At 68.2% G+C, this 454643-nt stretch carries 416 protein-coding genes, 5 tRNA genes, 1 other RNA gene and 14 pseudogenes (2 of these 436 only partly in view); 188 read left to right on the forward strand and 248 right to left on the reverse strand.

Annotated elements, in window-relative coordinates:
- From KY500_RS08690 to rpsP, 9 genes are all read right to left on the reverse strand, one after another.
- Positions 1-356, reverse strand: partial view of a ribonuclease HII gene (locus KY500_RS08690; protein ID WP_219903366.1) — the 5' portion only. It extends 289 nt beyond the left edge of the window; only the first 356 of its 645 coding nucleotides appear in the window; its start codon is at positions 354-356; the stop codon falls past the left edge of the window.
- Positions 357-372: 16 nt separating this feature from the next.
- Positions 373-1119, reverse strand: a complete 747-nt coding sequence (gene lepB, locus KY500_RS08695) for a signal peptidase I (protein WP_219903110.1) — start codon at positions 1117-1119, stop codon at positions 373-375.
- Between the two features lie 118 nt (positions 1120-1237).
- On the reverse strand, positions 1238-1582 hold the full coding sequence (gene rplS, locus KY500_RS08700; protein WP_066596200.1) for a 50S ribosomal protein L19: 345 nt from the start codon (positions 1580-1582) through the stop codon (positions 1238-1240).
- A gap of 214 nt (positions 1583-1796) precedes the next feature.
- Positions 1797-2330 (reverse strand): hypothetical protein, encoded by a 534-nt coding sequence (locus KY500_RS08705; protein WP_219903111.1) that lies wholly within the window; start codon positions 2328-2330, stop codon positions 1797-1799.
- A gap of 10 nt (positions 2331-2340) precedes the next feature.
- Positions 2341-3150: a tRNA (guanosine(37)-N1)-methyltransferase TrmD gene (trmD, locus tag KY500_RS08710; RefSeq protein ID WP_219903112.1), complete on the reverse strand. Its 810-nt coding sequence runs from the start codon at positions 3148-3150 to the stop codon at positions 2341-2343.
- Positions 3151-3160: 10 nt separating this feature from the next.
- Positions 3161-4015, reverse strand: coding sequence for a formate/nitrite transporter family protein (locus KY500_RS08715; protein ID WP_219903113.1), 855 nt, complete (start codon positions 4013-4015; stop codon positions 3161-3163).
- Positions 4016-4108: 93 nt separating this feature from the next.
- Positions 4109-4717 (reverse strand): ribosome maturation factor RimM, encoded by a 609-nt coding sequence (gene rimM, locus KY500_RS08720; RefSeq protein WP_219903114.1) that lies wholly within the window; start codon positions 4715-4717, stop codon positions 4109-4111.
- A gap of 22 nt (positions 4718-4739) precedes the next feature.
- Positions 4740-4976 (reverse strand): RNA-binding protein, encoded by a 237-nt coding sequence (locus KY500_RS08725; RefSeq protein WP_066596208.1) that lies wholly within the window; start codon positions 4974-4976, stop codon positions 4740-4742.
- 2 nt (positions 4977-4978) lie between these two features.
- The gene (gene rpsP, locus KY500_RS08730) at positions 4979-5395 is read right to left on the reverse strand and encodes a 30S ribosomal protein S16 (RefSeq protein WP_066596210.1); all 417 of its coding nucleotides are present in this window, start codon (positions 5393-5395) and stop codon (positions 4979-4981) included.
- A 331-nt stretch (positions 5396-5726) separates the two neighbouring features.
- Between rpsP and KY500_RS08735 the strand changes: the two genes are divergently transcribed.
- On the forward strand, positions 5727-6863 hold the full coding sequence (locus KY500_RS08735; protein ID WP_219903367.1) for a glutamate--cysteine ligase: 1137 nt from the start codon (positions 5727-5729) through the stop codon (positions 6861-6863).
- 72 nt (positions 6864-6935) lie between these two features.
- On the opposite strand, the gene KY500_RS08740 is transcribed toward KY500_RS08735, so the two are convergent.
- The gene (locus KY500_RS08740) at positions 6936-7724 is read right to left on the reverse strand and encodes an LLM class F420-dependent oxidoreductase (protein ID WP_219903115.1); all 789 of its coding nucleotides are present in this window, start codon (positions 7722-7724) and stop codon (positions 6936-6938) included.
- A 60-nt stretch (positions 7725-7784) separates the two neighbouring features.
- A pseudogene (gene ffh / locus KY500_RS08745) lies at positions 7785-9354 on the reverse strand (signal recognition particle protein).
- Positions 9355-9454: 100 nt separating this feature from the next.
- Here ffh and KY500_RS08750 point away from each other — a divergent pair.
- Positions 9455-9766, forward strand: a complete 312-nt coding sequence (locus tag KY500_RS08750; RefSeq protein WP_219903116.1) for a putative quinol monooxygenase — start codon at positions 9455-9457, stop codon at positions 9764-9766.
- Here KY500_RS08750 and KY500_RS08755 read toward each other — a convergent pair.
- Positions 9760-10377 carry a TetR/AcrR family transcriptional regulator gene (locus KY500_RS08755; protein ID WP_219903117.1) on the reverse strand — a complete coding sequence of 206 codons (618 nt, stop codon included), beginning with the start codon at positions 10375-10377 and terminating at the stop codon, positions 9760-9762. The genes KY500_RS08750 and KY500_RS08755 overlap by 7 nt on opposite strands.
- 48 nt (positions 10378-10425) lie before the next feature.
- On the opposite strand from KY500_RS08755, the gene KY500_RS19240 reads away from it, so the two are divergent.
- Both KY500_RS19240 and KY500_RS19245 read left to right on the forward strand, forming a co-directional pair.
- A complete protein-coding gene (locus tag KY500_RS19240) occupies positions 10426-11316 on the forward strand; it encodes an MFS transporter (protein WP_255579886.1) in 891 nt (296 codons plus the stop codon).
- On the forward strand, positions 11253-11939 hold the full coding sequence (locus KY500_RS19245; RefSeq protein WP_255579928.1) for an MFS transporter: 687 nt from the start codon (positions 11253-11255) through the stop codon (positions 11937-11939). Before KY500_RS19240 ends, KY500_RS19245 begins: the two co-directional genes overlap by 64 nt.
- Before the next feature lie 77 nt (positions 11940-12016).
- Here the strand turns inward: KY500_RS19245 and KY500_RS08765 are convergent, their stop codons facing one another.
- A complete protein-coding gene (locus KY500_RS08765) occupies positions 12017-12523 on the reverse strand; it encodes a DUF2004 domain-containing protein (protein ID WP_219903118.1) in 507 nt (168 codons plus the stop codon).
- 9 nt (positions 12524-12532) lie between these two features.
- Positions 12533-13407: pseudogene (ftsY, locus tag KY500_RS08770) on the reverse strand (signal recognition particle-docking protein FtsY).
- Positions 13408-13579: 172 nt separating this feature from the next.
- Here ftsY and KY500_RS08775 point away from each other — a divergent pair.
- Positions 13580-15037 carry an FAD-binding oxidoreductase gene (locus KY500_RS08775; RefSeq protein WP_219903119.1) on the forward strand — a complete coding sequence of 486 codons (1458 nt, stop codon included), beginning with the start codon at positions 13580-13582 and terminating at the stop codon, positions 15035-15037.
- A gap of 31 nt (positions 15038-15068) precedes the next feature.
- Here KY500_RS08775 and smc read toward each other — a convergent pair whose 3' ends face one another.
- Both smc and KY500_RS08785 read right to left on the reverse strand, forming a co-directional pair.
- Complete coding sequence (gene smc, locus KY500_RS08780) at positions 15069-18650, reverse strand: chromosome segregation protein SMC (protein WP_219903120.1); 3582 nt, start codon at positions 18648-18650, stop codon at positions 15069-15071.
- A gap of 119 nt (positions 18651-18769) precedes the next feature.
- Positions 18770-19255, reverse strand: coding sequence for an HTH domain-containing protein (locus KY500_RS08785; protein ID WP_219903121.1), 486 nt, complete (start codon positions 19253-19255; stop codon positions 18770-18772).
- 154 nt (positions 19256-19409) lie between these two features.
- Here KY500_RS08785 and KY500_RS08790 point away from each other — a divergent pair, with 154 nt between their 5' ends.
- Positions 19410-20495 (forward strand): GNAT family N-acetyltransferase, encoded by a 1086-nt coding sequence (locus KY500_RS08790; protein ID WP_219903122.1) that lies wholly within the window; start codon positions 19410-19412, stop codon positions 20493-20495.
- Between the two features lies 1 nt (position 20496).
- On the opposite strand, the gene mutM is transcribed toward KY500_RS08790, so the two are convergent.
- The 9 genes from mutM to KY500_RS08835 all read right to left on the reverse strand — a co-directional run bounded on the left by mutM (position 20497) and on the right by KY500_RS08835 (position 30888).
- Positions 20497-21453: a bifunctional DNA-formamidopyrimidine glycosylase/DNA-(apurinic or apyrimidinic site) lyase gene (gene mutM / locus KY500_RS08795; protein WP_219903123.1), complete on the reverse strand. Its 957-nt coding sequence runs from the start codon at positions 21451-21453 to the stop codon at positions 20497-20499.
- Between the two features lie 46 nt (positions 21454-21499).
- The gene (rnc, locus tag KY500_RS08800) at positions 21500-22174 is read right to left on the reverse strand and encodes a ribonuclease III (RefSeq protein WP_219903368.1); all 675 of its coding nucleotides are present in this window, start codon (positions 22172-22174) and stop codon (positions 21500-21502) included.
- Between the two features lie 143 nt (positions 22175-22317).
- Positions 22318-22521 carry a 50S ribosomal protein L32 gene (gene rpmF, locus KY500_RS08805; protein ID WP_066596228.1) on the reverse strand — a complete coding sequence of 68 codons (204 nt, stop codon included), beginning with the start codon at positions 22519-22521 and terminating at the stop codon, positions 22318-22320.
- A 2-nt stretch (positions 22522-22523) separates the two neighbouring features.
- Positions 22524-23096: a DUF177 domain-containing protein gene (locus tag KY500_RS08810; protein WP_066596230.1), complete on the reverse strand. Its 573-nt coding sequence runs from the start codon at positions 23094-23096 to the stop codon at positions 22524-22526.
- Positions 23097-23107: 11 nt separating this feature from the next.
- Positions 23108-25423 carry a DUF3488 and transglutaminase-like domain-containing protein gene (locus KY500_RS08815; RefSeq protein ID WP_219903124.1) on the reverse strand — a complete coding sequence of 772 codons (2316 nt, stop codon included), beginning with the start codon at positions 25421-25423 and terminating at the stop codon, positions 23108-23110.
- A 107-nt stretch (positions 25424-25530) separates the two neighbouring features.
- The gene (locus tag KY500_RS08820) at positions 25531-26910 is read right to left on the reverse strand and encodes a DUF58 domain-containing protein (RefSeq protein ID WP_219903125.1); all 1380 of its coding nucleotides are present in this window, start codon (positions 26908-26910) and stop codon (positions 25531-25533) included.
- Positions 26911-26962: 52 nt separating this feature from the next.
- Positions 26963-28057, reverse strand: coding sequence for a MoxR family ATPase (locus KY500_RS08825; protein ID WP_219903126.1), 1095 nt, complete (start codon positions 28055-28057; stop codon positions 26963-26965).
- Entirely contained in the window at positions 28054-28542 is a 489-nt protein-coding gene (coaD, locus tag KY500_RS08830; protein WP_066596241.1) for a pantetheine-phosphate adenylyltransferase, read from the reverse strand. Before coaD ends, KY500_RS08825 begins: the two co-directional genes overlap by 4 nt.
- 102 nt (positions 28543-28644) lie before the next feature.
- Positions 28645-30888 (reverse strand): ATP-dependent DNA helicase RecG, encoded by a 2244-nt coding sequence (locus KY500_RS08835; protein WP_219903127.1) that lies wholly within the window; start codon positions 30886-30888, stop codon positions 28645-28647.
- An 84-nt stretch (positions 30889-30972) separates the two neighbouring features.
- Here KY500_RS08835 and rsmD point away from each other — a divergent pair.
- Both rsmD and KY500_RS08845 read left to right on the forward strand, forming a co-directional pair.
- Positions 30973-31547 (forward strand): annotated as a pseudogene (rsmD, locus tag KY500_RS08840) (16S rRNA (guanine(966)-N(2))-methyltransferase RsmD).
- A 118-nt stretch (positions 31548-31665) separates the two neighbouring features.
- Positions 31666-32184 (forward strand): annotated as a pseudogene (locus KY500_RS08845) (flavodoxin domain-containing protein); the annotation flags it as partial.
- 20 nt (positions 32185-32204) lie between these two features.
- Here the strand turns inward: KY500_RS08845 and thiL are convergent.
- A pseudogene (gene thiL, locus KY500_RS08850) lies at positions 32205-33214 on the reverse strand (thiamine-phosphate kinase).
- A gap of 24 nt (positions 33215-33238) precedes the next feature.
- Between thiL and KY500_RS08855 the strand changes: the two are divergent.
- The 3 genes from KY500_RS08855 to KY500_RS08865 are packed head-to-tail and all read left to right on the forward strand — an operon-like array spanning position 33239 to position 34532.
- Complete coding sequence (locus KY500_RS08855; protein WP_219903129.1) at positions 33239-33820, forward strand: DUF3515 family protein; 582 nt, start codon at positions 33239-33241, stop codon at positions 33818-33820.
- A gap of 2 nt (positions 33821-33822) precedes the next feature.
- Positions 33823-34212: a multidrug efflux SMR transporter gene (locus tag KY500_RS08860; RefSeq protein WP_219903130.1), complete on the forward strand. Its 390-nt coding sequence runs from the start codon at positions 33823-33825 to the stop codon at positions 34210-34212.
- Complete coding sequence (locus KY500_RS08865) at positions 34212-34532, forward strand: multidrug efflux SMR transporter (RefSeq protein WP_120339995.1); 321 nt, start codon at positions 34212-34214, stop codon at positions 34530-34532. The genes KY500_RS08860 and KY500_RS08865 overlap by 1 nt, the downstream gene beginning before the upstream one ends.
- 48 nt (positions 34533-34580) lie before the next feature.
- Here KY500_RS08865 and KY500_RS08870 read toward each other — a convergent pair whose 3' ends face one another.
- The 6 genes and pseudogenes from KY500_RS08870 to leuC form a co-directional block, all read right to left on the reverse strand.
- A complete protein-coding gene (locus tag KY500_RS08870; protein ID WP_219903131.1) occupies positions 34581-35711 on the reverse strand; it encodes a D-alanine--D-alanine ligase family protein in 1131 nt (376 codons plus the stop codon).
- Positions 35614-36741 carry an NAD(P)H-dependent glycerol-3-phosphate dehydrogenase gene (locus KY500_RS08875; protein ID WP_245977036.1) on the reverse strand — a complete coding sequence of 376 codons (1128 nt, stop codon included), beginning with the start codon at positions 36739-36741 and terminating at the stop codon, positions 35614-35616. Before KY500_RS08875 ends, KY500_RS08870 begins: the two co-directional genes overlap by 98 nt.
- Positions 36731-37543 (reverse strand): lysophospholipid acyltransferase family protein, encoded by an 813-nt coding sequence (locus KY500_RS08880; protein ID WP_370626914.1) that lies wholly within the window; start codon positions 37541-37543, stop codon positions 36731-36733. Before KY500_RS08880 ends, KY500_RS08875 begins: the two co-directional genes overlap by 11 nt.
- A 7-nt stretch (positions 37544-37550) precedes the next feature.
- Positions 37551-38878: pseudogene (murA, locus tag KY500_RS08885) on the reverse strand (UDP-N-acetylglucosamine 1-carboxyvinyltransferase).
- 83 nt (positions 38879-38961) lie between these two features.
- The gene (leuD, locus tag KY500_RS08890; RefSeq protein WP_219903133.1) at positions 38962-39570 is read right to left on the reverse strand and encodes a 3-isopropylmalate dehydratase small subunit; all 609 of its coding nucleotides are present in this window, start codon (positions 39568-39570) and stop codon (positions 38962-38964) included.
- Positions 39571-39580: 10 nt separating this feature from the next.
- On the reverse strand, positions 39581-41068 hold the full coding sequence (leuC, locus tag KY500_RS08895; protein WP_219903134.1) for a 3-isopropylmalate dehydratase large subunit: 1488 nt from the start codon (positions 41066-41068) through the stop codon (positions 39581-39583).
- Positions 41069-41298: 230 nt separating this feature from the next.
- On the opposite strand from leuC, the gene KY500_RS08900 reads away from it, so the two are divergent.
- Complete coding sequence (locus KY500_RS08900; protein WP_219903135.1) at positions 41299-42981, forward strand: MFS transporter; 1683 nt, start codon at positions 41299-41301, stop codon at positions 42979-42981.
- 68 nt (positions 42982-43049) lie between these two features.
- On the opposite strand, the gene KY500_RS08905 is transcribed toward KY500_RS08900, so the two are convergent.
- The 12 genes from KY500_RS08905 to KY500_RS08960 form a co-directional block, all read right to left on the reverse strand.
- A complete protein-coding gene (locus tag KY500_RS08905) occupies positions 43050-43337 on the reverse strand; it encodes an FHA domain-containing protein (RefSeq protein WP_219903136.1) in 288 nt (95 codons plus the stop codon).
- Positions 43338-43462: 125 nt separating this feature from the next.
- Positions 43463-43810: a hypothetical protein gene (locus tag KY500_RS08910; RefSeq protein ID WP_219903137.1), complete on the reverse strand. Its 348-nt coding sequence runs from the start codon at positions 43808-43810 to the stop codon at positions 43463-43465.
- Between the two features lie 149 nt (positions 43811-43959).
- On the reverse strand, positions 43960-46686 hold the full coding sequence (locus KY500_RS08915; RefSeq protein WP_219903138.1) for a transglutaminase domain-containing protein: 2727 nt from the start codon (positions 46684-46686) through the stop codon (positions 43960-43962).
- Positions 46683-47984, reverse strand: coding sequence for a DUF58 domain-containing protein (locus tag KY500_RS08920; RefSeq protein WP_219903139.1), 1302 nt, complete (start codon positions 47982-47984; stop codon positions 46683-46685). The genes KY500_RS08915 and KY500_RS08920 overlap by 4 nt, the downstream gene beginning before the upstream one ends.
- Positions 47981-48949: a MoxR family ATPase gene (locus KY500_RS08925; RefSeq protein ID WP_066596260.1), complete on the reverse strand. Its 969-nt coding sequence runs from the start codon at positions 48947-48949 to the stop codon at positions 47981-47983. The genes KY500_RS08920 and KY500_RS08925 overlap by 4 nt, the downstream gene beginning before the upstream one ends.
- A 52-nt stretch (positions 48950-49001) precedes the next feature.
- Positions 49002-54323, reverse strand: coding sequence for an Ig-like domain-containing protein (locus KY500_RS08930; RefSeq protein WP_219903140.1), 5322 nt, complete (start codon positions 54321-54323; stop codon positions 49002-49004).
- Positions 54324-54555: 232 nt separating this feature from the next.
- Complete coding sequence (locus KY500_RS08935; RefSeq protein ID WP_219903141.1) at positions 54556-59844, reverse strand: Ig-like domain-containing protein; 5289 nt, start codon at positions 59842-59844, stop codon at positions 54556-54558.
- A 173-nt stretch (positions 59845-60017) separates the two neighbouring features.
- Complete coding sequence (locus KY500_RS08940) at positions 60018-60812, reverse strand: hypothetical protein (protein ID WP_370626915.1); 795 nt, start codon at positions 60810-60812, stop codon at positions 60018-60020.
- Positions 60796-62466, reverse strand: a complete 1671-nt coding sequence (locus KY500_RS08945) for a serine/threonine-protein kinase (protein WP_219903142.1) — start codon at positions 62464-62466, stop codon at positions 60796-60798. The genes KY500_RS08940 and KY500_RS08945 overlap by 17 nt, the downstream gene beginning before the upstream one ends.
- A complete protein-coding gene (locus tag KY500_RS08950) occupies positions 62466-63857 on the reverse strand; it encodes an FHA domain-containing protein (protein ID WP_219903143.1) in 1392 nt (463 codons plus the stop codon). The genes KY500_RS08945 and KY500_RS08950 overlap by 1 nt, the downstream gene beginning before the upstream one ends.
- A 30-nt stretch (positions 63858-63887) precedes the next feature.
- Positions 63888-64769: a PP2C family serine/threonine-protein phosphatase gene (locus tag KY500_RS08955; protein ID WP_219903144.1), complete on the reverse strand. Its 882-nt coding sequence runs from the start codon at positions 64767-64769 to the stop codon at positions 63888-63890.
- Between the two features lie 145 nt (positions 64770-64914).
- Positions 64915-65940 carry a TerC family protein gene (locus tag KY500_RS08960; RefSeq protein WP_219903145.1) on the reverse strand — a complete coding sequence of 342 codons (1026 nt, stop codon included), beginning with the start codon at positions 65938-65940 and terminating at the stop codon, positions 64915-64917.
- Between the two features lie 270 nt (positions 65941-66210).
- On the opposite strand from KY500_RS08960, the gene KY500_RS08965 reads away from it, so the two are divergent.
- Positions 66211-66504, forward strand: a complete 294-nt coding sequence (locus KY500_RS08965; protein WP_219903146.1) for a 2TM domain-containing protein — start codon at positions 66211-66213, stop codon at positions 66502-66504.
- A gap of 85 nt (positions 66505-66589) precedes the next feature.
- Here the strand turns inward: KY500_RS08965 and KY500_RS08970 are convergent, their stop codons facing one another.
- Positions 66590-67150 carry a DoxX family protein gene (locus tag KY500_RS08970; protein ID WP_219903147.1) on the reverse strand — a complete coding sequence of 187 codons (561 nt, stop codon included), beginning with the start codon at positions 67148-67150 and terminating at the stop codon, positions 66590-66592.
- A gap of 157 nt (positions 67151-67307) precedes the next feature.
- Positions 67308-67380 (reverse strand) — tRNA-Glu (locus KY500_RS08975).
- Positions 67381-67570: 190 nt separating this feature from the next.
- Here KY500_RS08975 and KY500_RS08980 point away from each other — a divergent pair.
- On the forward strand, positions 67571-68209 hold the full coding sequence (locus KY500_RS08980) for an MBL fold metallo-hydrolase (protein ID WP_219903148.1): 639 nt from the start codon (positions 67571-67573) through the stop codon (positions 68207-68209).
- Between the two features lie 55 nt (positions 68210-68264).
- Entirely contained in the window at positions 68265-68639 is a 375-nt protein-coding gene (locus KY500_RS08985) for a YciI family protein (RefSeq protein WP_219903149.1), read from the forward strand.
- Positions 68640-68782: 143 nt separating this feature from the next.
- Here the strand turns inward: KY500_RS08985 and KY500_RS08990 are convergent, their stop codons facing one another.
- Positions 68783-70093 (reverse strand): phosphoribosyltransferase, encoded by a 1311-nt coding sequence (locus tag KY500_RS08990; RefSeq protein WP_219903150.1) that lies wholly within the window; start codon positions 70091-70093, stop codon positions 68783-68785.
- 273 nt (positions 70094-70366) lie between these two features.
- Between KY500_RS08990 and KY500_RS08995 the strand changes: the two genes are divergently transcribed.
- The 3 genes from KY500_RS08995 (at position 70367) to KY500_RS09005 (ending at position 72807) form a co-directional block, all read left to right on the forward strand.
- Positions 70367-70741, forward strand: coding sequence for a hypothetical protein (locus KY500_RS08995; RefSeq protein WP_219903151.1), 375 nt, complete (start codon positions 70367-70369; stop codon positions 70739-70741).
- 185 nt (positions 70742-70926) lie between these two features.
- Positions 70927-71436, forward strand: coding sequence for a flavodoxin domain-containing protein (locus KY500_RS09000; RefSeq protein ID WP_219903152.1), 510 nt, complete (start codon positions 70927-70929; stop codon positions 71434-71436).
- Between the two features lie 174 nt (positions 71437-71610).
- Positions 71611-72807: a glycosyltransferase gene (locus KY500_RS09005; protein ID WP_219903153.1), complete on the forward strand. Its 1197-nt coding sequence runs from the start codon at positions 71611-71613 to the stop codon at positions 72805-72807.
- 54 nt (positions 72808-72861) lie between these two features.
- Here KY500_RS09005 and KY500_RS09010 read toward each other — a convergent pair whose 3' ends face one another.
- From KY500_RS09010 to KY500_RS09040, 7 genes are all read right to left on the reverse strand, one after another.
- Positions 72862-73314 carry a DUF3500 domain-containing protein gene (locus KY500_RS09010; protein ID WP_219903154.1) on the reverse strand — a complete coding sequence of 151 codons (453 nt, stop codon included), beginning with the start codon at positions 73312-73314 and terminating at the stop codon, positions 72862-72864.
- Positions 73315-73881: 567 nt separating this feature from the next.
- On the reverse strand, positions 73882-75057 hold the full coding sequence (gene nagA / locus KY500_RS09015; protein ID WP_219903155.1) for an N-acetylglucosamine-6-phosphate deacetylase: 1176 nt from the start codon (positions 75055-75057) through the stop codon (positions 73882-73884).
- Positions 75054-75839, reverse strand: a complete 786-nt coding sequence (nagB, locus tag KY500_RS09020; RefSeq protein ID WP_219903156.1) for a glucosamine-6-phosphate deaminase — start codon at positions 75837-75839, stop codon at positions 75054-75056. The genes nagA and nagB overlap by 4 nt, the downstream gene beginning before the upstream one ends.
- 42 nt (positions 75840-75881) lie before the next feature.
- Positions 75882-76754, reverse strand: coding sequence for a PRD domain-containing protein (locus KY500_RS09025; protein ID WP_219903157.1), 873 nt, complete (start codon positions 76752-76754; stop codon positions 75882-75884).
- A gap of 10 nt (positions 76755-76764) precedes the next feature.
- Complete coding sequence (locus KY500_RS09030) at positions 76765-77238, reverse strand: PTS glucose transporter subunit IIA (protein WP_219903158.1); 474 nt, start codon at positions 77236-77238, stop codon at positions 76765-76767.
- Positions 77239-77250: 12 nt separating this feature from the next.
- The gene (locus KY500_RS09035; protein ID WP_219903159.1) at positions 77251-78792 is read right to left on the reverse strand and encodes a PTS transporter subunit EIIC; all 1542 of its coding nucleotides are present in this window, start codon (positions 78790-78792) and stop codon (positions 77251-77253) included.
- Between the two features lie 73 nt (positions 78793-78865).
- Positions 78866-79558: an N-acetylmannosamine-6-phosphate 2-epimerase gene (locus KY500_RS09040; protein ID WP_219903160.1), complete on the reverse strand. Its 693-nt coding sequence runs from the start codon at positions 79556-79558 to the stop codon at positions 78866-78868.
- A 230-nt stretch (positions 79559-79788) separates the two neighbouring features.
- On the opposite strand from KY500_RS09040, the gene KY500_RS09045 reads away from it, so the two are divergent.
- The 8 genes from KY500_RS09045 (at position 79789) to KY500_RS09080 (ending at position 88314) form a co-directional block, all read left to right on the forward strand.
- Positions 79789-80322, forward strand: a complete 534-nt coding sequence (locus KY500_RS09045) for a MarR family winged helix-turn-helix transcriptional regulator (protein WP_219903161.1) — start codon at positions 79789-79791, stop codon at positions 80320-80322.
- A gap of 1 nt (position 80323) precedes the next feature.
- Positions 80324-81106 carry an SDR family oxidoreductase gene (locus KY500_RS09050; protein ID WP_219903162.1) on the forward strand — a complete coding sequence of 261 codons (783 nt, stop codon included), beginning with the start codon at positions 80324-80326 and terminating at the stop codon, positions 81104-81106.
- Positions 81107-81376: 270 nt separating this feature from the next.
- Positions 81377-82432 carry an iron ABC transporter substrate-binding protein gene (locus KY500_RS09055; protein ID WP_219903163.1) on the forward strand — a complete coding sequence of 352 codons (1056 nt, stop codon included), beginning with the start codon at positions 81377-81379 and terminating at the stop codon, positions 82430-82432.
- 32 nt (positions 82433-82464) lie between these two features.
- Positions 82465-84045 carry an iron ABC transporter permease gene (locus KY500_RS09060; protein ID WP_219903164.1) on the forward strand — a complete coding sequence of 527 codons (1581 nt, stop codon included), beginning with the start codon at positions 82465-82467 and terminating at the stop codon, positions 84043-84045.
- The gene (locus tag KY500_RS09065; RefSeq protein WP_219903165.1) at positions 84042-85130 is read left to right on the forward strand and encodes an ABC transporter ATP-binding protein; all 1089 of its coding nucleotides are present in this window, start codon (positions 84042-84044) and stop codon (positions 85128-85130) included. Before KY500_RS09060 ends, KY500_RS09065 begins: the two co-directional genes overlap by 4 nt.
- Positions 85131-85701: 571 nt before the next feature.
- Positions 85702-87051, forward strand: coding sequence for an NADP-specific glutamate dehydrogenase (gdhA, locus tag KY500_RS09070; RefSeq protein WP_219903166.1), 1350 nt, complete (start codon positions 85702-85704; stop codon positions 87049-87051).
- A gap of 315 nt (positions 87052-87366) precedes the next feature.
- A complete protein-coding gene (locus KY500_RS19755) occupies positions 87367-87708 on the forward strand; it encodes a TraR/DksA C4-type zinc finger protein (RefSeq protein ID WP_219903167.1) in 342 nt (113 codons plus the stop codon).
- A 324-nt stretch (positions 87709-88032) separates the two neighbouring features.
- Complete coding sequence (locus KY500_RS09080) at positions 88033-88314, forward strand: hypothetical protein (protein ID WP_219903168.1); 282 nt, start codon at positions 88033-88035, stop codon at positions 88312-88314.
- A gap of 185 nt (positions 88315-88499) precedes the next feature.
- Here KY500_RS09080 and KY500_RS09085 read toward each other — a convergent pair whose 3' ends face one another.
- From KY500_RS09085 to KY500_RS09110, 7 genes are all read right to left on the reverse strand, one after another.
- Positions 88500-90494, reverse strand: coding sequence for a cation-translocating P-type ATPase (locus KY500_RS09085; RefSeq protein WP_219903169.1), 1995 nt, complete (start codon positions 90492-90494; stop codon positions 88500-88502).
- 52 nt (positions 90495-90546) lie between these two features.
- Positions 90547-90786: a heavy-metal-associated domain-containing protein gene (locus tag KY500_RS09090; protein ID WP_219903170.1), complete on the reverse strand. Its 240-nt coding sequence runs from the start codon at positions 90784-90786 to the stop codon at positions 90547-90549.
- Between the two features lie 128 nt (positions 90787-90914).
- Complete coding sequence (locus KY500_RS09095; RefSeq protein ID WP_255579888.1) at positions 90915-91688, reverse strand: Crp/Fnr family transcriptional regulator; 774 nt, start codon at positions 91686-91688, stop codon at positions 90915-90917.
- Complete coding sequence (locus KY500_RS19250) at positions 91685-93064, reverse strand: multicopper oxidase domain-containing protein (protein WP_255579889.1); 1380 nt, start codon at positions 93062-93064, stop codon at positions 91685-91687. The genes KY500_RS09095 and KY500_RS19250 overlap by 4 nt, the downstream gene beginning before the upstream one ends.
- Entirely contained in the window at positions 93013-94326 is a 1314-nt protein-coding gene (locus KY500_RS19255) for a hypothetical protein (RefSeq protein WP_255579890.1), read from the reverse strand. Before KY500_RS19255 ends, KY500_RS19250 begins: the two co-directional genes overlap by 52 nt.
- Positions 94323-95525 carry a hypothetical protein gene (locus KY500_RS09105; protein ID WP_255579891.1) on the reverse strand — a complete coding sequence of 401 codons (1203 nt, stop codon included), beginning with the start codon at positions 95523-95525 and terminating at the stop codon, positions 94323-94325. The genes KY500_RS19255 and KY500_RS09105 overlap by 4 nt, the downstream gene beginning before the upstream one ends.
- A gap of 46 nt (positions 95526-95571) precedes the next feature.
- The gene (locus KY500_RS09110; RefSeq protein ID WP_219903171.1) at positions 95572-95910 is read right to left on the reverse strand and encodes a DUF2249 domain-containing protein; all 339 of its coding nucleotides are present in this window, start codon (positions 95908-95910) and stop codon (positions 95572-95574) included.
- 128 nt (positions 95911-96038) lie between these two features.
- On the opposite strand from KY500_RS09110, the gene KY500_RS09115 reads away from it, so the two are divergent.
- The gene (locus tag KY500_RS09115) at positions 96039-96377 is read left to right on the forward strand and encodes a non-heme iron oxygenase ferredoxin subunit (RefSeq protein WP_255579892.1); all 339 of its coding nucleotides are present in this window, start codon (positions 96039-96041) and stop codon (positions 96375-96377) included.
- A gap of 54 nt (positions 96378-96431) precedes the next feature.
- Here KY500_RS09115 and KY500_RS09120 read toward each other — a convergent pair whose 3' ends face one another.
- Both KY500_RS09120 and moaA read right to left on the reverse strand, forming a co-directional pair.
- Positions 96432-97121 (reverse strand): metalloregulator ArsR/SmtB family transcription factor, encoded by a 690-nt coding sequence (locus KY500_RS09120; protein ID WP_219903173.1) that lies wholly within the window; start codon positions 97119-97121, stop codon positions 96432-96434.
- A 44-nt stretch (positions 97122-97165) separates the two neighbouring features.
- A pseudogene (moaA, locus tag KY500_RS19760) lies at positions 97166-98210 on the reverse strand (GTP 3',8-cyclase MoaA).
- 261 nt (positions 98211-98471) lie between these two features.
- On the opposite strand from moaA, the gene KY500_RS09130 reads away from it, so the two are divergent.
- The gene (locus KY500_RS09130) at positions 98472-99794 is read left to right on the forward strand and encodes an MFS transporter (protein WP_219903174.1); all 1323 of its coding nucleotides are present in this window, start codon (positions 98472-98474) and stop codon (positions 99792-99794) included.
- A gap of 47 nt (positions 99795-99841) precedes the next feature.
- On the opposite strand, the gene KY500_RS09135 is transcribed toward KY500_RS09130, so the two are convergent.
- Positions 99842-100579: a sirohydrochlorin chelatase gene (locus tag KY500_RS09135; RefSeq protein WP_219903175.1), complete on the reverse strand. Its 738-nt coding sequence runs from the start codon at positions 100577-100579 to the stop codon at positions 99842-99844.
- Positions 100579-100974, reverse strand: coding sequence for a nitrite reductase small subunit NirD (nirD, locus tag KY500_RS09140; protein ID WP_219903176.1), 396 nt, complete (start codon positions 100972-100974; stop codon positions 100579-100581). Before nirD ends, KY500_RS09135 begins: the two co-directional genes overlap by 1 nt.
- A 204-nt stretch (positions 100975-101178) precedes the next feature.
- Between nirD and nirB the strand changes: the two genes are divergently transcribed.
- Positions 101179-103830: a nitrite reductase large subunit NirB gene (gene nirB, locus KY500_RS09145; RefSeq protein WP_219903177.1), complete on the forward strand. Its 2652-nt coding sequence runs from the start codon at positions 101179-101181 to the stop codon at positions 103828-103830.
- Positions 103831-103833: 3 nt separating this feature from the next.
- A complete protein-coding gene (cobA, locus tag KY500_RS09150; RefSeq protein ID WP_219903178.1) occupies positions 103834-104925 on the forward strand; it encodes a uroporphyrinogen-III C-methyltransferase in 1092 nt (363 codons plus the stop codon).
- Positions 104926-104952: 27 nt separating this feature from the next.
- On the opposite strand, the gene narI is transcribed toward cobA, so the two are convergent.
- From narI to KY500_RS09175, 5 genes are all read right to left on the reverse strand, one after another.
- Positions 104953-105762: a respiratory nitrate reductase subunit gamma gene (narI, locus tag KY500_RS09155; protein WP_219903179.1), complete on the reverse strand. Its 810-nt coding sequence runs from the start codon at positions 105760-105762 to the stop codon at positions 104953-104955.
- Entirely contained in the window at positions 105759-106445 is a 687-nt protein-coding gene (gene narJ / locus KY500_RS09160; protein WP_219903373.1) for a nitrate reductase molybdenum cofactor assembly chaperone, read from the reverse strand. The genes narI and narJ overlap by 4 nt, the downstream gene beginning before the upstream one ends.
- Before the next feature lie 2 nt (positions 106446-106447).
- Positions 106448-108112 carry a nitrate reductase subunit beta gene (gene narH / locus KY500_RS09165; RefSeq protein ID WP_219903180.1) on the reverse strand — a complete coding sequence of 555 codons (1665 nt, stop codon included), beginning with the start codon at positions 108110-108112 and terminating at the stop codon, positions 106448-106450.
- Complete coding sequence (locus tag KY500_RS09170) at positions 108113-111817, reverse strand: nitrate reductase subunit alpha (protein WP_255579932.1); 3705 nt, start codon at positions 111815-111817, stop codon at positions 108113-108115.
- A gap of 182 nt (positions 111818-111999) precedes the next feature.
- Entirely contained in the window at positions 112000-112629 is a 630-nt protein-coding gene (locus KY500_RS09175; protein WP_219903181.1) for a metalloregulator ArsR/SmtB family transcription factor, read from the reverse strand.
- A 241-nt stretch (positions 112630-112870) separates the two neighbouring features.
- On the opposite strand from KY500_RS09175, the gene KY500_RS09180 reads away from it, so the two are divergent.
- Complete coding sequence (locus KY500_RS09180; RefSeq protein WP_219903182.1) at positions 112871-113287, forward strand: hypothetical protein; 417 nt, start codon at positions 112871-112873, stop codon at positions 113285-113287.
- A 178-nt stretch (positions 113288-113465) separates the two neighbouring features.
- Here KY500_RS09180 and KY500_RS09185 read toward each other — a convergent pair whose 3' ends face one another.
- From KY500_RS09185 to KY500_RS09205, 5 genes are all read right to left on the reverse strand, one after another.
- The gene (locus KY500_RS09185) at positions 113466-114206 is read right to left on the reverse strand and encodes a helix-turn-helix domain-containing protein (protein ID WP_370626929.1); all 741 of its coding nucleotides are present in this window, start codon (positions 114204-114206) and stop codon (positions 113466-113468) included.
- 344 nt (positions 114207-114550) lie between these two features.
- A tRNA-Gln gene (locus KY500_RS09190) sits at positions 114551-114622 on the reverse strand.
- A gap of 35 nt (positions 114623-114657) precedes the next feature.
- On the reverse strand, positions 114658-115704 hold the full coding sequence (locus KY500_RS09195; RefSeq protein ID WP_255579894.1) for an NAD(P)/FAD-dependent oxidoreductase: 1047 nt from the start codon (positions 115702-115704) through the stop codon (positions 114658-114660).
- Complete coding sequence (gene gltX / locus KY500_RS09200; RefSeq protein WP_219903184.1) at positions 115701-117218, reverse strand: glutamate--tRNA ligase; 1518 nt, start codon at positions 117216-117218, stop codon at positions 115701-115703. Before gltX ends, KY500_RS09195 begins: the two co-directional genes overlap by 4 nt.
- A gap of 12 nt (positions 117219-117230) precedes the next feature.
- A complete protein-coding gene (locus KY500_RS09205) occupies positions 117231-118232 on the reverse strand; it encodes a LysR family transcriptional regulator (RefSeq protein WP_219903185.1) in 1002 nt (333 codons plus the stop codon).
- A gap of 81 nt (positions 118233-118313) precedes the next feature.
- On the opposite strand from KY500_RS09205, the gene KY500_RS09210 reads away from it, so the two are divergent.
- Complete coding sequence (locus KY500_RS09210) at positions 118314-119399, forward strand: aminotransferase class V-fold PLP-dependent enzyme (protein ID WP_219903186.1); 1086 nt, start codon at positions 118314-118316, stop codon at positions 119397-119399.
- A 172-nt stretch (positions 119400-119571) separates the two neighbouring features.
- A complete protein-coding gene (locus KY500_RS09215) occupies positions 119572-120873 on the forward strand; it encodes an ISL3 family transposase (protein ID WP_219901511.1) in 1302 nt (433 codons plus the stop codon).
- Positions 120874-121030: 157 nt separating this feature from the next.
- On the opposite strand, the gene KY500_RS09220 is transcribed toward KY500_RS09215, so the two are convergent.
- The gene (locus KY500_RS09220; protein ID WP_219903187.1) at positions 121031-121735 is read right to left on the reverse strand and encodes a type 1 glutamine amidotransferase domain-containing protein; all 705 of its coding nucleotides are present in this window, start codon (positions 121733-121735) and stop codon (positions 121031-121033) included.
- 62 nt (positions 121736-121797) lie between these two features.
- Complete coding sequence (locus KY500_RS09225) at positions 121798-122823, reverse strand: NADP-dependent oxidoreductase (RefSeq protein ID WP_219903188.1); 1026 nt, start codon at positions 122821-122823, stop codon at positions 121798-121800.
- A gap of 201 nt (positions 122824-123024) precedes the next feature.
- Here KY500_RS09225 and KY500_RS09230 point away from each other — a divergent pair, with 201 nt between their 5' ends.
- Positions 123025-123609: a TetR/AcrR family transcriptional regulator gene (locus KY500_RS09230; RefSeq protein WP_219903189.1), complete on the forward strand. Its 585-nt coding sequence runs from the start codon at positions 123025-123027 to the stop codon at positions 123607-123609.
- A gap of 79 nt (positions 123610-123688) precedes the next feature.
- On the opposite strand, the gene KY500_RS09235 is transcribed toward KY500_RS09230, so the two are convergent.
- From KY500_RS09235 to KY500_RS09245, 3 genes and pseudogenes are all read right to left on the reverse strand, one after another.
- Positions 123689-124465: a fumarylacetoacetate hydrolase family protein gene (locus KY500_RS09235; RefSeq protein WP_219903190.1), complete on the reverse strand. Its 777-nt coding sequence runs from the start codon at positions 124463-124465 to the stop codon at positions 123689-123691.
- Entirely contained in the window at positions 124462-125595 is a 1134-nt protein-coding gene (locus KY500_RS09240; RefSeq protein WP_219903191.1) for a branched-chain amino acid aminotransferase, read from the reverse strand. The genes KY500_RS09235 and KY500_RS09240 overlap by 4 nt, the downstream gene beginning before the upstream one ends.
- A gap of 31 nt (positions 125596-125626) precedes the next feature.
- Positions 125627-126711 (reverse strand): annotated as a pseudogene (locus KY500_RS09245) (3-isopropylmalate dehydrogenase).
- Between the two features lie 172 nt (positions 126712-126883).
- Between KY500_RS09245 and KY500_RS09250 the strand changes: the two are divergent.
- Positions 126884-127135: a DUF6458 family protein gene (locus KY500_RS09250; RefSeq protein WP_219903192.1), complete on the forward strand. Its 252-nt coding sequence runs from the start codon at positions 126884-126886 to the stop codon at positions 127133-127135.
- An 86-nt stretch (positions 127136-127221) separates the two neighbouring features.
- Here the strand turns inward: KY500_RS09250 and serA are convergent, their stop codons facing one another.
- On the reverse strand, positions 127222-128814 hold the full coding sequence (gene serA / locus KY500_RS09255) for a phosphoglycerate dehydrogenase (protein WP_219903193.1): 1593 nt from the start codon (positions 128812-128814) through the stop codon (positions 127222-127224).
- Positions 128815-128911: 97 nt separating this feature from the next.
- Here serA and KY500_RS09260 point away from each other — a divergent pair, with 97 nt between their 5' ends.
- Positions 128912-129313, forward strand: coding sequence for a DoxX family membrane protein (locus tag KY500_RS09260; protein WP_219903194.1), 402 nt, complete (start codon positions 128912-128914; stop codon positions 129311-129313).
- Between the two features lie 20 nt (positions 129314-129333).
- Here KY500_RS09260 and KY500_RS09265 read toward each other — a convergent pair whose 3' ends face one another.
- The 9 genes from KY500_RS09265 to KY500_RS09305 all read right to left on the reverse strand — a co-directional run bounded on the left by KY500_RS09265 (position 129334) and on the right by KY500_RS09305 (position 140069).
- Positions 129334-129699, reverse strand: a complete 366-nt coding sequence (locus tag KY500_RS09265; protein WP_219903195.1) for a bacitracin resistance protein — start codon at positions 129697-129699, stop codon at positions 129334-129336.
- Positions 129699-130250: a DNA polymerase III subunit gamma/tau gene (locus tag KY500_RS09270; protein ID WP_219903196.1), complete on the reverse strand. Its 552-nt coding sequence runs from the start codon at positions 130248-130250 to the stop codon at positions 129699-129701. The genes KY500_RS09265 and KY500_RS09270 overlap by 1 nt, the downstream gene beginning before the upstream one ends.
- A 77-nt stretch (positions 130251-130327) precedes the next feature.
- On the reverse strand, positions 130328-131383 hold the full coding sequence (locus tag KY500_RS09275; protein WP_219903197.1) for a zinc-dependent alcohol dehydrogenase family protein: 1056 nt from the start codon (positions 131381-131383) through the stop codon (positions 130328-130330).
- 74 nt (positions 131384-131457) lie between these two features.
- Positions 131458-132150, reverse strand: coding sequence for a DUF998 domain-containing protein (locus KY500_RS09280; protein ID WP_255579933.1), 693 nt, complete (start codon positions 132148-132150; stop codon positions 131458-131460).
- Positions 132151-132520: 370 nt separating this feature from the next.
- Positions 132521-133549: a ketol-acid reductoisomerase gene (gene ilvC, locus KY500_RS09285; protein WP_219903199.1), complete on the reverse strand. Its 1029-nt coding sequence runs from the start codon at positions 133547-133549 to the stop codon at positions 132521-132523.
- A 71-nt stretch (positions 133550-133620) separates the two neighbouring features.
- Positions 133621-134130: an acetolactate synthase small subunit gene (gene ilvN, locus KY500_RS09290; protein WP_219903200.1), complete on the reverse strand. Its 510-nt coding sequence runs from the start codon at positions 134128-134130 to the stop codon at positions 133621-133623.
- A 2-nt stretch (positions 134131-134132) separates the two neighbouring features.
- Entirely contained in the window at positions 134133-135974 is a 1842-nt protein-coding gene (locus tag KY500_RS09295) for an acetolactate synthase large subunit (RefSeq protein ID WP_219903201.1), read from the reverse strand.
- A gap of 38 nt (positions 135975-136012) precedes the next feature.
- Positions 136013-137707 (reverse strand): dihydroxy-acid dehydratase, encoded by a 1695-nt coding sequence (gene ilvD / locus KY500_RS09300; RefSeq protein WP_219903202.1) that lies wholly within the window; start codon positions 137705-137707, stop codon positions 136013-136015.
- A gap of 64 nt (positions 137708-137771) precedes the next feature.
- Positions 137772-140069 (reverse strand): bifunctional alpha,alpha-trehalose-phosphate synthase (UDP-forming)/trehalose-phosphatase, encoded by a 2298-nt coding sequence (locus KY500_RS09305; protein ID WP_219903376.1) that lies wholly within the window; start codon positions 140067-140069, stop codon positions 137772-137774.
- A 25-nt stretch (positions 140070-140094) separates the two neighbouring features.
- Here KY500_RS09305 and KY500_RS09310 point away from each other — a divergent pair, with 25 nt between their 5' ends.
- A complete protein-coding gene (locus KY500_RS09310; RefSeq protein ID WP_255579896.1) occupies positions 140095-140946 on the forward strand; it encodes a sugar phosphate isomerase/epimerase in 852 nt (283 codons plus the stop codon).
- 82 nt (positions 140947-141028) lie between these two features.
- Here KY500_RS09310 and KY500_RS09315 read toward each other — a convergent pair whose 3' ends face one another.
- The 5 genes from KY500_RS09315 to KY500_RS09330 all read right to left on the reverse strand — a co-directional run bounded on the left by KY500_RS09315 (position 141029) and on the right by KY500_RS09330 (position 147785).
- The gene (locus KY500_RS09315; protein WP_219903203.1) at positions 141029-142984 is read right to left on the reverse strand and encodes a YhgE/Pip family protein; all 1956 of its coding nucleotides are present in this window, start codon (positions 142982-142984) and stop codon (positions 141029-141031) included.
- 115 nt (positions 142985-143099) lie between these two features.
- Entirely contained in the window at positions 143100-144056 is a 957-nt protein-coding gene (locus KY500_RS19270) for an MMPL family transporter (RefSeq protein ID WP_255579934.1), read from the reverse strand.
- On the reverse strand, positions 143945-145885 hold the full coding sequence (locus KY500_RS09320; protein WP_255579120.1) for an MMPL family transporter: 1941 nt from the start codon (positions 145883-145885) through the stop codon (positions 143945-143947). The genes KY500_RS19270 and KY500_RS09320 overlap by 112 nt, the downstream gene beginning before the upstream one ends.
- 4 nt (positions 145886-145889) lie before the next feature.
- The gene (locus tag KY500_RS09325; RefSeq protein ID WP_255579121.1) at positions 145890-146522 is read right to left on the reverse strand and encodes a TetR/AcrR family transcriptional regulator; all 633 of its coding nucleotides are present in this window, start codon (positions 146520-146522) and stop codon (positions 145890-145892) included.
- Between the two features lie 93 nt (positions 146523-146615).
- Positions 146616-147785 carry an SLC13 family permease gene (locus KY500_RS09330; RefSeq protein WP_219900337.1) on the reverse strand — a complete coding sequence of 390 codons (1170 nt, stop codon included), beginning with the start codon at positions 147783-147785 and terminating at the stop codon, positions 146616-146618.
- Between the two features lie 97 nt (positions 147786-147882).
- On the opposite strand from KY500_RS09330, the gene KY500_RS09335 reads away from it, so the two are divergent.
- The 3 genes from KY500_RS09335 (at position 147883) to KY500_RS09345 (ending at position 150557) form a co-directional block, all read left to right on the forward strand.
- Complete coding sequence (locus tag KY500_RS09335; protein WP_120339921.1) at positions 147883-148095, forward strand: hypothetical protein; 213 nt, start codon at positions 147883-147885, stop codon at positions 148093-148095.
- A gap of 106 nt (positions 148096-148201) precedes the next feature.
- Complete coding sequence (locus KY500_RS09340) at positions 148202-148660, forward strand: hypothetical protein (RefSeq protein WP_219900338.1); 459 nt, start codon at positions 148202-148204, stop codon at positions 148658-148660.
- A gap of 91 nt (positions 148661-148751) precedes the next feature.
- Positions 148752-150557, forward strand: a complete 1806-nt coding sequence (locus tag KY500_RS09345; RefSeq protein ID WP_219900339.1) for a glycoside hydrolase family 15 protein — start codon at positions 148752-148754, stop codon at positions 150555-150557.
- Between the two features lie 32 nt (positions 150558-150589).
- Here KY500_RS09345 and KY500_RS09350 read toward each other — a convergent pair whose 3' ends face one another.
- Positions 150590-150859, reverse strand: coding sequence for a GlsB/YeaQ/YmgE family stress response membrane protein (locus KY500_RS09350; protein ID WP_219900340.1), 270 nt, complete (start codon positions 150857-150859; stop codon positions 150590-150592).
- Between the two features lie 189 nt (positions 150860-151048).
- Between KY500_RS09350 and KY500_RS09355 the strand changes: the two genes are divergently transcribed.
- From KY500_RS09355 to KY500_RS09370, 4 genes are read left to right on the forward strand one after another with little or no spacing between them, the layout of a single operon-like run.
- Entirely contained in the window at positions 151049-151660 is a 612-nt protein-coding gene (locus KY500_RS09355) for a biotin transporter BioY (RefSeq protein ID WP_219900341.1), read from the forward strand.
- Positions 151657-152343, forward strand: coding sequence for an energy-coupling factor ABC transporter ATP-binding protein (locus KY500_RS09360; RefSeq protein ID WP_219900342.1), 687 nt, complete (start codon positions 151657-151659; stop codon positions 152341-152343). The genes KY500_RS09355 and KY500_RS09360 overlap by 4 nt, the downstream gene beginning before the upstream one ends.
- A complete protein-coding gene (locus tag KY500_RS09365; RefSeq protein ID WP_219900343.1) occupies positions 152340-152948 on the forward strand; it encodes a CbiQ family ECF transporter T component in 609 nt (202 codons plus the stop codon). Before KY500_RS09360 ends, KY500_RS09365 begins: the two co-directional genes overlap by 4 nt.
- A gap of 1 nt (position 152949) precedes the next feature.
- The gene (locus KY500_RS09370; protein WP_219900344.1) at positions 152950-153696 is read left to right on the forward strand and encodes an alpha/beta hydrolase; all 747 of its coding nucleotides are present in this window, start codon (positions 152950-152952) and stop codon (positions 153694-153696) included.
- A 175-nt stretch (positions 153697-153871) separates the two neighbouring features.
- Here KY500_RS09370 and KY500_RS09375 read toward each other — a convergent pair whose 3' ends face one another.
- The 4 genes from KY500_RS09375 to KY500_RS09390 all read right to left on the reverse strand — a co-directional run bounded on the left by KY500_RS09375 (position 153872) and on the right by KY500_RS09390 (position 159027).
- Positions 153872-154771, reverse strand: a complete 900-nt coding sequence (locus tag KY500_RS09375; RefSeq protein WP_219900345.1) for a glycine betaine ABC transporter substrate-binding protein — start codon at positions 154769-154771, stop codon at positions 153872-153874.
- Positions 154772-154945: 174 nt separating this feature from the next.
- Positions 154946-155923: a proline/glycine betaine ABC transporter permease gene (locus tag KY500_RS09380; protein ID WP_219900346.1), complete on the reverse strand. Its 978-nt coding sequence runs from the start codon at positions 155921-155923 to the stop codon at positions 154946-154948.
- Entirely contained in the window at positions 155920-157191 is a 1272-nt protein-coding gene (locus tag KY500_RS09385; RefSeq protein ID WP_219903379.1) for a glycine betaine/L-proline ABC transporter ATP-binding protein, read from the reverse strand. Before KY500_RS09385 ends, KY500_RS09380 begins: the two co-directional genes overlap by 4 nt.
- Positions 157192-157602: 411 nt before the next feature.
- Positions 157603-159027 (reverse strand): cation:dicarboxylate symporter family transporter, encoded by a 1425-nt coding sequence (locus KY500_RS09390; RefSeq protein ID WP_219900347.1) that lies wholly within the window; start codon positions 159025-159027, stop codon positions 157603-157605.
- Positions 159028-159222: 195 nt separating this feature from the next.
- On the opposite strand from KY500_RS09390, the gene KY500_RS09395 reads away from it, so the two are divergent.
- The 6 genes from KY500_RS09395 to KY500_RS09420 all read left to right on the forward strand — a co-directional run bounded on the left by KY500_RS09395 (position 159223) and on the right by KY500_RS09420 (position 163836).
- Entirely contained in the window at positions 159223-160875 is a 1653-nt protein-coding gene (locus KY500_RS09395) for a sensor histidine kinase (protein WP_219900348.1), read from the forward strand.
- Positions 160868-161608, forward strand: coding sequence for a response regulator (locus tag KY500_RS09400; RefSeq protein ID WP_219900349.1), 741 nt, complete (start codon positions 160868-160870; stop codon positions 161606-161608). Before KY500_RS09395 ends, KY500_RS09400 begins: the two co-directional genes overlap by 8 nt.
- A gap of 90 nt (positions 161609-161698) precedes the next feature.
- On the forward strand, positions 161699-161896 hold the full coding sequence (locus KY500_RS09405; RefSeq protein ID WP_066596476.1) for a helix-turn-helix transcriptional regulator: 198 nt from the start codon (positions 161699-161701) through the stop codon (positions 161894-161896).
- Positions 161880-162281, forward strand: coding sequence for a hypothetical protein (locus KY500_RS09410; protein WP_219900350.1), 402 nt, complete (start codon positions 161880-161882; stop codon positions 162279-162281). Before KY500_RS09405 ends, KY500_RS09410 begins: the two co-directional genes overlap by 17 nt.
- A gap of 83 nt (positions 162282-162364) precedes the next feature.
- Positions 162365-163408 carry a hypothetical protein gene (locus KY500_RS09415; RefSeq protein ID WP_219900351.1) on the forward strand — a complete coding sequence of 348 codons (1044 nt, stop codon included), beginning with the start codon at positions 162365-162367 and terminating at the stop codon, positions 163406-163408.
- Positions 163405-163836 (forward strand): GntR family transcriptional regulator, encoded by a 432-nt coding sequence (locus KY500_RS09420; RefSeq protein WP_219900352.1) that lies wholly within the window; start codon positions 163405-163407, stop codon positions 163834-163836. Before KY500_RS09415 ends, KY500_RS09420 begins: the two co-directional genes overlap by 4 nt.
- On the opposite strand, the gene KY500_RS09425 is transcribed toward KY500_RS09420, so the two are convergent.
- On the reverse strand, positions 163783-164454 hold the full coding sequence (locus KY500_RS09425; RefSeq protein WP_219900353.1) for a sigma-70 family RNA polymerase sigma factor: 672 nt from the start codon (positions 164452-164454) through the stop codon (positions 163783-163785). The two genes, KY500_RS09420 and KY500_RS09425, sit on opposite strands and share 54 nt — an antisense overlap.
- Before the next feature lie 102 nt (positions 164455-164556).
- Here KY500_RS09425 and KY500_RS09430 point away from each other — a divergent pair, with 102 nt between their 5' ends.
- The 6 genes from KY500_RS09430 (at position 164557) to KY500_RS09455 (ending at position 169026) form a co-directional block, all read left to right on the forward strand.
- The gene (locus KY500_RS09430; RefSeq protein WP_219900354.1) at positions 164557-164991 is read left to right on the forward strand and encodes a MarR family winged helix-turn-helix transcriptional regulator; all 435 of its coding nucleotides are present in this window, start codon (positions 164557-164559) and stop codon (positions 164989-164991) included.
- Between the two features lie 32 nt (positions 164992-165023).
- Positions 165024-165926, forward strand: a complete 903-nt coding sequence (locus tag KY500_RS09435; protein ID WP_219900355.1) for an IclR family transcriptional regulator — start codon at positions 165024-165026, stop codon at positions 165924-165926.
- Positions 165927-166093: 167 nt separating this feature from the next.
- A complete protein-coding gene (locus KY500_RS09440) occupies positions 166094-166801 on the forward strand; it encodes a YceI family protein (protein WP_219900356.1) in 708 nt (235 codons plus the stop codon).
- A 45-nt stretch (positions 166802-166846) separates the two neighbouring features.
- Positions 166847-167353, forward strand: a complete 507-nt coding sequence (locus KY500_RS09445) for a sigma-70 family RNA polymerase sigma factor (RefSeq protein WP_219900357.1) — start codon at positions 166847-166849, stop codon at positions 167351-167353.
- Positions 167350-168135, forward strand: coding sequence for an anti-sigma factor (locus KY500_RS09450; protein ID WP_219900358.1), 786 nt, complete (start codon positions 167350-167352; stop codon positions 168133-168135). Before KY500_RS09445 ends, KY500_RS09450 begins: the two co-directional genes overlap by 4 nt.
- Before the next feature lie 9 nt (positions 168136-168144).
- On the forward strand, positions 168145-169026 hold the full coding sequence (locus KY500_RS09455) for an NAD(P)H-binding protein (protein ID WP_255579130.1): 882 nt from the start codon (positions 168145-168147) through the stop codon (positions 169024-169026).
- Between the two features lie 34 nt (positions 169027-169060).
- Here the strand turns inward: KY500_RS09455 and KY500_RS09460 are convergent, their stop codons facing one another.
- Complete coding sequence (locus KY500_RS09460; protein ID WP_219900359.1) at positions 169061-169954, reverse strand: LysR family transcriptional regulator ArgP; 894 nt, start codon at positions 169952-169954, stop codon at positions 169061-169063.
- A 69-nt stretch (positions 169955-170023) separates the two neighbouring features.
- Between KY500_RS09460 and KY500_RS09465 the strand changes: the two genes are divergently transcribed.
- Positions 170024-170653, forward strand: a complete 630-nt coding sequence (locus KY500_RS09465) for a LysE/ArgO family amino acid transporter (protein ID WP_219900360.1) — start codon at positions 170024-170026, stop codon at positions 170651-170653.
- Positions 170654-170683: 30 nt separating this feature from the next.
- Here KY500_RS09465 and KY500_RS09470 read toward each other — a convergent pair whose 3' ends face one another.
- The gene (locus KY500_RS09470; protein WP_219900361.1) at positions 170684-170926 is read right to left on the reverse strand and encodes a helix-turn-helix transcriptional regulator; all 243 of its coding nucleotides are present in this window, start codon (positions 170924-170926) and stop codon (positions 170684-170686) included.
- Positions 170926-171396 carry a DUF2975 domain-containing protein gene (locus tag KY500_RS09475; RefSeq protein WP_219900362.1) on the reverse strand — a complete coding sequence of 157 codons (471 nt, stop codon included), beginning with the start codon at positions 171394-171396 and terminating at the stop codon, positions 170926-170928. The genes KY500_RS09470 and KY500_RS09475 overlap by 1 nt, the downstream gene beginning before the upstream one ends.
- Positions 171397-171521: 125 nt before the next feature.
- Here KY500_RS09475 and KY500_RS09480 point away from each other — a divergent pair, with 125 nt between their 5' ends.
- The gene (locus KY500_RS09480) at positions 171522-172340 is read left to right on the forward strand and encodes a ferritin-like domain-containing protein (RefSeq protein WP_219900363.1); all 819 of its coding nucleotides are present in this window, start codon (positions 171522-171524) and stop codon (positions 172338-172340) included.
- 56 nt (positions 172341-172396) lie between these two features.
- Positions 172397-173059 (forward strand): hypothetical protein, encoded by a 663-nt coding sequence (locus KY500_RS09485; RefSeq protein ID WP_219900364.1) that lies wholly within the window; start codon positions 172397-172399, stop codon positions 173057-173059.
- A gap of 113 nt (positions 173060-173172) precedes the next feature.
- On the opposite strand, the gene KY500_RS09490 is transcribed toward KY500_RS09485, so the two are convergent.
- The 10 genes from KY500_RS09490 to KY500_RS09535 form a co-directional block, all read right to left on the reverse strand.
- The gene (locus KY500_RS09490; RefSeq protein WP_219900365.1) at positions 173173-174369 is read right to left on the reverse strand and encodes a glycoside hydrolase family 1 protein; all 1197 of its coding nucleotides are present in this window, start codon (positions 174367-174369) and stop codon (positions 173173-173175) included.
- Positions 174370-174419: 50 nt separating this feature from the next.
- Positions 174420-175268, reverse strand: a complete 849-nt coding sequence (locus KY500_RS09495) for an alpha/beta fold hydrolase (protein WP_219900366.1) — start codon at positions 175266-175268, stop codon at positions 174420-174422.
- Positions 175265-176995 (reverse strand): ABC transporter ATP-binding protein, encoded by a 1731-nt coding sequence (locus tag KY500_RS09500; RefSeq protein WP_219900367.1) that lies wholly within the window; start codon positions 176993-176995, stop codon positions 175265-175267. Before KY500_RS09500 ends, KY500_RS09495 begins: the two co-directional genes overlap by 4 nt.
- Positions 176992-177819 (reverse strand): ABC transporter permease, encoded by an 828-nt coding sequence (locus KY500_RS09505; RefSeq protein ID WP_255579131.1) that lies wholly within the window; start codon positions 177817-177819, stop codon positions 176992-176994. Before KY500_RS09505 ends, KY500_RS09500 begins: the two co-directional genes overlap by 4 nt.
- Positions 177820-177919: 100 nt before the next feature.
- A complete protein-coding gene (locus KY500_RS09510) occupies positions 177920-179002 on the reverse strand; it encodes an ABC transporter permease (RefSeq protein ID WP_219900368.1) in 1083 nt (360 codons plus the stop codon).
- A complete protein-coding gene (locus tag KY500_RS09515; protein ID WP_255579132.1) occupies positions 178995-180674 on the reverse strand; it encodes an ABC transporter substrate-binding protein in 1680 nt (559 codons plus the stop codon). Before KY500_RS09515 ends, KY500_RS09510 begins: the two co-directional genes overlap by 8 nt.
- Positions 180675-180801: 127 nt before the next feature.
- Positions 180802-181887, reverse strand: coding sequence for a LacI family DNA-binding transcriptional regulator (locus tag KY500_RS09520; RefSeq protein WP_219900369.1), 1086 nt, complete (start codon positions 181885-181887; stop codon positions 180802-180804).
- A 180-nt stretch (positions 181888-182067) separates the two neighbouring features.
- The gene (locus KY500_RS09525) at positions 182068-183537 is read right to left on the reverse strand and encodes a DUF2252 domain-containing protein (protein ID WP_219900370.1); all 1470 of its coding nucleotides are present in this window, start codon (positions 183535-183537) and stop codon (positions 182068-182070) included.
- 197 nt (positions 183538-183734) lie between these two features.
- Positions 183735-184253, reverse strand: a complete 519-nt coding sequence (gene msrA / locus KY500_RS09530) for a peptide-methionine (S)-S-oxide reductase MsrA (RefSeq protein ID WP_219900371.1) — start codon at positions 184251-184253, stop codon at positions 183735-183737.
- Positions 184254-184445: 192 nt separating this feature from the next.
- A tRNA-Lys gene (locus KY500_RS09535) sits at positions 184446-184521 on the reverse strand.
- 118 nt (positions 184522-184639) lie between these two features.
- Here KY500_RS09535 and KY500_RS09540 point away from each other — a divergent pair.
- Both KY500_RS09540 and KY500_RS09545 read left to right on the forward strand, forming a co-directional pair.
- A complete protein-coding gene (locus tag KY500_RS09540) occupies positions 184640-185455 on the forward strand; it encodes an inositol monophosphatase family protein (protein ID WP_255579133.1) in 816 nt (271 codons plus the stop codon).
- Between the two features lie 52 nt (positions 185456-185507).
- Positions 185508-186029: a septum formation family protein gene (locus tag KY500_RS09545; protein ID WP_219900372.1), complete on the forward strand. Its 522-nt coding sequence runs from the start codon at positions 185508-185510 to the stop codon at positions 186027-186029.
- A gap of 38 nt (positions 186030-186067) precedes the next feature.
- Here the strand turns inward: KY500_RS09545 and KY500_RS09550 are convergent, their stop codons facing one another.
- The gene (locus tag KY500_RS09550) at positions 186068-187330 is read right to left on the reverse strand and encodes a GAF domain-containing protein (RefSeq protein WP_219900373.1); all 1263 of its coding nucleotides are present in this window, start codon (positions 187328-187330) and stop codon (positions 186068-186070) included.
- A gap of 103 nt (positions 187331-187433) precedes the next feature.
- Between KY500_RS09550 and KY500_RS09555 the strand changes: the two genes are divergently transcribed.
- The 3 genes from KY500_RS09555 to KY500_RS19765 are packed head-to-tail and all read left to right on the forward strand — an operon-like array spanning position 187434 to position 190554.
- The gene (locus KY500_RS09555; RefSeq protein WP_255579134.1) at positions 187434-188657 is read left to right on the forward strand and encodes a glycosyltransferase; all 1224 of its coding nucleotides are present in this window, start codon (positions 187434-187436) and stop codon (positions 188655-188657) included.
- Positions 188654-188821, forward strand: coding sequence for a hypothetical protein (locus KY500_RS09560; protein ID WP_219900374.1), 168 nt, complete (start codon positions 188654-188656; stop codon positions 188819-188821). Before KY500_RS09555 ends, KY500_RS09560 begins: the two co-directional genes overlap by 4 nt.
- Complete coding sequence (locus KY500_RS19765; RefSeq protein ID WP_370626930.1) at positions 188770-190554, forward strand: PIG-L family deacetylase; 1785 nt, start codon at positions 188770-188772, stop codon at positions 190552-190554. The genes KY500_RS09560 and KY500_RS19765 overlap by 52 nt, the downstream gene beginning before the upstream one ends.
- 98 nt (positions 190555-190652) lie before the next feature.
- Here KY500_RS19765 and ssrA read toward each other — a convergent pair.
- Positions 190653-191038: a transfer-messenger RNA gene (ssrA, locus tag KY500_RS09575) on the reverse strand.
- 509 nt (positions 191039-191547) lie between these two features.
- Between ssrA and KY500_RS09580 the strand changes: the two genes are divergently transcribed.
- Positions 191548-193371: an HNH endonuclease signature motif containing protein gene (locus KY500_RS09580; RefSeq protein WP_219900375.1), complete on the forward strand. Its 1824-nt coding sequence runs from the start codon at positions 191548-191550 to the stop codon at positions 193369-193371.
- A 78-nt stretch (positions 193372-193449) separates the two neighbouring features.
- Here the strand turns inward: KY500_RS09580 and smpB are convergent, their stop codons facing one another.
- From smpB to prfB, 4 genes are all read right to left on the reverse strand, one after another.
- A complete protein-coding gene (gene smpB, locus KY500_RS09585; protein WP_066599783.1) occupies positions 193450-193926 on the reverse strand; it encodes an SsrA-binding protein SmpB in 477 nt (158 codons plus the stop codon).
- Positions 193927-194026: 100 nt separating this feature from the next.
- Positions 194027-194941, reverse strand: a complete 915-nt coding sequence (gene ftsX / locus KY500_RS09590; protein ID WP_066596535.1) for a permease-like cell division protein FtsX — start codon at positions 194939-194941, stop codon at positions 194027-194029.
- Positions 194938-196155: a cell division ATP-binding protein FtsE gene (gene ftsE, locus KY500_RS09595; RefSeq protein ID WP_219900376.1), complete on the reverse strand. Its 1218-nt coding sequence runs from the start codon at positions 196153-196155 to the stop codon at positions 194938-194940. Before ftsE ends, ftsX begins: the two co-directional genes overlap by 4 nt.
- Positions 196156-196259: 104 nt before the next feature.
- Positions 196260-197366: a peptide chain release factor 2 gene (prfB, locus tag KY500_RS09600; protein ID WP_066596538.1), complete on the reverse strand. Its 1107-nt coding sequence runs from the start codon at positions 197364-197366 to the stop codon at positions 196260-196262.
- 41 nt (positions 197367-197407) lie between these two features.
- Between prfB and KY500_RS09605 the strand changes: the two genes are divergently transcribed.
- Genes KY500_RS09605 through KY500_RS09615 form a run of 3 tightly spaced genes read left to right on the forward strand, consistent with a single transcriptional unit; the run spans position 197408 to position 199803 of the window.
- Positions 197408-198682 carry an MFS transporter gene (locus KY500_RS09605; protein WP_219900377.1) on the forward strand — a complete coding sequence of 425 codons (1275 nt, stop codon included), beginning with the start codon at positions 197408-197410 and terminating at the stop codon, positions 198680-198682.
- A gap of 27 nt (positions 198683-198709) precedes the next feature.
- The gene (locus KY500_RS09610; RefSeq protein ID WP_219900378.1) at positions 198710-199147 is read left to right on the forward strand and encodes a nitroreductase family deazaflavin-dependent oxidoreductase; all 438 of its coding nucleotides are present in this window, start codon (positions 198710-198712) and stop codon (positions 199145-199147) included.
- Positions 199147-199803, forward strand: coding sequence for a pentapeptide repeat-containing protein (locus KY500_RS09615; protein WP_219900379.1), 657 nt, complete (start codon positions 199147-199149; stop codon positions 199801-199803). The genes KY500_RS09610 and KY500_RS09615 overlap by 1 nt, the downstream gene beginning before the upstream one ends.
- 18 nt (positions 199804-199821) lie before the next feature.
- On the opposite strand, the gene glpX is transcribed toward KY500_RS09615, so the two are convergent.
- On the reverse strand, positions 199822-200808 hold the full coding sequence (gene glpX, locus KY500_RS09620; RefSeq protein WP_219900380.1) for a class II fructose-bisphosphatase: 987 nt from the start codon (positions 200806-200808) through the stop codon (positions 199822-199824).
- 184 nt (positions 200809-200992) lie between these two features.
- Between glpX and fbaA the strand changes: the two genes are divergently transcribed.
- Together fbaA and KY500_RS09630 are read left to right on the forward strand one after the other, a co-directional pair.
- Positions 200993-202018 (forward strand): class II fructose-bisphosphate aldolase, encoded by a 1026-nt coding sequence (gene fbaA / locus KY500_RS09625; RefSeq protein WP_066596553.1) that lies wholly within the window; start codon positions 200993-200995, stop codon positions 202016-202018.
- A 21-nt stretch (positions 202019-202039) separates the two neighbouring features.
- Positions 202040-202654 (forward strand): DUF6264 family protein, encoded by a 615-nt coding sequence (locus tag KY500_RS09630; protein ID WP_219900381.1) that lies wholly within the window; start codon positions 202040-202042, stop codon positions 202652-202654.
- Positions 202655-202720: 66 nt separating this feature from the next.
- Here the strand turns inward: KY500_RS09630 and KY500_RS09635 are convergent, their stop codons facing one another.
- The gene (locus KY500_RS09635) at positions 202721-203761 is read right to left on the reverse strand and encodes a 4-hydroxy-3-methylbut-2-enyl diphosphate reductase (RefSeq protein WP_219903385.1); all 1041 of its coding nucleotides are present in this window, start codon (positions 203759-203761) and stop codon (positions 202721-202723) included.
- Between the two features lie 113 nt (positions 203762-203874).
- On the opposite strand from KY500_RS09635, the gene xseA reads away from it, so the two are divergent.
- The 6 genes and pseudogenes from xseA to KY500_RS09660 all read left to right on the forward strand — a co-directional run bounded on the left by xseA (position 203875) and on the right by KY500_RS09660 (position 208149).
- Entirely contained in the window at positions 203875-205101 is a 1227-nt protein-coding gene (gene xseA, locus KY500_RS09640; RefSeq protein ID WP_219900382.1) for an exodeoxyribonuclease VII large subunit, read from the forward strand.
- Positions 205102-205111: 10 nt separating this feature from the next.
- Entirely contained in the window at positions 205112-205360 is a 249-nt protein-coding gene (locus KY500_RS09645; RefSeq protein ID WP_370626787.1) for an exodeoxyribonuclease VII small subunit, read from the forward strand.
- A pseudogene (locus KY500_RS09650) lies at positions 205357-205821 on the forward strand (DUF4245 family protein); the annotation flags it as partial. The gene KY500_RS09645 and the pseudogene KY500_RS09650, both read left to right, overlap by 4 nt.
- Positions 205822-205853: 32 nt before the next feature.
- Positions 205854-206048, forward strand: coding sequence for a hypothetical protein (locus KY500_RS19275; protein WP_255579135.1), 195 nt, complete (start codon positions 205854-205856; stop codon positions 206046-206048).
- The gene (locus tag KY500_RS09655; RefSeq protein WP_219900383.1) at positions 206045-206689 is read left to right on the forward strand and encodes a carbonic anhydrase; all 645 of its coding nucleotides are present in this window, start codon (positions 206045-206047) and stop codon (positions 206687-206689) included. Before KY500_RS19275 ends, KY500_RS09655 begins: the two co-directional genes overlap by 4 nt.
- Positions 206690-206730: 41 nt before the next feature.
- A complete protein-coding gene (locus KY500_RS09660) occupies positions 206731-208149 on the forward strand; it encodes an aspartate ammonia-lyase (protein WP_219900384.1) in 1419 nt (472 codons plus the stop codon).
- 60 nt (positions 208150-208209) lie between these two features.
- Here KY500_RS09660 and KY500_RS09665 read toward each other — a convergent pair whose 3' ends face one another.
- The 3 genes from KY500_RS09665 to KY500_RS09675 all read right to left on the reverse strand — a co-directional run bounded on the left by KY500_RS09665 (position 208210) and on the right by KY500_RS09675 (position 211720).
- Complete coding sequence (locus KY500_RS09665) at positions 208210-209550, reverse strand: PhoH family protein (RefSeq protein ID WP_255579935.1); 1341 nt, start codon at positions 209548-209550, stop codon at positions 208210-208212.
- Positions 209551-209783: 233 nt separating this feature from the next.
- Positions 209784-210944: an aminotransferase class V-fold PLP-dependent enzyme gene (locus KY500_RS09670; protein WP_219900385.1), complete on the reverse strand. Its 1161-nt coding sequence runs from the start codon at positions 210942-210944 to the stop codon at positions 209784-209786.
- A complete protein-coding gene (locus tag KY500_RS09675) occupies positions 210941-211720 on the reverse strand; it encodes an isoprenyl transferase (protein WP_219900386.1) in 780 nt (259 codons plus the stop codon). The genes KY500_RS09670 and KY500_RS09675 overlap by 4 nt, the downstream gene beginning before the upstream one ends.
- Positions 211721-211796: 76 nt before the next feature.
- On the opposite strand from KY500_RS09675, the gene KY500_RS09680 reads away from it, so the two are divergent.
- Positions 211797-212498 carry a hemolysin III family protein gene (locus tag KY500_RS09680; protein WP_219900387.1) on the forward strand — a complete coding sequence of 234 codons (702 nt, stop codon included), beginning with the start codon at positions 211797-211799 and terminating at the stop codon, positions 212496-212498.
- 3 nt (positions 212499-212501) lie between these two features.
- Here the strand turns inward: KY500_RS09680 and KY500_RS09685 are convergent, their stop codons facing one another.
- Positions 212502-212768 carry a hypothetical protein gene (locus tag KY500_RS09685; protein WP_219900388.1) on the reverse strand — a complete coding sequence of 89 codons (267 nt, stop codon included), beginning with the start codon at positions 212766-212768 and terminating at the stop codon, positions 212502-212504.
- The gene (gene mca / locus KY500_RS09690; protein WP_219900389.1) at positions 212765-213634 is read right to left on the reverse strand and encodes a mycothiol conjugate amidase Mca; all 870 of its coding nucleotides are present in this window, start codon (positions 213632-213634) and stop codon (positions 212765-212767) included. The genes KY500_RS09685 and mca overlap by 4 nt, the downstream gene beginning before the upstream one ends.
- Before the next feature lie 76 nt (positions 213635-213710).
- On the opposite strand from mca, the gene KY500_RS09695 reads away from it, so the two are divergent.
- On the forward strand, positions 213711-214106 hold the full coding sequence (locus KY500_RS09695; RefSeq protein ID WP_219900390.1) for a DUF4307 domain-containing protein: 396 nt from the start codon (positions 213711-213713) through the stop codon (positions 214104-214106).
- A 170-nt stretch (positions 214107-214276) separates the two neighbouring features.
- Positions 214277-214765: a transcription elongation factor GreA gene (greA, locus tag KY500_RS09700; protein ID WP_066596572.1), complete on the forward strand. Its 489-nt coding sequence runs from the start codon at positions 214277-214279 to the stop codon at positions 214763-214765.
- A gap of 24 nt (positions 214766-214789) precedes the next feature.
- On the opposite strand, the gene ilvA is transcribed toward greA, so the two are convergent.
- From ilvA to KY500_RS09730, 6 genes are read right to left on the reverse strand one after another with little or no spacing between them, the layout of a single operon-like run.
- Positions 214790-216034 carry a threonine ammonia-lyase gene (gene ilvA, locus KY500_RS09705; protein WP_219900391.1) on the reverse strand — a complete coding sequence of 415 codons (1245 nt, stop codon included), beginning with the start codon at positions 216032-216034 and terminating at the stop codon, positions 214790-214792.
- On the reverse strand, positions 216031-217350 hold the full coding sequence (locus KY500_RS09710; RefSeq protein WP_255579137.1) for an AI-2E family transporter: 1320 nt from the start codon (positions 217348-217350) through the stop codon (positions 216031-216033). The genes ilvA and KY500_RS09710 overlap by 4 nt, the downstream gene beginning before the upstream one ends.
- Positions 217351-217359: 9 nt before the next feature.
- Positions 217360-218487, reverse strand: coding sequence for an ABC transporter ATP-binding protein (locus KY500_RS09715; RefSeq protein WP_219900392.1), 1128 nt, complete (start codon positions 218485-218487; stop codon positions 217360-217362).
- Positions 218484-219332 (reverse strand): ABC transporter permease, encoded by an 849-nt coding sequence (locus KY500_RS09720; protein ID WP_219900393.1) that lies wholly within the window; start codon positions 219330-219332, stop codon positions 218484-218486. Before KY500_RS09720 ends, KY500_RS09715 begins: the two co-directional genes overlap by 4 nt.
- Entirely contained in the window at positions 219329-220282 is a 954-nt protein-coding gene (locus tag KY500_RS09725; RefSeq protein WP_370626788.1) for an ABC transporter permease, read from the reverse strand. The genes KY500_RS09720 and KY500_RS09725 overlap by 4 nt, the downstream gene beginning before the upstream one ends.
- On the reverse strand, positions 220179-221318 hold the full coding sequence (locus KY500_RS09730) for an ABC transporter substrate-binding protein (protein WP_219900394.1): 1140 nt from the start codon (positions 221316-221318) through the stop codon (positions 220179-220181). The genes KY500_RS09725 and KY500_RS09730 overlap by 104 nt, the downstream gene beginning before the upstream one ends.
- A 123-nt stretch (positions 221319-221441) precedes the next feature.
- On the opposite strand from KY500_RS09730, the gene KY500_RS09735 reads away from it, so the two are divergent.
- The 3 genes from KY500_RS09735 to KY500_RS09745 all read left to right on the forward strand — a co-directional run bounded on the left by KY500_RS09735 (position 221442) and on the right by KY500_RS09745 (position 224261).
- Positions 221442-222653 carry a winged helix-turn-helix domain-containing protein gene (locus KY500_RS09735; protein WP_219900395.1) on the forward strand — a complete coding sequence of 404 codons (1212 nt, stop codon included), beginning with the start codon at positions 221442-221444 and terminating at the stop codon, positions 222651-222653.
- A gap of 313 nt (positions 222654-222966) precedes the next feature.
- Positions 222967-223179: a hypothetical protein gene (locus KY500_RS19280; RefSeq protein ID WP_255579138.1), complete on the forward strand. Its 213-nt coding sequence runs from the start codon at positions 222967-222969 to the stop codon at positions 223177-223179.
- 17 nt (positions 223180-223196) lie between these two features.
- Positions 223197-224261 (forward strand): DDE-type integrase/transposase/recombinase, encoded by a 1065-nt coding sequence (locus KY500_RS09745; RefSeq protein WP_219900397.1) that lies wholly within the window; start codon positions 223197-223199, stop codon positions 224259-224261.
- On the opposite strand, the gene KY500_RS09750 is transcribed toward KY500_RS09745, so the two are convergent.
- Both KY500_RS09750 and KY500_RS09755 read right to left on the reverse strand, forming a co-directional pair.
- Positions 224258-225142 (reverse strand): M48 family metalloprotease, encoded by an 885-nt coding sequence (locus KY500_RS09750; RefSeq protein WP_219900398.1) that lies wholly within the window; start codon positions 225140-225142, stop codon positions 224258-224260. The two genes, KY500_RS09745 and KY500_RS09750, sit on opposite strands and share 4 nt — an antisense overlap.
- Positions 225143-225188: 46 nt before the next feature.
- A complete protein-coding gene (locus KY500_RS09755) occupies positions 225189-225755 on the reverse strand; it encodes a LemA family protein (protein WP_219900399.1) in 567 nt (188 codons plus the stop codon).
- A gap of 185 nt (positions 225756-225940) precedes the next feature.
- Here KY500_RS09755 and KY500_RS09760 point away from each other — a divergent pair, with 185 nt between their 5' ends.
- Positions 225941-226669 (forward strand): ABC transporter ATP-binding protein, encoded by a 729-nt coding sequence (locus KY500_RS09760; protein WP_219900400.1) that lies wholly within the window; start codon positions 225941-225943, stop codon positions 226667-226669.
- Complete coding sequence (locus tag KY500_RS09765) at positions 226669-227403, forward strand: ABC transporter permease (RefSeq protein WP_219900401.1); 735 nt, start codon at positions 226669-226671, stop codon at positions 227401-227403. Before KY500_RS09760 ends, KY500_RS09765 begins: the two co-directional genes overlap by 1 nt.
- 71 nt (positions 227404-227474) lie before the next feature.
- On the opposite strand, the gene KY500_RS09770 is transcribed toward KY500_RS09765, so the two are convergent.
- The 4 genes from KY500_RS09770 to KY500_RS09785 are packed head-to-tail and all read right to left on the reverse strand — an operon-like array spanning position 227475 to position 232135.
- The gene (locus KY500_RS09770) at positions 227475-228911 is read right to left on the reverse strand and encodes a glycoside hydrolase family 1 protein (RefSeq protein WP_219900402.1); all 1437 of its coding nucleotides are present in this window, start codon (positions 228909-228911) and stop codon (positions 227475-227477) included.
- The gene (locus tag KY500_RS09775; protein WP_219900403.1) at positions 228908-230218 is read right to left on the reverse strand and encodes a D-arabinono-1,4-lactone oxidase; all 1311 of its coding nucleotides are present in this window, start codon (positions 230216-230218) and stop codon (positions 228908-228910) included. Before KY500_RS09775 ends, KY500_RS09770 begins: the two co-directional genes overlap by 4 nt.
- Entirely contained in the window at positions 230215-231459 is a 1245-nt protein-coding gene (locus tag KY500_RS09780; protein ID WP_219900404.1) for an alanine racemase, read from the reverse strand. Before KY500_RS09780 ends, KY500_RS09775 begins: the two co-directional genes overlap by 4 nt.
- 40 nt (positions 231460-231499) lie before the next feature.
- Positions 231500-232135 (reverse strand): TetR/AcrR family transcriptional regulator, encoded by a 636-nt coding sequence (locus KY500_RS09785; RefSeq protein WP_219900405.1) that lies wholly within the window; start codon positions 232133-232135, stop codon positions 231500-231502.
- A gap of 299 nt (positions 232136-232434) precedes the next feature.
- Here KY500_RS09785 and KY500_RS09790 point away from each other — a divergent pair, with 299 nt between their 5' ends.
- Positions 232435-234612: a hypothetical protein gene (locus KY500_RS09790; protein ID WP_219900406.1), complete on the forward strand. Its 2178-nt coding sequence runs from the start codon at positions 232435-232437 to the stop codon at positions 234610-234612.
- A gap of 27 nt (positions 234613-234639) precedes the next feature.
- Here the strand turns inward: KY500_RS09790 and KY500_RS09795 are convergent.
- The 8 genes from KY500_RS09795 to KY500_RS09830 all read right to left on the reverse strand — a co-directional run bounded on the left by KY500_RS09795 (position 234640) and on the right by KY500_RS09830 (position 242188).
- Positions 234640-234713 (reverse strand) — tRNA-Leu (locus KY500_RS09795).
- Between the two features lie 61 nt (positions 234714-234774).
- Positions 234775-236226 carry an NAD(P)/FAD-dependent oxidoreductase gene (locus tag KY500_RS09800; RefSeq protein ID WP_219900407.1) on the reverse strand — a complete coding sequence of 484 codons (1452 nt, stop codon included), beginning with the start codon at positions 236224-236226 and terminating at the stop codon, positions 234775-234777.
- A 39-nt stretch (positions 236227-236265) separates the two neighbouring features.
- Entirely contained in the window at positions 236266-237579 is a 1314-nt protein-coding gene (locus tag KY500_RS09805) for a S8 family serine peptidase (protein WP_219900408.1), read from the reverse strand.
- Positions 237534-238070: a DUF501 domain-containing protein gene (locus KY500_RS09810; protein ID WP_219900409.1), complete on the reverse strand. Its 537-nt coding sequence runs from the start codon at positions 238068-238070 to the stop codon at positions 237534-237536. Before KY500_RS09810 ends, KY500_RS09805 begins: the two co-directional genes overlap by 46 nt.
- Positions 238067-238651, reverse strand: a complete 585-nt coding sequence (locus tag KY500_RS09815; protein ID WP_219900410.1) for a septum formation initiator family protein — start codon at positions 238649-238651, stop codon at positions 238067-238069. The genes KY500_RS09810 and KY500_RS09815 overlap by 4 nt, the downstream gene beginning before the upstream one ends.
- Before the next feature lie 256 nt (positions 238652-238907).
- Positions 238908-240188 carry a phosphopyruvate hydratase gene (gene eno, locus KY500_RS09820; RefSeq protein WP_066596606.1) on the reverse strand — a complete coding sequence of 427 codons (1281 nt, stop codon included), beginning with the start codon at positions 240186-240188 and terminating at the stop codon, positions 238908-238910.
- 158 nt (positions 240189-240346) lie between these two features.
- A complete protein-coding gene (gene hisS / locus KY500_RS09825) occupies positions 240347-241600 on the reverse strand; it encodes a histidine--tRNA ligase (protein ID WP_219900411.1) in 1254 nt (417 codons plus the stop codon).
- Between the two features lie 54 nt (positions 241601-241654).
- Positions 241655-242188: a ferritin gene (locus KY500_RS09830; protein WP_066596609.1), complete on the reverse strand. Its 534-nt coding sequence runs from the start codon at positions 242186-242188 to the stop codon at positions 241655-241657.
- Positions 242189-242275: 87 nt separating this feature from the next.
- Here KY500_RS09830 and KY500_RS19770 point away from each other — a divergent pair, with 87 nt between their 5' ends.
- The 3 genes from KY500_RS19770 to KY500_RS09840 are packed head-to-tail and all read left to right on the forward strand — an operon-like array spanning position 242276 to position 244301.
- Entirely contained in the window at positions 242276-242596 is a 321-nt protein-coding gene (locus KY500_RS19770; RefSeq protein WP_370626789.1) for an ATP-binding cassette domain-containing protein, read from the forward strand.
- A 14-nt stretch (positions 242597-242610) separates the two neighbouring features.
- A complete protein-coding gene (locus KY500_RS19775; protein ID WP_370626790.1) occupies positions 242611-243228 on the forward strand; it encodes an ATP-binding cassette domain-containing protein in 618 nt (205 codons plus the stop codon).
- Positions 243225-244301, forward strand: a complete 1077-nt coding sequence (locus KY500_RS09840) for an ABC transporter permease (RefSeq protein ID WP_219900412.1) — start codon at positions 243225-243227, stop codon at positions 244299-244301. Before KY500_RS19775 ends, KY500_RS09840 begins: the two co-directional genes overlap by 4 nt.
- Before the next feature lie 11 nt (positions 244302-244312).
- On the opposite strand, the gene KY500_RS09845 is transcribed toward KY500_RS09840, so the two are convergent.
- Positions 244313-245044 (reverse strand): MazG family protein, encoded by a 732-nt coding sequence (locus tag KY500_RS09845; RefSeq protein ID WP_219900413.1) that lies wholly within the window; start codon positions 245042-245044, stop codon positions 244313-244315.
- A gap of 122 nt (positions 245045-245166) precedes the next feature.
- On the opposite strand from KY500_RS09845, the gene KY500_RS09850 reads away from it, so the two are divergent.
- Positions 245167-246375, forward strand: a complete 1209-nt coding sequence (locus KY500_RS09850; RefSeq protein ID WP_219900414.1) for a Na+/H+ antiporter NhaA — start codon at positions 245167-245169, stop codon at positions 246373-246375.
- Here the strand turns inward: KY500_RS09850 and mfd are convergent.
- The 3 genes from mfd to KY500_RS09865 are packed head-to-tail and all read right to left on the reverse strand — an operon-like array spanning position 246302 to position 251214.
- Positions 246302-249937 carry a transcription-repair coupling factor gene (mfd, locus tag KY500_RS09855; RefSeq protein WP_219900415.1) on the reverse strand — a complete coding sequence of 1212 codons (3636 nt, stop codon included), beginning with the start codon at positions 249935-249937 and terminating at the stop codon, positions 246302-246304. The two genes, KY500_RS09850 and mfd, sit on opposite strands and share 74 nt — an antisense overlap.
- Before the next feature lie 29 nt (positions 249938-249966).
- On the reverse strand, positions 249967-250554 hold the full coding sequence (pth, locus tag KY500_RS09860; RefSeq protein WP_219903390.1) for an aminoacyl-tRNA hydrolase: 588 nt from the start codon (positions 250552-250554) through the stop codon (positions 249967-249969).
- Positions 250555-250599: 45 nt separating this feature from the next.
- Entirely contained in the window at positions 250600-251214 is a 615-nt protein-coding gene (locus KY500_RS09865; protein WP_219900416.1) for a 50S ribosomal protein L25/general stress protein Ctc, read from the reverse strand.
- A gap of 218 nt (positions 251215-251432) precedes the next feature.
- On the opposite strand from KY500_RS09865, the gene KY500_RS09870 reads away from it, so the two are divergent.
- Together KY500_RS09870 and gndA are read left to right on the forward strand one after the other, a co-directional pair.
- Positions 251433-252158: a FadR/GntR family transcriptional regulator gene (locus KY500_RS09870; protein ID WP_219900417.1), complete on the forward strand. Its 726-nt coding sequence runs from the start codon at positions 251433-251435 to the stop codon at positions 252156-252158.
- Between the two features lie 88 nt (positions 252159-252246).
- On the forward strand, positions 252247-253650 hold the full coding sequence (gene gndA / locus KY500_RS09875; protein WP_370626931.1) for an NADP-dependent phosphogluconate dehydrogenase: 1404 nt from the start codon (positions 252247-252249) through the stop codon (positions 253648-253650).
- Positions 253651-253788: 138 nt separating this feature from the next.
- On the opposite strand, the gene KY500_RS09880 is transcribed toward gndA, so the two are convergent.
- The gene (locus KY500_RS09880) at positions 253789-254745 is read right to left on the reverse strand and encodes a hypothetical protein (RefSeq protein WP_219900419.1); all 957 of its coding nucleotides are present in this window, start codon (positions 254743-254745) and stop codon (positions 253789-253791) included.
- Between the two features lie 194 nt (positions 254746-254939).
- Positions 254940-256217 (reverse strand): APC family permease, encoded by a 1278-nt coding sequence (locus KY500_RS09885; RefSeq protein ID WP_219900420.1) that lies wholly within the window; start codon positions 256215-256217, stop codon positions 254940-254942.
- Between the two features lie 86 nt (positions 256218-256303).
- Here KY500_RS09885 and KY500_RS09890 point away from each other — a divergent pair, with 86 nt between their 5' ends.
- A complete protein-coding gene (locus KY500_RS09890) occupies positions 256304-257860 on the forward strand; it encodes an IS1182 family transposase (protein ID WP_219900421.1) in 1557 nt (518 codons plus the stop codon).
- 235 nt (positions 257861-258095) lie between these two features.
- On the forward strand, positions 258096-258464 hold the full coding sequence (locus tag KY500_RS09895) for a hypothetical protein (protein WP_255579142.1): 369 nt from the start codon (positions 258096-258098) through the stop codon (positions 258462-258464).
- A gap of 61 nt (positions 258465-258525) precedes the next feature.
- On the opposite strand, the gene KY500_RS09900 is transcribed toward KY500_RS09895, so the two are convergent.
- The 3 genes from KY500_RS09900 to KY500_RS09910 form a co-directional block, all read right to left on the reverse strand.
- Positions 258526-259503: a ribose-phosphate diphosphokinase gene (locus tag KY500_RS09900; protein ID WP_066596631.1), complete on the reverse strand. Its 978-nt coding sequence runs from the start codon at positions 259501-259503 to the stop codon at positions 258526-258528.
- Complete coding sequence (glmU, locus tag KY500_RS09905; protein WP_370626791.1) at positions 259504-260958, reverse strand: bifunctional UDP-N-acetylglucosamine diphosphorylase/glucosamine-1-phosphate N-acetyltransferase GlmU; 1455 nt, start codon at positions 260956-260958, stop codon at positions 259504-259506. It abuts the gene before it with no gap.
- A 3-nt stretch (positions 260959-260961) separates the two neighbouring features.
- Positions 260962-261033 (reverse strand) — tRNA-Gln (locus tag KY500_RS09910).
- A 103-nt stretch (positions 261034-261136) separates the two neighbouring features.
- Between KY500_RS09910 and KY500_RS09915 the strand changes: the two are divergent.
- Positions 261137-261627 (forward strand): annotated as a pseudogene (locus tag KY500_RS09915) (MarR family winged helix-turn-helix transcriptional regulator).
- Between the two features lie 12 nt (positions 261628-261639).
- On the opposite strand, the gene KY500_RS09920 reads toward KY500_RS09915, so the two are convergent.
- From KY500_RS09920 to rsmI, 9 genes are all read right to left on the reverse strand, one after another.
- Positions 261640-262299: a methionine ABC transporter permease gene (locus tag KY500_RS09920; RefSeq protein WP_066596656.1), complete on the reverse strand. Its 660-nt coding sequence runs from the start codon at positions 262297-262299 to the stop codon at positions 261640-261642.
- 2 nt (positions 262300-262301) lie between these two features.
- Complete coding sequence (locus KY500_RS09925) at positions 262302-263342, reverse strand: methionine ABC transporter ATP-binding protein (protein ID WP_219900423.1); 1041 nt, start codon at positions 263340-263342, stop codon at positions 262302-262304.
- A 72-nt stretch (positions 263343-263414) separates the two neighbouring features.
- Complete coding sequence (locus KY500_RS09930) at positions 263415-264308, reverse strand: MetQ/NlpA family ABC transporter substrate-binding protein (RefSeq protein ID WP_255579143.1); 894 nt, start codon at positions 264306-264308, stop codon at positions 263415-263417.
- A 272-nt stretch (positions 264309-264580) separates the two neighbouring features.
- Entirely contained in the window at positions 264581-266386 is a 1806-nt protein-coding gene (locus KY500_RS09935) for an ABC-F family ATP-binding cassette domain-containing protein (RefSeq protein WP_219900424.1), read from the reverse strand.
- 49 nt (positions 266387-266435) lie between these two features.
- Positions 266436-267371, reverse strand: a complete 936-nt coding sequence (locus KY500_RS09940; protein WP_219900425.1) for a 4-(cytidine 5'-diphospho)-2-C-methyl-D-erythritol kinase — start codon at positions 267369-267371, stop codon at positions 266436-266438.
- Positions 267372-267430: 59 nt separating this feature from the next.
- A complete protein-coding gene (rsmA, locus tag KY500_RS09945; protein ID WP_219900426.1) occupies positions 267431-268312 on the reverse strand; it encodes a 16S rRNA (adenine(1518)-N(6)/adenine(1519)-N(6))-dimethyltransferase RsmA in 882 nt (293 codons plus the stop codon).
- The gene (locus KY500_RS09950; protein ID WP_219900427.1) at positions 268309-269265 is read right to left on the reverse strand and encodes a TatD family hydrolase; all 957 of its coding nucleotides are present in this window, start codon (positions 269263-269265) and stop codon (positions 268309-268311) included. Before KY500_RS09950 ends, rsmA begins: the two co-directional genes overlap by 4 nt.
- Positions 269258-270820, reverse strand: coding sequence for a methionine--tRNA ligase (gene metG / locus KY500_RS09955; protein WP_219900428.1), 1563 nt, complete (start codon positions 270818-270820; stop codon positions 269258-269260). Before metG ends, KY500_RS09950 begins: the two co-directional genes overlap by 8 nt.
- A gap of 69 nt (positions 270821-270889) precedes the next feature.
- Positions 270890-271765: a 16S rRNA (cytidine(1402)-2'-O)-methyltransferase gene (gene rsmI / locus KY500_RS09960; protein ID WP_219900429.1), complete on the reverse strand. Its 876-nt coding sequence runs from the start codon at positions 271763-271765 to the stop codon at positions 270890-270892.
- A gap of 39 nt (positions 271766-271804) precedes the next feature.
- On the opposite strand from rsmI, the gene KY500_RS09965 reads away from it, so the two are divergent.
- The 7 genes from KY500_RS09965 to KY500_RS09995 all read left to right on the forward strand — a co-directional run bounded on the left by KY500_RS09965 (position 271805) and on the right by KY500_RS09995 (position 279691).
- The gene (locus tag KY500_RS09965; RefSeq protein WP_255579146.1) at positions 271805-273334 is read left to right on the forward strand and encodes a dolichyl-phosphate-mannose--protein mannosyltransferase; all 1530 of its coding nucleotides are present in this window, start codon (positions 271805-271807) and stop codon (positions 273332-273334) included.
- Between the two features lie 190 nt (positions 273335-273524).
- Positions 273525-274625 (forward strand): acyl-CoA desaturase, encoded by a 1101-nt coding sequence (locus tag KY500_RS09970; RefSeq protein WP_219900431.1) that lies wholly within the window; start codon positions 273525-273527, stop codon positions 274623-274625.
- Between the two features lie 90 nt (positions 274626-274715).
- Entirely contained in the window at positions 274716-275765 is a 1050-nt protein-coding gene (locus tag KY500_RS09975; protein ID WP_219900432.1) for a YeiH family protein, read from the forward strand.
- 68 nt (positions 275766-275833) lie between these two features.
- A complete protein-coding gene (locus tag KY500_RS09980; protein ID WP_219900433.1) occupies positions 275834-277135 on the forward strand; it encodes an O-acetylhomoserine aminocarboxypropyltransferase/cysteine synthase family protein in 1302 nt (433 codons plus the stop codon).
- A gap of 169 nt (positions 277136-277304) precedes the next feature.
- Positions 277305-277712, forward strand: a complete 408-nt coding sequence (locus KY500_RS09985; RefSeq protein ID WP_255579148.1) for a CoA-binding protein — start codon at positions 277305-277307, stop codon at positions 277710-277712.
- Between the two features lie 35 nt (positions 277713-277747).
- The gene (locus tag KY500_RS09990; protein ID WP_219900434.1) at positions 277748-279127 is read left to right on the forward strand and encodes an L-serine ammonia-lyase; all 1380 of its coding nucleotides are present in this window, start codon (positions 277748-277750) and stop codon (positions 279125-279127) included.
- A gap of 78 nt (positions 279128-279205) precedes the next feature.
- Entirely contained in the window at positions 279206-279691 is a 486-nt protein-coding gene (locus tag KY500_RS09995) for a LysM domain-containing protein (RefSeq protein ID WP_219900435.1), read from the forward strand.
- A 36-nt stretch (positions 279692-279727) separates the two neighbouring features.
- Here the strand turns inward: KY500_RS09995 and KY500_RS10000 are convergent, their stop codons facing one another.
- The 7 genes from KY500_RS10000 to KY500_RS10030 form a co-directional block, all read right to left on the reverse strand.
- Complete coding sequence (locus tag KY500_RS10000) at positions 279728-280897, reverse strand: Gfo/Idh/MocA family oxidoreductase (RefSeq protein ID WP_219900436.1); 1170 nt, start codon at positions 280895-280897, stop codon at positions 279728-279730.
- 23 nt (positions 280898-280920) lie between these two features.
- Complete coding sequence (locus tag KY500_RS10005; protein ID WP_219900437.1) at positions 280921-281400, reverse strand: Lrp/AsnC family transcriptional regulator; 480 nt, start codon at positions 281398-281400, stop codon at positions 280921-280923.
- Positions 281401-281489: 89 nt separating this feature from the next.
- Positions 281490-284003 (reverse strand): RNA helicase, encoded by a 2514-nt coding sequence (locus tag KY500_RS10010; RefSeq protein WP_219900438.1) that lies wholly within the window; start codon positions 284001-284003, stop codon positions 281490-281492.
- A gap of 17 nt (positions 284004-284020) precedes the next feature.
- Complete coding sequence (locus KY500_RS10015) at positions 284021-284308, reverse strand: hypothetical protein (protein ID WP_219900439.1); 288 nt, start codon at positions 284306-284308, stop codon at positions 284021-284023.
- On the reverse strand, positions 284281-286074 hold the full coding sequence (locus tag KY500_RS10020) for a glycosyl hydrolase (protein ID WP_219900440.1): 1794 nt from the start codon (positions 286072-286074) through the stop codon (positions 284281-284283). Before KY500_RS10020 ends, KY500_RS10015 begins: the two co-directional genes overlap by 28 nt.
- A 32-nt stretch (positions 286075-286106) precedes the next feature.
- Complete coding sequence (locus KY500_RS10025; RefSeq protein ID WP_219900441.1) at positions 286107-286838, reverse strand: biotin/lipoyl-binding protein; 732 nt, start codon at positions 286836-286838, stop codon at positions 286107-286109.
- Positions 286835-288484: a glycosyltransferase family 2 protein gene (locus KY500_RS10030; protein ID WP_255579150.1), complete on the reverse strand. Its 1650-nt coding sequence runs from the start codon at positions 288482-288484 to the stop codon at positions 286835-286837. The genes KY500_RS10025 and KY500_RS10030 overlap by 4 nt, the downstream gene beginning before the upstream one ends.
- Positions 288485-289051: 567 nt before the next feature.
- On the opposite strand from KY500_RS10030, the gene KY500_RS10035 reads away from it, so the two are divergent.
- From KY500_RS10035 to KY500_RS10070, 8 genes are all read left to right on the forward strand, one after another.
- Positions 289052-290713: a molybdopterin-dependent oxidoreductase gene (locus KY500_RS10035; RefSeq protein WP_219900442.1), complete on the forward strand. Its 1662-nt coding sequence runs from the start codon at positions 289052-289054 to the stop codon at positions 290711-290713.
- Between the two features lie 2 nt (positions 290714-290715).
- Positions 290716-291090, forward strand: coding sequence for a TraR/DksA family transcriptional regulator (locus KY500_RS10040; protein ID WP_255579151.1), 375 nt, complete (start codon positions 290716-290718; stop codon positions 291088-291090).
- Positions 291091-291191: 101 nt separating this feature from the next.
- The gene (locus tag KY500_RS10045; RefSeq protein WP_219900443.1) at positions 291192-292631 is read left to right on the forward strand and encodes an HNH endonuclease signature motif containing protein; all 1440 of its coding nucleotides are present in this window, start codon (positions 291192-291194) and stop codon (positions 292629-292631) included.
- 266 nt (positions 292632-292897) lie between these two features.
- Complete coding sequence (locus KY500_RS10050; RefSeq protein ID WP_219900444.1) at positions 292898-293491, forward strand: sulfite oxidase-like oxidoreductase; 594 nt, start codon at positions 292898-292900, stop codon at positions 293489-293491.
- Positions 293492-293523: 32 nt separating this feature from the next.
- Positions 293524-294234: a ferredoxin reductase gene (locus KY500_RS10055; protein WP_255579152.1), complete on the forward strand. Its 711-nt coding sequence runs from the start codon at positions 293524-293526 to the stop codon at positions 294232-294234.
- Entirely contained in the window at positions 294231-294491 is a 261-nt protein-coding gene (locus KY500_RS10060; protein WP_219900445.1) for a DUF6510 family protein, read from the forward strand. Before KY500_RS10055 ends, KY500_RS10060 begins: the two co-directional genes overlap by 4 nt.
- A 90-nt stretch (positions 294492-294581) precedes the next feature.
- Positions 294582-295760 (forward strand): MarP family serine protease, encoded by a 1179-nt coding sequence (locus KY500_RS10065; protein ID WP_219900446.1) that lies wholly within the window; start codon positions 294582-294584, stop codon positions 295758-295760.
- 84 nt (positions 295761-295844) lie between these two features.
- Positions 295845-296543: an RNase H family protein gene (locus KY500_RS10070; RefSeq protein ID WP_219900447.1), complete on the forward strand. Its 699-nt coding sequence runs from the start codon at positions 295845-295847 to the stop codon at positions 296541-296543.
- Positions 296544-296546: 3 nt separating this feature from the next.
- Here the strand turns inward: KY500_RS10070 and KY500_RS10075 are convergent, their stop codons facing one another.
- The gene (locus KY500_RS10075) at positions 296547-298049 is read right to left on the reverse strand and encodes a sugar porter family MFS transporter (protein WP_219900448.1); all 1503 of its coding nucleotides are present in this window, start codon (positions 298047-298049) and stop codon (positions 296547-296549) included.
- 101 nt (positions 298050-298150) lie between these two features.
- Here KY500_RS10075 and KY500_RS10080 point away from each other — a divergent pair, with 101 nt between their 5' ends.
- Positions 298151-299050 (forward strand): DUF429 domain-containing protein, encoded by a 900-nt coding sequence (locus tag KY500_RS10080; protein WP_219900449.1) that lies wholly within the window; start codon positions 298151-298153, stop codon positions 299048-299050.
- Here the strand turns inward: KY500_RS10080 and KY500_RS10085 are convergent.
- Positions 299010-299300 (reverse strand): hypothetical protein, encoded by a 291-nt coding sequence (locus KY500_RS10085; protein WP_219900450.1) that lies wholly within the window; start codon positions 299298-299300, stop codon positions 299010-299012. The two genes, KY500_RS10080 and KY500_RS10085, sit on opposite strands and share 41 nt — an antisense overlap.
- A gap of 46 nt (positions 299301-299346) precedes the next feature.
- Positions 299347-300456, reverse strand: coding sequence for an o-succinylbenzoate synthase (menC, locus tag KY500_RS10090; RefSeq protein ID WP_219900451.1), 1110 nt, complete (start codon positions 300454-300456; stop codon positions 299347-299349).
- Positions 300457-300533: 77 nt separating this feature from the next.
- Between menC and KY500_RS10095 the strand changes: the two genes are divergently transcribed.
- A complete protein-coding gene (locus KY500_RS10095; protein WP_219900452.1) occupies positions 300534-301481 on the forward strand; it encodes an oxygenase MpaB family protein in 948 nt (315 codons plus the stop codon).
- On the opposite strand, the gene KY500_RS10100 is transcribed toward KY500_RS10095, so the two are convergent.
- Both KY500_RS10100 and KY500_RS10105 read right to left on the reverse strand, forming a co-directional pair.
- Positions 301432-302388: a hypothetical protein gene (locus KY500_RS10100; protein WP_219900453.1), complete on the reverse strand. Its 957-nt coding sequence runs from the start codon at positions 302386-302388 to the stop codon at positions 301432-301434. The genes KY500_RS10095 and KY500_RS10100 overlap by 50 nt on opposite strands.
- 8 nt (positions 302389-302396) lie before the next feature.
- Positions 302397-303017 carry a MerR family transcriptional regulator gene (locus KY500_RS10105; protein ID WP_219900454.1) on the reverse strand — a complete coding sequence of 207 codons (621 nt, stop codon included), beginning with the start codon at positions 303015-303017 and terminating at the stop codon, positions 302397-302399.
- 88 nt (positions 303018-303105) lie between these two features.
- Between KY500_RS10105 and KY500_RS10110 the strand changes: the two genes are divergently transcribed.
- Positions 303106-304617 carry a SulP family inorganic anion transporter gene (locus KY500_RS10110; RefSeq protein ID WP_370626792.1) on the forward strand — a complete coding sequence of 504 codons (1512 nt, stop codon included), beginning with the start codon at positions 303106-303108 and terminating at the stop codon, positions 304615-304617.
- Positions 304618-304626: 9 nt separating this feature from the next.
- On the opposite strand, the gene KY500_RS10115 is transcribed toward KY500_RS10110, so the two are convergent.
- Positions 304627-305922, reverse strand: a complete 1296-nt coding sequence (locus tag KY500_RS10115) for a M18 family aminopeptidase (protein ID WP_219900455.1) — start codon at positions 305920-305922, stop codon at positions 304627-304629.
- 94 nt (positions 305923-306016) lie between these two features.
- On the opposite strand from KY500_RS10115, the gene KY500_RS10120 reads away from it, so the two are divergent.
- The 4 genes from KY500_RS10120 to KY500_RS10135 are packed head-to-tail and all read left to right on the forward strand — an operon-like array spanning position 306017 to position 311306.
- A complete protein-coding gene (locus tag KY500_RS10120) occupies positions 306017-307900 on the forward strand; it encodes a hypothetical protein (RefSeq protein WP_219900456.1) in 1884 nt (627 codons plus the stop codon).
- Positions 307897-308631, forward strand: a complete 735-nt coding sequence (locus KY500_RS10125; protein WP_219900457.1) for a glycosyl hydrolase family 65 protein — start codon at positions 307897-307899, stop codon at positions 308629-308631. Before KY500_RS10120 ends, KY500_RS10125 begins: the two co-directional genes overlap by 4 nt.
- 9 nt (positions 308632-308640) lie before the next feature.
- Complete coding sequence (locus KY500_RS10130; protein ID WP_219900458.1) at positions 308641-309120, forward strand: PPOX class F420-dependent oxidoreductase; 480 nt, start codon at positions 308641-308643, stop codon at positions 309118-309120.
- Positions 309117-311306 carry a DEAD/DEAH box helicase gene (locus KY500_RS10135; protein WP_370626793.1) on the forward strand — a complete coding sequence of 730 codons (2190 nt, stop codon included), beginning with the start codon at positions 309117-309119 and terminating at the stop codon, positions 311304-311306. The genes KY500_RS10130 and KY500_RS10135 overlap by 4 nt, the downstream gene beginning before the upstream one ends.
- A 23-nt stretch (positions 311307-311329) precedes the next feature.
- On the opposite strand, the gene KY500_RS10140 is transcribed toward KY500_RS10135, so the two are convergent.
- The gene (locus KY500_RS10140) at positions 311330-312358 is read right to left on the reverse strand and encodes an ADP-ribosylglycohydrolase family protein (protein ID WP_219900459.1); all 1029 of its coding nucleotides are present in this window, start codon (positions 312356-312358) and stop codon (positions 311330-311332) included.
- A gap of 270 nt (positions 312359-312628) precedes the next feature.
- Here KY500_RS10140 and KY500_RS10145 point away from each other — a divergent pair, with 270 nt between their 5' ends.
- The 5 genes from KY500_RS10145 to KY500_RS10165 all read left to right on the forward strand — a co-directional run bounded on the left by KY500_RS10145 (position 312629) and on the right by KY500_RS10165 (position 316127).
- Positions 312629-313453 carry an amino acid ABC transporter substrate-binding protein gene (locus KY500_RS10145; protein WP_255579155.1) on the forward strand — a complete coding sequence of 275 codons (825 nt, stop codon included), beginning with the start codon at positions 312629-312631 and terminating at the stop codon, positions 313451-313453.
- A gap of 20 nt (positions 313454-313473) precedes the next feature.
- Positions 313474-314118, forward strand: coding sequence for an amino acid ABC transporter permease (locus KY500_RS10150; protein WP_066599842.1), 645 nt, complete (start codon positions 313474-313476; stop codon positions 314116-314118).
- On the forward strand, positions 314105-314902 hold the full coding sequence (locus tag KY500_RS10155) for an amino acid ABC transporter ATP-binding protein (protein WP_219900461.1): 798 nt from the start codon (positions 314105-314107) through the stop codon (positions 314900-314902). The genes KY500_RS10150 and KY500_RS10155 overlap by 14 nt, the downstream gene beginning before the upstream one ends.
- 46 nt (positions 314903-314948) lie before the next feature.
- On the forward strand, positions 314949-315647 hold the full coding sequence (locus KY500_RS10160; protein WP_219900462.1) for a Pr6Pr family membrane protein: 699 nt from the start codon (positions 314949-314951) through the stop codon (positions 315645-315647).
- An 81-nt stretch (positions 315648-315728) separates the two neighbouring features.
- Entirely contained in the window at positions 315729-316127 is a 399-nt protein-coding gene (locus KY500_RS10165; RefSeq protein ID WP_219900463.1) for a hypothetical protein, read from the forward strand.
- Positions 316128-316130: 3 nt separating this feature from the next.
- Here KY500_RS10165 and KY500_RS10170 read toward each other — a convergent pair whose 3' ends face one another.
- The 4 genes from KY500_RS10170 to KY500_RS10185 form a co-directional block, all read right to left on the reverse strand.
- Positions 316131-316496, reverse strand: coding sequence for a DUF2834 domain-containing protein (locus KY500_RS10170; RefSeq protein ID WP_219900464.1), 366 nt, complete (start codon positions 316494-316496; stop codon positions 316131-316133).
- 24 nt (positions 316497-316520) lie between these two features.
- Entirely contained in the window at positions 316521-317627 is a 1107-nt protein-coding gene (locus KY500_RS10175) for a S1C family serine protease (protein WP_255579157.1), read from the reverse strand.
- 75 nt (positions 317628-317702) lie between these two features.
- Positions 317703-320738 (reverse strand): AAA family ATPase, encoded by a 3036-nt coding sequence (locus KY500_RS10180; protein ID WP_219900465.1) that lies wholly within the window; start codon positions 320736-320738, stop codon positions 317703-317705.
- Positions 320735-321874 (reverse strand): exonuclease SbcCD subunit D, encoded by a 1140-nt coding sequence (locus KY500_RS10185; protein ID WP_219900466.1) that lies wholly within the window; start codon positions 321872-321874, stop codon positions 320735-320737. Before KY500_RS10185 ends, KY500_RS10180 begins: the two co-directional genes overlap by 4 nt.
- A 145-nt stretch (positions 321875-322019) precedes the next feature.
- Here KY500_RS10185 and KY500_RS10190 point away from each other — a divergent pair, with 145 nt between their 5' ends.
- Positions 322020-322757: an SDR family oxidoreductase gene (locus KY500_RS10190; RefSeq protein WP_219900467.1), complete on the forward strand. Its 738-nt coding sequence runs from the start codon at positions 322020-322022 to the stop codon at positions 322755-322757.
- 20 nt (positions 322758-322777) lie between these two features.
- Here KY500_RS10190 and KY500_RS10195 read toward each other — a convergent pair whose 3' ends face one another.
- Positions 322778-323581: a hypothetical protein gene (locus tag KY500_RS10195; protein WP_219900468.1), complete on the reverse strand. Its 804-nt coding sequence runs from the start codon at positions 323579-323581 to the stop codon at positions 322778-322780.
- Between the two features lie 312 nt (positions 323582-323893).
- On the opposite strand from KY500_RS10195, the pseudogene KY500_RS10200 reads away from it, so the two are divergent.
- From KY500_RS10200 to KY500_RS19290, 8 genes and pseudogenes are all read left to right on the forward strand, one after another.
- A pseudogene (locus KY500_RS10200) lies at positions 323894-324681 on the forward strand (DeoR/GlpR family DNA-binding transcription regulator).
- A complete protein-coding gene (locus tag KY500_RS10205) occupies positions 324678-325649 on the forward strand; it encodes a 1-phosphofructokinase family hexose kinase (RefSeq protein WP_219900469.1) in 972 nt (323 codons plus the stop codon). The pseudogene KY500_RS10200 and the gene KY500_RS10205 overlap by 4 nt, the downstream one beginning before the upstream one ends.
- The gene (locus KY500_RS10210; RefSeq protein ID WP_219900470.1) at positions 325646-327673 is read left to right on the forward strand and encodes a fructose-specific PTS transporter subunit EIIC; all 2028 of its coding nucleotides are present in this window, start codon (positions 325646-325648) and stop codon (positions 327671-327673) included. Before KY500_RS10205 ends, KY500_RS10210 begins: the two co-directional genes overlap by 4 nt.
- A gap of 50 nt (positions 327674-327723) precedes the next feature.
- Entirely contained in the window at positions 327724-329412 is a 1689-nt protein-coding gene (ptsP, locus tag KY500_RS10215) for a phosphoenolpyruvate--protein phosphotransferase (RefSeq protein ID WP_219900471.1), read from the forward strand.
- Positions 329413-329457: 45 nt separating this feature from the next.
- Positions 329458-329736: an HPr family phosphocarrier protein gene (locus KY500_RS10220; protein ID WP_219900472.1), complete on the forward strand. Its 279-nt coding sequence runs from the start codon at positions 329458-329460 to the stop codon at positions 329734-329736.
- A gap of 179 nt (positions 329737-329915) precedes the next feature.
- Positions 329916-330206 (forward strand): hypothetical protein, encoded by a 291-nt coding sequence (locus tag KY500_RS10225; protein ID WP_370626794.1) that lies wholly within the window; start codon positions 329916-329918, stop codon positions 330204-330206.
- Between the two features lie 4 nt (positions 330207-330210).
- Positions 330211-330699: a hypothetical protein gene (locus tag KY500_RS19285; RefSeq protein ID WP_255579158.1), complete on the forward strand. Its 489-nt coding sequence runs from the start codon at positions 330211-330213 to the stop codon at positions 330697-330699.
- Between the two features lie 8 nt (positions 330700-330707).
- Positions 330708-331079, forward strand: a complete 372-nt coding sequence (locus KY500_RS19290) for an FHA domain-containing protein (protein ID WP_255579159.1) — start codon at positions 330708-330710, stop codon at positions 331077-331079.
- A 1-nt stretch (position 331080) separates the two neighbouring features.
- On the opposite strand, the gene KY500_RS10235 is transcribed toward KY500_RS19290, so the two are convergent.
- Positions 331081-332685 (reverse strand): DHA2 family efflux MFS transporter permease subunit, encoded by a 1605-nt coding sequence (locus KY500_RS10235; RefSeq protein WP_219900473.1) that lies wholly within the window; start codon positions 332683-332685, stop codon positions 331081-331083.
- Complete coding sequence (locus KY500_RS10240) at positions 332682-333491, reverse strand: tryptophan-rich sensory protein (protein WP_219900474.1); 810 nt, start codon at positions 333489-333491, stop codon at positions 332682-332684. The genes KY500_RS10235 and KY500_RS10240 overlap by 4 nt, the downstream gene beginning before the upstream one ends.
- 91 nt (positions 333492-333582) lie before the next feature.
- Between KY500_RS10240 and KY500_RS10245 the strand changes: the two genes are divergently transcribed.
- Positions 333583-334041 (forward strand): MarR family winged helix-turn-helix transcriptional regulator, encoded by a 459-nt coding sequence (locus KY500_RS10245; RefSeq protein WP_255579160.1) that lies wholly within the window; start codon positions 333583-333585, stop codon positions 334039-334041.
- Here the strand turns inward: KY500_RS10245 and KY500_RS10250 are convergent.
- The gene (locus KY500_RS10250; protein WP_219900475.1) at positions 334021-335769 is read right to left on the reverse strand and encodes a CYTH and CHAD domain-containing protein; all 1749 of its coding nucleotides are present in this window, start codon (positions 335767-335769) and stop codon (positions 334021-334023) included. The two genes, KY500_RS10245 and KY500_RS10250, sit on opposite strands and share 21 nt — an antisense overlap.
- Positions 335770-335841: 72 nt before the next feature.
- Between KY500_RS10250 and KY500_RS10255 the strand changes: the two genes are divergently transcribed.
- Positions 335842-336423: a DUF2510 domain-containing protein gene (locus KY500_RS10255; RefSeq protein ID WP_219900476.1), complete on the forward strand. Its 582-nt coding sequence runs from the start codon at positions 335842-335844 to the stop codon at positions 336421-336423.
- Between the two features lies 1 nt (position 336424).
- Here KY500_RS10255 and KY500_RS10260 read toward each other — a convergent pair whose 3' ends face one another.
- From KY500_RS10260 to KY500_RS10275, 4 genes are all read right to left on the reverse strand, one after another.
- Positions 336425-337258 carry an HAD-IA family hydrolase gene (locus KY500_RS10260; protein WP_219900477.1) on the reverse strand — a complete coding sequence of 278 codons (834 nt, stop codon included), beginning with the start codon at positions 337256-337258 and terminating at the stop codon, positions 336425-336427.
- A gap of 306 nt (positions 337259-337564) precedes the next feature.
- Positions 337565-338737 carry an HNH endonuclease signature motif containing protein gene (locus tag KY500_RS10265; protein ID WP_219900478.1) on the reverse strand — a complete coding sequence of 391 codons (1173 nt, stop codon included), beginning with the start codon at positions 338735-338737 and terminating at the stop codon, positions 337565-337567.
- On the reverse strand, positions 338691-339392 hold the full coding sequence (locus KY500_RS10270; RefSeq protein ID WP_219900479.1) for a hypothetical protein: 702 nt from the start codon (positions 339390-339392) through the stop codon (positions 338691-338693). Before KY500_RS10270 ends, KY500_RS10265 begins: the two co-directional genes overlap by 47 nt.
- Before the next feature lie 222 nt (positions 339393-339614).
- A complete protein-coding gene (locus KY500_RS10275; RefSeq protein ID WP_219900480.1) occupies positions 339615-340691 on the reverse strand; it encodes a hypothetical protein in 1077 nt (358 codons plus the stop codon).
- A 285-nt stretch (positions 340692-340976) separates the two neighbouring features.
- Here KY500_RS10275 and KY500_RS10280 point away from each other — a divergent pair, with 285 nt between their 5' ends.
- From KY500_RS10280 to KY500_RS10300, 5 genes are all read left to right on the forward strand, one after another.
- Complete coding sequence (locus KY500_RS10280; protein ID WP_219900481.1) at positions 340977-343160, forward strand: S9 family peptidase; 2184 nt, start codon at positions 340977-340979, stop codon at positions 343158-343160.
- 158 nt (positions 343161-343318) lie between these two features.
- On the forward strand, positions 343319-345091 hold the full coding sequence (locus KY500_RS10285) for a diguanylate cyclase domain-containing protein (RefSeq protein ID WP_219900482.1): 1773 nt from the start codon (positions 343319-343321) through the stop codon (positions 345089-345091).
- A gap of 82 nt (positions 345092-345173) precedes the next feature.
- On the forward strand, positions 345174-345617 hold the full coding sequence (locus KY500_RS10290; RefSeq protein WP_255579936.1) for an EAL domain-containing protein: 444 nt from the start codon (positions 345174-345176) through the stop codon (positions 345615-345617).
- Positions 345618-345672: 55 nt separating this feature from the next.
- Positions 345673-345957 carry a GyrI-like domain-containing protein gene (locus tag KY500_RS10295; protein WP_219900484.1) on the forward strand — a complete coding sequence of 95 codons (285 nt, stop codon included), beginning with the start codon at positions 345673-345675 and terminating at the stop codon, positions 345955-345957.
- Positions 345958-346015: 58 nt separating this feature from the next.
- Complete coding sequence (locus tag KY500_RS10300) at positions 346016-349078, forward strand: DEAD/DEAH box helicase (RefSeq protein ID WP_219900485.1); 3063 nt, start codon at positions 346016-346018, stop codon at positions 349076-349078.
- An 83-nt stretch (positions 349079-349161) separates the two neighbouring features.
- On the opposite strand, the gene KY500_RS10305 is transcribed toward KY500_RS10300, so the two are convergent.
- Positions 349162-349794 (reverse strand): NADPH-dependent F420 reductase, encoded by a 633-nt coding sequence (locus KY500_RS10305; protein ID WP_219900486.1) that lies wholly within the window; start codon positions 349792-349794, stop codon positions 349162-349164.
- Positions 349795-349905: 111 nt separating this feature from the next.
- On the opposite strand from KY500_RS10305, the gene KY500_RS10310 reads away from it, so the two are divergent.
- Positions 349906-350412 carry a MarR family winged helix-turn-helix transcriptional regulator gene (locus KY500_RS10310; protein ID WP_219900487.1) on the forward strand — a complete coding sequence of 169 codons (507 nt, stop codon included), beginning with the start codon at positions 349906-349908 and terminating at the stop codon, positions 350410-350412.
- Between the two features lie 2 nt (positions 350413-350414).
- Entirely contained in the window at positions 350415-350774 is a 360-nt protein-coding gene (locus KY500_RS10315; RefSeq protein WP_219900488.1) for a hypothetical protein, read from the forward strand.
- A gap of 16 nt (positions 350775-350790) precedes the next feature.
- Here KY500_RS10315 and KY500_RS19295 read toward each other — a convergent pair whose 3' ends face one another.
- Both KY500_RS19295 and KY500_RS10320 read right to left on the reverse strand, forming a co-directional pair.
- Positions 350791-351849, reverse strand: a complete 1059-nt coding sequence (locus KY500_RS19295; protein ID WP_255579165.1) for an ATP-binding protein — start codon at positions 351847-351849, stop codon at positions 350791-350793.
- A gap of 61 nt (positions 351850-351910) precedes the next feature.
- Positions 351911-354259, reverse strand: a complete 2349-nt coding sequence (locus KY500_RS10320) for a TM0106 family RecB-like putative nuclease (protein ID WP_255579166.1) — start codon at positions 354257-354259, stop codon at positions 351911-351913.
- 106 nt (positions 354260-354365) lie between these two features.
- On the opposite strand from KY500_RS10320, the gene KY500_RS10325 reads away from it, so the two are divergent.
- Entirely contained in the window at positions 354366-354656 is a 291-nt protein-coding gene (locus KY500_RS10325; protein ID WP_219900489.1) for a GNAT family N-acetyltransferase, read from the forward strand.
- A gap of 8 nt (positions 354657-354664) precedes the next feature.
- Here the strand turns inward: KY500_RS10325 and KY500_RS10330 are convergent, their stop codons facing one another.
- The gene (locus tag KY500_RS10330) at positions 354665-355405 is read right to left on the reverse strand and encodes an endonuclease/exonuclease/phosphatase family protein (protein ID WP_219900490.1); all 741 of its coding nucleotides are present in this window, start codon (positions 355403-355405) and stop codon (positions 354665-354667) included.
- 195 nt (positions 355406-355600) lie between these two features.
- Here KY500_RS10330 and KY500_RS10335 point away from each other — a divergent pair, with 195 nt between their 5' ends.
- The 3 genes from KY500_RS10335 (at position 355601) to KY500_RS10345 (ending at position 357450) form a co-directional block, all read left to right on the forward strand.
- A complete protein-coding gene (locus KY500_RS10335) occupies positions 355601-355825 on the forward strand; it encodes a hypothetical protein (protein ID WP_219900491.1) in 225 nt (74 codons plus the stop codon).
- 136 nt (positions 355826-355961) lie between these two features.
- Positions 355962-356852, forward strand: coding sequence for a DUF4097 family beta strand repeat-containing protein (locus KY500_RS10340; protein WP_219900492.1), 891 nt, complete (start codon positions 355962-355964; stop codon positions 356850-356852).
- A 43-nt stretch (positions 356853-356895) separates the two neighbouring features.
- Positions 356896-357450, forward strand: coding sequence for an MOSC domain-containing protein (locus tag KY500_RS10345; RefSeq protein ID WP_219900493.1), 555 nt, complete (start codon positions 356896-356898; stop codon positions 357448-357450).
- A gap of 96 nt (positions 357451-357546) precedes the next feature.
- On the opposite strand, the gene KY500_RS10350 is transcribed toward KY500_RS10345, so the two are convergent.
- Positions 357547-358323: a DUF4433 domain-containing protein gene (locus tag KY500_RS10350; RefSeq protein WP_219900494.1), complete on the reverse strand. Its 777-nt coding sequence runs from the start codon at positions 358321-358323 to the stop codon at positions 357547-357549.
- A gap of 244 nt (positions 358324-358567) precedes the next feature.
- Positions 358568-359472, reverse strand: a pseudogene (locus KY500_RS10360) (LysR family transcriptional regulator).
- A gap of 175 nt (positions 359473-359647) precedes the next feature.
- On the opposite strand from KY500_RS10360, the gene KY500_RS10365 reads away from it, so the two are divergent.
- The 7 genes from KY500_RS10365 to KY500_RS10395 are packed head-to-tail and all read left to right on the forward strand — an operon-like array spanning position 359648 to position 366902.
- Positions 359648-360316 (forward strand): cysteine hydrolase family protein, encoded by a 669-nt coding sequence (locus tag KY500_RS10365; protein ID WP_219900497.1) that lies wholly within the window; start codon positions 359648-359650, stop codon positions 360314-360316.
- Positions 360316-361212 carry a DUF2877 domain-containing protein gene (locus tag KY500_RS10370; RefSeq protein ID WP_219900498.1) on the forward strand — a complete coding sequence of 299 codons (897 nt, stop codon included), beginning with the start codon at positions 360316-360318 and terminating at the stop codon, positions 361210-361212. Before KY500_RS10365 ends, KY500_RS10370 begins: the two co-directional genes overlap by 1 nt.
- Complete coding sequence (gene fdrA, locus KY500_RS10375; protein ID WP_219900499.1) at positions 361209-362825, forward strand: acyl-CoA synthetase FdrA; 1617 nt, start codon at positions 361209-361211, stop codon at positions 362823-362825. The genes KY500_RS10370 and fdrA overlap by 4 nt, the downstream gene beginning before the upstream one ends.
- A 2-nt stretch (positions 362826-362827) precedes the next feature.
- Complete coding sequence (locus tag KY500_RS10380) at positions 362828-364240, forward strand: DUF1116 domain-containing protein (RefSeq protein ID WP_255579172.1); 1413 nt, start codon at positions 362828-362830, stop codon at positions 364238-364240.
- Positions 364237-365238 carry a carbamate kinase gene (locus tag KY500_RS10385; RefSeq protein WP_219900500.1) on the forward strand — a complete coding sequence of 334 codons (1002 nt, stop codon included), beginning with the start codon at positions 364237-364239 and terminating at the stop codon, positions 365236-365238. Before KY500_RS10380 ends, KY500_RS10385 begins: the two co-directional genes overlap by 4 nt.
- Entirely contained in the window at positions 365235-365633 is a 399-nt protein-coding gene (locus tag KY500_RS10390) for a hypothetical protein (RefSeq protein WP_219900501.1), read from the forward strand. Before KY500_RS10385 ends, KY500_RS10390 begins: the two co-directional genes overlap by 4 nt.
- A gap of 3 nt (positions 365634-365636) precedes the next feature.
- Positions 365637-366902, forward strand: a complete 1266-nt coding sequence (locus tag KY500_RS10395; RefSeq protein WP_219900502.1) for a cytosine permease — start codon at positions 365637-365639, stop codon at positions 366900-366902.
- Positions 366903-366922: 20 nt separating this feature from the next.
- On the opposite strand, the gene KY500_RS10400 is transcribed toward KY500_RS10395, so the two are convergent.
- From KY500_RS10400 to cls, 3 genes are all read right to left on the reverse strand, one after another.
- Entirely contained in the window at positions 366923-367426 is a 504-nt protein-coding gene (locus KY500_RS10400; protein WP_219900503.1) for a cupin domain-containing protein, read from the reverse strand.
- Positions 367427-367558: 132 nt separating this feature from the next.
- Positions 367559-368245, reverse strand: coding sequence for a GAP family protein (locus KY500_RS10405; RefSeq protein ID WP_219900504.1), 687 nt, complete (start codon positions 368243-368245; stop codon positions 367559-367561).
- A gap of 19 nt (positions 368246-368264) precedes the next feature.
- Positions 368265-369719 (reverse strand): cardiolipin synthase, encoded by a 1455-nt coding sequence (gene cls / locus KY500_RS10410; protein ID WP_219900505.1) that lies wholly within the window; start codon positions 369717-369719, stop codon positions 368265-368267.
- 189 nt (positions 369720-369908) lie between these two features.
- Between cls and KY500_RS10415 the strand changes: the two genes are divergently transcribed.
- Complete coding sequence (locus KY500_RS10415) at positions 369909-370652, forward strand: META domain-containing protein (protein ID WP_219900506.1); 744 nt, start codon at positions 369909-369911, stop codon at positions 370650-370652.
- 40 nt (positions 370653-370692) lie between these two features.
- Positions 370693-371025, forward strand: coding sequence for a DUF4190 domain-containing protein (locus tag KY500_RS10420; protein ID WP_219900507.1), 333 nt, complete (start codon positions 370693-370695; stop codon positions 371023-371025).
- Positions 371026-371052: 27 nt separating this feature from the next.
- Here KY500_RS10420 and KY500_RS10425 read toward each other — a convergent pair whose 3' ends face one another.
- Entirely contained in the window at positions 371053-371919 is an 867-nt protein-coding gene (locus KY500_RS10425) for a phospholipase (RefSeq protein WP_255579174.1), read from the reverse strand.
- Between the two features lie 286 nt (positions 371920-372205).
- On the opposite strand from KY500_RS10425, the gene KY500_RS10430 reads away from it, so the two are divergent.
- Positions 372206-372466, forward strand: a complete 261-nt coding sequence (locus KY500_RS10430) for a hypothetical protein (RefSeq protein ID WP_219900508.1) — start codon at positions 372206-372208, stop codon at positions 372464-372466.
- A 145-nt stretch (positions 372467-372611) separates the two neighbouring features.
- Positions 372612-373589, forward strand: a complete 978-nt coding sequence (locus KY500_RS10435) for an NAD(P)H-quinone oxidoreductase (RefSeq protein WP_219900509.1) — start codon at positions 372612-372614, stop codon at positions 373587-373589.
- Positions 373590-373598: 9 nt separating this feature from the next.
- On the opposite strand, the gene KY500_RS10440 is transcribed toward KY500_RS10435, so the two are convergent.
- Both KY500_RS10440 and KY500_RS10445 read right to left on the reverse strand, forming a co-directional pair.
- A complete protein-coding gene (locus KY500_RS10440; protein WP_219900510.1) occupies positions 373599-375473 on the reverse strand; it encodes a diguanylate cyclase in 1875 nt (624 codons plus the stop codon).
- 532 nt (positions 375474-376005) lie between these two features.
- Complete coding sequence (locus KY500_RS10445; RefSeq protein ID WP_219900511.1) at positions 376006-377025, reverse strand: LLM class flavin-dependent oxidoreductase; 1020 nt, start codon at positions 377023-377025, stop codon at positions 376006-376008.
- A gap of 1288 nt (positions 377026-378313) precedes the next feature.
- Between KY500_RS10445 and KY500_RS10450 the strand changes: the two genes are divergently transcribed.
- Both KY500_RS10450 and KY500_RS10455 read left to right on the forward strand, forming a co-directional pair.
- Positions 378314-379048, forward strand: coding sequence for an HAD family hydrolase (locus KY500_RS10450; RefSeq protein WP_219900512.1), 735 nt, complete (start codon positions 378314-378316; stop codon positions 379046-379048).
- A gap of 57 nt (positions 379049-379105) precedes the next feature.
- The gene (locus KY500_RS10455; RefSeq protein ID WP_219900513.1) at positions 379106-379615 is read left to right on the forward strand and encodes an N-acetyltransferase; all 510 of its coding nucleotides are present in this window, start codon (positions 379106-379108) and stop codon (positions 379613-379615) included.
- Here KY500_RS10455 and KY500_RS10460 read toward each other — a convergent pair.
- From KY500_RS10460 to KY500_RS10480, 6 genes and pseudogenes are all read right to left on the reverse strand, one after another.
- Positions 379612-380907 (reverse strand): hypothetical protein, encoded by a 1296-nt coding sequence (locus KY500_RS10460; RefSeq protein ID WP_370626933.1) that lies wholly within the window; start codon positions 380905-380907, stop codon positions 379612-379614. The genes KY500_RS10455 and KY500_RS10460 overlap by 4 nt on opposite strands.
- Before the next feature lie 102 nt (positions 380908-381009).
- Positions 381010-381360: pseudogene (locus KY500_RS19780) on the reverse strand (DUF2207 domain-containing protein); the annotation flags it as partial.
- A gap of 406 nt (positions 381361-381766) precedes the next feature.
- Positions 381767-382015, reverse strand: a complete 249-nt coding sequence (locus KY500_RS10465; protein ID WP_219900514.1) for a hypothetical protein — start codon at positions 382013-382015, stop codon at positions 381767-381769.
- A gap of 254 nt (positions 382016-382269) precedes the next feature.
- Positions 382270-383247 carry an aldo/keto reductase gene (locus KY500_RS10470; protein ID WP_219900515.1) on the reverse strand — a complete coding sequence of 326 codons (978 nt, stop codon included), beginning with the start codon at positions 383245-383247 and terminating at the stop codon, positions 382270-382272.
- Positions 383248-383279: 32 nt separating this feature from the next.
- Positions 383280-383483 (reverse strand): hypothetical protein, encoded by a 204-nt coding sequence (locus KY500_RS10475; RefSeq protein WP_219900516.1) that lies wholly within the window; start codon positions 383481-383483, stop codon positions 383280-383282.
- Between the two features lie 242 nt (positions 383484-383725).
- Positions 383726-384505, reverse strand: coding sequence for a phosphatase PAP2 family protein (locus KY500_RS10480; protein WP_219900517.1), 780 nt, complete (start codon positions 384503-384505; stop codon positions 383726-383728).
- A 175-nt stretch (positions 384506-384680) separates the two neighbouring features.
- Here KY500_RS10480 and KY500_RS10485 point away from each other — a divergent pair, with 175 nt between their 5' ends.
- Positions 384681-385223 carry a helix-turn-helix domain-containing protein gene (locus KY500_RS10485; RefSeq protein ID WP_255579177.1) on the forward strand — a complete coding sequence of 181 codons (543 nt, stop codon included), beginning with the start codon at positions 384681-384683 and terminating at the stop codon, positions 385221-385223.
- Between the two features lie 469 nt (positions 385224-385692).
- On the opposite strand, the gene KY500_RS10490 is transcribed toward KY500_RS10485, so the two are convergent.
- Both KY500_RS10490 and KY500_RS10495 read right to left on the reverse strand, forming a co-directional pair.
- Entirely contained in the window at positions 385693-386427 is a 735-nt protein-coding gene (locus KY500_RS10490; RefSeq protein ID WP_219900518.1) for a hypothetical protein, read from the reverse strand.
- Between the two features lie 196 nt (positions 386428-386623).
- On the reverse strand, positions 386624-386833 hold the full coding sequence (locus tag KY500_RS10495; protein ID WP_219900519.1) for an ANTAR domain-containing protein: 210 nt from the start codon (positions 386831-386833) through the stop codon (positions 386624-386626).
- Positions 386834-387109: 276 nt separating this feature from the next.
- On the opposite strand from KY500_RS10495, the gene KY500_RS10500 reads away from it, so the two are divergent.
- Entirely contained in the window at positions 387110-387442 is a 333-nt protein-coding gene (locus tag KY500_RS10500) for a nitroreductase/quinone reductase family protein (protein ID WP_219900520.1), read from the forward strand.
- A 13-nt stretch (positions 387443-387455) separates the two neighbouring features.
- Here the strand turns inward: KY500_RS10500 and KY500_RS10505 are convergent, their stop codons facing one another.
- A complete protein-coding gene (locus tag KY500_RS10505) occupies positions 387456-389060 on the reverse strand; it encodes an FAD-dependent monooxygenase (protein WP_219900521.1) in 1605 nt (534 codons plus the stop codon).
- Positions 389057-389710 (reverse strand): hypothetical protein, encoded by a 654-nt coding sequence (locus tag KY500_RS10510; protein ID WP_219900522.1) that lies wholly within the window; start codon positions 389708-389710, stop codon positions 389057-389059. The genes KY500_RS10505 and KY500_RS10510 overlap by 4 nt, the downstream gene beginning before the upstream one ends.
- A gap of 203 nt (positions 389711-389913) precedes the next feature.
- Here KY500_RS10510 and KY500_RS10515 point away from each other — a divergent pair, with 203 nt between their 5' ends.
- Together KY500_RS10515 and KY500_RS10520 are read left to right on the forward strand one after the other, a co-directional pair.
- Entirely contained in the window at positions 389914-391176 is a 1263-nt protein-coding gene (locus KY500_RS10515; protein ID WP_219900523.1) for an MFS transporter, read from the forward strand.
- Between the two features lie 109 nt (positions 391177-391285).
- Positions 391286-391567 (forward strand): glutaredoxin domain-containing protein, encoded by a 282-nt coding sequence (locus tag KY500_RS10520; RefSeq protein ID WP_219900524.1) that lies wholly within the window; start codon positions 391286-391288, stop codon positions 391565-391567.
- Positions 391568-391682: 115 nt separating this feature from the next.
- On the opposite strand, the gene KY500_RS10525 is transcribed toward KY500_RS10520, so the two are convergent.
- Positions 391683-392156 (reverse strand): hypothetical protein, encoded by a 474-nt coding sequence (locus KY500_RS10525; RefSeq protein WP_219900525.1) that lies wholly within the window; start codon positions 392154-392156, stop codon positions 391683-391685.
- Between the two features lie 262 nt (positions 392157-392418).
- On the opposite strand from KY500_RS10525, the gene KY500_RS10530 reads away from it, so the two are divergent.
- The 4 genes from KY500_RS10530 (at position 392419) to KY500_RS10545 (ending at position 393889) form a co-directional block, all read left to right on the forward strand.
- Positions 392419-392718 carry a hypothetical protein gene (locus KY500_RS10530; protein WP_219900526.1) on the forward strand — a complete coding sequence of 100 codons (300 nt, stop codon included), beginning with the start codon at positions 392419-392421 and terminating at the stop codon, positions 392716-392718.
- Complete coding sequence (locus tag KY500_RS10535; RefSeq protein WP_219900527.1) at positions 392718-392945, forward strand: hypothetical protein; 228 nt, start codon at positions 392718-392720, stop codon at positions 392943-392945. Before KY500_RS10530 ends, KY500_RS10535 begins: the two co-directional genes overlap by 1 nt.
- A 53-nt stretch (positions 392946-392998) precedes the next feature.
- A complete protein-coding gene (locus KY500_RS10540; RefSeq protein ID WP_219900528.1) occupies positions 392999-393238 on the forward strand; it encodes a hypothetical protein in 240 nt (79 codons plus the stop codon).
- Positions 393239-393325: 87 nt separating this feature from the next.
- A complete protein-coding gene (locus KY500_RS10545; protein WP_219900529.1) occupies positions 393326-393889 on the forward strand; it encodes a hypothetical protein in 564 nt (187 codons plus the stop codon).
- A 280-nt stretch (positions 393890-394169) separates the two neighbouring features.
- On the opposite strand, the gene KY500_RS19300 is transcribed toward KY500_RS10545, so the two are convergent.
- Both KY500_RS19300 and KY500_RS10550 read right to left on the reverse strand, forming a co-directional pair.
- Positions 394170-394313: a hypothetical protein gene (locus KY500_RS19300; RefSeq protein ID WP_255579178.1), complete on the reverse strand. Its 144-nt coding sequence runs from the start codon at positions 394311-394313 to the stop codon at positions 394170-394172.
- Positions 394298-395224 (reverse strand): LacI family DNA-binding transcriptional regulator, encoded by a 927-nt coding sequence (locus tag KY500_RS10550; protein WP_255579179.1) that lies wholly within the window; start codon positions 395222-395224, stop codon positions 394298-394300. Before KY500_RS10550 ends, KY500_RS19300 begins: the two co-directional genes overlap by 16 nt.
- 216 nt (positions 395225-395440) lie before the next feature.
- Here KY500_RS10550 and KY500_RS10555 point away from each other — a divergent pair, with 216 nt between their 5' ends.
- The 7 genes from KY500_RS10555 (at position 395441) to KY500_RS10585 (ending at position 401936) form a co-directional block, all read left to right on the forward strand.
- Positions 395441-396700: an extracellular solute-binding protein gene (locus KY500_RS10555; protein ID WP_219900530.1), complete on the forward strand. Its 1260-nt coding sequence runs from the start codon at positions 395441-395443 to the stop codon at positions 396698-396700.
- 6 nt (positions 396701-396706) lie between these two features.
- On the forward strand, positions 396707-397801 hold the full coding sequence (locus tag KY500_RS10560; protein ID WP_219900531.1) for a carbohydrate ABC transporter permease: 1095 nt from the start codon (positions 396707-396709) through the stop codon (positions 397799-397801).
- Positions 397798-398706, forward strand: coding sequence for a carbohydrate ABC transporter permease (locus KY500_RS10565; RefSeq protein WP_219900532.1), 909 nt, complete (start codon positions 397798-397800; stop codon positions 398704-398706). The genes KY500_RS10560 and KY500_RS10565 overlap by 4 nt, the downstream gene beginning before the upstream one ends.
- A gap of 64 nt (positions 398707-398770) precedes the next feature.
- The gene (locus KY500_RS10570; protein WP_219900533.1) at positions 398771-400849 is read left to right on the forward strand and encodes a glycogen debranching N-terminal domain-containing protein; all 2079 of its coding nucleotides are present in this window, start codon (positions 398771-398773) and stop codon (positions 400847-400849) included.
- Between the two features lie 115 nt (positions 400850-400964).
- Entirely contained in the window at positions 400965-401159 is a 195-nt protein-coding gene (locus tag KY500_RS10575; protein ID WP_219900534.1) for a hypothetical protein, read from the forward strand.
- Between the two features lie 211 nt (positions 401160-401370).
- Positions 401371-401577, forward strand: coding sequence for a hypothetical protein (locus KY500_RS10580; protein WP_219900535.1), 207 nt, complete (start codon positions 401371-401373; stop codon positions 401575-401577).
- Between the two features lie 59 nt (positions 401578-401636).
- Positions 401637-401936, forward strand: a complete 300-nt coding sequence (locus KY500_RS10585) for a hypothetical protein (RefSeq protein ID WP_219900536.1) — start codon at positions 401637-401639, stop codon at positions 401934-401936.
- A gap of 191 nt (positions 401937-402127) precedes the next feature.
- Here the strand turns inward: KY500_RS10585 and KY500_RS10590 are convergent, their stop codons facing one another.
- Together KY500_RS10590 and KY500_RS10595 are read right to left on the reverse strand one after the other, a co-directional pair.
- Positions 402128-402595: an NUDIX domain-containing protein gene (locus tag KY500_RS10590; RefSeq protein WP_219900537.1), complete on the reverse strand. Its 468-nt coding sequence runs from the start codon at positions 402593-402595 to the stop codon at positions 402128-402130.
- 427 nt (positions 402596-403022) lie between these two features.
- Entirely contained in the window at positions 403023-403322 is a 300-nt protein-coding gene (locus tag KY500_RS10595) for a helix-turn-helix domain-containing protein (protein ID WP_219900538.1), read from the reverse strand.
- A gap of 65 nt (positions 403323-403387) precedes the next feature.
- On the opposite strand from KY500_RS10595, the gene map reads away from it, so the two are divergent.
- On the forward strand, positions 403388-404158 hold the full coding sequence (gene map, locus KY500_RS10600) for a type I methionyl aminopeptidase (protein ID WP_219900539.1): 771 nt from the start codon (positions 403388-403390) through the stop codon (positions 404156-404158).
- 69 nt (positions 404159-404227) lie between these two features.
- On the opposite strand, the gene KY500_RS10605 is transcribed toward map, so the two are convergent.
- From KY500_RS10605 to KY500_RS10615, 4 genes and pseudogenes are all read right to left on the reverse strand, one after another.
- Entirely contained in the window at positions 404228-406063 is a 1836-nt protein-coding gene (locus KY500_RS10605) for an iron ABC transporter permease (RefSeq protein WP_219900540.1), read from the reverse strand.
- An 8-nt stretch (positions 406064-406071) separates the two neighbouring features.
- A complete protein-coding gene (locus KY500_RS19785) occupies positions 406072-406386 on the reverse strand; it encodes a TOBE domain-containing protein (RefSeq protein ID WP_370626796.1) in 315 nt (104 codons plus the stop codon).
- A gap of 275 nt (positions 406387-406661) precedes the next feature.
- Positions 406662-407081: pseudogene (locus KY500_RS19790) on the reverse strand (ABC transporter ATP-binding protein); the annotation flags it as partial.
- Between the two features lie 22 nt (positions 407082-407103).
- A complete protein-coding gene (locus KY500_RS10615; protein WP_219900541.1) occupies positions 407104-408165 on the reverse strand; it encodes an extracellular solute-binding protein in 1062 nt (353 codons plus the stop codon).
- A gap of 579 nt (positions 408166-408744) precedes the next feature.
- Here KY500_RS10615 and KY500_RS10620 point away from each other — a divergent pair.
- Positions 408745-408933, forward strand: a complete 189-nt coding sequence (locus tag KY500_RS10620) for a hypothetical protein (RefSeq protein ID WP_219900542.1) — start codon at positions 408745-408747, stop codon at positions 408931-408933.
- 41 nt (positions 408934-408974) lie between these two features.
- Here KY500_RS10620 and KY500_RS10625 read toward each other — a convergent pair whose 3' ends face one another.
- Both KY500_RS10625 and KY500_RS10630 read right to left on the reverse strand, forming a co-directional pair.
- Positions 408975-409541: a heme-binding protein gene (locus tag KY500_RS10625; RefSeq protein WP_219900543.1), complete on the reverse strand. Its 567-nt coding sequence runs from the start codon at positions 409539-409541 to the stop codon at positions 408975-408977.
- A 417-nt stretch (positions 409542-409958) separates the two neighbouring features.
- Complete coding sequence (locus KY500_RS10630; RefSeq protein WP_219900544.1) at positions 409959-412145, reverse strand: elongation factor G-like protein EF-G2; 2187 nt, start codon at positions 412143-412145, stop codon at positions 409959-409961.
- A 111-nt stretch (positions 412146-412256) separates the two neighbouring features.
- On the opposite strand from KY500_RS10630, the gene KY500_RS10635 reads away from it, so the two are divergent.
- Complete coding sequence (locus tag KY500_RS10635; protein ID WP_219900545.1) at positions 412257-412925, forward strand: cold shock and DUF1294 domain-containing protein; 669 nt, start codon at positions 412257-412259, stop codon at positions 412923-412925.
- 265 nt (positions 412926-413190) lie between these two features.
- Here KY500_RS10635 and KY500_RS10640 read toward each other — a convergent pair whose 3' ends face one another.
- Entirely contained in the window at positions 413191-413592 is a 402-nt protein-coding gene (locus KY500_RS10640) for a helix-turn-helix domain-containing protein (RefSeq protein ID WP_219900546.1), read from the reverse strand.
- A gap of 134 nt (positions 413593-413726) precedes the next feature.
- Between KY500_RS10640 and KY500_RS10645 the strand changes: the two genes are divergently transcribed.
- Positions 413727-414311: an NADPH-dependent FMN reductase gene (locus KY500_RS10645; protein ID WP_219900547.1), complete on the forward strand. Its 585-nt coding sequence runs from the start codon at positions 413727-413729 to the stop codon at positions 414309-414311.
- Positions 414312-414424: 113 nt separating this feature from the next.
- Here KY500_RS10645 and putP read toward each other — a convergent pair whose 3' ends face one another.
- The 6 genes from putP to KY500_RS10675 all read right to left on the reverse strand — a co-directional run bounded on the left by putP (position 414425) and on the right by KY500_RS10675 (position 424553).
- The gene (gene putP, locus KY500_RS10650; protein ID WP_219900548.1) at positions 414425-415930 is read right to left on the reverse strand and encodes a sodium/proline symporter PutP; all 1506 of its coding nucleotides are present in this window, start codon (positions 415928-415930) and stop codon (positions 414425-414427) included.
- 272 nt (positions 415931-416202) lie between these two features.
- The gene (locus KY500_RS10655; RefSeq protein ID WP_219900549.1) at positions 416203-417675 is read right to left on the reverse strand and encodes a peptide MFS transporter; all 1473 of its coding nucleotides are present in this window, start codon (positions 417673-417675) and stop codon (positions 416203-416205) included.
- 144 nt (positions 417676-417819) lie between these two features.
- Positions 417820-419007, reverse strand: a complete 1188-nt coding sequence (locus KY500_RS10660; protein WP_219900550.1) for a Wadjet anti-phage system protein JetD domain-containing protein — start codon at positions 419005-419007, stop codon at positions 417820-417822.
- Complete coding sequence (locus KY500_RS10665; protein ID WP_219900551.1) at positions 418937-422368, reverse strand: ATP-binding protein; 3432 nt, start codon at positions 422366-422368, stop codon at positions 418937-418939. Before KY500_RS10665 ends, KY500_RS10660 begins: the two co-directional genes overlap by 71 nt.
- Positions 422365-423105 carry a DUF4194 domain-containing protein gene (locus KY500_RS10670; protein ID WP_255579180.1) on the reverse strand — a complete coding sequence of 247 codons (741 nt, stop codon included), beginning with the start codon at positions 423103-423105 and terminating at the stop codon, positions 422365-422367. Before KY500_RS10670 ends, KY500_RS10665 begins: the two co-directional genes overlap by 4 nt.
- Positions 423102-424553 carry a DUF3375 domain-containing protein gene (locus tag KY500_RS10675; protein ID WP_219900552.1) on the reverse strand — a complete coding sequence of 484 codons (1452 nt, stop codon included), beginning with the start codon at positions 424551-424553 and terminating at the stop codon, positions 423102-423104. The genes KY500_RS10670 and KY500_RS10675 overlap by 4 nt, the downstream gene beginning before the upstream one ends.
- Positions 424554-424708: 155 nt before the next feature.
- On the opposite strand from KY500_RS10675, the gene KY500_RS10680 reads away from it, so the two are divergent.
- Entirely contained in the window at positions 424709-424954 is a 246-nt protein-coding gene (locus tag KY500_RS10680; RefSeq protein WP_219903404.1) for a type II toxin-antitoxin system Phd/YefM family antitoxin, read from the forward strand.
- Complete coding sequence (locus KY500_RS10685) at positions 424951-425205, forward strand: Txe/YoeB family addiction module toxin (protein WP_219900553.1); 255 nt, start codon at positions 424951-424953, stop codon at positions 425203-425205. The genes KY500_RS10680 and KY500_RS10685 overlap by 4 nt, the downstream gene beginning before the upstream one ends.
- Before the next feature lie 7 nt (positions 425206-425212).
- Here KY500_RS10685 and KY500_RS10690 read toward each other — a convergent pair whose 3' ends face one another.
- The 3 genes from KY500_RS10690 to KY500_RS10700 form a co-directional block, all read right to left on the reverse strand.
- The gene (locus KY500_RS10690; protein WP_219900554.1) at positions 425213-426685 is read right to left on the reverse strand and encodes a peptide MFS transporter; all 1473 of its coding nucleotides are present in this window, start codon (positions 426683-426685) and stop codon (positions 425213-425215) included.
- A 353-nt stretch (positions 426686-427038) separates the two neighbouring features.
- Positions 427039-427374, reverse strand: a complete 336-nt coding sequence (locus tag KY500_RS10695; RefSeq protein ID WP_219900555.1) for a DUF86 domain-containing protein — start codon at positions 427372-427374, stop codon at positions 427039-427041.
- A gap of 28 nt (positions 427375-427402) precedes the next feature.
- Positions 427403-427576, reverse strand: coding sequence for a helix-turn-helix transcriptional regulator (locus KY500_RS10700; protein WP_219900556.1), 174 nt, complete (start codon positions 427574-427576; stop codon positions 427403-427405).
- A gap of 60 nt (positions 427577-427636) precedes the next feature.
- Here KY500_RS10700 and KY500_RS10705 point away from each other — a divergent pair, with 60 nt between their 5' ends.
- Positions 427637-428938: a hypothetical protein gene (locus KY500_RS10705; RefSeq protein ID WP_219900557.1), complete on the forward strand. Its 1302-nt coding sequence runs from the start codon at positions 427637-427639 to the stop codon at positions 428936-428938.
- Between the two features lie 214 nt (positions 428939-429152).
- Here the strand turns inward: KY500_RS10705 and KY500_RS10710 are convergent, their stop codons facing one another.
- From KY500_RS10710 to KY500_RS10730, 5 genes are all read right to left on the reverse strand, one after another.
- The gene (locus KY500_RS10710; RefSeq protein ID WP_219900558.1) at positions 429153-429563 is read right to left on the reverse strand and encodes a DUF2256 and DUF3253 domain-containing protein; all 411 of its coding nucleotides are present in this window, start codon (positions 429561-429563) and stop codon (positions 429153-429155) included.
- 376 nt (positions 429564-429939) lie between these two features.
- Positions 429940-430629: a hypothetical protein gene (locus tag KY500_RS10715; protein ID WP_219900559.1), complete on the reverse strand. Its 690-nt coding sequence runs from the start codon at positions 430627-430629 to the stop codon at positions 429940-429942.
- Positions 430611-430844 carry a hypothetical protein gene (locus KY500_RS10720; RefSeq protein ID WP_219900560.1) on the reverse strand — a complete coding sequence of 78 codons (234 nt, stop codon included), beginning with the start codon at positions 430842-430844 and terminating at the stop codon, positions 430611-430613. Before KY500_RS10720 ends, KY500_RS10715 begins: the two co-directional genes overlap by 19 nt.
- Positions 430783-432045 (reverse strand): hypothetical protein, encoded by a 1263-nt coding sequence (locus tag KY500_RS10725; protein ID WP_219900561.1) that lies wholly within the window; start codon positions 432043-432045, stop codon positions 430783-430785. The genes KY500_RS10720 and KY500_RS10725 overlap by 62 nt, the downstream gene beginning before the upstream one ends.
- Positions 432046-432521: 476 nt before the next feature.
- The gene (locus KY500_RS10730; protein WP_219900562.1) at positions 432522-433556 is read right to left on the reverse strand and encodes an NADPH:quinone reductase; all 1035 of its coding nucleotides are present in this window, start codon (positions 433554-433556) and stop codon (positions 432522-432524) included.
- Between the two features lie 316 nt (positions 433557-433872).
- Here KY500_RS10730 and KY500_RS10735 point away from each other — a divergent pair, with 316 nt between their 5' ends.
- Positions 433873-434460, forward strand: a complete 588-nt coding sequence (locus tag KY500_RS10735; protein ID WP_219900563.1) for a hypothetical protein — start codon at positions 433873-433875, stop codon at positions 434458-434460.
- 212 nt (positions 434461-434672) lie between these two features.
- Here KY500_RS10735 and KY500_RS10740 read toward each other — a convergent pair whose 3' ends face one another.
- Together KY500_RS10740 and KY500_RS10745 are read right to left on the reverse strand one after the other, a co-directional pair.
- On the reverse strand, positions 434673-435299 hold the full coding sequence (locus KY500_RS10740) for a response regulator transcription factor (RefSeq protein ID WP_219900564.1): 627 nt from the start codon (positions 435297-435299) through the stop codon (positions 434673-434675).
- On the reverse strand, positions 435296-436486 hold the full coding sequence (locus tag KY500_RS10745) for a sensor histidine kinase (RefSeq protein ID WP_219900565.1): 1191 nt from the start codon (positions 436484-436486) through the stop codon (positions 435296-435298). The genes KY500_RS10740 and KY500_RS10745 overlap by 4 nt, the downstream gene beginning before the upstream one ends.
- A gap of 166 nt (positions 436487-436652) precedes the next feature.
- On the opposite strand from KY500_RS10745, the gene KY500_RS10750 reads away from it, so the two are divergent.
- Positions 436653-437723: an ABC transporter permease gene (locus tag KY500_RS10750; protein WP_219900566.1), complete on the forward strand. Its 1071-nt coding sequence runs from the start codon at positions 436653-436655 to the stop codon at positions 437721-437723.
- Positions 437720-438415 (forward strand): ABC transporter ATP-binding protein, encoded by a 696-nt coding sequence (locus tag KY500_RS10755; RefSeq protein ID WP_219900567.1) that lies wholly within the window; start codon positions 437720-437722, stop codon positions 438413-438415. Before KY500_RS10750 ends, KY500_RS10755 begins: the two co-directional genes overlap by 4 nt.
- 187 nt (positions 438416-438602) lie before the next feature.
- Here the strand turns inward: KY500_RS10755 and KY500_RS10760 are convergent, their stop codons facing one another.
- A complete protein-coding gene (locus KY500_RS10760) occupies positions 438603-438980 on the reverse strand; it encodes a helix-turn-helix domain-containing protein (protein ID WP_219900568.1) in 378 nt (125 codons plus the stop codon).
- 81 nt (positions 438981-439061) lie between these two features.
- Between KY500_RS10760 and KY500_RS10765 the strand changes: the two genes are divergently transcribed.
- The 4 genes from KY500_RS10765 to KY500_RS10780 all read left to right on the forward strand — a co-directional run bounded on the left by KY500_RS10765 (position 439062) and on the right by KY500_RS10780 (position 446105).
- Positions 439062-439475 (forward strand): RidA family protein, encoded by a 414-nt coding sequence (locus tag KY500_RS10765; protein ID WP_219900569.1) that lies wholly within the window; start codon positions 439062-439064, stop codon positions 439473-439475.
- 194 nt (positions 439476-439669) lie between these two features.
- Positions 439670-442429 (forward strand): DUF4011 domain-containing protein, encoded by a 2760-nt coding sequence (locus tag KY500_RS10770; RefSeq protein WP_219900570.1) that lies wholly within the window; start codon positions 439670-439672, stop codon positions 442427-442429.
- Positions 442387-445569, forward strand: a complete 3183-nt coding sequence (locus tag KY500_RS10775) for a DUF3320 domain-containing protein (protein ID WP_219900571.1) — start codon at positions 442387-442389, stop codon at positions 445567-445569. The genes KY500_RS10770 and KY500_RS10775 overlap by 43 nt, the downstream gene beginning before the upstream one ends.
- Positions 445566-446105: a GIY-YIG nuclease family protein gene (locus KY500_RS10780; protein ID WP_219900572.1), complete on the forward strand. Its 540-nt coding sequence runs from the start codon at positions 445566-445568 to the stop codon at positions 446103-446105. Before KY500_RS10775 ends, KY500_RS10780 begins: the two co-directional genes overlap by 4 nt.
- Positions 446106-446202: 97 nt before the next feature.
- On the opposite strand, the gene KY500_RS10785 is transcribed toward KY500_RS10780, so the two are convergent.
- Both KY500_RS10785 and KY500_RS10790 read right to left on the reverse strand, forming a co-directional pair.
- On the reverse strand, positions 446203-448737 hold the full coding sequence (locus KY500_RS10785; protein WP_219900573.1) for a DUF262 domain-containing protein: 2535 nt from the start codon (positions 448735-448737) through the stop codon (positions 446203-446205).
- 150 nt (positions 448738-448887) lie between these two features.
- Positions 448888-450147: an exonuclease domain-containing protein gene (locus tag KY500_RS10790; RefSeq protein WP_255579184.1), complete on the reverse strand. Its 1260-nt coding sequence runs from the start codon at positions 450145-450147 to the stop codon at positions 448888-448890.
- 310 nt (positions 450148-450457) lie between these two features.
- Here KY500_RS10790 and KY500_RS10795 point away from each other — a divergent pair, with 310 nt between their 5' ends.
- Positions 450458-451225: a nuclease-related domain-containing protein gene (locus KY500_RS10795; protein ID WP_219900574.1), complete on the forward strand. Its 768-nt coding sequence runs from the start codon at positions 450458-450460 to the stop codon at positions 451223-451225.
- Positions 451226-451250: 25 nt separating this feature from the next.
- On the opposite strand, the gene KY500_RS10800 is transcribed toward KY500_RS10795, so the two are convergent.
- The 4 genes from KY500_RS10800 to KY500_RS10815 form a co-directional block, all read right to left on the reverse strand.
- The gene (locus KY500_RS10800; protein WP_219900575.1) at positions 451251-451766 is read right to left on the reverse strand and encodes a hypothetical protein; all 516 of its coding nucleotides are present in this window, start codon (positions 451764-451766) and stop codon (positions 451251-451253) included.
- A 161-nt stretch (positions 451767-451927) separates the two neighbouring features.
- On the reverse strand, positions 451928-452401 hold the full coding sequence (locus KY500_RS10805) for an epoxide hydrolase N-terminal domain-containing protein (protein ID WP_219900576.1): 474 nt from the start codon (positions 452399-452401) through the stop codon (positions 451928-451930).
- Positions 452402-452491: 90 nt separating this feature from the next.
- Complete coding sequence (locus KY500_RS10810) at positions 452492-452899, reverse strand: VOC family protein (RefSeq protein ID WP_219900577.1); 408 nt, start codon at positions 452897-452899, stop codon at positions 452492-452494.
- Between the two features lie 111 nt (positions 452900-453010).
- The gene (locus KY500_RS10815; protein ID WP_219900578.1) at positions 453011-453709 is read right to left on the reverse strand and encodes a YafY family protein; all 699 of its coding nucleotides are present in this window, start codon (positions 453707-453709) and stop codon (positions 453011-453013) included.
- Between the two features lie 309 nt (positions 453710-454018).
- Here KY500_RS10815 and KY500_RS10820 point away from each other — a divergent pair, with 309 nt between their 5' ends.
- A complete protein-coding gene (locus KY500_RS10820; RefSeq protein ID WP_219900579.1) occupies positions 454019-454390 on the forward strand; it encodes an STAS/SEC14 domain-containing protein in 372 nt (123 codons plus the stop codon).
- A gap of 39 nt (positions 454391-454429) precedes the next feature.
- Positions 454430-454643, forward strand: the 5' portion of a protein-coding gene (locus KY500_RS10825) for an EAL domain-containing protein (RefSeq protein ID WP_219903406.1). Its footprint extends 1325 nt past the window's final position; the window shows 214 of its 1539 coding nt (coding positions 1-214); the start codon lies at positions 454430-454432; its stop codon lies beyond the right edge, outside the window.

The raw sequence follows: 454643 nt of genomic DNA on the forward strand, positions 1-454643 counted from the left end.
CCGAGGATGTCCACTTCGGCGGCGTGCAGCTGGGCCAGGGCGCGCTTACCCGCCAGCCCGAGAGCGGCGATGATGCCGTGGGTGTCGACTTCCTGAGCCGAGGCGAGCCCGACGGCGCTGTGCCGCACCCAGGCCGCGGCCAGCGGGGCGAGCAGCTCCCGGCGGGATTCGCTGAGCAGTTTGGAGTCCCGCAGCCCCACGGGAAAGGCGCCCACATCGGCCGTGACGACGGCCACGCCGACGGCCACGGGCCCGGCGAGGGCGCCCCGGCCGACCTCGTCACACCCGATCACACAGGTGGCTCCGGCGGCCAGCATGGCCAGCTCCACGTCCAGGGTGGGCTCGACAACGGCCATCATCATGACTGGTGCGTCACTCTTCGGCGTCCTCGACCCCGCGGAAGACCTCGGGGTAGTCGTCCAGCCAGCTCCACCGGTTCAGCGGCCAGCTGATCACCAGGGCGCGGCCCACGACGTTGTCCAGCGGCACGAAACCCTTGCCGGGGGCGGTGGGGTGATACCGCGAGTCGAGCGAGTCGTAGCGGTTGTCGCCCATCACCCAGAGCGAGTTCTTGGGTACGACGACGTCGAAGGCGTCCTTGGACACGCTCGTCTGGCCGACCGGAAGCAAGGCATACGGTTCGTTCAGGGGGACGTCGTTGACGCTCATCTGCCCCAGGGTGTTACAGCAGACCACGTGGTCGCCAGGTAGGCCGATGACTCTCTTGATCAGATGATCGTTGCTGTCGGGTGCGGACAGGCCGACAACCGCCAGGGTCCAATCGAGGGCCGCGACGATGGGATTCTGCTCGATGGGCGCCTGGGGCGGCAGCCATCCGCCCGGGTCTCTGAAGACCACTACGTCACCGCGGGAGACCGGGATGAGATCGGGTTCGAGCTGGTTCACGATGATGCGGTCGTTGACCAGCAGCGTGCTCTCCATCGACCCTGAGGGGATGTAGAACGAGCGCACGAGAAAGGTCTTGATCAGGAACGAGATGAGCAAGGCCACCACGAAGATGATCAAGAGGTCGCGAAGGAAGATCGCGATGCCGCGCTTCTTGCGCGACGAATCTGGTTCCAGGCGATGCGATCGCGAGGGCAGAGTGTTGTCTGTCATTTAACCGCCTGAGCTCCTCGCCCAGTTTAGCGGGGAGGAGCTCAGGGGGAAATCCAGCGTGCTGCGAAAACGCTCAGGGTTGAGTCAAGCGACGCAGCACCGCCGGTTCGCGGGATGTTTAGTCGCGCTTTTCCTTGATCTTGGCCTTCTTGCCACGCAGACCACGGAGGTAGTACAGCTTCGCGCGACGCACGTCGCCACGGGTGACGACCTCGATGTGGTCGATCACCGGGGAGTGCACCGGGAAGGTACGCTCGACGCCGACCTGGAAGCTGACCTTGCGGACGCAGAAGGTCTCGCGGACGCCTTCACCGGAGCGGCCGATGACAACACCCTGGAAGACCTGGACACGCGAGCGTGCGCCTTCAACGATGTTGACGTGGACCTTGACGGTGTCGCCGGCGCGGAACTCGGGGATGTCTGAACGCAGTGAAGGCGCGTCGACCTGGTCGAGAATATGCATGTTCTTCGCTCTCTGTACCCGCCACAGGTCGAGGACGTTTTAGTGGCGCCCCGCCCGCTCACATGCTGTGAGTTGGTGGCGACCAATTGAGTGTGTGCGTGCCGATATGAATGCAGCTCCCTGTGGCAGAGACATGCCGCGGCACAAACGCTTATTCTGCCACTAAACGGGGCCACACGCCAAAAGCATCCCTGGTGAGCGGCGCGCGGGGAGCTCAGCGTTCGTCGTGCTTCTCCTGGATGATGATCACGCTCGGGTCTGCCGGTGCGGTGTCCGGTCGCGACGCTGCAGGATTCGTCATGGTGGGGAATGAGGGCGACCCGGCCGGAACGCTACCGAACCTGGCGGTCTCGTCGATGTACACCAGGGCCTCGCGTACGCGCTTGCGGGCGGCGTCGAAGAGCTCCCAGAGCGCGAACCAGAACGCCGCCACCCCAACGAGGACCACAAGGACCGACAACCACGGGGCCGTCTCGGCGTAGATCCCCATCAGCACGATCAGCACGTGCCAGACGGTGAGAACGCCCACGTCGGCCCAGGACACGGTCTTGTCCAGCCGCACCTCCCGGCGGGCGAGGAAGAGCAGGCTCACCACCAGCAGGCCGAACCCGATGGCGATGGCTCCGAAGGTGGCTCCGAGCACTTGCCAGGCCGTGCTGCCGAAAATCGACGCGGCGACCATGAGCCAGAGCGGAAGCGCGACAACGGCCACGAACTGCCAGTAGTAGAAGACCCTGCGGAGAATCACAGTGCCCAGATTACCCGCGGGAGCCCCTGCGAGTCGTGGAGTTCGCTGCGGGCAGAAGTGCGCCGTCTGCTGACGGCTCGGCAGGCAGCAGGTCGGGGCGGACCAGGCGGGTGCGCTCGATCTGCTGCTCACGGCGCCAGGCCGCGATCGCGCCGTGGTTGCCGCTCAGCAGTACGGGGGGCACATCCAGCCCGCGCCAGCTGGACGGCTTGGTGTAGCTGGGGTACTCGAGTAGGCCGTCCTCGTGGGATTCCTCGACGAGGCTCTCCGGGTTGCCGACGACGCCGGGGATGAGGCGGCCGATCGCCTCGATCATGGCCATCACGGCTACCTCTCCCCCGTTGAGCACGTAGTCGCCCAGGCTCACCAGACGCACCCGGCCCCGCGTGGCGAAGTGGTCCACCACACGCTGGTCGATGCCCTCGTACCGACCGCAGCCGAAGACCAAGTGTGGTTCGAACGCGAGCTCACGGGCCATCGCCTGCGTGAACTGCTCGCCCGCCGGCGACGGGAAGATCAGGACGGGGCCGGTGTCGCCGGCCGGCGCATCCATCGACTCGGTGTCGGAGCCCGCCGCCGTGTTGAGCGGCGACCGGTCCAGGATGCTGTCCAGGGCCTCACCCCATGGCTCCGGCTTCATCACCATGCCGGCGCCGCCGCCGTAGGGCGTGTCGTCGACGGTGTTGTGTCGGTCGTGGGTGAAGTCGCGCAGATTGTGCACGGAGAGGTCGATCAGGCCGGCCTGACGGGCGCGGCCGAGGAGGGAGATGTCCAGCACACCGAAGAACTCCGGAAAAATACTGACGATGTCGATGCGCATAGGAGCCAGTCTACGAGTGGGCGCCGGTGAGCTCCGGCGCGGCCTGGGTGTCCTCGTCATGCTCGGAGGCGGCCCGGTTGACGGTCTTGCGGTGCGAGAAGTAGAGCGGCAGCGCGGTGAAGAGCACGGCGCCCAGGAAGTTACCGATGAGGACGGGACCGGTGTTCCAGCCCCACCACTGACCGAAGCTGATGTGTGCCCCGAGCAGCATGCCGGCCGGGATGACGAACATGTTCACAACAGCGTGCTCGAGGCCGAGGCCGAAGAACGTGAGCACGGGCAGCCACATGCCGAGGATCTTGCCCGCCGCCGAGGTGGACGTGTAGAACATGATCGTGCCGAGCGCGACCATCCAGTTGCAGAGCATGGCCTTGACCACCACAACAAGGATGCCGCCGGCGCCGACGGCCTCGTAGGGCAGCACCTTGTGCTCGGCCAGGTGGATGATGGCCTGGATCATCGGGTCGGTGGTGTCGGTGCCGAGGTAGGTGATGACGCCGACGTAGAGCACGGCGTACAGGCCGGCTCCGAAGATGTGCGCTGGGATGACGACGGCGAAGTTCTTCGCGGCCTTCGCGATGGTGGTGCGCCCCTCGAGGACGGCGAGCGGAATGAGAGCGAAGCTGCCGGTGACTAGTTCGAGGCCGAGCATGAGGATCACGCAGAACCCCACCGGGAAGACGAGCGCACCGACGATCGGCAGCCCGGTTTGCGCGGCCGCGGTGAGGGCCAGGGTCGTGGCGGCCCCGAGGATTGCGCCGGACAGGGTGCCGCGCAGGAACATCTGCTTGGCGGTGAGGTTGGTCTTGACGACCCCGGAGTGAACGAGTTGATCGATCAGCTGGTCGGGTTTCACGTAGGACATGCGACGGTACTCCTCTTCAACGGCCGCGATCTCTACGAACGTGAAGTAGGTGTGGCGCGGCGCGCCTCTCCCCGTGAATTGGCCGAGGCGCGTCTATGCGTCCTGGCCGTCGGGAGTCGGCGTCGCTGCCGGTTCATCGGTGTCCGGTTCCTCCGGGAGCTCTTCGAGCAGTCCGGGAGGAGGTGTGATCGTGATGATGCCCGTTTTGACGTCGACGGAGGGAACGATCGCCTTGACGAAGGGGATCATCACCTCGCCGGCGGCGGTCTTCACGATGAGAAGGTCCTGCGCAGGCAGGTGTTCAAGGCGGGTCAGCGTGCCGATCTGCACCCCGTCGCGCACGACGGCGAGGCCGACCAGCTGGTGGTCGTACCAGGCGTCTTCCTCGTCGGTCTGCTCGGTCGGGTCCTGATCGATCCAGAGGATCGCCTTGGCCAGGGTCTCCGCGGCCTCGCGGTCGGGAACATCCTTGAAGAACCCGACGGCGTGCTGGTTGTACCAGCGCAATTCGACGAGCTCGATGGTCTTGCCGTGCCAGGGGGAACTGGTCGGCACCTGGAGGGTGAACACGGCGCCCGGGACGAAACGTCGTCCCGGGTCGTCCGTGAACAGCTCCAGCTTGATGGCGCCCTTGAGGCCATGGGCCTTGGTGAGGCGCCCCACCCGCAGTTGGGTGGCCGGGGTCGTGCTGTCGTCGCTCATGAGGGGCTAGTCACAACCCGTTTCAGAAGTCCGTGTCGACAACGTCGACCCGCACGCGCTTGCCATCGGCCAGTGCGGCCACGAGAGTGCGCAGCGCCTTGGCGGTGCGACCGGCGCGGCCGATCACCCGGCCGAGGTCCTCGGGGTTCACACGAACCTCGAGCACCTCACCACGGGGTGAGTTCTGGGCTACAACATGCACGTCGTCCGGGTGATCAACGATCCCCTTGACGAGGTGCTCAAGCGCGGGAGCGAGCAAAATTACGCCTTGTCCTCTTCGGTTGCTTCAACAGCAACGTCTTCGGTCGGGGCCTTGGCCGCGGGCTTCTCGGCCTTGGGCTTGAGAACCGGCTTCTTCTTCTCGTCGGCGACGAAGGCAGCCTTGGGCTCCTTGATCTTGACGGTGGAGACGGCGTTCTTGTCGCCCTTGAAGATTCCCCAGTCGCCGGTCAGCTTGAGCAACGCCGCGACCTGCTCGGTCGGCTGTGCGCCGACGGAGAGCCAGTACTGGGCACGCTCGGACTTGACCTCGATGACCGAAGGTTCCTGCGTGGGGTGGTAGATGCCGATCTCTTCGATGACACGACCATCGCGCTTGGTGCGCGAGTCGGCGACAACGATGCGGTAGTACGGCGCACGAATCTTGCCCATGCGCTTCAGACGGATTTTGACAGCCACAATTCTCCTGTGATTTAGATGTTTGGCGAACTGACAGCCGTGAGCGTGGGGGCACACTCGGCACAAGCTCAATAAGGTTCGTGCTGCGCCGGATTAGAGGGTCGGGCGCAACGGAACTCGACTAATCATTGTGTCAGACATCGACCACTTTGTGATAATCGAGTTCCGCCGGAGGCTCTGCGGCAGATGACGTTGTGCAGCGCGGCGCGCGGCGGTCGCACCGATTAGCTGTCAGGATTGTGCCACATCGCCCCGCCCTGGGGCTCGGAACGTGAAGGAAAGCACCGTGAGCAGCCAGACCGTGGACGGCGACCCCTTGGGCGGCGAACCCGTGCGCATCGACTTCGCCCGCTCCGAACGCTCGACCGTCGGCATCGAGTGGGAACTGGCCCTCGTCGACCGCGAGACGGGCGACCTCGTGTCGATCGCCGACGAGGTCCTGGAGGCCCTGAAAGGCCCGGATGGCGCTGCCCACCCGCACATCACCGGGGAACTGCTCCTGAACACCGTGGAGCTCGTCTCCGGGGTGCACCAGACGGTGGCCGGCGCCGTCGCCGACGTCGCCGGGCAGGTCGCCGAGGTGCGTGCCATCACCGACCCGCGCGGCGTGGACCCGATCTGCAGCGGCTCGCATCCGTTCGGCCAGTGGTTCGATCAACAGGTCACCGACAAGGAGCGCTACCACAAGCTCATCGACCGCACTCAGTGGTGGGGCCGCAACATGATGATCTGGGGCATCCACGTGCATGTGGGCATCGAGGACCGCGACAAGGTCATCCCCATTCTCAACGGCTTGCTCAGCTTCGTCCCGCACCTGCAGGCGCTGAGCGCGTCGAGCCCGTTCTGGGCCGGGGTGAACACCGGCTACGCCTCCAACCGGGCCCAGATGTTCCAGCAGCTTCCCACCGCGGGGCTACCGTGGCGTCTTGAGGACTGGGCCGCGTGGGAGGCCTATGTGCACGACCTCACGCTGACCGGGATCATCGAGGACGCCACCGAGGTGCGCTGGGACATCCGCCCGTCGCCGCGCTGGGGCACCATCGAGGTGCGCGCCTGCGACGGGGTGTCCACGGTCGAGGAACTCGGCGCCATCGCCGCGCTCATCCAGTGCCTGGTGGAGTGGATGTCGAGCGAGATCGACGAGGATCGTCCGGTTCCTACGATGCAACCGTGGTTTGTGCGGGAGAACAAGTGGCGCGCCGCCCGCTACGGGCTTGCCGCCGAGATCATCGTGGGCTCCAACGGCTCCCAGCGCATGGTCACCGACGAGGTCCGCCGGCTCGTCGAGGTGCTCACCCCCACGGCCGAACGCCTGGGCTGCCTGCCGGAACTGCGACAGCTGCACCTGATCCTCGACCACGGTGCGAGCTACCAGCGGCAGCTCGCCGTGGCCGCAAGACACAACGGCAGCCTGCCCGCCGTCGTTGCCTCCCTCAGCCGCGAACTCCGCGAGGGCCTCCTCCCCTGAGCCCGCGAACTGTGAGAAAAGCCCCAAGAATCCGGGATTCTTGGGGCTTTTCTCACACCTCGTGAGGGGAGGTCAGGCGTTCTTGGCGTTCCGCCAGGCCAGCCAGTCCTCAACCGGGGCGAGGTCGTAGTCGGGGCCGGAGATGCCCAGGGTGAACAGGGTGGTGCCCAGGGCGTGCAGCTCGTCGGCCTCCTCTGTGGTGCGACCGCGGAGCTCTGTGGAGATCTCGATCTCGCCGATGTCGCGGCCCACGGTGTCACACCAGGTGCCGAGAACACCGAGCTTGTGGGTGAGCACGTCGGGGGTGGAGAACGAGTGCCAGATGTCGGCGTGCTGCGCCACGATGCGCAGGGTCTTCTTCTCGCCGCCGCCGCCGATGAGCACGGGGATATCGCGCACGGGTGCCGGGTTCAGCTTGCCCCAGCGCTCTTCGATGCGGGGCAGGTTCGAGGCGAGGGAGTCCAGCCGGCGTCCCACGGTGCCGAAGTCGTAGCCGTACTCGTCGTAGTCGCGCTCGAACCAGCCGGAGCCCGTGCCGAAGATGAACCGGCCGCCGCTGATGTGGTCGATGGTGCGCGCCATGTCGGCCTGGAGGTCGGCGTTGCGGTAGCTGTTGCAGTTGACCAGTGCGCCCATCTCGATGACGCTGGTCTGCTCCGCCCACGCGGCGAGCAGCGTCCAGGACTCGAAGTGCTTGCCGGCCGGGTCGCCGGACAACGGGTAGAAGTGGTCCCAGTTGAAGGCGATGTCCACACCGAGCGCCTCGACGGCGGCAACGGTGTTCCGGATCGACGTGTAGTCGGCGTGCTGGGGGGCGATCTGTACGCCGAGGCGCACGGGGCGGGGCTGGGGAGAGGTCATTGGAAAATCCTAATCCCCACCCGCGCCCGCGTGCGCGTGCGCGTGCGCGTGCGCGAAACGCTACCGGCCGAGCATCTTCTGCAAAGCCGCCATTTCCTCGGCCGACGGTCCACCGGCGGGAGCCTTCGCACCATTGCCGAGACCGAAGCCGGAACCGCCGCCCGCCGGGGTGCCGCCGAGCTTCTCTCCGGAGGCCAGAGCGGCGTTCTCGGCCGCGCGCTTGGCCGGGTTGCCCGACTTGGAGCCCTTCTTCTTCTGCTGCACCTGCGGGCGCTTGCCGCCCATACCGCCGGGCACAGGACCCATGCCGGGGATGTTGGGCATACCGCCCTTGGCAACCGTCTTCATCATCTTGGCGGCCTGTTCGAACCGCTGCACGAGCTGGTTGACCTCGGTGACGCTGGAGCCGGAACCGCGCGCGATGCGCAGGCGACGCGACCCGTTGAGCAGCTTCGGCGTGACGCGCTCCGCCGTGGTCATCGACTGGATGATCGCTTCGGTGCGCACGATCTCGCGCTCATCGAAGTTGTCCAGCTGCGCCTTCATGGCACCGGCGCCGGGCAGCATGCCCATCATCTTCTTGATCGAGCCCATGTTGCGCAGCTGTTGCATCTGGCCGAGGAAGTCGTCCAGGGTGAAGGTGTCGGTGGAGAACTTCTCCGCGATCTTGCGGGCTTCCTCCTCGTCGAATGCGCCCTGTGCCTGCTCGATGAGGGTGAGGATGTCACCCAGGTCGAGGATGCGGCTGGCCATTCGGTCGGGGTGGAACGGTTCGAAGTCGTCCAGGCTTTCGCCCGTGGACGCGAACATGATCGGGCGGCCGGTGATGGACGCCACCGAGAGGGCCGCGCCGCCCCGGGCGTCGCCGTCGAGCTTGGAGAGCACGACGCCGGTGAAGTCGACGCCGTCCTGGAAGGCGCGGGCCGTGGCCACGGCGTCCTGCCCGATCATGGCGTCGATGACGAAGAGCACCTCGTCGGGGTCGATGGCCTTGCGGATGTCCGCGGCCTGTTTCATCATCTCGGCGTCGACGCCGAGACGGCCGGCGGTGTCGACGATGACGACGTCGTGCAGCTTCTGCTGGGCGTACTTGACGCCGTCCTTGGCGACCTTGACCGGATTACCGACGCCGTTGCCGGGTTCCGGCGCGAACACGGCAACGCCGGCCTGCGCGGCGACGACCTCGAGTTGGGTGACGGCGTTGGGGCGCTGGAGGTCGGCCGCCACCAGGATCGGCGTGTGGCCGTCCTTGGCCAGCCACTTGGCGAGCTTGCCCGCCAAAGTGGTCTTACCGGCACCCTGGAGGCCCGCGAGCATGATGATGGTCGGCGGCTTCTTCGCGAACTCGAGACGGCGTTGCTGGCCGCCGAGGATCTCGATGAGTTCCTCGTTGACGATCTGCACGACCTGCTGGCCGGGTTCAGGGCCTTGCTGACCTCGTCGCCGAGGGCGCGCTCGCGCACCTTCCCGGTGAAGTCCTTGACCACCTCGAGCGCCACGTCGGCATCGAGGAGGGCGCGACGGATCTCGCGGACGGTGCCGTCGACATCCGCAGCGCTGAGCTTGCCCTTGGTGCGGAGATTTTAAACGTCTCGGCGAGGCGATCTGAGAGGTTTCCGAAAGTAGCCATTGTGGTCTTAGTTTAACCGGCTCCGGGGGCGTCCGCTCTCACTGGCGGGAATCCGTGCCGCCTCGCGTACGGTGGAAGCTCACCAGAACAGGGAGCAGCCATGCCAGTAGTCGTCGTCGCCGTGATCACTCCGCTCGACGGGCATCGTCAGAATGTGGTGGATGCGTTCGCCATCGTCTCCCCCCGAGTGCACGACGAGGCCGGCTGCGAGCTGTACGCGCTGCACCACGACGCCGAGACCGTGGTCATGATCGAGCGCTGGACGAGCGCGGACGACCTCGCCGCGCACGCCGCCGGCGCACCGATCGGCCAGCTCAACGCGCTCCTGGCCGACCATGTCACCGGCCCCAGCGTGGTGAGCGTGCTCGAGAACGTTCCGCTGGGCGACCCGGTCAAGGGCACTGTTCAGTAGCCACCGGGGATCATCAGACGCTCCACGGCGCGCACGACAGTGGCTCGCCGGGCCGCGATGGTGCCGGCATCCACGACGGGCGGCGTGGCCAAGGCCTCGGCCGGCTCGTGGTTCCAGCACGTCACGATCCCGAAGATCAGTGCAGACACGTGCTCCGGGTCCCACGAGGAGTCCACGGCGCCGGCGCGCTGCAGGGACATGATCCCGCGGAGCTGCTCGGCGTGGAAACTGTCCATGAGGGCCCAGGAGGGATCCACGACGTCCTGACGTTCGAGCCGCGCCCAGTCGATCATCCGAAGGTGCTCCGGATGCGCGACGGAATGGTCGTATAGCGCCCCAGCAAACTCGGGAAGGGTTCCCCCGGCCCCCGCCATCGCCTCGGCGAACTCGCCCAGGTTGAGCTCGAGGACCGCGCTGAACAACTCCGCTTTGTGGCGGTAGTAGGCGTACAACCGCTCCTTGCTCGCCGAGGCGTTACGCGCGATGCGGTCGATCCGGGCTCCGGCCAGCCCGTGGGCGGCAAATTCGGTCCTGGCGGCTTCGAGGATGCGCCGACGGGTGGGCTCGGGCTCCTTCGTCGACGAAGCAGCAGGTGAATGTTCGGGTTTCATGCCTCGATCGTACCAAAACGAACTAGTTCGTTTGGTAGAGTTCTCGGCATGTCAGAATCGAGCGCGACCGGCGTCTCTCCGGTTTCCACCCCCTCCCCGTCCCCTCAGAACCCCGCCGACACGATCGGACACAACCCACGCCGGTGGTGGCTCCTGGCCATCGTCGCCCTCGCCCAGCTCACCGTCGTGCTCGACGGAACAATCGTGAACATCGCGCTCCCGCACGCCCAGAGCGACCTGGGCATGAGCGATGGCGACCGCACCTGGGTCGTCACCCTCTACGCACTGGTCTTCGGCGCCCTGCTGCTTCTCGGCGGCCGTATCGCGGACTACTGGGGTCGGAAGCGCTCCTTCATCGTGGGCATGGCCGGTTTCGCCGTCGCCTCCACCCTCGGCGGCATGGCCCAGAGCACCTGGGAGCTCCTTGCCGCCCGCGGCCTGCAGGGCCTGTTCGCCGCCCTCCTCGCGCCCGCCTCCCTGGCGCTGCTCACCGTGAACTTTCCCGGCGGCAAGGACCGCATCAAGGCCTTCTCGGTCTACGGTGCGATCGCCGGCGGCGGCGCGGCGGTGGGCCTCGTGCTCGGCGGCGTGCTCACCGAGTACGCCAGCTGGCGCTGGTGCCTGCTCGTCAACGTGCCGATCGCCATCGTGGCGATCGTCGCCGCGATCCCGATCATCCGTGAGAGCAAGGCGCACGGCAACACCCGGTACGACATTCCGGGCGCCGTCCTGGTCGCCCTCGGGCTGGGTTCGCTGGTCTTCGGTTTCGCCCAGGCCGAGAACGGCTGGTCGTCCTGGCAGGTGCTGGTCTTCATCCCGCTGGGCGTGATCCTGCTGGCCCTTTTCGTCCTCGTCGAGAGCCGCTCCAACCACCCCTGCTCCCCCTGCGGATCCTCGCCGACAAGGTGCGTGGTGGCGCCTTCATCACCGGCACCCTGACCGGCGCCGCCCTGCTCGGTGGGCTGCTCTTCCTCACCTTCCACCTGCAGATCGTGCTCGGCTTCTCACCGCTGCAGTCGGGCCTTGCCTCACTCCCGATGACGGGAATGATCATCGTGGGTGCCGCCGTGCTGTCGAAGTTCCTCCCCCAGGTCGGCGTGCGCATCCCGATGACCGTGGGTCCTCTCGTGGTCGCCGCGGGTCTGCTCTACCTGTCGCGCATCACCGTCGACGGCAGCTACGCCGTCGAGGTGCTGCCGGGCCTGCTCCTGATGGGCGCCGGCCTGGCCATGATCTTCGTTCCCCTCCAGAACGTGGCCCTGGCCGGAATCGACGCACACGACGCCGGGGCCGCCAGCGCCGCCGTGACCGCCGTTCAGCAGATCGGCGGATCCATCGGCTCTGCGGTGTTCACCGTGCTCTACACCTCAGCCGTCGCGGCGTCCCTGGCCGGCGGTGACGGCACCCCCGTCGCCCAGCTGCAGGCATTCGTCGACGGCTACCAGGCGGCGTTCTTCTGGGCCGCCGTGGGGGTTTTCCTCGCCGCACCGGTCGCCTTCTTCATGGTGCGACCGCGCCCGCAGGACCTTCTAGGTTCCGAGCCGGCCATGCACCTGGGCTAGGCTCCCCGGCTCACGGGCCGCACGAACAGCGAAGGCCCCCGGATCACTCCGGGGGCCTTCGCTCGTTCCGCGACAGGTCAGCTGTCGGCGGCGATGCCGATGGTGTCCCCGTGCACGTCCAGGGTCACGACGAGCAGGGCATCCGTCTCGTGCGGGCTGATCGAGTAGTCGAGCACGGCGAAGTGCTGGTCGGCGCCGATGTGGTGCGGGTGGAACCCGATGCGCTGCAGCTGGATGGAGCGCAGGAAGTCGATCTGCTTGTCACCGGAATCCCAGATCAGGGCATCCTCGAGCACCTCGTCGTCGAGCTCGTCGAACTGGGTCGTGATGAACTGGCTCGTCACGGAGACCTCGGCGCTCAGGTCCGCCACGAGGGATTCCCTGGCCTGCGAGTCGAGTTCCTCGAGCGCATTGATCATGGCCGCGACGATGTCGAGGGCCTCGGACGACACCGACTCCTCGTCGGGAGAGCTCACGTCGACGTCGACGTTCTGGTCGCCCAGCTCGGCCGTGTCCGACCAATACAGTTCACCGCTCTCGTCGTCGCTGCCGAGTACTCCGAAGAAGTCGTGTTCGATGGTCATGGGGGCGTCCTATCCGACGAGTTTTTGCGCGAAGACGTGCGGGTGAAACCAGTGAGGTCGTTGATGCCCTCACCCTGCCCGACGAGTTTGATGGGGATTCCGGTCTTCTCCTGCACGGCGAGGACGAAACCGCCCTTGGCCGAGCCGTCGAGCTTGGTGATCACCAATCCGGTCACGCCGGCGTGCTCGATGAACGCCTCGGCCTGAGCCAGCCCGTTCTGGCCGGTGGTGGCGTCGAGCACCAGCAACACCTCGGAGATCGGGGTCTGCTTCTCGATCACCCGGCGGATCTTGGTGAGCTCGTCCATGAGCCCGCCCTTGGTCTGCAGCCGGCCGGCCGTGTCGATGATGACGATCTCGGTGCCGGTGTTGATGGCCCGCTCCACGGTCTGGAAGGCCACCGAGGCCGGGTCCTGACCCTGCGCCTGCGGGCGCACGATGTCGGCACCGGCGCGTTCCGCCCAGGTGGCGAGCTGCTCAACGGCCGCGGCCCGGAAGGTGTCGGCGGCGCCGATGAGCACACTGCGGTCGTAGACGCGCAGGAACTTGGCGAACTTGCCGATGGTGGTGGTCTTGCCCACGCCGTTCACGCCGACGACCAGAACCACGGCGGGCCGGGCGCTGAGGTTGAGGGTGGAGTCCAGTTTGGAGAGCCGTTCCTCGATGCCTTCCCGCAGCATCCGGTGCAGGTCCTTGGGGTCGGTGGTGTTGTACCGCGACACCTTCGCCCGCAGCTCGGCGACGATGCCGTCGGTGATATCGGGCCCGAAGTCGGCCGTGATCAACGAGTCCTCGAGGTCATCCCAGGTATCGGCGTCGATCGTCTTCTTCGCGAACACTCCGCGCAATGCGCCGGAGAGGGACCACGGGGTGCGTTCTGCCATGGTCCAAGGCTAGTCGGCGCTGACCCACCGCGCGCACCGACCGCTCACGCGAACCGCCGCACCGCCGCCGGGGGTGGCGGGATCGGCAGAGTGCTGGGTATCTTCGCCGTAGCAGCAGAGCGGCCCCACCGTAAGCGGTAGCACCAGAGACGGCTCGTCGAAAGGATGCCCGATGTCTCCCACTCCCGACGCCCGGCCGACCGGCCCGGCAGCGTTCGATCTGTCCGGCACCGCTCTGGGCAGAGCGGATGGCCGGAATGCGCTGGCGGCCCTGTCCGGCCGGCTCGACGGCGATATCCTGCTGCCGGGCGACGCCGGCTGGGACGATGCCCGTGCCGCCTGGAATCTCGCCGTTGACCAGCATCCGGCGGCCGTCGTCCTGCCTCGCTCGGTGCGCGATCTGCGACGGGTGATCGTCGCTGCCCGAGAAGACGGGTTGGGAGTGACCGTGCAGCCGCGCGGGCACGGCGCCTCCGACAGCCTGTCCGGGCGGATACTGGTGCGCACCACGGCGTTCGACGAGATCACGGTGAACGTGGTGGGCCGCTACGCCCGCGTCGGCGCCGGAGTGCCCTGGGGAACCCTGCTCAACCGGCTCGACGGCAGCGGGCTGGTGGCCCTGGCCGGCTCGAACCCCGACGTGAGCGTGGCCGGATATCTGCTCTCCGGCGGCCACTCCTGGTTCAGCCGGTGGAAGGGCCTGGCCTCGCACTCCATCCGGGCCGTCGAACTCCTCGATGCGACCGGTGTACTGCGGCGGGTCAGCCGGGACACCGACCCCGAGTTGCTCTGGGCGCTCCGCGGGGCCGCAGGGCTGTTCGGCGTGGTCACTGCACTGGAGATCGACCTGTTCAGCGCCCCCGACCTCTTCGGCGGCAAGCTTCTCTTCCCCGCGGAGTCGGCCGAGGTCGTGTTCGGTACAGCAAGCGACATCCTGCTGGATGCGCCGCCCGAGTTGAGCCTGATGCTCGGGCTGATCAACATGCCCGACATCGAGCAGGTTCCCGAACTGCTGCGCGGCCGCAGCTTCGCCCAGGTCGACGCCGTCTTCGTCGGATCGGCCGAGGCCGGCGAGGCCCTGCTCGCTCCCCTGCACACCATCGCCCCGGTGATCGCCGACCTCACCCGGCCGTTCCCGATCGGTCAGCTCGGCGAGGTCTCCGGCGAGCCGCAGGAGCCGTCCGCGACGCTGGACTGGTCCAGGAGTGTGACCGACCTGGACCCGGCCACGATGGCGGGCCTGGTCGCCGCGTTCCGCACCGCCAGCTACGCGGGTCTGACCCTGCTGCAGTTGCGCCCGCTCGGCGGCCTCATCGGCGATCCCACCGTGGGGCAAGACGGGGTGGCCGGGCATCTGGACACCACGTACCTGCTCTTCGCGGCGGCCATCCTGCCTCCAGGCGCCCCGATCCCGGCGCCCGCAGACCGGCACCTCATCTTCCAGCCGCTGGAAGACACCCTTCAGGGTGTGGGGGTGCCGCGCACGGTGCCGAGTTTTCTGGCCGCCGGCCAGGACCTCTCGTTCGCATTCGCGCCCGACGTACTGAAGCGGCTGGCCGCCCTCAAACGCACCGTTGACCCCGAGAACCTGTTCCGCAGCAATCACCCGCTCCCGGAGGAGGACGGCTGATCACGGCACCCTGCTCTCAGGAGGCCTGCTCTCAGGAGGCCTGCTCGACGTCGTCGCGCACCATCCGCTGTCCCACCACGGCCGAGACGCCGTCCTGCCGCATGGACACGCCGTACAGGGCGTCGGCGATCTCCATGGTGCGTTTCTGGTGGGTGATCACGATGAGCTGGCTGGTGCGCCGGAGGTCTTCGAAGATGGTCAGCAGGCGGCCCAGGTTGGCGTCGTCGAGCGCCGCCTCGACCTCGTCCATGATGTAGAACGGGCTCGGCCGCGCCTTGAAGATGGCGATCAGGAGCGCTACGGCCGCTAGAGACCGCTCCCCGCCGGAGAGCAGAGAGAGGCGCTCGATCTTCTTCCCGGCCGGTTTCACCGACACCTCGATACCCGTCGTGAGCATGTCGGACGGGTCGGTGAGCTGGATGCTGCCGCTGCCACCGGGGAACAGCACCGGGAACACCTCGGCGAACGCGGCCTGCGTGTCGTCGAACGCGCTGGAGAAGATGGTGCCCATCTTGTCGTCGATGTCGTCGATGATCGTGAGCAGATCGGTCCGGGTCCTGGTGAGGTCGGTGAGCTGTTCGGTCAGGAAGAGGTGCCTCTGTTCGAGGGCGGCGAATTCCTCGAGGGCGAGCGGGTTGATCCGGCCCAGCCGGGCGTACTTGCGTTCGGCCGCGGCGAGTCGTGACTGTTGTTCGTCGCGGTCGTACGGCGTACCCGGATCCGTCTCGGCGGCGCCCGGGGGCGCGTCGGCCCGGTCGGCCGCCGCGCCCGGCACCGGCTGGTCTGGACCGTACTCGGCAACCAGGACGTCTTCCACCAGGCCCAGCTCGTGTGCGGCCCGTTCGAGCAGGGCTGACAGTTGCAGCTTCTTCTCGTAGATCTGCAATTCGAGACCGTGGACGTTCTCGGTGATGGCCTGCAGGCGGGAGCGTAAGGAACTTTCGTCCCGGCGCAACGCGCCGAGTTCCTCGTTCTGGCTGGCGCGTTCGGCCTCAGCCGTACTGAGCAGCGTCCGGGCCTCGGCGACGGACGCGTCTATGGACCCCAGGGCCCGGGGCAGCGCGTCGGCCACGGCCGAAGCCGCATCCACTTGCCGGCGCCGGAGAACCGCCCGCCGCGCGGCCGCGTCGGCCTCGGCCCGGTCGGTCTCGAGCTGGCGGGTGAGGGCGGCCACCCGGCCCTGGGCGCTCCGCACCCGTTCCCTGGCGGTGTCCACCTGCAGACGCGCCTCGATCTCACGTTCTTTGGCGGCATCCAGTTCGGCCGCGAGCGAATCCCGCGCGCTGACATCCAGGATGGGGCGGGGCTGGGAGCGCCGGGTCTCCAGCGCGGCCGCGCTGGTCGCCGCCGCGCTCTCCGCCTCGACCACGCCGGCCGCGGCCAGCTCCGCGGCGGCCGACAGCCGGTCGAGGTCGGCGGAGGCGGCATCCACCTGCACGGTCAGCCGGACGCGTTGCGCGGCCGTGGCACTCTCGCGGGCATCCCGGTCGCGCACGAGGGCGGCCGCCGCCGTGGCTTGCGCCTGCGCGGCGGCGTGCAGTGCGCGCTGGTCGCCGAGGTCGCCGGAGACGATGGTGATCTCGCTGGTCACCTCGGCCAGGCGGCTCTGGGCGGTGTCGCGTTCGGTGACGAGCTCAAGCGTGCTCGGTGCCGCGCCGGTGCCGGCTCGCAGGGAGTGCGCGGTGAGCACGTCGCCGGCGCGGGTGATCAGCGTGACGGGTTCGTCGGCCAGGGCGTCCGCCGCGGCGACGGCGGCGTCCAGGTCGTCGACGATGAGGGTGCGGCCGAGCAGTCCGAGCACCCCGGGCGGCGCCTCGACCACGCTCGCGGCGGGCACCGTGCCCGGCAGACCCGGCAGGGCAGCCGGTGCGGCCGGACCTGCTCCGGTCAGCACGAACTCGACCCGGCCGAGGTGGTGGCGGTCGGAGTGTTCGACGGCCTGGATGGCCGCGGTGCGGTTCTCGGCGGCCACGGCGTCGGCGAGGGAGCCGAGAGCGGCGGCGATGGCACGTTCGAAGCCCGGCTGCACACTCATCCGTTCGGCGACGAGGCCGCCGATGCCGGCGAGATCCGCCTCGAGGAGCGCGGAGGAGCCGTCCTTCTGGCCGAGGGCCAACGTGAGGGCGCCCCGGCGGGCTTCGAGGGCGTCTCGTTCCCGTTCGTGGCCGTGCAGTATGTCGCGAAGACGCTCGATCTCTGTTCCGGACTCGAGCATTTGGGCCTGGGCGCGTTCCACGATCTCATCGAGGTCTGCCGGGTCGATGCCGGCGGGCATTCCTTCGGGGACGTCGCCGGGGGCCTCGTGCAGCTCGGTCTCCTCCAGCTCGGCCAGCTGGGCTCGGGCGGCCGCAAGGCGCTCGCGCGCGGCCGTCAGGGCTCCCTGCCGGCGCAGCACTTCGCCGCGCACGGCGGCGACGCGCGACGCGGCCGTGTCGGCCTGTCCGGCCAGGTGAGAGACCTCTAGGTCGTGACGGGAGACGAGGGCCGCCTGCGCCGAGATCTCGTCATCGAGCGCGTCGAGGTCGCGTCGGAGGGCGGCCGTGACGGCCCGGGTCCTGGTCCAGGTGTCCTCGGCGACGATGATGCCGCGTTCGAGCCGCTCCACCTCGGCGGCGGCCTCGGCGACACGCTGCGGGGTGACGCTCGAGGCCCGATCGGCCGGTTCGGCCTGGCTGCCGAGCAGGGCCAGGCGCTGGTTGGCCAGGGTGTAGAGGCCGCGCAGGCGCTCCTGGGCGGATTCGAGCGCGAACGCCGTGCGCCTTGCCACGTCGACGGCGTCACCCACCTGGGCCTCTTCCAGCCGGCGGATACGGGCCTGATTGTGGTCGAGCTGGTCCTGGATGACGATGCGCTCGGAGTGCCGCTCGCTCTCGGTGCGTCCGTGCGCGTCCAACGCCGTGCGCAGGGTGACCACGTCGTCGGCGAGCAGCCGCGCACGCGCATCACGCACAGTAGCGGCGATCTGCTGGGCTTCCCTGGCCACCTGGGCCTGCTGGCCGAGCGGCTTGAGTTGGCGCCGGATCTCCCCGGCGAGGTCGCTGAGCCTGGTGAGGTTGGTCTGCATGGCCTCGAGCTTGCGCACGGTCTTTTCCTTGCGGCGACGGTGCTTGAGGATTCCGGCGGCCTCCTCGATGAACCCGCGGCGCTCCTCGGGGCTCGCGCGCAGCACGGCATCCAACTGGCCCTGACCGACGATGACGTGCATCTCCCGGCCGAGGCCTGAGTCGCTGAGCAGCTCCTGCACGTCGAGGAGGCGGCAGGTGCGGCCGTTGATGGCGTACTCGCTGCCGCCGTTGCGGAAGAGGGTGCGCGAAATGGTCACCTCGGCGTATTCGATGGGCAGGGCGCCGTCGCTGTTGTCGATCGAGAGGGTGACTTCTGCGCGCCCGAGTGGCCCGCGGGTGGAGGTTCCGGCGAAGATGACGTCTTCCATCTTGCCGCCGCGGAGGGTCTTCACGCCTTGTTCGCCCATGACCCAGGCCAGGGCGTCGACCACATTGGACTTGCCTGAGCCGTTCGGGCCCACCACACAGGTGACGCCAGGTTCGAAGGCGAAGGTGGTGGGTTGAGCGAACGACTTGAAGCCCTTGAGGGTGAGACTCTTCAGGTACAACGCGCCCGTCCCTTCTCTCCTCGACCGACTGGCGGCCGTCACGGCCGGCCCTGACGGCATCGGTCAGTCCACGGTACCGGATTGCCGGTCGTTTACTGGGAACGGCCCGCTCGGCGGCTCTACTTCGGCTGCTCTGTTCGGGTCGGCGGCCGGTGCTCCGGATCGCGTGCCCGGTTGACCGCGTTGATGAGGTAGGAACACCTGCCCGCGAGCCGGAACTTCGTGTCCAGCGAAACCGTCCGCGGGTCACGCAGGGCGCTCGCCAGATCATCGATGGCGAGTCCGGTCAGCCGGGCAATGTTCGCGAGGGTGAGCCGGCACTCCACCGTGAGCGATTCGATAGTCGCCCGGAGCCGCTCGTCATCGCCGATCGGCAACCCGACCGTGAGCTGCGCCGCGAGAACAGACAGTCTGGTGCTCTCGTCGGTCGAGAGCACCAGCCGTTCGCTCGTGAGCCCGAGGACCCGCGGCCGTGCGTCGTCGAGGAACGACCGCAGCTTCTCCGCCGAGATACCCGTGATGGCCTCCAGCGCGTCTTCGGAGACCTGGCCGGCGGCGATGATCCGTCTGAGCTCGGCGCCAGTGTCGTAAATCTCCGGATTCATGGCTGGCCTTCCTTGTCACACCGTAGTTTCATCGCACCGTGGCGACGACCACAGGCTAGCTCCCAGGTCACCCCGCGCGCGTTCGGTGGCAGGGCGGAAGAAGGATCGCCCGGGCCCCTGTCGCCCGGGCCGGCCACCGCCTCGGCTCGGCCAAATGGGGACCACGGCATTCACCATCGACGAACTGACGATTCCATCGGAGAACTCCGGGCCGGGCTGGGATGATTTCGCCGCAGCCATCGAGGTGCGCAACAGGGTCGAGGCCCACGCGTACGGAACGGTCGTGTTGAACCAGACGGCCGAGGAGCTCTGGCCAGCCTGGCTCACGCCAGAGCACTCCCCCAGGCGGCTCTTCGTCGCCCGGGCCGGCGGCCAGATCGTGGGCCGGGGCGTGTACGAGACTCTCGCCGATGCGGAGTCGGAATTCGCGTGGTTGACGGTGGGGGTGCTGCCGGAGCACCGCACCCACGGCATCGGGACTGCCCTGACCGCACGACTCGACGCCCTGGCGGACGCCGCCGGACGCAGCATCCGTATCGTCTACGCCATGTCACCGGAGGGTCCTGGGCCCCGGCTGGCATCCCCGACAGGGTTCGGCTCGGTGCCGACCGGCAACGCCGAGGTGCGTTTCCTACTCCGGCACGGGTACACCCTCGAGCAGGTCGAGCGCGGCAGCGCGCTGGCGCTTCCGGTGGACCCGCGCCTGCTGGACCGGCACCTCAACGAGGCCAAGGCCCGCGCCGGCGGTGACTACGTGGTGCTGACCTGGACCGGCCGTACGCCCGAGCGCTGGCTCGACGACCTGGCCCGGCTGTACACGCGGATGTCGACGGATGCGCCCAGCGCCGGCCTGGAGGAGCCCGAGGACGTCTGGACCGTCGAGCGACTCCGGAGCGAGCAGGATGCCGCGGCCGGAGGACCGCGCGCCACACTCGTGGCCGCTGCCCTGCACCGCCCCAGCGGCCGGCTGGCCGGATTCACCGAGTTGTCCGTTCCCGGCCACCCGCGCCGGGCCGTCGAGCAGGAGGACACCCTCGTGCTCAGCGAACATCGGGGGCACCGGCTGGGGATGCTGCTCAAGGCGGCCAATCTGAGGCAGCTGGTGCTGACGCATCCTGAGCAGACGATGGTGACCACATTCAACGCCGAGGAGAACCGGTACATGCTGAACGTGAACGAGGCGCTTGGCTTCGTGCCGCTGGGGTACGAGGGCGCCTGGCGCCGGGTCAGCGCAGCCTGAGTCAGCGCAGCCGCTGGCAGCGCGGACAGTAGTGCGACGACCGGTTCATGAACCGTGCGCGCACAAGTTCGGTTCCGCAGCGCGGGCACGGCCGACCGTGCTGTCCGTAAGCGTTGAGGCTGTGTGAGAAATAGCCGGACTGCCCGTTGACGTTCACGTACTGGGCGTCGAAACTCGTGCCGCCTTCGGCCAGGGCGCGCAGCAGGATGGCGCGCACCGCCGCGAGCAGCCGTCGGGCCGTGGCCGTGGACAACGATGAGGCCGGCTGGTCGAAGTGAACCCGGGCCTCGTACAGGGCCTCGTCGGCGTAGATGTTACCGATGCCGCTGGCCACCTGCTGGTCGAGCAGCACCCTCTTGATGCCCGAGCGGGTGCGTGCAAGCGAGCGGTAGAACTCCGGCGCCGAGAAGGCAGGATCGAGGGGATCGCGGCCGATGTGTGCCACCTGGCTCGGGATCTGGGCTTCCCAGGCGGCGGGAACCCGTTCGCCGTCCAGGGGCCGTCCAGGGGCCAGCCCGGGTCCGGAGTAGCCGGCCGGCCGCCGGTCATCGGTGGGTAGGACGGTGTCCACGGCCATGCTGCCGAAGATGCGCTGATCCACGAAGTGCAGCGCCAGTTCGCCGTGCACCGGGTGCTCGAGGGCCAGACGGATGCGCAGCAGCTTCTCCGGGGTTTCGCCCGGGGTGCGCAGCAACACCTGTCCGCTCATGCCGAGGTGCGCCACGAGGGCACGGTCGGATCCGCCGGCGCGCTCGGCGAGCGGGAACCAGAGGAACTTTCCCCGGCGCACCGCGGCGAGGAGCCTGGACCCGGTCAGCAGCGCCTCGAACTCGCCCAGTGAGCGGTCGTGCCGGCGCAGGGAGCGGTCGTCGAAGACCTCGACGCCCGTCACGGTGGCGCCGGAGACGGCCGGCTCGAGTCCGGCGCGGACGACCTCGACCTCGGGCAGTTCAGGCATGGGTCACCGGTCGCCGTTCAGCGCCATCCAGAAGCATCCGGCTGGCTCAGCCTCGGGCGCGCAGCTGAGTCCAGGCCTCGAGGGCCGCGGCCATCTCGGCGTGCTTCTTGCTGGTCCCGGTTCCGGTGGCGCTCACCCTGGTGCCGACGGACACCGTGGCCACGAAGACCTTGGAGTGGTCGGGCCCGCTCTCGGCGACGGCGTAGACCGGCACGCCGGCGTTCAGCCGGGCGGCGGCTTCCTGCAGGCTGGTCTTCGGGTCCATCGACACGCCGAAGTGTCCCGGGTCGGCGAGCAGCGGCTGCACGAGCCGTAGGACGAACTCGGTCGCGCGGTCCCCGCCCGAGTCGAGGTAGACCGCCCCGATGAGGGCCTCGACGGTGTCAGCCAGGATGGACGATTTCTCGCGTCCTCCGGTGAGGGTCTCCCCACGCCCCAGGCGCACAAAAGCGCCGAGGCCGAGGCCTCGGGCAATCCCCGCGAGAGCGGCGCTGGACACCAGGCTGGCCCGGCGCTTGGCGAGGTCGCCCTCGCTGAGCTCGGGGTAGCTGCGGTACAACATCACCGTCACGGCCTGGCCCAAAATCGAATCGCCCAGGAACTCCAGGCGCTCATTGGTGGGCAGCCCACCGTTCTCGTACGCGTACGAACGGTGCGTCAGGGCGAGCTCGAGTAGGCCGGGATCGATCTGCAGGCCGAGGATCTCCTGCAGAGCCGACATAGACACGGCGTCGGTCGACCCCGCCGTTCCCGCGGTCACCGCTTCGGCCCGCACAGCAGAAACTCCCGCAGCGCGGGCTGCGGGAGATTCGGCGTGACGGGAACCGGCGTCAGACTTCGACACGGCAGTGCACCATCCTCTGACTAAACGTCAGCGACCTTGCGGCCCTTGTATTCCATGAACAGTGCGGTGCCGGCGGCATCCGTGACGACCTTCGCGCGGTGCGGGAGGCTGTAGACGACCTTGCCGTTCTCCATGGTCTTCACCAGGGTGGGGGCTTCGGCCTTCCAGCAGGAACGGCGTGAGCGGGTGTTGGAGCGTGATTGCTTGCGCTTCGGGACTGCCATGACTACTTCTCTTCTCTATCCGGTACAGCACGGATGTCTTCATCCGTGCTGATGCTTTCGGAAGCTTGGAATTCCAATAGTGCGGACCAGCGGGGATCCTGCACGTCACTCGGTTCAAGTTCAGGGGAAGTGGCACGCCGTTCCCCGGTCTCTGGGTCGAGACCTGGGCAATCCCGCCGGCAAACCGGCTGGAACGGCAGTGACAACACCACTGCATCCCTGATTAGTGGTTCAAGATCCACGTGGTCATCTTGAACCGCACACTCATAAGCTTCGTCTAGATCGTACGCGAAAAGCTCGACAAAATGAACTCGGACAGGCAATTCGATGTCAATCAGGCATCTTCCGCACTCTCCGGCGGCTTTTCCGGTCACATCGGCGGTCACCAGGATGCCTTCGTGGATGCATTCGAGGCGCAGCTCGGCGTGCAGGGTGGAGCCGGCCTTGACGGCCACTAGCGCTTCGCCGAGGTCGTTGGGCACAAGGATGTCGATGTCGCGCTCGTAGAGCGTTCCCGGGCGGTTGATGATGTCACGTACGTCAACCTTGTACGGGGTCTTCTTGAACTTGTTCACAAGGGAAAATTCTACGCGCCCGTCGGGGTGCGCTGGTTCGCCCCCTCGTCGGGGCCGGCCGCGGAGCCCCGAGCAAGTCCCATCCGGCGGAGGGCGGTGGAGCCGAGCGATGCCGGCGCCACGGTGGCCCGCACCCGCTCGGCAGCACTGCCGCCCTGCTGCACCGCGCGCACGACGGCATCCAGGTCGCGCAGGAGGTCGGCGCCACCGGCTGTTCCCGCCGACGTGCGGGCGTAGTGGGCCCGTTCGATGGCGACGAGCATCCGTTCGAGCGCGTCGCTCACCTCCGGCGTGTCACCGACTCCAGGACGGGCGCGGATGGCTCCAGCCAGCTCGCGCGCGGTGAGGGTCTCGTACACGGTGACCCCGTGGTCAAGAGCGGTGTCGGTGAGCTCCCGCCAGGCCAGCACTGCGCCGGCCCGATCGGCGGCGAGCATCCTCCGCCGGCGCCTGCGTCGCAGGACGCGCACCACCCCGGGCACGGCCAGCAGAACCAGGGCCGCAGCCACGAGCAGCCCCACCCGGGCCAGGATGCCGGGCAGGTCGTCTTCCGCCGCGGTGACGGTGCCGCTGGGGCCGCCCGTGAGACCGGGGTTGTCATTGGGGCGGGGGGCGACGGGCGCGGCACCGGCGCTCTCCGGCGCGCCGGCCACCGCGGAGCTCTCCGGCAACGCGTAGTCGGGAACGCTCCCCCGGCCCGGCGTCGGCTCGAAGGGCACCCAGCCGACCCCGGTGAAGTACAGCTCGGGCCACGCGTGCAGATCGTCTGAGTCGACGTTGTAGCGGTTGAGCCCACCCACCACCGTGGTGGTGCGGGTGCCAGGCAGGTAGCCCAGCGAGATCCGGGCGGGAATGCCGAGGCTGCGGGCCATCAGGGCCATGGCCGAGGAGAAGTGCACGCAGTAGCCCCGCTTCACCTCAAGGAAGGTGGCGATGACCTCCGCACCCCCGCCGTCGTAACCGTCTTCGACGGGAGCCTCGGCGTCGTAACTGAAGTCGTTGCCGCGCAGGTAATCCTGCAGGGCCACCGCGGCGTCGTAGTTCGATTCGGCGCCCGCCGTGACAGCGCCCGCGGTCTCCGCGATGATTCCCGGCGTGTCCTCCGGCAGAGACAGGCTCGACTCGATGCCCACCGGATACCGTCCGCCGGCCTGGCGCAGCTGCTCCCGGGTGGGTTGCACCTCCAAGGAGGTCACCGTGTAGCGCTGACCGCTCGTGGTGTTGTCCGGGCTGGTGATGGCCCGGGTGCCGTTGTTCCAGAACCACTCCCCGGTGAGCCCGTCGACCGAGGTGGCGGGCACCGGCACGGGCAACAGGTCGGTCCTCACACCGTCGACAGCGATGATCGTGGTGGCGGAGGTGCGTGTGACGGCCTCGGACAGTCCAGGCGGATCGTCGATCGACTCCACGGTCTTCTCGGGGTCGATCTCCACGGGCCGGGGCAGCCAGGTGGTGCCCTTGATGTCGTCGAGGGTGAGCAGCGCCAGGTACGGCTGTTCGCTGGCCGTTGTGCGGTAGTGCAGGGCGGGCGTCGGCGCGGGCCGGCGTAGGTCCTGACCCAGATTGATCATCGGGCTCACTCCCCCGCCGAAGAGGGCGCTGTTCGGCCGGGAGCCGCCGGTGACGCCGGAGACGATCGGGGCGGTAAGTCCGATGACGAGAGCCCCGGCTATACCGATCGCGCCGATGGCGAGGGCGCCGCGGACCGCGCCCGGGGGTGACGTCGCACTCCAGCCGAGCGACCCGCCCTGCCGGATCGCCTCCATGCCGCGCAGCCTGGCGTCCACGCGCAGCACCAGCAGGTAGGCCACGGCGGTGGCGACGAGGCTGCCCCACTCGGCGCCGGTGTCGATCACGAAGCCGGGCACGGCCAGGGGAACGAGCGGGGGGATGCCGGCCAGTGCGGGCCAGCGCAGCCCGATCGCCAGCACATCCATCAGGATCGCCAGCAGGCCGACCCCGCAGGCCAGGAGGAACAGGATGCCGTCCAGCACCTGCGCCGGTGTGCCCTGTGTCTGGATCGACCGCACGCCGGACGTGGCCAGGTCGGTGAATCGTGCGAATGTGTCGCCGGTGGGAATCAGCCACAGCACACCGGTTCCCCCGCCGAAAACCAGGGTGAGCAGGACGACAAGGGCCCCCGCCGACAGCACCGGCACGAGCGCGGCCGGCAGCCGGGCGCGCCGGAACCCGGCGGCGGCGGACAGGACCGCCGCTGCGATGACCAGGAGCACCCACCACCAGCCGGAGCCGGCCAGGACCGTGCCCAGCGCGGTGCACCCGGCGAGGAGCAGCACGATCAGTGCCGCGGAGAGCGGCCACCGCAATGGCGGGACCCGTCGGCGGGCCGGCCGTCGCGCGCCCGCTGACGGCGCAGACCCGGGCGGGCCGCCCGGGCGGATGCCCGGGGGTGGCAGAGTGCGACCCGGCGCGGTCATCGGGCCTCCGCCCGGTCCTGGCCGACCCGCGCCCAGGCCGCGTCGACGGGCGTGGCGGCCGTCACGGGCACGCACTGCCAGCCGGCCTCGGCCAACCGCTCGAGGACGGTGCCGCGCAGGGTGTCGAAGACGAAGGCGACGGCAGGCTGGCAGAGGCCCCGCAGTGCGGCCAGGGCCGCCGCATCCGCGTCGTCGAGGTCGATGAGCACGGCGAAGGTCGGAATCTGCCGCCCGAACGCCGCAGCGTTCCGGCGGGCATCGCCCGCCCCGTTCTCGCCGTCGGGGTGCGCGACGTGGTCCTGCGGGGTGATCTGGGCCAGCGCGTCGACCAGGGCCAGGGCTCCCTCCGGGCCGGTGAACGAAACCGGGTCGTCGCCGTGCAGGCCGCCGCGCCGCCCGACGTCCGGGTCCCGAGGCACCAGGGTGCTTGCCGCCCGTGACCGGCCGGGGGCGAGCTGGCTCGGGCCGAGCTCCACCACATCCAATCGGAATCCGGCGTCGATGAGGTGCACCGCGATCGACGCCGTCAACTCGACGGCACGCTCGAACTCGGCGTCATGTTCTCGGCCCTCGGCCCGGCCGCCGCGGCCGGTGTCCAGTACCATCCGGGCCTCCGGGTGGCTGCGCTGCTCTTCCTGCCGGATCATGATCTCGCCGTGCCGCGCGGTGGCGGGCCAGTTGACCCGGCGCATCGGGTCGCCCGGCCGGTATTCCCTGGCGATGAGTTCGTCGGAGTCGTTGTTGAGGTGCCGGAGGCGTTCGTGACGGGAGCCCTCGCCCCGGGTGATGGATACGCCGCTGCCGGGTAACGGACAGACTGTGGGCGTGACCGTGAGGTCGTGCGGCGCTCCGGCCGGCCATTCGCTGTAGGCCAGGCCGAAGGGGTCGGCGCGACCGAGCATGAGTGGGCCCACCGCGTAGACGCCGCGACGGAGCGGACGCACCTGGTAGCTCACGCTCGCGGTGTCGCTACCGGGTCCGCGGCCCCGCCTGGCCGGGCCGAGCACGGGCAGCGGTTGCACGGCGGGAACGGTGATGCCGCCCGCCGCCAGGTCCCGCCAGCGGAGGCCCGGCAACGACACCGACGCCAGGTTGCGCACCTGAACGGCCACGGTCACCGGCAGCCCGGCCGAGACCGTGCCCGGCCGGAAGGTACGGGCCACGGCCACCCGCAGCGGGTGCACGAGGACGTACCCCAGCGAGAGGAGCGGCATGAGGAGCAGCACCGAGCCCAGGAACAGGAGGTCCCGGATGTCGTAGGCCCAGGCGGTGATGAAGACAGCAAGCCCGACGCCCAGGAACAGGGCCCCGCGCAGGGTCGGGCGTACCTGCCGGCGGATGGCCCGGCGTGTGGCCGGAACCCGCCCGGGGCGCATCCTGACTGTCTGCGATCCGCTCATGACGCTTGTTCCCGTCGCCCGGCCGCCGCTAGGGCCGGCCCGAGGACCCGGTCGGCACCGGGGTGGCCGCCAGGATCCGCCTGACCGTCTCTTCGATGAGGAGGGCACTGTCCTGTGACCGATGCCCCAGCGCCCGTGATGTGGGCACCAGCCGGTGCCCGAGAACGGCCACGGCCAGCGAGTCGATGTCGTCCGGCAGCACATATTCCCTGCCGTGCAGCGCGGCCTGGGCCTTGGCCGCCCGGATCAGTTGCAGGGTGGCCCGGGGACTCGCGCCCAGACGAAGGTCGCGGTCGTCCCGGGTGGCCCTCACCACGGCCACCGCATATTCCTTCACGGCGGCGGAGGCGAACACGCCGCGGGCCGCGGTCATCATGCCGCGCAACTGCGCTTCGGTGACCACCGCGGAGATCCGGGAGAGCGGGCTGCTTGTGTCGCGGGAATCGAGCATGGCCAGCTCGGACGCCGGGTCGGGGTATCCCATCGAGATGCGCGCCATGAAGCGGTCGCGCTGCGCTTCGGGCAGCGCGTAGGTGCCCTCCATCTCGATCGGGTTCTGCGTGGCGACGACGGTGAACGGGCGGGCCAGCCGATAGCTGTGCCCGTCCACGGTCACCTGCCGCTCCTCCATGCATTCGAGCAGGGCCGACTGGGTCTTGGGGCTGGCGCGGTTGATCTCGTCGCCGATCACCAGGTTCGCGAAGATGGCGCCGGGCTTGAACTCGAATCGGCGCTCGGCCTGGTTGTAGACGGAGACACCCGTGACATCGGAGGGCAGCAGGTCGGGGGTGAACTGGATGCGGCTGACCGTGCAGTCCACCGACGTGGCGAGGGCCTTGGCCAGCATGGTCTTGCCCACGCCGGGCACGTCCTCGATGAGCAGGTGGCCCTCGGCCAGGAGCACCGTCAGGGCGATCTGCACGGCCGAGTGCTTGCCGTCGATGACCGATTCGACGTTGCGCATGATGGCCACGGCGGCGTGCTGCACGTCGGCGAGCTCAACCACGGTCTCGGCCTCAACCGCCCGGCCGAGCGGACCGGCCCGGTCGCGCCCGGCCACGTCGACGGCCGCGTGCGCCGCCGGGGGCGCATCGGAAGCCAGGCGACCGGGCAGAGCGCTCATGCCAGAGGCCGGTTCAGGAAGGCGGCCACGGCGGGCGGCACGTACGGGGCGATGTCGCCGCCGAGAGCAGCGACTTGGCGCACGAGGGAGCTGGACACGTGCGCGTGCGCGGGGTCGGGCAGCATGAAGATGGTCTCGACGCCGGCGAGGTTGCGGTTCACGATCGCCATCGGTGTCTCGTACGCCACGTCGATCTGCGAGCGGATGCCCTTGACGAGCACGCTGGCGCCCACATCGACGCAGTAGTCCACGAGCAACCCCATGCTCCAGGAACTGACGATGACGTTGCCGGGCACCCCCGCCTCGGCGATGGCCCGTTCGATGAGCGAGACCCGCTGGGTGATGGGCAGCAGCGCGGACTTCCCCGGGTTGTGCACCACGAGCACGTGCAGCTCGTCGAACAGCCCAGCCGCCCGTTGGATCACGTCGAGATGCCCCAGTGTGACGGGGTCGAACGAACCAGGTACGACGGCGATCCTGCGCATACGGTTCACCCTAGCGCCAGCACGTAACGGGCGCTGCCCGGGGCAGCCGGATCGGCCGGACGTCGAGGGCATTGTCAGGCTGGCAGCAGCTGCGCCTCAGCCTCACCCCTTGGACAGGGAGGCACGCTCGGAGTCGTCGAGCCTGCGGCGCACGGCCGCCCGCAGCGCGGGAATGGTGCGGATCTCCGGGTCCCCACCGATGAGTTCGCGGGCCGCGGTGCGGGCGGCCGAGATGATGTCCCCGTCGGTGGCGACCCGCAGCAGCCGCAGCGAGGACTGCCCGCCGGACTGGAAGCGGCCGAGCACATCGCCCTCCTGGCGCTGTTCGAGGTCGACCTGGGCCAACTCGAAGCCGTCCAGGGTCTTCGCGACCGCCTCGATACGCTCCCGGGCCGGGCTGCCGATCGGAGCCGCCGTCACGAGCAGGCAGAGGCCCGGCACTCCCCCGCGTCCCACCCGTCCGCGCAGCTGGTGCAGCTGCGACACGCCGAAGCGGTGGGCATCCATCACGACCATGGCGGAGGCGTTGGGCACGTCGACGCCGACTTCGATGACCGTCGTGGCGACAAGGACCTGGATGTCACCGGCCGCGAACGCCCGCATGGTGTGTTCTTTCTCATCCGCGGTCATGGCGCCGTGCAGGGGCTCGATGCGCGCGGCCGCGAGCAGCGGATGCCGACGCAGGTCGGCGAGCAACTCCTCGACCGTCGTCATCGGGGTGGCATCGAAGTCGATCTCCTCGCCCTGCTCAAGCTTTTTTGGAGCGATGGCCGGGCACACCACGAAGCACTGTCGGCCGAGGGCGAGTTCCTCGGCCATGCGCTGCCAGACGCGTAACACCCAGGCCGGTTTCTCGTCGAGCGGCACCACGAAGGTCTCGATGCCCGGGCGCCCGGCCGGAAGCACGGCGATGGTGCTCACGTCGAGGTCGCCGAACACGGTCATGGCGATGGTGCGGGGAATGGGTGTGGCGGTGAGCACCAGCACGTGCGGCGGCAGTTCGGCCTTGAGCCGGAGAGCCTCACGCTGGTCGACGCCGAAGCGGTGTTGTTCGTCGATGACCACCAGGCCGAGGTCGAAGAATCCGACGGTGTCGCTGAGCAGGGCATGGGTGCCGATCACGATGCGCGCCTGGCCCGAGACCGTCCGCAGCAGTGCCTTGCGTCGCTCGGCCACGGGCAGCTGGCCGGTGAGCAGGGTCGGCATCAGCTCCGCCGTGAGGGCGGGGCCCAGGATGCGCGCCATCGAGCGCAGGTGCTGCCCGGCGAGCACCTCGGTGGGTGCCAGCAGCGCGGACTGCCCGCCCGAGTCGGCCACGGCGAGCATGGCGCGGAGGGCCACGACGGTCTTGCCCGATCCGACTTCACCCTGCACGAGACGGTTCATGGGTGCGGTCAGCCCCATGTCGCGCTGGATCTCGGCGCCCGTGAGTTCCTGGTCCACCGTGAGGGAGAACGGCAGGGCCGCGTCGAACCTCTCGAGGAAACCACCCGGAACGGGAAGCCGCGCGCGGGTGCGCCTGGCGCGGTGTTCGGTGTGCTGCTGCACGAGCACGCACTGCAATACGAAAGCCTCGGTGAAGCGCAGCGTATCCCTGGCCTCGTTCCACTCGTCGTCGGAGATCGGCCGGTGGACGCGGACGAGGGCGTCCCGGTGGTCCAGCAGGCCGCGCTCGGCCCGCAGCCGCTCGGGGATCGGGTCGTCGATGGGGCCGAGGTGGTCGATCACCTTGACGATCTGTTTCGCGATGGTCCAGCTGGTCACGGCCGCGGTGGCCGCGTAGATAGGGATGGGCCGGTCCGCCCAGAGGCGGGCCTCGAGGGCTTCGGCTGGCGAGATCGTGGCATCCAGGGGGTCGTCGCTACCCGGCACGATCTCGTAGGCGGGGTGGGCCAGCTGCCGGGTCTTGTTGAAGACCGTGACCTTGCCGGAGAACATGGCCCGCATGCCCGGGCGCAAGGTCTTGATCAACCAGGGTTGATTGAAGAACGTGAGGGTGAGCATGCCACGACCGTCGGAGATGACGACCTTCGTGCGATGCACCGCCTTCTTGCCCGGCTGCGGTCGGCCGTAGTCCTGCACGCTCACCGAGAGCACCTCGGCGAGCACGGTGACGGCCTCGTCGAGCGGCAGCTCCGCCAGGGTGGTGAGTTCGCCGCGCCTGGCGTAGCGGCGGGGGTAGTGGCTGAGCAGGTCGCCGACCGTGGTCATGCCGAAGGCTTTGGCCAACGCCGTGGCGGGGCCGGCGCCGAGAACCCCGCGCAGTCCGGAGTCGAGGGTGAGGGTGCCGGTAGCGTCGCCGGCGGGCTCCCCGTGGGGGGTGGCGGCGGCATCCGGACCGGTCATACTTCGATGCTAAAGGTCGCCACCGACACCAGACGTCGATCCCGCAGGATGTGGAGCGCGCCCGGCGGCTAGGCTCGAAGACAAATGACGCGAATCATCGCCGGGTTCGCCGGCTCCCTCACCCTCACCGTGCCGGCCAAGGGCACCCGGCCCACCAGCGACCAGGTGCGGGAGGCGCTGTTTTCCGCGCTCGAGGCGCGCGACGCCGTGCGCGGCTACCGGGTTCTCGATCTGTACGCCGGTTCCGGCGCCCTCGGCCTCGAGGCCGCGAGCCGAGGCGCCCGGGTGGTGACGCTCGTCGAGAACGGGTTCGCGGCCAGCCAGACCTGCCGAAAGAACGCTCAGGCGGTGCAGAAGGCCGCTCCCAAGAACTCCGGGCTGACCATCTCGGTGTCGAGCCAGGCCGTCCAGTCGTTCCTGGCCGGCACGCCGGACGGTTTCGACCTGGTCTTGATCGACCCGCCGTACGACCTCCCCGACGCCGAGCTGGCGGCCAACCTCGCCGGCCTGCTGCCGCTGCTGGATCCCGACGCCCTCGTCGTTGTCGAGCGGTCCTCGCGCTCCCCGAACCCACCTGGGGCCCCGGTCTCGAACTCGTGCGCCGCAAGGACTACGGCGACACCACCCTCTGGTACGCCGACGTCGCCGTTCCCGCCTGACTGTCGCCCTGAAGAGGGCTGGTCAGCGCAAGTTTTTAGGCCTAACGTGTGGTGTGTGGACAGCTTCGTCCGCCGCATCCGAAAGGTCGAGCCCGTGCGCGTAGCCGTGGTCTGTGCCAGCCATTACGGTGCCACCCGGGGCATCGCCGAGCGGATCGCCGCTGAGCTCGCCCTGGCGGGGCTCACGGTGCGGGTCTACGACGCGGCCGAGCCCCCGCACGCAGAGGACGTGGCCGGAGTCGACGCCTTCGTGATCGGCAGCGCGGTGTACATGGGCCACTGGCTCCGGGACGCCACGACGTTCGTGCGCCGCTACCAGCCCACCCTGCTCGAGCATCCGGTGTGGCTGTTCAGCAGCGGCCCGCTGGGCACGCCGGCGACGGATGCCGAGGCCACCGACATCCTGGCCGACACGGTGCCGGCGGAAATTATCGATTTCGACAGCACAGTGCGCCCCGTAGGCCACCGGGTCTTCTTCGGTGCGATCGACCCGGGCTCCCTGAGCCTGGCGCACCGCACCATCCGACGGTTTCCGGGAGCCGCGGAAAAGATCCCGGCCGGGGACTTCCGCGACTGGCCACAGGTCGAGGCCTGGGCTCGTGAGATCGCCCGCAGCCTGGTCAAGCCTGCCGCGTAAGCGTCCGATCGGCCCCGGTTCTAGCCCGCCTGGCCGTCCCATCCGCGGTAGGGATCCCAGCCGCCCTGCGTGTGCGGTTCGCCATCGACGAGCACCGTGCCGGCCTCCGCCGTCACGGAGCCCAGACGCCGGAAGCCCTCGGGCAGGGAACGGTGCGGCGGGAAGGTGGCCAGCAGGCCGTGGTCTTCGCCGCCGCCCAGGGCCAACTCCCGGTTGTCGCCGAGTGCGGCAGAGTCGAAGTCGATGCCCACGCCGCTGGCCCGCGCCAGCCGGCCAGCGTCGATCGCCAGGCCGTCGGAGACGTCGAGCATCGCGGTGGCCCCAGCCTCGGCCGCGGCGGGCCCCAGGTTGATCGGGGGCACCGGAGCCAGCTGGGCGGCGACGAGGGCGCCATGCCTGTCCTTGAGCAGGTCCGCCTGCTCCCGGCTCGGCACGCCGTGCTCGTCGACGCCGAAGCGGAACAGCAGTCCAAGGCCGATGCCGGCGTCGCCGAGTCGCCCGGCGTGCGCCACGACGTCGCCGGGCCGGGCCCCCGAACGCAGCACGGGTGGCCGCCCCTCGAGGTCGCCGAAGGCCGTGATCGAGAGGGTGAGCGCGTCAGCGGCCGAGAGGTCGCCCCCGACGACACCGCAGCCCGGCGCGAGAGCCTCGCAGCCGTCGCGGAGTCCATCGGCGATACCGAGGATCACCGAGATGGGCGTGGACGGCGGCGCGGCGATCGCCACGACGAGCGCCGTCGGTCGGGCCCCCATGGCGGCGACGTCGGAGAGGTTCGTCGCGGCGGCTTTCCAGCCCAGGTCGTGCGGGGTGGACCAAGCCAGTCGGAAGTCGGGCCCCTGGATCATCATGTCGCAGGTCACCACGAACCGGCCGTCCGCGGCGCTGAGCACCGCGGCGTCGTCGCCGGGGCCGAGCAGCTCGGTGTCCGCCTGCGGCAGCCGGGGAAGATCCGCGCGAGAACCTCGCCCTCGCTCAGGTCGGCCAGGGTGTCCTCCGTCGCCCAGGAGGGCACGGCTGCGGCATTCGTCATACTTCAAACGGTAACCTGAATGGAATGACTCCCCCGTTCACGACCCCGTTCCCGGTACCGCATCCGGCATCCGGCCCGGCCCGGCCCCTGACAAACGACGGCCCCGCCGGCCGCCCCCGGCGCATCCGCCTGCGCACGGCCTGCGCCGGGGTTGTCGCGCTCGGCGCGATCCTACTCACCGGCTGCTCGGCCGCCATTCCCCTCCAACCCGCCGCGGATGCCGTGAACCCGGCCTGCGCCGACATCATCGTGCGACTGCCCACCACGGTGGCCGACCAGCCCGAGCGGGAGACCAACGCCCAGGCCACGGGCGCCTGGGGCGACCCGGCGGCCGTGCTGCTCACCTGCGGCGTCGATGTGCCAGGTCCCACGACGCTGCCCTGCGTCAGCATCAACGGCATCGACTGGATCGAGGACGATTCGGACAAGCCCCGCTACCGTTACACGACCTACGGGCGCGACCCGGCCACGGAGGTCTACATCGACTCAGAGCTTGTGAGCGGCTCGACAACCCTGGTGGATCTCGCCTCCGCCATTGCGAACGTTCCCGCGACCACGCAGTGCGTGGGCGCCAACGACGTGACACTACCCGGCAACACGCCCTGACCATGACGGCCTGGCTGCTCCTGGCCGGGGCGATCGCGAGTGAGGTCGCAGCGTCGCTGTCACTCAAGGGCGCTCTGGACCAGCCGGCCTGGTACGTGCTCGTCGTCGCCGGATACGCCTGCTCCTTCGTGCTGCTGGCTGCCGTGCTGCGCCGGGGCTTCCCCCTCGGGGTGGCCTACGGCATCTGGGGTGCCGTGGGAGTCGCCGCGACGGCGTTGCTGGCGGCCGCAATTTTCGGCGAAGCGCTCACACCCCTGATGCTGGCCGGGATGGCGTTGATCATCTGCGGCGTCCTGTGCGTGGAGCTCGGCTCGCAGCAGGCCGGGCGCCGGTCGGCAGCGAGAGGGGCCCAGGCCGGCCACCCGCCGGTGCCGCCCGAGGTGGCCCCGTGATGGGATGGCTGTTCCTGGCCGGCGCGATCCTGACCGAGGTCACGGCCACCCTCTCGCTGCGCGCCGCCGTGCACGGCCGGCGCGCCTGGTACCTCGTCGTGGCGCTGGGGTACCTCGCGGCGTTCTCCCTGCTCTCGTTGGCCCTGGGCGCGGGCCTACCCCTCGGGGTCGCATACGGGGTCTGGGCCGCCGTGGGCGTGGCCCTGACTGCCCTGGCCAGCAAGGTGCTCTTCGGTGAGCCGCTCACCTGGCTGATGGCCGCAGGGATGGCCCTCATCATGGGTGGGGTGCTGCTCGTGGAGCTGGGCGCGGCGCACTAGCGTCGCACCCGTTGGAGTCGGCGCCGCCCGGTCGGGCGGCGCCGGCGACTACTCGGCTGTAGCGGCAACCGGCTCGGAGCGCCGGCGACGTGCCGACCGAGCCAGGGCCACCTCGATGAGCTCGTCGATCAGCTGCGGGTAGGTGTAGCCGCTGGCCAGCCAGCAGCTGGGGAACATCGAGATCGGTGTGAAGCCGGGCATGGTGTTGATCTCGTTGATCACCCAGCCCTGCTCGGTGAGGAAGAAATCCACCCGGGCAAGGCCGTCGGCATCGATGGCTTCGAAGGCCCGCACGGCGATGCGTTGCATCTCGGCCAGGTCATCGGCCGGAAGCACCGCGGGGCAGACCAGGTCGATACCGTCGGCATCCAGATACTTGGCGGCGAAGTCGTAGAAGTCGCGGCCGGTGACCACGACCTCTCCGGCGACGGAAGCGTGGGTGGGCTCGCCGGGGCGGCCCTGCAGCACGGCGACCTCGAGTTCGCGGCCGACCAGGCCCACCTCGATGAGCACCTTGTCGTCCTCGGCCAGCGCCACGGCCATGGCCTCGGCCAGCTGGTCGGGGCTGGATACCCGGCTCACGCCCACGCTCGAGCCGGCCCTGGCGGGCTTCACGAAGGCGGGCAGGCCCAGTTCCTCGAGTGCCGCATAGGCCATGCCGGGCGCTTCGTCCCAGTCGTCGGCGGTGATGGTGCGCCACGGCGCAACGGCCAGCGACGCGTGCTGGAGCACGGTTTTGGTGTAGTGCTTGTCCATGCCCAGAGCTGAGGCGAGCACGCCGGAGCCGACGAACGGCAGGTCGACGAGCTCGAGCATGCCCTGCACGGTGCCGTCCTCACCGTACGGGCCGTGCAGGATCGGGAACACCAGGTCGACGGTTCCGAGGCTGCGGCGCCCCGAGGCGTCCACGATGCTGAGTTCCCGGTTGCCGGCGCTGTCGGGCCAGAGCACCCTGGTGCCGTTGTCGGTCACCTCGGGCAGGGCCGATGCGGTCAGCGCAAATTTCTCCGGGTCGTCGTCTTCGAGCACGAAGGCGCCGTCACGTGTGATGCCCACCGGGATGACGGTGTAGCGGTCACGGTCAATTGCGGCCAGCACTCCGCCCGCTGTGGCGCAGCTGATCGAATGTTCGCTTGACCGCCCCCCAAACAGCAGCGCTACCGTGAGTTTGTCCGTCATCAATGGTCCTTTCACCCTGCGGTGCGCCGGAGTCCGTCGTGAGGTGCGGCGCAATATCCCGCGGCTTCAGCGTACCGGCCAGCACCTGGCGCACCTGTTCGACGATGGGCATGTCGACGCCCTTGGCCCGGGCGAGTTCGAGGATCGGGCTGACCGAGGCGAGCCCTTCGGTGGTCTGTTGCATCTGGGCGATGACGTCGTTGTAGCTGTAGCCCTGGCCCAGCAGCCTCCCAGCGGTGTTGTTGCGGGACAGCGGGGACTGGCAGGTGGCGATGAGGTCGCCCAGGCCCGCCAGACCAGCGAGGGTCTCGGGCTGCGCCCCGTACGCCACCGCGAAGTCGGTCATCTCCACGAGCCCGCGGGTGATGATCGACGCCTTGGTGTTCTCCCCGTAACCGACGCCGTCGACGATGCCGATCGCCACAGCGATGAGGTTCTTGAGCACGCCGCCGAACTCGGTACCGATGACATCCGTGTTGACGTAGGAGCGGAAGTACTTCGTAGTGGCCAACAGGGCCACGGCATGGGCGGTCTCCAGGCTGGACGAGGAGACCACGGCGGCGGTCGGCTGCTCCTTCGCGATCTCCAGGGCCAGGTTCGGCCCCGAGATGGCCGCGATACGGGCCGGATCGATGGGCAGGACCTGCTCGATGATCTCGCTCATCCGCAGCCCGGACGCCCGCTCGACGCCCTTCATGAGCGACACAATGGTGGCCGTGGGTGCCAGGAACGGCTCGGCCTGGATGAGGTTCTCGCGCAAGGACTGGCTCGGCACTGAGACGAAGACGTGTTCTGCTCCCGCCAGCGCCAGGTCGAGCCTGGAGGTGGCGCGCAGCCCGACCGGCAGGTTGATGCCCGGCAGGTAGTCGCTGTTGCGACGGCCCTCGGTGATCTCCCGCGCCAGTTCAGGGCGGCGGGCCCAGAGAACGACATCGGCGCCGCCGTCGGTGAGGATCTTGGCAAAGGTGGTGCCCCAGCTTCCCGCGCCGAGAACGGCTACCCGGGTTCCTGGCTGGACTCTAGGCTTCAAAGCGGCCGGTCTCTTTCTGGTCGTGCTCGGACGGGTTCCAGCGCTTGATCGGCGCCTTCTCCTGACGGAGGTCCTCGAGCAGGGCGGTGATGGCATCCATCACCACGGCGGTCGCTTCGTTCAGCGTGGCCGTGTCGAGGTTGCGGCCGCGGAATTCGGCCAGGTCGAGCGGGTCGCCGATTTTCACGAGGATGGTCTTGCGCGGGAACAGGTGCAGCTTGTTGGAGTAACGCTCCATGAGCTGCTGGGTGCCCCAGTGCGCTGCGGGGACGATGGGGATGCCCTGCTCGAGGGCGATGCGCACAGCGCCGCTCTTGCCGCGCATGGGCCACAGTTCCGGGTCACGGGTGAGCGACCCTTCCGGGTACACCACCACCATCTGGCCGCGTTCGACGAGGCGTCTGGCCGCCTTGACGGGTTCGCTGCCGCGCACCGATCCGCCGCGCTGCACGGGGATCTGGCCCGACTTCGTCAGGAGCCAGCCGGCAACGGGCAGCTTGAACAGCGACGCCTTGGCCAGGAAGCGGGGCAGGCGGCCGAGCTTCCAGCTCACCATGCCCATGACGATCGGGTCGATCTCGCTGTAGTGGTTGGGCGAGAAGACGAACGCGCCCTGCCGGGGGAACTTATGACCGTCGGTGATCGTGTAGCGCGCCGCCACGTTCATCGCCGGAACGACCAACGCGGCCAGCAGCCAGAAGATCGACGGTCTGCTCTTTTCGGAGCGAACCTTCCGGGTCACCGGAGACGATGAGGAGGCGGGATCGGGCACGTTCGACTGTGGCACGTTTGCATCTGGCACGGTGCCATTATCCTTCGAGATCGAAGTCAGCCCCCAACAGACGCAGCTTGGTGATGAAGTTCTCGTATCCACGGCTGATGATTCCCACGTTGCTCACGGTGGAGGTTCCCTCGGCCGTCAGTGCCGCGATGAGGTGGCTGAAGCCACCGCGGAGGTCCGGGACCTCGATGTCGGCGCCGACGAGCTTGGTGGGGCCGGCGATGACCGCGGAGTGGTTGAAGTTGCGCTGGCCGAAACGGCACGGGTGCCCGCCGAGGCATTCGCGGTGGATCTGGATGGTCGCGCCCATTTCCACGAGTGCGTCGACGAAGCCGAAGCGCTGCTCGTAGACGGTCTCGTGCACGATCGAGACACCGTGGGCGTGCGTGAGGGCGATCACGAGCGGCTGCTGCCAGTCGGTCATGAAGCCGGGGTGGACATCCGTCTCGATGATGACGGGCTTGAGGTCGCCGCCCGGGTGGTAGAACCGGATGCCGTCGTCGTGGATGTCGAACGCGCCGCCGACCTTGCGGAAGACGTTGAGGAAGGTGAGCATCTCGGCCTGCTTGGCGCCGCCGACGAAGATGTCGCCGTCGGTGGCCAGTGCGGCCGCCGCCCAGCTGGCGGCCTCATTGCGGTCGAACAGGGCACGGTGCTGGTAGCCCTGCAGGCTGTCGACTCCCTCGATGCGGATGACCCGGTCGGTGTCGACCGTGATGATGGCGCCCATCTTCTGCAGGATGTTGATCAGGTCCATGATCTCGGGCTCGATGGCCGCGTTCTTGAGCTCGGTGATGCCCTCGGCGCGCACGGCGGTCAGCAGCACCTGCTCGGTCGCCCCGACGCTCGGGTAGGGCAGCTCCACCTTGGTGCCCTTGAGGCCGTTCGGTGCCGACATGCGGATGCCGTCCGGCTGCTTCTCGACAACGGCGCCGAACTTGCGCAGCACCTCGAGGTGGTAGTCGATCGGTCGGTCTCCGATACGGCAGCCGCCGAGCTCGGGGATGAATGCTTCGCCGAGGCGGTGCAGCAGCGGGCCGCAGAAGAGGATCGGGATGCGGGAGGAGCCGGCGTGTGCGTCGATGTCGGCGTAGTGCGCGCTCTCCACGTCCACCGGTCCAACTGCAGGCTGCCGGGCTCGTCACCCTCGGTGACCTTGACGCCATGCGCCTCGAGCAGGCCGCGCACGATGCGCACGTCGCTGATGTTCGGCACGTCACGCAGGATGCTGGGCGTCTCACCGAGGAGCGCGGCGACCATGGCCTTGGTGACCAGGTTCTTGGCACCCTTGACCTCGATGCGACCCACCAGGGGGCGGCCGCCGCGGATGGTGATCTTGTCGCCGATCAGGCCCACATTGGCTCCGTGACTTTGCGCGTTTCCGCGCTCTGAGAGGTCGTTGACGTTCTCGTGGACCTGGTTGGATTCGCCGACGATGATCACAAATTTACCTGCCTTGCGGGGAGAGTGCGGGGGCGCCAGGGCTCCCGGTGGGATTCGAATTCTGCGATCCGCGCTTCGTCGCGCAAAGTCAGGCCGATGTCGTCGAGGCCTTCCAGCAGTCGCCATCTAGTGTATTCGTCGACCTCGAATGAGACTGTGAGGTCGCCGACACTGGCAGTACAGGCAACCAGATCGACTGTCAATTCTATTCCGGGGTCTGCCTCGAGCACGGCCCAGAGGGTCTCCGCGTCGGCCTCGCTGATCTGGCCGGCGAGCAGGCCCTGCTTGCCCGAGTTGCCCCGGAAGATGTCGCCGAACCGGGGGCTGAGCACCACGTCGAAGCCGAAATCACGCAGCGCCCAGACGGCGTGTTCCCGGGAGGATCCGGTACCGAAATCGGCTCCGGCCACCAGCACTCGGGGGCTGCGATAAGCCTCCTGATTGAGAATGAACTCAGGATCCTGACGCCAGCCGTAGAACAGGGCGTCCTCGAATCCGGTCTTGGTGACACGTTTGAGGAACACCGCGGGGATGATCTGGTCGGTATCGACGTTCGAGCGCCGCAGGGGCACGGCTACGCCGGTGACGGTGGTGAATTTTTGCATGTCGGATCTCCTACAGGCTTGCCGGGACGAGGCCGGCGGGGACCGTGCCGTCTTGCACGAGGTCCCACGGGCTGGACAGGGTGCCGCGGATGGCCGTGGCCGCCGCGACGAGCGGGGAGACCAGGTGGGTGCGTCCGCCCTTACCCTGCCGGCCCTCGAAGTTGCGGTTGCTGGTGGACGCGCAGCGCTCCCCCGGGGCGAGCTGATCGGGGTTCATGCCCAGGCACATCGAGCAGCCGGCGAAACGCCATTCGGCGCCGAAGGCGAGGAAGATCTTGTCGAGCCCCTCGGCCTCCGCTTCGATCCGCACGCGGGCGGAACCGGGAACCACGAGCATCCGCACGCCGTCGGCGATGGTCTTGCCCTTGATGATCTCGGCTGCGGCGCGCAGGTCTTCGACCCGGCTGTTGGTGCAGGAGCCCAGGAACACGGTGTCGACGTGGATGTCCTTCATCGCGGTCCCCGCGGCGAGGTCCATGTACTCGAGGGCACGTTCGGCGGCGCTGCGCTCGTTGGCGTCGTCGATCTCCGCGGGGTTGGGCACGGTGTCGCTGAGCGACACGCCCTGGCCGGGGTTGGTTCCCCAGGTCACGAAGGGTTCGAGGGTGTCTGCGTCGAGGATGACCTCGGCGTCGAAGGTCGCGCCCTCGTCGGTGGCCAGGGTGTCCCAGTACTCCACGGCGGCGTCCCAGTCGGCGCCCTGCGGCGCGTGCGCGCGGCCGTCGAGGTAGGCGTAGGTGGTGGCATCCGGTGCGACCATACCGGCGCGGGCGCCGGCCTCGATCGACATGTTGCAGATGGTCATGCGGCCCTCCATGGAGAGCGCGCGGATGGCGCTGCCACGGTATTCGAGCACATAGCCCTGGCCGCCGCCGGTGCCGATCTTGGCGATGACAGCGAGGATGATGTCCTTGGCCGTCACACCGGGGCGGAGGGTGCCGTTGACCGTGATGGCCATGGTCTTGAAGGGCTTGAGCGGCAGCGTCTGGGTGGCCATGACGTGCTCCACCTCGCTGGTTCCGATGCCGAGGGCCATGGCGCCGAAGGCCCCGTGGGTGGAGGTGTGCGAGTCCCCGCAGACGACGGTGATGCCCGGCTGGGTGAGACCCAGCTGCGGGCCCACCACGTGCACGATGCCCTGTTCGATGTCGCCCAGCGAGTGCAGGCGGATGCCGAACTCGGCGCAGTTCCGGCGGAGCGTCTCGATCTGGGTGCGGCTGGTGAGATCGGCGATGGGCCGGTCGATCGCCAGGGTCGGCGTGTTGTGGTCCTCGGTCGCGATCGTCAGATCCGGCCGGCGCACCGGGCGCCCAGCCAGCCGGAGGCCGTCGAAGGCCTGCGGGCTGGTGACCTCGTGCACCAGGTGCAGGTCGATGTAGATGAGGTCGGGCGTGCCGTTCTCGCCCTTGGCAACTAGGTGCTTGTCCCAGACCTTCTCGGCCAGGGTGCGCGGACGGGAACTCTCGATCGCCGCGTCGTTGATCAATGCAGTAGTCATGTTTGTGCGTCTTCCTCGGGAACGGTGGTCAGCCAACGACAGACTCCGCGACGAGTGGGCCTAGTTAGATACGAGACTCGTCGCGGCACAGAAGAAGAAGTCGACTAAACAGCACACCATAGGCTAACACTGCACCCAGCACCCGCCGCGAACTGTGACCTGAGCCCCTCTGATTCGCGCATTCCGGTGCTTTGCTCACGGTTCGCGCACGGTCGACGTATGGTGTGCGCATGACGGAGACAATCGCTCCAGCGAAGACCGGCCGAGTGCTGGTCGTGATCCTGCTTGCCCAGTTCATCATCGTGGTCGATTCGACCTTCATGAACGTGTCGTTGTCCACCCTGGTGGCGGATTTCGACACCACGGTCCCCGGCATCCAGAACGCCATCACCCTGTACACCATGGTGATGGCGGCGTTCATGATCGCCGGCGCCAAGGTGGGCGACATCATCGGCCGTAAACGCGCGTTCGTTCTCGGTCTCACCGTCTACTCCGTCGGGACGACCATCACCGCGCTCTCCCCCACCCTGGGCGTCTTCATCCTGGGCTGGTCGATCCTCGAAGGTCTCGGCGCGGCCATGATGCTCCCGGCCATGATGTCGCTGATCGTCTCGAACTTCGCCGCCGGTCCCGCCCGCGCCAAGGCGTACGCCGGTTTCGCCGCGATCGCGGGAATCGCCGCGGGAATCGGGCCCATCATCGGGGGCCTGTTCACTTCCTATCTGTCCTGGCGTCTGGCCTTCGCCAGCGAACTCCTCGTCGCGCTGTACATCTTCACCCAGCTGAAGATCATCAAGGATGCGCCGTTCCTCGGCCGGAAACCGCGCTTCGACTGGCCGGGCTTCCTCCTCAGCTCCGCCGGACTGATCACCGTCGTCGTGGGTATCGTGCTGGCCTCGGCCTATGGCCTCTTCGTCAGCCGTGTCGACGTCGAGGTGCTCGGACAGGTTGTCCTCACCGCCGGTCAGATCTCGCCCACCGTGATGCTCGTGTCGATCGGATTGCTCTTCCTCATCGTCTTCATCCTGGTGGAACGGAGCCGCGACCGGCATCACCACGACACTCTCCTCGACCTGACTCTGTTCAGCCTTCGGGCGGTCTCAGCGGGAACGTCCGTACAGCTGCTTCAGTACCTCGTACTGACGGGGGCCATCTTCGCCTTGTCCCTCTATGTGCAGATGGAATTGAACTACTCGGCCATCCAGAGCGGACTCACCCTGCTGCCACTGTCCCTGGCCGTGCTGCTCTCGGCCGCGGTCAGCGGGCGGGTGCTCAGCCGCCGCTTCGCCCCGCGCTCGGTCATCCTCGCCGGGTTCGCCATCATCGTGCTCGGTGCCGCGATGATGGGCCTCTTGGCACGGGATGCCACGAGCGGCACCGAATTCATCCTGGGGCTGGCGCTGGTCGGGTTCGGCGCGGGCACCATTGCCTCCCAGAACCAGAACCTCATCATGTCGTCGGTGAAACCGCAGCGGTCCAATGAAGCATCGGGAGTGATCAACACCTCTCAGAACATCGGGGCGTCCCTCGGCACGGCGCTTGCCGGGGCGCTGATCCTGTCGGTATTCGTGCTGACCGCCACGAGCCTCATCGACGAGAGTCCGGCGTTCACCTCGTCGGAGCAGTCGCAGTTGGACACCGCGGTGACCGAGAAGGCCCAGATCATCAGCGACGCCCAGCTCAGCGCGGCAATCTCGGAGTACCCGGCCGAGCAGCAGGATGCGATGATCACGATCAATGCCCAAGCCAGGCAGACTGCACTGACCGTGGTCTATGCCGGACTGGCGCTTGCCGGCCTGCTCGGATTCGGCGCCGCCCTGTGGTTGCCGAGGACACCGCCGCTCTCGAACACCCCCACGACGGCAGGATCGTCGCCGCCGCTGAACGGGGACGACGCGGACACCGAGCCGTAGCCACAACTGGTACCCGTTCGGACAACTGGGCCCGGCACACCGGGCGCACATGTCCGTTTCGGGAACCGTCAGGCGCGGGAGACCTCGACGGCGAACTCGCCGAGCAGCAGGCGGGCGCCGTCGCCGAGGACCGTGCGGATGCCCGGCTCCAGCGGCACGCGCTGCCCGGCGGCATCGGCCAGGCTGACACCGTTGGTGGAGTGCAGGTCGGTGACCGTGAGCTCGCCGGAGGCGGAGAGTTCCACCAGGGCGTGCGACTTGGAGACCGAGAGCGCCGGGTCCTGCACGCTGACCATCGTGGCCGCGCGCCGGGTGACCGGTGCCGGGTCGCGGCCGAGCACGAGGGACCCCGTCACGGCAACGGCCTGCCCGTCCGCGAGCCGGAGGGTCCACCCTGTCGCAACGGAAGCGGGCGGCTCGACCGGCGGCAACGCCGGGGTGATGTTCTGGGGGGCCGTCGGCGGTGCCGCGGCCGCGGCAGCTACAGAGGCTGCGGACGGGTGTTCGGCTCGGCCGGGGTGACCGTCGTGGGCGGGGTGATCGCCGTGGCCGCGCTGGCACCTGTCGGGGCGCTCGTGGCGGCCAGGTCGGCACTGGGCGGGGTGATCGGTGCGGCCGGCGTGGCGCGGGGCGGCACCGGAAGGGTGCCCAGCGGTGCGGGGAGGAACGCCGGGATGCTCATCATGGACGACGGAGCGGCGGCGGCCGGCCCGGTCCGGCTACCGGCAGGCGCGGGTGCCGCAGCGCCGGTCGGGGGCGCGATGCGGGCATCCGCTTCGGGCCCGGCGGCCGGAGTCCGGCCGGGCTCCGGCGCCGGCTCGCCCGGCATCGGGTCACCGCGCGAGACGCCAAGGAGGCCTGGGCCGGCGCCCGGTCGCCGGCTTCGCGGGCGTCCGGCCGGTCGTCGCCGGCGGGGAACAGGCCCGGAGGGGGAACGATGAAGCCCGGCTTATCCACTGGTGTATCCACCGTGCAACCCTACCTTCGGCCTCGTGCGGAGCCCCGGGAGCCCTCGCGGGCCCCGCGGAGATTGACCTGGTTCCAGTCGCGCTTGGAGCGCAGCCGGAACCGGGCGAACAGACGGCGCAACCGGCCCGCGGAGGCACTCGCTGTGGCGAGGGACGCCAGCGCCTGGACCCAGGTCTCGTCGACGACCTCGTCGTCGATCTCGCGGCCGCCGAACACGGCGCTGTCAACGGCATCGGCCACCGGCACCAGCCGGTGTGCCGCCACGACCTCGGCCGCGTCGATGAGGTCCACCGACCGGGCCGGGGCCGAGCCGGCCGTAGCCGGCCCGTCCGCGTCAGTCAGGTCCGGGGTGGACCCGGTCGATACCGGCGCAACCGCTGTGGCAGCGTCGGTCCGCGGCGTCTCAGAGGCCAGAGCGCCAGAGGCCGAAGCATCAGAGCCACGCGCTCCGGCGGTCAGCACGTCAGACGCGGGAGCGTCGGCGGTCGGCCGGGGACCAGCCGGCTCTGGCCGGGTGGCCAGCTGGGCGATGAGCTGGCTGTCCAGGCTCGCGGCGACCTGGCGACGGGTGGAGTCGCGAGGCACGTCGTAGCCGAGCTCGGCGAAACCGTCGGTCAGTTCCGACCAGGCTCCTGCGGCGCGCTGATCGCCCGTTCCCCTCGTCTTGCGCCGGCGTCGGCGCCGGGACTTGAGCAGCGCCACGATGAGCAACGGGAGGCCCAGGAGCAGCAGCGGGATACCGACGACGCCGATGGCGATCCACGCCCAGACGGGCAGAACGAAGTCCTTGTCCTTGGTCTCGTTCTTGGTGTCGTCGATCTCCACGGCAGTGAGCAGGTCGTCGGCCTCGTTGTCCATGCGCGGGGGCTGGCGCACCTGCGGCTGCGGCTCGGTCTTGGGCTTCGGGGTCTGGTCCTGAGGCACATCCGTCTGATCGGGGGTCGGGTAGAAGGGCACCCAGCCGATCCCCTCGAACGCTACTTCCACCCAGGCGGTCACATCGGTACCGGTGACCTCCACGCTCGCGGCGTCCTCGGCCACCTCGGGTGCGAAGCCCATGACCACGCGGGCCGGGTAGTTCAGGCTGCGGGCCATCAGGGCCATGGCCGCCGCGTACTGCTCCTCGTCGCCCACCATCTGGGTGCGGGTGAAGAGCTCGTTCAGCCGATCGGCGCCGTGGCCGGCCCGGGACGGGATGCCGTCTGAGGCCAGGCCGTGGCTGAGGAAGCCCTTCGTCTTCAGGGACTGCTCGATGGCGCGCAGGCTGTCGATGGGGGTGTCGGTGCCGCCGGAGAATTCGATGGCCTTGGCCACGACGACATCCGGGATGTTCTGCACGGCCGGCAGGGTGACATCGGCGACGGGAACGTTCTGGAGGTCTTCGTCGCGGTACGTCTGCTGCAACTGGGCGCTCACGGTGTACTCGTAGCCGGGTTCCACCCCGCTCGTGAGCACGGCGGTGCCGCTGTCGCTGTTGTAGCGCAGGCTCTCCGACTCTTCCTGACTGCCGGCGTCGTCGAAGTCCACGGTGGTCGGGTAGCCCACACCGGGCAGCCAGACGTCCTCGTATCCCACGACGTCGATGGTGACCGTGCTGTTCTGGATACTGGTGGCCAAGGCAGGCGCAGGAATGGTGCGTCCCACGAGCCGGAAGCTGCCGGACCCGCCGACGAGGGTGTCGGGCGCGGCCACGTTCCACAGCTTGCCGTCGTAGGCGTCCATGCTGGCCAGCCGCAGGACCTCGCCGGGCTGCAGACCGGTGACGGTGAACAGCGGGGTGTCGGCCAGCGTCTTGGTGTACTGCCGGAAGCCCGCAAGCGGGCTGGAGAACTCCAGCGGGTCGAATGGCGGCTGGATCTCCTCGCGCAGCACGAACCGGTCCTTCGGGTTCGGGGCGAGGAAGCCGCCGACGAGGGCGCCGATGAGCACCGCACCGAGCATGACGGTGGCCGTGCCGATGAGCTTGCGGCGGAAGAGCCGGCGGGTGCCGGCCGCATCCGCGCCGGACAGGGCGGCGCCCGAGCGGCTGGCGGAGCCCTGGTTGCTGCGCCGCCAGCCGATCCAGACGATGGCGACGACGGCAAACGCCACACCGCGCAGGCCCGCGAAGTAGGTCTGGTCGGTGCCCATCAGGATACCGGTGAGGTAGAGCAGCACCGGGCCGATGAGCAGCAGGCCCGTGCGCCACACCGTGCGGCGGTGCCGGGGCAACCAGCGACTGGCGAGCATGGTGGCGACCAGCGCGACCAGCCAGGCTGCGAAGTACGGCAGCACCGGCATGTAGTACGGGGCCTCGACGGGGGTGCCGAGGGTGACGATGTCGGCCCAGCCGAAGACCGCGCCGAGCGCGAGACCGGCCGTGGACGAGACGCTGGGCAGCACGCCCAGCAGGGCCTCGCCGGGCATGGTGAACGGCGTGCCGAGGAGGAAGTAGACCAGGATCGCCAGGAGGACGTTGGTGACGACGCCCAGCCGGAGGGCGTAACCGAGCACGGCGGCGCCGGTGCCCACGATCAGGCCGCCGAGTCCCGCCACGAGGAAGTTGTAGTCGCCGAAGGAGGTCTCCAGGCCCAGGACCCCGAGGAGCGAGAGCAGGCTGAGCACAGCGACATCCGCCCAGGCGGCGGACGGGAACGGACGCAGGGCGGCCAGACGGGCCCGGACCGGACCTGGAGCGGCCGGTGTGACCGGGCCCTGCGGCGTCGCGGTGCGCGGGGTGGGGTCTGAGCGGCTCATCGGTGTACCCGTCGGAGAAGTTTGGGCAGATCGGCCAGATCGCCGATGGTGACGACGGTGAGGCCGGACACGGTGGACAGCCGAGACTGCGCGCCCGGCTCGATCCGGAAGGCGAGGGTGGTCGCGTCCTTGCCGAACAGGGTCTGCGCGGCACGGAACTCGGTGAGGTCGATGGTGGAGCCGGCGACGATCATCACGACGCTGGGCGGCGGGAGCCGGCGGGTGGCGGCGCGGGCGAACTCGCGCAGGCCCGGGAAGAGGTCGCTCACCGGTTCGATGCGGGACGAGTCGTCGAGCAGGGCCACCGGAGTGGCGGTGCGGAGGGCCAGTTTCTCGCTCACCACGCTGAGGCCGGTGCCGTCGCGGATCACGCGCAACGCCAATGAGGCGGTGACGGACACGGCCAGCTCGAACTCGTCCTCCGAGGCGTAATACCGGTTCTCAGCGCTGTGCACGAGCGTGAGCTGGGTGCGTCGGGTCTCTTCGAACTGCCGCACCATGAGCTGGCCGGTGCGCGCGGAGGTGCGCCAGTGCACATTACGCAGGGCGTCGCCGGGCTCGTAGGCGCGCAGGGCGTGGAAAGAGATGTCGTCGCTGGTGATCTTCTTGGTGATCTCGCCCTCGAGGTCGCGCATCAGGCCGGCTGCCGAGGAGGCGATCCGGGTGGTCACCGGGTGCACAAACAGTTCGACGGCTTCGGTCCAGCGCACGGTGCGGCGCAGAAGACCGAGCTGGTCGCCGCGGACGGAGATGGCGGGACCGGCCACGATGACGGCCCGACGGTGCGTGGGCACCGCGAAGAGTTCGTCGTGTTCGGCGGCTGGTGCCAGGCCGGGGATCACGAACTCCGCGATACCGCTGCCGACGGGCAGTTCCATCCGCGCGGGCAGCAGGGCGCGTTCACCGGAGTTGGTGACGGTCATCTGGCCCAGGGCCCGCTCCCCCGCCACCACACGGTGCGGGTTGAGCTGCAGGTCGACGGCGTAGGTGGCCCGACCGACGATGAACGGCACCGCGACCAGGAGCGCCGCCAGGAGCGTGCTGGCCAGGTAGGTGAATTCCACCCAGCCGAACAGGGCGCTCACGGCGAAGGCGAGCACGGCGACCAGGAACACCAGGCGTCCGGCCGGTCCGACCACGTCCGTGACCGGGCGGATGCGCTGCAGTACGAGTGCGACCAGCTGCCGGGCCAGGCGCCAGGCATTGCCGGCGGCCGCCCCGAGCGCGCGCCCCAACGACCTCAGGGCGTGGACGGCCGGAGAGGTTCTCTGGGGGGAACGCTCGGTGCGAAGCGTCATGCGGCGCGGAAGGCGGGAGGAGCGACCTCGACCAGAATGCGGTTGACGATCTCTTCGGCCGTGACGCCGGCGAAGTCGGCCTCCGGGTCGACCATGATGCGGTGGGCCAGCACGGGCACGGCGAGGTCGCGGATGTCGTCGGGGGTGACGAAGGTGCGCCCCTGGGACAGCGCCCAGGTCTTGGCGGCGCGGGCGAGAGCCAGGGCGCCACGCATGCTGACGCCCAGCGTGGAGGAGACGTCGGTGCGGGTGGCGGTGACGATCTCGTTGAGGTAGCCGAGCACGGCGGCGTCGACGAAGACCTCGGAAGCGAGTTGGGCCATGGTCACGACTGAGCTGGACGCGATGATGGGCGTGATGCCGGCATCCCGGGCGCGGTTCGAGGAGTCGAGCAGCAGGGTGACCGCGGTGTCGTGGTCGGGGTAGCCGAGTGAGGTCTTGAACAGGAACCTGTCGAGCTGGGCTTCAGGCAGAGTGTAGGTACCGGCCTGCTCGACGGGGTTCTGGGTGGCGATGACCATGAACGGGCTGCCCACCTCGTGGCTGACGCCGTCGACGGTGACCCGGCCCTCCTCCATGACCTCCAGCAGCGCGGACTGGGTCTTGGGGCTGGCCCGGTTGATCTCGTCGGCGAGCACGATGGACGCGAAGATCGGTCCCTTGTGGAACTCGAAGATGCCCTTGCCCTGGTCGTAGATGGTCACACCGGTGACGTCGGAGGGCAGCAGGTCTGGGGTGAACTGGATGCGCGAGTGGGTGCCGTCGAGGGTGTTGGCCAGCGCCTTGGCGAGCACGGTCTTGCCGGTGCCGGGAAAGTCCTCCAGCAGCACGTGGCCGTTGGTGAGCATGGCGGCGACCACCAGGCGGATCACGTGCTCCTTACCCAGAATGGCCTGTTCGACGTTGCCGACCAGCTTGCCGAACGCCTCGGCGAACCAGTCTGCCTGTTCCTGTGTGACGCTCATTCGATGGTGTCCGTTCTGTTGGTCGTGGTCGGGTCGATCGGGCGGGAGGGCATTACATCGAGTTCCATTCCGCCCCGCTGATCGTGTTGCTGTAGAAGACGAATCCGTCGCTCACCCGGGTCAGGCGCACCCGGATGTTCTCTCCGGCCGGGCGGCTGCCGAGGGTGTTCGTAAGTTCCTGGGTTCCAGTGCGGCCCAGGGAATACCGGCTCTCAGAAACCGAGCCGCCCGAGACCTCCGTGGTGATCAGATAGTCGCCAGGCTCGACATTGGCGTAGGCGACGTTCACGCGGTGACAGATGGATGCGTCGGGGCAGCCGGACACGGAAGCGCCGCGGCCCTTCTGAATGGTCGCGCTCGGCGGGGGCGGCGGCGGGCTCGGCTGCGGAGTAGCGGTGTCAGAGGAGGTCCAGGCGCCGCAGCCGCGCGGGTTGCAGGCCTGCACCCGGTACTGGTACGGCTCGTTCACGTTCCCCTTGGCCGTGGCCGTGCGGGCTCCGCTGGTGGAGCCGTTGGAGGCGCTGCCCTTGATCCACTCGTACTTATAGCTCGACACTCCGCGGCCGCCGTCGCTGCCCGGCGCGGCCCAGCTCAGGCTGAGGTCACCGGTACCCTGCCCAGGCGCCTTGAGAGTGGCCGAGGCCGGGGCGCCGGGAAGCCCGTACGGGGTGACCGTGTTGCTCGCCGCCGAGGGAGTGGAATCGCCGATCGCGTTGCGCGCGGTCACCGTGAAGGCATAGTTGGTGCCGTTCTTGAGACCCGTGATCGAGTGCGTGCCCGCGCTGGCCACGGTCTGAGAGTCGCCGTTCCAGCTGATGACGTACTCCGTGATTCGCGAGTTGTTCGACGACGGGGCCGTGAAGCTCACCGTGGCGCTCCCGTCGCCCTCCACGGCTTGTGGCCGGTTGGGGGCGTCAGGGTTGTTGCGGATCACGAAGGTGATGCGCGCCTGGGTCTGGCGAGCGGGATCCCTGGTGGCGTCCTGGATACGGTAGACCACGGTGAGGGTCCCGGTGGCACCCGAGCCGGTGTTCACGGTCACCCCGGTGGCGGTGTTGCTCACCGTGGCGGTGCCCACCTGCTGTTCGATGACGGCGGAGAGCACCGTGAGCGGCTTGCCGTCCTGAGCGAACGGGTTGTAGTCGTTGTCGAGCACGGGCACCGTGATGGAGGTGCTCGGGCGGGTCTCGATGCCGGCGCCATTGGGTCCGGCGTCGTCGACGGCCTGCGGCAGCGGCCGGGTCGAGGAGACCACGCTCACGTCCACCGATCCGGGGATCGTGAACTCCTTGTAGGTGACCGTAAAGGTCACCCGCACCTTGGTTCCCGGTTGAGTGCCGAGCGGGGAGGAAACCACCAGGTTGGCGCCGTCGAGGGTCGCGGCGACATCCGCCGTGGCGCCGGCCAGGGCGCCGTAGCTGAGCTTCTCGATGATGGCGGGGTTGGGATGCCCGCTGGAAGAGCGCAGGTTGACGATCGTCGCCGCTTCTCCGGCCTGAACCGTCACCTTGGGCGGGGTGAAGGTGGGGGCGACGTCCTCGAAGTTGGGGTCGCCGACCGTGATCGGGATCGTCAGGGTGGCCTGGCGGCCCTTGGGGTCGCCGGCGCTGGTGCCGTCGGTGACGACGAAGGTGAGGGATGCCGGTCCGCGGTAGTCGCGTGCCGCCACGAACGTGAGGGTGTTTCCGCTCACGGGGTTGGAGCCGTCGCTGTTGGTGGCGGTGGCGCTGAGCAGCAGGGCGGGCTGGCCGGAGGGCACCTCGACGATGTCGGCGAGGCTCCAGGACTTGGAGCCGTTCATCTTGACGACCTGCGGGCCGATGTCGCGCAGGAACGGCGGCGGGAACTGCTCTTCTTCGGGGGTCGGTGCGGTGGTCGGCTGGTTCTCCGGCTCGACGGTTTCGGCCTTGGGCGTGGGTGGAACGATGATGAACGCGGTAGCGCTGAGCTGGTCGATCTCGTTTGTGAGCCGGTAGGCGATGGCCTGGCGTTGGGTGGAAGGCTCGACGCGTACGGTGCCGTCGGTTTGCAGTTCGGCGTTGGCCGCGTTGGGGCCTTCGAGGCTGATGACGAGGTCTTCGATGAGGCCGCTGGGGTTCTCCGCGCCGTCGAGCACGGGCACGTTGATGGGCGTGCCGGCGAGCACCTCTTCGGGTTCGACGAAGTGGTCGATCGCGACCGGGTACTGCGCCTTGGCGTCCTCGGTGACCTTGACCTGCACGAAGGCGGTGTCGGCGCCGCCGTGCCCGTTGGTGATCTCGTACCGCAGCGTGTAGGTGCCCTCCTCGGCAGGAGCCTCCACGATTACGCGGCTGCCGTCGACCTTCGCGGTCAGACCCGGGTCCACCTCCGGCAGCTTTTTGGTCAGGGTGAGCTTGTACCCGTTCGGGTCGGAGTCGTTCAAGACCACGGGGATCGAGCCGGTGCGGCCCGGCTTGATCTCAATGGCATCATCGACGGCGTTCGGCGGCAGCAGCTCTATGGGGCGGGGAATCACGCCGATGCGCACGGTGCCCTCGGCGGTCGCGCCGAGCGTGTCGGCCACCTGGTAGGTGAAGGAGTCGGTTCCGGCCGTGCCGGGGAAGGCTTCGTAGACGAAGAAATCGCTGCCCTGGTCGACGATTCGACCGAGCTCGGGTGCCGAGGTGACCGCGGTGAGATAGACGGAGTCCCCGTCAGGGTCGATGCCGTCCAGCGGCACCTGCACCTTGATGGTGGACTCGGCGAAGGTGCGCATGGTCAGCGGCAACGGGGTGGGTGCGCGGTTGCCGGCGTCGTCGGGGCCGATGACCGTGAAGCGCACGGTAGCCGTGGCCGTTTCGGCGAACGCGTCGCTGATGCGGTAGGTGACGCTGTACGAGCCGGGTTGCGCGGGCGCCTGGAAGCGGACGCTGTTGCCGGACACGAAGGCCAGGCCACCCACGTTCTCGGTGTCGGTGAGGTTGGGGTCCACGGTCATCGTGGCGGAGTCGGGGTGGTAGTCGTTGTCGAGCACGGGCACGGTGACGATGTCACCCGCGCGCACGGACACGGTGTCATCGACCGCGACCGGGGGCTGATGCTTGATCAACGGCGGCACCGGCACCACCGTGACACCGGCCGTGGAACTGTTCTCACCATCACTGATCGTGTACGTGAACTGCACCTGCTGCGTCAACGCAGCAGATGCCGTGACCCGCAGCACCGTGTTCGTGAGAATCTCGACCGTGACCAGGTCATCCGTCGTGCTCAGATCCACCGACTGCACCGCCAGGACCCGGCCACTGGGCGACACATCGTTATCCAACACCGGAATCATCACCGGCTCCGCCGCCCGCAAATACGCCGTGTCCTTCACCGCGATCGGCGGCAACACATCCGCCGGATTCTCCACCACATCCACCCGGATCAAACCAACACTCGACGTCGCCCCAGCACCCAGACTGTACGTGAAAACGTAACTGGCCGCCTTACCCGACGACACCGCGACCGTACCCCGCTCCAGATTCGCCACCGCGGACAAATCGTTGGGAACCTCATTCACCCCGATCAACGCCAAAGGCGCCCCCGACGGCGTCACATCATTCTTCAACGGCTCAATCAACGCCGTCTCCCCCACAAACACCGTCGTGAAATCCGGAGTCCCCACCGGGTTCAACGACCCCGCAGCCTTCACATCCACCGTCAACACACCCGTAGCGGTGAGAGTGCCATCCGACACCACGAACTGCACCTCCTTCACCCCCAACTCAGCCGTCTTCGACTCAAACGTGACAAAACCCTCCGGACCGAACCGCACCCCATCACCCGTCGTCGGCGACGCCGACACCAGATAAATGTCATCCCCGTCCGGATCAATCCAATCCGAGAGCACGTTGTAACTGACCAGCTGACCCTGCTCCACACTGATCGCACCAACCCGGTTCGACACCGGAGCCACATTCTGATCCAACGGACGCATCGACACATTCACCTGCGCCTCAGCCACCGCACCCCGACCATCGGCCACCGTGTACCGGAACGACACCGTCCCCGCCACCGACTCCGCCGGCGTGAACTGCAACGCCCGCCCACCATCAATGAAATCCAGGCGACCCTGCGACTGAGAAAAACCACTCACATTCGTCACCGTCAACACATCACCATCAGGATCCGTGTCATTCTCCAACACCGGCAACACCGTCGTCTTACCCGGCCGCACCCCATACTCATCATCACGAGCCAGAGGCGCCCGATTCACATTCGTCCGCTCCGCCAGAGTGTCCTCAAACGACTGCTGCGCCGCCTTCTCCGTCCCGTCCTCAGCCTCCTCCTCCTCCGGAGGAGTCACCTCTTCCCAGTTCTCCACCAGGCGCATATTCGAATCAACCAACCACACATTCCCATTCGACAGGTTGTTCAACGCAATCACATCCCGATTCACCCGGAACTCCAACACACTGCCCACCGTCGGCTGCTCGATCGTCTCCCGCAGCACCTCGGCACCATCGCACGCGGCAAGGTAACGCTGCGCGCCGCCCCACGCGCCGTGCGCGCAGCCGTTCAACCAGACCGGGGAAGAAACTCCGGCGGGGTCGGTGACCGCGGTAGGGAGGTCTGCGTCGACCGCCACGATGTCGCTGCCGTCGGCGGCGCCGTCCAGGGGAATCTGGAGCAGGGACTGGCCCGTGGCCACGAGGACGGCGTCGTGTTCGGCGCCGGACTGTTGCAGTTTGACCGCACCGGCCGGCAGCTCGGTGGCGGAGCCGTCGACGATCAGGGTGCCATTCTCGGTGTCGAGCAGGACAGGCTTCTCGCCGACGGCGGCGATCTGGAAGTCGCCGAGTTCGGGTAGCTCGCTGGTCGTGGGTTCGGATTCCTCGGCGGTGGGGTCGTAGCTGGTGAGTGTTTTATCTTTTTTCGAAGCGCCGAAGACGACGCCGTCGGGTGACACGGCGATGTGGCCGCCCTTGCCCAGGTTGAACACCGGGTCGGTGGTCTTCGGGTCGAAGCTCAACTCCCCCGCGGCGTTGATCACCCACACGTCACCGGTCTGAGCCATCACCGCGATCGAATCACCGCCGTAAACCACCTCAGACCCCGGAGCCACATCCACCCGTTCACCGAGCGTCGTGAACGCCGGGTCGATGCGCTCGATCGACCCGACACTCTCGTCGATGAGAAAAACGTCGTCACCGTCCTGCAACACATCGAACGCGCTCGACGCAGCATTGACCGACCCGTTCAACTCCTCGATCTGCCGGTTCAACCGACCCGCCAGCAACTGCTTACCGTTAGTCACCCAGACATCCCGGGCCGAAAGGTCCACATCCGTCACCGGGAAACCCTCGTGCAACACCGCAAACGTCAACGGCACACCCGCCAACACCGACAACGCCACCACGGATGCCGACATCCGCCGACCACGCAACCACGAACTGAGCGTCCCCACCCGTGTCCCCCTCGTAGCTGTTGCCTGTGCTGCTGAATGCTGTGCTGCTGAACTGTAGAACTGCTGCGGTGCCCACTCGTGCGGTGCCGAACTCGCCCACGCCGGGACTATTGGCACTGCCCCCTGACCGGCTTTTACGCTAGCACGCAAATGAGTGCCACCCGCATGGGGAGCGCTCCCCATACGGGTGTGTTCATCAGCAGTTCGGAATCGGCGAGCCGTTGGTGTCGGAGATGCGGATGAACCAGCCGTCGTAGCTACCGTCTTCGATCTGGAAGTAGTACCAGTTCTTGCCGTTTCGCACCGAGAGGCAGATGGCGTCGATCACGGTGCCTGGCTGCAGGTAGCCGCGGGCGTTCATGGTGCAGCCGACGTCGGCGTTGGTGGGCGGCGTGTAGTACGTCGAGTCGGGCTCAGGGCAGGCCCGCTGGGTCACGGAATAGCCGTAATGGGTCGGCGCCCACGGCGGCGGCGGAGTGGTCGGCGTGGCGGCGTTCGACGCCGTCCAGGCGCCGCAGCCGCGAGGGTTGCACGCCTTGACCTGGAATCGGTACTGATCGTTCGCGTTGCCGGTGGCGGATGCCGTACGCGCGGACGTCGACCCGCCGTTGACCCCGCCTCCCTCCAGCCACTGGTACTCGTAGCTCGTCACACCGCGGCCGCCGGTACTGCCGGGGGCCGCCCAACTGAGTCCGAGGGCACCGCTGCCGGTGTTGGAAGCGGTGAGCTTGGCGCTGGCGGGGGCTCCCGGCACGCCGTACGGCGTGATGGTGCTGCTGGGGGCCGACGCAGACGACGTGCCCTTGGCGTTGTGGGCGACCACCTGGAAGGCGTAGTTCGAGCCGTTGGTCAGCCCGGTGATGTCGTAGGTACCCGCACCCGTGACGTCCTTGCTGCCGCCACCGGTCCAGGTGATGGTGTAGCCGGTGATGGGCGAGTTGTTCGACGACGGGGCGGCGAAGCTGACGGTGGCCGTGGCGTCGCCCTCGGCGGCGGCCGGCGCGTTGGGCGCATCCGGGCGGTCGCGGATGACCAGGGTGATGCGGCCCTGGGTGGCGCGGGCCGGGTCCCGGGTTGCGTCCTGGATGCGGTACACCGCCGTGAGGGTTCCGGTGGCGCCGGGCCCCGTGGTGATGGTGACGCCACTGGCGGTGAAGGCGACGGATGCCTTTCCGCCGCTGACGTCCTGCTCGAGAGCGGCGGAAACCACGGTGAGCGGTTTACCGTCCTGCGCGAACGGGTTGTAGTCGTTGTCGAGGACCGCCACCTGCACGGTCGAGCTCGGCGTCGTCTCAATGCCCGCGCCGTTGGGTCCGGCGTCGTCGACGGCCTGGGCCAGGGCCCGGCTGGAGGAGACGACCGTGACGGTGACGGAGCCCGGCACGGTGAACTCCTTGTAGGTCACGGAGAACGTCAGTGTGACCTTGGTGCCCGGTTGGGTGCCGAGCGGAGCCGAGACCGAGAGGGAGCCGCCGTCGAGGGTCGCCGCGACATCCGCCGTGGCGCCGGCCAGCGAGCCGTAACTGAGCTTCTCGATGATGGCGGGGTTGGGGTGGCCGCTGGAGGAGCGCAGGTTCACGACCTGGGCGGCCTCTCCGGCCTCGACGGTGACCTTGGGCGGCGTGAAGGTGGGCGCGACGTCTTCGAAATTGGGGTCGCCGACCGTGATCGGGATGGTGAGCGTGGCTTGCCGGCCCTGGGGATCGTCGGCGCCGGTTCCGTCGGTGACGACGAAGGTGACGGATGCCGGTCCGCGGTAGTCGCGCGCGGCCACGAAGCTCAGTGACGCCGACCCGGTCATGGGATTGGAACCGTCGCTGTTTGTGGCGGTGGCGCTGAGCAGCAGGGCAGGTTGGCCGGATGGCACCTCGACGATGTCGGCGAGGCTCCAGGACTTGGAGCCGTTCATCTTGACGACCTGCGGGCCGATGTCGCGCAGGAACGGCGGCGGGAACTGTTCTTCCTCGGGCGTCGGTTCGGTGGAGGGCTGATTCGACGGTTGGGCCGGTTCGGCCTTGGGCGTGGGTGGAACGATGATGAACGCTGTGGCGCTGAGCTGGTCGATCTCGTTCGTGAGCCGGTAGGCGATGGCCTGGCGGTCATCCGACGGCTTGACGCGAACCGTGCCGTCGGGCTGGATGGTGCCCGACCCGGCGTTGGGGCCTTCGAGGGTGATGACGAGGTCCTCGATGAGGCCGCTGGGGTTCTCCGCGCCGTCGAGCACGGGCACGTTGATGGGAGTGCCGGCGAGGACCTCTTCGGGTTCGACGAAATGGTCGATCGCGACCGGATACTGCGCCTTGGCGTCCTCGGTCACCTTCACCTGCACAAACGCGGTGTCGGCGCCGCCGTGCCCGTTGGTGATCTCGTACCGCAGCGTGTAGGTACCCTCCTCGGCAGGAGCCTCCACGATTACGCGGCTGCCGTCGACCTTCGCGGTCAGACCCGGGTCCACCTCCGGCAGCTTCTTGGTCAGGGTGAGCTTGTACCCGTTCGGGTCGGAGTCGTTCAAGACCACGGGGATCGAGCCGGTGCGGCCCGGCTTGATCTCGATGGCATCGTCGACGGCGTTCGGCGGCAGGAGCTCGACCGGCCGCGCGATGACGCCGATGCGCACGGTGCCCTCGGCTGTCGCGCCGAGGGTGTCGGCCACTTGGTACGTGAACGCGTCGGTTCCCGCGGTGCCCGGGTAGGCCTCGTAGATGAAGTAGTCGCTGCCCTGGTCCACGATGCGGCCCAGAGTGGGGGCGCTCGTCACGGCCGTGAGGTAGACGGAGTCCCCGTCGGGATCGATGCCGTCCAGCGGCACCTGCACCTTGATGGTGGAGTCCGCGAAGGTGCGCATGGTCAGCGGCAACGGCGTCGGCGCCTGGTTCCCCGCGTCGTCGGGGCCGATCACGGTGAAGCGCACCGTGGCGGTCGCGGTCTCCTGGAAGGCATCCGTGATCGTGTAGACCACGCTGTAGGCGCCGGGCTCGGTCGGGGCCTGGAATCGCACCTGGTTGCCCGTGACAAAAGCCAGCCCGCCGGCGTTGGCCGTGTCGGCCAGTTCCGGAAGAACCGTGAGGGTGGCGGAGTCGGGGTGGTAGTCGTTGTCGAGCACGGGAACGGTGACGATGTCACCCGCGCGCACGGACACGGTGTCATCGACCGCGACCGGGGGCTGATGCTTGATCAACGGCGGCACCGGCACCACCGTGACACCGGCCGTGGAACTGTTCTCCCCATCACTGATCGTGTACGTGAACTGCACCTGCTGCGTCAACGCAGCAGATGCCGTGACCCGCAGCACCGTGTTCGTGAGAATCTCGACCGTCACCAGGTCATCCGTCGTGCTCAGATCCACCGATTGCACCGCCAAGACCCGGCCGCTGGGCGACACATCGTTATCCAACACCGGAATCGTCACCGGCTCCGCCGCCCGCAAATACGCCGTGTCCTTCACCGCGATCGGCGGCAACACCTGATCGGGGTTCTCCACCACATCCACCCGGATCAAACCAACACTCGACGTCGCCCCGGCACCCAGACTGTACGTGAAAACGTAACTGGCCGCCTTACCCGACGACACCGCGACCGTACCCCGCTCCAGATTCGCCACCGCGGACAAATCGTTGGGAAGCTCATTCACCCCGATCAACGCCAAAGGCGCCCCCGACGGCGTCACATCATTCTTCAACGGCCCAATCAACGCCGTCTCCCCCACGAACACCGTCGTGAAATCCGGAGTCCCCACCGGGTTCAACGACCCCGCAGCCTTCACATCCACCGTCAACACACCCGTAGCGGTGAGAGTGCCATCCGACACCACGAACTGCACCTCCTTCACCCCCAACTCAGCCGTCTTCGACTCAAACGTGACAAAACCCTCCGGACCGAACCGCACCCCATCACCCGTCGTCGGCGACGCCGACACCAGATAAATGTCATCCCCGTCCGGATCAATCCAATCCGAGAGCACGTTGTAACTGACCAGCTGACCCTGCTCCACACTGATCGCACCAACCCGGTTCGACACCGGAGCCACATTCTGATCCAACGGACGCATCGACACATTCACCTGCGCCTCAGCCACCGCACCCCGACCATCGGCCACCGTGTACCGGAACGACACCGTCCCCGCCACCGACTCCGCCGGCGTGAACTGCAACGCCCGCCCACCATCAATGAAATCCAGGCGACCCTGCGACTGGGAAAAACCACTCACATTCGTCACCGTCAACACATCACCATCAGGATCCGTGTCATTCTCCAACACCGGCAACACCGTCGTCTTACCCGGCCGCACCCCATACTCATCATCACGAGCCAACGGCGCCCGATTCACATTCGTCCGCTCCGCCAGAGTGTCCTCAAACGACTGCTGGGCCGCCTTCTCCGTCCCGTCCTCAGCCTCCTCCTCCTCCGGAGGAGTCACCTCTTCCCAGTTCTCCACCAGGCGCATATTCGAATCAACCAACCACACATTCCCATTCGACAGGTTGTTCAACGCGATCACATCCCGGTTCACCCGGAACTCCAACACACTGCCCACCGTCGGCTGCTCGATCGTCTCGGTCACGACGTCGCTGGAGTCGCAGGCGGCCAGGTAGCGCTGCGCGCCGCCCCAGGCGCCATGCGCGCAGCCGTCCAACCACACGGGTGCGGAGATCCCGGCGGGGTCGGTCACGGCGGTGTCGATGGAGGCGTCGATGGTCACGACATCCGAGCCGTCTTCGGCACCGTCGAGCGGTATTTCCAGCAGCCCGGTGCCGGTGGCGACGATGGCGCGGTCGCTGTCGGCCCCGGACTGCTGCAGCTTCACGGTTCCCGACGGCACCGTCAGGGTCTTGCCGTCGACGAGGACGCGGTCCTCCCCCGGTTCCAGAATGACGGGAGTCTCGCCGACGGTGGCGATCTGGAAGTCACCGAGTTCGGGCAGCTCGCTCGTGGTGGGTTCTGACCCGTCCTCTGAAATGGGGTCGTAACGGGTCAGGGTCTTCTCGGCGGCGGAGGCGCCGAAGACGACGCCGTCGGGTGACACGGCGATGTGCCCGCCCTTGCCCAGGCTGAACACCGGGTCGGTGGTCTTCGGGTCGAAGCTCAACTCCCCCGCCGCATTGATCACCCACACATCACCGGTCTGAGCCATCACCGCGATCGAATCACCGCCGTAAACCACCTCAGACCCCGGCGCCACATCCACCCGTTCACCCAGCGTCGTGAACGCCGGATCGATCCGCTCGATCGACCCGACACTCTCGTCGATGAGAAAAACGTCGTCACCGTCCTGCAACACATCGAGCGCGCTCGAAGCAGCGTTGACCGACCCGTTCAACTCCTCGATCTGCCGGTTCAACCGGCCCGCCAGCAACTGCTTACCGTTAGTCACCCAGACATCCCGGGCGGCCAGGTCCACATCCGTCACCGGGAAACCCTCGTGCAACACCGCAAACGTCAACGGCACACCCGCCAACACCGACAACGCCACCACGGATGCCGACATCCGCCGACCACGCAACCACGAACTGAGCGTCCCCACCCGTTTTCCCCTCGTGTGTTGCCGGTGCGTCAGTGACGAGACCCGGCCGCAGGACCCGTGCGCGTCATCCGCTACTGCGGGACGTTCAGCACAGGCTCCTGACCGGGTTCACGCTAGCACGCGAACGGGTGCCGCTCCTATGGGGACTGCTCCCCATCGACGAGGCCGCCGGTATCAGTGCCGGGCACTGCGCCGGACGCCGACAGCCGGGATTCCTCGGCCGCACGGTCGAGGAGCATCACGTCGTCCAGGCTCACCAGCCGGGTCGCGACCGCGTACTCGACCAGGCGCGCGCGCCGATTCGTGGCGAGATGGCCGGCACCGCCGCGCAGGCCGGCCACGCCGAGCTTGTCGAGCTTGCTGCACACGTTGTCGAGCTTGCGGTTGAAGGTCGTCATGCTCCATCCGAGCCTGGCGGCGGCCTCGGCCGAGCTGGGAATAGCGCCCCGGCCGGGAACGGCCTGGGTGAGGATGCTCTCGGACAGCGCCACGATGAGCAGCCGCTGGCTGGTGGTGAGTATCACCGGCAGGATCGTGGTGGTTCCGCCCTCGTGGGCGGCCGACAGCGACGTGTTGTAGAAGTCGTCCTCGGCGTGGATGGTGAAGTCGTAGGTCGAGGACCCGGCGCTGAACATGACATGCATGGTCTGGAAGACGATGGGCAGTTTGGCGCCCGGTGCCAACCACGCCTGCACGGTTCCCGTGCTGTCGGAGACGGTGGCCGAGAGCAGGTTTCCGACGTTGGCGATCCACCACAGGCCGAAGTCCTCGTAGAGCCGGAGGAAGGTGCGGTGCAGATAGGGGTTGTCGTCGATGGTGAGATCGGATTCCCGGCCGATGGAGAAGGGTGTGCCGGAGTCGACGGAGTACCACTCGCCGCAGAATTCCACGCGGAGCGGCTTCACCAGGATGGTCTCACCGGTTGCAGGCACGGTTCGCCTCCGAGATCTTGCCGTCGGCCCGCTGCAGGTAGATGTCCAGGCACACCGTCGATCCGGGCACGACGCCCTCGACGGTGATGTCTGCGGTCTTGCTCAGGGTGGGCTGGTCCGGGTTCTCGGCACGTGCCCACCGGAACACATCGCCCTCCTGCGGGCTGGGGTTGCTCACCGTGAAGGTCACCTGGGTGCCGTCCTCCGAGGTGGATGTGCCGTCCAGGACGGGTGCGGGGACACCGACCACGGCGTTGATGCCGGCGGGTTTCGCGGGCGCCGCGGACTGGGTGGGGGTCAGCGCGGACCCGGTGGCTCCGGTGAGGGTGACGGCCGTAGCCACGCCTCCGATCAGGAGGGCACCCACGACGATGGATCCGATCAGCAGGAGAGGTCGCCGCCGGGCCGGGGCGTCGATGGGCGGCTCGGTAGCTTCTTCGACGGGTTCGGCGGGAGTGGTCACGGGGGCGGGCGCCGGCCGGGACCCGCGTGGGCGAACCACCGTGCGCTCGCGGACCGGTTCGATGACCCGAGCGCCGCGGAGGCGGGTGGCGTCGGCTTGGTCGGGTTCGCCGGCCGTCGGAGACTCCGCTGTCGGGGCATTCGGGGGCACGGGGCGTCCGGGCGCGGCTGCGGGTGCCTGGGCGGAGATGGAGACGACCGACCGGGCCCGGGTCTCGTCGTCGCCGGCCGGCGCATCTGGCCGGGAGTGCTGGACACCGGCAATGGTGGGGATGTCGATGCCGGTGGGCGCGTAGCCGAGCTCGAGTTCCACTCGCTGCAGGGCACGGGCGAAGTCCACGGCAGTAGCGAACCGGTCATCCCGGCGGCTGGCCATGGCCTTGGCCAGCACGGCGACCAGCGAGCTGGGCACGTCGTCCCGGCCGATGGGCGTGATGGCGCCGCGTTCGATCCGGCCGATCAGGTCGAGCGTGCCGTTGGACCGGCCGCGGATCTCGAAGGGCGTCTGCCCGGCCAGCAGGGTGTGGATGGTCGCGGCCAGTGAGAACACGTCGCTGCGCACGTCGGGGCGGGGGTCGTCCTCGAACATCTCCGGCGGCGACCACGGTACGCTCATGCCCACCGACTGGCTTTCCCCGGTTCCGGTGGCCTCGGCACCGCCCGGCAAGCCACCGCCGGTCACGGTGTGCACGGGCAGCTCGTCGTCCAGGCTCGACGAAATGCCGAAGTCGGTCAGTGCGGGCCAGCCGAAGTCGTTGGTGAGCACATTGGCCGGTTTGATGTCGCGGTGCAAGATTCCGGCCGCGTGCGCGGTGGCGACGGCGCCGGCCAGGCGCACGCCCGTGCGCAGGGCGTCGTCGACAGCGAAGCGTTCCCGTTTGTACCGCTCGGCCATGCTCGGGCCCGAGCAGTGCTCCATGACGAAGTAGGGCCGGCCGTCCCCGGCGACGTCGGCGTGGTAGATCGTGACGATGTACGGATGCGTCGACAGCTGCGCCATCAGGTTCGCCTCGTCGACGAACTGGGCCTGGGTGGAGGGGTTGAGCTGTTCGGTGAGCAGGACCTTCACCGCGACCCGGCGTCGCGGCAGGCGCTGCTGGTAGAGGAAGACGTCAGAGAACCCACCGGAGCCGAGAATGGAGACGAATTCGTAGCCGGGTAGCTCGGGGGCGACGGAGGGTGCGCGGCGCATCACTCCTGCCCGACCGTGATGGTGATGCCGCTACCGAGGTCGACGACGGTTCCCACGATGACCGCGGTGGGTTCGCCCTGCCGGAGCTTCTGGGGTGGTTTTCCGGGCAGCGCCACGAGGGTGCCGTTGCGGGAGTGCAGGTCGGTGACCACAACGGTGTCACCCTCGACCGTGAAGTGCACGTGGTTGCGGGAGACGTCCTGGTCGGCGCCGCCCAGGCTGACCAGGCGCGGCACCAACCCGCCGGACATCTGGCTGACGCTGGGCGCCCGGCCGATGCGGATCGGCTGGCTGAGCGGTTCGCGAACACCGCTGGGCAGCAGCAGGTACAGCCGCGGCGCCGGAGCGGCCGCGGGGGCGGCTTCCGGTCGGCGCCGGGACGCGCGCAGTTTCTGCAGGTCGCCGCTCATGACGGTGTGGCCGTCGTGGTCGCCGGCAAGCTCGTCGTCGATGTCGGGCTGCGCGGCCGCGGGAGCGGCGGCTGGCGCGGCCGCGGGATGAGCCTCGTCGTCGGCCTCACTGTCGGGTCGGACGGCGGCTTGTTCGACACCGCGCATGACGGTGGCCCCGAACAGGTGGTCGTATCCGCCGAGGTCGGCGGCAGAATCGGGGCTTGACGCCCCATCGGCGCCGTCCGGAGCAGAGTCCGCGGGAACAACATCCGCGGCAGCATGATCGGCGGGCACGATGTCGGTGATGGTCTGTTCGCTGGCGGGTTCGGCGATATCCTCCTGCGGCAGCGGCAGCGGCGCGGGAGCCGTGACCGGGGCGACGGCCGGGGTGGCCGATTCGGTGGGGCTCACCGGGGCCGCGGGCGCGGCACCGAGGACCGCGGGTGGCGGCACGATCCGGGAGGCCTGCGCTAGCGGAGCCGAGGCGGATTCCGTCGAGTCGACAGGATCGACGGCCAGGTGCAGACGCCGGGTGCGCACCAGGCCCGCCACCAGCGGAAGCCCCGCGTCGATCGACAGGGGGGCCTGGTCGTCGACGTCCGGGTCGCTGCCCGGCTCCGTCAGCGGAGTCGCCGTGATCGACGCGCCGGTCACGTCGGCGACGGATCGTTCCACCCAGGTGGAGATGCCCAGTCCGCCGATCGAGACGTCCCCGCCCGGGGTCTGCAGCACCACGACGACGTCGCCGCGCACGAACACGCGCACCGTGGCCGGCACCGTCTTCTCCCACGAGAGAAGCGCGAACGGCGGGGTGCGGGACAGTCCGCCGGAGGTGAGCTCGTCGAGCACCGTGCGTGCGCCGGCGTCGGCGGAGACCTCCGCGGTCAGACCGGCCCAGATGCGCAGTGCGGCAGGCACGTCGGCCGGTAGCAGCAGCACCCGGTCCCCCGTCGCCGCGGCCAACCAGCCGCCCGAATTGTCATCGTCGTACGAAAGCACAGATCCCCCCATTGCCTTTCCTGTCCCTGCCTACTGCGGATTCGCGTCGCGCGGTCGCGTGTCTTCGAGGTGCTCGTGCAAGCCGCTCGAGCGCTCCCGGGTCACCCCGGAGTCCTGACCGGGGTCGCCCCAGGTGGATTCCACGATCACAACGGTGACGTTGTCCCTGCCGCCCTTGGCCAGGGCCGCCGCAACGAGCACGTCGGCCAGCGAGCCGAGGTCTTCCGGCACGGTGTGCGAGGCCAGGAGCGCGGCGATCTCTCCCACGCTCAGTTCTTTGGTGAGGCCGTCGGAGCAGATCAGGAAGCTGTGGCGCCCGGTCGCCGGCAGCAGCCAGACATCCGCGTCGACGAACTCGTCGGCGCCGATGGCACGGGTGATGACGTTACGGTCCGGATGTTTCTCGGCATCCGTCGCCTTGATCAGGCCGGCGTCGACCATCTCCTGCACGGCCGAGTGGTCGACGCTGAGCTGCTCGAGTGTGCGGCCGTCCCAGGTGTAGATGCGGGAGTCGCCGATGTTGAACGCCATCCAGTGGAAGCCGACGTCGTCGCCGGCGTCCACGAAAGCCACTCCGGCCAGGGTCGTGCCGCTGACGGCGGTGCCGAAGTCGTCGGCCGAGCTGAGGAGCCGAACGGCGTCGTTCGAGGAGTGGATCGCATCCAGGATGCGTTCGGGAGTGGAGGGGATGTCCTGTTCGATGTGTTCGACGAAGACGCGGATGACGGTTTGGCTGGCGGCGTCTCCGTGGGCGTGGCCACCCATTCCGTCTGCAACGAAGAAGACCGGCGACTGGGCCAGGTAGCTGTCCTCGTTCACCTTGCGCACGCGGCCGACATCGCTGCCGGCGCTGAAGCTGAACTGAACACTCGACTCCCCGAGAGTGATTGCACTCTCGCCATTCACCGCCATGTGCACTCCACGAATCGCGTCCTTGCTCCGAGCGAGCGCTCCACCCCGTCCGGGGGAAGTGGAGCTACCACCGTACCAATACCATCGGTCGGATCAGACGCACGCTGACCGGGAGATTCCCGGCCATGGCGCCTGGCCCGCACGGTCACTCGCCGGTCGGCCCGCCGATCTCTTCCCTGGCACTCGTGCCCGCTCGGCGCGCGTCCCGCCGGGTCTTCACGAGACTGGCGACGGTGGCAACGGCCATCGACACGATGATCACGGCAAGCGAGGTCCAGGTGTCGATCTCGGGGGCCCACTCAAAGCCCTTGCCACCGTTGAGGAACGGGACCTCGTTGGTGTGCAGGGCGTGGAAGACGAGCTTGACTCCGATGAAGAACAGGATGAAGGCGATGCCGTACTTGAGGTACTCGAGCCGTTCGAGCAGGCCGCCGAGCAAGAAGTACAGCTGACGCAGGCCCATCAGGGCGAAGACGTTGGCCGTGAAGACGATGAACGGGCTCTGGGTGATGCCGAAGATCGCCGGGATCGAGTCGAGGGCGAAGATCAGGTCGGTGGTGCCGATGGCGATCAGGACGATCAGCATGGGGGTGAAGAGCTTGCGGCCGTCGATCGTGGTGCGGATCTTCGAGCCGTCGAAGCTGGGCGAGATGCGGATGTGGCGGCGCAGGTAGCGCACCAGGCCGTTCTCGGCGTCGTCGTCGCCGCCTTCCTTGGCGAAAGCCTGGTGGATGGCCGTGTAGAGCAGGAAAGCACCGAAGATGTAGAAGATCCAGCTGAAGTTCTCGATCAGCTGGGCGCCGAGCAGGATGAAGATACCGCGCAGCACGAGGGCGATGATGATGCCCACCATCAACACTTCCTGCTGGTATTTCCGCGGCACGGAGAACCTCGCCATGATGATGACGAAGACGAACAGGTTGTCGATCGACAGGCTGTACTCGGTGAGCCAGCCGGCCAGGAACTGCCCGGCATGTTCGCCGCCGCCGAAGATCAGCATCAACAGAGCGAAGACCAGAGCCAGGCCCACGTAGAACACCACCCAGAGGGTCGCTTCCCGCACCGAAGGGACATGGGGGCGCTTGTAGACGATCAGCAGGTCGGCGACGAGGATCAGCGTCAGGATGACCAGCGACGCCACCTCGAACACAATGGGCAGCTCAAGATTCACGAAAAAGGGGCCTTTCAGAACGCGGCGGGTGCTGGAGTCAGCGATAACCCGAAAGTCTCTCCCGTACCGGATGTCCGGTACCACCGCCGCCGGGACCACCGGAAAGCGGTCCGTGTTGACGACCACGGCATAGGGCCCGCCCGAAGGGAGCCCACAGGGATACTCCCCTTCGACCATCCGATCTTACCCGCGTAGGCCCGCACCGGCTCGTCCCGGGGATCAACCGGTCGAGGGATGGCCGGGCCCCGGGCCCGGCGCTACTGTCGGCACATGAACAACGACGAACTGCGGCTACTCGCAACCAAAAGACTCAAGGCACGCCGGGACTTCTGGAACTACTGCGGTGTGTGGCTCGGGGTGTCGATCATCGTGGTCGCTGTGTGGCTACTGACCACTCCCGGAGGGTATTTCTGGCCGATCTTCCCGATCGGCGGCATGGGAATCGCCGCCTTCTTCATTGGCCTGGATGCCTTCGGCCCCAATCGCGGAATCATCACGGAAGAGGACATCGACAACGAGGTGGCCCGCATCACCCGCTCGAACCCGCGCGGTGGGTCGAACTAACCGCCGGCCGACACGATAGAACCGGCCACCCCATGGGGTGGCCGGCCGGTACTGCTGGAGTGCGGTGTCGCTGGAGTGCTGGTCCTTAGATGAGCCAGGTGTACTTCTGAACGATCGGCAGGGCCTTCCAGGTCTTGCCGAAGCCCCAGGTGTCGCCGGCGGCGAAGACCGCGACCACGATCAGGGCCAGCGCGTAGATGATGTGGTAGTCGACGAGCGGGTTGGTGGAGGCGGCGCCGGCCGTGAAGGGCCATTCGGCCAGGTACATGAAGACCATGATGAGGCTGCCGGCTGCCGCGCTGATGCGCAGTCCCACGCCGAGCATGACGGCCAGGCCCACCGCGATCATGCCGAGCATGAAGAGGAAGTCCACCAGCGGGCTGGCGATGCCCACGAAGAACGGCTGGAGCGGTCCGGTGACACCGGGGCTGTTGAGGAAGCCCTGGGCCGGGGTTCCACCATTCAGCCAGGCGCGCTCCGACGGAGTGGAGAAGCCCAGGCCGAAGGTCTTGTCGAGGAATGCCCACAGGAAGATGAATCCAGTGGCCAGACGCAGCACCGCGAGGGTACGACGCTGGAGCAGGGTGGTGCCGGTCGTCGCGGCGGGGGCGGTAACCGCGGCCCCGCGGGTGGTGGTGCTGGCCATGGGAGGGTGTCCTTCGGGTTGTGTCCGGAGTTCGGTGCCGTCTGACACTGGACTGTGAGTTCTAGACTCCCAGCCATTTTCAGCTACGACAGGGTCGAACGTCCCGCCCGGGTACAAAAAAGCCCGGCCTCCTTCACAGAAAGAGACCGGGCGTTTGTGACCCCAACCGGATTCGAACCGGTGTTACCGCCGTGAGAGGGCGGTGTCCTAGGCCGCTAAACGATGGGGCCGTTTTTGCAACTTCACGAGTATGCCACAGCCTGGATACTCAGTTCAAATCGAGTGCCGTGTCCGCGCGTCGTGCCGCGCACGTGCGGTGCATCCGCATGGCCTGTCAGAGTGCTGCACGGGACTGCGGGTGCTCACAGGATGCGCGTGTCGCGCGTTGTCCGCACCCCCGTTTGGGTATTAGCTCAGAACATGAAGTTGACCAAACTGGAGCACGCCGCACTCGTCCTCGAAGCCTCCGGGCAGAAGCTGTTCATCGATCCGGGCTCGTTCACCACAGCGCTGACCGAAACGGCCAATGCGGCGGCCGTCGTGATCACGCACGAGCACGCCGACCATTGGACGCCCGAGCAGTTGAACCGCGTGATCGCCATGAACCCGGGCGTTCCCATCTACGGGTCGGCCGGCGTGGCCGCCGCCTCTGGCGATATCGCCGTGACGATCGTCTCCGCCGGCGACACCATCGAAGCCGGTCCGTTCACGCTCCGGTTCTTCGGTGAGAAGCACGCCGTCATCCACTCGTCGATTCCAGTGATCGACAATGTGGGCGTGCTCGTCAACGACGAGTTGTTCTACCCGGGTGACTCGTTCACGATTCCGGAGGATGTGAAGGTCAAGACGCTGGCCGTTCCGGCCGGTGCGCCGTGGTTGAAGATCGCCGAGGTCATCGACTACGTGCTCGCCGTCAAGCCGATGCGGAGCTTTCCCACTCACGAGATGGGCTTGTCGCGTAGCGGCAAGGACCTCGCCAACTCCCGGATCAAGGCGGCCACCGAGCAGAACGGCGGCACTTTCTTTCCGCTCGAACCGCACGAATCGCTCGACCTGTAACCGTTCCAACCGCACCACGCACCGCCTGACCGCTGGAAGGATCGAAGGAGATCTCATGCGCTTCTCGTTGCTCATCATCAAGGCCGAGAGCGAGGAGGGTGACGTCTCCGAGGAGGAGCTGCCGCCGTTCCGCGAGCTGTTCGACGCCTACGCCGCGTCGCTCCAGGAGTCGGGTGCTCTGATTGCGGCGGACATCTTCCGGCCCGCCGCGGAGTCCACCACGGTGACCCTCCGCGGCGGCAGCCGTCAGGTGCAGGAGGGCCCCTACCTCGACGCGGTGGAGACGCTCTCGGGCTGCTTCGTGATCGACGTACCGAATCGCGCCGTCGCGCTGGCCTGGGCTGAGAGATGCCCGGCGGCCCTCTACGCCGTGGTCGAGGTGCGCCAGGCCGCGGTGTCGTTCCGGGAGGGACGCTGGCGCGAGCACTGAACACTGCTCAGTCGGGGGCGAGGGGCAGACGAAGCCTGCGCACGACGATCACGTCCAGGGGTGCAGGCCGAGCACCACGATGTTGCGGCACTGGAGGAGCCGGGCCAGTTGCCGGCCGGCATCCGCTCGATCGGCGACGAGGGTTACGACAGCAGGTGGCGGGCGAACCACTCGGCGGCCAGGTCGGCGGCCGCGCCCAGGGTGCCCGGTTCCGAGAAGAGATGCGTGGCCCCGGGCACGACGGCCAGCCGGTTCTCGCAACGGAGAAGTCGTTGCGCGTCCCGGTTGAGTTCGAGCACCGTGAGGTCGGCGCCGCCGACAATGAGCAGGGTCGGCGCGGTAACCTGCGGCAGCCGGTCGCCGGCCAGGTCAGGTCGGCCCCCGCGGGACACCACCGCGCCGATCTCGAGATCCGGCTCGCCGGCCGCCCATAGCGCCGCGGCGGCTCCGGTGCTGGCGCCGAAGTAGCCGACACGGAATCGGGAGGCATCGGAGAGGTCGGTCAGCCATCGGGTGACCGCGGCCAGTCGCCGGCCGAGCATCTTGATGTCGAACACGTTGGCGCGGTCGAGTTCCTCGGCCGGGGTGAGCAGGTCGACAAGGAGCGTGCCGAGCCCGACCCTGTACAGCACCTCGGCCACGTACTGATTGCGCGGGCTGTGCCGGCTGCTGCCGCTGCCGTGGGCGAAAACCACCACAGCGCTCGCGGAGGCGGGCAGGTGTAGGTGGCCGCGCAGGGTCACGTCGGACAGCGGGATATCCAGGTCGGCATCCGTGTCGGTGCCGGGCGAGGCGTCACGGCCGGACTCGCCGGCGATCCGCCGGTCCGCCTCCTCCAGCAGCCGGGTGACATCGTCATCCTCGGTCGCCGAGAAGTCGGAGTAGAACTGCCCGACCGCCCAGAACGACTCCGGCGCGTCCACGTAGACGATGTCGTCGGCCCCGGTGAGATTCGGCAGCGTGCTGGCGGCGATCACGGGCGCGGCGAGGATGACGCGCTCGGCACCCAGCCGCCGCGCGACGTCGCAGGCCACCTGGGCGGTGGCGCCGGTGGCGACGCCGTCGTCGACGATCACCACGGTGCGCCCCCGAAGGTCGATCCGGTCACGACCGGGCCTGAGCCGGGCCACCCGGGCGTCGAGCTCGATGCGTTCGCGGGCCTCGACGGCCTCAACCTCGGCGTCGGTGACGCCGGTGAGCGCCACGATCGATTCGTCGACGAGTTCCTCGCCGCCCTCGCCGATGGCGCCCATCGCGAACTCGGGCTGGAAAGGCACGCCGAGTTTCCGCACCACGATCACGTCCAGCGGGGCGTCCAGGGCCGAGGCGACCTCGAACGCCACCGGCACTCCCCCGCGCGGAATGCCGAGAACGACGACGTCCTGGTCGCGCAGGGAGAGCAGCTGCCGGGCCAAGAGTCGGCCGGCTTGCACTCGATCAGTGAAGTGCACCATCCAGCCATGATCACCCGGGAGCCGGCCGACCGCTAGTCGCCCGCGGTGGCGCCCGTGGAACGAGGTCCCCTTTTGCGCCGACTGCGGCCGACCGCCCCACCCTGGTACCGTGACGCATCGACAGTCGGTCCCCGAGAGAGGAACTGCTTCCGTTTGTGACGGTTGCGACCGATGTAACACCTCCTGCCGAACCCACGCCGTTCGAGGCGTCCGCGTCAGGTTGCCGTCGCTCTTGGCGGGTTCGTGTCGACAAGGCAGGGAACCGGTACGACCATGAAGAGAATTTCGTATTGCGGAGATTCGTTCCTGACCTCCGACAGGGCTGCGGATGCGCTCCTGGAGTTGGTCGTCACTTTTCCGGGCGACCACGACCCTGAGTTGCTCGAGCTGCCGGCCGTCAACAGCGCCGGGAGTGAGATTGTCGTGCACGTTGTGGTCGGTCCCGGTAGTGAGCTCATCAGTGTTCCGGAAGAAACCACCGCAGGGGAACCGGATACCCTCGAAACGGTGGCATATCTCCGCAGGCGCATGCATGCCATGTCGGTTCACCGCAACCTGAGCTATTCAGAGGCGTCGTCCTTCGCGGAGTACGAGTGGGACGCCCTCCGTCAAGACCCACCTCCCGCCGCCATGTCAGCAGCATCCTGATCCCGTAGAGCGATCAGGTGGAGTATCGGGGCAGCTGACGGGTCTCCGAGATCGCGCCGAGCACACGAGAGTCCGGGACGGTGACGCACACATTCTCACAGCGGTCCTCTTCCCGTGCGGCATTCCCGCAGCAGGCATAACATGTGCGTGACCGGCCGTGCGGGTCGGTCGTCGGAGGAGCAATTATGCGTGCACTGGTGGTTTACGAGTCCCTCTGGGGCAATACCGAGAAGGTTGCACAGGCGATCGCAGCCGGGTTGGCCGATCTGGGTTCGGTCGACGTCATGACATCTGATGCCGCGCCCGGCGCAGTCGACGGCTACGACCTCGTCGCGGTGGGCGGGCCCACACACGCATTCTCCATGACACGGGCCTCGACGCGCGCCGATGCCGTCGCATCCCGCCACGCCCCACATGAACCGACCAGAGGCATCCGGGAGTGGTTGGGCGAACTGGCCAGGCCGGCCACCGCGATCCCCGCCCTCGAATTCGACACTCGCGTCGACAAGCCGCGCCTACCCGGCTCCGCTGCGAAAACGGCCAAACACGAATTACGTTCGCTGGGATTCGACACATCAGCGAAACAGGAGTCGTTTCGCGTGCACGGGTATGAAGGTCCCCTGCTCGACGGAGAAGAGGACCGGGCTCGTGTGTGGGCGGAAGGCATCGTCGCATCGCTCGGGCACACCGTCTGAGCGCCGCCTGCGCCCACATTCGTTCATCCGATCCACACCAGCGATTAATCGACTTCCCGCCCCGTAACCTCCAACATTGTCCGAACGGCATCGTCGTTGTTTGGTGGGTGCCGTCGGATGCGTTCGACGCTTCGCCATCCCCCACTGTGTGGTCATGTCCCGAGAGGCGTCGCGATGAACCGTCCTATTCGAGTGCTGTCGCTGTATGAGGGTTTCTTCGCCGGCGGTGCCCGAATCCTGCATACCGATGTGATCGCCGGACTGCACAGCGAGGGCCACCAGCAGCACAGCGTGCTCTCGATCGCATCAGCGGCCCGTCGCGACGCATCCGTTCAGTATCTGCACCACGACCCCCGCTATGTCCGCCTCACCCGCGCCGGCGTCGACGTGACAACGTTGGGGCGGCTGGGCGGCGCGGATGCTCCCGCACCGGCCACCTTCACCGAGCGTCAACTGCGCATCGCGGCCGAGGTGGTGCGGCACGCGGACGTGATTCTGTCGCTCAAGGAGCAGCCGATCGGGCTGCTGCTCGCGTTGCGCGAACGCGGATTTATGCCGGACATCCCCGTTGCCGCCTGCCTCCACCGGTCCGACCCTCTGCACTCGGGGCCGGCGCTGTCCTGGCTCAGCGAAGCAGCCTCGATCGGTCTGGTATCGGCCGAAATCTCGTGCGCCCAGTCGACCAGCAAGGCCTACGACCCCTTCCTCTCCCCCACGACCGCGCGCTTCGTCATCGCCAACGGGATCGACACGGATCGCTTCCGCCCTGGTACGGCGGCCGAGACCGAATCGACCCGGCGGCAGTTCGGGATACCGGCAACTGCGCCCGTCGTTGTTTTCGCGGCCAGGTTCGACACGATGAAGGATCCGGGCCTGTTCCTGCGTTCCGTCGCTCTGCACTCCCAGCAGCGTCCAGAGACGTACTACCTCGTGTGCGGCGCCGGGATGACTCTGGAGAACGACGCCTTTCGCACCCTGCTGAACGAGTCGGGTGTGAGCGGAAGAGTGAATCTGCTTGCCCTCGGCATCCGCGATGACATGCCGGCGATCTACCGCATTGCCGACATCGTCGCTCTCACAAGCGCATTCGGCGAAGCATCACCCCTGTGCCTGATCGAAGGCGCCGTGTCGGGTGCGACGCCGGTCACAACGGATGTCGGCGACTCCGCCGCATCGGTGAACGGCATCGGATTCGTCACCACGCACGACGCCGCCGACATCGCGGCGACCTGGGATGACGTGCTCCAGCGTCGGCCGGAGCTCCGCAGCTACAGCCTCGCCAGTCGCATCCGCTTCGGGCGCCAACGGATGATCGATGCCTATGCAGAGGCCGTCGGTGAGCTTCTCGGGAGAGAACGGGCCGCCGCCTGAACGATGCGCGCCGACGTCGTCACCGCCGGCGAAGACGGTGACGACGAGTCGCTATCAGTTCGTCGGGGCACTTGCTCCGTCGGGCCGAGTTCCGCCGCCCATGCCGCCGGTGGCGGCCTGCTGGGTGACGCTGTCGGCGTAGTCGTTGGTCGGGTCGCGGTAGATGGTGTGTACGTGGCCCCACCCGGAGGTGGTGACCCCGTCGACGTCCGCGCCGGCCAAGCCCTGCTGAGCCTCGAACGCGATGTACACGTTCGGGCCCGATATCGAGAAGGAGATGCCGTCACCGATGCTCATGTCGTATGTCGTCTCGCCGGACCAGGCGATGACAGTCTCGTCGAGGGCGGCTTCGATCGCGGCCAGTGCCGTCGCGGTGGTCTCCTCATCGGCCATACCGGCCCAGTTGGCGATGACGTCGAGGAGGAGCTGCTTCTGCTCTCCAGTGAGGTCGACACCGGTGAGTCCGGTGCCGGTGGAGAAGTCGCAGGTGTTCCCCGGCGCATACATGCTCACATCGCCCGAGGTCAGAGAGGTCTCTCAGCAGGCTTGTCTCGGCAGAAAAGCAGGAACCGATGGTCCGTAGGCCGACGCCGAGACCGGCATGGATTTTGCGGCGAAGGATGCGGGCCCGCGTGATGAGGTCCCCCAGCGCCAGACTATGGGCGACCGCCTCTCTGGGCCGGTCGTAGACACTCTTCACGACGTTCACGTCGGTCTGGGCGACGGCGGTGACGCAGACGGCTTGGCCAGTCAGTATCGACAGATCACCCACGAAGCGACCCCGCCCATGGGCGGCGATCACGCGCGGCTCTCCGTCCGGATCCTCCTTTTGGACAACCCGGAGAGGGAGCCTGCCGGTAGCCAAACCGTGGAATCGACGGTGCCCACCGCTCCGGTCGCCAGAGCCGCTACGAAAGCGGACTTGAGACCAGTCGCGAGGAGCCAGGGACGATTGGTGAGCACCATGACCGAAGGTAACCGAACAGGGCACGGTTGGGCCCCAAGCTCAGGTCGAGGTCAGGTGAATCCGGTTACACCGTCACGTGGCGTCCCATTTCGAACGCGCAATCACGTTTAAAAATGTGCGGCTTGTCGCAGAGCAAGCTGATTACCGTCAGCCCAGACGTGGGAAACCGTGAGATCAGCGGTGAGGCCCACGAGGTCTGCGGCGAATCCGGGAGCGAGGTATCCGAGCCGGTCCGACAGCCCGAGCGCAGCCGCAGGTGTGGCAGTGAGGGCGGTGACGGCGTCGGTCAAGCTCAGGCCGACCTGACCGACAGCCATCCGAAGTGCCGAGTCCTGAGTGAGGGTAGAACCTGCGATGGTTTCTGTCCCGTCGACGCGCGCGATGCCGTCCGCGACGGTCACGTCCAGCGAGCCGAGCCGATACGCACCGTCAGGTGAACCCGCCGCCGCCATCGCATCTGTGATCAACGCGACGCGGCCCGGCACCGCCTGGAAGAGTGTGCGGGCGACGATCGGGGCAACGTGAACTCCATCGAGGATAAGTTCCAACGTGACACTGTCATCCTCTGCCGCCGCCATGATCGGCCCCGGCTCGCGATGGTGGATGCCCGGCATGGCATTGAAAGCATGAGTGAGCACTGTCGCTCCGGCGTCGAACGCCCTCCGTGTGATGTGCTGGGAGGCGACGGTGTGACCGACCGCCGCGACGACGCCGCCGTCAACGATTTGTTTGATCGCGTCATACGCGCCGACGAGTTCGGGCGCGATGGTGATTTGGGCGAGCACCCCTTGGCCGCGATTCAGGAGCTCATTCACGTTCGCTCGCGATGGCTCAAGGAGATGGTCCGGTTGGTGCGCGCCGTGGTTGTCGGGAGAGAGGAACGGTCCTTCCAGATGGGCGCCGAGTATCAACGGATCGTTGGACATCGCTTCCCGGATGCTGTCGAGCGATCGGGCCAGCATCGGAAGGGGGTTGGCGACCAGGCTCAGCACGGCGCGTGTCGTACCGTGCCGCCGGTGCATGGCAAGCGCAGCAGCGATCTCGTCCGGCCCGTTGTCGTAGGCGCCATCCGCACCACCGTGCCCATGGAGGTCGATGAAGCCGGGGACGAGCGTCGTCTCCCCCAGCTCGACCACACGGTGCGCGGCCGGCGCGTCCCGTCCGCTGCCGACAGCCTGGATCGTGGTCCCGGCGATGAGCACCCAGACGTCGTCGATGATTCTGTGCGCGTCCACCGCGCGTGCCGCGCGTATCAGCGTCGTCTGCGATAACGTCTCAGTCACTGGTCGAGTTGCCAGGTCGGCTTGTTGGCGTATGTATACCGGTAGTAGTCGGCGAGTTGCAACTCCGCCGCCGCAGCTTCGTCCAGGACGACGGTGGCGTGCTGGTGCAGCTGCAGCGCGCTGCCGGGCACGAAAGAACTGAGCGGGCCTTCGATCGCGGCGGCGACAGCTTTCGCCTTCGCCGAGCCTTGCGCCACCAGCAGAAGCTGCCGTGCCTCGAGGATCGTGCCGAGCCCCTGAGTCATGCAGTGCATCGGCACCTGCTCGATCGAGTCGAAGAATCGCGCGTTCGCTTCGCGCGTCAGCGGGGCAAGCGTTTTGATCCGGGTCCGTGAGGCGAACGACGACGTCGGCTCGTTGAAACCGATGTGCCCATTGGTGCCGATACCGAGAATCTGCACGTCGATCCCGCCGGACGCTCGGATGGCGGCGTCATAGGCCCGCGCGGCGGACTCGAGGTCATTGGCCCGGCCGTCGGGCACCTGGACGCGCGCGGGGTCGAAGCCCAGGGGAACGACAACGTCACGGGTGATTACGCTCGCGTATGACTCCGGGTGGTCGAGCGAGATCCCCACGTACTCATCAAGAGCGAACCCGTGTGCGTCGACGAACGAGATGTCGCCGGCCTGCACGCGTCGTTTCAGGTCGCTGTAAAGCCCCTGGGGGCTTGATCCGGTGGCGAGCCCGATGACGGCCGATGGCTTCATTGCGACGACGGAGGCGACCCTGGCCGCCGCGACGCGGCCCACCTCGGTCGGCGTGGGAACGATGATGATTTCCATAGTGCTTCTTCTCCTAGCGACCGGAACTCATCGGCTCAGCGGTCATTGGTGCTCAGTCATTTCGACATAGAGACGCGTTGTGTGCAGGGCGAGATACGAGATTTCGTCCTTCGTGATGACGCGATTGATCGCGTCGCCGATCAGCGCGGCGATGTCCAATGCGGCCTCGGCAGCTTCGGGATAGGCCAGCTGTACCGCGCTGAGTACGTCCAGGCGAGACGTTTGCAGTTGCTTGTCGCTGGCGGCCCGCGCAAAGACGTAACGGAGATGCGTCACGAAGCGCGCGGCGCTGCTTGCGTTCTCATCGATCGGCCAGCCCCAGCGTTCCGCCAGACGAAGGAACACCCGGCTGATGGTTTCGGTCATGGCGACGGTCTTCGAAAAGTCCCCCTTCGTCCACTGCTGGTTCACGAAGTGCAGCGCGAAAGCCACCCACTCGTCATCCTGCAGCTGGACGCCCAGACTGTCGTTTACCAGTGCCACAACCTGACGCCCCAGAGCTGCCTCTGCAGGGTAGAGCTGCGCAACCTCCCACCGGAGTGGGAAGTCGATATGAGTGCCTTCCTGCGCCCGACGCACCGCAAAAGTGAGGTGGTCAAGAACCGGGATCATCAGCGATTGTCGGGGCTCAAGGCCCAGTGCAGCGTGGCCCAACTCGGTGATTGTCTGAGCGACCGCGATGTGGTCTGAGGATGCCTCGCTGAGCAGGTCCGCCAGTTGAGGGGCGAGGTAGAGCCCTTCGTCGACGAAACGTTGATCGGCCAAGGAAGTGTCCACGGTTTCACCCGGTCGGCGCTGGAAACCGATTCCTTTGCCCAGTAACACGACTTCAGTGCTGTCGGCTTCCGTGGCGAGCAGCACGTTGTTGTTATAGACGCGCTTGATGGTGGCCGATTTTCCCAGCGTTACGTCCATGGTTGCACTCTCATTTCCGCCGAACCGTGATCACGGAGGCGCCGTCTGCGTAAAAATCCGGCGCACTCATGGCAAATTTGGCCCCATTGGTCAGCAGGACGGGGGTGACCATGGCCGGCACCTTCGACCTCATGGTGTCGAGGTCGCAACTGATGATCACGTCACCGCGAGCGACCGTCTCGCCTGCCTGCCGATGTCCGGTGAATCCTTCGCCCTTGAGGGTGACGGTGTCGATTCCGACATGGACCAGGATCTCCGCCCCCTCGGGCGTGCGGACGGCGAAGGCGTGCAGGGTCTTGGCGACCAGAACCAACTCGCCGTCCACCGGGCTGCGAAATGAGCCTTCACTTGGTTCGACGGCAAATCCGTCGCCGACAGATCGCTGTGCGAAGACCGGGTCCGGCACTTCATCGAGAGAGACGATCCGCCCTGCGACAGGGCTGTAGACGGATTCGCTCTTCTGTTTCTTGAATGGGTTTAACATATGCGTGATTCCTTAGTCGTCCAGGCCGAGGCTTTCATTGATTGCGCTCTTGTACAAAATGGCTTTGCCGCCGTAGACCGCTTGGACACCGCCCCGCACTTCGAACACGTCCGTCGCTCCCAGTTTGCGCAGCGCGGGCTTGTCAACTTTGGTGGGGTCCTTCACGGAGACGCGCAGGCGGGTGATGCAGGCGTCCACCTCTTCGAGGTTGGCTGCCCCGCCCAAGGCCTCAAGGACCCTGGCGGCTTCCTTTTGGATCGTGGTCTCGCCGCCGCCGCCCACCGTGACGGGTACGAGTGCGGGGTCGTCCTGGGCTTCCGGCTCGATGGCTCCGATGGTGTCCTCCAGATGTCCCGGAGTGCCGATCTTGAACCGTTTGATGGCGAAGCGGAAGGAGAAGTAGTACAGGGCGAACCAGACCGCACCGATGGGCAGCACCAGGAGCCAGTTGGTCTGGTCGTTGCCTTGCAGGATGCCAAAGAGCGTGAAGTCGATCGCGCCACCAGAGAACGTGTTGCCGAGACGAATGTCCAGGATGTCGGCGAGGAAGAAGGAGACGCCGTCCAGGAAGGCATGGAAGACGTAGAGCAGGGGTGCGACGAAAAGGAACATGAATTCGATGGGTTCGGTGATGCCCGTGATGAACGAAGTCAGCGCGACGGAAAGGAACAGGCCGGTGTACTTGGCGCGACGGCCCTTGGGGATGCAGTGCCACATGGCGAGGCAGGCAGCCGGAAGGCCGAACATCATGGTCGCAAAACGACCGGAGAAGTAGCGTGTGCCCTCGGTGAACAGTCCCACGTGATTGGGGTCGGCGAGCTGTGCGAAGAAGATCTTCTGAGCTCCCGAGACCGAGACTCCGTTGACCAATTCGGTTCCGCCCAGTGGCGTGAACCAGAACAGGGGGTAGATCATGTGGTGCAGGCCCACGGCGCCGCTGAGGCGCATCCCGAAACCGTAGAAGAACGTCCCCAGAGGACCGAGGCCAGCCATCCACGTGCCGGCAGACACCATGCCTTGCTGAATCGGTGGCCAGGTGAGGAAGAAGAAGATGCCCACGAAAATCGCTGCGAAGGCCGTGACGATAGGCACGAAGCGGGATCCGCCGAAGAAGCCGAGTACCGCCGGCAGTTCGATGTTGCGGTAGCGGTTATGCAGGAAGACAGCAGTGGCGCCAATGACGAGCGCGCCCACGACGCCGGTGTCCACGGGTTCAGAACCGGGCTTGAAGATGTCCAGCATCGCTGTGATGGTGGCGGTCATGACCAGGTATCCGACGATGCCGGCCAGGGCGGCGGTCCCCTTGTCGCGCTTCGCGAGGCCGATGCAGAGACCGATGGAGAGAAGTAGTGCGAGGTTGTTGAAGATCGTCGATCCCGCGGCGGACATGACACCGAAGATTCCCTGTAGGACCGGGTTGTCCAACGCAGGGAAGGCCAAGACCGTATTCGGATTGGACAGTGCACCGCCGACGCCGAGCAGAAGCCCGGCGGCTGGCAGGATGGCGATAGGCAGCATGAACGCTTTGCCGATCTTCTGGAATTGTTTGAACACGATAACCGCTCTCATTTATGGCGCGACGACATAGTCCCGCATGGAGGAAAGGATGAGGTTTAGGGGATGGGATTTAGGCGAGGGCGTCGACGAACTCGGCGGCGATTTCCAGCGGCCGAGTGATCGCGCCACCGACCACCACGCAGAAAGCGCCGAGATCGATCATCTGACGAGCCTGCTCCGGGGTCCGGATGCGGCCTTCCGCGATGATCGGCACGTCCGTCCTGGACGCCAGTTGTTCGACCAGCCCGAAGTTCGGAGCCGGTGATCCAGTGGACTGAGGCGTATAGCCGCTGAGGGTCGTACCGACGAAGTCGACCCCGGCTTCTGCAGCGGCAAGGCCTTCATCGAGAGTGGCAATGTCTGCCATGAGAACCAGACCCTTGTGTTCGGCACGGATCTGCGCGATGAATTCGGCGGGGCTCAGACCGTCAACGCGGTCACGATGAGTGAGATCCAGAGCGACGATGTCCGCCCCCGCTGCGACTAAGGCATCCACCTCGGCCATGGTCGCAGTGATGAACGGCTCAAACGGTGGGTACTGCTTCTTGATCAGCCCGATCACCGGGAGCCGTACAGCTGCCTTGATCTCGCGGACGTCACGCGTCGAGTTGGATCGAATCGCCACCGCTCCGGCCTGTGCGGCGGCAGTGGCCAAGAGCGGCATCACGCCGCCGTGATCGACGAATAGTGGCTCGCCCGGCAAGGCCTGGCAGGAAACCACGAGACCGCCACGCAGGCTGTCTAGAACGCTGGAATTAGTCATGGATGTTCCTCGGTCACTAAAAGACGGATTAGCGCATGCACAAAGAAGTGCATGAACTGTCGTCTCGAGTTTTGCCGTTAGTTACAATCCCGATGACTCTGGCGAAATATCGCGTTCAAGAAACATACATTGTTTTTGCCGGTTCGTCGAGGCCGCGAGGTATATACTGTCCCTAAGACAGTAAATAGCCGGCGTTCGTCTGGCTGATGACAGACGGGACAAATGGCGCAATGACTGATTCTCTTTCAGACGATGCCGCGAAAGTCCTGCGTGCACCGTCGTACCGATCCGACCAGCTTGCGGCCCTGCTTGAAGTCTTCTCGGTCTGGTCCTCTGGATCGTTCATGAGGGGTCTCGCTGCGGGCGCCGGGTTGGATCTTGACGCCACGTCCATCGTGGCGATCACGCTGCTCGCACGCGAGGGAAACCAACGGGCGTCCGCGCTGGCTACCCGACTCCGTGTCGGTGCGTCGGCCATCTCTAAACTGAGCAATCGCCTCAGCGCAATCGAGCTTGTCGAGAAACTGCCGGATCCTGACGATACCCGCGCCACTCTCCTGCGCCTCACTCCTGCCGGGACGGCTGCAGCCAGAGCTTTGGTGCAGGCCGGCGACTCGATGATGGCTGAGTTGATGCGCGAGTGGCCCGAAGACGACCGCATCCAGTTCAACCGCCTTCTCCGCAGGTTCCGTGACGACGCCATAGTTCACTCTGTCCGCACTGAAACAGCAGTACATCCCTACACTGAACCCAGAAAGTTGTGAAATGACCACTAGAACCTACCTCGTCACCGGTGCCGGCAGCGGTATCGGCAAGGCCACGGCCGAGCTGCTGACTTCCCGCGGTCACCGAGTCATCGGCGCTGACCTCACAGACACCGACATCAACGCTGACCTGTCCACCAGCGACGGCCGGGTGGCCCTTGTCGAGCAGGCGACCGAGTTGTCAGGGGGCACGCTAGACGCAGTTATCGCGGTCGCGGGACTGAGCCACCCGATCCCCGTCACAGCGTCCGTGAACTACTACGGCGCGATCGCGACGCTGGAGGGCCTGCGCCCCTTGCTCACGCGGTCCGCCGCTCCGCGGGCCGTCGTGGTTGACTCGATGGCTTCTCTCCAGTCGTACGACGAGGAACTGGAACGCCTGTTCCTCGAGGGTACCGAAGAGGAAGCTGTGGCTCGTTGCGGTGAACTCGCCAAGTCTCCGGCAACCGGACACCAGATCTACTCGTCCAGCAAGCGCGCTCTGGCCCGCTGGCTGCGTACCAACGCGACCAACGCACTGTGGGCCGGAGCCGGCATTCCGCTTAATGCCATCGCACCCGGTGTTGTGCTCACCCCGATGACGAGGGACCTCGTTGCCACGCCCGAAGGCCGGGCGAAGCTGAACACGCAAGTACCAATGCCGCTCAACGGTCCGTTCGACCCCATCGTCGCGGCCCGGTTGCTCGCGTGGCTCGCCGACGAAGAGAACTCACATCTGTGCGGGCAGGTCATTTTCGTGGATGGTGGCTATGACGCGGTCCTTCGCCGCGATACCACTTGGTAGGAGGCGCTTCTCCCGGCACGTCGCGTAACACTGCGTATCTAAAGTCCACGGCGGTCGACTTAGCGCACCTTGGCTGAACGGAACGCTCGAGTCGCCACTGTCGACATCAAGTCCGAGGTGGCAGCTCCCGGCTTGTGAGCTGCGCCATGCAGGAAAGCCGATCCTCGAGCACTGCGCTGAACAGCTGGGAATACAACGTGAAGGACGCCCCTGGAGTTACTTAGGGTAGGCTCTCCTACTGTCAGTTTCACGCTCTCCAGCAAGGGACCCATGAGAATTCAGCCTTCCACGATCGTCGCCGTCGCCGCAGCGACCTCAGTCCTTGTGGCCTTGTCCGGATGCGCGACGTCCGCCAGGACGACGCCCGTGACCTCGGCCGCCGCCGATTCGCTGGCCGGCTCGAGCCTGACGGTCTATAACGCCCAGCACGAGGAATTGACCCAGCAATGGGCCGACGAATTCACCGCGGAGACCGGCGTCACCATCACTCTCCGGAACGGGTCGGACTCCGAGCTCGGCAACCAGATCATCGCCGAGGGTGCGGCGTCCCCGGCCGATGTGTTCCTCACCGAGAACTCACCTGCGATGTCGCTCGTCGACAATGCCGGTCTGTTCTCCGATCTGGACGCCGACGTGCTCGACCAGGTGCCAGATGCCTACAAGCCGTCCACCGGAACGTGGACCGGAATCGCCGCGCGCTCGACCGTCGTGGTGTACAACCCGGCGCTGATCACCGAAGCGGAGCTGCCGGCATCGTTGGAGGACCTTGCCGACCCGGCGTGGAAGGGGCGATGGGCCGCGTCGCCTGGCGGCGCCGACTTCCAGGCCATCGTGTCGGCGATGCTCGAGTTGAAGGGCGCCGACGCCACGGCGGCGTGGCTCACCGCGATGAAGACGAACTCCGTCGACTACAAGGGCAACAGCACGGTGATGAAGGCGGTCAACGCCGGCGAGATCCCACTGGGCGTGATCTACCACTACTACTGGTACATCGACCAGGCCGGAACGAAGGAGAACAGCGCCAACACCGCCCTGCACTACTTCAAGAATCAGGACCCGGGGGCATTCGTCAGCGTCTCCGGTGGCGGCGTGCTCGCGTCGAGCAAGAACCAGCCAGTCGCCCAGGCTTTTCTGAAGTTCATCACAGGAAAGACGGGGCAGAGCATTCTGCAGACCGGCACGAGTTTCGAGTACCCGGTCGCCAGCGACGTGACGCCGAACCCGGCGTTGCCCGCTCTGGACACCCTGGACGCTCCCCTGGTGGACCCGGCCACGTTGAACAGCACCAAGGTGACCGACCTGATGACCGAAGCCGGGATCCTCTAACCGGCATCGGGTAACCTCGTCGGGGCGAGAGGATGGACAACGTGACCACGTCGACGGCCCCGCGCGGGCAGCCCAGGCGGATCGCGAACCCCGGCTCGAGGCCCTCCCCCCTGCTGCTCGCTCTCGTGTGCGCGATCGCCCTCACAGTGCTGGTCCCCGTCGGCTTTGTCGTCTCCGTTGTGGCCCAGGTGGGCTGGCCCACCTTGGCGCCGTTGATCTTCCGGCCCAAGGTCGGTGAGCTTCTGGTCAACTCGGTACTTCTGGTGGCCATCGGCGTTCCCCTCTGCGTGTCAATCGGCGTCGGCGGGGCCTGGCTGGTGGAACGCACGTTGCTTCCGGCCGGACGTCTGTGGGCGGTCCTGCTCGCCGCGCCACTCGCCGTGCCGGCATTCGTCAGCAGCTACGGCTGGGTGAGCGCCGTTCCCTCGATCGGCGGCCTGGGCGGTGGCCTGCTGGTGGCCACACTGGCGTATTTCCCCCTGGTCTACCTGCCCGCAGCCGCGACCATCCGCCGGCTCGACCCGGCCCTCGAAGAGACGGCACGCAGCCTGGGGCACGGTACCTGGAGAGTGTTTTTCACCGTGGTCCTGCCCCAGCTGAAATTGGCGATCTGGGGCGGTGGACTCGTGGTCGCGCTGCATCTCTTGTCCGAGTACGGCGCCTTCGCCCTGATCCGTTTCGACACCTTCACCACCGCCATCGTCGTTCAGTATCAGTCAACGTTCGCGGGACCCGCTGCCAGCGCGCTGGGCGTTGTGCTGGCGATGATCTGTCTGGTGCTTCTGGTTCTCGAGGCGTCCACCCGGGGTCACGCCCGCTATGCCAAGGTCGGCTCCGGTAGCGGCCGCCCGGGACCGCGAATGAGGCTGGGCGCGTTCTCGCCCCTCGCCGTTGTCGCCCTCGGGGTGCTGGTCGCGCTGTCCCTCGGCGTCCCCCTGGCAAGCCTCACCCGGTGGCTGGTCGCCGGCGGGGCGGCTTCCTGGGCCCAACCCGAGCTGGGCACCGCCGTACTGCAGACGATGTTCCTGGCCGGCGGCGGTGCTGTAGCCGCGATAGCCGTGGCGCTGCCGGTGGCGTGGCTCGCGGTGCGTCATCCCGGACGGATGGCCCGGGCCCTCGAGGGCGCCACCTACGTGTCCAGCAGCCTTCCGGCGATCATCGTCGCGCTGGCCCTGGTGACGGTCACCCTGCGGACGTTCCCGGCGCTGTACCAAACGACGTGGACCGTCATGTTCGCGTACGTCATCATCTTCATGCCGCGTGCACTGGTCAGCCTGCGGTCGGGACTCGCGCAAGCGCCGATCGCCCTCGAGGAGGCCGCACGAGCGCTCGGCCGGTCGCCGCTTGCCGCCCGGATCCACGTCACGCTTCCGCTGATCCTGCCGTCCATCGGCGCCGGCGCCGCTTTGGTCGGGCTCGGAGCCGCCAACGAGCTCACCGCAACCCTCCTCCTGGCGCCCAATGGCACGAGGACTCTGGCCACACAATTCTGGTCGGCGAGCTCGTCGGTGGCCTACGCGAACGCCGCACCCTACGCCGTACTGCTGATCCTGCTCGCCGCACCTGCCGTCGCGATTCTCTTCACCCAGTCCAGAAAGCGAGAGCGCGGATGACGTCCCTCACCATCTCAGGAGTCTGCAAGGACCTCGGCGGCGTGCCCGTGCTGCGCGACGTCTCACTGTCGTTAGAGGCCGGCAGCCGCCTGGCGATAGTGGGCGCCTCCGGAAGCGGCAAAAGCACGCTGCTCCGGCTGATCGCGGGCTTCGACCGCCCGGATGCCGGCAGTGTGCGCATCGACCATTCGATCGTCTCCGATGAGACGGTGTTCGTTCCCGCCCATCGCCGCGGCATCGGATACGTCGCCCAAGACGGCGCCCTCTTCCCCCACCTCACGGTGGCACAGAACATTCACTTCGGCCTGCGTGGCAACCAGCGGCGGCGCCACGAGGCGGAGGCCGCCGCCGAGCTCGTCGGCCTCGACAAGCGGCTCTTGCAGCGCTACCCCCATGAGCTGTCGGGAGGGCAGCAACAACGCGTGGCCCTGGCTCGTGCGCTGGCTCCCGCACCACGCATCCTGCTGCTCGATGAACCGTTCAGCGCGCTGGACGCAGGGTTGCGCAGCCAGACCAGGCACGCGGTGGTGGAGGCGCTGGAGCACACCGGCACCACGACAGTCCTCGTGACGCACGACCAGGCAGAGGCGCTGTCTTTCGGCCAGCAGATCGCGGTGATCTCCGGGGGCCGGATCGATCAGGCCGGCTCACCCATCCACGTGTTCCAGAACCCGTCAACGTCAGAGACCGCGGTCTTTCTCGGCGACGCCATTTTTGTTCCATGCCACGTGCAGGGCACCGTCGCCGAGAGCGCACTCGGGCGTCTGAGCGTCGCCTACGACCACCGCGGCGGCGGCACCGGGGCCCGCGCCCTCCTGCGCCCGACTCAACTGAGCCTCGACCTGAACCCGGTGCGCACCAATGCTGTGATCGTGCGCTCGTCGTTCAGCGGGTCGACCGTGCGACTCGACCTTCGACTGACCGATCCGGGTGCTGCCGCCGACTCGGTGCTCACCTTCGACCTCATGACCGCCCAACCGGATGGATACACGGTCGGCACCGCCGTCGCCCTGTCCGCCACCGGCGCGGTCGGCGTCTACTCCCCGCCCACTGACGACATTCCGATAGATCCTGCACGTCTGTGAAGTCGCAGACCGTCCCGCGGAAAATATCGACGGTGCCAACGACGGTTCATGCCAGGATGCCCACTCCTAGCGGGCTATTTCGCTGTGGTTGGGGGCACAGAACTCTCAGCCGTGCGGCGACGCCACCGCCAGCGTTGTCGACCGACGGCCGACAACGCAGAGCGGAGGAGGATGACTTAGCTAACGTCCCTTGCGAGACTTGACAAACGATTCATCACCCTTTCGCGCTTGTCAGCGCGCTTTTCCTTCAGCGACTTCAACGGCAGTTTCTTTCCGGTTGGTGCAGGAGGGCTCTTCATGGCCATATTCACCTCGCTTCCCTCGTTCCAGATGGCGTAACTGGCCACCATAGCCGTTTAAGTACCGGAAGTCATTTATCGCTCTGGCCAGTGTTTATGTGCTCTCCCGGTTCCGCAGACGAAAGTCGGCTCGATCAGTGGCGCCGGCCTTTGCCGGTACTGGTGTGTCTCGTTTTCTCGGAACTCTCCCCGACCGATACGGTGAGATCGTCGGAATCCATCGTGATGCGATCCATTTGTTTCTAGCTCATCACTTCGCTAAGGAGTCCGTCGTGGCTGTACTCAACCCCCGCCTTGTCCCGGTTTATGAGGAAGTGCTGAGCCGAAACCCTGGCGAGGTGGAGTTCCATCAGGCCGTGCGGGAAGTGCTTGCCAGCCTGGGTCCGGTTGTCTCCAAACATCCGCAGTACGCCGATTCAGCGGTGATCCGGCGGTTGTGCGAGCCGGAACGCCAAATCATTTTTCGGGTGCCGTGGGTTACCGATTCCGGCAAAATCGAGGTGAACCGTGGATTCCGGGTCGAATTCAGTTCCACGCTCGGACCTTACAAGGGCGGTCTGCGATTCCATCCCAGCCTCTACCTCGGCATTGTAAAATTTCTGGGCTTCGAACAGATCTTCAAGAATGCGCTCACCGGGCTACCGATCGGTGGCGGCAAGGGCGGCTCCGACTTCGACCCCAAGGGGCGCTCAGATGCCGAGGTGATGCGCTTTTGCCAATCGTTCATGACCGAGCTGTACCGGCACATCGGTGAGTACACCGACGTGCCTGCGGGGGACATCGGGGTTGGCGGCCGGGAACTCGGGTACATGTTCGGTCAGTACAAGCGAATTACGAACCGGTACGAATCCGGAACGTTGACCGGTAAGGGCGTCAGCTGGGGAGGCTCTCAGGTGCGCACCGAAGCCACCGGGTACGGCACGGTGTTCTTCGTGGATGAAATGCTGAAATCGGCGGGTAGCGGTCTGGACGGCAGGAAAGTTACCGTCTCCGGGTCAGGGAATGTGGCTATCCACGCGATCGAAAAGGTGCACCAGCTCGGCGGCCGCGTTATTGCGTGCTCAGACTCGACGGGCTATGTCATCGATCCATCCGGAATCGACTTGGAAATCTTGAGGGAAATCAAGGAGATTCGCCGGGGCCGCATTTCCGACTACCAGGTTCTCCGCGGCGGACAAAGCCATTTTGTGAGTGATGGGTCCATCTGGGATGTGCCGTGCGAGATCGCGCTGCCCAGTGCGACGCAAAACGAGTTGGACGAGGTCGGGGCGGCTGCGCTCATTCGCAACGGCTGCAGAATCGTTGCCGAAGGCGCGAACATGCCGACCACTCCCCACGCCATCCGATTGCTGACCGACGCCCAGGTTCAGTTTGCGCCGGGAAAGGCCGTCAACGCAGGCGGAGTCGCAACGAGCGCTCTCGAGATGCAGCAGAATGCCTCGCGAGACTCGTGGACGTTTGAACACACCGAGGACCGGCTCTCCGAGATCATGCGAGGCATCCACGACCGGTGTCTTGAAACCGCCGACGAATACGGTTCACCGGGCGACTATGTTGCCGGTGCGAATATCGCCGGATTCACCCGCGTGGCTGACGCGATGCTCGCGCTCGGCGTCATCTGAGAGACAGCACCACAACTTACCTGGCTGACGGGCTGACGACTTGCCTTTCCTGTGGCACGAGCTATGGTGAGGGTATGCCCACGCCTCGAATGACCCCCTTCTGCGCACGGCGCAGCGTGGTCAATCCGGGCGCTCGCAACACAGCGGCCCGACGTGTCGTGTTCACACGCCACCTCGATTTCGCGGGATGTGTTGTGCCCTTCCGCTCCTTCACACGCGCGCCACCGCGCTGACCTCCAGATACTCGGTCAGTTCAGCTGGCACTAGCGCGTCGCAGTTGCGGCGCGTTCTTTCTTTAACGCGTAGGAGCATTCCATGATTACTCAGCCTTCCCCGTCCCGGGCCGCCCAGCACCGCCGCAGGATCGACGTAGACGCATTCCGTCGGATCCTTCAAGATCAACTTCGCGAGCGAGAAGCCCTGATCGTTGAACTGGACCCGCGGGCAGCACCGCACCTCGACGTCGTCGCTTGGTCCACGACCCAGTCAAGCAAACGAGTCGTCGGGCAGATCACCCGAGCGTTGGGGCGCATTGCCGCCGGCACCTTCGGAATCTGCACCGGATGCTGTGAACCCATAGCGAAGGACCGTCTCACCGTCGTCCCGCACGCCGAGTTGTGCGTGACGTGCCAAGGTCTCGCAGAACAGAGCCCGTGATAGAGGCTGAGAGCCGGACAGACCGTGACCAGGTCAGGCTCTGCGCTGCCGGACGGCCCTGGCCGTAGCCCCATCCCCTGGGACGGGGACAAGCGCACACCATGGGTGGTGGTGTTGGGAGACGCGCTCCGGTATCTCGAGTCGTTGCACACCGGTCCGGCCGCTCTCCCGTCGGCCGGCGCCGGTGGGCACGATGCCACGGCTGCGGTAATTGGAATGGACGCTACCGCTGCCACCACACGCCGGGCGTTCAAGACGGCCGTGCGACGTCAAGCCCAGACGTGCGTCGCTGCTGGCACGCGATGGACCAGCCTCCGCCACATCATGGTGCTCGTCGAAGCCGCGGGGAGCCTAGCCGAGGAGGAGGTGCTCAACCACTGCGATGTGGCGGCGGAAACGGCTCATCGCTTGATCGAACAAGTCTGCGGGACGTACATTGTCGTCACCTTCATTGTCACAACCGGGTGCGACGCCCCGGAACTTCTCGCCCACCGCGTTCTGTGTCGTGCTGACCAGATACCAGCGACCGATGCCCATAGTGCGGTGCGCTGGACAGAGATCGAACAGTCATCCATCCAGCACGTCACCGTGGACCGCTACCTGTAGCCCTTCGCCTCATCCTGTGCGCCCCATCGCCGCACGAGTGCCCCGAGGTGCTGCTGAGCTGCATGGTCGGTCGGCAGGGCGACAATCCCTGGCACACCATGACCGATACCGCGCTCGTGCGGCGGGTTCGCGATGAACTGGCAGAGGCGATGGGACGGGTGGAGATCCGAGGATGACGGACGAGGTCAGTCGACCAGAACGTGATTCTCTCCGGTGCTGGTGACCGTCTGATCCGGGCGAATCGTGATGCCGATGGGTTCCGGGCCTGTTGACGGAGGTAGCGATGTGGGGCGTGAGGCCTCCGCCGGTCTGTGCTGATCGTGCCGGCGCAACAGGCGCATGGCGTTGACGATCACGATCAGCACGGATGCTTCGTGCACGAGCATGCCGATCGACATCGTCACCCCGCCCAACAAAACGCCGAGCAGGAGCAGGGTGACGGTGATCAGTGCGATGGCGATGTTCTGTCGCATATTGTTCACCGTGCGCCGGGCCAGGGATATGGCCTCGGGGAGCTTGAGGAGGTTGTCGCCCATCAGGGCGATGTCGGCGGTTTCCACCGCGACGGCCGAGCCGGCGGCTCCCATCGCGACTCCGATGTCGGCCGTGGCGAGGGCAGGCGCATCGTTCACGCCGTCACCGACCATGGCCACGACGTAGCCCTCGGCCTGCAGCGAGGTGACGACGTCCAGCTTGTCCTCGGGAAGCAGCGACGCATGCACCTCATCCACGCCGGTGACGGCCGCGACGGCGTGGGCGACCAACGGAGCGTCGCCGGTGAGCATGATGACGCGCTTGACCCCGGCAGCGTGCAGGTCCGACACCATCTGGGCGGCGTCGGTGCGCACCTCATCCGCCACACCGATGACACCGGCGACCGTGTCGTCGAGCATGACGATCATGGGTGTGCGGCCGGCCTCGGCCAGCGCGGTGGCCGCGTGGGTTGCGGCATCCGAGTCGATGATCGCGTACTGCGCCAGCAACGCCGGGTTACCGATCAGCACGCGGTGGCCCCGTGCGGTGACCACGATGCCCTTGCCGGGGACCGGTGAGGTGGACTCGGGCAGGCCCGCGACGTCGAGGCTTTCCGTTCGGGCGGCATCCAGTATCGCCCGAGACAGTGGGTGCTCGGAGCCGACTTCGGCGCGCCCGGCCCAGCCGAGCACCTCCCCACGAGTCAGGGCGGGATTCAGCACCACCACATCGGTGACCCGCGGGCGGCCGAGTGTGAGGGTGCCGGTTTTGTCCACGGCGACCGCGGTGATTCTGGCCGAGGTCTCCAGGAACTCGCCGCCCTTGATCAGAATGCCGTCCTTCGCGGCGCGGCCGATGCCCGCGACGATGGAGACGGGGATGGAGATGACGAGTGCGCCCGGGCAGCCGATGACCAGCAAGGTCAGCGCCAGCACGATGTTCTGGGTGAACAGGCCCACGATGATCGCGAGAATCAGGATGGCCGGGGTGTACCAGGCCGAGAACCGGTCCATGAAGACCTGGGTCTTGGCCTTGGCGTCCTGTGCGTCCTCGACCCGGTGGATGATCCTGGCCAGGGTGGTGTCGGTACCCACGCCGGTGGCACGTACCTGCAGGAATCCGCTTCGGGCGACGGTGCCGGCGAAGACCCGGTCGCCGGTTGCCTTCTCGACCGGCATGGACTCGCCGGTGATCGAGGCTTCGTCGAGGGCACCGGCCCCGCCGATGACCTCCCCGTCGACGGGAACCTTGGCACCGTTCTTGATCAGAACCGTCTCGCCCTGGATCACGGCGGTGGCTGCCACCTCCACCTGTTCTCCGTCGCGCAGGGTGATGGCGATGTCGGGGGCGACCGCGACCAGTTCCGCCAGCGCGGACCGGGTCTTGTTCAGCGTCGCGGTCTCGAGGGCGTGACCGATGGCAAAGAGGAATGTCACCGCGGCAGCCTCCCAATACTGGCCGATGATGACCGCGCCGATCGCGGCGACGGCGACCAACAGGTCGATTCCGATGACCCGCGCCCACAGCGCCCGCGCCGCGGCGATCACGATGTGCGTGCCCGCGACGACCGCCGCGGCCACCATCAGGATGTTTCCGGCCGTGTCGGTGCGGCCGATCTGGAGGAGCACGAGCGCGGCGAGGATCAGGGCTCCGGAGGCGGCGGGGATCGACCACCGGTTGTTCATCCAGCTATGGATGGTTGTCATGGCGTGTGCCTTTCTGAGTGGAGTGGTGCTGCGGCAGGAAATCCCTGCCCGCTCAGAAGGCGGCGACGCGCGCGCTGTAACCGGCCTTGGCGACGACCGCGATCAGCTCCTCCACGCTCACCACGGAGGCGTCGTGGTCGATTTCAATGCGGGCGGAAGCGAACTTCACCGTCACCGCGGTCACCCCGTCGACGCGCCCGACCTGCTTCTCGATCTTGGACACGCAGGACGGGCAGGAGAAGCCCTCCGCGCGAAGGCTGGTGTGGGTGATGGTCGGTGCGATGCTGCTCATGGTGTGGCCTTTCCTAGTGATCAGCCCCGGAATGCCGGGGTGATCACGACGTTACGTCGCGCCCTCCCAGCGGACCATGACGGCCGTCACTTATCCGCAGGTACCCGTTGGACGGGTGGGTCGGTTGACTATTTCGCCGCGCGCAGGCCGTCCGCGTCGAGCACCGCGGTCCACCGGCGTCCCGTTTCGATCAGGCCGGCTCGACGCAGCCGGCTCATGGAGCGCGACACCGACTCCGCACTGGTTCCGGCCATGGCGGCCAGGTCGGCCCGGGTGAGTGGCAGCTGGATCAGGGTGCTGCCGGATGCGTCGCCCGGGACCCCGAAGATGTCGGCCAGGCGCAGCAGGCCACTCGCCACCCGTTCGGTCACCGTCGCTGAGGCCTGGTCCTGCTCAGCGGAACGAGCGCGGGTGAGCCGACCGGACACAACGTCCAGCACGCCGAGCGCTACCGAGGGATGCGCGAGCATCACTTCGCGGAAGGCTCCTGCGTCGATCTGCAGGGCGCAGGTGGTGACCAGGGCGAGTGCCGTCTCGGTGTAATCACTACCACCAGCCCAGGTGAGGCCGCCGAGCACGTCGCCTGAACCGAAGAAGTCCAGGCTGGTGCGCGCTCCTGTGGCGGTGGTGCGGAAGGTCTTCGCCTGCCCTACTGCGAGGAGGTACACATGCTCGGCGGGCTCCCCCGCACTGAACAGGGCCTCACCCGCGGACCAGGCCAGCGACGTCATCCGGGTGCCGATAGACGCCAGGTCGTCGCCGGACAGCTCCTGGAACAGGACGATCTGTTCGAGTATTTGCCGCTGCATGGCGGGCGGGCACGGATGCGGCCGTCCACAGGTACTCCGCAGCGGCACCGCGCGAAGGGGCAGCGCACGCAGGGGCGGCGTCTGCTCGCTCACGGCAGCACCTCGAGGATGCCGCGGGCGCCCTTCTCGGCGTCCGACATGATGTGGCTCACGAACGGGTAGTGCCCCGCCTCTGAGAAGCTGAGTTCGACGAATCCGCCCTGCGCGGCGGCGAGGTCGAGCACCTGGGAGCCGCCGGTACCGGTACTGCCGCCGTCTTTGAGCGAATAGTCGCCCTCCTTGTAGACGGTGTGGAACTGGCCGCCGACCACGTGGAAGGCGCTGCCCACATTCGGGCCGGCATCCAGCACCCAGACCCGTACGGTCTCGCCGACCCTGGCCTGCAGGGGCCGGGCGGCGTACTGGTTGGCGTAGCCGTTGAAGACCATCAGGTCGGGGGTTTGTGCCTCGACCTTCACGTCGTCCACCTCGCCGCCCTGGGCGCCGAGGTACAACTCGGACTGCACCACGAGGTACTCGCGGTCCACCTCGGACAGGCCGGGCGGGTCGATGATGACGGCGCCGAACATGCCGTTGGCGATGTGTACCGACATGGGCATGGTGGAGCAGTGGTAGAGCCAGATGCCCGATCTGGTGGCGGTGAACGTATAGACGAGGCTCTCGCCAGGCTGGATGGTGCGCATGTTCTCATCCGGCGCGACCGTGCCGGCGTGGAAGTCGATGGAGTGGCCCATCGTGCCCCCATTCACCAGGGTGATCTCGAACACATCACCCACCTTCCCCCGCAGGGTGGGGCCGGGGGCGGTGCCGTTGAAGGTCCACAGCATCTGGGTCACCCCCGGTGCCACCTCGGTCGGCACGTTTTGCACGGTGAGAGTCTGGCGATGCACGGTGACGGATGCGGCGGGCGGCAACGTCGCATCCCTCGCCTCAAAGCCGGGGTCGGGTTCGGCCATAGGGTCGATGTCGTCCGCGGCAGAGGTCCCGGTCGCTGCGGAGCCATGACCGGCGTGCATGCCGTCCATGGACAGGCCGTCGTCGGCGGCGGTACTGGTGGAATCGTCGCCGCCCACGGCGACGATGCTGATCTCCATGCCCAGCAGCCGGTGGCCGGCGATCGAGCACCAGCCGGCCACACTGGCGCCGATCACGCCCACCCGCACGGTCTCGGAGGCGCCGGGGTCGAGCGATCCAGACACCAGGCCGGTTTCGAGCACCAGATTGTGCACCATGTCGTCGCTATTGGTGAGCGTGATCACGAGTTCATCGCCGATCGGCACCCCGATGCTGTCGGGCACGAAGCGGGTGTTGATCATCTCCACGGCCACCGTGGTGGTGTGGCCGGTCGCCACAGCGGATGCCGACGACCCGGCCGCCTGGGTAGACACCGTCGACAGTCCCACCGAGGCGGGGTCGATCACGATGCCCACGGTGACGGTGAGCAGCAGCACGGTCGCGGCCGCGAGCATCCGCCCGGTGCTGCGCGGTCGCGGGCCCTTCTCGGGTCGGTGGCCGGGTTCCACGCGCACGAGCGGCAAGGCGCGTACCCGACGGTTGGTGCGGAGGGCCGGGTGAACAGCACCAGGAAGCTGGTCAGGGTGGCCACGATCAGCATCGACAGCGCCACCGTGAGAGTACTGGAGACCGGGAGCAGCGACAGGGCCAGGCCGCCGTTGACGACGACCACCCGGAACAGGCCGCCGCGGTCGAGCTCGGCCGCGGTGGCCTTGAGGGCGGCCGGGCCACCGCCGAGCACGACGGGAACCAGGTGACTGAGTGCGCCGAGCAGGATCTGGGCGGCGAAGCCGATGGCGAAGTACGGCACCAGGGTTTCCACCCCGGCGGCCGCGGCCGTCCAGCTGGGGGCGAGAGCCACCTGCAGGCCGAAGCCGGCGGTGCAGAGCGCGAACCAGACCTGCGCGGCGCCCAGGCTCCACGCGACGAAGTTCACGGCGGGCGCCCGGCGCAGGTGGGCTGCGCCTTCCCAGAGCACCCGGCCGAGCGCTGCCAGGTAGACCAGGATGCCCAGCGCCACGACCAGGCGCAGGTCGGCCAGGCAGCCCAGCGCGACGAGGCCTAGGCCGCCCACCAGCACCGTGAGGGTGTGGCCGGCCGCCACGGTGGCGCCCTCGACGCGGGTGTGCAGCACGGTGGGCCAGAGCAGCGCGATGGTGCCGATCACGGTGAGTCCCACCCAGCCGAGCAGGTTGAGGGCCAGGTGGCCGATGAAGAGCCGTTCGTAGTCCTCGCCGCCGCCGTCCAGGCGCGCCATCAGGATGCCCAGGGTCACGCCCGCCGCCAGCATCACGGCGCTGGCCACGTAGTAGCGAATCAGCGGGGCGAACCGGCCGGGCATCGCCCCGCGGGTCTGCAAGATGATCACCGCGGCGTGGGCGAGCGCGTTCAGGCCCACCAGGATGCCGCCGGCCAGCACCAGCGGATATCCGTCGATCACCATGCCCGTCATCACCAGCACCGAGCCCACGGTGTGTGTGCAGAGCCGCAGGCCGAGCGAGAGCCGGTGGCCGAGGGCCTTGCGGCGCAGCAGGGTGTCGGCGAAGTGCTGACTCCAGATCAGGATGGCGGTGCTCACCGCGCCGAGCAGCAGCAGGTGCACGAGCAGCCAGCCCGATTCGGGCACCATGCGGTGCAGCAGGGTGAAGATCACCGCAGCGGCCAGCCAGGCGGGCACCAGGCTGCCCGAGACGATGTGCCAGAGCTTGTCTTTCACAGCAGCGACCCCCGCACAGGTGAGACCGATGGTGCGACGCGCTGCACCGTTCGGGCCGGCAACATGGCGTTACCGCGTACGACCGAGACCACGGCAATCGCCACGAACAGGAGCACCGCGACGATGTTGACGATTCCGCCCCACTGCACCAGCACCGGCCAGCCGTAGGCGTCGCCGAGCAGCACCCGGGCCAGCAACGAGAGGTGCAGCAGTGCCGCCGGCAGGTACATGATCGGCCGGTAGGGCAGCGGCCGGCGCAGCACGGCCGGCAGGATGGTGGGCGCGTGCGCCATGATCATCGACACCACGAAACCGAGGAACACCGCGTGCATCATGGCGTCGTAGCCGGGGCCGGAGTAGACCGGGCCGCGCAGCAGCCAGATGCCGCCGACCACCACCAGCCAGCCGTAGCCGGCCGGGAGACAGCAGGCCATGTAGCGGGGCAGCCCGGTAGAGCGCACCAGGCGGGTGGCCACATCGTGCCTGAACAACCAGGCCACCAGCGCGAGCATGCCGACGCCCAGCAGCGGGTAGCCGGTGACCGGCCAGACCAGAGCCACGACGGCGCCGAAGCAGAGGGTCAGGCCGATGCCAAGCATCCACGATTCGGCCCTGTAGTCGACCGTGGGTGAGATACGGGAGAGTTCGAGGCGCTCACCGGCGATGGTGAGAACCAGATAGAGAATGAGCAGCGGGGCCAGCTGTGGGATGCCGATGCCGCGCAACCAGAAGGTTGTGACCATCAGGCCGGCGAGGGCACCGAGCACTTGCACTCCCGTGGAGACCGCGGCCTGTCTGCGCCAGATCTCGGCGTAGATGACCAGCAGCACCGCGCTACCGGCGACCAGGGCGGCCTGGCCCAGGATCACCGGAAGCGGAGAGATGAGCGCGATGCCGCCGGAGCCGAGCAGACCGGGCGAGAGGTAGGCCCAACCGCGGCGCACGGCCACGGCACGCTCGAGCACCACGACGGTGCCCACGAAACCGAACACCATCAGCGGGCCGTGCACCTCGGCCAGCCGGGCGCTGTCGATGGGCGCCCAGACGCCGAGCAGGAGCAGGGCGCCGTTGAGGCCGGCGAGCAGGGCAATGCCGCCCAGGAGCAGGAAGACCAGTCGACCGGCCACGGTGGGCCGCACGGTCGGACCAGCGCCGCGCGCGGCACTGCCGGTCTGGCGATACGGGCTGGGCGTGGTCATCGGCGGCGGCTGTCAGGTCTGAGGGTCAGGTCAGGCTGGGGCGGGCTCAGTTGGCGCGGGTGAGACGGATGGTCCAGGTTTCGGGTCCGTTCTCCAGGTAGGAGATGAGGAACTCACCGGGGCGGCTGCTCTCGAGCTGGCCGAGCAGGGGCAGCGGGTTGTGCGAGGCGACCAGATCAAGGGCGAAACCCGGCTTGATGGCGCCGAGTGCGCCGAAGATCGTGGCGTGACGGATCGCGTGCGGGATCGTGCGGGAATCCAGGACGATCTTCTCTTCGCCTTCGTGTCCGCAGGCGCAGGCGTGCGCTGCGGGTGTCCCAACGGTGGCCTCGGCATCGACAGCGCCGGGACGGCTGGAGGACAGGGTGATCGGTTCGGCGGTCATGGTTTTCTCCTTCGGCCGGGTCGAATGACCCTAGAGGGCCACTTTAGATGATCAGTATCCTTTTAATCGGGACGTTCGTCCCATGGTCAAGGCCGGACTCGACATCGACCGGCGGAAATGAGGAACAGGTGGCAACCAGGGTCTGCGCAGAATCCGAGCTGGAGCTCGGTGAAGCGATCAAGATGATGGTCGACGGCGTGGCGGTGGCTCTGGTGAAAGACAGCGCCGGCAACTGCTTCGCTCTGGGTGACATGTGTTCACACGCCGACATCTCGCTCTCCGACGGCTTCGTCGAGGGCGACGACCTGGAGTGCTGGGCGCACGGCGGCCGCTTCGAGCTGTCCACCGGGCGGGCGCGCACCCTCCCGGCATCCGAGCCCGTCCCCGTCTATCCCCTGACCATCATCGACGGCGACGTCTACGTCGACGTGACCACCCAGGTGGACGTCTCCTCCTACGTCCCCTAGTCCCGCGAACCGTGAGAAAAGCCCCAGAATCCGGCGAATTCTGGGGCTTTTCTCTCAGTTCGCGAGGGTGGCGGGCAGGTGAACGAGACAGAGGGTCGGCTGCACGAAGGGCTCCAGACGGATGCCCTCGGCGTCGTGTCCGAGGGAAGTCACCAGCCCCTTGATGAGACCGAGGTGCACCGAACAGACCACGCCGGGATTCTCCCGCGCCTCGGCCCGGAACGGGCACGCGGTGAGCGCGATCGTGGTCTCGTCGGGCCGCACTTCAGGCTCGAAGCCGATCTCGGTGAGCACCCGCAGCAGCGGTGGCATGACGGTGGCGACCGGCGCGTCGAGGGTGTCGGGGGCCACGGCATCCGCCACGTCCGCGTACTGCGCCGACCAGCGCTCGCCGGCCCGCACCGAGCGGGCTCGGCCGCCGTCGTCGTCTTCGCTGATGACCGCGGCAAGGGCCTGCGCGAGCTGCTGCTGGGCCGTCTCAACCGGCAGCGGTGCCGCCACCGCGCTGAACAGCACCTGGGGTCGGCCGCGCTGGCCGGCCCGGGCTACCTGACGCTCCACGAGCCCGGCGGCCTCGAGCTGCTCCAGGTGAAAACGGGCAGTGGTGATGTGCAGGCCAAGGGCCTCGGCAACGGCACCCACGCCCATGGGTTCGGCGGACCCAGTGATCAGGGCGAGCGCTCGACGGCGCGGCTCGCTGGCCAGGGCGGTATGCCGGGCATCGTTCTGCGTGGTCGCAACCATGTATTTACAGTAGCAGCGTGCGGTTTAATCGGCTCTGATGGCGGTCATCCGCCGATGTAGGACATCTCGATTTTCTTACCACCAGGTGCGCGCACCGCGCCGGTCTGGGCACTGCGCAGCTGCGAGGCTCGGTCGGTGCGCTGGCGCCAGATGGCGCCCATCGCGGCGGAGAGCTGCTCGTCGCTGCTGCCGTCGCGGAGCAGCGCGCGCAGGTCATGGCCCTCGCTGGCGAACAGGCAGGTGAACAGCTTGCCGTCGGTGGAGACCCGGCGCGGGAGCAGGTGTGGCAGAACGACTGGGTGACACTGGAGATGAGGCCGATCTCGCCCTCACCGTCGAGATAGCGCCAGCGCCGGCTGGTCTCACCGGTGTAGTTGGGGGCCACTTCTTCCAGCGGCAACTCGGCGTGGATGCGGTCGCGCACCTCGCTGGACGGCAGCACGGCCGCCATGTCCCAGCCGTTGCTTGTGCCCACGTCCATGAACTCTATGAAACGCAGGATGTAGGGCGTGCCCTTGAAATGCGTGCCATGTTGACGATGTCGTGGTCGTTCTGGCCGCGCTTGACCACCATGTTGATCTTGATCGGACCGAGGCCCACCGCGTGGGCGGCGTCCAGGCCCGCCAGGATGCGGGCGACCGGGAAGTTGACGTCGTTCATGGCCCGGAAGGTGGTGTCATCCAGGGAATCGAGGGACACCGTCACCCGCTTGAGGCCGGCATCCTTGAGCGCCTGCGCCTTCATCGCCAGCGCCGAGCCGTTGGTGGTGAGGGCGATGTCGACCGGGCGTCCGGCAGGGGTGCGGAGCGCTGCGAGCATCGCGATGAGTTCCTCGAGGCCCTTGCGCAGCAGCGGTTCGCCGCCGGTGAGCCGGATCTTCTCCACGCCGTGCGCCACCGAGATGCGGGCCAGCCGGGTCATCTCCTCGAAAGAGAGCATCTCGTCCCGGGGCATGAACGCGAAGTCCTTGCCGAAGACCTCTTTGGGCATGCAATACACGCAGCGGAAGTTGCACCGGTCCGTGACTGACAGTCGCAGATCGTGCAGCGGTCGGTCGAGGGTGTCCACGAGCGGCGCATCCCGGTGCAGGGCAGGTCCGACCGGCACAGCATCGGCCAGGGGCTCGATGAGGTGCACGGGGATCGAAGCGCCGGACATACACCGACCCTAACCCCGAACTGTTCGGGCTCGCCCCGCGGTTGCCCCCACCACTTCGCAGGCATTGCCGTATCCGTCGTAATCATTTTTCACGGTGTTCGCTCGTTGTCGGGTCCACCGGCGGCGGTCAGGCTGACCGAGGGCGCACCAACAGGGCGCGCTCTCACCCCCGACCGGAAACCAGGAGCTCTCATGTCAGCCGCTTCCACCGCCGTCAGCAGCCGTCTCAAACCGGACCTGTCCAATTGGGACCCGGAGAACGAAGAGACCTGGGATTCCAAGCTCGCCTGGCGAACCCTGTGGATTACCACCTTCAGCCTCACCCTCGCCTTCGCCTCCTGGTACCTGGTGAGCGCGATCGCGCCTCGGCTCAACGACATCGGCTATTCGCTCTCATCGAGCCAGTTGTACTGGCTAGTGGCCCTGCCCGGCCTCGCCGCCGGAATCCTGCGCCTGGTCTTTATGTTCCTGCCGCCCATCATGGGCACTCGCAACCTGGTGGCGATGTCCTCGGGGCTTTTGATCCTGCCGATGCTCGGGTGGACCCTCGCGGTGCGCGACACATCGACCCCGTTCTGGGTGTTGCTCTGCCTGTCGTTCTCGGCCGGCATCGGCGGCGGCGCATTCTCCGGATTGATGGCGTCCACCAGTTACTTCTTTCCCAAGCGCCTGGCCGGCACGGCACTCGGTCTGCAGGCGGGCCTGGGCAACTTCGGCATCGGCCTGATTCAGTTCCTGCTGCCCTGGGTGGTGGGCTTCGGCCTGCTCGGCACGGCGGCGCTCACCCCGCAGTCCAGCGCCAACGGTGAACTCATCTGGCTGCACAACGGTGGGCTGGTGCTCATTCCCTGGGCCGTGCTCGCCATGGTTCTCTCGATTCTGTACCTGCGCCGGGTGCCGATCACGGCCAACTTCGCCCAGCAGATCGACATCTTCAGGGTCAAGCACACCTGGATCATGACCGCCATCTACCTGATGAGCTTCGGCGCCTACAGCGGCCTAGCCGCCCAGATGGGCCTGATCATCCTCAACGTTTACGGTGACTTCCCGGATGCCCCCAACCCTCTGGCCTTCGCCTTCATCGGCCCCGTGGTGGGTGCCGCTGTGCGTGCCGCGTGCGGCCCGTTCTGCGACAGGTTCGGCGGCGCGATCTTCACCTTTGTCGGCGGTGCCGGCATGGTCGTGGGGACGATCGTCACCGCGTTCTTCCTCACACCGTCCTCCGTGGGTGAGTTCTGGGGCTTTTTGACCGGCATGTTGATCATCTTCTTCTTCGCCGGCCTGGCCAACGGTGGCACCTTCAAGCAGATGCCGATGCTTTTCCCCAAGCGTCAGGCCGGCGGCGCTATCGCCTGGACCTCAGCGATCGCCGCGTTCGGTCCGTTCATCGTGGGTATCGCGCTCACGGCCATCAGCCCCATTGCGTTCTTCATCGGCTGCGCCGTGTTCTGCGTCTTCTGCACGGTTCTGGCCTGGGTGTATTACGCCCGGCCGAACGCCCCGTACCCCGGCTAATCCACACCGCGGCCAACCGCTGCCGGCACCCGCCCGGGTGCCGGCCGTCAGCCGGCGGCGTTGCTGTAGCGGTCGAGGAGTACTTCCACCAGCGCGGCGGGAGGCTCCTCACCGTCGACGAGGAGGGCGGAGCTGACGATGTCGGCGCCCGCCCTCCCGGCCATGGCCGCGAAGGTTCCCGGGGCCAGAAGGTAGCTGGCGACAACCACACGCGCCCCGGGAAATTCGGAGCGGGCAGCCTGCACGGCCTCTGGCAGGCGGGGTTGTGCAGCGGTGATGAAGGCGACCGTGACCGCACGATTGAGCAGCGCCGAGAGCTGTGCACCCGCGGCGTGGCAATCCGCCACGGCGTTCTGGTCGCTGGACCCTGCTGCGGCAAGAATCAGCCTGTCACCGTCGGCGAGACCGCATTCAGTGAGGCGGCGGGCCACGATCTCCGTGATCCTGGTATCGGGTCCGAGTGCGGCCGTCACAGTGACCCGGCGCGGCGCAGCAGCTGCCACGGCGTTCGCGAGGTCGAATCTCACGTGGTAACCGGCTGAAATCAGGAGCGGGACGATGACTGTGTCTCGCCCGGGCTCGGCTTCGGCGAGGCACTGCGGCACATCCGGTTGCTGCACGTCAACGAATCCGCCCACCACCGGGGTCTCGGCTCTCACTGCGGCCAGCTCGCGGGTCGCCGCCTCTACCAATCGGAGCACGGCGCGCTGAGCGACGGGGTCGCGGGAGCCGTGCGAGGCGAGCAGCAGGAGCGGGGCGACCCTCACAGCCGGTTCGGCAGTCATCAGGCGGCGGTGTGCGCCGACGCCTCCGAGACGAGACGTACCCGCACGGAGCCAGACTCGACACTGGTCTCGAACGTCCGCAGGCACAGGTCGGCCGAGTTAAGGCATTCCCCGCTCGCGAGGTCGTACACCTGCTTGTGCAGCGGTGAGGTCAGCGTCACCCGGTCGCCGTGCGATCCGACAATGCCACGACACATCACATACGAGCCCGTGGCGGGGTCTTGATTGGAGACGGCGTACACGGTTCCGTCGGGCATCCGCACCAGGGCGAGCTGTTCACCGTCGACGATCGCGGCTTCTGCCCAGAGCGGTTCGAGGTCGGAGAGGGCGCACACCTCTACCCAGCCGGCGCCGGCCTCGGTGCTCCGCGTGGTCGTGTCGTGTGTGGTGAACATGATGCCCTTCGATTTCGGCGCCGGGCCAGTGGATGCGTGCGGCGCCCCTTCAGGTTACCCACGCGCCGGGGGTCTGCCTCGGGACCTACGACCCTTATATGGCGCGCGCGCGTATGACTTACTGGACAGACGCCATGAGGTCGGCCTGGTGGCGGTTGACGCCATCGGGATTACGCGGCCTGATCCACTCCGAGAGGTGCCGCGATGACACTGAACACCCCCCAGCAACCCCGCCGCGTGCTCGTGATCGGCGGCGGCCCTGCCGCCCACCGTTTCGCCGAGGCGATGGATGCCCGCGCCCGTGCCGCCGGCGACAGCATTCCCCCGATCGACGTCACCGTCCTCGGCGAAGAGGTGCACCTCCCCTACGACCGGGTCTCCCTCTCACACCGACTAGGCGGCCCCGAAGACCTCACCCTGGGCGACCCGGCCTTCTGGCAGTCCGAGACCATGCACTACCGTGGCGGCAGCCAGGTCATCGCCGTGGACCCCGCGGCCCAGACCGTGACCCTCGCGGCCGGCGACGTTCTCGGCTACGACGACCTGATCTTCGCCACCGGGTCCAGCGCCTTCGTGCCGCCGGTACCCGGCGCCCAGCACGGCGTCGTGTACCGCACCATCGAAGACGTGGACTTCCTGGTCAGCGAGACGGCCCGGCTGAAGGCCAAGTTCGGCCGGCCCGCCAACGTCACCGTGATCGGCGGCGGGCTGCTCGGGCTGGAGGCCGCCGGCGGCGTACAGCGCCTCGGGGCAAATACCACCATCGTGGACGGCGCCACCTGGCTGATGCCCACGCAGCTCGATCAGGGCGCCGGAATGGCCCTCGGCCGCCTCATCGACGCGCAGGGCATCCAGCTGGAACTGGGCCACCGCCCCACCGAGATCCTCGTCGCAGAGACCGGACAGGTGCTCGGCCTCACCCTCGACGACGAGCGCCAGATCAGCGCCGACCTGATCGTCTGGTCCATCGGCATCCGTGCCCGCGACGAACTGGCCCGCGCGGCGGGCCTGGACATCGGCCCGCGCGGCGGCGTCGTGATCGGTGACGACTGCGCCACCTCGATTCCCGGCATCTGGGCGATCGGCGAGGTCGCCAGCGTCGACGGACGCTGCATCGGCCTGGTCGCCCCGGCCAATGCCATGGCCGAGGTCGTCGCCGACCGGCTGAACGGCGGCGAGGCCGTGTTCCCCGGGATCGACGACGCCACCAAGCTCAAGCTCTCCGGCGTGGAGGTGGCCAGCTTCGGTGACGCCTTCGGCACCGGCGAGCGCGCCCTCGAGGTCGTCTACGCCGACCCCGCCCGCGGCCTGTACCAGAAGGTCGTCGTCTCCCACGATGCCAAGACCCTGCTCGGCGGCATCTTCGTCGGTGACGCGTCACCATATCTGTCGCTGCGCCCGCTACTCGGGCGGGAACTGCCCACCGAACCCGGCGCCTACCTGTCCGCCTCCGGCGCCGAGCTGCCGTCCAGTTCGGACATGCCCGATGACGCCCAGTTGTGTTCCTGCAACGATGTCTCCTTCGGCACAGTGCGGGCCGCCATCCGGGGAGATCACGGTGACCCCGTTACCGAGCTCGGTGCCCTCAAGGCCTGCACCCGTGCGGGCACTCAGTGCGGCTCGTGCGTGCCGCTTCTCAAGAAGGTGCTCGAAACCGAGTTGATGAACGCGGGCCTGGAGATTTCGAAGGCGCTCTGCGAGCACATCTCGATCAGCCGCAGCGAACTGTTCGAGTCGGTGCGAGTGCTGCAGCTGAGCTCGTTCGACCAGATCATGGAACGCTTCGGCACCGGCCTCGGCTGCGACGTCTGCAAGCCCACCATCGCCTCCATCCTCGCCTCGCAGTCCTCCGCCTACATCCTGGATGCCGGCCGCGGCGGGCTGCAGGACACCAACGACCGGGCCCTGGGCAACATGCAGAAGGACGGCAGCTACTCGGTGGTACCCCGCATCCCCGCCGGAGAGATCACCCCGGAAAAGCTCATCGTGATCGGCCAGGTCGCCGCGGAGTTCAACCTGTACACCAAAATCACCGGCGCCCAGCGCATCGGCCTGTTCGGTGCCCGGCTCGACCAACTACCCGACATTTGGCGTGCTCTCGTGGACGCCGGCTTCGAATCCGGTCAGGCCTACGGAAAGAGCCTGCGCACGGCGAAATCGTGTATCGGGTCGACCTGGTGTCGCTTCGGCGTGCAGGATTCCGTGGCGCTGGCGATCATGCTGGAGAACCGGTACCGCGGGCTTCGCTCGCCGCACAAGTTCAAGATCGGTGTCTCCGGCTGCGCCCGCGAGTGCGCCGAGGCCCGAGGCAAGGACATCGGCGTGATCGCCACCGAGCTCGGCTGGAACCTGTACGTCGGCGGCAACGGTGGCTTCCAGCCGGTGCACGCCGTGCTGCTCGCCAAGGACCTCGACGAGGCCACCCTGGTGGCGTACATCGACCGCTACCTGATGTATTACATCCGCACCGCCGACCGTGTGCAGCGCACCGCTCGCTGGCAGGAAGACCTCGACGGCGGCATCGACCACGTGCGCGACGTGGTCGTGAACGACTCCCTGGGCATCGCCGCCGACCTGGAGGCAGCCATGGCTGCCCACGTCGACGTGTACGAAGACGAGTGGGCGGCCACGCTGGCCGACCCGGAGCGGCTACGTCGGTTCCGACCGTTCGTCAACTCGGATACCCCCGACCCGTCTCTCTTGCAGGTCATCGAGCGCGACCAGCCGCGCCCGGCCCGGCCGGACGAGCGTGACCACGCGAGGATTGCCGGGTCGATCCGGCGCACCGGCCGCCGTATCCCGGTGAGCATCGACGGCGTCGACATCTCCCGCGTTCCGTCGACCGGCGCGGAGTAGCCCGTGCGACTCGGTCTCGATTACACGGGCAAGCGGGTGCTCGTGGTGGGCGGCGCCCAGGCGGCCCGGCGCGTTCTCGCGCGCTACCTGGCCGCGGGCGCACACGTTTACCACCTGACCGTGCCTATCACTTCGCTGGACGAGCGCCCCGTATCCGGGGTGAGCACCCCCGCTTTCCCTCGGTCCACGGGTGCGTGGAACGCGCTCATCGCCGCCGTTGACCTGGTGGTCGTCGTACAGGCCACATCGGACATCGATGCACACATCATCGCGGCATGCGCCCAGCACCGCACCTGGCTCACCCGCGAGGCCGCCGCGTCGACCGCGCCGATCGGGTCTGTCACTCTCGTCGGCGGCGGCCCCGGCCTCGAGAGCCTACTCACGGTCGGCGCCATGACCGCTCTGCACGCCGCCGACGTTGTCTTCTACGACAGGCTCGGCCCCACCGAACGGCTCGCCCAGTGGGCTCCGGGGGCAGAACTCGTCGACGTGGGCAAAGCACCGGGGCACCACGCGATCCCGCAACGTGACGCCGAACGGATGATGGTGTCCGCCGCTCTCGCCGGGCTCACCGTCGTGCGTCTCAAGGGTGGTGACCCGTTCGTCTTCGGCCGCGGCGGCGAGGAAGTTCTCGCCTGTCGTGCCGCCGGCGTGCCGGTGACGGTGATCCCCGGCGTGACGAGCGCCATCGCCGTGCCCGGGGCCGCCGGTATCCCGGTGACGCATCGCGAGGTGAGCCGATCGTTCACGGTGATCTCCGGTCACGCCCCGATCACCGACACTGAACTGACCCACCTCATCGGCCTGGACGGCACCATCGTGGTGCTGATGGGCATCGGTACCCTGTTGCAGATGATCGCCGGGCTGACCCGACTCGGCATGCGAGCCGACATGCCCGTCGCCATCGTGGAGCGAGGCTTCGCGCACGATCAGCGCTCGACCTTTGGCCGACTGGACACCATCACCGCGCTCGCGACCGGTGCCGGTGTGCGCTCCCCCGCCGTCGTGGTGATCGGTGCGGTCGTCGCCCTGGCCGCTCTCGGCGATGCCGGCGCGTCCGACATCCTGTGTGAGGCATCGGAGCTGGCCGGCTGAGAAGCTGGACCAGCTCCCTGCGGGCGGTTAGCGGCGAATGTTGGTTCGGGACCGGGACGGCCGGGCGGGCTCATCGGCTCGCGGGGACACGCGCACGTTGGGCAGTTCCGCCTTCTCCCAACCGCGCTTCACCCGGCGGGCACCGGAACCCTTGTGGGTGTCGCGGGAACGGTAAATCACGTAGGGCCGCCAGATGTAGCCGATCGGGGCGGAGAACACGTGCACCAGCCGGGTGAAGGGCCAGAGCAGGAACAGCGCGGTGGCCGTGAGCACGTGCAGCTGGAAGAAGAACGGCACTCCGCTCATCAGCGACGGGTCAGGCTGAAAGCCCCAGAGGCTGCGGATCCAGGGTGAGATCGAGCCGCGGTAGTCATAGCCGGCGCCGAGCACCTGGTGCAGAACGGTGGCGGTGGTGCCGAACAGGATGGTGCCGCCGAGGAAGATGTACATAACCTTGTCCATCACCGTGGTGGCCAGGTGCACCCGGGTGACCAGGCGCCGGCGGATGATCAGGATGACCAGACCGGCAATGGTCAGCACAGCCGCGATACTCCCGAGCCAGGTGGCGCCGATGTGGTAAATATGCTCGGTGACGCCGAAGAACTCCAACCACGGCTTGGGAATGAACAGGCCGACGACGTGCCCGCCGATCACCATGAGCATGCCGTAGTGGAACATCGGCGAGCCCCAGCGCAACAGCCGGTTCTCATAGGTCTGGCTGGATCTGGAGGTCCAGCCGAACTGGTCGAACCGGTAACGCAGGATGTGGCCGACCACGAAGGTAGCCGCGGCGATGTAGGGGAACGCCACCCACAAAAGATAGTCGAGCGGGGTCATACCCTGACGTCCTCACTGGAACCGCCGTCGGCGGAGAATGGTTTGAGATTGCCGAGGAACGTCATGCCGACGGTCTCGGTGGGGGGACCTTCGTTGACGAGGTCGAGGTAGCGCTGGCGGGTGGCGTCGTCGATCGGCGGCAGCGACAGGCAGACGGCTTCAACGAGGTGCATGTAGGGGCTGTTGACCTTCTCGAGGGCCGCACGCAGCACCTCGATGCCGTCCCGGTGAGCCGAGAGCAGCTCACCGGCGATGGGCGAGTCGGAGAGGGCCGAGAACTCGAGCACCATCGGCAGGTAGTCGGGCAGTTCATCTGCGGCGACCTCCCAGCCGGCGGCGCGGTAGGCCTCGACGAAGCGCACGAGGGCCATACCTCGGCGACGGGTGTCACCGGCGGCGTAATAGCTCAGGTACGGGCAGCATTTGCGTTTGAGGTCGAAGGTGGCGGTGAAGTGCACTTCGAGCGCCTGCTGGTTCATCTCCCCCGCGGCATCCAGGAAGGCGCCGAACGCGGCCCGCAGGCCATCCGGAAGCTGCTCGACCGACGCGGCCACGGCAGGGAACCGGCTGCGGCGCGCCTCGTCGGGGTAGTCCATCAGCAAAGACGCCGCCATATGGGCGATCCGTCGATCACCGTCGTCGAGGCTGAGCGCCATCACCCGCCGGGGCGCGAGCTTGGGCATTCTCACGCTGTGGCCTCTGGGCTTTTCTTGGGTGGGAACATGCCCTGAGGCACGGCGCCGCCGGTCCAGTTGAGCAGGTTGACCCGTCCCGGGGTGGTGGGCTGGGTCTTCTCGCCGCCCCGGCCGGTCATCTCGTTGTAGTTGGACACGGTACCGGCCAGCGGCATGCCGGGCTCCTGACCGAACGGTCCGGCGTTCTGGCCGGGTCCGCCCATGCCGGGGCCACCGTCGGTGTCGAGCGAGCAGGCCAGCTCGTCGAGTTCGCGGGCGGTCTCCACGTGAGCCTTGGGAATCACGTAGCGGTCCTCGTACTTGGCGATCGCAAGAAGCCGGTACATGGCTTGCATCGTCTCGCCCGTCATGCCCACGGCCTTGGGGATGCGCTCATCGGCCGGCTTGCCGAGGTTGATGTCGCGCATGTAGGAACGCATCGCGGCGAGCTTCTTCAGCGATGCCTCAACGGGGCGCACATCTCCGGCCGAGAACAGCCCGGCGAGGTACTCCACCGGAATGCGAAGACGGTCGATGGCGGCGAACAGTGTGCGGGCATCCTCGCTGTCGGCCTGGGTGGTGGAGACCACGTCGACCACGGGCGAGAGCGGCGGGATGTACCAGACCATGGGCATGGTGCGGTATTCGGGGTGCAGCGGCAGCGCGATCTTGTACTCGGCGATCATCTTGTAGATCGGGCTGTTCTGCGCGGCGAGAATCCAGTCGTCTTCCATGCCCTCGGCCTTGGCCGCGGCGATGACGGCGGGGTCGAACGGGTCGAGGAAGCAGGCGCGCTGAGCATCGAGCAGGTCGTGCTCGTTCTCGACCGAGGCCTGTGCGAGAACCGCATCGGCGTCGTAGAGCATCAGGCCGAGATAGCGCAGGCGTCCCACGCAGGTCTCGGAGCAGATGGTGGGCTTACCCTGTTCGATCAGTGGGTAGCAGAGCGTGCACTTCTCGGCCTTGCCGGTCTTGTGATTGAAGTACACCTTCTTGTAGGGGCACGCCGACACGCACATACGCCAGCCACGGCAGCCGTCCTCATCGACGAGCACGATGCCGTCTTCCTCACGCTTGTACATGGCGCCGGAGGGGCAGGCCGCGACACAGGCGGGGTTGAGACAGTGCTCGCAGATGCGCGGCAGATAGAACATGAAGGTGTTCTCGAACTCCATCTTCACGTGCTCGCTCATGGTGGCGAGGATGGGGTCGTCGGCCGCGGTCTCCTGCGAGCCACCGAGGTTGTCATCCCAGTTGCCCGACCACTTGATGTCCATGTTCTTGCCGGTCAAGAGCGACTTGGGCCGGGCGACCGGGCTCTGGGTGCCCGCCGGGGCCGTGGTGAGCATGTCGTAGTCGTAGGTCCACGGCTCGTAATAGTCGTCGATCACGGGAAGGTCCGGGTTGTCGAAGATGTGCAGCAGCTTGCTCAGCCGACCGCCGGCGCGCAGTTTCAGCCGGCCGCGCTTGTTGCGCACCCAGCCACCCTTCCACTTCTCCTGGTCTTCGTACTGGCGCGGGTAGCCCACGCCGGGCTTGGTCTCCACGTTGTTGAACCAGGCGTATTCGACGCCGGTGCGGTTGGTCCAGACCTGCTTGCAGGTGACCGAACAGGTGTGACACCCGATGCATTTGTCGAGGTTCATGATCATCGACATTTGAGCCATGACGCGCATTTAGTACTCCACTTCCTGGCTGCGTCGACGAATCACGGTGACCTCGTCGCGTTGATTCCCGGTCGGGCCGAGGTAGTTGAAAGCGAACGACAGCTGGGCATAGCCGCCGATCAGGTGAGAGGGCTTGAGCAGGATGCGGGTGAGCGAGTTGTTGGTGCCACCGCGCATTCCGCTGGTCTCGGCAACGGGCACGTTGATGGTGCGGTCCTTCGCGTGATACATGTACACCGTGCCCTCCGGCATCCGGTGCGAGACGATGGCCCGGGCCACGACCACACCGTTGCGGTTGTAGGACTCGATCCACTCGTTGTCGCGCACGCCGATCTTGTCGGCGTCCTGCGGGGACATCCAGATGGTGGGACCACCGCGGGAGAGCGAGAGCATCAGCAGGTTGTCCTGGTACTCGGAGTGGATCGACCATTTGGAGTGCGGCGTGAGGTAGCGCACGGCCACCTCGGCGCGACCCTTCGAGCCGGGGGCTCCGGTGGCGGAGGTGGACCCGACGATGGAGTCCTCGAACAGGCGGTGCATGTCCAGCGGCGGCCGGTAGATCGGCAACTGCTCGCCGAGCTCCACCATCCAGTCGTGGTCGAGGTAGAAGTGTTGCCGCCCGGTCAGGGTGTGCCACGGTTTGAGGTGCTCAACGTTGATCGTGAACGCGCTGTAACGCCGGCCGCCGTGCTCGCTGCCCGACCACTCCGGCGAGGTGAGCACCGGAACCGGCGCGCCCTGCACATCCGGGTAGGAGAAGCGGCGACCCTCATTGTCGCTGGCCAGGTGCGCCAGCTTCATGCCGGTGCGCTTCTCCATCTCGCGGAAACCCTGGGTTCCCAGGCGCCCATTGGTGGTGCCCGAGAGTGCCAGCACCATTTCACAGGCCTGGATGGCGGTCTTCAGCTGCGGCCGGCCCGCGGTGGGGCCGTTGGCGATGAGGCCATTCTTTTGCCCGAGGTAGGCCACCTCAACGTCGGGGTTGAACTTGACCCCCTTGGTGACCATGCCGAGCTTCTCGGTGAGCGGACCGAGCGAGCCGAGCCTCTCGTAGAAGGCCGGGTAGTCGCGTTCGACCACCACGAGCTTGGGCATGGTGACACCGGGAACCAACGGCAGATTGTCTTCGACGATGCCGTGCGGGCTGCTCATGGCATCCGGGGTGTCGTGCAGCAGCGGGATCGCGACGAGGTCTTTGCGCACACCGAGGTGCTCCACCGACATCTGGGAGATCTTCTCGGCCAGGATATGGAAGATGTCGAAGTCGGTCTTGGACTGGAACGGCGGGTCGATCGCCGGATTGAACGAGTGGATGAACGGGTGCATGTCGGTGGTGGACAGGTCGTTCTTCTCGTACCAGGTGGCCGGCGGCAGCACCACGTCGCTGTAGATGGTGGTGCTGGTCATGCGGAAGTCGCTGGTGACCATCAGGTCGAGCTTGCCCTCTGGAGCGGACTCGTGCCATTTCATGGTCTTCGGGCGCTTTTCCGGCGGTGACTCCGGTGCCCGCACGGCGCTCTGGGTGCCGAGCAGGTGCTTGAGGAAGTACTCGTTGCCCTTGCCCGAGGAGCCGATGATGTTGGCCCGCCAGACGACCATGACGCGCGGGAAGTTCTCCGGCGCATCCGGGTCTTCGATGGCGTACTCGAGGCTGCCGTCGTTCAAGGAGTCGACGACGTACTGGGCCGGTTCGACCCCGGCCGCCGCGGCATCGTCGACGAGGTCGAGCGAATTGCGGTTGAAGGTAGGGTAGCCGGGCATCCAGCCGCGCTTGGTGGATTCGACCAGGCAGTCGGCCGTCGTGCGGTCCTTGAAGACGCCGGAGCCGAGCGGGCTGGAGAGGGTGTCGGCGGACAGGCCGTCGTAGCGCCACTGGTCGGTGGCGAGGTAGAAGAAGCCGGTGCCGATCATCTGGCGCGGCGGCCGCACCCAGTCCAGGCCGAACGCGTATTGGCCGTAGCCGGTGAGCGGGCGCACCTTCTCCTGGCCCACGTAATGAGCCCAACCGCCGCCGTTCACACCCTGACAGCCGGTCATCGTGGTCAGCGCCAGGAAGGCGCGGTAGATGGTGTCGGAGTGGAACCAGTGATTGGTTCCGGCTCCCATCAGGATCATCGAGCGACCGTCGGAGTCCTCCGCGTTCTGCGCGAACTCGCGGCCGATGCGTTCCGCGGCCTGACGGGGCACCGAGGTGATGCTCTCCTGCCAGGCGGGGGTTCCAGGCGAGGTGGCGTCGTCGTAGCCGGTGGGCCAGTAGCCGGGCAGGTTCAGTTCGTCCCGGCCCACGCCGTACTGCGCGAGCAGCAGGTCGAACACCGTGGTGACCAGCTGGCCGGCCACCATTCGTACGGGCACACCGCGGCGCACGATGCCGGCGCCGCCGGCGTGCTGCTCGCCGATCTCGTCGGTCTCCGGGGCCACGTCGAAGCGGGGCATGTCGATGGCGACGGATGCGCGGTCGTAGTCGGGTGCATCCGCGATCGAGAGCAGCGGGTCGACGCCCTCGAGGTCGAGGTTCCACTTTCCGGCGTCGGTCTCGCTGAATCGGTGCCCGATGGAACCGTTCGGCACGTGCGCTTGACCGTTCTGGTCGAGCAGCACCGGCTTGAATGCGGCGCTGGCGACCGTGGTGGCCAGGCCGGGCAGGGCATCCGCGGTGAGGAACTTGCCGGGAACGTAGGCGTCGCCGCGTGGGGTGAGGCTGATCAGGTAGGCGGAGTCGCTGTAGCGCTTCATGTAATCGACGAAGCGGGTGGTGCGGCGATCGACCAGGAATTCCTTGAGTACGACGTGGCCCATCGCGATGGCGAGGGCGCCGTCGGTGCCGGGGTGCACGGCGAGCCATTCGTCGGCGAACTTAGAGTTGTCGGCGTAATCGGGTGAGACGGTGATGACCTTCTGGCCCTTGTAGCGGGCCTCGACCATGAAGTGCGCGTCCGGGGTGCGGGTGACGGGAACATTCGAGCCCCACATGATCAGGTAACTGGAGTTCCACCAGTCGGCCGATTCGGGCACATCCGTCTGGTCGCCGAAGACCTGCGGGCTGGCAACGGGCAGGTCGGCGTACCAGTCGTAAAACGAAAGCATGGTGCCGCCGAGCATGGAGATGAACCGGTTGCCGACCCCCTGCGACACGATCGACATGGCCGGGATCGGCGAGAAACCCGCGATGCGATCCGGCCCGTACTTCTTGATGGTGTGCACGTGGGCGGCGGCGACGATCTCGGATGCCTCGTCCCAGCTGGCGCGCACCAGACCGCCCTGGCCACGGGCGCTCTTGTAGGCGCGGGCGCTCTCGGGGTTGTCGGTCACCTCGGCCCAGGCGAGAACCGGGTCACCGGTGCGGGACTTGGCCGCGCGGTACAGCTCGAGCAGTACACCGCGCACGTAGGGGTAGCGCACCCGGGTGGGCGAGTAGGTGTACCAGCTGAACGCGGCGCCGCGCGGGCAGCCGCGCGGCTCGTATTCGGGCGAGTCCGGGCCCACCGAGGGGTAGTCGGTCTGCTGGGTCTCCCAGGTGATGATGCCGTCCTTGACGTACACCTTCCAGGAGCACGAGCCCGTGCAGTTCACGCCGTGGGTGGAGCGGACTTCCTTGTCGTGAGTCCAGCGGTCACGGTAGAACGAGTCGGCGTCGCGACCGCCCTCGAGGAACACCGAGCGCAGGTCTGGCGAGGTCTCACCGCGACGGAGGAACCGACCGAAGTTGAGGATCGTGTCGGTGAGCGGGCCGTCGGTGCCGGGCTTGGCGGCGTTACCCGGCGCGCTGGAGCCGGTCTTGCCCGGCCTCGCGAAGATGGAGTTCTTCAGTGATTTCACGGTGATCCCCTTGCGCTGCGGGAACCACCACGGTCAGTGACACCCTCGGGGGCAAGCCTGACCGGTACCGAAAATCGCTACAACCGCGAAACACCGTTAATAATCCCGTGCGGGCCCAGGACCGGAGCCCTGGCCGGCTCCAGAACCCGAACGAGCAGGTCGAGAGTGCAGGTGTCCGGGCCGACCAACGGATGCATGCTGTCGGCCTCAAGCGGGCCGTCCGTTTGCGCGAGCAGAGCCTTGATCAGGCCGTAGTGCACAACGCAGACCTCGGGGTGCAGCTTGACCATCTCACTGTACGGGCAGTCGTGCAGATGCACGTGGGTACCGTCAGGGTCGTGGTCGGAGTCGAAGCCGCTCTGGTCGAGATGGTCGTCGAGCGCGTCGATCTGGTTCTGACGAGGCGTGCTGGTGACGGCCTCGAGGGGAAGGAGCTTGCGCACCAGGTCCCCGCGGCGGTGCGCGGCTTCCGCCTTGGCAGCCCGCACCGACCCGGGCTCGACCTCTCGGGCGGCCGCGCTATACAGCATCCGTGGGCGACCCTTGGTGTCGCGGTTTTCCGGCTGGCAGGTGATGAAGCCGTCGTCGACCAGTCGTTGCAGGTGCTCCCTGGCGGTGTTCGGGTGCAGCCCGGCGGCCTCTGCGAGGTCGGTCACGGTCATGGTGCCTCGGCGCTGAAGGTGCCAGAGCAGGGTGATCCTGCTCATGGAGGCGAGCGTTCGGTAGCTCGTGGCGGCGCGGGGCATCTGGCCAGTATGCGCTCTTGTTGCGCCTGGCGGTACCCAACCGGGCCGGCGGCGTGCCGACTGGCCCGCGGCGAGCACGGCCTGAAGGTCCGCTCCCGCGTCCAGCAGAGTTTCAGACCTGACGGTCCTGAGGTGAATCAGATGCGCGACCAGAATGCAAGTGAAACTGGCTTCTCCCCGCTGACCAGCCCGCCAGGAGGGGATGGACCTCGGATCAGATGTTGATCGGACCTGGCGAATGCGGCGCTACGGTGGGTTCACCGTCGAGGATGGCGTTCACGATCTTCTCCGCACGTGGCGTGAGAACATCGCCGGGGTAGTACTGCTCGTAGAGTTCGCCCGCGTCCTCGAGCGTGTGGACGTCACACAGAGCGAGGAGGAGTCTGATATCGCGGGTGTCGCGCCCGGGTCGGTTCGCTCGGAGCTTCATAACCAGCATCGCCTCTTTGGACGCTACTTCGATGACGATGCCATCCGCGTCGTGGATGGGCTCCCACTCAACGGCGCGGCCGAGAGTGGGGATGGCGTCGGCCTGAGTGACCTGGAAGTTCAGCCATTTCGCGTCCCATCCGCGCCGATAGGCGACCCTCTCGGCGGCGGCAGCGACGGACTCATCTGAGCCGGGATTGACGTGAAGGACATCCAGGTCCTGCGTCGTCCCCGGTCGAAGTAGCGCAGGGCGAGTGCGGCGCCGCCCACGAGCCGGATGCCGGCGACCTCGCCCGCATCGCGAAGCTCGGTGACGAGATCTCGCAGGCCGAGGATGATCGCGTCACGATCTAGCGGAGTGGCTGTCATCACACGCTCGCGAAGGTATCTGCCCAAGCGAGGACACCGCGTTCGGCGAACTCAATCGGCACGTCTTCACGCGCGGGCGCCGGGTCGGCCGGGTCGACCCGGAAAACGACAGGTACGGTGAGCGTGCGATCGGGGTCGTTGACCCATCCAGGGAGCGGGATGCCTTCCTGGTTGAGTCTCCATGCCACCAGAGCCGCTATCGCCGCGTCCCACACCCGATCCCCGGTGCGTTCTGGCTCCGTCAGGCCCAGGATTCCCCGAACGAGTCCGTGTTCGGCGGTGAGGTTGTCATTCAACTGGAGGAGAGCCCGGAGTGCCCGGTCTGTGTCGTGAGCGCGCAGATGTTCACGAATCGCCTCTGCCGAGCTGGCAGCGTCGTCCCGTCGTGTGGGAGCGGCGTACAGGCGATGTCCGGTGCCAGCGAGCAGCCGATCAACCGTGCTGTAAGCGGCGTCTCTGCCCCGTTCATGATGAGAGACGCTGGCCTGATCGATGCCGGTCAACTCTGCAAGTCTCGCCTGAGTGATCCGCCGGCTCCGGCGGGCGGCCCTAACCAGGGTGGATGACGCTGCCACGGTGGTCACCTTCCCTTCAAATATGACTCCTGGAACATATTCTACGCGCACGCATCCAGAAATGGGTGGCGAATGTGCTGGCGGCAGCCACCAGTTCGCAGCAGGCAATCCGCCTGATTCGCGAATAACAAAGGCAGAACACTCACCCCGAAGGCCCACAGCCACCGCCGAGAGTGACGCCAGCAACCGAAGTTGATTGTGGTGCGTTTCTGGTCACGCAGACTCACGGAATACCGGGCATCGTGGGCGGGCCAAGCCAATGTGCTTCTCTAAGCGGGCATTGCAATCCCTGATGAGCGATGCCCTATTGGAGACTCGAACCAAGAACCTCGCGCCCTCATTCATCTCCATACAGGCGTCTCATAGGACCAGACTGACGAATTAGCCACTGACCAGCATAAAGACAAAGGAGCAAGCTCAAACGGCGCCGCGCTTCAGCGATTTTCGGACATGAATCGACAGCGGAGTCTAAACGAAAAACCCCCGCATGACCGGGGGTTTTGTTACTGCTGGGGTACCTGGACTCGAACCAAGAACAAATGAACCAGAATCATCCGTGTTGCCAATTACACCATACCCCAATGGCGTAGTCCGAGAACCGCGCCGAAAAGTAACTCTATCCCACTCCGGGGCGACCAGCCAAATTGAGCGGCGGGTGTGTCGCGAGCGGGCCGAGAAGTTGGCGGTTGATGGCCACGGCGGCGCGCGCACCCTCACCGGCGGAGACGAGCAGCTGCTCTGGGCCGGGCGGGGTGGTGTCGCCCGCGGCGAAGAGACCGGGCACCGACGTGCGGCCCTGCGGGTCGACAAGGATCAGGCCGAAGGCATCCGTTGCCGGGCTCAGGGCACTCGCGAAGGTGGCCGCCGCCTCGTATCGGGGGCGCACGAAACCGCCCGCTCTGGGCACGAACTCGCCGCCGGCGACCTGGATGCCGGTCATGGCACCCTGCTCCCCCAGCACGTCGGTGAGCGGGCGCCGGTCGACGCGGATACCGCGCGCCACCAGTGCGGCCTCGTCGGACTCGCTGACCTGGCCCACACCGTTGGTGAAGACGATCAGGTCGTCGGTCCACTGGGAGATGAGCAGGGCGTGTTCGGCGAGGTCGTCGGTCTCGCCGATCAGCGCGAGAGCCCGGTCGGCCTCTTCGTAGCCATCGCAGGCGATGCAGCTGTGCAGGTTGGTGCCGTACCAGGCGCGGATGCTCGGCAGCGCCGGCAGCGTCTCGGCCAGGCCAGTGGCAATGAGCACGGTTCGGGCGGTGACAACGCGGTTCTTCTCGCCGCGGATACCCTTGGTGGACACGGTGAACCGGGCCGCGGTCGCATCCGCCAAGTTGGCACCGTGCACCTGTTCGACCGTGCGAACCAGGCCCATGTGGAACTCGGCGGCCGGGTAGGCCTCGTATTCCTCACGGCCGATGCGTCGCAGCTCAAGCGGAGGCACGCCGTCGCGGGTGATGAAGCCGTGCGAGCGCAGTGTGGCGGAGTGCCGTGGACGGTTGCTGTCGATCATCAGCGTGCGGCGGCGGGCGCGCACGAGGCTGAGCCCGGCGGCCAGGCCGGCCGGGCCGGCGCCGATGATGACGACGTCGTAGGGCGCCTCAACGGCGCCGGCAGCGGTGTCGCTGCCGGAGCCGGCCATAACGGTACCGTCGGTCGTCATGACACCAGGGTCGCCGAGAGCCGATCCAGGCGGGCCAGCGAGTCGGCCTGGCCGAGGATCTCCATGGATTCGAACAGGGGCGGCGAGATCTTGCGCCCGGACACAGCCACGCGCAGTGGGCCGAATGCCACCCGGGGCTTGAGCCCGAGGCCGTCGATCAGCGTCTCGGTGAGGGTGGTGTGCACGCGCTCGTGGGTCCATTCCGCTTCGGGAATGTTGCGGAGGGCGTCCGTGGCGGCCGCGAGGATCTCGCCGGCGTTCTGCGGGAGCGAGGCGAGGGCATCCGCCTGGTGCTCGAGCTTGTCGGCCGGCTCGAAGAGGAAGCCGAGCATGGCCGGGGTCTCACCGAGCAGGGCGATGCGCTCCTGCACGAGGGGGGCGGCAGTGAGGATGGCCTTCTGGTTGTCGCTGAGCGGCTCGGAGAGCACGCCGGCGGCGGCGAGGTACGGTACGACGCGCTGGGCGAAGTCGGCCGGCGCGAGCAGACGGATGTGGTCGCCGTTGAGCGATTCGGCCTTCTTGAGATCGAAACGCGCCGGGTTGGGGTTCACGTCGACGACGTCGAACGCGGCGATCATCTCCTCAATGGAGAACACGTCGCGGTCGTGGGTGAGCGACCAGCCCAGCAGGGAGAGGTAGTTGACCAGGCCCTCGGGAATGAAGCCACGTTCGCGGTGCAGGAACAGGTTCGACTCGGGGTCGCGCTTGGAGAGCTTCTTGTTCTTGTCGCCCATCACGTAGGGCAGGTGGCCGAAGCGGGGCACGAACGTGGTCAGGCCGATGTCGATCAGCGCGTGGTACAGCGCGATCTGGCGGGGCGTGGAGGAGAGCAGGTCCTCGCCGCGCAGTACGTGGGTGACGCCCATGAGCGCGTCGTCGACCGGGTTCACGAACGGGTAGAGCGGGTGCCCGTTGGGCCGCACCACGACGAAGTCGCTGAACGAGCCGGCTGGGAAGGTGATCTCGCCGCGCACCAGGTCGTCGAAGGAGAGCTCGGTGTCGGGCACCTTGAGGCGGAGCGCCGGCTGGCGTCCCTCGGCGCGGAACGCATCCTTCTCCTCGTCGGTGAGGTCGCGCTCGTAGTTGTCGTACCCGAGCTTGGGGTCGCGGCCGAGCTTGATGTTGCGCTCGGCGATCTCCTCGCCGGTGGCGAAGCTCTCGTAGATGTGGCCCGACTCGACAAGCTTCGCGATCACGTCGCGGTAGATGTCGTAGCGCTGGGACTGCCGGTATGGCTCGTTCGGTCCCCCGGTCTCCACGCCCTCGTCCCAGTCCAGGCGCAGCCAGCGCATGGCCTCGAGAAGCTGGGTAAAGCTTTCCTCGCTGTCGCGGGCGGCGTCGGTGTCCTCCACGCGGAAGATGAACTTACCTCCCGTGTGCCGGGCATAGGCCCAGTTGAACAGGGCCGTGCGGATCAGGCCGACGTGCGGCGTGCCGGTGGGCGAGGGGCAGAACCGCACGCGCACATCAGTGCCGGTTGCGGTCGAGAACGGGTGCGCTGTTGTAGTAGACATACGCCATTCATCCTACCGAGGGTGGCCTACACCGGCGTGTGCGGAATGTGACCCCTGGCCGGCGCCGAACAGCGACCACGGTGCCGCGTCGATCTCACCGATGGCGCGGATGGTGGCAGCAACAGCCGGAACCGACTCCGCCCCCTCGGCGCCGACGAGGTGGATCGTGCGGAAGTCCCCCGCTGTGGTGGGTCGGGCCACTATTCCCGCGGGCAGCGGGGAGGCCGCGATCGCAAGGGCGGGCACCAGGGCCACGCCCAGGCCGGCGGCGACCATGCCGAAGACGGCCACGACGTTGTCTGTCTCGTAGGAGATACCCGGCGTGAAGCCGCTTCGGGCGGCGAGGTCGAGCAGGTGCGCCCGACAGCGGGGGCAGCCACCGATCCACTGGTCCTCGGCCAGCCGGGCCAGATCGATGCGACTCTGACCGGCCAGAGCGTGCTCGCGAGGAAGCACCAGGAGCATCTCATCGCGCCAGAGCGGCACCACGGTGAGCCCCTGGGCGCTCTGCCGGTGCGGGTCGGCCTGGTCGCCGGTATAGCTGAAGGTGATCGCGAGGTCGGCGGCGCGGTCCCGCACGGCGCGCACAGCCTCGGGCGGTTCGGCTTCGAGATAGCTCAGCTGCACGCCGGGGTGCCGTTGGGACAGGCCGCGCAGCAGGGTGGGGACGACCGTGGCCGACGCGGAAGGGAACGCTGCGAGAGTCACCCGGCCACTGCGTAGGCCGGCCAGGTCGCTGAGTTCGCCCGCCGCGGCATCCAGCGCCTGGGTCACCGTGGCCGCGTGCCGGGCCAGGATGCGGCCGGCCTCGGTGAGTCGCACGCCGCGGCCCGACTTGGCCACCAGGGGCAACCCAAGGCGGGCCTCGAGGCGTTTGAGGTGCTGGCTCACCGCCGGTTGGCTGTAGCCGAGGGAACGCGCGGCGGCGGTGATCGAGCCGAGCTCGTTGATGCGGTGCACGATGCGCAGCGCGTGGGAATCTACGTCGAGTGCACGGTGAACGGTGTCGGGCATGCTCGAATCATAACCGCTCGTTATGGGAGCGATCGAGCACTGGCCATTGCCGAATGGATCGGGGAGCGGGACGCTGGAGGCATGAGTTCCACAGTTCCGCCCAGTACACCACTGGCCACCCTCAGCCTCACGGAGGCGCGGGCCGAGTACTCCCCCAGTACGACCCGCTATCTGGCGGCGTGCACCTCGGGGCGGCCGACCATCGAGACCGTGCGGGCGCTGCAGGAGGACGCCGACATCTGGGCTCGCGGCGAGGCCTCCCCCGCGCATTACCAAGTGGAGATTGACCGCGCCCGGGCGCTGTACGCCGGTCTGGTCGCTGTCGACGCCGACCGGGTGGCGATCGGGTCGCAGGCGTCGGTGATGGCCTCGGTTCTGGCGGCGTCCGTGCCCGACGGCCGGGAAGTCGTCTGCGTCGACGGGGACTTCACCTCCATGGTCTTCCCGTTTCTGCAGCAGGAGCACCGCGGCGTCACCGTACGCCACGTGCCGGTGGTCGATCTGGCGGCCTCGCTCACCGAGCGCACCTGGTTGGTGGCCTTCTCCCTCGTGCAATCCGCCACCGGCGAGATAGCGGATGCGCCGGCGATCCGCGCGGCGGCCGCCTTGGTGGGCGCGTTCACACTCTGCGACACCACCCAGGCCACCGGCTGGCTGCCCGTGGCGGCGGGCGACTTCGACGCCACGATCTGCCATGCCTACAAGTGGCTGGGTGCCCCGCGTGGGGCCGCGTTCCTCACCGTGCAGCCAGCCCTGGCGGAGCTGCTGCGCCCGGTGCAGGCCGGCTGGTTCGCCGGCGACGACCCGTGGGCATCCTGTTACGGCCCCACCATGACGCTGGCGACGGATGCGCGCCGCTTCGACGTGTCTCCGGCCTGGCCGGCTTGGGTGGGCACGAGGGTTGCCCTGGAGTTCTTCGCCCGGCTCGACCCGGCGGCGGTGCATGGCCACGACACGAGCCTCGGGAATGCGCTCTGCGCCGGACTCGGGCTGCCCCAACGAGACCAAGCCATCGTCACGTGGGCGGACCCGTCCGGCGCCGATCTGGCGCGCCTTACCGCAGCCGGCATCACGGCCTCCGGACGCGCGGGCCGCGCCAGAGTCGCCTTCCACCTCTGGAACGACGCCTCCGACGTCGACGCCGCCCTACTCGCCCTCGCCCGCTGACCCTCCCCCTCGATTCCCTCCCGCGAACTGTGACTTAAGCACCCCAAATCCGCGTTTTTGGGGCTCTTCTGACATATCCGTGGGTGGTTTCCGCGTGGCTTAACGAGCGCACGCCGCTTTCTGTCTAGGTTTCTGACTGTCAAAGGTTGGAAACTGAAGAACGGAAAACGGCGTGCGTACTGCAAGGATATGGCGGACTCTGCTCGGTGTCGAAAAGACCATCGTTGACGACGTCGATTACGACGACGATGCGGGCGTTTTGGTCGTCGCGGTCCGGCCGATGAAAGCGGCCCGGAACCGGTGTGGGCTGTGCCACCGGCGCAGCCCAGGCTACGACCGTGGTGAGGGTCGACGACGCTGGCGGAGCCTGGATGCTGGCATCATCCAGGTCGTTCTCGAGGCAGACGCCCGCCGGGTGGCGTGCCGTGAGCATGGCGTCACGGTCGCGTCGGTGCCGTGGGCTCGGCACCAGGCCGGACATACCTACCTCTTCGACGACCACGTCGCGTGGCTGGCTACGCAGTCTTCCAAGACCGCGGTTACCGCGTTGATGCGCATCGCTTGGCGCACCGTCGGCGCGATCGTCACCCGGGTCTGGGACGACGCCGCGACCCTGCACGACCCGTTCGATGGCCTCACCCGCATCGGGATCGATGAGATCTCCTACAAGCGTGGCCACAAGTTCCTCACCATCGTCGTGGACCACGACACCGGTCGTCTCGTCTGGGCTGCACCGGGCCAAGACAAAGCCACCCTCGGCACGTTCTTCGACGCCCTCGGCCCCGAGCGTTCCGCACAGATCACGCATGTTTCCGCGGACGGTGCGGCCTGGATCGCCAACGTTGTCGCGGCCCGCTGCCCGAACGCGGTGCGCTGCGCGGACCCGTTCCACGTCGTCAAATGGGCCACCGAAGCCCTCGACGAAGTCCGCCGCGCAGCCTGGAACGACGCCCGCAAAGCCGCCCGCATCAATGACGCCGCGCGGGGCCGCGGCCGACCCCGGAACGGAGCCCCCGAACGCCCCGACAGCGCTCGCGCGGCCGGCATCAGAAACAGCCGTTATGCGCTCTGGAAAAACCCCGAGAACCTCACCGAGAAACAACAAACCAAGCTGGCCTGGATCGTCCAAACCGACCCCCGACTGGCCCGCGCCTACTACCTCAAAGAAGGCCTCAGAGTCATCTTCAAACTCCCGCTCGACCAGGCCAAGGAAGCCCTCGACAAATGGGTCGCCTGGGCTCGCCGCTGCCGCATCCCCGCGTTCGTGAAGCTGCAACGAAGCATCGTGAAGCACCGCGTCGCGATCCTCGCCTCGATAGAACACAACCTCTCCAACGGCCGCATCGAATCCATGAACACCAAAATCAGACTCCTCACCAGAATCGCGTTCGGCTTCGCCTCACCTGACGCCCTCATCAGCCTCGCCATGCTCAGCCTCGGCGGCCACCGACCAGCCCTCCCGGGCCGGAAATGACCCACGGAAGAGTCAGGAGAGCCGTTTTTGGGTGCATAACTCACAGCTCGCGGACGGCCGAACGCACGAAAGCGGCCCTGCGGTCACCTCAGGATCCGTGAGGTGACCACAGGACCGCTTTCGCGAGACTGCGCGGTGCGTGCTGCGCGGGGCGCCGCTACTTCTGGGCGGCCACCGCGTCGATGATCGCCGTGGCGAGCTTGACCGACGACGCCGGGTTCTGGCCCGTGTAGAGGTTGCGGTCGATTTCGATGTGCTCCCCGAAGGACGCACCCTCGACGAAGTCGGCACCCAGTTCGACCAGGCGCGCCTGCACGAGCCACTTGGCCTTCGGCGCGAGTCCGCCCAGCGCCTCCTCGGCGTCGGTGAAGCCGGTCATCCGGTAGCCCAGGAACGGCCAGGTTCCGTCGGCGTCAACGGAGGCCAACAGGGCCGCCGGGGCGTGGCAGAGCACGCCGAGGATCTTGCCGGAGTTGATGGCATCCGTCATGATCTGACCGCTGGTCGCGTCGACAGCGAGGTCTTCCATGGGGCCGTGGCCGCCGGGGTAGAAGACCACGTCGTAGTCGGACACCGTCACGTCATCGAGCGAGTTCGGGCTCTGCAGGGCCGGCAGGGATTCGAGGTAGCTGCGAAGTTCGGCGGAGCGCTCGTCGCTACCGGTGGCACCGGCGGCCAGGCTACCCAGGTCGACCGTGGGAGCAGCGCCCTTCGGGGTGGCGATGGTGATCGACCAGCCGGCCTCGGTGAACAGGCGGTGCGGCTCGGCGAGCTCTTCGGCCCAGTAACCGGTGGGGTGTAGCGAACCGTCGTTGAGGGTCCAGTGGTCAGCGGCGCTGACGACAAAAAGTACGGAAGTCATATTCTCTCCAAGAGTCGGATTCGGTTAAACGGATGTGGCTGCGGCCGGTGGGTCGCAGCAGGTCAGCTGGCGACTACGGAGGTCTTGACGACCATCTTGCCGGTGTTCTCTCCGCGGAGCATGCCCAGGAAAGCGTCGACCGCGTTCTCGATTCCGTCGACGACGGTCTCGTCGAAGACGATGTCGCCGGCCGCGAACCAGGTGCCCATCTGCTCGGTGAAGGCCGGGAAGTGCTGCAGGTAGTTGCCGACCGTGAAGCCGGTGAGGGTGAGTCCTCGGGTGACGATGTTGACCATGTTCTGCACGCCGGTGGGGCCATCCGTGCGGTTCATCTGCGAGATAGCACCGCAGAGGGCCGCGCGGCCGCCGTCTTTGAAAGCACCGAGTGCGGCGCTGAGGTGGTCGCCGCCGACGTTGTCGAAGTACACGTCGATACCCTCGGGTGCGGCCTTAGCCAGCTGCTCGGCGATGTCACCGGTCTTGTAGTTGAAGGCGGCGTCGAAGCCGTACTTCTCGGTGAGCAGGGCCACCTTCTCGTCGGTACCGGCGGAGCCGATGACGCGGGCCGCACCCTTGAGCCGGGCGATCTGGCCCACCATGCTGCCCACGGCGCCGGCAGCACCGGAGACGAAGACGGTGTCGCCGGCCTTGAACTGGGCCACCTCGAGCAGGCCGACGTAGGCGGTGAGTGCGGTCATGCCGAGCACACCGAGATAGGCGGATGCGGGGACGTTCGGGATCTCAGGGACGACGCGGAAGCCGGCGGCATCCTCCTGCACGACGTCGCGCCAGCCGTACTGGTGCACGACGAGGCTGCCGACGGGCACGGACTCGACGGTGGACTCCACGACGTGGCCGACAGCGCCGCCGCCCATGGTCTCACCGAGCACAAACGGCGGGATGTACGACTTGACGTCGTTCATGCGACCGCGCATGTAGGGGTCGACCGAGATGAAGTCGTTGACAACGCGCACCTGACCGGCGGTCAACTCGGGCAGCTCGACGACGGCTGTGCTGAAGTCCGCGTCGGTGGGCCAGCCGGTGGGCCGGGCGGAGAGCTGGATCTGGGTACTGGTGACTGTCGTCATGCGAAGTTCCTCACTGTTCGTGGTGGTGCAAAAGGGGTGATTGTGGCGCCCCTCGCTTTCTGCACCGATCGTTGTACTATACCGCCCACATCCGTTATAGTGAAACGAGCGGTACAGAACATTCACAGTAAGTAGCACCGCAAGCACCTAAAACGGGTATCCCCACGGACCAGGCGTTCGCGGGCGGAAGGCAGGCAGCTCATGGGACGGCTCCAGACGTTCGACAGCACGACGGTTGTGCAATCCGCCCGCGACGTCTTCTGGGACCTCGGCTACGAGGGCGCATCACTGGCCGACCTCGAGACGGCGACCGGGCTCAACCGCTCGAGCCTGTACCACGCCTTCGGCAGCAAACGCGGGCTCTTCGACGCCGCTGTCACCGATTATCGGCGCACCGTGATCCGCCCCCGCCTGAGCACCCTCGAGGCGCCGGATGCGGGTCGCGACGCTCTGCTGTCCTACTTCGACAGCCTGCGGGAGGCCATCGCCGCTCTGCCGATTGACTCTCCCCGCCGCGGATGCCTTCTGGTCAACTGCGCCACGGGCCTGGCCACACACGATGAACCGGCCCGCGAGGTCGTGGAGGGGTACCGCACCGAACTTGCGGCCGCCCTGGGCAACGCGCTGGCCGGCGCCGGGAGTCACGCCGACCGCACGGAGGAACGGGTGCGCACTCTCGCGTCACTCTCGATGAGCGCCATGCTCCTGTCACGGGTCAACGCCGCCGAATCGGCCGCGCTGCTCTCCACGGCCGCCGACCAAGTGCGCGCCTGGTTCCCGCTCTAATTGTTCCTGGTCCGGACAATTGCACCCAGTGCGCCGGGTGCAATTGTCCGCCGTGGAAACAGGTGCCGTACGCGGACGGTTAGGCCGCGCTTCGCACCGGATTGGTCAGCACGCCGAGTCCCGGGATCTCGATGCTCACGCTGTCGCCGTGCGTCACCCGTTGGGCGGCACTCGGCGAGCCGGTGAGAATCACGTCACCGGGCAGCAGGGTGAAGGCGGTAGACACGGATGCCACGATCTCGGCCATCGAGAGCGCGAGCAGCGACACGTCGCTGTCCTCGAAAACCGTATCGCCCACACGGCCGTTGATATGGGCGCTCTCCGGGTCGAACTCGGTGTCGATCACCGGACCGAGCGGGCAGAACGAGTCGAAGCTCTTGGCCCGGGCCCCGTGTCCCTCGCTGTCCTGCACGTCGACCGCGGTGACATCGTTGGCGATGGTGTAGCCGAAGATGGCCCCGGCCGCGTCGGCCACGCTGAGGTTCTTGGCGACCCTGCCGATGACGATGGCGAGTTCACCCTCCACGCGCACATCGTCGGACTGCGCGGGCAACACGATGGGATCGTTGGGGCCAACGACGGTGGTGTTGGGCTTGAGGAAGAAGCGCGGCTCGGCGGCCACGCCTTCCTGCGCGGCGGCCTTCTCGACGGCATCCGCGAAGTAGGCGCCGGCGAGGCCGACGACCTTGGAGCGTGGGATCACCGGCGCGAGCAGGGCCACATCCACCAGCGGAAGGCGCTGCCCGGTGGGGTTGTAGCCGGCGAACATGGGGTCGCCGGTGAGCACGACGAGCTCGTCGTCGTCGATGATGCCGAACGCTATGGCGCCGGCGTGGCTGAACCTGGCGATCTTCACGCGGTCACCTCGGTTTCGGCCGCAGCATCCAGTCGCAGCAGCCAGCCGTGCCGGTCGGGCAGGCGGCCGTATTGGATGTCGGTGAGTTCCTGGCGCAACGCCATGGTGATCTGCCCGGCCGGGGCATCGGCCGACCCGATCTCGAAGCCGACACCCTTGAGCTGCGCGATGGGGGTGACCACCGCGGCCGTTCCGCAGGCGAACACCTCGGTGATCTCACCGGATGCGACGCCGTCGCGCCACTCGTCCACGGTCACGTCCCGCTCTTCGACGGTCATGCCACGGTCCCGGGCGAGCTGGATAATGCTGTCGCGGGTGACGCCCTCGAGGATCGTGCCGGTCAGGCGCGGGGTGACGAGGGTGTCGGTGCCGTGCACGAAGAACACGTTCATGCCGCCGAGTTCGTCGATGTGGCTGCCGGTCTCGCCGTCGAGGAAGAGCACCTGGGCGCAGCCGTTGTCGTAGGCCTCACGTTGGGGCAGCAGCGAGGCGGCATAGTTGCCGCCGCACTTGGCGGCGCCGGTGCCGCCGCGGCCGGCGCGGGAGTACTCGGTGGAAAGCCAGATGCTCACCGGGGCGACACCGTCGGTGAAGTAGGCCCCGGCCGGGCTGGCGATGACGTAGTAGCCCACCTTGTGCGCGGCGCGCACGCCGAGGAAGCTCTCGTTCGCGATCATGAACGGACGCAGGTACAGGCTGGCTTCCGGGGCGTTGGGCACCCAGGCGCCGTCGACGGCGATCATCTGCTTGATCGACTCGATGAAGTCGGCCACGGGCAGTTCGGGCAGCGCGAGCCGGCGAGCGGAGCTCTGCAGGCGTTCGGCGTTCTTCTCCGGCCGGAAGGTCCAGATGGAGCCGTCCGCGTGGCGGTAGGCCTTCATACCCTCGAAGATCTCCTGACCGTAGTGCAGCACCGACGAAGCCGGGTCGAGCAGCAGCGGGCCGTACGGGGTGACCCTGGCGTTCTGCCAGCCGGCCTCGACCGTCCAGTCGATCGTCACCATGTGGTCGGTGAAGTGCTTTCCGAAACCGGGGTCGGAGAGGATCGTCTCGCGCTCGGCGCTGGATCGGGCCGTCTCGGACGGGGTCAGTTCGAATTCGAGGGGGAAGGTGGTGCTCTGCTGGCTCATGGGAGTCCCTTGTGAGTAGACGGGAATGCGATTAAGCGGATGTGCCGGTGAGGCGGGCCACAATGGCATCGCCGACGGCGCTGGTGGATCGTGAACCCGAGGCGGCGCTGCCGGTGTCGACGCTGCGTGCCACGATGTCGGCCGTGACGGCCGCGCTCACCCGGGCCGCCGCATCCTGGAGCCCAAGGTGGTTGAGCAGGAGCGCGACCGAGAGGATCGCCGCCGTGGGATCGGCCAACTGCCGGCCCGCGATGTCGGGTGCCGAGCCGTGTACCGGCTCGAACATGCTGGGGAAACGGCCTTCCGGGTTGATATTTCCGGATGCCGCCAGGCCGATGCCGCCGCTGATTGCCGCTGCCAGGTCAGTGAGAATGTCGCCGAAGAGGTTGTCCGTGACGATGACATCAAATCTACCCGGATTCGTGACGAGGAAGATCGTTGCCGCGTCGACGTGTAGGTAATCGACGGCAACGTCGGGGTATTCGGCGCCGACCTCGGTGACAATGCGCTGCCAGAGGCTGCCGGAGAAGACGAGCACGTTGGTCTTGTGCACCAGGGTGAGGCGCTTGCGCGGCCGGTTCCTGGCCACCTCGAACGCGTAACGCACGACCCGCTCGACGCCGAAAGCCGTGTTGACGGAGACCTCATTGGCCACCTCGTGCGGGGTGCCCTGGCGGATGGCGCCACCGTTACCCACGTACGGACCCTCTGTGCCCTCGCGCACGACGACGAAGTCCACCTCGCCGGGGTCGCCCAGCGGGCTCGGCACACCGGGAAGAGCACGCTCGGGCGCAGGTTGACGTAGTGGTCGAGCGAGAAGCGCAGCTTGAGCAGGAGCCCGCGCTCGATGTTGGCGTTCTTGAGCCGGGGGTCTCCGGGCACTCCGCCGACGGCGCCGAGCAGGATCGCGTCGTGAGCGCTGATCGCGGCCAGGTCCTCGTCGGTCAGCACGTCACCGGTCTCGAGGAAGCGGGTGGCGCCGAGCGAGAAGTGGGTGAGATCGAAGTCGACCGGTTCGGCCTGGGTCACGGCATCGAGCACCTTGAGAGCCTCGGCGACGACCTCGGGGCCGATGCCGTCTCCGGCGATGACTGCGAGCTTGACTGAGCGGGACATGCGGCTCCGATTACGGTGAGGCAGCCGGTGGGCTGGCGATAGTGACACGAATTTGACGTAGAGATACCCTGCAAATCAACCCTACTGCCCGCTTTCGGGTGTCTATGCTGGAGGACCCTGACCGTGCGCGTCGCCGACGCGCATGTGCCATCACCGAAGAAAGCAGTTCACCATGAGTATCGGATTGGGAATCTTCCTGTTCGTCGTCGGCGCCATCCTGGTGTGGGCCCTCAACATCCAGGTCGACTGGGTCGACCTCGACCTCGTCGGTTACATCCTGATGGGCGCGGGCGCGCTCATCTTCGTGCTCGGCTCGGTGTTGCTCACCCGCCGACGCAGCAGCATCAGCACCACCCGCAGCGCCGTCGACCCGGTCAGCGGCGAACGCACCGTGCAGCAGGAACGGTCGATCGACGACGTCTGACCCGTTTCGGTACAGCACACGAAAAAGCCCCGGATGCGCATCCGGGGCTTTTTCGTGTGTGCTTCGCCGGTACGGCGACGGGCCGGTTACTCGGTGATGTCGATGGCGACCATCACGTCGGCCGTGATCGCTTCGCGGAGCGACTCGAGGAGCGCCGCAGGGACGGGCGAGTCGACGGTCAGGACGCTGAGCGCCTTGCCGCCGGCCTCGTGCCGGGCGATCTGCATACCCGCGATGTTGATCTCGGCCTCGCCGAATTCGCGGCCGTACACGGCGACGATTCCGGGGCGGTCGGTGTAGAGCATGACGATGAGGTGTTCGGCGAACGGCACCTCGACGTCGTAGCCGTTGACCTCGACGATCTTCTCGATCTGCTTTGTGCCCACCAGGGTACCGGAGACCGAGACCTGCGAGCCGTCAGCGAGGGCGCCGCGCAGGGTGATGAGGTTGCGGTACTCGGGCGACTCGGCGTCGGTGATGAGGCGCACGCTCACTCCGCGCTGCTCGGCGAGCAGCGGCGCGTTGACGTAGGAGACCGTCTCGCTGACCACGTTGGTGAAGATGCCCTTGAGTGCGGCGAGCTTGAGCACCGAGACGTCGAATTCGACGATCTCGCCGCGCACCTCGATGTCGACGCTGGTGAGCGGGCTGTGAGCGGCAAGGCCGGAGAAGACCTGGCCGAGCTTCTCGACCAGCGGGATACCGGGGCGCACGGTGGGGTCGATGACACCGCCGGCCACGTTGACGGCGTCGGGCACCAGTTCGCCGGACAGCGCGAGGCGCACTGACTTGGCGACGGAGACGCCGGCCTTCTCCTGGGCCTCGTCGGTGGACGCGCCTAGGTGAGGGGTGCTGATCAGGTTGTCGAGTCCGAGCAGCGGCGAGCCGGTCGGCGGCTCGTTGACGAAGACGTCCAGGCCGGCTCCGGCGATGGTGCCGTCGACGAGGGCCGTGTACAGGTCGGCTTCGTCGATGAGTCCACCGCGGGCGACGTTGACGACGTAGGCGGTGGGCTTCATGAGCTTCAGCTGCGGGGCGCTGATCATGCCCGTGGTCTCCGGGGTCTTCGGCATGTGGATGGTGACGAAGTCGGACTGCTCGAGCAGTTCGTCCAGGCTCACCGGGTGCACGCCGAGCTGCTGGGCGCGAGCCGAGGTGATGTACGGGTCGAAGGCGATGATGTTCACGCCGAAGGCCTGCAGGCGTGCCGCGACGAGGGCGCCGATGCGGCCCAGGCCGATGATGCCGACGGTCTTCTCATAGAGCTCGATGCCGGTGTACTTGGAGCGCTTCCACTGACCCTGGGCGAGGGCGCCGTGAGCCGGCGGGATGTGGCGGGCCAGGCTGAGGATGTGGCCGACGGTCAGTTCGGCGGCCGAGATGATGTTGGAGGTGGGCGCGTTGACCACCATGACGCCGGCCGCGGTGGCGGCCTTGATGTCGACGTTGTCGAGTCCGACGCCGGCGCGGGCGATGACCTGCAGGTGCGGGGCCGCGGCGAGGGCCTCGGCGTCGACCTTGGTGGCGGAGCGCACCAGGATGGCGTTGGCGGACGCCAGCGCGGAGAGCAGGGCGGCACGGTCGGTGCCGTCGACGTTGACAACGTCGAAGTCGGGCCCGAGGGCATCGACGGTGGCGGGCGAGAGTTCTTCGGCGATAAGTACAACGGGCTTCGACACGAAAACAGATCCTTAGAAAGCGTCAGGCGAGGGAAGCTCGCGCCACGATCTTGGGGCGCCAGATACCACAACACTTTACTGGCTGCAGAATGGAGCGATGAGCCCCGAGTCTGTGACCAACGTCCTAACCGTTCTGCGCGTCGTCTTGGCGGTGCTCTTCGTGGTCGCGGGGATCAGCCATTTTGTGCCCTCGGTGCAACGCACGATGACCGCGATGATCCCACCACGACTGCGCTGGCGCGGCCTGTGGTCCCCGCGCAACCTCGTGCTGATCACCGGTGTCTGCGAAATTCTCGGCGGCGTCGGACTTCTCCTGGATGCCACCCGTGTTACGTCAGGTGTCGCTCTGGCCGTGTTCCTGGTCGCCGTGTTCCCGGCGAACGCCTACGCGGCCCGGCACAAGGAACGCTTCGGCGCCGTGGCGATTCCGTTCGTCCCGCGGCTGCTCGGCCAGCTGGTGCTGATCGCTCTGGTGCTCGCCGTGAGCCTTGCCGGCTGACGGCGCCGCTGTGCGGCGTGTCAGACGATCAGGCTGCCGAGACCGAACACGAAGATGTCCAGGGAGAGCGCCGAGACCAAGCACAGCCCGGCCAGCAGCATGAGGGCCTGCGGGCCGGCCTCCCGGCGGCGACCGAACCAGAAGGCGATGCCGAACAGCACGACCGGCGCGAGAACGCCCGTGAGCAGCAGACCCCAGCCGAAGCCGCTCAGCGTGGTGTCCAGCAGCTGCGCGGCGTTGTTGAGGCCGAGCAGGTTACCAAGCCCTGACCAGGCGCTGTAGGCGTAGAAGAGGCCGAATACGATGGCGATGGTGGCCGAGAGCCAGGCCGGCGTGCGGCGCACCCGGGTGCCGGATGTGGTGTCGAGTGTCTTGTCGGTGCTCATCAGAGTCCCCCGGTTCCGGCGATGAAGGGCAATGGGGCCAGCAGCACGGCGCCCAGGATGAGCCAGGTCCACCGCAGTCGCGGCTTGCCGCGGGTGAGCCAGTACGACGAGGCGAACCACACGGCCGGCGCCGCGATGGCCAGCCAGGTGCCGAGGGAGAACATGAACTGCCCGAGCGGATCGGTCAGTCCGCTGGTCAGGCGTCCGACACCGATGAACCAGCCGATCGTGTACAGCAGGTAGACGCCGGCGAGGATGCCCAGGCCGATCAGGGCCGGGGACGACAGGGTCGCGGGCTCCTCCGGAGCGTCGACGTAGCCGCCGGGCGAGCCGGTGACGGCCCAGCCGTCGGGCAGGTCGGTGTCCGGGGTGGCGGTGTCTGGGGTGGCGGTGTCCGGGGTGGCAGAGTCGCGGTCGGCGGGCGCATCCACTGCAGTCGTATCGGCTGTCGGGGCAGGAGTGCGCTCGACCGCGGCCGCGCCTCCGGAGACGAGCGTGGGATCGTCGTCGCCGGCCCAGCCGAGTGCATCGTCATCCCGAGAAGAAGTCATGTGTCCAGCCTATAGAGCCGGGCCGGAGGGCCGAGGCTGACACGGTGTTGTCCCCGACCCGTAATATGTCCAGCCTCTCAGCGGCTGATCAGCACCTTGAGCGCATGCGTCTGGGCGGCACGGGAGAAGGTGTCGTAGGCATCCAGCACCTGGTCGAAGGTGAACCTGTGGGTGGCGAGTTGGGCGGCGGGGATCTTGTGCTGGGCCACGAGCTTGAGCAGCATCGGCGTGGTGTTGGTGTTCACGAGCCCCATGCTGATGCTGATGTTCTGGATCCAGAGGTTCTCCACGTGCAGCGGCACCGGCTTGCCGTGCACACCCACGTTGGCCACGTGACCGCCGGGCCGCACGATCTCGGTCGCCATGGTGAAGGTGTCCGGCACCCCGACGGCCTCGATGGCCACGTCGACGCCTGCTCCGTCGGTGACGGCGAGCACCTCGTCACGCCACTCCGGCCGCCCGGAGCGCACGGTGTGGGTCGCGCCGAAGTGCCGGGCTTGCTCCAGCCGGTTCTCGTCGAGGTCGATGGCCACGATGGCTCCGGCGCCGTAGAGCCCGGCGGTGGCGATGGCGGCCAGGCCCACCGGGCCGGCGCCAATCACGGCGACGACGTCACCCGGGGCCACCTGGCCGTACTGCACGCCGATCTCGAATCCGGTGGGAAGGATGTCGGAGAGCATCACGGCCTCGGCATCGGTCACCGAATCCGGCAGTGGATAGAGCGAATTGTCGGCGTAGGGCACCCGCACGAACTCGGCCTGGGTGCCGTCGATGAGGTGGCCGAACACCCAGCCGATACCCGACCGGCCCTCGTCGCCCAGGCAGTGCGAGAACAGGCCGATCTTGCAGTTGGCACAGTGACCGCACGACTTGATGCAGGAGATCAACACCCGCTGGCCGACCGAGATGGACTCCACCGAGTCGCCGGTCTTGATGACCGTTCCGACGCCCTCGTGGCCCAGGATGCGCCCGGCCTCGACCGCGGGCACGTCCCCCTTGAGAATATGCAGGTCGGTGCCGCAGATGGTGGTGGTGTCGATGCGCACGATGGCGTCGGTTGGCCGCAGGATGCGCGGGTCGGGCCGGTCGGTCCAGGTCTTCTGACCGGGGCCTTCGTAGACGAGTGCTTTCACGATGACGCTCCTTTGCCTCACGGATGCGCGCCATCGTACCCAGCTAGCGGCCGTTGAGGAACCGGCAGCGCCGGTCAGCGCCGGCGCACGACCAGGCACACGGCGATGACCCAGCCGAGCACCCCGGCCAGGCTGACCCGCTCGGCCAGGCCGATCACCCCGGGCACCCAGACCGCAGCGATACCAAGCGCCAGCAGCCCGAGTGCGGCCACGCCCGTGAAGACCGCAGCCGCCGGGTACGCCCCGCGAAGGTCGTCGCTCCTCCGCAACCACAGGGTCAGCAGGCCGAAGGCGACCAACGCCGCGAGGAAGCCTCCGGCGGCCACGACGAGGTGCGCGGTTCCGAGAGCCGTCATCGGCTCCAGGCCCGGCGCATCCTTGGCCGGGATATCGGTGGGCAGGAGCGCCAAAGCCGCCGAGCAGGCCCCGGCACCGAGCATCAGGCCCAGACCGGTGCGCCGTACCCGCGTGCGCGGTCCGAAACGGGCCAGCGCGGCGACGGCGCAGACCGTGACCACTCCCCTGGCCAGGAAGTTCAGGTTCATCACCCAGCCGTACGGCCCGACGGCGAGGTTGCTCTCGGCCTCGGATACGACGCTGTAGTGCGGCGGAAGCGCCTGCAGGACGATGTCCACCAGCACGTAGAGCACGGCGCCGACCAGGGCGATCGTCGCGAGGACCCGGGTGGAGTGGGAGGCCCGCGGTGCACCGTCGGGGGCGCCGTCCGCGGATGCGTTCGGCGTCTGCAGGGCCTCGGGGTTACGCATGCTCACTCCGGAAGCCTAACGGGCCGGGTGAATCGGCTCGAGTGGAGCGGCAGGAGTGCTGCCGCCGAGGTGCCCTCAGCGGTCCACGGGCTGCCCTGCGGCAAACCGGTGCAGCGCCCGTCGCCGAGTTGCGGACCAGTGCCCCTTCAACACTCCCGAAAGGGCGGTAGATGGCAAGTCACGGCAGAGCTACTCCCTGAGTTGCCAGTTAGCGCCCTTTCAACGCTCCGGAAGGGGCCGTAGGTGGCAAGTCACGGCCGAGCTACTCCTTGAGGTGGCACCTAGTGGCAAGTCACACGCATCGCGTCTTGGGGGCGGGCACACCGAAGGGGCCGGTCGAATGACCGGCCCCTTCGGGAAAAGCTACGAGCTAGCGGGCGGCTTCGCCGTCGACGTAGTCGTCGTCGTTGGAGGCGTTCCACGCGAAGAGCTTGCGGAGCTCGCGGCCGGTGGCCTCGATCGGGTGCTCTTCGCCCTTCTTGCGCAGCGCGAGGAACTCGGGAGCTCCGGCGTCCTGGTCGTTGATGAAGCGCTCGGCGAATGCACCGTTCTGGATGTCGGCGAGAACGGCCTTCATGTTCTCCTTGACGCTCGGGTCGATGACGCGCGGGCCAGAGACGTAGTCGCCGTACTCAGCGGTGTCGGAGACGCTCCAACGCTGCTTGGCGATGCCGCCCTCCCACATCAGGTCGACGATGAGCTTGAGCTCGTGCAGCACCTCGAAGTACGCGACCTGCGGCTGGTATCCGGCCTCGGTGAGAACCTCGAAGCCGTACTGGATCAGCTGCGACGCGCCACCGCAGAGAACGGCCTGCTCGCCGAACAGGTCGGTCTCTGTCTCTTCGGTGAAGGTGGTCTTGATGCCGGCAGCGCGCAGGCCACCGATCGCCTTGGCGTAGCTGAGGGTGAGCGGCCAGGCGTTGCCCGACGCATCCTTCTCGACGGCGACGATGACGGGAACGCCACGGCCGGCCTCAAATTCACGACGCACGGTGTGACCCGGGCCCTTGGGGGCGACCATGACCACGTCGACGCCCGCGGGCGCCTCGATGTAACCGAAGCGGATGTTGAAGCCGTGTCCGAAGACGAGGGCCTTGCCGTCGGCCAGGTTGGGGAGGATGTCGTCCTTGTACAGGTGACGCTGCACCTGGTCGGGAGCGAGCACCACGATGACGTCGGCCCAGGCGGATGCCTCGGCGGCGCTCTTCACGGTGAAGCCGACCTCTTCGGCCTTGGCGCGGGACTTCGAGCCCTCCTTGAGTCCGATGACGACCTCGACGCCGGAGTCGCGAAGGTTCTGCGCGTGGGCGTGGCCCTGCGAGCCGTAGCCGATGACGGCGACCTTCTTGCCCTGGATGATGGACAGGTCGGCGTCTTTGTCGTAGAAGATTTCAGACAATGTGGTGTTCTCCTTGGTTGTGAAATTGGTCGAGATAGAAACGCTGGTTGAGCTTGTCGAAACCAGGTGGGTCAGTTTTTGAAGACGCGCTCGGTGATCGACTTGGATCCCCGACCGATGGCGAGCAGGCCCGACTGGGCGATTTCCTTGATGCCGTAGGGCTCGAGCACCCGCAGGAACGCCGCGACCTTGCCGGAGTCTCCGGTGACCTCGATGACCACGGCATCCGTGGCCACGTCGACGACGCGGGCGCGGAACAGGGTGACGGCCTCGAGCACCTGGGAGCGGGTGGTGTTATCGGCGCGCACCTTGACCAGCAGGTGCTCGCGCTGCACGGACTGGGCCGGGTCGAGCTCGACGATCTTGATGACGTTGATCAGCTTGTTCAGCTGCTTGGTCACCTGCTCCAGCGGAGCATCCTCGACGTCGACAAGAATCGTGATCCTCGATAGGCCGGGGATCTCGCTGTGGCCGACCGCGAGGCTCTCGATGTTGAAGCCGCGCCGGGCGAAGAGTCCCGCGACGCGGGTCAAGAGGCCGGGCTTGTCCTCGACGAGGAGGCTGAGAACGTGGGTACTCATGATTACTCCTCTTCCCAGGTGGGGGCATGGTCCTTGGCGTACTGCACCGATGAGTTGCTGAGCCCCTGTGGCACCATCGGCCACACCATGGCGTCACGGCTCACAATGAAGTCGATAACCACGGGCCGGTCATTGGTGGCCAGGGCGAGCTTGATCGCGTCGTCGACCTGGTCGGCGCTGGTGACGCGGATGCCCAGGGCGCCGTACGCGTCGGCCATCTTCACGAAGTCGGGCACCATGGCCGTACCGTGCCCGGTGTTCAGGTCGGTGAAGGAGTGCCGGCCGTCGTAGAACAGGGACTGCCATTGGCGCACCATGCCCAGGGACGAGTTGTTGATGATCGCCACTTTGATCGGGATGTTGTTGATCGTGCAGGTGGCGAGTTCCTGGTTGGTCATCTGGAAGCAGCCGTCGCCGTCGATCGCCCAGACCACCCGGTCGGGTTCGGCGACCTTGGCACCCATGGCGGCGGGCACGGAGTACCCCATGGTTCCGGCTCCGCCGGAGTTGAGCCAGGAGTTGGGCCGCTCGTACTTGATGAATTGCGCCGCCCACATCTGGTGCTGCCCCACGCCGGCGGCGTAGACGCCCTCGGGGCCGGTGAGTTCGCCGATCCGCTTGATCACGTACTGCGGGGCGAGCAGGCCGTCGGCGGGTTCGGTGTAGCCCAGCGGGAACTGCTTGCGCAGGCCATTGAGGTAGCTCCACCATTCCGCCACATCCGGCGTGGTCGTCGAGATCGCGTCGCGGTAAGCCACGGTGAGGTCTGCGATGACATCCTTGGCGTCACCGACGATGGGCACGTCGGCCGCGCGAATCTTGCCGATCTCGGCCGGGTCCACGTCGACGTGCACGATGGTGGCGTTCGGGGCGAACTCGCTCGCCTTGCCGGTGACGCGGTCGTCGAAGCGAGCGCCGAGCGCGATGATCAGGTCGGCCTCCTGCAGGGACAGAACGGCCGAGACCGTGCCGTGCATGCCGGGCATGCCCAGGTGCTGATCGTGCGAGTCGGGGAACGCACCGCGGGCCATCAGGGTGGTGACGACGGGCGCGTTGGTGAGTTCGGCGAATTCGAGCAGTTCGGCAGACGCCTGGGCGCGGATCACCCCGCCGCCGACGTAGAGCACAGGCTTCTTGGCACCGGCGAGCAGCGCGGCAGCGGCCTGCACCTGCTTGCCGTGCGCCTTGGTGATCGGCCGGTAGCCGGGCAGGTCGAGCTTGGGCGGCCAGATGAACGGGGCGCTCATCTGTTGGGCGTCCTTGGTGATGTCCACCAGTACCGGGCCGGGGCGGCCGGTGTTGCAGATCAGGAACGCCGACGCGAGAGCGGCGGGGATGTCTTCCGGCCGCTTCACCAGGAAGGAGTGCTTGGTGATCGGCATGGTGATGCCGACGATGTCGGCCTCCTGGAAGGCATCCGTGCCCATCAGCGTGGAAAACACCTGGCCGGTGATCGCCAGGAGCGGCACCGAGTCCATGTACGCGTCGGCGATGGCCGTGACGAGGTTGGTGGCGCCGGGCCCGGAGGTGGCGATGGCCACCCCGACCCGGTTGCTCGAGGACGCGTAGCCCTCCGCGGCATGACCGGCACCCTGTTCGTGGCGCACCAGGATGTGACGGATGTCGTCCTGGTTCATCAGCTCGTCGTAGAGCGGGATGACAGCGCCGCCCGGCAGGCCGAAGACGTCGGTGACGCCGAGCAACTTGAGGGTGCGCAGGATCGCGCCGGAGCCGGTGAGGATCTCGGGTTCGGTCGCGGCGCCCGGCGCCGTCGTGGCGCCGGACGCAGGACCGGAAGGCGTCGGAAAGGAGGGTGTCGGCACGGGCGAAGGTTCCGTGGTCATGAGAGGCAAATCCCTAAATCGGTGACGGATGGTGTCGATCAGCCCGTGGTCGCTCCGAGGGCCGCAGACTGCACGAGCTTGGAGTACTTGGCGAGGACGCCACGGGTGTAACGGGGAGGAAGCGGGGCCCAGCCTTCTCGGCGGGCGGCGAGCTCTTCAGCGTCGACAAGTAGGTCGAGCGAGCGAGCTGCGATATCGACCCGTATCAGATCACCATCGCGCACGAAGGCGATCGGACCTGCGTCCACCGCTTCGGGTGCTATATGGCCGATACACAGTCCGGTTGTGCCGCCTGAGAATCGACCATCAGTCAATAGTAGTACATCGGCTCCGAGCCCGGCGCCCTTGATGGCAGCGGTGATCGAGAGCATCTCCCGCATGCCGGGGCCACCCTTGGGACCCTCGTAGCGGATGATGACGACGTCGCCCGCAAGGATCTCGCCGTTGGTGAGGGCATCCATGGCCGAGCGCTCACGCTCGAACACCCGGGCGGGGCCCTCGAAGATGTCGCTGTCGAAGCCGGCGGTCTTCACGACGGCGCCCTCTGGGGCCATCGAGCCCTTGAGGATGGTGATGCCGCCCGAGGCGTGGATGGGGTTGTCGAGGGTGCGCAGCACCGTGCCGTCCAGGGCGGGCGGGTCGATCTCGGCGAGGTTCTCGGCGACGGTCTTGCCGGTCACGGTGAGGCAGTCGCCGTGCAGGAGGCCGGCCTCGAGCAGGGCGCGCATGACGACGGGCACTCCGCCGTGGCGGTCGACGTCGTTCATGACGAACTTGCCGAAGGGCTTGAGGTCGCCGATGTGCGGAACCTTGTCGCCGATACGGTTGAAGTCGTCGAGGGTGAGCTCGACCTCTGCCTCCTGGGCGATGGCGAGCAGGTGCAGCACCACGTTGGTGGACCCGCCGAAGGCCATGGCCACGGCGATGGCGTTCTCGAACGCCTTCTTGGTGAGGATGTCCCTGGTGGTGATGCCCAGGCGCAGCAAGTTGACGACGGCCTCGCCGGAGCGGTGCGCGAAGTAGTCGCGACGGCGGTCGGCTGAGGCGGGCGAGGCGGAGCCTGGCAGGCTCATGCCCAGGGCTTCGGCGACGCTGGCCATGGTGTTGGCGGTGTACATGCCGCCGCAGGCGCCCTCACCCGGTGCGAAGGCGCACTCGATGCGCTTGGCGTCCTCGACGCTCATACGGCCGGCCTTGACGGCGCCGACGGCTTCGAAGGAGTCGATGATGGTGATGTCTTTTTCGGTGCCGTCGGAGAGCTTCACCCAACCGGGTGCGATGGAACCGGCGTAGAGGAAGACGCTCGCGAGGTCGAGCCGGGCCGCGGCCATGAGCATCCCGGGCAGCGACTTGTCGCAGCCGGCCAGCAGCACGGAGCCGTCGAGGCGCTCGGCCTGCATGACGACCTCGACGGAGTCGGCGATGACCTCACGGGAGACCAGGGAGAAGTGCATGCCCTCGTGGCCCATCGAGATGCCGTCGGAGACGGAGATGGTGCCGAACTGCAGCGGGTAACCGCCGCCGGAGTGCACGCCCTCCTTGGACGCCTGCGCGAGGCGGTCCAGCGAGAGGTTGCACGGGGTGATCTCGTTCCACGAGCTCGCGATGCCGATCTGGGGCTTGTCCCAATCGGCGTCGCCCATTCCCACCGCGCGGAGCATGCCGCGCGAGGTGGTGGCTTCGATTCCGTCGGTGACGTCGCGGCTACGGGGCTTCATGTCGTACTCAGGCATGAAGTGAGTCTAGAACGTCGCGGGCGGGCCGGGTGGCACCCGAACCTGCCCGCGACGCTTGTGGCTAGTTCTCCTGCTGAGCGGATGCGGCGCGGAAGTCGGCCAGCAGCGCGAGCACCTGGGTGACCTCCTTGGGGCCGCGAACCCGGTAACCGGCCAGGGTGGCGCCCGGACCGATCTTGAGACCGAGGTCGTTGTCGCCGAGAACCGTGAAGGCGTCTTCGTCGGTGACGTCGTCGCCGGCGTAGAGCACCCGGTCGGCGCCGGTGTGGACGCGCAGACGCTCGAGGGCGTCACCCTTGGTGCTGGAGCGCACGGAGAATTCGAGCACGTTCTTGCCCTCGCGCACCGTGAGCGACGGCAGTAGTTCGGCCAGCTGGTCGCGGGCCTCCCGCTGCACGGCCTGACCGTCCTGAGCCGTGGCCAGGCGGGTGTGCAGGGCCAGGCCGGCGGGCTTCTGTTCGATCCAGGTGCCGAAGACCGGTCCGGAGATGCGTTCGAGCACCCGGGTGAGGGTGTCGAGCTTCTCGAGTTCCTCCGGCACCAGGCCCAGTTCGATGCCGTTGGCGTCCAGCTGCACCTCGATGCCGTGCGAGCCGGTGAGGAGCACCTCGCTCTGCGGCTCCGCGACGTGCTTGAGGCTCACCAGGGCCCGGCCCGACACGAACGCCACCCGCACGCCGGGGAGGTCCAGCAGGCGCTGCACGACGTCGTGGGTGCCGTCCACGGCGCGGGCGTCCTCGGGCTCGTCGACGTGCGGCGCCAACGTGCCGTCGAAGTCGAGGGCCACCAGGATGGTCTCGGCCGAGCTGATGTCGCGGAGGGCGCTCACCAGGTTCTCCGGCACCCCGCTGGGCACGGCGGCCCCGCCGGTGAGGGTCTGCAGGAACGACGCGCTCCAGGCGGCCACGTCGTTGTCGAAGACCTTGCGACGCAGGGCCCGCATCCGCCTCGTGCGCTCGCGCTTGGGCATGGTGATGGCTTTCATGATCGACGCCTTCATGCCGTCGATGTCGTGCGGGTTGATCAGCACGGCCTGCTTGAGTTCGTCGGCGGCTCCGGCGAATTCGCTGAGCACCAGAACACCGTCGCCGTCGTGGCGCACGGCCACGTACTCCTTGGCCACAAGGTTCATGCCGTCGCGGAGGGCGGTGACGAGCATGACGTCGGCAGCGAGGTACAGCGCCACCATCTCTTCGCGGGGGTAGCCGTGGTGGTGGTAGCTGATGGCCGTGTGGCTGATGGTGGAGTAGTCACCGTTGACGCGGCCGACGGCGAGTTCGATCTCGTCGCGCAGCTGCATGTAGGTGGCCACCCGCTCACGCGATGGGCTGGCGACCTGCACCAGGGTGACGTCCTCCACGCTCAGCTGGCCGTCTTCGAGGAGTTCGCCGAAGGCCTTGATGCGGTGGCCGATTCCCTTGGTGTAGTCGAGGCGGTCGACGCCGAGCATGATCGTCTTGGGGTTGCCGAGGTCTTCGCGGATCTGCCGGGCGCGTTCCTGGATCTCGGGGCGCCTGGCCATCTCCTCGTACGCCGCGGCGTCGATCGAGATGGGGAAGTGCTTGGCGATGACACGGCGGTGCTGGCCGTTCTGGCTGGGCACGTCCACCGCGACGCCACGGGTGGCGTAGCCGAAGAGGCGGCGCACCGCGCGGGAGAAGTTGCCCGCGTCGGCCAGCCGCTGGAATCCGATCAGGTCGGCGCCGAGCAGACCGTCGAGGATCTGCTTGCGCCAGGGCAGCTGGGCGAAGATGCCGTACGGCGGGAAGGGGATGTGGTTGAAGAAACCGATCACGAGGTCGGGGCGCGCGTCGCGCAGCATCCGCGGCACGAGCTGCAGCTGGTAGTCGTGCACCCAGACCGTGGCGCCCGGGGCCGCAGCGGCGGCGGCGGCGGTGGCGAAGCGACGGTTGACCTTGACGTAGGCCTCCCACCACTCGCGGTGGTAGCTGGGCGAGGCGATGACGTCGTGGTAGAGCGGCCAGAGGGTGTCGTTGGAGAAGCCCTCGTAGTAGAGCTCGAGGTCGTCGGTGCTGAGCCGCACCGGAACTATGGAGATGCCGTCGTTCTCGAAGGGCTCGAACTCGCGATCGGCCACGCCCGGCCAGCCCACCCAGGCGCCGTCGGAGGCACGCATCAGCGGCTCGAGGGCCGTGACTAGACCGCCGGGCGAGGTGCGCCAGCTTTCGGTGCCGTCTTCGGCGACTTCGTAGTCGACGGGAAGCCGGTTGGAGACCACCACGAGGTCGAAGTGGCCGGGGGCGACGGTGTCGGGGCCGGCTTCGGGCGCGGCTTCGGCGCCGGCGGCTGAGCCGTCGGCTGAGGGTGTGGCTGCGGTGGTGTCGGGTGCGGTTTCGATGACTCATCCATTCCGGTGCCCGCCCATGCGGAACACCTGGGTGCACGTCGAGGTTACCAGCGAAGGCTATGCTGACGCCGTGATTCGCATCGGCATGAGCACCACCTGTGTCTATCCGCTGCCCCTGGAGGACGCCTTCCGGCTCGCTCATCAGAGCGGTTTCGACGGCGTCGAGGTCATGGTCACGCGCGACGAGGCCACCCAGGATGCGGCGACGCTCCGGGCCCTCTCCGCCCGGTACTCGCTGCCCATCTTCTCCGTGCACGCCCCGGTGCTGTTGCTCACCCACTTCGTCTGGGGCAGGGACCCCCGGGTGAAGCTGGAGCGGTCGGCGGCCCTCGCCGCCGAGGTGGGTGCGTCGACGGTCGTCGTACATCCGCCGTTTCGCTGGCAGGCCGGCTATGCGGAGGAATTCCTCGACATCGTGCGGGCGCTCGGCACGGAGACCGGTATCGAGATCGCCGTGGAGAACATGTTCCCGTGGAAGATCGGCGGCCGCGGCGTGAAGGCCTACTCCCCCGGCTGGGACACCACCCGGATGGACTGCGACGCGGTCACTCTGGACTTCTCGCACTGCGCGCTGAGCGGGCACGACAGCCTGGCCATGGCCACGGCCCTCGGCGACAGGCTGCGGCACGTACACCTCTGCGACGGGTCGGGTTCCCTCGACGAGGGCCGGGTCTTTGACGAGCACCTGCTGCCCGGACAGGGCTCGGAGCCCGTGGCCGAGGTGCTCAGGCTGCTCGCCGCGGGCGGCTGGACCGGCCAGATCGTGGCCGAGGTGAACACCCGCTCTGCCCGCTCGGAGCGGGAGCGCCTGGCGATGCTCGCCGATACCCTGGCCTTCGCCCGAACCCACACCCGCACCCCCGCCTAACCCCACCGCGAACTGTGAGTTAAGCACCCAAAACCTCCGGTTTTGGGTGCTTAACTCACAGTTCGCGGGATGAGAGGGCGGGTCAGGCGGCGGCGAGGGCGAAGGAGCGGGCGCCTCGGCGGCGGGCCACGACGGCCGTGGAGAGCAGCACGGCCACGATCGCGAAGAGCAGCAGGGCGAATACCGCCGAGGCAACATCCGCCCCGCTGCCGCCGGACACGATCGCCTGGATGCCCTGCACGGCCCAAGTGAGCGGCAGGAACGGACTGATCACCCGGAACGGTTCCGAGACCAGTTCGAGCGGGTAGAGCCCGCCGACCGACACCAGTTGCAGGCTGAGCAGCACCAGCGATATCACCACACCGATGCGGCCGAGCGCCGCCGTGAGGAAGTGATTCACCGTGACGAACACGAACGCCAGCAGAACCGAGAACCCGAACGTCGCCGGGGCGAGCGTCCAGGACACGCCGAGGGTGCTGTGCAGCAGCAACACCACGGCCAGGGCCTGAGCGGCCGCGATCGCGAAGCCGCGGCCGAGGCTGCGCCAGACCAGACGACCGGTGGTGGCGGTCGAGGCCAGGGCGATGGCCGACAGCGGCTTCATCACCAGGAAGATCGCCAGGGCGCCGATCCAGAGGCCCACCGGGACGAAGAGCATCCCGATGATCGGGCCGATCGAGTCGAGCGGGTTGTCCCGCGCAGAATCGAGGGTGACGGGCGCCGCGATGACCTTCGCGGTTTCGGTGGGGTCGAGGTCGGTGAGCGCCGAGGCGCTCTCCGCTCCCGTGGCGAGCCCGGCGGCGAGGTCGCCGGCACCGGTCTCGAGCTGGTGGGCGCCCGACGCGGCCGCGGCGGTTCCGGTGGCCAGTTGGGCCACGCCGTCGGAGAGTTCGCCGAGCCCGGAGGCGAGCCCCGAAGCTCCCGCGCGCACGCTCTCGGAGCCCGCAGCGAGTTGCGCCGCCCCTGCGGCACTTTGGCCGATCCCGCCCTGTACCCCGGAGAGCGCCGCACTGGTCTGCCGGCTCAGGGCGTCACCGGAGGACGCCAGGGTGTCGAGGCCGCCCTGCGCCTGGACGAGCCCGCCGAGCACACCCTGCACGGCGGCCTTGGTCTGCGGGTCGAGCGGCTCGAGAGCGGCGGCGGGAATCTGCGCGGCGACGGACCCCAGTTGGGACACCCCGGATGCCGCGGACTGCACACCCTCGGTGTACTGGGTGACCCCGGAGCTGAGAGAGCCCAGCCCCGCCGCTCCGGAGCTCAGGGTGCCGAGCCCGCTGCTGAGCGCGTCCACTCCGGTGGTGTACGAATCCACGCCGGAGGCGAACGTGGCAGCACCGTCGGCCGCCGCGGCGGTGCCGTCGGCGGTGGCCTGGGTGCCGGTGGCCAGGGTGTCGAGGCCGGCTGCGACGCCGGTCACGCCAGTGGCCAGCTGAGCCGACCCATCGGCGGCAGCCACCAGGGACTCGCCGAGCGTGCCCAGGTTGGTATACAACCTGCCGAGGTACTGCTTGGTGATCTCGGTACCGAACGCCCCGGTGAGGGCTCCACCGACGGACTGCGCGACCGAACCGGCCAGGAACGAGTGCGCGTCATCGGTGCGGATGGCGAGGTCGGCCTGGGTGGGCGTGGACCCCGACAGGGACGTGACCGACTTCGAGAAGTCGCTCGGAATGGTCAGCACGGCGTACGCGCTGCCGTCGGCGAGAGCCTTCGAGGCGTCGGCGTCGTTGGAGATCACCCAGGCGAACCCGGTGGAGTCCGAGCCCTCCGTGGCGGGCTTGGTGAGCTCGGTCACCAGCTGGCGACCGGCCAGCACCATCTGGTCGCTGCCGTCCGGCAGCGTGGTCGTGACGAACTCGTCGTTGTTCACCACGAGGGCGGGCAGGGTGTCCACCCGGTCGTCGGCGCTGTTGAGGGCGCCGGCGAACAGTCCGGCGACGGCCAACGGCACCACGATGAGTGCGGCCAGGCCGGCCACTGCTCGGCCGCGGCGTTGGCCGGGCGTGCGGCTGAATAGTCTGTCGAGCCTGGTGCTCATCGCTGCAGGGCCTTTCCGGTGTCGGTGCTGTTCTGATCCACGGAGCTGAGGTCCAACCGTTGGATGCCGCGCTCCTGGGTGAGGGCCGGATCGACCAGGTCGAGGGCCGTCACGCTCAGGATGAGCGTCGTGCCCAGCGGGGCGAGCGCCCGAAGACGGCGGCCGGTGCGCGTCCGCCGGCGTCGACCGGCAGACCGTCGCCGAGATCGACCACGAGCACGCCCGGGCGTTCCGCGAGGGCGGCGGCGGCGAGCGTGGCCGCCCGGGCGAGGGCGGACAGTGACGCCACGGTGGTGTCCACTGTGAGCGGGCGCCGTTCGGACTCCCCCAGTGCGACGTTCAGCCGGTCCACCCACAGCCGCAGCTGCGCCGGCCGATTCGCCGCACGGAACAGCGGCTGCACGAGGTCGAGGCGTTCGGCGATGAGTTCGCCCACGGTGAGGCCGTTGTCGCGGGTGTCCGAGACCTCCGCCAGCGCAACGGTGCGCATCGCGACCGCACGGTCGGAAGGCAGGGCCGCGCCACGTACCTGGAGCCGCCCGGCGACCGGGTCGAGGCGGCCGGCGAGGGTGGCGGCCAGAACCCGACGGGCGGCATCCGGACCGGTCAGCACGAGCACCGAACCGGCGTCGACGGCCAAGTCGATGGGGCCGAGCCGGGACTCGGGCAGGCCCACGTAGAGGGCGTCCGCGGTGATGTCGTCGTTCTGGGCCCGAGCCCAGGCGCTGTCGTCAAGGTGCTGACGCAGCCCCTCACCCTCGATGTCCACGTTGGGCAGCACGCGGGCGAGCCAGCGCGGAAGCCACCAGGCGGCGTTGCCGGCCAGGGCCATGGCGGCCGGAACCAGCGTCATCCGCACCAGGAAGGCGTCGAGGAAGACGCCGACGGCCAGGGCGAAGGCGATGCCCTTGATGGCGCCGGAGCCCTCGGGGACGAAGGCGAAGAAGACGAAGAACATGATCAGGGCGGCCGCGGTGACCACCCGAGCGGCGTGCGAGAAGCCGTGCACGACAGCGCGGCGGGCGTTGCGCGTCTTGACGAACTCCTCCCGCATGCCCGACACCAGGAACACCTCATAGTCCATTGCCAGGCCGAAGAGCACGGCCATGAGCAGGATCGGCAGGAAGCTGAGGATCGGACCGGGGTTGGACACCCGATCAGGTCGGCCAACCAGCCCCACTGGAAGATCGCTACGGTGGCGCCGAGCGACGCGAACACGGACAGCAGGAAGCCCAGCGCCGCCTTGACCGGTACGAAGATCGAGCGGAACACCATGGTGAGCAGCACGATCGAGAGCCCGACCACGATGAGCGCGAACGGGATGAGCGCGTTGGTGAGCCGGTTGGAGATGTCGATGGAGACCGCGGTGGCGCCCGTGACGGTCACCGGGGTGCCGAGGTCGTCGTTGATCGAGGGCGCGATGTCGCGGATCGACTGCACGAGTTCCTTGGTCTTCGGGGAGTTCGGGGCGCTGTCGGGCATCACCTGGATGATCGCGGTGTCGACCGTGGCGTTGGGCTGGCCCGCGCTCACGAAGGCCACGTCGGGCAGGTCGCGCAGGTCGGCGGAAATCGTGTCGAGGTCGGCCACGATGTCGGTGGTCTGGGTGATGTCGACCACCACGATCAGGGGCCCGTTGTAGCCGGGGCCGAAGCCCTTCTCGATCATGCGGTACGCCTGGTACTGGGTGGATTCCACAGGCTCCGACGCACTGTCGGGCAGGTTGAGGTCGAGGCTGAGCGCGGGGATCGCCATGACCCCCAGGATGCCGACGACGGCGAGGACCGCCACGACGGGGGCCTTGAGCACGATCGCGACCCAGCGGTGCCCCAGCGTGGGACGCCCGGTGTCGGGCGTGGTGGCACGGCGGTGCGCCCGGCTGCCGGGTTTGGGGGCCAGGCGTCCCTTGGCCAGGCCGAGGACGGCCGGCAGCAGGGTGATCGCCACGGCGATGGAGATGAGCACGGCGAAGGCCGCTCCGAGGCCCATCACGCTGAGGAACGGGATGCCCACCACCAGCAGCCCGAGCAGGGCGATGATCACGGTGATCCCGGCGAAGACCACGGCACTGCCGGCGGTGGCCACGCTCGTGGATGCCGACTCGTGGGGATCGACGCCGTTGGCCAGCTGGGTTCGGTGCCGGGAGAGGATGAACAGCGAGTAGTCGATTCCGACGGCCAGGCCGAGCATCATGGCCAGCATGGGCGCCGTGCTCGAGACCGACACGAAGGCCGACACTGCCCCGATGCCGCCGATGGCGACGCCGACGCCCACCAGGGCCATCAGCAGCGGCATGCCGGCGGACATGAGCGAGCCAAAGGTGATAACCAGGACCACGCCGGCGAAGAGCACACCGAAGATCTCGGTCACGGTGATGCCGAAGGTGTTGTCCTGGAAGACCTGACCGCCGAAGGCCACGGTCAGCCCGGCGTCCTCGGCCGTGCCGGCTGTCGCGACGACGGCGGCAATGGTGGCGTCGGAGACGTCGGACGATTCTCCGCTGAGCTGCACCTTGGTGATGGCCGTGCTCTCGTCGTCGGAGATGGCACCTGAGGCGTATTCAGAGAACGGGTCGACGACGCTGGTGACGCCCTTCAGATCGGCCAGCTCCGTGCCCATCTCGGTGATCGCGGCCTGATAAGCGGGGTCGCTCACAGAGGCTCCGTCCGGCGCCTGGTAAACCACCTGCACGGCGGCACCTGCGGCTTGAGGAAACACCTCGGCCAGCTTGTCGATGGCCTCCTGCGATTCGGTGCCCGGGATCGCGAACGATTCCTGCGTTGTGCCGCCGAGGGCTGCGTTGGCCCCGAGGATGCCGCCGAGGACGATCACCCAGACGCCGATGACGAGCCATGCACGGCGGTAGGCGAAATGGCCGATGCGGTAGAGGAACGTTGCCATGGTGCTACTTCCGGGACTCGTGCTGAAGGGAGGGCTGAACTGGCGCGGAGCGCACGGAGACGGGCGCGAGGAGCTCGACGATGACGACTCGCAGGGCCCGGCGGATCTCCTCGGGCGAGGAGGGAGTGCGATCCATGGAACTGCCGAAATTCATGCCGGCCACGAGCGTGTAGGCCGCACCGCCCAGGGCGATGCCGAAGCGGATCTGGTCCTCGGTGCTCGCGTTGTGGTCGCAGATGGCGTTGGACAGCCTCCCGATCAGCACGCCGGCGCGGTCGATGACGTCGATTCCGGTGAGCGACTGAGCCTGGTTGATGAAGGTGTGCAGCTCCAAACGGAATTCGAGGATGAAGTCGATGAAGTCGTCGACGAAGCGCAGCCGGGTCGCTTCGGTTTCCTCGGTCGCGAGGAACCGGTCGAGGATCTCCTCCAGCCGGTCGATGGCCGGCGTGAGCACGGCCTCGAGCAGGGCTTCTTTCGACGCGAAGTGGTACAGCACGCTGGACTTGGAGTACCCCGCCACATCCGCGATGTGCTGCAGGGATGCGCCGGCGAAGCCGACGGAGGCGAACTGCTCGAGCGCGGTCAGGCGTAATTCGTCGCTCGTGGTCTGGCGCGCGGAGGTGTCTGTGATCACCCGCTCACGCTAGTTGACCGATCGGTCAGTTCCTGCACGATCGGTCAGATTGTGGGGAAACGTCCAGCCTGCGCCCTGCATTCGTCCCGGGCGCTAGACCGTGAAAGCGAGCACGAGGGTCGCCACGATCACCGTCACCGGCGCGACCGCCAGGCCCAGCAGCATGTAGCGCCGCCAGGAGATCGACACGCCCAGGCCGCTCAGTTGCTGGTGCCAGAGCAGGGTGGCCAGCGACGCCCACGGCGTGATCAGCGGTCCGGCGTTCACGCCGATCAGGAGCGCCACCATACGCGCCGGCGTCGTCGCAACGGGTTCGAGGGCCAGGTAGGCCGGCAGATTGTCGATCGCGTTGGCGCCGAGCAGCCCGGCCCCGGCCAGGCGGACCAGGCTCAGCGGATCGTCCCCGGCGCCCGCTACAGCATCGAGAAGGTCCCCCAGGCCCAGTTCGTGCAGGGCCGCCATCACCAGGAACAGGCCAGATGCCAGCAGCACCAGGGGCCACGGTATGAGGCCAGGCCGCAGCGTCTTGCGGTCAAGGACGAAGAAGATCACCGCGAGGAGCACCGCCGCCTGCACGGCGGGGATCCACACCGGGATTCCGGAGACCAGGGCCGGGATGAGGGCCACCACGGTCACGGCACTCGTACCGAACAACACGGGGTTCTTCACGCGGGTTCCCGGCGTCATCTCGTAGGGCTCTCGGAGCGTGCGCCGGCAGACCAGGTAGATCGCACCAACGGTCACGAGGATCGCGGCTAGGGCGGGCGCTCCGGTCAGCAGTGCGAATTGCAGGGGGCTCACCGGATGCCCGACCAGCTCGCCGATGCGACCCTGGGCGAGCAGGTTGGTGAGATTGGACACCGGCAGGAGCAGCGAGGCCGTGTTGGCCAACCACACCGTGGTGAGGGCGAACGGGAGCGGACTCAGGCCGACATGCCTGGCCATCACCACCACTACCGGTGTGAGGAGCACCGCCGTCGTGTCCAGCGAGAGGAAGATCGTGCTCAGCACGGCAAGGACCACCACCAGCAGCCACAGCAGCCAGGTACGCCCGCGGGCCCACCGGGTGAGCCGTTCAGCCACGAAGGTGAACAGACCGGCCGCCGCAGCCAGCTCGGCCACGACGGTGATCGCCACCACGAAGACCAGGACGGGCAGCACCCGGTCGATCAGCTCCACCGTCGCCGGCCACGGCAGCACCCCGGTGATCACGGCTATGACCCCTGCACAAAGCAGCACCGCTCCGACGATCCCCGTACGCATGGTTCCCCTTCGACCTCGGGCATCCGCCCGGTTTCTCAGCCGGGCCGACTCGCGTGATCGACGACCACCCCGGTAGCGTAGAACGAAGGAGGCAGACATGCGGAAATTTTTGTTCAACGGGGCCATGATCGGCGTCGTGGCCGGCGGCTGGAATATCCTTCAGGCGACCCGGCACGGACCGAGGGACTGGCGCCTCGTGCTCACCTGGATCGGCTGGGCGTTGAGCGTTGCCGTGGCCATCGGCAACGTCACCAAGGACGCCGAGGAGAAGAAGCTCACCAGCGGCGAGGGCAAGCGCGGCAAGAAATAGCCGCATACTCCTCTGAGTACCCCGGCTGCGGCGTGTCACCCCCGTCTTTCCTAGTGATGGCGGGGAAACTGGACTTCTTAGTTGTTGCAGAAGGAAGGGGCTCTCGATGTTCGGTCGTCGACGTCGCATCGCACCCACCATTCCAGTTCTCGCCGCGCCCGCCCCGGCAGAGCTCAGCCGCGACCAGGTCTTCGAACACCTCCATGCGGCCTTGTCCTGCCTTGTCGGTGCGGACGGCGCCTGGACCCTGGTGCCCCGCGTCGAGTCCGACACCGACGTGATCTTCCACGGCCTGAAGGCCCACCAGATCGCGGCCGCCCTCACGGAGATTCTCGCCACCGAGACCGTGCGCCTGCGCACCGACACTCCGGCGGCACCCGCGAACATCGCCGAGCCCCGCACCGACACCCCCATCGACGGCATCACCGCCGTGAACACCGGCGCACTCCTGGTGTCCTCCGGAGCGGAACCGACGGCACTGCCGTGGAATCCCGCGCCGATCTCGGTCTGGGCCGAACCGGAAACCGGCGCCCGCACCGACGCCGTGGTGCGACGCGTCGCCTGATCCGCCCGACCCCTCAGTGCGCATCGGCGCCTGATCCAGCGCCGGGGATTTCCCCGGCCACCGCACATTCGACCTGTGTGAGGATGTCTGAATGGCGCTGCACATCGAGGACTATGCACTGATCAGCGACTGCCATTCGGCTGCCCTCGTGGGCCGCGACGGCAGCATCGACTGGCTGTGTCTGCCCCGCTACGACTCGGCCTCGATGTTCGGGGCACTTCTGGGCACGGAAGATCACGGCCGCTGGTTGCTCGCTCCCGCCGACCCCGCAGCCACCAGCACTCGCTCCTACGTGGGCGAGAGCTTCGTTCTCTCCACGATCTGGACCACCAAGACCGGCAGCGTCGAGGTGACCGACTTCATGCCGCACGGCGACAGTCGCGCCGACGTCGTTCGTACCGTGCGCGGAATCTCCGGAAGCGTCGAGATGCTCCAGGACCTGCGCTTGAGGTTCGGCTACGCCACCACGGTGCCCTGGGTGCGGCAGCTGCGGCGCGAGAAGACCCCCGGACTCATCGCCATCGCCGGGCCGGATGCCGTGGTGGTGCGTGGCCCCGCCCTACACGCCGCCGACCACCGGCACGAGGCCCGGTTCACCGTGCACGCCACAGAGCAGCACAGCGTGCAGCTCACCTGGTATCCCTCACACCTCGACCTGCCGCCGGCGCTGGACGTCACCCGGTCACGCCGCCAGACCCTGGACTGGTGGGCCGGGTGGGCCGACAGCTGCACCCACGAGGGACCTTTCCGGGACGCCGTGGTGCGTTCCCTGCTGGTGCTGCGCGCCCTCACCCACGAGACCACCGGCGGCATCGTGGCCGCGGCCACCACATCGCTGCCCGAACACGCTGGCGGCAGCCGCAACTGGGACTACCGCTACGTGTGGCTGCGTGACGCTTCCCTGACGCTCGAGGTGCTGCTCTCGCACGGCTACGAAAGCGAGGCCGAGGCCTGGCGGGGATGGCTGCTGCGGGCCATCGCCGGCGACCCGAACGACCTGCAGATCATGTACGGCCTGTCCGGCGAACGTTACCTGCCCGAGCGTGAGCTGACCAGCCTGCCCGGCCATCACGGCTCCGCTCCCGTGCGGGTGGGCAACGGCGCCGTCTGCCAGTTCCAGTCCGACGCCGTGGGCGAGGTCATGATGGCCCTGCACGAGGCCCGGGGCGCCGGCGTGGAGGAGACCGAGTTCTCCTGGCCGTTGCAGGTGTCCCTGATGGCTTACCTCGAGGCAAACTGGCGCCGGCCCGACCAGGGCATCTGGGAGGTACGTGGACCCGCCCGGGAGTTCACCCACTCCCGGGTGATGGTCTGGGCCGCGTTCGACCGGGCTGTGCGCGGGGTGACCGAATACGGGCTTCCCGGCCCCGTGGACCGCTGGCGCCGCATCCGCGATGAGGTGCGCCACGACATCGAGGAACGCGGCTACAACACGGCCCTGGGCTCCTTCACGCAGTATTTCGGTAGCGACGAGGTCGATGCGTCCCTCCTCCTGCTCCCCCAGGTGGGCTTCTGCGCCGCCGACGACGAACGGATGCTCGGCACCGTGCGCGCCATCGAGACGAGCCTGCTGCGCGACGGACTTGTGCTCCGGTACACCACGCATTCGTCGCTGGACGGGCTCGACCCCGGCGAGCATCCGTTCCTGGCCTGCTCGTTTTGGTTGGTCGAGCAGTACGCGGCGTCCGGCCGTGTCGACGACGCCACCACCCTGATGACCAGACTGGTGGGCCTCTCCAACGATGTGGGGCTGCTCTCTGAGGAGTACGACGTGACGACCGGGCACCACGCCGGCAACACACCCCAGGCGCTCACCCATCTGGCGTTGGTGCGCGCGGCCGACGCTCTGGTCGCCGCCGGCGAGCGGCGCGCCACGGAGGCCGGCCGGCCTCTCTGACGAGGGAACGGGCGCCCTGCTGCGGGCAAGAGTCAGGTCGACGTTGTGCCATTACGGGTCGCCAGGCCGTAGATGAGCAGCACGATGATCGACCCGAGGATCGCGATGACCCAGGTGCGTAGATCGAAGAAGCCGCCCATGTCGACGCCGAAGATCAACCCGGCCAGCCAGCCGCCCAGAAGAGCGCCGACCACACCGAGCAACAGGGTCACGAACCAGCCGCCACCCTGGGCTCCGGGCAGGATGAGTTTGGCGATAGCGCCGGCCAGCAGGCCCAGGAGGAGAAAACCGAAGAAACCCATGATGACTCCCTTGCTCTGACCGGCAGCGACTGCCCCGGCTGCGACGATCATAAAACCGCCGGGGCCGCGCGGATAGGGCCGCCACTGGGCCCTGACGAGAGCGCCGGCCGGCCGGCGATCAGAATCCTCCGGGATTCTTTGTAGGTATTCCACTGCGGCGCCCCGGTGCCGAATCCTAGATTGAAAACCATGACAGCCCGCCTCACCGTGCGCGATCTCGCGCAGATCGCCATCTTCGCCGCCCTCATCGCCGCCCTCGGCTTTCCCGGTGCCATATCCCTCGGCGCCAGCACCGTGCCGATCACCTTCCAGACCCTCGGTGTGATGCTGGCCGGCGCCATCCTCGGCGCACGTAAGGGCTTCCTGGCCGTACTGCTGCTGCTCGCCCTGGCCGCGGCCGGGCTGCCACTGCTCTCCGGCGGTCGCGGTGGACTGGTCTGGTTCACCACCTCCCCGTCTGCCGGGTATCCCTACGGCTGGCTGCTGGGCGTCGTCGTGATCGGCCTTCTCACCTCGCTGCTACTGCCGCGCTACCCCTTCTGGCCCGCGCTCGGCGCGACCGTGCTCGGCGGTATCGTGGCCGTCTACGTGATCGGCGTGCCCGTCACAGCCATCAACCTGGGCCTGCCGCTCTGGGCCGCCGTGGTCGACGCCGCCAAATTCCTGCCGGGCGACCTGGTGAAGGTCGTGGTCACGGTCCTTGTGGCCACGCAGGTGCACCGCGCCTACCCGGGGCTCATCCCGCTGCGTAGGAAGACCCTCAGCACCGAACACGTGGACGGCACCCGGGTACAGGCGTGACACCGACGGGCATCCGTTTCGAGGGAGTGTCGCACGGCTTCGACGAGAACCCGGTGCTCCGCGGCATCGATCTGCACCTGACCGAGCGGCGCATCGGTATCGTCGGCGCCAACGGCAGCGGTAAGTCCACCCTGGCCCGCATGATCAACGGTCTGGTTATTCCCGAACGCGGCACCGTCACCGTGAACGGCCTCGACGTGAAGCGCCAAGCGAAGCTGGTTCGGCGCGAGGTGGGCTTCATCTTCACCAATCCCGACAACCAGATCGTGATGCCCACCGTGCAGGAGGATGTGGCGTTCACCCTGCGCCGCCGGGGCCTGGGCGCCACCGAGATCGCCGACCGCACCGCGGAGGCGCTGGACCGGTTCGGGCTCACCGCACTCGCCGACCGCCCCGCGCACCGGCTGTCGGGCGGCCAGAAGCAACTGCTCGCGCTGGCCGCCGTGCTCGTGGCCGGGCCGAGCATCGTCGTCGCCGACGAACCCACCACCCTGCTGGATGCGCGCAACACCCGCCTCATCACCGGGCTGCTGGTCTCGCTGACCCAGCAGGTGATCGTGGTGACCCACGACCTGAAGGTGCTCGACGGCTTCGACCGGGTGATCGTGATCGACGACGGCCGGGTCGTCGCCGATGACATTCCCCCGGTGGCCCTGGCGGCCTATCTGAGCCTGCTGGCATGATCGGCCTCTACCGGCCGGGCACCTCGCTCGTGCACCGAGCTCCCGCCCTGCTCAAGCTGGTCGTGCTCGCGGTGCTCATGGTGCTGGTGGGAGTGGTCGCCGACCCCGTGTTGTTGGCCGGGGAGTTCGCCCTGGTGCTCGCCCTCTACGCCCTGGCCGGCATCCCGCCACTGGCGGCCTGGCCGCAGATCGGACCGATCCTCTGGATCCTGGTCTTCGCGGTGCCCGTGCAGGTTCTCGTGGCCGGGGGCTCTGCGGACGGCTGGACCACGGCGGGCCTGATGGCCGGCCGGCTGCTGGTGGCTGTCGCTCTGGCCGCGCTGTTCACGCTGAGCACAACCGTCACGGCCGTCTTGGAGGCGTTCCAGCTCATACTGCGGCCGTTCCGTCGCTGGGTGGACGCCGACCGGGTGGGGCTTCTCGTCGCCCTGACCATCCGCTGTATCCCCCTGGTGGCCGAGATCGTTCGCGAGGTGTTGGAGGCCCGGCGGGCTCGCGGCGCGCAGGCGTCGGTTGTCGCCCTGGCCGTTCCCGTCGTCGTACGCTCGTTGTACGCCGCCGATGCCATCGGGGAGGCGCTCGCAGCACGCGGATTGGACGATTGACATGGCTACGACCTCGCTCCGGCGGCGCATCCGGTTCGGCGGCTGGGCGGCGCTGACCGCACTGGTCCTCGGCGTGATCGCCTTCCTGATCTGGACCCAGCTCGTGATGCCGGCCGATCGGGCCGCCGCCCAGGCGGTCTTTGACAACCCGGCCGTGACCGTCACCGACACCCCCGACTCCGTGGTCATCGCGCCGACCGAGGGCGGCTCGCAGGAGGGCCTGGTCTTCATCCCCGGCGCCAAGGTAGATCCGTACGCCTACCTCGCGACACTGTCCGGCACGGTGGAGGAGACCGGGATGACGGTGGTTATCACCAAGCCCGTGCTGAACCTCGCCTTCTTCGACCAGCGGTCGCTCGAGACGTTCACCGCGCTCGCACCGGAGGTGGACACCTGGTTCGTCGGGGGCCACTCGCTCGGCGGGGTGCGCGCGTGCATGTATGCCCAAGACGACGATGTCGCCGGCCTGGTGCTGTTCGGCAGCTACTGCGCGTCCGCCGTCACCGACCCTGACCTTCCCGTGCTCAGCCTCTCCGGTAGCGAAGACGGCCTGAGCACCCCCGAGAAGATCAACGACACCGCGAGTCTGCTGCCCGAGGACACCACGTTCGTTCGCATCGAGGGCGCCAGCCACGCCTCGTTCGGCGCCTACGGCGCTCAGCCCGGTGACGGCGTCCCGACCCTGTCGGCACGCGATGCGGAGCGTGCCATCACCGACGCACTCTCGGAGTTCGTGACAACGAACTGACCTGACCTGACCTGCCCCGACCGGCCCCGGGCCCACGCGCCCAGGGTTGCCCGGCATGCCCGCGGCTGCGTTCGATACCCGGGTCACGCTCTTCATCCACGGCGATGCCGCGGGCAGGATCTGCACGCAAAAGGCCCGTGCAGAAGCACGGGCCGTTCACACAGGGGTCTGTCGACTACGCGGTGAGCGAGTCCACGTACTCCTGGTTCTCTTCGATCCACTTCTGCACGATCGGGCCGTACTCCGTGCCGTCGTAGTCGACGAGCATGGCGGTCTCCAGCGAGTACAGGTGGTCGAGGTCCATCTTGAATCCGGACATCCACTCGGTGACCTGAGGGAAGTCGGTCGAGAAGTCCTTCTTGCCGTAGACGTGCAGGGACTCAGCGGCGCCGAGAGTGCCTTCGGGGTCTTCGAGGTTCTTCAGGTCGAACGAACCGTAGGCCCAGTGCGGCTCCCACAGGGTGACGGCGATGTTCTCGCCGGCATCCGTGGCCGCGGTGAGCTCGGCGAGCATGGCAGCGGTCGAGGACGTCAGGTATTCCATGCCCTCGAGGCCGTAAGTCGGGATCGACTCGTTGGTGACGGCCTCGGTGAGTCCGGCGCCGGGCTCGATGCCCACGATGCGATTGCCGAAGAGATCGGCGTTCTCGCCCAGTTCCGCAAGGGAGTCGATCGGGGCATCAGCGTTCACGGCAATCGTGAGTTTCGCCTCGTCGTTCCAGGCTCCAAGGTCGGAGATGTCGTCGCCGTACTCCTTGACGTACGAGGCGTGCGTGTTCGGCAGCCAGACGTCCATGTTCATGTCGTAGTCGCCCTCGGCGAGGCCGACGTAGACCGGTGCGACATCGGCATACTCGAGGGTGACGTTGTAACCCTGGTCGTCCAGGATGGCCTTCCAGAGTTCGGAGGCGGCAACGCCCTCGTCCCAGCCGTTGAACACGGCAATGGTGAGGTCCTTCTTGTCGGAGTTACCGTTACCGACGGTCTCGGCCTCGTCGGCGCCTGCGGCGCAGCCGCTGAAGGCGAGGAGCCCAACGGCTCCGGCGGCGATGATGCTGAGTGAACGCTTCTTCATATGTCTTCCTTTTCTTGCCACCCGCTGTGGGTGACCTGGGTTGACGGTTGCGTCCGACGGGTGAACCGTCGGACTCGACACGGATGCGGGTGCTTCCGAGAGTCTCCTGGTGCGGGACAAACCGATTCATACGGGGATTGAGCAGGTATGGGGACGTGCGAGGGCGTCAGCCCGTCACGCGTTGATGGGCTCGCGAACGTCGGTTGCCGTCTTCGGTGCGGCCACGGAGTCTTCCGTGGCGGGCGCCGCGGCCTGCCGACTGCGCTTGCGCGCGTCCAACAGCCGACCGAACGGTGTGGTCCCGGATCCGAGCGCCGCCGTGAAGCGGTCCAGGAACATTGCGAGGATGACGACAGCAACACCGGCCTCGAAGCCGAGGGCGACGTCGATGCGGTTCAGGCTGGCGACAACGTCGCCGCCCAGACCGCCGGCGCCGACCATGCCGGCGATGACGACCATCGACAGGGAGAGCATGATGACCTGGTTGATTCCGGCCATGATCGTCGGCATCGCCAGCGGCAGCTGAATCTGGCGCAGGATGCGACCGGGGGAGGCGCCGAACGCCTGACCGGCTTCAACAACTTCCTTGTCGACACTGCGAATTCCCAGGTCGGTGAGCCGGACCCCAGGCGCCATCGCGAAGATGATCGTCGCGACGATTCCGGGCACGACGCCGATCCGGAACAGGAGCAGGGCGGGGATCAGGTACACGAAGGCCGGCATAGTCTGCATGAAGTCCAGAATTGGCTTGATGATGGTGCTGGCCAACTGGGATTTCGCCGAGAGGATGCCTAGCGGAACGCTCAGCAGGATTGCCAGGATGCTCGCCACGAGCACCAGGGCCAGCGAGTCCATCGCGTTCTCCCATTGGTTGACGCCCACGATCAGGCCCAGCCCGATGATGGTTCCCAGGGCGAACTTCCAGCCGCGAACCATCAGCGCCAGAACGCCGAAGACGATGATGACCAGCCAGAACGGCGGAGTGCTCAGGATGAAGTCGACAGCGTCGAAGGCGCCACCGAAGATCGCGCGGATGAAGTCGAAGACGAACCCGAACCATTCGGTGATGAAGTCGACGAAGCCCTCGGCCCAGGTTCCGAGCGGAAGACGGAAATCGCTGACGGGTTGGCTCCTCAAGATTATGTTGATCATGGCTGGACTCCTTCAGACGCGGTCTCGCGCAAAGTTTCGGTGATGATGCTCATCGAGATCGTCGACGGCGGTTCCATGACGGGGAGCTCGCCGGTGGCGGTGCTGATGTTGCCGAGGGCTGCGAGCAGCGTCACCCGCGGGATCACGCCCAGCAGCCGATTGCGCTCGTCGACGACGGCGATGGGCAAATCGCTCTCGACGGCCAACTCAACGAGGTCCACCAGCGAGGTGTCGGTAGTGACCGCCGTCGCCTCCTGGATGATCGGACGGAGGTCGGTGTGGCCGGACTTGACCTGCTTGAGCACGTCTTTGTCGCGCACGACGCCGACGAATCTGCGGCCGCGTTCCAGAACAAAGGTGGCGGAAGTCTGCAGGTCACGCATGGTCCGGAGGGCCACGCGGGGGCCGGCGGACGCTGCGACCGTGGACCGGGCCGGTTCCATCACACTTCCGGCCGTGAGCACCCGGGCGCGGTCGACATCCTGAACGAACTGGGCGACGTAGTCGTTGGCCGGGTCGGTGAGGATCTCTTCTGGGGTGCCGATCTGCACGATGCGTCCGTCGCGCATGACCGCGATGCGGTCGCCGAGGAACATAGCCTCGTTGAGGTCGTGCGTGATGAAGATGATGGTCTTGCCGAGTTCAGCCTGGAGTTCGATGAGCTGTTCCTGCATCTCGCGGCGGATCAACGGGTCGAGGGCGCTGAACGCCTCGTCCATCAGGAGCACATCGGTGTCTGCTGCCAGGGCACGGCCGAGGCCGACGCGCTGCTGCATGCCGCCGGAGAGCTCGGAAGGCAGATTGTCTGCCCAGCCTTCGAGGCCGACCAGGCGGATGATGGTGCGCGCCTTGGCCAGGCGCTCCTCACGAGGCATGCCCTGGATCTCCAGGCCGTAAGCCACGTTGTCGATCACGGTGCGATGCGGCAGCAGGGCGAAGTGCTGGAAGACCATGGAGACGCTCTGACGACGCACCTCACGAAGCTTCGCTGCCGGCACACCGGTGATGGTGGTACCGCCGACGGTGACGCTGCCGCTGGTGGCCTCGAGGAGCCCGTTGAGCATCCGGATGAGTGTGGATTTGCCCGAGCCCGACAGCCCCATCACGACGAAGATCTCGCCGCGCTGTACCTCGAAGGAGGCGTCGATGACGGCGGCGGTACCCAGGTGCGCGAGTTCGTCGCGGCTGGCTCCGCCCTGGATCTTCTTTACGATGTCGTGGGACTTGCGGCCGAAGGCCTTGTAGAGCTTGTCGGCCTTGACGGCGATAGCCGGTGCTGGTGTTGTGGAAGCTTCGGTTGACTGCTCCGCCTTGCTGGCGGATTCTTCTGCCTTGACGGCGGTGATTTCGGTCACGGGTTCTCCGGAGCACGCCGAATGGACCGCCAGAGCGGTCGATTGCGCGGGGCTCGCTGTGTCGGACGGGTAGGCCGAGACCGGCCTCAACACCGGCGAGCGGCGTGGGCTGGAGCGACCATGGGATCGCTTCCGTCTGGGCCTCACCGTACGCACACGGCCGTCCCAGTCGGGCTGGGGGCTACGCGTTCGCGTCCTGGTGAAGGGTCGTAAGACCGTCAACGAGCCTAACACGCAAGCCTCTTGAGCGCCTCGATCGAGGCGTTCAAGAGGCTGCTCTACCGTGCTTATGTGCAGGTCAGACGTGTTATCTAACTGTGACCTCTAGCGTAGGGAAGGCTCCAATTGTGCCGGTACGGTCGGCACGGCGACGGATCTGTCGTGTGCATCCGACGGGGTCACCGTGGAGTGCCTCGGCAGGTGCGCCGACATCATCGTTGCCTCGTCGAACGGCGCGTGCCGGTCGAGAACGAGGTCCACCTGGGCCCGGTCGATCTCCTTGGTCCAGGTGCCGATCAGTACCGTTGCGACGGCGTTGCCGGTGAAGTTGGTGAGGGCGCGAGCCTCGGACATGAACCGGTCGATGCCGACGATGAAGGCCACGCCGCCGACCAGCTGCGGCGCGTGCGCCTGCAGTCCTCCGGCCAGGGTGGCCAGGCCGGCTCCGGTGACGCCGGCCGCGCCCTTGGAGGCGATGATCATGAAGACCAGGAGGCCGATCTGCTCCCCCAGCATGAGCGGCTGGCCGAGGGCGGTGGCGATGAACAGCGACGCCATCGTGAGGTAGATGGCCGTGCCGTCGAGGTTGAACGAGTAGCCCGTGGGCACCGTGACGCCCACGACGGGCTTGGACACCCCGAGGTGTTCCATCTTGGCGATGAGGCGGGGCAGCGCGGCCTCCGAGGAGGAGGTCGAGACGATGAGCAGGTATTCGCGGCCGAGGTAGCGCATTAGCTTGAAGATGTTGACCCCGGTGACGAGCTTGAGCAAGCCGCCGAGGATCACCACGATGAAGATGATGCAGGTGAGGTAAAACGCGGCCATCAGGGTGAACAGGCTGATCACGGCCTGAATGCCGGTGGCGCCGACGACGGCGGCGATAGCACCGAACGCACCGATCGGGGCCAGCCACATGACCATCACCAGGATGCGGAAGATAAGCGCCTGCAGGTGCGCGATGCCGGTGAGAATGGGCTTGCCCGCAACGCCCATCTTCTGCAGGGCGAAGCCGACGACGAGGGCCACCATGAGGGTCTGCAGGATATTGCCCGACGTAAGCGAGGACAGCAGCGTGGTGGGCACGATGCCGAGCAGGAAGTCGTGCGTGTCGGCCGCTTCGGGAGCCGCATAGGTCGCATCCTGCAGGTTGAGGCCCTCACCGGGGTGGATGAGGTTGCCGACGATCAGGCCGATGCCCAGGGCGAAGGTGGACATCACCAGGAAGTAGCCCAGCGCCAGCCCGCCGATCTTGCCGACGGTGGCCGCCTTGGCGATGGATCCGATGCCCAGCACGATGGTGCAGAAGATGATCGGCGAGATCATCATCTTGATCAGTAGCACGAAGACGTCACCGAGCGGCTTGAGTGCCACGGCGAAACCGTCGGGTCCGCCGAACAGCAGCCCGACCAGGATGCCCAGGCCGACCGCGACGATGACCGCGATGTAGAGGTAGTGCGACTTGTCGAGTCGCTTGCGGGGCGTGCCGGCCTGCCGGCCGCCGCGGGGAGCGCGGGGTAGAGAGAGTGCCATGTCAGACTCCTTTGTCTAGGTGGTACCGGTGTGTCTAGGCTGTACAGGATCCGGCGGGCGGCCCCGGGCAGCGTGGGTGGTTCACGCGGTGGTGAATACACACTGCGGGACCGGGGGCGTACCGTCACTCTTGCGGTCATATTGGTCACGGCCACGCGCACGATGGGTTTCACCGGCGAAGGGACGAGTGCACGGATGCACGGATGGAGCATCGCCCGCCGGCTCTTCCTGGCTCATTTCGTCTTCATCGTGGTGCTCGCGGTGTTCGTCGGCACGGCGTCGTTCGTGGACGCCCGCGACCGCGGCTACACCGAGACGGCCGACCGGATGCTCGCCGTGGCGGCGGCGATCGCCGACAGTCCCCTGGTGGTCACCGCGGCGCAATCGCCGGATCCGACCACGGCGTTGCAGGCCTACACCCTCGAGGTCAGCGAGGACGCCTCGGTGGACTTCATCACGATCATGAGCCCGGAGGGCATCCGCTGGACGCATCCGGACCCCACCGAGATCGGCCGGCCGTACATCGGGGAGATCGCGCCGGCTGCGGCGGGGACACCGTTCACGGAGGTGACGAGCGGCACCCTCGGGCCGTCGGTGCGTTCCGTCGTTCCGATCATCGAACCGGACGGCCGAGTCGTGGGCATGGTCGCCGCCGGTGTCAAGACCAGCAACCTGCAGATCGCCCTCAACGCGCGGCTGCCGGCCATCCTGGCGCTGGCGCTGGCGCTTCTGGTGGCCGGCTCCGTGGCCACCTGGTTGCTCGGCCGGTACCTGCGCCGGGTGACCCTCGGCTGGGGTCCTGAGGAGCTCGCCCAGCTCTTCGTCTACAACGATTCGGTGCTGCATTCGGTGCGGGAGGGCCTGGTGCTGGTCGACCGCAAGGGCGACCTGGTGCTCTACAACGATCAGGCGGCCGAGCTGCTCGGCATCCCTCCGCGCCCCCTGTCGCGCAGCACGCCTGCGCCGGCCATCGACGATCTGCCCCTGCCGCCCAGCCTGGCGGACCTGCTGCGGAGCGGCCGCACCGTGCAGGACGAGATCCACCTCACCGAGACCCGGGTGCTCGTCGTGAGCCAGGAACCCGCCGTGCCCACGCCGACAAAGGCGCGCACCCGTGCGGCGCCCATGGGAACCGTCACGACCATCCGCGATCACACCGATCTGGAGTCGCTCGGCACCGAACTGGCCTCGATGCGCACCCTCTCGGATGCCCTGCGGGCGCAGACTCACGAGCACGCCAACCGGCTGCACACGATCGTGTCGCTGATGGAACTCGGCCGCGCCGAGGAGGCACTGGCGTTCGCCACCCGGGACATGGCCGTGAGCCAGCACCTCACCGACGAGATGATCAGCTCGGTCGACGAGCCCGTGATCGGGGCGCTGCTGGTGGGCAAGTTCGCCCAGGCCGGCGAGCTGGGCGTGCACCTGAGCGTGGATGCCGCCGGCACGCTGTCGGACTCCGGATTGTCGGTGCACGACCTGGTCACGGTGCTGGGCAACCTGGTCGACAATGCCCTCGACGCCGCGGCGGGCGGCCAGGCACCCCGCCGGGTGGACGTCGCCATCCGCAGCGTGTCGGCGGAGACCGGGCCACCCGCCGTGGTGATCGAGGTCGCCGACACCGGACACGGTGTCGACGCCGACGATCTCGACGACGTCTTCACGCTCGGCTACAGCACGAAGGAACCCGGCCAGTACGGCCGCGGACTGGGGCTGGCGCTCGTGCGGCAGGCGGTGAACCGGCTCGGTGGAACCCTCACCGTGACCCGGCAGGTCGGGGCGGTCTTCACCGTGACCATCCCAGTGCAGGTGTCCGCCGGAACGACGGGGGCCGTGCCGAATGCCTGACGACCCCATCGCGCCCACCGAGCTCACGGGTGAGCCCCGGCCGATCCGGGTGCTCATCGTGGAGGACGAGCCTCTCACCGCCGAGGCGCACGCCGCCTATCTGCTGCGGCTTCCCGGATTCGAGCTGGCCGGCAGCGCGGGCACCGGCCAGTCCGCGCTCCGGCAGCTCACCGAGGCGGCTGCTGCGGGCATCCCGGTGGAACTGGTGCTGATGGACATGAACCTGCCCGATCTGCACGGCCTCGATGTATCGCGGCGGCTGCGAGCGGCCAACCTGGACTGCGACATCATCGCCATCACGGCGATGCGCGATCTGCAGGTGGTTCGCGGGGCCATCTCCGCGGGGGTGGTGCAGTACCTGATCAAGCCGTTCACCTACGCCACGTTCGCGCAGAAACTCACCACCTACCGGGAGTTCCGCCGCCAACTCGGCGAGCGCTCGCTGGTCACGAGCCAGGCGGATGTCGACCAGGCGTTCAACAGCCTGCGCACACCCACCCCGGTCATACTGCCCAAGGGTCTGGCGGAGGGCACCTTGGCAAGCGTGACCGAGTTCCTCAAGGCCCGCTCCACGCCGGTCTCGGCGACGGAGCTCACCGACGCTCTCGGCATCTCCCGGGTCACCGCACGCCGCTACCTGGAGCACCTGGCCGACGACGGGTCGGTGCTGCGTTCCCCCCGGTACGGCACTCCGGGGCGGCCCGAGAACGAGTACACCTGGCGACGCGAGTGATCGCCGCCCGGGGCGACATGTCGGCCCAATTCGGGTCGATGTGACAAGGATGCTTGACACCCGACGGCCGAGGCGCGTTGACTTGACATCGTGCGGAGCGATATTCGGGAGTTGAGACTCGCCGCGAATCTGTCGCAGGCGTCGCTGGCGTCGGTGATGGGGGTCTCCCGGCAGACGATCAACGCGATCGAAACCGGACGCTACGATCCCTCGCTGGGGCTGGCCATCCGGTTGGCGCAGTACTTCAGTCGCCCCGTCGAGGAGGTATTCCATGTCGAAGATCGCTGAACGCCTGCCTGTCTCGGTCCCCAACGCCGCGGTGGTCGGCGCCCTCCTCGTTGGCGCCGCCCTCGCCGGACTGCGGGGCAACGGGGTGGGTGCCGTCATCCTGGTCGCCATGGCGATCGGATGGGCCGGGATCGCGCTCTACGCTCGGAGCAGCCGCGCGGACGACCGCAGCCGGGTGGGCAATTTCGACCCCCGGGACGAACGTGACCGCACGATCGGCAGGAATGGATTCGCGCTCGTCGGTGCCGCAGCGCTGATCCTGACCGGAGGCGAGATGCTCGTCCGGGTGGTGTTGGGCGACAACGACGGGGCAACCCTGGTGCGCTTCATGGTCCTCGCGGCGGCCTGGTCGATCGGGGTCTCGAACTCCGCGGAGAAGATCTGATCCCCACCCGGTCTGCGACTTGTACCCACATCTTGTTACAAGTTGTGCTAAACATGTGGCACAACTAGAGAAATGAGACGCGCATGGCATCGAGTATTCTGTCCTCGTTCGGCCCAGTGGAATTGGTCTCGGCCGCGCTGAGCCTGCCGCTCTTCTCGCTTGTCGTCGCCGCAGTGCTGGTATCCGGCGCCATGATCATGGCGAGGCTGCGTCGAACGAGTGAGAGCCGCACGTCCGCTACCGGGCTGCGCCACCGCACGACCCCGGCACGTTACCGGCTCGAACTGCAGGCCCTCGGCGGGGCGTCCGTCCTGGTCATCGCCGTCTACGCCGCCGAAAACGTGGTGCGGGGATACCTGCTGAACCTCGCCGATGTTGTCGAGTGGTGGCAGTACGCAACGCCGGTGTTCACGGCGGCCGTAGGCCTTCTCGTCGTGCTGGTTCTCATCGCCGTCCGCGGCACGACCCGCTCAGAGGTCCCCGTGGTCCCGACCGAACGCCGGGTCTGGTCGTCGTTCAGCTCCCGGGCGGCTCTCATCGGCGCCGGCAGCGCGATTGTCGCCCTGCTCGGTACGACCATCGCGGCCGGCCTGGCCTCGTCGGCGGATGACCGTGGTCGATACATCCACCTGGAGCTCCCGGTGCCCAATACCCAGGTCGAGGCCCTTCACCCCTGGTTCTATGGCTGGTCCTTCGGCGTTCCGGTCTTGGTCTGCCTGACCGCGCTGGTCGTCGTGACCGGAGCCGTCCTACAAGGCAACGCCCATCGCCCCTTCCTGCGTCCCGACACCGTGGGCGCGGAGAGTCGCGCCCGGACCACGATCGCATCCGCCGTGACGCGAATCACCACCGCCGGCGCGCTGCTCGCCCTCGGCGGCGCGTTCCGGTTCATCGGGAGATACGGTTCGATGTCACAGGTCACCGTGTCGGGCGACGGCGGCAGCGAGACGTACGACATTGTCTGGCAGTACGGCGGCATCGCGTTGGCCGCCGGGCTGCTGGCTCCTCTGCTCGAGGTCGTGGCCTTCACGCTGCTGCTCGTAGTCGCCGGCTGGCTCCGCATCGGGAATTCCTCGGGTCGGCCCACGGCCAGCGCACCCGGACCCCAGGCGGAGAGTGTTCGGTGAGCGGCCGCCCTGTCCTCCCGTCGCCCGACGACGCTAGTCCGACCCTCGACATCTATCGCCAGTTCCGCGGCCTGATCGCCTCTGGGCAACTCGGCGCAGGGGAACGACTGCCCACTGTGCGTCAGACCGCCAGCGATTTGGGTGTGGCCCCGGGCACCGCGGCCAAGGCCTACAAGCTACTCGAACGCGACGGGCTGGTGGTAAGCCGTACGGCAGCAGGCACACGAGTCGCCGAGCAGGCCGCGGTGCTGCCCGCGTCAGTCGTGCGGCGCATCCGCGACCTCGTCACCGAAGCCGAGTCGGCCGGCTCGACCCCGGACGAAGTGATCGACGTCATGCGTCTCATCTGGCAGGCACGAGAGACCGGTAAGCGCTCAGCTCGTGGCGGCGGAGAGAGAGCTCCTGAGACCGTGCAGCCCCCGGGTTAGGGAGGTCTTCGCCGCAGCTGCGGGAATCCGCAGGAGCTGGCCCACCTCACCGTGACTATGACCGTTGTAGTACGCCAGCTTGAGCGCGTGACGCTGGGTTGGTTCGAGGTCTGCGAGAGCCCCGCTCAGAACAGTGACGTGCGGCGCAGCATAGGTCAGGGCTTCCGGCGCGATCGGAGGGAGGTGTGACCCTCCGCCGGCGATGGCGTGCCTGCCCGGCGCGCTTCGGACACCGCGCTCCACGTCGCTCCTGACATGTTCCACGCACATTCGATGCGCCGTCGTCATCATCCAGGAGAGCGCCGCGCCCCGACCGGAGTCGAAACGTGCGGCAGAATGCCAGATCTCGAGAAAGATTCTCTCGGTGAGCACCTCTGCCTCCTGAACGTCCCGCAGGATCCGCACCACAAGGCCAAGGATGTGCGGTGCCACGTCGTCATACAACTGGGCGAACGCCCCGGCATCACCCTGACCCGCAGCAACCAGGCAACGATCCCGCTGCTGCGGGCCACTGGCCACGGAAGGGTCGGCAGCATCCCGTTCCTCGGACACGTGGGTCCGATGTTCGACGGAGAGCCGGGCTTCGTTCGCGGGCAGCTCGGGGGCGGGAGTGGCCATAGTCCTCTTTCAGTCAACACACCGTCGATACCAACACCTTACACATCTTGTGTACAAGCTACTAGCGCACAAGTTACTGGGAAAGGTGACAGGATGTGAGCCATGGCCGACCTCCGGACCCCACCACTTTCTGACCAACTCTGTTTCGACCTGTACGCGGCGTCCCGCGCCGTCACCAATGCGTACCGGCCCGTCCTGGCCGACTTGGGCCTGACCTATCCGCAGTACCTGGTGTTGGTCGTCCTCTGGGACGAAGGAACGCGCACCGTGCGCGAGCTCGCCGACACCCTGAGGTTGGACCACGGCACGCTCACTCCGCTCCTGCGCCGAATGGAAAGCAACGGGCTGCTGACCCGGCGGCGAAACCGTTCAGATGAGCGCTTCGTCGAGATCGCCCTGACGCCTGCCGGTGACGAACTGCGCGGCCACGCCACCAAGATCCACTGCGACATGACCGCAGCCCTGGGCCTGAATCCCGCAGAATTCAGCACCCTGCAGGCCACCCTGCGCACTCTCACCGACAGGGTGAGCGCGTAGTCGGAACCGATCACACAGGGAAGGGTTCGCCAATGCTTGTGCCGCGCGAACACGGTGTGGCGCCCGCGCAGAACGATGTACCGGCAGCGCGCCACACGCTGGCCATCCTCACCCACCTGGCCGCCCAACGCGGTCCGGTGCCGGCCTCCAGCATCGCCCAAGCGCTCGGGCTGCCGCGGTCCACGGTGTATCGCCTGCTCGGAGTGCTCAGCGAGCTCGGTTTCGTCCTGCACTTTCCCGAGGCCAGACGGTACGGCATCGGGCTGGCCGCCTTCGAGCTGAGCAGCGGGTTCTCCCGCCAGGAACCCCTGGCCCGGCTGGGCCGGCCGATCCTCGCGGCCCTCGTTGACAGGATCGGCGAGAGCGCCCACCTGGCCGTGCTGCACGGGCGTGATGTGATCTACCTGGTCGAGGAGCGCGCGCCTCGCCGGCCCGCACTGGTGACGGATGTGGGCGTGCGGCTCCCGAGTCATCTCACCGCCAGCGGGCGCGCACTGCTGGCCACGCTGCCCCTCCCCCAGCTCCGGGCGCTCTTTCCCGACCCGTCGGCCTTCGTGCAGCGTTCCGGCGACGGTGTCGAGCATCCGGCGAGCGCCGCGGGTTCCGACGGTGCGCCCGGTACGCCCGGTACGCAACCCTCTTGCGCCGTGAGCAGCTACCGCGAGTTGAGCCGGCTGCTCAGCCAGGTGCGCATCCAGGGCTATGCCGCCGAGGATGGTGACGTCACGGCGGGCATCGCATCCGTCGCCGTGGCGGTGCGGGACCACAGTGGCTGGCCGGCCGCGGGCATCGCCGTGACGTTCTCCCGGTCGAGCGTGCCGCCGGAGCGGTGGCCCGCGCTCGCGGCCGAGGTGGAGCACTCAGCCGCCGAGCTGGGCCGCCGCATCAACGGGCGGGCCGGCACCATCCGTGATCCTGCAGAGAGGAAAAAGTGAGATTACGAGGACGGAATCACTCGCTGGATCCTCATTTTCGAACTATGTCCGCATAAGCGTTCGTCGCTTGCGGCAGCAAATTTCGGATTCAGGTGAACCTTTCGGGCTGTTACCTCGTTGTTCAGAGTGGATGACCATCATCCGCTACGGACACGAACGAGGGTGACATGCAGAAGAAAACGAAGATCGGGCTGTGGATTGCGGGCGGAGTCGTCGTTGTCGGCGGTGCTGCCCTGGCATTCGGGCCGGCCGTATACGCCGACTACGCCAACGGCAAGACCGACGCCGCGCCCACCATCGCCGCCACGACCCCCAGCTCGACGGATGCGGCCACCTCGGCAGCGGTGAACGCCGACGACCTCAGCGGAACCTGGAGCATCGGCGCGGACTCCTTTGCCGGCTACCGCGTCGACGAAGTGCTGCAGGGCAAGGATGTGACCGTAACCGGGCGCTCGTCCGACGTGACCGGCGACCTCACGGTCGACGCGCTCTCGCTCACCGCCGCCACGATCACCGTGGATGTGGCGAGCATCGCCACCGACGAGAGCGCCAGGGACGCCTACTTCCGCGATACCGCCATGGAGGTCGGCGAATTCCCGACCGCCACGTTCACCCTGACGGAGCCGGTCACCCTCGAGGCTCCCGTGGCCGGGGTCGCGCAGACGGTCAGCGCCACCGGTGACCTCACCCTGCACGGCGTGACCACTTCGGTGACCGTCGAGCTGCAGGCGGCGCTCACCGACACCGGCGGGCAGGTCGTCGGCACCATCCCGATCACGTTCAGCGACTACGGCGTCGAGGCACCCGACCTGGGCTTCGTGTCGGTGGAGGACACCGGATCGATCGAGTTCTCCCTCAACGTCACGCAGAATTAGTCCAGCCGTGTTCATCGTGGGCATCGTGCAGACCGGGAGGCGACCGTGACTGAACCACAGGCGGCCCTGCTCCGGGCGCTCCACGATGCCCACGGACCGGCCCTGTTCCGGTACGTGGTGCGCCTGACCGGCGACTACGGCTTCGCCCAGGACGTTGTACAAGAGGCCCTGCTCCGGGCCTGGAAGCGACCCGCCCTGCTCGACCGGGATGATGAGGCTGCCCGCGCGTGGCTGTTCACCGTGGCCCGCAACCTCGTCATCGACGACCGGCGCAGCGCCAGGCACTCCCGCGAGATCAGCTCCGACGTCCTACCCGAGACGGCGTCCGCTGACGGCACCGAGGCGATCCTCGATCGCTGGCTGCTGACGGATGCCCTCACGGCGCTCTCTCCCGAGCACCGTACGGTTCTCGTCAGCGCCTACTACCTCGGCCGGCCCATCGCCGAGATCGCCCGTCGCGAAGAAGTGCCGGAGGGCACCGTCAAGTCCCGGCTGCACTATGCCCTGCGAGCGATGCGGCTCGCCCTACAGGAAAGAGGGGTCACCGAATGACCTCCACCCCCGACCGCTTTCGCGAGTGGGACGCTGCCTACGTGCTCGGTGCGCTGAGCACCGAGGACCGGCACGACTTCGAACGCCACCTGCCGACCTGCCCGGCTTGCTCCGCGGCCGTCGCCGAGCTTGCCGGCCTGCCCGGAATCCTCAGCGCGCTGCCGGCGGCAGAGGCCGTGGCTATCGCCGAGGCCCACCCAGCCGGAGGGGCTCACGCCGCCGCCCCAGCATCGACCGACGCCTCTGACGAGCGTCTGCGCACCGCCTTGCACCAGCCCGGGCTCGTGCAGCGCCTTGCCGGCGCGGCGGTGCGGCGCCGCCGGCGCAACCGTCTGCGCCTCGCCGTCACCCTTACCGCTGCCGCCGCGGTCATCGCCCTGGGCAGTGGGGTGCTCGGCGCCACCCTGGCCACTGCGCCCGCGCCCGAGGCGGGATCCGCCGTGCCGTCCGCAAACGCCCCCGCGATACAGGTCGTGGCCATGGAACCCCTCGAGCCCAACGCCCTTACGGCCGCGGTGACTATCACCGATACCGACTGGGGCACCCGGTTCGACTGGTCGTGCGTGTACCTCAACGAGCTGTGGAAGGACAACGGACCCCAGGACTACGACATGATCATGACCGACCGGAGCGGCGCCTCCACGGTGCTGGCCACCTGGACGGCGACCAGCCCGAGCACCGAGAACCTGGCGGCTTCCACTGACCTGCCCAGCGAGCAGATCCAGAGCATCGAAATTCGCGCCAGCCGCAGCGGCACCCCGCTCGCGCACACCGACCTGTAAGGACACCCCGTGAACACCGCCCTGCGCGATTCCCTCCCCACGCTCGCCATAACCGGCTCCACCGGCGTACTCGGCGGCATGGTGGCCCGCACGCTGGCCGCCGCCGAAGTGCCGCAACGCCTGCTCGCCCGCACGGTGGACCGGGCGCCGCAGCTGAACGGCAGCGTCGCCCTGCCGTTCTCGTACTCCGACCGTGCCGCGTCGGAACGGGCACTCGAGGGCGTGCAAACGCTCTTCATGGTGTCAGCCGCCGAGAACGCCGAGCGCCTCGCCCAGCACGTCGCCTTCATCGATTCCGCCCGGGCCGCCGGGGTGTCTCACATCGTCTACACCTCATTCATCGCCGCGGCTCCGGATGCGACGTTCACTCTGGCCAGGGACCACTACGCCACCGAGGAGTACATCCGGTCGTCGGGGATCGACTACACCTTCCTGCGCGACAGCCTCTACCTCGACTTCATGCCCGCGCTGGTCGGCACGGACGGCGTCATCCGCGGACCGGCCGGTACCGGCCGGGTGGCCGCCGTCGCCCGCGCCGACGTGGCCCGCACCATTGTGACGGTGCTGAACGACGTCACGGCGCACCACAATGTCACCTATGACCTCACCGGTCCGGAGGCGTTGACCATGACCGAGGTGGCGGCGATCCTCTCCGCCTCCGGCAGCGCCCACGCCGGCAGCAGTGTGGCCGGAACCGTGCGCTACCACGCCGAGACGCTGTCGGAGGCCTACGAATCCCGCCGGCCGTGGGGCGCACCGGACTGGCAGGTGGATGCCTGGGTGTCGACCTACACCGCCATCGCCGCCGGCGAGATGGACGAGGTCAGTACCGCCGTCGAGACGATCACCGGTGTCCAGCCGATAAGCCTCGCCCACCTGCTGGCCGGCTGAACCGGTCGCGGCTGACCCGGCCTCGACGACGGCCTCAGAGCGCGAACAGTTCCCGGACCGCCGCATCCCGCACCGCCGCCGAGACGGCGTCCAGCAGGGGCGACGAGAGGTTCCAGCGCTGCCAGTACAGCGGCACGTCCACCGGATGCGCAGCCGCGAGCTCCACGAGCGAACCGGCGGCGATCTCCGCTAAACACTGTTGCTCGGGCAACACGCCCCAGCCCAGGCCCAGTAGTACCGCGCGCGCGAAGTCGTTGGAGGCGGGGATGACGTGTCGGGGCGCCTCACCGGGCCGCCCATTGTTGGCACGGAGAAAAGCATCCTGCAGGTCGTCGTTGCGGTCGAAGGTCACCACGGGCGCCGCCGAGAGCCCGGCCAGACCGGCCGGGAGCCGTCGGGCGACGAAGTCCGGCGTGGCCACGGCGCGGTACCGCATCCGACCGAGAGGTTCGGTGACGCAACCCTGGATGGTCTCGCGGCTGGAGGTGACCGCGGCCATGACGGCGCCGGAGCGCAACAGCGACAGAGTGTGCTCCTGATCCTCCCGGTGCAGGTCGAAGGCCACGTCGAGCTCGTCGGAGACCCCGGCGAGGGCCGCGAGGAACCAGGTGGCCAGGCTGTCGGCGTTCACGGCCAGCGACACCCGCACGGCCTGCCCGGCGGGCCCGGCATCCTGCAACGCCCGCACGGTATCGGCCTCGAGCAGTTCCACCTGGCGGGCGTAGCGCAGTACGAGGGCACCGGCGTCGGTGAGCGCCACCGGGGTCGTGCGCTGCACGAGCACCCGGCCGCAGGACTGCTCCATGGTCTTGACCCGCTGCGACACCGCCGACGCCGTGATGTGCAGACTGCGTGCCGCCTTGTCGAAGGTGCCCTCCTCGATAAGGGCCAGAAGGGTGGCGAGCTGATCCAGGGTGAACCGTTGCATAAGTTCAGCTTATGCATCATCAGAAACAGTAGCTGGACTGAATCATGAGGTGTTCGTAACGTGGAACCCATGACCCCCGCAACCACGCTCCTGCCCGCTCTGCTGGGCCTGGTGACGGGACTCTCGCTCATCATCGCGATCGGTGCCCAGAATGCGTTCGTTCTGCGGCTCGGCATCGAGGGGCGCAACCGGGTCATCGCCCCGGTGGTGATCATCTGCGCCCTTTCCGACGCGGCGCTCATTCTGGCCGGGGTGCTCGGCATGGGCGCCCTCGTGCAGGCGGCACCCGTGGCCATGGTCGTCGTGCGGATGCTCGGGGCGGCCTTCCTGGTGGTCTACGGCCTGTGGGCCGCACGACGAGCTCTCCGCCCCGGCACGTTGGTGGTGACGGGCGCCCCGGGCGTCACCGGGATGCGGGTGGCCGTCGGCACGGTCCTCGCCCTCACCTGGCTCAACCCGCATGTGTACCTTGACACGGTGCTGTTCCTCGGCTCCGTCGCCTCCCAACAGGGCCCGGCCGAGCGCTGGTGGTGGGTGGGCGGCGCCATGCTGGCGAGCGTGCTGTGGTTCACCGGGCTGGGCTTCGGGGCGCGATTGCTGCGGCCTGTCTTCGCCCGGCCGGGAGCGTGGCGGGTGCTCGACGGCACCATCGCGGTGGTCATGCTCGCCCTCGGCATCCGGTTGGCGCTCAATTTCTGACGCGCGGCCTGCAGTAGGCAATCCCCCGAGTCAGGCCTCGCCGCTCTCGTCGCCCGCCGGCTCGCCCGAGTCGGGGACGTAGGTCAGGATGTCTCCGGGCTGGCAGCCCAGCACCGAACAGATGGCGTCGAGGGTGGAGAACCGCACGGCCTTGGCCCGACCGTTCTTGAGGATCGACACGTTGGCCACCGCCAGCCCGATTGCGGCCGCGAGGTCGGTCACCGACATCTTCTTCTTGGCCAGCTCGACGTCGAGGTTGATGACGATACCCATCAAATGACCTCGGCGAGTTCGCTCCGCAAGCTGATGGCGGTGTGCAGCAGTCGGCGCATCACCACCACGAGCAGGGCGAGGGCGGCGCTCGCCCCGCAGGCGGCAACCGCCAGAAGAGCCAGGCCCCAGGCACCGGGCTCGGCGGCCTGCACGACCAGGGCGACCGCTCCCCCGGCCGAGACCACCGCTGCGGCCATCAGCGCGCCGATGGCGGCGTCGACCCATCGGTCGGCGTGCCCGCGATCATCGAACAGGGTCTCCTGGCGGATCATCGCCACGAGCATCCACACACTCAGCAGAACCACCTCGACGCAGAGGGCTCCCGCCACGATGAGGGTGATGACGACGACTGCGAGAGGGCCGCGCGCCACGGCGCCGGCGATGAGCCCGGAGCCGGCCTGCGCGGCCAGCGACCCGGCGAACAGCACGATCAAAAGAGCGCGGAGCGCGCCGAGTACCGAACGAGACATGTGCCCCTCCATATCGAATAACGTGCATTTTGTATCGTTATTCGATACGTTAACCCTCGTCAGGTTACAGCAAATGCATTTCCGGGGCCACTGAGCCGCTGGATTCGCTTACGTGAGGAGTTCGCATGAATCAGAACGAGGCACCGTCCAGCCCGGGTTTCGACGCCTGGATCAGCTACTTCAAAGCAAATCTCGCCCGGCATGACCGGCTTGACGCGCTGATCCCGTGGGATTCGGTCTCCACCCTCCCCGCACCGCACATCGCCCTGATCGCCCGGTCGCTGCAACGCTTCGAGCTGGGCGAGAGCGGCGATGGAACCGGCCTGCTGTCGAAGGCGCGCCGCCGCCACGATCGCGAGTACGACGCGGCACTGCGGCTCTTCGTTGCCGAGGAGCAGAAGCACTCGGCCCTCTTCGGGGCCGCCCTGTCGCGGTTCGGCGCCGAACGACTGACGGCGCACTGGTCCGACGGCATCTTCGTTGTGCTCCGCCGCATGATGGGCCTCCGCACAGAGGTTGCGCTGTTCCTCATCGTCGAGACCGTGGCGATGGAGTACTTCGTCGCGCTGAAGCACTGTGCCGACCCCGTCGTGCAGGGGGTGGCGCGGCGCATCCTCACCGACGAGGTTGAGCACGTGCGGTTTCAGATCGATCAGCTCAGGATGGGCTTCGCGTCCACTCCCCGCCCGGCTCGGGTGTTGGCCGCGTCGCTGGCCTGGGTGCTCGCGGTGGGCACCGCGACGGCACTGGCGATCGACCACGGCCCGGCCATGCGTGTCTGCGGCCTCAACCCGGTGACCTTCTGGCACCGGGCGCTGCGGCACTTCGGGCGGGCTCTGCCGCTGGCGTTCCGGCTGAACCGCGACGAGACGCCCTTCGGCCCGAGCATGGACCCCAGCGCCGAGCGTCTGGGCCGGGTGGGGCGGGTACCGGCGCGGGTGTAGGCCGGATGCGGGTCCGGCCGGACGGGGTCCGGCCGGGCCCGCGGTACGCTTGCCCCGTGCTCTCCAAGGACCTGATCCGCCTCTACCCCGAGCTGTACCACGTGGCAGCGGATGGGGCGTGGCCGTCCATCGAGCGGCACGGACTGCTGAGCACCAGCGCCCTGGTGACGCGCTGGGGCGTACGCCAGGGGGCACCCCAGGCGGCGATCCTGACCAAGCGGCGCGGGGAGTCGATCGAGCTGGAGCACCCGGACTACGGCACCGCGGTCATCCGGCATCAGAAGGCGATCCACGAATCGTCGCTCGCCGCGGCGCTCGAAGACCTCACGCCGAGCGAGTGGTACACGATGCTCAACGACCGGGTGTTCTTCTTCCTACAGAAGCGGCGGCTCGAGGAACTCCTGGCCGCGCGTTCCTACCGGGATGACGCCCACACCGTGCTGACCCTCGACACCCGCAGCCTGGTGAACGCGCACGAGGACGACATCGAACTCACGACCGTGAACACCGGCTTCGCGCAGCGTTTCAGTGCCGAGCCACGCGGGCGGGACAGCTTCCTGTCGATCGAGGAATTCGCGCATCCCACCCGGGCGCACGCGTCCACCAAGGTGGTCGACGTGGCCGAGCTGGCGGTGTACCGCGGGGTACGCGACATCCGCGAGCACGTGAAGCGGGTGGAACGGATGCGCGACGGCACGGTTCTCGAGCGCTTCGTCTAGCCGCACCCACGCTGGTCGAGCCTGTCGAGACCTTCTCGCCGGGTCTCGACACACTCGACCAACGTGCAGCCGGGTCTCGACACGCTCGACCAACGCGTGGCCGGCGGAGACGGCTAGGCCGCGGGGGCGACCGAGGACTCCAGGCCGTTGCGGCGGGCGACCTCACCGAGCCAGCTCGCGCTGGGCTTGGGGGTGCGCGCGAACGTCTGCTTGTCCCAGGCGATCAGGCCGAAGGTGGGCGTGAAGCCCGAGGCCCACTCGTAGTTGTCCAGCGCCGACCAGTGCAGGTAGCCGAGCAGGTCGATGCAGTCCTCGATGCAGGCGTGCAGGCCCTCGAGGGCGCCCTGCGTGTAGGCGATGCGGCGGCTGTCATCCGCGGTGGCGATGCCGTTCTCGGTGACCATGACGGGCACGTGGTCGGTGAGCTCCCAGGCGGCACGCACGCCGATGCCGGCGGCCGGCGGGAAGAATTCCCAGCCAGTGAGGGTGGTCTCCACGTTCTCGGCGACCGGACGAGGGCCCTCCGGACCGATGAAGGTGCGGGTGTAGGCCTGCACGCCCACGAAGTCGTCACCCTTCACGTTCTCCAGGTACCAGTCCTCGCGCGGGTGGCCGTACTCCACGAGCTTCTCGGCCGCGCCTTCCTCCTCCACGGCCACGAAGGCCTGGGTGGCGATGGTCCAGCCGGTCTTGAGCCCGCTCACCTGCGAGAGCACCTCGCGGGAGCGCTGGTGCGAGAGCAACAACGCGTCCGCCACCTGCAGGTCGGGGTCGGGCAGGCCGTGCGCCACGAGGTTGGCGGCGTCTTCTCCACCGGCGAGCATGGCGGCAATGTTGGGCTCGTTGATGGTGCACACGTAGTTGACGCCCTCGGCCACGACGGGCAGGGCCAGCTCGGTGTAGCGCGCGAACAGGTCGGCGGCATCCTTCGCCCGCCAGAACCCGTCGTTCTCGAACCAGCGCGGCACCGTGAAGTGCATCAGGGTCACGATCGGCTCGATGCCGAACTCGTGACAGGTGTCGACCATGCGGCGGTAGTGGTCAACGGCCGAACGGGAGGTGAAGCCGCGCTCGGGCTCGATGCGGGCCCACTCGATGCTGAACCGGTAGGAGTTCAGGCCCAGGTCGGCGAGCAGTTGGATGTCTTCGCGGTAGCGGTGGAAGCTGTCGGCGGCGTCACCGGAGGGTTCGACCATGGTCGTACCCTCGGCGTGCTCCTTGGGCCACCAGTTGCTGTTGACGTTGTTGCCCTCGATCTGGTGGGCGGCGGTGGCGGCGCCCCACAGGAAGCCTTGGGGGAAAGTGAGCATGGAAGAATCTCCTTGGGGTAGCGATGGTGCGGTGGTGAAAAGAGAAAGAATCAGCTGGTGGATGCCCAGAACGCGTCGAGCATCACGGCCGCGAAGCCCGGGTTGTCGAGGTTGGGCAGGTGCCCGGCCTGCGGGATCACCCGATACACGGCGCCGAGCTGCTCGGCCATGAGCTTCTGCGACGGGATGGGCCAGGCGTCGTCGGTGTCGCCGTGGGCGACGAGGGTGGGCACCCCGGTGGCGCGCACGGCCTCGGTGGAGTCCGGCGTGGACTGAAGGATGCGGATGCCGCCGAGGATGTTGTCGACCGAGGAGGCGATCAGGCGATCGCGCACGAACTCGTCGTCGGCGGTGAGCGCGCTGCCCGCTGGGTGGTCGAGCGCCCAGATGGCCAGGGTGCCGTGTTCGGCCACCAACTCGGCCTCGGCCTCGTGCGCCCCCGCCCGGCCGCCGGGGCCGGAGCAGAGCATGGTGAGGTCGGTGAACAGCGCCGGCCCGTTCTGCCGGGAAACACTTTGAAGGAGTGCGGCCCGGGCGACGAGGCCACCCAGGCTGTGGCCGACCAGGTGCACCGGGCCACCCCGGCCGATCTCGCGGGCGACGGTGACGGCATCCGCCGCGAAGTCGTCAAGACGGTAGTTCTCGATGCCAACGGGCGCGGCCGAGTCGGCCTGGCCGCGCTGGCTGTAGCTCACGACCTCCCAGCCGTGCTGAGCGATCAGCGGCAGCAGCAGCCGGAAGTCCTCCTTGGACCCGGTGAAGCCCGGCACCAGCAGGGCCACGCCACGGCTAGGACCCTGCGGCGGCACCCGGAACGCCGTGAGCGGGCCGGCCGCGGTGTCGATGCTGAAGTGCTCGAGCTCCGGGGCCAGGGCCAGGCCGCCGAACGCGGCCGTCACGCGACGACCTTGCGCGGGTTCGGAATCGCGTCCAGCAGCCGGATCGTGTAGTCGTCTTGCGGGTTCTGCAGCACATCGGCGGTGACGCCGCGCTCCACCACCTGCCCCCCGTTGAGCACCATGATGTTATCGGTGACCACCCGGGCGCTGAGCAGGTCGTGGGTGATGTAGAGCAGGCTCACCCCCCACTGTTCGCGCAGGTCTTCGAGCAGGGCCAGCACGCCGGCACGCAGCGACACGTCGAGCATCGACACCGGCTCGTCGGCGATGATGACCTGCGGGTCGCTGGCCAGCGCGCGGGCGATCACGACGCGCTGGCGCTGCCCGCCGGAGAGCTGGTGCGGCAGCTTGGCCGCGAATTCCTCCACGGAACTCAGCCCCACGATGTCGAGCAGTTCGAGCACCCGGCGGCGGGCGTCGGTGCCGGTCAGGCCGGTGAAGTTGATCACCGGGCGGGTCAGCGCGTATTCCACGGTGTGCAGCGGGTTGAGCGCAGAGTACGGGTCCTGGAAGACCATCTGCACGTCGCGGTGCAGCCGGCGGAAGTGGCGGCGGTTCAGCTCTCCCACGTCGAGGTCGCCGAAGCGGATGCTGCCGCTGGTGGGCTTCTCGACCGCCGTGATGAGCTTGGCGATCGTGGACTTGCCCGAGCCGGAGGCCCCGACCAGGGCCAGTGCGGCGCCGGGCTCAAGGGTGAAGGACACGTTGTCCACGGCGCGCACGGGGGCCTCGCCGCGGCGCGGGGCGGGGTAGATCTTCGAGACGTTCTCGACGACCATGGCGTGCTGGTCGGTGCGCCGGGTGCGCGGTGAGACCGTGGGCGCGTGGGTCGCGCCCTCTGCCCGCTCAGCACCCTGCGCATTCCGCTGCTGCCGGTCGGCGAAACCGGGCAACTCCACGATCTCGGCGCGCGGGTCGGCGTAGTGCGAGAGCAGCATCCGGGTGTACGGGGCCTGCGGGTTCTCCAGGATCTGCCGGGCCGGCGCATCCTCGACGATGCGGCCCTCGTGCATGACCATCACCCGTTGGGCGGATTCGAGCACGATGCCCAGGTCGTGGCTGATCAGGATGGCCGTGAAGTTCTCGCTCTTCTGCAGTTCGATGATGGTGTTCATCACGGCGTGCTGCACCAGCACGTCCAGGGCCGTGGTGGGCTCGTCGAAGACCATCAGCTCGGGTTCGAGGGAGAGCGCGAGCGCGATGGAGACCCGCTGCCGCATGCCGCCGGAGAGCTCGCCCGGGAACCTGTCGAGCACCTGCGGGGTTAGTTCGACCTTACCGATCAGCTCGGTGGCCCGGTCCGTCCAGCGTGAGCGGTCGACGTGCCCGTGGGCGCGGAAGATGTCGACGAAGTGGTTGCGGATGCTGCGCACCGGGTTGAGCGCGTTCATGCCCGACTGCAGCACCATGGCGATGCCGCCGTGACGTTGCTCGCGCAGCTGCTCGGCGTCGAGGCTGGCGATGTCCTTGCCGCCGAAGAGGATGCGGCCCTTCTCGATGTGCGCCGGCGGCTTGGAGAGGCCCGTGAGGGCGAAGCCGAGGGTGGATTTGCCCGAGCCGGACTCCCCCACCAGGCCGACGAACTCGCCGTGGGCCAGCCGGAAGGAGACGTTCTGCACGGCCTTGGTGGCGTTCTCGCCGTAGCCGTAATGCACCGACAGGTCGTGCACCTCGAGCAGGGTGGTGTTGGCGGCGGGCGGGTTCTGGCTGAACGGTGTCGGGGTCATTTCTTGGTTCCTTCCCGGAGGCGGGGATTGCTGATGCCGTCGACGCCGAAGTTGATCAGGGTGAGGGAGGTGGCCAGCAGCGCGATGCAGAGGCCGGGGGCGAACAGGAGCGCCCACTGCCCGGTGAGCAGGGCGTTGGAGTTCTGCGCCCAGAAGAGCATGGTTCCCCAGCTCACCACGGTGGAGTCACCGAGGCCGAGGAACTCCAGGCCGGCTTCGGCGAGGATCGCCGCGGTGGCGGCACCGAAGAAGTTACCCACGATGAGCGAGGTCATGTTCGGCAGGATCTCGCGGAAAACAATGCGGAAGGGCCGTTCGCCGCTGAACACGGCGGCCGTGACGAAGTCGCGGGAGCGCAGGGACTGGGTCTGGCTGCGTAGCACCCGGGCGCCCCAGGCCCAGCCGGTGATCACGACGACCACGATGATCATGCCGATGCCACCCCCGGAGAGGTACGCGGCGATGACGATCATGAGCGGCAGGCCGGGGATGACGAGGAACAGGTTGACGACGAAGTTGATCACGTCGGCACCGAACCCGCGCACGTAGCCCCAGCTGAGGCCGATCAGCACGGCGATGATCGTGGAGAGGAGGCCAGCGACGAGCCCGACGAAGATACTGATCTGGGCGCCGTAGAGAAGCTGCGAGAGCACATCTTCACCGGCCGCGGTGGTGCCGAGCCAGTGCGCTGCACTGCCGTCGGCGCTCCGCTCGAAGCCGGTCTCCCTGGCTCCGTATGGGGCGATCAGCGGCGCGAAGATCGCCAGGAGGATGAACACGGCGAGCATGACGAGGCCGATGCGGGCCTTGCCGTTGCTCCACACCGTGGAGGCGACGCGGAGAACGACCTTCCAGGGCGACGGGCCGCGTCGATCGAGGTGCGGGGAGCGCGAATGGCAGCGGTGGTCGGTGGCAGTGAGGTGGTCATCGTCGGGTCCTCGGGTCCAGCACGCCGTACAAAATGTCGACGAGGAAGTTGGCGATGAGCACGCTCACGGTGATCATCAGGAAGAGTGCCTGCATCAACGGGTAGTCCTGGTTGGTGACGGCGTTGAAGAGCAGGTAGCCGATGCCCGGGTAGCCGAAGACCTGTTCCACCAGGATCGAGCCGCCGACGACACCGCCGAGGGCCAGGCCGAACGAGGTGAGGTTGGGCAGGATGGCGTTGCGGGCGGCGTAGCGCAGGGCGATGGTGCGGGGTTTGAGCCCGTTCGCCTCCGCGAAGGTGACGTAGTCGTCGCCCAGGGTGGAGATCATGGTGTTGCGCATGCCCAGGATCCAGCCACCGAGCGAGGTGATCAGGATCGTGAGTGCCGGCAGCACCCCGTGGTAGAGCGCATCCCCGAGGAACTCGAACGAGAGGTTCGGCGAGGCCGTGGGACCGTAGGCCCCGGAGGTGGGGAAGAGCCGCAGCACGTAGCCGGCGAAGAAGAGCAGCAGCAGGGCCGTCCAGAAGTACGGGAAGGCGCTCATGAACGAGCCCACCAGGGTGGGTACGCTGTCGAGCCAGGTGCCGCGCTTCCAGGCCGCGAGCACGCCGAGCAGGGTGCCGAGAATGAAGGCGACCACGGTGACCAGGCCCACCAGCACGAGCGTGTAGGGCAGCGCGGCCGAGACCAGTTCGCCCACGCTCTGCGGGTAGAAGGTGTACGAAATGCCGAAGTCCAGCGTCACCACCTGGTGTAGGTAGGCCACGTACTGTTCGAGGATGTTGCCGGTGGGCACGCCGAGCTGCGCCTCGATGGCGGCCTTGGTGGCCTCGGTCACGGGGCCGTTCTGCGCGAGCTTGGCCAGCGCGGCATCCGCCGGCGTGCCGGGCATCAGCCGCGGCAGCAGGAAGTTGACCGTGACGGCCGCCCACAGGGTGAGGGCGAACAGGCCGAGCTTGCGTGCGACGAACACGCTGCCGCGGAGGAGCGGGCTGGGCGAAGCCGCCGCATCCGTGGGACTCAGACCCGCCGGGGCGAGGCTCTCGGCGCCGCGTGGCGCCGCCGTGGTGCTAGTCATCATTGACCTTCTTCAGGTGGGTGAGAACGAGGAGGGGGGTGGATTCGTAGGTCTTGGGCGACGCATACGGGTCGTCGGCGCTGGGCCAACCGGTGAACTTCGCGTCGCTGAACAGTCCCCAGGAGCCGCCGTAGTAGAGGCTGATCGACGGGATCTGGTCGTAGACGACTTCCTGCAGCTGGTTGGCCAGGTCGGCCTGTACCGCGGGGTCCAGAGCGACCTTGTACTCGGCCAGGATCTTGTCGACGGCCGGGTCGCTGAAGCGTTCGAAGTTGTTGCTGGCTTCTTCGCCGACGGGCTTGACCCACTCGCTGGAGAGCAGGTTGTTGAAGTCGCGGAAGGTGTTGCCGGTGCCGCCGGTGGCACCCATGGCGAGGTCGTACTCGCCGTTGCGGAGCGCCAGGGTGTACGCGGCGGGCTGCGGCGAGGCGACCTTGACGTCGACGCCGATCGCGCCCCACTGCTTCTGCACCTCCTGCACGCCCTTGAGCCAGTCGTTGTACCCGGCTGCGGTGGTGATAGTGAGGCTGAGCTGGGCACCGGACGCGTCCACCAGCTTGCCGCCCTGCTGCGTGTACCCCGCCGCGGCGAAGTAGTCCAGCGCCTTCTGGGTGTCCTGGGTGATCAGCCCGGAGTCCGGGATATCTGGGTTGAGCACATCCGCTTGGTTGGGCAGCAGGATGTTGGTCTGGCCGGCCGGGTCCATGTACCCCTCCGCGGCGGCGTCGCCGACCATGCCGCGGTCCAGCGCCGTGGACAGGCCCAGGCGCACGTTGACGTCGTTGAACGGCGCCTTGGTGAGGTTGGGGAACAGGGCGATGGTGCCGCCCGGCGGGAACCAGTAGGTGTTCTTGTTTCCGGCATCCACCCAGGCGCCGTCGACGTCACTGATGAACGAGTAGGCCCAGTCGTAACCCTTGGTGGCCACGTCGAGCTGGGTGTTGGTGGCCGGCAGGATCAGGTGTTCGGCGGCGACGGTGTCGGCCTGCCAGTAGTCCTGGTTCTTGTCGACGGTGTACTGCTGCGGGGCGAAGTTGCCCAGCGTGTACGGGCCGGTACCGACCGGGTCGGGGTTCCGCCAGGTGGTGGGGTCGTCGACATCCGCCCAGATGTGCTCGGGCACGATGAGGGTAGTGGAGGCGATGAGCTGCGCGGCGGGCACATCCGGTGCGGTGAGGTGCACCGTGACGGTGTCGTCGCCGACCTCGAAGGTGTCGATGTAGCTCCAGATGCCCTGAAGGTCGAGCGACGGGTTGTCCTTGAGGAGCTGGAACGTGAAGCCCACGTCGGCGGCGGTGAAGTCTTCGCCGTCGGACCAGGTGACGCCGTCGCGGATCGTGAAGACGATCGTGGACGGGTCGGGCTGGGTGTACCCGGTGGAGAGCCACGGGTGCTCTTCGCCGGTGAGGTTGTCGAGCACGATGAGCGGCTCGTACATGTAGAACGCCGCGACCCGCTTGTTGATCATGAACGGGTTGAAGTTCTTCTCGAACAATGGGGAGCCGTTGTCGGCGGCGACGAGCATGGTGTCGTCGGGGATGGACGGGTCGGGCGCGCTCTGGATCTGGATACTGCACGCGGCGAGCGTGGAGGCGGCGACGGCCATCGCCACGGCGGCGAGTGTGCGGGCCAGCGGCCGGGACCTGCGCCGAGATCGAGTGGGTTGCATCATTACTACCGGTATTCCTCAGTCGTCGTTGAGCTGATCGCGTCGGCGGACGCGTGATCTGATTCGAGTGTATGCGCATACATTCATGAAAAGCAAGCAGAATCTCTGGGGAACGGGTGGAGCCGGGGGCTCAGACGCGCGGGCAGCTCTGCCGCAGCACGACCTCGACGGGCAGCGTGAAAGCCTGGGGTTCGAGGCTGGGGTCGTCGAGCCGGGCGGTAATGGCGTGCACCGCGGCGCGGCCAAGCTCCACCATGGGCTGGTGCACCGTGGTGAGGCTGGGACGGGAATGGCGGCCGGCAGCGATGCCGTCGAACCCGGTCACCAGGATGTCGTCGGGCACCCGGATGCCGCGCTGCTCGAGGACGTCGAGCACTCCCAGAGCGGTCTCGTCGTTGGAGCAGAGGATGCCGCGCGGCTGGGCTCCGGCGAGGATGCGCGCTGCAGTGGCGCGGCCTCCGTCGCGGGTGAAGTCGCTGCGGAGGATCCGCACGCTGCTCTCGGCCACCCCGGAGTCGGCCAGGGCGTCGCGGAAGCCGGCGAGGCGTTCGGCGTCGTCGGGCGAGTCAGCGGGTCCGGCGATGTAGACCACCTCGTGCACGCCGTGAGACTGCAGCACGTAGTTGGCCAGGGTGCGCATGCCTGGCCCGTTGCTGGCGCTGACGTGGTCGAACTCGTCGGCGCGTTGAGCGCCGGCCAGGATCACCACCGGGATACGGCGGGCCACGTAGGCGAGCAGCTCGTCGGGTACCGTGCGGGCCAGCACGGCCAGGCCATCGACCCGGCCGGCGATATCGGTGACCAGGGCCTCGCGGGTGTTGCCGCGTCCGGCGGCCACCATGAGGGCGAACCCCCGGCGCCAGGCCTCGATCTCGGCACCGCGCAGGACCTCGTCGAAGTAGAGGTTCTCGGCATCCGGCGCACCGGCCGGATCGTCGTCGACGATGGGCACGGTGTCGCCGCGCGCCGAATCGACCGGCTGGTCTGGGACCGTCTCGTCGTGGCCGGGGAAGAACAGGCCGATCACATTGGTGCGGCGCGCGGCGAGTCCGCGGGCCGCGGCGCTGGGAACGTAGCCGAGGTCGTTGACGGCCGCGAGCACACGTTGCCGGGTGGGCTCGCGCACGGTGTCGGGCGATCGGAAGACGCGGGAGACCGTGGCGATGGAGACGCCCGACCGCTCGGCGACATCGTAGACCGTGGGTGCCTTCGCCATGCCGTCGCCTCCTCCCCCGCCGTGTCGCCCGGTGTGCCGCGCGGGTGCGGCGTGTCCTGCCATCGTACGGCGGCCGGAACGCGAACCCCGTTCCGACCTGCGGCTTCTGTGCCCGAAACGGACAACTGCACCCGGCGCACTGGGTGCAGAAGTCCGCACGGGGAACAGTTGCGCGGCCGGTCAGACGCCGGCTCGGGCGACCAACCGGCCGCTCTGCACGGCGTCGTGGAAGGCCTGGTAGTCCTCGTCGTTTTGGTCGGCGTAGCGGAGGGAGAAGTCGGTGACCGCCCGGTCGAACTTGTCGCTGGCGCCCAGGTAGGCCGCGATGGCGATCGGGTCGCCCGACCGCGCGTGGGCGCGTGCCAGGGTCCAGCCGCAGGCCTGTGCGTAGAACGACATACCCAGCGGCACCATGGCCTCCACGACGACCGAGCCCTTCATATCGCGCAGCTGCCGCCAGTACAGATACCGGCCCGCCTGCACCCCCTTGGTCCAGCCCAGGAAGATGTCGCTGGCGGCCTGCATCAGCCGTTGTCCCTGCACCACCCGCTCGCCGGGCTGGTCGTAGACGCTCGGTGGCAGATGATCTTCGAGCACGGATGCCGTGGCCTCCTTCACCTGCAGGAACAGCGGGTCCTGCTCGTCCCGGCCCTGAAGCAGCGCGATGAACGCTCGGTTGCCGACGCTGCCGACGCCGACCACCTTGTGGGCGACGTCCACGACCTCGAAGCGCTCCAGGAGCTGCCGGCGATCATCCTGCAGGGTGGCCCGGTAGGACTGCAGCTGGCTGAGGATCGCGGCCTGGGCCTCCTCGGCGGTCAGGCCGAAGGTCGAGGCCAGCTCGCGCGCCGGGATGACGATGGGCGGTTGACTCACGATGCGGTACCGGCCGTCGACGAATTCGGCGAGTTTGGCCAGCGCCTGCAGATTGTCCCGGGATCGAGCTTTCGCGGCGTTCTTCAGGGCGTTCTTCTCCAGTCTCTTCGACGCCTTGCGGGCGGCCTTTCCTTTCTGGCTCGCGCGCACGGTGTCCATGGCAGCGACCAGTTCGGCCTCGGATAACTTGGCGTACCAGATGTCCAGGGTGCCCATCTGCGCGAACTGCGCCATGGCTTCGCGGTACGCCCGCACGGACTGTTCGGTGATGGCGCGCACGTCGTCACTGCTGAAGCCGTTGTTGCGGGCGGCGATCGTGAAGCTCGCGGACATCCGCAGCACGTCGTATTCGAATGGGCCGGGCAGGGTCTCGTCGAAGTCGTTGAGGTCGAAGAGGAGATTGCGCTCGGGTGAGGCGAACACCCCGAAGTTGGACAGGTGGGCGTCGCCGCAGAGCTGCACGATGAGCCCAGCCCGTGGCACGTCCTTGAGATCGGTGGCCATGATCTTGGCGGCGCCCCGGTAGAACGTGAACGGAGAGGCCATCATGCGCCCGTGCCGCACCGGCACCAGGTCGGTTTCCCGGGTGAGGTTCTGCTCCTCGAGCAGCGCGACCGGGTCTGGTCGGTCGGCCGCCGGCTGCCAACCGCGATGGCTGGATACCGGGGTGCTCGTGCGTGCGGCCTTGCCGCGTGCGACGCGTTCCACAACCGCCGGATGCTCGACGCTGGGCTGCCCCGTCTGTGTCTGCTCGGTCCCCGCCTGCTTGGTCATATCGTCTACTCCTCCTGCTCGGCGCCGGAGCCTGCACCCGACGACGCCAACCGGCGCAGGGAGACCCATGCTTCACGCCACGTTTGCCCCGGATACCGGGACTGTCAACGCTCCCGCCCCTCACGTGGCGACCGATCAGACGAAACCGGCCCGGTCGTGAGGAACACGACCGGGCCGGCACAGGTGATGCAGTGGAGTTAGTTGGCGACCTGCTCGCGACGCGGCAGGACCCAGCCGGGCCGCACGAAGTGGCAGGTGTAGCCGTTCGGGTAGTTCTGCAGGTAGTCCTGGTGCTCGGGCTCGGCCAGCCAGAAGTCGCCGAGGGGTTCGACCTCGGTCACCACCGGGCCGGGCCAGATGCCGGATGCGTCAACATCCGCGATGGTGTCCCGGGCGACGCGCTCCTGCTCGGCATCCGCGAAGAAGATCGCCGAACGGTAGCTGCGGCCGCGGTCGTTGCCCTGGCGGTCCGTGGTGGACGGGTCGTGGATCTGGAAGAAGAACTCCAGCAGCTCGCGAAAGCTGGTGCGCTCGGGGTCGAAGGTGATCTCGATGGCCTCGGCGTGGTCGCCGTGGTTGCGGTAGGTCGCGTTCGGGGTGTCGCCGCCGCTGTAGCCCACCCGGGTCGAGATGACGCCCTCGCGCTTGCGCACGAGTTCCTCGACGCCCCAGAAGCAGCCGCCTGCCAGTGTCGCCGTCTCAGTGGTTCCGCTCATAGTGTCTCTCCTTGATCGTGGACGCCGTGATCGTGGACGTTCCCTCGGCACAACGTGTCTGGGCCCCGGCCTGTTCCTGGCTTCCGCCACACACAGCGTGCTCCCAGTTTATGCATCCGCGACCGGATGGCGACTGGTTGCGAAGCGGATACGAAAAAGCCCGGCCGCATGAGTGCGACCGGGCTTTTTGTGTGGTGCACCCCCCCGGACTTGAACCGGGAACCCGCTGATTAAGAGTCAGCTGCTCTGCCAATTGAGCTAGAGGTGCGTATTTCAGGCGGCAGGACTTCCCCCGCCGACATGAGACATTACCACCAGATTCGCGCCCGGCGCCAATCGAGGGTCGCCGCCCGGCGTGTCGCGCTCCAGTCACTATTCTGGGGAGCGTGACCCCGACCCTGCAGCACACCCTCTCCGATGACCTCGTCCTCGCGCTCGAGCTGGCCGACGCTGCCGACGCGATCTCGATGGCCCGTTTCGAAGCGCTCGACCTGGTTGTCACGACCAAGCCCGACCGCACCCCGGTGACGGATGCCGACCAGGCCGTCGAGCGCGCCATCCGCGACCTCCTGGCTGAGCGGCGCCCCGCCGACGGCATCCTCGGCGAGGAGTTCGGCACCGCGGGGTCCACGACCCGGCAGTGGATCATCGACCCGATCGACGGCACCGCGGGGTTCCTGCGCGGCATCAGCATCTGGGGCACCCTCATCGCGCTCGCGATCGACGGCGTTCCGGTGCTCGGCGTGGTCAGCTCCCCCGCACTCGGCAAGCGCTGGTGGGCCGCCACGGGTGGCGGCGCCTGGTCGACGGACGCCCGTTTCCCCGACGCTCCGCCCGCCCTCCTGGCCGTGTCGGGCGTGCAGGGCCTGGCGGATGCCTCGCTCAGCTACGGCAGCATCCAGCAGTGGGATCAGGCGGGCAAGCTCGACGAGTTGGTCTCGCTCACCCGCCAGGTGTGGCGCACGCGCGCCTACGGCGACATGTGGTCGTACATGTTGCTCGCCGAGGGTCACCTCGACATCGCTGCCGAATACGACCTGCAGCCCTATGACATGGCCGCCCTGGTCACCATCGTGCAGGAGGCCGGGGGCCGCTTCACCTCGGCCGACGGGCAGGACGGACCGTTCCACGGCAGCGCCCTCGCCACCAACGGGCACCTGCATTCCCTCGCCCTCGAGGCCATCGCCGGCCCGAGCGCGTGACGGCGATCGCCCACCGACTGTCTCCCGCCTGACCGAACACCACACAGCGTCCGTGACAGCAGCACGTATGAACATCCGTCGCATCGGCGTCACCCTGCTGGTACTCGGTGCGCTCACCGGACTGAGCGGGTGCGACGCCTTGGACGGCCTGGTTCCGGGCGCGGAAAACCTCGACGAGGGCACGACCGAGCTCATTCCCGATGTCAGCACCGACGTTTTCACCCTCGCCAGGGGCGACTGCCTCGACGGCCTGGACGGCGACCTTCACTCGGGCGTGGCGACGGTCCCCTGCAGCGCCGGTCACGATTGGGAGGTCTACGCCGCAACGGAGCTGGACGGCACCGAGTTTCCCGGCAGCGACGTGATCGTGGCCGAGGCCGAGAAACGCTGCGGCGCGGCCTTCGGGCCCTTCGTGGGGCTGCCGGAGCCCGGAGCCGCCAGCTCTGAGCTGGGCTACATCTACGTCACCCCTACAGAGGCCGACTGGACGGAGAGCAGTCACCGGGCCATCGTGTGCCTGATCGGCGACATGGGCGGGCCCGTGGCCGGCACGCTCGCCGGCGCCGCGCGCTAGCTTCGCCGAGCCGCCGGGCCGGTTGCAGCGCCCGAGCTCTATGCAACCAGACCGACGGGGTCGTCGTCGGTCGCCATGCCCGCCGACTGCCAGAGTTCGTTCTGCAGCAGCAGCGCCAGTTCGCGCAGGAGCACCACGTCCACGGCTTCCCCGGTGCGAGGCTCCTGGTCGTACACGCACAGAGCGCCGATGCGTTCGCCGGAGGGCGCCTCGATGGGAAACCCGGCGTAGAAGCGCAGGCGGGGCCCTGCGACGACGAGGGGGTTGTCGCGGAACCTGTCGTCGAGGAGGGCATCGGGCACGATCAATGCGGCCGGCTCGAGCACCGTGATCGTGCAGAAGGAGCTGCTGCGGGGAATCTCGGTGGTTCCCAGCCCGACGACGGCCTTGTGCCACTGCCGGTCGCCGTCGAGCACCGTGAAAGCGGCAGCGCTGGTGCCCAGCGACCGGCTGGCGAGCTCCACGATGCGATCGAACCGGGCCTCCGGCGCGGTGTCGAGCAGGTTCAGGGACATCAGCGCCCGGTGCCTGGCCTCCTCGACCTGGTCGGAGGTGCGCCCCTGCACTTCATCCGGCGACAGTGGGTGGGCGCTGCGGCCGCGCGGGTCCAGCGGCGCGGCCATGCTGCCGGCGAGGGCATCCGCCCACAGGTCGTAGTCGGATGCCGACCGGAACCGGCCGGTCGCCGAGACCGGCGTCGCCGGCAACGGCACGAAGGTGACGCGCGCGCGGCCCGCACAGAAGTGAGCGCTGGCGGCGTTCAGCACCAGGACCTGTGTTCCCGCCCAGCGGCCGAGCGTGGTGTTGAACACCGGAGCCGAGGCCATCGGCTCGATACCGGCCAGGAAGATCTCGGTGCCCAGGGAACTGGATTGCTGGATGCGGTCGACCAAACGGCCCAGACCCGTCACCCACGACCGCGTGGAGGTGAGGCGTGCCGCGTCCCCGATACCGAGGATGAGCACGACGGCGTCGTAGCGCCAGAGATTGGCGAAGTCCACGTGGTGCGCCGCCGAGCGCACCATCATGCTCGACTTCGCACTCACGTCGACATCGGCTCCGCGGCCCGTGCGATCGGTGAGTGCCCGCGCCAAGGCGCCTGGCAAGGCCAGCGAATGGCTGAGCACACCCCAGCCCACGGCGGAGCCGCCACCGACGATCAGGATGCGGTCGCTGTCGATGCCGGGTGAATGGGCCTGGGGAGCATCCGTGGGTCGTGGGATGCCGGCGAAGCTGCGTTCGATGGAGGTCGCCCAGGCGCGCATCATAGGGACCATGGCCCAGCGAGCGAGTTCGCGCATGTGACTCCCTCACTGGACGAGGTGGCGGCGCACCCCACGCCGGGCGCATTGCATACAACTGGCTCTCATCTTACGCATCCGCCCGATGTCCTAAGATTCTGTAGTGTCCCCAGTTACCTCTTCCCTGCGCATCGCCCTGGTTTCCCTGCACACCTCCCCCGGTGCCGAGCCCGGATCGGGTGACGCCGGCGGCATGAACGTGGTGGTTCGCCATCAGGCCGAGGCCATGGCGGAGCTCGGCCACCAGGTCGAGATCCTCACCCGGCGCTCCTCCCCCGAGATGCCCACCACTCGGCGCCTGAGCCCGGGCGTCACCCTGCGCTACCTCGACGCCGGGCCGCTCCGCTCGGTTCCCAAAGGCGACCACGAGGGGTTCATCGACGAGTTCCGCGTGCGAGCGAGCTCCCTCGGACCGTGGGACGTGATCCATTCGCACCACTGGTTCTCTGGCATGGCCATGCTGCCCCTGGCCCGCGAGCTGGGCGTGCCGCACGTGCAGAGCTTCCACTCGATCGCGGCCGACGAGGCCACCCCGCTGTCGGCCGGCGAGCGGCCCGAATCCGGCGGACGGATGGCCGGCGAGGCCTGGCTGGCCCGCGAATCCGACCTCGTCGTGGCCATCAGCGCGGCCGAAGCCGACACCGTCGTGCAGCGGCTGGGCGGATCGATGGACCGCATCGTCGTGGTCCCGCCGGGCGTGGACGGCCGGATGTTCCACCCTCTCGCTGCTGCCGACACACCGGTCGCCGGGGCGAACGCTCTCGGCTACGCCGTTGTCGCGGGCCGCCTGCAGCCGCTCAAGGGTCTGGACCTCGCCATCGAAGCGCTGGCGGCAGTGCCCGACGAACTCCGGCCGGAGCTCGTGATCGCGGGCGACGCCTCGGCCGACTACGACGGCTACATCGACGAGCTCACCCGCCTGGCCGCCCGGCACGGCATCGCAGATCAGGTGCGGTTCCTGGGGCCCTGCAACCGAGTGAAGCTTGCCGGACTGATGCGCGGCGCCCGGGTCGTGCTGGTGCCCTCGCACTCCGAGACCTTCGGCCTGGTGGCCCTGGAGGCCGCCGCCAGCGGTGTGCCCGTCATCGCCCAGGGCACCGGCGGACTCCGCGAGGCCGTGATCGACGGCGACACCGGCCTCCTGATCGAATCCCGTGACCCCCAGGACTGGGCGGATGCGCTCACCGCGGTACTGTCGGACCACACGCTGGCCAGGCGCCTGTCCCTCGCGGCCCGCCGCCGGGCCGAGGAGTTCGACTGGCCGCGGTCGGCCGCCCACCTGATCGAGGTCTACTGCACCGTGCTGCCTGTCCCGGTCTGCGCGTGAGCCTGCTCGACGGGCGGCGCTCGGTTCTCTTCGTGCACGCCCACCCCGATGACGAGACCATCTCCACCGGCGCGCTGATCGCCGAGTACGTGGCCAGGGCAGCCGGGTCTTCCTGCTCACCTGCTCGCGCGGCGAACGCGGCGAGGTCGTCGCCGGGCCGTTGACCGCTCTGGCGGGAACGACCGAGCTCGCCCGGGAACGCGACCGGGAGCTGGAGCGGGCCACCGGCATCCTGGGTATCACCGAGCGTTTCTGGCTGGGCGAGGCGCCGGCGCGGGTCGACGGACTCGAGCCGCGCCGGTACCGCGATTCGGGCATGGTGTGGCTGCGGCCAGGGCTGGCCGGACCGGCCGACGACGCCGCCTCTGACGCGCTGTCGGTGGCGCCGCTCACCGAGGTGGCCGCGGACATCGCAGCCCTCATCGTGAGGCTGCGGCCTGACCTGGTGGTCAGTTACGACGACGGCGGCGGCTACGGGCATCCGGATCACGTGCGCGCCCACGATGCGACACTGGCCGCGAGCGAGGCGACCGGCACGCCGTTCGCCGAAGTGCTCGAGACGCCGGGCGAGGGCGGCGAATGGTTCGATCTGCCCGGTCATCTGGGCGTCGTGACGGATGCCCTGCGCGCTCACGCGAGCCAGCTCACGGTGCACGGCACCGAGATCGTGCACTCCGGGGCCAGCGGGAGCCGATCGTCACCTCGGCCGGCCTGCGCCTGCACCCGCACTCCTCCCTCGTGTGATGCCGGCGCTGCTCCAGTCCTCGCTCAACGCTCTCTTCGACACCGAGGTGCGGTAGGTCAGCCGACTCTCACCCGGCTTTCTGCGCTTCACCCTGACGGGCGCCCACCTGCACCGGTTCGCCGCCCATGGCCTCGGCCAGCGCATCACGATCCGCCGTGTCACCGGACGGGATCACCGTGGCCGCACTCGTCGCGCGCGGCCGCTACGCCCTTCAGCGCAGGTGCCGCACGGGTCCGCCGCCAGGGCGTGATCCGCCGGAGAGGTGCACAATGGGCGCGTGCGCGTCGTCACAGTCGCGTCGGATGGGAGAGAGCGATGTGCAGATGGCTGGCCTATATCGGGGAACCGTTGCGTCCCTCCACGATCGTGCTCGATGCCACCCACTCGATCGTCGCGCAATCGCTGGACTCCCCGCTCGGCGCGGAGACGGTGAACGGTGATGGCTTCGGATTCGGCTGGTACGCCTCTGGCGAGACTGCGACAGCCGAACCGGCACTCTTCCACAGCACCGAGCCGGCCTGGAACGACCAGAATCTGCGCGAACTCACGCGGGCGATCGAGAGCCCGCTGTTCTTCACGCATGTTCGCGCCGCCGCGGGACCGCCTATCCAGCAGACCAACTGCCATCCGTTTCGCTACGAGAACTGGATGTTCATGCACAACGGGGCCATCTCGGGCTGGCGGGACCTGAAACGCGACCTCACCCTGGCGATCGACCCTGGCCTGTACCCCAACGTTCTGGGGACGACGGATTCGGAGGTGTTGTTCCATCTCGCGCTCACGCTCGGGCTGCAGGACGATCCCATCGCGGCCGTCGGACGAGCGATCCGGATGGTCGAGACTGTGGGCCACGAGCACGATGTGCTCTTCCCCTGGCAGGGCACGGTTGCCGTGTCGGACGGCAGCACGCTGTGGGCGTTCCGCTATTCGTCCCAGGGGCGCACGCGCTCCCTGTTCCACTCCACCGATATCCCGACCTTGCGTGAGATGTACCCCGACCAGGCGCGCCTGGCGGCGTTCGGGGATCATGCCCGGGTCGTGGTGTCCGAGCCGCTCAACGACCTGCCGGGCGTCTTCGTGGAGGTGCCGGAGGCCACGGCCGTCATCCTCGACGCCGACGGCTACCAGCACCAATCGTTCCTGGGTGGCTGAAGGCACGGATGGCTCAGCACGCAAAAACGCCACCCCGAGGGATGGCGTTCGTGCGTGGAGCTCAACGAGCAAATCAACAGCGTGTGGCAACAACCCAATGGTGGAGATGCGGGGAATTGAACCCCGGTCCATTGCTGTGGTCATGTTTCTTCTACGGGTGTATCCAGTGAAATCGTTCTACTCGGCTCCGGAACTTGCCACTGTCAGCTGATCCGACGAGCCCAGCCCTCGTTTAAGTCCCCCTATACCCCGAGGCTCAGGATAGGAGCAATCTCTCTAAATGACGTCAGGGTCCGAGTAGAGAGCATTCCCGGTCTGACGGTCTCAATGTGGTTCTACTTAGGCCGCGAGGGCGAAAGCGGAACGCGAGACAGTGCGGTTTGAATTGGCACTTATTGTTTTGCAGAGATCGTTAACGAGATAACCCTGCATCCTCGACCCGCTTCTCACAGTTACGCAGGCAATGTCGAAACCGATCATCCCCATGTTCACGTGTCGACGGCTCTCTAGGAGTCGCACGAGACGCGGTCGTTGTCACACGCTGTTGAATTACCAATCTTGTTTCCAAGACCGCAGTGACGAACATTGAAGCCCGCCACTACGGCCTTTCAGGATACAACACTTTGGCCTCCCCGTGCATTCGACCGCCGGCTTGCCTGCGCACCTGTTGCCCGACCGGACAACTGGTCCCGGTGCGCCGGGTGCACTTGTCCGCAGCGGGCCCAGTCGGCTGGTCGCAGCGACCGACCCCGCGGCAATCGAGCCCGTCGAGATCCCGCGCCCAGCTGTCCGCCGCACGCGTGTCGCTGATCGAGCCCGTCGAGATCCCGCGCCCTGCTGTCCGCCGCGCCCGGTCGTTGATCGAGCCTGTCGAGATCCCCGTAGACATCCCTATGAACCTGCAATGACTCCGGCGCAAATATTCTCGAGATTCCCCTGTGCATAACTTGACATTTCCTCACAATATTCTTTGATTCGTGGGAGAATGGGGGTATGGACGAAGAGCTCGTAAACGGCTCCACCGCACCGCTGGGAGACACTCCCACCGGTGGCAATCCGCAGGACTGGAACACCGCCCTGGCCGGTCCAGCACCGGTCCCTGTCGCCTTCGACGTCACCGCTGACTCGAGCGTAAACGCAGCCACCGACACGCCAGATGCCTCGTCCTCAGCAGGCGACCCAGCCGCCGAAAGAGCAGCCAGGCGCGCCGCCGCCGAGTCGCCAGGCGCGGACGGCGTCGACAGTGATCAGTCAGAACCCGCGCCGCGTCGCCCGCCTCGCCGGGGTGCCCCGCAGCCCGTGGCGGGACCCGCAGACATCCCGCGGTGCAGCAGCGCCACCGGTGTGTTCGGGGAGAAGCTGCAGGTCCTGGCCGAGGCCGCCGCGGCGGTGCAGGAGGTGATGGGCTCGATCGATGTCGACGGGCTCAACGACGCGGAACTGGTCGCGTTGACCCAGATGACCGAGAAGGTCGGCCGGCCCACCGATCTGGCCCGGGTGAGAACCGCGACCGTGGTGGACTACCGGGCCCGGACAGGCTTGGGCCGGGACTCGTTGGCCTGGCGGTTGGGAGCGTCGCACCACACGGACCTGTTGACCCGGTTGACCGGGGCGTCGGGGCAAGAAATGAAACGGCGGATACGGTTGGGCGACAAGATCGCCCCACGCATGATGGGCGGCACCGTCCTTGACCCCGTGTTCCCGACCGTCGCCGCTGCCCTGGCCGCCGGGGAACTCGGTCTGGACGCGGCCGAGGAGATCGTGAAGGGCCTGGCCGACTACAAGGTCCATGGTCGCTTCGACGCGAACCCCGCCGACGTCGACGCGGCCGAGGCGGGCTTGGTCGAATCGGCCACCGGCTCCGTCTACGGCCGCAGCACCGACGAGAGCCCGATCACCCGGTTGGGGGACTCGGACGGGTTCAGCTACCCCGCTGACGCGCTTCGCGAGATGGCCCTGCAGTGGCAAGCAGCATTGAACCCCGACGGCCTCGCCCCCAACGAAGACCTCCTCGAAGCGAAGTCCACGTTCTCCTTCGGCGGGCTCCGCAACGGCCTCTACCCCCTCCGCGGCGGAGTCACCCCGGATCTCAAAGGCATCATCCAAACCCTCTTCAACACCTACCAGTCCGCCCGCACCGCACCCCGGTTCCCCACCGCCGACGAACAGGAGAGTATCGAAGCCGGCGAACTCGTGCCCGGAGAGATCCTCGACGACCGCAGCGGCGGCGAGAAACGAGCCGACATCCTCCGCGGCATCCTCACCCAGATCGCCCAAGACCCCCGCACCCCCACGATGGGCGGAATGCCACCGACGGTGATGGTGCACGTCAGCGCCGCAGACCTCCTCGCCGGCATCGGCGTCGGCTGGATCGACGGCATCGACGGGCCGATCTCGATGAAAACGATCAACCAGATGATCGATAACGGTGGTATCCGGCCCGTGTTCTTCGGCGGCAACGGCGCTGTCCTCGCCCTAGGCAACAAAGCCCGCTGCTTCAGCCCCCTACAACGCCGCGCCATCACCGCCAGAGACGGCGGCTGCATCGTCCCCAGCTGCACCAGTCCGGCCCAATGGACCGAACTCCACCACGTCATCCCCTGGGAACACGGCGGCCGCACCGACATCGACAACGGGGTGCTGCTGTGTTGGTACCACCACCACACCATCAACACCGCCGGGTGGAAAATCCGCATGGTCAACGGGATGCCGCAAGTGAAGGCACCGCACTGGTTCGACCCGACCGGCACATGGCGACGGCCCAACCAACACCGAGCCCACGACCCCCACACCCGAAAACCCCCGAACACGGAATGACCCACCGGGGTCTCGACACGCTCGACCACCGGGGTCTCGACAGGCTCGACCAGCGGGTCGGGGGCAGAGCGGGTGCGGCTAGTCGCCCAGGTTGCGACGCGCGGAGATGGCGCGGTCCGACTCGCGCTTGTCCTGGCGTTCGCGCAGGGTCTGACGCTTGTCGAATTCTTTCTTACCCTTGGCCACAGCGATCTCGACCTTGGCCTTGCCATCACTGAAGTAGATCTTCAACGGGATGAGGGTGTATCCACCCTCCTTGGTCTTGTGGCTGATCTTGATGATCTCCTGTTTGTGCAGGAGCAGCTTGCGCTTGCGGCGCGGAGGGTGGTTGGTCCAGGTGCCGGCCGTGTACTCCGGAATGTGCACGGCATCCAGCCACGCCTCACCGGACTCGATGAAGGCATAGCCGTCGACAAGCGATGCCCGGCCGGCCCGAAGGGACTTCACCTCGGTACCGCTCAAGACCATTCCGGCCTCGTACGTGTCCTCGATGAGGTAGTCGTGGCGCGCCTTGCGATTGGTCGCGACGACCTTCTCGCCTTTTTCCCTGGGCACGGCATTCTCCTCGATCAGTTGTGGTGCAACCGGCATCCGCCGGGCAGCCCATCAGTCTAGCGGCACCTTCACCCGCCACCGACACGCTGCCCGCGACGGATCAGACCTTTAGGTACCGGGTGATGGCGAAGTTGGCCGACGCCGCAGCAAGGGCGGCACCGAGCACCAACAGAATGGGCACCACGGTCAACGCATCCTGCAGGTCGACGAGAGCGAAGCCGCTGAGCCGCGCCCCGAGGAAGTCCTGCACGAAGAACTTCACCAGCGCCACAACCGCTCCACCGGCAAGCAGCGAACCCAGCAGCGCCGCGAACACCCCCTCCAGGATGAACGGCGTTTGAATGAATCGGTTCGACGCTCCCACGAGCCTCATGATGCCCAGCTCCTTCCGCCGGGAGAACGCCGACAGACGGATGGTCGTGGCGATCAGCAGCGCCGCCGCCACGAGCATCAGCGAAGCGATGCCGATGGCTGTGTAACTGGCCACGTTGAGCACGGAGAAGATCTGGTCGAGGTACTTGCGCTGGTCGGCGACGTTCTCAACACCCGCAACACCCGAGAGGCTCTCCACGAGCACGTCGGAATCCTCCGGGTTCTTCAGGTTGACCCAGAAGGTCTGGTTGAGCTGCTCCGGGGTCACGTAGTCGGCCACCGGGTTACCCGCGAACTGCGTCTTGAAGTTCTCGAAGGCCTGCTCGTGCGTCTCGAAGTAGTACTTGTCGATGAAGGTCGCCAGAGTCGGGGACTCCAGCTGTGCCTTCACCGAGTCGATCTGCTCCTGGGTGGCCTCACCCGCCGTGCAGGTCTCCCCCGGCGAGATCGCCGTGCACATGTAGATGCCCACCTGTGCGCGGTCGTACCAGAAGTTCTTCATCTGGCCGATCTGCATCTGCATCAGGATGGCCGCACCGACGAAGGTCAGTGAGATGAAGGTCACCAGCACGACGGAGACCACCATCGAGGCGTTGCGCCGCAAGCCGTGGGAGGCTTCGGAAAGTACGAGTCCGAGTCTCATCGGGTGGGTCCTACGTTCTGCTCAATAGTGGGGTCAGGCTTCTCACCGGGCGCCCGCAGACCGAGCTTCTCGGCCAGCGTGAGCTGCTCCGGCTCGTCATGCTCGGTGACAGGGATCACCGGCCGGCTCATAGTGGATGTCGGCGGCTCGACGTTCGGTGCCGGCTCGGCCGGCTCGTCCGCAACAGGCGGCGCGTATTCGACGACGGGCGCCGGCTGGGCAGCAACCGGCTGGGCGGTCTCGCGCTCGACGGCCACCGGCCGGACAGCGGCGGGCTCGGCTTGACGCTCGGGAACCGACGCGGCGGTAGCGGCCTCGGACTCCTCGGTCGGCGGAGCGGTGTTCACCGCAACAGCGGCGGCTTCGACTTCGGCCGAGGCCACCTCCTGGGGCAGCACCTCCGGAGCGGGGTAGGTCAGCGGTGCGGCGGGCGTCGGGCCCGTGGTGGCTCCCGTCGCCATGCCAGTGGACGGCATCCGTGAAGACCTGGACGGAGCACGCTCACCCGGGGGCAGCACCATGGGGATTGCCGCGGTGGCGTAGCCGCCCTGGCGCTCGTCACGCACGATCTGGCCGGCGGACAGCTCGATCACGCGGCGCTTCATCTTGTCGACGATGCCCGCCTCGTGGGTGGCCATGATCACCGTGGTGCCACCGGCGTTGATCCGCGCCAGCAACGACATGATTTCGGCGCTCGTCGTGGGGTCGAGGTTGCCGGTGGGCTCGTCCGCCAGCACGATCTGCGGCTTGTTGACGATCGCGCGGGCGATGGCCACACGCTGCTGCTCGCCACCGGAGAGTTCGTGCGGCAGGCGCTGAGCCTTCTCGGCCAGCCCCACCATCTGCAACGTGTCAGGCACAGCCTCCTGGATGTACCCACGAGACTTACCGATCACCTGCAGGCTGAAGGCGACGTTGTCGTAGACGCTCTTGTTCGGCAGCAGGCGGAAGTCCTGGAAGACCACGCCGAGGTTGCGACGGAAGTAGGGCACCTTGCGGTTGGAGATGGAGCGCAGGTCCTGGCCGAGCACGTGAATGCTCCCGCTGGACGGCTTCTCCTCCTTCAACATTAGGCGAAGGCAACTCGACTTTCCCGAGCCCGAAGCCCCGACCAGGAACACGAATTCGCCGCGAAGAATCTCGACGTCGATGGAGTTCAGGGCCGGTCGGTTCGTACCGGGATATTTCTTGGTGATGTGATCAAATCGGATCATGGCGTGTTCGAGCCTAGGCAGCCAACCAGGATTTTCCTACTTGCGACATACCTCAAGCAGCAACTCGACAGGTTGACGGGAGCCACCGCCGGCCGGTTTCCCCGCTATTCGGTGGGGGTTTTCCGCCAGCGGATGCCCGCGGCGATGAATCCGTCGAGGTCGCCGTCGAACACGTTGGAGGGGTTGTTGACCTCGTACTCCGTGCGCAGATCCTTGACCATTTGGTACGGCGCGAGCACGTAGCTGCGCATCTGGTCACCCCAGCTGGCGGTGATGATGCCGGCGAACTCCTTCTTCGTGGCCGCTTCCTGCTCACGCTGCAGAAGCAGCAACCGGGAGGCCAGCACGCGCATGGCCGCGGCGCGGTTCTGGATCTGGCTCTTCTCGTTCTGGCAGCTCACCACCAGGCCCGTGGGCAGGTGAGTGATGCGCACGGCGGAGTCGGTGGTGTTGACCGACTGGCCGCCGGGGCCGCTGGAGCGGAACACGTCGACCCGGATGTCGTTGTCGGGAATCTCGACCGCTTCGGCCTGCTCGATCAGCGGCACGACCTCGACAGCGGCGAAGGAGGTCTGGCGCTTGCCCGCGGAGTTGAACGGGCTCATCCGCACCAGGCGGTGCGTGCCGGCCTCAACGCTCAGGGTCCCGAAGGCATACGGGGCATTGACCTCGAAGGTCGCCGACTTGATGCCGGCCTCTTCCGCGTAGCTCACGTCGAGAACGTTGGTGGTGTAGTTGTGTTGCTCGGCCCAGCGCAGGTACATGCGCAGCAGCATCTCGGCGAAGTCGGCGGCATCGACGCCGCCGGCGCCGGCCCGGATGGTGATCACGGCGGGGTTCGGATCGAACTCGCCGTTCAGCAGCGTCTGCACCTCGAGGTCGCCGAGCACCTTCTTGACGCTCTCCAGCTCGGCCGTGGCCTCGTCCGCTGACTCCTGGTCGCCCTCGGCGTTGGCCAGCTCCACGAGCACCTCGAGGTCGTCCAGACGGCTCTCGATGCTCTCAATGCGCTTGAGCTCACTCTGACGGTGGCTCAGGTCGCTGGTCACCTTCTGAGCGTGCTCGGAGTCGTTCCAGAGGTCGGGCGCGCCCGCCTCGTCGTTCAGCTCGGCAATGTCCAGACGTAGCCGGTCGATGTCGATCACCGACCGGATGTCGTCGAACGTGGCCCGCAGCGCGGCGATCTGCTCAGAGAAGTCCAGCTCAATCATTGTGGAATCCAGCCTACCGGGCGAGAGGTAGCATCGAACGGATGAGTACCGAGCGCCCCTTCAGCCTGCGGGGGGTGGCCCTCGCAGCGTTTCTACCCACGATGCTCTTCTCGATCGGTGAGGGCGCGATGATTCCCCTCATTCCCCTGGTGGCGGACAGTCTCGGCGCCTCCCTCGCCTTCGCGGGCTTCATCGCGGCCATGGTGATGGTGGGCGAACTCGCCGGAGATATCCCCAGCGGCGCCGTCGTCTCGCGTTTCGGCGAGCGGAACTCCATGATCGGCGCATCGCTGCTGGCGATCATGGCCGTGCTGGTCTGCATCATCGCGCCCAACCCCCTCGTGTTGGCCGCAGGCATCTTCCTCATCGGCCTGGCCACGGCGGTCTTCGCGCTCGCGAGGCACGCCTTCATGACCAGCTACGTTCCGGTGGCCTACCGGGCCAGGGCCCTCTCCACCCTCGGCGGCGTCTTCCGCGCCGGCTGGTTCGTGGGCCCGTTCATCGCGGCCGGCGTCATCCAGCTCACCGGAAGCACCAGCGCTGTTTTCTGGGTATTCATCGTCTGCTGCCTGGCGGCGGCCGTGGTGCTGTTGCTACTGCCGGATCCTTCGAGCACCTTCGCCAGCGCCGCGCCCGGAGCGCAACCCGGCACCGCCGTCCGCACCGCCGGCGAGGACGAGGCAGCGGCGGAGACCACCGGCCTGTTCGGCACCATCTGGCGGTACCGCGGCGTGCTGCTGCGACTCGGCACCGGCGCGGGCCTCGTCGGCGCGATGCGCGCCACCCGCACGGTGATGCTGCCCCTCTGGGCGGTCAGCATCGGCATCAACGAGCCGGACACGGCCCTGATCATCGGCATCGCCGGCGGTATCGATTTCGCCCTGTTCTACGCCAGCGGCCAGATCATGGACCGGTTCGGCCGCATGTGGACCGCCATCCCGTCGATGATCGGGCTCGGCATCGGCATGCTCGCCCTCTCCGTCACCCACGACCTGCCCGACAACGTGCAGTGGTTCATCGCCGTGGCGATGTTCCTCTCACTGGCCAACGGCATCGGCAGCGGCCTGCTGATGACCCTGGGCGCCGACCTGGCACCGCCCACCGGCCCCGCGCCGTTCCTGGGCGCCTGGCGCTTCACGGCCGATTTCGGTAGCGCCGCCGCCCCCCTGGCCGTCGCCGGCATGACTGCGGTGTTGTCCCTGTCGGTGGCCAGTGGTGTCATGGGCGTCGTGGGGCTCCTCGGCGCCGGGGTGCTCTGGCGCTACATTCCCCGGTACGCACCACGCCATCCCCGCGTACCCCTGCGAGAGAATTAAGCCAGGCCGAAGAGAGAGTTGACTGTCATGCCGCTGCACGGAGACTACGAGCCCAGCCCCGAGAAGTGGGTGCGCGACCAGGTCGAGCTGTACGAATCGTCCGGCGGCACCCAGGGCACCACCCTGCGCGGGATGCCCGTGATCGTGCTGAGCACCCTCGGCGCCAAGTCCGGCAAGATCCGCAAGGCTCCGCTCATGCGCGTCGAGCATGACGGCTGCTACGCCGCCGTCGCGTCCCTGGGCGGCAGCCCGAAGAACCCGGTCTGGTACGCCAACGTGGTCGCGCATCCGCTCGTCGAGGTGCAGGACGGGCCGGTCCGGCAGGACATGCGGGCACGGGAGATCACCGGCGAGGAGAAGGACCTGTGGTGGGACCGGGCCGTCGCGGCCTACCCGTCCTACGCCGACTACCAGACCAAGACCGACCGGGTGATCCCGGTCTTCCTGCTTGAGCCCGTCGCCTAGTGGCCCGCGTCACCAAGCGCGGCCCGCAGCTGGACCGGATCGTCCTGGAGAACCTGCTCGACAACGACGGTGCCCTCGTGGGCCGCGGCGACGACCGGGAGGCCGAGCGGTACACCCGGGTGGACTTCTCCGGCCGTGACTTCACCGGCACGGGCTTCACCGAGTGCGAACTGCACGCCGTAGATCTGAACACCACGGTGTTGCGCGGCACCAGCTGGGCGGAGTGCGTCGCCACGGAACTGCACGCCGCGGTGTTCAGCGCGCCCCGCTCCAGCTGGCGGGACGTGCGCATCGAACACTCCAGGCTCGGCTCGGTCGAGATGTACGAGGCGAACCTGCGCAGCGTGCAGATCGACGGCTCAAAGCTCGACTTCGTCAACCTGCGCAACGCCACCCTCACCGACGTGCTGATCAGCAACTGCATCATCGACGAACTCGACATCTCGAGCGCCGTCGTGCAGCGGCTGGAGCTGCGGGACTGCCGGATCGGCACGCTCGACGTCGCCGGCGCCCGACTCACCGACGTCGATCTGCGATCGAGCGACTTCTCGGCCATCCACAGCCTGGAAGGACTCAAGGGAGCCACCATCGACGACGCCCAGCTCTCGCTGCTGGCACCGCTGTTGGCGGCTCACCTCGGGATCCTGGTGGACTGAACCGGGAGGACTAGCGGACTAGAGCCACTTCTCGGCGAGGTGCTCGGCCACGACCCGGCGGATGGTACCGGTGCTGCCGCGTAGAACGATGGACTCGGTGCGGATCTTCGGGCCCATCTTGCGCACCCCGCCGACCAGTTGGCCGTCGGTGACGCCAGTGGCGACGAAGTAGGTGTTGTCACTGGTGACCAGGTCGTTCACGCCGAGGATCCGGTCGAGGTCATGCCCCGCGTCGATCGCCTTCTGGGCCTCGTCGTCATCCCTCGGGTGCAGTTTCGCCTGGATGAACCCACCGAGGGCCTTGAGCGCGCAGGCCGTGATGATGCCTTCAGGGGTACCGCCGATACCGACGCACATGTCGATCCGGGTCTCGGTGATGGCCGCGTTAATGCCGCCGGCCACGTCGCCGTCGAGCATCAGTCGGGTCCCGGCCCCGGCCGTACGCACCTCCTCGATCAACTGCACGTGGCGGGGCCGGTCCAGGATTGCGACGGTCATGTCGGCCACATCCTTGCCCTTGGCCTTGGCGAGGGCGCGGATGTTCTCGCCGATGGGCCGGTGCAGGTCCACGACGCCGTGGCCCTCCCAACCGGTGACGATCTTGTCCATGTAGAACACGGCGCTCGGGTCGTACATGCTGCCGCGATCGGCCACAGCGATCATGCTCAGCGCGTTCTGGCGGCCGTTGGCCGTCAGCGACGTGCCGTCGATCGGATCGACCGCGATATCGCACGAAGGACCGCGTCCGCTGCCGACGTGCTCACCATTAAACAGCATCGGGGCGTCGTCCTTCTCGCCTTCGCCGATGACGACGACACCGTCGAAATCAACCGTGCCGAGGAACTTGCGCATGGCGTCCACGGCTGCGCCGTCGGCCGCGTTCTTGTCTCCCCGGCCGATGAAGGGCACGGCGCGGATGGCTGCGGCCTCGGTGGCACGCACCAACTCCATGCCCAGGCTGCGGTCGGGGTGCAGGTACAGCGAAGCGTGTTCGGTATTCACCATGGGTGGTTGTCCTTCGAGATCGTATGTGGGTTGCTGAGGGACCGGGCCGGAATCCTTCTCCGGCACGGGCCTAGCTTACCCAGCGCCTGTGCAGCGGGACCTTATACCCGCAGGGACCAGAGCGGCCACACATCTGCCCTCGCTAGACTTGGCGGACAATCCCGCTCATTTTCGAGGAGACGCAATGCCCATCGCAACCCCAGACCAATACGCCGAGATGCTGAACAAGGCCAAGTCGAAGGGGTTCGCGTACCCCGCATTCAACGTCTCCTCCTCGCAGTCGATCAACGCCGTCCTCCAGGGCCTGACCGAAGCCGGTTCCGACGGCATCATCCAGGTCACGACCGGTGGCGCCGACTACTTCGCCGGCCACACCGTCAAGAACCGCGCCGCCGGCGCTCTGGCCTTCGCCAAGTTCGCGCACGTCGTCGCCGAGAACTACCCGGTCACGGTGGCCCTGCACACCGACCACTGCCCCAAGGGCGCCCTGGACGACTTCGTCCTCCCCCTCATCTCGGCTTCCGAGACCGCCGTCGCCGACGGCTTCAACCCGATCTTCCAGTCCCACATGTGGGACGGCTCGGCCATCGCCCTCGACGAGAACCTCGAGATCGCGAAGACCATCATCAAGCGCACCCAGGCGATCAACGCCATCCTCGAGGTCGAGATCGGCGCCGTCGGCGGCGAAGAAGACGGCGTTGAGGGCGACATCAACGACAACCTGTACACGACCTTCGACGACACCGTCAAGATGATCGAGGCCCTCGGCCTCGGCGACCAGGGCCGCTACATGGCCGCGCTCACCTTCGGCAACGTGCACGGCGTCTACAAGCCCGGCAACGTGAAACTGCGCCCCGAGCTCCTGAAGGAGATCCAGGAGAGCGTCGCCGCCAAGTACGGCACCAGCGCACTCCCCCTCGACCTCGTCTTCCACGGCGGCTCCGGCTCGACCGATGCCGAGATCGCTGAGGCCGTGAAGAACGGTGTTGTGAAGATGAATGTCGACACCGACACCCAGTACGCGTTCACGCGCGCCATCGCCGACTACATGCTGAAGAACTACGACGGCGTGCTCAAGGTCGACGGTGAAGTGGGCAACAAGAAGCTCTACGACCCGCGCGCCTGGGGCAAGGTCGCCGAGACGGCCATGGCCGCCCGCGTCGCCCAGGCTACGCGTCAGCTCGGCTCCGCCGGCCACTCCAACAGCTAGACCGATAGACAGACCAACTGGATGACGATGGCAGAGAACACCGGGACCCCGGCTCCCCACGACCAGGCGGCGACCCCGCCTGCCGACTACCGGCCCCGGCCCCGCTACGGCGAGCTGGCTCCGGAGGGCTGGACCTGGTCCCCGCCGCAGGATGCTTCGGCGCCCGCGGCCCCTGCCGCGTCTGAATCCGGGTCTGACACGATGGTTTCCGCTCCGGGAACTGTCTTGGCTCCATCGGTGGCGCAGGGATCGGCTGAGAAGCCGGTCCCCGCACCACCCGGGTGGGACCGGCCGGTGACCCTCGGGTTGCTGATCCTGGGTCTCCTGGCGACCTTCGTCACCATCGCAGTGCTGGACGCCCTGCCCCAGGCCGTGCAGATGTTGTACACGCAGGAGGGTCTGGGTGATTACTCGCCGGCCCCGATCGTGGCGACGCTGATCACCGCGGGCAGCATCAGCCAGGCCATCGTTTGGCTGGTCACCGCTGCGGTGAGCATCCTGCTGCTGGTTCGCTCCCGGCGGGCGTTCTACCTGCCGCTGATCGGCGGGGTCGTGGCCTTCGTGCTGATCTTCGTGTTCATGACGATCATCGTGGGCAGCGATTCCACCCTGATCGACTTCTACAGCCGCCCGTAAGGCGGCTGCGCCGGGCAGCGAACGGGCGGCTCCGCATGCGGAACCGCCCGTTCTGTGTATCCGGTGTTACTCGGTGCGGTCCACACGGCCGCCCAGCGCGCGGGCGTCGGTGTTGCCGGCCAGGTCCTTGCGCAGCTCCTTGGGCAGCGAGAACAGGAGGTCTTCCTCCGCCGTCTTGATCTGCTCCACGTCGCCGTAGCCGGCGCCGGCCAGGTCGCGCAGCAGCTCGTCCACGAGCTCCTCGGGCACGGAAGCGCCGCTGGTCACGCCGACGGTGTTCACCCCGTCAAGCCATTCCTGCTTCACTTCGCTGGCGTAGTCCACGCGGTAGGCGGCCTTGGCCCCATACTCCAGGGCTACCTCCACCAGACGTACCGAGTTGGACGAGTTCGCCGAGCCCACCACGATCACCAGGTCGGAGTCGCGGGCGACCTTCTTGATGGCCACCTGACGGTTCTGGGTGGCGTAGCAGATGTCGTCGCTGGGCGGATCCTGCAGGTTGGGGAACCGTGCCCGCAGGCGGCGCACCGTCTCCATGGTCTCGTCCACGCTGAGCGTGGTCTGGGACAGCCAGACGACCTTGTTCGGGTCGCGGACCGTAATGGTGTCGGCCTCATCGGGGCTGCCGACCAGGGTCGTGTGCTCCGGCGCCTCTCCGGCGGTGCCCTCGACCTCTTCGTGGCCTTCGTGGCCGATCAGCAAGATCTCGAAGTCGTCCCTGGCGAAGCGCACGGCCTCGCGGTGCACCTTGGTGACCAGCGGGCAGGTGGCGTCGATGGCGGCAAGGCCCCGCGCGGCGGCGGCATTGACGACGGCCGGAGACACACCGTGGGCGCTGAAGACGATGTGCGATCCGGTGGGAACCTCATCGACTTCTTCGACGAAGATGGCGCCCTTCTTCTCGAGCTCGCTCACCACGTGGGTGTTGTGCACGATCTGCTTCCGCACGTAGACGGGGGCGCCGTACAACTCGAGTGCCTTCTCCACGGCGATGACGGCGCGGTCCACGCCGGCACAGTAGCCGCGCGGGGCTGCCAACAGCACCCGTTTCAGCCCATCCACCGGGGTATCCTTGAGCCTGTTGGCGAGGCTCGGAATTCTGGGCATGCCAAGGCCGATCACGGGCTTTTCTGTACTGATGCTCACTCGCACAGTCTACGCGAGAGCGTCTGCGGAGTCCGTGAGAGCGAAATCCCCGCCGCCCGAGAGAACGAGAGCCGATGAACGCCGTCACGATACCCGCCGTGGGCGACCAGCCGCCCACCGTCGACGCTCCGTGGCCGGTCGCCGTGCTGTCCAACAAGATCCGTGGCTATATCGAACGCCTTGGCACTGCCTGGGTGGAAGGCGAGATCGTGCAGTGGGGCGCCAGCGGCGGTAACGTCTACGGCAAGCTCAAGGACCTCACCATCGACGCCACCGTGAGTTTCACTCTCTGGTCGTCGGTGAAGGCGCGGCTGACCAACGACTTCAAACAGGGCGACCGCGTGATTGCCCTCGTCAAGCCCAACTACTGGGTCAAGGGCGGCACCCTCACCATGCAGGTCTACGAGCTGCGCCACGTGGGCCTGGGCGACCTGCTCGAACGCCTCGAGCGGCTGCGCGCCCAGCTCACGTCCGAGGGCCTCTTCGACCGGTCCCGCAAACGCCCGCTGCCATTCCTGCCGCACCGCATCGGACTGGTCACCGGCAAGGACTCCGACGCCGAGAAGGACGTCCTGCGCAACGCCCAACTGCGCTGGCCGGCCGTGGACTTCCGGGTCGTGCACGCCGCCGTGCAGGGCGACCGCATGGTTGCGGAGGTCACGGCGGCCATCCTGCAACTGGATGCCGACCCCGAGGTCGACGTCATCATCGTCGCCCGCGGCGGCGGTGACTTCCAGAACCTGCTCGGTTTCAGCGACGAGGGGCTCGTTCGAGCCGTCGCCGGGTGCACCACCCCCGTGGTGAGCGCCATCGGGCACGAGGCCGACAGGCCGCTGCTCGACGACGTCGCGGACCTCCGCGCCTCCACCCCCACCGATGCCGCCAAACGCGTCGTTCCGGATGTCTCCGACGAGCTGAACCGCGTCCAGCAGGCCCGGGCGCGCCTGAGCAGCCGGCTCACCGGCATCCTGTCCACCGAGGTCGACAGGCTCGGCCAGCTGCGCAGCCGCCCGGTGCTCACCGCCGCCGACTGGATCGTCGACACCCGCTCACAGGACCTCACCCGGTACGTCGCCCGGGGTGCAGAGCTCATGCACCGCACCCTCGAGCGGGCCGGCGCCGGCGTCGTCGAGCTCCGCTCCCAGCTGCGCGCGCTCTCCCCGCAGGGAACCCTGGACCGCGGTTACGCCATCGTGCAGCTCCCAGGCGGCCAGGTGCTGCGCACAAGCGACCAGGCGCCGGCCGGCACCGAATTGCACATCACGGCGGGCGTCGGAACCGTGGACGCGGTGGCGAAATAGAATGGCTGACATGACTTCGCCCGCTTCCACCCCCACCTCCGCCCCCGGCGACATGCCCACTGTCGATTCGCTCAGCTACGAGCAGGCCAGGGACGAGCTGATCCGGGTGGTCTCGGTGCTCGAACAGGGCGGAACCACCCTCGAGGAGTCCCTCGCGCTCTGGGAACGCGGCGAGGCCCTCGCCACCCGCTGCGAGGAATGGCTGATCGGAGCCAAGGCTCGCCTGGACGCCGCCCGCGGAGCGGCCGCCGCGGAATGAGCCGCACCCCCCGAACCCCCCGTCCGGCTCGCGCACCGCGGGTCGTCGCGGAGCTTGGCCGGCCGGAGACCGCCGAAGAGCGCGCCACGCGCCTCGCCACGAATTCGCGCAACTACCGGTCGCGGAAGACCATCAACAACCTGGTCTTCTCCCTGTTGGCGACCGTGGGCGCCGTCATCGTGCTCGTGCTCATAGTTCCGCGCAGCGACACCCCGCTCGACCGCGCGGTGGACTACACCGCGGTCGCCGAGCAGGTGCAACGGGGTGTCGACGAGCCGCTCGTCTCCCCCGCCCTGCCTCCGGGCTTCAGCGCCAACGCCGCCGAGTGGCGCGCCGGTGGCAGCGACGGCGTGTCCAGCTGGTACATCGGGCTGATCACGCCCCGGAACGAGTTCATCGCGCTCACCCAGGCCGTCAACGCGAATCCCACCTGGCTCGCCGAGCAGCTCAAGAAGGTCACCCCCTCCGATACGATCACCATCGATGACGTGCAGTGGGACGTCTACCGCAACCCGCGCCGGCCGCCGACCAGGGCAACTTCGAGTCGGCCCTCGTCACCGAGGCCGGCGACAGCACCTACCTGCTCGTGGGCACCGCCGATGACGACGAACTCGCCGTGGTCGCCGGAGCACTGTCCGCACAGATCACCGCCAACCAGACCACCAACCAGTCAGGGGCCAGCCAATGACCACTCCTCCCTCCCTCAGCCCCGCCACCGTCTGGAACGATCTCGCCAGCGGAAACGAGCGGTTCGTGAACGGCGACCCGCAGCATCCGCGTCAGGACGTCGACCGGCGCGCCGAGACCGCCTTCGCCCAGACCCCGATGGCCGCCCTGTTCGGCTGCAGCGACTCCCGCCTGGCCGCCGAGATCATCTTCGACAAGGGCCTGGGCGACCTGTTCGTCGTCCGGAACGCCGGCCAGGTCATCTCCGACTCGGTGCTCGGCTCGCTGGAGTACGCCGTGGCCGTGCTCAAGGTCCCACTCATTCTGGTCCTCGGCCACGACCGTTGCGGCGCCGTGCGGGCCGCCATCGACTCGCAGGGACTGGACGCCGAGCAGCTTCCCCCGCACATCGACAGCATCATCCAGAAGATCGTGCCGGCCGTGCGCCGGGTCGGCGGGCCCACGACCGGGCCGCTGGACCCGGAGAGCGTCGACGCGTCACTGGTGGGCCGTGAGCACCTGCGGGACACCGTCGCCGAGCTGGTGCAGCGCTCGGAGATGATCAGCGCCGCCATCGCGGAAGGTACATTGGCTATCGTCGGCGCGAACTACCGGCTCCTCGAGGGCCGCGCCGAACCCGACATCGTCGTCGGCGTCGTTTAGACGCTGCGAGCTTCTTCTCCAATCGAAAGGTAAGACACACCGTGGTGGACACTTCAACTCAGGCCGGGACATCCAGCTACCGGATCGAACACGACACGATGGGCGAGGTGCGGGTGCCGGCTGCGGCGCTCTACGGCGCGCAGACGCAGCGGGCGGTGGAGAACTTCCCGATCTCGGGCTCCGTGCTCGAGTCCGCCCAGATCGCCGCGCTGGCGCGCATCAAGAAGTCCGCGGCCCTGGCCAACGCCCGCCTGGGTGTGCTCGATGCGACCATCGCCGACGCCATCGCCGCGGCGGCGGATGAGGTCATCACCGGCCGGTATGACTCCGAGTTCCCGATCGACGTGTACCAGACCGGCAGCGGCACCTCCTCGAACATGAACATGAACGAGGTCCTCGCCACCCTCGCCACCCGCAGCCTCGGCAGCCCCGTGCACCCCAACGACCACGTCAACGCGTCGCAGTCCAGCAACGATGTGTTCCCCACCTCCGTGCACATCGCCGTCACGAGCGCCCTCATCGACGACCTGATCCCGGCGCTCGATCACCTCGCCGTGGCGTTCGAGACCAAGGCCGAGCTGTGGGCCACGGCCGTCAAGGCCGGCCGCACCCACCTGATGGATGCGACACCCGTCACCCTCGGCCAGGAATTCGGCGGCTATGCCCGCCAGATGCGCCTCGGCATCGAGCGGGTTCGCACCGCTCTCCCCCGCGTTGCCGAGGTTCCGCTGGGGGGCACCGCCGTGGGCACCGGCATCAACACCCCGGCCGGCTTCCCGCAGCTGGTGATCGAGCTGCTCACCCTCGAGACCGAGTTGCCGATCACCGAGGCCATCGACCACTTCGAGGCGCAGGCCAACCGCGACGGCCTCGTCGACGCCTCCGGCGCCCTCCGCACCATCGCGGTGGGCCTGACCAAGATCTGCAACGACCTGCGCTGGATGGGCTCCGGCCCCAACACCGGCATCGGCGAGCTCAGCATCCCCGACCTGCAGCCGGGGTCCTCGATCATGCCGGGCAAGGTCAACCCGGTCATCCCCGAGGCGGTGCTCATGGTCTGCTCCCGCGTGATCGGCAACGACGCCACCATCGCCTGGTCGGGTGCGTCCGGCGCCTTCGAACTCAATGTCGCCATCCCGGTGATGGGCACGGCGCTGCTCGAGTCGATCCGGCTGCTCGCCAACGGCGCCCGGGTGCTCGCCGACAAGACCGTCGACGGCCTCGAGGCCAACCTGGACCGCGCCCGCGCGCTGGCCGAGTCGTCTCCGTCGATCGTGACGCCGCTGAACCGGGTGATCGGCTACGAGGCCGCCGCCAAGGTCGCCAAGCACTCCGTGGCCCAGGGCCTCACCGTGCGGGAGGCTGTCATCGACCTCGGCTTCGTGGAGCGCGGCGAGGTCACCCTCGAGCAGCTCGATGTGGCGCTCGATGTGCTGAGCATGACGCGGCCGCCGCGGTAGGTTCGCACGGAAGAGGGGCGAAACGGATGCTGACGCATCCGGTTCGCCCCTCTTCGCCATTCAGGCCAGCTCGTTGCCCTCCAGCATCTCCGTGACCAGGGCGGCGATCGCGCTCCGCTCCGACCGGGTGAGCGTCATGTGGGCGAACAACGGGTGCCCCTTGAGCGTCTCGATCACGCTGGCGACCCCGTCGAAGCGACCCACCCGCAGGTTGTCGCGCTGCGCCACGTCGTGGGTGAGCACCACCCGCGAGTTCTGCCCGATGCGGCTGAGCACCGTCAGGAGCACGTTCCGCTCCAGGGACTGGGCCTCGTCGACGATCACGAACGCGTCGTGCAGGCTTCGTCCGCGGATGTGGGTGAGCGGCAACACCTCGAGGATGCCGCGTTCGACGACCTCCTCAAGCACGTTCTCGCTCACCAGGGCGCCGAGCGTGTCGAAGACTGCCTGGCCCCACGGGCCCATCTTCTCCTGCGCGTCGCCCGGCAGGTAGCCGAGCTCCTGGCCGCCCACCGCGTAGAGCGGCCGGAACACCATGATCTTACGGTGCTGCTGGCGCTCCAGCACGGCTTCCAAGCCGGCGCAGAGGGCCAGCGCGGACTTCCCCGTTCCCGCTCGCCCTCCCAACGACAGGATGCCGATCTCCGGGTCGAGCAGCAGGTCGATCGCCAGGCGTTGCTCGGCCGAACGGCCGTGCAGGCCGAACAGGTCGCGGTCACCGCGGACCAGCCGCAGCTCGCCCCGCCCGGTGACCCGGCCGAGCGCCGAGCCGCGGTCGGAGTGGATGACCAGGCCCGTGTTGACCGGCATGTCCTGCACGAGTCGGGTTTGCAGCGACTCTGTGTCGTACAGGTCGTTCACCTGCTCGGCGCTCAGGGTGATCTCGTCCATGCCCGTCCAGCCGGAGTCAACGGCCAGCTCGTGCCGGTACTCGTCCGCGGTCAGGCCGATCGACGCGGCCTTCACCCGCAGCGGCAGGTCTTTGGAGACCACGGTGACGGCAAGCCCGTCGTTGGCCAGGTTCATGGCCACGGCGAGGATGCGCGAGTCGTTGTCGCCCAACTGCAAGCCGCTGGGCAGCACCGACATGTTCGAGTGGTTGAGTTCGACCCTGAGGCTGCCGCCGTCCCCGACCGGGATGGCGAAGTCGAGGCGTTCGTGTTTCACCCGGAGTTCGTCGAGGTACCGCAGCGCCTGACGGGCGAAGTACCCGATTTCCGGGTCGTTGCGCTTGGACTCCAGCTCCGTGATGACAACGACGGGCAGCACCACGGCATGCTCGACGAAACGGAAGATGGCCTTGGGATCGGACAGGAGAACCGAGGTGTCCAGCACGAAGGTGCGCTCGGTTTGGTCGACCCCTGACGGTGTCTGCTCCGCACTCCGGAGATCTGTGTTCAGGTAGTCGGTTCGATTAGCGGTCACAACCACTCCCACCCCGCACCGTGAGGTGCGGATTTGTTGGCGAGCGACCACAAGCTTTTTTCTCGAGCCGTACTTATGTGGCCGTCTCGATCAGGTGCCGTACCTGATGAGTCGAAGGTACGTCGGTCAGTCGAGAATTGGAAAGGCGACACGCCCAACGTCATCAGACGTTAATCCGGGCCGAACCGGACGCGAATCGGTGCGGCGGCTCAGTACCGCTCGGCCGCGGTGTACGCGACGAAGGCCGCGCGCAGCATGTCCATCGTCTCCTCGGCGAGTCGCGCGTGGGCGCTCAGCCGCACGCTGCCGGACCGCACGGTGGTCGTGAGGCCGTGGTTGTGCAGGGCGGCGCCCAACGCGGTCAGACGTTCGGCCGGCGGCTGCAGCACGACCATGCCGGCGCGTTCCCGGGCATCGCGGGAGCTGGACACACCGATGCCGAATTCGTCGGCCAGGTCGATCAGGCGTTCGGTGTTGGCCGCGACGGCACTCTCGATGACGTCCACGCCCACGGCCTGGATCTCCTCGAGCGCGCTCGCGAGCCTCGCCTGGGCGATGCCGTCGGCGTTGGTGACCCCGAACGCCGCCGCGGCGCGCACGGGCGGCGGCACATCATCCCAGGGCAGCTCCTCCGAGCCGGCCGGCACGGTGCCGGTGAAGCCGCTCATCACCGGGGTGAGGCGCTCGACGGCCCGGTCGCTCAGGGCGAGGAAGCCGGTGCCCCACCCGGCTCTGGCCCATTTCTGTCCGCCGGAGGCGACCACGTCCGCTACCTCGTACGCGGCGTCGACCACGCCGAAGCCCTGGATGGCGTCGACGATGAGTAGTCTGTCGCCGATGACCTGGCGGATGCCCTCCAGGTCGGTGCGGAAGCCCGTGCGGGAGTCGACCAGGCTCACGGCCACCGCGACGGTGCCCGGGGTGAGCTGGTCGCGCACCTGTCCGGGCGTGACCTGGCCGGCGCGCTCCGACGTGGTCTCGGCCTCGAGCCAGAGCGGCGTGGCGACGTGCAGGGCCTCCGCGGCGCGCCTGGCCGCGAACGGCAGGCTGGGGAAGTCCGCTGGTGAGAGCAGCACATCGCCGGTGAGACCGAACATGGCGTGCATGAGGCCCATGCTGGTGTTCGGTTGCGCCACGACCTGGTCGGCACGGAACCGGGTGAGCGCGGCGACGGCCGCGCGCATCCGCAGGTCCTGCTCGCCGAAGTGGCCGAGGCTGCCGTAGCGGGCGCGAGCGAGGATCTCCCCCTGTCCGAGGCTCTCGGCAAGGACGGCGCGGGAAAGCGGCCCGATCCGGCCGTAGTCCAGGTAGCCGGGGTCTTCGGTGAAGCCGTCCAGGTAGGCTGTGAGAGCCGGTTCGGCCGACTTCATCCGCCGAACCTGCGGTGCCGCTTGGCGAAGTCGCGCAGGGCGCGCAGGAAGTCCACCTGGCGCAGGTCAGGGCCGAGCGCCTCGACGAAGTAGAACTCGCTGTGCGCGCTCTGCCAGAGCATGAAATCGCTCAGCCGCTGCTCGCCCGAGGTGCGGATCACCAGGTCGGGGTCGGGCTGGCCGCCCGTGTACAGGTGCTGGCCGATGAGCTCGGGGGTGAGGGTCTCGGCGAGGTCATCGAGGGTGCCGCCGTGGGCGTGGTGGGTGGCGACGATGCTGCGCATGGCGTCGGTGATCTCGGTGCGGCCGCCGTACCCCACAGCGAGGTTCACGTGCAGGCCCCGATGGTCGCCCGTGCGGGCCTCCGCGGCGCTCAGGGCGGCCTCGAGCGGCCCGGGCAGGCACTTCTTCGACCCGACCTGCTGCACCCTCCAGTCCCGGTAGTGCGAGAGGTCCTCGGCGAGGTCGGCGATGATCTCGAACAGGGCGTCGAGCTCCTCGGTGGGCCGCTGGGTGAGGTTGTCGGCCGAGAGTAGGTACAGAGTGACGACGGAGATGCCCAGGTCGTCGCACCACTCGAGGAATTCGCGCATCTTCGCGGCCCCGGCGCGGTGCCCGTGCGCGGCGGAGTCGTAGCCGAGCTGCTTGGCCCAGCGCCGGTTGCCGTCGATGATCATGGCAACGTGGCGGGGTAGGACCGCCGACGTCAGCCCGCGGCGAAGCCGCCGCTGGTAGACCCGGTAGAGGAGTCCGCGTCCGAGGGTGATTTGCCGCATGTGCACACAGTTACGCTAACCCAATCCGGCCCGCGTCCGCGCCGCGCACCCCGCTGGGCTGCCGTATCCTGACAGCATGGCCCCCTCGGACGACATCCCGAATCTTCCCCTGCTCGAAGACGAGATCGAGCACCCCGTCCCCGAGAAGCCCACCTGGCGGGGCTGGATCCACGCGGGTACGTTCCCGGTCACCATCGTGGCCGGCATCATCCTGCTGCTGGCGGCGGACGGCCCGGCAGCCAGGTGGAGCTCGGCGGTGTTCGTGGCCAGTTCGATGCTGCTCTTCGGCAACTCGGCGCTCTACCACCGCTTCACCTGGCAGCCGCGCACGCGCCTGCTGCTCAAGCGCATCGACCACGCCAACATCTTCCTGCTGATCGCCGGGTCGTACACGCCCATCACGGTGCTGGCGTTGCCGCCGGACAAGGCCGTGCTGCTCCTGTCCCTGGTCTGGGGCGGCGCGCTGCTCGGCATCGCCTTCCGGGTGTTCTGGATCAACGCTCCCCGTTGGCTCTACGTGCCGCTGTACCTGGCGCTGGGCTGGGGCGCGCTGATGTTCATCGTCGACTTCTTCCAGGCCGACGCCCTGATGATGACGCTGATCATGATCGGCGGGCTCTGCTACTCGGTCGGCGCCGTCGTCTACGGCCTGAAGAAGCCCAATCCGATCCCCGGGGTCTTCGGATTCCACGAGATCTTCCACGCCCTGACCGTGGTGGCGTTCCTCTGCCACTGGGTCGCGATCCTGATCATCGCGACGCATCCGCTTTACCCGTAGGTTCTACAGCTCGTCCGACTTCTTCTCGCCCGCTGCGGCGTCACGCTCGGCGACCTCGGCCGCCAGGCGCTCCTGCATCTCGGCACGATAGTTGGTGCGCCGGATGCGTCGGGCCAGGTCCATGCCCAGCAGCAGCGTCACCGCCGCGACGAAGAAGATCGCGAAGAAGCCCCACGGGCCCGGCGTGACGGTGTCGGGGTTGAACTCCGGCGGAGGGGTATTCGAGAGGATGAAGTCGAGCACCGGGGACAGGGCGGGCATGAGACTCATGCGTCGACCGTGTCGGTGACGCCCGCGAAGAGATCGGATTCGGGCATGACGGTGTCAACTTTCGATTCTATGAGCTGGAAGTCTTCGTAGGGCCAGGCCTTGCGCACCATGTCGTTGGGCCAGAAAAAGAAGCTGCTCGTGGGCGAGACCTGGCTGGCGTGCGCTTTGAGAGCGTCGTCGCGCACCTCGAGGAAGTCGCCGATGGGCACGTGCGTGGTCGCCAGGTTCGGGTATTCGCTCATCCGCTCCCTGGCGCTCGCGAGCGGCTCGAGCAGCTCGGAATCCGGCTCGGTGACGCTCAGCTCGAGGTACATGGCGTCCATGCGTTCGAGGTTGAAGATGCGGTCGTAGTAGAGCTTCTCGATCTGCCAGGCCTCACCGGCGTCCGGGTACCGGTCGGAGTCCGCCGCGGCGCGGAAGGCCTCCAGCGACACCTCGTGCGTGCGGATGTGGTCGGGGTGCGGGTAGCCGCCGTTCTCGTCGTAGGTGATCAGCACCTGCGGGCGGAACTCGCGGACGATGCGCACCAGCGGCTCGGCCGAGATCTCCAGCGGCACGTCCGCGAAGGAATTCTTGGGCACCCCGCCGTCGTCCTGCATGCCGGAGTCCTGATAGCCGAGCCAGCGGTGCTGGATGCCCAGCGCCTTCTGAGCGGCCGCCATCTCGAGGCGTCGGAGACCGGACAGGTCCCGCTCGGCCATGGCCAGGTGGGTCAGGTCCTCGTTGAGGATGCTGCCCCGCTCGCCACCGGTGCAACTCACCACGAGCACCTCTGCTCCCAGGCTCCGGTAGTACGCGTATGTTGCGGCGCCCTTGCTCGACTCGTCGTCGGGATGGGCGTGCACTGCCAAGAGCCGCAGCGTCATGAAACTCCTCAGAAATGCCAGCTAACCTTGGGTCCAAGCCTAATCGTTGAAGAGTGAGTGTGGAGTCTGAGTGGCCGTGAGCAGCAATCTCGACAAACGCTATGGGCGAACCTCCGGCACCCGGCTGCGTGACCGGCGGGTGTTGTGGATCGTCGCGGGCGCGTTCGCGGTGATCCTCACGGCCTGGGTGGTCTGGGCCGGTCTGGACGGCGCCGGGCCCTCGATCGAGGCCAGGGACACCCGGCACAGCATCATCGATGAGAACAACATCAGTGTCACCTTCGAGGTGTCGCTGCCGACCGGGAGCCCCTCCAGCTGCGCGGTGCAGGCCCTCAACGAGAGCTTCACGGTCGTGGGGTGGACGGTCATCGACCTGCCGCCGTCGGACCAGTACACCCGGTCGTTCACCGAGGTGTTGCACACCACCGAACTGAGCAATACCGGATTGATTTACCGCTGCTGGTTGACCTAGACTGATGTATTCGCCCTGACAGTAGTCGGGGCGTCAGTTGTATTACAGCTGAACCCGGCCCACGGCCGCCACAGCCCAGGGCCGCCACAGCGACTGCTGTCGCCCTGCGGCGGTACCATCGGCGCACTATCTGCCGGCGCTTGACCGATCCGCACGAGAAGGAGAGAACCATGACTACCGAAACTTCGGTCACCTGGCTGACCCAGGAGGCCTACGACCGCCTCGCTGCGGAGTTGGACACTCTCAGCACCGTCGCGCGGGTGGACATCGCCAACAAGATCGAGTCCGCCCGGTCCGAGGGCGACCTCAAGGAGAACGCCGGCTACCACGCGGCCAAGGAAGAGCAGGGCAAGATGGAGGCCCGCATCCGCACGCTCACGCTGCTGCTGCGCACCGCCGAGGTGGGCCACGCCCCCGAGAGCAAGGGCGTCGTCGAGCCCGGCACCATCATCACCGCCACGATCGCGGGCGACGAGAGCCGCTTCCTCATCGGCAGCCGCGAGATCGCCGGAGACAGCGACCTCGACGTGTACAGCGAGAAGAGCCCGCTGGGCGAGGCCATCATCGGCCTCAAGGTCGGCGCGAAGACGAGCTACGAGACCCCCAACGGCAAGCAGATCGCCGTCGAGATCCACCTCGTGGAGACCTTCACCGGCTAAGGGACCGGTTCTCGCCCGCGCTCTCTAGTCCGTACGCGGGTCGTACCCGGCTGCGCGCAACGTGTCGACGACGTGCTGGCGGTGCTCAGGACCCCGGGTCTCCACGCTGATGTCGATCTCGACCTCGCTGATCTGGATGCCCACGCCGTGCCGGGTGTGCAGCACCTCGATGACGTTGGCCCGTGCCTCGGCCAGCAGCTCGGAGATGCGGGCGAGCTGGCCCGGACGGTCCGGCAGCATGATGCGCAGGGTGAGGTACCGGCCGGAGGCGGACAGGCCGTGGCTGATCACGCGCTGCATGAGCAGCGGGTCGATGTTGCCGCCGGAGAGCATCGCCACGGTGGGACCTGATCCGGTGATCTTGCCGGCCAGGATGGCGGCCACCGAGACGGCGCCGGCCGGTTCGACGACGAGCTTGGCGCGCTCGAGCAGTACCAGCAGGGCCCGGGCCATGTCGTCTTCGCTCACGGTGACGATCTCGTCGACGGCGTCGCGGATGATGTCGAAGTTCAGCAGTCCCGGCTTGGCCACGGCGATGCCGTCGGCCATGGTCGGGGTGATGTCGATCGCGAGAGCTTCGCCGGCCGCGAGGGACGGCGGGTAGGCGGCCGCGTTCTCGGACTGCACCCCGATCACGCGGATCTTGCGGCCGTTCCGGGCCGCGTACTGCTTGAGCACGCTGGCCATGCCGGCCGTCAGGCCACCGCCGCCGATCGGCACGATGACCGTCTCGAGGTCGGGCACCTGATCGAGGATCTCCAGGCCGAGGGTGCCGGCGCCGGCGACGACATCCGGGTGATCAAACGGCGGGATCAGGATCGCGCCGGTCTCCCGGGCGTATTCGGCGGCGGCCAGGAGCGGTTCGGTGACGGTGTGGCCGCGGAGGATCACCTGGGCGCCGTAGTCACGGGTGGCCTGCAACTTGGGCAAGGCCACGCCGACGGGCATGAAGATGGTGGCCTCGATGCCGAGTTCCCGGGCCGCGAAAGCGACTCCCTGGGCATGGTTGCCGGCGGAGGCGGCGACGACGCCGCGGGACTTCTCATCGTCGGTGAGCTTGGAGAGCCGGTTGTAGGCGCCGCGGATCTTGTACGACCCGGTGCGCTGCAGGTTCTCGCACTTGAGGTACACCGGCGAGCCCAGAATCGTGGAGAGGTACCGGGAGCTTTCCATCGGTGTCACGTCGGCCACGCGGGCCACCACGATGCGGGCGGCCTCGAAGTCGGCAAGGGTCGGACCGATCAGCAGGTCAGTGGGAGTGTCTGTCATGAACTGGTCTCTCGTGATCGGGTGTTCGACGCGGCGGGCAGCGCACGCGGCTGCCGGAAACCCGGCCGCTGCGGAACGGTCTGCCACAGCACCGACCCGGCTGGTGCGCCGGCCTGGGGCACTCCCCCGCGCCAGGCGCCGCTATGGATGTAGCTGATCATAACGTTCAGCACGGCCGCCACGGGCACCGCGAACAGGGCGCCGGGGATGCCGGCCAGCAGCGCGCCGGCGGCGACGACGAGAACGACGCCCAGCGGGTGCACCTTCACGGCGGTGCCCATGATGAGCGGCTGCAGCACGTGCCCCTCGATCTGCTGCACCAGCAGCACCACGCCGAGCATGAGCAGGGCGACGAACCAGTCGTTGAACACCAGCGCGATGAGCACCGCGACGGCGCCCGTCGCGACGGCGCCGACGATCGGGATGAACGAGCCGAGGAAGACCAGGACACCGATCGGGATCGCCATGGGCACCCCGAGGATCGCGGCGCCCGCGCCGATGCCGATGGCGTCGATCGTGGCCACCAGGATCTGCACCCGGGCGAAGTTGCCCAGAGTCGTCCAGCCGGCGGCCCCGGCGCCGGCCACGGCGGCCCGGGCCCGACGCGGGAAGATCCGTACGATCCAGTTCCAGATGCCGGCACCGTCGATGAGGATGAAGAGCAGGCTGAACAGGGTCAACAACAGGCCCGTGGCCAGGTGCCCCAGAGAGGAACCGAGCGAGAGGGCGCCGCTGATGAAGATCTGGCTATCCGCCTGCAGAGCCGTGACGGCCTGGTTGAGATAGCCGGTGATCTCGGCGTTGCTCAGCTGCAGCGGCGAGGTCGCCAGGGCCTGGGTGAGGTTCGCGTAGGAGGCGGCGAACCGCTCGCTCAGGCCCGCCGAACCCGACGCGATCTGCGTCACGGCCAGCGTGACCAGACCCGCGATGACGGCGAGGGTGCCGATCAGCGCCACGGCCACGGCGATCCCCTTGGGCCAGCGGTGCCGGGTGAGGAAGGACACCAGGGGAACCAGCAGGGCCGACACCAGCACCGCCACCAGGAGCGGGATCACGATGAAGCGCAGCTGCACCACCAGGAAGAGCAGCACCGCGATGGCGCCGGCGATCACGAGCAACCGCCAGGACCAGGCGCCCGCGAGGCGAAGGCCCGTGGGAATGTTCTCGTCGACCCCGTTGGGCGCGTCGGCGGCGACACCGTGTGCGGGAACCGGCTGCACCGCCACCCCCGCGGCGGGAACGATTCCGCGAGCAGCCCCACGCGGGGGTCCGTTTCGACGCCCGAACCAACCGGTCTTTCCCGACGATGTGTTCACCGAAACAGTCTAAGACGGCGTCGGCCGTGCACTGGTCGTGTCGACACCGTCCGGGTCGACCGGCACCGGGGCACCGGAGAAGCGCACGACAACCCGTTCCCCCGGCTCCGGGCGCTCCCGGACGTCGTGCTGCACGACGACGGTGCCACCCTGCTCGAGCAGCACGCTCGTGCGCCGCAACGAGCCGAGGAAGCTGGAGAGCAGCACGGTGCCGGCGAGGCTGTCACCGGGCAGGCCGGCCGCGGCCAGTGTGAGGTCTTCCGGCCGCACGAAGACCTGCACCGGGCCATCCGCCTGGGACGGGTCGAGCAACGGCAGGGTGATACCGTGCACCTCGGCGAAGCCGTGCCGCACCACGCCGGCCATCCGGTTGCTCAGCCCCACGAAGTCGGCGATGAACGGTGTCGCTGGCCGGGTGTAGAGCTCCTCCGGCGTGCCGACCTGTTCCAGCCGGCCGTCACGCATCACCGCGACCCTGTCGGCCACGGCGAGGGCCTCATCCTGGTCGTGGGTCACGAAGAGCGTCGTGATGCCCAGTTCCGTCTGGATGCGCCGGATCTGCTCGCGCAGCCCCACCCGCACCTTGGCGTCCAGGGCCGACAGGGGTTCGTCCAGCAGCAGCACCCTGGGCTGTGTGACGAGCGCCCTGGCCAGGGCCACCCGCTGCTGCTGACCGCCGGAGAGCTGGTGGGCGAACCTGTCGTAGTGGGCGTCCAGGCCCACCATGGCCAGCGCCGCGGCGGCGCGCTCGCGGCGCTCGACGGCCGGCACCCGGCGCATCCGCAGGCCGAACTCGACGTTCTCGCCCGCGCTCAGGTGCGGGAACAGGGAGTAGGACTGGAACACCATGCCCATGTCGCGCCGGCTGGTGGCCAGGCCCGAGACGTCGTCGCCGTTGATCAGGATGCGTCCGGCGTCGGTCGATTCCAGCCCGGCCAGCACCCGCAGGGCCGTGGTCTTGCCGCTGCCGCTGGGGCCCAGCAGCGCGACGAGTTCGCCGGCAGCGAGGGTGAGATCAAAATCGGTCAGGGCGAGGTGGGTGCCGTAGCGTTTGGTCACCCCGGTGAACTCGACGACCGAACCGGTGCGGGTCTGCCCGGTCTTGGTCGGAACCGTGGTCAGGCTCGATGTGGTCATGGGGTGTCTCCGCTTCGGGTGAGTGGTGTCGGGGCGGCCGCCGCTGTGCTCCGGCGCCGCTCGCTGCCCAGCCGGCCGATGGCCAGCAGCAGCACGAAGGCCGCCAGCAGTGCCAGGAGCGAGAGGATCACGGCACTGTACGGGTCGTTTTTACCGACCACCACGAGGGCGGTCTGCAGGTTCACCCGGCTGAGCAACGATGCGATAGTGAATTCGCCCAGCACCACGGCCACGGCGATGAACGACCCGGCCAGGATGCCGCGTCGGAGGTTGGGCACCAGAACCCGCAGCAGCACGCTGGCCCAGCCGGCGCCGAGAGTGCGCGCCGCTTCGCTGAGGGTGCGCACGTCGACGCCGTCGAGGTTGGCCTGGATGGCCCGGTACGCGAACGGCAGCACCGTGATGCCGTAGGCGAACGCCAGCGTCCAGACGCCGCTGCCGGCGAACCGGGCCACGACCGAGAAGACCGGGGCGAGGCCAACGACGAGCACGATGGCCGGGATGGAGATCGGCAGGATGCAGATGATCTCCAGCACTCGGCGCAGCTGCGGGAACCGGATGTGCACGAGCAGCATGGTCGGCACCAGTAGCACGAGCACGATCGCCACGGTGCCCAGCGCCAGGCCGAGGGAGTTGCCGAGCGCGGCGAGAACGGGGCGGTAGGCGCCGGTGAGGCCGCCCTGGAACAGGTCCGTCCAGCGGTGCAGGTCGTAGCCGCCTTCGAGGCCGCGGCGGAGGGTGAACTCGACCATGGCGAGGATGGGGATCGCGAAGACCAGACCGACGGAGACGAGGATCACGGTGCGCGTGAGCCGGGTGGGCGCGTGCGCCACCTGGCCGCTCATCGCTGCCACCGGGCCGCGCGAGACGCCAGCCGTGCGTAACCGGTCATGACGACGCTCATGACGATGATCATTCCGAGCGCAAGGGCCCCGGCCAGGTTCTCCCGGCCGAGCATCGTTTCGCTCGTCAACGCCGAGCGGATCTGCAGCGGCACGATCTGAGCGCCCTGGCTGATCAGGGTGGCTGCCGTCGCGTACGAGGAGAACGCGTTGGCGAACAGGAGCAGCAGGCTACCCAGGAACGACGGTGCGAGCACCGGCAACGCGATCCGCAGCCAGTAGCTGCGTGCCGTGCCGCCGAGTGTGGCGTTGGCTTCCGCCCAGGTCACCTTGAGCGACGCGAGCGCGGGCATGAACGTGATCACCATGAGGGGAACCTGGAAGTAGATGTAGGGCAGCACCAGGCCGGGCAGTTCGTACAACCACACGCCATCCGCGAAGATGTCGATGCCGAACGTGTCGCGCAGCAGCACGGTGACCATGCCCTGGATGCCGATGGTCGCGGTGAACGCGAAGGCCAGCATCGCGCCACCGAACTGGGCGATCACGCTGCTGAGCGAATCGACCGTGGAGCGCAGCGCGCCGTCCGGGCGGGCGCCGAGCAGCGCGTAACAGACGAGCGCGCCCAGCACCGCCCCGATCACGGCGGTGAGGGCGGACAACCAGACCGAGCTGCCGAAAGCGTTGAGCACGATCGGGTTTCCCAGTGCGGCGAGGGTCTCGAGGGTGAAGCCGCCGTCGGCACCGATGAACCCGGTGCCGACCGCGATCAGGGTCGGCAGCGCGAGGAAGAGCAGCACATACACCGCGAACGGCAGCAGCCCGAGGGCTGCTGCCGGTGCACGGAACCTACTGGACAGCCGCTGCCCACTTCTCGCCGAGAAGCGTCGCCGCGGCCTCGCTCTGAGCGGCCGTGGGCACCACGGTGGTGTCCGGAACGGTCGGGAGCGCATCGAAGAGCTTCGTGTCGATGGTCCCAGCGTCGGCCATGGCATCGGCGCGGGCCGGGCGGGCACCGCCGGCGAGCCAGAGGTTCTGGGCGTCGTCGCTGTAGAGGAATTCCTGCCAGAGACGCGCAGCCGCCGGGTGCGGCGCATCCTTGTTGATCGCCTGGTTGTAGTAGCCGGCGTATCCGGTGCCGGGGAAGACCACGACCTCCCAGTTACGCTCACCGGCCAGCTGGGTGCCGTAGCCCACGTTGAGGTAGTCCCAGTCGAAGACGACGGGAGTTTCGCCCGACGCGATGGTGGCGGGGGTCGGGTCGATCTTCACGAGGTTGCCGGCCGCGTTGAGGTCGCCGAAGAAGTCGATGCCGGCCTGGAAGTCGTCCACCGACCCTTTGTTCTGCACGGCGGCCATGCCGACGGCGGCGAAGGCCGCACCGGCCTGGGTGGGGTCGCCGTTGATGGCGACCTTGCCCTTGTAGTCCGCTCCGAGCAGGTCGCTGAGCTTGGTCGGCGCCGGAACGGCGTCGGGGTCGTAGCCGACGGCCATGTATCCGCCGTAGTCGCCCACGTACAGGCCGCTTTCCTCCTTGAGGGCGTCGGGGATGTCCGACCAGGTCGCCACCTGGTAGGGCGCGAACTGGTCGGTGTTCGCCAGCGCGACGGCCAGGCCGAGGTCGAACACGTCGGGGGCTGTGTCCTGGCCGGCCAGGTTCTGGGCCGCCTGGATCTCCTCGGCGCTGGAGCCGTCGGGGGCGGACTCGGTGATGGTGATGTCGGGGTACTTCTCGGCGAAGAGGTCGAGGACCGCGCCGTAGTTGGCCCAGTCCCGCGGCAGGGCGATGACGTTCAGGGCGCCCTCGGTGTTGGCAGCGGCCTCGAGAGCGGCCAGGTCGCCGAAGGCGGAGACGCTCGTCGCGGTGGCGGCGTCGACGGCGCCGTCGGTGCCGGTCGCCTCCGCCGTGCCGCTCGCGCAGCCGGTGAGGGTGAGGGCGACGATGGCGGTCGCCGCAATGGTGGCGGCCAGGGTTCGGGTGGTAAGCACGGTTCCTCCGTTGTGAGCTGGGTGGTCGCTGAGCAGACTAGGAGCGGTGGATGGACCCGATGCGCCCTGGTGCTGAACACAGCGTGAACGTCGGATGTCGTCGCCCGCCGGTAGTGTCGAGGCGTGCTCCAGACGATCTCCCCCGCTCTCGCCCGCCGTGTGGCGCTCGCCGCCCAGGGCTTCGGCCGTCCGGCTCCGGCCGCCGTCGGCATCCGTCAGCTCGGCGCCCTCGTTCAGCGCCTGGGCCTGCTGCAGATCGACTCGGTCAACGTCTTCGAGCGCAGCCATTACGTGCCCGCATTCAGCCGTCTGGGCCCGTACGACACGGCCCAGCTCGACCGGCTCAGCAGCGGTGCGAGCCCCCGGCTGACCGAATACTGGGTGCACGAGGCGTCGCTGATTCCCGTGGAGGACTGGCCGCTGTTCCGGTGGCGCATGCAGGCCTACCGGGACAAGGCTGCCGCAGACGACGCGCACTGGTCGCAGGCGAACGCACCCATGTTGGCGTGGCTGCTGGGCGAGCTGGCGGCGAACGGCCCCATGCGTGCCAGCGCCATCGAGCACGACGCCAACCGGCGCAGCGGCCCGTGGTGGGGCTGGTCAGACGTGAAGATCGGCCTGGAGACGCTGTTCCGCTGGGGCGATGTGGTCAGCGGCGGCCGCCAGCGGTTCGAGCGGGTCTATGCGCTGCCCGAGCAGGTGTTTCCGACGGCGCTGCTCGACAGGCAGGTGCCGGCGGCCGACGCGCACCGCGCGCTCATCTCTCAGGCGGCGCGGGCGCACGGCATCGGCACGGTGAAAGACCTGGCCGACTACTTCCGGCTGCGCACCGAACCCGCCAGGGCCGCGATTGCCGAGCTCGAAGACGCCGGGGAGCTGCTGCGGGTGCAGGTACCCGGCTGGGGCCGCGGTGGCGCGCCGGGCGACGCCTGGCTGCACCGAGACGCCCGGCTCCCCCGGCGCATCGATGCCGCAGCGGTGCTCAGCCCGTTCGACCCGGTGGTCTGGGAGCGGGCGCGGGCGCTCCGCCTCTTCGGCTTTCACTACCGCATCGAGATCTACACGCCCCAGGACAAGCGCCAGTTCGGCTACTACGTGCTGCCGGTGCTGCTGGGAGACACCATCGTCGGCCGGGTCGACCTCAAGAACGACCGGCAGGCCGGGGTGTTGCGCGTGCAGGCCAGTTGGGCCGAGCCGGGAGCCCCGGCGGACACCGCGGCCCGCCTGGCCGACGTGTTGCGGAGCACCGCGGCATGGCAGGGCCTGTCCGGCATCGAGGTGGTGCCGCGCGGCACCCTCGCCGCCGCCCTGTCGGCCGAGCTGTCCCGCGGCTGAGCTGACCCTCATCTGTTCCCCGTGCGGACAAGTGCATCCGGCGTACCGGGTGCACTTGTCCGCTTCCCCTCTGCGTCAATCTGGTTGTGAGTCAGTTCACGATCAGTAGGAGGCAAAGGAAATGTCTATATCTCCAGGGTTTACCGCGGTGGAGATCCGCGCGTTTGTTCATGAGTACGACGGGTTGGCGTATGGGCGGAAACGTCCGTGGCTGGAGGAGCAGGGCTTGTCACGAAATGTGTTGGCTCGGTGGCGGGACACGGTGTACGCGGGCGATCTCGATCGTGGGTTGATTCCGCGAGAGGGTAGTTCCATGACTATTCCACCGGGTAAGCGCAGTGCGCTGGAGAAGACGCGTGCGGCTGAGCAGGCCAGGCACGAGGCTGAAGTTGCTGAGTTGATCGCGCGGGTGCGTGAGTTGGAGGGCAGCAACAACGCGTTGGGAAAAGCTATCGGGCTCTTGCACTCGCTGAGCGAGGAAGAGCCCGCAGATACCCCGACGACGCCCGATCGGCCCAATTCCTGACCCAGGAGAACGAGCTCGTGGCCGAGCTGACACGCACGACGGGCTCGCAACGCCGCGCGTTGGCGATGGCTGGCGTCGGCCGTTCGACGTGGCAGTACCGGCTCAGGCCTCGCGCCCGGGTGCCTGAGCCGGTGCTGCAGCAGGACCGCGCCTATCTGTCTCGCATCCCCTCAACCGATCGGGCGACGATCGCCGCGAAGATCACCACGGGCTGGAAGGCCGGGCATTCGGTTGATCACACGTTCGCGTCGACTTGGGACGACGGCGTGATGCTCGCCGGGCGCCGGTCGTGGTGGCGCATCGCTGCCGATATCGAGGACCAGAGCGCCCGCCCACTCGTTCCCACCAGGCGCGGATCGCGAACGCCCCGGGACACGCCCGTGCTGATCGCGACCGGGCCGAACCAGGTGTGGTCGTGGGACATCACCGACCTGCGCTGCCCGTGGCGGGGCAAAGCGTTCAAGGCGTACTCGATCATCGACATCTACTCCCGCAAAATCATGGGCTCCCGCGTCGAAGACCGCGAGAACGACGACTTCGCGGTGGACATGTTCAAGACCGCGTTCCAGCACCATGGCAGCCCCGAGTTCGTCCACGCCGACAACGGCTCCGCGATGCGCTCGAACAAACTCGCCAATCTCCTCGTAACGCACAAAGTCGCCAAGACACACAACCGGCCCTACGTCTCGAACGACAACCCGTTCTCCGAGTCCGAGTTCCGCACCATGAAATACCGGCCCAACTACCCCGGCACCTTCGAAACCCTCCAAGCCGCACGTGACCACCTTGCGGACTACGTGCCCTGGTACAACACGAACCACAGACACTCCGGCATCGCGTTGTTCTCACCCCAGCAGGTCCACGACGGCACCTGGCGACACGTTCACCGCATCCGTGACCGCGCCCTGCAGCGCTACCACCGGCAGCACCCAGAACGATTCCGCGCCCGGCCGACAACACCCGCACCCGCCGGCACCGTCGGAATCAACATCCCAAAGAAACCGTCAATATCTAACCCAAGTGACTCCACACAGCTTGACATCGCGCGTTCGGCAACAGTTGGGTCAGGCAGCGCTGGTTAGAACTTGCTGCCCATCGCGTGCAGGCGCTCGATGCGCTCGTTCAGCGGCGGGTGGGTCGCGAAGAGCTTGTCCATCACGCCGGGCTTGAGCGGGTCGGCGATCCACAGGTGCGCCATCGAGGTGTTCTGCTTCCTCATCGGGCGACCGTATTCCCCCAGCTTGGCCAGGGCGCTTGCCAGGGCATCCGGCTGCCGGGTGGTCAGCGCGCCCGTCGCATCCGCCAGGTACTCGCGCTGACGCGACACGGCGAGTTGCACGACCGACGCGATCAGCGGGGCCACGACCATGGCGACCAGGCCGAAGACCAGCACGATCGGGTTGCCGTTGTTGTTGTTGCCGCGACCGAAGAAGGCCATCCGCAGGAAGATGTCGGAGATGAACCCGACGGCCACGACCAGCCCGAACACGATCATCGACACGCGAATGTCGTAGTTCCGCACGTGTCCGATCTCGTGGGCCATGACACCCTCGAGCTCGGCGTCATCCATGATGTCGAGCAGCCCGGTCGTCGCCGCCACGATGGCGTGCTTCGGGTCACGGCCGGTGGCGAAGGCGTTGGGCGCCGGGTCGTTGATGATGTACACCTCGGGCATGGGCGTTCCCGTGGTGATCGACAGGTTCTCCACGATGCGCCACAGCCTCGGGTGATCGGTGACGCTGTTCACTCGGATGCCGCCGCTCATGGCGATGGATTGGCGTCCGGCGGCGAAGTACTGGATGAGCGCGTACCCGCCGGCGATGACCAGGGTGAGGATGAGAACGCCGGGCCCCTGCACACCGTAGGCCGCTCCGGCCAACCAGCCCAGCCCGGAGATGATCACCAGGAACAGCACGATGATGACGACGGTGTTGCGTTTGTTTCGCGCGATTGCGCTATACATGGATCCTCTTCGAACTAGTGATCAGAACAGCACGTGGTGAGAATTCTCAGAACTGCACACGCGGCGGCTCTGCGATGGCAGCGGCATCGCTGACCTCGAAGAACTCGCGCTGGGTGAAGCCGAGGTTCTTGGCGAACAGGTGGTTCGGGAAGACCTGGATCTTGGTGTTCAGCTCGCGCACGCCACCGTTGTAGAACCGGCGGGAGGCCTGGATCTTGTCCTCGGTGTCGACCAGTTCGCCCTGCAACTGCAGGTAGTTCTGGCTGGCCTGCAGCTGCGGGTATGCCTCGGCGACCGCGAAGATGCTCTTGAGTGCGGTCTGCATGTGGTTCTCGGCTGCGGCGGCGTCGACCGGGCCCTGCGCGGACAGCGTCTCGGCGCGGGCCTTGGTCACGTTCTCGAAGACGGACTTCTCGTGCGCAGCGTAGCCCTTGACCGTTTCGATCAGGTTGGGAATCAGGTCGGCACGACGCTTGAGCTGCACGGTGATGTCGCTCCACGCTTCGTCCACCCGCACCTTGAGCGTGATGAGCGAGTTGTAGGTGGCCCACAGATAGATACCCGCGACGACCACGAGTACAACAACGATGAGGACCGGAATAAGCCATTCCATGGCAGCGTCTCCTTGCGATTGAACGTGCGTTTCAGCCGTGCGCCGGGGCGGACCGCTGCAGCATGTGTGCGATTCAGCACAATCATAACGAAGCTCGCTGGGGCTCCCATGTGCTTCCCATGACACTCCAAGGAATCCCACCGCCGACGCGTGACTTAATGCCCTGACCGGCGAATAATCCAGGTATGGAGCAGTCGGAACGCCCAGCGGCGATCGAGGTGCGCAGCCTGCGCACCCGACGGGGCTCGCAGCAGGTCCTGCGGGGCCTGGACGTCACCGTCCCGGCCGGCCTCGTGGTGGGTTTGATAGGTCCGAGCGGGTCGGGCAAGACCACTCTGATGCGGGCCATCGTGGGGGTGCAGATCGTGGAATCCGGCACCGTGACCGTACTCGGCCGACCGGCCGGCACCGCGACCCTGCGCCGCCTGGTGGGCTACGTGACCCAGGACGCGAGCGTCTACGACGACCTCACGGTGCGGCAGAACCTGGACTACTTCCGGGCCGTGCTGGGCGCGAGCCGCGGTGACGTGGCGCGGGTCATCGAAGCGACGGACCTGGGCGCGAATTCCGGCCGGTTGGCCGGGTCGCTCTCCGGCGGACAGCGCAGCCGGGTGTCCCTCGCGGTGGCGCTGCTCGGCTCGCCCGAACTCCTGGTGCTCGACGAGCCCACGGTGGGCCTGGACCCGGTGCTCCGCCGCGACCTGTGGGAGCTCTTCCACGGGCTCGCCGCCGCGGGGACGAGCCTGTTGGTCTCCAGCCATGTGATGGACGAGGCCGCCCGATGCGACCGGCTGCTGCTGATGCGGGATGGCGCACTCCTGGCCGACGACACCCCGGCCGGGCTGCTCACCGCCACGGCGACCACCGACATCGAGGCGGCCTTCCTGACCCTGATCATGCGCGGGGAACGGTGATGACGCCGTCCCGCACCCTCGCGACCGCCGGTCGGGTGCTCACCCAGATCCGGCACGATCCGCGCACGATCGTGCTCCTACTGGTGGTGCCGAGCCTGTTGATCGGCCTGGTGGCCTGGATCTTTTCGGACACCCCGGTGTTCGAGTCCGTCGGGCCGGCCATGATCGCGCTGTTCCCGTTCATCGTGATGTTCCTGGTCACCAGCATCACCACCCTGAGGGAGCGGCGCACCGGCACGCTGGAGCGGCTGCTGTCGATGCCGCTCGGCCGCGGCGACTTCATCGTGGGGTACGCGCTGGCCTTCGGACTACTCGCGGTGCTGCAGTCGAGCATCGCGGGCCTCTACGCCGTGCTGGTCTGCGGGCTGACCATCTCCGGGCCGATCTGGTTGCTGCTGCTCGTCGCCGTGGCGGATGCCGTGCTGGGCACCACCCTGGGCCTGCTGGCCAGCGCGTTCGCGCGCACCGAGTTCCAGGTGGTGCAGTTCATGCCGGTGCTGGTATTCCCGCAGATCCTGCTCGGCGGGATCTTCCTGCCACGCGACCAGCTGCCGGATGTGCTGCAGTCGATCGGCGACGCCCTGCCGCTCTCGCACGCCATCGACGCGCTCGAGGCCGTGGCCTCCGGCAGCCAGGACACCGGCTATGTGCTCGGCGAACTGCTCGTGATCCTGGGCTGGATCGTCGGCGCGGTGGTGCTGGGCTCGGTCACCCTGCGCCGCCGCACCCCCTAGTCCAGTCCGCGAACTGTGAGTTAAGCACGCCCCCGGGCACTTTTTGGGGGCTTAAGTCACAGCTCGCGTCACTAGCGGGAGCTCAGGACGTGCTGCAGCCAGGTGTAGGACAGCTTGGGGGTGCGGGGGCGGGCTGGATCGGTGACGTCCACGTACACCAGGCCGAAGCGCTGGGTGTAGCCCGCCTCCCACTCGAAGCCGTCCAGCAGCGACCGCACCAGGTAGCCGCGCAGGTCGACGCCTTCGGCCGGCCCGCCAGGCGCCACGGCCTCAACGGCCGCGAGCAGGTGCTCGGCCAGATAGTCGATGCGGGCCAGGTCGGTGACCTCGCCGCGCACGTCGGCACGGTCGGGGAATCCGGCCCCCGCGGTGACATAGACGGGCGGCAGGGCTTCGTTGTAGCGGTCGCGCAGTTCGGTCAGGGCCACCGCGAGGTATTCCGGCGCTATGGGCACGCCGAAACCGGTGGCCGGATGCTCGCGGAAGACCTCGGTGTGGAATGGGAGCCGGTTCAGGGCGGGGCCGGTCCCGTCCTCTCCGACCGGCCCGCGAGCTCCGGCAGCGATGCGGGTGGGCTGGGAGTAGCTCAGGCCGTAGAAGTCCAACGGCTGATGGATGGTGCGGAGGTCGTCGGGTTCGATTTCGTGCAGCATCCGCAGTTCGGTCTCGAACTCGCCGGCCGGGTCGGGGTAACGGCCGAGCAGCACGGGGTCGGCGACGAGCCGGTTCTGCAGCAGGTCGTAGAGCGTCGCGGCCGTGCGGTCGGCCTCCCGGTCGGTGGCGCTCTGCACGGGGGTGTGCGCGTTGGTGATGCCGATGCGGCCGCGCACGTCGGCGGCGCGCAGGCCCTGCACGGCGAGGCCGTGGCCGAGCAGCTGGTGGTGGGCGGCCGGCAGCGCGTCGAAGAGCAGGGTCTGCCCCGGCGCGTGCACGCCGATCGCGTACCCGTTGAACATCACGGTCGCCGGTTCGGTGAGGGTGACCCAGGCGTCGATCCGATCGCCGAACAGCTCGCCCATCTGGTAGGCGTAGTCGCCGAACCGCCAGGCGGTGTCCCGGTTCAACCACCCGCCGGCCAGGGCCAGGGGGATGTCCCAGTGCGACAGTGCGGCCATCGGGCTGATGCCGGTGCCGAGCAGCTCGTCCAGCAGGCGGTCGTAGAAGGCCACCCCGGCGCGGTGGAGCGCACCGCGTCCGTCGGGCTGCAGGCGCGGCCAGGCGAAGGAGAACCTGTAGAGGTCGGCGCCGAGTTCGCTGAGCAGCGTGACGTCGTCGCTGAGCTTGCCGATGTGGTCGGCCGACACCGACGCGTTCTGGCCGTCGAGGATGCGCCCGCCCTGCCTGGTGAAGGCGTCCCAGCTGGACTCGCCCCGGCCGCCGTCGCGGGCGCCGCCCTCGATCTGGAAGGCGGAGGACGACGCGCCGATCTGGAATCCGGTGGGCAGCCGGTCTCCCAGCTCCCCCGCCCGGTGCTGCCAGGCGCGGGACGCCGGGGTGTTACTGCTCATCGGCCGAGGACTCTTTCCAGGTAGCGGTTACTGAATCGACGCTCCGGATCGAGCCGGTCCCGCACAGCGAGGAAGTCGTCGAAGCGGGGGTAGACCGCGCGGAGGGCATCCGCGTCGAGGTCGTGCATCTTCCCCCAGTGTGGGCGTCCGCCGTGCGCCTGCATAATCGCCTCGACATCCGCGAAGTATTTCCCGGGGTTCTCCCGGAAGTAGCGGTGCACCGCGATGTAACCGGTGGCCCGGTCGTGAGCGGTGGAGAGCCAGATGTCGTCGGCCGCGGCGGTGCGCACCTCGAGGGGGAAGGAGATGCGCCAGCCGCGCTTCTGGATGAGGGCACGCACCTCGCGCAGCACCTCGGACACCTGCTCCAACGGCACGGCGTATTCCATCTCGTGGAAGCGCACCGACCGGTGTGTGATGAACACCCGGTGGGAGAGATCGGTGAAGTCCCGGTGTCCCGTGAGCCGGTCCGCGAGCCGGTTGACCCTGGGCACCAGGGGTGGCACGATCACGCCGGCCGCACAGGTGGCGCGGTACACGCCGTTGGCGATCAGTTCGTCGTCGATCCAGCGGCTCACCCGGCCGAGCGGCGCCCGGCCCGCGGAGAGCGGCTGCCGGGTGTTGGTCTTGGTGAGCACCGTCTCGGTGTGCGGGAACCAGTAGAACTCGAAATGATCGGCCGCGCCGCTGCGTTCGGCGAAGGCATCCAGCACAGCCTCGAAGGGTTCGGGGGTTTCGACGGCGTGCAGCAGGAAGGCCGGCACGCACTGCACGGTGAGGTCGACGAGGATACCGAGGGCGCCCAGGCCCAACCGCACCGCCGGGAGCAACTCGGGGTTCTCGGTTTCGCTGACGTGCACCAGTGCGCCGTCGCCGACGACGAGGGTCACCGCCACGATCTGGGCGGCCAGGCCGCGGAACCGGGAGCCGGTGCCGTGGGTGCCGGTGGAGGTGGCCCCGGCGAGGGTCTGCCGGTCGACGTCGCCCATGTTCTCCAGCGCGAGTCCGTACGGTTTCAGCAGCGCGGGTAGCTCGTGCAGGTGGGTTCCGGCGGCCAGCGTCACCCGGCCGGCGGCCTCATCGACGTGCAGCACGCCGGAGAAGGCCAGGTCGAGTTGCACTCCGGGTGCCACGGCGATGCCGGAGAAGCTGTGCCCGGCGCCCACCGCCTTGATCCGGGTGCCGGACCGGGCGGCGGCGAGCACGGCGCGTTGCACGGCACCGGTGCTGGTGGGCCGCTCCACCCGGGCCGGAACCACGGCCTGGCTGCGCGACCAGTTGCGCCACGTGGCGCCGGTGGCGGTCACAGGAAGGCCTTGCCTTCGCCGCGGTAGGTGGGCAACATGTCGATCACCATACCGTTGTCGACGAGCGCGAACTCGTTGATGTGCTCGCTGAGTTCGCCGGATTTGGTGTGCCGCAGCCAGACCCGGTCGCCCACCCGCAGCCGACCGGCGGCCGAGCCGGTGACGGGCGATTGCACCTCCCCGGCCATCTCGCGCGGCACCAGGCTCAGTCCCTCCGGCCAGACCAGTCGGGGCGTGCGGTCCGCACCGGGCGGGCCTGACGCGATCCAGCCGCCGCCGAGCAGGGTGGCGGATTCCGCGGTGGGCTTCCGCACGACGGAGAGCGCGAACGCGGCCGCCGGCGCCGGCCGGAAGCCGGAGTAGTTGTCGAACAGGTGGCCGCCGAAGAACCCGCTGCCGGCGGCGATGTCGGTCACCGAACTGTCGGCGTGGGTGCTCTCGAGCGACCCGGTGCCGCCGCCGTTGACGAACTCCAGGTCCGCCACCTGGCGCACGGCCGCGACGGCGGCGGCGCGGCGGTCGGTGATGTCCAGGATCGACCGGTTGCGCACCCAGCCGTTCAGGCGGCCCCGCACCGGGTGACCCTCCGGCCGGTCGCCGAGCCCGGCGATCTGCGCCTCATAGGCCATCAGGCCCACCAGGTCGAAGCCGGGCCGGGACACGATAGCGACCGCCAACGCCCTGGCGTCCTCCGGGGTGTGCACGGGCGACCGCCACACGCCCAGGTGGCCGAGCACCGGTGCGTTCCAGGAGGCGTCCAGCTCGAGGCAGACGCGGATGCGTTCGCGCTCTGCCGGCGGAAGCACGGAGTCGATCACGTCGAGGTGGTCGATCGAATCGACCATCAGGGTCACCCGTCCGGCCAGGTCGGCCGACCGGCCGAGCCGCCGGATGGCGGTGAGGTCGGCGCTCGGGTAGCCGACCACGATGTCGTCGAGGGTCTCCGCCAGCCACAGGGCCTCGGCGAGGGTGTACGCCAGCACGCCGCGGTAGCCGGGCAGCGCGAGCACGGCCTCGAGCACGCCGCGCACCCGCAACGACTTGCTGGCCACCCGGATCGGCGAGCCGGCTGCGCGGCCCAGCATGTCGTGGGTGTTGTGGCGGAGCGCCCCGAGGTGCAGGGCCCCGACCGGGGTGTCGAGGCCCCGGGTGGCCTCGGTGAGGCCCGGCCAATAGCTCGCCGGGGTGAGCCACGGCGCGGCGACCGGGGCGTTCGGGTCACGGGACAGGTCCAGGCTCATCGGCGTACCGCTTTCGTTCTGGTCGGGGCGCTCAGGCGGGTCATTGTGGGGATACTCCCGCCGGTCGGCCCAGCCCGGCGAGGGTGTCGGCGGCCAGGTCGATCAACGCGCTCGTGGCGCGTTCATCGCGGTCGACCAGCCAGGCGATCGTGAGGCCGTCGGTGAGCGATACGAGCAGGCGGGCGAGGTCGGGAAGCGGGTGCACCCAGTGCGTTCCGCTGCGCGCGGCGGCCGAGTCCAACGCTTCGGCGGCCAGGGCGTGGTAACGCTCATACTGCAGGCGGGCCAGGGGCTGCATCGACGGGGAGCGCAGGGCCCACTGGGTGAGCTCCAGCATCGCCTTCTCCCGGAGCGGGTCGGCCGCCAGGTGGTCGACGTAGCGCTGCAGGCCCTCGCGGAGGATCCGGCGGAGGGGTGCGGGCTCTGCCTGCCCCGCCGGGTCCGTCGGATCGGCGAGGACGGCGGCGCCCTCCTGGGCGACGACCCGGCGGATGAGTTCGGCCATCAACTCGTCGCGACTCGCAAAGGCATAGTGGAAACTCGCCAGCGACATACCGGCCTCCGCCACGATGGCGCGTGTGGTGGCCTGGGCCACGCCGCGCTCGGCGACGACCCGCAGGGCGGCATCCACCAGGATGCTGCGCCGTTCGACAGCGGGAATCCGCGTCATCGTCATCTGACCACCTCACTGGAGCTGTCGGGAACGTCGTCGTCCGCGGGCAGACTGCACTGGGGCAGATGACCCAGTCGACAGTATGGCGTACCGACCGCCCGGAGGGACAGATCGGCGCGAAAAACCGGCGCGGGTAACAACGCGGGTAACAAGTGGGCTGCGATCGCCCCGCGTGGGCGCGCCACATTGACAATCGCGGCGCGGCCCCCTGAAATAGTCTGAGGGGGTCCATGATCACGTCACGCCGTTCCAGCGCGCACGGGTCGCTCGATCGATCCCGGCGGCGTGTCCGGTGCGCCCCGATGCTCTTCGTCGCGGTCCTGCTGGCTGCCCTCGTGGTGGTCCCCCTCGTCGGTGCGGTCTCGCCCGCGGCGGCTGTGACCCGGGCCGAGGTTGTCGAACCCACCGAAACGACCGAACCGACCCCGCAGGACAGCACGACCCCCACGCCGTCCCTGGCTCCGTTGGAGTCCGACACCCCGTCTCCCAGTCCAGCGCCCGCCGCACCGACCATCGACAGCCCCGCGCCGGGTAGCTTCGTGGGCGGCAGCGTCAGCGTCGGCGGCAGCCGCGACCCGGGCCAGAAGATCCAACTGCTCTCGCCCAACGGCGGCGACCCGCTGTGCTTGATCGAGCCGGACGGCAGCTCCACCTGGCAGTGCGGCGTCCGGCTGCCGAGCGGACCCGATGTGACGTTGCGGGCCGTCGTCGAGGGCGACTCCGGTCTCGCCGCGACCATCTCGGTGCGGGTGCTGCAGCCGCCGACCGTCACGGGCGGGCCCACCGGAACGTCCTCCTCGAACGGCCTCGTGCGCGGCACCGGCTACCCGGGAGCCACCGTCACGGCCGTCCTCGCCAGCGGCCAGAGCTGCACCTTCACCGTCGACGGATCCGGCGCCTGGGCCTGCCTGATGCAGGGGCTGGTCAGCGGGCCCGAACAGATCACGGCGTCGCAGCAGACCGGCTTCAGCGCCCCCGATTCCTCCCCGGCCAGCGATCCGGTCACGCTGCAATTCGACGTCGACGCCCCGGCTCCGCCCACCGTCGTGGGCCCGGCGGGCGGCTCTACGGTGCCGTCAGGTGCGCCCTACTTCGGCCAGGGCGAGAACGGCGCTACCGTGACGGTCTTCGCGGGCGCCTACTCCCTCTGCAGCAGCGTCGTCTCCGGCGGTACCTGGTCGTGCACCGAGTCCGGGTCCGGTGTCGCCGACGGCTCCTACGATCTGCGCGCCGTGCAGCAGGATGCCGCGGGCAATGTCAGCGCCGGAATCGCCCCGATCCGGGTCAGTTACGGCACGGCCCCGGTCACTCCCACTCCCCCGGCCGAGACCGTGCCCGCCCCGACCACGGCGCCGCAGCCGACGACGGCCCCCACCCCGGCGCCCACGGACTCGCCGACGCCGACGCCGGCCCCGGCGGTGCCGCCGGGCACTCCGTCGGCCACCCCGCTTCCGGTTCCCAGCACGCCCGACGACGAGGCGGGCGAGCTCCCACCCACCCTCACCGTGCCCGGCGGCTGGAACGACCCCACCCAGTTCAGCACCGCGGTCATCCCACCCTGGACCGTCGCGAGCTTCCCGTGGTTGCAGGCTGGGCTCCTCACCCTGGGCGCGCTGCTGCTCCTCGTGGTGCCGGCGCGCCTGCTGGCCGGCACGGTGTCACGGGCGCGGAACGGACGCCCGCTCTTCCAAACCCACCGGTTCGCCGGGCGCAACCGGGCCAGGGAGGAATTCGAGGTGGCCCCGACCGTGCGGGTGAACCGGTGGGTCGGTGTGGGTGCCGCCATCGCGGCCGCCGCGGTGTTCGTGCTGCTGTCCGGCCCGGTGGCCGCGACCCCGTCGTACCTGCGTCTGCTGCTCGCCGTGGCCCTGGCGCTGGCCGTGGTGAATGCCGCGGCCGCGCTGGTGCCGCAGTGGTGGGGAGCGCGCGCCCTGCACGTCGATGTGGCCCTGACGATCCTGCCGCGTTACCTCGCCGTGATCGCCGTCACCGCCGTCGCGTCCCGGCTTCTCGACCTGCACCCCGCACTGCTGTTCGGTCTGCTGGGCAGCGTGGTCGTGCGCTCAGGACCGGTGTTGGCCCAGCGCGGCCAGCTCGCCGCCATGCGAGCCGGAACCCTGCTGGTGCTCGGCCTGGTGGCCCTGCTCGTGGTGGGCGTGCTGCCGGAACCCGGCGGTTTCATCGGCACCCTGGCGGCCGAGTTCGCCAACACCGTGGTGCTCGTGTCGATCGGCTCGGCCGTCCTGGTGCTCATCCCGCTGGGCAGCACGAGCGGGCGCAGCATCCTGGCCTGGTCGCCGCCGATCTGGGCGGCCCTGACGGTGCCGGCCTGGCTGGCCCTGTCCACCTTGCTCTCGCCCTGGCTCTCGCTCTGGCAGGGCGAAGGGCCGACGGTGCTGATCTGGCTCGCGCTGGCGTTCGCTGTGCTGAGCGTGACCGCGTGGGCCTGGCAGCGGTTCGTGCTGCCGGCGCTGCGCTGACCTGACGCGACGCCGATACGTCTGATGTGCCCCCGCTGGGATTCGAACCCAGACTGTGACGATTTTAAGTCGCCTGCCTCTGCCGGTTGGGCTACGGGGGCACGCCCGGACTAGCCGGGCATCACGAGTGGATGCCGCGCTGGCGCGGCATCCACTGGTGCTTTACGGGGCGGCGACGGTCTCCGTGCCGGACTCGGCTGCAGCGACCTCGACGGGCTTCTTCACGGGCGCCTTGCGCGGTGCGCGCGGAGCCTTCACCGCTGCTGCCGGAGCGGCCGCGGGGGCTGCCGCCGGCGGCTTCGGGCGGGAGGCGAACTCCTCGAACACGGCGCGCGGGGTCTGAACGGCCTCGAGCGAGACGATGTCGCGGCCGAGGAACACGTTCAGGACCCAGCCGGCGACGACGCGGATCTTGCGCTCCCAGCTCGGCATCGCCAGGCCGTGGTAGCCGCGGTGCGCGATCCAGGCCGGGAACCCGGTGATAGCGAAGTTGCCGGACTGGAATGCTCCGACGCCCACACCCAGGCCCGCGACGGCGCCGAGGTTCTTGTGGTTGTAGTCCGCAGGTCCCTCGCCGCGGAGAACCGCGACGATGTTCTTGGCCATGAGCTTGCCCTGGCGCACGGCGTGCTGGGCGTTCGGCACGCAGAAGCCGCCAACGCCGCCGCCGGAGAGGTCGGGGACGGCGGTGATGTCACCGGCGGCCCAGGCGTCGACGACGATCTCGTCCTCGGTGCCCACGCGGAGGTCTGGGCGCACGCGCAGGCGCCCGCGCTCTTCGACCGGCAGGTCGGTGTTGCGCACGACGCCGGGGTTCGCCATCACGCCCGCGGTCCAGACGATCAGGTCGGTCTCGAAGGACTCGCCGGTGGAGAGCTCGATCTTGCCGTCGACGGCGGAGGTGAGCTGGGTGTTCAGGTGCACCTCTGCGCCGCGCTCGGCCAGGTTCTTGATCACCCAGAGGGCGGTCTTCTCGCTCACCTCGGGCATGATGCGTCCCATGGCCTCGATGAGGTGGAAGTGAGTGTCCTCGAACGCGATCTGCGGGTACTTGGTCAGCAGCGAGCTGGCGAACGAACGCAGCTCGGCGAAGACCTCGATACCGGCGAAGCCGCCGCCGATGACCACGAAGGTCAGCAGGCGGTCGCGCTCGGGTCCGGCGGGCAGCTGGGCTGCCTTGTCGAAGTTGGTGAGCACCTTGTCACGGATGGCGACGGCCTCTTCGACCGTCTTCAGGCCGATGGCCTGGTCGGCGACGCCCGGGATCGGGAAGGTGCGGGAGACCGCGCCGGCGGTGACCACGACGATGTCGTAGTCGAACACCCACGGCTCGCCCACGGGCGGCGTGATGGTGGCCTTCTTCTCCGCGTGGTTCACGTTGGTGACCTTGGCGGTGAGGACGTTGGTCTTCTTGAGGTGACGACGGTGCGCGACGACGGAGTGACGCGGGTCGATGGATCCGGCGGCCACCTCCGGGAGGAACGGCTGGTACGTCATGTACGGCAGCGGATCGACCATGGTGACCTCGGCCTCGCCGGGTCGCAGCCACTTCTCGAGCTTCCAGGCGGTATAGAACCCCGCGTAGCCGCCACCGACGATGAGAATTTTGGGCACGATTAGAAGGCCTCCTACAGGATTTGGATACGCGAAATTTTAGAGCTTGGAACGAATTCGCTTGAAATGCCGCGTGGCCCCAATGCCGAACAGCGTTACTAGGATACCAAACCCCACCAGCACGGCGAGCGGCACGCTCACGTAGGTGAGGGTGAGCGGGCTCGGCAACCAGGCTGCGGCCAGATTCCGCTCCGGCAGGGCCGGGTCGGGCTGCGGGGGGACGGGCGCGGCGGTGCTCGGCTCGGCGGGGGTGATCGGCGCGCTTTCGGCGCGGCGGTGCAGGGTGATCCACTGCGTGAGCAGCTCAGAGGGGGTGGCGGAGGTGGACTTGGGCACGGAGGCGGAGACCGCGGCGGCGGCGTCGATGAGGCCGTTGCCGTAGATGGGGCTCGGCACGGTGTGGCCGTTGGCGTTGGCGGTCGCGATGACCCGGTTGATCACCTGCGCGGCATCCAGTTTGGGATAGGCGGAGCGCACCAGGGCAACGAGCCCCGACACAATCGGTGCGGCGGCGCTGGTGCCGTCCCACAGCATGTAGCCGCCGCCCGGTGCGACGCCGACCAGCTTCTCGCTGGGAGCGGCGACGGCGATGGTGATGCCCTGGGAAGAGGCGTCGAAGCTGGCGTCCTTGGACTGGTCGACGCCGGCGACGGTGAGAACACCCGGGATGGTGGCCGGTGCGCCCACCTCGGTGGTGCCGCTGCCCCGGTTGCCGGCGGCCGCCACGACGACGACGTCGTTGTCGAACGCGTAGAGGAAGGCGTCATCCCAGCTGGTGGGCCAGTCCAGGGTGTTGCGGGTGAGCGACATGTTGATCACGTCGGCGCCGTTGTCCACGGCCCACCGGATGCCGGCGGCGATCTGGTCGTCGTTGCTCAGGGTGGCGTCGCTGGTGCCGAATGCCACGGACACGCTGAGGATGGAGGCCTCGGGGGCCACGCCGATGAGGCCGCCACCGGTGGCGGTGCCGCGCCCGGCCATCAGCGACGCCACGAGGGTGCCGTGGTTGCTGTCGGCGCCGACCGGCGTCTGGCCGTTGGACGAGCCGATGCCGGACACATCCGTGCCGCCGATGACGGCTCCGTTGAGTTCTGCGACGCTGCCGTCCACCCCGGTGTCGACGACGGCGACGGTCACGCCGGCGCCCTTGCTGGTGTTCCAGGCCTGGCTGAAGCCATAGTCGTTCAACCAGTATTCGAGGTCGCGCACCTGGTCGGCCCTGGCCGCCGGAGCGGCGCCGACGACGCCGACGAAGGCCACCGACGCCGCGAGGGCGACCGCCACGCCGCGCGTCAGTCGGCGGGCGCTCACGCGTCGGCCGGGGGAACCGCCGGCGGGGCGTAGTCGAGGCATTCGCACACCTCGGGCGACCAGGCCGCACGGAGCAGGGCGAGGTCGCCGATGGGGTTGACGCCAGGACCGGCGGCCAGCGCGTGGGCGCCGAGGGCGTGCAGACACTTGACACGTTCGGGCATGCCGCCGGAGGAGATCCCCGCGATCTCGGGCACGGTACCGATCATCTCCCGATCGGCGAGGAAACTCTCGTGCGCGGACCGGTAGTGCTCGCGCAGCTCGTCGTCGTCGGCCAGCATCTGGTTGTACTCGTTCATCACCTGGGTGGCCTCGAGGAAGGACAACGCCGCCGTCGCGGCGGGGTGCGACAGGTAGTAGAGAGTGGGAAACGGGGTGCCGTCCGCGAGTCGCGGGGCCGTCGCCACGACGGTGGGTGCGCCACAGACGCAGCGCGCGGCGATGCCGATCACGTTGCGTGCAGGGCGGCCGAGCTGCGCGGACACCGTGCTGATGTCCGCCTCGGTGGCGGGATCGAAGGGCGGTCTGGTCATTGTGCTGCCTCCTGAGGGGCGAGTCCGGCGGTCATCACCGAGCGGAAGACGGAGTCGACCCAGTCGACGTCGGTGTCCTGGATGGCGGTGCTGACGGGGGCGTTGTCGGCGGCCCCGGCCACGCTCTGTCCGGTGTCGTTGATCACCAGGAAGCTGATGTCGCCTGGCATCACGTAGGAGAGCCTGGCCCTGGCCTGGGTGGTGACATAGGTGCGGTCGTTCCAGCGTTCGCGCTCGTCCTTGAGCTTGTCCACGGCGGCCTGCTGGTCGGCGACGCTGGCGCTGAGGGCGTCGATCTGTTGGCGCTGTTCGGCGTAGGTTCGCACGTTGGGGGCCAGCGCCACGACGGCGAGCACCAGGATGCCCATCATCACGAAGGAGAATCCCGACAAGCGCAGGCCGCGGAGCCAGCTGCCCACGGCGGTCTCGTCGGTGGCGAGCTGCAGCGGGCGTTTCTCGGTGCGGGGCTTCTCGGTGCGGGGCTTCTCGCTACGGGACTTCTCGCTGCGGGGCTTCTCTGTGCGCGGCTTTTCAGTGCGCGGCGCGGGCCGGCGCGGGCCGGGGAGGCGGGGCGGGGTCATGCCCGAACCGTTCGTGGTCACGACGAGTCCCTCCGAGTGTGATGCGCTCCGTTTGTGACGCGCTCCGAGTGCGGCGCGCAGACCGGGGCGCAGAACATGCCCCTCTTCTAGAGTGCCAGATGTTTGGCGCCCCATCGGTCGACACGGGCCGGGCGCACCGATCCTGAGGAAACCCGCAGGCTCGCCCGCACGCAACCGAAAAGGACCCCGGCCGGTGGCCGGGGTCCTTCAGGTCAAGCGTGGCGCTGGAGGGATATCAGCCCTTGAAGCGGGGGAACGCAGAGCGACCGGCGTAGACCGCGGCCTCGCCGAGCTCTTCTTCGATGCGCAGGAGCTGGTTGTACTTGGCGACGCGCTCGCTGCGTGCCGGGGCACCGGTCTTGATCTGGCCGGCATCCGTGGCGACGGCGAGGTCGGCGATGAAGGTGTCTTCGGTCTCACCGGAGCGGTGCGAGATGACGGTCGTGTAGCCGGCGCGCTGGGCGAGGGCGACGGCGTCCATCGTCTCGGTCAGGGTGCCGATCTGGTTGACCTTGATGAGGATCGAGTTGGCGGCGCCGAGCTCGAGGCCCTTGGCCAGGCGGATCGGGTTGGTGACGAACAGGTCGTCTCCGACGATCTGCACCTTGTCGCCGAGCTGAGCGGTGAGGTGGACGTAGCCTTCCCAGTCCTCCTCCTCGAGCGGGTCTTCGATGGAGACGAGCGGGTACGCCTCGAGGAGCTCGGCGTAGTACGCGACGATCTCCGTGGAAGAAAGTTCCTTGCCCTCGAAGTGGTACACGCCGTCCTTGAAGAACTCGGTGGCTGCACAGTCGAGCGCCAGGCCGATGTCGGTGCCGGGCGTGTAGCCGGCCAGCGTGATGGCTTCGACGATGAGGTCGAGCGCGGCACGGTTGCTGGGCAGGTTGGGGGCGAAGCCGCCCTCGTCGCCGAGGCCGGTGGCCAGGCCCTTGCTCTTCAGCAGGCCCTTGAGAGCGTGGTAGACCTCAACGCCCCAGCGCAGGCCCTCGCTGAAGGTGGGGGCGCCGAGCGGGACAACCATGAATTCCTGGATGTCGACGTCGTTGTCAGCGTGCGAGCCACCGTTGATGATGTTCATCATCGGCACCGGCAGGGTGTGTGCGTTCGGGCCGCCGAGGTAGCGGAAGAGGGGCAGGTCGGCCGAGCTGGCGGCGGCCTTGGCGACGGCCAAGCTCACGCCGAGGATGGCGTTCGCGCCGACGCGCTCCTTGTTGACGGTGCCGTCGGTCTCGTTGAGAACCATGTCGATGATGCGCTGGTCGGCGGCGTCGAGGTCCTCGACGGCCGGGCCGAGCTCGTCCGTGACGCTCCCGACGGCCTTGAGCACGCCCTTGCCGAGGTAACGCTTCTTGTCACCGTCGTGCAGCTCGTAAGCCTCGAAGGCGCCGGTCGAGGCGCCGGACGGAACGGCGGCACGGCTGAGCGTGCCATCCTCGAGCAGAACCTCGACCTCGACGGTCGGGTTACCCCGGGAGTCGAGGATTTCGCGTGCAACAACTGCGTCAATAAGAGCCACAACTATCTCCTGTGTCTGTCTGTCTATCTATTTTTGGATGTAAGTCCGAGTGGATTTCGAGGAAGACGCCGCTGTGTTCCAGTCCGAGGACAGTCTAGCGATCGGGGCGCAGCCGCGAGGAGGACTGAAGTCCCGTCGCCCGAGCGTTCATGGACCGTTCAGTCGCCCAGCGGCTTGAAGACCAGCTCGTCGGCGGTCACGGTCTCGTCGGCCACGACGGCGAACCGGCCGTAGCCGGCGGCGCCCGCGCGCTCGAGCAGGGCCTTGAGGTTCTTGGTGCGCTTCTCCAGCCGCACCCGCAGTCCCCCGGCGACGAGCGCCGCCTTCAGGCGCACCAGGGCGGCCGGGTCTGCATCCTTCTCGTGCACGAGGACCACGGCATTCTCGGCCGTTCCGTCGTCGCCGGCCAGGAGGTCGACGATGCGCTCGAACCCGATCGAGAAGCCGCAGGCGGGCACGTCGGAGCCGAGGAATCGGCCGATCATGCCGTCGTAACGGCCGCCGCCGCCCAGCGAATAGCCCAGGTCGGGGTGGGCGATCTCGAAGATCGTGCCGGTGTAGTAGCCCATACCGCGCACGAGGGTGGGGTCGAAGACCAGCCTCACTCCGGGCAGCGCGGCGCGCAGCGCGGTGAGGTCGGCGTACGCTGCCTGGTCGAGCCAGGCCGGCCCATCCGCCGCGTCGGGCCAGCCGGCGTCGGCGAAGCCGGCGAGAGTGTCGGCGAGGCCCGGTGTGTTCACGCCGAGGCCGGCCAGCTCGGTCACGACGCCGTCGACGCCGATCTTGTCGAGCTTGTCGAGCGTGATCAGGGCGCGCTCGGTCAGGGCCCCATCGACCCCCCAGGTGGCGAGCATGGTGCTCAGGATGCGCCGGTCGTTGATGCGGATCGAGCAGCCGGTCAGCCCCAGGTTGTCGAGCGCGGCGACGGTGGCGGTGATCAGCTCGATCTCGGCCAGCGGGCCGGCCTCGCCGATGATGTCGATGTCGCACTGCATGAACTGGCGGTAGCGCCCCTTCTGCGGGCGCTCGGCTCGCCAGACCGGGGCGATCTGGATGGAGCGGAACACCGTGGGCAGGTCGGCGCGGTGGCTGGCGTAGAACCGGGCCAGCGGCACGGTGAGGTCGAAGCGCAGGCCCAGGTCGGCCAGGGCGAGCAGGTCGTCGGACTCGGCCGCGGCCGTGAGATCGGCCGGCGCGAGGCCGCGCTTGAGCACCGCGAAGCCGAGTTTCTCGTTGTCGCCGCCGAGCCCGGAGTGCAGCCGGGCGGTGTCCTCCATGACCGGCGTTTCGATCTCGTCGAACCCGTGCGCGGCGAAACTGGAGCGGATGATGCCCAGCGCCCTCTCGCGGGTGGCCTTGTCGGCCGGGAGGAAATCACGCATGCCGCGAGGAGGAGTCACTGCTGTTGCCATGCCCCAATTCTGTCAGGTCCCCCGGCCGGCCCCGGCCGCGACTGGTTCGTGCGGTTACAGGGCTCCGCCGGCGGCTCCGGGAGCGTCGGTGTCGCCGCCGGCGTCGCCGACCTGCTCGCGGGCGATGAAGTTCTCGATGTCGAAGAGGTTGTCCTTGGCGCGCCGGGCGATGGTCAGCAGCGTGGACATGGACGCAACCTCCTCGACCTGCTCCTTGAGGAACCAGAGCATGGCCTGCTCGCCGAGGGCGTCGCCGTCGGCGCGGGCGGCTCGGAAGAGTGCCTCGATCTGGCCGGTGACCTGCTGTTCCTGGGCGAGAGCGAGAGCGATCGGCTCGACGATGTTCGCGAACCCGTTGATCACGGCGGGGATACCGGGGATCACGACCTCGAGGCCGCGGTCGAGCCGGTACTGCACGAGCATCATGGCGTGGTTGCGCTCCTCCACCGACTGGCGGTAGAAGTGGGCGGCCAGCTGCGGCAGGTCCTGGCTGTCGAACCAGGTGGCGATGGCGATGTATTGCTGGGACGCCGCGAACTCGTTGCCGATTTGCTGGGTCAGGAGGGCGTTGAAGGAGGTTTCGGTCATGAGCCGACGTTAGCGTCCCGCCGCCCGGTGGGCCACCGTCGAAGGCCTGCCCCTAGACTCGGTGTCATTCCGCCGGAGGGGGCAACGATGGACGAACCGATCACCGACCACGCAGACCACGAGGGCATCACCGTCAGCGGCGTGCGCCGCACCTTCGGCAGTGTGCACGCCGTGGCGGACGCGAGCCTGAGCGTGCCGCCCGGGTCGGTCACCGCGCTCATCGGGCCCAACGGCTCCGGCAAGACCACCCTGATGCTCATGCTCGCGACCCTGCTCGCCCCGGACGCCGGCCAGATCCGCATCGCGGGCCATGACCCGGTCACCGACCCGGCCGCAGTGCGCGCTCGAATGGGCTGGATGCCGGACGTCCTCGGCTCCTGGCCCACCCTGAGCCCCGGGCCGCCCTGACCGTCACCGGGCAGATGTACCGGATAAGCCCCGCCGCCGCCAGGGCCCGGGCCGAGGAACTCCTGCTGCTCACCGACCTCGGCTCTCTGGCCGACCGGCCGTCCCGGGTGCTCTCCCGCGGCCAGAAGCAACGGCTCAGCCTGGCCAGGGCGCTCGTCCACTCCCCGCGGGTACTGTTGCTCGACGAGCCGGCCTCCGGTCTGGACCCGGCAGCGCGGCGTGACCTGAGGGATTTGATTCGCCGTCTGGCCGGGGACGGTGTGGCGGTGCTCATCTCCAGCCACGTCCTGGCCGAGCTCGACGAGATGGCCGATGCCGCCGTGTACCTCGCCGCAGGCCGCACGGCCAGCGCCGCGGCAGTCGCCACCTCCGCCGCCAGGCACCGGTCCTGGCGCATCCGGGCGCTCGATCCCGACGTCTTGGCGCGCGCTCTCGCGGCATCCGCCGAGCCGGCCGCAGCCGTCACCGTCGACAACCTCGGCACGCTCGTGCAGGTGGCGACCCCCGAGGACGCCGCGACGCTGCTGGCGCGTCTGGTGGGCGCCGGCGTCGCCGTCACCGAGTTCGGCCCTGCCGTCGGCACCCTCGAGCACACCTTCCTCGAACTGAACCGGCCGGAGGCCACCATATGAGCGCCGAGTACCTCTCCGGGGTCTGGCTGATCGTCACCCTCGAGCTGCGCCAGCGTGTGCGCGGCGTGGCCTGGTACGTGCTCCTGGGCGTGTTCGTGGTGCTGGTGGGCCTGGTGACCCTGCTGGTCTGGCTGGCGGCCGGCACCTGGCAGGCCGGCGGCAGCCTGGTCTTCTCCGCCGTGGTGTTCTTCGTCCTCCTGCTGGCCACGCTGGTCTCCCCCGCCCTCAGCGGCAATGCCATCAACGGCGACCGGGAGGCCGGCACACTGGCGACCACCCAGGTCACCCTGATCGGCACGGGCCAGCTGATCCTCGGCAAGTTCCTCGCGGCATGGATCACGGCGCTGGCCTTCCTGGCCGCCGCGGTGCCGTTCCTGGTCACTGCCGTGCTGCTGGGCGAGGTCGCCCCGGGCACCATCGTGGTGTCCCTGCTTGTGCTCGCCGCGGAACTCGGCGTGATCGCCGCCGTGGGCGTGGGTCTGTCAGGCATCCTGACCCGGCCGCTGTTCTCGATCGTGACGACCTATCTGCTCGTGGCACTGCTCAGCCTGGGCACGCTGATCTCCTTCGGCCTGCTCGGCACGGCCACCCAGTCGACGCGCACGTCGGTCGACCGCACCGTGGTCTCCTCGACCTACGACGACGAGACCGGCACCCAGACCGATGTGGTCTGCTCCGAACCGACCACGAGTACCTACCAGACGCCCCGGTTCGACTACTACTGGTGGATCCTGGCGGCGAACCCGTACGTGGTGCTGGCGGATGCCGCGCCCGGCGAATTCGATGCCAGAGGCAATACGGTCGACATGTTCGGCGGTATCGCCGTAGCCGTCCGGTCCGCGCAGCTGCCGCCGGAACTGTACTCGGAGAACAACTACTGCAACCCCGGCGCGTTCACGGTCGACGACTCGTCCGGCTACCGCAGCTCGCAGGAGACCTACGACTCGACCGTGCCGTCCTGGTTCGTCGGGCTCGGCATCCACCTGCTGCTCGGCGCCGGCGCCCTGCTGTGGGCCTGGCGGCGCACGAACACGCCCGCCCGCCGGTTGCCGACCGGAAGCCGGATCGCCTAGCGGCTGCTGGGCTAGCTGCTGCTGGGCAGGCCGATGATCCCGGCGTCCTCAGGGTCACCCTCCTGCTCGGCGGCGCGGATCTCGTCTTGCAGGTCGCGGAGCGCTGTGCGGAGCGCCCGCTCGGAGTCGAGTCCCTGCGCCTTGGCCGCCGACACTATGGCGAGCAGGATCGGGCCGAGCTCGGCCTCACTGTCGATGGGCAGCAGGCCGGGCGCATCCGTTTCGAGCAGCCCGATCTTCTGGGCCCGGCCGAGCACCTTGTCGGCCAGGGCGAGCGCGGGCATGCCCTGCGGGATGCCGTCGAGCACGCTGGTGCGGTGCGGCTTCTCGGCCGCCTTCACGTCGTCCCAGCCGGCCACGACCGCCTCGAGGCTCTGCTCGGCGCCGTCGCCGAACACGTGCGGATGCCGGCCGACCATCTTGCGGGTCATCCGCGCGGCGACATCCTGGATGTCGAACTCCTCACCGGGGGTCTCCGCGGCGATCGACGCGTGGAAGACGACCTGGTACAGCACGTCACCGAGCTCCTCGAGCAGGTCCTCGCGGTCGCCGCTCTCGATGGCCTCGATCAGCTCGTGGGTCTCCTCGGTGAGGTACTGCACGAGCGACTCGTGAGTCTGCTCGGCGTCCCACGGGCAGCCGCCGGGCGCGCGCAGCCGGGCGACGGTGGCCACGAGTTCGTCGAGGCCGGACTGGCCGGGGGTCGGGCTACCGGATGGGCGGGGCTGGCTGGATTCGGTCACACTCCATCGTAGGCGGCCCCGCTAAACTGAGAGCAGGTGTGCCGGGAAGTCTGGTCGGCGGGCGAAGCGTTTCGCTCCGACTCACGACAGACCCGTTTTTCTTCGGGCGAACAGGACTCCCCATGACCTTCATCCGTTCCGAGCGCTACGCCGCCGGGTTCCTTCTGATCGCCGGGATCCTCGGCCTGCTGATGGCCAATCTGTCGTTCGGCCCGGCGCTGATCGACGCCCTCAACGAGCACCTGCACACCGGCCTGTTCGGGCTGGACCTGTCGGCCAAGCACTGGATCAGCGACGGGCTGCTGGCGGTGTTCTTCTTCCTCATCGCCATCGAGCTCAAGCGCGAGCTCGTGATCGGCGACCTCAACAGCGTGGGCAAGGCGGCCCTGCCGGCCCTCGCGGCGTTCGGCGGCGTGCTGGTGCCCGCCGGCATCTACCTGCTGCTCACCCAGGGCTCCGGGCTCGCTGCAGGCTGGCCGGTGCCCACGGCGACCGACATCGCTTTCGCGCTGGGCGTGCTCGCGGTCTTCGGCCGCGGCATCCCGACCCGGGTGCGCGTGTTCCTCCTCGCCCTGGCGGTGCTCGACGACCTGGTCGCCATCCTGATCATCGCGTTCTTCTTCACCCAGGACCCGCAGCTGCAATACATCGGCTTCGCCGCCATCACCGCGACCCTCTTCGGTGTCACCAGCCGGATGCTCAAGCCCCGTTCGGCCTGGGTGCTGGGCCGGAAGCCCGTCTGGCCGATCGTGGCCGCCCTGACTGTGCTGGGCGTGGCGACCTGGTACTTCACGTACCTCTCCGGCGTGCACGCCACCATCGCCGGCGTGATCCTCGGCCTCGTGATGGCGCGGGTGCCAGGGGGGCGCGCACATCACGTGCTCGAGCCCTACTCGAACGCGGTGATCCTGCCGTTGTTCGCCTTCTCCGCCGCCCTCGTGGCGATCCCCCAGGTGAGCCTGGCCGAGCTCAGCCCGGCGTTCTGGGGCATCCTGGTGGCCCTGCCGGTCGGCAAGCTGCTGGGCATCACCCTGGCGGGCACGCTGGGCAGCATGATCTCCCGACGCCCGAACGGGTCCAGATCCGGGCTCAAGTTCGCCGACATCGTCATGGTCGCGTGCCTGGGCGGCATCGGCTTCACGGTGTCGCTGTTGATGGGCGCGCTCGCCTTCGTCGGCAACACCGAGGTGGTCGACGAGGCCACCCTCGCCGTTCTGCTCGGGTCGGGCTTCGCGATCCTGGTCTCGGCGGTCGTGGTCAGTGTGCGGGCACGGCAGTATCGACGGGCCGCGGAAAAACTGCATCCAGCAGTGAGCCCGTCCACGCGATAAGCGCGGCGTCGGCCGGCGGCTCGCCGTTCACGCGCGGCAACGGCACGATCATGGTGCCGGCCGCGGCCGAGTACTTCGCGCCCGGGTACATCCGCTGCAGGCGCACCTGCATCGAATCGGCCAAGTCGACGGGCGCGACCCGCAGGTTGGAGCCCATCGCGACGACCTCGCCGAGGCCGGCCTGCTGCGCGTGGCGGCGGAGCCGGGAGACGGCGATGAGGTTGGTGACGGCCTCGGGCGGTTCGCCGTAGCGGTCGGTGAGCTCCTCGAGCACCAAGCCGATCTGGTCGTCGGCGGCCGCGAACCCACTCGCGCCGGAGAGCTTCTGGTAGGCCTCCAGCCGCAACCGCTCGCTGTCGACGTACTCCTCGGGGATGTGCGCGTCGACGGGAAGCTCGAGCCGCAGTTCGGTCTGCCCCTCGGCGACGTCGCCGCGGAAGGTGGACACGGCCTCGCCGATCATGCGCAGATACAGGTCGAAACCCACCCCGGCGATGTGGCCGGCCTGCTCGCCGCCGAGCAGGTTGCCCGCTCCGCGGATCTCCAGGTCTTTCAGCGCCACCTGCATGCCGGCGCCGAGCTCGTTGTTGGCCGCGATGGTGGCGAGGCGGTCGTGCGCGATCTCGCTCAGCGGCTTGTTCTCGTCGTAGAGGAAGTACGCGTAGGCGCGTTCCCGGCCGCGGCCGACACGGCCGCGCAGCTGGTGCAGCTGGCTGAGGCCGTACTTGTCGGCCCGGTCGATGATGATGGTGTTCGCGTTGGCGATGTCCAGGCCGGTCTCGATAATGGTCGTGGAGACCAGGATGTCGAACTTGTTCTCCCAGAAGTCCACCACCACCTGCTCGAGCTGGGCCTCGGGCAGCTGCCCGTGCGCCACGGCGACGCGGGCCTCCGGCACCAGCTCGGCCAGCTGCGCGGCCACCCGGTTGATGCTGGACACCCGGTTGTGCACGAAGAAGATCTGCCCCTCGCGCAGCAGCTCCCGACGGATGGCGGCGGCCACCTGGCGGTCGGAGTACGGGCCGACGAAGGTGAGGATCGGGTGCCGGTCCTCCGGAGGGGTCGCCAGGGTGGACATCTCCCGGATGCCCGTGACGGCCATCTCCAGGGTGCGCGGGATGGGCGTGGCACTCATCGCGAGGATGTCGACGTTGGTCTTGAGTTTCTTGAGCGCGTCCTTGTGCTCCACGCCGAAGCGCTGTTCCTCGTCGATGATGACCAGACCGAGGTCCTTGAAGACCGTGCTCTCGGAGAGCAGACGGTGGGTGCCGATGACCATGTCGACGGTGCCGTCCAGCATGCCGGCCACGGTCTCGCGGGATTCCTTGTCGGTCTGGAAGCGGCTGAGCGCGCGCAGGTGGATCGGGAACCCGGCGAAACGCTCCTGGAAGGTCTCCATGTGCTGGCGCACGAGCAGGGTGGTGGGTACGAGCATGGCCACCTGCTTGCCGTCCTGGATGGCCTTGAACGCGGCGCGCACGGCCACCTCGGTCTTGCCGAAGCCCACGTCGCCGGAGAGCAGCCGGTCCATCGGGATGGGCCGCTCCATGTCGGCCTTGACCTCTTCGATGGTGGTGAGCTGGTCGGGCGTCTCGGCGAACGGGAACGCCTCCTCGAGCTCGCGCTGCCAGGGGGTGTCAGGGCCGAAGGCGTGACCCTTGCTGGCCATCCGTGCGGAGTAGAGCTTGACGAGTTCGACGGCGATGTCGCGCACCGCGCGGCGGGCCTTGGTCTTGGCGGCCGACCAGTCACTGCCGCCCATCTTCGACAGCGCGGGGGCCTCGCCGCCGACATAGCGGGAGACCAGGTCGAGCTGGTCGGTGGGCACGTAGAGCTTGTCGCCGCCGTGGCCGCGCTTGGAGGGCGCGTATTCCAGCACCAGGTATTCGCGGGTGGTCTTCACCGGGTTGCGGCCGCCGCTGGAGACCTCGCGCTGGGTCAGTTCCAGGAACCGGCCGATGCCGTGGGTCTGGTGCACGACGTGGTCGCCGGTCTTGAGCTGCAAGGGGTCGACGACGTTCTTCCGCCTACTGGCGAGCTTCTTGATCTGCCGGGCGTCGTAGCCGACCGTGCGGCCGTAGAACTCGCTCTCGCTGACCAGGGTGAGCTTGGTCTCGGGGATCTCGAAGCCGTGTGCGATGGAGGCCTTGAGCAGGTAGGCGATGCCCGGTTCGGGGTTCTCCGGAAACTCCTCGACGATGCGGGCGGGCAGTTCTGCGCCGGCGAGCACGTCAGCGGCGCGCTCGACGAGGCCGGCGCCCTGCGCGACGACGGCGACGGTCCAGCCGTCCTTCATCCGGGCGCCGAGGTGCCCGACGGCGCCCTCGACGCTGCCGGCGAAGCTCGGCACGGCGTCACCCTCGATGCGGATGGTGAGGAGTTCGTCGATCTCACGGTGCTCCGGCAGCACCTCGATGTCGGTCGGTGCGGCCTGGAACGAACTCATCGTCCACCAGACGCGTTCGGTGGCCGGCGCCCCCGGAGCGGAGTACCGCACGGCGTCCCGCAGGGTGCCGAGGGTCAGGAAGTCGCCCGAGGCCAGGTCGATGGGCGCCTCGGCACCGGCGGTGGCGGCGTTCCACGCGGCGGAGAGGAACTCCCGGTTGGTCTCGGCCAGGCTGATGGCACGGGAGGCGACCCGTTCGGGCGAGATCACGGCGACCGCGGCCTGCCGGGGCAGGTAGTGCGTGACGGGCACCAACCGGTCGACGAGGGCGGGTGCCAGGCTCTCCATGCCCTCGACGGGGATCCCCTCGGCGACCTTCGCGAGGAGGCCCGCCAGGCTGGGGAACTCGTGCTGCATCTCCCGGGCGCGCTGGCGGACGGCCGGGCTGAGCAGCAGTTCGCGGCTGGGCGGCAGGGTGACCGAGTCGATCGGCTCGGGCATGGAGCGCTGGTCGGAGACCGCGAACGCGCGGATCTGTTCGACCTCGTCGCCGAAGAACTCGATCCGGTAGGGGTGAGCGGCCATGGGCGGGAACACGTCGAGGATGCCGCCACGCACGGCGAACTCGCCGCGGCGGGTGACCATGTCCACCCGGGCGTAGGCCACATTCACGAGGTCCACCGAGATGGCGGCCAGGTCATGGCCACGGCCGCCGGCGGTCAGCTCGAGCGGGTCGTAGTCGGTGAGGTTGTCGGCCACGGGCTGCAGGGCGGCGCGCACCGAGGCGACGACGATGAGGGGTCGCCGGGTGGCGGTATCCGCGTTCTCCCAGTCCCGCATTCGTCGCAGCGCGTAGAGCCGGCGACCCACGATCTCGGCGCTGGGGCTGAGCCGCTCGTGCGGCAGGGTCTCCCAGGCGGGGAACTCGACGATCTCGGCGTCGTCGGAGAAGCAGCCGAGGTTCTCCCGGAGCGCCTCGGATTCGCGCCCGGTGGCCGTGATGACCAGCAGGGCCCTGCCCTTGTCGAGGCGGGAGCGTTGCTCCATCAGAGCGGCGAGGAGCGGCGCGCGCAGTCCCTCGGTGAGCGAGAAGTCGGCGTCACGGGCCGCGAAGGCGAGGGCGTTATCGAACGTGGAGGCACCAGAAAGCGCCGGAATCAAGCCCTGAAGAATCACCGCACAAGTCTACGGGTTCTGCTGACTGGCTATGCGGGCGGGGCGTGGAACTTCTGCTGGGCGGCGGCAGGGCCCTCAGCGGCGATGAGTTCGATGGCGTCCGCGGCATCCTCGAGCATGATCGGCAGGGTGGTGCGCTCGGTGCTGGTGTAGTCGTGCAGCACGAAGTCGGCGGCATTCTGCCGGCCGGGCGGGCGGCCGATGCCCATCCGGATGCGGATGAAGTCGTTGCTCCCGGTGGCGGCGATGATGTCGCGCACCCCGTTGTGGCCGCCGTGGCCGCCGCCCACCTTGATCTTCAGGGTGTCGAACGGCAGGTCGAGTTCGTCGTGCACGACGATCAGCCGGGACACGTCGAGCGAGTAGAAGCGCAGCAGGCCCGCGACGGGGCCGCCGGAGAGGTTCATGAAGCTGTTCGGCTTGGCCAGGATCAGCTTGGGGCCGCCGGGAAAACTGCGTCCCTCGGCGACGGAGGCGTTGGCCTTGTGGTTCTTGAAGTTCGCCCGCATCCGGTCGGCGAGCACCATGGTCACCATGTGACCGACGTTGTGGCGATTACCGGCGTAGCCGGGCCCGGGGTTACCGAGCCCGACTACGAGCCAGAGATTCTCGTCCAGGGGGTTCCTTTACAAAAAGTGTCTGTCCGGTGCTGGAGGGGAAGGCTACTCGGCGGCAGCTTCCTCGGCGGGAGCTTCTTCGCCCTCGGCGGTCTCCTCTTCCTCTTCCTCGGCCGGCAGGTGCACGCCGATGACGACCATCTCGGGGTCGGAGATGAGCGACGCGCCGGCGGGCAGCGTGATCTCGCTGGCGTGGATGAGAGCGCCGTCTTCGAGGCCCTCGACATCGACGCTGACGCTCTGTGGGATGTTCGTGGCTTCGACCTCGAGGAGCAGGGTCTTGGCGTCGAGGTCCGCGGTGGTTCCGGGGGCGGGCTCACCGGTGACGTGCACGGCGACCTCGACCTGGACCTTCTCACCCTTGCGGATGACGATGAGGTCGAGGTGCTCGATGATCTGTCGAACCGGGTCCTTCTGCACGTCCTTGACCAGGGTCAGGTGGGTGGTGCCCTCGACGTCGAGCTCGAGCACGGCGTTCGCGCGGCGCAGCAGCAGGCCGATCTCGTGGGCCGGCAGGGCGACGTGCACGGGGTCGGTGCCGTGGCCGTAGATGACGGCGGGGATCTTGCCCAGCACGCGCAGCTTGCGGGCAGCGCCCTTGCCGAAGCTGACGCGGGCGTCAGCGGAAATCTTGTTGTTGTTGTTCGTGGCCTCGGCCATGGTGTCTCCTTGCGGGCCTCGTGTGCCCGTATTGATGTCGCGGGCACGGGGCCCGCGGTACGGATGCTGGTTCAACTCGAACGCATGTCAGCGTGAGGAAAGGCCTGGGGGGACTTTTCGCCGCGTCGATTACGGATGCGCCGGTGCCGGTTTCCCGGACGCCGGGCGAATCCCTCGCCGAAGTTCAACTCATGAGTCTAGACGATAAAGTGACGACCATGTCGCCCAGCCTGCACACCCGAGTGACCGAAGACGTCGGACGGTCCATCGTCGACGGTGCTGTCCCGGCCGGCAGCGTCCTGCTCGCGGAAGAGATCGAACGCCGCCAGGGCGTGAGCCGGTCGGTGATCCGGGAGGCCGTGCGCGTGCTCGGGTCGATGGGCCTGGTGGAGTCGGTCAAGCGGGTCGGCATCCGGGTGCTGCCGGCCGCGCGGTGGAATGCCTACGATCCCACCATCATCCGCTGGCGGCTGCTCGGCCCGGGCAAGGGCGACCAGCTGCGGTCGCTGACCGAGCTGCGCTCGGCAGTGGAGCCCCTGGCCGCCGAGTTGGCCGCCCGGCATGCCGCTGCGGAGGTGGCGGCCGAGCTGATGCACGTGGCCGGGCTCATGCGCAGTGCGGGCCAATCCGGCGACCTGTCCCAGTTCCTCGAGCTGGACATCCGGTTTCACCAGTTGGTGCTGCACGGTTCGGGCAATGAGATGTTCGCCAAGCTCGACGAGCCCGTCGCTGCCGTGCTGTCCGGCCGCACCGACCTGGGCCTGATGCCGGATCACCCGCATCAGAACACCCTGCAGTTGCACGCCGATGTCGCCGAGGCGATTCGGGCCGGCCGGCCCGGGGACGCCCGGGCGGCGATGGAGCTCATCATGCGGCGCACCTATGCGGAGGTGCAGCCCACCTGGACGAATAAATATGATTACATTGACGAGGCGAGCCACTAATCTTGGATTGGTCGAAGCTCACAGACCCGAAGGAGAACACGTGTCAGTAACCGGTTCAGCAAACATTGGTGTCGTCGGACTGGCGGTGATGGGCTCCAACCTGGCCCGCAACCTCGCCAGCCGCGAGGGCAACACCGTCGCGGTGTACAACCGCTCCCCCGAACGCACCCGCCTGCTCCTGGACGAGCACCCCGAGGCCGGATTCGTCGCCTCCGAGGCGATCGAAGACTTCGTCGCATCGCTTGCGACCCCGCGCACCGCGATCATCATGGTGCAGGCCGGCGCGGGCACAGACGCCGTGATCAGCCAGCTGACCGAGCTGTTCGAGCCCGGGGACATCATCGTCGACGGCGGCAACGCCCTCTTCACCGACACCATCCGCCGCGAGAAGGCCGTACGCGAGACCGGCATCAACTTCGTCGGCGCCGGCATCTCCGGCGGAGAAGAAGGCGCCCTCAAGGGCCCGAGCATCATGCCGGGCGGCTCCGCAGAGGCGTACGTCACCCTCGGCCCGATCCTCGAGTCCATCGCCGCGGTCGTCGACGGCGAGCCCTGCGTCACCCACGTCGGCACCGACGGCGCCGGCCACTTCGTCAAGATGATCCACAACGGCATCGAATACGCCGACATGCAGCTCATCGGCGAGGCGTACGACCTCATCCGTCGCGGAACCGGCAAGACCCCGGCCGAGATCTCCGAGATCTTCACCGAGTGGAACACGGGCGACCTCGAGAGCTACCTCATCGAGATCACCGCGGAGGTCCTCAAGCAGGTCGACGCCAACACCGGCCAGCCGCTCGTCGATGTCATCCTCGACCAGGCCGGGAGCAAGGGCACCGGCGTCTGGACCGTGCAGACCGCCCTGGACCTCGGCATCCCCGTCTCCGGCATCGCCGAGGCCGTGTTCGCCCGCTCCGTCTCCTCCAAGCCCGCGCAGCGCGCAGCCGCCGCCGCTCTCCCCGGCCCCACCGCCAACCCGGTCGAGGACGTGGACGGCTTCATCGAGGGTGTTCGCCAGGCGCTCTACGCGTCCAAGGTGATCGCATACTCGCAGGGCTTCGACGCCATCGTCGCCGGCGCCGAGCAGTACAACTGGGACATCAAGAAGGGCGAGATCGCGAAGATCTGGCGCGGCGGCTGCATCATCCGCGCCCGCTTCCTGAACCGCATCACCGAGGCGTACACCGAGAACCCGGGTCTCGTTTCCCTGGTCACCGCGCCGTTCTTCACGGATGTGGTCGCCAAGGCGCAGGACTCCTGGCGGAACGTCGTCGCCGACGCCGCCCACGCCGGTATCCCCGCGCCGGTGTTCGCGTCGTCGCTGGCGTACTACGACAGCCTGCGTGCCGACCGCCTGCCCGCGGCCCTCACCCAGGGCCAGCGTGACTTCTTCGGTGCGCACACCTACAAGCGCGTCGACATGGACGGCACCTTCCACACGCTGTGGTCCGGCGACCGCAGCGAGATCGAGACCGAGGGCTCCTCGCACTAGAGCTCCCGCACGACCTGCACGGCAACCGTTGCCCGTGCGTACATCTGCACCCGGTATGCCGGGTCCACGTGTCCGCACGGGCAACAGTTGTCTGTGGGCACGCAGCCGCGGGCACCCCGACGGGCCGGTGGGCAGCGGTCACCGGATGACCGGCAGGCCGGCCGCGGTGAGGAGACGGCTCAGAGCAGCCCGGTCGGCAAGCTCGGCCCATCCCCAGCGCACCACCGTGAATCCCTCTGCGCGCAGGTGGTCCTCCCGCACCTTCTCGTCATAGACGACGTCGCCAGGCGGTCTGCCGCGCAGGAACTCCTCCTTGAGATACTTCCCTTTCCCGTCGAACTCGCCGATCGTTGCGAGCCGTGGCCACTCGACGTCAGTGAAGTACCACCCGCCGCGGGGATTCGGGTGGCGCACCTGCAGCTCGGGGTCGGGGAAGCCGAGCTCGAAGATCGCGACCCGGCTGCGCGATTCGCCGGGGTTGTCGGCGTTGGGCCGGGCGAAGTCGATGGCCCGCTGCGCCTGCACGCTGCCGCGCAGCGACCCGCACCGCGCCAGCCGCTCAGACAGTTCCTCCGGATACACCAAGACCTCCGGCGTGGCACGTCGCGGATTGATGGCGTGGTCGAGGGCCACAACGGCATCCTCGAAGCTCACCGTTCTGGCCAGGTCCAGCAGGGTGCGTGCGGGGCTGGTGACGAGCACACCGTCGAGCTCCACGATCTCGTCCCAGTCGAACGGGGTGCGGTGGACGAACACACCGTTCTTGCTGCGCGCCCGGGATGCCGGCACGGCGAGCACGTGCACGGTCGGCGGCCACGCGCTACTCAACGGGATGCCCCAGAGCGCCGCAGCGGACTGATGGCTGACGACAGGATCGTGCCGCCGGGTCGCCACCACCGCCCGGATTCGGTCGAGGTATCGTTCACGGGCGCCCAGCCGCGCCCACCGGTCCGCCGTTGTGAACACCCCGCGGCGCAGGCGGGCACCCTGCCCGAGGTCGACCGAGCGGCGGAACTGCCGCGCATCCGCATCCGTCACCCCGATGCTCTTCACGAGAAACAGGCCCGTTCGTGGGTCCAACCGGTCGTCAGTCATGGGGCGACAGTCGCATCCACCGGCCTCGTGGAGTCCTGCTCGTGGAGATCGGAGCACACTTTGTCGGCGGGCCGACTGTGGAGGAGGGGCCCTCCGGCCCGCTACTGGCCCCATTCCGGACGAGTGCACCCGGTGTGCCGGGGCCAGTTGTCCGCACGGGGACCAGTTGGCGGGGTCGCGGCGCGGTCGAGGGGTCAGAGACGGCGCGCGGCGGCGGCGAGGCGCACGGCGCGGCCGAGCAGGCCGAGAGCCAGCCAGGCGGCCGCGGCAAGCACGCCGGGCCAGGGCAGGGTGCCGGCCAGGAGCAGGCATCCGGCGACCCCGAGGTACTGCACCCCACGAGGCAGCCAGCGCTGCGACCGCGGCTGGCGCAGCGCGGCCAGGTGCGCGATCGCGTAGTAGACCAGCACCGCGCAGGCGGAGAAGCCGACCAGCCGGGCGGGGTCGAGCAAGAGCACCCCGGCGATCGCCAGGAGCCCGATCGTCACCTCCGCCGCCACCGGGGTGTGGCGGGTCGGCGAGATGCGGCTGAGCCGGCCGGGCAGGTCGCCCTCCCTGGCCATCGCCAGCCCGGTTCGGCTCAGGCCCGCCAGGATTCCCGCCAGCGAGCCCAGGCAGGCGATGGCGGCCAGCAGCCGGGCGACGCCGGTCCACGGTTCGGCGCCGCCGACCAGCTCGGCCAGCGGCGACGCCGAGCCGGCCAGGACGGCGGGGCCGAGCACCAGCACGCAGAGCAGACCGACGACCCCGTAGATCACCAGCGTCAACCCCAGGGCCGTCACGATGGCCCGCGGCAGGGTGCGGCGGGGGTCGTGCACCTCCTCCCCCAGCGTGGCCATGCGGGCGTAGCCGGCGAACGCGAAGAACAGCAGCCCGGCCGACTGCAGGATGCCCAGCCAGCCGGAGTCCAGCACCGTGCCGGGGTCGATCGACACGCCCCTGCTGCCGTTGGCGATGCCGACCCCCACCACGAGCACCAGCGCGAGCAGCCCGCCCAGCACCAGGAAGACCACCACGGCGCTGAGCCGGGCGGTGCTGCGGATGCCGACCAGGTTCACGGCGCCCAGCACGAGAACGGCCAGCACAGCCACGAGTCTCGCCTGCTCCGGCCAGAGATACCCGCCCAGGATCAGCGCGATGGCGCCGGCCGACGCCGTCTTGCCGGCCAGGAACAGCCAGCCCGCACTGAATCCCCACCACGGCCCGAGGGTGGCCCGGCCGAACGCGTAGGCGCCGCCGGAGACCGGATTGCTCATGGCCAGTTGGGCCGAGCTCAGGGCATTCAGCGAGGCGATGACCCCGGCGATGACAAGACCGATGAGCAGGCCGGAGCCGGCGGCAGCGGCGGCTGGCGCCCATACGTAGAAGACACCGGCTCCGATCATGGCGGCCAGGCCCACCACGATCGCCCCGCCGACACCGAGCTGGCGCCGCAGCGCCCCCTGGCCGTCCGGCCCCGCAGTTCCGTTCATCCGGCCAGCCTAGGAGACTGCTGATTTATCGGGGCGTTTAAGGCGCGCCTTTGTTGGTTTCGGCGGAGGTGTTTAAGACTTGATTCATGCAGGGTCGTGATGATGGTCAGCGTCAGTTGTTGGATGTCGGTGTGTTCGCTGGGCACATGTTGCCGGCGGGGTCGGTGTTCGCTTTTCTCGCTGAGCACCGGCACGAGTTGTTCCCGGATGACGCGTTCGCGGACCTGTTTCCGTCGGGTCGTGGCCGGCCCTCGACGCCCGCGGACGTGATCGCATCGGTGATGGTGCTGCAGACCCTGCACTCGTTATCGGACCGGGAAACCGCGGAAGCCGTCACGTTTGATCTGCGGTGGAAAGCGGCCTGCGGGTTCGGGTTGACGGAAACATCGTTCCACCCGACGGTGTTGACGTATTGGCGACGCCGCCTCGCGGCAAGCACCCGCCCGCACCGAATTTTCGACGCCGTCGCCGAGGTTATTGCCGGTTCTGGGGCGTTGTCGGGTCGGAAGCGGCGGGCGTTGGACTCCACGATTTTGGATGACGCGGTCGCCCGCCAGGACACGGTGACGCAGTTGGTCGCGCAGATCCGCCGGGTCGGTCGGGAGATCCCCGGCGCCGACATGATCGTGGCCGGCCTGCCCGGCCATGACTACGAGAAGCCCGGCAAGCCCGACATCGCCTGGGACGACAAGGCGGCCAGGGACGAACTCGTTTCCCGCCTCGTGACCGACGCCCTGGCGTTGCTTGCGGCAATCGACACGACGTCATTGACCGACTCGCAGCAGGAGACGGTCGCGTTGCTCGCCCTCGTCGCGGGCCAGGACGTCGAGCCGGCTGAGGGGTCCGATGGCTCGGATGGGCGGTGGCGGATCGCGCGGAAGGTCGCGCCGGACCGGGTGATCTCGACCGTTGACCCGGACGCCCGCCACGCGCACAAGAGCCGGGAGAAGAAGCAAGACGGTTTCAAAGCCCACATCGCGATCGAGCCCGATACGGGTCTGGTGACCGCGGCCGTGTTGACGAAAGCGTCCGGGCCCAAGAACAGTGACGCGGCCCGCGGCGCGGCCCTGGTGGCCGCTGACACGAGCATCGGCTCGGACACGGTCGAGGTCCTCGGTGATTCTGCCTACGGCAGCGGGGACCTCCTCGCCGAGGTCACCGCGGCCGGGCATGTTCCGATCATCAAACCGATGCCGTTGAGTCGGGCGGTTCCGGGCGGATTCACAATCGATGACTTCAGCATCGACGAAGCTAAGCGCACGGTGACGTGTCCTGCGGGGAACACCCGACCGATCACCGTGAAACGTAATGTCACATTTGGCGCCGTTTGCGCGAGCTGCCCGCTCCGAGCCCAGTGCACGAGCGCCGTCGACGGTCGCAAAATGGTTTTGCATCCGCAGCAGCAGATCCAACGCGAGCACCGCGCACGCGCGCTGGACCCTGACTTTCAAGCCGTCTACCGGCAGCACCGGCCGATGGTTGAACGCTCGATCGCATGGATGACTCGCGGCGCGAGACGAGTCCCTTACCGCGGCGTCGTGAAGAACCACGCCTGGTGGAACAACCGCGCCGCCGCGATCAACCTGAAACGACTCCTGAGCCTTGGCCTCACCAGCCAGAACGGGGTTTGGGCACTTGGCTGAAGACCCCAGGCAGGGCAGACACCCCAGCCCTCACACCGACCCCGACGACCACCTTCTACTGGCCAGACTCGCGACACCGAATCGATCCCGCAAGCAGCCCAAACACGACCACACCCGACTCAAAAAACGGGCCCCCGACTCGCCGGGCCCACCGCAGCCATCTAAATCAGCAGTCTCCTAGGCAGGCCAGGTGAACGGTAGGCATCCGCAATCGGCGCCGGGGATGGTTTACTGGATGCCCATGAGCAGCGAACACCCCGAACTCTCCGGTTACGAGCCGGCGGACTCCTCCCGGCCCCTGCGCGGCCGGCGGATGGTCCTGCTCATGCGGGTCACGGTGGTACTCGGCCTGGTGGCGCTCATCGTGCCCGGCGTGCTCACCACCCTCAGCATCGCGTCCGCCACGGCTGCCCGCTCCTGCGCGGCCGCCGTGGCGCGGTACTACCCGCAGGCCGTCGGCCTGGATGCCCGGTTCGAGTTCTCGGGCGCCGGCGGCTTCGGCTGGCAGTGTTACGCGATCGACCTCAATGAGCGCCAGACCTTCGTGGTTCCGTTGGGAATCATCCCCGGCCCGTTCCGCGTTCCGGCTGGCACGGCGGCCTAGCCCCACGCACACAACAGGCCGGCCCCGAGACGGGACCGGCCTGGATGGGTGAGACGGATGCCTACGCGGCGCCCTCGAACATCGACGTGACGGATCCCTCGTCGAAGACCTCGTGGATGGCGCGCGCCAGCAGGGGAGCGATGGGCAGCACGGTCAGCGTGGGGAAGCGCTTGTCCTCGGGGATCGGGAGGGTGTCGGTGACGACGACCTCCTGGATGGCCGGGTTCTGCAGCAGGTCCAGCGCGGGCGGGCTGAACACGGCGTGCGTGGCGGCCACGACGACACCGGTGGCGCCGGCGGCCATGAGGGCCTCCGCGGCCTGCACGATGGTGCGGCCGGTGTCGATCAGGTCGTCGACGATCAGGCAGACGCGGCCCTTGACCTCACCGACGATCTCGTGGACGGTGATCTGGTTGGGTACCAGCGGGTCGCGGCGCTTGTGGATGATGGCCAGCGGTGCGCCGAGCTTGTCGCTCCAGATGTCGGCGACGCGCACGCGGCCCATGTCCGGCGACACGATCGTGAGCGTCGACGGGTCGAGCTTGGCCCGGAAGTGCTCGAGCAGCACCGGCATGGCGAAGAGGTGGTCGACGGGGCCGTCGAAGAAACCCTGGATCTGGGCGGCGTGCAGGTCGACCGACATGATGCGGTCAGCACCGGCGACCTTGAACAGGTCGGCGACGAGGCGGGCGGAAATCGGCTCGCGGCCGCGGCCCTTCTTGTCCTGGCGGGCGTACGGGTAGAACGGGGCCACGACGGTGATGCGCTTGGCGGAGGCACGCTTGAGGGCGTCGACCATGATGAGCTGTTCCATCAGCCACTCGTTGATCGGGTTGGTGTGCGACTGGATGACGAACGCATCCGCGCCGCGCACGCTCTCGTCGAACCGGGCGTAGATCTCACCATTGGCGAAGGTGCGCGCGTCGGTGGGGATCAACTCCGAACCAAGTTCTGCGGCGATGTCGATCGCGAGCTGAGGGTGCGCTCGCCCCGAGATGAGCACCAATTTCTTCTCGCCGCTGCTCTTGATTCCAGGCACCTAGTCTCCGCTCTGTGACGCGGCTGTCGCCGCGTCTGTTCCCGGCCGGTTGGTCTCTACCCAACCGACCATATTTCTCTGCGGAGCCACGTTGATGGACAGGGCACCAGCCGGCACGTCCTTGCGGACCACCGTTCCTGCGCCCGTGTAGGCTCCGTCACCGATTCTAATCGGCGCCACGAACACGTTGTGCGATCCGGTGCGCACATGCGACCCGATCACGGACGGGTTCTTGTTCACGCCGTCGTAGTTGGCGAAGATCGTGCCGGCTCCGATGTTGGAGTGCACGCCGATCGTCGCGTCGCCGACGTAGCTCAGGTGCGGCACCTTGCTGCCCTCGCCGATGACCGCGTTCTTGGTCTCGACGAAGGTGCCGATCTTGCCGTCGGCGCCGAGCCAGGTGCCGGGTCGCAGGTAGGAGAACGGGCCGACGGTGGCACCGGCTCCGATCACCGCGAGCGTCGCGTCGCTCCGCTTGACGGTGGCGCCCTCGCCGATCTCGCAGTCCAGCAGCGTGCTGTCCGGGCCGATGATCGCGCCGGTGGCCACCGTTGTGGAGCCCAGGATCTGGGTGCCGGGGAGTACCGTGACGTCGCTGGCCAGGGTCGCCTTGAGGTCGATCCAGGTGGTGGCCGGGTCCTGCACGGTCACGCCGGCCAGCTGCCAGCCACGCACGATGACGGCGTTGAGCTTGGCGGCGGTGTCGCTGAGCTGGGCCCGGTCGTTGATGCCGGCGACCAGCCAGGCATCCGCGACGGGAACCGCGCGCACCTCTGAGCCGGCCGAGCGGAGCAGCCCGATCACATCGGTGAGGTACTTCTCGCCCTGCACGTTGTCGGTGGTGAGGCGGGCCAACTGGTCGCGCAGCTCGCCGAGCCCGAAGAGGTAGACGCCCGCGTTGATCTCGTCGACGGCGCGCTCGTCGTCGGTCGCGTCCTTGTGCTCAACGATCCGGTCGAAGGTGCCGTCTTCCGAGCGGATGATGCGGCCGTATCCGTTGACGTCGCCGGGGAAGGCGGAGAGGACGGTCGCCGCGGCGGCACGTTCCCGGTGCGCCTCGATGAAGTTGGCCAGAGTGGCCGCGTTCAGCAGCGGCACGTCCCCGCTGATCACGAGCACATCGCCGTCGAAGTCCGCCGGCAGCGCCGCGACGGCCTGCTCGACGGCGCGACCGGTTCCGGGAACCTCGTCCTGGTCGACGAGCAGGCTCTCGGGCAGGTCGAGCGCCACCAACTCGGCCAGGCGCTCCCGCTCGTGACGCAGCACCGTGACGACGTGTGCGGCATCCAATGCCCGTGCGGTCGCCAGCACATGGCTGATGATCGGCAGGCCGGCAAGCGGATGCATCAGCTTGGGCAAGCTGGACTTCATACGGGTGCCCTGCCCTGCGGCCAGGACGATGATGGCGAGGCGGGAATCGGTCACGTGGATCCTCTCAACTGTGTTCTCACACATGAGCTCCGCCGCCAGGACTCGAACCTAGACCTAACAGCTCCAAAGGCTGTCGTGCTGCCATTACACCACGGCGGATTGCGCCGGTGGGTGCCGGGCAACGGAGTCAAGTCTGCCAGATCCGCAGGCGCCTCGGCGTCATCCGCCGTATCCGGTGCCCGGAAAGCCGGATAATGGAGGGATGCCTGCGAATGACGAAGTCGACCGGATCGTTGATGCCTGGCTTCGCGAGCGCCCCGACCTGGATTTTGCGCCCCTGCAGGTCTTTTCCCGGGTAGCCAGGCTCAGCAAGCATCTGGACCGCGCGCGCCGCACTGCGTTCTCCCGGTCGGAGTTGGACTCCTGGGAATTCGACGTGCTCTCGGCCCTCCGACGGGCCGGCGCCCCGTACGAGCTGAGCCCCAAACTTCTGCTCCAGCAGACCCTGGTCTCCAGCGGCACGATGACCAACCGCATCGACCGGCTGGTCGAACGAGGTCTGGTCACCCGGCGCACCGACCCCAACGACGGCCGCGGCATCTTCGTGGGTATGACACCGGCCGGCCTCACCCGGTGGATGCCGCCATCACCCGGCTGGTCGACGCGGAGGCCGCCCTGTTGGCGAGCCTGCCCATCGCCGACCAGGAACGCCTCGCGGCGCTGCTGCGCCGGCTCAGCCTCGACTTCGACTAACGCCCCTGCGGGTCAGCGGCGCAGGGCCTTCCGGGCCAGCCAGTTGCCGAGGAACTGCACGAGCTGAACGAGCACGATGATCAGCAGCACGGCCGCCCACGTGACGATCGGGTTGTACTGCCGGTAGCCGTACAGCAGGGCGAAGGCGCCCAGTCCGCCACCGCCGACGTAGCCGGCCACCGCTGACATGTCCACGAGCGCCACGAAGATGAACGTGTAGCCGAGGATCAGGGGGCCGAGCGCCTCGGGAAGCAGCACCGTGAAGATGATGCGCACGGGACCGGCGCCCACGCTGCGGGCCGCTTCGATCACGCCGGGTGACACCGTGAGCAGGTTCTGTTCCACTATTCGACCCATGGCGAACGACGCGGCCAACGCGATGGTGAAGATGATCGCGTTGTTGCCGATTCCGGTGCCCACGACCGCTCGGGCCAGAGGCTGCGCCGCGGCGAGGAAGATGATGAAGGGAATGGGCCGCACCGTGTTGACCAGCACATTGAGCACAGCGAAGACCGGCCGGTTCGCCAGGATGCTGCCGGCTCGGCTGAGGTAGAGGCCGAGACCGATGAGCAGGCCGCCGAGACCGCCGAACAGCAGCGTGAACCCCACGATGTAGAGGGTCTCCCCCGCGGCTTTCCAGAACTCGGGCTGCAGGTCGATGAGGGAATCCATGGTCAGCGCACCTCGGTGACGGTCGTAAGCGCGCGGACACGGTCGAGCGCTGAGTCGATGGTCGCGTCATCGCCGGTCAGCGCGAGAGTGAGGTGCCCGAACGGGCGCCCCTGGATTTCGTTGATACCGCCGTAGACCACCTGGAACCCGACGCCGTCGCGGGACAGCTCGCCGAAGACCCGGGTCTGGTCCACCGCATCCGTGCGGAACGCGAGCGTCACGATCCGGCCGGTGTGCCGGGCGCGCAGCACGGCCAGCTCGGCCGCCGACGGCACTCCCTTCACGACGGTGGAGACGAACCGGGCCGATGCGGCCTGCTGCGGGTTGGAGAACACGTCGAACACGTCGCCGCGTTCGATGATCCGGCCCTGGTCCATCACGGCGACCTTGGTCGCCAGCGTCTGGATGACGTCCATCTCATGGGTGATGACGATGATGGTGACGCCGAACTCCTGGTTCACCCGTTTCAGCAGTTCGAGCACCTCGTGGGTGGTCTCCGGGTCGAGGGCGCTGGTGGCTTCGTCGGCCAACAGCAGGGCCGGCGATGTCGCCAGAGCGCGGGCGATTCCCACCCGCTGCTTCTGCCCACCGGATAGCTGGTCGGGGTAGGCCCCCGCCTTGTCGCCCAAACCCACGAAGTCGAGCATCTCGGCCACCCGCGCGGTGCGGGCGGCCTTGTCCCGGCCGGCGACCTCGAGCGGGTACTCCACGTTGCGCGCCACCGATCGGGAGTTCAGCAGGTTGAACTGCTGGAAGATCATGCCGATGCCGAGCCGAACCGGGCGGAGTTCCCGCTCGGGCAGGCCGGCGACATCCCGACCGTCGATGAGGATCTGCCCGGCGGTGGAGCGTTCGAGCACGTTCACCAGGCGCACCAGGGTGCTCTTGCCTGCGCCGGAGTAGCCGATGATGCCGTAGACGTCGCCCGCGTCGATGCGGAGGCTGACGTCGTCGATCGCCGTGACAAGCGGTGCGCCCTTGACGGTGGCCGGATACACCTTGCTCACGTTCTTCAATTCGACCAGGGGGGTTGGTACGGACATGCACGATCCTTCGGTTGGAACGGGAAAAGCCGGCCGGCCCGCTCTCAGCGGGGCCGGCCGGCCGGGTGGCGCCTACTTCTGAGCCGCGGTGTCCTTCTCGACCGTGGCCAGGGTGGACTGCAGGTCCGCAGCCGGTGTGGTCGCCAGCACGGCAGAACCTCCTGACACCTCGAGCACGCCGTCGGTGACGGCCTTGGTGTTCTGGTAGATCTCGACGAGCTTGGTGTAGGTCTCGTTATCCTTGTCCTCTGCGCGCGCGGCGAAGACGTTCACGTAGGGCAGCGCGGTGTCATCGGACGGGTCGTCCTTGACGAGCGCGTCATCGAAGGAGAGCCCGGCCTTCTCCACGAAGTCGTTGTTGACCACGGCCGCGGCCACGTCGGGCAGCGACGTGGCGGTGAGGGAGGGCTCGAGCGCCGTGACGGTGACCTTGGAGGCGTCGGTGTCGACGTCGTCGAGGGTGGAGAAGATCGTGCCGCCGTCCTTCAGCGTGATGAGGTCGGCGCTCTGCAGCAGCAGCAGCGCGCGGCCCAGGTTGCTGGAGTCGTTGGGCACGGCGACGGTGTCGCCCTTCTTGATGTCGGTCACGTCGGTGACCTTGCTCGAGTACAGGCCGAGCGGGTAGATGGCGGTGGCGCCGATGGGAGTGAGGTCTTCGCCGGCGGAGACGTTGTAGTCGGCCAGGAACGCCAGGTGCTGGAACTGGTTCAGGTCGATGTCACCGTTGGTCAGCGCCGGGTTGGGCTGGTTGTACTCGGCGAAGTCGACGATCTCCACGGTGATACCCTCGGCGGCGGCGGCCTCGGTGTAGTCGGCCCAGTACGGGTCGCTGGCCCCGACGACGCCGATCTTCACGGTCTCGTCGTCTCCGCCTCCGGCAGCACCGGCGCAACCGGCCAGCAGGGTCAGGCTGGCCCCGATGGCCAGGACGCTCAGGATGCCTCTTGTCGCACTGTTCTTTTTCACTCTGGTGATCTCCACGTCTCGGTCGCTGTGTCTGTGTGCGCCACGCACGACGAAGCGAAAGCTGGCACAGGGCATCCACGGGGTACTCGCGTGGGGAATCTGTGCCGCAACGTCGCGTGGCACTCTTCTACGGTAACCGCAGGACACTCGACGGCTGAACCGCGCGGACACACTTCGTCACAGATACTGCGACAAACGCCGCCCAGTCACAGGATCTGCGAGCTGGGCGGCGGTTCAGCGAACCGGGTCGCCGTGCGGGTGAAACAGGTGGATCACTTCTCGAGCAGGACCGACAGCTCTACCCACCGGGTCTCAAAGCCCGCGACGGCGTCCTCGGCCGTAGCGACCTCGGCCTGCAGCTTGCCCAGCCCCGTGTAGTCGCTCTGGTCGTGCGCGGCGAGCAGGTTGTGCAGTTCCGTGATCTTCGCCTGCTGCTTGGCCACCTTGCGGTCGATGGAGGCGAGCTCCTTCTGGGCGTTTCGCAGTTCGGCGCCGCCGAGAGCCGGCTTGCCGGAGCCCTTGACGTTGGCCGAGGTGGGCGAGGCGGCATCCGCCGTGAACGAACCGCCGGCGACCTGGCGCTTGCGCAGCTCCAGGTACTGGTCGACACCGCCGGGCAGGTGGTGGAACCCGCCGTCGGAGACCGCGTACTGGTTGTCGGTGACACGTTCGATGAGGTACCGGTCGTGCGAGACGACGAGCAGCGTGCCGGGGAAGGAGTCGAGCAGGTCTTCCATGGCCGCGAGCATGTCGGTGTCCAGGTCGTTGGTGGGCTCGTCGAGGATGAGCACGTTCGGCTCATCCAGCACGATCAGCAGCAGCTGCAGGCGACGCTTCTGCCCACCGGAGAGGTCCTTGACCTGGGTGGACAGCTGCGCGCTCATGAAGCCCATGCGCTCGAGCATCTGGCCGGGCGTGATCTCCTTGCCGCCGGCCATGTACGAGGTGCGCTGGCGGGCGATGACGTCGCTGACCCGATCGTTGCGGATATCGTCGAGCTCGAACAGCTGCTGGGTGAGCACGGCGACCTTGATGGTCTGACCGCGCTTGACCTTGCCGGTGTCGGGGGCAAGGGTGCCGGCCACCAGGTTGAGCAGGGTCGACTTGCCGGCACCGTTGACGCCGAGGATGCCGGTGCGCTCGCCCGGCGCGATCAGCCAGGTGATGTTGTTGAGCACGGTCTTCTCGCCGAAGCTCACGGAGACGTCGACGAGATCGACCACGTCCTTGCCGAGGCGCTGCATGGCCATCGACTGCATCGACACGGTGTCGCGGGGCGGCGGCTCGTTCTCGATCAGTTCGTTGGCGGCGTCGATGCGGAACTTGGGCTTGGCGGTGCGGGCCGGGGCTCCGCGGCGCAGCCACGCGAGCTCCTTCTTCATCAGGTTCTGGCGCTTGCCTTCCATCACCGCGCTCATCCGGTCGCGCTCGACGCGCTGCAGGATGTAGGCGGCGTAACCACCCTCGAACGGTTCGATCAGGCGGTCGTGCACCTCCCAGGTCATGTTGCAGACCTCGTCGAGGAACCACCTGTCGTGCGTGACGACCACGAGGCCGCCGGAGTTCTGGGCCCAGCGGTTCTTGAGGTGCCCGGCGAGCCAGGAGATGCCCTCCACGTCGAGGTGGTTGGTGGGCTCGTCGAGGAAGACCACGTCGTGGTCGCCGATGAGTACCTGGGCGAGGGCCACCCGGCGGCGCTGGCCACCGGAGAGGTCGTCGACGAGGGTGTCCCACGGGATGTCGCGGACGAGGCCCGCGATCACGTCGCGCACCTTCGCGTCGCCGGCCCAGACGTGCTCGTCGATGCCGCCGACGATGGTGTGCCCAACGGTCTGACCGTTGACGAGGTCGTCGGACTGGTCGAGCACGCCGATGGTGACGCCGCGTCGGCGGGTCACCCGGCCGGAATCGGGCTCCATGCGGCCGGCGAGCAGGCGCAGGAGGGTGGACTTGCCGTCGCCGTTGCGTCCGACGATGCCAATGCGGTCGCCCTCGTTCAGTCCGGCGGTGACGCTGTCGAAGATGACGCGGGTGGGAAATTCAAGGTGCAGGGACTCGGCCCCGAGCAAATGTGCCATAGGGTTCGAGCCTAGCCGTCAGAGCTGAGTGCCCGGACCGCGGGCGCGGCTAGCTGGTCAGGATGCGGGCTCCGTGAACGGGACCCGTGGCGCGCACCACGTGCAGCCGGGCGGCGCTCAACGCCACCTGCAGCTCGAGGCCGGCGTCGGAGTCGGGCACGAGGAACGCGACGGTGGGACCGGATCCGGAGAGGATGCCCGCCAGGGCACCGTTGGCCTCGCCCAGCTCGAGCACCCGGCCCAGGCCCGGCGCGAGCTGGAGCGCGGGGGCTTGCAGGTCGTTGTGCATCGATTCGGCGAGCATGGCCGGGTCGCCGGCGCGCAGGGCCTGCAGCACGTCGGCGTCGACCGTGGGCTGCACCTGGGCGGGAAAGATGTCCTGCGCGTGCCGGGTGCGGTGCCGGTCGAGCTCGCTGTACACGGAGGGGGTGGACATGCCGAATTCGGCCAGGGCGAGCACCCAGTGGAATTGGCCCTTGGCCAGTGCCGGGCTGAGCTGGTCGCCGCGGCCGGTGCCGATGGCGGTGCCGCCCGTGAAGGCGAACGGCACGTCGGCGCCCAGGGTCGCCGCGATCTTCTGCAGTTCGTCCTTGCCGAGGTCGGTTCCCCAGAGCGCGTCGCAGGCCAGCAACGTGGCCGCCGCATCCGCTGAGCCGCCGCCCATGCCGCCGGCGATGGGCACGTTCTTGTCGATCTGCAGGTGCACGCCGCCGCGGAATCCGGTGGCCGCGGCCAGCGCACGCGCCGCCTTGATCGCGAGGTTGCTGTCGTCCACGGCCAGGCCGGAGGTGTCGACGGAACCGGTGAACTCGACGCTGAAATCGTCGGCCGCCCTGGCGCGCACGTCTTCGTAGAGCGAGACGGCCTGGAACGCCGTCGCGAGGTCATGGTAGCCGTCGTCCATCACGGCCCCCACCTTGAGGAAGACGTTGATTTTGCCCGGTGCCCTCGCATGCACAACCGGTGAGGTCGCCGTGTTGGTCATGGATCTAACCTAGCCCAGCGGCGCGAGGCGCTCGGCGCACACGCCAGCGCGGCACCCGCTCAGGAGGAGGTCCAGGCCCGGGCGATGGTGAGGAAGTCGTCCACCGTGAGCTGCTCGCCACGTTCGGTGGGGTCGATCCCCGCCTTGGTGAGCACGGCGGTCGCCTGGGTCGAGTCGCCCAGCACCGTCGACAGCGACTGACGCAGCATCTTCCGGCGCTGCTGGAACGCGCCGTCGACGAGCGCGAACGTGGCCAGGCGCAGCTCCTCGGATTCGAGCTCCTCGGTGCGGCGCTCGAAGGCGATGAGGATGGAGTCGACGTTGGGGACAGGCCAGAACACCTGCCGGCTTACCTTGCCGGCCGTGCGGAACCGGCCGTACCAGGCTGCCTTCACGCTGGGGCTGCCGTAGATCTTGGATCCGGGGGCGGCGGCGAGCCGTTCACCCACCTCGGCCTGCACCATCACCACACCGGCGCGGATGGACGGGAAGTGCTCGAGCAGGTGCAGCAGCACCGGGACCGACACGTTGTAGGGCAGGTTGGCGACCAGGCGGGTGGGCTCCCCCGGCAACTCGGCGATCTTCAGCGCGTCGGCGCGGATGACGGTGAGCTGGGCGGCGGGCTGCATGAGCCGCACGGTGAGCGGCAGCTGCTCGGCGAGGCGGTCGTCGATCTCCACGGCCACGACCGCCGCGCCGGCTTCGAGGATGCCCAGGGTGAGCGAGCCGAGCCCCGGGCCGACCTCAACGACGGTCTCGCCGGGCTGCACGGCGGCGACCTTGACGATGCGCCGCACGGTGTTGCCGTCGATCACGAAGTTCTGGCCGAGCTTCTTGGTGGGGTTCACGCCGAGCATCTCGGCGAGGTCGCGGATCTCGGCGGGCCCGAGCAGCGTGGGCGCTGCGGGTCCGGTGTCAGACGTGTGGGCAGAGTCGGTCATGCGAGGCCTCCGGCCGGGCTGGTGCTGGGGTCGAGGCTGCCGTCGATCAACACCACGGGTTCCGCATCCCAGCGGCCGTAGACGAGTTCGGTGTTCGACGTGATCTGCGCGGCGAGCACCGAGACATCCGTCTGCAGATGCGCTGCCATGGCGCGCACGGTGTGTGGCAACAGGTACGGGGCATTGGGCCGGCCGCGGTGCGGGGTGGGGGTGAGGTACGGGGCGTCGGTCTCGACCAGGAGCAGTGCGCGGGGGGCCACGTCGAGGGCCTCGCGGAGCGTGGCGGCGTTCTTGAAGCTCACCGGGCCGGCGAATGACATGTACCAGCCCTGGTCCGCGCAGAGCCGGGCCAGCTCCGCGCCGCCGGAGAAGCAGTGGAAAACGGTGCGTTCGGGCGCGCCGACCCGCAGCAGGGTCTCGACGACCTCGTCGTGCGCGTCCCGGTCGTGGATCTGCAGGGCCAGGCCGTGCCGCTTGGCGATCTCGATGTGCGCCTCGAACGAGCGGAACTGCGCGGCCCGGCCGTCGGGGGCCGTGCGGAAGAAGTCCAGTCCGGTCTCGCCGATCGCGACCACGCGGGGCCGGGCGGCGAGCTCGTCGATCACGGCGAGGGCGTCGTCCAGGGTGCCGGCGGCCGCAAGCTCCGGGGCGTCGTTGGGGTGGATGGCCACGGCGGCGAGCATCCGCGGCTCACGGGAGGCCGCCTCGGCGGACCAGCGGGAGGTGGCCACATCCGTGCCCACCTGGATCACGCCGCGGACCCCGACGCTCGAGGCGCGATCCAGCTGCTCGGCGACCGAGAGCGGCGTGATGCCGTCGGAGATCTCCAGGTGCGTGTGGTTGTCGTAGACGCCCACAACCAACGGCTCGGGAGCGGGCGGGTAGACCAGGTCGCGCCCGGTGCCCGCCTCTCGGGCTCGGATGTGGGTGGTTTCGGCGGGCTTGTCAGCCAACTGTCGCCTCGATGCGCGGGAACAGGGCCGCCAGCGGTGACACGTGGGTGCCGCCGGTCCATTCCCAGGCCCGGTCGATGCGCGCGTCCTGCACGTCTCCGGTGCCGCCGAGGGCGCTCCACAGCGTGGCGGTGGCCTGCGGCGTCACCGGGGAGAGCAGCACGGCCAGCGTGCCGAGCCCACGCACCACGGTGTGCAGCACGGTTTCGAGGCGTTCCCGGTCGTCGGGGTTCTTGGCCAGGGCCCAGGGCTCCTGCAGGGTGATGTAGCCGTTCAGCTCGTCGACGAGCTCCCACACCGCGGCGAGGGCGTCGTGCAGGGCGAGCCGATCGATGGCCTCGTTGGCGGTCTGGGTGACCCGGATGGCCGTGGCGTGAATGGCCGCATCCTCGTCGGTCGGCTCGCCGCCGGTCGGAATCTCACCGTCGCAATAGCGCACCACCATGGCGATGACGCGGGAGGCCAGGTTGCCGAAGCCGTTGGCCAGCTCGGACTGGTAGCGGGCGGACAGATCCTCCCAGGAGAACGAGCCGTCCTGGCCGAAGCTGATCGCGCGCATGAAGTAGTACCGGAACGTGTCGGAACCGAAGACGTCGGTGATCTGGTTCGGGGCGATGCCGGTGAGCTTGGACTTGCTCATCTTCTCGCCGCCCACCAGGAGCCAGCCGTGGCCGAACACCTGGGCGGGCACCGGGAGCCCGGCGGCCATCAGCATGGCGGGCCAGATGACGGCGTGGAAGCGCAGGATGTCCTTGCCGACGATGTGCGTGGCCGGCCAGAGGCGGCTGAACTTTTCGTCGTCCTGGCCGTAGCCGGCGGCCGTGATGTAGTTGAGCAGCGCGTCGAACCACACGTAGACCACGTGGCTGTCATCCCACGGCACCTTGATGCCCCAGTCGAAGCTCGAGCGGGAGATCGACAGGTCGCTCAGACCCTGCTTGACGAAGGAGATGACCTCGTTGCGGGCGGACTCGGGCTGGATGAAGGTGGGGTTGGCCTCGTAGAGGGCCAGTAACTGGTCGGTGAAGGTGCTCATCCGGAAGAAGTAGTTCTTCTCGTGCAGCAGCTCCACGGGGATGGAGTGGATGGCGCAGACCTGCACTCCGGTGTACTCGCCGGTGCCGTCGACCAGGTCGCCGGGCTGCTTGTACTCCTCACAGCCCACACAGTAGAAGCCCTCGTACTCGCCCGTGTAGATGTGGCCGGCGTCGAAGAGGTGCTGCAGGAACTTCTGCGCATTCACCTCGTGGCGCTCGTCGGTGGTCCGGATGAAGTCGTCGTTACGGATGTCGACCGTCTTCAGCAGCGGCTTCCACGCGGTCTCCACCAGCCGGTCGGCCCACTGCTTGGGGGTGACGCCGTTGGCGGTGGCAGTGCGCAGGATCTTCTGGCCGTGCTCATCGGTGCCGGTGAGCAGCCAGGTGTCCTCCCCGCGCTGGCGGTGCCAGCGCGCGAGAACGTCCGCGGCCACCTCCGTGTAGGCGTGCCCGATGTGCGGGACATCATTCACATAGAAAATAGGCGTGGTGATGTAGAAAGAATTGCCGTCGGACATGCTCACATCTTATGGGGAGCCACGGAGATGTCCGACCCCGTTACGCCGTGCGGCAGGCTCGGTACCCGCTCAGGAGAGCGGGAAATCGGGCTGCGGTTCGGCCTTTCGGCGGGTCGACCCGGCCTCAGCGGAGCGGCCGGTGAGGGCGGCCTCGTAGAGGTCGCGCTTGCCGAGGCCCGAAGCGGCGGACACGTCGGCCGCGGCGTCCTTGAGCCGGGCTCCGGCGGTGACGAGGGCCAGGACCTCCTCGACGCCCGTGGCCAGGTCGAGCACCCGGGCTTCGGCGCCCGCGACGACCACGCAGATCTCCCCGCGCACGCCCGCCTGGGCCCAGTCGGCCAGTTCGGCGGCGGTGCCGCGTTTGACCTCTTCATAGAACTTGGTCAGCTCCCGGCAGACCACCACACGCCGGCCGGCGCCGAGCACCGCGGCGAGATCGGTCAGCGACGCGGCCAGCCGGTTGGGCGATTCGAAGAAGACCATGGTGCGACGCTCAGTGGCCACCTCGCGCAGGGCCTGCATCCGCTCACCGTGCTTGCGGGGCAGGAAGCCCTCGAAAGTGAAGCGGTCGGTGGGCAGCCCAGACACGGCCAGTGCGGTGAGCACGGCCGACGGTCCGGGCAGCGCCGTGACGGTGACGCCGGCAGCGATGGCGGCATCCACCAGGTGGAAGCCGGGGTCGGAGACCGTGGGCATGCCCGCGTCGCTGAGCACGAGCAGGTCGGTGTCGCGGGCCAGCTCCACGAGCTCCGCGGCCTTGCCGCGCTCGTTGTGGTCGTGCAGCGCGATCAGCCGGGGGCGGTTCTCCACCCCGAGGGCCTTGAGTAGGTGCACGGTCACCCGGGTGTCTTCGGCGGCGATCACGGTGCTCGTGCGCAGCGCCTCGATGAGGCGGGTCGAGGCGTCCCCGAGGTTTCCGATGGGGGTGGCAGCCAGAATGATCATGGTCACAGTCTCGCATCAGGGGCTCACTACGATGGTCAGGTGCTGCTCACCCTGCGATCGACCGACCGTTGGCCCGCCCTGTTGACCCACCGGTGGGTGCGTCTGGCCGGCCCCGGGCTGGTGCTGCTGCTCGCCGCCGTCCTGCGCCTCTGGAACCTCGGTCACCCCGGCGCCCTCGTGTTCGACGAGACCTTCTATGTGAAGGACGCCTGGAGCCTGTTCAACAACGGCTACGAGTCGACCTGGCCGGATGGTGCGGATGCCCTGTTCGCCGCCGGGCAGAGCAATATATTCGGCACCGCACCGTCGTTCGTGGTGCATCCGCCGCTCGGCAAGTGGCTCATCGCACTGGGCATGGCGGCCTTCGGCGCCGACAACCCGTGGGCCTGGCGCATTGTCACCGCGCTCATCGGGGTGCTGGCCGTTGCGCTCCTGATGCTCATCGCGAAGAAACTGTTCGGGTCGGTTCTGCTGGCCACTATCGCCGGTTTCCTCTTCGCCATCGACGGCAACGCCATCGTGATGAGCCGGGTGGCGCTGCTCGACAACTACGTGATGTTCTTCGCCCTGCTCGGCTTCGGCGCGGTACTGATGGACCGCGACCACCATCGCGCGCGCCTGGGCGCCTGGCTGAACGAACGGCGCGACAACGAGGTCGAGCCCACCTGGGGCCCCGCGCTCTGGTGGCGGCCCTGGGTGTTCGCCGCCGGGCTCGCCTTCGGGCTGGCCTGCTCGGTGAAATGGTCGGGGGTCTACTTCCTGGCCGCGTTCGGCATCTACCTCGTCGTCGTCGACGCCCTCGCCCGGCGCCGGGCCGGGCTGCCGTTCTGGATCAGCGGGTCGATCCTCAAGCAGGGGCCCGTGACGTTCCTGCTGATGGTGCCGGTGGCCGTCGTCACGTTCCTGATCTCCTGGACGGGCTGGTTCGTCACCCGGGGTGGGTACTACCGCGATTGGGCCGACCAGGCCGGGCAGGCCTGGACCGGGGCGCTGGCCTGGGTGCCGCACTCGGTGCAGAGTTTCTGGCACTACCAGAGCGCCGCATACGCGTATCACGTCGGTCTGGTCACGCCGCATCCGTACCAGGCCAACCCGCTCACCTGGCTGGCGATGACCCGCCCCACGAGCATGTACTACCAGGGCAGCAGCCTGGGCGAGAGCGGATGCGGATACACGACCTGCTCCGAGGCCATCACCGGCATCGCCAATCCGCTGATCTGGTGGGCGGCCAGCGCCGCGATCCTGTACCTCGTCTACCGGCTCGCGCGCTACAGGGAGTGGCGCGTGGGACTGATCCTGATGGGCATGGTCGCCGGCTACCTGCCCTGGCTGATGTACCTGAACCGCACGGTCTTCCAGTTCTACACGATCGCGTTCGAGCCGTACCTTCTGCTCGGTCTCATCTTCGTGATCGGGCTCCTGATGAAGTCCGGCGCCGGGCGCACGATCGTGGTCGTGTTCCTGGTCCTTGCGACCCTCGTGAGCGCATTCTTCTTCCCGCTTTGGACCGGCGCGCAGGTGCCGTTCGGCTTCTGGCAACTGCATATCTGGCTGCCGAGCTGGCGCTGACCGGCACAAACGGATTTTTTGCAGTCTGTGCAGGCAAGCAGACGTATGCCAAAATTGGAATACATCCCCTGTTAAAGGCGTGTGAATTCGGGGCGTTTCGGGGCATTCGACCCGTAGGATGGCCGGTATCTGATTGACGAGTGTTTGCTCTACAACCGACTGAGAAGTCCAGATACAAACCAAAGGCCTTATGTCGGAAGCATCTGCCGCACCCACGGTGCGTATTGTCCGCACTCGCAAGGGTGGCGACTCCAAGAATCCCACCACCGAGTACTCCGCTTTGCTGCACACCGTGCGCAATCTCGGTCTCCTGCAGCGCCGCACGGGCTTTTACTGGGGTATGTTCGCCGCCCTGGTGCTGATCACTGCCGGCCTGGGCGTGGGCTTCGTCCTGCTCGGTGACTCCTGGTACCAGCTGATCATCGCCGGCGTGCTCGGTCTGATCCTCACCCAGTTCGCCTTCCTGGCGCACGAGGCCTCGCACCGCCAGGTGTTCGAGTCCGGCCCCGCCAACGACCGGGCCGGCCGCATCCTCGCCAATCTCTTCGTCGGAATCAGCTACGCCTGGTGGATGACCAAGCACAGCCGTCACCACGCCAACCCGAACGTGGTCGGCAAGGACCCTGACATCGACCCCGACTTCATCGTCTTCCGCGAGGAAGACGCGGCGAAGGTCAACTGGATCACCTCCTTCATGACTCGCAAGCAGGGATACCTGTTCTTCCCCCTGCTCACCCTCGAGGGCATCAACCTGCACATCCAGGGTTTCAAGACCGTCTTCGGAAAGGGCAAGGTCGACAAGCGCTGGCTCGAAATCACCATGCTCACCAGCCGCATCGTGCTGTACTTCGCCGTCATCTTCTACTTCTTGCCGCTCGGCATGGCGTTCGCGTTCATCGGCGTGCAGATGGCCGTCTTCGGTGTGTACATGGGCGCGTCCTTCGCGCCCAACCACAAGGGCATGCCGCAGCTGCCGCACGAGAGCAAGGTCGACTTCCTCCGCCGTCAGGTCCTCACCTCGCGCAACATCCGCGGCGGCACCCTCATGGACACCTTCATGGGCGGCTTGAACTACCAGGTCGAGCACCACCTGTTCCCGAACATGGCCCGCCCGCACCTGCGGAAGGCCCAGGAGATCACCAAGGAATACTGCGAGTCGAACAAGATCCTCTACACCGAGACGGGCCTGTTCGAGTCGTACGGCATCGTGATCGCCTACCTCAACAAGGTAGGCCTGGCCGCGCGCGACCCGTTCGACTGCCCGATGGTGCAGCGCTTCCACCACCGCTAACGCCAGCGCAGTCCGCGAACTGTGAGCTAAGCCCCAAGAATCCCGGATTCTTGGGGCTTTTCTCACAGTTCGCGAGGTGGGAGCGAGCGGATGGGTAGGGTTGAGCGGGTGTGGATCTGGGGAATTGCGGCGGCCGCCGGGGCCACGCTCGTGGCGTGGGCCGTGCACAGCATCGTGCCCGCCGTGCCGCTGCTCACCGTCGCCGTGGTCCTCGGGATCATCGTGGGGCAACTGCCCGTGCTGCGCCCTGCCGTCACCGGCGTGCTGAAGCCCGGCCTCTCCGTGGCGGCCAAGCGCCTGATGCGGCTCGGCGTGGTGTTGCTCGGGCTCAAGCTCAGCCTCGTCGACATCGCGGGCCTGGGCTGGCTCACCATCACGACCACCGTGCTCATCGTCATCCTCACCTTCTTCGGCACGCTCTGGCTCGGCCGCACGATGGGCCTGCCCGGGCACCAGCCGCTACTGATCGCCACGGGCTTCGCCATCTGCGGCGCCTCGGCCATCGGCGCCATGAGCGGCGTGGTCAAGGCCAAGGACGAGGAGACCGCGACCCCGGTGGCGCTCGTCACCCTGTGCGGAACGCTCGCGATCGGCGTGCTGCCGCTGCTCTGGCATCCGCTGGGCCTGACCGACCTGCAGTTCGGCCATTGGGTGGGCGCCGGCGTGCACGATGTGGGCCAGGTCGTGGCCACCGCGCAGATCGCCGGCACGGCCGCCCTCGCCGTGGCCGTGGTGGTCAAGCTCACCCGGGTGCTCATGCTGGCCCCCATCGTGGCGAGCGTCGCCGTGTACGAACGTCGCCGCCAGGCCGTCGCGGTGTCCCCGGCCGGGTCCGGCCTGCCGCAGTCCGACGACACCACCGCCGCGACGACCGTTGCCGGGCGTCCCCCGGTGCTGCCGCTGTTCGTGGCCGGGTTCCTGGCCCTGGTGCTCGTGCGCACCCTGGTTCCGCTACCGCCAGCGGTTCTGGTCGCCGCCGATCTCACCCAGACCGTGCTGCTGGCCATGGCCCTGTTCGGGCTGGGCACAGCCGTGCGCCTCGGCTCGCTGCTGCGCACGGGCGGTCGGGCCCTGGGCGTGGGCCTGGCCTCCTGGTTGCTCATCGCGGTTCTCGCGCTGGGCGCCGTTCTGATCAGCTGAGCCGGGCGGGTTTCACTCTGTTACGCCGCGACCCGCATCCGCCCGGCGGCGCACGGTAGCGTACCTGAATGGCAGATCGCGAGTACGGCTTCACGACCAGGGCAATCCACGCCGGGAACATCCCCGACGCCGTCACCGGGGCGCGGGCGCTGCCGATCTACCAAACCAGCGCGTTCGTCTTCGACGACACCGCGGATGCCGCCGCCCGCTTCGCCCTGCAGAAGTACGGCAACGTCTACTCCCGGTTGTCCAACCCCACGGTGGCCGCGTTCGAGGAGCGCATCGCCAGCCTCGAGGGCGGCCTGGGCGCCGTCGCCACCGCCTCGGGCCTGGCCGCTCAGTACATCACCTTCGCCAGCCTCGCCGGAGCGGGCGACCACATCGTCTCCAGCGCCAACCTCTACGGCGGCTCGATCACTCAGCTCGACGTGACCCTGCGCCGGTTCGGCGTGGAGACCACCTTCGTGCAATCCGCCGATCCGGCGGACTACGCCGCGGCGATCACCCCGAAGACCAAGCTGATCTTCGCCGAGACCGTGGCCAACCCGTCCGGCGAGGTCGCCGACATCGAGGGGCTCGCCGCCGTCGCCCACGCCGCCGGCATCCCGCTCATCATCGACTCCACCATCGCCACGCCGTACCTCTGCCGCCCGATCGAGTGGGGCGCCGACATCGTCATCCATTCCGCCACCAAGTTCCTCGGCGGCCACGGCACCACCCTGGGCGGCGTCGTCGTGGAGAGCGGCCGGTTCAACTGGGACAGCGAGAAGTTCCCGCTGTTCACCGAACCGGTTCCCAGCTACGGCGGTCTGGAGTGGTCGGGCAACTTCGGCGAGTACGCCTTCCTCACCCGCCTCCGCGCCGAGCAGTTGCGCGACATCGGCCCGGTTCTGGCCCCGCACTCCGCGTTCCTGCTCGCCCAGGGCGTCGAGACTCTGCCCTACCGGCTGCAGGCGCACGTGAACAACGCGCGCATCGTGGCCGAATGGCTGGATGCCGATCCCCGCGTCGACTTCGTCAACTGGGCCGGCCTGCCCAGCCACCCGCACTACGAGCGCGGTCTCAAGTACCTGCCCAAGGGCCCTGGCTCGGTCTTCAGCTTCGGTGTCAAGGGCGGCCGTGACGCCGGCCGTACCTTCATCGAATCGGTCGACCTGGCCAGCCACCTGGCCAACATCGGTGACGCCAAGACCCTGGTGATCCACCCGGCCTCCACCACGCACGCCCAGCTCAGCGAGCAGCAGCTCGTGGACGCCGGGGTGCTCGCCGGCCTAGTGCGCATCAGTGTGGGCATCGAGGATGTCGACGACATCATTTACGACCTCGACCAGGCGCTGACCCGCGCGGCCGCCGCAGGAGGAACCGAATGAGCACCGAGACCGTGCCGGATTCCGAGACCGTGCAGCTCACCAACGGACTCAGCTGCAGCGTGCCCTCCGACTCCCCCTCGCCAAACTGCTGCGCACCCAGCGCACCTGGGAGGGACCGGACGCCAAGGCGCGGCTGGGCATCCTGCGCTCGGCCACATCGGTCGCCATCGTGGGCGCCTCCCCCAACCCGGCCCGCTCGAGCTACTTCGTCGGCACCTACCTCCAGCAGTCGAGCGACTACCGGGTCTACTTCGTCAACCCGCGCGCCGACACCATCCTCGGTCAGAAGGCCTACCCCGACCTGGCCTCACTGCCGGAGGTGCCCGACATCGTCGACGTGTTCCGCAAGGCCTCCGACATCCCGCAGGTGCTGGACGACGCCCTCGCGGTCGGCGCGAAGACCGTGTGGGTGCAGCTGGGCATCTGGAACCAGGAGGCCGCCGAGTACGGCGAGTCGAAGGGCCTCACCATCGTGATGGACCGCTGCATCAAGATCGAGCACGCCCGCTTCCACGGCGGCCTGCACCTGCTCGGCTTCGACACCGGGCAGATCACGGCCCGCAAGACCATCCGGTAGCCGCCCGCCGAACCCGCCCGCGTACGATGGAGCGGGTGACTGCGTACGTATCGGCTCTCGACCTCTTCTCCATCGGAATCGGTCCATCCAGTTCCCACACCGTCGGCCCGATGCGAGCCGCCCGTGCTTTCGCCGAGACCCTGGCCGCGAGCGGCCGCCTGGGCGACGTGACGCGCATCCGCTGTTCGCTGTTCGGCTCGCTCGGGTCCACCGGCTTGGGCCACGGCACCCCGGATGCCGTGCTGGCCGGTCTCTCCGGCCTCCGCCCCGAGCTCTGCGACCCTGACGAGGTACGGAATCTCTGGGCGCAGCTGGCCGACGGGGCTACGCTGCCACTGAACGGCAGCCATCCGGTGGCCGTGCGGAAGAGCGATGTGGTGTTCGAGCCGCGCACCCGGCTCCCCGGGCACCCGAACGCGATGACGCTCACGGCCTATGGCTCCGACGAGTCGGCGCCGGCCGTTCTCGAGGAGACCTACTACTCGATCGGCGGCGGCTTCATCCGCCGCGACGGCGACCCGGTGCGCCCGCCGGCCACCGTGGAGCAGCCGATGCCGTACGCGTCGAGCGCGGCTCTGCTCGAGCTCTGTGACAGCCACGGAATCGGCATCTGCGACGTGGCCAGGGCAAACGAGGAGGCCGTGCACGGCGCGGACCGCCTCGACGCCGGACTGGACGCCATTTGGGCGGCCATGCACGCCTGCGTCGAGGCCGGCCTGCACGTCGACGGCACCCTTCCCGGCGGACTCGGGGTCAAGCGGCGCGCGTCTGCCATACGTATGCAACTGGAAGAATATGACGGGCTGCCGTTGCGCGAACGGGACACCTCGACCGAGTGGCTGCACGCCTTCGCCCTCGCGGTGAACGAGGAGAACGCCTCGGGCGGCCGGGTGGTCACCGCGCCGACCAACGGCGCCGCGGGCATTATCCCCGCCGTCGCCCACTACTACCTGCGCTTCGTGCCCGGGGCCGGGGCCGCCGGGATCCGCCGGTTCCTGCTCACGGCCGTGGCCATCGGGTCGCTCGTCAAGGCGAACGCGTCCATCTCCGGCGCGGAGGGCGGCTGCCAGGCCGAGGTGGGCTCGGCCTGTGCGATGGCCGCCGGGGCGCTGTGCGCCGTGTTGGGCGGCACCCCGCGCCAGGTGGAGAACGCGGCGGAGATCGCTATGGAACACCATCTCGGGCTCACCTGCGATCCGGTCGGCGGGCTTGTGCAGGTGCCCTGCATCGAACGCAACGCCATCGCCGCCTCCACCGCTGTCTCGGCGGCCCGGCTCGCCCTGCACGGCGACGGCACCCACCTGGTGTCGCTGGACACGGTGATCGAGACCATGCGTCAGACCGGCCTGGACATGATGACCAAGTACAAGGAAACGAGCGAGGGCGGCCTGGCGGTCAACGTCATCGAGTGCTGAGACCGCACCCGAAGTGGGCACCTCCCACGGTCCCACGAACGTAATCCCTGACCTAAGCTGTGTTCTCGGGGGTACACCATGACCGGATCGATGTTCACCGCACGACGTGCGTTCGCCGTTGCCGCGCTCACGGTTGCCGCTGTGGCACTGAGCGGCTGCGCTCCGGCGCCGGCGCCGGTGGTGACCCAGACCATCGTCATCACGCCGACGCCCACCCCCACGCCGACGCCCACCGCCACACCGACACCCGTCGTGACCACGCCGCCGGTTGCGGCTCCTGTGCCGGAGATCACGGAGAACCCCGACGTTCCCGAGGTGCCGCTGCCGGAGGGCCCCGCCTACGACAACGGCGCCATCCCCGGCGCCCAGGCCGCCCCGGTGCGGGACGACGCGGGCAACCTCACGAGCTACACCGTCATCGACGGTGACACGTTCTTCGACATCGCGCAGCGATTCGACCTGCCGATGCAGCAGCTGCTCCGCATGAACCCGTCGGTCTCGGGGCTCGGCGAGAACATCCGGCTGCGCCAGGTGATCAATCTGGACTGGACGACGACGGGCTGATCCGCCGCCGCCGGCCAGCGGGTCAGCCGGCCTGGGTCAGCGAGCCGCGTTGTGGATGCGTTCGATGACCTCGATGGTGCGCACGGCATCACCCGGCTCGACCGGGAGCGGCCCGCCCCGGAGCAGGGCGTCGGCCAGCGTGCTGTAGAAAGCGGCATACTGGCCCGGCAGCGCGGGAACGGCCTGCGTCGCGCCGTCCGCTCCGAGCCGGCCCCAGGTGCTCTCGGGTTCGATCCCGAAGCCGGGGTCGCCGGGGAGGTTGCCGGCCTGGATGGCCGCCTCCTGGCCGTCGAGGCCCCACTTCACGTAGGCCGCGGCGGATCCGAGCACCCGGTAGCGCGGTCCCGCCTGGGCCGTGAACGAGCTCATCCACAGGTGTGATCGCACCCCGGAGCCGTGGTGCAGCGACACGAAGGTATCGTCGTCGGCGACGCCGTCGGTGCGGCGGATGTTGAGCTCGGCGGTGACGTCGTCGACCGGTCCGAACAGCTGCACGGCCTGGTCGATCAGGTGAGCGCCGAGGTCGAACAGCACTCCCCCGCCGGCGGCCGGGGTGGCCGCGGCCTTCCAACTGCGGGGCGGGCCGGGCTTGAAGAACTCGAAGCGCGACTCGAACGTGTAGACGTCGCCGAGCGCCCCGGTGCCCAGCAGAGCCCGCAGGGTGAGGAAATCGCCGTCCCAGCGCCGGTTCTGGAAAACGGTGAGCGGCAGGCCCAGGCTGTCGGCCCGGTTCACCAGGGCCCAGCCCTGTTCGGAGTCCACCGAGAACGGCTTGTCGATGACAACGGCGAGGCCGGCGTCGAGGGCGGCGTTCGCCAGAGCCACGTGGGTCTCCGGCGGGGTGCCGATGACCACGAGGTCGAGGTCGGGGGCCTGGGCGAACAGAGCCTCGCTGCTGGGCACGATACGCACGCCCGGGTAGCTCTCGGTGGCCCGCGCGGCTCGCTCATCATCACCGGTCACGATGGCGGTGAGGGTGAAGTCGGGGTTGGCCGCGAGGAACGGCGCGTGGAAGACCCGGCCGGACAGGCCGTAGCCGATGACCGCCGCGCGGATCGGTCCGGTCAGGGGCGCCCGGGTACCTGTCGCGGGCGGGGCGCTGGGCGTCGTGCCGTGCTGGGGCCCAGGTCCGGGGCGCGGCCCAGGCCTGGGGGCGGGCTTCGGCGGGTTGATCGGGGATTCCGGCTGGATATCTGAAGAGGCCATGGCCCGAGGTTACGCCCTTCCGGCTAGAGCGGCGGCGACACGTGGTCGAAGATGATGCTCGTGCGGGTGGCCGCCACCACCGGGTCGGCCGAGAGATTGTCGACGACAAAACGTCGCAGCCCGTCGGTGTCACGCACGGCCACGTGCACGAGGAAGTCCTCGTTGCCGCCGACGAAGAAGAACTGCACGACCTCGGGCAGTTCCCGGATGCGCGTGGCGAACGGGGTGATCTGAGACCGAGCCCCCGAGTGGATGTTGATGCTGATCAGCGCCTGCACGCCCAGGCCGAGCGCGGCCGGGTTGACATCCACCGTGAACCGGCGGATGACCCCGCGGCTCACCAGCGAGCGTACCCGTTCGAGGCAGGTGGACGCCGCGATGCCCACCGAGGCGGCCAGGGCGGAGTTCGACAGCCGGGCGTTGGTGCGGAGCAGCCCGAGCAGGCTCAGGTCGACGGCGTCGAGGGTGTCGGTGGACACGGCCACGCGGTTGGATGCGACCATGGGGTTCCTCGCTGCCGAAGGGTGCTCGGCAAGACCGCCGAACGGTTCCAATATTCGACCGAACAGCGGTGGGACCGACGATCCGGGGGCTAGAGCCGGTTGATGCCCGTCACTTTCAGTGCCGGCACGCCCAGCTCGTCGGACTCGGCCAGGTCGATCTCAGCGCTGATGCCCCAGTCATGGTCGCCGCCCGGGTCGTCGAAGATCTGCCGGGCCGTCCACACCGAGGCGCCCTCGTCGAGGATGAGGAGCCCGGCGCCGCGGGCGTTCGCCCCGGCGAGCAGCTCGTCGTGCTCGGCGTAGTAGCCGTCCATGGCGTCGGCCCAGGCATCCGCCCCGAAGCCGTGTTCGCGGTCGAGGTCGCCGAGCGCGTCGTAGTTCTCCAGCGCGGCCAGCTGTACCCGCCGGAAGAGTTCGTTGCGCACCAGGATGCGGAAGGCCCGGGTGTTGGTGGTGAGCCGGTGCGGGGCCGGCGGCACCACGGCGTGCGCGGTGGCCTCGTGAGCGGCCAGGTCGGGGTGGATGAGTTCTTCCCACTCGTCGAGCAGGCTGGAGTCCACCTGCCGTACGAGCTCGCCGAGCCACTCGATCAGGTCGAGCAGGTCGTCGGTCTTGGCCTCGTCCGGGATGGTCTGCCGGGCGGCCCGGTACGCATCCGAGAGGTAGCGCAGCACCACGCCTTCGCTGCGGGCGAGCTTGTAGTACGCCACGAACTCGCCGAACGACATGGCCCGTTCGTACATGTCACGCACCACGGTCTTGGGGCGGAGCGGGAAGTCCGCGATCCAGGGCTGGGACTGCTTGTAGGTCTCGAACGCGTAGCTGAGCAGTTCGTCCAGGGGCTTGGGCCAGGTGATCTCCTCGAGCAGCTCCATACGCTGGTCGTACTCGATGCCCTCCTGCTTCATGGCGTTGACGGCCTCGCCGCGGGCCGCGAACTGCTGGCCCATCAGCACCGGGCGCGGGTCGTCGAGGGTGGACTCGAGGATCGAGATCATGTCGAGGGCGTAGGTGGGTGCCTCGATGTCGAGCAGGTCGAAGGCGGCCAGCGCGAACGGTGACAGAGGCTGGTTGAGCGCGAAGTTGGCTTGCAGATCCACAGTGAGACGGATCTCTGTTCGGTCGTTGAGCTTGTCGAAACGCTGCTCCACGATCCCGGCCGCCCGCAGGGTCTTGTAGATACCCAGGGCACGTCGGGCGTGGGCGAGCTGGCGCTTCCAGGGCTCGTGGTTGTCGAACACCAGCGAATACACGTTCGCGTACGCGTCACCACCGCGGGCGATCACGTTGATCAGCATGGCGCTGGTCATCTGCATGCTCGACGTGAGGGTCTCCGGTTCGGCGTCGACGAGGCGCCGGAACGACGGCTCGCCCCAGGAGACGAAGCCCTCCGGCGCGCGCTTACGCACGATCTTGCGCTTCTTCTTGGGGTCGTCACCGGCCTTCTCGATGGCCTTGAGGTTCTCGGTCTCGTGGTCGGGCGCCTGCACCATCACGGTGCCGGCGGTGTCGTAGCCGGCCCGGCCGGCGCGGCCGGCGATCTGGTGGAACTCCCGGGCGTTGAGCTGGCGCATCTTGACGCCGTCGTACTTGGTCAGGGCGGTGAACAGCACGGTGCGGATGGGCACGTTGATACCCACGCCGAGGGTGTCGGTGCCGCAGATCACGCGCAGCAGGCCGCGCTGGGCGAGTTGCTCCACCAGGCGGCGATACTTGGGCAGCATGCCGGCGTGGTGCACACCGATGCCCATCCGGATCAGCCTGGACAGGGTCTTTCCGAAGCTGGTGGTGAACCTGAACTCACCGATCAAATCGGCGATGGCCTCCTTCTGCTCCTTGGTGACCACCTTGACGCTGGAGAGGGCCTGCGCGCGTTCGAGGGCGGCGGCCTGGGCGAAGTGCACGATGTACACGGGAGCCTGACCGGTCTTGAGCAGGTCCTCCACGGTCTCGTGCACCGGCGTGGTCTCGTAGAAGTAGTGCAGCGGCACGGGCCGTTCCACACCGGTGACGACGGCCGTGTCGCGGTTGGTGCGCCGGGACAGGTCGGCGGCGATGTCGGTCACGTCGCCCAGGGTGGCCGACATGAGGATGAACTGCACGCGTGGCAGCAGCAGCAGCGGCACCTGCCAGGCCCAACCGCGGTCGGGGTCGGAGTAGAAGTGGAACTCGTCCATCACGACCTGGTCGACCGGGGTGTCCGCGCCGTTGCGGAGGGCCAGGTTGGCGAGGATCTCTGCGGTGCAGCAGATGATCGGGGCGTCGGAGTTGACCGAGGAGTCGCCCGTCATCATTCCGACGTTCTCGGCACCGAAAATCTCCACCAGTGCGAAGAACTTCTCGCTCACGAGCGCCTTGATCGGGGCCGTGTAGAAGCTGCGCTTGCCGGCCGAGAGCGCCGCGAAGTGCGCACCGACGGCCACGAGCGACTTGCCGGTTCCGGTGGGCGTGGAGAGGATCAGGTTCTGCCCCGACACGATCTCGATGACCGCCTCCTCCTGCGCCGGATAGAGACGGAGGCCCCCGTCCGCCGCCCAGAGTTCGAAGGCCTCGAAAAGCAGGTCTGGATCGGTGACGTGCTGAAGGGCGGTGAGGGTTGCCATGATCCCCCAATACTCCCCTATCCGGAGGCGTGCTGCATGAGCCAGGCCAGGAGGTAGGCGCGGCTGTTGCCGTCGTCGATGCGGTCCTCCGGCAGTCCCTTGGCGGCCTCGAGGGCTGCGGATGCGGCGTCCCTGCCCTCGAGGGCGGAGTACATCAGGAGGTAGTCGCCGAACAGGACGTCGTAGCTCGACGTGCCGGAGCTGCCGGCACGCAGGGCGTCGGCCAGATTGGCCTGCACCCGATCGGGGTCCCCACCGAGGTAGTCAGCGACCGGGCTCATCGGCAGCACCAGGATGCCGAGCATGGCGCTGGGTTCGGCACTGAACCAGGTGGCGTAGTCCGTTTGCCGCCCCAGACCAGCGAGGTGATGGTGTGGTCGAAGCCCTGATACACCGGGTCGCCCTGGTCGAAGTCGGTCCAGTAGGCCAGGGAGGACGCCGCCTCGGCGGAGAGCATCCATTCGGCTTCGGTCTGCAGCCCAGCCTGGCCGCTCAAAGCGGCCCACAACGCCAACCCGTTCCACGCGGTCACGGCCTCCGAACTGGACTCCTGGTTGTTACCGTCGCCGAACGGCGAGGTGCCGCTGGCCCAGGAGTGCCCGGCGTAGGCATCGAACACCCGTCGAGTGGGGAATGACTCGCTGCCGCCGCTGGTGGCCAGGTCGGCCGCGAGCAGGTTGAGCACCGGCGCCCAGCGTGTCACCGCGTCGGGGTTCTCCGCTGCCACCACCGCCGCGGCGTAGAAGAAGTACCCGTAATGGAAGTGGTGGTCGTTGAACTCCTCCGAGCCGAACGAGGTCGCCAGGCCCACGATGCCCTTCGCGGCGGGGTCGTAGACGAAACAGCGCTCGGTGCGTGCGACGCAACCGTCCGGGTCCATCCAGTCGTCGAATGCGGCGCTGAGGCGGTCGGTGAGGGCGGTCACCGCGTCATCGGCGCCGACCTGACGGGCCACCTCGAGCAGGTTGGCGGCCCGGTAGAGCGATTTGCCCCCGAAGTAAGTGTCGGCGGCAAAGGTCCCGGTGACCGCCACATCCGCGCGCACCTGGTCGGCCAGCCGGGCGCGTTGGTCGTCGTCGAGGGCGGAGAGGTCCAGCGCGCCGCTCGGGGTGACGGTCGGTACCGACCAGCTCAGCGACGATCCCTGGCAGAGAGTGAGCGCACCGTAGATACTCCGGTACTGCCCCGCGAAACAGGATGCATCCTGCGCCAGGCCCGCCTGTTGGTGCGGCAGTGCGGCGATCAGGGTGTCACCGCCGTCGCTGGTGTCGTAGGAGATGGTGGTTCCGGCGGTGTCGGCATCGGTGGTGTAGTCGACGCGGGTACCGGTGACGGGGTGGGCCGCGGCGTCGACGAACGCGTCGAGGTCACCGCCGGTCGGTAGGGCGAACCAGGTGGCCGACTGGCCCGCCTCCAGGGACATCTCGGTGCCGCCCGAGAGCGTGCCGCCGGTGACCAGCCCGTAGGTGTCGCCGGCGATCTCCGCACTCCAGGCTCCGTCGCCCGACCCGGTGTCCGCACCGGAGAAGGCCGTCGGCAGGGCCAGGGCCACGTCGGTCGTGGCCGTGAACGACACGAACGGCGAGCCTTCCGCGATCACGGTCCTGCCCACCAGAGCGCCGTCGACGAACTGGCCGATGGTGACCGACGCCTCGTCGTAGGCCGTTACCCGCTGCTCGAGGGCAGTATCCTCGGCGCCGACCCGCACCCGGATCTGGCCGGCGAAGCCGCCCATGATCACGGCGGGTTCCGCCGACACCGCCGGCAGTCCGAAGGCGAAGCCGGTGTCGGTGAGCTGGAAGCTCAGCGGCAGCGGGAACACGGGCATCGATGGGTCGCCGAAGACCAGGCCGGAGAACCACCGATTGGTCGGTGGGATCAGCCCGTCGGCGAGCCGGGCCGTCGGCAAGGTCTTCACGGTCTGTTGCGGCACCGCGTTCACCAGGGGCGCCACCTCGGCACTCGGGAACACAGCCGCTCCCCGGCTCTCTGCGGTGCCGCCGGCCGAGGGATCGGCCGGCGTCGTGGTGCACGCGGCCAGAACTGCCGCGACGACGACAATCGACGCCATCGTGAGCGGTCCCCTCGTCCTCCTCCGCACGCTCACAGGCCGATCGTCCGCAGGAAGCCGAACAGTCCGTCGCTGGCCCCGGCGAGGAGGCCGTCGTCGCGCAGGGAGAGGGTGGCCGTCACGGGTGTGCCGGGAGCCATCAGCCCGTTCGCGGCGCCGTCGACGAGATCGGGACTCACGACCTTCGCCGTTGTCTCGGCCTGGCCGTCGGCGGTCTGCACGTCCAGGGTGTCCATGGTGCCGGCCACTCGGGTCTGGTTGGGCAGCACGATGTCGACGGCCGCGCCCGGTTCGATCCGCGCGTAGTCACCACTGGTGAGCACAAAATCGGCCGACACGAACAGGGAACCGGTCTTGTCGATCACGGCGAGCACCTGGCCCGCCTGCACGAAGGAGCCGCGCTCGGTGGTGATGTCGGTGAGGGTGCCGTCGACGGATGCGGTGAGGGTGAGCGTGCCGTCGTCGCCGACCGAGTAGGCCACGTTGTCCGCCGTGACCAGTCCTTCGGCCAGATCGGCCTGCAGGGTCGGGCTCTGCAACGTGAACAGGGCCTGGCCGGCCTTCACCTCGTCACCGTCGTCGACGAGCCGGTCCAGCACGGTTCCGCCGTAGTCGGATCCCACCGGATACTCCGCCGCCTGAATGGAGGCGGAGGCGCTCATCACCTGGGCCTGCCGCTGATTGAAGACGACGGTGAGCACCGCCACGATGCCCACAACCACGATCAGTCCGATGACGAGCTTGAATCGATTGGCCCAGGTCATGAGTGCACCACCTCTCGGTTGGCCCGCATCCGGCGGGCACTGGTCGATTCGAGTAACGCCGTGCCCACGAACGTGCCGAGGATCAGGGTGTTGGTCACGTTCCAGGCCGTGGCCAGGGTGAGGGTGCCGATCGTGACGTCCCGCCACACAGCCACGACCGAGGTCAGGAGAAGGAAGACGAAGAACAGGACCTGCGGAATCATGAAATTGAACGGTGAGGCCGCCCGTGACCGGTTGCCTGTGGCGCTCCACTGCTGTTCCTTGCCGACCAGCACGTTGATCAGAGCGGCCACATAGATCGGGAACGACGCCGTGGCGAGCATGAGGGTCTCCCACCGGAACGACCCCATCGTGTAGAACGCCAGGAGCACCTGCATGAGGTAGAAGCCCGCGTAGTACAGCAACCAGGTCACGACGGTCGTGGAGATGTTCATGGGGCGCAGGTCGAAATAGATCTCCAGCGGTGGCACCAACAACAGCAGCAGCGGCGCGATCCCGGTGAGGTAGAACGATGCCGTCACGAGGTACTGCAGCCGCTGGTCGAAGGTGAGCCGGCGGCGCGGGCTGAGCGGGTTGCTCTGCACCAGGATCTCGAAGCCGCCGGTGGCCCAGCGCAGCTGCTGCTTCGTGTACGCCTCCACGGTGTCGGGGGCGTGGCCGGTGGCCAGCACGGTGGGAATGTAGATGGTTTTCCAGCCACGCTCGTGCAGCTTGAGCGAGGTCCAGACATCCTCGGATTTGGAGTCGGTGTACATGCCGTCGATGTCGTTGATCGCATCCCGGCGAAAGATCACGTTGGTGCCCACACAGAATGCGGCATTGAATCGATTGCGGCCGGGCTGGATGAACCGGTAGAAGACCGCTTGCATGTATCCCGCGCCACGGGAGATGACGTTGTGCAGGTTGCTGTACGACTGCGGGGTCTGCACGAACGCGACCTTGTCGTCGATGAAGAACGGCAGGGTTTCGAGCAGGAATTCCGGCTTGGGCACGAAGTCCGCATCGAAAATCACAAAGTATTCCGCGGTACTCACCGTGAGTGCATGGTTCACGTTGCCCGCCTTGGCGCCATTCGAACTCAGTCGGCGCAGGTATCGCACGCCCAGCTCCGCGGCGAGGTCACGCACCCGGTCGGACCGACCGTCGTCGAGCACCCAGGTGAGGTGTTCGCCGTGCATCTGGCGCACGGCGGTCACGGTGGTGCGGATGACCTCGAGGTCCTCGCCATAGGTCGTGACGAACACGTCAACGGTGGCCGGCTGGTCCCCCAGGAGCAACGGCCACCGCTCCGGCTGGTTCTGCAGGCCGTCCCTGGCAATCGAGCGGGTATGCACCAGAGTGGCCTGGGCCTGATGGAAACCGAACTCCCGCGGATCCACCGATCCGGACAGGATCGTCCACATCGACAGCAGCGCCTGGAAGATGAGGATTGACTCGGCGGCGATCACGAGCGAATACGGCAGCCAGTCGCCCCGGCTGGCCGGATTGAGCAGGAAATTCGCGTAGGCCAGGATGCCGATCGTGGCGATCAGCACCAGCATCACCAGAGATGGCGAGTGCGCGTGCCCTGCTGAGGTGGGTCGCACCCGGTGCGGGTGGCCCGCCAGCTGGTGGGTGGGGATTCGGTGCATGGCCTCGGGAGGCACCCCGAATCCGAGCGGAATTCGGGCGTGGCGGGGACGTCAGGTCTGGGATGCAGGGAGGTCATCCGTCTCTCTTTCGATTCCGGATTCGCATCCGGGGTTCGCGAACGGGATCTCGGGCGAGGTTCGCGGTGCTAGTGCGGAACGCAGGCGTGATCGGGATCAGTCACTGGTGGGGCCGAGGAGCTGAGCGCACACGGAGAAGACCGTTCAGACACACCGGAATGAGGCGTCTGGAGGGGCAGCGAACGTCATCGGCCGTGAATCGCGGGTTCTATCGAGATCGGGATCCGACAGGATCAGGATGCGAATGGAGCGGCGAGGAGCCCAAGAGCGGCGGAGACGATGAACGGGGAGGTCGGGTTCGACCGTTCGTCGTGGCGGGTAGGTAGTCACGGTACGACGAGAAGCAGCGCCCTGCCAAGGTGATCCCCGAACGTTCTTGAGTTCGTAACACAGCTGTAATCCGCACCGTCGCATCGGCTCCCCCGTGGCTCTGTAAGGGTTCCGTAAGGGTGATCCGACGCGCACCCCTGCTCATCTCCCAGCGTGCGAATCTATGCTGAAGCCATGCCCAGCCCGTCGTCTCCCCCGTCGTCCCCGGTTCCGGCCGGTGAAGCCAGCCCCGCACGGGCCGCCGCACCTGACCGTGGACCGACCGGACTCGCCGCCCTGGCCGGGTTGGCCGCCGTTCTGGCCGGATTCGGCCTGGCCGAATTCGCCGCCGGACTGATCGCTCCCGGCGCCAGTCCTGTGCTCGTCGTCGGCGCGCTCCTGATCGACCTCGCGCCTGCCTGGGTGAAGGAACTGGTGATTTCGCTGTTCGGCACAGCCGACAAGGTGGCGCTGATCGTCTTCATCGCACTGGTCGCGGCGGTGTTCGCCGGCCTGGCCGGCATCCTGGAGTACCGCAGGGCACCGTTCGGTCGGTTCGTGGTCGTGGCCGCGGGGCTCGTGGCCCTTCTCGCCGCCCTCACTCGCGCCGGCGCCTCACCGTTCGACGCGGTGCCGCCGGTTCTGGCGATGGTGGTGGCCGCCGTGGTGCTCACTCTGCTCACGAACCGGTTGCGGGCGAGCGTGGAACCGTTCGCGAGTGCTGCCGCCGCGTCGCTGCGGACCGGCCGCGCCACATCCGTCACCCCGGCGGCCGCGTCGCGCGCTGCCATGGACCGGCGGCGGTTTCTGGCCTACACCGGCGCCGGCGCCGGGATCGGCGTGATCTCGGCGATCGCCGGGCAGCTGATGACCGCCGGCACCCGGGCCGCGGATGCCGCGCGGGCGCTGTTCACCCTGCCGGCGCCAGCCGTGCCCGGCAAGCCCATTCCGGCCGGGGCGTCGTTCGACATCGACGGCCTCTCGCCGATCATCACCCCCAACGCGGACTTCTACCGCATCGACACCGCCCTGGCGGTGCCGCGCATCGACCCGTCCACCTGGACGTTGAAGATCAGCGGCCTGGTCGAGAACGAGGTGCAGATCGACTTCGCCGAGCTGCTCGCCCTGCCGCTGGAGGAAAGCACGACCACGCTCACCTGCGTGTCGAATTACGTGGGCGGCGACCTGATCGGCAACGCGGTCTGGCTCGGCTACCCGATCCGTGAGCTGCTCGCCCGGGCCGTGCCGCTCGCCGAGGCCGACATGGTGCTTTCTCGCAGTCAGGACGGCTGGACGGCGAGCACTCCGATCGAGGCGCTCACCGACGACCGCAACGCGATTTTCGCGGTGGGCATGAACGGCGACCCGCTTCCGCTCGAACACGGCTACCCGGTGCGGATGGTCGTGCCCGGTCTCTACGGGTACGTGTCGGCCACCAAGTGGGTCACCGAGCTCGTGGTGACCCGGTTCGACACGGAGACGGCCTACTGGACCAGCCGCGGCTGGTCCCAGAAGGGTCCGGTGAAGCTGTCCTCCCGGGTCGACGTGCCCCGGGACAACGCGACAGTATCCGCGGGGACCGTGACGGTCGCCGGGGTTGCGTGGAGCCAGCACGTGGGCATCTCCGCCGTGGACGTGCAGGTTGACGACGGCGACTGGAACGCGGCCACGCTGGCCGACGCGATCTCGGTGGACACCTGGCGCCAGTGGCGCTGGGACTGGCCGGCCACCGCGGGTTCGCACACCCTGCGGGTGCGCGCCACCGACACCAACGGCGAGGTGCAGACCAGCAAGACCGCCGATGTGGTGCCGGACGGCGCCACCGGGTTGCATCAGATCAGCGTCTCGGTGTCCTGATCGTGACCGGACCGGTGCTCAGCCCGGCCGATCTGGCCCACTTCGCCGGGCTGCTGCGGCAGCGCCGCGCCGAGCTGGAGGGTGAGCTGGCCCGGCAGGGCGCGAGCCTGGCCGATGTGCGCGCGGCACGCAGCGGGGCGGATGCCGATGACGAGCACGATCCGGAGGGCCCGACGCTCTCGGACGAGTGGTCTTTGCGGGCCGGCGTGCACGCCGAACTCACCGCATCCCTGGCCTCCATCGACGCGGCCCTCGGCCGCATCGACGACGGCAGCTACGGGATCTGTCTCCGCCGGGGCGAGCCGATCGGGCGGGATCGCCTTCAGGCCCGTCCGGCTGCCGAGCTCTGCATCGACTGCGCCCGGGAGCAGGGCTGATGCCAGAGCCGCCCCTCCTCCACAGTCGGCCAGCTTTTCGGTTTGTCTACCGCTGATTCATTGGGATGCAGGGTGTCAGTGGCTGGTGCTTCACTGTCCCTATGGCCACCTCGAATGCCACACCAGACAGCGCCCCGGATGACTACGCGAACCCCGTCGCGGACGCCATCAGCGCGGTGATCGACCCGCTGATCGAGAACGAAAAGGTCATCGCGGCCGCGTACGCGGAGCGCGTCCGGCTCCTGGCCGAGTTGGACGGGCTCGGGCACGACCGGTGGATCATCGCCGGCCTCGCCGGTGACCCGATCGAGTCCGGCCGGGACGACCCCGACACGCAGGCGCACGGTCCAGCGTGGGACGACGTTGAGCTGGCCCGCCGGGCGATGGCCGCCGAGGTCGGTTGCGCGTTGCGGATGCACTTCCAGACCGCGGGCATGATGATCTGCGACGCCGCCCGGCTCACGGAGCAGCTACCGCGGTTCCACCGGGCGTTGGCGGAGGGCCGGATCGGTTGGGGCCATGTGATGAAGATGCTCGACGTCACCGCCGCCCTGCCCGTGGACCTGCCCGAGCATGTGCTGCCGAAGCTCGAAGAGACGACGTTGACGGCGGCGGAGAAGCTCACCCCGGGTAAGTTTGCCAGGGTCGCCCGGGAACTCCTGGAAGCCCTGTACCCGATCCCGCTGCAGGACCGGGTCAACGCCGGCATCCGCGAACGCCGCGTGGTGCTCCGCCCCGACGCCAACGGGATGTCCTGGTTGAACGCGTACCTGAAAGCCGACGAAGCCCACGCGATCTACGAACGCCTCACGCAGATCGCCAAGACCCTCAACGACGACAACAACGCGACACCCGAGCCAAACCCACCAACGAACATGGACGCGGCGGCGGTACCGGTCGTCTGTCGCACCCGCGACCAACGTCGCGCGGACGCCTACCGCGACTTGCTCCTGGACGGCATCGGAGCCGACGGAAAACTCGGCCGCGGCATCCGCGGCACCGTGAACATCACCGTCCCGGTGCTCACTCTTCTTGGCCAGAGCGACCAACCGGCCATCCTCGACGGCTACGGACCGATCGACCTGGAGACCGCCCGTCGGCTCACCGGCACCGCGACGAGTTTTACTCGCATCCTCACCCACCCACACACCGGCTGCATCCTCTCCGTCGACCGCCACTCGTACACCCCACCAGCCGATCTTCGCCGGTACGTGCAGATCCGCGACAACACCTGCCAAACCCCCGGCTGTAACCGGCAAGCCGTGCACAGCGAGATCGATCACACCCAAGCCTGGAACGCCGGCGGCCCCACCAGCGCCGGCAACCTCGTCAGCCTGTGCCGGCCCGACCACAGGCTCAAACACCAAAGTAGTTTCACAACCCGCCAAGCCCCCGACGGCACCCTCACCTGGACCACTCCCGGCGGCAAAACCTACACGAACCCCCGCGCCCACGACCTCGTCCGCGCTGCCCTCCAGCGGCCCGCCTCGCCTCCGCAACCTCCCCCGCGATCGGTGAGCGAAGAACCACCGCCGTTCTGACAATCGCACTCCGACGCTGGCCGAATCGGCGCGAAGCGACTAAAACTTGAGGCATGACCGATCCGCGGACGCCCGGCACCCGAGCCCTGGGTCCTGCCCGAGACCTCTGGGTGATCCGTTTTGCACCGACGGCCGCGCGAACGACCTCACCGAGTGGTGGATGGATCAAGCGAAAGACTCCGACACGAACTGACCCCCGGATGGACCACAGGCCACCCGTCCAATAGGCTGCCGACAACCACCTTCACGGACCGAAAGGAATCCCCATGGGAATCGTCTCCCCCGGCTTCTTCGGTCGCCGCCGCCGCGACGATCCGGCGCTGCCGCCTGGCCAGTACCTCACCGAGAGCTTCCCGGTCCTCTCCGCCGGACCCACCCCGCGCATCACGCCGCTCGAGTGGGAGTTCACCATCACGACCGAGACGGGCCAGGTGCACCGGTGGAACTGGGATGAGTTTCTCGCCCTGAAACAGGATGACGTGACCCGCGACATCCACTGCGTCACGAGCTGGTCGAAACTGGGCACCAGCTGGCGGGGCGTCTCGATCGACACACTCTTCGAATCGGTCGAATCCGACGCCGAGTTCACCATGGCGCACTCCTATGGCGGCTACACCACCAACGTTCCCCTCGACGACCTGCTCGGCGGCAAGGCCTGGATCGCTCACCAGTTCGACGGCGAGGCCCTGGAGCCCGCCCACGGCGGCCCCGCCCGCCTGTTGGTGCCGCACCTGTACTTCTGGAAGAGCGCCAAGTGGGTGCGCGGACTGGAGCTGCTGAACCAGGACGAGCCCGGTTTCTGGGAGAGCAACGGGTACCACATGTACGGCGACCCCTGGCAAGAACAGCGCTACTGGTGAGAACCGGTTGGAATGTCGCGGAGGTGATCGAGGTGACCCAGGAGACCCGTACCGCCCGCACCCTGCGCCTGCGGCTGCCCGGCCTCACCTCGCACCGGCCCGGTCAGCACGTTGACGTGCGTCTCACCGCCCCCGACGGCTACACCGCCGTGCGGTCCTATTCGGTGGCGTCCGCACGACCGGGCGACGAGCTCGAACTCACCGTCGAGGAACTCTCCGACGGTGAAGTCTCGCCCTACCTGGTGCATCAGGTCGCCGTCGGTGACCAACTCGAGGTGCGCGGTCCCGTCGGCGGCTGGTTCGTCTGGGACCCTGCCGACCCCTCCCCCGTACAGCTCATCGCCGGCGGGTCCGGTGTGGTGCCGCTCATGGCCATGGTTCGGGCGCACGCCGCCGCGGGGTCAGCCCCCGGATACGAGGCCCCGTTCCGGCTGCTCTACTCGGTACGGAGCCCCGACTCCGCCTATTACGGGCCCGAGCTGGGCGACCTGGCGCAGCCGCCGATCTTGACCGTGGACTACGTGTATACCCGTGTGGCGCCAGCCGGCAGCCTCACCCCGCCCCGCCGCTTGGATGCACCCACACTGCTGGCGTCGATCATCCCCGTCTCTCAGAATCCGGCGTTTTTCATCTGCGGGGCCACGGCCTTCGTCGAGAGCGTCTCCGACTGGCTCGTTCAGGCCGGGTACCCGGCGGAGAGAATCAAGACCGAGCGATACGGCGGAACCGGGGTCACGCCGTGAGCGGCTACCTCGACGGAAACGCCGCCGCTGGAGCGCTCTCCGAGGTTTTTGTCGGCGACATCACGACAGCGCTGGGTCGGTGCGCACACTGCGGCCGTACCGGTGCGATGGCCACGACCCGGTGTTACCTCGATCCGCACGGGCTCGTACTGCGCTGCCCCGGCTGCGCCGAAGTGCTGTTGCGCCTGGTGGAGGGCGACGGGCAGCTGCGACTCGACCTGCGCGGTGTCAGCTTCCTCACGCTCACGCGCCCCTAGCGGCCAATGCGCAGATTGTCCGCCTAGGCTCGTCACACAGCCCTCGCACCGCGTCCAGCCCGCGCGAGGCCGAACAGCTACGGAGCGTGCATGCAGGGTTCGGCAATCCTCGACGTGATCCTGGTGATCCTTCTCGTCTCCAGCCTGGTGGCCGGGTACCGCAGCGGACTCATCGGCAGCATCAGCGGCATCCTGGGCCTGGTGGCCGGCGCCGTGGCCGCCTACTTCGTCGTGCCCCTTGTGCCCACCTGGGTGTCCGCCGTCGAGTGGCGCACGCCGGCGTCCATCGCCTCCGCGCTGGTGCTCGTCATCGTCGGTCTCACGGTCGGCGAGGCCATCGGGCTGGCCCTGCGCCGCCGCACGCCCCGCAAGCTGCGCGGCGTCGACAGGCTCTTCGGCGCCGTCATCGGCGTCGCCGCGGCCGCCGCGGTCATGTCCATGGTCGCCTTCAGCGTGGGCGCCCTCGGCATCCCGGTGCTCACCTCCGCCATCGCCTCCTCCGGCGTGGTGCGCACCATCGACTCGGTCACACCGGATCCCGTCAAGAGCTTCCTCGCGCAACTGCGTTCCACCGTCGTCGACGACGGTCTGCCCCGCATCACGGATGCGTTCGGCGGGCAGAGCCCCACCCTGCCCCAGGCCCAGCTGGACAACGCCGCCCTCGACACGGCGGCCCAATCAGTGCTGCGCATCACGGGGAACGCGGTGGCCTGCGGGCAGAGCCAGTCCGGCTCCGGGTTCGTCGTCGCGCCCGAGCGCGTGCTCACCAACGCGCACGTCGTCGCCGGTGTCACCGAGGCCGTCGTCGAGGTACCGGGGGCGGGTGCGCTGACCGGTGAGATCGTCTACTTCGACCCGGTTGACGACCTGGCGCTCATCAGTGTGCCCGGGCTCACCGCCGCTCCGCTGACCCTGCAGGGCGACCTCCCGGTGGATGCCGAGGCCGTCAGCCTCGGTTACCCGTTCGGCGGACCGTTCGACTCCGACCCGGCCCGGGTGATATCGGTGGCCTCGGTGCTCGTCGCCGACATCTACGGCCAGTCCCCCACTGAGCGTTCCGTCTACACCCTCGCCGCCGATGTACAGCAGGGCGAATCGGGCGGGCCGCTGCTCAGCGACGGCGGCCAGGTGGCCGGCGTGATCTTCGCCAAGGCCGCCAACACCGCCAACGTGGGCTACGCCCTGGCGATGGACGAGGTCACCCCGGTGGTCGACCAGGCCGGCAGCCTGTCCGCCGCGGTCAGCTCCGGCGCCTGCATCCAGGGCTGAACCGGTCTGCCGCCGGGCGCACAGGCAGGGTGTGGTGGCCGCCGAGCGGGAGTGACGACTGCCGCAGCCTGACAGACTGGATCCATGACTATCACCGCCGCCGCAGACGGATCCGCCCTCGGAAACCCCGGGCCCGCCGGCTGGGCCTGGTACATCGACGACAACAACTGGGCCGCCGGCGGCTGGAAGCACGCCACCAACAACCAGGGTGAGCTCAAGGCCGTCCTCGAACTGTTCCGCGCCACCGCGCACGTTGACGACGACCTGCTCGTGCTCTGCGACAGCCAGTACGTGATCAACTCGGTGACCAAGTGGATGCGCGGCTGGAAGGCCAAGGGCTGGCGCAAGGCCGACGGCAAGGCCGTGATGAACCTCGAGCTGTTACAGGAGATCGACGAGGCCCTCGTGGGCCGCCGGTACCGGTTCGAATGGGTGAAGGGCCACGCCAACCACCCGCTCAACGAGGCCGCGGACTCGCGCGCCCGGGCGGTCTCTGAGGCGTATCAGCGGGGCTCCGCGATCCCCACCGGTCCGGGCTTCGTGGCCGGCGGACCGGCACCGGCCGTACCCAAAGCGGCACCGGCGAAGGCGGCACCGGCGAAGGCCGCACCCGCGACGAGCGCAGCCCCCCGCGCATCCGTCGATCTGGGCCTGTTCGACCTGGAGGTCGATCGGCCGCACTCGGTGCAGGTGGCGCTCAGCACCGAGGAGCTCGCCCGGCTCACGCGCCGGGCGAGCACCCGCGGCGTCAGCCCCGAGGAACTGCTCCGCGACCTGATCTGACCGTCAGGCGCGGGCGGTGTTCTTCTGCGCCGCCTTCTTGGCCGCGTTCTTGGGCGGCAGCAGGGTGTTGGCCTCGTCGAGCGACATTCCGTTGGTCTCGGGCACCTTGGTGAGCACGAAGAGGAACGACAGCCCGGCGAAGAGGGCGTACATGCCGTAGGTGAGCGGCAGGGACAGCGCTGCCATGGGCGGGAACGTGACCGTGATCAGGAAGTTCGCGATCCACTGTGCGGCAGCGGCCAGGCCGAGCGCCTTGGCACGGATGGTGTTGGGGAAGATCTCACCCAGCAGCACCCAGACGACCGGACCCCACGAGGCGCCGAAGGAGATCACGAAGACGTTCGCCGCGACGAGGGCGATCGGGCCCCAGGCGCCGGGCAGGGCGAGTTCGCCGTCTGTCATGACTGACTGGCTGAACGCGATGGCCATGGTGGCCAGTGACACGGTCATGCCGATGGAGCCGGTGAGCAGGATGGGCCGGCGGCCGATCCGGTCGACCAGGGCGATGGCCACCAGGGTGACCAGGATGTTCGTGACCGACGTGGCCACCGAGATGGCCAGCGAGCTGGACTCCTCGAAGCCCACGGCGCTCCACAGGGTGGTCGAGTAGTAGAAGATCACGTTGATGCCCACGAACTGCTGGAACACCGACAGGGTGATGCCGATCCAGACGATGGGCTTGAGGCCGAAGACCGGTCCGCGCAGCGTGCCGGTGCGCTTGGCCTTGAGGTCCTCGTCGATCGACTTCTTCATGTCGCGGATCTCCCGGTCCACGTCGCCGTTCGGCCAGACCTTGGCGAGCACCTCGCGGGCCTTCGGCTCCTTGTCGTGCAGTACCAAGTACCGCGGCGACTCCGGCAGCAGGAGCGCGATCACGCCGTAGATGAGCGCCGGGATGGCGCTGACCAGGAACATCCAGCGCCAGGCCTCCAGACCCCACCAGAAGATCTCGCTGGCCCCGCCGGCCGTGGTGGCGAACACGGCGTCGGAGAGCAGGGCGGCGAAGATGCCGATGGTGATCGCCAGCTGCTGCAGCGAGCCGAGGCGACCGCGCATCTGCCGGGGCGAGATCTCGGCGATGTAGGCCGGGGCGACCACGGAGGCCAGCCCGATGCCGACACCGCCGAGCACCCGCCAGACGATGAGGTCGACGACGCCGAAGGCGAGCCCGGAACCCACCGAGCTGGCGAAGAAGACGATCGCGCCCACGAGCATCACGGGGATGCGTCCGAACCTGTCGGCCAGGCGTCCGCCGAGGAAGGCTCCGGTCGCGGCGCCGAGCAGGGCGCTGGCCACGGCGAAACCGGTGATGGCCTCGGTGAGGCCGAATTGGCCCTTGATGGCTTCGACCGCGCCGTTGATCACGGAGGAATCGAATCCGAAGAGGAAGCCGCCGAACGCACCGGCGATGGCCAGCGCGATGACCTTCCGGTTCGTGCCGGGGGCAACCCCGGACTGATTACCTGTTGACGGCCCGTTTCCTGACGGTTTCGTCGTCTTGCTCATTGCCAATTCTCCCGTGTTCGCTGGTGATGCTGTCCTGTGGGCAGCCTGAAGAGCCTACGCCTGCTCTTCCCGTGTTCATCGCCGCATGCTATCTATGAGCCATGACGCGATTCCTCGGGGTGGATCTGGCTTGGGCGGAAGGCACGGCGACGAAACCGGCGAACGAGAGCGGGCTGGCGTGCATCGACGAGACCGGCCGGGTGCTCGACGCGGGGTGGGCGCGCGGGATCGACGAGGTCGTTCACTGGGTGCAGTCCGTGGCCGAACCCGGGTCGGTGTTGGCGGTGGATGCGCCGTTGGTGGTGAACAACCCGGCCGGCATGCGGGACTGCGAGAAGGAGACCGGCTCCCGGTACGGCCGCTGGAAGGTGTCGGCCAACGCCTCGAACCAGGCTCTGCCGCGACTGGGCGGCGTCACCCTGCGCGGCCGGCTCGAACAGCTCGGCTGGGCCTACACCGACGGGCTCGACCCGGTCGCCGCGCACACGTCGAGTTTCTTCGAGTGCTATCCGTACACGACCCTGGTGGGCGCCGCGGAGTTCGGCTACGACGCCGTGCGGCCGCGGTACAAGCGGATGGGGTCGGCGTTGCCGATAGTCGAACGCCGAGCCGCCAGGGCCGTCGTGTGCGACGACCTCATCGAACGGATGTGGCGACTCGGCACGGCCACTCCCCCGCTGGACCTGAGCACACACGAGGCCACCGACCGGTTGGTGACCGAGCCGACGCCCCTTTCCGATGCGGCGTACAAGCACCGCGAGGATCTCATCGACGCCCTGCTGAGCGCCTGGACGGCCTCGCTCTGGCACCGGCACGGTGTGGCGCGCAGCCAGGTGCTCGGCGCGGCCGACCCGCTGGTGGTCGACGGCCGCCGGGGCACCATCATCGCGCCGGCCCGGCCGGAGCAGCGCCGCGGCGAGGACCGGGAGCGGGCGATAGCGCTGGCAGCGACCGCGGGTGTCAGCGCACCGGCAGCCAGCGCCCCTTCACCCGTTCGGTGACCAGCCAGGTCACCGGGGCGGCCACCCGCCGGGTCGTCGCCACGACGTGCTCCCCGATGGCCAGCGCCAGGTCGCCGTCGTCGGCGGTGAACCGCACGGTGGCGCGGGCCGAGCCGGCCACCACGGCCAGGTCGGAGGCCTCAACGCTCGTGAGTTCCGCGGCGGCGGCGGCGGCAGCGGGCAGCACGGCATCCGGCCGCACCCCCGGCTGCAGGGCCCCGATGGTCATGGTCACACGATACGACGGCATCAGCCCAGCGTAGGGCCGGCGCCGGATGCCCACGAGAGGCTGCGAGCTAGAAGCGGATGTCCTGCCGGGACCTGGTCACCGTCGCCAGGACGTCGGGCAGCACCTCGACCCCGGTGCCCGGTCCGGTGGGTACCCGCAGGTGCCCGTCCTCGAGCACGAACGGGGCCGTGAGGTCCTGGGCGTAGTACCGGTCGGATGCCGAGGTGTCGCCGGGCAGCACGAAGTTCGGCAGGCCAGCCAGCGCCACATTCGCGGCGCGGCCGATACCCGTCTCGAGCATCCCGCCGCACCAGACCGGTACGCCGTGCGCGGCCGCGACGTCGTGGATGCGCCGGGCCTCCAGGTAGCCGCCCACCCGCGACGGCTTGACGTTGATGATGCTGCAGGCGCCGAGGCGGATGGCCGCCGCCGCGTCCGCCGCCGACTCGATCGATTCGTCCAGGCAGACCGGGGTCTGGATGATCCGGGCCAGGGCCGCATGGCCGAGCAGGTCGCGTTCGTTCAGGGGCTGCTCGATCAGGAGCAGGTCGAACGGGTCCAGCCTGGCGAGGTGCCGGGCGTCCGCGAGGGTGTAGGCGGTGTTGGCGTCCACCTGCAGCAGCAGCTCGGGGCCGAACCGCTCCCGCACGGCGCGCACCGGGGCGAGGTCCCAACCCGGCTCGATCTTGAGCTTGATGCGCAGGTAGCCCTGCGCGAGGTAGCCGGTCACGGCCTCCAGCAGCTCGTCGAGCGAGTCCATGATGCCCACCGAGACGCCGGCCGGCACCCTGTCGTGGACCGCGCCGAGGTAGCCGCCGAAGGACTGCCCGGCCGTGCGCAGTTGGGCATCCAGGATCGCGGCCTCGAGCACGGCCTTGGACATCTGGTGGCCCTTCACCGGGGCGAGGGTGCGGCCGACGAGCTCGGCCGTGAGAGCATCGCCCGCGGCCTGCAGCCGGGGTATCAGGTGGTCGCGAATGACCAGGTCGCTCGCGTCGATGAACTCCGAGCTGTAGAGCGGGCGCACCTCGGCTGCGCACTCGGCCCAGCCCTCCGCATCGGCCGTCGACACGTGCACCAGGGTGATCTCGCGTTCGGTGATCGTGCCGAACGAGGTGCGGAACGGCCGCACCAGCGGCAGGCTCACGCGGCGCAGCTCGATGTTCTCGATTCTCATGAGCGGAGTCTAGCCAGACGGAATTTGGGGGCGCATCCCCAGCCATCCGCCCGGATGCGTCGATTAGGGTTCGAAGAATGAGTCGTTTTGCAGAGAGCAGGGTGGCCCGGGGCTTCGTGAACAGTTGGCGGTCGCACCTGCTGGTCACCCTCTCGGGCAATGACGAGGGCCGACCGGCCTGGGTGGGCACGATGGAGAAGGGCGACGACGCCGGCTTCTTCGGACCGGGGTCGGCCTCCTGGGCCGTGCACGGCGGCATGGCCACCATGGTCGCCGGAATCCGCGCGCTGCTTATGCAGACCTTGCACCCTGGCGCCATGGCGGGTGTGCACGACTGGTCGCGCTACCGGGAGGACCCGCTCGGCCGGCTCAGCGGCACCATCCAGTGGCTGGTCACCGTGACCTTCGCCGCCACCGAGCAGGCCGAGCAGGAGTCGGGGCGGGTGGGGAAGTTCCACGCCAGGGTCGCGGGCCGCTACGTCGACGCCCGCGGCGTCGAACGGGAATACTCGGCCGGCGACCCCGAGCTCTTGTCCTGGGTGCATGTGGTCTTCACCGACGCCTTCCTGGCCAGCCACCGGCTCTGGGGCGGCCCGATCCCCGGCGGCGCCGACGCCTACGTGCGGGAGTGGGCCACGGCCGGCGAGCTCGTGGGGGTGCAGGACCCGCCCCGCTCGGACGCCGAGCTCGCCGCGCAGCTGAACGCCTTTTCCGGCGCCGGTGTGCTGATGGGCGGCGACCGTGTCGCCGAGGCGGTGCGATTCATCCGCAAGCCACCGCTCCGACGTGGCATGCTGCCGTTCTACCGCATCATGTTCGCCGGCGCCGTGGCCTCGATCCCGGTGGAGTACCGGCGGATGCTGGGCCTGCGCCGCAGCCCGTTCCCGGTGGTGTGGGCCACGGGCGCCGTGCTCGGCCTGGTGCGCGTGCTTCTCGGCGCCTCCTCGACCTCCGAAGACGCCGCCCGCGCCCGGATCAGCCGCCTGGAGTCCGCCGGTTCGGTTGCAGGTTCGGCCGGAGCGTGACCGCGGTGGCGAGGGCCGCGGCAGCCACCAGGGCGGCCCCGAGGGCGAGAACCAGACCGCTCGGCCGCACGATCGACTCACCGGCGAGGGCCTGGCCGGTCACCAGCACCAACACCCCCAGGTAGAGACCCACCAGCACCCGCAGAACACCGCGGCGGGCGAGCGGATGCGCCAGCAGGGTGATCCGTCGTCCCAGGACTTCCAGCAGCAGGGCCACCAGCGGCAGCACCTGCAGGGCGTGCATGCCCACGAAGTGCGGGATCCGCAGGTCACCGGCCACCGTGCTCCAGCCGAGCACCGGCAAGCCGGGCCCGCCATCGGCGACCCCCACGGTGTGCGCGCCCACGATGCCCTGGTAGTCGTCGAGCTGGGTCGCGGTGGGCCCGGTCATCAGGAAAGCCAGGCCCATGCCGACGAGGGCGATGATCAGGCCGGAGCGGACGGCCAGGGCCCTGGCCGGGTCACCGAGGTCGGCACGGAACAGCAGAACCGCGATGGGCACCGCGGCGACCCAGACCGTGACGATCGATGCCGCCATCACCGACCACAGGGCCGCGTGGAACGGGGTCGAGACGTTGAAGTGGCTCGTGAGGCCGCCGGCCGCGGCGCCCACGATGATCACCATCTCCACGAGCAGGAAGACCGCGGCCGCCGTGCCGGCCCACCAGGCCAGGCGACGACGGCGAGCGAACGTGCCGGGCAGCAGCCCGATCAGCCAGGACAGGGTCACCGCGTAGATGCCCACCGAGAGCGCGAACTTGAGCGGCTTGGCCCAGAGCGGCGCGCCCGTGACCGTGCGTGGATCGACGAAGAGGCCGATGAGTGCGACGACAGCGAGGCCGGCCATGGCCAGGGCCAGCCAGAGCAGCGGGCGATGCCAGCGGATGGCCGGGGGCGCGGGGGTCATGGCGGTGCTCATCGCGGGCCTGGCGCGTAACGCGTCGAGGTGACGTGCTCCTGGGCGGCCCGACGCAGCCCGGCGAAGAGGGCGTCGCCGAGCACGGTGCCGATGACCACCATCTCGGTCTTCGACTCGCGGTCGTCTCGGACGTCGATCTCATCGAGGTCGGCCTCAGCCACGGCGAGCGCCGCCGCCGCATAGCCGGGCACCCAGCCGCTGAGGTCGGGCTGGCCGAGCTCGGCGAAGGTCTGCAGCACCCGGGCCGCGGCCAGCCGGCCGGGGTTCTCCGGTGACACGTGCCATCCGCTCAGCACCTCGTCGACCTGGGCAACGGCGTCGGCCGAGAGGGTGGCCGGGTCGATCAGCGGCGACACCGTGCGCTGGGCGACGTCGAAGGTGTGCGCGAGGCCCAGGTCGGAGTCGATGGCATCGATCACCTCGTGGGCATCGGCGACGCTGAGGCCGCCCACCTCGAGCAGCCCCCGGATGACGCGCAACCGGCGCAGGTGCTCTGGCCCGTACAGCGATTGGTTCGGGCCGCTCCTCTCCCCCGCCGGCAGCAGTCCCTCCCGGAGGTAGTACTTGATGGTTGCCACGGGAATCCCGCTCGTGGCGCTCAGCTCTGCCATTCTCATACGGATAGTGTAACTATCCGATAGTGTCACTGTCTATAGCTGAGATCGGCGACTCGGCGCATCCGGCCCCTGCGATTACAGTTGCACAGTGCCCCAACGCCCCACCCCCGCCACCAGCTCCGCCACCGCGTCCATCCCCACCCCGCCCACCGTGCGTGCCACGCTGCGCAGCCCGAAGGCGCTCAGCGTCGAGGTGCTCGCCGGCGTCGTGACCACCCTGGCGCTCATCCCCGAGGTGATCTCGTTCTCGATCATCGCCGGAGTCGACCCCAAGGTCAGCCTCATCGCCTCCGTCGTGCTGGCCGTGTCGATGTCGTTCCTCGGCGGCCGCTCGGCCATGATCACGGCCGCGGCCGGCGCCGTCGCCCTCGTGGTCGCCCCGCTCGTGAAGGACCACGGCGTCGAGTACCTGCTGCCCGCGGTGCTGCTGGCCGGACTCGTGCAGATCCTCTTCGGTGTCACGGGCCTGGCCCGGCTGATGCGCTTCATCCCCCGGTCGGTGATGATCGGCTTCGTCAACGCGCTGGGCATCCTGATCTTCGTCGCCCAGGTGCCGCATCTCGTGAACGTGCCCTGGCTGGTCTACCCCCTGTTCGCCCTCACAGTGCTGATCGTGCTCGGCCTGCCCCGGTTCACCAAGGTCGTGCCCGCGCCCCTCGTGTCCATCGTGGTCGTCACCGCGATCGCCATGCTCGCCCACCTCGCCGTGCCCACCGTCGGCGACCAGGGCGACGTCTCCGGCGGTCTGCCCGGCATCACCCCGCTCCTCGTACCGCTGAACCTGGAGACCCTGCAGATCATCTGGCCCACCGCCCTGAGCGTCGCGTTCGTGGGACTGGTGGAGACCCTCCTCACCGCCAAGCTCGTCGACGACATCACCGACACCCGCTCGGCCAAGGGCCGGGAGGCCTGGGCCCTCGGCATCGCCAATATGCTGGCGGGACTCTACGGCGGCATCGCCGGCTGCGCCATGATCGGCCAGACCGTCGTGAACGTGAAGCTCGGCCGGGCCCGCACCCGCATCTCCACCTTCGTCGCGGGGGTCTTCCTGCTGCTGCTGGTCACCGCGCTAAGCGGCCTCATGGAGCAGATCCCCATGGTGGCCCTAGCGGCCGTGATGATGATCGTGGCCATCACCACCGTCAACTGGCACAGCGTGCGCCCGGCGACGCTCAAGCGGATGCCCGTGCCCGAGACCGTCGTGATGGTCATCACCGTCGCCGTCGTCGTGGCCACCCACAACCTGGCCATCGGCATCGCGGCGGGCGTGGTGCTGGCCATGGTGCTCTTCGCCCGGCGGGTGGCGCACGTAGTGACGGTGGAGCGGGTTCTCGCCGGCGATGGCCTGTCGGTGCGCTACGCGGTGAGCGGCCCGCTGTTCTTCGGCAGCAGCAACGACCTCGTCGAGCAGTTCTCCTACGGTGTCGATCCCGCGGTGGTCGACGTCGACCTCGCCCAGGCGCAGATCTGGGACGCGTCGACGGTGGCCGTGCTCGACTCGGTGGAGACCAAGTACCGCCAACACGGCGCCACCGTCACCTTCCACGGGCTCGACGAGCGCAGCCGGGCCATGCACGGCCGGCTCACCGGGCAGCTGTAGAGCGAGCGGCTACGCCCCGGCGAAGAAGGCCGTGATCGCCGCGGAGAGCGAGAACGGGTCGTTCACGTGCGCCAGCTCCCTGGCCGAGTGCATCGACAGCAGCGGCACACCCACGTCCACGGTGCGGATGCCCAACCGGGTGGCGGTGAGCGGCCCGATGGTGGAGCCGCAGGGCACCGTGTTGTTCGAGACGAACTCCTGGTACGGCACGCCGGCGGCGGCGCTGCAACGCGCCCAGAGGGCCGCGCCCGCCGCATCCGTGGCGTAACGCTGGTTGCCGTTGATCTTCAGCAGCGGGCCCCGCCCGGCCAGGGGCAGGTTCGCCGGGTCGTGCCGCTCCGGGTAGTTGGGGTGCACCGAGTGGCCGGCGTCGGCCGAGACGCACCAGGAGTCGGCGAAGGCGCGCAACCGCTCGGACACCGTGGCGCCGAGGTCGTCGCCGATACGGCTGAGGATGTCCTCGAGCATCGGCCCGCTCGCGCCGGAGCGGGACTGCGATCCGAGCTCCTCGTGGTCGAAGGCCGCCAGGACGCTGATCGCCTCGTCGTTCTCGGAGACCTCGAGCAGGGCGGTGAGGCCGGCGTGCACCGAGGTGAGGTTGTCCATCCGCCCGGCGGCGAACAGCTCGTTGTCGAGCCCGAACCGGGCCGGCGGGTTGGTGTCGGCGGTGAGGATGTCGTAACCGGCGACATCGGCGCCGTCCACCCCGGCGAGCGCGGCGAGGTGCCCGATCAGGTCGGCCTGGCGCAGGTCGCCCACGCCGAAGACCGGGTTGAGGTGCCGCTGCCGGTCGAGGCTGAGCGCCTCGTTGGCGGTGCGGTCCAGGTGCACGGCCAGCTGCGGGATGCGCAGGAACGGGCCGGTGCGCACCAGGTGCTCCACCCCGTCGGTGGTGACCAGTCGGCCGGCGAGTTCGAGTTCCCGGTCGAGCCAGGAGTTGGCCAGCGGCCCGCCGTAGACCTCCACGCCGACCTGAAGCCAGCCGTAGGAGCCGGTGGTGGGCTTGGGCTTGAGCTTGAACCCGGGCGAGTCGGTGTGCGCGCCGAGGATGCGGAACGGTGTGGTGGGCTGCGCCCCGGTGGGCTGCACCCACGCGACGATGGCGCCGTCCCGCACCACGTAGTACCGGCCGGCGCGGCCGGGGCCCCGGCCAGGGTCGACCTCCGACCAGTCGTCGGCCTCGTCGCGCCGCACAAATCCGGCGGCGTCCAGCCGGCTGGCCGCCTCTGCGGCCGCATGGTAGGACGAGGGCGACGCCGTGATGAAGCCCGCGAGGTCGTCGATGTATGCCGAAAGCGAAGTCATTCCTCTATCCTCTCGCAGCTTGGCCGGCCGCACCTCGACAAGGTGCCTCAGTGGTGCAACTCTCAGGAGCGTGAGGGCATGACTGGAGGCTGACTTGTACGAAACGGACCCGTGGGTGCTCTGCTTCGACGGGTTCGACCCCGCCGCAGAGGGCCACCGCGAGGCCCTCTGCACGCTGGGCAACGGCTATTGGGGTACCCGGGGTGCCGCGCCGGAGGCCCGCACCGATGCCGTGCACTACCCCGGCACCTACCTCGCCGGGGTCTACAACCCGCTGAGCACCGAGGTGCACGTCGGCGAGGCCGTCGGCGACGTCCTCAGCGACACCCTCGGCACGGCCGGCGGGCCGGGCATCCGCACCCCGTTCGAACCTCCGGCCGAGGGCCCGGCGCCGGGCGGGCGGGCCGCCCACGTGCGGAACGACGAACACATGGTGAACGCGCCGAACTGGCTCCCGCTCTGGTTCCGCACCGGCGGCGGCCCCGGCAGCAGCAGCGTGGGCGACTTCTCCGCCCCCGACTCGGGCTGGTTCCATCCGGAGAGCGCCGAGTTGCTCGAGTACCGCCAGGAACTGGACCTGCGCCGGGGCCTGCTCACCCGGGTGCTGCGCTATCGCGACACCCGCGGCCACGTCACCCGGGTGCAGAGCCGCCGCTTCGTCTCGCAGGCCTCCCCGCACGTCGCCGTGCTCGAGACCACCTTCACGGCGGAGGACTGGTCGGGGCCGCTCACCGTGCGCTCGGCCATCGACGGGCGGGTCGCCAACCGCAACGTGGCCGCCGACAGGCTGCTGGCCCACCTGCACCTGATGCCGCGCACGGCCCGCGAGCTCAACGAGGACTCGGTGCTCCTCGAGGTCGAGACGACCCGGTCGGGCATCCACATCGCCATGGCCGCCCGCACCCGGGCCTACGCCGGCACCGGCGCCGGGCAGGTGCGCCTCGAACCCGCACGCCGGTTCCTCACCGACTCCAGCCGCTGGGTTGCGCACGAGTTCGACCTCGCCCTCGAACGAGGTGTTCCGCTGCGGGTCGAAAAGGTCGTGGTGGTCAGCACCTCCCGGGACCGGGCCGTGGTCTCGGCGCCCACGGCCGTGGCTACCTGGCTGGCGCGCATCGATGAACCGGCCTCTCTGCTGGCCGCGCACGAGCGTGAATGGCAGATCCTCTGGGACGAGTTCGCGGTGCACCTGCACAGCGGGGCGCACCAGTCGCTCGCGCTCAACCTGAACACCTTCCACGTGCTCCAGACCGTGGCCGCGGTGGATGCCGACCTCGACGCGGGCGTTCCCGCCAGGGGCCTGCACGGCGAGGGCTACCGCGGGCACGTGTTCTGGGACGAGGTGTTCGTCTACCCCATACTCACCCTGCGGCGGCCCGACCTCAGCCGGGCGCTGCTCGGGTACCGGTACCGGCGGCTCGGCGAGGCCCGGGCTGCAGCCAGGGCGGCCGGGCACGAGGGCGCGCGCTTCCCCTGGCAGAGCGGCATCGACGGGCGCGACGTCACCCCCACCGAACTGTTCAACCCTCGCACCAACCGGTGGATGCCCGACCACTCCGGCCTGCAGCACCACGTGGGACTTGCCCTGGCCTACAGCGTCTGGGGGTACTACCAGGCCACCGGGGACGTCGACTACCTCATCGAGCAGGGTGCCGAGCTGCTGCTGGAGATCGCTCGGCTCTTCGCGAGCCTCACCGAGTACGACGAGACCGACGACCGCTACGACATCGGCGGCACCATGGGGCCCGACGAGTTCCACGACGGCCTCCCCGGGCACCCCGGCGAGGGCCTGCGGAACAACGCGTACACGAACATCTTCGCCGCGTGGGTGCTGCGCCGGGCCGTGGACACCGTCGCCCTGCTCGAGGGCCGCTCCTGCCGGCCGCTCTGGAACCGGCTGCGGTTGCGCCCGGACGAGGTGGACACCTGGGAGACCATCGGCCGCCGGCTGCGGGTGCCCTTCCACTCCGACGGGTGATCAGCCAGTTCGAGGGCTACGAGGACCTTCCCGAACTGGATTGGGAACGGTACCGGGCCCAGTACGGCGCCCACGACGGGTCGCTCGGGCGCCTAGACCTGATCCTCAACGCCGAGGGTGACAGCACCAACAACTACCGGGTCGCCAAGCAGGCCGATGTGCTCATGCTGCTCTACCTGTTCTCCGCCGAGGAGCTGCGGGAGCTGGTCGAGGAGCTCGGCTACTCGCTCTCGGCCGACCTGATCCGGCGCACCGTGGACTTCTACCGCCAACGGTCCACGCACGGATCTACGCTGAGCAACGTCGTGCACTCCTGGGTGGACGCCCGTGCCGACCGGGAACGGTCCTGGACCTCGCTCTGCAAGGCGCTGGACAGCGACATCGGCGACATCCAGGGCGGCACCACCCACGAGGGCATCCACCTGGGCGCGATGGCCGGCTCCGTCGACATGGTCGTGCGCTGCTACACGGGCCTGGAGATCCGGGACGACATGCTCTGGTTGCACCCGGCGCTGCCCACCCAGCTGGACAAGATCGCCTTCGGCATCAACTACCGGGAGCAGCCGATCCGCCTGGAGGTCACTGCGGGCAACCTGCGGTTGCAGCTGCCCAGTGGTGGGGCGCAGTCGATCAGGGTGCGGGTCGAGGGCCGCCAAGCGCAGCTCTACCCTGGCCAGACCCAGGACTTCCTGCTCAGCGGACCAGAAGGCGCTGTCAGCGGCCCCCGTTAGCCTGAGGGCATGGCCAGAAATATCGCGACCTCCACCACCGTCCCCCTGTCCGAGATGCTCGCGTTCGTGCGCCCCCGGCACCGGATGCTCCTGGCCACCACCCGCAGCGACGGCCGGCCGCAAATGTCGCCGGTCTCCGGCGGGGTCGACGACGAGGGCCGCATCGTGATCTCCTCGTATCCGTCGCGAGCGAAGACCCGCAACGCCGAACGTGACCCGCAGACCTCGGTGCTGGTGCTCTCGGACGAGTGGGACGGCGCCTGGGTGCAGGTGGACGGCACGGCCGAGATCCTCCACATGCCCGAGGCCGGCGACGGCCTGGTCGACTACTTCCGCTGCATCGCCGGCGAGCACCCGAACTGGGACGAGTACCGGGAGGCCATGATGCTGCAGAACAAATCGCTCATCCGCATCACGCCCACCAGGTGGAGCCCGGTCTCCTCCGGAGGCTTCCCGGCCGACGTCGCAGCCCGGCTCGACGCGCTGTGACTGACGGCACTGTGACCGGCAGCTCCGTGACCAGCAGCTCCGTGACGGCGACCAGGACCGCCGCCCTCGAGATCCTGCGCACCCTCGTCGGCCGGCCGGATGCCGACTTCCACGAGGGCCAGTACGAGGCCATCGAAACGCTCGTCGACCACCGGCGCCGCGCCCTCGTGGTGCAGCGCACCGGTTGGGGCAAGTCGGCGGTCTACTTCGTAGCCACCCTGCTGCTTCGCCGTCAGGGCGCCGGTCCCACCATCTTGGTGTCGCCACTGCTGGCCCTCATGCGCGATCAGGTGGCCGCCGCCGCCCGGGCCGGCGTGCGCGCCGTGTCGATCAATTCCGCCAACGCACACGAGTGGACCGACGTGCTCGCCGCGCTTCGCGCCGACGAGGTCGATGTACTGCTGGTCTCTCCCGAGAGACTGAACAACCCGTCCTTCCGCGACGAGCAACTGCCGGCGCTGCTCGAGCGGGCCGGCCTGCTCGTGGTCGACGAGGCACACTGTATCTCCGACTGGGGCCACGACTTCCGGCCCGACTACCGGCGGCTGCGCGACCTCATTGCGGCCATGCCGGCCGGGGTTCCGGTGCTCGCCACCACGGCCACAGCCAACAGCCGGGTGGTGACGGATGTGGCAGAGCAGCTGGTCTCGACAAGCTCGACCCAAGCGACAGGCTCGACCAGCGAAAAGACCGACGTCGTCACCATCCGCGGCCCGCTCGCCCGCGCGTCGCTGCGCCTCGGCGTGCTGCGGCTGCCCGACTCCCGGGCCCGGCTGGCCTGGCTGCTCAGCCACCTGGCCGAGCTACCCGGCAGCGGCATCATCTACACCCTCACGGTCTCCGCCGCCGAAGACACCGCCCGGCTGCTGCGGGAGGCCGGGCACGCCGTACGGGCCTACACCGGCCAGACCGACACCACCGAACGCGAGGAGTCCGAGGGGCTGCTCAAGGCCAACCAGGTGAAGGCCCTCGTGGCCACGAGCGCACTGGGCATGGGATTCGACAAGCCCGACCTGGGCTTCGTGCTGCACCTGGGCGCCCCCAGCTCCCCCGTCGCCTACTACCAGCAGGTGGGTCGCGCCGGCCGCGCCACCGAGAACGCCGACGTGCTGCTCTTACCCGGGGTGGAGGACGAGGCGATCTGGCAGTACTTCGCGACGTCGTCGATGCCCAGCCAGAACAAGGCCGAGGCCGTCCTGGCCGCGCTGCACGCCCACGGCGGCGCCCCACTGTCGACCCCGGCCCTCGAGGCCCGGGTAGACCTGCGCCGCTCCCCGCTGGAGCTGCTGCTCAAGGTTCTCGACGTGGACGGCGCCGTGCGCCGGGTCAGCGGCGGCTGGGTGGCCACCGGGCAACCATGGGTCTACGACCGGGACCGGTACGAACGCATCGGCGCGGCCCGCCGTGCCGAGCAGAACGCCATGCTCGACTACGAACGCATCACCGGTTGCCGCATGGAATTCCTGCAGCGCGCCCTCGACGACGACACCGCCGTGCCCTGCGGCCGCTGCGACAACTGCACAGCGCCCTGGTATCCCACCGATGTGTCGGCCTCGGCCGCGAACACCGCCGGGTCGGCGCTCGACCGGGTGGGCGTGGCTCTCGACCCCCGCGCCCAGTGGCCCACGGGAGCCGACCGGCTGGGCGTGAGTGCCAAGGGTCGCATCGACCCTGGAGACCGGATCCTCGGCGGTCGTTCGCTCGCCCGGCTCACCGACCTGGGCTGGGGCAACACCCTGCGCGACGTGTTCGCGCCCGGCACCCCTGATGCGCCCGCCTCGGCGGCGCTCACGGCTGCCTGCGTACGGGTCCTCGCCGAATGGGGCTGGGCCGAGCGGCCCGTGGGCGTGGTGGCCATGCCGTCGCGTTCGCATCCGCAGCTCGTGGCCTCGGTGGCCGCCGAAATCAGCCGGGTGGGCCGGCTGCCCCTCCTGGGCTCCCTGGACCTGGTCGGGACGGGACCGACGGGCGACTCGGGCGGCAACAGCGCCTACCGGCTCTCCAGCGTCTGGGGCGGCTTCGAGGTGGGCGCAGAGCTCGCCGCGAGACTCGCCGTGGCCACCGGTCCGGTGCTGCTGGTCGACGACCTCGCCGACAGCCGTTGGACCCTCACGGTGGCCGGGCGGCTGCTGCGGCGCGCTGGGGCACCCGCCGTGCTCCCGTTCACGCTGGCACTGCGGTCGTAAGGCAGGTGAGACGCACAGGCGCCTCACCTCACGACGTGGAGCCGAAAGCTCTCCCGTTCGCCCGCGTCGTTGGTGTCGTGGCCGTGCGCGGCGAGCACCGACAGCCGCACGAGGTCGGCCCCGCGCAGCCCCGGCCAGCCCTGCACCAGGCGGCGCCACTCGCTCGGCACCGCCGCCATGCCCCACCGGGCCGCCAGCAGGGCGCCGGCGATGCCCGCCACGGCGTCGGTGTTGCCGCCTCCGCGCACCGCGGCCTCGACGCCCTGGCGATAGTGGCCGGCATCCGAGGAATCGGTTCGCACGATGGCCGACCAGGCGCCCTGCAGCGCCTGCACCACCCAGCCGTTACGGGTGAAGTCGCGCGGCTCGCGGCGTTCGGCGTGTCCGATCCGTGCCGCCCAGAGCTCCCGCCGGCCCGGCGAGAGCGTGCCAAGCCCCACGCGCAGGTCGAGTTCGCCCTCCAGGACGGCGTGGCGGATCGCGAGGCCCCAGAGCACGCAGGCGTCCCCGGCATCCGTCTCGCAGTGGGTGAGTTCGCTCAGCCCGCGAGCGGCGTCGGCGAGGGCGTCGGGGTCGTGCAGATAGGCCAGAGCCACCGGCGCGGTACGCAGCAGGCACCCGTTCCCGGCGCTGCGGCCGATGCGGTCGTGCTGGTCGCGGGCGGCCCGGCGCACCGCCTCGGCGGTCGGCTCCGAGTTCCGGCGCCCCGAGTCCGGGCGCCCTGATTCGGCGGACAGGGCGGCCGCCAACTGGATGCCGGCGAACGGGGCCGTCGTGGACCAGTCCACCCACTCGGCCACGATGAGATCGAGGGTGGCCTCGTCACGCAGGTCGAGGCCGTCGGCCGCGGCCCGCGCCACGGGGACCGCTAAGGCGGTGTAGTCGGTCCACTCCCCGCGCGCCCAGTGCGCGCCACCGCCGCCGCGCATTCCCACCGCAACGGTGGGAGCCAGTGGCCCGGCGAAGTCGTACCCGGCGCCCAGGGCATCGCCGCAGGCCATGCCGAGCAAGACCGCTGACGAACGATCGTGTTGGGGGATCGACAGTTTCATGCGTACTCCTTCGGGTTGAGTGCGACCGCGGCAGCATATGCCCAAAGCCGTTCCCCCGACAGGTGCCCGCCTGCGCCAGAACGGGGGCCACGGCTGTCATGCGGCGACATCGGAATATCACCGGGGCCGCCGGACTTGTTAACCTCGACGTATGCCTTTCCGGCCAGAACAGCGCCGGAAGCGGCACCTCGACCAGAGCCAGCACCAGCACCAGCACCACCGCCACCAGCAGGCCACAAGCCAGCGATCAGCAATTGGATGAACATTCACATGAAGCGCCACCTCGTCTCCGCCACCGTCCTCACCCTCGCCGCAGCGGTAGCCCTGGCCGGCTGCAGCGCCTCAGCGGGTGACTCCGGCGGCGCCTCCGGCTCCACGACCGGCACGGACGACTCGCTCAGTTCGGTTCTCGAGTCCGGCACGCTCACGATCGGCACCGAGGGCACCTACCGGCCGTTTTCTTTCCACGCCGACGGCTCCGGCGACCTCACCGGGTACGACGTCGAGGTGGCCACGGCCGTCGCCGACCAGCTGGGCGTCAAAGCGAAGTTCGAAGAGACCCAGTGGGACGCCATTTTCGCCGGCCTCGAGGCCGGCCGGTTCGACACCATCGCCAACCAGGTCTCGATCACCCCCGAGCGTGAGGCGGCCTACACCTTCTCCGCGCCGTACACCTACTCCACCGGCGTCATCGTGGTGCCGTCCGACAACACCTCGATCACCTCCTTCGACAGCCTGAACGGCAAGACCACGGCCCAGTCGCTCACCAGCAACTGGTACACCCTGGCCACCGAGAGCGGCGCCACCGTGCAGTCGGTGGAGGGCTGGGCGCAGTCGGTCGCTCTTGTCGAGCAGGGCCGGGTGGACGCCACCGTGAACGACAAGCTCACCTACCTCGACTACAAGAAGCAGACCGGCGCATCCGGCCTCAAGATCGCCGCCGAGACCACCGACCGGTCGGAGAGCGCCTTCGCCTTCGCCCAGGGCGGCACGGCCCTGGCCGACGCCGTGACGGATGCTCTCGCCACCCTGAGTGCCGACGGCACCCTGGCCGCGATCTCGGACACCTACTTCGGGGCCGACGTCTCGAAGTGAGCCAGTCCACCTGGCAGTTGATGCTCGATTCGCTGTGGCCGTTGCTCCACGGTGCCATCACGGGAACCATCCCGCTGGCGCTGTCGTCGTTTGCGATCGGGTTGGTACTCGCCCTCGGGCTGGCGCTGATGCGTCTGTCACGCCGGCGCTGGCTCTCGTCGATCGCCCGCGTCTACATCTCGGTGGTGCGCGGCACGCCGCTGCTCGTGCAGCTGTTCGTGATCTTCTACGGACTGCCGTCCCTCGGCATCGTGATCGACCCGTGGCCCAGCGCCATCGTGGCGTTCTCGATCAACGTGGGCGGTTACGCGGCCGAGGTCATCCGCGCCGCGATCCTCTCGGTGCCCAAGGGGCAGTGGGAGGCGGCGTACATGATCGGCATGTCGCACCGGCGCGCCCTCACCCGGATCATCCTGCCGCAGGCGGCCCGGGTGTCGGTGCCTCCCCTGTCGAACACCTTCATCAGCCTGGTCAAGGACACCTCCCTGGCCTCTCTGATCCTGGTCACCGAGCTGTTCCGTGAGGCGCAGCAGGTGGCCGCGTTCAGCCAGCAATTCATGGCCCTGTACCTGGAGGCCGCGCTGCTCTACTGGGTGATCTGCCTGGTGCTCTCCAGTGGCCAGGGCGTGCTCGAGAAGCGATTGGACCGCTATGTCGCCCACTGACCAGAATCTCCTGACCGTCCGCGGCCTGCAGAAGAGCTTCGGCGCCAACCGGGTGCTCACCTCGATCGACCTCACGGTGGCCCGGGGCCAGGTGCTTGCCCTGATCGGGCCGTCCGGTTCGGGCAAGACCACGGTGCTGCGCTGCTTGAACGGGCTCGAGGTCGCCGACGGCGGCCGCATCGAGATCGCCGGGGCGGATGCGGCGGCCACGGCCATCGACTTCGACGCGGCGACCGCCGCGGGCAAGCCCGTGCCCCGGAAGGCTCTCGGCGCCCTGCGCGACCAGTCGGCCATGGTCTTCCAGCACTACAACCTGTTCCCGCACAAGACCGTGCTGGAGAACGTGATGGAGGGTCCCGTCATCGTGCAGCGGCGCCCGCGCGCCGAGGTCGAGGCCGAAGCCCTCCAGCTGCTCACCCGGGTGGGCCTGATCGACAAGCGCGACAGCTACCCGTTCGAGCTCTCCGGTGGCCAGCAGCAGCGGGTCGGCATCGTTCGGGCCCTGGCGCTGCGCCCGGCCCTGCTGCTCTTCGACGAACCCACCAGCGCCCTGGACCCCGAGCTCGTGGGTGACGTCCTGCGCCTGATCAAGGAGCTGGCCGCCGAGGGCTGGACCATGGTCATCGTGACCCACGAACTCGAATTCGCCCGGGAGGTGGCCAGCGAAGTCGCCTTCGTCGACGGCGGCACCATCGTGGAACACGGCGACCCGCGCCAGATGCTGCGCAACCCGCAGCACGAACGCACCCGCCAGTTCCTGCACCGGCTGTTGTTCCCGTTCTAGCCCCGTCCAGCCGGGGGCGGCTGGGTCGGTGCCCTAACCTGAACAGATGAGTTCTGCAGCCCTCGCCGAGGCCCCGATCGACCGCCGCCCGACACCCACACGACGCACCGTCGGACTACTGCGGATCATCCTGGCTCTGGTGGTGCTCGCGGCGATCGTCACCCAGATCAGCGACGAGCTCCTGCACGACGCCTTCGACCCGGCCGCCTACTTCGGCTACTTCACCATCCAGTCCAGCCTGATGAACGTGGTCGTCCTCGCGGTCGGCGGCGTGCTCGCCCTCCGCCTGGCCGCCGAGCCCGAACTGCTGGCACGGGTGCGGATGTCGACGCTCAGCTACGCCGTGATCACCGGCGTCGTCTACAACCTGTTGCTGCGCAACCTGCCGGCGGACGGCAGCTACGTGGGAATCAGCTGGCCCAACGAGGTGCTACATGTCTGGGCGCCCGCCCTGATCCTGCTGGACTGGCTGTTGGCTCCCGGGCGCCCGGCCCTGGCCTGGAAGCGCATCTGGTTCGCGCTCATCTACCCGCTCGCCTGGCTGGCCTACGCGCTGCTGCGCGGCGCCTTCACCGACTGGTGGACCTACCCGTTCCTCAACCCCGGCGAACCCGGCGGCTGGTCGTCGGTGCTGCTTTACATCCTGGTGATCGCAGCCGTCATCATCGGCATCTCGGCCGGCGCGATCGGCTTGAGCCGGCTGGGACGCCGCGAGGGCACCCGGTTGGCCCCCGACCTGGCCTGATCCGCTCGGTCTTCACCTCCCGTTCACCCCGTTGGGGCAGACTGTCCCGATTCGCACGTTCGTGAACTTCGGGAGGGCATCATGACCAGTCCAGTCACAGACTCCGGCCACATCGGCGCCGACGGCGCCTACGCCGACCTCATCGCCCACAACGGCCACCTGCTCGCCGGAGCCGTCGCGGTGATAGCCGCCGGCGAAGGCCCGCTCGTCGTGCACGGCCCCGGTGCCGAGCACCACACTTCTCTGGTGCTCGCCCTGGCCTTCCTCGCCGCCGGCGTACCCGACGACGAGGCCGTGGCGGCGGCGCTCACCGCCGAACCGCATCCGGCTGCGCTCCGCCAGGCCCTGGCCGATGTCGCCGCACTCGGCGGCGTAGAGCCGTACCTGTTGCGGAACGGACTCACGGTGACCCATTTCCTTGCCCTCCGCGAGCGTTTCGCGGGCGACGACGCCGGTTTCGCGGCGGGAGATGTGAGCTGAGGGCTACCGGCTGAGCACCAGCCGGCGTTCCCTCAATGCGAGGAACAGCGGGAAGACGAAGGCGAACGCCGTCACCAGGCCGAGCACGACGTAGGCCCAGCCTGCCCGCATGCCCAGGCGGCGCGCCTCGACGATGATCAGGATGCTGCCGGCGATGGCCGTGACCAGCAGATCGGTGGTCAGCGACGAAACGGCCGGTCCGCTCATGGTCCAGTCGCCGATGAAGTCGCTGGCCTCGGCGATCGCCTGGATGTTCCAGGTCCAGGTGCCGATCAGGCCCACGACGGCCAGTGCCAGGTAGACGAAGACGAGGGTGGTCCAGCCCGCGCCGGCTGGTCGGACGGTGGGCTCTGAGTGTGGGCTGGTCATGAACACAGTGTGCCGTGATCTGGGTCAGACCGCCGGGCCGTCGATGAGCGTGGCGGCGGCGCTGTGCGTCGCGCCCGAGACATCCACCCAGTCGATGGTCACGGTCGCGCCCGGGGTGTCGGTGTTGACCCCGCCGGCCGCCGCGGCGTCGATGGCGTCCACGATCTCGAGGGCGTCCTCGATCGGGATGGCGTAGCCGGTGATGGTGGTGCTGCCCGAGGAGGCGGCGGTGTCGATGCCGACCACCTCGCCGTCGGCGTCATAGAGCGGCCCGCCGGACTCACCCGACTCGATGTCGGCATCCACCTCGATGAGGCCGGTGAGGTCTTCGGCGTTCGTGCCGTCGGAGTTCGTGCCGTCGGAGTCCTGTGCGGTGATGGACTGCTCAAGGCTGAGCACGGTTCCCGGGGCGGCCGTGAGGGTTCCGGTGCCGCCGGCGTTGCCCACGCCCGTGACCGCGTCGCCGACGGCGACGTCGCCGGAGGTATCGAGATCGGCCGTGGCGAGGCCGCTCGCGTCGACGAGTTCGAGCACGGCGATGTCTTCGGTGGCGTCGGTGCCGACGACCTCCGCGGTGTATTCGGTGCCCGTGGAGACCACGGTGACGGTGATGCTGGTGGCGCCCTCCACGACGTGGTTGTTGGTGAGGATGCGGCCGTCCGAGGTGAGGATGAGCCCCGTGCCTGCGGCCTCGGAGCTCTCGTAGCCGAGCACGGTGTCGATGACGACGACACCCACGGACTGCGCGGTCGTGGCCGTGGTGGTGTCCAGAGTGGTGGACCCTCCCCCGCCGGAGCGGACCGACGGGCCACCGGAGCCCTGGGCGCCGTACCCCTGGCCGCCGTATATCTGGGTGGCGGGGTCCTGGGTAGTGGGGTCCGGGGTGGTGGCGGTGCTCTCCGACCGGCTGGTCGTCTCGGCCGCTGCGGCGGTTCGCTCGATCGCGCGGGCGGCCGAGTACAGGCCGGTTCCGGTGGCACCCACTACGAGCGCCGCCGCCAGGCCCATGGCGACGATGTCGCCGGTGCGCCAGCGCGCGCGGTGGGAGGGCTCGGGTGCCGGGTGGGTCTCGATTGCCGGATGGGTCTCAGGTGCCGCGTGGTTCTCGGGTGCCGTGCCGGGCTGGCTCATGACTGTGTCCTTTCCTGGGGCGACCGGGAACCGTTCGCGTCTGGACTCAGACAAGCCGTCGAAGCTATGGAGGAGCTATGACACAGCCACGGAGGTCCTGTCGATCTCGCTGTAGCCCTGGGGCGTCACCCGGATCTGCAGCTTCGCCGGGATCTGCTCCTTCATCGACTCGACGTGGCTGATCAGGCCGATGGTGCGCCCGCCGGCACGCAGGCTGTCGAGGGTACTCATGGCCGTCTCGAGCGTTTCGGCGTCGAGGGAGCCGAATCCCTCGTCCACGAAGAGGGTGTCCAGGGTGATGCCGCCGGCCTGGTTGGAGACCACCTCGGCCAGTCCGAGGGCCAGGGCGAGCGAGGCCAGGAAGGTCTCGCCGCCGGACAGGGAGTGTGTGGCCCGCGCACGTCCGGTGTGTTCGTCGCGGATCGCCAGGCCCAGCCCGGCCTGGCTGCCGCGGTACTGCAGGGCGTCGTCGTGCTCGAGGGCGTAGCGGCCGCCGGTCATGGTGCGCAGCCGATTGTTGGCGGCCGCGATGATCTCTTCGAGCTGGGCCGCGAGCACGTAGGTCTCGAGCTTCATGCGCTTGGTGTTGGGGTCGTCGCCGTGCACCACGGCGGCGAGCTGGCGCACCTGCGCCTGCGTGGCCAGCAGGTCGGCGGCCCTCTCCAAACGGGCGCGCGCATCCGCCACCAGAACGGTGAGCGACGAGCGACGCTCCCGCAGCGACTCGCGCCGGGTCAGGGCCTCGTCGCGTCGGGCGGCGGCTGCGTCCCGGACGTTCCGCAACGGCTCCAGGTCGATGGGGTCCTCCGGCAGCCCGGCGAGATCGGGTTCGGCGAGCACACCGCGGGTGGCGGCGAGCTCGTCGTCGTAGGCCCGGATGCTGCGCTCGTGCCGCTCGACCGCTGCGGGTGCCAGGCGCGCGGCCACGGCCTCGGCCTCATCGGTGAAGCCCTCCTCGCCGAGCTGGCGGCCCAGGGCGTCGGTGGCGGCTCGTTCGGCGCCGCGGGCGGTGCCGGCGGCGGCCAGAGCGTCGGCCAGTGCCCGGGCGGCGTCGAGTTCGACCTGCAGCCGGGCGGACCGGTCGGTGACGCTGTCGAAACCGGCCCGGTGCAGGCGCACCCGGGCGGCCAGGCTGTCCCGCTCGCTGCGCTGCCCGGCCAGGTGCACCGTGGTCTCGTCTCGCGCCAACTGCAACGGGGCCAGGGCGGACTGGGCCTGGTCTTGGGCGGCGCGGAGCCGGGCGAGTTCGGCCTCGAGTCCGGGAATGCGCTCGCGGTGGCCGGCGGCCGTGGCCAGGGTCTCCCGTGCGGTGCGGAGAGCGCCGTCGAGGTCGTCGGAGTCGCGGGTTCCGGCGCGCGTCTCTGCCTCGGTGAGCAGGGTCGCCACGGCCTGGGAGGCCGCGCGGGCGTCGTCGACAGCAGCCTGGCGCTGAGTCATCAGGCGCCGGGCTGCGGCCAGGTCGGCCTCGGTGACAGGCTCGGTCTCCTGCGGCTTGGGCGCGGGGTGTTCCGTCGACCCGCAGACCGTGCACGGTTCGCCGTCGACGAGTCCGGCGGCCAGCTCGACGGCAAAGCCGCCCAGCCGGCGGTCGACGAGATCCTGGTAGGCCTGGGCGGCGGCCGTGTTCGCGGCCACGGCCTCACGCTCGGCCCGGTGCACACCCACGAGCTCGGTGTCGAGCCTCTGCATGTCCTCGGCCGCTGCGAAGGCTTCCGTCGCCCGCGCCACGGCGGCCTCGGCGCTGGAGACCTGCGCGCCGCCGAGACTGGCCACGGCGAGGGCGTCGGTGGCGGCCACGATGCGTTCCGGCAGGGCCAGGAGTGACAACCGGGCCTGATCGAGGGCTTCGGACTGCTCGGCCGCCTGCTGCTCGAGGGCGCTGATCTGCGCTTCGAGCTGCGGAAGCCGAACCTCGTCGGCGAGCACGTCGGCGAGGCCGCCGAGCTGGCGGAGCCTGTCGTCGATCACCAGAGTCAGAGCGGCGGCATCGCCACCAGTGTCGGCATCCGCATCGCCAGCAGCATCCGCGAGCAGTCGTCGCCAGGCCGACCGTGCTGTGGCCTCGATGCCGTCGGCCGCGGTGACCTGCTCCCGCGCATCCGCGAGGGCGCGCACCTGCGGCCAGACGCGGGCGGCCCGCTCGGCCAGGCGCAGAGTCTCGCGCACGGCGGCGATCTCGCCGGCGCGTTCCTCGAGGGCGGCCAGGGTGCGCTCGGCGGCGTCCCGGCGGTCCTGGCGGCGGCGTCGGTCCTCGGCGTCCGCGCAGTCGATCGTGGCTGTCGCCAGCGCGGCGGCGGCGGTCTGGGCCCGCCGGGTCGCCGCGGCGAGGCGGGTCTCCACAGCGTGCAGTCCGGCCACGAACCAGTCCAGGTCGGGCCGATCGGGGCCGGATAGATCAGCGGCGTCGGTGTCGGGATCGTCGGCGTCCGCAGGGTCTTCCGCTCGGTGGAGCTGGCGCAGCGCGGACTCAACGAGGGCGCCGATGTCGCGGTTCACGGCGGCCAGGTCGTCGTCGAGTACCTTGCGGCGCGAGATGAGCACGGCCTCGAGCTGTTGGAACCGCAGCGTGCCGAACAGGGTGCGGAGCACCGTCAGCCGGTCGTCGGTCTTGGCCAGCAGGAACCGCTGGAACCGGTTCTGCGCGAGCAGGATCACTTGCAGGAACTGGTCTTTCCGAAGCGGCAGGATCAGGTCGAGCTCCTGGGCGACGTCCACGGGCTTGGCCGCCAGGCCCTCCCAGCCGTCGGCGCCGAGCCGCTCGAGCCGGGCCTCAGGTTTGGCCGGCGTGGTGCCCGTGCCGCGCTTCTTGGGCTTGTCGTAGGCCGGGGTGCGGTAGAGCCGATACGTCTGGGCGCCGAGGGTGAACTCGACCTCCACGAAGCTCGGGTCGTCGGGCTCGCAGTGGTCGCTGCGCAGGCGCAGTTCGCTGCCGTCGAAGCGGGGCACCGACCCGTAGAGGGCGAAGCAGATCGCGTCGAGGATGCTCGATTTGCCCGCTCCGGTCTTGCCGGTGATGAGGAAGATGCCGTCGGCGTCGAACGTGGTGAAGTCCACGTGTTGCTCGTTCTTGTACGGCCCGAACCCGGCCAGGCGCAGCCTGGTGATCTTCACGGCGACGCCACCTCGGCCAGCACGTCGGCGACGAGGTCGTGCTCGAACTCGGTCAGGCCCACCCCGTTCCGAACGAACTCCAGGAACCCGTCCACGATGTCCCGGTCGCTCTTCTGGTGCACACGCGCGGCGTAGCTGGACGCATCCGCCGTCACCTGCACCGTGGGCCGGTGCTCCAGCGTGACGCAGGAGGGGAACCGCTTCTGCAGGGTGCGCATGCCGTCGAGGGGACGCACCCGGTCGGTGAGCACCGCGGCGACCCAGTCCTGCTCGAAGGCGGCGAGGGTCTCGTCGGTGACAAGGTCTTCGAGGTCGCCGGTGAGCACTCTCAGGCGGCGGGGCACCGGCAGGTCCACCCATTCCACCTCGGCCAGGCCGGCCGCGTCGAGGTCGACGAGCCAGCCGCCGCGGGGCTTGTCGGCCTCGGCGAAGGAGTAGTGCAGCGGAGCGCCCGAATAGCGCACCCGGTCGGTGATGCGGGCGCGGCCGTGGATGTGGCCGAGTGCCACGTAGTCGGGGCCGTCGAAGACCGCGGCCGGCACCAGGTCGAGGCCGCCGGCGCTGATGTCGCGCTCCACGTCGCTGGCCGACACACCGGCGGCGAAGCAGTGCGACAGCACAACGGAACGGCCGCCCCGTTCGGCCAGGTCGGCGCGCACCTGGCGCATGGCCAACCCCAGCACCTGCTCGTGGGTCTTGAGGAGTTCGTCGGGGTAGTGGTGGCGCACCAGCGCCGGTTCGAGGAACGGAATGCCGTAGAAGTGCACCGGACCGTGCTCGTCGTCGATGCTGACGGGCGTGCGGTACTGGTCGAACCGGGTGATCACGTGGATGCCGGCCAGCGCGGTCCACTCCGACTGGAAGCCCAGGCGCGTGGCGGAGTCGTGGTTGCCGCTGGTCATGACGACGCGAGCACCGGTCGCGTGCAGCTTGGCCAGGGTGCCGCCCAGCAGGGCGTAGCTGTCGGCCGAGGGCATCGCCGAGTCGAAGATGTCGCCGGCGACCGCGACCACGTCGACGTGCCTGTCGCGCACGATGTCGACGAGGGCGTCGAGAACGACGCGCAGGTGGTCGAGGGTCTGGTGCGTGTGGAAGGTGCGCCCGATGTGCCAGTCACTCGTGTGCAGGATCTTCATGTCGTCCACGCTACCGCCGGCCACCGACACGGGCCGTCCGGCACGGCCCGTCCGGCACGGCGGGGTGGCCGGGCACGCGTGTACATTGCCCGGCAACAGGACAATACCGACAGGAACAGGACCGAGAGAACAGGGAGGCAGCACCATGGCGCGTGTCAGCGGGAAAGTCGCACTCATCAGTGGTGGAGCACGCGGGCTCGGCGCCGCCATGACCCGGCGCCTCGTGGAGGAGGGCGCACGGGTGGTCGTGGGCGACGTGCTCGACGAGGAGGGCGGGGCCCTCGTCGCCGAGCTCGGCGACGCCTGCCGGTTCGTGCACCTCGATGTCACGCGCGCCCAGCACTGGGACAACGCCGTTGCGGCGGCGGTGTCCGAGTTCGGCGGTCTCGACGTGCTGGTCAACAACGCCGGCATCGTGAACTTCGGCTCGATCGAGGAGTACACCCTCGAATCCTGGAACAGCATCATCGCGGTCAACCTCACCGGGGTGTTCCTCGGCATCAAGGCCGCCGTTCCGGCGATCATCCGCTCGCCGGCGGGGTCGATCATCAATGTCTCGTCGACCGCCGGGCTGCAGGGCTACGAGGCCCTTCCCGGCTACGTCGCCGCCAAGTACGGGGTGCGCGGGCTGACCAAGGCCGTGGCGCTGGATCTCGGCAAGTACAACGTGCGGGTGAACTCGGTGCATCCTGGCGCCATCGCCACCCCCATGACCGAGGGTCTGAACCTGCCGCAGAACCACGTGGCGCTGCACCGGGTGGGCCAGCCCGTTGAGGTGGCAAACCTGGTGCTCTTCCTGGCCAGCGACGAGTCGAGCTTCTCCACCGGTGCCGAATTCCTCACCGACGGCGGCGAGCTGAGCGGCCTCTCCCACTACGAGTAGCGCCGTCACGGGTAGCGCCGTCACGAGGTCCACCCGCGGTCCCGCAACCGACGGGCGATGCGCGCCACCAGGGCCGCCGGGTCGTGCAGGTCGTCGTCGGTGAACTGCAGCACCTGCCAGCCGTTGTCTTCGAGGCGTCCGATGCGGCGGATGTCGGAGCGCCACTGCGCCCGATCGGTGCGGTGGTGGTCGCCCTGGTACTCGAGGAACAGCTTGTACTCGGGATAAACGAGGTCACCGCGGCCCAGGAACCGGCCCTGGGGGTCGAACGCCCGGTAGTTGCACTCGGGTTCGGGCAGGCCGGCGAGCACGATGATGACGCGGAGCACCGACTCGCGCGGCGACTCCGAGCGGGTGCGCAGCAGCGGCAGGGCGGCCCGGGCCAGGGCCAGGCCCCTGCGGCCGGGGTAACGCGCCAGCGCGTCGGCGAGCTCACCCCGGGTGAGAACCGGAGACTCCCAGTACAACAGGTGGTCACCGACGGCCACCAGTTCCGCCAGGGTGAGAAGCGCCGCGAGATCCAGCCAGGTGCGCGCCGGACCGGTGAGACGCAGTGGACCGCGGTCGACGAGATCGTCCGGATCGATGCGCAGACTGTGGCCGACGACATCGCGCCTGTCCATGGCCGGAGCCGGGGCAGGGACGCCGACATGAACCGCACGCACTCGCGCAAACCGGGACGGCACGGGCAGGCGGAGCAGGAGAGCGGCCGTGCCGTGGGTGAAGAAAGCGTCCGGAGGCATCCGCACCAGGAGCGCCGTGCAGAGCCCAACCCGAAAGGCACGGTCCGCCCAGCCGTTCGGGAGTGGTGTGCGTTCGGTCACCGGTCGAGGGTGCCTCAGATCAGTGCCCTCCCGCCGAAGTTCTCCACACGTTCCAGGTTCATTTCGGAAGAAAGCACAGTCGCGGGGCCGTCACACCCTGCAAAGTTCCGAAGTCAGTGCCAGATGCGAGCTGAAACGCACCGAAACGATGCAGGAGAGGCCCCGGAAACTGTCGACCCGCATCCAGAGATCTTTGTTTGTCTGTGTTTCGGTTGACTTTCAAAAACAAACGGGTCTAAAGTCAGGCATAACAACTTTTGGCGCGGTCCCCCCGGCCGCGCGCACCTGAGTTCTCACCGTCGAGGAGGCCCGATGTTCGCCGAAGAGCGTCAGTCGATGATCGCCGAGATGGTGTCCGGCTTGAGTCGGGTCACCGTCAACGAACTCGCCGTCCGCTTCGACATCACGCCGGAGACAGTGCGCCGCGATCTCTCCGTCCTCGAGCTAAGCCGGCACCTGCGGCGGGTGCACGGCGGCGCCGTCGCCATCGACCGGCTGAGCATGTCCGAGGCCAGCCTCGAAGAGCGCCAGACCCAGCGCCACGACGAGAAGGCCCGCATCGCCGCCGCCGCCCTCGACATGATCCCCGCGAGCACCACCGGGTCGATCATCCTCGACTCGGGCACCACCACCGAGCTGCTGGCCGACCGACTGCTCGACTGGACCCCCGCGAACGGCGGCGACCAGCTCCTGGTCATCACCAACGCGCTCCCCATCGCCTACAAGCTCGCCGCCAACGAAGCCATCTCGCTGCAGATCCTCGGCGGCCGGGTGCGCGGCCTCACCCGCGCCATCGTGGGCACCCGCACCACCCAGCAGCTCGACGCCATGCGCCCCGACATCGCCTTCGTCGGCGCCAACGGTGTAGCCGCCGACTTCGGCTTCAGCACCCCCGACTCGGTCGAGGCCGCCGTGAAGACCGCCATCGTGCGCTCCGCCCGCCGCGTCGTCGCCCTCGCCGATTCCTCCAAGCTCGACCAGGAAACCCTGGTCAGGTTCGCTGCACTGAGCGATATCGACGCGCTCATCACCGATGCTCCCCTTCCCCCAAACTTGCCGCAGCCCTGGCCGCGGCGGATGTCGAGGTCGTAATCGCATGATCGTCACACTCACCCCCAACCCCAGCCTGGATCGCACCATCGAGCTTGCCGGCCCCCTGGCCCGCGGCGACGTGCAGCGGGCCGTTGACGCACACCAGGAACCCGGTGGCAAGGGCGTCAACATCTGCCGGGCCCTCGAGGCCTCCGGCATTCAGAGCCTGGCGATCCTGCCCGGCGACCCAGAAGACCCGGTGCTGATCGCACTGGCCGCCCAGGGCATCCCCCACCTCGGCCTGCCGATCAACGCCACCCTGCGCAGCAACATCGCCATCACCGAACCCGACGGCACCACCACCAAGGTGAACGAGCCGGGCCCGGCACTCACTCTCGACCAGCAGAAAGCGCTCATCGAACTGGTCCTCGAGAAGGCCGAGGGCGCCTCCTGGCTGGTCCTGGCCGGATCGCTGCCACCCGGAGTGCCCGACGCGTTCTACGCCGACCTCACCCGGGAGCTCAAGACCCGCTTCGGCGCCAACGCCCCCAAGGTCGCCATCGACTCCTCCGGCGCTCCCCTGGCCGCGGCCGTCGCCGCCGGTCCCGACCTGCTCAAGCCCAACGCCGACGAACTCGCCGAGCTCACCGGCCTCTCCGACCCGGACAGCCTCGAGGCCGATCCGCACCTGGCCGCCCGTGCGAGCCAGACCCTGATCGCTGCCGGAGTCGGCGCAGTGCTGGCCACCCTCGGCGCCAAGGGCGCGCTGCTGGTCACCGCTGACGGCTACTGGTTCGCCACCCAGCCCCCGATCGTCGCGGTCTCCACCGTCGGCGCCGGAGATTCTTCGCTGGCAGGTTTCCTGCTGAGCGACCTGGCCGGGGCATCCGCTCCGGACTGCCTGCGACAGGCCGCCGCCCACGGCGCGGCCGCCGCATCCCTGCCCGGCTCAACCGTGCCGGCCCTCAACCAGACCAACCCCACAGCCGTCACCGTGACGGCATTTGCTACACATCCAAAGGAGGATGACCAGTGAGTGCACTGATTACCCCAGAGCTCGTCGCTTTGGACAAGAACCTCGGTGACGCACCGGCGACCGTGATCCGGCACCTTGCCGAGCTCGTGGCCGGCGCCGGACGGGCCACCGAGATCGAGGGCCTGTACGCAGACGCCCTCGCTCGCGAGGCGAAGACCTCCACCGGCATCCCCGGCGGTCTCGCGATCCCCCACTGCCGGTCCGCAGCGGTGACCGAGCCGACGCTCGCCGTCGCACGTCTGTCCCAGCCGGTCGACTTCGGCTCCGCCGACGGCCCCGCCGACCTGATCTTCATGATCGCCGCCCCCGAAGGCGCCGACCAGGACCACCTCAAGATCCTCTCGAAGCTGGCCCGCTCGCTGATGAAGTCGGACTTCACCGCCGCCCTCCGCGCGGCGAAGAGCCCCGAAGAGATCGTCACCCTGGTCACCGACATCGTCGCGCCGGTCACCGCAGGCGCCGAATCCCACTCCGCGCCGGCCGCCGCCGCACCGACCGGAACCGGCACCACCGGCGCCGCCACATCCGGCACCCGCAGCCTCGTGGCCGTCACCGCCTGCCCCACCGGCATCGCGCACACCTACATGGCAGCGGATGCGCTCGTCGCAGCCGCCAAGGAGATGGGCATCGACCTGCAGGTCGAGACCCAGGGCTCAGCCGGTGCCACCCCGCTGGCCGCCTCGGTCATCGACGCCGCCGACGCCGTGATCTTCGCGGTCGACGTGGACGTGCGTGACAAGGGCCGGTTCGCCGGTAAGCCCGTCATCCAGTCGCCCGTCAAGCGCGCCATCGACGAGCCCAAGAAGATGATCCAGGACGCCCTCGCGGCCGTGGACAACCCCAGCGCCCGCCGCGTCAGCGGTGGCGGCGCCGCGGCATCCGACTCGGTCAGCGAGAACGAGCACCTGGGCCAGAAGGTCAAGCGCGCCCTGCTCACCGGTGTCAGCTACATGATCCCGTTCGTCGCCGGTGGAGGCCTGCTCATCGCCCTGGGCTTCCTGCTCGGTGGCTACAAGATCACCGAGGTCGCCGACACCGTCGTGCTCCAGAACAGCCTGTGGAACCTGCCTGAGGGCGGCATGCTGATCTACCTCGGCGCGGTCCTGTTCAAGATCGGCGCCCTGTCGATGGGCTTCCTGGTTCCGGCGCTGGCGGGTTACATCGCCTACGGAATCGCCGACCGCCCCGGTATCGCTCCCGGCTTCGTCGCCGGTGCGGTCTCCGGCTTCATGGGTGCCGGATTCCTCGGCGGCATCGTCGGCGGTCTGCTCGCCGGTGTCGCTGCGGCCTACATCGGTTCCTTCAAGGTGCCGAGCTGGCTGCGCAGCCTGATGCCCGTTGTGATCATCCCGCTGCTGGCCTCGATCTTCGCCTCCGGGCTGATGTTCCTGGTGCTCGGTGGACCGATCGCCTGGCTCACCGCCGCGCTGAGCGACTGGCTGAACGGCATGACCGGCGCGTCGGTCATCATCCTGGGCCTGATCCTGGGCCTCATGATGGCGTTCGACCTCGGTGGTCCGGTCAACAAGGTCGCCTACTCCTTCGCCGTCGCCGGCCTCGGCGCAGCAACCCTGGCCAACCAGGCGCCGTGGCAGATCATGGCCGCGGTCATGGCCGCCGGCATGGTTCCGCCGCTCGCGATGGCTCTGGCCACCGTGCTCGACCGCAAGCTGTTCAGCCCGGTCGAACGCGAGAACGGTAAGGCAGCCTGGCTGCTCGGTGCGTCCTTCATCTCCGAAGGCGCCATCCCCTTCGCCGCAGCTGACCCGCTGCGCGTGATCCCGGCCAGCATGCTCGGCGCGGCCACCACCGGTGCGCTGACCATGGCCTGGGGTGTCACCTCGAAGGCGCCGCACGGAGGAATCTTCGTGTTCTTCGCCATCGAGAACGTTTTGGGCTTCATTCTGGCCATCGTGATCGGCACGATCATCTCCGCCCTAGCGGTAATCGCGCTCAAGCGCTACGTCCGAAAGGCCCCGACTGCGGAGTCCATCCAGCAGAACAACACCCTGGTGAACGCCTAATATTAGGGGGCACCATTAACGCCTAAAAGCCGACGAATTGAGGAAGTTCCGTGCAGAGTTTCACAGGAGTAGGGGTCAGCCCCGGCAGGATCGTAGGATCCGTCCGGCAGATGCCCAAGGCCGTGAGCGAGCCGCCAGCAGGAGAAAAGCTGGCCTCGTCGACGACGGCAGAGGATGCCGCCGTCACGCTTCGCACGGCCGCGAAGGTGGTGCAGGCCGAGCTCAAAGAGCGCTCGGTCAGCGCCACCGGCGCGGGTAAGTCGGTTCTCGAGGCCACCGCCCTGATGGCGGCTGACCCGATGCTCATCAAGGGCGCCGTGAAGCTGATGACCAACAACGGTACCTCCGCCGAGCGTGCGATCTGGGAGTCCGCGGCATCCGTGGCTGAAATGCTGCACAACCTCGGCGGCTACATGGCCGAGCGGTCCACGGATGTGCTCGACGTGCGCTCCCGCATCGTCGCGGAGCTCCGCGGCGTGCCGGCTCCGGGTATCCCGGCGTCAGACACCCCGTTCATCCTCGTGGCCGATGACCTGGCTCCGGCCGACACGGCCACGTTGAACCCGGCTCTGGTGCTCGCGCTGGTGACCTCCGGTGGTGGCCCGCAGTCGCACACCGCGATCATCGCCCGTGCATTGGGCCTGCCCGCCGTGGTCGCCGCGGCCGGTGTCGAAACCATCAGCGACGGCACCAGTGTGTACGTGGACGGCGCGGCCGGCAGCATCTCCGTCGACCCCGACGCCGACCAGGTCGCCGCCGCCGAGGCGTGGGCCACGACCGCTGCGACCCTCGCCGTGTTCTCCGGCGAAGGCGTCACCGCCGACGGCCACCTCGTGCCGCTGCTCGCGAACGTGGGCGGCGCCGCGGATGCCGTCAAGGCCGCCGCCGCGGGCGCGCAGGGTGTCGGGTTGCTCCGCACCGAGTTCTGCTTTCTGGACCGCGACGAAGAACCCACCCTGGACGAGCAGGTCACCGCGTACCGCGGTGTCTTCGACGCGTTCGCCGGCAAGAAGGTCGTCGTGCGCACCCTCGACGCCGGCGCCGACAAGCCCCTCCCGTTCCTCACCGACGCGTCAGAGCCCAACCCGGCACTCGGCGTGCGCGGCTACCGCACCGACTTCACCTCCCCCGGAGTGCTCACGCGTCAGCTGGCCGCGATCGCGACCGCCGCCGAGGGCACCGAAGCGGATGTCTGGGTGATGGCTCCGATGATCTCCACCGCCGAAGAAGCCGGCGACTTCGCCCGCATGTGCACCGACGCCGGGTTGAAGACGCCCGGGGTGATGGTGGAGGTTCCCTCCGCCGCGTTGACGGCCGAGACCATCCTGGGCCAGGTGCAGTTCGCCAGCCTGGGCACCAACGACCTCACCCAGTACGCCATGGCCGCCGACCGGCAGCTCGGCCCGCTCGCGGCGCTGAACACACCGTGGCAGCCCGCCGTGCTCCGGTTGATCCAGCTGACCGTCGCCGGCTCCGTCGCCGAGGGCAACAACAAGCCCGTCGGTGTCTGTGGCGAGGCCGCGGCCGACCCGGCCCTCGCAGTGGTCCTGGTGGGCCTGGGCGTGAGCACCCTCTCGATGACCGCACGGGCACTCTCTGCCGTCGCTGCGGTGCTCAAGACCGTCACCGTCGAAGACGCCCAGCGCCTGGCCGGCATCGCCCTGGCCGCACCGACCGCCACCGCGGCCCGCGACCTCGTGCGCGCCGAACTGCCCGCCCTGGCCGAACTCGGCCTCTAGCAGACCTGCAATACAGTTGTAATCCGTACCGTTTCAGGAGGAACCATGTCAGAACGTAACGCCACCATCGCCAGCCGCGTCGGCCTGCACGCCCGCCCCGCGGCGATCTTCGCCGAGGCCGTCGGCGCACTGCCGCTCGAGGTCACCATCGCACTCGAGGGTGACCCGGCCGAGGATGCCATGGATGCCTCGAGCATCCTCAGCCTGATGAGCCTGGGCGCCGCAAACGGCCAGGTCGTCGTGCTGCGCGCCGAGGGCGATGGAGCGGACGAGGCTCTCGAAGGCCTCGTCAAGATCCTCGAGACGGACCTCGACGCCGAATAGGCTCGGCACCACCCGCTCAACACCGAACAGCTCGCCCGTGATCCACGGGCGAGCTGTTCTGTGTCTCCCGGTCGAGGCTTCCCGGCCGAGTTCTAGAAGCCTCAGGTGATCTTCAGGTATGGGGCCCTCACCGCAGCTAGGGTGACGACTATCCCTCAATGACGAGAGTAAGGAACACCATGACCGACCAGATGTCCAACACCACCCCGCCCAGCGCCGAACCCGACCTTTCAGGCCCGCCGTCCCGCAGCATCCAGGACTGGACCGACCTGGGCAAGGAGATGTGGTCCTATCTGACCGGCAAGAGCGCGGTGATCGACTATAGCTTCATCGACATGACCGTGGAGGTTCCACGGGACATCGGCCCGGATGCGCCGCGGGCCACCTGGAAGCTCAACGGCACCCTGCGGGTGACCACGAGCGAGGCTCCCGGCGGGGCCGCACCCGCATCCTCCTCCCGCACCGACTAGCCCCGTGGCCGACACCACAACGCGCCTCGACATCGATCTGCGCTTCTCGCTGGACGAGCCTGGAGGGGACCGCGAGCCGCTCGTCGGCACCGTCACCGCGTCCGGCGTGGAGATCGAGGTGTTCCTGAGCAACCCCGAGCGCTTCCTGCACACCCATTTCACGTCGCTGAGCGATTTGCGTACCGTGGCGGCGGGCCTGGCCGAAAAGTCCCTTGTGCTGTCGGTATCCGGACCCGACGGCGTGATAGCCCGGATGGGGGCGGTGCAGGCTCCGCTCGCCCAGCGGATGGTGACCCGCTCGCCGCATCTGATGCTGGGAACCGCAGCGGCGGTGAGCTCTCTGCTCAGGCACTGGCGTCAACCTCCTCCTCCCGAGCAACGCGTGCAGCTGCCACCGACCACCCCATTCCCCTGGTTCCGACGGTCTCCCGCCGCATCAGGAACCGTGTCACGACCACCCATTACACTCCGGGTGCCGGGCGCCCCCGTCTGATCTTCGTCGTGGGTTCAGAGAACTGGGACGGCCGTCCTCCCCGCGAGTTCAACCTGTTGCCCGGCGTCACCCGCATCGGCAGTGGCACCGACGCCGACCTGCGCCTGGACGGGCTCGACCTTCAGCACGCTGAGATCCGGCACGACGAGAACGACGAATACGTTCTGTATGCGTACGGCAGCGTCGGCGGTGGATCGAGCACGATGCGGCCGGAACAGGGGCTGGTCCTGCGTACCGGCGCCCGTATCGAGATGGGGCGCTGGCGCATGGGCTTCTTCCGCGAGGAATATGCCGACCATGGCCGGCCCTACGGCGGCCGGCTCGGCGGGGAACTCTCGGTGCAGAAGCCCCAGCCGGACCGCCGGTCGCAGCCGCGCTGACCTAGCTGCCCGACGCAGCAGGCACCGCGGGCTGCTCGGTCTCCTCCGGACGCCGGGCCGTGAGCCGCAGCGTGGCGACCAGGCCGATGACCAGGAATCCGGCAGCCGCGTACGCCGAGTACCGGGTGCCCTCGCTGAAGGCTTCCTTGGCGGCCTCGGCCACGGCGGGGCTCTGGGCCTGCAGGGCCGGGATGGCCGCGCCGGCGCTGTCGACGACGGCATCGACGATCTGGGTACTCGTGGCCGCAGGCACGTCGAGGTCGGCCAGCTTGGCATCGAGCGACAGACCCACAGAGGTGAACAGCACGGTGCCCAGAACGGCGATGCCGAGGGCCGAACCGATCTGCCTGGCCGTGCTCGAGGTGCCGGACCCCTGGCCGCTCTGCTCGATGGGCACGTCGCCGAGCACCACCCCGGTGAGCTGCGCGGTGGCCAGGCCCACTCCCAGTCCGTAGACGAACAGGAACGGAACGATCACGAGCCACGTCGCATCCGCCGTGATGACGGTGCCCAGGCCCGCGACGCCGATGATCTCGGCGAGGATGCCCACCCGCACGATGGTCAATGGGGTGACCTTGTTGCCGAAGGCTCCGGCCAAGCCGCTGGCCACGAACGAACCGATGGCCAGGGCCAGCAGCACGAAGCCGGTCTGCAGGGCGTCGTAGCCGAGCACGTTCTGCAGCCAGAGCGGCAGCGAGAGGATGATGCCGAACTCACCCAGCGACACGATCAGGGCGGCGATGTTGCCGTTGCGGAACGATGCGATCCGGAAGAGCGAGAAGGCCAGCAGGGTGCTCTTGCCCACGCGCTGACGGCGGATTCCCCACCAGATGAAGGCGGTGCCGGCCAGCAGGGTGATCAGGAACATGATCGGGATGATGGACAGCTCGAACGGCCAGGTCCAGTCGCCGATGGTGGGCGCGGTCTTGGTAAGCCACCAGCCGTAGGTGCGGCCCTCGATCAGGCCGAAGACGAGGGACGCGCTGGTGATCACGGACAGTACGGCACCGACCACGTCGATGCGGCGGGGTTCGCCGGCGTCCTTGGACTCGGAGACGAAGATGAGCACGCCGACGACGATGACCAGCCCCAGCGGCACATTGATGCCGAACGCCCAGCGCCAGGAGAAGTAGGTGGTGAGCCAGCCGCCGAGGAGCGGGCCGACCGCGACCATGCCGCCGATGGTGGAGCCCCAGATGGCGAACGCGATACCGCGGTCGCGCCCCCGGAAGGTGGCGTTGATCAGCGACAGCGTGGTCGGCAGCACCATGGCGCCGCCGACGCCCTGCACGAGCCGGGAGGCGATGAGCAGGTCGCCAGTCTGGGCGAGGGCGGCGAGCACCGAGGCGGCCGCGAAGATCACGACGCCGGTGAGCAGGATACGCCGACGCCCGTAGCGGTCGGCCAACGACCCGAAGACCAGCAGGAGCGCGGCGAAGACCAGGGTGTAGCTCTCCTGCACCCACTGCACCTGAGTGGAGGTGATGCCGAGGTCATCGACGATCGACGGGATGGCGACGTTGACGATGGTGGAGTCGACGATGATCAGGGCAACGGCGATGCTGATGAAGACCAGGCCGAACCAGCGGCGACGTGCGCCGGTCATGCGCGCACCAGCTCGGATGCGTTGAGTCGCCGGGGCGCGGGAACCCGCACCACCACGGTCACGACCACGACGGCGACCACGGCGACGATGGCGGCCACTGCCGTGGGGGTGGAGAGCAGGTCCCCGGTGAGCCGGGCGAAGGCCACCCAGGCCAGGCCCCAGCAGAGGGCGAGGGTGGGGGTGAGCCGGCCTCGGCCGATGACGGCCAGCAGCACGCCAACCAGCCCGGCGACGGCGATCACCACGACTCCCCAGACATCCGGCGACAGGCCGAACCCGGTGAATCCGGCCGCCACCAGCACCGCGGTGATGTTCGCTGCCGTGGCCACGCAGACCCAGCCGAGGTAGAGGCCCAGGGTGCCGTCCACGAGGACGGTCTCGACGAGGGTGCGCGGTCGGGTGTCCTGGACGATCAGGAAGATCCAGACGAGCACGGCCAGTAGCAGCACGATCACGGGCACACTGAGCCAGAGCAGGTCGAACTGCACGCTGAGGATCCAGGCCGCGTTGAGCAGGAGCGACGCGGCGATGGCGTAGCCGAGCCGGCGCTGCCGCGGATCGGTCTTCTGCCGGGGCAGGAACTGCCAGATAGCGTAGAGCACGAGGCCCGCGTAGATCGGCGTCCAGATCGCGAAGGCCGGACCACCGGGGGCGATGGGCGTGGCATCGGCGGCCAAGGCGCCGCCGGAGGCTGTCTGGATGGGCGTGCCGCCCGCGGCTCCCGAGCCGATGAACGATCCCACCAGGGCGAGAATGGCGCTGAGCAGAACGGTGCCTTGGCGAAGCAGGTCTCGGGACGCTGTCATGGGGATCTCCTTTATGCCGACGTGTGTGCGGTCGCGCGCAGATCAATTGATCAGCTAGCTGACTAAACCACGGTAGCAGTACGGTGAAGGGGTGACCACTCCCGAATTCGAATCCCCGGACGCCGCATCCGCCGGCGAGGCGATGGCGCAGTGGCCCAACGGCCGGCTGCTCTCCACCGCGGCCCGACTCGTGGAGCACGCCTGGGTGGAGGCGCTCGCGTCGCTCGGTCTCACCCACGCCGGCCTCATCGTGCTGCACCTGCTGGGCCCGGGAGCTCGCAGTCAGACCGAACTGGCTCGGGAGGCTCGGGTGCAGACCCAGACCATGTCGCGCACGCTCGACAGGCTCGAGCGAGAGGGGCTCATCGCGCGTATCCGGGACGAACGCGACGCCCGCCGCCACCTGGTGACACGCACGGATGCCGGCACCGCGGCCTGGCGGCAGGCCCGCACGCTCGAGGCCGATGTGTTTCCCCCGCTCGAGAACGCCGACGAGCTGCGGGCCGCGCTGTTGCAGATCATCGCCGCGTCATCGGCCCGGCGCTGGTGAGACCGCCCCAGCGCGGCGACGGGGCCAGAGCGACCTGACCATCTTCTCCAGCCGGCGCAACGTCTTCCGGACATCGGCGAGCACCACGTCGACGGTGTCGTCGGGCTCCTCGGTCCGCGCCAACAGTAGCCCGTAGACCAGGGTGTTCTCGCCGGCCTCGTGGGCGGTCTGGCCCGCTCGTTCCACCTCCTCGAGCAGCAGCTGCCTGTCGCGCCGGTCGCCGAGCCGCTTCACGAGGGGCTTGGCGACCCCGGCGATGTCGTCGTACCGGCCGCGGAGTTCGTCGAACCTCGCGGCGGCCTTGTCGAAGGCCTTCGCGCTCTTCCTGGCGGCCTTCTTCGCCGTTTTCTTCGTCGCCGAGATGTCGGGCTCGAGGCGCACCGGCTGTGCCTGGGCCACGGCCTCGGCGGCGTAGCGCAGGCGGCGCGCGGCCTTCCGCACCTCGTGCAGGGCAGGTTCGGGCGCATCCGCCCCGGCCACGGCGTCGGTGCGCTTCGCGAGCGTGCGCACGGCCCCGGCGAGGTCGCGCCGGATCTCGGCCGCGGCCGGGCGGCCGGCCTTCGGTCCGAACGGCGGCCACTCCGCAAACGCGTCCAGGGCGTCCAGCGTCCGGTAATACCGAGTGCTCAGCAGGTAGCCGCGCACGCCGTCGAGGGCCTCCGCGTGCTCGCGCCGCGCTCCCCCGACGAGACGGATATCGGCGTCCACTGTGGAGTGCGGGGCGGCGGCGGCGAGCTCGGCGGCCAGCCTGGCGCGGCGAACCTCGACGTCCCGCACGCGGCCCAGTTCGATTCCGAGGTGCTTGAGTTCGAAGCGCAGCTCGGTGACGGCGGTCTTCTCGAACAGGCGACCGTAGACCGCGAGCACGCTGCGCAGCCGGCGCACCGTCGTGCGCATCTTGTGCACGGCGTCTGGCGCATCCGCTCGCGCCAGGGGGTCGTTGGCGATCAGGGTGGCGGTGAGGTCGCGCAGGGCTCCCACGACGATCACGGCGGCAGACTCCGGGTCGAGCAGGGCGGGCGAGGGCAGCAGGCCCGGCAGCACCGGGCTCACGGCGAGGTCGGTGAGCGAGTCGACGCCCACCGCACGGGCGATCTTGGCCACGCTGGCCGACGGATGCGCGCCCGCCGCCGCCAGGGTCGCCTCGACGGCGTCGAGCAGGCGGGTGCGTTCCTTGCGGGTGTCGGGAGCACCGGCCAGCAGCTCCACCTCCCACTCCCGCCACTTGCGGTAGGTGCCTCCGCGGGCGTCGGAGGCCGCGACCTCGTCGTCGGCGACCTCGGCGAGAGGTTCGGCGTCGGAGCCCAGCAGATGCGTCGTGGTGCGCACGGTCGAGATGCGGGCCAGAGGCGTGAGCGCGCGGTCGCGCACGATGGCGCGCACCGGCTCGAGCACCTCGTCGGGCACTGTACCGGCATCGCCGGGCTCTCCTGACTCGCCGGTCTCGCCGGTCTGGCCGATATCGAGGGGCCAGTGCACTTCGGTGCGTCCTTCGTCGGCGGGGGTCTTCAGATGCCACCCGGCGTCACTTCCGCCCTCCCGGCGACGCAGCACGATGCGGTGGCGTGCGAGGTCCCTGGTGCCGGTGTCGTAGTACACCGCCGTCAGGGTGAACGGGTCGTGCGTCTCGACGGCCGTGACGCCGCGGATGCCCTGGAGTGGAGGCACCTGGCTGCCATCGGCGACGTCATACTTGCGTTCGATCTCGGTCTGTTCGCGCCCAGTCATGATTACTGTCTACTACCTTGGATGCATACGGCGGAACAACGTCGCCGTGCCAGACACGTATTGGGGGACACGATGACGGCGACAGAACCAGAGATCGGTGAGCCGCGCTGGTATGCCGATCCGCAAGGCGGGCCTGGCCTGCGCTGGTGGGACGGTACCCAGTGGACGGCGGCAGTGATGGGTCCGGCCGAGCTGGGTCCCCCGGTGCAACAGCCGTTGCCGGAAGGAACCCCGATCTATACCGCGAGCCTGTGGGCGATCGTCTTCCTGCCCCTGCTGGCGACGGCGGTGTTGCTGTCGATGCCGCTCCGGTTGTTCCCCGCCGACTTCGACCCCACCGCAGAACCGTTCGTGCCGCCGGTGGACCTGGCGGGCCTCGTGCGGAATCTTCTGAGCGTGGCCATCTACGCCGTATCCGTAGGATTGGCGTTCGCCGACCGGCGAGCGTTGGAGCGTGCCGGATACGTGCGCCCGTTCCACTGGGCCTGGTCGTTCCTGTCTCCGCCTGTCTACATCGTCGGCCGGTCTATCATCGTCCAGCGCCGCATCGGCCGCGGGCTCACGCCCATCTGGGTCTGGCTGGGTGTGGCCGTCATCGGACTCGTCGCCACCCTGATTCGCACCGTGGGGCTCTTCAGCCCCGTATTGGGGTGACCTAGCCCCGCAGCGGGGCGAGCGAGAAGACGACTCCGTGGTCGTGCAGCTCGATGCGCAGACGGTCTAGGCTCGGCACGACGAGGTCGGCGTCGAGTTCCTCGGCCGAGTGGGTGCCGACGACACCGATGGTGGCGCATCCGGCGGCTCGGCCCGCGGCCAGGCCGGCCGGCGCGTCTTCGATGACCACGCACTGGCGGGCGTCGATGCCGAGCCGGTCGGCCGCCTCCAGGAACGGGTCGGGCGCGGGCTTGCCCTTGACAGTGTCGTCAATGGTGACCACGGTCGCGGGTGTGTCGAAGCCCGTGGCGTTCAGTCGCACGTGGCAGAGGTCCCGGCTGCAGGAGGTGACGATGGCGCGCCGGCCCTCAGGGATGCTCGCCATCAGTTCCGCGGCACCCGGCAAGATGGTGATGTCATCGGTGTCGCTGAGCTCAAGCTCGGTAACCCGACGAATGGAGGACTCGACCTTTTCGGCGGACACGAGGTCGGCCACCATCTCCCGGGCCGGACGACCGTGCTGCACGCCGGAGAAGAGTGCGCCGAAGCCCATCTCGTCGGCCCAGCGCTGCCATGACCGGTTCACGGCCTTGGTCGAATCGACGAGGGTACCGTCCATGTCGAAGAGCACGCCCTGGAAGACGCGGCCCAGGACCGTGCGGGGGTCTGCGATGGCATCGGGATCCGCGTCGGGGTCTGCGCCTGCGCCTGCGTCCGCGTCAGAGGCAGGCTCGGCCTGAGGGACGGCCTTGAGCACCGAACGGAGAACGGACTCGATGTCGGCTTCACCCGGGGTCTCAGTGCTCGTGGCTGGTGCGCTCTCGGGGGTCGACATGGTGATCCTGATTCCGGAGCACGGTTGTGGTCAGCACCCCGCGGATGCGCACATGCCCCTCATTCGACCCTAACGAAGCCATTCCCGAGCCGGTAATTAACGCGGTATCCGCTTGGTCGAGCACGCCGGCACCGCTGGTCGAGCCCGTCAAGCCCCGGTGGTCGAGCCTGTCAAGACCCCGGTGGTCGAGCCTGTCAAAACCCCGGTGGTCGAGCCTGTCAAAACCCCGGTGGTCGAGCCTGTCAAGACCCCGGTGGTCGAGCCTGTCGAGACCCCGGTGGTCGAGCGTGTCGAGACCCCGGTGGGTCATTCCGTGTTCGGGGGTTTTCGGGTGTGGGGGTCGTGGGCTCGGTGTTGGTTGGGCCGTCGCCATGTGCCGGTCGGGTCGAACCAGTGCGGTGCCTTCACTTGCGGCATCCCGTTGACCATGCGGATTTTCCACCCGGCGGTGTTGATGGTGTGGTGGTGGTACCAACACAGCAGCACCCCGTTGTCGATGTCGGTGCGGCCGCCGTGTTCCCAGGGGATGACGTGGTGGAGTTCGGTCCATTGGGCCGGACTGGTGCAGCTGGGGACGATGCAGCCGCCGTCTCTGGCGGTGATGGCGCGGCGTTGTAGGGGGCTGAAGCAGCGGGCTTTGTTGCCTAGGGCGAGGACAGCGCCGTTGCCGCCGAAGAACACGGGCCGGATACCACCGTTATCGATCATCTGGTTGATCGTTTTCATCGAGATCGGCCCGTCGATGCCGTCGATCCAGCCGACGCCGATGCCGGCGAGGAGGTCTGCGGCGCTGACGTGCACCATCACCGTCGGTGGCATTCCGCCCATCGTGGGGGTGCGGGGGTCTTGGGCGATCTGGGTGAGGATGCCGCGGAGGATGTCGGCTCGTTTCTCGCCGCCGCTGCGGTCGTCGAGGATCTCTCCGGGCACGAGTTCGCCGGCTTCGATACTCTCCTGTTCGTCGGCGGTGGGGAACCGGGGTGCGGTGCGGGCGGACTGGTAGGTGTTGAAGAGGGTTTGGATGATGCCTTTGAGATCCGGGGTGACTCCGCCGCGGAGGGGGTAGAGGCCGTTGCGGAGCCCGCCGAAGGAGAACGTGGACTTCGCTTCGAGGAGGTCTTCGTTGGGGGCGAGGCCGTCGGGGTTCAATGCTGCTTGCCACTGCAGGGCCATCTCGCGAAGCGCGTCAGCGGGGTAGCTGAACCCGTCCGAGTCCCCCAACCGGGTGATCGGGCTCTCGTCGGTGCTGCGGCCGTAGACGGAGCCGGTGGCCGATTCGACCAAGCCCGCCTCGGCCGCGTCGACGTCGGCGGGGTTCGCGTCGAAGCGACCATGGACCTTGTAGTCGGCCAGGCCCTTCACGATCTCCTCGGCCGCGTCCAGACCGAGTTCCCCGGCGGCCAGGGCAGCGGCGACGGTCGGGAACACGGGGTCAAGGACGGTGCCGCCCATCATGCGTGGGGCGATCTTGTCGCCCAACCGTATCCGCCGTTTCATTTCTTGCCCCGACGCCCCGGTCAACCGGGTCAACAGGTCCGTGTGGTGCGACGCCCAACCGCCAGGCCAACGAGTCCCGGCCCAAGCCTGTCCGGGCCCGGTAGTCCACCACGGTCGCGGTTCTCACCCGGGCCAGATCGGTGGGCCGGCCGACCTTCTCGGTCATCTGGGTCAACGCGACCAGTTCCGCGTCGTTGAGCCCGTCGACATCGATCGAGCCCATCACCTCCTGCACCGCCGCGGCGGCCTCGGCCAGGACCTGCAGCTTCTCCCCGAACACACCGGTCTGGGCGCGCTGCACCGCGGGCAGGTGTGCCGGGTCCCGCCACACGGGCTGCGGGGCACCCCGGCGAGGCGGGCGACGCGGCGCGGGTTCTGACTGATCACTGTCGACGCCGTCCGCGCCTGGCGACTCGGCGGCGGCGCGCCTGGCTGCTCTTTCGGCGGCTGGGTCGCCTGCTGAGGACGAGGCATCTGGCGTGTCGGTGGCTGCGTTTACGCTCGAGTCAGCGGTGACGTCGAAGGCGACAGGGACCGGTGCTGGACCGGCCAGGGCGGTGTTCCAGTCCTGCGGATTGCCACCGGTGGGAGTGTCTCCCAGCGGTGCGGTGGAGCCGTTTACGAGCTCTTCGTCCATACCCCCATTCTCCCACGAATCAAAGAATATTGTGAGGAAATGTCAAGTTATGCACAGGGGAATCTCGAGAATATTTGCGCCGGAGTCATTGCAGGTTCATAGGGATGTCTACGGGGATCTCGACAGGCTCGATCAACGACCGGGCACGGTGGACAGCAGGTCGCGGGATCTCCACGGGGTCGGCCGGCGCCCGGGGATGGGTGGGACTGCGCGCGGGACGGGCTAGGTGGCCTCCGCGTAGCGCTGGTAGGCCGCCGCGGCGAGCGCCGAGACTCCGGACAGGCCGGCCGCGACCGGTGCCGTCACGGTGAGCCAGGTGCCGTCCGCCATCAGGGTGACCTGGCACTGGTCATCGCCGCATCCGGCCAACGCCTCGACCCCGGCTGACGGCCATTGGGCAGCTGACTGCCCGGAGAGATCCACTGACTGCATCGGAACGGTGGAGGGGATTGCGGCGGGCGGAGTGGCCGCCCAGAGTCCGCCCGCACCGGGAAGGATTGTGAGCGCAACCCCACTCGCAACAGACTCTCCCGACCACGCGCAACTGACGAGCCCGCCGTGTACCCATGCGGCGACGTGCTGTGATTTCCGGTCGTCGAGCACCAGCAGGTCGCCGCCGGTCGCATCAACGAGGGCTCCGGTCTCGTTCAGGTCGTGCGGGCTGAGAAGCGCTCCGCACTCCGGGCGGGACGACGGCGCTTTCTGCTCGAATTTCAGCGTGCCGAGCGAGTCCACGACCCCGCCGGCGTAAGCAAGGAAGGCGTCCGGATCCAGATCGGGAGATGCGACGGAGATGGAGATCCACGAGGAGCCGATGAGCACCTCAGCACGGCAACCCTGCCATTCGCCATCCCGGCAGGCGGAGTAGCCCTCGTCGCCGAGAGCGGCGGGCAGCATGTTCCGCAACCCGTCGTTCACGTCAGGTTCGACCAGACCGAACTCGGATGCACCGTTCGGCAACACGGACACGCGCACCTCTGGACCACGCTCTTCCAGGGCCGACCCGACGTAGCGGCAGTGCTGCTCCCCCGCCATGCGCAGGGCCGGCGCTGCCATGGCCTCGGCCACAGCCCCGGGATAGGCAGTGACAGTCACGGGCGGATCCTGCTGATCCACGACCGCTGCCGCCGGAAGACCCAGAACACCCGCCGCGGCGTCGAGAGGCACGTAGATGCCGCAATTGAGGAGGACGATCTCATCGCCCACCCCCGCAATCGCGGTCGCCCCGGAGCCCGCGGTCGCCGCCCCGCTGGGGTCAACCACCGGGACTGCCGCGCAGCCGGCCAGCAGAATCAGCATCGCCGCGACCCCCGTCGCTCGGGCCCGCAACCGGCGCCCCTGCCTCACTGTCCGCATCCCGATACTGCACGCACTTCGGCCACCGCACGAACCCCGGTCACCGCACGTATCCCGTCACTGCATTCATCCCGTTGCCCCCTTGCCGGTGTTGCGTCAACTTCACCCTACGGCTCGCTCCCCGACGCAGGTCGACGACCGGAACCCCCGAACAGGGCCCGCATGCCCACGCACACAACCTGCCCCGGCACACGGGACATGCCCACACCGGATGGCTACGCTGAAGGAATGAACCTTCCTCCCCTCGCCGCCCAGAAGCCCACGCGGCGCATCCACCACAATGATGTGTACGTCGACAACTACGAGTGGCTGCGCGACAAGGAGGCCCCCGAGGTGATCGCCCACCTCGAGGCCGAGAACGCCTACACGGATGCCCGCACCGCCCACTTGGAGCTGCTGCAGGAGCAGATCTTCGAGGAGATCAAGGACCGCACCCAGGAGACCGACCTCAGCGTGCCCGTGCGCCGCGGGCAGTGGTGGCACTACACCCGCTCGGTCGAGGGCATGGAGTACGGCATCCACTGCCGCGCGCCCATCAGCGGCCCGGACGACTGGACTCCCCCGGTGATCGAGCCGGTCGCCGGCACCGCGGATGCCGCGTCGGAGCAGACCGCCCGGGCCGCCGGCCTGCCCGGTGAGCAGGTGCTCCTCGACGACAACGCCGAAGCCGCCGAGCTCGACTTCTACTCGCTGGGAGCCTTCGACGTGAGCGACGACGGCACCGCGCTGCTCTACGCCGTCGACGCCGAGGGCGACGAGCGTTACACAGTGCGGATCCGCATCATCGCCACCGGCGAGAACCTCACCGACGAGATCCCCAACACCAGCGCCGGCGCGCTCTTCGACCCCACCGGCCGCTACGTCTTCTACACGACGGTCGATGACGCGTGGCGCCCCGACACCGTGTGGCGTCACGAGGTCGGCACCCCTGCCGACACCGATGTGAAGGTCTTCACCGAGCCCGACGAGCGCTTCTGGGTCGGCGTGGGCCGCTCACGCAGCAACCGCTACCTCATGATCGAGGCCGGCTCCAGCGTCACCAGCGAGACCTACCTGCTCGAGGCCGCCGACCCCACCGGCGAGTTCACCGTGGTGTGGCCGCGCCGCGACAACGTCGAATACGACGTGGAGCACGCCGTCATCGACGGCGAGGACCGCCTGCTGATCGTGCACAACGACAACGCCGTGAACTTCGAGCTCGTCAGCGTGGCCGCGGGCGACCCGCAGGGCGACAAGCGAGTGGTGCTGCCGCACAACGACCGCATCCGCCTCGAGAGCGTCGACGCGTTCAGGGACTTCGTGGTCGTGGAGTACCGCAAGGACGGCCTCACCCAGGTCGCCTACGCCACCAAGCGTGGCGGCGGGCTCACCGAGCTGAGCTTTGACGAGGCACTCTACTCGGTGGGTATCGGCAGCAACCCGGAGTGGAACCAGCCGACCATCCGGCTCGGCTACACGAGCTTCGTGACCCCGTCCACCGTGTACGACTACGTCGTCGCCACGGGCGAGCTGCGCCTGCTCAAGCAGCAGCCGGTGCTCGGTCACTACGACCCCAGCCTGTTCGAGCAGCGGCGCGAATGGGCCGTCGCCGCCGACGGCACCCGCGTGCCCATCTCGATCGTCTACCGCACCGACCTCGTCGCCCCCGGCACCCCGGCGCCCACCCTGCTCTACGGCTACGGCTCCTACGAGATCAGCATCGATCCGTCCTTCAGCATCGCCAGGCTCAGCCTGCTCGACCGGGGCATGGTCTTCGCCGTCGCCCACGTGCGCGGCGGCGGCGAGCTCGGCCGAAAGTGGTACGAGAGCGGCAAGACCCACCATAAGCGCAACTCGTTCACCGACTTCATCGCCTGCGCCGAGCACCTCATCGACTGCGGCTACACCTCCCCCGACCGGCTCGTCGCCGAGGGACGCAGCGCCGGCGGCCTGCTGATGGGCGCCGTGGCCAACCTGGCCCCTGCCCTGTTCTCCGGCATCCTGGCCGGCGTGCCGTTCGTGGACCCGCTCACCTCCATCCTCGACCCGAGCCTGCCGCTCACCGTGATCGAGTGGGACGAGTGGGGCGACCCGCTGCACGACGCCGAGGTGTACTCCTATATGAAGTCGTACTCCCCGCTCGAGAACGTGCACCAGACGCACTACCCGCGCATCCTCGCCGTCACCAGCCTCAATGACACCCGAGTGCTCTATGTCGAACCAGCCAAGTGGGTGGCCCGGCTGCGTGAAGTGGGTGCGGATGCCCTGCTCAAGACCGAAATGTCGGCCGGCCATGGCGGCGTGTCCGGCCGCTACGCCGGCTGGCGCGAGCGGGCGTTCGACTACGCGTGGATCGTCGACGCGGCGGGCGCGCATCCGTCTGGAGAAGGCGAGTTGGCCGCCCTCGGCGCGGACGGCAGCACCAAGGCGTAAGCGCCCACACTATTCGTTGGGGCGACGGGCCCATCGACCCTGGTTCAGGGCGGTCGGCTTGCCAGTAAAGTGAGCTGATCGCCCAACGCCGCTGGAATGGCGGGAGCTCCCAGAAGCTCACCTGACGCGACGCAGTGTGTGCTGAGGGGAGCATAGGTGTGAAGCTCGCCTCCCTGACCGCCGGACGGCACCCCGCCCTGTCGCGCACCGATGTGGTGGTGCTGAGCGGCATAGCCCTGGTGCTCGTGGCCAACCTCGTGGGTTTGTCGCTGCACGGCGAGGGTTTCAACATCCTCGTCGACGGCTGGATGGCGCTCGTCAGCGACTGGGCAGCCGTCGTTCTCGTCTGGCTGGCCGTGCAGCAAGGCACGCCCAGGCGAGCAGACGTCATCCTCGCCGCCGCGGCTGTGACGGCGCTGGCCGTGGGCGACACCGCCTACCGGCTACTCCCGGCAGCCTCAGCCGGCGACGTGGTACCGACGCTCTCCGACGGCGCCTACCTGAGCTTCTACCTCCTGATGCTCAGCGTTGTCGCGGTGCTCGCGCGCCGGTCGCTGCGGAAACAGGCCTGGCCGGTGCTGCTCACCAGCGCCGTCGGCGCCCTCGGTGCCTCCTCGGTGCTGGCTGTGCTGCTCAGCCCGGCCCTGGACGGCGCCAGTGGCGCGCCGCTCTCGGCGCCCATCGTGCTGAGCATCGCCTTCCCCATTCTCGACCTGCTGCTCATCGCCGCTCTGGCCGGCATCGCCGCTACGCCCGTGCGGGTGCTGGGCCGGTCTGGCCTGCTGCTGGTGGCCGGGCTGATTCTCTTCGCCACGGCCGATGTGGTCTACGCCCAGCGGGTGCAGTTCGACCCTATTCTGATCGGCACCGCCCTGAACGGCGCGTGGGCCGTCGGCTTCGCCCTCATCACGGTCTGGGTGCTCGTGACGGCCCGCGCCCGCCGCCGGCCGGACCACACCACGGTGGCCTCCGCATCCGACGCCTCGGCCTACGCCGCCACGGCCATCGCCGCCCCGCTCCTGGCCACCGCCGCCGGCCTGGTCGTGCTCCTCGTCGCCAGCCAGATCGAGGTCTCGGTCCTCGCCGTGAGCCTAGCCGGCAGCGCGCTGGCCCTCGCCGCGATCCCGCTGGCCTTCCGGCACCGCCTCCTGCACTCCCTCTCGCGCACCGACGAACTCACCGGCCTGCCCAACCGCCGGGCCCTGGCGATGGATGTCGCCACCCGGCTCCGCGCCATCGACGCGCGCCCCAGCGCCCTCCTGGTGCTCGACCTCGACAGGTTCAAGGAGGTCAACGACAGCCTCGGCCACGAGGCCGGCGACCGCCTCATCGAACGCATCAGCGCCCGCCTCACCGGTGCCCTGCAGGCCGGGGACTTGCTCGCCCGGCTCGGCGGCGACGAGTTCGCCGTGCACCTGCACCATGCCGACCGCATGCGCGCAACGGCCATGGCCCGCAGGCTACGCGCGGTGACCGCCCGCCCCATCGTGATCGACGGCCTGAGTCTGGAGCTCGGGCTGAGCATCGGCATAGCGCTCTCCCCCGAGCACGGCTCAGACCTCAGCGTACTGCTGCGCAAGGCCGACATGGCCATGTACTCGGCCAAGGCCACTCGGATCGGCCAGCGCATCTACTCCGACGGAGACGACAGTCACGACGGGGCCCGGCTGCGCACCCTGCACGAACTGCGCATCGCCCTGACCGACGACCAGCTCGTGCTGCACTACCAGCCCAAGATAGACCTGGCCACGGACACGGTACCCGGCGTGGAGGCCCTGGTGCGCTGGAACCATCCCACCCGCGGACTGCTGTACCCGGCCGACTTCCTCGACGTGGCCGAAAAGGGCGGGCTCATGCGCACGCTCACCCGGGTGGTGCTCGAACTCGCGCTCGACCAGCCGCCGTCTGGCAGAAGCAGGGACGTGAGTTGACCGTCGCGGTGAACCTCTCCTCCCGGTCCCTCGGTGACTACCAGCTCGCCGGGGTGGTCACGCAGATGCTCACGGCCAGGGGCTGCCCGGCTCCGCACTCATGCTCGAGGTGACCGAAGAGTTCCTACTCGTGGACCGTGACCGAGCCCGGAACATCCTGATGCGCCTGCGCAGCGCGGGCGTGCTCATCGCGGTCGATGACTTCGGCACCGGCTACAGTTCGCTGGCCTACCTGCGTGACCTGCCCATCGACGAGCTCAAGCTCGACCAGTCCTTTGTCATCCCCATGCTCGACGACGATCGAGCCTCCGCACTGGTGGCCTCGTCCATCCACCTGGGCCACAGCCTCGGCATGCGCATCGTGGCGGAGGGCGTGGAGACCGCGGAGGTTCTCGACCAGTTGGCGCATTTCGCCTGCGACATTGTGCAGGGCTACTTCGTGTCGCACCCGGTCGCCGCGAACCAGCTGGAGCGCTGGCTCGACGACCGCGCGGTGCTCCCGATCGACGTTCCCGCCGGCCGCTGAGCTCGCCCAGCAGGGCCTCGCCCCGGCCGGGCCGCCGCTGGCGCTGTACCACGGCATGCCGACCGACACCGTGGACGTCACGGCCGGGTTCCCGGTGGCCGGGCCCGCCCACGGCGCCGGTGACGTCGTGGTCACGGACCTGCCCGTCGGCAAGGCCGTGACGAGTATCTACACGGGCCCCTACGACGGGATGACCCGCACCTACGACGAGATCGCCGTCTGGCTGCGCAAGCACGGCCTGGCAACGGGCGCCGACATGTGGGAGGAATACCTGACCGGACCCGACGCGGACCCGGACCCCACCACCTGGCAGACCCGGATCGTGCTGCCGCTCGCCTGAGCGGATGCGGGGCTCTGCCGTCGCGGGGATGTCGGCGGCTGCGTGAGAACATGGACCCATGCCGCCGCCCCTCCCGCCTTCCCGCCGGGCGGCCGGCGCATCCGACTGGAAGGCGGCCGTCGCGGCCCTCAGCGGCGGCCTGACCGCGGACGCGCCGTCGCCCGACACTGTCGCGGACTCCCCCGAGGCCCGCACGACACTGGGCCTGCTCTTCGAGCTGCGCGAGCAGACCCCGCGCAGCGCCGACCGCTGGCGCGGCGCCACAGCCGTGCGCGCCTCCGCCACCCGGCCCCGCGCCGGCGCCTACCGGCTCGGCGTGCGTCCGGTGATCCAGAGCAACTCGGGCAAATGGGTCAAGTCCACTATCACGTGGAGCAACGTGGGCTACCAGCTCAACCGGCTCAACCTCAACGTGGAACAGCACCGCTGGTTCTGCCAGTTCGTGCCGCTTCACCGGGTCGACCGTCCGGTATACAACGGCCAGGACACCGAGTGGCTCTACCTCGACGAGTTCGAGAGCCCGTTGCTCTGGCACCTGCTCGCCGAGGCGGCCCGCCTCGGCATCGGCCTGGCGGGCAGCCACAAAGACGCTCAGGTCACCGTGGGCAGCACCGCGACGGTGCAGCTCGATGCCGCCCTGACCCCCACTGCCCTGACCCTCTCGCCCGTCCTCACCATCGACGGCCGGGCGCATCCGGTGGGCGACGCGGGTAGCATCGGCGCCCACGGCGTGTACGCCTTCGCGCTCGGCGCCGATCCGGCCATCGTGCTCGCGCCCAGCGCGGCCCCGCTCAGCGCCGAACAGCGCACCCTGCTCGGAGCCGCCGGTTCCTCCGGCCTGGTCGTGCCGGCCGGTGAGGTCGACGAGTTCCTGCACGGGTACTACCCCACCCTCCGCCGCGGCGTGCCGGTGACGAGCACGGATGCCTCCATCGAGTTCCCGCCCCCGCCCCCGCCCGTGCTCGTGCACACCGTGAGCTTCGAGCCCAAGCAGGCCGTGCGGCTGGACTGGCAGTGGCAGGGCGACCGCGACGAAGAAGCCGAGACCGAACTGCTGGGCCGGGTGGCCGACGCGGTTCCCGGCCTGCCGGTTCCGGCCGACCCTGACGCCCCCACCGTGACGCTGACGGGCGTGCCCGCCGCCGAGTACACGGACAAGGCGCTCCCCCGGCTCGGCGAGGTGGCCGGGCTGCGCGTTGACCTGGTCGGTGCCAAGCCGGACTACCGCGAACTCACCGCCACCCCGCAGCTGATCGTGACCACTGTGGAGACCGAGAAACGCGACTGGTTCGACCTCGGCGTGCTCGTGAAGATCGACGGCCGCAGCATCCCGTTCGACCCCATCTTTCGGGCTCTGGCGAAGGGGCGCAAGAAGCTGCTGCTGGTCGACAACAGCTACCTCTCGCTCACCCAGCCCGTGTTCGACCGCTTGCGCGACCTCATCGACGAGGCCAGAGCACTGCAGGAGTGGGAGACCGGCCTGCGGATCAACCGGCACCAGGCCAGTCTGTGGTCGGACTTCGAGGACCTCGCCGACGAGACCGAACAGGCCGTCTCCTGGCGTGCCGCCGTGGGCGGGCTGTTGCGGCTCGAGGGCGCCGACCCGGATTCGGCGGGCGTGACCGGGACGGCAGGCGCGGCGGCGCTGCCCGGCGCCACTCCCCTGCCTGCTGAATTGAACGCCACCCTGCGCCCCTACCAGGTGGCCGGATTCGAGTGGCTGGCGTTCCTCTGGGACCACGGCCTCGGCGGCATCCTGGCCGACGACATGGGACTCGGCAAGACCCTGCAGACCCTCGCGCTGCTCAGCCACGCCGTTCAGCACTCGGCGGGCCCCCAGGCCGGCGCCTCAGCGTCCGCAGAGTCCGCGCCGAACCGCCCGTTCCTCATCGTGGCGCCCACCTCGGTGGTCTCCAACTGGCTTACCGAGGCCGCCCGGTTCACTCCGAACCTGCGGGTCGGGTCGGTGTCGAGCACCCAGGCCACCAGCGGACGCCCTCTGGCCGAGCAGGCGGAGGGGCTCGACGTGCTCGTCACGTCGTACGCTCTGTTCCGGCTCGACGCCGCGGCCTACCAGGCGCACGGCTGGGCGGGCCTGATCCTCGATGAGGCGCAGTTCGTGAAGAACCGCACCTCCCAGCTGCACCGCGCGGCCCGCGACCTCGACGTGCCGTTCAAGCTGGCCGTGACCGGCACGCCCATGGAGAACAACCTGCTTGAGCTCTGGGCACTGTTCTCGATCGTCGCGCCGGGCCTGTTCCCCTCGGCCCGCCGCTTCACCGAGGAGTACCTGCGCCCGGCCGAGCGCAAGGTGCGCTCGCAGGGCGAGCTGATCGAGCGGCTGCGGCGACGCATCCGCCCGCTCATGCTGCGGCGCACCAAGGATGTCGTGGCCCGCGACCTGCCGGCCAAGCAGGAACAGGTGCTGCGCGTCGAGCTCGACCCACGCCACCGGGAGATCTATGACACGTTCCTGCAGCGGGAGCGCCAGAAGTTGCTCGGGCTCATGGAGGATCTCGAGGCCAACCGGTTCATCGTGTTCCGGTCGATCACGCTGCTGCGCATGCTGAGCCTGGATGCGTCGCTGGTCGACGACGAGTACGCCGACGTGCCCTCGAGCAAGCTCGACGCTCTGTTCGAGCAGCTCGACGAGGTGGTCGCCGAGGGCCACCGGGCGCTCATCTTCAGCCAGTTCACCTCGTATCTGGCCCTGGCCGCGGCGCGGCTGGAGAAACGTGGCATCCGTTACAGCTATCTCGATGGCGGTACCACCGACCGCCCTGCCGTCATCGACGAGTTCAAGACCGGGGACGCCCCAGTGTTCCTGATCAGCCTCAAGGCCGGCGGCTTCGGCCTCAACCTCACGGAGGCCGACTACGTGTTCCTGCTCGACCCCTGGTGGAACCCGGCCAGCGAGTCGCAGGCCATCGACCGCACCCACCGGATCGGCCAGACCAAGAGTGTGATGGTGTACCGGCTCGTGGCCGCCGACACCATCGAGGAGAAGGTGATGGCGCTCAAGGACAGCAAGGCCAAGCTCGTGCAGGCCGTGCTCGACGACGACGCCGCCTTCGCCCAGTCGCTCACGGCCGACGACATCCGGGGCCTCCTCGAGCCCTAATCCCCTCCCGCGAGCTGTGAGAAAAGCCCCAAAAATACGGGATTCTTGGGGCTTTTCTCACAGTTCGCGGGTGGTTGGGCGGGTTATTTGACCAGGGCGAAGCCGCCGGTCCAGTTGATGGCGCCACCGGCGGCGAGGGTGAGCTGCAGGAATCCGAGGGCCTCGAGCTCGCGGGCGCGCTTGAGGGCTCCGGCGTCGACCGCAGCCACGCCACCGGCGGTGATCAGGGCGATCAGGGCCTCTTTGGCAGATGCGTCATCGCCGGCGACCAGCACCGTGGTGGGCTGGGCGCCGCCGACGGAACCGGTGGCCAGGGTCGCGGCGAAGGTGGTGTTGAAGGCCTTGAGCACGCGGGCGCCGGGAACCGTCTCGGCGATGACCTGCGCGGCCGAGCCGTCGGCCGGCACGACGAGCGAGTCGAAGGTGGCGAAATCGAGCGGGTTGGTGATGTCCACCACGATCTTGCCGTCGAGCTGGCCCGCGTAGTGAGCGAGCACACCGGCAACGGCCGGGTAGGGCAGGGCGAGGACGACGATGTCGCCGGTGAGCACGTCGCCGGCTACGCCCGACACGACGGTGGACCCGGCAGCGGCCGCGGCTGCGGCGGTCTTCTCGGCGTCCTGCGCGAGAAGCTGCACGGTTGCCCCTCCCGTGCCCGCGATCGCTGCGATGGCCGTGCCCATGTTGCCTGCTCCGATGATGCTGACGCTCGTCATGACGTGCTCCTTCTCGCCTTCCGGCGATTCATTGGTTGTTGATACAAGTAATGTACCGCACATTACTTGTCGCGTCAACCAAACAGTGCAGGTATTGGCTAAGCTGGAGTCATGGACACGAACGAAACAGACACCGTGCAGGGACTCAATCAGGCTCAATTGCAGGCCTGGATGCGTTTTGTGGCCGTCGTCGAACTCGTCCCCGGTCTGCTCGACTCCCAGTTGCAGCGCGACTCCGATCTCAGCCACTTCGAGTACTACGTGCTGGCGATGCTGTCCGAGGCGCCCAACCAGACGCTCCAGATGACCGGGCTCTCCTCGATGACCAACTCCAGCCTCCCGCGCCTGTCCCACGTCGTGCGCCGTCTCGAAGAACGCGGCCTGGTGCAGCGCAGCCCCTGTCCGACCGACCGCCGGGCCACGAACGCCTCACTCACCGCAGAGGGCTGGGCCGTCGTGCAGGAGGCCGCCCCCGGACACATCCGCACGGTGCGGGAGAACGTGATCGATCCACTCACCGACGAACAGGTGGCCCAACTCAACGCCATCTCCAACCAGTTGCTGCAGAAGCTCGACCCCACCAACCGCCTCAACAGCGGGGCACCCGAAGGAGCCTGATCGTGCGCATCACCCAGCTGGCGCCCGGCGAGGTCTTCGTCTTCGGGTCGAACGCGGCGGGGATGCACGCCGCCGGTGCGGCCGCGATGGCGCACGAACGGTTTGGCGCGGTCTGGGGTCAGGGCCACGGGCTGCACGGGCAGTCCTATGCCATCAACTCGATGAGCGGGTTGGCCATTCTGCAGGCCGAGGTGGGCGGATTCGTGGACTTCGCGGCGCAGCATCCTGAGTTCAGGTTTCTCGTCACCGAGATCGGCTGTGGCATCGCAGGCTACACGCCCGCCGAGGTCGCGCCGTTCTTCGCCGGCGCGGGCGAGAACGTCGTGTTACCGCCCCGGTTCGCCCAGGAGCTGGGGCGCTGAGCTCTGCGGGCCGGGATCAGCCCTCGACGAGCTCGATGAACGCGCTCAGCTGCGCCAGGGTGCCGGCGTTGTGCGGCAGGGCATCCGTGAGCGCGGGCGAGTAGAGCAGGTACGCCGCCCACTGTGCCCGTGAGATGGCCACGTTCAGCCGGTTGGCCAGGAGCAGGAACTCCAGCCCCCGCGGCACCTCCTCGGCGCTGGAGGCGGCAAGCGACACGATCGCCACCGCGGCCTCGCGGCCCTGGAACTTGTCGACGGTGCCCACGCTGACGTCGTGCCAGCCGGCGAGGGCGAGCCGTTCGCGGATCACCTCGACCTGGGCGTTGTAGGGCGCCACCACGATGAGATCGCCCTGCCCGAGCGGGGTGCTCACCCCGCCGACGGTCCAGGCGCGACCCAACAGCGAGCGGATGAGCTCGACTACGGCGTCGGCCTCCTCCGGCGATGAGGTGGAGTTGAGGGTGTGCGGCACGGGCAGCGGGTGCAGGCCGGGCGGAGCGCCCTCGAGGTGCCTGTCGGCGGCCCGGGATTCGAGCTTGCCCTCGTAGGAGAGCCGCGACACCGGCGCGCACACGGCCGGGTGCATACGCCAGCTCTTGGCGAGGAAGTAGCCGAACTCGCTCGGCAACACATCGTGGCCGTCGGTGAGCCAGCCGAGCGCCGAGACGTCGACCGGTTCGGGGTGGGACCCCTGGCTCACCTGCGGCAGCTGCTGCGGGTCGCCGAGAAGGAGAAGCCGCCGGGCCGCGACGGCGGAGGCGATGGTGCTGGCCAGCGAGAACTGGCCGGCCTCGTCGATCACGAGCAGGTCGAGCGAGCCCGGTTCGATGCGCTGGGCGTTGCTGAAGTCCCAGGCCGTGCCACCGAGCACAAACCCTCCGGCCTGCCCGGTGAACTCGGCGAACCGGCTGGGCGACAGGGCCGTCCACCCGGTTTCCCGGGATTCCTCCCCCGCCTTGGCCTTCTTGCCCACGTGCCCAGCCGCCAGGCCCGCCCTGAGGACGGCGGAGAGCATGTTCTCGACGGTCGCGTGCGACTGGGCCACCACGCCGATCTTCCAGCCGTGGTCGCGCACGAGCTCCGCGATGACCCGGATCCGGTGTAGGTCTTGCCGGTGCCGGGCGGGCCCTGCACCGCTAGATAGGAGCGGTCGATGCTGAGCAGGCTGTCACGGATGGCCGTGGTGATATCCCCCACGGTGGTCGAGCCCGTCGAGACCTCGGGCAGCGCCTCACCGGCGCGGCGCCGCGGCGGAACCCGGCGCAAGACGTCCAGCGCCGCATCGGGCAGCATCGCCGGCAGGGCGTCGAGCACCTGCTGGCCCCACTCGGCGATAGCGGACACCTGTGTGCCCGGCGGCGGCGGAGTGGCCGGCGCGAGCGCCATCGGCAGCTGGTCGTAGGGCTCAATGCCGCGGCCGAGCTTCTCGGTGACGTAGAGGACCTCCTCACCGGTGGCCTCGTCGACGAGGCCGGTGATCTCGGTGCGTTCATGGGCCACCCGGGAGCCGGGCTCGCCGGTCTGTGCGAGCGGCGGGTAGGGCGCGTCGTAGAGCAGGAACGGCCGCTGGCCGAGCTTGAGAGAGCTGCCCGGCGCGGCTTCGCCCTCGATGCGCAGCACCCGGGAGAGGTTGCGGTCCGGCCCACCAGGGACCAGTCGCGGTCGACCGTGGCGTGCTCCACGATCAGCACGTCACGGGTGGCCGACCATTCGTCGGCGGGGTTCCGCAGCCGGTCGAAGTGCTCCTGCCAGAATTCCTTGCCCTCGCGGCGGTGATAGTCGATGGCGGCGCTGGCCAGGGCGATCGCGGTCTGGTCGGGCGTGCGGTCGCCGGGCGGCGCATCCGCCACCTGGGCCGCCAACGCCAGATAGACCGGGCTGGGCTCCCGCACCGGGATGTCGAGTTCGAGGTCGCGGGACGCCGCGCGCGGCACGCCCGCCTCGTCGGCCCTCGCGAGCAACCAGTCGCGCAGCCGCAGCGTAGAGAGGCAGTCGTACTCGTTGTAGTCGGCGATGGCGTCGAGCTTGGCCTGGGCGCCGTCGAGGTCGCCGTCGCGGTACAGGGCGCGGGAATCGGCGTATTCGGTGATCGAGTCCGCCGCGTTGTCGACGCCCTCGCGGTGGTCGTCGCCCATGTACAGCGGCTCGAGCTTCTTGATCGAGTAGCTGTGCGAGCCCACCCGCAGGCTCTTCTTGACCACCGGGTAGAGGTCGACGAGCACGTTGGCGCGCAGCAGGTCGTCGACGGCGTCTTCGCCCACGCCGTGCCGTGCGGCGAGGGACAGCAGGTGGGTGCGTTCGTAGGCGGCGTAGTGGTAGATGTGCAGGTTCGGATGCGCGGCACGGCGCTTCGCCACGTAGGCGAGGAAGTCGATGAGGGCCTGACGTTCCTCGGCGTAGTCGTGCGCCCAGAAAGCCCGGAAGGTGCCGTCCTGCTCGATGAGTCCGAACAGGTAGTCCAGGCCCCACTCCACGGTGTCGTCGCCGAGGGCCGCCTCGCTGTAGAGCGGGTCACCCTCGAAGTCGAAGAAGATGTCGCCGGCATCCGGTTCGGGCAGCGCGCCGAGCGCGACCGGGTTGTACACCTCGAAGGCCGGGGCGTCGGCGTGACCGGCCTCACCGGTGGCGAGTTGCCGGGAGACCAACTGCAGCCGCGCCTGTGCCCGGAGGGCGTTGACAGTGGCCTCGACGAGTCCGGCGACCGGGCCGCTGCTCGCGGCGAGCTGCTCGATGGTAGTGATGCCGGCCTCGAGCAGGTGCCGCCGCTGGGTGAGCCGCATGCCGGCGACGAGGAGCACGTCGCGGTGGGCCTCCACTTCGAGGGTGCAGGCCGCACAGCGCCCGCAGGCGGCATAACGCGGGTCGCCCCACGCCGTGGGCTCGGGGTCGGCCACCCTCTCGTCGATCAGTCGTTCGAGTCGGGCCCGGCGCTTGCGGTAGACCGGCAGGATGTCCCGCAGCCGGTGGGTGCTCGTGCGCCCGTCGCCGAGCAGCAGGTGCACATTCTCGCCGGTGGGGATCCCGAGCCGGTCGAGTTGGTCGCTGTACGCGGCCACCTGCAGCAGCGCGGTGATCTTGGCCGAGCGCGCCAGCTTGGTGTCGAAGACCTCGTAGGAGCCCGACTCGGTACGCATGATGAAGTCGGCGAACCCCACGAACCGGCCGTCGAAGAACGTGGCCTGGAAAAGCACATCCGCGCCGGCCCGGAAGGCGTCGGCGGTCTGGGCGGCGGCCTGCGGTAGTTCCCGCATCGACGGCCGGGCGAACTCGACAACCTGGCGGGTGCCGCGCAGCTTCTCGAGGTAGCGCAGTTCGTGTTCGTCGCCGAGGGAACCGGCCCGACGCAGCATGGCGTCGCCCGCGTCGGGCACGGCCGCGACCCGTCCGAGCTTGGCGTCGAGGGTGCGCATCACGGCCCACTCGCAGCCCGCGGCGGCGCCGAGGTCGCTGGCGCTGAAGATCACTGTGGAATCGAGCAAGAACACGCTGAGCCTCCGGCTACTGGGATGGGGTCAGGTTACCCGACGGCACCGACACCGCACCGCGCGCTGACCGCCGGGTGCAGGCGGCGGGCGGGTCTACGATTATCCGGTGAACACAGTCCTCGCCCACGAACCGGATGCCTCCCGCTACGCCCTCTACCTCGACGGCGAGCTTGCCGCCGTGGCTGACTACGCGGCACACGGCGACACGCTCTCGTTCAACCACACCTTCACCGACCCGGCCCGGCGCGGCCAGGGCCTAGCCGGCCAGGTCGTGACCTTCGCCATGGACGACGTGGAGAAGACGAGCCACCGGGCCGTCTCACCGGACTGCTGGTATGTGGCCAAGTGGTTCGACAAGCATCCGGAGCGCACCGGCCTGCTGCGGGTGCGCCGCTAACCGTTCGGTCAGATCGAGAACTCGCCCTCCACCGGCGCTGCCGTCTGCTTCGGGCGGAGCACCGCGTCTTCAGCGGTCGCGTCGCCGTACGACGAGGTGACCAGGATCGGCATGTGGTCGGAGGTGCCACGGGGCAACGTCTCGATGTTGTCGATCGTGAGGCCCACCGACGTGGCCAGGTCGAAGTGGCCGCGGAAGAACTTGTACCGCGTGTAGGTGCGACTGTCGCTCAGGGTGAGGTCGTACCCGGATTCCTTCACCTCGTTGCTGAGGTGCTTCTTGAAGATCGGGTAGTTGTAGTCGCCCACCATCAGCGTCGGCAGGTTGGGGCCGAGCACATTGAGCTCGGCGTGCGCCGACCGGATCTGGTTGCGACGCAGGGAGTTGAGCGCGGTGAGCGGGGCGGCGTGGAACGACGCCACGACCAGCTCGCGCTGGGCGGCCATGTCGTAGAGGAGCGTTCCGATCAGGCGTTCGTGCGCCGGAGTGAGCACCCTGTCGTGCAGCGACTTCTTCAACGCGAAGGTCTGGGTCTTCCGCGCGGTGAACCGGTCCCGCCGGTAGTAGACGGCCAGGCCGAGCCGGTTGCGGGTGGTGGAGTCTGCCAGGTGCAGCAGACCGACCTCCGCCGGCAGGTCGAGGGTGTCGCATTCCTGCAGGCACAGCAGGTCGGGGTCGTACCGTTCCGCCAGTGCGATGAGCTCTCCGCTGGCACGGTTCTTGCGGAGGTTGTAGCTGATGACCTTCACGTCAGACCTATCTCTGAGTCGGTGGCTAGACAATAAGCCTACGTTCGCCGGGGCAGAACATGCACATCCGGGATGCCGCCGAGCGCGTCACGCCCGCTGACGAGAGGCCCGCTGGTACCGTGTAACCACCTCGGCGCCCGAACGCCCACGTCACCCGGCGCCCGAACGCCGACCGCCAGATTGGATGCTTGCCCCGTGAAACCCTGGACGTTCACCACCTACACGGTTGCGGCCTTCGCCTGCAGCGGTCTGGCCGTAGCCCTCTTGATCTTCAACGCCGCAACCGGCAACTCGATGTTGTCGACGCTGCTGCCCGTGGCGATCGCAGCCCTCGTTCTGGGCGGGATCTTCTCGGTGCGCGCCCGGGTGCTGCGCTACCGCAGCCGCGACATCACCAAGCGCGACAACACCAAACGCTGAGCCGCTGACCGGCCCAACCAGCCCGGCGTATCGGGCCACCGGCAACCCTGCTACCGTGCCCCCAAGAGGGCCCTCGCGCGCACCGGCCTGCCGCCGGACGATCGCGGCGGCCCGTTGATCCTGGGGAGCCCACACCATGTCCGACACCTCGTCGCCGCCCGGCCGCCCGCGACCGCCGGCCGCAGGGTACGGGTCGGTGCAGCAGCCGCCGGCAGAGCATCCGTCTTCGCAGCAGCCCACGCCGGCGGGAGGCCCCCGGCCCACTCCAATGTGGCGCACACTGCTGTACATCCTCGTGCCCATCGTGGGCCTGGGGCTGTTGGTCGCGGCGTTCGTCTTCGCCCTGTCCGGACGCAGCGGGCCGGTCGACTTCCGGGCTGACCTGGCCGCGGGAACGAGCCTGAGCGTGCAGGTGCCCAACGCAGCCGTCAGCCTCGAGCCGAGCGCGGACGACCAGGTTCACGTGCGCATGACGGGTTCGTTCTTCGGCAACCAGCCCACCCTGGAGGCCGCCACCACGGGCGGGGTGACCGAGGTGCGCGGCGGCTGTCGCCCGCAGATCTTCTCGCGCTGCGCCATCGCGGTGGCCGTGCAGCTTCCCCGGTCGCTGCCGGTCACGGTGACGGGACAGAACGGCCGCATCACCGCATCCGCCCTCACCGGACGCGTCACGCTCACCACCACCAACGGTGCCATCGACACCGACGGAACGGTGGGCCGCGTGGCCCTGCGGACCAGCAACGGTGATATCCGGGTGAGCGGCGCCACCTCCAAGATCGTCGAGGCCGGCACCACGAACGGCTCCGTCACCCTGGAATTCGCTGATGCGCCCGACTCGGTGGATGCGTCGAGCACGAACGGGTCGGTCACCGTGCGGGTGCCCGTGGACGGAGTGGATTACCTGGTCACCGCCCGCACCACCAACGGCACCGTGAACACCGACTCGGTGCCCTCAGACAGCACCTCCCGGCGGTCGATCACCGCGGAAACCACCAACGGCTCCGTCACGGTGGAGGCCCTTGACTAGATTCCGCTCGGGTTCGGCTACCGAGATCTGGCAGGATGGCGGCATGAGCGCACCGCAGATCGGAACCGTCGTGGCTGTGAGCCGGGATGACAAGCACCGGTTCAGCAAGCCCGTCGTACCGAGCATCAGCCTGCTGGCCGGGCACGGCATCGAGGGTGATTCGCACGCCGGCCCCACCACCCAGCACCGCTACCTGATTCGCACCGACCCGACCAGGGCCAACCTCACCCAGGTGCACCTGGTGCGCTCCGAGCTGTTTGCGGAGCTCGAAGACGAGGGATTCACGGTGTCGGCCGGGCAGCTCGGCGAGAACATCACCACCGCCGGGATCGACCTGCTGGACCTGCCGGTGGGCACCCGTCTGCACCTCGGCGCCGATGCCGTAGTGGAGGTCACCGGCATGCGCGACCCGTGCTCGATGATCGACACGTTTCAGCGGGGCCTCAAGAAGACCCTGAAGACGACGGATGCGTCGGGCCGGATCCTGCGCAGGGCCGGCATCATGGGCATCGTCGTGGCGGACGGCACCGTGGCCCCTGGCGACGAGCTGCGGGTGGAACTGCCCGCCGGCGAGCACGTTCCCCTGGGCGTGGTCTAGCCCCGCACGTCGCTCAGCGGGTGACGTGCGCGCATGTCGCGCCCCCGTCGCCGGTCGAGCCTGTCGAAACCCGGCGGGGCCGGTCGAGAATTCGGCTTAGAGCTCTTCGGTGGGGTGGAACCACGGCGGGTAGACGGCGACCTTGGGCTTGTGGCTGGCCGCGGCGAGGATCGGCTTGACCGCATCCCGCACCCGGTCGTTGGCGACGCCGATGAGGGTGATCAAACCGAACGGCACCTCGCCGGGAACCAGCAGTTCGGCCTTGAGGATCGCGTCGGAGTCCAGGTCGGCGCGCAGCGTGCGCAGCAGGCGGTCGGCGCTGTCGGCCGTGGCGCCGAAGCGGGTGCTCGCGAAGGCGGCATCGCCATCCGTCACTGCGAAGTGAGTGGCCGTAGGGTCGGCGGCCGTGGCGATCTGCTGGTCGAGCACCTTCTTGACCGTGGAGACCAGGATCACGAAGTCGAAGGCCGCGGCGTCGTGCGCGTCCTCGGAGAGGCGGGGGTCGAGCGACTGGGCGCGGATGTTCTCCCAGACCAGGGCGTTCGGCGACAGGAAGAACGGCACGTGACCGGCGACGGCAGGGCTGTCGGGTCCGGCGACGAGGGCCTCGCGGCGAGCCTGGCGGTTCTCGGGCGACGAAATGTCGACGACCGGACGCTCATTCCACGCCTCGCTGTTGTCGGCCAGCAGTCGGCCGGTGGCGAGGATACCGGGCAGGTTGCGGATGTGGGTGAGGTGGTAGATGCGCTGTTCGCCGACGTTGTCGTCGTGGCGCTTGGTCTTGGCGGTGCCCGTCGTGATCGGTGCCACGACGGTGCGCAGTGCGGTGGGTGCCTCAGGCGTGCGGGCGCGGCTGGCGCGCGGGGCGCGCACGGCGGGAACTGTCGATGCGACGGGGGCGGCGGGTGGAAAACACAGGGCGCACAGCTCCCCGTCCAGTCCGTGGATGCATTCCTCGTTCACAACTCAACCTCTCGTGTGCGCGGGCTCGCTGCGCGTCGGGATCGACGGGAGCATGCCTACCTATCTAAGTTACGGTCATTTCGAGCTCACCGGTGACACAACCGGCACTATCCGGGCCGAACAGCGACAATCCGGACCCAATCGGGTCGTGACCTCAGCCCAGAATGAGGCCATGCACGTCGCGCAACAACGCGACGGCAGCAGGATTACTCGGTTGTGGTGCTCGGGATACGAGCGCGAGCTCCCGATGCGGCACGGGCCCCGCGATCCGAATGCTGGCCAGGTCGGTGCCCCGAGCGACCGGTGCCGGGATGATGGCGATTCCGAGTCCGGAACGAACTAGCGAAATGAGCAGGTCGAGTTGGGTGACCGAGAGCGTGATGTAGCGCTTGAGGTGTGCCTGCTCACAGAAGTGCTCAACAACCTTCTGCAAACCGCTCCCCGCCTGGAAGTCGACGAAGGGCTCCTTCCCAGATCCGACAGGGAAACCTGCTCCTGTCGGGCGAGGGGATGGTCGCGGGGCGCGATGATGACAAGCTCTTCATCCCAGGTCGCGAGCATGGCGATGGCTTCGGGCAGTTTGCTGTGATCGCGAGCGATGTACGCGATGTCGAGTTCCCCGGTGATCACGTCCTCGAGGAGTTCGTCCACTGTAGCCTCGCGCAGGGCGATCTCCACGTCGGGATGCGTCTGATGAAATCTACTGAGGCTCAGTGGCAGGTCCACCCAGCTGAGCATCTGGATGGTTCCCACTGCCAAGCGGCCTCGGAGAACGCCGGTGACGGCCGCCACGGCCTCTTTGGCCGCGTGTATTTCCCGCAGGATGCGCTGCGCCACCGGCAGCAGTGCCCATCCGGCCGAGGTAAGGGCCACCGTGCGGGTGGTCCGGTCGAACAACGGGGCACCGAGTTCATGTTCCAGCTTGCTGACGGAGCTGCTCAGCGACGACTGCACTACAGACATTTCGTGGGCCGCGCGGGTGAAGCTCAGGTGTTTGGCGACCGCGACGAAGTGCTCAAGTTGGCGTAACTCCATGGTTTTCCTTCGTACGTTATTCATCGAGCATGTCGATTACAGTCTTCTCTTTTACCTGTTGGACAGATTAGCCTAATTCGGCGATCATGGTTCATGACGCCCACGACGGTATGTCGCCGGCGTCACTGCATTACCCCGATAGCGGTCGACGCCACGAGCCTCGCCGCTGCCATATTTGCTAGCGCAGGAGAATTCGAACATGAGTAGCACCACCATCGCCGCCGAGCCGTTTGACCTCGATTTGGACGTCTCGACTACGGCGCTCATCATCATCGACATGCAGCGGGATTTCCTGCAGCCGCACGGCTTCGGGGAGCTGCTGGGCAATGACGTGTCCTTGCTGCGCTCGGCAATCGAGCCCACGCGCACGGTACTCGATGCAGCGCGTGCCGCCGACATGCTCGTCGTGCACACCCGCGAGGGCCACCGACCCGACCTCTCCGACTGCCCACCCGCGAAGCTCAACCGGGGCGGCAAGACCTTCATCGGTACGGAAGGTCCGATGGGGCGCATCCTGGTTCGAGGAGAAGAAGGTCACGACATCATTCCCGAGCTCTACCCCATCGAGGGTGAGCCGGTCATCGACAAGCCCGGAAAGGGCGCTTTCTTCGAAACCGACCTGCACATCATCCTGCAGAACCGCGGAATCAAGACGCTCATCGTGTGCGGTGTGACCACAGAGGTCTGCGTGCAGTCCACTGTGCGCGAAGGCAATGACCGCGGTTACGAGTGCGTCGTGCTCGAAGACTGTGTCGGCTCCTACTTCCCGGAGTTCCAGGCCGCCGGTCTCGAAATGATCAAAGCGCAGGGCGGCATCTTGGGCTGGGTCTCCAGCTCGCAGCAGGCGATCGAGGCTATCGCCTCCTAATGACCACCCGCTGGGCGGCCTCGGCATCAACCGACCGCGCAGTGTCGAAGGCTCATCTGGTGCCGTCGTTCGATTGTGACGGCACCATCCACAGTGTCTTCGCCACGTCCTGCAACATCGCCGTCGGGGATGTGCTCGTCACAGTGCACGACGCACAGAAACAGCACACTCCCACCTCGGTGCGGGTTGCTACCGTCGGGGACACGTTGTGGACTCCGATCGTGCGCGTGGGCGACCGGGCCAGTTTTCGATCGGGGTGGCTGTCTTTCGGCAAACACCTTCTGGACCTGCGCCAGGTGCCCATCTGGGCACCTGGCGCCCCAGCCCGTTTCGCGCCACCAGAGGTTGTTCGCCGGCTCCTGGATGAGTTGATCCGGGTTCACGGGGCTCCCCCGTCCCGCAGCTCGTCGGCACTGACGTTCACTCTCGCTCGCGATGTGACCGCCCTCCGCGGCATCGTCACGGCCGGGACCGCCTCCGATTCGCGAACCGACGACCTCGACGTGGTTATCGCACGGCTGATCGGCGCCGGCGAAGGGCTCACCCCCACCGGTGATGATGTGCTCGTCGGGCTCCTGGCCGGGCTTACTCGCGGCGGCCAGACGGCCAAGGCAACGGCCGTCGTCTCCCGCATTGCCGACAGCGTCCTCCGTAACACCCACCGCACCACAGATATCAGCGCGCACTACCTCCGACTCGCAACGCGGGGCTCCTTCAGCGAACCCCTCACAAATCTGGTCGATTCCGTCTTCACCGGTTCCTCGGTTGACGACGTGCACGCCCGCACCCGCGAGGTGTTGAGCGTTGGAGCTACTTCCGGCGCCGACGCTCTCCTGGGTGTGCTTGTCGGTGTGGAAGCCGCACTCGATTTCTCCGATAGTAAGAAGGCCGTATGACCACCCAACAGCACCGCGTATATGCCAACCTGTACAAGGATTCCGTCTCCCTGATGGCCGTTTCTTCTGCCCTGATGGCGGTGCCGGACATCGAGGCAGCCTCGGTTGTCATGGCAACAAACACCAACAGGGAAAACCTTCGGAATGCCGGACTCGCCGACGTCACCGATGCCAAAGTCAACGATCTTCTCGTTGTCGTTCGCGGTGAAGCAACAGCGTGCGAGGAAGCACTCGCGCTCGCCGACAGGCTGTTGGCCGAACAGCCGGTCGATGACTCCGGCGACGGCACCGACAAGGGCCGACCCTCCACCAGCCTCCGACTCGCCGTGGCCGCTGACCCGAGCGCCAACCTGGCCTTGATTTCAGTGCCGGGCCCGTACGCCGCCGCCGAAGCTCTCAAGGCCCTCAAGCTGGGCTTGAACGCGATGATCTTCAGCGACAACATGCCCATCGAGAGCGAGGTCGAGGTCAAGCGGTATGCCACGGACCACGAGTTGCTGGTGATGGGCCCCGACTGCGGTACCGCACTGATCAACGGGATCCCGTTGGGCTTCGCCAACGTGGTTCGCCGAGGCCGTATCGGAGTCGTCGGCGCATCGGGAACGGGGATGCAGGAGATCACCTCCCGAATCCACCAGCTCGGTGCCGGCGTGTCACAGGCCATTGGAACGGGTGGCCACGATCTGTCCAGCCGGGTTGGCGGACTGTCCACCCTGCACTCACTGCGTGCCCTGGGCGCTGACGACGACACCGACGTCATCGTGTTGGTCTCCAAGCCCCCGGCGCCCGAGGTCGCCTCCGTGGTTCTGGAGGTGGCCCGCAACCTGTCCACGCCAGTGGTGGTCATGTTCGTCGGCGCCGGCGACGGCGCAGCCGTGGACGAGCAACTCCACACGGCGTCGACCCTGGCCGAGGCTGCGGATCTCGCCGTGGCCCTCCTCACCGGAACCCCCGCAGAAGCTGGTGCCACTCCGGCCGCTCAGCTCCCCCTCCCTGTGGAGTTGCAGGAGAGACTTCGCGACGCCGCAAGCCGAGTGAGCGACTCGCAACTCTCCCTTCGCGGCATCTACTCTGGTGGCACATTCTGTTACGAGGCCCAGGCGCTCAGCCAGGCGTACGGCATCTACGCCCATTCCAACACTCCGGTCGCGGGTAACCCCGTACTCGAAGACATCTGGACCAGCCGCGAACACACCATCATCGATATGGGAGACGACGACTTCACCCGCGGGCGTCCCCACCCCATGATCGACCCGACCCTCCGCGACGAACGCCTCCTGGCGGAGGCCGAGGACCCATCCGCCGCGGTTCTGCTTTTCGACGTGGTCCTGGGATACGGCGCGGCAGACGACCCGACCAGCCACTTGCTGGAGGTTCTTGAGCAGGCCCGATCGCTGGCCTCGGCCGCTGGGCGTTCTTTGCCTCTGATCGCACACGTCTGTGGCACTGACGAAGATCCCCAGTCCCGCAAAACCGTCGTGGCCGCCCTCGAAGCGGCCGGGGTTTTCGTCTCAGACAGCAACGCCCAAGCCGCACAGATGGCCGGCTTTCTCGTATCGCAGATCGCTGCCTCCGCAAATTCAGGCGAGCTCACCGAGCCCGGAAAGAAGTGAACGTGAAACTATTTACTGAGAACCTCAACGTGGTCAACCTCGGACTGGCCTCCTTCGGCGACAACATCACTCGGGCGGGCGGTACGTCGACGTCACTGGACTGGCGACCCCCCGCCGGCGGTGACGTCGACCTCGGAATGGATCTGGCCCGGCTGATGGCTCATCCCGATGTGGAGCAGGCCAATGCCATCGCCTTCGATCGCTACCTGTCGGCTCAGCCCAGGCTCGTGGACGTGCAGATCGCCCGAGAGGCCATTCCGGCCATGGGCCGGCAACGTCTGATCCTGCACGCAGGGCCCCCCATCGACTGGGCAGACATGTGCGGCCCCATGCAGGGCGCCATCATCGGTGCCATCCTCTACGAGGACTGGGCTGACACACCCGAGCAGGCCGAGAAACTGGCCGAAGACGGCCAGGTGGAGTTCGCGCCCTGCCACCACCACGGCGCCGTGGGTCCGATGGCCGGAGTCATCAGCCCCTCAATGCCGTTATGGGTCGTGGAGAACACCGCCGGCACCAACCGGGCCTTCAGCAACTTCAACGAGGGTCTGGGCAAGGTTCTGCGCTTCGGTGCCAACAGCCCCGAGGTACTGGACCGGCTGCGCTGGATGGGCCACGAACTTTTCGAAAGCGTTCGAGCCGCCGTGCGTGCGCTCGGTGGGCTGGACCTCAAGCCGCTGATGGCGCAGGCCCTGCACATGGGTGACGAGGTGCACAACCGCAACTCGGCCGCGACCGGCCTGTTGTTCAAGCAGCTGGTGCCGGCCCTGCTGGCGGCAGATCTCCTCGCTGAGGCCCTGCGGAAGAGCGTCGAGTTCATAGCGGGGAACGACCACTTCTTCCTGAACCTGTCCATGGCCGCCAGCAAGACCATGCTGGACGCCACCGGTGTGGTGCCGCACAGCTCCATGGTGACCGCGATGTCCCGCAATGGCGTGAACTTCGGGATCCGCCTCGCCAGCACCGGAGACCGGTGGTTCCAGGCGCCCGCCAACCCCGTTGACGGGCTGTTCTTCCCCGGCTACTCCGTCGCCGACGCTGCGGCAGACCTCGGCGACAGCGCCATCACTGAGACGGCCGGGCTGGGCGGTTTTGCCATGGCCGCCTCCCCCGCCATCGTGCAGTTCGTCGGCGGCACGCCGGCCGACGCCACCGAAAACAGCCGGCGGATGCGCTCCATCACATTGGGAACCAACCCTGTGTTCACCCTCCCCGCATTGAACTTCGGCGGCACCGCGGCCGGAATCGATGCCCGCGCCGTGATCGACACCGGAATCCTCCCGATCATCAACAGCGGTATCGCACACAAGGAGGCTGGAGTGGGCCAGATCGGCGCGGGAATCACCACGGCTCCGCTGGAGTGCTTCACCCAGGCCGTCGCCGCGCTCGCCGTCGAGCTGCAGGTTGCCCCGTGAGCGCCGGAATCGCCGTGGTCGCCTTCGGCGGGAATGCCCTGGTTCGTGACGACACCCACCAGTCGATCGCGGACCAGTACGCGACCGTCGTGGACACCGTACCGGCCATCGTCGACATGATCGCGGAAGGCTGGAACGTCGTGGTGACCCACGGAAACGGTCCGCAGGTGGGCTATATCCTGCGACGCTCCGAGCTGGCACGCGACGAGGTGTCGCCGGTACCCCTGGACTACGCCGTCGGCGACACTCAGGGCGCCATCGGTTACATGTTCAGCAAAGCCCTGCACAATGAGTTGGCCCGCCGCGGCCTCCAGCGGCCTGTGGTCTCTGTGGTCACCCAAACCGTGGTCGACAGCCAGGACCCGGCCTTCAGCCGGCCGACCAAGCCGGTCGGCGCGTTCTTCACCGAAGCCGAGGCTCGCCGTCACGAGCGCGAACTGGGCTGGACTGTCGCCCAAGATGGTTCCCGAGGCTGGCGGCGCACCGTTCCCTCGCCGCAGCCGCAGGAGATCGTCGAACTGGAGACGATCCGCTCTCTGGCGACTTCCGGGACTCTCGTCATAGCCTCAGGAGGCGGCGGCATCCCGGTCACCCGGGCAACCGACGGCCAGCTCGCCGGTGTGGAAGCCGTCATCGACAAAGACCGCTCCTCTGCCCTGCTCGCCGTGCAGCTGAAGGCCAATCTACTGGTCATCCCCACCGGGGTGGACCAGGTCGCGATCCACTTCGGCACGCCCCAGGAGCAGTGGCTCAGCCAGCTCTCGCCCGAACTCGCCGAGGAGTACGGCGCGGCGGGACATTTCGGGGAAGGCAGCATGCAACCCAAGGTCGAGGCAATTCTCGACTTTCTGCGGGAGCGACCCATGGCGGCCGGTCTGATCACCTCGCCCGCCTGCATCGCTGCGGCGCTCGAGCGCCGCAGCGGCACCTGGATTGAGAACGACGGCCCGCGCAATGCAGCGGCCGCAAGCCACACCACCAAGGAGAACCAGTCATGACCCAGACCACCCAACTCGCCGTGAACGGCACCCTCATGCGCGGCCTCGTTCTCAACCCCAACCTCATCAATGTGGGTGCCACCTTCGTTCGCGAGGATGAGACAGCACCCTGCTACCGCCTGTGGAGCATCGGCGACCGGCACCCGGCCATGATCCGCACCACCGACGGAAGCGGGACCTCCGTTCTGCTCGAGATCTGGGAGATCCCACTCGCCGGTCTTGCCGATGTACTGGCCAAGGAACCGGCCGGGCTCACCATCGGCAAGGTCCTCCTGGCCGACTCCTCCGAGGTCCTCGGCGTGGTCGGAGAACCGTTTCTCGTGGAAAACCAGCGGGAGATCACCGAGTTCGCGGGATGGCGCCCGTACGTGGACGCCCTCCCCCAGGGGAACTGAGTCGTGTCCCTCAAGGTCGAAGCCCCCGCCGACCGGGGTGCTGCGGCTGCCGGTGCGCCCGGCTACCGCATCGCCCTGATCCTGCTCGGGATCGTCGTCACCCCGGTCATGCTGTCCGCCTCCACCCTGGGCAGTTCACTGCCCCTCGGCAGAGCCGTTTCGGCCATCATCGTGGGCTCGGTCATTCTGCTGGTTGTCGGGGCCACGACCTTGTCCATCGGCCAACACGCGCGTCAGACGACGTACGACATCGTGCGGTTCCCGTTTGGTTCCACGGGTGCAAAGGCGATCAACGTCTTGCTGGCGGTGAGCCTGTTCGGCTGGACGGCGGTCACGGCCAACGGATTCGGAGTCGCCGTTCAGAGCCTGCTCGTCCAGCTCGTCGATGTGACGGTGCCGCTGCCCGTTCTCGTTGTCGTGGGTTGTGTCATCTTTGTGGCCTCGACGGCGTTCGGGTTCAAGATCCTCGGCAATGTCGCGCAGTTCGCCGTACCCGTGATTGCGCTCATCCTGGCTTTCCTGGTCTACCAGGCGTTGAGCTCCGCCGACACGCTGCTGGATCCGGTCGAACCCATTCGCTGGGGCGTGGCCGTGTCATCGGTGGTCGGCACCGCCATTGTTCTGGTCGTTACCGCGGCCGACTTCGGGAGCTTCACCCGCAACCGTCGACAGGCCATCCTGGCTGCTGTTTTCGCCTTCGGCATCGCCTATCCCTGCCTGTACATCGGCGCCGCGATCCCCAGCGCGTTCACCGGCGAGAGCACCCTCATCAATGCCATGTCCGTCATCGCTTCCAGCCTTCCGGCCATCGTGCTGCTGATGGTCGCTGCCGTCACCGCCAACGCCGGAAACATCTTCCAGGGAACGCTGGCCATCTCCACCCTGGTCACTGCGCTACGGAAGTGGCAGATCACCGTCGGGATCGGCGTGGCCGCCGCCATCGTCGGCAGCTTTGACCTCGTGGCCTGGTTGCCGAGCTTCCTGCTCTTCCTGGGAATCGCCGCTCCTCCCGTTGCCGGGATCTTCGTTGCGGACTTTTTCCTGCATCGCCGCACCGGCTACGACAACGCCGTGCTGACCAGCCAGCCCGCGATCAGACTCCAGACCTTCGCTGCCTGGTTCATCGGCTGCGTGATCGGCTACCTCACCGCTTACAACGTCTTCAGCCTCACCGGCATCTCGTCCATCGACTCGATGCTGATCAGCGCGGTGGTCTACGTGGTGGCAAGCAAGGTCATGAAGACAACACGCAACTCGATCGCGAAGTAGAGCCCGCTTCGACTTCGCCGCTACTCCATCGAGAAGTCGGCGAAGTCGAAGCCGGGTGACACTAGGCAGCTCACCAGGGCGTCCTCCTCGCTCGGCACTGTGCGCTGCCAGACATCGGCGGGGATGATCACCTGGCTGCGTTCGTCGCGGAGCAGTCGGCCGCCCAGGATGGCGGTCTCCTCGGATTCCGGCTCGTCGCCGTCGCCGCCCAGTTCGAGCTCCACGGTGCCTTGGCCGTTCCAGATCCAGATCTCACTGGAGGCGACGCGGTGCCACGCGGAGAACTCCCCCGCCGGCAGCAGGAAGTGGATGAGAGTGGCCGCGGGACGAGTGCGCTCGGAGCCGTCGGTATCCGTGAGCGTCACCGGCACGGGTGACGTCCAGGTGCGCCGGTACCAGCCACCTTCCGGATGCGGCTCGAGGCCAAGCTCCACGGCGAGAACCGGGCGCACCAACCGTTCGATGAACTCGCCGGAGGCCGTGCGTCGGGTGGCCAGGCGGGTGTCCGAAGGATTTGTTGTCATCGAGTTTCTCCCGAAGTAGTGGGGGGCGGAGAACGTGGTGTCACACAGACAATCTCTCTGTCTAGCAGCAGTATCGCAGCTAAGAAAAATCCCCAGCGTGGGATGACGCGGTGCCTGTGTCGCACCGTCTCTCTAGGACAGCGCCTGTCGCAACCCCTCCCCCAGCCCGGCGAGCACCAGGAAGATACCCAGCACAAGCACCGTCAACACCGTGATCAGCGGCATGTTGCGCACCAGCCACTCCCGCAGCCGCACCAGGCGCCCGCGCACCACGGCGCCGCCGAACGCATAGGCGAGCACGGGCCCGAGCATCGTGACGGAGGCCAACGCGGTGAACACCCCCACCGACAGCAGGATCCCGGTGGGATCGGTATGCGCGCCCAGGATCACCACACCGGCCGCGGCCGCCATCACCAGGTTCTTCGGCCGGAACGCCGCGTAGCCCACCCCGATCAGGGTGGCCCGGGCCGGGCTCAGCCGGTCGAGCGCCATCAGCCACCGCGGCAGCGGCACCTCCGCGCCTCGCTCGGGCCGGTCGTGCCACTGCACGATGCCCAGCACGATCAGGGCGACACCGAGCAACAGTGGCACCAGCACCTGCAACAAACGGGTGCCGGCCGCCCTGTCGTGCGGCAGCAGCGACGACAGCAGCGCCAGCAGGGTGGCGGAACAGAGCACTCCGATGAACCAGCCGATGCTGAACCCGGCCGCGGCCTTGAAGCCGTCGGGCGCAAGCAGCATCAGCAGCAGGCCTGCCAACGGCAGCGGGCTGAGCGCGATGGTCAGCGCCAGCGGCAGCAGCTGCCCCCACTCGGTCATGCCCGCTCCTCACCGGCCTCTACTGCAGGGACGAGGTCAGTCTGGCCAGGTTGTCGAACACCTTCGCACCCACAGGCCGGTCGAGCCAGTCGGCCAGCTCGACCCGACGGCTGTTGGACCGGTATTCGTCCTGCACCGCCCGCATCCGCTGCACGAATTCGGCGCCATGAACGAGCACCGACACCTCCATGTTCAAGCTGAACGAGCGGATGTCCATATTGCTCGACCCCACCACCGCCACGTCGTCGTCGATGGTGAAGTGTTTCGCGTGCAGCACCGTGGGCTCCCGGTAGAGGTAGATGGCCACGCCGGCACGCAGCAGCTCCTCGTAGTACGAACGCTGGGCGTGATAGACCAGCGCTTGATCGCCGATGGCCGACGCGAACAGCTCCACCTGCACGCCGCGGGACGCGGCCGTGACAATGGCCAGCATGGTGGATTCCTCGGGCACGAAGTACGGGCTGGTGATGCTCACCCGGCGTTCGGCCTTGTGGATGAGCATCGCGTAGAGCTTGAGGTTGTTGTCGTTGTCGAAGCTCGGTCCGCTCGGCAGCACCTGGGCGTCGAGCAGGTCTGTGGCGGCCGGCAGCACCACCGGGCTGGTGTCGATGCGGAGCATCTCGTCGGTCTCGCTGTACCAGTCGGCCAGGAAGACCGCGTTGAGCTCCCGCACGGCCGGCCCCTCAAGGCGCATCATCAGCTCGTGCCAGTGCAGCCCGCGCTTGAGGTTGCCGGGCTTGAGGTAGGTGGAGTCGATCATGTTCTGGGAGCCGGTGAACCCGACCCGCCCGTCGACGATGAGCAGCTTGCGGTGGTTGCGCATGTCGGGGCGGCGCCATTGGCCGCGCCAGAATCGCAACGGCAGCAGCGCCCGCCACTCCGCGCCTATCTCCGCGAAGGCGGCGATGGTCTCCTTGCGGCGCGGCAGCATCAGGCAGGCCAGGTAGTCGGAGAGCACGTGCACCGAGACGCCGCGCTGGATGGCCCGGGCCAGGGCGTCGAAGAACGGCTGGGTGACGGTGTCGAGCACCAGGATGTAGAACTGCACGTGCACGAACTCGGTCGCTTCGTCGACGGCCGCGACCATGCTGGCGATCGACCCCTCGTAGTCGGGCAGCAGCTCGATGCGGTTGCCGCCCACCATCGGCAGGGCGCCGAGGTTGCGGTTCAGCCGGGCCGCAGAGCCGAGCCACTCCGGCCACTCCTCGCGATGACTGACCTGATCGAGCCCGTCGGTGCGCGCCAGGATCAACTCGTTCACCTCGCGCTGCTTCTCACGGCGGGAGCGCGGCAACCGGCCCACGCCGATCAGCAGGAAGACCAGAGCGCCCAGATACGGGATGAAGATGATCGCCAATACCCAGGCGATGGCCGCGGAGGGGCGCCGGTTGGCGGAGAGATACACCGTGGCGATGAACACGATCACGGCGTGCAGCGCCACGAGCAGCAGCGTGCCGGCCTGGACATCCACCATCCGCTCCTCCCATCGCTCTGACGTATCAGGGTGACTCGACGTGAACGTACACCTCCTCGACCCACGCGCGGGCCACGCCGTTGCCCCGGTGTGCGGGTCGCACTAGATTGCGTTGTGCGGCGAGCGCCGCACTCGGCAGCACACCGCGGCCGAGCGCTCCGCCGGCACACTCGTCGAAGAGGTGATCCAATGGCCATGCACTCCCCCGTGCGACAGCTGCTGACCGCGGCGGCCGTGCTCCTGGTTCTGGCCGGATGCACCGTGCTCACTCCCAACGCGTCGTCGTCACCCAGCCCCGGACAGTCCGGCTCGCTGCAGCCCGGAGCCCTCGTGGGCACCTGGGTGCTCGATCGCACGTTCGACAGCCCGGAGCAGCCCTACGTCTCGTTCGTGCAGGACAACACCTGGAGCGCTTCTGACGGCTGCAACCGGGTGCAGGGCACCTGGACGCTCGCAGCCGACGGGAGCCTCCGCACGACGTCGGGCCCGCAGACGTTGATGGCCTGCGACGGAGCCCAACTGCCGTTGGCGGTCAGCCGCGGCACCTCGGTGGAGGTGAACGGCGACACCCTCGTCATCCACAGCTCGTTCGACTCGACCGAGACCACACTGGTGCGTTCCACCGACCCAACCGTGGGCCCGCAGGGGCTGCCGATCGGCTACTGGGTCGAATCCAACACCCCCACGGCACCGTTCTTGTCGATCCAGGCCGACGGCACCTACTCGGGAAACGACGGCTGCAACGCACTCACCGGCAGCTGGGAGCAGGCCGACGACGACGCCATCCGTTTCACCGGAGGCGCCCAGACGCTGCGGGCCTGCGAGGGTGTGGATCAGTGGCTGAGCCAGGCCGCCCAGGGCAGGGTACGGGCCGGGGTGATGACCCTGCAATCCGCCGACGGCACCACGATCGGGCAGCTGACCGCCCGGTGAGGCGCGGGTCGGCCCGGGACACTACGGAAAGGAACGAACGATGGGCGTCTACCCGATCACCATCATCGTCATCCTCGCCGGTGCCGTCGCACTGGTCTTCCTGCTGAGGCTGGGCATCCGGCAGAACGCCGCGGCGGCGGCGGTCGACCCCGACCCCGACGCCACCAGCGCGCTGTCGGTGCTGAGCTTCATCGTGGCTCTGATCCTGCCGGTGATCGGGGTGATCCTGGCACATGTGACGCTCGCGCGCATCGCCGAGGGCCGGGCCACCGGCCGGGCGTTTGCCTACGCGGCCCTGTGGGTGGGTTACCTGCTGATCGCCCTCGAACTGGCGGTGATCATCTGGGCGTACCAGAGCAACTACTGGCAATAGCGCATGCGTCGGCCGAGCGGAACCGGATCAGTACCAGTTCACGGCCTGAGAGTGCGACCACGCGGAGCACGGCGTGCCGTAGGCGGACTTGATGTAGTCCAGGCCCCAGGAGATCTGCGTGGTGGCGTTGGTGGCCCAGTCGGAACCGGCCGAGGCCATCTTGCTGCCGGGCAGCGCCTGCGGGATGCCGGTGGCGCCGCCGCTGTTGTTGTAGGCCGTGTACGACCAGCCGGATTCCTTCTGCCAGAGCTGGCTCAGGCAGGAGAACTGGGCGTCACCCCAGCCGTAGCGGGAGGCAGCAAGGCTGGCAGCGGTCGCCTTGGCGCCGGAGGGGGTGTTGCCCGCGGCCAGGGCCTCGGCGGCAGCCTGGGCTTCCGCGGCGGCCTGCGCTTCGGCGGCGGCCTGCGCGGCCGCGGCTTCCACTGCGGCCCGGTCGGCCTCGGCCGTGGCGGCCTGCACGGCGGCCGCCTGCTCCTTGACCTGGGACGTGAGCTGGGAGACGTCCTCGAGCGGCAACGAGATGTAGTCGGAGAGGGAGGCGGTGGTGCTGGACAGGGCGGACGCATCCACCTTGTTCGCGGCCGCGTCGAGCGCGGTGTCGGCTTCGTAGAGGGCAACGGATGCGGCCAGGTGAGTCTTGCTGACCTCGGCGGCATGGGCGGCGGCGCGTTCATCGCGCACCTGCTGGGCCTGCTGTTCCTGTTCGGCTACCGCGGACTGCACGGTGAAGCCGGTACCGGCCACGACTCCGGCGAGCACGAGCCCGCCGGCGAGGAGGGTGAGGCGCTTGGTGCGCGGCCGGCGGGTCTTCCGGGCGGCGCGGGTGGACAGTGCAGCGAGGTTCGGGGTGGTGCTGGTGTTCTCGGGTGTGCTGTTTTCAGGCTTGGAGTTCATAGGGTTTGTGGGGCGCATAAGCTTCCGGTCGGGTGAGTGCGCGCCGGATGGGCGGCAGAATCACAGAGAGGTGGGGCCGACGCGCGCGGGTCGGCGCAGGCAAGTCGCCCATCCTGCACAAAGTTTCTGCATGAATCCTCATATAGTTCTGGCAATCCCATGTGAACGCATCTTCTCGCCGTTGCCGCCCCACCGCCAAGGTCGGTCATCGAATGCCCGGTCAGCGCGCAATCTGCGGGGGCCCGTGGAGCGCGCCCGGGTTGCGCTCCTGGAGTAGCGTTAAAAGATGCCCACTCCAGATGAGACCACCCCGACAGACCACGAGGCCGCCGATCAGGCCGCTGCCGACCACGCTGCGCCGGCCGCGGCATCCACCAGCGTGGCGCGCCTGATGGCCGCCATCGAGAGCATCAACGCGATCGAGGTCATCAACTCCCCCGTCGACGACCAGTCCGCGTTGCTGCAACTGCTCGATGTCACCACCGACGACCAACGCTCCAACATGCTGTTCGCCCTGCTCCTGGAGCGCATGCGGGCCAAGCCCTGACGCCCGCTCCCTCTCGCGAACCGCCCCCTCTCGCGAACTGTGAGTAAAGCCCCAAAATCCCCCCCGATTCTGGTGCTTTACTCACAGTTCGCGGGAGGGTCAGGGCGCGCAGGGCGCGTGCAGGGGGTGTGCATAGGATGGCGGGATGCGCGCACTCGTCGTCACCGTTCCCGGGGGCCCGGAGGCCCTCACCCTGCAGACCGTTCCCGACCTCACCGTCGGTGCCGGCGACATCCGGATCGAGGTTGCCGCCGCCGGGGTCAACCGGGCCGACGTGCAACAGCGGCTCGGGCTCTACCCCTCCCCGCCGGGCTCCCCCGCCTGGCCCGGCCTCGAGGTGTCGGGCATCGTCGCCGAGATCGGCACAGCCGTGACCCGTTTCGCCGTGGGCGACCGGGTTTGCGCCCTGCTGGCCGGCGGCGGATACGCCACCGAGGCCGTGGTGCACCAGGACCTGGCCCTGCCGGTGCCAGCCGCCCTCGATCTGGTCGACGCGGCCGCCTTGCCGGAGGCGCTGGCCACGGTGTGGTCGAACGTCTTCATGAGTGCCGGGCTCACGGCCGGACAGACCCTTCTTGTGCACGGCGGCGCCAGCGGCATCGGCACCACGGCGATTCAGCTGGCCCGACTGGCCGGCGCGCGCGTGCTCGTGACGGCCGGGTCGGCCGAGAAACTCGCGGTGTGTGGGGAACTGGGCGCTGAGGTGCTGATCAACTACCGGGAGCAGGACTTCGTGGCCGAGGTACTCGCGGCAACCGGCGGGCACGGCGCCGACGTGATCCTGGACATCATGGGCGGCTCCTACGCCGCCCGCAACGTGGCGGCGCTGGCCCTGGGCGGCACCATCATGGTGATCGCGAACCAGAGCGGCGAAGACGCCGTGTTCAACCCCTTCCACCTCATGCAGAAGCGCGGCCGGTACTGGGGCACCACCCTGCGGGCCCGCCCCGCGGTGGAGAAGGCGGCCATCATGGCCGAGCTGCAGGCCGTGGTGTGGCCGTGGCTCGAGTCCGGCGGACTGCGTCCTGTGGTCGACAGCCGTTACTCCTTCGCCGACGCGGCGGATGCGCACCGGCGGCTCGAGGCATCCGCTCACGTGGGCAAGATCGTGCTGGTGCCGTAGGACGACCGGTCAAGCGACGGTTGCGGCCAGTCCTACCCGGTTGCGACCGGCGGCCTTGGCCTCGTAGAGGGCGGCGTCGGCGCGCCCGAGCCAACGCGACACACTCTCGCCGCGCTTGAGCAGCGCCACGCCCACGCTCGCGGTGCAGCGCAGCCCGCTGGTCACGACGCCCCACGGGTGGCTGCGCACTTCGCCGAGCAGCCGTTCGCAGATCTGCGTGGCCTGGTCGATGGAGGTGTTGCCGAGCACGAGCAGGAATTCCTCGCCGCCGACCCGCACGGCCAGGTCGGTCTCCCGGCTGGCCGCGCCGAGGATGCCCGCCATGGTGGTGAGCACTCGGTCGCCGGCCGCGTGCCCGTGCTCGTCGTTGACCTCCTTGAAGTGGTCCATGTCGATCATGACGGCGCAGAGCGGCTCGGCCCGGTCGAGCGCGCTGCGCATCATGGCGGGCAACTGCCGGTCGAGCGCCCGCCGGTTGGGCAGCCGGGTGAGCGGGTCGGTGTTGGCCTGTTCGTCGAGTTCTTCGGCGCGGATGCGTTGCATGTCGGCTTCGAGCTGCGATCGCTGCGCCTCGTGGCGGGCCTGTTCGATCTCGAGCGAGTTGATCAGCATGCGCGACTGTAGCCCGGCAGTCTGCCGGGTGAGGCCGAGCATCAGCACGTGCAGTTCCTCGTGGTGCCGCAGCGCCTCCTCGAACCGGCCGGCGTTGCGGTGCATCTCGTAGAGTTCCCGGTTCAGCCGCACGTTGAGCGCGGCATCCTCGGCGATGGACGGGTCGGCGAGCTGGGCGTTCATCATGTCGCAGGCGAGGTCGAGCCGGCCCTCGGCGCGGGCCACCTCGGCTAGCTGCACGTCGTTGTTGACCACGAGATTGCGATAGCCGTTGGTGATGGCGATGGTCTTGGACCGCACGGCTTGACGGCGGGCATCCGCGTACTCGCCGAGTTCGATGAGGATGTCGACGAGGTTGGTGCGTGCGATGGTCTCGTAGAAAGCGTGCCGTTGCTGCACGGCCAGCGCCACGGCGGCAAGCGTGAGGGTGAGGCCGTCCTGCAGAGTCTCGGTGGTGCTCTCGCCCCTCGCCCGCTGCCCCCGGGCGATCTCCAGGCAGGCGTCGCCGAGGTTGTTGCGGGACGCGAACCGGGCCTCGGGGTCGTCGAGGGTGTCGGCCAGCGCTATCGCCTGCTGGCCCAGCTCGATGCTGCGTTCGGCATCGCCGAGCGCCTGATGCACCATCGACGACCGCGACAGCGCCCAGAACTCCGCCGTACGGCTGCCGCAGGCGCGTGCCGCCTCGAGGGCACCGAGCACATGGCTGAGCGCCGGCTCTTCGAGCGCGGTCTCGTGGAAGGCCAACGCCAGGGTGCAGTGCACGTTCGACTGGCCCAGAAGATCGCCGCTGGCGGTGAGGTAGTCCAGGGCCAGCAGGCCGTGACGAACGGATGCCTCGAACTCGCCCAGCCGTAACCGGTGTCCGGAGAGCAGCTGCCGGGCCCTGGCCTCCTGGGCCGGGGTGATGAACGGGTCGGTGAGAACCTGTTCGGCCTGGGCCGCGCCCACGATGTGCTGACCGTCCCGGTTGGCCGTCGCGCTGTCTTCGAGCAGCCGATCGATCGCCATGCGGCGGGCCGGCGCCGTGGTCAGCCCGGGAGCCGGCGGAACCGGGACCGGAAGCTCGGCGGAGTCGACCGGAAGCGGTAGGTCGGCCAGCTCGACGAACCCGCCGGGCAGGTCTACGTCACGGCCGCCGTCCGCTGGCAGGAGGTCGGCGATGCCGTCGGCCAGCGCATCGGCCGCGGCCAGCGCCTCATCGGGAGTGGAGTCCTCGGCGGGCACTGTCGTTCCGGAGGGAAGAGGGGCGACGGAGTTGCTCGGGGTCGTCATCGGACGACCGGTGGTGTCTGTGGGTCCGGCCCCGGCTCGTGCCCGTACGCCGGGGTGCGGGAGGGGGCAGATGAGCACAGGCTGAGCGCACCGCCCGCTCGTCTCGGCGGGAAGCGAAGTGATGGTACGCCAAATGCGATCACGGCTCAGTCCCCAAACTGCTCGTTGCTCTTGAACCTAGCAGCGTCTGGCCAGCTGCCAGGGGCATCCGGGATTCGGGACACACCCCGTTCACGGGTAATTTTCGCGATAAATGATCGCGCTCTCATGCAGTGCCCACAGCCTACCCACAGCACGCTCTGAGCGCGAAGCGGTGGGATGCCTCGGCTCTGGGACACCGGGAAGCTCGGCTGGCGTTTCCATCGATGACTCCCGCCGATCCCTGGTCCACCGCCGCCGGGTGCACGCCATGGACCTCCGGTCACTCAGTCAGTGGCACGTCGGCGATTGAGCCGACCCGGTGAGGCTGGGGCGGTGGTTTGAGGCGGCGGTTCGAGTCGGCGGTTCGTAGGCCGCCGTCAGTGGGCGGCGGTCAGCGCCAGCCCAGGCCGGGCGCCACGAATCGCAGCACCGAATCGAGCAATCGGGCGTTGTAATCGACGCCCAGTTGGTTCGGCACCGTGATGTGCACGGTATCGGCGGCCTGCACCGCGGCATCCTGCGCCAGCTGCTCGACGAGCGCATCCGGTTCGCCGATGTAGCTCTTGCCGAAGCGGGCCAAGCCGCCGTCGAGGTGACCCACTTGGTCGCGGTTGTCGGCCTGGGCACGCAGCCCGAAGTAACGGCGGTCCTCGTCGGTGACCAGGGGCAGGATGCTACGGCTCACCGCCACCCGCGGGGTACCGGGGTGCCCGGCCTCCGCCCACGCCGCGCGGAAGATCGCGATCTGCTCGGCCTGCAGGTCGCCGAAGTCCACCCCGGTGTCTTCGGTGAGCAGCGTCGAACTCATCAGGTGCATGCCCTGCTCACCGGTCCATTTCGCGGTCGCGCGGGTGCCGGAACCCCACCAGATGCGCTCGGCGAGTCCGGGCGACTGCGGCTCGATGGACAGCGGCCCACTGTGTCCGGTGAACTGCGGGTTGGCGTTCGCCATGCCGGCCCCGGCGATGGCCAGGCGGAAGCGTGCGGTGCGTTCGCGGGCGTCATCCGCGTCGGTCTGTCCGGGCGCCGGTACGTGGCCGAACGCCTCGGCGCCGCGCAGTGCGGTCTCGGGTGAGCCGCGGCTCAGGCCGAGCTGCAGGCGCCCGTGGCTGATCAGGTCGGTGATGGCCGCTTCTTCGGCCATATAAAGCGGGTTCTCATAACGCATGTCGATCACGCCGGTGCCAAGTTCGATGCGGCTGGTGCGAGCGGCCATGGCGGCGAGCAGTGGGAACGGGGACGCCAGCTGCCGGGCGAAGTGGTGCACGCGCACGGACGCGCTGTCGACGCCGAGTTCCTCGGCGGCCACCGCGAGCTCAACGGTCTGCAGGAGGGCGTCTTGTGCGGTGCGAACGAGCGACCCCGGCACCGCCTGATAGTGGCCGAAGGAGAGGAACCCGATGTGTTTCATACCTGGGCAAGCGTTCCCCGTGGCCCAGCTATTCCCGCCCCCATCCCCGGTTCTGGTGTACTGCGGGTTACCGGGTGCCGCGCGGGACGCGCGCCTCTTCGGGACCGAGCTGCGCGGGAGCGGCGCCGCTACGCGGGTGGCACGCCCCGGGCGAAGCGGCGCGTGACCCGCGCTCCTCGTCGGGACCGCGCTACGCCGGGAGCGGCGCCGCTACGCGGGAGCGGCGCCGCTACGCGGGTGGCACGCCCCGGGCGAAGCGGCGCGTGACCCGCGCTCCTCGTCGGGACCGCGCTACGCCGGGAGCGGCGCCGCTACGCGGGTGGCACGCCCCGGGCGAAGCGGCGCGTGACCCGCGCTCAACGGCGACGAGGGTGAGCGCGGGCACCGCGCCGCTGCGCGGGCGGGCCGCCACCCGCGCGGCAGTACCGCGAAGCGGCGCCCACCCCGCGCAACGCGTTACGCGGGATAGGCGCCGTTTCGCGGGTGGCGCGCCACCCGCGGACGGGCGCGTGACCCGCGCGCCGGCGGGATCGCGTTTCACACCCTCGTCGAATCCGCCGGGACGATGCCCCTCGGCAACAGCACCCGCCCCGGCGTCCCAGCACGGTGCCGACGGGCCAGAGCGCGGCCTGCGCGATGAGGTTGTCGATCGCGGTGGTGTACGAGTGCTCATCGCAGCAGAACAGGTCGCGCCTGGCCCGGACGAAGCCCCGCATCGCACGTTCGAGATCCTCCCGAGTCAGGCCGGGAACTTCCGAGACGACCGCGGTGGATGTTTCCCGGAACGAGCTCAGACCCGAGAACATGCGGCCACACGTGCATCGACCGTCGGGATAACACCAGCATGCCTGGCACGGTTCCAGCAACCACACCAGCTCACCGTCGATGCCGTTCATTCGATCGTGCACGTGGGCGCCCTGGGTCGCATCCGTAGCCACGAATACCTACATGAGTAACTCCATCTCTCGGCACGAGGAGATTCCGCCACGGTAACTGCCACCCCCGACACCGCCCCGGGCGAGCGCATCCGCCGCGCGACCAACCGGCACGGTGAGTGTGCGGAGCGCGGGGTGGGCGCCGCTGCGCGGGTGGCGCGCCACCCGCGGTGCGGCGCGCTACCCGCCCATCCGAATTTCGGTGGCGCGTGGCACACGCTGCGGCGGTCGGGACCGCACACGCGGCCGGCCGGCCGCATATGCGGCGGATGCGGCGGATGCGGCGGATGCGGCGGATGCGGCGAGTCGGGTCGTTGCGGGCCGCAAGGTCCGGGTGCTGCCAAGCTGGGGACATGCGTCATCTGTTCCTCGACTTCTTCGGCACCCTCGTCAACTACGCGGACTCCCGCGCCGGGCAGGGTTACGCCGACACGCACGCCAGCATGCAGGCCATGGGCGCGCGCGGCACCGAGCAGGAGACCGCCAGAGCCTGGCTGGATGCCTTCCATCGGCTGAACACGGAATCCGATGTGGACCACCGTGAGTTCACCATGGAGGAGTTGTCCCGGCGAGCGATCCTGGAGCTGCTCGGCCGCGAACCCGATACCGCGGAGATCGCCCATGGCGCCGAGAGCAACATGGCGGACTGGGAGCGCGGCGTGGTGCTCATTCCCGGCATGGCTGAGACGCTGAAGGAACTGGGCCAGACGTTCACCCTCACGATCGTGTCCAACACGCACAGCGCATCCGTCGTGCCCCGGCAGCTCGCGGCCATGGGCGCCACCGACCACATCGCTCACATCGTGACGTCGCTCGAGGTGGGCTACCGCAAACCGCACACCGCGATCTACCAGGCGGCCCTCGACCGGGCGGAGGCCGACCCGGCCCGGGTGATTTTCGTCGGCGATACCTGGGATGCCGACTTCGACGGCCCCCGCGCACACGGCATGGAGGCCGTGCTGGTGGCCGCCGCGCCGCGGGACGGCGTGCCGGATACCCGCCGGGTCGCCTCCGTGCTCGACCTGCCCGACCTGCTCTCATTCCGCTACCCGAGCACCCGCCCCGTCAGCACCCGCGGCGTCGCATAACTCCTGCGCGGGCTCGTCCTACGGCCCCGGGGCGCGGGGAATCGGTAAGCTCGGCGAATGGTTACAGAGGGGTACCGCATCCAGCGCACCGTGGCGAGCGATTGGCGCGAGGTGCGGACACTCCGCCTGGAGATGCTCGCCGACACCCCGATCGCGTTCGGTGAGACCCTGCAGAACGCCCTGAGCGACACCGAGAGCGAATGGCGGATGCGCGCCGCGCGCGGCACCGCCGAGCACGGAACGGTGCTGGTCGCGATCGACCCGGCCGGCACCTGGGTGGGCACCATGGGCGGCTACGTGCCGGATCCCACCTCAGGCGCCCTGCTCGTGGGCGTGTACGTGTCGCCGGGTCACCGCGGCCGCGACGCCGGCGTCTTCGACAGCCTGCTGGGCGCGATCGAGGAGTGGGCGCGCGGCGAGGGCGAGGTGCTGACCCTGCACGTGCACGAGGACAACGCCCGTGCCCGCGCCGCCTACCTGCGTCGCGGGTTCATCGAAACCGGGCACCGGGTGCAGTACGTGTTGGATGCCACCTCCGAGGAGATCGAGATGGTCAAGCGGCTCTAACGGCCGCCTCCACCACCACCACCGCCACCACCGCCGGAGAAACCGCCGCCGAAGGAGCCGCCGGAGAAGCTTCCGCCGCCGCTGCCCGACCAGGAGGTCGGCGGGGGCGTGGGCGTTTCGGTGGTGTGCACCGAATTGACGATGCCGTTCAGCGCCGAAGCCAGGTAGATGCCGTTGAACGCGTTCTGCGACACGAACCAGCCCGGCGGGGTGGCGTCCTGCTCGTAGTAGACCGCCAGCTCGGCCGCCCACTCGCGTTCGACCCCCCAGAGCACCGCGTAGGGCAGCAGCTTCTCGTACAGCTTTACAAGCTCCACGGTGTCGACACCGTTGGCACTGCCCGCAGCCGCGGAGCCGTTCGAGGCATGAGCGGTTGAAGCGGGAACAGCACTGGGCACGGTGACCCGCAACGCGCCATCCGGGCTCTGCAACATGCGGAACCGGTCGGCCTCGGCCAGGTCGAGATAGACCTTCATGCCGGTGAGGTAGTCGCGCTGCTCCACCCCGGCGGTGCTCAGCTGCACGGGCCGCTGGGACGCGACGACAGCCACGATCACGGCCGCCACGGCGAGAACGAGCACCGGAAACCACCATCCGGCCGGCGGTTGGAGGACCCCGAGAGCGCCCAGGCTGAGCAGCGCGAAGGCGCCGAGGCCGAGGATCAGGCGCTTGCGGGCGACAGACATGGTGGGCCGCGTGCGCCAGCCGCGGGCGATGTTGCGGCGATTCGCATCGGCGGTCGCGGCGGTCAGGGCTCGTGCCAGGGGGTCGTTGGTGACGCCGAGCGCGCACACAGCACCCGCGGTGAGCCCGGGGAAGAAGGTGGCCAGCAGCGTCAGTTCCTGGTCGTCGACACCGTCGGTGCGCAGCAGCTGTAGCGTGTAGTCGCCGCCCGAGGCGCTGACCGGGTAGTCCAGGATGCGCACCTTGCCGCGCACCGCCAGGCTCACGATCTCCGCGGCGACGCCCGAGCGGGTGCGGCCGATGAGGTCGGCCGCCTCGAGCAGGTTGTAGCCGGCGGGCACGGTGTACTGGGCGATGATGGTGCCGCGTCCGCGGGGCTCCCGCGGGTAGGCGAAGACTCGGGCGAGCACGAAGACTCCGCCGAGCAGGGCCAGGCCGATCAGGCCGAACGGGATGCCGCCAGCGTCGATCGGGGCGCTGAACCCGGGCTGGTAACCGGATCCCGACTGGGACTCGGCGGGTACCTGCACGAAGGTACCCGCCGTGAAGCCGATGGCCACGGTGAGGTTCTCGCGCGGGCCCAGGTCGGTGGCCTCGGCGGTGAACATCTGGCCGGCCGGGAGAGCGCCGGATGGGTCGGTCGCGGCGGGCTCGGTCGCGGCGGGGTCGGTAGCGGCGGGGTCGGTCGCGGCCGAGTCTGTGGCCGCGGGATCGGCAGCGGACGGTTCAGCGGCGGCAGGGTCGCCGGCCGCGGTGGCCGGCGCATCCGGATCGTCCTCCTGCAGGATGGTGCAGTCGCCGCTCTCGCCCTGCGCACCGGTGTAGCAGGCGTTGTTGCCCGTGAGGAACCCGGCGATCGCCGGGGCCACGTGCACCCGGGCGGCGACGGAGCCGAACGACTGGTCGAAGCCGGTGCCGTTCGTGTCCCAGTAGAGCTCGTCGTCGTTCGTGTCGGCGAACGCGCGCACGACGTTCTGCTGGGTGTAGCTGATGACATAGGTCTGGGTGCCGCGCACGAACTCGTCGGTGCCGAGGGCGAGCTCGGTGAATCCGCCGGTGTCCGTGGACTCGAAGGAGACCGGCGCTCCCCGGCGTCGGTGACGGACTCGACGGTGGTGTTCAGCGGCACACCGTCGTAGTCGTTGGGGATGGCCCGGATGATGCCCCTGTTCTGGTCGAAGTCGGGAAACTGGGCGACGAAGGTCTCGACGGTGCGCAGCGTGGAGTGACCGGTCGTATCCCGGTCGAGGTAGTACTCCCCCGCATAGAGCGCGAAGCTGAAGTCCGACGTGTCCGCCGGCACGGCGGCACGCGCGCTCCCGGCCAGGCCGTACACCCCGCCTGGCACCGTCGAGGCCGACCGTCCGGCCTCCATGGGAGCCGGCGCGACGGCGTTCGCCGCCAGCGGCGCACCGAGCGTCAGCACGGCGGTCACGGCAAGGGAGGACAGGACCTTCAGAAGACGAGTCACGTCTCCGAGCCTAGCGACCCCCTCAGATTGAGCTCGTCGACCCGTCGTTCGACGACCGCCCCGGCTGAAAAGACCCCGGCCAGCGCCACGAGCTCGTCGATGACATCCGCGACCGGCCGGGCGGTGCAACACCGGCACCATTCCTGCAGGTCGAAACTCGCGACCAGGGCGGACTCGTATTCCGACCGGGTGAGTCCGGCGATATCCACCACACGAGCCGTCGTGGTGTTCCTATTCGAACTCATCCCGGCGAACGATCTCCCGCACGGGCAGGGACCGTCTGGACGGCGCCTGCTCGCCGGACACACATCCCGGAGCCAGACAAGCTCCCCTTCCACGCACGCGTTTGAATCGCTGGCCCGAACGCCCTGGCCGGCCGACGTCGCCACAAATACCCTCATGATCTGCTCCGTTTTCTCGGCACGAGGGTGAGTGAGTAGGTGGCGCCAAGCTACGCGACACCACCGACATTCGGCGGGCCGCTCGCCCGAGTGGACGGCTAGAACCCCTCGGGGGCGTGCGGCCGGTACGGCGCGGCGAGCCGGGCCAGTTCCTCGTCGGTGAGGGTGAGGTCAACCGAGGCGACGGCATCCGTGAGGTGGTGAGCCTGGGTGGCGCCCACGATCGGCGAGGTCACTGCGGGCTGCTGCCGCACCCAGGCCAGGGCCACCTGCGCCCGCGGCACCCCACGCTCAGCCGCCACCTGGGCGACGACCGCGGCGATCTCCCGGTCGTCCGACTCCTGCTGCTTGTAGAGGGTCTGGCCGAAGGTGTCGGTTTCGGAGCGGTTGGTGGATGCATCCCACTCGCGGGTGAGCTTGCCGCGCGCCAACGGGCTCCAGGGCAGCACGCCCACGCCCTGGTCGAGGCAGAACGGGTGCATCTCCCGCTCTTCCTCCCGGTTGATCAGGTTGTACTGGTCCTGCATCGATACGAAGCGGGTGAACCCGCCCAGGTCGGCGGTGTACTGCGCCTGGGCGAACTGCCACGCGAACATCGACGACGCTCCGATGTACCGGGCCTTCCCCGCCTTGACCACGTCGTGCAGGGCCTCCATGGTTTCCAGAATGGGCGTCAGCGGGTCCCAGCGGTGGATCTGGTACAGGTCGACGTGGTCGGTGCCGAGCCGGGTGAGGCTGTGGTCGATCTCGGCCAGGATGGCGCGGCGCGAGAGCCCGGCACCGTTCGGGCCCGGCCGCATCCGCCCGTGCACCTTGGTGGCGAGCACGTAGTCATCGCGGCTGCTGAAGTCCCGCAGGGCCCGGCCGAGGATCTCCTCGCTGCTGCCGTCGGAGTACACATTGGCGGTGTCGAAAGTGGTGATGCCGGCTTCCAACGCCTGCCGGATCAGCGGGCGGCTCTGTTCCTCGGGCAGGGTCCAGGCGTGGTTGCCGCGCATCGGGTTGCCGAAGCTCATGCAGCCCAGCGTGATCGCCGACACGTCGAGACCGGTGGTGCCCAGGCGGGTGTACTTCATGGGTTTCCTTTCGACGGCGGCGGCCGATCGGCCTAGAGGCCGGCGCCCCTGCCGGTGGTGCGGATCTTGGTGCCCTGGGCAGCTTCGAGTTGGGTGCGAGCGTCGCGTTCGGCCCGTTCCTGTTCGGTCAGCTGGGTCGACTGCGAGCGGCGTGATGTCACGTATAGGAACAGCGAAACGGCGATGGCTCCGAGCACAAGTACGGTACCGAGTACAAGCGTGAAGGTGTCGGACATGAGTCCTCCAAACGTTGCGAACCGGCCGACGGATGGGTCACACGGGGCGGCCGACCCTTCCCTCGTGTCTACCGCTGAGAGGCGGTGCAGTCAATCAGGCGACCTCGCTGACCCTCGCGGTACGCTCGGCCCATGGCTGATCGCTTCGGTTCGGTTCCGCAATTCCTCGCCGCCCGAAAAGAGGACTTCGGAAGCTTATGAGGACGTTTTGGCGCAGGGCGTCCTCCTAACCTCGCTAGTGCCTATCTATCTGCTGACACGGATGCGTCTGCGCCCAGCCGCCCGTCCGCCCGCACCCGCACGGTGCGCCAGGTGTCGAGGGCGATGATGCCGCCGAGGATCGCGAGCGCAAGGGCGATGGAGGCCAGCGCATCCGTTGGCCAGTGATAACCGAGGTAAACACGGCTGAGGGCGGCCAGGCCCACGGCAATCACGAGCAGCACTCCCACGACGATGACCGCTCGTCGGCTCGCGGCGCGCCGGGAGTAGATGAGGTACGTGAGCAGCAGCAGGAAATTTGTGGCACCCGACACATGCCCAGAGGGGAATGAGTAGGTGGTGTCGACGCCGAAGAGCATGAGTTCAACCGGCGGACGGTGCCGCTCGACAAGCCTGGTGATCACCTGCACCAGGACCAGGCCGGTGAGTGTGCCCAGGGCCAGCAACACCGGCCGCCACAGGTGCTTGGCGAGCACGCCCCACACCACGATCGTGCCGAAGATGATCACGGGCAACGCCACCGGTCCGAACCCGATGGCCAGGCCGATCATGATCGTGGTCATGGCACCGGTGCGGGTCTGCATGAGCCAAGCGTTCATCGGGATATCGATGCCGGCCACGTCATCGCGCTGCACGATGTCGGCGAGGATGATCATGAACCCCGCCACCCCGATGACGATCAACGCCGCCGACAGCAGGTAGAGCCGGGTACGCTCGCCGGCCGTGCGCCACCGGTCCTCCACAATGAATTTGTCGTGCAATGCCCGCAGGCGCTCCCGCGTGCCGAGCGATGATTGGCTCACAGGGCTGAGCCGAACGAGATGCGGATGCGTCGGTGCATGTGGAGCCTTTCAGGTACGGGTGCCGGCCGCCGTTCGGTCGTGGTGCGGATCGTGGTTGGCCGGAGACCGACGTTACACAGCGGCAAAGATGAAATCCACTCGACTCGCCCAGGAGCGTCGGTGCCAAGATGAGGGCATGACAACGGATCGATCCGATGCTCCTCACGTGCTGTCCCCCGGCCCGGCCCACCGCACCGGCATCGACTCTCGCTGCTCCATCGCTCGCACCATGCAGGTGCTCGGAGACAAGTGGACCGTTCTGATCGTGCGGGAAGCGTTTCGTGGCCACACCCGGTTCAGCGACTTCCGCCGCATCCTCGGCATCCCCACCGATATCCTCACCTCACGACTGTGCGGCCTCGTGGATGCGGGTGTGCTCGAGCGGCGCGGCTACCGGGAGCCCGGCGCCCGGGAACGCTTCGACTACCACCTCACCGCGGCCGGCGACGCGCTGCTGCCCGTGCTCGGTGCGCTCGCCCAGTGGGGCAATGTGTACCGGCCCTCGGGGCACGGCCCGAGCCGCCTGTACCAGTACGCCGACACCGGCGAGGCGGCCTCGATCGCCTTCGTCACCGCCGCGGGCAGTGTGATCGCGCCGGAGGACATCGCCATCGTGCCGGGCCCGGGCGAGAACGACCCGGAGATCTTCGCCATCCGCCCTGTCGGCGGGGTGCACTGACCTGGGCGGCTGCGCTGACCCACGCCGGTTACTGGCTTCGCCGTGGACCATCCGGGCACCCCGAGTAAGGTTGCGTCACCATGAAACGATCTACTCCGCGGTTCCTTGTCTTCCTGGCCGTGCTCGTAATTGTGAGCTGCGCGCTGATCCTGATTCTTCCGTCCAGCCTCGGGCGGGCGCCTCGATTCGAGCGTGGATTCCGATCACACTGGGTGCGCTCGCGGGCGTGAGCGCCGTGCTGGCCTGGTTGGTTCGACCGAAATGGAACGCCGGTTGATCACGGCTGTCCCGTCCCGATTCGGCTCAGTGGTGCCGGCGGTCACGGGCTGACCGGGCGGATTCCGACCCCAGCTACGAGTCTAGGTAGCCCGCCGCCACCTGATCTTGCTGGGGATCTCGGGTTTCGACGCGCTGATCGAATCGGCGAACTCGAATCTTGATCCTGAGGTGCCCCGAAAGGTCTCGTCGGTCACGGGGACGGTGGCGCAAGAGGGCGCTTCCGGGGCTGGTGGACGTGAATGTCTCGCTCGGTCAGCTCCACGTGAAGCGGCTCTCCGCCGCGCAGACCGAGATCCACGAGGCAGGCGTGAACCTCACACGGCCCGGGATGCGCGTCCCGCCATTGTCCGGAATCGACAACCACTCGCACCCGCGCATACTCTCCCGGATCGAGCGGCAGTGCTGGGGATTGGCCGGCGACATAGGCGAAAGACACGCCCGGGGCAGGCGCACCTGGTTCGCCCAGCGCTGCGAACACTGTGAATGAGTCCCCGTGGGGATGCCACCGTTCCTCGCCAGCGTTGACGATATCGATCCCGAGCAGGTCCAGATCGGGCGCCGATCGAGTGACAGCCGGCCACCGCAGAACGAGGCCGCCAGCCCGGTCTTTCTTGCTGGGCCGGCGACGTTGTGAAGTGGGATGCAGCTCGAGAAGATGCGGCATGCCCTCGCCCTGGTCGCGCCTGATGAGGCCGATCCGCCACCACTGACCATCGAAATCGGTCGGAGCGCCAACGGTCTGGGCCGCACCGTTCTGTGCGGTGAGCACACGCCACCCCACGCGAGGAGTGTCCGCAGGTATCTCCCCGGCGAGGGCTACCTGCAGTTCAGCGAGCATCGCGTCGAGCTCAATGCCACTCTGTGCAAGCACATCGGCTTCGACCGCGATCGTTCCAAGTTCGTCTCTCTCGTCCAACGAATCCATCTCCACATGGTCACACACGGCCAGGTGTCCTGTCGTTGAGCCCGACGAAGCCGGTTAGCCGGCCGTCTTACCGAGACGCGGTGAGCTTCCCCCTTTGGTCGGATACGCATCGCACACCCGATATTGCACACGTAGTACAGCAAGAGTTCCTGGGTACCTCATCCATACGACGACGGCCCTGCACTGACCGAAGAAGTTAGGTGAAGGTGATCCTGCGAGCGATAACGTCTGCGGCCACGGCGTCCACGGGGACACGTGTGGATTGGGCATGTTCCACCAGGAGTCGCAACGCTTCATCTGCATCCGCGTGGGTTTGCGCGATGATCACTCCGGTTGCCTGATGTATCTCGGGGTTGTACCACGCGGTGGATTGTCTGATCTGGCTTTCATGGGTCACGTCGTGCACGGCTTCCCGCCTCGATTCGGGTGGTGAGGCTTGGTTTTCATTCTCAACCGTGTACCCCGAACGGGTCAAGATTTTTGTTCGTAGCGAGCCATGCCTTCCGCGGTCGGCGCACCGGCAGTACCGTGTGCGGCGAAGGGCGGATGCGCGCCTCGCTTCGAGAAAGGAATCGCCAGTGAGCACCACCCACGTTCATCAGGGCGGCTACCTAGCGCCCAGCCCCTTCTGCAGCACGTCGTCAACCCCGTCGCACGTACCCTCGGCGCCCCCACGCTCATCGTGCGCGGCCGGACCAGCGGACGCACGATCGGCACGCCCCTAGCTCCGTTCGACATCGAGGGCGACCGCTATGTGATCGCCGGCCGCGGGGAAACCCAGTGGGTCCGCAACCTCCGCATCGCCGGACGGTGCGAGCTGCGCGTCCACTGGCGTCGGCACCCGTACCGGGCCACAGAGTTGCGCGGCGACGAACATGCCCGGATCGCGGCTGCGTACCTCAAACGGCTCGGCCGGCGGGCCGACGCCTTCCTCGCCGGGCTGCCGGATGTGACGGACCATCCGATCTTCCGGCTCGACCCGTGCGCCCTGGTCTTCTCACCGGCCGAGCACTGAGCCCGCAGCTGGCTCAGCTGACGAGCAGGCCCACCATCCGCAGCCACGCGGCGAGGTTCGGCTCGTCGACAACGGGAGCACGCAGCGCCACGTACCCGTCGGGTCTCACGACGAGCATGCCGGTGCCCGGCCGGTCGGCGAGCCGATAGGCGTGCGTCAGCGCACCGAGCAGCCGCTCCGGCACCGGTCGGGCGTTCGCCTGCAGCAGGATATGCACCCCCGGCCCCGCAAGAAGTTCGTGCAACCGCACCCGGCGGCCCTCACAGCGCACCAGGGTGTCGGCCACGCGGGACCCGGGCCGCAGCACGCGCCGGGCCAGGCCGCCACGCACCGGGGTGAGTGAAGCGTGCACCTCCACCGACAGCGGACTGTGCCGGTACCGCAGCCGGAACGCAGCCAGCGTGCGGACCCCCGCGGCCGTGAGACGGCGGCGGCGAAGCAGCCAGGGCACCAACGGTGCGGCCATCGGCACGAGCACGCCGCGGGCCAGTTGGGCCACCGGATTGAGGCTCGCCTCGGCCCAGTAGATGGCGTGCGTCAGGCGTAGCACGGCGGCATCCGCGCGGCGGCGCTCAACGGCGTAGGAATCCAGCAGCGCCGATCCGGGCAGGGCGGCCAGTGACCCGGCGGGGCCGGCGGCCGCCGCGAAGGCCAGTTTCCAGCCGAGGTTGACGGCGTCGTGGATGCCCGCATTCATGCCCTGCGCTCCCGCCGGCGAGTGCGCGTGGGCGGCGTCGCCGGCCAGGAACAGGGGCCCGCGGCTGAACCGGCTGGCGAGGCGGTGTTGCAGCCGCACCTGGGTCGACCAGGCCACTGACACGATCCGGGCCGGCAGCCCGGCCTCGTCGAGCAGGCTCTGCAGGGCCGTGGCTGGCACGGTCGGTCCCGGCTGGCCGAACGGCTGCCGGTCGGCGCCGGCGGGGCGGGTGGCGAGCATGCGCCAGCCGGCCCGCTCCCCGATGGTGAACAGGAAGACCAGCCCGCGCCGCCCCACGACCACCTGCGCCACCCCCGGCTCGAGCGCCGTGGATGCTCCCAGCTCCAGGTCGGCCAGCACCATCTCCTGGGCGTAGTCGCTGCCCAGCCAACCGCCCACCGACCGGCGCACCAGACTGGCCGGTCCGTCGCAGCCGGCCAGGTACCGGCAGCGCACCTCCCGCTCGGGCCGGTCGTCCCCGCGCAGCACGGCCCGCGCTCCGCCGCCACCCAACCGGGCCACGCGCACCACCTCGCTGCCGCGCTCCACGAGTATGCCTCGCTCGGCGAGCGCCGCGGACAGCACCGCCTCCACATCCGCCTGCCGGATCAGCAGCAGGTGCGGGAAGGCCGTACCCGGCAGGTCGAACCGGTCCACAGACACCGCGACCTTGCGCGAACCCAGGTGCAGCCGCACGGACGGCGAGGTGTCGCCGAGGCCGAGCAGGGCATCCGTCACCCCCAGCGGACGCAGCAGCTCCAGTGTGCGCGGATGCACTACCATCGCCCGTGACGGCCGGAACGGCTCCGGCCGCCGTTCCAGGATTCGTACCCGGGCCCCGTGGTCGTGCGCCTGCAGCGCGAGAGTAAGCCCCGTGGTGCCGGCGCCCACCACGAGCACATCCGTGTCGAAGCCGGTCATACCGGTTCGCGCAGTCGGGCCTTCGGCAGCATCGGCCGGGCCGGACGCCACCAGCCCGCCGGGCCGATCACCCTCACGGTCGGCGGCCCTGTCAGAGCCGGCGCGGCCCCGGGCAGGTACGCGGCCGGATCGGCGAGGAACTCGTCCCGGTGCGCCCCGGGCAGCACGCGGTAATGGATCGAGCCGGGCACGCTGCCCAGCGCCAGCACCCGCCACAGGGTGCGCGCGTAGGTCTCGGCGCGCTCCGGGCCGTCCCACTCGTAGATGCCCCGGTACACACCGTGTTCGTCGTGGGTCATCCAGAGCTTGGACACGTAGCCGGGAAAACCGACGAACAGGGGTGTGTTGAGGATGCTCTGCACCCGGAACCAGCGGTGCGCGCGGCCCCGCAGCACCCGCAACCTGAACCCCACGACGAGCACCGCCGGGTCATGGGTCACCCCGCGGTCCACCTCGGTCTCGCGGTACACCACCGCCTGGCTGCCGTCGCCGAAGCTCAGCTGTCGGCCGGTGTTCTCCCGGGGCAGGTGGATACGCCGCTCCGCCAACAGCACCGCCGTACGGGCTGCACACCCGGCCAGCCCCCGCACCGCCGGGCCTACCGCCACCGGCGGCTTCTCGGGGCGCCCGTCGAGATTGGTGAACGTCATGGGGTTCCTCCCTGGCTCCGCGCGCGCAGACCACGGACGCACCGCCGGCCTGCGCAGACCCTGCCAGCATAGGCAGCCATTCGGTGGCCGGAAAGGGCCACCCCTGGGCGGTGGCGCGCCCACCGTCGCCGGCATCCGTGCCAAGCTGGAACCCTGTGCCCCGCACCGGATTCGCGACCTCCACCGGAAAGACCCCTGACGCAATGACGCCTCCCGCTCGCTCCAGCATCCGCCCCGCCGTGGAGGTGCGTCGCGCGCGCGTGGCCGTCGCCGTTTTGTTCTTCACCAACGGCGCGCTGTTCGCGAACCTGATCCCCCGGTATCCGGCGATCAAGTCGGAGTTGGGCCTGAGCAACGCCGAGTTCGGGCTGGCCGTGGCGGCGTTCCCGCTTGGTGCGCTCATCGCCGGACTCGCCGCGGGCATGCTCATCCGCCGGTTCCGCTCGTCGCGGGTGGCCATCGCCTCCACCATCCTCACCTCGGTAGGCCTGATCGTGGCCGGCATCGCCCCCAGCTGGATCGCCCTGGCGGCCGGCATCTTCCTCGCCGGCGCCATGGACTCCATCACCGACGTGGCCCAGAACTCACACGGTCTGCGGGTTCAGCGACTGTATAAGAGGAGCATCCTCAACTCCTTCCACGCGGTGTGGAGCATCGGCGCGGTCACCGGTGGTCTGCTCGGCGCCGCGGCCGCCCAGCTCGACGTGCCACGCGGCACCCACCTGGTGGTCTCGGCCGTCACGTTCAGTCTGTTCGCGCTCTACACCTACCGGTTCCTGCTGGCCGGCCCCGAACCGCTGGAGCCGGAGGCCGCCGCACCGATCGCCACCACGGTACCCACCCGCTCCCCCGCCCGGCTGGGCAAGTGGCTGGTGCTCGGAGCACTCGTGGTGATCGCCGCGTCCGGCGCCGTCGTTGAGGACGCCGGGGCGTCATGGTCGGCCATCTACCTCACCGACACGCTCGAGACATCCGCTCTGGTGGCCGGCCTGGGCTTCATCGCCCTGCAGGGCATGCAGTTCATCGGCCGGATGCTGGGCGACGGCCTGGTCGACAGGTTCGGCCAGCGCGCCGTGGCCCGCGCCGGCGGCGCCATCGTGTTCCTGGGCATGGGCAGCGCTCTGGCGTTCCCGTCCATCCCTGGCACCATCGTGGGCTTCGGCCTCGCCGGGCTGGGCGTGGCCACGCTGATCCCCGCGGCTATGCACGCCGCCGATGAGCTGCCCGGGTTCCGGGCCGGCACCGGGCTCACCATCGTGGCTTGGTTGCTGCGGCTGGGCTTCCTGGTGTCCCCGCCCATCGTGGGCGCCATCGCGGACCTCACCGCGCTCCGCTACGGGCTGCTCGTGGTCCCGATGGCGGGGCTGCTCGTGGTACTGTTCGCGCCGGTGCTGGCCACCCGGGTGCGGCCAGGAACGACGGATGTGGCGCCCTCCGACGAACCGGAACTCACCTCAGCTGGTTGAGCCGTTTCATCCACCGGCCGGGCCTTTCTCTCGCCGAGGACGGTCGTGCTGGGCCGGCACGGCGGGGCGCTCAGGATCCTCCAAGCCGGCCCGCGCCTAAGCTCGACCCATGACCGCACCCGCAACGCCCGCCGCCGCCGCCGCCGCCGACCTGACCATGTTCGGCGCCGAATGGTGCAAGGACTGCCGCCGCTCCAAGAAACTGCTCGACGGCCTGGGCGTCGCCTACGACTACGTAGACCTGGAGAGCGTCGAGGACGGCGCCGACCGGGCCAGGGCCATCAGCGGCCGCACCCAGATTCCCGTGCTCGTGTTCGCCGACAACACCCACATGGTCGAGCCCAGCGACGCGGATGTGCGCGCCAAGCTCACGGCACTCGGCACGATCTAGGCACCACCCTCGGGCCCGGTGGCGCTGATGCCCAGTTCGGCGGGGTCGGCGACCAGAGGCCGTGGGCGCTCACCCGGCCGATCGACAGTGGCGTGCGCAGGCCTCAACGGCAGACCTACCGGGGCACCCCGAGCAGGCCGGCCAGGGTGTGCAGCGCGTCGAGTTCGTGGTCTCCGATGACCCGCCTGTCGCCGGGAGAGCCCTCGGCCGATGCCCGGGCCACGTGCTCGGCGACCCGGAAGAGCCAGGCCCGGAACGCGGAGTCCAGGCCGGGCGAGTGCGTCTTCACGAGCGCCAGCGCCAGGGTCAGCTCGCCGAGCACCCGGGCCTGGGTCTCGTCGGAGCCGTCGATCAGGCCGAAGTCCCTCGTCAGCACCTCCGCCACGAGGTCCGCCTCGATCTCCTGCACGATGGGCAGCCCGTCTGGCTGGGATGCCTCGAGGGTGACCGCCTTCTCCGCGGCCAGCATCTCCGTGACGATCCCCATCGGACCGCACTGCGACGCCCCCACCAGGTACAGGCCGACCAGGAACGGCGCGGCGCTGACCGTGCGCCACTCCTCCGTGCTGAACGCATCCCTGACGGCCATGTGAGCTCCCGATCGGCGCCGGCCCCCGACGCTGGGTGTCGAAGCATCCCCTCCTGTGCCATCCACGCTACGCCCGCGCATCCGCTGCCCGAAAGCCCCACGGGCCCGGTCCGTGAACCGGTGCCGCCGAGCTGCGCTGGCCCGGCGCCGCTGCGCCGGGAGCACGCCACCCGCGAACCGGCGCCCCACCCGCGCAGCGGTCACAGCGCACCCCGACGCCTACCCGTTGAACCGCACCTGCGGCCGGAGTACCGTATGCGCCATGACCACCGTCACCCAATACTGGGCACCGCACGACAACCAGAACGGCCTCTACCAGGCCAGGGGCCAGCTCATCTGGTCGTGGCCGCTTGGCGACAACTCGCACTACTGGAGCTTCGCCTTGCGCCCGTACCAGGGCAACATGCAGGTGGAGGTCGAACGCCAGTGGACCACCTCGGACAACGAGATGCGGTTCGTCGAGAACTTTCTGGTCACCGTGTCCGACCCGGTCGGCCGGGAATTCCGGCCGTCGGGCAACGGCGGACTGCTTATGTTCACCGCCATCAGAGTGGAATCCTGATGCTGCTTCTCGCCGTGCACGACCATGCCGGAACCATCATCGGCGCCGTCATCGACGACGGTAGGTATCCGACACCCACGCCGCTTCCGCCCGAGGACTACACGTTGGCGCGCATCGAACTCAGCGATGAGCAGGCCCGGCTCTCGCTCGACGAGTTGTGCACGCGGATGCGCGTGGACGCGCGCTCCAACACCCTCACCGCACTCGACGACGACTCGGCTGTGTGAGCCCGGGCCGGCCGCGGAGACCAGGCACCTGTAGTCTTCCCCCGGGGGTACAGATGAGCACGCCAGAGCAGAACACGACCGCAGCCGAGAACACCGGCCTCGCCGACGGACTGGCGATCTTCGCCGATGAGCACGAGGTGGCCAGCCCGCCCGCAGGCGTGGTGGGGCTGCAGCTGCTGGCCGTGGTGCTCTCCTACGCGGTGATCCTCGGCCTCGCGGTCCTCGTGGTGGTGGTCATCGTGCTGTTCGTGTCGCTGCTCTGGCCGGTGCTGCAGGCCATGCCCCTGCCGTAGCCGGCGTTCCGCAGGACCGCAGGACAGGCTTTGCGACTCGCGAGGCACCCGGGCATCCGCGTCACGGACGCTCGGTAGGTTGGTGGCATGAGACGCTCCGTAGTTCCCGCGTGTGTGGCCCTTGTCCTTGCGCTGACCGGATGCGCGGCCGGGAACGATACTCAACCATCGCCGACACCGACTCGAACCGCCACCGTTGCCCCGACACCGACCGCCACGCCGACCGCGACCGCGCCTGAGCCGGAGCCGGAGGCATCCGCGGCCACGGACAGCTGCGACACCGTGCTGACCGCCGAGGAGTACTCGTCGTTGGAGGAGGACGGTCTCACCCTGAACCCGGACACCCGCGCGTTCGACGCCACGATGCAGTCGCTCATGGACGCGGGCTTCGGCTGCTACTGGAAACGCGACGGCGGCGACGTTCAGGTCTGGTACGCCCAAGCCACGCAGGATGACGCCAGCTGGGCCGCGCAGAAGCAGCAGCTGCTCGACGAGGGCTGGACCCAGACCGATGATCCCTTCGCGGGCGTCTTGCGCGCGCCGTCCGACTACGACCCGAGTTACCTGCCCGTGGTGGTCAACAGCGACGGCGTCACCTATTACGCGAGCTACCCCGAGTTCTTCGGTTCGGTGACGGCGCTGCAGGGCTGAGCGAGGGCCCGGATCCGCGTCCCCTCCCAACGGCGCAGTACCCGCGAAACGGCGCCGCACCCGCGAAACGGCGCCACACCCGCGAAACGGCGCCACACCCGCGCGTAGCATCCGCCCTCGGCTAAGCGCGGGCCAGGCGCCGCTGCGCGGGAGGCACGCCACCCGCCAAACGGCGCCGCACCCGCGCTCGGGCCACGAGGGGCCGCCCGGGAACCCCGCAGGACGGAGCACCCGTCGATGAATCTCCCGCGAAACGGCGCTGCACCCGCGCTCGGGCAGCTCAGGCCGGGGCCGAGGCCTCCATAGGGATGGCGGCGAACTCGCGCACCACCAGCCGGGGCTTCACCATGCGGTGGCGAGGCTCCACCGACTCGGGGGCGCCGTGTACCTTGCCGCCGAACTCGCCCGTCAGCAGCTCGAGCACCCCCGCGGCCACCTCGTCCACGGACTGATCGACGCTGGAGAGCCCGATCGCCGCGGCGACGGGCGTGTTGTCGTAGCCGGTGACCGGCACCCGCTCGGGTTGGCGATCATGGCGCCGAGGGCCAGGGAGTCGCTCGCGCAGAGCACCGCGTCGAGACGCCCCGCGCTGCGACGCAACTCCTGCATGGCCGCGGTTCCCTCGGCCACTCCGTCCACGGTGACCACCTCGAGCTGGGCCAGTTCGTCCTCGGTGACGTCGCCGCGCTCGAGCATCGCGTCGCGCCAGCCGCGCCGCCGGTCGTCGCCCGTGCCCGACGGGCTCGGCCAGCCGATGTACCCGATGCGGCGGGCGCCGGCATCCTGCTGAGCCCGGGTCGCATCGTGCAGGCCGGTCCAGCCGTCCACGTCCACCCAGAGATGCTGCGGGTCGTCCATGTCGTCCACGCCCCACGGGCGGCCGAAGGTCACGAACGAAATCCCGTTCTCAAGCAGCCAGGTCGTGCGGGGGTCGCCGGCGAACGTCGAGGTGAGCACGAAGCCGTCCACATCGGCGCCGTCGTTCAGGCGCTTGAGCTGGGTGATCTCGTCTTCGGGGCCGGTCGCGGTGAACAGCAGCACCCGCAGGCCCTGCCGGTCTGCCTGCTCGGTGAGGGCGTGCAGAAAGCTGTCCAGCACCGAGCCGGAGATGCCGTCGATCATCGGGTCGAGCCGGATGCCGATGGTGGAACTGCGCCGGGTGCGCAGCCGCCTCGCCGACGCGTGTGGGCGGTAGCCCAGCTCGGCGATCGCAGCCTGCACCCGCTCCCGGGTGTCGGCGCGCACGATGTCGGGCGAGTTCATCACGTTCGAGACGGTCTGGCGGGAGACGCCGGCGGCCAGCGCGACATCCGTCACGGTCGGAAATGTAGTCAAGGCCGCTCCTCCCCCCGAGTCCCACATCGACCGGGCCCATTGACCCCGTCAGTGGATCGATCCAACACCGATCTCCCACAGAGTACCGCGTTTGACACCACAAAATAGGCAATATTTGATCGATCCAAGAAAACATTTGATCGATCAAATTAATTCGGCTACTGTGACCACTACACAAGCAAGCGCGCACCGTAGCGCGACAGAAGGAGCATCAAGATGCAACGACGCAACTCCCGCTGGCTGATCGGCGCAGGCCTTACCGTGGTCGGCGCCCTCACGCTCAGCGCGTGTGGTTCCGGCTCGGGTTTCGGCGACACCGCCGCACCCGCTGACGGCGAACTCACCAGCGATTCCTCGAAGGGCCTCACCGTCCTCATCGGCTCCAGCGGCGACGCTGAGACCGCATCCGTCAACGCCGCCGTGGACGCCTGGTCCACGGACTCGGGCACCGAGGCCAAGGTCAGCGTCGCCAGCGACCTCAACCAGCAGCTCGCCCAGGGCTTTGCCGCCCAGAAGCCCGCCGACGTCTTCTACCTGTCCACGGATGCCCTCGCCGGCTACGCGTCGAACGGTTCGCTCCTCGCCTACGGCGACCAGCTGGCCAACAAGGACGACTTCTACCCGAGCCTGGTCAAGTCCTTCACCTACGACGGCGACTTCTACTGCGCGCCCAAGGACTTCTCCACCCTGCAGCTGATCATCAACACCGACCTCTGGGCCCAGGCCGGGCTCACGGATGCCGACATCCCCACCACCTGGGACCAGCTGGCCGCCGTGAGCAAGACCCTGACCACCCCCGAGCACGTGGGCCTGGCCATCGGCGGCGAGTACGCCCGCATCGGCGCGTTCATGGCGCAGGCCGGCGGCAACCTGATGAACGACGACAACACCGAGGCCACCGCGAACAGCGCCGGCAGCGTGGCCGGACTGGATTACGCCCAGACCCTCCTCAACGACGGGGTCATGAGCTACGCCAGCGAGATCGGGGCCGGCTGGGGCGGCGAGGCGTTCGGCAAGCAGCTGTCCGCCATGACCATCGAGGGCAACTGGATCACGGGAGCGATGAAGAGCGACTTCCCCGACGTGAAGTACACCGTCGCCGAGCTGCCCGCCGGCCCAGAGGGCAAGGGCACCCTGCAGTTCACCAACTGCTGGGGCATCGCCGCCGACAGCCCCAACCAGGCCGCCGCGCTCGACCTCGTTGAGCAGCTCACCAGCAAGGATGCCCAGTTGACCTTCTCCGAGGAGTTCGGCCCGATGCCGTCGATCCAGTCGGCCGCCGACGACTGGAAGAGCGCCAACCCCAACCTGGTCGCCTTCCTCGACGGCGCGGACTACGCCAAGGGTGTGCCCAACGTGAAGGGCGCCGCGGATGTCGTGAGCGACCTCAATGCACAGCTCGAGTCGCTGAAGACCGGGGACGCCCAGGCGATCCTCGACTCCACGCAGAAGAACCTCGAAGCACTGCTGAAGTAGTCCACCATGACGACACCTTCTCGCACGTCTCGCCGCTCCGGAATCCGGGGCGGCGAGGCCGCCTCGGGGTGGCTGTTCACCGCCCCGATGATCATCCTCCTCGGCATGTTCCTGGTCATCCCGGTGCTGATGGCCCTCTGGGTCAGCTTCTCCGACTGGAACGGCCGCGGCAGCCCCTTCGCCGGCACGGTGTCGTTCGTGGGCATGGACAACTACTCGGCCCTGCTGGGCGGCGGCGGCCTGGCCGAACAGGACTTCGGGACGGCCCTGCGCAACAACGCCTGGTACGTGCTCCTTGTCGTGCCGATCCAGACCATGCTCTCGTTGTTCCTGGCTGTGCTGGTGAACCGGGCGATCCTGCGCGGCCGCGGGTTCTTCCGCACCGCGTTCTATTTCCCGTCGGTCACCAGCTCGGTCGCCATCACGGTGCTCTGGTTGTTCCTGTTCAGCTCCACCGGCGCGGTGAACAAGCTGCTCTCCTTCATCGGTGTCAACGGGCCGAACTGGTTCAACGACCCCAGCGGCGTGCTGCACAACATCCTCCGGGTGTTCGGCGTGACGACCGGGCCCGCGGCACTCACCGGCAATTCCTTCCTCGGCATCTCGTTCTGGGAGTGGCTCGCCGGCCCATCCGTTGCCATGAGCGCGTTCATCCTGATGGCCGTGTTCACCACCAGTGGCACGTTCATGCTGCTCTTCATCGCGGCCCTGCAGAACCTCAGCGGCGACGTCGTGGAGGCGGCCATGATGGACGGCGCCAACGGCTGGCAACGGTTCTGGCGGGTCACCCTCCCCCAGCTGCGGCCGACACTGTTCACCGTGCTCACCCTGGGCCTGATCGGCGCCTGGCAGGTATTCGACCAGATCTACACCGGCACCCAGGGCGGGCCGGGCAAGACCACGCTCACCCCGGCGTACCTGTCCTACCAAACCGCGTTCACCAACCAGGCGTGGGGCCAGGGCGCCGCGATCGCGTTCATCCTGTTCGTGATCATCGTGGTCTTCACCCTGTTCCAGCGTTGGCTGCTGGCCGAACGCAAGGTCTCCGCCCGGCGGATGCGCCTGTACGTGCAGACCCCCACCCCCGGAGGTTCCAAATGAGCACCACCGCACGCGCCCGGGTGCAGCCCCGCTCCCCCTCCCAGCGGCTGCGCACCCTGAGTCGGCCGCAGCTGCCCACGTCCGCCATCGCCGGCCGGTCGCTGCTCTACGCCATCCTGATCGTGCTCGCGATCATCTACATCGCCCCGTTCCTGGTGCAGGTCGCCACGTCGTTCAAGACGGATGCCGAGGCCGCGAGCAATCCGATGTCGCTGATTCCGGCCACCTGGTCGTTGGCCGCGTACGAGAGGTTGTTTCTCAACTCGGACTTCCCGGTCTGGTTCCAGAACTCCGCCATCGTCACGGTCTTCGTCACCCTCGGCCGGGTGTTCTTCAACTCCCTGGCCGGGTATGCGCTGGCCCGGCTGCATTTCCGCGGCCGCAACGTGATCTTCGCGCTGCTCATCGCGGTGATGAGCGTGCCCGGGGTGGTGCTGCTGATTCCCAAGTTCCTGGTGATCAACCAGTTGGGCATCTACGACACCTACGTGGCCATGATCGTGCCGCTGCTCACGGATGCCGCGGGCGTCTTCATCATGAAGAACTTCTTCGAGTCCATCCCCGCCAGCGTCGAGGAGCAGGCCCGCATCGACGGGGCCGGCACCTTCCGGGTGTTCTGGTCGATTGTGCTGCCGATGGCCAGGCCGGCGCTGGTGACCATCATCATCCTGTCGTTCCAGGGCTCCTGGAATGAGTTGTCGCACTTCATCGTGGCCACCCAATCACCCGAACTGACCACGCTCACCAAGGGCGTCGCGTCGCTGGCGTCCGGGCAGCTGAGCCAGGGCACGCAGTACCCGCTCAAGCTCGCCGCGGCGGCGATCATGACCATCCCGGTGGCGGTGATGTTCTTCATCTTCCAGAAACGCATCATGAACACCACCGACGGGGCCGTGAAGGAGTAGCCGCTCCCGAACGCACTGTTCCCCCAGATCCGCACCACAACACCACTGGAGTCGTACCTCACTCATGCTTTCCCACCCCGTCCAGCCCCTGCTCCACGATTCCGCCATTGTTCTGGCCGCGCCCACCCAGGCGTGGTCAGGCTCCGACGGGCGCACGAGTCTGCCGATCCACGGCCTGTATCACGCCGACACCCGCATCCTCTCCGGGTGGACCCTCCTGGTCGGCGGCGCGATTGGTGAACCCATCGGCTCGGCCGCTCGCGGGGCCGGCGAGATGACGTTCAACGCGCTGCTCCGGCACCTCGACGACCGCACCGCCGACCCCCGGCTGCGGCTGCACGTCACCCGCACGGTCACCGCCGGGCGGTTCACCGAGCAGATCACCATCGAGTCCGGGCTGGCCGAGCCGGTCGACACCACAGTATCGGTGCGTCTGTCGGCCGACTTCGCCGATATGCAGACCGTCAAGGCCGGGCTGGCCAGCGCGGCCGACCGGGCCGCGTTCCCGGCAGCAGAGCTGCCCGAGACGCCGGCGGTCGATGTGCAGACCAGCGACGCGGGCATCCGCCTGGCCACCGCCAGCGTGGCGGCGCTCGTGCAGGTGAGCGGCGACGGGGTGCTGGGCACGGATGCCGCCGCGCTCGGCCGCCACTCGGCCGACCCCGTCGGCGCCCCCGACCGGCCCACCGAACTCGGCGCCAACTGGGCGGTCACCGTGCCGGCCCGCGGCAGCGTCACCGTCACCTGGACCGTCGACATCGACCACTCCGCGACCGTCGTGCAGGCGGCCCCCGGGCTGCCCGAGTGGGCCGGAGTGTCGGTGCAGTCCGGCGACGCCCGGCTGGGCCGCTGGGTGCAGAAGGCGCTGGAGGACCTCTCCGGCCTGCGGATGGCAACCACCGCGCGGCCGGAGGAGCCGTTCCTCGCCGCCGGCGCCCCGTGGTTCTTCACCTTGTTCGGCCGGGACTCGATCTGGGCCGCCCGGTTCATGTTGCCGCTGGGCACCGAGCTCGCCGCCTCCACCCTGCGCATCCTGGCCGAGCTGCAGGGCACGTCGACCAACGACGAGACCGCTGAGCAGCCCGGCAAGATCATGCACGAACTGCGGCCGGCCGCGTTCACCATCCCCGGCGAAGACGTCTCGCTGCCGCCGCTGTACTACGGCACCGTCGACGCCACCCCGCTGTGGATCTGCCTGCTCGCCGACGCACACCGTTGGGGCATGGCCGACGCCGAGGTCGAGGCCCTGCTGCCACACCTCGAGGCGGCCCTGGCCTGGATGCGTGACTTCGGCGACAGCGACGGCGACGGGTTCCTCGAGTACGTCGACAGCACCGGCCACGGCCTGGCCAACCAGGGCTGGAAGGACTCCGGCGACTCCATCCAATGGCGCGACGGTAGCCTCGCCGACGGCCCCATCGCGCTCTGCGAGGTGCAGGCCTACGCCTACCAGGCCGCCATCGGCGGCGCCGACCTGCTCGACGCGTTCGGCCGGCCCGGCGGCGATATCTGGCGGGCCTGGGCCGAGAAGCTCAAGACCCGGTTCCGTGAATCGTTCTGGATCGACTCCCCCGCGGGCCGCTACCCGGCCGTCGCACTGGATGCGTTCAAGCGTCCGGTCGACACCGTCACCAGCAACATCGGCCACCTGCTCGGCACCGGCCTGCTCTCGGCCGAGGAAGCCGCCCTCGTCGCCGCCCGGCTGGTCTCCCCCGAGCTCAACTCCGGGTACGGCCTGCGCACCATGTCCACCGACTCGGCCGGCTACTGGCCGGTGAGTTACCACGGCGGCTCGGTGTGGACCCATGACACAGCCATCGCGATCACCGGCCTGGGCCGCGACGGCTTCGGTGCCGAGGCGGGCACCCTGATCGAGGGCCTGCTCGCGGCGGCCGAGTCGTTCGACTACCGGATGCCCGAGCTGCATTCCGGCGACGATGCCACCGCCGTGACCGCCGCCGGGCCCTACCCGGCCGCCTGCCGCCCGCAGGCGTGGTCCGCCGCCGCAGCGGTGGCGGTGCTGGGCACCGTGCTCGGCCTGGAGCCCGACCCGGCCACCGGCGAGATCACCTCCGCCCCGATCACGCCCGCGATCGTCGGCGACGTCAACCTGCACGGGCTGCCCGCTCGCAGCATCCGCTGACCGGCGCCGTATCGGGACGGCGCACTAGGGCGGGCAGCATCAATGGATGCGGCCCGCCCGCCGCCTCATCGGCCGAGCCGGGCTGTAGGGTGACTCTCAACAGCAGAGGAGCCACATGAACCGGGTCCACCTGACATTGCGCACCGTGCCCGCCATCGCCGTGCTTCTCGCGTCGGCCGTGCTGCTCCTCGGTCAGATCCCGGCGTTCTCGGGTTTCGCGGCCGTGTTCTGGCTCCTGAGCCTCGCCCTCATCATTGTCGCGCTGGTTACGAGCATCATGGTCGTCGTCCGAAAGCGCACGAACACCTAAGTCTGCACCGCACCAGCCCTCCCGACTGCGGCCGCGGCGCCCGTACCTGCACGTGTGCACCGAATGTCAGGCAATTCCGTGACGATTGGGCCGCTGCTCCCCTCTCAGTAGTGAGGGCGGGCCAATCGCGGCACTGCACCGACCCCGCCCGTCCTCACCACACGCTTGCGTTGACACGTCCGCGCACTCCGCACCCAGAAAGCAGGCCCCCATGACCGCTCTACGCCTCCTCGTCACCGCCGCCATCGCCTTTGCCGCGTACTTCATCGGAGCCAAGGCAGGTCGCGGCCGCTACAAGCAGATCCGTCGCAACGCCAAGAAGGCGTGGAACGACCCGACCGTGAAGAAGGCTCGCGCCCGCACGCACAAGCTCGCCAGCCGCAACGCGAAGAAGATCACCAAGGCCGTTCACCGCTAAGCCATTCGCCGCTTGGCCCTGAACCACCAGATCCCGATCCCCTCGCCCGAAAGGACACCATGACTGACAACACCGCACAGCAGGCCCAGCACCTCGCCGAGGACGCCGCCGACACTGCCGCTACGAAGGCCACCGACCTCGCCGAGCAGGCCCGCCACGCCATCGACGACACCGTCTCCACCGTCAAGTCGGCCGTCAGTGACCTCGACCTCGACAAGACCGCAGACAGCGTCATCGCGACGGCGCACGAGACGCTCGACAAGATCACCACGGCCTACAAGCGCAACCCCGCGCTGGTGCTCACCATCGCGTCGGTCGCCCTCGCGATCGTCGGCACGATCGTCTCCCGCCGCCGCTAGCCGGCCCCAGTCCGCCACGGCGGCCCGTCACCGAACCGGGTGGCCGCATTCGCTACCCACGGATGCTGCCACCCGTTTTTTCTGTGCCTTCACGTTCGGTGTGCGCTCACGTTCGGTGTGCGCTCACGTTCTGTGTGTGCTGGTGTTCTGTGTGTGCTGGTGTTCTGTGTGCGATGGTGTTCTGTGTGCGCTCAGCGGCCTAGCAACTCGGCGAGCGCCCCGAGCACCGCCACCTGCCCCTTCACGAGCTTCTCCCGCGCCTCCGGGATACTCACCCAACGGGCGTCGTCGATCTCGGGGAACTGTTTGAGAGCCCCGGACCCTCTGGGCCACTCGAGGTCGAAGGTGTTGCTCGTCACCCTCTCCACGGCGAGGTCAGCGCGGGCGGTGAACACCGTGACCACCTTCCCCGAGGGCTGCCGGAACACGCCCAGCTGCGCGTAGTCCGCGGCCGGAGCCGGAACGCCGATCTCCTCCTCGAACTCACGGCGGGCTGCCGTGAACGGATCCTCTCCCGGCTCGTACTCCCCCTTGGGGATCGACCAGGCCGCGGCATCCTTGCGCGCCCAGAACGGGCCGCCCATGTGCGCGATCCACACCTGCAGCTCCCCGGCATCCGTCACCCGATACAGCAGGATGCCCGCACTGAACACGGTCACTTCGCTCCTCCCCGCATCAGGGCCGCCACGGTGCACGCCCGCGCAATCCTGCGCTTCACTCCGTCCATACTCCAAGTGTCACCCCGCGCGCCACGCGTTCGCGGCACAGCCCCTGGCGGTGCCGCAAGAAAGGAAAAAGTGAGTTTAGGGGGACTCCCGCGGCCGGGGAGTCCTAGAAAACTTCCGAAGTCCTTCTATCCGTGCGTCTGCGCGGATTCTTCAAGCACTCCTGCTCCGGGCTCTTGAGCACGGCCGCCACTTTTACGCGGCGCTCTAGAAACACGGCGTCACTGCTGGCCAAGACGATCACCTCAGGAAGACGGCCCCGCGAATCGGAGACACTCGATGCAGACATGCTCAACGTGTGCCTCTCGAACATTCACGTGTACATGAGTATCAGGGCGCGTGAGATCAACTCGGTGCGCGGTCAGCAGGCCAGGCGCTCCTGAGGCGCGCGGGCGCCGACAGGGTCAGTCTCGCGTTCGGGTTCGGAGATCTCGGCCCACACGGCGTCGAGGGAGAGGCCCACGACCTCGGCGATCGCAGCGATGGTCGGGAACGCGGGGGTGGCGACGCGGCCCGACTCGATCTTGCGCAGGGTTTCCGGTGAGACGCCGGCAGCCAGGGCGGTGTCGAGCATCGAGCGCGCTCCCCTGGCCCGGCGCAGCAGGGCGCCGAGGCGCGCTCCGCGCTCGACTTCAGCGGCTGTGAGCGGCAATCTGACCATGCCGCCCAGTCTAACCCGGGATAATTAGACCGGTATAGTTATTGGTTCCAGACGAAAGGCGCCGCATGATCGAGATCCTGAACCCCACCGAGGTGGCCCGAGCCCGCGAAACCGGCGCGCTGGTCGCCACCATCCTGCAGACCATGAAGAGCCGCAGCACCGTGGGCACCAACCTGCTCGACATCGACCGGTGGGCCCAGGCCATGATCCTCGAGGCCGGTGCCGAGTCCTGCTACGTGGACTACGCGCCGTCGTTCGGCCGCGGGCCGTTCGGTCACTACATCTGCACCTCCGTCAACGAGGCTGTGCTGCACGGCCTGCCGCACGACTACGCCCTGGCCGACGGCGACCTGGTCTCGCTTGACCTCGCCGTGCTGCTGGGCGGCATCGCCGCCGACTCGGCCATCAGCTTCATCGTGGGCGACACCAAGCCGCCGGAGAGCGTCGCGCTGATCGACGCGACCGAGCGCGCGCTGCAGGCCGGCATCGCCGCCGCCGGGCCCGGCGCCCGCATCGGAGATATCTCGCATGCCATCGGCACGGTGCTCGACGCCGCCGGCTACCCCGTCAACGTCGAGTTCGGCGGCCACGGCATCGGCTCGACCATGCATCAGGACCCGCACGTCTCGAACACCGGCCGCCCCGGTCGCGGCTACACGCTGCGCCCCGGGCTGCTGCTGGCCCTCGAGCCGTGGGTGATGGTCGACACCGACAAGCTCGTGACGGATGCCGATGGCTGGACCCTCCGCAGCGCCACCGGCTGCCGCACCGCCCACAGCGAGCACACCATCGCCATCACCGACGATGGCGCCGAGATCCTCACTCTCGCCCGCTAGCGGCACCCTAGCGGCGACGGATAAAGGGGAGAAAGTGATTTTATGAGGATGCAATCGCGCATCGCGTCCTCAGTTGCGACCGTTGTCCTGATAAACGTTCGTCGCGCCCGCCGCGGGGACCACACCGGCTGCGGTCATGGGGCCGACTCCGGTACCGGCCGACGAGCCGGCACCACCGGACACCGGCTTGCGACGGCGCCGGTTGCGCGCCCCGCCGCGGCCGTAGACCAGGTACATGGTGAAGCTCATGATGATCATCAGCAGCACCGTGTACACGAACGTGATCGACATGGCGTCGAGGTTGTTCTCCCCCTCGGTGCTCGCCCGGATCGCGAGACCCAACGGCTGGTAGAGCGGGTGGTAGAGGAACACGGCCGCGTCGTAGTCATCCAGGAGGCTGTTGAAGTTGAGCGCCGTGATCGCCGCGGCTGTGGGCAGCACCAGCGGCACCAGCACCGTGCGCAGCGTGAACAGCGGTCCGGCACCCAGGATGCGCGCGGCATCCTCGAGCGATTCGGGCACCGACGCGAACGCCGCCTTGAGCAGCCGCAGGGTGAACGGGATCTTGATGATCACGTACGCCACCAGGAGAAGCAGCGTGGTGCCGGTGAGGACCTGCCCGCCGATCAGCGGGTTGGGCCGGTCGAAGGTCATCACCAGGGCCAGCGCGATCAGGATGGTCGGCAGGATCCACGGGATGTGCAGCAGGTACTCCAGCAGCGACGTGACCGGGTTGCGGTGTTTGTGCAGCACCCGGGCCACGAACAGCATGCCGAGCACCACGATCAGTGACGCCAGAGCACTGTAGACCACGCTCACCACGAAGGGTTTGAGCACCTCGGGGCTGCCGAACACTGTGGCGTAGTTGGCCAGCGTGAACGCGTCCCAGGTGATGGTGCCCGTGCTGATCGCCGTGGCTTCGAGGAACGAGAACAGCACGATCAGCAGCACCGGCAGCGCGTAGATCACAAACAGGACGTACGCGGCCACGTGCACGAGCACGTTGGCCACAGGGTTCTGGATGCGCTGCTTCTGCAGCGGCGTGGCCACCTTCGCCACCGAGAAGTAGGTGCCGCTCTTCTCCACCCGGTTCATCAGAGCGAGCAGCACTATCGTGGCCAGGCCCAGGATGATGGCCAGCAGCGCCGCCAGGTCGCGCGAACCGCTGCTCTTGGAGAACGTGAGGATCATCGGGGCGATGGTCTGGAAATCGGTGCCGCCGAGCACCAGCGGCGCGGTGAGGGCGCCGAGGCCGGTGAGGAAGGTGAGCACCGTGACGGCGAAGATCATCGGGCGAAGCGCCGGCAAAACGATGCGCCAGAGGATGCGCCAGGTCGACGCGCCCATATTGCGGGCGGCTTCGATGGTCTGGTAGTCGATCTTCGCCAGCGACGAGCCGAGGAACAGCATGTGGTTCGTGGTGGTGGCCAGGGTCATCACCACAACCACGGCGAAGTAGCCGGAGAACCAGTTGGGGTCGATGTCGGGGAACACGTTGCGCACCGCGTTGGTGATGAAACCGTACTTGCCGTAGATGAAGTTGTACCCGGCGGCCAGCACGATTCCGCCGTAGATGAGGGTGGTGGCGTAGCCGAGCCAGAGCACCCGGGAGCCGCGGATCTTGAAGTAGTCCGTGACCAGCACGATGAAGATGCCCACCACGTTCACCGTCACGGCCAGTGTGGCGGCCAGGGCGAAGCTGTGCCAGAGGCTGTTCAACGCCCGGTCGGAGCTGACGAGCTTCTCCAACGCCCGGAAGCTCAGCGTGCCGTCGGGAAAGAACGTGCTGATCAGCAGGGTGGCGTTGGGCAGCACGAGGAAGGTGGCCACGAACCAGACCAGCACCACGAGCACCACGACGACGAGCGGGGAACGGAACATGGTCCGCACCGATGAGTTGCGCATCCGGGCCCCTAGTACTGCAGGATCGCGGTGGGGTCGATGTACAGGGTCGCGGCGGCGCCGGGCACCAGCGGGGCCGCACCGCCCTCGGGCACCAGCGCACGGATGCGGCTGCCGTGGCTGTCGATCGTGTACGTGCTGTGCGAGCCCTGGTAGACCCGGTCGGCGACCACACCGGCCAGGCGAACGGATGCTCCGCGCGCCGGCGCCTGCAGCCCCACCTTCTCCAAGCGCAGGTACGAGCTCTTGTCGGCGGCCAGGAAGTCCCCGCCGTTGCCCCGCAGCTGCTGGAGGAACTCGCCGGTGAGCCGGTTGGTGGCTCCCACGAAGGTGGCGACGAACTCGGTGGCCGACCGGTTGTAGATCTGTTCGGGGTGCCCACCTGTTCGACCTCGCCGTGGTTGAACACGGCGATGCGGTCGCTCATGGTGAGGGCCTCCTCCTGGTCGTGGGTGACGTAGACCGTGGTGATGCCCAGTTCTCGCTGCAGGTCCTTGAGCTGTTCGCGTAGCTGCACGCGCAGCTTCGCGTCGAGGTTGGAGAGCGGTTCGTCCAGGAGCAAAATGCGGGGCTTGAGCACCAGGGCGCGGGCGATGGCTACTCGCTGCTGCTGCCCGCCGGATAGCTCCGACACGTTCTTGGTCAGCTGTTCCGGGGTGAGTTCCACCTGCGCGGCGATCTCGCCGACCAGCCGGTCGGTTTCGGCCCGACCGGTCTTCCTCACCTTGAGTCCGAAGGCGATGTTCTCCCGCACGCTCATGCTGGGGAACAGCGCGTAGTTCTGGAACACCATGCCCACGCTGCGCTTCTCGCTGGGCAGCTTGCTGGCCGCCTTACCGTCGATGTAGATCTCCCCCGCGCTGGGCTCGATGAACCCGGCCAGTGTGCGCAGCGCGGTGGTCTTGCCGCAGCCCGACGGGCCGAGCAGGGTGAAGAATTCCCCCTGCTCGACCTCGAGGTTCAGCTGCGGGATGGCGACGTGCTCGCCGAAGGTGACGTCGATGTTCTCGAACCTGATCATGATGGCGCTATCCCGGGGTTGGTTACGGCAGGTATTCGAGTTCGGTCTTCTCGACCCAGGCGCCGATGTTCTCGCGGGTCAGCGCGAAGTCGATGTCCTGTTTGGGCAGCGATTCGATCAGGTCCACGACCGCGGGCAGCGCCTGGGCGCGGGCCTTCTCGTTGACCGGGTAGGAGGAGAACTCGGCCGCGAACGCGCCCTGGGTCTCGGCGCTGCCGAACCAGTCGATGAACTCCTCAGCCTTGGCCTCACGCGGGGTGCCGGCGATAACGCCGATCTGCTCGGTCACGTATGGGACGCCATCCGCCGGGCTGATCACGCCGGTGGTGGTGCCGTACTCGGCGTCACGGCTGGTGATGCCGCTGGAGGGCAGCACTCCGAAGTCCACGTCGCCGCGGGTGAGGCGGGCGTACAGGTCGGTGCCTTCCTCGGCGGGCGAGCCGTGCGCGAAGTAGGCCTCCACCTGCGCCCAGCCCTTGTCGGAGACGCCGAGGTCGCCGTCCTCGTCGAGGTACGGGGCGACGAGGCCGGCGAGCACCAGCTGCGGGGTGGCCTGGCCGAGCACGGTGTTCACTTCGTAGCGACCGTCGTAGGCGGCGTCCTCCCACAGGTCGGACATCTCGTCGGGCGCGTCGGTGACGGTGTTGGTGTCGTAGACGGTCACGATGGCCTGCTCCACGAGCGGCCAGAACACACCGTCTTTCGGGTCACCGGATGCCTGGTCGACTTCGCCGGCCCAGGCTGGTTCGTAGGCGGTCACGGCGTCTTCGGCCTTGAGGGTTTCGAAGAACATGTTGTTCAGGCCGAACACCACATCGCCCACCGGGTTGTTCTTCTCGGCCACGATGCGGTTGGCCAGATCGGCGCCGCCCAGACCCACGATCTCGATGTCGATGCCGGCTTCCTTGGCCTGCGCGGTGACCCACTCGCCGCGGCCGTCGCCGTTGGAGTTCGTGTAGACGATCAGGGTGCCGTCGGCGTCGCCGCCGCCGGATCCGGCGTCCGCCGAGGCGCACGATGCCAGAACCATGGTGCTGAGAATGAGGGTGGCCACGGTGGCCGTTTTGAAGGTGCGTCTGTGCATTGTTCTCGTCCTTGTCCAGGCCGCGAAAACGCTCAAGGCGCTCACCGGCCGTATCTGCGTGTCGGCAATCGTCACTTCACGTTAGGGCGGCGGGAATCCCGCCCCCGACCGATCGGGCGACTGTTCGCCCGTCGTTTCCCTGCTGTACATCTGCGTGCTTTCGGCTCCGCACAGCGCGCCGGTCGAGCCCGTCGAAACCCCACCCACCACGCCGGTCGAACCTGTCAAGACCCCACCCGCCACGCCGGTCGAACCCGGCAAGACCCCACCCGCCACGCCGGTCGAACCCGGCAAGACCCCACCCGCCACGCCAGTCGAGCCTGTCGAGACCCCACCCGCCACGCTGGTCGAGCCTGTCGAGACCCCTCGGGGACACGTCAGAAGCCCCTCCGTCATCGACCGTGATGACGAAGAACGTGACGCACGCCCCATTTGTATCTCCCCGAAAGAATTGCCAGGGTTCCCACCGTATGGCACGACCGCGCGCCTGTAAGTCCCCCTAAATGAGGACCGGCTCCTCGATGAACCTCCCGGTGGGAGGGCGGTTCATCCGGCCCCACGACCCGCTAACCTGCCGGGATGGACAACACAACCGTCGTATACGAGAACAGTGGCTGGTGGCTCGCTCTGGCGATCGTCACCGCCGGCCTGGCCGAGATGAAGGGTCGTAGGCGCTGGGTCTGGTTCCTCCTGGGGCTTCTGCTCGGCCCCCTGGCCACCGCCCTCGTGGTCGCCTGGGCGCGGCCCAATTCGGCCTTGCTCCGCTGATACCCCCGCCTCGCCGCGCCGGAGGCCGGCTGCGCTAGAGGCTAGACGCCGGCAACATCCAGCAGCACTTCGTTGTGCCGCAGGAAGGCGGGCTTGAACGGCGGGTCGAACCGGGCGAACCGCGGCTTACCCGTCACCGTGAGCCCGGCGGCGCCGAGAGCCGTGCGCAGCTCCTCCAGGTGCCGGGCGTAGCCGTCCTCGGTCCAGCGTCCCCGGTAGCGGATGGCGGCCACGAGGCTCTCGGGCACCGTGCGTAGCTGCACCTGCGGGCTGGTCGGGCGCGGCGCGGTGTCTTCGGTGAGCCCGGCGGGCAGCACGAATGCGACCCGATGGCTGCGGTCGGCGGCATCGCCGGGCTGCTGCACGACGGGCGCTGTCATCGCGATCTTCGTCGAGGCGGCATCCTGCACAACCGGAGCCGTCATCGCGACCTTGGTGCGGGTCACGTTCTCACCGCTGATGTAGTTGAACAGGTACCGGAACGCGCGATTGCCGGCGTCCTCGAATGCGCCATCCACGACGACTTCGGCCAGAACGTGCGCGGGGTAGCGGCGCACCTCGAAGTCTTCGTAACTCTGCACCACGTCGTAGGGCTGCTTCTCGGTCATACTTCAACGGTACTCCGCGCGCGCGTGCAGAGTGGCAGAGACGCTCCCGCGCGAGTTGCGCGGGCCACGCGCCGCTCCGCCCCGGGCACGCCACCCGCGCAGCGGCGCCCCACCCGCGCAACGCGCGGACCGGCCAACTCACCCGCGCAACGGCGCCCCACCCGCGCAAGCCGACGCGCGGGCCACGCGCCGCTCCGCCCCCGGCGGGCCACCCGCGCAGCGGCGCCGCTCCCGCGCACCGCGCGGACCGGCCAACTCACCCGCGCAACGGCGCCCCACCCGCGCAAGCCGACGCGCGGGCCACGCGCCGCTCCGCCCCCGGCGGGCCACCCGCGCAACGGCGCCGCTCCCGCGCACCGCGCGGGCCGGTCGGCTCCATCCCGGATGCCCGCCCCCACTCCCGGCGCGGACCCCCGGTCAGGCCTGCACCGCCGCCGACGCCACCTTGGCCGGAACCGGTTCGTGCCGCAGGTAGCGGCGCCGGAACGTGCCGCTTCCCGCGGTGAGGGCCCGCAGCTCGATGGCGTAGCGGAGCAGCTCCGCATCCGGGATCTCGGCGTTGATCTCGGTGCGCTCGTCGACGCCCGGGTTCGTGCGCTCCTCCGCCACCGACGTGGTGCCGGTCATGTGCCCGCGGCGCGTGGAGAGGTCCGTCATCACCGGGCCCACGTAGGCGTCGGGCACCGTGATCGTCACGGCCGACACGGGCTCCAGCAGCTGGATCCGGCCCGCCGCCGCGGCCTCCCGCAACGCGAGGGCGCCGGCGGACTGGAACGCCGCATCCGACGAGTCGACGCTGTGCGCCTTGCCTCCCACGAGCGTCACCCGGATGTCCACCACGGGGAACCCCGCCGCGACACCCCGGGCCATTTGCGCCCGCACGCCCTTCTCGACCGACTCGATGTAGTGACCGGGCACCACCCCACCGACCACTCTGTTCACGAACTCGAAGCCGGCGCCGCGCTCGAGCGGCTCCACCTCGATGTCGCAGATACCGAACTGGCCGTGACCGCCGGACTGCTTCACGTACCGGCCGCGGGCGGCGACGGGTGCGGCGAAGGTCTCCCGCAACGGCGTGATCACGTCCACGGTCTGCACGTGTACTCCCTGGGCGCGCAACCGGTCCAGCACCACCTCGGCGTGCGCCTCGCCCATGCACCAGAGCACCAGTTGATGGGTTTCGGGGTTCCGTTCCACCCGCAGGGTGGGGTCGACAGCGGCGACCTTGCCGAGGCTCTTGGCCAGCGCGTCCTCGTCACTGTGCGCCTCGCCCTGCACGGCCACGGGCATCAGCGGCTCCGGCATCTCCCAGGCCTGCACGAGAAGCGGATGCTCCCGGTCGGAGACGCTGTCACCCGTCTCGGCATCCGTGAGCCGGGTGAGGGCGCAGATGTCCCCCGCCACGCTGAACGGCACCGGTCGCAGGGTCGCGCCGAGCGGGGACTGCAGATGAGTGACCCGTTCGTCGCTGTCGTGGTCCTGGTGCCCACGGTCGGCTAGCCCGTGCCCGCCGATGTGCACAATGCTGTCCTCCCGCAGGGTGCCGGAGAAGAGGCGCACCAGGCAGACCCGGCCGAGGAACGAGTCGAGGGTGGTGCGTACCACCTCGCCCACCAGCGGGCCGGCCGGGTCGCAGGGCAGCGGTCCCACCGACTCGCCGGCCAGGCCGGTCACCGGCGGCAGCGGTCGCTCGAGCGGTGACGGGAACGCGCCGGTGAGCAGCTCCAGCAGCTCCGCCAGGCCCACCCCGGTCTCGGCGGACGTCGCCAGCACCGGAAACAAGGAACCCCGGGCCACGGCGATCTCCAGGTCAGCGGTAAGGGTGTCGAGGGAGATTTCGGCACCGCCGAGGTACCGGTCGAGCAGGGTTTCGTCCTCACTTTCGGCAATGATGCCCTCGATCAGGGTCGCCCGCGCCAGGTCCGAGTCGAGAAGTTCCGCCTCCGTCGCCGGGCGACGCGCGGGCGGCGTACTGGCATCCGAGACCGTGCCGGTCAACAACCCCAGCAGCCCGGTGATCGCGCCACCGCCCCGCACCGGCACATACACAGGCAGCACCCCGGCGCCGAAGTTCTCCCGGCAGGCGGCGAGGACCGCGTCATACCCGGCCCGCGGATGGTCCACCCGGCTGATCACCACGGCCCGCGGCATCCCGATCCGCTCGCACTCCGCCCAGAGGGCCGTGGTGGCCGTGTCGACGCCGTCCACGGCGGAGACCACGAACAGTGCCGCATCCGCCGCCCGCAACCCGGCCCGCATCTCGCCGATGAAGTCGGCATACCCCGGGGTGTCGAGCAGGTTCACCTTCAGGTCGCCCACCGTGAGCGGCACGACCGAGAGCGCCACCGAGCGTTGTTGGTGCACCTCGGACGGGTCCGAGTCGCTCACCGTGTTGCCGGCCTCGATCGAGCCCAGCCGGGTGAGGGCACCGGTGGCCATGAGCAGCGCTTCGGTGAGCATGGTCTTGCCGGCGCCCGACCGGCCCACCAGCGCTACGTTGCGGATCATCGCCGGGTCGCTCGCGGGCGCGCCCGACACCGAGGCCCGCCGTTGTTCCGCGCCGCCGCGACCTTTCGCCGCCTCCTGTGTGCCTTTTCCCACCATGCGTAGCTCCCGACCTCGTCGTCCCGGCGCCAGCCGCACCGTCACCACCGATTGATACCCAGTCCGGCCCAGTCGGCAAGGGCCGCGCCAAGCGGCGGTTACGCTCGATCCATGGCTTCCCGAACTGCGCGTGTGCGCGGCACGCTGACCTCCTGGGACGACGACCGCGGCTTCGGCTTCATCACCCCCACCGAGGGCACCGGCAAGACCTTCGTGCACATCAAGGCCTTCCCGGCCCGGTCGACCCGTCCGCAGTTGGGTGAGGCGCTCACCTTCGAGGTGGAGAACGTGTCCGGCGGCAAGAGCAAGGCCATGCGGGTGCGTCCGGCGGGCCGGCAGGGGCGCCCGGCGGGTCAGCGGATGCCGTCGACCGCGCAGCGCCCGGCCTCGCGCAACCGCTCAGGCGCCGCCCGGTACCTGCCGATCCTGCTCTTCGCGCTCGGCTATCTCGTGGTCAACGCGCTCTGGCCGATCCCGCTGTGGGTGGCTGGCGTCTACCTCGTGGCGAGCCTCGTCTGCTTCCTCTTCTACGCGGTCGACAAGTCCGCCGCGGGCGCGGGCCGCTGGCGCATCTCGGAGACGACCCTGCTCCTGTGGGGTGTCGTGGGCGGCTGGCCGGGCGCCATCGTCGCCCAGCAGACCCTGCGGCACAAGACCCAGAAGGTCAGTTTCCGGCGGGCGTTCGGGGGCACCGTGGTCGCGAACCTCATCGTGTTCGCGGTGTTCGCGACGCCGGCGTTCGCCCTGTTCGTGGAGTGGACGAAGCGGCCCCTGCTCTGACGTCGGCGACCCCGACCGACGGCTCCCTCGTCGTTACTCGGGCGGGCGCGCTGCGCCGGACTGCGCCCATTTCACGTGATCCCGCATACCGAAGCGCACACCGAGCCTGATCACCCAAAATAGGGCGAACCCGGCAACCGCAACGACGAGAAGGTAGATGAGAAGTCCTATTAGGCTGGTCATCGGGCAAATCTATCGTTGAACCTGCCGAGGAAGAAATACCGGCGCGCCGACGACCCCCCTGGTGCGCGCCGACCGGATGCGCTCAGCCGTCGAATCGAGCGCGGCTCTCCTCGATCTCGGAGCGGTGCCGGTGCGTCCAGTCGATGAACGCCCGAACGGGTTCGCTCAGGGTGGTGCCCAGCACGGTGAGCTCGTATTCCACCCGCGGCGGCGATTCGGGATAGCTGGTGCGCGAGACCAGTCCGTCGCGTTCCAGCGCGCGCAGCGTGCGCGTGAGCATCCGGTGGGAAATGCCCGGAATGTCGACCATGAGATGGGTGAACCGCACCGGCCCTGCAGTGAGGGCACGGATCACGCTCATGGACCACTTGTCGCTGGTCAACGAGAAGACGTCGCGCACCAGGGCACGGGAACTCGGCTCCCGGCACAGCGCATCCGAATCGGGGTCGAGCGTGACATTGGTTTCTGCGGGCAGCGCTGTCATCCCGGATTTCTTCCCTTCGTGTGCGTCACGCACCTCAAAGTGCGCGACTCGGTGCGGGACTAAAACCGCGGCGGAACCGCTTCCCAGTACTGCCAACGTGCATTACGCACAAATAGTTCCCAAGGAGACAAACCGTGACCAAGATCGCCATCATTCTCGGCAGCACCCGCCCCGGACGCAACGGGGAAGCCGTCGCCAAGTGGGTACACGGCATCGCCGAACGCCGCAGCGACGCCGAATTCGAGCTCGTCGACCTCGCCGACTTCCCGCTGCCGCACTTCGACGAACCGGGGTCGCCCGCGATGGGCGTCTACTCGAACGACCACACCAAGGCGTGGTCGGCCAAGATCGCCGAGTTCGACGGTTACGTCTTCGTGACGCCCGAGTACAACCACTCCACCTCCGGAGTACTGAAGAACGCTCTCGACTACCTCTACACGGAGTGGAACAACAAGGCCGCCGCATTCGTGAGCTACGGCGGCGTCGGCGGGGCACGGGCAGTGGAACACCTGCGGCTCATCGCTTCCGAGCTGCAGCTGGCGACCGTGCGTGCCCAGGTGGCCATCTCGCTCATCACTGAGTTCGAGAACTACTCCGTCTTCACGCCCGGCGATTACCTGCTGCCCCAGGTGGACACCATGCTCGACCAGGTGGTCGCCTGGTCGAAGGCGCTCGAGCCGCTGCGCGCCACGGATGGCCAGGAGCAGGCTGCCGCCTAGCCCTCGTTTTCGCGGTGCGCGGGTCAGGCGCCGCTGAGCCGGTGGCGTGCCACCAGCGCAGCGGCGCCCCGCCCGCGCATCCCGAGCAGCGGCGCCCGGGCAAGCAGTTCGGACTAGACGGCCGCCTTCTCGGGCGCGATGTAGTCCTGCCGAGCCTCTGCCGCAGCGGTGTCGAACTCGGTCTCGATCTCGGTGGACGCCGTGTAGGTGAACAGGGAGACCACCACCGCCACGAGCAGGCTCGCCGCGAAGCCGGGCACGATCTCGTACATCGTGGCGCTGAGCGGAGAGTTGCCCCAGATGAACACGACGACCGCACCGGTGACCATACCGGCCAGCGCGCCCCAGGTGGAGAGCTTCTTCCAGTACAGCGAGAGCAGCACGACGGGGCCGAAGGCCGCGCCGAAACCGGCCCAGGCGAAGCCGACGAGCTCGAGGATGGTGGCGTCACGGTTGAGCGCGATCAGCCCGGCCACGAGGGCCACGAGCAGCACGCCGAGGCGGCCGAGCATCACCATCTGCTTGGGGCTCGCATCCTTCTTGCCCACGATCTTGTAGAGGTCCTCCACCAGCGCCGACGAGCAGACGATCAGCTGCGACGAGATGGTGCTCATGATCGCCGCCAGCACCGCGGCCAGCACCAGACCGGCCACGAACGGGTGGAACAGGATCTGCGAGAGCAGCAGGAACACGGTCTCGGGGTTGCTCAGGGTGACGTCGGGGTTCTGCTGGAAGTAGGCGATACCGATCAGCGCGGTGGCCACGGCGCCGAGCGCGGTGATGACCATCCAGCCGATGCCGATGCGGCGACCGGCCCTGGCGTCCTGCGGGCTGCGCAGCGCCATGAAGCGCACGAGGATGTGCGGCTGGCCCACATAGCCCAGGCCCCACGCGGCGGCGGAGATGACACCGAGCACGGATCCGCCGGCGGTGAGCGAGAGCAGGTCGGGGTTGACCTCGCGGATCGAGTCGATGGTGGCGCCGAGGCCGCCGGTCTTGGTGAGCGCGACCAGGGGCACCACGATGAGGGCCGCGAGCATGAGCAGGCCCTGGGCCACGTCGGTGAGGGTAGCACCGAGGAAGCCGCCGAAGAGTGTGTAGAGCAGGGTAACGCCGGCGACGATGAGCATGCCGACGAGGAAGGTGGAACCGAACGAGTTCTCGAAGAACACCCCGCCGGCGACCATGCCGGAGGAGACGTAGAAGGTGAAGAACACGAGGATGATCAGGCCCGAGACCACGCGCAGCATCCGGGACGAGTCCTTGAGCCGGTTCTCGAAGAAGCTCGGCAGGGTGATGGAGTTGTTCGACACGTGGGTGTACGAGCGCAGGCGCGGAGCCACGAACTTCCAGTTCAGCCACGCGCCGATGGTCAGGCCGATGGCGATCCAGGCCTCCACGAGGCCGGACACGTATATGGCGCCGGGCAGGCCCAACAGCAGCCAGCCGGACATGTCGGAGGCGCCGGCGCTCAGCGCCGCGGTGCCGGGCTTGAGGCCGCGGCCGGCGAGCATGTAGTCGTCGAGATCCTTGGTCTGCCTGAAGGCGAACCAGCCGATGGCGAGCATCCCGGCGAAGTACAAAACAATCGCGACAAGCTGAAAAGTCTGATCAGTCATTGAGTCCTTAAGGTCGGATTCCCGGCGTTCGGGCACAGCTATGCCCCCATTAGGGGGACGAGAAGTCGCCCAGTCTGGCACAGTTGGGGTTTCCTGTGAAGTCTCACAGCCCCACCGACCGCCGCTGGCACCCCGCCGATCTCACTCATAGCCCCGGTCAGGGCCTAACTCCTGCAATTTTCAAACCGAGGGCAGCGGATGCCCGGAATTGTGCCCGGAATTGTGCGGCATCCGTCGGCCGTCGGACCGAAATTGCAGGAGTTGTGCTCGCGCTAGCGCACGCCGTCCATCAGCCGCAGGATCGGCTTGGCGAAGACCGCCAGGACCAGCCCGAGCACGATGGCGATGCCACCGAGCACGCCGAAGTACAACTGCTCTGGGGCGACGGCATACCACTGGGCCAGGAGGCCGGATATGGCGCTGCCGAGGGCCACGGAGAGGAAGAACAGGGCCACCATCTGGGTCTTGAACAGCTCGGGCGCCAGCTTGGTGGACACCGACAGCCCCACCGGCGAGAGCAGCAGCTCGGCCACGGTGAAGACCAGCAGGATGCCGACCATCGCCAACAGCGGCGTCGAGTTGGCCGCTCCCCCGGCGAACGGCAGGAACGCCAGGAACGCGAGGCCCATGATCGCGGTGCCGAATGCGAACTTCACCGGGGTTGACGGCTGCTTGGCGCCCCACTTGGTCCAGAGCATGGCGAACACGCCCGACAGCACAATGATGAAGATCGGGTTGATCGACTGCACCCACGACACCGGCATCTCCCAGCCGAGGAGAGTGCGGTCCAGGCGCACGTCGGAATAGATCGTCACGACGGTGAACTGCTGCTGGTAGAGCGACCAGAACGCCACACTCGCGATGAACAGCGGGATGAACGCGTAGACGCGCTTCCGTTCCACCGTGGAGATCTGCCGGTTGCGCAGGATCACGATGAAGTAGACCACGGATGCCACGATCGTCACGCCGATGACGATGGTCACCAGGTTCGACGCGGTGATGACCCCGGTGAGCACCAGCACCACGATGAGCACGATGGCCGCGGCGGCGATCAGCAGGTAGCGCCGGAACTCACTGCGCGGCAGCGGGTCGGGTACCTCGTGGGACGAGGCGGGCAGCCCCTTGCGCCCGAAGGAGTACTGCACCAGGCCGATCGCCATGCCCACGGCGGCCAGGCCGAACCCGTAGTGGAAGCCGATCGTGGACTGCAGCAGCCCGGTGAGGATCGGGCCGAAGAACGCGCCCAGGTTGATGCCGAGGTAGAACAGCGAGAAGCCGGCTTCGCGTCGGGGATCATCCTTGCGGTACAGCGAGCCGACCACGGAGGTGGCGTTGGCCTTGAGGCCACCGCTGCCCAGCGCGATCAGGATCAGGCCGACCACCACCCCTGCGACCCCGGGGATCAGTGCCAGGGCGATGTGCCCGATCATGATGATCACGGCGCTGGCGTAGAGCACCCGTTCGGAGCCGGCCAGCCGGTCGGCGACCCAGGCGCCCAGGATGGTGGAGAGATACACCGCGCCGCCGTACGCGCCGACGATGCCGGCCGCGGTGGCCTGCGGAATATCCAGGCCGCCATCCGCTGCCGAGTAGTACAAATACAGCAGCAGGATGCCCTGCATTCCGTAGAACGAGAAGCGCTCCCACATCTCCACGCCGAAGATGCTGGCCAGCGCTCGAGGCTGTCCGAAGAAGCGGTGGTCGTCCTGGGTTTTGCCCGGATCAGGCACCGCGATCTTCGTCATTGTTTCGACGTTACTCCGCTGGCGGGGGCCCAAGGTCCTCTCAAAGGTCCAGCGCGGGTGTCCCGCCGCTGCGCGGGAAGCGTGCCTCCCGCGTAACGGCGCCATACCCGCGCATCGCCAACACCCTCGACTGCACCGGCTAGCTCACCCGTGTGCGAGGAGCGGAGAGCCCGCGGCCAGCAACTTCGCCAATGCAGACTCCCAGTCGATCCGCTCCTGCTCGAGCCGCACGTTTCCTTCCGAACGGATGCGGTCAAGCGCACGCTGTTCGCCGGTCGTCAGGCTCGGGTAGGTTCCGCCGGCGGCCTTCGGTTCCGGCACCCACAGGTCGCGGTAGGCCAACAGTGTGTCCTCATCCATGAGCACGCTCGTGACATTGTCACAGCCCGAGCGCAAGGTGTGCAGAATCGAGAATCCGTCCGAGTCCAGGTCGCCCCAGTACACCACGCGCCCCTGCTGGATCCAGGGAATGAGCGCGAGGCGGTTCACGCCGTACCCGCTGCCGTGCACGACGACGGCTCCGGGCAGCTCGGGCATTGAGAACATGGTCTCGAGGTTCTCGAACACGAATATCACGCTCGGCACCACACCCAGCGCAGCAAGCTCGTCGACCGGGGCCAGTACATCGCGCAGCCCGCCGGGGCGGAGCGCCGGATCGAGGAAGTGCACTCGCACCAGGTTGGGCGCGTCGAGCAGGCCGAGAGACACCCGCCCGCTGACCGCGGTGTGCAGGCTCTCGACGATAGAGCGGTGACCCTCCAGCCACTTCGTGTCGATCCCGCGAATGGGCAGCTGCCGAATGCGCCAGCCGGATGCCGGATGTTCGGCGAGCCACCCCACCACCTGGATCAGGGTGGCGAAGTCGGCCGCCGGCAACCGCTGTACAGTGCGGGCGTGGCTGCGCACGGCAGCAGCCAGTGCGGCGGCGGACTCGGCACGGTCGGCGAACTCAGCACGAAGCACGGCCGCGCGGTCCCGGAGCACCCGCCAGTCACGGCCCGGAGAGCTTCCGGCGAACGCCGCTATCGCATCCGCACCGGTGAGGACGCATCGTTCCGGCACCATTTGTGCGCCGACCCGTGACCACTGCCGGCTGCCCCAGGTCACGTCGAGAGTCGCCTCCGCGGCATCGGCCTGCTGCCATGCGCGCACCCACTCCATCGAGGCACTCTGGTCGTCGAGCGCCGCCCGCTCGGTGGGCGGATGCAGCACAACCTCGAGCCGGGCGTCGCTGCCACCGCCGGCCGCCCAGTCCCGCTGCTCAGCGAGAACCTTCTTCAGCGCCCTCGCTCGAGCCTCGGCGACGGATACCATGCCGCGACCGGCGCCCATCAGGCGCTCTCGTCATCCCGGTAGACGACCGCGGCCGTGCGCGAATCCCGTCTCGTGGTGTTGGTGATGGACGTGAGCCCGCCCACGTACGGCTCGATCGTCTGCAGCAGCTTCTCGGGGTGGCGAGGATCATGTGAAAGCCAAACTCGACGAACACGTCCATCGCCATCCGCGTATACCGGCTGTCGGCCTTATCGAAAGCTTCGTCGAGGATGATGGTGGCGTACGAGGGCAGGTCGTCTTCGTCAGCGGCGAGCTGATAGCGCAAGGCCGCGGCCAGGCAGAAGATCACGAGCTTCTGGCGCTGTCCGCCGGAGAGGCCGGCGCTGGAGTCGTGCACATTCATCACCCGGCCGGCCAAGTCGATCTCACTAGCCATGAACGTGACGTGCTGGCGGGTGTCCAGGCAGCGCCGGCCCCAGGCCACGTCAGCGTGGTCCGTGGACGCGAGGCGCTGCATCACTCGATTGAGCACAGCGAAACGCTGTTCGGCGGCGGCCAGAGTGTCCTCTCCCCAGGCTCCGTCAACGACGGTCTTCAGGTCGGCCATGAACTGCAGTACCTCAGGCGTGCGTCGCGTCTTTACATCGATCCGCAGGTACCGTTCCACGTCGAATCGCGACCGCCCGAGCGAGAAATTGACCGGTTCGATGCGGTCAACGACGAGTTTGGGGGCATCTCGGATGTCCGAGGCGAGGTGTCCGATCAGGTCCCGTGACTTGTCACGCAGCAGCTTGAGGAAGTTGCCCTCATGCTCGGGCAACCCGCGCTCAACGATGCCCGCGAGCAAAGCCGAGTAGCCGCCGCGGTCGTCGATGGAGGTGGTCAGATCTGCGCCCGCCGCAGGCCAGGCGGTCTTGAACACGGTGGCTCCCGAAGCGAATTCGGTTTCCGCGCGACGGAGCATCGCCTGCGCGACGCTTGCTTCCTTGTACAGGGTCTCGCTGACCTTGCGCCCGATGTCGCCGACGTTGCGACGGTCGATTTTGCGTTGCACCGCGCGGTATCGCGTGCCCAGTGCGGCGGTGTCGGCCTCGCGAAGCTGCGGATCGTGACCACGACCTTCCAGGTCCCGGATGAGTTCGGTCACCTCCCGCAGGGTGACGTCGCCCTGGCTGAGTTCAAGCGCCTTCGCCCGTGCCCGAGTCTCGGCGTCGCGGAAGTTCTCGCGAGCCTGCTCCGCTGCTCCGAGCGCGTGTTGGAGTTCCACGTTATCGGTGGTCAAGGCCCGCAGCTGTCGCTGTCGGGTCCGCACCAGTTCGTCGGCGGCGGCCCGGTCGAGCTCTGTCCAGTCCTGCACCAGAACGCGTTCGAAGACAGTGCGCTGCTTGGTGGCGGCATCCCTTTCGGATTGCGCCCGGGTGAGGCGGCCGCCGGCATCCAGACGCTGCCGTTCCGCCGCGCGCCGGCGCTCGAGTAGCAGCTCGATCTTTGCCTCGTTGTCGGCGCCGAGAATCCACTGGGACCGGTCGTCGATGCGGTGACGGTCGTTCTTCTCGTATCGCCGTGCAGACTTCTTGATCTGCCCACCGATGGTCACCCCGCGGTCGACCCGGTCGAGGTCATCGGGGTGGTCCACGCAGGACACGTCGAACTCGGCCGCGGTGCGGGCGACCAACCAGTCCCGGAAGGGCCCATTGGCGAACCGAATGCGGTGCAGCAGGGAGTTGGGGGCGCGCGCCCCCCGGGGCGCATCGGCGATCGCGGGTACGGCCTCGAACACCAGACGGGCACCGAGGTTGCGGGCCTCCACGCGACGGCGCACCTCGTGCAGGTAGTCGTCGCGCACCAGCAGGGCGCTCGCGAGCGGGAAGAGGACTCGTTCGATGGCCCCACTCCAATTCGCGAACTCTGGAAGCACCTCGATGAGCTCCCCGGCGAAGGGCAGGGCCGTCTCGGCCACACCAAGTTCTTCGGCGAGGCGTTTGCGAGCGAGGAGCAGCCCAGCCGGCAGATTACTCCGGCGTTGGCGCAGCTCGGTCAGTTCCCGGTCGATGACGCCGAGTTCTTTGCCAGCATCGAAGTACAGCTGGTTGTCGTCATGGTCGTGAGCGGCCTCCGGAGGCGACTCCGCGAGCACCCGCCGTGACGATTCCTGGAATTCGGCGAACTCCTCGCCGTTCTGCGGGGCCGGGTCGACCCCCACCCCCGTGAGTTCCTCCGCAAACCGAGCGAAGTCCTTGGCAGTACGGTCGGCGGCCGCGACGGCGTCGACGACCCGTTCCTGCGCCTGGGCGGCGTCATTCCCGCCCGATTGGAGCGACCGCCGCTCGGCTGCGCGCACGGTTTCCTCGGCGTCGTCGCGGGCGGCATCCGCTCGGCGGGATTCGTCGGCGGCCCGTGCCTGCTGCGCGAGCAACAGCCCACGCTCGTCGGTCGCGATGCTCAGTGTCAGCTGCGTCTGGAACGGGTCGATCAGGGCGCTGAGTCGTTCGGCCTCAGCGGTGTTCGCCGCCGCGGTTTCGTAGGCGACGATCGATTTGTCCAGCTGCGTGAGGTGATCGGCCTGTTTCCGTAGCTCCACCACGTGCTGGTGCGCCTGGTTGAGTTCGCCAAATTGCTCCACGGCGTTCTTGGCCCGGGCAAACGTGGCCGGTTCGTCGAGCATGAAGTCGCGGAACAGCTGGTCGAGACTGCCGAGGTTCTTGGCCGACTGGGTCTTGTGCAGCAGCTGCAGGGCATTCTGGCTGCCGATGCCGAGCAGGCGTCGCAGCCGTGTGTAGAACGGGGCGTGCGATCCGGTGGTGGTGACCACGGCGTCCGGCCAGGCGCTCTTGATGCGCTTGGCCTCGATACCTGATGCAACGTACTCGCGAAAATCCAGCAGGCTCACGTCGACCCGGTCGATGAAGCAGGCGTCTTTGAGGTCGGCCTTGTCGACGCTGGATCCGCGCAGGTGGAACACTCTGACCAGGGTGACCGGGGCATCCCGTTCGTTGTCGAACCGCAGCAGGATTCCGCTCCAGGTGGCGCCCTTGCGCAGGTAAGTGCTGACAGCGCGGTCGAGGCTTTCGTCGGCCTCCTTGCTCCAGGCGCCACGTACGTAGCTCACGAGGGTGCGGTCGTCGTTGCGGCTCGCGGAGTCCTGCGCGGCGGCGTTGAAACGCAGCCATTTATCCGGTGTGAGCACGGTGCCGATCGCGTCGAGAAGCGACGATTTGCCCGAACCGGATGCGCCGGTGAACAGGTGCCCCTTGCGGGCCACGTCGATGCGGTGGTGCCCGTCGAAGGTGCCCCAGTTGAGCAATTCCACCCGGGCCAGGCGCCACTGGCCGACGTGGATGGGGGCGGTCGAGGTTCCAGCACCCTGCTCGGCCTCATCTGGTGTGTCGTTCAGGCCGGGTATCTCCAGCATCGTCATGATGTCATTCCCTCGGTCTCATTGCCGTCGGCGCTGTGCTCTCCGTCGAAGACAGGTTCGTCGAGACCACCGACATTCGAGACGACGCCGGTACCGCCGGCCTCAGCGATGCGTCGGTACTCGGCGCCGATCGCCGCAATCTGGTTGGCGTCGACGATCAGCCGGAGCACCGGGGAGATCTCGGCCCGGTCCTCAGCACCGGCTTGGTGGATCACCCGGAGAGTGTTTTTCATCTTGAGCCACGTGGAATTCAATCGTTTGTTGAAATCGCTCTCGTCGCGGTCGGCTGTGCGGTACACGCGCAACTGCTCGAAGACATCCTCCTGACCCACGATCACCCGACCGTCCCCCTCACCCGCCAACAGCATCTGGCGCAGAACCAGCAGCATCGCGGTGTCCAGGAAGGTGAGTGCGGCCGTGCGTACCGCGCTGGGCGCCTTCAGTTCGTCGGTGCTCACGTTGCGCACGAACGCGAACTCCCCCACCCGGTCGATGACCAGCTCCAGGAACAGCTCGTGCAGACGCGATCGGACGCCCGCCTCGTCGCTGAGCAGGGCCGACCAGAGAGCGGGGGCCTTAACGCCGGAGAGGTAAGGGCCCTTGATCAGCTCGAGCAGCGCCCGCCGGGACTGCTCGCTGATCACGCCGGTATCGCCGGCCCAGAGGCCGGGTGCTGAACGCGCATCCGTCTCACCGGCCTGGCCGGTACCGATCTCGATGGTGAAGTCATTGGTCACAGAAGTCTCCCCGTGAAGCGGTAGGTAGGAATGTCGGCGGCTCTCGCCACTCCGTCGGCGCCCTGCCAGCGCACCGTTTCGGTGCCATCGGCGGCGGTGCCTTGCGTGGCGGCAAGGGTGAGGAGCCCGACCACGCTGGCCACACCCTGGCTGGCCGGATGCCGGTCGAGCACCTCGGCGACGGTGCACTGCTCTACCTCGGCCAGCAGGGCGTTCACGTTGCCGGTGAGTTCGGCAAAGTCGATCTCTGTGGCGCGGGCCAGGGCCCGGAGGGCCTCGAGGTCGGCCACACCGGCCATGTGTTCCACGATCGGGGCAGTCGCGTCGAGCTCCGCCGGGTCATGCAGGCGGATCGCGCCCACGCTGCCCAGTGACACAGCCGATAGATCGAGGTGCACGGTGGTGGGCTGGTATGGCTTGATGTGTCTGGATGCTTCGACACCGCTGGCCAGCGCCGTGCGCAGGAGCCCCCGCAAGACCCGGTCGCGCTGATAGTCCTGCGACTGCACGTAGCGGCGCAGGCCGCGCGCGAAGGTGGTGATGACCTCGTGGATCTCACCGCTGTGGTCTTTGAGGGTGCCGATGAACCGGCGCAGGTAGCGGCGTTGGGCTGTGCTGAGTTCGCCGGCGAAGTCGCGGTCGAGCACCCGGGCGATGGCGTCGTCGAAGGCGCTGCCGACCGCAGGGTCGAGCACAAGGGCGGAGAACCCGGCGAAGCTGCGCCCCTCATCGGACTCGCCGATCAGGTCGACGCCGCGGAACACCTCGTCGAGGACCGCACGCTGGCTGTCATCGGATTCGACGATCCGGGCCCTGAGGTCGCGGTTGAGGGTCTCGAACTCGGCACGCACCCGCGCGAAGTCCGAGGGAATCTCCTCGGCCTGCGAGAGGATGTCGCGAATGCGCTCCAGCGCCCGGGCGTCGTCGAGGGTGTCGAGCTCGCCGGCGTGGATGCGGTCGATCTGCGCGTCGATCCGGTCGCGCTGGGCGTGCAATTGTTCCAGCCTCCGGGTGGCGTCCGGGTCGGTTTCGATCGCCAGCTGGCCCAGCTGAACGCCGATGCTGGCCAGGCGCGATTCGGTCACGGTCTGCCGCGGCGCGGCGAGCTGCTCGAGGAACCGGATCGCGCCCAGCGCGCCCGCCGAGAGTTCGAAGGTTTCGCCGCGGGCCGCGTCGGCGGGGCGCCGAGTGAGGTAGCCGGCCTTGCGCCATTCGGCGCAGTAGCCCTGGCCGCTCAGCGGCAGGGTCAGCCCGTGCGCGCGCAGCCCCTCGAGGTCGTGGTCGATGAGTTCGTACAGCTCGTCCGTGGGCAACCGCCGGTCTTCACCACCGAGATGCTCGTTGAGCAGTGCCGCGATCACGGGAGCATTGTCGGCGCGCAGCAGCTGCCAGGTGGCATCCGTGTCGACGAGTTGTCGCAGCGCATGTGTCTGGCTCAGTGCGGACACGCGGTGGAACTCCTTGGGCTGGGTGCGGGAGGGGAGGGGCGACAGCGACCGGCACGCGAATTCCGTGCCTGCACACGAGACTAGTGACCAAAACCTCTCAGGGAATCCACGACCACAAGTGGTACGTTATTCTGTACCAGTCGGAGGGAAGCGTCGTGGCAATTACAGCCTCACAAGCAAGGGCTCAGTTGTTCCCGTTGATCGAAAAGGTCAATGAGGACCACATGCCCATCGAAATCGTCTCCAAGAAGGGCAGCGCGGTTCTCATGTCGCTGGCTGACTACGAGGCACTCGAAGAAACCGCCTACCTGCTGCGTTCCCCCGCTAACGCGGCGCACCTGCTCGAAAGCATCGCGCAGCACCGGGCCGGCACGGCGAGCGTTCGTCCCCTGGCCGAGTGATAATCGCGTTCACGGATGCCGGCTGGGACGACTATCAATATTGGGTCACCACTGACCGGACGATGGTGAAACGCATCAACAAGCTCATCGCCGACGTGCAACGCACCCCGTTCACCGGCATCGGTAAACCCGAAGCGCTCAAGCATCAACTCGCCGGGTACTGGTCCCGCCGCATCACCGATGAACACCGGCTGGTGTACACGGTGGAGCAGAACGAGATCGTCATCATCGCCGCTCGGCATCACTACTAAGCCGGAGCTACCGAACCCCGCTCATCAGCCGCAGAATCGGCCGGGTGAAGAGCCCCAGGATGACGCCCAGCACGATGGCGATGCCGCCGAGAACACCGAAGTACAGCTGCTCGGGAGCGGTGGCGTACCACTCGGCCAGGACCCCGGAGACCGCGGTGCCGAGGGCCACGGAGAGGAAGAACAACGCCACCATCTGCGTCTTGAACAGCTCGGGCGCGAGCTTGGTCGACACCGACAGGCCCACCGGCGACAGCAGCAGCTCGGCGATCGTAAAGACCAGCAGGATGCCGATCAGTGCGAGCAACGGGGTGGAATTCGCCGCTCCCCCGGCGAACGGCAGGAACAGCAGGAACGCCACGCCCATGATGCCCGTGCCGAACGCGAACTTCACCGGCGTGGAGGGCTGCTTGGCACCCCACCGGGTCCAGAGCGCGGCGAACACCCCCGACAGCACGATGATGAAGACCGGGTTGATCGACTGCACCCACGGCACCGGCATCTCCCAGCCGAACAGGTTGCGGTTCAGTCGCTCGTCCGAGTAGATCGTCACCACGGTGAACTGCTGCTGGTACAGCGACCAGAACGCCGCACTCGCGATGAACAGCGGGATGAACGCGTACACCCGGTGGCGCTCCACGGTGGAGATGTGCCGGTTGCTGAGGATCACCACGAAGTACGTGACGGAGGCCACGATCGTCACGCCGATCACGATGGTCACCAGGTTCGACGCGGTGATCACCCCTGTGGCCACGAGCACCACGATGAGCAGGATGCCGCCGGCCGCGATGGCGGAGTAGGGCAGATACCGGCGGCGCGGCAGCGGGTCGGGCACCTCGTGAGCCACGGCGGGCAGCCGCTTGCGGCCGAAGGAGTACTGGGTGAGGCCGATAGCCATGCCCACGGCGGCCAGGCCGAAGCCGTAGTGGAAGCCGAGAGTGGTCTGCAGCAGCCCGGTCAGCAGCGGGCCGAAGAACGCGCCCAGGTTGATGCCGAGGTAGAACAGCGAGAAGCCGGCGTCGCGCCGCGGATCGTCCTTCCGGTACAGCGTGCCCACCACGGAGGTGGCATTGGCCTTGAGACCTCCGCTGCCGAAAGCCACCAGGATGAGGCCCACCACGACCCCCGCGACATCCGGGATCAGTGCGAGGGCGATGTGCCCGCACATGATGACCACGGCGCTGTAGAAGAGCACCCGCTCGGAGCCGGCCAGCCGGTCGGCGATCCAGGCACCGAGAATCGTGGAGAGGTAGACCGCTCCCCCGTATGCGCCCACGACGCCCGCCGCCGTGGCCTGTGGGATGCCCAGACCGCCCTCTCGGGCCGAGTAGTACAGGTAGAGAAGCAGGATGCCCTGCATCCCGTAGAACGAGAAGCGCTCCCACATCTCGACGCCGAAGATGCTGGCCAGCGCCCGCGGCTGACCGAAGAATCGGTGGTCGTTCTGTGCGTTCTCTACCCCAGGCTCGGTGATCTCCGCCATGCTTCCACGCTACGCCTGAGATGTGCGGAGCACGACCTCTATCTCCTCGCTGGTCGGGTTAACTCCTCGCCGGTCGAGCCCGTCGAGACCCCGCAACCCAACCTCGACAGCCCCACCATCTCGCTGGTCGAGCCCGTCGAGACCCGGTGAGCCGGCCTGTGGAAGGCGTCCATTGCGCTGGTCGAGCCCGTCGAGACCCGGTGAGCGGATCTCGAGGCACGTCAAGAGGTCTCCTAAGGAAGTGCGCTTCCGCCGACCACCCGGGCGCGAAGCGCCCCCACAGCTCGACAGGCTCGACCGGCGACGGGGGCGCGACATGCACGCACGTGCCGAGGGGGCCCAGAGCCGCTTCTTTACGCGATGCCCAGTTGCACCAGCAGCCGCGGAAGGTCCGCGACGAGGGCGTTCCACACGATCTGGTAGTCCGTGTTCGCGTCGCGCGCGAGGTAGTCACCCATAGCGCGCAGCTCGTTCCAGGCCACCTCCGGGTGCAGGTCCCGGTACCCCTCGGGCAACCGCTCCACGGCTGTCTGCAGATCGATCACAATGGCCTTCGCGGCCAGCTGTTGGGTGCGGTCGCCTGGGTCGAAGAACACGTCCCGGCCGCGCGCGGTGATGAGGTTGGCGTGGCGCACGAGATCCCGGATGTCGGCCAGCAGCGCATCCGTGCGGTCGAATTCGTGGGTCATCGGGTATCGCTCCCCTGGCTTCGGTCGCTCACAACGGCACCGTCGCGGCGAGAATGCGGGCGAGGGTCTCGGGCCGTGGCTGCACCCGGCCCGTCTCGTAGGCCGAGAGGTTGGGCTGCGGCACACCGGCACGCCGGGCCAGCTGGGTCTGCGAGAGACCGGCTCGGGCCCGCGCATCGAGAATGCTGCCTGACGAACTCATGGCGAAATCATAGCTCCGGGCTATGAGCGCGGGGCGGGGCTAGCTGTAAGACTTATCGCTATGTGCCCGCCAGATACCGACCGGTTCGCGGATGCGCCCCCGGCGCCGCCCATCGGCTCCCCCACCGACGCATCCGCCGAGACCCTCGCCAAAGCGCGGACCCGCATCCTGGCTATCTTTCGCACCCGGCGGGAGCTCATCCGGTGGAGCGCGGTCTCGGAGTACGTCGACGACGCCTACGCTGGGGTGCACGAGCTCCGTACCGCTGCGAGTACCTGGGGTAGCGCCGCGCTCATCCCCACGACGGAGAAGGCAATCGCCGTTGTCGTGAAGCTGCTCCTCCACGCCGACGACTCCAACGGCGAGATCCAGGGTGTGGTCGGCGCTCTTCTTCAGCTCCACGCCGAGCTATGCAAGGCGGCACCGCCCAGGCCCGCGGTGCTCGCCGAATGGCTCATCGATTTCCGTTTCGGCGGCGCCCAGGGCTTCTTTGAACCCGACATCGCCCAGTACCGGGACGCGCTGGGTGAGCCCGGCCTCGCCGTGCTCAGCGAACGCCTGGACGCGCTGGAAGCTGAGCTCCCGCCACCCACCGACACCTACGACTCGAAGCGTAGGTTGATCGCCGGCTTCCGGCAACGGGTGGCCGTGGCGAGCGGTGATCCCGAGAAAGTCATCGCCAGCTTCGGCGACCTCACTCGGTCGTATCTCCTGCATGATCTGGCCCAAGCTCTGATGGAAATCGGCGCCATCGACCAAGCGATCGCATACGCCGAACGCGCCGCCCTGCTCGAGGAGAGCTGGCAGGCCGAGCGTGCCGGCCACTATTGGGCCGAGCTTCTGCACGAGTACCGCGCGCACGACGCAGAACTGGCTGCCCGACAAATGCTCTTTGATCGTCGGCCGTCCGCGAAGAACGCCTTGGCTCTCGCCCAGGCCGCGGGTGCCCCGAACAGCGCCGTCACCTGGGACTCGCTCGCCGAGGCCGTGTTCGAGCGGCTTGAGACGCAGCATCCGCGCGAATTGATCGGCACCCTGCTAGAGCTGGACCTCACCGAGCGCGCCTGGGAGGCGGGCGAGCGGCTCACCACCGATGTGGGGCTCTGGACCGAGTTGGTGGCCGCGCGGGAGAAAGCCGACCCGGCCGCCGTCGTTCCGGTACTGATCCAACTCATTCAGTCCGACCTCGCTGTGTCCAAACCCCAGAACTACAAGTCCGCGGTCGGCCGGTTGCGGCAACTGCGCCGAGCCCTCAATGCAACGAATGACGCGCACCGGTTCGCGTTGCTCATGGTGGAGCTTCGCGACGAGAACAGTCGCCGGCCGACGCTGCTCCAGGCGTTCGACCGCGCAGGGTTCTAGCCGCGCGCTGTTCTAGCGGCGCGCTGTTCTAGCGGCGCGCTGTCAGAGCTCGCGGTTCACGCGGTGCGCGGGCACGGCACCCGGTTCCAGCGGTGCGCGGGCAACGCGCCCCTGCGCGCCTGGCACGCCACGGGCGCAGGGGCGCCTGACCCGCGCGTCCCAACCGCGGCCCCTCACGGTTGGTCAGGCCCACGAGGCGACAGGCGGATGCGCCCTAACGCGGCCGGCGCAACCGGATCGGGCCCTTGGCGGTCGAGGGGTCGACCACCGAGCCGCCCTGGGTGATCTGCAGGTCACCGCGGGCGACCATGCGGCGGGCGGCGCGGCGGGCCGGCTCCATCAGATCGCGCCACTCCTCGCCGCCGATTGCTCGCGCCGCGTCGGACGGGCAGATCGTGGCATCCGTCGCCCGCTTGTCGAGCAGGGTCGTGATGGTCTCTTCGAGCCGCCGGTCGGTGTCGTCGACCCGGTGGGCGCGGCACGCGTCGGAGCAGTACTTCACGGCGTCCCAGTTCTTGGCCCATTTGACGCGCCACTCGATGCGGCGGCCGCACGAGGCGCAGGTCTTATCGGCCCGGTCGCCGTCGGGGCCAGACGAGGCGGATGCGTGTTGACGGTGAGCCATGCTTCTATCCTGCGTGATCGGGCCGACATCGTGGGATTGTCGTTCCGCAGAGGGAGCTCCAACCGCCGGATTCGGGCGTTGCGCGGGCAACGCGCCGCTACGCGGGTGGCGCGCGAGCGGGCTCGCAGGCACCCCGTGCCGGTTTCGGGCGTTGCGCGGGCAACGCGCCGCTTCGCGGGTGGCGCGCAGACAGCGAAGCGGCGCCTGACCCGCGCAGCACATGACCGAGCTGGCGCGGCCCGGGCGGCCAGGCGGGCGAGCCGGCCGGCCGGCCGGGCACAGCACTACCGCACGAAACACCCGCCACCCGCGGGGCACCACAAGAATGCCCCGGCTGCGCGAACCGCGCGACCCGGGGCACCTCGTCGGCACATACCTACTTCTTGGCCTCGAACCACACCTGGGTGAACCCGCCGGCGGCGATGAAAACCTTGCCGCTGCGGGCGTCGCCCTTGCCCTTGTGCCAGTCCGCGACCGGCTGGCCGGTGGCGTCGAACGCCTGCTGCACAAGCTGCTGCCCGCGGGGCACGTCGATGCGGCGCTGCGCGTCGGCCGTGTCGGCGCTCACGAAGAGCGTCGAGTCACCGGCGGGCCCGGTCACGGCCACCGTGGAGATGAGCGGCTGGATGAGCAGCGCGTCGAGCTGCGCCGCGGCATCCGTCGTGCCGATCACCTGGGTGGTCTTGCCCGGCAGGGTGTTGGTCAGCGGCAGCGGCAGCAACTGGCCGGGCGCCTCGGTGACGCCCTGCTCGCCGGCGCCGCCGTTGGCGGTGGTGCCGAGCGTGACAGTGCCGGAGCCGGGCTTGCCCTTGCCCGGCTTGCCGGTACCGCTGGTCCAGGTGGTGGTCCCGGACGGGTCGACGACCTGGTTCACGATCGGATGCACCCGGCGGGCCTGGTCATCGGCCGGAACGGTGATGCGCAGGGTGCCGCCCGCAGCGAGGTCGACGTACGCGCCGCCGGACCAGTTGGCCTCGCCGGTCCACGAGGACTCCGGCGTGACGACGGTGCCGCCCGTGATCGAACCCGACTCAGCCTCGACCACACTCAGCCCGTGGGTGGCCACCGTGCTGGTGACACCCAGGGCCGCAGCCTTGAGGTCGGGTGCGCGTCGAGCGTGAGCATCGACAGCAGCGCGTGGATGGTCGACTCTGCGCCTGAGTTGGTGTTCACCCGGCCGTCGCGTTCGATGCCGTCGATCGCGGTGCCGGTGGTCGGGTCATAGGCGGGCAGGCCGCTGCGGTTGGCGCCGAAGTACCAGCCGGCGGTGATCGCCGCCACGTTGAGCAGCCCGGGGCATCGGCCACATCGGCGGTCGCGACCAGGCTCTGCAGCCGGGAGTCGACGCCGTAGGCGATCTGCGCCTCGCCGGGGGTCGGCGACCAGGCGTTGTCCGGTCCGCCCGCGGCGAGCAGCTGCGGGTGAACTGCGCGGTGTCCTGCACCGCGGCGGTGAGCAAGGCCGGGTCGTCGAGAACCTCGGATGCGACGGCGACAGCGGCCGGGGCCATCCCGCCCCAGGCGTGCCAGAGGCTGGGCGAATGCGTCCAGGGCATGATCGCACCGAACGGCCAATCGCCGCTGGCTCCCTCGACCGTGGACAGCGCCGCGATGCCCGCGCTCAACTGGTCGAGCGCGGTGCGCGCGGTGTCCGCGGTGGGTCCGGTCGGGCCGGCCTGCACGTACGCGGCGAGGCCGAGCACGGCCTCGGCCGACGCATCCGCCCCGTCGGCGATCAGCCAGCCGGGCACCTCGTCGCCGTCGGCGATGTCATAGGCGGGGTAGTCGCCGAGCGACCCGGCGTTGAGGGCGGCCAGGCTGAGGGTCATGCGGTCCTGCAGGAACGCGGCGAACGCCGGGTCTTCGTCGGCGAACGCGGCGTAGCCCTCACCGAGCGCCCACACCGTGCGGGCCAGCCAGTAGGACTCGGCCGAGTCGCTGGGGTCGGGCAGCTCCACCGGTTCGGCGCTGGGGTTGAGCGTGCCGTCGACCTGCTGCCAGAGCACCACGTTGCCGGCGTTGGGTCCGTCGGTGGTCTGCAGGTAGGTGAGCGAGCGCAGCGTCTGGAACGCGTGGTCGCGGCTCGAGGTGTCGCCGGTCTGCTGCCAGTGCCGCAGGTACACGACGGCCGCGCGGGCGGTGTCGTCGGCGTTGAACGCGCCCTGGCTGTAGTACCCGGTGGCCGGGTCGAGGGTGCCGCCGCCGATCGGCGTGTAGCTACCGTCGTCGTTCTTGTCGGCGTAGGTCCAGGGCGCTTCCACCACCGGGTTCTCCGCGGCCTGGTAGGTGGTGTGCCCGGCGAGCACCGGCAGCGGCACCTCGTCGAGCAGAAAGTTGAGGTGGCTGAGATTGGTGAGCGGGGCGGATGCGTCGGCCGCCGGCACCGCCGACCCGGGTGTGCTCGCGGTGCTCGTGACCGCCGACGCGGGGGCCAGCCCCAGCGCGCCGGTGCCCACCAGGGCGACCGACAGGGTGGCGGCCACGGCGAACCGGCCCGCCCGCGAGTGAGTGGATGGACAGGGACTTGATCGGACATCGTTGTACGTCATGCCTCAACTAAACCGGTTAAGGTTCGGGGAGTCAAGAGGAATGCTCATTCTCAGCGCCGGATCTGGCGGGGTGCAGCCGGGTCGCTGGGGTCAGCGCGCCCGGCCTCGGTCGCGGCACCTCGTGTCACTGGATGAGCCCCCTATAGGTGGCTCATCCAGCCAGACGAGGCGCGGTCAGGGCGCGAAACGCTCTCCGCAATAGTTCACTGCACCTCGCACCGGCGACCGCGCCCGCTCTAGCGGTAGCGGACGCCCACACGAGGTGCGGTCACGACGCGCAGGGCCTTGCGCACCGGTCCACGGCACCTCGCTAGCGGTGAAGGCATCCGGCGTCTCTTGCGAGCCTCGCACAGCGATTCACACGCTGGCGCGCAGGTCTGGGGCATCCAGGGAGCGCCCACCGCGTGTTCCTACTGGGCCGCCGACACGTCGATCAGCACCTTGCCCACCACGCCGCTCTCCACCAGAGCATGCGCATCCGCCGTGTGCTCGAGGTCGGTGCGGTGCAGTGGCAGCCCGGCCGGCTCCCCCACGGCGAGCGCACCATCGGCCAGGGCCGCGTTGATGTCCTCGGCAGCCGCGCGAATCTCGTCCATTCCCACCGTGTAGAGAAGCACGAACTGGTACCGCACATTGAGACTGAAGTGCCGGCGCACATCGAGGGTCATCTGGTCGCCGCCGTTGTTGGCGTAGACGGCAATCGACCCGCGGTTGCGGATGACGTCGAGGTCGAGCTCCGCGTTCTGGGCGGGCGCCACCTCCACTATCTGGTCGACGCCGTCCGGGGCGATCGCGCGGATCTGGGCGACGATGTCCTGGTCGGTGTAGGTGAGCACGTGCTGCGCGCCGGCGGCCGTGGCGAGCGCCGCCTTCTCCGGTGAGCTCACGGTTGTGATCACGGATGCCCCGGCCCACCGGGCCAGCTGAATCGCAGCGTGCCCGACCGCGCCGGCACCGCCGGCCACGAGCACCGTCTTGCCGGCCAGCGCCCCGGGGTGCAGCCGCCGCGGGCCGTCTTCGGCCACGGTCAGCGCGCGGTGCGCCGTGATCGCCGGCACCCCCATGCTCGCGCCCTGGTCGAAGCTCGCGTTGTCCGGCAGCGGGAAGACCCGCTCCGCGGGCAGCACCGCCAGCTCCTGGGCGGACCCGCTGCTCGCCCGCTGGTACGCGGCCAGCGCCAACCACACCCGGTCACCCACCGCCACGTGCTGCACCCCGTCGCCGACAGCGTCCACGACACCCGCACCATCCTGGTTGGGCACCACGTGGTCGAACGCCAGCTTCTCGCCCGGAGCCGAGCCTTGGCGCGACTTCCAGTCGGTGGGGTTCACCCCGCTCACCACGATGCGCACCCGCACCTCGCCGGCACCGGGTTCGGTCACCGGCCGATCCACGAGCTGAAGCACGGACGGGTCACCGGTCTGGCTGTACACAATGGTCTTCATGTCAGGGGTAACGCTGGCGGGGCCGGAATGTTTCCCTGAAACATCCGCGGGCGCCGCAGCGCTTGGTCGCTCGAGTGCGCACCTCGGCGAAGGCTCGAGCGTTTCCGTGGCGAGGTACCGCCCGCGCCGCCTTATGCGGGCAAGGCACCGCCTATCGACCCTGGCACAGGGAAACGGGTGGGGCAGCGTCCTCGTCGAGCGAGTCTTCCTTTCCGGTAACGAAGTCGGTCCCACCGTCGCCACGACCAATGATTCCGGGCATGGTTGACTCATGCGGCCCAGACGATCCATACCGAGTGCGAGGACTGGTATTCGGGTGCTGGTCGGGGCGGCGGTAGCGAGCTTTCTGCTCAGCGGATGCGGCGCAGGACCCGGCAGTGGCGTACTCCCGAGGGATATCGCGAAGATCGTCGACGGCTACGACTGTCTAGCTCCGAACCTGAACTACTGGGCCTTCCCGCCCGACTCGACCATCGCCCCTGACCCGGAGCATCCGTACGCGCCGAAAGCCGGATGGAAACCGGAGGGCTTCGCCCCCACCACGGCTGTGCGGTGCGATGTGGTCGCCGACATAGACGAGCCACAAAGGTTCAGCATCACCGCCGTGACGTTCGGAGGCGATCTCACAGAGCTTCTCGCCGCCCTTGCCGAGCCTGACGATGGCGACGACTCGACCGCCGCGTGCACAGCCGACTGGGAATTCGTGCCCCCGCTCTGGCTCGTGGACGAGGCCGGGCAGGCTATCCACGCGCGCTATCCGGTGGATGTGTGCGGCAAGACCAAGCCCGGGGTGCGCGACGCTCTCGCCGCGCTCCCGGTGCTGGACAGCACGATGATGAAACTAAAGGAAGTGCAGCCTCTCACCACGCCCGACGGCGAAACGCTCGTTCCCGCCCTCCCCTGAGCCGGCACAGAGCTGCATTCAGCCAGGTAAGCCGAGGCCACGACCACCACAGCCACCCCTCACGCCCGCCCAGCGCGCGTAACTCGTGCAATTTGCAATTGCCGCAGCCGGCGGATGCCCGTGATTCCGGGCATCCGCCGGCCATCGTTGTGCATAGTGCAGGAGCAACGCACTCGGCGCACCCGATAGATGATCTGCGCGCTGGCCGTGAGCTAGCGCAGGATGCCGTGCTGGCGGGCCGTGGACACGGCGGCCGTGCGGGAGGTCACGTTCAGTTTTGAAAAGATGTGCGCGAGGTGAGATTTGACGGTTGTCTCGGTCACGAAGAGTTGGCGAGCGACCTCCGTGTTGGACCGACCAGCGGCCACGGCTTCGAGGACTTCCATTTCTCGAGCACTCAGGCTCACCTGGGGCGCGCGCATCCTGCTCAGCAGTCGTGAGGCGATCACCGGCGCCAGAGCGCTTTCACCGGCCGCGGCCGCGCGAACGGCCGCGATGAGTTCGTGCGGTGGTGCGTCCTTCAACAGGTAGCCGCTGGCTCCCGCTTCGACTGCGCCGAGAATATCGGCGTCGGAATCGTAGTTGGTCAGCACGAGAACATACGGGGGTGCCGGCAGCTCTCGAATCCGTCTGGTCGCGTCGGCACCGGTGCTGTTCGCGGTGGAGCCGAATTGCAAATCCATCAGCACAACGTCGGGGTTTTCGCGCTCCGCTGCCGTGACGGCTTCGTCGGGCGTGGCGGCCTCGGCGACGACGGTGACGCCGTCTTCAGAGCTGAAGAGCGCCCGCAGGCCCGCCCGAACGATGGGGTGGTCGTCGGCGATCACGAGGCGGATCATGCGCTGTCCTTCAGGGTCAGGTCCACGGTGACGACGCTCCCGCGGCCGGGGGCCGAATCGACGGTGAGAACCCCTCCGAGTTGATCCACCCGTTCTCGGGTGGCTTGAAGCCCGAAGGAGTCGGTTCGCCTTCCGGGTTGATCGGATGAGGAGTCGCTGGGGTCGAAGCCCCGACCGTCATCGGCGATAGTGAAACGCACCTCATCGTTCTCAACGGCCAGGGTGATGGTGGCGCTTGTGGCCTGGGCGTGCTGGATGACATTCGCGATGGCGCCCTGGGCGATCCGCAGGAGCGCCGTCTGGAGGTACATCGGCAGCGTAAGCGCGTCGGAGATTCTCACGGTGACGGCCAGGCCCTGTGGCACCCACTGGGTGTCGGCCAGTCGACGTAGAGTGCCGCCGAGCCCGGCCTCATCGAGGTTGGGCGGGGTGAGTTCGCTGATGAAGCGGCGCGTATCGGCGAGGTTGGAGGCGGCGGTTTCGCGGGCGAGGCGGATGTGTTCCACTCCGGGGCGCTCCGGGTCGGCCCGTTCCGCCGCGTGAAGCAGCATCTGGATACTGGAGAGCCCCTGTGCGACGGTGTCGTGAATCTCGCGCGCGAGGCGCGCGCGTTCGGCCAATACTCCGGATTCGTGATCGATCAAGGCAAGCCGATCGCGGGTAGCGAGCAGTTCGCTCATCAGCCGCTCCCGCTCCGCGGCTTCCCGGGCCAGTGCTTGGTAGCCCAGCCCAATCATCACCGCAACCGCCGCGCCGACGAGGGGGCCGATCACCCCGCCGACGCTCCAGCCGCCCTCCACACCCAGGGCGACGATCGCCACACCGGTGGTGATCAGAACCATGAGCGTGCCAAACCCGCGCCCGAGGATATGCAGGTAGAGGAAGAACAGCACGAAGACCAGGTAGGCGGCAAGGGAGCTCAGCGAGAGTAGAACCAGCCACTCCACGCTCACCAGTGTGAGCCACAGAAAGCCAGGAAGCCGCCCCCGTGTGCGCGCGGCGCGCACGAACAGGCCGCCGGCTGCGTACGTAACCAGAAGAATCAGCGACACCACGACGACGGCAACGCTGTTCGACGACGGAACCAGAAGTGCCCGCCCGACGACCAGTCCCACGAGGGTGATGAAGAGGCCGTGCAATCCCGTGCGCAGGCCCACGAAGATCGGAGTGAGCGCAGTGTGAGCCATGGCAACCAACAGTACGCTCCGGGCATCTCGTCCTCATCGTTCGAAAGTACGACTGGGGTCTCCATCTTTTCGCCGCGAAACGCTGTGCTGGTGACGGATGACCCGAACGGCGAACGACGTGAAAGTTGATTGTGTCGCCAGTTCGGCGGCACGAAAGGAACACGCCATGTTCGTCGCCCTCCGCGACCTGCGCTTCGCCCGCGGTCGATTCATCCTCATCGGCTCCGTCGTCGCCCTCATCACCGTTCTCGTCGGATTCCTCAGCGGTCTCACCGGAGGCCTCGCTGCGCAGAATATTTCGGCCGTGCTCTCCATCCCCGGCGACCGGCTGGTGTTCTCCGCGCCGTCCAGCGGCAGCACCGCCGTGAGTTTCTCCGACTCCACGGTCACCGAAAAACAAGCCAAGGCCTGGGAAGCCACCAGCGACGTGAGCGGCGTGCAGCCGATCGGGATCAGCCAGACACGAGCCGACAACGGGGATATCCGAGTGGCGATCGCCGCCTTCGGTGTGCAGCCGGGCTTCGACAGTTCCTCTCCGACCACGAACGGTTCGCTCGGCCTCTCCACTGCCGCCGCGACAGACCTGGGCGTCTCAACCGGTGACACCGTCACCATCGCCGGCACCGCCTATGAGGTCGAATCCATCGCCGGAGACTGGTGGTACAGCCACACTCCGGTCGTCAAAATGACCCTGCACGACTGGCAGGCCTACTCCGCAGCCACCGGAAACCCCGACGTCTATGCCACCGTGCTCGCGGTCTCGGGCAGCCCGGACTGGGAAAACGCATCCAGCGACACCGGCACCGTGGCGGAGAGCACCCTCGGTTCTCTCACCGCGCTCAGCGCCTTCAAGTCCGAGATCGGCTCGCTCCTGATGATCGTGGCCATGCTGTTTGGTATTTCCGCCCTAGTGATCGGCGCCTTCTTCACGGTGTGGACCATGCAACGCTCGGGAGACATCGCGGTGCTGAAGGCTCTGGGCGCGAGCACCCGTTCGCTCGTGTATGACGCCCTGGGGCAGGCACTGATCGTGCTCGTGCTCGGGATCGGACTCGGCATCGGCCTGGTGGCCATCCTCGGTGCTCTGGCCGGCAACGCCCTACCGTTCATGCTCAACCCGCTCACCACACTCCTGCCGGGGGCCATCATGATCGTCCTCGGACTCGCGGGAGCCGCCTTCGCTCTTCGCTCCGTCACCTCCGCCGACCCACTCACCGCCCTCGGGAGCAACCGATGATCCGCCTGAACAACATCACCCTCACCTTCGAAGACGGCGACACCCGCGTCACCGCCGTCGACCACGTCTCCCTCACCGCCCGCCCGGGCACGGTGACCGGCATCACCGGGCCCAGCGGTTCGGGCAAGTCCAGCCTCCTCGCCGTCGCCGCGACCCTGATCGGTCCGGACTCCGGCCAGGTACATATCGACGACGTCGACGCCACGCGGCTGAGTGCCGCGGACGCGAGCGACTTCCGCCGCGACAAGATCGGGATCGTTTTTCAGCAGCCCAACCTGATTCCCTCGCTCACCGCACTCGAACAGCTCGAAGTGATGAACGAACTCGGCGCCCGTCACGGCCGCCGTCAGCGAGCCAGAACAGCCATCCGCGCGGCCGAGTTGCTCGACGCGGTCGGCCTCACCGATCACGGCAACAAACGACCACATCAGCTCTCCGGCGGTCAACGTCAGCGCGTCAACATCGCCCGTGCCTTGATGAACAACCCCAGCGTGCTCCTCGTCGACGAACCCACCAGCGCTCTCGACCAGGAACGCGGCGCGAGCATCATCGACCTCATCCTTCACCTCACCGACCAACTCGATACCTCCACACTGCTCGTCACCCACGACCTCGTGCACCTGCCGCGGATGCATGCGGTCGTGAAGATGGTCGACGGGCGCCTGGTCGACCAGGTCCTGGCCGCCGTCTGACCAGCGCGCACGTTTGTGTCCGTGGCCGAGGCGCCGGGCAGGCGATCTCAGCAGAGGGCCCTCATCGAACGCCACCATGGTCGCTGCACGGCAGGTGAACCCCGATCAGGGTGAGAGCCACGCGACTCCGGGCAGCGGCAGTGCGTCGGTCAGCCCGTGTTGGGCTCCGGGTCTCGCGAGCGTCCGGCTAGCCCTCCACGGCGTCAAACCGTTCCCGCGCCCGCTGAACCTCGGGCATGTTTTCGGTGGTCCACCGCAGCAGCGCATCCACCAGTTCGTTGAGGGTGTTGCCCACCGGGGCGATCCGGTACTCCACCGCTACCGGGCGGCTTTGCAGCACCACTCGCTCAATCATGCCGTTGCGCTCGAGCCGGCGCAGACACGCGGTGAGCGACTTCTGCCCGATCGCCGGGACCGCGCGGCGCAGCTCGTTGAACCGCAGGTTCGTGCCGCAGAGCACGTCGAGCACCTGCAGCGACCACTTGTCGAGCACCTGGTCGAGCAGTTCGCGGTGGGGCGCATCCACCTGGAGGAGTGCGGATGCGACCGGAGAGGTGTCTTTCATGACACCTAGTCTCGTTGAAGTTCCCTTCGTGCACTAGGTAGACAGGAGATACCACCTACCGACTTCAACGAAAGCAGCCCCATGAGCGTCGAAACCTTCTCCCCCGCGAACCTGTTCCAGCCCGCGCCGTACCACCACGTCGCCATCGGTACCGGCACCCGACACGTGCACGTCGCCGGGCAGATCTCCCGCGACGGCGACGCCGCCCACATCGCCACCGGCGACCTCACCGGCCAGGTCGCCCAGGTGCTGCGCAACACCGCCCTCGGCCTCGCCGGTGCCGGCGCCACCTTCGCGGATGTCGTGCGGTTGCGCTTCTTCCTCACCGACGCGTCGGCCCCGGGTCGGGGCGAGGCTTTCATGGCCGGCATCGAGCTCGTCGCCGCGGAACTGAACTTGCCGCAGCCGCTGCCGCCGGTGTCGGTCATCGGCATCGACTACCTCTTCGAACCCGACGTGCTCGTCGAGCTCGAGGCCTACGCCGTGCTCGAGTAGTCCGACCGACGACAACAGCCCTCAACGGATGCCGTGATCGCGTCCCGCCGAACGTCCGCGCCCGCGTGGGCCACCTTTCGGCGGGGCTCCGCCGCGGTCCGCGGGCATGGCGCCGTTTCGCGGGTGGCAGCGCACGCCGCCCGGTTGTGGCACCAGAAGTGTTGACCACTCAGTTCCCCGCTAGCACGCCGGCCGTGAGCCCCACGTCTGCCACGATCACCATCAGTTCGTTGCCGTTCCTCAGCTACGCGATGGCACACTGCCGAATCCCTGTCGTCGATGAGATCGTCATCCAGAATCTCGCCGGCGAAACCCGCGGAGCCTCCCTCGAGGTTGACGTGGTGAGCGCCGACGGGTCACTCGGCGGGCCGAAGGTGCTCCTGGTCGACCTCGGTGACCAGCAGACCACGATCCTGCGCACCGTTGATCTTGTGCTTGACCCAGCTCGCATGCTCGGCGTGGATGAACAGCGGCCCGGTCTCATCCGCGCCACGTTGCGCAATAGCGTCGGAGCGCTTCTCGCGGAGACAACGGTCAACGTGGAGATTCTCGCTTTCAACCAGTGGGTGGCGAATCCCCTCAACCTCGGTCTGGAGCTGCTCGCTGCACACGTGCAACCGAATGCTGCCGCTATCGCACCGCTTCTGACCGAGGCCTCCGACCTGCTCAAGGAGCGCACGGGCAACTCCTCGCTCTCCGGCTACCAGACTGAGAGCGCTGAACGCGTCGACGAGACTGCGGCCGCGATCTACGACGCGATGCGAGCCCGCGACATCCGCTATGCGGAGCCGCCCGCTAGCTGGGGCTCCCGGGGCCAGAAGGTGCGCACCCCCGCCGAGGTGCTCGAGGGACGCCTCGGCACCTGCCTCGACACGACAGTCACCCTTGCAGCCGCACTGGAGCAGGCCGGGATCAACTCGACGCTGTGGACCCTGAACGACCACATCTTCATCGGCTACTGGCGCATCGACTCGTCACTGGGCGCGCCAGCGCTCACCGACGTGGCCGACATCGTGAACCTGGTCGACCTCGGCGAGATCGGGCTGGTCGAAACGACCTGCATTGCGGGAGGCGACGAGTCGGCACCGTTCGCGGAGGCGCAACGCCTCCCCCATATCAAGCACCTCGCGGCCGGCCTGGAGAAGTTCCTCGGTGTCACAGACATCCGCCAGGCCCGCGAGTCCCACATCTTTCCGCTGCCGAGCCGCTCGATCGGCGTCGATGGTGAAACAGTCGTCACCGTCTACCAGCCTGGCGCCGGGCCGACCATCGCGCCCTATTACGCGTCAGCAGCGGCCGACACCACGCCCGGAGGCACACCGGTTCCCGCCCGGGTGGCCCAATGGAAGAACGCCCTGCTCGACCTGAGTCTGCGCAACAAGCTGATCAACTACACCGACCGCTCCGGGTACCCGCTCGCCGTTCCGGCACCGGCAGTGGGGCGGATGGAAGACGCGATCAATGCCGGCACCCCGATCACTCTGGTGCCCTCCGACGCCGTGCCCACCATCGACCGTGCCCGCGGCGTGCGCTATGGGCGCGATCTGTCCGAAACCGCCCGGGAGCTGATGCTCGCCGACAAGAAGAGCGCCTTCATTGACATCACTGAAGCCGCGTACACGACCAAACTGCGCTACCTCGCCAACAAGGCGAAAACCATCGTGGAGGAGACCGGCGCGAACAACCTGTACCTGGCGTTCGGGATGTTGCACTGGACATTCAACGACCGCGAGCTCCGCTCGCCTCTCGTGCTCGTTCCCGTCACGATGGTGACCGCGAGCCGCGGCACCTCCTACCGGCTGACCGTTGATGAATCTGGTGCCTCGACCCCGAACTACTGCCTGCTCGAAAAGCTGCGACTGAGCTTCAACCTCGACATTCCGGGGCTGTCAGACCCGACCCAAGACTCCTCGGGTATCGATCTGCCCGCGGCATTCACGGCCGTGCGCGAGGCCATCGCCAAAGCCGGGCTTCCGTTTCGGGTCGAGGAGTCGGTGGATCTGTCGATTCTGCAGTTCGCCAAGTTCCGGCTTTGGAAGGACTTGGACGAGAACTGGGAGGTCCTGTCCCTGAACAGCCTCGTCTCCCACCTGATCAACTCTCCCCTGGAGGCCTACTTCGATCCCGTGCTGTCAGCGCCGAGCGTAGATCTGGATGAGCTGGGCGGGTGCGTGCCGGTGCCGGCCGACTCTTCGCAGCTGGAGGCGGTCGCCGAGGCCGTGGGCGGGCGCACCTTCGTGCTCGAGGGCCCTCCGGGCACGGGCAAGTCGCAGACGATCACAAACCTGCTCGCCCGCTCACTCGCAGCCGGCAAACGGGTGCTGTTCGTCGCAGAGAAGCGTGCCGCCCTCGATGTGGTGAAGAAACGCTTGGAAAGCGTCGGACTTGGTGATTTCTCCCTGGACCTGCACGACAAGGGCGCCCGACCGGCTGCCGCACGCGCGCAGATCAAGGCGGCACTCGACCTGCGAGTGCGGGCCGATGAAGCTGCGCTGCAGACCAACCTCGAGGCTGCCCAGTCGAGCCGGCGCAGTCTCGCCCGGTACGCCGACCGCCTGCACGAAACCAACGCTGCCGGGCTCTCCCTCTACAGCGCCCGCACGCACGAACTCACCGCGGATCAGGGCATCACCGCGCTGGCGATTCCGGCTGCGCTTGTCGCCGGAAGCACACCGGAGATCTTCGCGACCCTGCGCGACGTGCTCCGCCGGCTTCCCGAATTCTCCGATCTGGCCCGCCCCAGCGCTGTGCACCCGTGGGCGTTCCTCGACGAACGGCCCGGCACAACGCTAGATCCGGTCGCGATTCATACTGCTGCGCGCGAGTTCGACGCCGCACTGGTCGGCGCACAGGAGGCCGGGTTCAGCCTGCAGGCGCTGAGCCGGTTGGCGACTGCAGACGCGGTCGCCGGATGGCGGATCTGGCCCGTGCACCGCGGCAACCGGTGCCCGTGATCGACGCGCTACACAGCGACGAGTGGCAGGCCTACCTGACCGCGCTGGAGGGCCACCTCGCCTCGATCATCGCATCGACACCAGAATGGCTGACGAGCGTGAAGCCCACCGGGCTCGCGCGGGACATCCCGGCCATCCATGCGGCGGCGCTCGCGGCCGATCAGGGTGGCTTCTTCGGTCGCAAAAAGAAGCGTCGGGCCGTGCTGGCGCAGCTCGGTGATGATCTCATCGTCGACCCGGCCAGTGTGCCGCTCAAGACGCTCTCCACGCTCACCGCTGCGATTGCCGCCTCCCATGCCGAGGCACACAGTATCCGTGAAGCCGCGCTCAAACTCCCGCTCCCCCTCGTCTCACCACTGTGGAATCCGTTCATCGCCGAGCAGGCGGAGAGCCTCTCAGTCACCCTCACCTGGTTCGGTTGGCTCGGCGACACACTGAACCCTGCGGGCAGCCCGCACATCAACGATCTGCGGGAGTACTACACGTCGACCGCGACCGGCGCGGGCGCCGAGCATCTCGCACGCCTGGCCACCGCGTGGAACCAGCTCACCACGGCAGCGGCGCTCCAGCCCGACGTCGTTCAGCGTTGGGCGAGCGCCGACGGCTTCATCGCAGCCTGGTGGGCGACCCGTGCCCCACGCAACCTCGACACCAGCCAGCCCGTCGTCTTGGAGCGATGGCTCAATCTCGTGCGCCATATCGAACCGCTGCGCCGCCACGGCCTGGACGCCGCACGAACCGCCATTCTGGCCGGGAACATTCCAGCCGACGATGCAGCCCTCGCCTTTGACAAAGGTGTGGCCATCGCGTCGATTTCCGAACGCGAAGACGCGACCGCGCTCAACGACTTCGATATCGCCGCGCACAATAAGACCATCGGCCGGTTCACCACGAGCACACAGGCGGTGCGCGCCGAACTCCCCCGCGGAATACCGGCCGAGGTGCTGGCGCTGCGCCGGTTCGACACGAATTTGGCCTCCGGCCAGGTTGGCGGCCTTCGCCGGCAGCTCGACCGTCAGCGCGGCGGGATGAGCGTGCGGGCGCTCCTGGAGAACTATGGCTCGCTTATCACCCAGGTCATGCCCTGCACGCTCATGAGCCCCGAGTCCGTGGCCCGGTTCTTCCCGGCGCAATCTGACCTGTTCGACATCGTCGTGTTCGACGAAGCGTCACAGATTCGAGTTCCGGATGCGATCGGTGCGATGGGACGTGCCGCATCCGTTGTGGTGGTGGGCGACAGCAAGCAGATGCCACCGACCAGCTTTGCTGAAGCGGGCAGCAGCATCGACGAGGAATCGGAGTCCGCCCCCGACGTCGTGGTCGACGAGGAGTCGATTCTGACCGAGTGCGTGCAGGCGCGTGTGCCGAGCAAGTGGCTGTCATGGCACTACCGCAGCCAGGACGAGTCGTTGATCGCGTTCAGCAACCACAACTACTACGAGAGCCGGTTGTCGTCCTTCCCCGCCCCGTTACAGGGGGCATCACATACCTCCGCAGACGGTCACGGCGTCTCTTTGGTTCGCATCGACGGCCAGTTCGAGCGGTCGGGCCGCGGCAAGACTCTCCGAACGAACCTGGCTGAGGCCACGGCCATTGTCGAGGACATTCAACGTCGTTTCTGGGCTTCTCCGCACGAGTCACCGTCGGTGGGCGTCATCACGTTCAACGTTCAGCAGCGCAACCTGATCGAGAACATGCTCCGAGACTGCGACGACCACCGCATCGCGCTCGCACTCGATGAGCCGGACGGCCTGTTCGTGAAGAACCTGGAGAACGTGCAGGGGGACGAGCGGGACAGCATCTTGTTCTCCATCGCGTTCAGTGCCAACGCGAGCGGCGTAGTACCCCTTAACTTTGGGCCGCTGTCTCGCGCGGGCGGTGAACGCAGGCTCAACGTGGCCATCACTCGTGCCCGTCGACAGGTCGTGCTCTATGCCAGCTTCGACCCGAGCGTGCTACGCGCGCAGGACACGAGTTCGGTCGGGATTAAGCACCTGAAGGCCTATCTCGAGATGGCCGACAGCGACACCGACGTGATGACAGACGACGTTCGACGCCAGTCGATCGTCGACCATCATCGTGATGACATTGCTGCCGAGCTGCGAACCCTCGGTTTCCCTGTCCGCACGGACGTCGGGCTTTCAGATTTCCGGGTCGATATCAGCATCGCGGATCCCGCGGCACCGGAGCGACCCCTCGTCGCCGTGCTCCTTGACGGCCCGAGCTGGCGAGCACGTCAGACCGTTTCGGACCGGGATGGTCTGCCTATCGACGTGCTCCAGGGGATCATGCGCTGGCCGGGCATCGAACGCGTGTGGTTGCCGGAATGGCTGCACGACCGCGACGCCACATTGGCTCGGCTGGGTGCGGCTGTGGCTGCGGCAGCGGAGAAGGCACAGAAACCGGCCGAGGGCGATCTGATGGCGTCCCGATCTGGTCAGGTGGCTGCCACAGTTTCGTCGGCGTCCCTGGTCGTCAGCGCGTCAGCCAGTTCCCCTGCAGCATTGTTGGATGAGCGCAGTCCGGCCCTCAGCATCCGGTCAGCACCGACTGCCGTGAGCGCGCCGAGCCGAGAAAACCCACTCATCCACCAATTCCGCGCATGGGCCCCTGGCTACCTCGGCTCGGTGAGTGTGCTTGACGACCTGCCGAGGCAGAACGCGGCGGGCAAAGTGCAGTCCGCGATTCGTTCCGCGGTAGCCGCGGAGGGTCCCATTCACAGCGCCCGCCTCGCAAAACTCGTCGCCGGCGCATTTGGTCTTGACCGAGTGAACCAGACACGCGCCGCAGCTATCCTGCGGTGGGTGCCGTCGGAACTGCGGACGAGTGCCGGGGAACCGTTCCTATGGCCAGCGAACGTCGACCCGGCGGACTGGCATATTGTTCGCCGGGCGCCCTTAGGCGATTCGCGTCAGCTCGACCATGTGTCGCTGATCGAGATTGCGAACGCGATGAGAATCGTGGCGGAGGCTGCCGCCGGTATGGAGGAGACCGAGCTGAAGAGGGAGGCATTGTACCTGTTCGGCAGCCGTCGTTTGACGGACGGAATCAGCGCACGGCTCGACCAGGCGCTTGCCGTTGGGATCGAGACCGGGCGTCTCGAGCGCACGAGCTCAGGAATGCTGGTGAACGGCTTGTGATCTGGACCCTCGCAGGACTCAAAGCTTACGGTTTCGACGGATTCGTGCCGTTCACCGACCTGCCACAGGCTTCCGTGCCCGCCCGCCCGGGCGTCTACGTGGTGATTCGTGCGTCGTCATCGCCGCCCGTGTTCAACGCTGTGAGCCCTGCCGGCTGGTTCAAGGGCAAGGACCCGTCCGTTCTCGTCGAACGTCTGCAGGCAGCGTGGGTACCAGATTCGAACGTGCTCTATATCGGGAAAGCGAGCGCGGGCGCGACAGGTCAACGTGGCCTGCGTAAGCGGCTCGACGAATTTCGTCGCCACGGAGCGGGAGAGCGAGTGGGCCACTGGGGCGGCCGATACCTCTGGCAGCTCGAGGACAGCGACCGCCTGCTCGTCGTCTGGAAGAAGACTCCGGATTCTGAGGCCGAGAACCTGGAATCTGCACTGATTGGTGACTTCGTGGCGCACTACGGCGTTCGACCGTTTGCCAACCGCAAGGCTGGGCGATCGATCGATAACAGCGCCGAGGAAAACGGCCAGGTGCTACCGTAAGCATCCCTCTCCAGACCCTTCGGAGGCCGGGAGGCACTGCAGTCCTTGTTTCCTTGTGCCAGGTTATGAATCAATGAGTCCGGCGCGGACCGAGGCGTCACGCCCCGGCGAGCTGCGCAGAAGGCAGTTGTGCAAGAAACCATGCCAACACGACAGCGAGGCGCCGACGTTCTTCAATCCCGCCCAGTAGCTCAAGCGAGAAAGAAGGGCGCAAGCTCAGGCGATTAGGGTCGATGTCGATGCCACGAATTTCGGAGAGAAGACCCCGGAACTCTTCCCGGAGCAACAGGGAGTCGAACGGTGCTCGACGAGAGAGGTGCTGGAAAACGACCTCCACGGATCCCGATGGATAGATTACGAGAGGCCAGATCGTCATACCCGGCTGGGCGCTGGGGGCGATCAGAAAACAAGACACCTCATCGTTCGTCCCGTATTCGAGCGTCCCTCCCATGCGCCTCCACTCATTCATCAGTTCCATGGTTCCATGCACAGTGGTTGGCGTCTGCCGGCTCGAAAGCTGTTCGACGAAAGGCAGCTCTGAGCCGTACTGCTCCTCGGTTTCATCCTCCACGGCACCCTCCCCGATGAGCTGAGCCAGATCCACAGCGTGGAGACGCCGAGATTCATCAGCTCTCCCGCGCACATCGAAGGGGACACCTTCCGCTTCCAGCACGTCTTGTGGCAATCGTTCATCTGAGGGGTCGTACCAGCGGAAGCCCGGAGAGATCGTTCCAGCTGACTGGAGCACCCGCCACGCGTTCGGTATCCGAACCGCAGCCACATGCTGTCCCATCGGGACCGCGTGAGTACCGATCAGGGCGGCCAGGTCGCCGTACGTCGTCCAGTTGCCCGCAGGGATGGCCATTATCGCCTTGTGCGCGGTGGACCATTGAACGCCTGAGTCGACAGCTTTGTCCGGAGTAAGTGGGGCCATCCAGATCGATATTGCGATGTCGGCGAGCCGTTTACCTCGGGCTGCTATCTCGTCACGCCCCCAATCGGCGCTTTGTGCCAGCTGGTTGGTCAATCGAATACCGCTCTTGGCGAATTCAATCCGTTTATTGACGAAGTCTCCGTTACTGAGCTCCGAGTTGTAGGCCGTGAGAGTGAGATTTCCCAATGTGTGAAGGATGCTCTCGTGCAATTCTTCGACGGACTCTCCGGCGCGAATATCTGCTTCAAGCTGACGGCGCCATGCGGGGGTGAGCGTCTGAGGCAACACGTGCTCGATAGTCGCTTTGTCGAAGTTCACTCCCTCCTTCGAGCCGAAACTCTCGTCCAGCCACTGGAGGATGAGCTTCTGCTGATTCTTTCTTCCGCGGAGATAGAAGGGCTCGTTGAGTATTGCGGCACGAACGCGGTCGTCTGTCCCGAAGTACTTGCGCCCCGATGAGAGGTATTGAAGGACCGCAACGTCCACCGGCAGGTCCGCACGCAACTCGCTGCTTGTTGCCAAGAGAACACGGTTGATGCCGGCGCCAGGTCCACCCACGATCACCCGGCGGACGAGGAAGGACTCGATCGCCGACATCGCCCGGGCGATCTGCTCAGACGTCGCTGTGCCCTTCTGCCGAAGACTGAGCAGTCGCAGCAGAAGTGGGTCTACCGTTGTAGTTCCCCAAGCACGAAGTCGAAGTAGTCGTTTTCGAACCTGTTCGTCCAGTTCGCCCTCTCGCTCAGGATCGTCTGCAGCGACTTCGGGGTTTCGCATGTTGGCAAGCAGCTCGGATAAACCCGCATATCGCTTGATCTCGGCGATGATTGCGTCGTTATCCAACTTTTCGAGGCGCGCGTGCTGAAAAGTGTAGATATCGCTCTGTTTGAGCGTCGGGTACTCGGCAACGGCATCCAACCAGAACAACTGCTCCAGATCGGCGGGCGAGAGTCGCCGCTGGAGCGGTAGCCACCACGTGGTGTACATCTCATGTCCGCGGGTTCCCAGGCGCATGAAGAGATAGTTCCGCAGCAGGTCGCCCTGGGTGAGACGCATTCCGGTGTTGTTGAGCGACTCGAAAATTCGGTACACATTGTCCGAGTCTTTGGCGGTGATGGAGACGAAGGCCAACCCATCGAGTACGGCGTCCTGAATTCGTTGAATGTCATTCGGGTCATCCGGGTCGTCGGTCAATTCAAGCTGGCGGCGGAAGTACCCGTAGGCCGTTCCAACTCCGGTCTTGGAGTCGGCACCGGATGCTCTTTCAACGATTGATCGGTAGGGGTCGCGGTCAGCCTGAGTAGGAAGAAGTTTTAGACGATCATCGCCCTGCTTGTATCGATCCGCGATGTACTGCTCGTGGATTTGGTCACTCAACATCGGCTGACCTGGATTGTGGTCGCGCACATAGTCGCGCAAGGCACACAAGAAGATTGAGATGGTGGTGAGACGTTGCTGACCGTCGACGACCAAGAACTCCAGTCCATTCGGCCCAACCTGGCCTAGAGCAAGCACCAGAGAACCCATGAAGTGCGAAGCGCTAGGATCGGTCCGCCGATCCTCCGACAGCTTGACGATGTCTTCCCACAAGCGGTCCAGCTGCTTCGACTGCCACGAGTACGGGCGCTGGTAAAGCGGGACCTGGTACTGCTTCGCTCCTTCAAGGATTTGCCGGATGTGAGTCTCTTGAACGTCCACTACTACCCCTTGCTGTGGTGCCTACCTCTTCGGAGAATATCGCAACAGGCGTCGACAACATCAGTCTGGTCTTGAGCTGCTTCATCCAAATCGTCGTACTCGCATTCAACTCATGAGGTGAGTCGTCATCGGCGACAGAGCCGACGGGAGTCAGGCGCGCTCGAGCAGAGAGCTCAGTCCTGCTTCGCTCACGACCGGGATGCCATAGTCGCGGGCTTTCCGCGCCTTGCCCGAAAGGGAGTCCGGGTCCGCGGCGACGACCAGCCGGGACTTCTTCGTCACTCCGGCGCCCGGCACGAATCCCCGGTGGGTGAGCTCGGCATGCCAGTCGGCGCGGGGACGCTGCATTTCGCCCGTCAAGACGACGATGTCCCCCACCGTCAGCATGAAGCGTGCCAGGGCGTCTTCCGCGACAGCTACCACGGTGACCGGCTGGGGTGGCTGCATCGCCGTGGCGACGGCCGAGGCGGGAAGTCCCAGGAGCTGCGCGACCGTGATCAGGTCGGCGATTTCTCCTTCGGTCAACACAGCGTCGGCCCAGGCGAGGGCCACGAGGTCGGCGAAATAGCGCTCATGCAGAGCCACGCAGGTGCTGCGGTTGATGCCGAGATCTTCAGCGAGCTGCACGAGCGCCCGCGCCTCGTGAGATGAGAGTTCTCTGTCAAGCAGGCACAGGTCGAGGAGCGCAAGGTAGTCCAGTTGCTCCTTCGGGCCAGCGAACTCGGGCATTTTCAGTGTGATGCGGTCCAGCCAGGAGGTGGGGGCGATGGGGCCGGCCGGCACGATGTCGTCGCGGGACACCCACACCGCGGGGTCGCCCTGGAACGGTGGCCATGGGGATGCTGCCGCTGCGTCCAAATGCAATGCCCAGAACGGCGCATCCGGGTCGTCAGCAATGTACGCACCCAACAGGTGCGCGGTGGCGGTGGCATCAGCGAGAGCGCGGTGGGCGTCGACAAGAGGAATGTCGTACGCCGCGCAACAGTCGGACAGCTTTCTGCCGGAGCCCGGGAGGAATTCGCGGGCGAGCTGCATAGTGCACAGCCCAAGGGGTTCCAGGTCGCCGCCGTACGCGAGCCGATTCAGTTCTGCCAACAGGAAGCCCGTGTCGAAGCGAGCGTTGTGCGCCACCAGCACGCGTCCGGAGAGAAGCTCGATCAGTTGCGGCGCGACGTGAGCAAAATCCGGTGCCTGCATGATGTCGGCGGCGCGTATGCGGTGAATGTCCTGCCTGCCCAGATCTCGACTCGGATTGATCAGCGTGTCCCAGCTGCCAGTGATGCGACCATGTGGATCCACGTGGACCACTGCCACCTCGATGACCCGGTGGCTCGACTTAGCGAAGAGGCCGGTGGTTTCGAAGTCGATGACTGCGTAGCCCCTGGCCATCGAATCAAGGCTGTGCGACATAGCACGTCCGTTTCCCCGTGCGCCTGAGGCATCGGGATGATGGCGGCGTCGGCTCAGCTTTCCAGGGTGTTGGCGCTCTGTCCACTCCCCAGTGGTGGTGGGTGCGACGGGCTGCTCTCCTTGCGCCGTGCGGTCGATTACTCGTCCCAGATGCACACACGCGCAAATCGTCCGGTCACTTCCCGGCGCCTGCCCCGGTTGGGGGTTGGTGCCAAGCCACTCGCTCCTGAAGGATGAAAGAGCGCGGGTGCGCCGCCTAGGGGGATTTTCGTTGACAGATCTACGCAGCCGTGTGCCCGCTCAAGGCCTGATGGCCATGGTGCTCAACTCCCAGACCAGCGACGATGTGGCGCCGTCGCCACGGCCGGGCATGATTCGCCTCAACGAAGAAGCTCGGCCTTGGTACACGGGTGCGATCGGTGAACGCCGGGTGGGGAAATTACTGGCTGAACTCGGGCCCGACTGGACAGTGCTGCACTCCGTGCCGGTCGGCAGCGGTACGAGCGATATCGATCATGTCGTGATCGGCCAGCCGGGCGTATTCACGATCAATACAAAACACCACCCGGGCAAGTCAGTCTGGATCGGTGGAAAGGGCATGCTGGTCGGTGGCCACAAGGTGCCGTACATCCGCAACGCCGTCCATGAAGCCGCTCGCGCGGCTACCCTGCTCTCGGCCGCGAGTGGGATGACCGTGCCGGTGACTTCGATTATTACGCTAGTGGATGTGTCGAACGTGGTCACGAAGAGCCCACCGGATGGCGGTGTCGTCGAATTACACATCGTCACAGAGCGCCAACTTCTCCAAACCCTCACGACTCGCCCTGTCTTGAGTATCGAGCAGGTGCAGCGAATCGTGGACGTGGCCGCTTTGCCCGCAACTTGGCGCAAGAAGCCTCAGCCGTATCAGGATGGAGTCGCGATCAACACCGCATTCGAAGCGCTGCATGACGGTGTCGCCGTGATGGATGCGCACATCCGCCGCCGCGCCTACTGGTTTGGTCTTGCCAAGCGGCTGGTGCCAGTGTTGGTGCCGTTTCTTGCGGCGACGATTATCTATTGGTCGTTCGGCCGCTGAGTGCCTGGCGGCAAACGCGCCGTGATCATCGGGCATCCAGATTCTCGAGCGCAGCCTGCAGAGTGGAGGTAACGTCGACGCAGCCGGGCAGCGCCTCGAGACCCGCGAGGGACAGCGTGAGTCGCTGTCCGCCGACCCACGCGGAAACGCTAGCTTTCTCGCGCACGGCATTGGCTGGCACTTCGTATCCGGCCAGAATTTCGTAGGTCTCAGCCGCGAAGACGACGAAGATTGCGGCGTCAAAGCCCCACGATCGGAAGACGGAGAACTGGACGGGCTTGGAAAGTGCGCTGGCAGCGACGACTCTGGACTTCACCTGCAGCAGGCGACCGTCATCAGCGGTCACGTCCCAGCTCTTCTCACTGGTTTGTGCGAGGGCGCCCGCATAGGCACGAGCGGTGAGGGTTTCGGCAAGGTCGCCGGCTGGGGCGTTCAGAGTACGGATGAAGCCCCGGTCGCGGAGCTCTCGAAGGATGCCGGCGTACTGCCGGAGGAGTTCGTGGGTGGTGAAGTCAGAGGGGTTGAGATCGTTCGCTGCCATCGACCAACTATCTTCAGGTGGGTTAGGGTGCGTCCATCATTCTGAGTGCGCGCAGACGTCCGCAGCCTGTTGAAAAGCGGCGACTTGATGCGCCAATCGTTCGGCACGCACGGCGGGATCTTTGTGCCACAGCGCCTGGCGCCCAGGGTGATATGTGTCGATCACGGTGAGGCCCCGTTCCCCCACCAGCTTCGGTGCTCGCCGCGTGACCCTGCGCCAAGAATCCCGGGCAGGACCGGAATGATGGCGGTGAACGCATCCGTCGCTTCTCCCCCGTACTCGCTCGGCCTGGCGAGGCGTCGGGCTAGATCGACGAGTTCGATGGCGGTACTCGGCCAGCCGTTGGTGAGCACCAGCGGCAGCGCGCCGGGGGTCTCGGCGTCGAAGCGGAGGTAGCTCAGCGGGGTGCCTGCGACCTTGGCGCGGTGCCAGGGCAGTGCATTGATGCTGCTTTGCTGCGCAGCCCAGTCGAAGCCGTCGGCCCAGTACTCGACCAGCCGGCGTAGTTCCGCTTGGTCGGTGCCGGCGGTCCAGCCGGTGACCGGCCACGCGGGTGCCCAGCGGGTGCGGCGGAGTCGGTCGCGCAGGTCATCGACGTCGGTCTGGGGCACGTCGAGCGGGGGTGCAGAGGTCACGAGGTCAGTCTGGTGTATCTCGTCCGGTGGCTGCGGGATGCTCCCGGTCGCAATGACGGGGGTATTCATGACACGGTGAGAGGCCTCCGGTCAGCCGGCGACCTGAGCAAACTTAGCGATCGCAGCCGGCGACACCGGGGTGAAGAGGTTCACCAGGGTGCCGTCCGGGTCGCGCACCAGCTGGGAGCGATTGCCCCACGGCAGGTCCCGCGGTTCGCCGAGCAGTTCGATGCCGCGGGCAGCGAGCGCGGCGCTCAGGGCATCCACATCGGCCACCAGAAACTCGACGAGGGCCGAGTGGTTGTCGGCCGGGCGGGCGGAACCGGGGCCGAAGATGGCGACGGTGCGGGTGCTGCCGATGGCCAGGGTGCCGTTCGGGGTGCGCAGCTCCGCGAAGTCGGCGTTGGGTCGATCGGCCGTGATGCCGGTGATCGTTTCGTAGAACGTGACGAGACGGTCCACGTCAGCGGTGATCAGACGGAGGGAGACGAGGTTCATGAGGGCTGCTCTTTCGGGTCGAGGCGCGCGGGGCATCCGCACTTCTCACCATGCTTTCGGGCCCGAGCGACAGCCCTCTGTCGGTGTTTCCAGATCCACTTCTCGGATTAATCAGAGCAGCGTAAGGGTGAGTAGGTCGCCGTCGGGAACCTGGATGTCGTCGGGTCGAACAGTGCGTCGGGGTGCCCGCTCGGTTGTGGCCGTGACCCGGTCGATGCGGTCGAGCTTGAAGACGCGGATGCCCGTACGCAGCCGGCACCAGCCGAGCAGGTACCAGCCGGTGGTGGAGCCGACGTAACCGAGCGGCTCGACATCCCGCACGGTGCTGGCGCCCGAGCGGTCGGTGTAGCGCAGCCGGAGCACGTGGCGCGCCGTCACCGCCTGGGTGAGCACCGCCGGGATCGTCGGCGAGTCGGCGCTGGCACCGACGAAGTGGATCCGGCTCGCCAGCTCGGTCGCCGCGTGTGCGTCGGTCTCCCCCATGGCCACCAGCAGCTTGCGCAGGGCAGTGCTGCCCGCCAGGTGGAATGGTGTGCCCGACATACCCCGCAGCGCAATCGCGACGGCAACGGCTTCGTCGGGGCTGAAGTTCACCGGCGGTAGGGTCATCGCCGCGTCGAGGCAGTAGCCGCCGGTTCGCCCCGGCTCCGCCCACACCGGCACCCCGGTCTGCTGGAGTGCGCTGATATCCCGCTCGACGGTGCGGGTGCTCACCTCGAACCGGTTGGCCAGCCAGGTGGCGCTGCGGGGTCGCGGGGCGATCGCGCGCAGTTCTTCCACGATGCCGTACAGCCGGTCGGTGCGATTCATTTGGTTCGACCATACGGGTATTGCGGGTGGCGACGGATGATTGCACGGCGGTATCGGCCGTTCACAGGGTCGCTGGTCGGGCACGTCGCGTTGCCACAGCGTCCTGACTACGGCGCAGGGCGGCGGCCACTCCCCCGACAAAAGCGGTACCACGATGCCCGCGCAGCACTGACGGAGGAACCTGTTTTCGGCAGGGAAGAAGCTGCTGCAAATTCTGATCCGAGGAGTGATTTGTTAAGCAACTGAACGCGAGTAGTTTTGAGGCGTGGCTGAACGGTTCGGCTGCGTGCCTGGGGGGAGGACGTTGCGATGGGCCCGGTCGCTGCTGACGACGCAAAAGAGACTCTCGAAACGATCGACGGACTTCTTCATCTGCGCTGGCGGCCTGGAGTTCACATTCAGGTCGAAGATGCCCAAGTCGCGATGGCGAAAGTCAACGACGCGTGCGGGAACGAACGCCGGGGCATGCTCGTCGATATGGCAGCGGTCGGTTCGGTGAGCCGAGAGGCCAGGTCCGTGTGGTCCATTCCCTGCAGCGCCTCACGGATTGCGCTCTTGGGCAAATCACCCGTTGACCGAGTTTTGGCGAACTTTTTTCTCGGAGTGCACGTGCCGCCGTGTCCGACCAAGTTCTTCACATCGCGCAGCGAAGCCATGAAATGGCTCACCGCCGGTGCCTGAGCATCCCGAAGCGCTGCGCAGATTGCACCTTTGAGTGATATGAGCTCAGGAAACGGCACCAATGACCCTCGTCTCCAGCAGTTGGTAGACGGTATCGTCCGGTTGGCTGCGGGCGACTTGGACGCACGCGTGGAACCGTCGGACTTGAGGGATGACATCGACGCTGTGATCACCGGCGTCAACCTCCTGGCCGAGGAACTCAGTTACATCTACTCGGATCTGGAACAGCGGGTTTCTGACCGTACCGCCATGC

It is taken from the genome of Cryobacterium sp. PAMC25264 (genome assembly GCF_019443325.1).
Taxonomy (GTDB): Bacteria; Actinomycetota; Actinomycetes; order Actinomycetales; family Microbacteriaceae; genus Cryobacterium.

Coding starts and splice junctions, on each gene's coding strand:
- lepB (WP_219903110.1), bottom strand. CDS start 1,119: ATGACAGACAACACTCTGCCCTCGCGATCGCATCGCCTGGAACCAGAT.
- rplS (WP_066596200.1), bottom strand. CDS start 1,582: ATGCATATTCTCGACCAGGTCGACGCGCCTTCACTGCGTTCAGACATC.
- trmD (WP_219903112.1), bottom strand. CDS start 3,150: ATGCGCATCGACATCGTCAGTATTTTTCCGGAGTTCTTCGGTGTGCTG.
- KY500_RS08715 (WP_219903113.1), bottom strand. CDS start 4,015: ATGTCCTACGTGAAACCCGACCAGCTGATCGATCAACTCGTTCACTCC.
- rimM (WP_219903114.1), bottom strand. CDS start 4,717: ATGAGCGACGACAGCACGACCCCGGCCACCCAACTGCGGGTGGGGCGC.
- KY500_RS08740 (WP_219903115.1), bottom strand. CDS start 7,724: ATGACCTCTCCCCAGCCCCGCCCCGTGCGCCTCGGCGTACAGATCGCC.
- KY500_RS08750 (WP_219903116.1), top strand. CDS start 9,455: ATGCCAGTAGTCGTCGTCGCCGTGATCACTCCGCTCGACGGGCATCGT.
- KY500_RS08755 (WP_219903117.1), bottom strand. CDS start 10,377: ATGAAACCCGAACATTCACCTGCTGCTTCGTCGACGAAGGAGCCCGAG.
- KY500_RS19240 (WP_255579886.1), top strand. CDS start 10,426: ATGTCAGAATCGAGCGCGACCGGCGTCTCTCCGGTTTCCACCCCCTCC.
- KY500_RS08765 (WP_219903118.1), bottom strand. CDS start 12,523: ATGACCATCGAACACGACTTCTTCGGAGTACTCGGCAGCGACGACGAG.
- KY500_RS08775 (WP_219903119.1), top strand. CDS start 13,580: ATGTCTCCCACTCCCGACGCCCGGCCGACCGGCCCGGCAGCGTTCGAT.
- KY500_RS08785 (WP_219903121.1), bottom strand. CDS start 19,255: ATGAATCCGGAGATTTACGACACTGGCGCCGAGCTCAGACGGATCATC.
- KY500_RS08790 (WP_219903122.1), top strand. CDS start 19,410: ATGGGGACCACGGCATTCACCATCGACGAACTGACGATTCCATCGGAG.
- mutM (WP_219903123.1), bottom strand. CDS start 21,453: ATGCCTGAACTGCCCGAGGTCGAGGTCGTCCGCGCCGGACTCGAGCCG.
- rnc (WP_219903368.1), bottom strand. CDS start 22,174: ATGTCGGCTCTGCAGGAGATCCTCGGCCTGCAGATCGATCCCGGCCTA.
- rpmF (WP_066596228.1), bottom strand. CDS start 22,521: ATGGCAGTCCCGAAGCGCAAGCAATCACGCTCCAACACCCGCTCACGC.
- KY500_RS08820 (WP_219903125.1), bottom strand. CDS start 26,910: ATGCGCCCCGGGCGGGTTCCGGCCACACGCCGGGCCATCCGCCGGCAG.
- KY500_RS08825 (WP_219903126.1), bottom strand. CDS start 28,057: ATGAGCGCTCTGCCCGGTCGCCTGGCTTCCGATGCGCCCCCGGCGGCG.
- coaD (WP_066596241.1), bottom strand. CDS start 28,542: ATGCGCAGGATCGCCGTCGTACCTGGTTCGTTCGACCCCGTCACACTG.
- KY500_RS08835 (WP_219903127.1), bottom strand. CDS start 30,888: ATGACCGGTCCGGATGCCGCCGCCACCCCCCACGGGGAGCCCGCCGGC.
- KY500_RS08855 (WP_219903129.1), top strand. CDS start 33,239: ATGACTCCCCCGTTCACGACCCCGTTCCCGGTACCGCATCCGGCATCC.
- KY500_RS08860 (WP_219903130.1), top strand. CDS start 33,823: ATGACGGCCTGGCTGCTCCTGGCCGGGGCGATCGCGAGTGAGGTCGCA.
- KY500_RS08865 (WP_120339995.1), top strand. CDS start 34,212: ATGGGATGGCTGTTCCTGGCCGGCGCGATCCTGACCGAGGTCACGGCC.
- KY500_RS08870 (WP_219903131.1), bottom strand. CDS start 35,711: ATGACGGACAAACTCACGGTAGCGCTGCTGTTTGGGGGGCGGTCAAGC.
- leuD (WP_219903133.1), bottom strand. CDS start 39,570: ATGCAAAAATTCACCACCGTCACCGGCGTAGCCGTGCCCCTGCGGCGC.
- leuC (WP_219903134.1), bottom strand. CDS start 41,068: ATGACTACTGCATTGATCAACGACGCGGCGATCGAGAGTTCCCGTCCG.
- KY500_RS08900 (WP_219903135.1), top strand. CDS start 41,299: ATGACGGAGACAATCGCTCCAGCGAAGACCGGCCGAGTGCTGGTCGTG.
- KY500_RS08910 (WP_219903137.1), bottom strand. CDS start 43,810: ATGCCGGGCGAGCCGGCGCCGGAGCCCGGCCGGACTCCGGCCGCCGGG.
- KY500_RS08915 (WP_219903138.1), bottom strand. CDS start 46,686: ATGAGCCGCTCAGACCCCACCCCGCGCACCGCGACGCCGCAGGGCCCG.
- KY500_RS08920 (WP_219903139.1), bottom strand. CDS start 47,984: ATGACGCTTCGCACCGAGCGTTCCCCCCAGAGAACCTCTCCGGCCGTC.
- KY500_RS08925 (WP_066596260.1), bottom strand. CDS start 48,949: ATGAGCGTCACACAGGAACAGGCAGACTGGTTCGCCGAGGCGTTCGGC.
- KY500_RS08930 (WP_219903140.1), bottom strand. CDS start 54,323: ATGTCGGCATCCGTGGTGGCGTTGTCGGTGTTGGCGGGTGTGCCGTTG.
- KY500_RS08935 (WP_219903141.1), bottom strand. CDS start 59,844: ATGTCGGCATCCGTGGTGGCGTTGTCGGTGTTGGCGGGTGTGCCGTTG.
- KY500_RS08945 (WP_219903142.1), bottom strand. CDS start 62,466: ATGCGCCGCGCACCCTCCGTCGCCCCCGAGCTACCCGGCTACGAATTC.
- KY500_RS08955 (WP_219903144.1), bottom strand. CDS start 64,769: ATGGCGGTGAATGGCGAGAGTGCAATCACTCTCGGGGAGTCGAGTGTT.
- KY500_RS08965 (WP_219903146.1), top strand. CDS start 66,211: ATGAACAACGACGAACTGCGGCTACTCGCAACCAAAAGACTCAAGGCA.
- KY500_RS08970 (WP_219903147.1), bottom strand. CDS start 67,150: ATGGCCAGCACCACCACCCGCGGGGCCGCGGTTACCGCCCCCGCCGCG.
- KY500_RS08980 (WP_219903148.1), top strand. CDS start 67,571: ATGAAGTTGACCAAACTGGAGCACGCCGCACTCGTCCTCGAAGCCTCC.
- KY500_RS08985 (WP_219903149.1), top strand. CDS start 68,265: ATGCGCTTCTCGTTGCTCATCATCAAGGCCGAGAGCGAGGAGGGTGAC.
- KY500_RS08990 (WP_219903150.1), bottom strand. CDS start 70,093: ATGGTGCACTTCACTGATCGAGTGCAAGCCGGCCGACTCTTGGCCCGG.
- KY500_RS08995 (WP_219903151.1), top strand. CDS start 70,367: ATGAAGAGAATTTCGTATTGCGGAGATTCGTTCCTGACCTCCGACAGG.
- KY500_RS09000 (WP_219903152.1), top strand. CDS start 70,927: ATGCGTGCACTGGTGGTTTACGAGTCCCTCTGGGGCAATACCGAGAAG.
- KY500_RS09005 (WP_219903153.1), top strand. CDS start 71,611: ATGAACCGTCCTATTCGAGTGCTGTCGCTGTATGAGGGTTTCTTCGCC.
- KY500_RS09010 (WP_219903154.1), bottom strand. CDS start 73,314: ATGTATGCGCCGGGGAACACCTGCGACTTCTCCACCGGCACCGGACTC.
- nagB (WP_219903156.1), bottom strand. CDS start 75,839: ATGGAAATCATCATCGTTCCCACGCCGACCGAGGTGGGCCGCGTCGCG.
- KY500_RS09025 (WP_219903157.1), bottom strand. CDS start 76,754: ATGGACGTAACGCTGGGAAAATCGGCCACCATCAAGCGCGTCTATAAC.
- KY500_RS09030 (WP_219903158.1), bottom strand. CDS start 77,238: ATGTTAAACCCATTCAAGAAACAGAAGAGCGAATCCGTCTACAGCCCT.
- KY500_RS09040 (WP_219903160.1), bottom strand. CDS start 79,558: ATGACTAATTCCAGCGTTCTAGACAGCCTGCGTGGCGGTCTCGTGGTT.
- KY500_RS09045 (WP_219903161.1), top strand. CDS start 79,789: ATGACTGATTCTCTTTCAGACGATGCCGCGAAAGTCCTGCGTGCACCG.
- KY500_RS09050 (WP_219903162.1), top strand. CDS start 80,324: ATGACCACTAGAACCTACCTCGTCACCGGTGCCGGCAGCGGTATCGGC.
- KY500_RS09055 (WP_219903163.1), top strand. CDS start 81,377: ATGAGAATTCAGCCTTCCACGATCGTCGCCGTCGCCGCAGCGACCTCA.
- KY500_RS09060 (WP_219903164.1), top strand. CDS start 82,465: ATGGACAACGTGACCACGTCGACGGCCCCGCGCGGGCAGCCCAGGCGG.
- KY500_RS09065 (WP_219903165.1), top strand. CDS start 84,042: ATGACGTCCCTCACCATCTCAGGAGTCTGCAAGGACCTCGGCGGCGTG.
- KY500_RS19755 (WP_219903167.1), top strand. CDS start 87,367: ATGATTACTCAGCCTTCCCCGTCCCGGGCCGCCCAGCACCGCCGCAGG.
- KY500_RS09080 (WP_219903168.1), top strand. CDS start 88,033: ATGGTGCTCGTCGAAGCCGCGGGGAGCCTAGCCGAGGAGGAGGTGCTC.
- KY500_RS09085 (WP_219903169.1), bottom strand. CDS start 90,494: ATGACAACCATCCATAGCTGGATGAACAACCGGTGGTCGATCCCCGCC.
- KY500_RS09090 (WP_219903170.1), bottom strand. CDS start 90,786: ATGAGCAGCATCGCACCGACCATCACCCACACCAGCCTTCGCGCGGAG.
- KY500_RS19250 (WP_255579889.1), bottom strand. CDS start 93,064: ATGCTCGCGGCCGCGACCGTGCTGCTGCTCACCGTCACCGTGGGCATC.
- KY500_RS09105 (WP_255579891.1), bottom strand. CDS start 95,525: ATGACCACGCCCAGCCCGTATCGCCAGACCGGCAGTGCCGCGCGCGGC.
- KY500_RS09110 (WP_219903171.1), bottom strand. CDS start 95,910: ATGACCGCCGAACCGATCACCCTGTCCTCCAGCCGTCCCGGCGCTGTC.
- KY500_RS09120 (WP_219903173.1), bottom strand. CDS start 97,121: ATGGTTGCGACCACGCAGAACGATGCCCGGCATACCGCCCTGGCCAGC.
- KY500_RS09130 (WP_219903174.1), top strand. CDS start 98,472: ATGTCAGCCGCTTCCACCGCCGTCAGCAGCCGTCTCAAACCGGACCTG.
- KY500_RS09135 (WP_219903175.1), bottom strand. CDS start 100,579: ATGACTGCCGAACCGGCTGTGAGGGTCGCCCCGCTCCTGCTGCTCGCC.
- nirD (WP_219903176.1), bottom strand. CDS start 100,974: ATGTTCACCACACACGACACGACCACGCGGAGCACCGAGGCCGGCGCC.
- nirB (WP_219903177.1), top strand. CDS start 101,179: ATGACACTGAACACCCCCCAGCAACCCCGCCGCGTGCTCGTGATCGGC.
- narI (WP_219903179.1), bottom strand. CDS start 105,762: ATGACCCCGCTCGACTATCTTTTGTGGGTGGCGTTCCCCTACATCGCC.
- narJ (WP_219903373.1), bottom strand. CDS start 106,445: ATGCCCAAGCTCGCGCCCCGGCGGGTGATGGCGCTCAGCCTCGACGAC.
- narH (WP_219903180.1), bottom strand. CDS start 108,112: ATGCGCGTCATGGCTCAAATGTCGATGATCATGAACCTCGACAAATGC.
- KY500_RS09175 (WP_219903181.1), bottom strand. CDS start 112,629: ATGAGCAGGATCACCCTGCTCTGGCACCTTCAGCGCCGAGGCACCATG.
- KY500_RS09180 (WP_219903182.1), top strand. CDS start 112,871: ATGGACCTCGGATCAGATGTTGATCGGACCTGGCGAATGCGGCGCTAC.
- KY500_RS09195 (WP_255579894.1), bottom strand. CDS start 115,704: ATGACGACCGACGGTACCGTTATGGCCGGCTCCGGCAGCGACACCGCT.
- gltX (WP_219903184.1), bottom strand. CDS start 117,218: ATGTCTACTACAACAGCGCACCCGTTCTCGACCGCAACCGGCACTGAT.
- KY500_RS09205 (WP_219903185.1), bottom strand. CDS start 118,232: ATGCCCGACACCGTTCACCGTGCACTCGACGTAGATTCCCACGCGCTG.
- KY500_RS09210 (WP_219903186.1), top strand. CDS start 118,314: ATGAGTTCCACAGTTCCGCCCAGTACACCACTGGCCACCCTCAGCCTC.
- KY500_RS09220 (WP_219903187.1), bottom strand. CDS start 121,735: ATGACTTCCGTACTTTTTGTCGTCAGCGCCGCTGACCACTGGACCCTC.
- KY500_RS09225 (WP_219903188.1), bottom strand. CDS start 122,823: ATGACGACAGTCACCAGTACCCAGATCCAGCTCTCCGCCCGGCCCACC.
- KY500_RS09230 (WP_219903189.1), top strand. CDS start 123,025: ATGGGACGGCTCCAGACGTTCGACAGCACGACGGTTGTGCAATCCGCC.
- KY500_RS09240 (WP_219903191.1), bottom strand. CDS start 125,595: ATGAGCCAGCAGAGCACCACCTTCCCCCTCGAATTCGAACTGACCCCG.
- KY500_RS09250 (WP_219903192.1), top strand. CDS start 126,884: ATGAGTATCGGATTGGGAATCTTCCTGTTCGTCGTCGGCGCCATCCTG.
- KY500_RS09260 (WP_219903194.1), top strand. CDS start 128,912: ATGAGCCCCGAGTCTGTGACCAACGTCCTAACCGTTCTGCGCGTCGTC.
- KY500_RS09265 (WP_219903195.1), bottom strand. CDS start 129,699: ATGAGCACCGACAAGACACTCGACACCACATCCGGCACCCGGGTGCGC.
- KY500_RS09270 (WP_219903196.1), bottom strand. CDS start 130,250: ATGACTTCTTCTCGGGATGACGATGCACTCGGCTGGGCCGGCGACGAC.
- KY500_RS09280 (WP_255579933.1), bottom strand. CDS start 132,150: ATGCGTAACCCCGAGGCCCTGCAGACGCCGAACGCATCCGCGGACGGC.
- ilvN (WP_219903200.1), bottom strand. CDS start 134,130: ATGAGTACCCACGTTCTCAGCCTCCTCGTCGAGGACAAGCCCGGCCTC.
- KY500_RS09295 (WP_219903201.1), bottom strand. CDS start 135,974: ATGACCACGGAACCTTCGCCCGTGCCGACACCCTCCTTTCCGACGCCT.
- ilvD (WP_219903202.1), bottom strand. CDS start 137,707: ATGCCTGAGTACGACATGAAGCCCCGTAGCCGCGACGTCACCGACGGA.
- KY500_RS09310 (WP_255579896.1), top strand. CDS start 140,095: ATGCGGAACACCTGGGTGCACGTCGAGGTTACCAGCGAAGGCTATGCT.
- KY500_RS09315 (WP_219903203.1), bottom strand. CDS start 142,984: ATGAGCACCAGGCTCGACAGACTATTCAGCCGCACGCCCGGCCAACGC.
- KY500_RS09320 (WP_255579120.1), bottom strand. CDS start 145,885: ATGGCAACGTTCCTCTACCGCATCGGCCATTTCGCCTACCGCCGTGCA.
- KY500_RS09330 (WP_219900337.1), bottom strand. CDS start 147,785: ATGCGTACGGGGATCGTCGGAGCGGTGCTGCTTTGTGCAGGGGTCATA.
- KY500_RS09335 (WP_120339921.1), top strand. CDS start 147,883: ATGCGGAAATTTTTGTTCAACGGGGCCATGATCGGCGTCGTGGCCGGC.
- KY500_RS09340 (WP_219900338.1), top strand. CDS start 148,202: ATGTTCGGTCGTCGACGTCGCATCGCACCCACCATTCCAGTTCTCGCC.
- KY500_RS09345 (WP_219900339.1), top strand. CDS start 148,752: ATGGCGCTGCACATCGAGGACTATGCACTGATCAGCGACTGCCATTCG.
- KY500_RS09350 (WP_219900340.1), bottom strand. CDS start 150,859: ATGGGTTTCTTCGGTTTTCTCCTCCTGGGCCTGCTGGCCGGCGCTATC.
- KY500_RS09355 (WP_219900341.1), top strand. CDS start 151,049: ATGACAGCCCGCCTCACCGTGCGCGATCTCGCGCAGATCGCCATCTTC.
- KY500_RS09365 (WP_219900343.1), top strand. CDS start 152,340: ATGATCGGCCTCTACCGGCCGGGCACCTCGCTCGTGCACCGAGCTCCC.
- KY500_RS09370 (WP_219900344.1), top strand. CDS start 152,950: ATGGCTACGACCTCGCTCCGGCGGCGCATCCGGTTCGGCGGCTGGGCG.
- KY500_RS09375 (WP_219900345.1), bottom strand. CDS start 154,771: ATGAAGAAGCGTTCACTCAGCATCATCGCCGCCGGAGCCGTTGGGCTC.
- KY500_RS09380 (WP_219900346.1), bottom strand. CDS start 155,923: ATGATCAACATAATCTTGAGGAGCCAACCCGTCAGCGATTTCCGTCTT.
- KY500_RS09390 (WP_219900347.1), bottom strand. CDS start 159,027: ATGGCACTCTCTCTACCCCGCGCTCCCCGCGGCGGCCGGCAGGCCGGC.
- KY500_RS09395 (WP_219900348.1), top strand. CDS start 159,223: ATGCACGGATGGAGCATCGCCCGCCGGCTCTTCCTGGCTCATTTCGTC.
- KY500_RS09400 (WP_219900349.1), top strand. CDS start 160,868: ATGCCTGACGACCCCATCGCGCCCACCGAGCTCACGGGTGAGCCCCGG.
- KY500_RS09410 (WP_219900350.1), top strand. CDS start 161,880: ATGTCGAAGATCGCTGAACGCCTGCCTGTCTCGGTCCCCAACGCCGCG.
- KY500_RS09415 (WP_219900351.1), top strand. CDS start 162,365: ATGGCATCGAGTATTCTGTCCTCGTTCGGCCCAGTGGAATTGGTCTCG.
- KY500_RS09425 (WP_219900353.1), bottom strand. CDS start 164,454: ATGGCCACTCCCGCCCCCGAGCTGCCCGCGAACGAAGCCCGGCTCTCC.
- KY500_RS09430 (WP_219900354.1), top strand. CDS start 164,557: ATGGCCGACCTCCGGACCCCACCACTTTCTGACCAACTCTGTTTCGAC.
- KY500_RS09435 (WP_219900355.1), top strand. CDS start 165,024: ATGCTTGTGCCGCGCGAACACGGTGTGGCGCCCGCGCAGAACGATGTA.
- KY500_RS09440 (WP_219900356.1), top strand. CDS start 166,094: ATGCAGAAGAAAACGAAGATCGGGCTGTGGATTGCGGGCGGAGTCGTC.
- KY500_RS09450 (WP_219900358.1), top strand. CDS start 167,350: ATGACCTCCACCCCCGACCGCTTTCGCGAGTGGGACGCTGCCTACGTG.
- KY500_RS09460 (WP_219900359.1), bottom strand. CDS start 169,954: ATGCAACGGTTCACCCTGGATCAGCTCGCCACCCTTCTGGCCCTTATC.
- KY500_RS09465 (WP_219900360.1), top strand. CDS start 170,024: ATGACCCCCGCAACCACGCTCCTGCCCGCTCTGCTGGGCCTGGTGACG.
- KY500_RS09470 (WP_219900361.1), bottom strand. CDS start 170,926: ATGGGTATCGTCATCAACCTCGACGTCGAGCTGGCCAAGAAGAAGATG.
- KY500_RS09475 (WP_219900362.1), bottom strand. CDS start 171,396: ATGTCTCGTTCGGTACTCGGCGCGCTCCGCGCTCTTTTGATCGTGCTG.
- KY500_RS09480 (WP_219900363.1), top strand. CDS start 171,522: ATGAATCAGAACGAGGCACCGTCCAGCCCGGGTTTCGACGCCTGGATC.
- KY500_RS09490 (WP_219900365.1), bottom strand. CDS start 174,369: ATGCTCACTTTCCCCCAAGGCTTCCTGTGGGGCGCCGCCACCGCCGCC.
- KY500_RS09500 (WP_219900367.1), bottom strand. CDS start 176,995: ATGACCCCGACACCGTTCAGCCAGAACCCGCCCGCCGCCAACACCACC.
- KY500_RS09510 (WP_219900368.1), bottom strand. CDS start 179,002: ATGACTAGCACCACGGCGGCGCCACGCGGCGCCGAGAGCCTCGCCCCG.
- KY500_RS09515 (WP_255579132.1), bottom strand. CDS start 180,674: ATGATGCAACCCACTCGATCTCGGCGCAGGTCCCGGCCGCTGGCCCGC.
- KY500_RS09520 (WP_219900369.1), bottom strand. CDS start 181,887: ATGGCGAAGGCACCCACGGTCTACGATGTCGCCGAGCGGTCGGGCGTC.
- KY500_RS09525 (WP_219900370.1), bottom strand. CDS start 183,537: ATGACCAAGCAGGCGGGGACCGAGCAGACACAGACGGGGCAGCCCAGC.
- msrA (WP_219900371.1), bottom strand. CDS start 184,253: ATGAGCGGAACCACTGAGACGGCGACACTGGCAGGCGGCTGCTTCTGG.
- KY500_RS09550 (WP_219900373.1), bottom strand. CDS start 187,330: ATGCGCGAACTCGCTCGCTGGGCCATGGTCCCTATGATGCGCGCCTGG.
- KY500_RS09580 (WP_219900375.1), top strand. CDS start 191,548: ATGGACGAAGAGCTCGTAAACGGCTCCACCGCACCGCTGGGAGACACT.
- ftsX (WP_066596535.1), bottom strand. CDS start 194,941: ATGAGACTCGGACTCGTACTTTCCGAAGCCTCCCACGGCTTGCGGCGC.
- ftsE (WP_219900376.1), bottom strand. CDS start 196,155: ATGATCCGATTTGATCACATCACCAAGAAATATCCCGGTACGAACCGA.
- prfB (WP_066596538.1), bottom strand. CDS start 197,366: ATGATTGAGCTGGACTTCTCTGAGCAGATCGCCGCGCTGCGGGCCACG.
- KY500_RS09605 (WP_219900377.1), top strand. CDS start 197,408: ATGAGTACCGAGCGCCCCTTCAGCCTGCGGGGGGTGGCCCTCGCAGCG.
- KY500_RS09610 (WP_219900378.1), top strand. CDS start 198,710: ATGCCGCTGCACGGAGACTACGAGCCCAGCCCCGAGAAGTGGGTGCGC.
- glpX (WP_219900380.1), bottom strand. CDS start 200,808: ATGGTGAATACCGAACACGCTTCGCTGTACCTGCACCCCGACCGCAGC.
- fbaA (WP_066596553.1), top strand. CDS start 200,993: ATGCCCATCGCAACCCCAGACCAATACGCCGAGATGCTGAACAAGGCC.
- KY500_RS09630 (WP_219900381.1), top strand. CDS start 202,040: ATGACGATGGCAGAGAACACCGGGACCCCGGCTCCCCACGACCAGGCG.
- KY500_RS09635 (WP_219903385.1), bottom strand. CDS start 203,761: ATGCCCAGAATTCCGAGCCTCGCCAACAGGCTCAAGGATACCCCGGTG.
- xseA (WP_219900382.1), top strand. CDS start 203,875: ATGAACGCCGTCACGATACCCGCCGTGGGCGACCAGCCGCCCACCGTC.
- KY500_RS09645 (WP_370626787.1), top strand. CDS start 205,112: ATGACTTCGCCCGCTTCCACCCCCACCTCCGCCCCCGGCGACATGCCC.
- KY500_RS09655 (WP_219900383.1), top strand. CDS start 206,045: ATGACCACTCCTCCCTCCCTCAGCCCCGCCACCGTCTGGAACGATCTC.
- KY500_RS09670 (WP_219900385.1), bottom strand. CDS start 210,944: ATGAAGTCGGCCGAACCGGCTCTCACAGCCTACCTGGACGGCTTCACC.
- KY500_RS09675 (WP_219900386.1), bottom strand. CDS start 211,720: ATGCGGCAAATCACCCTCGGACGCGGACTCCTCTACCGGGTCTACCAG.
- KY500_RS09680 (WP_219900387.1), top strand. CDS start 211,797: ATGGCCCCCTCGGACGACATCCCGAATCTTCCCCTGCTCGAAGACGAG.
- KY500_RS09685 (WP_219900388.1), bottom strand. CDS start 212,768: ATGAGTCTCATGCCCGCCCTGTCCCCGGTGCTCGACTTCATCCTCTCG.
- mca (WP_219900389.1), bottom strand. CDS start 213,634: ATGACGCTGCGGCTCTTGGCAGTGCACGCCCATCCCGACGACGAGTCG.
- greA (WP_066596572.1), top strand. CDS start 214,277: ATGACTACCGAAACTTCGGTCACCTGGCTGACCCAGGAGGCCTACGAC.
- ilvA (WP_219900391.1), bottom strand. CDS start 216,034: ATGACAGACACTCCCACTGACCTGCTGATCGGTCCGACCCTTGCCGAC.
- KY500_RS09715 (WP_219900392.1), bottom strand. CDS start 218,487: ATGACCACATCGAGCCTGACCACGGTTCCGACCAAGACCGGGCAGACC.
- KY500_RS09720 (WP_219900393.1), bottom strand. CDS start 219,332: ATGAGCGGCCAGGTGGCGCACGCGCCCACCCGGCTCACGCGCACCGTG.
- KY500_RS09725 (WP_370626788.1), bottom strand. CDS start 220,282: ATGCGCTCCCGACCGTTCCGGACACCACCGTGGTGCCCACGGCCGCTC.
- KY500_RS19280 (WP_255579138.1), top strand. CDS start 222,967: ATGACTATTCCACCGGGTAAGCGCAGTGCGCTGGAGAAGACGCGTGCG.
- KY500_RS09750 (WP_219900398.1), bottom strand. CDS start 225,142: ATGTATAGCGCAATCGCGCGAAACAAACGCAACACCGTCGTCATCATC.
- KY500_RS09755 (WP_219900399.1), bottom strand. CDS start 225,755: ATGGAATGGCTTATTCCGGTCCTCATCGTTGTTGTACTCGTGGTCGTC.
- KY500_RS09760 (WP_219900400.1), top strand. CDS start 225,941: ATGGAGCAGTCGGAACGCCCAGCGGCGATCGAGGTGCGCAGCCTGCGC.
- KY500_RS09765 (WP_219900401.1), top strand. CDS start 226,669: ATGACGCCGTCCCGCACCCTCGCGACCGCCGGTCGGGTGCTCACCCAG.
- KY500_RS09770 (WP_219900402.1), bottom strand. CDS start 228,911: ATGAGCAGTAACACCCCGGCGTCCCGCGCCTGGCAGCACCGGGCGGGG.
- KY500_RS09780 (WP_219900404.1), bottom strand. CDS start 231,459: ATGAGCCTGGACCTGTCCCGTGACCCGAACGCCCCGGTCGCCGCGCCG.
- KY500_RS09785 (WP_219900405.1), bottom strand. CDS start 232,135: ATGACGATGACGCGGATTCCCGCTGTCGAACGGCGCAGCATCCTGGTG.
- KY500_RS09790 (WP_219900406.1), top strand. CDS start 232,435: ATGCTCTTCGTCGCGGTCCTGCTGGCTGCCCTCGTGGTGGTCCCCCTC.
- KY500_RS09805 (WP_219900408.1), bottom strand. CDS start 237,579: ATGCCTCGACTACGCCCCGCCGGCGGTTCCCCCGGCCGACGCGTGAGC.
- KY500_RS09810 (WP_219900409.1), bottom strand. CDS start 238,070: ATGACCAGACCGCCCTTCGATCCCGCCACCGAGGCGGACATCAGCACG.
- KY500_RS09815 (WP_219900410.1), bottom strand. CDS start 238,651: ATGACCCCGCCCCGCCTCCCCGGCCCGCGCCGGCCCGCGCCGCGCACT.
- hisS (WP_219900411.1), bottom strand. CDS start 241,600: ATGGCAACAGCAGTGACTCCTCCTCGCGGCATGCGTGATTTCCTCCCG.
- KY500_RS09830 (WP_066596609.1), bottom strand. CDS start 242,188: ATGACCGAAACCTCCTTCAACGCCCTCCTGACCCAGCAAATCGGCAAC.
- KY500_RS19770 (WP_370626789.1), top strand. CDS start 242,276: ATGGACGAACCGATCACCGACCACGCAGACCACGAGGGCATCACCGTC.
- KY500_RS19775 (WP_370626790.1), top strand. CDS start 242,611: ATGTACCGGATAAGCCCCGCCGCCGCCAGGGCCCGGGCCGAGGAACTC.
- KY500_RS09840 (WP_219900412.1), top strand. CDS start 243,225: ATGAGCGCCGAGTACCTCTCCGGGGTCTGGCTGATCGTCACCCTCGAG.
- KY500_RS09850 (WP_219900414.1), top strand. CDS start 245,167: ATGACCTTCATCCGTTCCGAGCGCTACGCCGCCGGGTTCCTTCTGATC.
- KY500_RS09865 (WP_219900416.1), bottom strand. CDS start 251,214: ATGGCCGAGGCCACGAACAACAACAACAAGATTTCCGCTGACGCCCGC.
- KY500_RS09870 (WP_219900417.1), top strand. CDS start 251,433: ATGTCGCCCAGCCTGCACACCCGAGTGACCGAAGACGTCGGACGGTCC.
- gndA (WP_370626931.1), top strand. CDS start 252,247: ATGGGCTCCAACCTGGCCCGCAACCTCGCCAGCCGCGAGGGCAACACC.
- KY500_RS09880 (WP_219900419.1), bottom strand. CDS start 254,745: ATGACTGACGACCGGTTGGACCCACGAACGGGCCTGTTTCTCGTGAAG.
- KY500_RS09885 (WP_219900420.1), bottom strand. CDS start 256,217: ATGAACGGAACTGCGGGGCCGGACGGCCAGGGGGCGCTGCGGCGCCAG.
- KY500_RS09890 (WP_219900421.1), top strand. CDS start 256,304: ATGCAGGGTCGTGATGATGGTCAGCGTCAGTTGTTGGATGTCGGTGTG.
- KY500_RS09895 (WP_255579142.1), top strand. CDS start 258,096: ATGCCCATGAGCAGCGAACACCCCGAACTCTCCGGTTACGAGCCGGCG.
- glmU (WP_370626791.1), bottom strand. CDS start 260,958: ATGTGTGAGAACACAGTTGAGAGGATCCACGTGACCGATTCCCGCCTC.
- KY500_RS09920 (WP_066596656.1), bottom strand. CDS start 262,299: ATGGATTCCCTCATCGACCTGCAGCCCGAGTTCTGGAAAGCCGCGGGG.
- KY500_RS09925 (WP_219900423.1), bottom strand. CDS start 263,342: ATGTCCGTACCAACCCCCCTGGTCGAATTGAAGAACGTGAGCAAGGTG.
- KY500_RS09935 (WP_219900424.1), bottom strand. CDS start 266,386: ATGGCACATTTGCTCGGGGCCGAGTCCCTGCACCTTGAATTTCCCACC.
- KY500_RS09940 (WP_219900425.1), bottom strand. CDS start 267,371: ATGACCAACACGGCGACCTCACCGGTTGTGCATGCGAGGGCACCGGGC.
- rsmA (WP_219900426.1), bottom strand. CDS start 268,312: ATGACCGACTCTGCCCACACGTCTGACACCGGACCCGCAGCGCCCACG.
- metG (WP_219900428.1), bottom strand. CDS start 270,820: ATGTCCGACGGCAATTCTTTCTACATCACCACGCCTATTTTCTATGTG.
- rsmI (WP_219900429.1), bottom strand. CDS start 271,765: ATGATCATTCTGGCTGCCACCCCCATCGGAAACCTCGGGGACGCCTCG.
- KY500_RS09970 (WP_219900431.1), top strand. CDS start 273,525: ATGTCGGAAGCATCTGCCGCACCCACGGTGCGTATTGTCCGCACTCGC.
- KY500_RS09975 (WP_219900432.1), top strand. CDS start 274,716: ATGGGTAGGGTTGAGCGGGTGTGGATCTGGGGAATTGCGGCGGCCGCC.
- KY500_RS09980 (WP_219900433.1), top strand. CDS start 275,834: ATGGCAGATCGCGAGTACGGCTTCACGACCAGGGCAATCCACGCCGGG.
- KY500_RS09995 (WP_219900435.1), top strand. CDS start 279,206: ATGACCGGATCGATGTTCACCGCACGACGTGCGTTCGCCGTTGCCGCG.
- KY500_RS10000 (WP_219900436.1), bottom strand. CDS start 280,897: ATGGCCTCTTCAGATATCCAGCCGGAATCCCCGATCAACCCGCCGAAG.
- KY500_RS10005 (WP_219900437.1), bottom strand. CDS start 281,400: ATGGTCGCATCCAACCGCGTGGCCGTGTCCACCGACACCCTCGACGCC.
- KY500_RS10010 (WP_219900438.1), bottom strand. CDS start 284,003: ATGGCAACCCTCACCGCCCTTCAGCACGTCACCGATCCAGACCTGCTT.
- KY500_RS10015 (WP_219900439.1), bottom strand. CDS start 284,308: ATGCTCGGCATCCTGGTGCTGCCGATGAGCCCGGTCGCTGACTACCTC.
- KY500_RS10020 (WP_219900440.1), bottom strand. CDS start 286,074: ATGGCGTCGATTGTCGTCGTCGCGGCAGTTCTGGCCGCGTGCACCACG.
- KY500_RS10025 (WP_219900441.1), bottom strand. CDS start 286,838: ATGACCTGGGCCAATCGATTCAAGCTCGTCATCGGACTGATCGTGGTT.
- KY500_RS10035 (WP_219900442.1), top strand. CDS start 289,052: ATGCCCAGCCCGTCGTCTCCCCCGTCGTCCCCGGTTCCGGCCGGTGAA.
- KY500_RS10045 (WP_219900443.1), top strand. CDS start 291,192: ATGGCCACCTCGAATGCCACACCAGACAGCGCCCCGGATGACTACGCG.
- KY500_RS10050 (WP_219900444.1), top strand. CDS start 292,898: ATGGGAATCGTCTCCCCCGGCTTCTTCGGTCGCCGCCGCCGCGACGAT.
- KY500_RS10065 (WP_219900446.1), top strand. CDS start 294,582: ATGCAGGGTTCGGCAATCCTCGACGTGATCCTGGTGATCCTTCTCGTC.
- KY500_RS10070 (WP_219900447.1), top strand. CDS start 295,845: ATGACTATCACCGCCGCCGCAGACGGATCCGCCCTCGGAAACCCCGGG.
- KY500_RS10075 (WP_219900448.1), bottom strand. CDS start 298,049: ATGAGCAAGACGACGAAACCGTCAGGAAACGGGCCGTCAACAGGTAAT.
- KY500_RS10080 (WP_219900449.1), top strand. CDS start 298,151: ATGACGCGATTCCTCGGGGTGGATCTGGCTTGGGCGGAAGGCACGGCG.
- KY500_RS10085 (WP_219900450.1), bottom strand. CDS start 299,300: ATGCCGTCGTATCGTGTGACCATGACCATCGGGGCCCTGCAGCCGGGG.
- menC (WP_219900451.1), bottom strand. CDS start 300,456: ATGAGAATCGAGAACATCGAGCTGCGCCGCGTGAGCCTGCCGCTGGTG.
- KY500_RS10095 (WP_219900452.1), top strand. CDS start 300,534: ATGAGTCGTTTTGCAGAGAGCAGGGTGGCCCGGGGCTTCGTGAACAGT.
- KY500_RS10100 (WP_219900453.1), bottom strand. CDS start 302,388: ATGACCCCCGCGCCCCCGGCCATCCGCTGGCATCGCCCGCTGCTCTGG.
- KY500_RS10105 (WP_219900454.1), bottom strand. CDS start 303,017: ATGAGAATGGCAGAGCTGAGCGCCACGAGCGGGATTCCCGTGGCAACC.
- KY500_RS10115 (WP_219900455.1), bottom strand. CDS start 305,922: ATGACTTCGCTTTCGGCATACATCGACGACCTCGCGGGCTTCATCACG.
- KY500_RS10130 (WP_219900458.1), top strand. CDS start 308,641: ATGGCCAGAAATATCGCGACCTCCACCACCGTCCCCCTGTCCGAGATG.
- KY500_RS10140 (WP_219900459.1), bottom strand. CDS start 312,358: ATGAAACTGTCGATCCCCCAACACGATCGTTCGTCAGCGGTCTTGCTC.
- KY500_RS10145 (WP_255579155.1), top strand. CDS start 312,629: ATGAAGCGCCACCTCGTCTCCGCCACCGTCCTCACCCTCGCCGCAGCG.
- KY500_RS10150 (WP_066599842.1), top strand. CDS start 313,474: ATGCTCGATTCGCTGTGGCCGTTGCTCCACGGTGCCATCACGGGAACC.
- KY500_RS10155 (WP_219900461.1), top strand. CDS start 314,105: ATGTCGCCCACTGACCAGAATCTCCTGACCGTCCGCGGCCTGCAGAAG.
- KY500_RS10160 (WP_219900462.1), top strand. CDS start 314,949: ATGAGTTCTGCAGCCCTCGCCGAGGCCCCGATCGACCGCCGCCCGACA.
- KY500_RS10165 (WP_219900463.1), top strand. CDS start 315,729: ATGACCAGTCCAGTCACAGACTCCGGCCACATCGGCGCCGACGGCGCC.
- KY500_RS10170 (WP_219900464.1), bottom strand. CDS start 316,496: ATGACCAGCCCACACTCAGAGCCCACCGTCCGACCAGCCGGCGCGGGC.
- KY500_RS10175 (WP_255579157.1), bottom strand. CDS start 317,627: ATGAGCCAGCCCGGCACGGCACCCGAGAACCACGCGGCACCTGAGACC.
- KY500_RS10185 (WP_219900466.1), bottom strand. CDS start 321,874: ATGAAGATCCTGCACACGAGTGACTGGCACATCGGGCGCACCTTCCAC.
- KY500_RS10190 (WP_219900467.1), top strand. CDS start 322,020: ATGGCGCGTGTCAGCGGGAAAGTCGCACTCATCAGTGGTGGAGCACGC.
- KY500_RS10205 (WP_219900469.1), top strand. CDS start 324,678: ATGATCGTCACACTCACCCCCAACCCCAGCCTGGATCGCACCATCGAG.
- KY500_RS10220 (WP_219900472.1), top strand. CDS start 329,458: ATGTCAGAACGTAACGCCACCATCGCCAGCCGCGTCGGCCTGCACGCC.
- KY500_RS10225 (WP_370626794.1), top strand. CDS start 329,916: ATGACCGACCAGATGTCCAACACCACCCCGCCCAGCGCCGAACCCGAC.
- KY500_RS10235 (WP_219900473.1), bottom strand. CDS start 332,685: ATGACCGGCGCACGTCGCCGCTGGTTCGGCCTGGTCTTCATCAGCATC.
- KY500_RS10240 (WP_219900474.1), bottom strand. CDS start 333,491: ATGACAGCGTCCCGAGACCTGCTTCGCCAAGGCACCGTTCTGCTCAGC.
- KY500_RS10250 (WP_219900475.1), bottom strand. CDS start 335,769: ATGACTGGGCGCGAACAGACCGAGATCGAACGCAAGTATGACGTCGCC.
- KY500_RS10255 (WP_219900476.1), top strand. CDS start 335,842: ATGACGGCGACAGAACCAGAGATCGGTGAGCCGCGCTGGTATGCCGAT.
- KY500_RS10260 (WP_219900477.1), bottom strand. CDS start 337,258: ATGTCGACCCCCGAGAGCGCACCAGCCACGAGCACTGAGACCCCGGGT.
- KY500_RS10270 (WP_219900479.1), bottom strand. CDS start 339,392: ATGGACGAAGAGCTCGTAAACGGCTCCACCGCACCGCTGGGAGACACT.
- KY500_RS10275 (WP_219900480.1), bottom strand. CDS start 340,691: ATGCTGATTCTGCTGGCCGGCTGCGCGGCAGTCCCGGTGGTTGACCCC.
- KY500_RS10280 (WP_219900481.1), top strand. CDS start 340,977: ATGAACCTTCCTCCCCTCGCCGCCCAGAAGCCCACGCGGCGCATCCAC.
- KY500_RS10295 (WP_219900484.1), top strand. CDS start 345,673: ATGCCGACCGACACCGTGGACGTCACGGCCGGGTTCCCGGTGGCCGGG.
- KY500_RS10300 (WP_219900485.1), top strand. CDS start 346,016: ATGCCGCCGCCCCTCCCGCCTTCCCGCCGGGCGGCCGGCGCATCCGAC.
- KY500_RS10305 (WP_219900486.1), bottom strand. CDS start 349,794: ATGACGAGCGTCAGCATCATCGGAGCAGGCAACATGGGCACGGCCATC.
- KY500_RS10310 (WP_219900487.1), top strand. CDS start 349,906: ATGGACACGAACGAAACAGACACCGTGCAGGGACTCAATCAGGCTCAA.
- KY500_RS10340 (WP_219900492.1), top strand. CDS start 355,962: ATGTCCGACACCTCGTCGCCGCCCGGCCGCCCGCGACCGCCGGCCGCA.
- KY500_RS10345 (WP_219900493.1), top strand. CDS start 356,896: ATGAGCGCACCGCAGATCGGAACCGTCGTGGCTGTGAGCCGGGATGAC.
- KY500_RS10365 (WP_219900497.1), top strand. CDS start 359,648: ATGAGTAGCACCACCATCGCCGCCGAGCCGTTTGACCTCGATTTGGAC.
- KY500_RS10370 (WP_219900498.1), top strand. CDS start 360,316: ATGACCACCCGCTGGGCGGCCTCGGCATCAACCGACCGCGCAGTGTCG.
- fdrA (WP_219900499.1), top strand. CDS start 361,209: ATGACCACCCAACAGCACCGCGTATATGCCAACCTGTACAAGGATTCC.
- KY500_RS10390 (WP_219900501.1), top strand. CDS start 365,235: ATGACCCAGACCACCCAACTCGCCGTGAACGGCACCCTCATGCGCGGC.
- KY500_RS10400 (WP_219900503.1), bottom strand. CDS start 367,426: ATGACAACAAATCCTTCGGACACCCGCCTGGCCACCCGACGCACGGCC.
- KY500_RS10405 (WP_219900504.1), bottom strand. CDS start 368,245: ATGACCGAGTGGGGGCAGCTGCTGCCGCTGGCGCTGACCATCGCGCTC.
- cls (WP_219900505.1), bottom strand. CDS start 369,719: ATGGTGGATGTCCAGGCCGGCACGCTGCTGCTCGTGGCGCTGCACGCC.
- KY500_RS10415 (WP_219900506.1), top strand. CDS start 369,909: ATGGCCATGCACTCCCCCGTGCGACAGCTGCTGACCGCGGCGGCCGTG.
- KY500_RS10420 (WP_219900507.1), top strand. CDS start 370,693: ATGGGCGTCTACCCGATCACCATCATCGTCATCCTCGCCGGTGCCGTC.
- KY500_RS10425 (WP_255579174.1), bottom strand. CDS start 371,919: ATGAACTCCAAGCCTGAAAACAGCACACCCGAGAACACCAGCACCACC.
- KY500_RS10430 (WP_219900508.1), top strand. CDS start 372,206: ATGCCCACTCCAGATGAGACCACCCCGACAGACCACGAGGCCGCCGAT.
- KY500_RS10435 (WP_219900509.1), top strand. CDS start 372,612: ATGCGCGCACTCGTCGTCACCGTTCCCGGGGGCCCGGAGGCCCTCACC.
- KY500_RS10440 (WP_219900510.1), bottom strand. CDS start 375,473: ATGACGACCCCGAGCAACTCCGTCGCCCCTCTTCCCTCCGGAACGACA.
- KY500_RS10445 (WP_219900511.1), bottom strand. CDS start 377,025: ATGAAACACATCGGGTTCCTCTCCTTCGGCCACTATCAGGCGGTGCCG.
- KY500_RS10450 (WP_219900512.1), top strand. CDS start 378,314: ATGCGTCATCTGTTCCTCGACTTCTTCGGCACCCTCGTCAACTACGCG.
- KY500_RS10455 (WP_219900513.1), top strand. CDS start 379,106: ATGGTTACAGAGGGGTACCGCATCCAGCGCACCGTGGCGAGCGATTGG.
- KY500_RS10460 (WP_370626933.1), bottom strand. CDS start 380,907: ATGTTCACCGCCGAGGCCACCGACCTGGGCCCGCGCGAGAACCTCACC.
- KY500_RS10465 (WP_219900514.1), bottom strand. CDS start 382,015: ATGAGTTCGAATAGGAACACCACGACGGCTCGTGTGGTGGATATCGCC.
- KY500_RS10470 (WP_219900515.1), bottom strand. CDS start 383,247: ATGAAGTACACCCGCCTGGGCACCACCGGTCTCGACGTGTCGGCGATC.
- KY500_RS10475 (WP_219900516.1), bottom strand. CDS start 383,483: ATGTCCGACACCTTCACGCTTGTACTCGGTACCGTACTTGTGCTCGGA.
- KY500_RS10485 (WP_255579177.1), top strand. CDS start 384,681: ATGACAACGGATCGATCCGATGCTCCTCACGTGCTGTCCCCCGGCCCG.
- KY500_RS10490 (WP_219900518.1), bottom strand. CDS start 386,427: ATGGATTCGTTGGACGAGAGAGACGAACTTGGAACGATCGCGGTCGAA.
- KY500_RS10505 (WP_219900521.1), bottom strand. CDS start 389,060: ATGACCGGCTTCGACACGGATGTGCTCGTGGTGGGCGCCGGCACCACG.
- KY500_RS10510 (WP_219900522.1), bottom strand. CDS start 389,710: ATGACGTTCACCAATCTCGACGGGCGCCCCGAGAAGCCGCCGGTGGCG.
- KY500_RS10515 (WP_219900523.1), top strand. CDS start 389,914: ATGACGCCTCCCGCTCGCTCCAGCATCCGCCCCGCCGTGGAGGTGCGT.
- KY500_RS10520 (WP_219900524.1), top strand. CDS start 391,286: ATGACCGCACCCGCAACGCCCGCCGCCGCCGCCGCCGCCGACCTGACC.
- KY500_RS10525 (WP_219900525.1), bottom strand. CDS start 392,156: ATGGCCGTCAGGGATGCGTTCAGCACGGAGGAGTGGCGCACGGTCAGC.
- KY500_RS10530 (WP_219900526.1), top strand. CDS start 392,419: ATGACCACCGTCACCCAATACTGGGCACCGCACGACAACCAGAACGGC.
- KY500_RS10535 (WP_219900527.1), top strand. CDS start 392,718: ATGCTGCTTCTCGCCGTGCACGACCATGCCGGAACCATCATCGGCGCC.
- KY500_RS10540 (WP_219900528.1), top strand. CDS start 392,999: ATGAGCACGCCAGAGCAGAACACGACCGCAGCCGAGAACACCGGCCTC.
- KY500_RS10545 (WP_219900529.1), top strand. CDS start 393,326: ATGAGACGCTCCGTAGTTCCCGCGTGTGTGGCCCTTGTCCTTGCGCTG.
- KY500_RS10555 (WP_219900530.1), top strand. CDS start 395,441: ATGCAACGACGCAACTCCCGCTGGCTGATCGGCGCAGGCCTTACCGTG.
- KY500_RS10560 (WP_219900531.1), top strand. CDS start 396,707: ATGACGACACCTTCTCGCACGTCTCGCCGCTCCGGAATCCGGGGCGGC.
- KY500_RS10565 (WP_219900532.1), top strand. CDS start 397,798: ATGAGCACCACCGCACGCGCCCGGGTGCAGCCCCGCTCCCCCTCCCAG.
- KY500_RS10570 (WP_219900533.1), top strand. CDS start 398,771: ATGCTTTCCCACCCCGTCCAGCCCCTGCTCCACGATTCCGCCATTGTT.
- KY500_RS10575 (WP_219900534.1), top strand. CDS start 400,965: ATGAACCGGGTCCACCTGACATTGCGCACCGTGCCCGCCATCGCCGTG.
- KY500_RS10580 (WP_219900535.1), top strand. CDS start 401,371: ATGACCGCTCTACGCCTCCTCGTCACCGCCGCCATCGCCTTTGCCGCG.
- KY500_RS10585 (WP_219900536.1), top strand. CDS start 401,637: ATGACTGACAACACCGCACAGCAGGCCCAGCACCTCGCCGAGGACGCC.
- KY500_RS10595 (WP_219900538.1), bottom strand. CDS start 403,322: ATGGTCAGATTGCCGCTCACAGCCGCTGAAGTCGAGCGCGGAGCGCGC.
- map (WP_219900539.1), top strand. CDS start 403,388: ATGATCGAGATCCTGAACCCCACCGAGGTGGCCCGAGCCCGCGAAACC.
- KY500_RS10605 (WP_219900540.1), bottom strand. CDS start 406,063: ATGCGCAACTCATCGGTGCGGACCATGTTCCGTTCCCCGCTCGTCGTC.
- KY500_RS10615 (WP_219900541.1), bottom strand. CDS start 408,165: ATGCACAGACGCACCTTCAAAACGGCCACCGTGGCCACCCTCATTCTC.
- KY500_RS10620 (WP_219900542.1), top strand. CDS start 408,745: ATGGACAACACAACCGTCGTATACGAGAACAGTGGCTGGTGGCTCGCT.
- KY500_RS10625 (WP_219900543.1), bottom strand. CDS start 409,541: ATGACCGAGAAGCAGCCCTACGACGTGGTGCAGAGTTACGAAGACTTC.
- KY500_RS10630 (WP_219900544.1), bottom strand. CDS start 412,145: ATGGTGGGAAAAGGCACACAGGAGGCGGCGAAAGGTCGCGGCGGCGCG.
- KY500_RS10635 (WP_219900545.1), top strand. CDS start 412,257: ATGGCTTCCCGAACTGCGCGTGTGCGCGGCACGCTGACCTCCTGGGAC.
- KY500_RS10640 (WP_219900546.1), bottom strand. CDS start 413,592: ATGACAGCGCTGCCCGCAGAAACCAATGTCACGCTCGACCCCGATTCG.
- putP (WP_219900548.1), bottom strand. CDS start 415,930: ATGACTGATCAGACTTTTCAGCTTGTCGCGATTGTTTTGTACTTCGCC.
- KY500_RS10655 (WP_219900549.1), bottom strand. CDS start 417,675: ATGACGAAGATCGCGGTGCCTGATCCGGGCAAAACCCAGGACGACCAC.
- KY500_RS10660 (WP_219900550.1), bottom strand. CDS start 419,007: ATGGGCGCCGGTCGCGGCATGGTATCCGTCGCCGAGGCTCGAGCGAGG.
- KY500_RS10665 (WP_219900551.1), bottom strand. CDS start 422,368: ATGACGATGCTGGAGATACCCGGCCTGAACGACACACCAGATGAGGCC.
- KY500_RS10690 (WP_219900554.1), bottom strand. CDS start 426,685: ATGGCGGAGATCACCGAGCCTGGGGTAGAGAACGCACAGAACGACCAC.
- KY500_RS10695 (WP_219900555.1), bottom strand. CDS start 427,374: ATGACCCACGAATTCGACCGCACGGATGCGCTGCTGGCCGACATCCGG.
- KY500_RS10700 (WP_219900556.1), bottom strand. CDS start 427,576: ATGAGTTCGTCAGGCAGCATTCTCGATGCGCGGGCCCGAGCCGGTCTC.
- KY500_RS10705 (WP_219900557.1), top strand. CDS start 427,637: ATGTGCCCGCCAGATACCGACCGGTTCGCGGATGCGCCCCCGGCGCCG.
- KY500_RS10710 (WP_219900558.1), bottom strand. CDS start 429,563: ATGGCTCACCGTCAACACGCATCCGCCTCGTCTGGCCCCGACGGCGAC.
- KY500_RS10730 (WP_219900562.1), bottom strand. CDS start 433,556: ATGAAGACCATTGTGTACAGCCAGACCGGTGACCCGTCCGTGCTTCAG.
- KY500_RS10740 (WP_219900564.1), bottom strand. CDS start 435,299: ATGATCCGCCTCGTGATCGCCGACGACCACCCCATCGTTCGGGCGGGC.
- KY500_RS10745 (WP_219900565.1), bottom strand. CDS start 436,486: ATGGCTCACACTGCGCTCACTCCGATCTTCGTGGGCCTGCGCACGGGA.
- KY500_RS10750 (WP_219900566.1), top strand. CDS start 436,653: ATGTTCGTCGCCCTCCGCGACCTGCGCTTCGCCCGCGGTCGATTCATC.
- KY500_RS10755 (WP_219900567.1), top strand. CDS start 437,720: ATGATCCGCCTGAACAACATCACCCTCACCTTCGAAGACGGCGACACC.
- KY500_RS10760 (WP_219900568.1), bottom strand. CDS start 438,980: ATGAAAGACACCTCTCCGGTCGCATCCGCACTCCTCCAGGTGGATGCG.
- KY500_RS10765 (WP_219900569.1), top strand. CDS start 439,062: ATGAGCGTCGAAACCTTCTCCCCCGCGAACCTGTTCCAGCCCGCGCCG.
- KY500_RS10775 (WP_219900571.1), top strand. CDS start 442,387: ATGGCGGATCTGGCCCGTGCACCGCGGCAACCGGTGCCCGTGATCGAC.
- KY500_RS10790 (WP_255579184.1), bottom strand. CDS start 450,147: ATGTCGCACAGCCTTGATTCGATGGCCAGGGGCTACGCAGTCATCGAC.
- KY500_RS10795 (WP_219900574.1), top strand. CDS start 450,458: ATGGCCATGGTGCTCAACTCCCAGACCAGCGACGATGTGGCGCCGTCG.
- KY500_RS10800 (WP_219900575.1), bottom strand. CDS start 451,766: ATGGCAGCGAACGATCTCAACCCCTCTGACTTCACCACCCACGAACTC.
- KY500_RS10810 (WP_219900577.1), bottom strand. CDS start 452,899: ATGAACCTCGTCTCCCTCCGTCTGATCACCGCTGACGTGGACCGTCTC.
- KY500_RS10815 (WP_219900578.1), bottom strand. CDS start 453,709: ATGAATCGCACCGACCGGCTGTACGGCATCGTGGAAGAACTGCGCGCG.
- KY500_RS10820 (WP_219900579.1), top strand. CDS start 454,019: ATGGGCCCGGTCGCTGCTGACGACGCAAAAGAGACTCTCGAAACGATC.